The 397,202-nt window shown below is 64.6% G+C and carries 402 protein-coding genes, 5 tRNA genes, 1 other RNA gene and 5 pseudogenes (1 of these 413 only partly in view); 159 read left to right on the forward strand and 254 right to left on the reverse strand.

The window, feature by feature from the left end:
• The 9 genes from P1IM2_RS09280 to P1IM2_RS09320 form a co-directional block, all read left to right on the forward strand.
• Window positions 1-3,056 carry the 3' portion of a CHAT domain-containing protein gene (locus tag P1IM2_RS09280; protein WP_186402265.1) on the forward strand. The gene continues 391 nt to the left of window position 1, outside the view, so the window shows 3,056 of its 3,447 coding nt (coding positions 392-3,447); its start codon lies beyond the left edge, outside the window; the stop codon is at window positions 3,054-3,056.
• 92 nt (window positions 3,057-3,148) lie between these two features.
• Complete coding sequence (locus tag P1IM2_RS09285; RefSeq protein WP_186402266.1) at window positions 3,149-3,790, forward strand: YceI family protein; 642 nt, start codon at window positions 3,149-3,151, stop codon at window positions 3,788-3,790.
• A gap of 81 nt (window positions 3,791-3,871) precedes the next feature.
• Window positions 3,872-4,273, forward strand: coding sequence for a hypothetical protein (locus tag P1IM2_RS09290; protein ID WP_062902708.1), 402 nt, complete (start codon window positions 3,872-3,874; stop codon window positions 4,271-4,273).
• 271 nt (window positions 4,274-4,544) lie between these two features.
• Complete coding sequence (leuA, locus tag P1IM2_RS09295) at window positions 4,545-6,203, forward strand: 2-isopropylmalate synthase (protein ID WP_186402535.1); 1,659 nt, start codon at window positions 4,545-4,547, stop codon at window positions 6,201-6,203.
• A gap of 146 nt (window positions 6,204-6,349) precedes the next feature.
• Window positions 6,350-6,568, forward strand: a complete 219-nt coding sequence (locus tag P1IM2_RS09300; RefSeq protein ID WP_062902710.1) for a hypothetical protein — start codon at window positions 6,350-6,352, stop codon at window positions 6,566-6,568.
• 303 nt (window positions 6,569-6,871) lie between these two features.
• Window positions 6,872-7,078 (forward strand): cold-shock protein, encoded by a 207-nt coding sequence (locus P1IM2_RS09305; RefSeq protein WP_003047572.1) that lies wholly within the window; start codon window positions 6,872-6,874, stop codon window positions 7,076-7,078.
• Between the two features lie 2 nt (window positions 7,079-7,080).
• Entirely contained in the window at window positions 7,081-7,344 is a 264-nt protein-coding gene (infA, locus tag P1IM2_RS09310; RefSeq protein ID WP_040590296.1) for a translation initiation factor IF-1, read from the forward strand.
• Between the two features lie 80 nt (window positions 7,345-7,424).
• Window positions 7,425-7,592: a hypothetical protein gene (locus tag P1IM2_RS09315; RefSeq protein WP_156001238.1), complete on the forward strand. Its 168-nt coding sequence runs from the start codon at window positions 7,425-7,427 to the stop codon at window positions 7,590-7,592.
• A 37-nt stretch (window positions 7,593-7,629) separates the two neighbouring features.
• Complete coding sequence (locus P1IM2_RS09320) at window positions 7,630-7,848, forward strand: hypothetical protein (protein WP_062902711.1); 219 nt, start codon at window positions 7,630-7,632, stop codon at window positions 7,846-7,848.
• A 24-nt stretch (window positions 7,849-7,872) separates the two neighbouring features.
• Here P1IM2_RS09320 and P1IM2_RS09325 read toward each other — a convergent pair whose 3' ends face one another.
• The gene (locus tag P1IM2_RS09325) at window positions 7,873-8,283 is read right to left on the reverse strand and encodes a nuclear transport factor 2 family protein (protein ID WP_234179979.1); all 411 of its coding nucleotides are present in this window, start codon (window positions 8,281-8,283) and stop codon (window positions 7,873-7,875) included.
• A gap of 125 nt (window positions 8,284-8,408) precedes the next feature.
• Between P1IM2_RS09325 and P1IM2_RS09330 the strand changes: the two genes are divergently transcribed.
• Window positions 8,409-8,861 carry a MarR family winged helix-turn-helix transcriptional regulator gene (locus P1IM2_RS09330; RefSeq protein ID WP_186402268.1) on the forward strand — a complete coding sequence of 151 codons (453 nt, stop codon included), beginning with the start codon at window positions 8,409-8,411 and terminating at the stop codon, window positions 8,859-8,861.
• 12 nt (window positions 8,862-8,873) lie between these two features.
• Here P1IM2_RS09330 and P1IM2_RS09335 read toward each other — a convergent pair whose 3' ends face one another.
• Window positions 8,874-9,170 carry a hypothetical protein gene (locus P1IM2_RS09335; RefSeq protein WP_186402269.1) on the reverse strand — a complete coding sequence of 99 codons (297 nt, stop codon included), beginning with the start codon at window positions 9,168-9,170 and terminating at the stop codon, window positions 8,874-8,876.
• A gap of 377 nt (window positions 9,171-9,547) precedes the next feature.
• Here P1IM2_RS09335 and P1IM2_RS09340 point away from each other — a divergent pair, with 377 nt between their 5' ends.
• A complete protein-coding gene (locus tag P1IM2_RS09340) occupies window positions 9,548-10,525 on the forward strand; it encodes an NAD(P)H-dependent flavin oxidoreductase (RefSeq protein WP_186402270.1) in 978 nt (325 codons plus the stop codon).
• Here P1IM2_RS09340 and P1IM2_RS09345 read toward each other — a convergent pair.
• From P1IM2_RS09345 to ccmC, 9 genes are all read right to left on the reverse strand, one after another.
• Entirely contained in the window at window positions 10,522-10,746 is a 225-nt protein-coding gene (locus P1IM2_RS09345) for a hypothetical protein (protein WP_186402271.1), read from the reverse strand. The genes P1IM2_RS09340 and P1IM2_RS09345 overlap by 4 nt on opposite strands.
• A gap of 279 nt (window positions 10,747-11,025) precedes the next feature.
• The gene (locus tag P1IM2_RS09350) at window positions 11,026-12,987 is read right to left on the reverse strand and encodes a potassium transporter Kup (protein ID WP_062902716.1); all 1,962 of its coding nucleotides are present in this window, start codon (window positions 12,985-12,987) and stop codon (window positions 11,026-11,028) included.
• A gap of 43 nt (window positions 12,988-13,030) precedes the next feature.
• The gene (locus P1IM2_RS09355; protein ID WP_186402272.1) at window positions 13,031-13,681 is read right to left on the reverse strand and encodes a tetratricopeptide repeat protein; all 651 of its coding nucleotides are present in this window, start codon (window positions 13,679-13,681) and stop codon (window positions 13,031-13,033) included.
• Window positions 13,678-14,109, reverse strand: coding sequence for a cytochrome c-type biogenesis protein CcmH (locus P1IM2_RS09360; protein ID WP_186402273.1), 432 nt, complete (start codon window positions 14,107-14,109; stop codon window positions 13,678-13,680). Before P1IM2_RS09360 ends, P1IM2_RS09355 begins: the two co-directional genes overlap by 4 nt.
• A complete protein-coding gene (locus P1IM2_RS09365; protein WP_186402274.1) occupies window positions 14,106-14,636 on the reverse strand; it encodes a DsbE family thiol:disulfide interchange protein in 531 nt (176 codons plus the stop codon). Before P1IM2_RS09365 ends, P1IM2_RS09360 begins: the two co-directional genes overlap by 4 nt.
• Window positions 14,633-16,600, reverse strand: a complete 1,968-nt coding sequence (locus P1IM2_RS09370) for a heme lyase CcmF/NrfE family subunit (RefSeq protein ID WP_186402275.1) — start codon at window positions 16,598-16,600, stop codon at window positions 14,633-14,635. The genes P1IM2_RS09365 and P1IM2_RS09370 overlap by 4 nt, the downstream gene beginning before the upstream one ends.
• Window positions 16,597-17,034, reverse strand: a complete 438-nt coding sequence (gene ccmE, locus P1IM2_RS09375; RefSeq protein ID WP_062902721.1) for a cytochrome c maturation protein CcmE — start codon at window positions 17,032-17,034, stop codon at window positions 16,597-16,599. Before ccmE ends, P1IM2_RS09370 begins: the two co-directional genes overlap by 4 nt.
• Window positions 17,031-17,186: a hypothetical protein gene (locus P1IM2_RS09380; protein ID WP_186402276.1), complete on the reverse strand. Its 156-nt coding sequence runs from the start codon at window positions 17,184-17,186 to the stop codon at window positions 17,031-17,033. The genes ccmE and P1IM2_RS09380 overlap by 4 nt, the downstream gene beginning before the upstream one ends.
• Window positions 17,183-17,923 (reverse strand): heme ABC transporter permease CcmC, encoded by a 741-nt coding sequence (gene ccmC, locus P1IM2_RS09385; protein WP_186402277.1) that lies wholly within the window; start codon window positions 17,921-17,923, stop codon window positions 17,183-17,185. Before ccmC ends, P1IM2_RS09380 begins: the two co-directional genes overlap by 4 nt.
• Before the next feature lie 261 nt (window positions 17,924-18,184).
• Between ccmC and P1IM2_RS09390 the strand changes: the two genes are divergently transcribed.
• The gene (locus tag P1IM2_RS09390) at window positions 18,185-20,737 is read left to right on the forward strand and encodes a TonB-dependent siderophore receptor (protein WP_186402278.1); all 2,553 of its coding nucleotides are present in this window, start codon (window positions 18,185-18,187) and stop codon (window positions 20,735-20,737) included.
• 37 nt (window positions 20,738-20,774) lie between these two features.
• Here the strand turns inward: P1IM2_RS09390 and P1IM2_RS09395 are convergent, their stop codons facing one another.
• From P1IM2_RS09395 to P1IM2_RS09405, 3 genes are all read right to left on the reverse strand, one after another.
• The gene (locus P1IM2_RS09395; RefSeq protein ID WP_186402279.1) at window positions 20,775-21,128 is read right to left on the reverse strand and encodes a YbaN family protein; all 354 of its coding nucleotides are present in this window, start codon (window positions 21,126-21,128) and stop codon (window positions 20,775-20,777) included.
• Between the two features lie 58 nt (window positions 21,129-21,186).
• Window positions 21,187-22,236 (reverse strand): Glu/Leu/Phe/Val family dehydrogenase, encoded by a 1,050-nt coding sequence (locus tag P1IM2_RS09400; RefSeq protein ID WP_062770180.1) that lies wholly within the window; start codon window positions 22,234-22,236, stop codon window positions 21,187-21,189.
• A gap of 110 nt (window positions 22,237-22,346) precedes the next feature.
• A tRNA-His gene (locus tag P1IM2_RS09405) sits at window positions 22,347-22,423 on the reverse strand.
• A 101-nt stretch (window positions 22,424-22,524) separates the two neighbouring features.
• On the opposite strand from P1IM2_RS09405, the gene P1IM2_RS09410 reads away from it, so the two are divergent.
• Entirely contained in the window at window positions 22,525-23,205 is a 681-nt protein-coding gene (locus tag P1IM2_RS09410; protein ID WP_186402280.1) for a 2OG-Fe(II) oxygenase, read from the forward strand.
• A 46-nt stretch (window positions 23,206-23,251) separates the two neighbouring features.
• Here the strand turns inward: P1IM2_RS09410 and P1IM2_RS09415 are convergent, their stop codons facing one another.
• Window positions 23,252-23,992: an SIMPL domain-containing protein gene (locus tag P1IM2_RS09415; protein ID WP_062902726.1), complete on the reverse strand. Its 741-nt coding sequence runs from the start codon at window positions 23,990-23,992 to the stop codon at window positions 23,252-23,254.
• 135 nt (window positions 23,993-24,127) lie between these two features.
• Between P1IM2_RS09415 and P1IM2_RS09420 the strand changes: the two genes are divergently transcribed.
• Window positions 24,128-25,909, forward strand: a complete 1,782-nt coding sequence (locus tag P1IM2_RS09420) for an ABC-F family ATP-binding cassette domain-containing protein (RefSeq protein WP_186402281.1) — start codon at window positions 24,128-24,130, stop codon at window positions 25,907-25,909.
• Window positions 25,910-25,992: 83 nt separating this feature from the next.
• Here the strand turns inward: P1IM2_RS09420 and rpsU are convergent, their stop codons facing one another.
• Window positions 25,993-26,199: a 30S ribosomal protein S21 gene (gene rpsU, locus P1IM2_RS09425; protein WP_003047635.1), complete on the reverse strand. Its 207-nt coding sequence runs from the start codon at window positions 26,197-26,199 to the stop codon at window positions 25,993-25,995.
• Between the two features lie 271 nt (window positions 26,200-26,470).
• On the opposite strand from rpsU, the gene P1IM2_RS09430 reads away from it, so the two are divergent.
• The 4 genes from P1IM2_RS09430 to P1IM2_RS09445 all read left to right on the forward strand — a co-directional run bounded on the left by P1IM2_RS09430 (window position 26,471) and on the right by P1IM2_RS09445 (window position 30,206).
• A complete protein-coding gene (locus P1IM2_RS09430; protein WP_062902728.1) occupies window positions 26,471-27,235 on the forward strand; it encodes a class II aldolase/adducin family protein in 765 nt (254 codons plus the stop codon).
• 27 nt (window positions 27,236-27,262) lie between these two features.
• Window positions 27,263-27,808 (forward strand): (2Fe-2S)-binding protein, encoded by a 546-nt coding sequence (locus P1IM2_RS09435; protein WP_186402282.1) that lies wholly within the window; start codon window positions 27,263-27,265, stop codon window positions 27,806-27,808.
• A 112-nt stretch (window positions 27,809-27,920) separates the two neighbouring features.
• Window positions 27,921-28,805, forward strand: coding sequence for an RcnB family protein (locus P1IM2_RS09440; protein WP_186402283.1), 885 nt, complete (start codon window positions 27,921-27,923; stop codon window positions 28,803-28,805).
• 123 nt (window positions 28,806-28,928) lie between these two features.
• Window positions 28,929-30,206: an amidohydrolase family protein gene (locus tag P1IM2_RS09445; RefSeq protein WP_186402284.1), complete on the forward strand. Its 1,278-nt coding sequence runs from the start codon at window positions 28,929-28,931 to the stop codon at window positions 30,204-30,206.
• A gap of 10 nt (window positions 30,207-30,216) precedes the next feature.
• On the opposite strand, the gene P1IM2_RS09450 is transcribed toward P1IM2_RS09445, so the two are convergent.
• Window positions 30,217-32,799: an EAL domain-containing protein gene (locus tag P1IM2_RS09450; RefSeq protein ID WP_260833967.1), complete on the reverse strand. Its 2,583-nt coding sequence runs from the start codon at window positions 32,797-32,799 to the stop codon at window positions 30,217-30,219.
• Between the two features lie 211 nt (window positions 32,800-33,010).
• On the opposite strand from P1IM2_RS09450, the gene P1IM2_RS09455 reads away from it, so the two are divergent.
• Entirely contained in the window at window positions 33,011-34,042 is a 1,032-nt protein-coding gene (locus P1IM2_RS09455) for a fatty acid desaturase family protein (RefSeq protein WP_186402286.1), read from the forward strand.
• On the opposite strand, the gene P1IM2_RS09460 is transcribed toward P1IM2_RS09455, so the two are convergent.
• From P1IM2_RS09460 to P1IM2_RS09480, 5 genes are all read right to left on the reverse strand, one after another.
• Entirely contained in the window at window positions 34,021-34,809 is a 789-nt protein-coding gene (locus P1IM2_RS09460; protein ID WP_186402287.1) for a DNA-binding domain-containing protein, read from the reverse strand. The genes P1IM2_RS09455 and P1IM2_RS09460 overlap by 22 nt on opposite strands.
• A complete protein-coding gene (locus tag P1IM2_RS09465; RefSeq protein WP_186402288.1) occupies window positions 34,802-35,653 on the reverse strand; it encodes a DUF692 domain-containing protein in 852 nt (283 codons plus the stop codon). Before P1IM2_RS09465 ends, P1IM2_RS09460 begins: the two co-directional genes overlap by 8 nt.
• Window positions 35,654-35,713: 60 nt before the next feature.
• Window positions 35,714-35,998, reverse strand: coding sequence for a hypothetical protein (locus P1IM2_RS09470; protein WP_062902734.1), 285 nt, complete (start codon window positions 35,996-35,998; stop codon window positions 35,714-35,716).
• Window positions 35,999-36,084: 86 nt separating this feature from the next.
• A complete protein-coding gene (locus P1IM2_RS09475; protein ID WP_003047656.1) occupies window positions 36,085-36,570 on the reverse strand; it encodes an asparaginase domain-containing protein in 486 nt (161 codons plus the stop codon).
• Window positions 36,567-38,168, reverse strand: coding sequence for a lysine--tRNA ligase (locus tag P1IM2_RS09480; RefSeq protein ID WP_186402289.1), 1,602 nt, complete (start codon window positions 38,166-38,168; stop codon window positions 36,567-36,569). The genes P1IM2_RS09475 and P1IM2_RS09480 overlap by 4 nt, the downstream gene beginning before the upstream one ends.
• A gap of 118 nt (window positions 38,169-38,286) precedes the next feature.
• On the opposite strand from P1IM2_RS09480, the gene P1IM2_RS09485 reads away from it, so the two are divergent.
• Window positions 38,287-38,655, forward strand: a complete 369-nt coding sequence (locus P1IM2_RS09485) for a PilZ domain-containing protein (RefSeq protein ID WP_186402290.1) — start codon at window positions 38,287-38,289, stop codon at window positions 38,653-38,655.
• 4 nt (window positions 38,656-38,659) lie between these two features.
• On the opposite strand, the gene P1IM2_RS09490 is transcribed toward P1IM2_RS09485, so the two are convergent.
• Entirely contained in the window at window positions 38,660-39,094 is a 435-nt protein-coding gene (locus P1IM2_RS09490; protein ID WP_186402291.1) for a hypothetical protein, read from the reverse strand.
• A gap of 124 nt (window positions 39,095-39,218) precedes the next feature.
• Between P1IM2_RS09490 and P1IM2_RS09495 the strand changes: the two genes are divergently transcribed.
• Both P1IM2_RS09495 and P1IM2_RS09500 read left to right on the forward strand, forming a co-directional pair.
• Window positions 39,219-41,966, forward strand: a complete 2,748-nt coding sequence (locus P1IM2_RS09495) for an ATP-dependent DNA helicase (RefSeq protein ID WP_186402292.1) — start codon at window positions 39,219-39,221, stop codon at window positions 41,964-41,966.
• Window positions 41,967-42,036: 70 nt separating this feature from the next.
• Window positions 42,037-42,588 (forward strand): SixA phosphatase family protein, encoded by a 552-nt coding sequence (locus P1IM2_RS09500; protein WP_062902740.1) that lies wholly within the window; start codon window positions 42,037-42,039, stop codon window positions 42,586-42,588.
• A 64-nt stretch (window positions 42,589-42,652) separates the two neighbouring features.
• Here the strand turns inward: P1IM2_RS09500 and P1IM2_RS09505 are convergent, their stop codons facing one another.
• Together P1IM2_RS09505 and P1IM2_RS18925 are read right to left on the reverse strand one after the other, a co-directional pair.
• Entirely contained in the window at window positions 42,653-43,147 is a 495-nt protein-coding gene (locus tag P1IM2_RS09505) for a hypothetical protein (protein WP_186402293.1), read from the reverse strand.
• A gap of 96 nt (window positions 43,148-43,243) precedes the next feature.
• Window positions 43,244-43,945, reverse strand: coding sequence for a response regulator transcription factor (locus P1IM2_RS18925; RefSeq protein WP_260833968.1), 702 nt, complete (start codon window positions 43,943-43,945; stop codon window positions 43,244-43,246).
• A gap of 125 nt (window positions 43,946-44,070) precedes the next feature.
• On the opposite strand from P1IM2_RS18925, the gene P1IM2_RS09515 reads away from it, so the two are divergent.
• The gene (locus P1IM2_RS09515) at window positions 44,071-45,603 is read left to right on the forward strand and encodes a class I adenylate-forming enzyme family protein (RefSeq protein WP_186402294.1); all 1,533 of its coding nucleotides are present in this window, start codon (window positions 44,071-44,073) and stop codon (window positions 45,601-45,603) included.
• Between the two features lie 36 nt (window positions 45,604-45,639).
• Here the strand turns inward: P1IM2_RS09515 and P1IM2_RS09520 are convergent, their stop codons facing one another.
• From P1IM2_RS09520 to rpmF, 5 genes are all read right to left on the reverse strand, one after another.
• Complete coding sequence (locus tag P1IM2_RS09520) at window positions 45,640-46,029, reverse strand: MerR family transcriptional regulator (RefSeq protein WP_186402295.1); 390 nt, start codon at window positions 46,027-46,029, stop codon at window positions 45,640-45,642.
• Between the two features lie 14 nt (window positions 46,030-46,043).
• Entirely contained in the window at window positions 46,044-46,337 is a 294-nt protein-coding gene (locus P1IM2_RS09525; RefSeq protein WP_003047685.1) for an integration host factor subunit alpha, read from the reverse strand.
• Window positions 46,338-46,508: 171 nt separating this feature from the next.
• On the reverse strand, window positions 46,509-47,474 hold the full coding sequence (locus P1IM2_RS09530; protein WP_062902745.1) for a beta-ketoacyl-ACP synthase III: 966 nt from the start codon (window positions 47,472-47,474) through the stop codon (window positions 46,509-46,511).
• On the reverse strand, window positions 47,471-48,505 hold the full coding sequence (plsX, locus tag P1IM2_RS09535) for a phosphate acyltransferase PlsX (protein ID WP_003047692.1): 1,035 nt from the start codon (window positions 48,503-48,505) through the stop codon (window positions 47,471-47,473). The genes P1IM2_RS09530 and plsX overlap by 4 nt, the downstream gene beginning before the upstream one ends.
• Window positions 48,506-48,527: 22 nt before the next feature.
• Window positions 48,528-48,707 (reverse strand): 50S ribosomal protein L32, encoded by a 180-nt coding sequence (gene rpmF / locus P1IM2_RS09540; protein WP_003047695.1) that lies wholly within the window; start codon window positions 48,705-48,707, stop codon window positions 48,528-48,530.
• 344 nt (window positions 48,708-49,051) lie between these two features.
• On the opposite strand from rpmF, the gene P1IM2_RS09545 reads away from it, so the two are divergent.
• Window positions 49,052-49,492, forward strand: coding sequence for an MAPEG family protein (locus P1IM2_RS09545; RefSeq protein WP_186402296.1), 441 nt, complete (start codon window positions 49,052-49,054; stop codon window positions 49,490-49,492).
• Window positions 49,493-49,516: 24 nt separating this feature from the next.
• Here P1IM2_RS09545 and P1IM2_RS09550 read toward each other — a convergent pair whose 3' ends face one another.
• Window positions 49,517-50,182 carry an MBL fold metallo-hydrolase gene (locus tag P1IM2_RS09550; protein WP_186402297.1) on the reverse strand — a complete coding sequence of 222 codons (666 nt, stop codon included), beginning with the start codon at window positions 50,180-50,182 and terminating at the stop codon, window positions 49,517-49,519.
• 256 nt (window positions 50,183-50,438) lie between these two features.
• On the opposite strand from P1IM2_RS09550, the gene P1IM2_RS09555 reads away from it, so the two are divergent.
• Window positions 50,439-50,714, forward strand: coding sequence for a zf-TFIIB domain-containing protein (locus tag P1IM2_RS09555; RefSeq protein ID WP_062903246.1), 276 nt, complete (start codon window positions 50,439-50,441; stop codon window positions 50,712-50,714).
• Window positions 50,715-50,798: 84 nt separating this feature from the next.
• Here the strand turns inward: P1IM2_RS09555 and P1IM2_RS09560 are convergent, their stop codons facing one another.
• From P1IM2_RS09560 to P1IM2_RS09570, 3 genes are read right to left on the reverse strand one after another with little or no spacing between them, the layout of a single operon-like run.
• Window positions 50,799-51,350 carry a TIGR02281 family clan AA aspartic protease gene (locus P1IM2_RS09560; RefSeq protein WP_062902748.1) on the reverse strand — a complete coding sequence of 184 codons (552 nt, stop codon included), beginning with the start codon at window positions 51,348-51,350 and terminating at the stop codon, window positions 50,799-50,801.
• A gap of 35 nt (window positions 51,351-51,385) precedes the next feature.
• The gene (locus P1IM2_RS09565) at window positions 51,386-52,363 is read right to left on the reverse strand and encodes a hypothetical protein (protein WP_186402298.1); all 978 of its coding nucleotides are present in this window, start codon (window positions 52,361-52,363) and stop codon (window positions 51,386-51,388) included.
• Window positions 52,364-52,392: 29 nt separating this feature from the next.
• The gene (locus tag P1IM2_RS09570) at window positions 52,393-53,127 is read right to left on the reverse strand and encodes a YgfZ/GcvT domain-containing protein (protein ID WP_186402299.1); all 735 of its coding nucleotides are present in this window, start codon (window positions 53,125-53,127) and stop codon (window positions 52,393-52,395) included.
• Between the two features lie 59 nt (window positions 53,128-53,186).
• Between P1IM2_RS09570 and pyrC the strand changes: the two genes are divergently transcribed.
• On the forward strand, window positions 53,187-54,209 hold the full coding sequence (gene pyrC, locus P1IM2_RS09575) for a dihydroorotase (RefSeq protein ID WP_186402300.1): 1,023 nt from the start codon (window positions 53,187-53,189) through the stop codon (window positions 54,207-54,209).
• 22 nt (window positions 54,210-54,231) lie between these two features.
• Here the strand turns inward: pyrC and rarD are convergent, their stop codons facing one another.
• Both rarD and P1IM2_RS09585 read right to left on the reverse strand, forming a co-directional pair.
• Window positions 54,232-55,149: an EamA family transporter RarD gene (gene rarD, locus P1IM2_RS09580; protein WP_186402301.1), complete on the reverse strand. Its 918-nt coding sequence runs from the start codon at window positions 55,147-55,149 to the stop codon at window positions 54,232-54,234.
• An 11-nt stretch (window positions 55,150-55,160) separates the two neighbouring features.
• Window positions 55,161-55,382, reverse strand: a complete 222-nt coding sequence (locus P1IM2_RS09585) for a hypothetical protein (protein WP_003047722.1) — start codon at window positions 55,380-55,382, stop codon at window positions 55,161-55,163.
• 176 nt (window positions 55,383-55,558) lie between these two features.
• Here P1IM2_RS09585 and P1IM2_RS09590 point away from each other — a divergent pair, with 176 nt between their 5' ends.
• The 4 genes from P1IM2_RS09590 (at window position 55,559) to P1IM2_RS09605 (ending at window position 57,967) form a co-directional block, all read left to right on the forward strand.
• Window positions 55,559-55,963 carry a glycine zipper 2TM domain-containing protein gene (locus P1IM2_RS09590; RefSeq protein WP_062902753.1) on the forward strand — a complete coding sequence of 135 codons (405 nt, stop codon included), beginning with the start codon at window positions 55,559-55,561 and terminating at the stop codon, window positions 55,961-55,963.
• 178 nt (window positions 55,964-56,141) lie between these two features.
• Window positions 56,142-56,693, forward strand: coding sequence for a GNAT family N-acetyltransferase (locus tag P1IM2_RS09595; RefSeq protein WP_062902754.1), 552 nt, complete (start codon window positions 56,142-56,144; stop codon window positions 56,691-56,693).
• On the forward strand, window positions 56,690-57,130 hold the full coding sequence (locus P1IM2_RS09600; RefSeq protein WP_062902755.1) for a DUF1330 domain-containing protein: 441 nt from the start codon (window positions 56,690-56,692) through the stop codon (window positions 57,128-57,130). The genes P1IM2_RS09595 and P1IM2_RS09600 overlap by 4 nt, the downstream gene beginning before the upstream one ends.
• Before the next feature lie 87 nt (window positions 57,131-57,217).
• Entirely contained in the window at window positions 57,218-57,967 is a 750-nt protein-coding gene (locus P1IM2_RS09605) for a hypothetical protein (RefSeq protein ID WP_186402302.1), read from the forward strand.
• Window positions 57,968-58,047: 80 nt separating this feature from the next.
• On the opposite strand, the gene P1IM2_RS09610 is transcribed toward P1IM2_RS09605, so the two are convergent.
• The 4 genes from P1IM2_RS09610 to thiS form a co-directional block, all read right to left on the reverse strand.
• On the reverse strand, window positions 58,048-58,230 hold the full coding sequence (locus P1IM2_RS09610) for a CsbD family protein (protein ID WP_062902757.1): 183 nt from the start codon (window positions 58,228-58,230) through the stop codon (window positions 58,048-58,050).
• Window positions 58,231-58,346: 116 nt separating this feature from the next.
• Window positions 58,347-59,528: a 5-demethoxyubiquinol-8 5-hydroxylase UbiM gene (gene ubiM, locus P1IM2_RS09615; RefSeq protein WP_186402303.1), complete on the reverse strand. Its 1,182-nt coding sequence runs from the start codon at window positions 59,526-59,528 to the stop codon at window positions 58,347-58,349.
• 70 nt (window positions 59,529-59,598) lie between these two features.
• Window positions 59,599-60,369, reverse strand: a complete 771-nt coding sequence (locus tag P1IM2_RS09620) for a thiazole synthase (RefSeq protein ID WP_186402304.1) — start codon at window positions 60,367-60,369, stop codon at window positions 59,599-59,601.
• Window positions 60,366-60,569, reverse strand: a complete 204-nt coding sequence (thiS, locus tag P1IM2_RS09625; RefSeq protein ID WP_062902760.1) for a sulfur carrier protein ThiS — start codon at window positions 60,567-60,569, stop codon at window positions 60,366-60,368. Before thiS ends, P1IM2_RS09620 begins: the two co-directional genes overlap by 4 nt.
• Window positions 60,570-60,647: 78 nt before the next feature.
• Here thiS and P1IM2_RS09630 point away from each other — a divergent pair, with 78 nt between their 5' ends.
• From P1IM2_RS09630 to P1IM2_RS09645, 4 genes are all read left to right on the forward strand, one after another.
• Window positions 60,648-61,100 carry a type II 3-dehydroquinate dehydratase gene (locus tag P1IM2_RS09630; RefSeq protein ID WP_062902761.1) on the forward strand — a complete coding sequence of 151 codons (453 nt, stop codon included), beginning with the start codon at window positions 60,648-60,650 and terminating at the stop codon, window positions 61,098-61,100.
• A 68-nt stretch (window positions 61,101-61,168) separates the two neighbouring features.
• On the forward strand, window positions 61,169-61,654 hold the full coding sequence (accB, locus tag P1IM2_RS09635; RefSeq protein ID WP_186402305.1) for an acetyl-CoA carboxylase biotin carboxyl carrier protein: 486 nt from the start codon (window positions 61,169-61,171) through the stop codon (window positions 61,652-61,654).
• A gap of 10 nt (window positions 61,655-61,664) precedes the next feature.
• Window positions 61,665-63,026: an acetyl-CoA carboxylase biotin carboxylase subunit gene (gene accC, locus P1IM2_RS09640; RefSeq protein WP_186402306.1), complete on the forward strand. Its 1,362-nt coding sequence runs from the start codon at window positions 61,665-61,667 to the stop codon at window positions 63,024-63,026.
• Between the two features lie 96 nt (window positions 63,027-63,122).
• Entirely contained in the window at window positions 63,123-64,484 is a 1,362-nt protein-coding gene (locus P1IM2_RS09645) for a L,D-transpeptidase family protein (protein WP_186402307.1), read from the forward strand.
• Window positions 64,485-64,582: 98 nt separating this feature from the next.
• Here the strand turns inward: P1IM2_RS09645 and P1IM2_RS09650 are convergent, their stop codons facing one another.
• A complete protein-coding gene (locus P1IM2_RS09650) occupies window positions 64,583-65,320 on the reverse strand; it encodes a murein L,D-transpeptidase catalytic domain family protein (RefSeq protein ID WP_234179904.1) in 738 nt (245 codons plus the stop codon).
• A gap of 167 nt (window positions 65,321-65,487) precedes the next feature.
• Between P1IM2_RS09650 and P1IM2_RS09655 the strand changes: the two genes are divergently transcribed.
• Entirely contained in the window at window positions 65,488-65,832 is a 345-nt protein-coding gene (locus P1IM2_RS09655) for an arsenate reductase family protein (protein WP_186402308.1), read from the forward strand.
• Window positions 65,833-65,859: 27 nt separating this feature from the next.
• Here P1IM2_RS09655 and P1IM2_RS09660 read toward each other — a convergent pair whose 3' ends face one another.
• From P1IM2_RS09660 to nadC, 3 genes are all read right to left on the reverse strand, one after another.
• Window positions 65,860-66,087: a hypothetical protein gene (locus P1IM2_RS09660; RefSeq protein WP_062902765.1), complete on the reverse strand. Its 228-nt coding sequence runs from the start codon at window positions 66,085-66,087 to the stop codon at window positions 65,860-65,862.
• A gap of 95 nt (window positions 66,088-66,182) precedes the next feature.
• The gene (locus tag P1IM2_RS09665) at window positions 66,183-66,926 is read right to left on the reverse strand and encodes a ribonuclease T2 family protein (protein WP_254535660.1); all 744 of its coding nucleotides are present in this window, start codon (window positions 66,924-66,926) and stop codon (window positions 66,183-66,185) included.
• 73 nt (window positions 66,927-66,999) lie between these two features.
• A complete protein-coding gene (nadC, locus tag P1IM2_RS09670; RefSeq protein ID WP_186402309.1) occupies window positions 67,000-67,848 on the reverse strand; it encodes a carboxylating nicotinate-nucleotide diphosphorylase in 849 nt (282 codons plus the stop codon).
• Window positions 67,849-67,963: 115 nt separating this feature from the next.
• Here nadC and P1IM2_RS09675 point away from each other — a divergent pair, with 115 nt between their 5' ends.
• Window positions 67,964-69,079: a nitronate monooxygenase family protein gene (locus P1IM2_RS09675; protein WP_260833969.1), complete on the forward strand. Its 1,116-nt coding sequence runs from the start codon at window positions 67,964-67,966 to the stop codon at window positions 69,077-69,079.
• A 122-nt stretch (window positions 69,080-69,201) separates the two neighbouring features.
• On the opposite strand, the gene P1IM2_RS09680 is transcribed toward P1IM2_RS09675, so the two are convergent.
• Window positions 69,202-69,651 carry a peptidylprolyl isomerase gene (locus P1IM2_RS09680; protein ID WP_058812727.1) on the reverse strand — a complete coding sequence of 150 codons (450 nt, stop codon included), beginning with the start codon at window positions 69,649-69,651 and terminating at the stop codon, window positions 69,202-69,204.
• Window positions 69,652-69,798: 147 nt separating this feature from the next.
• Between P1IM2_RS09680 and mgtE the strand changes: the two genes are divergently transcribed.
• Together mgtE and P1IM2_RS09690 are read left to right on the forward strand one after the other, a co-directional pair.
• Complete coding sequence (gene mgtE, locus P1IM2_RS09685; protein WP_186402310.1) at window positions 69,799-71,259, forward strand: magnesium transporter; 1,461 nt, start codon at window positions 69,799-69,801, stop codon at window positions 71,257-71,259.
• Window positions 71,260-71,486: 227 nt separating this feature from the next.
• Entirely contained in the window at window positions 71,487-71,615 is a 129-nt protein-coding gene (locus tag P1IM2_RS09690) for an entericidin A/B family lipoprotein (RefSeq protein WP_003047780.1), read from the forward strand.
• A 12-nt stretch (window positions 71,616-71,627) separates the two neighbouring features.
• Here the strand turns inward: P1IM2_RS09690 and tatC are convergent, their stop codons facing one another.
• From tatC to P1IM2_RS09735, 9 genes are all read right to left on the reverse strand, one after another.
• On the reverse strand, window positions 71,628-72,443 hold the full coding sequence (gene tatC, locus P1IM2_RS09695) for a twin-arginine translocase subunit TatC (RefSeq protein ID WP_003047782.1): 816 nt from the start codon (window positions 72,441-72,443) through the stop codon (window positions 71,628-71,630).
• Complete coding sequence (tatB, locus tag P1IM2_RS09700) at window positions 72,440-72,877, reverse strand: Sec-independent protein translocase protein TatB (RefSeq protein ID WP_186402311.1); 438 nt, start codon at window positions 72,875-72,877, stop codon at window positions 72,440-72,442. Before tatB ends, tatC begins: the two co-directional genes overlap by 4 nt.
• A gap of 32 nt (window positions 72,878-72,909) precedes the next feature.
• The gene (locus P1IM2_RS09705) at window positions 72,910-73,137 is read right to left on the reverse strand and encodes a twin-arginine translocase TatA/TatE family subunit (protein ID WP_186402312.1); all 228 of its coding nucleotides are present in this window, start codon (window positions 73,135-73,137) and stop codon (window positions 72,910-72,912) included.
• Between the two features lie 25 nt (window positions 73,138-73,162).
• The gene (scpB, locus tag P1IM2_RS09710) at window positions 73,163-73,762 is read right to left on the reverse strand and encodes an SMC-Scp complex subunit ScpB (RefSeq protein WP_062765402.1); all 600 of its coding nucleotides are present in this window, start codon (window positions 73,760-73,762) and stop codon (window positions 73,163-73,165) included.
• Window positions 73,759-74,529, reverse strand: coding sequence for a segregation and condensation protein A (locus P1IM2_RS09715; RefSeq protein WP_186402313.1), 771 nt, complete (start codon window positions 74,527-74,529; stop codon window positions 73,759-73,761). The genes scpB and P1IM2_RS09715 overlap by 4 nt, the downstream gene beginning before the upstream one ends.
• Before the next feature lie 18 nt (window positions 74,530-74,547).
• Complete coding sequence (nagZ, locus tag P1IM2_RS09720) at window positions 74,548-75,555, reverse strand: beta-N-acetylhexosaminidase (protein WP_003047798.1); 1,008 nt, start codon at window positions 75,553-75,555, stop codon at window positions 74,548-74,550.
• A 108-nt stretch (window positions 75,556-75,663) separates the two neighbouring features.
• The gene (locus P1IM2_RS09725; protein WP_186402314.1) at window positions 75,664-76,437 is read right to left on the reverse strand and encodes an SPOR domain-containing protein; all 774 of its coding nucleotides are present in this window, start codon (window positions 76,435-76,437) and stop codon (window positions 75,664-75,666) included.
• Window positions 76,437-78,164 (reverse strand): arginine--tRNA ligase, encoded by a 1,728-nt coding sequence (gene argS / locus P1IM2_RS09730; RefSeq protein ID WP_186402315.1) that lies wholly within the window; start codon window positions 78,162-78,164, stop codon window positions 76,437-76,439. The genes P1IM2_RS09725 and argS overlap by 1 nt, the downstream gene beginning before the upstream one ends.
• 139 nt (window positions 78,165-78,303) lie before the next feature.
• Window positions 78,304-78,975, reverse strand: a complete 672-nt coding sequence (locus P1IM2_RS09735) for a hypothetical protein (protein ID WP_003047809.1) — start codon at window positions 78,973-78,975, stop codon at window positions 78,304-78,306.
• A 146-nt stretch (window positions 78,976-79,121) separates the two neighbouring features.
• Here P1IM2_RS09735 and ispH point away from each other — a divergent pair, with 146 nt between their 5' ends.
• Genes ispH through rnhA form a run of 3 tightly spaced genes read left to right on the forward strand, consistent with a single transcriptional unit; the run spans window position 79,122 to window position 81,513 of the window.
• Window positions 79,122-80,096 carry a 4-hydroxy-3-methylbut-2-enyl diphosphate reductase gene (gene ispH / locus P1IM2_RS09740; RefSeq protein WP_062902772.1) on the forward strand — a complete coding sequence of 325 codons (975 nt, stop codon included), beginning with the start codon at window positions 79,122-79,124 and terminating at the stop codon, window positions 80,094-80,096.
• Complete coding sequence (thrB, locus tag P1IM2_RS09745; RefSeq protein WP_186402316.1) at window positions 80,096-81,058, forward strand: homoserine kinase; 963 nt, start codon at window positions 80,096-80,098, stop codon at window positions 81,056-81,058. Before ispH ends, thrB begins: the two co-directional genes overlap by 1 nt.
• An 8-nt stretch (window positions 81,059-81,066) precedes the next feature.
• Entirely contained in the window at window positions 81,067-81,513 is a 447-nt protein-coding gene (rnhA, locus tag P1IM2_RS09750; RefSeq protein ID WP_003047820.1) for a ribonuclease HI, read from the forward strand.
• 141 nt (window positions 81,514-81,654) lie between these two features.
• On the opposite strand, the gene P1IM2_RS09755 is transcribed toward rnhA, so the two are convergent.
• The 4 genes from P1IM2_RS09755 to aspS are packed head-to-tail and all read right to left on the reverse strand — an operon-like array spanning window position 81,655 to window position 85,770.
• The gene (locus P1IM2_RS09755) at window positions 81,655-82,191 is read right to left on the reverse strand and encodes a DnaJ domain-containing protein (RefSeq protein ID WP_062903249.1); all 537 of its coding nucleotides are present in this window, start codon (window positions 82,189-82,191) and stop codon (window positions 81,655-81,657) included.
• A gap of 53 nt (window positions 82,192-82,244) precedes the next feature.
• Window positions 82,245-83,030, reverse strand: a complete 786-nt coding sequence (locus tag P1IM2_RS09760; RefSeq protein WP_186402317.1) for a polyphosphate kinase 2 family protein — start codon at window positions 83,028-83,030, stop codon at window positions 82,245-82,247.
• A 60-nt stretch (window positions 83,031-83,090) separates the two neighbouring features.
• Window positions 83,091-83,975 carry an alpha/beta fold hydrolase gene (locus P1IM2_RS09765; protein WP_186402318.1) on the reverse strand — a complete coding sequence of 295 codons (885 nt, stop codon included), beginning with the start codon at window positions 83,973-83,975 and terminating at the stop codon, window positions 83,091-83,093.
• Between the two features lie 4 nt (window positions 83,976-83,979).
• On the reverse strand, window positions 83,980-85,770 hold the full coding sequence (aspS, locus tag P1IM2_RS09770; protein ID WP_186402319.1) for an aspartate--tRNA ligase: 1,791 nt from the start codon (window positions 85,768-85,770) through the stop codon (window positions 83,980-83,982).
• A gap of 192 nt (window positions 85,771-85,962) precedes the next feature.
• Between aspS and rnd the strand changes: the two genes are divergently transcribed.
• Window positions 85,963-87,156 (forward strand): ribonuclease D, encoded by a 1,194-nt coding sequence (gene rnd / locus P1IM2_RS09775; RefSeq protein ID WP_186402320.1) that lies wholly within the window; start codon window positions 85,963-85,965, stop codon window positions 87,154-87,156.
• Window positions 87,157-87,185: 29 nt separating this feature from the next.
• Here rnd and P1IM2_RS09780 read toward each other — a convergent pair whose 3' ends face one another.
• Genes P1IM2_RS09780 through P1IM2_RS09795 form a run of 4 tightly spaced genes read right to left on the reverse strand, consistent with a single transcriptional unit; the run spans window position 87,186 to window position 92,763 of the window.
• On the reverse strand, window positions 87,186-88,670 hold the full coding sequence (locus P1IM2_RS09780; RefSeq protein WP_186402321.1) for a Ppx/GppA family phosphatase: 1,485 nt from the start codon (window positions 88,668-88,670) through the stop codon (window positions 87,186-87,188).
• Between the two features lie 3 nt (window positions 88,671-88,673).
• Complete coding sequence (locus P1IM2_RS09785) at window positions 88,674-90,845, reverse strand: RNA degradosome polyphosphate kinase (protein ID WP_234179883.1); 2,172 nt, start codon at window positions 90,843-90,845, stop codon at window positions 88,674-88,676.
• Window positions 90,836-91,492: an HdaA/DnaA family protein gene (locus P1IM2_RS09790; RefSeq protein ID WP_003047844.1), complete on the reverse strand. Its 657-nt coding sequence runs from the start codon at window positions 91,490-91,492 to the stop codon at window positions 90,836-90,838. The genes P1IM2_RS09785 and P1IM2_RS09790 overlap by 10 nt, the downstream gene beginning before the upstream one ends.
• A complete protein-coding gene (locus P1IM2_RS09795) occupies window positions 91,492-92,763 on the reverse strand; it encodes a heavy-metal-associated domain-containing protein (protein ID WP_186402322.1) in 1,272 nt (423 codons plus the stop codon). The genes P1IM2_RS09790 and P1IM2_RS09795 overlap by 1 nt, the downstream gene beginning before the upstream one ends.
• Window positions 92,764-92,848: 85 nt before the next feature.
• Here P1IM2_RS09795 and purM point away from each other — a divergent pair, with 85 nt between their 5' ends.
• The 4 genes from purM to P1IM2_RS09815 all read left to right on the forward strand — a co-directional run bounded on the left by purM (window position 92,849) and on the right by P1IM2_RS09815 (window position 97,191).
• The gene (gene purM / locus P1IM2_RS09800) at window positions 92,849-93,967 is read left to right on the forward strand and encodes a phosphoribosylformylglycinamidine cyclo-ligase (RefSeq protein ID WP_186402323.1); all 1,119 of its coding nucleotides are present in this window, start codon (window positions 92,849-92,851) and stop codon (window positions 93,965-93,967) included.
• Between the two features lie 114 nt (window positions 93,968-94,081).
• A complete protein-coding gene (gene purN / locus P1IM2_RS09805; protein WP_186402324.1) occupies window positions 94,082-95,032 on the forward strand; it encodes a phosphoribosylglycinamide formyltransferase in 951 nt (316 codons plus the stop codon).
• Window positions 95,033-95,214: 182 nt separating this feature from the next.
• Complete coding sequence (gene cls, locus P1IM2_RS09810; protein ID WP_186402325.1) at window positions 95,215-96,660, forward strand: cardiolipin synthase; 1,446 nt, start codon at window positions 95,215-95,217, stop codon at window positions 96,658-96,660.
• 102 nt (window positions 96,661-96,762) lie between these two features.
• Entirely contained in the window at window positions 96,763-97,191 is a 429-nt protein-coding gene (locus P1IM2_RS09815; RefSeq protein WP_186402326.1) for a phage tail protein, read from the forward strand.
• A 53-nt stretch (window positions 97,192-97,244) separates the two neighbouring features.
• Here P1IM2_RS09815 and ndk read toward each other — a convergent pair whose 3' ends face one another.
• The 4 genes from ndk to P1IM2_RS09835 all read right to left on the reverse strand — a co-directional run bounded on the left by ndk (window position 97,245) and on the right by P1IM2_RS09835 (window position 100,334).
• Entirely contained in the window at window positions 97,245-97,667 is a 423-nt protein-coding gene (ndk, locus tag P1IM2_RS09820) for a nucleoside-diphosphate kinase (protein ID WP_003047863.1), read from the reverse strand.
• A 102-nt stretch (window positions 97,668-97,769) separates the two neighbouring features.
• Window positions 97,770-98,306 (reverse strand): hypothetical protein, encoded by a 537-nt coding sequence (locus P1IM2_RS09825; RefSeq protein WP_186402327.1) that lies wholly within the window; start codon window positions 98,304-98,306, stop codon window positions 97,770-97,772.
• 117 nt (window positions 98,307-98,423) lie between these two features.
• Window positions 98,424-98,873, reverse strand: coding sequence for a DNA polymerase III subunit chi (locus tag P1IM2_RS09830; protein WP_186402328.1), 450 nt, complete (start codon window positions 98,871-98,873; stop codon window positions 98,424-98,426).
• A 15-nt stretch (window positions 98,874-98,888) separates the two neighbouring features.
• Window positions 98,889-100,334, reverse strand: coding sequence for a leucyl aminopeptidase (locus P1IM2_RS09835; RefSeq protein WP_062902786.1), 1,446 nt, complete (start codon window positions 100,332-100,334; stop codon window positions 98,889-98,891).
• 132 nt (window positions 100,335-100,466) lie between these two features.
• Here P1IM2_RS09835 and P1IM2_RS09840 point away from each other — a divergent pair, with 132 nt between their 5' ends.
• From P1IM2_RS09840 to P1IM2_RS09870, 7 genes are all read left to right on the forward strand, one after another.
• Window positions 100,467-102,767 carry an LPS-assembly protein LptD gene (locus P1IM2_RS09840; protein ID WP_186402329.1) on the forward strand — a complete coding sequence of 767 codons (2,301 nt, stop codon included), beginning with the start codon at window positions 100,467-100,469 and terminating at the stop codon, window positions 102,765-102,767.
• A gap of 128 nt (window positions 102,768-102,895) precedes the next feature.
• Window positions 102,896-104,236, forward strand: coding sequence for a peptidylprolyl isomerase (locus P1IM2_RS09845; protein WP_186402330.1), 1,341 nt, complete (start codon window positions 102,896-102,898; stop codon window positions 104,234-104,236).
• Window positions 104,236-105,255 carry a 4-hydroxythreonine-4-phosphate dehydrogenase PdxA gene (gene pdxA / locus P1IM2_RS09850; RefSeq protein WP_409574532.1) on the forward strand — a complete coding sequence of 340 codons (1,020 nt, stop codon included), beginning with the start codon at window positions 104,236-104,238 and terminating at the stop codon, window positions 105,253-105,255. Before P1IM2_RS09845 ends, pdxA begins: the two co-directional genes overlap by 1 nt.
• Window positions 105,252-106,094: a 16S rRNA (adenine(1518)-N(6)/adenine(1519)-N(6))-dimethyltransferase RsmA gene (gene rsmA, locus P1IM2_RS09855; protein WP_260833970.1), complete on the forward strand. Its 843-nt coding sequence runs from the start codon at window positions 105,252-105,254 to the stop codon at window positions 106,092-106,094. The genes pdxA and rsmA overlap by 4 nt, the downstream gene beginning before the upstream one ends.
• A 111-nt stretch (window positions 106,095-106,205) precedes the next feature.
• Entirely contained in the window at window positions 106,206-107,378 is a 1,173-nt protein-coding gene (locus tag P1IM2_RS09860; RefSeq protein WP_186402332.1) for a trans-acting enoyl reductase family protein, read from the forward strand.
• Between the two features lie 8 nt (window positions 107,379-107,386).
• Window positions 107,387-108,187 carry an acyl-CoA thioesterase gene (locus P1IM2_RS09865; protein WP_062902790.1) on the forward strand — a complete coding sequence of 267 codons (801 nt, stop codon included), beginning with the start codon at window positions 107,387-107,389 and terminating at the stop codon, window positions 108,185-108,187.
• A 46-nt stretch (window positions 108,188-108,233) separates the two neighbouring features.
• Window positions 108,234-108,608 carry a hypothetical protein gene (locus tag P1IM2_RS09870; protein ID WP_186402333.1) on the forward strand — a complete coding sequence of 125 codons (375 nt, stop codon included), beginning with the start codon at window positions 108,234-108,236 and terminating at the stop codon, window positions 108,606-108,608.
• A 9-nt stretch (window positions 108,609-108,617) separates the two neighbouring features.
• On the opposite strand, the gene P1IM2_RS09875 is transcribed toward P1IM2_RS09870, so the two are convergent.
• The 3 genes from P1IM2_RS09875 to P1IM2_RS09885 form a co-directional block, all read right to left on the reverse strand.
• Window positions 108,618-109,955 (reverse strand): sensor histidine kinase, encoded by a 1,338-nt coding sequence (locus tag P1IM2_RS09875; protein WP_186402334.1) that lies wholly within the window; start codon window positions 109,953-109,955, stop codon window positions 108,618-108,620.
• A complete protein-coding gene (locus tag P1IM2_RS09880; RefSeq protein WP_186402335.1) occupies window positions 109,952-110,686 on the reverse strand; it encodes a response regulator in 735 nt (244 codons plus the stop codon). The genes P1IM2_RS09875 and P1IM2_RS09880 overlap by 4 nt, the downstream gene beginning before the upstream one ends.
• A 148-nt stretch (window positions 110,687-110,834) precedes the next feature.
• Window positions 110,835-111,458, reverse strand: a complete 624-nt coding sequence (locus P1IM2_RS09885) for a hypothetical protein (RefSeq protein WP_186402336.1) — start codon at window positions 111,456-111,458, stop codon at window positions 110,835-110,837.
• A gap of 246 nt (window positions 111,459-111,704) precedes the next feature.
• On the opposite strand from P1IM2_RS09885, the gene P1IM2_RS09890 reads away from it, so the two are divergent.
• Complete coding sequence (locus tag P1IM2_RS09890) at window positions 111,705-113,159, forward strand: CHAD domain-containing protein (RefSeq protein WP_186402337.1); 1,455 nt, start codon at window positions 111,705-111,707, stop codon at window positions 113,157-113,159.
• A 2-nt stretch (window positions 113,160-113,161) separates the two neighbouring features.
• Here the strand turns inward: P1IM2_RS09890 and P1IM2_RS09895 are convergent, their stop codons facing one another.
• Window positions 113,162-113,623 carry an Lrp/AsnC family transcriptional regulator gene (locus P1IM2_RS09895; protein ID WP_058813303.1) on the reverse strand — a complete coding sequence of 154 codons (462 nt, stop codon included), beginning with the start codon at window positions 113,621-113,623 and terminating at the stop codon, window positions 113,162-113,164.
• 151 nt (window positions 113,624-113,774) lie between these two features.
• On the opposite strand from P1IM2_RS09895, the gene P1IM2_RS09900 reads away from it, so the two are divergent.
• Window positions 113,775-114,830 carry a Leu/Phe/Val dehydrogenase gene (locus P1IM2_RS09900; RefSeq protein ID WP_186402541.1) on the forward strand — a complete coding sequence of 352 codons (1,056 nt, stop codon included), beginning with the start codon at window positions 113,775-113,777 and terminating at the stop codon, window positions 114,828-114,830.
• Window positions 114,831-115,073 carry a hypothetical protein gene (locus P1IM2_RS09905; protein WP_186402338.1) on the forward strand — a complete coding sequence of 81 codons (243 nt, stop codon included), beginning with the start codon at window positions 114,831-114,833 and terminating at the stop codon, window positions 115,071-115,073. It abuts the gene before it with no gap.
• A gap of 1 nt (window position 115,074) precedes the next feature.
• On the opposite strand, the gene P1IM2_RS09910 is transcribed toward P1IM2_RS09905, so the two are convergent.
• The 8 genes from P1IM2_RS09910 to P1IM2_RS09945 all read right to left on the reverse strand — a co-directional run bounded on the left by P1IM2_RS09910 (window position 115,075) and on the right by P1IM2_RS09945 (window position 126,405).
• The gene (locus P1IM2_RS09910) at window positions 115,075-116,253 is read right to left on the reverse strand and encodes a membrane dipeptidase (protein ID WP_186402339.1); all 1,179 of its coding nucleotides are present in this window, start codon (window positions 116,251-116,253) and stop codon (window positions 115,075-115,077) included.
• Window positions 116,250-117,827: a serine hydrolase gene (locus tag P1IM2_RS09915; protein ID WP_186402340.1), complete on the reverse strand. Its 1,578-nt coding sequence runs from the start codon at window positions 117,825-117,827 to the stop codon at window positions 116,250-116,252. Before P1IM2_RS09915 ends, P1IM2_RS09910 begins: the two co-directional genes overlap by 4 nt.
• Window positions 117,824-118,960 carry a hypothetical protein gene (locus P1IM2_RS09920; RefSeq protein WP_186402341.1) on the reverse strand — a complete coding sequence of 379 codons (1,137 nt, stop codon included), beginning with the start codon at window positions 118,958-118,960 and terminating at the stop codon, window positions 117,824-117,826. The genes P1IM2_RS09915 and P1IM2_RS09920 overlap by 4 nt, the downstream gene beginning before the upstream one ends.
• Complete coding sequence (locus tag P1IM2_RS09925; RefSeq protein ID WP_186402342.1) at window positions 118,960-120,000, reverse strand: DUF1611 domain-containing protein; 1,041 nt, start codon at window positions 119,998-120,000, stop codon at window positions 118,960-118,962. The genes P1IM2_RS09920 and P1IM2_RS09925 overlap by 1 nt, the downstream gene beginning before the upstream one ends.
• A 20-nt stretch (window positions 120,001-120,020) precedes the next feature.
• Window positions 120,021-122,207 (reverse strand): TonB-dependent receptor, encoded by a 2,187-nt coding sequence (locus P1IM2_RS09930; RefSeq protein ID WP_186402343.1) that lies wholly within the window; start codon window positions 122,205-122,207, stop codon window positions 120,021-120,023.
• A 4-nt stretch (window positions 122,208-122,211) separates the two neighbouring features.
• Window positions 122,212-123,366 carry a dipeptidase gene (locus tag P1IM2_RS09935; RefSeq protein ID WP_186402344.1) on the reverse strand — a complete coding sequence of 385 codons (1,155 nt, stop codon included), beginning with the start codon at window positions 123,364-123,366 and terminating at the stop codon, window positions 122,212-122,214.
• A gap of 88 nt (window positions 123,367-123,454) precedes the next feature.
• On the reverse strand, window positions 123,455-124,465 hold the full coding sequence (locus P1IM2_RS09940; protein WP_222103021.1) for a dipeptide epimerase: 1,011 nt from the start codon (window positions 124,463-124,465) through the stop codon (window positions 123,455-123,457).
• On the reverse strand, window positions 124,465-126,405 hold the full coding sequence (locus tag P1IM2_RS09945; RefSeq protein ID WP_234179866.1) for a serine hydrolase: 1,941 nt from the start codon (window positions 126,403-126,405) through the stop codon (window positions 124,465-124,467). Before P1IM2_RS09945 ends, P1IM2_RS09940 begins: the two co-directional genes overlap by 1 nt.
• A 180-nt stretch (window positions 126,406-126,585) precedes the next feature.
• On the opposite strand from P1IM2_RS09945, the gene P1IM2_RS09950 reads away from it, so the two are divergent.
• Together P1IM2_RS09950 and P1IM2_RS09955 are read left to right on the forward strand one after the other, a co-directional pair.
• On the forward strand, window positions 126,586-127,209 hold the full coding sequence (locus P1IM2_RS09950) for a helix-turn-helix domain-containing protein (RefSeq protein WP_062765817.1): 624 nt from the start codon (window positions 126,586-126,588) through the stop codon (window positions 127,207-127,209).
• A complete protein-coding gene (locus P1IM2_RS09955) occupies window positions 127,202-128,899 on the forward strand; it encodes an N-acyl-D-amino-acid deacylase family protein (protein ID WP_186402345.1) in 1,698 nt (565 codons plus the stop codon). Before P1IM2_RS09950 ends, P1IM2_RS09955 begins: the two co-directional genes overlap by 8 nt.
• A 75-nt stretch (window positions 128,900-128,974) precedes the next feature.
• Here P1IM2_RS09955 and P1IM2_RS09960 read toward each other — a convergent pair whose 3' ends face one another.
• Both P1IM2_RS09960 and P1IM2_RS09965 read right to left on the reverse strand, forming a co-directional pair.
• The gene (locus P1IM2_RS09960) at window positions 128,975-129,322 is read right to left on the reverse strand and encodes an EF-hand domain-containing protein (protein ID WP_133058461.1); all 348 of its coding nucleotides are present in this window, start codon (window positions 129,320-129,322) and stop codon (window positions 128,975-128,977) included.
• A gap of 131 nt (window positions 129,323-129,453) precedes the next feature.
• Window positions 129,454-130,431 carry an NADPH:quinone oxidoreductase family protein gene (locus P1IM2_RS09965; protein ID WP_186402346.1) on the reverse strand — a complete coding sequence of 326 codons (978 nt, stop codon included), beginning with the start codon at window positions 130,429-130,431 and terminating at the stop codon, window positions 129,454-129,456.
• Between the two features lie 68 nt (window positions 130,432-130,499).
• Between P1IM2_RS09965 and P1IM2_RS09970 the strand changes: the two are divergent.
• Together P1IM2_RS09970 and P1IM2_RS09975 are read left to right on the forward strand one after the other, a co-directional pair.
• Window positions 130,500-131,066: pseudogene (locus P1IM2_RS09970) on the forward strand (glycoside hydrolase family 108 protein).
• 64 nt (window positions 131,067-131,130) lie between these two features.
• A complete protein-coding gene (locus tag P1IM2_RS09975; protein WP_186402348.1) occupies window positions 131,131-131,544 on the forward strand; it encodes a holin family protein in 414 nt (137 codons plus the stop codon).
• Window positions 131,545-131,650: 106 nt separating this feature from the next.
• Here P1IM2_RS09975 and P1IM2_RS09980 read toward each other — a convergent pair whose 3' ends face one another.
• The 13 genes from P1IM2_RS09980 to dapA all read right to left on the reverse strand — a co-directional run bounded on the left by P1IM2_RS09980 (window position 131,651) and on the right by dapA (window position 146,110).
• Window positions 131,651-132,139 (reverse strand): SRPBCC family protein, encoded by a 489-nt coding sequence (locus tag P1IM2_RS09980; RefSeq protein ID WP_186402349.1) that lies wholly within the window; start codon window positions 132,137-132,139, stop codon window positions 131,651-131,653.
• Between the two features lie 11 nt (window positions 132,140-132,150).
• Complete coding sequence (alaS, locus tag P1IM2_RS09985; RefSeq protein ID WP_186402350.1) at window positions 132,151-134,805, reverse strand: alanine--tRNA ligase; 2,655 nt, start codon at window positions 134,803-134,805, stop codon at window positions 132,151-132,153.
• Between the two features lie 51 nt (window positions 134,806-134,856).
• On the reverse strand, window positions 134,857-135,591 hold the full coding sequence (locus P1IM2_RS09990) for a hypothetical protein (RefSeq protein WP_186402351.1): 735 nt from the start codon (window positions 135,589-135,591) through the stop codon (window positions 134,857-134,859).
• Between the two features lie 108 nt (window positions 135,592-135,699).
• Window positions 135,700-136,266, reverse strand: coding sequence for a hypothetical protein (locus P1IM2_RS09995; RefSeq protein WP_234179862.1), 567 nt, complete (start codon window positions 136,264-136,266; stop codon window positions 135,700-135,702).
• Between the two features lie 13 nt (window positions 136,267-136,279).
• Window positions 136,280-136,903 carry a glutathione S-transferase family protein gene (locus P1IM2_RS10000; protein WP_186402353.1) on the reverse strand — a complete coding sequence of 208 codons (624 nt, stop codon included), beginning with the start codon at window positions 136,901-136,903 and terminating at the stop codon, window positions 136,280-136,282.
• 12 nt (window positions 136,904-136,915) lie between these two features.
• The gene (locus tag P1IM2_RS10005; protein ID WP_186402354.1) at window positions 136,916-137,731 is read right to left on the reverse strand and encodes an agmatinase family protein; all 816 of its coding nucleotides are present in this window, start codon (window positions 137,729-137,731) and stop codon (window positions 136,916-136,918) included.
• Between the two features lie 205 nt (window positions 137,732-137,936).
• Window positions 137,937-139,013, reverse strand: coding sequence for a recombinase RecA (gene recA / locus P1IM2_RS10010; RefSeq protein WP_003050311.1), 1,077 nt, complete (start codon window positions 139,011-139,013; stop codon window positions 137,937-137,939).
• A 122-nt stretch (window positions 139,014-139,135) separates the two neighbouring features.
• Window positions 139,136-139,489: a response regulator gene (locus P1IM2_RS10015; protein ID WP_186402355.1), complete on the reverse strand. Its 354-nt coding sequence runs from the start codon at window positions 139,487-139,489 to the stop codon at window positions 139,136-139,138.
• Window positions 139,482-141,881: a response regulator gene (locus tag P1IM2_RS10020; RefSeq protein ID WP_186402543.1), complete on the reverse strand. Its 2,400-nt coding sequence runs from the start codon at window positions 141,879-141,881 to the stop codon at window positions 139,482-139,484. Before P1IM2_RS10020 ends, P1IM2_RS10015 begins: the two co-directional genes overlap by 8 nt.
• 71 nt (window positions 141,882-141,952) lie before the next feature.
• The gene (locus tag P1IM2_RS10025; RefSeq protein ID WP_260833971.1) at window positions 141,953-144,013 is read right to left on the reverse strand and encodes a M13 family metallopeptidase; all 2,061 of its coding nucleotides are present in this window, start codon (window positions 144,011-144,013) and stop codon (window positions 141,953-141,955) included.
• Between the two features lie 96 nt (window positions 144,014-144,109).
• Entirely contained in the window at window positions 144,110-144,724 is a 615-nt protein-coding gene (locus tag P1IM2_RS10030) for a DUF2062 domain-containing protein (RefSeq protein ID WP_186402356.1), read from the reverse strand.
• The gene (gene smpB, locus P1IM2_RS10035; protein WP_062902814.1) at window positions 144,721-145,206 is read right to left on the reverse strand and encodes an SsrA-binding protein SmpB; all 486 of its coding nucleotides are present in this window, start codon (window positions 145,204-145,206) and stop codon (window positions 144,721-144,723) included. Before smpB ends, P1IM2_RS10030 begins: the two co-directional genes overlap by 4 nt.
• Before the next feature lie 28 nt (window positions 145,207-145,234).
• Window positions 145,235-146,110 carry a 4-hydroxy-tetrahydrodipicolinate synthase gene (dapA, locus tag P1IM2_RS10040; protein ID WP_186402357.1) on the reverse strand — a complete coding sequence of 292 codons (876 nt, stop codon included), beginning with the start codon at window positions 146,108-146,110 and terminating at the stop codon, window positions 145,235-145,237.
• A 101-nt stretch (window positions 146,111-146,211) separates the two neighbouring features.
• Here dapA and P1IM2_RS10045 point away from each other — a divergent pair, with 101 nt between their 5' ends.
• The 3 genes from P1IM2_RS10045 to P1IM2_RS10055 all read left to right on the forward strand — a co-directional run bounded on the left by P1IM2_RS10045 (window position 146,212) and on the right by P1IM2_RS10055 (window position 149,450).
• A complete protein-coding gene (locus P1IM2_RS10045; protein WP_186402358.1) occupies window positions 146,212-148,245 on the forward strand; it encodes a lytic transglycosylase domain-containing protein in 2,034 nt (677 codons plus the stop codon).
• Between the two features lie 7 nt (window positions 148,246-148,252).
• Window positions 148,253-148,735 carry a transcription elongation factor GreB gene (gene greB / locus P1IM2_RS10050; RefSeq protein WP_186402359.1) on the forward strand — a complete coding sequence of 161 codons (483 nt, stop codon included), beginning with the start codon at window positions 148,253-148,255 and terminating at the stop codon, window positions 148,733-148,735.
• Window positions 148,736-148,823: 88 nt separating this feature from the next.
• Complete coding sequence (locus P1IM2_RS10055) at window positions 148,824-149,450, forward strand: hypothetical protein (RefSeq protein WP_186402360.1); 627 nt, start codon at window positions 148,824-148,826, stop codon at window positions 149,448-149,450.
• Here the strand turns inward: P1IM2_RS10055 and P1IM2_RS10060 are convergent, their stop codons facing one another.
• The 9 genes from P1IM2_RS10060 to P1IM2_RS10100 form a co-directional block, all read right to left on the reverse strand.
• On the reverse strand, window positions 149,451-149,612 hold the full coding sequence (locus P1IM2_RS10060) for a hypothetical protein (RefSeq protein WP_186402361.1): 162 nt from the start codon (window positions 149,610-149,612) through the stop codon (window positions 149,451-149,453).
• Window positions 149,613-149,698: 86 nt separating this feature from the next.
• Window positions 149,699-150,083: RNase P RNA component class A (gene rnpB, locus P1IM2_RS10065), an RNA gene on the reverse strand.
• A 151-nt stretch (window positions 150,084-150,234) separates the two neighbouring features.
• A complete protein-coding gene (locus P1IM2_RS10070; RefSeq protein WP_062768003.1) occupies window positions 150,235-150,924 on the reverse strand; it encodes an N-acetylmuramoyl-L-alanine amidase in 690 nt (229 codons plus the stop codon).
• Between the two features lie 66 nt (window positions 150,925-150,990).
• Window positions 150,991-151,848, reverse strand: coding sequence for a CheR family methyltransferase (locus tag P1IM2_RS10075; protein WP_120649319.1), 858 nt, complete (start codon window positions 151,846-151,848; stop codon window positions 150,991-150,993).
• Entirely contained in the window at window positions 151,845-152,960 is a 1,116-nt protein-coding gene (gene cheB / locus P1IM2_RS10080) for a chemotaxis-specific protein-glutamate methyltransferase CheB (protein ID WP_186402362.1), read from the reverse strand. Before cheB ends, P1IM2_RS10075 begins: the two co-directional genes overlap by 4 nt.
• An 8-nt stretch (window positions 152,961-152,968) precedes the next feature.
• Entirely contained in the window at window positions 152,969-153,343 is a 375-nt protein-coding gene (locus P1IM2_RS10085) for a response regulator (protein ID WP_003050271.1), read from the reverse strand.
• Window positions 153,344-153,415: 72 nt separating this feature from the next.
• Entirely contained in the window at window positions 153,416-153,853 is a 438-nt protein-coding gene (locus P1IM2_RS10090; protein WP_234179855.1) for a chemotaxis protein CheW, read from the reverse strand.
• On the reverse strand, window positions 153,850-156,252 hold the full coding sequence (locus P1IM2_RS10095) for a chemotaxis protein CheA (RefSeq protein ID WP_186402363.1): 2,403 nt from the start codon (window positions 156,250-156,252) through the stop codon (window positions 153,850-153,852). The genes P1IM2_RS10090 and P1IM2_RS10095 overlap by 4 nt, the downstream gene beginning before the upstream one ends.
• A 62-nt stretch (window positions 156,253-156,314) precedes the next feature.
• Window positions 156,315-156,959, reverse strand: a complete 645-nt coding sequence (locus P1IM2_RS10100; protein ID WP_186402364.1) for a histidine phosphotransferase family protein — start codon at window positions 156,957-156,959, stop codon at window positions 156,315-156,317.
• Window positions 156,960-157,078: 119 nt separating this feature from the next.
• On the opposite strand from P1IM2_RS10100, the gene P1IM2_RS10105 reads away from it, so the two are divergent.
• From P1IM2_RS10105 to mtgA, 3 genes are all read left to right on the forward strand, one after another.
• Window positions 157,079-158,035 (forward strand): RluA family pseudouridine synthase, encoded by a 957-nt coding sequence (locus tag P1IM2_RS10105; protein ID WP_186402365.1) that lies wholly within the window; start codon window positions 157,079-157,081, stop codon window positions 158,033-158,035.
• Between the two features lie 78 nt (window positions 158,036-158,113).
• The gene (gene rpoH / locus P1IM2_RS10110; RefSeq protein ID WP_003050258.1) at window positions 158,114-159,016 is read left to right on the forward strand and encodes an RNA polymerase sigma factor RpoH; all 903 of its coding nucleotides are present in this window, start codon (window positions 158,114-158,116) and stop codon (window positions 159,014-159,016) included.
• 98 nt (window positions 159,017-159,114) lie between these two features.
• Entirely contained in the window at window positions 159,115-159,822 is a 708-nt protein-coding gene (mtgA, locus tag P1IM2_RS10115) for a monofunctional biosynthetic peptidoglycan transglycosylase (protein WP_186402366.1), read from the forward strand.
• Window positions 159,823-159,876: 54 nt separating this feature from the next.
• Here the strand turns inward: mtgA and P1IM2_RS10120 are convergent, their stop codons facing one another.
• From P1IM2_RS10120 to P1IM2_RS10140, 5 genes are all read right to left on the reverse strand, one after another.
• The gene (locus P1IM2_RS10120; protein WP_062903258.1) at window positions 159,877-160,401 is read right to left on the reverse strand and encodes a tetratricopeptide repeat protein; all 525 of its coding nucleotides are present in this window, start codon (window positions 160,399-160,401) and stop codon (window positions 159,877-159,879) included.
• A gap of 32 nt (window positions 160,402-160,433) precedes the next feature.
• Entirely contained in the window at window positions 160,434-161,624 is a 1,191-nt protein-coding gene (locus P1IM2_RS10125; RefSeq protein ID WP_186402367.1) for an RsmB/NOP family class I SAM-dependent RNA methyltransferase, read from the reverse strand.
• A 9-nt stretch (window positions 161,625-161,633) separates the two neighbouring features.
• Window positions 161,634-163,091, reverse strand: a complete 1,458-nt coding sequence (guaB, locus tag P1IM2_RS10130) for an IMP dehydrogenase (protein WP_186402368.1) — start codon at window positions 163,089-163,091, stop codon at window positions 161,634-161,636.
• Between the two features lie 194 nt (window positions 163,092-163,285).
• A complete protein-coding gene (locus P1IM2_RS10135; RefSeq protein WP_062902825.1) occupies window positions 163,286-163,588 on the reverse strand; it encodes a hypothetical protein in 303 nt (100 codons plus the stop codon).
• 77 nt (window positions 163,589-163,665) lie between these two features.
• A complete protein-coding gene (locus P1IM2_RS10140; protein WP_186402369.1) occupies window positions 163,666-164,052 on the reverse strand; it encodes a hypothetical protein in 387 nt (128 codons plus the stop codon).
• Between the two features lie 51 nt (window positions 164,053-164,103).
• On the opposite strand from P1IM2_RS10140, the gene P1IM2_RS10145 reads away from it, so the two are divergent.
• Both P1IM2_RS10145 and P1IM2_RS10150 read left to right on the forward strand, forming a co-directional pair.
• Window positions 164,104-165,345: an MFS transporter gene (locus P1IM2_RS10145; RefSeq protein WP_186402370.1), complete on the forward strand. Its 1,242-nt coding sequence runs from the start codon at window positions 164,104-164,106 to the stop codon at window positions 165,343-165,345.
• 205 nt (window positions 165,346-165,550) lie between these two features.
• On the forward strand, window positions 165,551-166,555 hold the full coding sequence (locus P1IM2_RS10150) for a sensor domain-containing diguanylate cyclase (RefSeq protein ID WP_003050239.1): 1,005 nt from the start codon (window positions 165,551-165,553) through the stop codon (window positions 166,553-166,555).
• A gap of 31 nt (window positions 166,556-166,586) precedes the next feature.
• Here P1IM2_RS10150 and P1IM2_RS10155 read toward each other — a convergent pair whose 3' ends face one another.
• From P1IM2_RS10155 to coxB, 10 genes are all read right to left on the reverse strand, one after another.
• On the reverse strand, window positions 166,587-167,465 hold the full coding sequence (locus tag P1IM2_RS10155) for a class I SAM-dependent methyltransferase (protein WP_186402546.1): 879 nt from the start codon (window positions 167,463-167,465) through the stop codon (window positions 166,587-166,589).
• A 4-nt stretch (window positions 167,466-167,469) separates the two neighbouring features.
• On the reverse strand, window positions 167,470-168,867 hold the full coding sequence (gene thrC / locus P1IM2_RS10160; RefSeq protein WP_186402371.1) for a threonine synthase: 1,398 nt from the start codon (window positions 168,865-168,867) through the stop codon (window positions 167,470-167,472).
• 27 nt (window positions 168,868-168,894) lie between these two features.
• Complete coding sequence (locus tag P1IM2_RS10165; protein WP_260833972.1) at window positions 168,895-169,566, reverse strand: SURF1 family protein; 672 nt, start codon at window positions 169,564-169,566, stop codon at window positions 168,895-168,897.
• The gene (locus P1IM2_RS10170) at window positions 169,550-169,951 is read right to left on the reverse strand and encodes a DUF983 domain-containing protein (protein ID WP_186402372.1); all 402 of its coding nucleotides are present in this window, start codon (window positions 169,949-169,951) and stop codon (window positions 169,550-169,552) included. Before P1IM2_RS10170 ends, P1IM2_RS10165 begins: the two co-directional genes overlap by 17 nt.
• Window position 169,952: 1 nt before the next feature.
• Entirely contained in the window at window positions 169,953-170,828 is an 876-nt protein-coding gene (locus P1IM2_RS10175; protein ID WP_003050228.1) for a cytochrome c oxidase subunit 3, read from the reverse strand.
• An 80-nt stretch (window positions 170,829-170,908) separates the two neighbouring features.
• Window positions 170,909-171,475 (reverse strand): cytochrome c oxidase assembly protein, encoded by a 567-nt coding sequence (locus tag P1IM2_RS10180; RefSeq protein ID WP_003050226.1) that lies wholly within the window; start codon window positions 171,473-171,475, stop codon window positions 170,909-170,911.
• Entirely contained in the window at window positions 171,472-171,621 is a 150-nt protein-coding gene (locus P1IM2_RS10185) for a hypothetical protein (protein WP_162928272.1), read from the reverse strand. Before P1IM2_RS10185 ends, P1IM2_RS10180 begins: the two co-directional genes overlap by 4 nt.
• On the reverse strand, window positions 171,618-172,529 hold the full coding sequence (locus P1IM2_RS10190; protein ID WP_186402373.1) for a heme o synthase: 912 nt from the start codon (window positions 172,527-172,529) through the stop codon (window positions 171,618-171,620). Before P1IM2_RS10190 ends, P1IM2_RS10185 begins: the two co-directional genes overlap by 4 nt.
• A gap of 64 nt (window positions 172,530-172,593) precedes the next feature.
• Window positions 172,594-174,261 carry a cytochrome c oxidase subunit I gene (ctaD, locus tag P1IM2_RS10195; RefSeq protein ID WP_003050220.1) on the reverse strand — a complete coding sequence of 556 codons (1,668 nt, stop codon included), beginning with the start codon at window positions 174,259-174,261 and terminating at the stop codon, window positions 172,594-172,596.
• A gap of 16 nt (window positions 174,262-174,277) precedes the next feature.
• Window positions 174,278-175,369, reverse strand: coding sequence for a cytochrome c oxidase subunit II (gene coxB / locus P1IM2_RS10200; RefSeq protein ID WP_186402374.1), 1,092 nt, complete (start codon window positions 175,367-175,369; stop codon window positions 174,278-174,280).
• Between the two features lie 233 nt (window positions 175,370-175,602).
• Here coxB and pyrE point away from each other — a divergent pair, with 233 nt between their 5' ends.
• The 5 genes from pyrE (at window position 175,603) to P1IM2_RS10225 (ending at window position 179,427) form a co-directional block, all read left to right on the forward strand.
• On the forward strand, window positions 175,603-176,184 hold the full coding sequence (gene pyrE / locus P1IM2_RS10205; protein ID WP_186402375.1) for an orotate phosphoribosyltransferase: 582 nt from the start codon (window positions 175,603-175,605) through the stop codon (window positions 176,182-176,184).
• On the forward strand, window positions 176,181-176,924 hold the full coding sequence (locus P1IM2_RS10210) for a pyridoxine 5'-phosphate synthase (protein ID WP_186402376.1): 744 nt from the start codon (window positions 176,181-176,183) through the stop codon (window positions 176,922-176,924). Before pyrE ends, P1IM2_RS10210 begins: the two co-directional genes overlap by 4 nt.
• A gap of 121 nt (window positions 176,925-177,045) precedes the next feature.
• Window positions 177,046-177,447: a holo-ACP synthase gene (acpS, locus tag P1IM2_RS10215; RefSeq protein WP_003050214.1), complete on the forward strand. Its 402-nt coding sequence runs from the start codon at window positions 177,046-177,048 to the stop codon at window positions 177,445-177,447.
• A gap of 2 nt (window positions 177,448-177,449) precedes the next feature.
• A complete protein-coding gene (lepB, locus tag P1IM2_RS10220) occupies window positions 177,450-178,307 on the forward strand; it encodes a signal peptidase I (protein ID WP_186402377.1) in 858 nt (285 codons plus the stop codon).
• 25 nt (window positions 178,308-178,332) lie between these two features.
• The gene (locus tag P1IM2_RS10225) at window positions 178,333-179,427 is read left to right on the forward strand and encodes an AI-2E family transporter (protein ID WP_186402378.1); all 1,095 of its coding nucleotides are present in this window, start codon (window positions 178,333-178,335) and stop codon (window positions 179,425-179,427) included.
• A 34-nt stretch (window positions 179,428-179,461) separates the two neighbouring features.
• Here P1IM2_RS10225 and P1IM2_RS10230 read toward each other — a convergent pair whose 3' ends face one another.
• Window positions 179,462-179,983: an FKBP-type peptidyl-prolyl cis-trans isomerase gene (locus tag P1IM2_RS10230; RefSeq protein ID WP_062902837.1), complete on the reverse strand. Its 522-nt coding sequence runs from the start codon at window positions 179,981-179,983 to the stop codon at window positions 179,462-179,464.
• Window positions 179,984-180,080: 97 nt separating this feature from the next.
• A pseudogene (locus P1IM2_RS10235) lies at window positions 180,081-180,560 on the reverse strand (DUF6456 domain-containing protein).
• Window positions 180,561-180,645: 85 nt separating this feature from the next.
• Here P1IM2_RS10235 and P1IM2_RS10240 point away from each other — a divergent pair.
• A complete protein-coding gene (locus P1IM2_RS10240) occupies window positions 180,646-181,206 on the forward strand; it encodes a helix-turn-helix domain-containing protein (protein WP_186402379.1) in 561 nt (186 codons plus the stop codon).
• An 18-nt stretch (window positions 181,207-181,224) separates the two neighbouring features.
• Window positions 181,225-182,391, forward strand: coding sequence for a glycosyltransferase (locus tag P1IM2_RS10245; RefSeq protein WP_186402380.1), 1,167 nt, complete (start codon window positions 181,225-181,227; stop codon window positions 182,389-182,391).
• Between the two features lie 4 nt (window positions 182,392-182,395).
• Here P1IM2_RS10245 and secF read toward each other — a convergent pair whose 3' ends face one another.
• The 3 genes from secF to yajC are packed head-to-tail and all read right to left on the reverse strand — an operon-like array spanning window position 182,396 to window position 185,391.
• A complete protein-coding gene (gene secF / locus P1IM2_RS10250) occupies window positions 182,396-183,382 on the reverse strand; it encodes a protein translocase subunit SecF (protein ID WP_186402381.1) in 987 nt (328 codons plus the stop codon).
• 16 nt (window positions 183,383-183,398) lie between these two features.
• Window positions 183,399-185,012: a protein translocase subunit SecD gene (gene secD, locus P1IM2_RS10255; protein ID WP_186402382.1), complete on the reverse strand. Its 1,614-nt coding sequence runs from the start codon at window positions 185,010-185,012 to the stop codon at window positions 183,399-183,401.
• 49 nt (window positions 185,013-185,061) lie between these two features.
• A complete protein-coding gene (gene yajC, locus P1IM2_RS10260) occupies window positions 185,062-185,391 on the reverse strand; it encodes a preprotein translocase subunit YajC (protein ID WP_003050198.1) in 330 nt (109 codons plus the stop codon).
• 254 nt (window positions 185,392-185,645) lie between these two features.
• Here yajC and P1IM2_RS10265 point away from each other — a divergent pair.
• From P1IM2_RS10265 to P1IM2_RS10280, 4 genes are all read left to right on the forward strand, one after another.
• Window positions 185,646-185,722 (forward strand) — tRNA-Pro (locus P1IM2_RS10265).
• Window positions 185,723-185,916: 194 nt separating this feature from the next.
• Window positions 185,917-187,158: an NAD(P)/FAD-dependent oxidoreductase gene (locus P1IM2_RS10270; protein WP_186402383.1), complete on the forward strand. Its 1,242-nt coding sequence runs from the start codon at window positions 185,917-185,919 to the stop codon at window positions 187,156-187,158.
• Between the two features lie 92 nt (window positions 187,159-187,250).
• Window positions 187,251-189,065, forward strand: a complete 1,815-nt coding sequence (locus P1IM2_RS10275; RefSeq protein WP_186402384.1) for a DUF885 family protein — start codon at window positions 187,251-187,253, stop codon at window positions 189,063-189,065.
• A gap of 165 nt (window positions 189,066-189,230) precedes the next feature.
• A complete protein-coding gene (locus tag P1IM2_RS10280; protein WP_186402385.1) occupies window positions 189,231-191,132 on the forward strand; it encodes an AsmA family protein in 1,902 nt (633 codons plus the stop codon).
• A gap of 2 nt (window positions 191,133-191,134) precedes the next feature.
• On the opposite strand, the gene P1IM2_RS10285 is transcribed toward P1IM2_RS10280, so the two are convergent.
• The 14 genes from P1IM2_RS10285 to P1IM2_RS10350 all read right to left on the reverse strand — a co-directional run bounded on the left by P1IM2_RS10285 (window position 191,135) and on the right by P1IM2_RS10350 (window position 203,926).
• Window positions 191,135-191,467 carry a DUF4102 domain-containing protein gene (locus P1IM2_RS10285; RefSeq protein ID WP_186402386.1) on the reverse strand — a complete coding sequence of 111 codons (333 nt, stop codon included), beginning with the start codon at window positions 191,465-191,467 and terminating at the stop codon, window positions 191,135-191,137.
• Window positions 191,468-191,783: 316 nt separating this feature from the next.
• The gene (locus P1IM2_RS10290) at window positions 191,784-192,017 is read right to left on the reverse strand and encodes a helix-turn-helix domain-containing protein (RefSeq protein ID WP_051035681.1); all 234 of its coding nucleotides are present in this window, start codon (window positions 192,015-192,017) and stop codon (window positions 191,784-191,786) included.
• 4 nt (window positions 192,018-192,021) lie between these two features.
• A complete protein-coding gene (locus tag P1IM2_RS10295) occupies window positions 192,022-192,234 on the reverse strand; it encodes a DUF2274 domain-containing protein (RefSeq protein WP_017499928.1) in 213 nt (70 codons plus the stop codon).
• Entirely contained in the window at window positions 192,227-193,465 is a 1,239-nt protein-coding gene (locus P1IM2_RS10300) for a TrbI/VirB10 family protein (protein WP_017499929.1), read from the reverse strand. The genes P1IM2_RS10295 and P1IM2_RS10300 overlap by 8 nt, the downstream gene beginning before the upstream one ends.
• Window positions 193,462-194,313, reverse strand: coding sequence for a P-type conjugative transfer protein TrbG (trbG, locus tag P1IM2_RS10305; protein WP_006635655.1), 852 nt, complete (start codon window positions 194,311-194,313; stop codon window positions 193,462-193,464). Before trbG ends, P1IM2_RS10300 begins: the two co-directional genes overlap by 4 nt.
• Window positions 194,310-195,152 carry a conjugal transfer protein TrbF gene (gene trbF, locus P1IM2_RS10310; protein WP_026108910.1) on the reverse strand — a complete coding sequence of 281 codons (843 nt, stop codon included), beginning with the start codon at window positions 195,150-195,152 and terminating at the stop codon, window positions 194,310-194,312. Before trbF ends, trbG begins: the two co-directional genes overlap by 4 nt.
• A gap of 3 nt (window positions 195,153-195,155) precedes the next feature.
• A complete protein-coding gene (gene trbL / locus P1IM2_RS10315) occupies window positions 195,156-196,463 on the reverse strand; it encodes a P-type conjugative transfer protein TrbL (protein ID WP_017499931.1) in 1,308 nt (435 codons plus the stop codon).
• Between the two features lie 136 nt (window positions 196,464-196,599).
• The gene (trbJ, locus tag P1IM2_RS10320; protein ID WP_017499932.1) at window positions 196,600-197,352 is read right to left on the reverse strand and encodes a P-type conjugative transfer protein TrbJ; all 753 of its coding nucleotides are present in this window, start codon (window positions 197,350-197,352) and stop codon (window positions 196,600-196,602) included.
• Between the two features lie 6 nt (window positions 197,353-197,358).
• Window positions 197,359-199,827 carry a conjugal transfer protein TrbE gene (gene trbE / locus P1IM2_RS10325; protein ID WP_017499933.1) on the reverse strand — a complete coding sequence of 823 codons (2,469 nt, stop codon included), beginning with the start codon at window positions 199,825-199,827 and terminating at the stop codon, window positions 197,359-197,361.
• Window positions 199,821-200,051, reverse strand: coding sequence for a VirB3 family type IV secretion system protein (locus P1IM2_RS10330; RefSeq protein ID WP_051035683.1), 231 nt, complete (start codon window positions 200,049-200,051; stop codon window positions 199,821-199,823). The genes trbE and P1IM2_RS10330 overlap by 7 nt, the downstream gene beginning before the upstream one ends.
• A gap of 50 nt (window positions 200,052-200,101) precedes the next feature.
• On the reverse strand, window positions 200,102-200,455 hold the full coding sequence (locus tag P1IM2_RS10335) for a TrbC/VirB2 family protein (RefSeq protein ID WP_186402387.1): 354 nt from the start codon (window positions 200,453-200,455) through the stop codon (window positions 200,102-200,104).
• A complete protein-coding gene (gene trbB, locus P1IM2_RS10340) occupies window positions 200,452-201,474 on the reverse strand; it encodes a P-type conjugative transfer ATPase TrbB (protein WP_017499936.1) in 1,023 nt (340 codons plus the stop codon). The genes P1IM2_RS10335 and trbB overlap by 4 nt, the downstream gene beginning before the upstream one ends.
• On the reverse strand, window positions 201,471-201,896 hold the full coding sequence (locus tag P1IM2_RS10345) for a hypothetical protein (protein ID WP_017499937.1): 426 nt from the start codon (window positions 201,894-201,896) through the stop codon (window positions 201,471-201,473). Before P1IM2_RS10345 ends, trbB begins: the two co-directional genes overlap by 4 nt.
• Before the next feature lie 2 nt (window positions 201,897-201,898).
• Window positions 201,899-203,926: a conjugal transfer protein TraG gene (locus P1IM2_RS10350; RefSeq protein ID WP_038292469.1), complete on the reverse strand. Its 2,028-nt coding sequence runs from the start codon at window positions 203,924-203,926 to the stop codon at window positions 201,899-201,901.
• A 342-nt stretch (window positions 203,927-204,268) separates the two neighbouring features.
• Here P1IM2_RS10350 and P1IM2_RS10355 point away from each other — a divergent pair, with 342 nt between their 5' ends.
• From P1IM2_RS10355 to P1IM2_RS10375, 5 genes are read left to right on the forward strand one after another with little or no spacing between them, the layout of a single operon-like run.
• Window positions 204,269-204,607 carry a hypothetical protein gene (locus P1IM2_RS10355; RefSeq protein WP_017499939.1) on the forward strand — a complete coding sequence of 113 codons (339 nt, stop codon included), beginning with the start codon at window positions 204,269-204,271 and terminating at the stop codon, window positions 204,605-204,607.
• On the forward strand, window positions 204,604-204,978 hold the full coding sequence (locus P1IM2_RS10360; protein WP_017499940.1) for a helix-turn-helix domain-containing protein: 375 nt from the start codon (window positions 204,604-204,606) through the stop codon (window positions 204,976-204,978). The genes P1IM2_RS10355 and P1IM2_RS10360 overlap by 4 nt, the downstream gene beginning before the upstream one ends.
• Window positions 204,979-204,981: 3 nt before the next feature.
• Window positions 204,982-205,992, forward strand: coding sequence for an ImmA/IrrE family metallo-endopeptidase (locus P1IM2_RS10365; RefSeq protein WP_017499941.1), 1,011 nt, complete (start codon window positions 204,982-204,984; stop codon window positions 205,990-205,992).
• A 6-nt stretch (window positions 205,993-205,998) separates the two neighbouring features.
• Window positions 205,999-206,679 (forward strand): C1 family peptidase, encoded by a 681-nt coding sequence (locus tag P1IM2_RS10370; protein WP_017499942.1) that lies wholly within the window; start codon window positions 205,999-206,001, stop codon window positions 206,677-206,679.
• Entirely contained in the window at window positions 206,651-207,430 is a 780-nt protein-coding gene (locus tag P1IM2_RS10375; protein ID WP_017499943.1) for a hypothetical protein, read from the forward strand. Before P1IM2_RS10370 ends, P1IM2_RS10375 begins: the two co-directional genes overlap by 29 nt.
• On the opposite strand, the gene P1IM2_RS10380 is transcribed toward P1IM2_RS10375, so the two are convergent.
• The 6 genes from P1IM2_RS10380 to P1IM2_RS10405 all read right to left on the reverse strand — a co-directional run bounded on the left by P1IM2_RS10380 (window position 207,397) and on the right by P1IM2_RS10405 (window position 212,650).
• The gene (locus P1IM2_RS10380; RefSeq protein WP_017499944.1) at window positions 207,397-208,101 is read right to left on the reverse strand and encodes a uracil-DNA glycosylase; all 705 of its coding nucleotides are present in this window, start codon (window positions 208,099-208,101) and stop codon (window positions 207,397-207,399) included. The genes P1IM2_RS10375 and P1IM2_RS10380 overlap by 34 nt on opposite strands.
• Window positions 208,098-209,276: a nucleoside triphosphate pyrophosphohydrolase family protein gene (locus tag P1IM2_RS10385; protein WP_017499945.1), complete on the reverse strand. Its 1,179-nt coding sequence runs from the start codon at window positions 209,274-209,276 to the stop codon at window positions 208,098-208,100. The genes P1IM2_RS10380 and P1IM2_RS10385 overlap by 4 nt, the downstream gene beginning before the upstream one ends.
• A complete protein-coding gene (locus P1IM2_RS10390; protein ID WP_017499946.1) occupies window positions 209,273-209,473 on the reverse strand; it encodes a hypothetical protein in 201 nt (66 codons plus the stop codon). Before P1IM2_RS10390 ends, P1IM2_RS10385 begins: the two co-directional genes overlap by 4 nt.
• Before the next feature lie 51 nt (window positions 209,474-209,524).
• Window positions 209,525-211,489, reverse strand: coding sequence for a relaxase/mobilization nuclease RlxS (gene rlxS, locus P1IM2_RS10395; RefSeq protein WP_017499947.1), 1,965 nt, complete (start codon window positions 211,487-211,489; stop codon window positions 209,525-209,527).
• A 346-nt stretch (window positions 211,490-211,835) separates the two neighbouring features.
• Window positions 211,836-211,997, reverse strand: a complete 162-nt coding sequence (locus P1IM2_RS10400) for a hypothetical protein (RefSeq protein ID WP_168196079.1) — start codon at window positions 211,995-211,997, stop codon at window positions 211,836-211,838.
• 332 nt (window positions 211,998-212,329) lie between these two features.
• A complete protein-coding gene (locus P1IM2_RS10405) occupies window positions 212,330-212,650 on the reverse strand; it encodes a DUF736 domain-containing protein (protein ID WP_017499949.1) in 321 nt (106 codons plus the stop codon).
• Window positions 212,651-213,010: 360 nt separating this feature from the next.
• On the opposite strand from P1IM2_RS10405, the gene P1IM2_RS10410 reads away from it, so the two are divergent.
• The gene (locus tag P1IM2_RS10410; RefSeq protein ID WP_260833973.1) at window positions 213,011-213,238 is read left to right on the forward strand and encodes a hypothetical protein; all 228 of its coding nucleotides are present in this window, start codon (window positions 213,011-213,013) and stop codon (window positions 213,236-213,238) included.
• A 53-nt stretch (window positions 213,239-213,291) separates the two neighbouring features.
• On the opposite strand, the gene P1IM2_RS10415 is transcribed toward P1IM2_RS10410, so the two are convergent.
• The 14 genes from P1IM2_RS10415 to P1IM2_RS10480 form a co-directional block, all read right to left on the reverse strand.
• The gene (locus tag P1IM2_RS10415; protein WP_017499951.1) at window positions 213,292-213,795 is read right to left on the reverse strand and encodes a hypothetical protein; all 504 of its coding nucleotides are present in this window, start codon (window positions 213,793-213,795) and stop codon (window positions 213,292-213,294) included.
• Window positions 213,788-214,255 carry a hypothetical protein gene (locus tag P1IM2_RS10420; RefSeq protein ID WP_017499952.1) on the reverse strand — a complete coding sequence of 156 codons (468 nt, stop codon included), beginning with the start codon at window positions 214,253-214,255 and terminating at the stop codon, window positions 213,788-213,790. Before P1IM2_RS10420 ends, P1IM2_RS10415 begins: the two co-directional genes overlap by 8 nt.
• A 110-nt stretch (window positions 214,256-214,365) precedes the next feature.
• Entirely contained in the window at window positions 214,366-216,177 is a 1,812-nt protein-coding gene (locus P1IM2_RS10425) for a ParB/RepB/Spo0J family partition protein (protein WP_017499953.1), read from the reverse strand.
• 85 nt (window positions 216,178-216,262) lie between these two features.
• Window positions 216,263-216,697: a DUF2958 domain-containing protein gene (locus tag P1IM2_RS10430; protein WP_017499954.1), complete on the reverse strand. Its 435-nt coding sequence runs from the start codon at window positions 216,695-216,697 to the stop codon at window positions 216,263-216,265.
• Window positions 216,694-217,665, reverse strand: coding sequence for an ArdC family protein (locus tag P1IM2_RS10435; RefSeq protein WP_017499955.1), 972 nt, complete (start codon window positions 217,663-217,665; stop codon window positions 216,694-216,696). The genes P1IM2_RS10430 and P1IM2_RS10435 overlap by 4 nt, the downstream gene beginning before the upstream one ends.
• Before the next feature lie 515 nt (window positions 217,666-218,180).
• Window positions 218,181-218,624, reverse strand: coding sequence for a hypothetical protein (locus P1IM2_RS10440; RefSeq protein ID WP_136175471.1), 444 nt, complete (start codon window positions 218,622-218,624; stop codon window positions 218,181-218,183).
• Between the two features lie 66 nt (window positions 218,625-218,690).
• Window positions 218,691-219,332 carry a lytic transglycosylase domain-containing protein gene (locus P1IM2_RS10445; protein ID WP_017499957.1) on the reverse strand — a complete coding sequence of 214 codons (642 nt, stop codon included), beginning with the start codon at window positions 219,330-219,332 and terminating at the stop codon, window positions 218,691-218,693.
• Window positions 219,320-219,841, reverse strand: a complete 522-nt coding sequence (locus P1IM2_RS10450) for a S26 family signal peptidase (RefSeq protein WP_017499958.1) — start codon at window positions 219,839-219,841, stop codon at window positions 219,320-219,322. The genes P1IM2_RS10445 and P1IM2_RS10450 overlap by 13 nt, the downstream gene beginning before the upstream one ends.
• On the reverse strand, window positions 219,834-220,145 hold the full coding sequence (locus P1IM2_RS10455; RefSeq protein WP_081095412.1) for a helix-turn-helix domain-containing protein: 312 nt from the start codon (window positions 220,143-220,145) through the stop codon (window positions 219,834-219,836). Before P1IM2_RS10455 ends, P1IM2_RS10450 begins: the two co-directional genes overlap by 8 nt.
• Window positions 220,146-220,175: 30 nt before the next feature.
• Window positions 220,176-221,057, reverse strand: a complete 882-nt coding sequence (locus P1IM2_RS10460; protein WP_017499960.1) for a phytanoyl-CoA dioxygenase family protein — start codon at window positions 221,055-221,057, stop codon at window positions 220,176-220,178.
• Window positions 221,058-221,062: 5 nt separating this feature from the next.
• Entirely contained in the window at window positions 221,063-221,677 is a 615-nt protein-coding gene (locus tag P1IM2_RS10465) for an acyl-homoserine-lactone synthase (RefSeq protein WP_017499961.1), read from the reverse strand.
• Window positions 221,678-221,769: 92 nt separating this feature from the next.
• The gene (locus P1IM2_RS10470; protein WP_186402388.1) at window positions 221,770-222,516 is read right to left on the reverse strand and encodes a LuxR family transcriptional regulator; all 747 of its coding nucleotides are present in this window, start codon (window positions 222,514-222,516) and stop codon (window positions 221,770-221,772) included.
• 86 nt (window positions 222,517-222,602) lie between these two features.
• Window positions 222,603-222,929 (reverse strand): helix-turn-helix domain-containing protein, encoded by a 327-nt coding sequence (locus tag P1IM2_RS10475; RefSeq protein WP_017499963.1) that lies wholly within the window; start codon window positions 222,927-222,929, stop codon window positions 222,603-222,605.
• Between the two features lie 487 nt (window positions 222,930-223,416).
• Complete coding sequence (locus P1IM2_RS10480) at window positions 223,417-224,562, reverse strand: CaiB/BaiF CoA transferase family protein (RefSeq protein WP_026108913.1); 1,146 nt, start codon at window positions 224,560-224,562, stop codon at window positions 223,417-223,419.
• A gap of 80 nt (window positions 224,563-224,642) precedes the next feature.
• Between P1IM2_RS10480 and P1IM2_RS10485 the strand changes: the two genes are divergently transcribed.
• Entirely contained in the window at window positions 224,643-225,644 is a 1,002-nt protein-coding gene (locus tag P1IM2_RS10485) for a LysR family transcriptional regulator (protein ID WP_017499965.1), read from the forward strand.
• A gap of 164 nt (window positions 225,645-225,808) precedes the next feature.
• Here the strand turns inward: P1IM2_RS10485 and P1IM2_RS18930 are convergent, their stop codons facing one another.
• From P1IM2_RS18930 to P1IM2_RS10580, 20 genes are all read right to left on the reverse strand, one after another.
• Window positions 225,809-226,996, reverse strand: coding sequence for a TonB-dependent receptor (locus P1IM2_RS18930; protein ID WP_231679523.1), 1,188 nt, complete (start codon window positions 226,994-226,996; stop codon window positions 225,809-225,811).
• A complete protein-coding gene (locus tag P1IM2_RS18935) occupies window positions 226,891-227,955 on the reverse strand; it encodes a TonB-dependent receptor plug domain-containing protein (protein ID WP_231679520.1) in 1,065 nt (354 codons plus the stop codon). The genes P1IM2_RS18930 and P1IM2_RS18935 overlap by 106 nt, the downstream gene beginning before the upstream one ends.
• Window positions 227,956-228,152: 197 nt before the next feature.
• A complete protein-coding gene (locus P1IM2_RS10495; RefSeq protein ID WP_011415065.1) occupies window positions 228,153-229,055 on the reverse strand; it encodes an SDR family oxidoreductase in 903 nt (300 codons plus the stop codon).
• Window positions 229,056-229,160: 105 nt separating this feature from the next.
• Window positions 229,161-230,306, reverse strand: coding sequence for an acyl-CoA dehydrogenase family protein (locus P1IM2_RS10500; RefSeq protein ID WP_017499968.1), 1,146 nt, complete (start codon window positions 230,304-230,306; stop codon window positions 229,161-229,163).
• 37 nt (window positions 230,307-230,343) lie between these two features.
• Entirely contained in the window at window positions 230,344-231,582 is a 1,239-nt protein-coding gene (locus P1IM2_RS10505; RefSeq protein WP_011415063.1) for a thiolase family protein, read from the reverse strand.
• A 43-nt stretch (window positions 231,583-231,625) separates the two neighbouring features.
• Window positions 231,626-232,420 carry an enoyl-CoA hydratase/isomerase family protein gene (locus tag P1IM2_RS10510; RefSeq protein WP_186402389.1) on the reverse strand — a complete coding sequence of 265 codons (795 nt, stop codon included), beginning with the start codon at window positions 232,418-232,420 and terminating at the stop codon, window positions 231,626-231,628.
• 66 nt (window positions 232,421-232,486) lie between these two features.
• Window positions 232,487-234,031 carry a class I adenylate-forming enzyme family protein gene (locus P1IM2_RS10515; RefSeq protein WP_026108915.1) on the reverse strand — a complete coding sequence of 515 codons (1,545 nt, stop codon included), beginning with the start codon at window positions 234,029-234,031 and terminating at the stop codon, window positions 232,487-232,489.
• A gap of 129 nt (window positions 234,032-234,160) precedes the next feature.
• A complete protein-coding gene (locus tag P1IM2_RS10520) occupies window positions 234,161-235,795 on the reverse strand; it encodes a GMC family oxidoreductase (RefSeq protein WP_186402390.1) in 1,635 nt (544 codons plus the stop codon).
• A gap of 76 nt (window positions 235,796-235,871) precedes the next feature.
• Window positions 235,872-237,296 (reverse strand): aldehyde dehydrogenase family protein, encoded by a 1,425-nt coding sequence (locus P1IM2_RS10525; protein ID WP_157228455.1) that lies wholly within the window; start codon window positions 237,294-237,296, stop codon window positions 235,872-235,874.
• Between the two features lies 1 nt (window position 237,297).
• Window positions 237,298-237,441 carry a hypothetical protein gene (locus P1IM2_RS10530; protein ID WP_168196078.1) on the reverse strand — a complete coding sequence of 48 codons (144 nt, stop codon included), beginning with the start codon at window positions 237,439-237,441 and terminating at the stop codon, window positions 237,298-237,300.
• Window positions 237,442-237,527: 86 nt separating this feature from the next.
• On the reverse strand, window positions 237,528-240,071 hold the full coding sequence (locus P1IM2_RS10535) for a TonB-dependent receptor (RefSeq protein ID WP_136176541.1): 2,544 nt from the start codon (window positions 240,069-240,071) through the stop codon (window positions 237,528-237,530).
• A gap of 504 nt (window positions 240,072-240,575) precedes the next feature.
• Complete coding sequence (locus P1IM2_RS10540) at window positions 240,576-241,901, reverse strand: tyrosine-type recombinase/integrase (protein WP_081095415.1); 1,326 nt, start codon at window positions 241,899-241,901, stop codon at window positions 240,576-240,578.
• A gap of 190 nt (window positions 241,902-242,091) precedes the next feature.
• Window positions 242,092-242,168 (reverse strand) — tRNA-Met (locus P1IM2_RS10545).
• Window positions 242,169-242,227: 59 nt separating this feature from the next.
• On the reverse strand, window positions 242,228-242,713 hold the full coding sequence (locus P1IM2_RS10550; protein ID WP_062900328.1) for a 2'-5' RNA ligase family protein: 486 nt from the start codon (window positions 242,711-242,713) through the stop codon (window positions 242,228-242,230).
• Window positions 242,714-242,943: 230 nt separating this feature from the next.
• Window positions 242,944-243,705: an alpha/beta fold hydrolase gene (locus P1IM2_RS10555; RefSeq protein ID WP_186402391.1), complete on the reverse strand. Its 762-nt coding sequence runs from the start codon at window positions 243,703-243,705 to the stop codon at window positions 242,944-242,946.
• Between the two features lie 2 nt (window positions 243,706-243,707).
• A complete protein-coding gene (mltG, locus tag P1IM2_RS10560; protein ID WP_186402392.1) occupies window positions 243,708-244,640 on the reverse strand; it encodes an endolytic transglycosylase MltG in 933 nt (310 codons plus the stop codon).
• Between the two features lie 129 nt (window positions 244,641-244,769).
• Window positions 244,770-246,029 (reverse strand): beta-ketoacyl-ACP synthase II, encoded by a 1,260-nt coding sequence (fabF, locus tag P1IM2_RS10565; RefSeq protein WP_058811978.1) that lies wholly within the window; start codon window positions 246,027-246,029, stop codon window positions 244,770-244,772.
• A 169-nt stretch (window positions 246,030-246,198) separates the two neighbouring features.
• Window positions 246,199-246,435 carry an acyl carrier protein gene (locus tag P1IM2_RS10570; protein ID WP_003039428.1) on the reverse strand — a complete coding sequence of 79 codons (237 nt, stop codon included), beginning with the start codon at window positions 246,433-246,435 and terminating at the stop codon, window positions 246,199-246,201.
• 222 nt (window positions 246,436-246,657) lie between these two features.
• Window positions 246,658-248,418, reverse strand: a complete 1,761-nt coding sequence (locus tag P1IM2_RS10575) for a tetratricopeptide repeat protein (RefSeq protein ID WP_186402393.1) — start codon at window positions 248,416-248,418, stop codon at window positions 246,658-246,660.
• 519 nt (window positions 248,419-248,937) lie between these two features.
• Window positions 248,938-249,501: a DUF3617 domain-containing protein gene (locus P1IM2_RS10580; RefSeq protein ID WP_186402394.1), complete on the reverse strand. Its 564-nt coding sequence runs from the start codon at window positions 249,499-249,501 to the stop codon at window positions 248,938-248,940.
• Between the two features lie 50 nt (window positions 249,502-249,551).
• Here P1IM2_RS10580 and uvrB point away from each other — a divergent pair, with 50 nt between their 5' ends.
• Window positions 249,552-251,738, forward strand: a complete 2,187-nt coding sequence (gene uvrB, locus P1IM2_RS10585) for an excinuclease ABC subunit UvrB (protein WP_186402549.1) — start codon at window positions 249,552-249,554, stop codon at window positions 251,736-251,738.
• A gap of 97 nt (window positions 251,739-251,835) precedes the next feature.
• On the forward strand, window positions 251,836-253,341 hold the full coding sequence (locus P1IM2_RS10590) for a S10 family peptidase (protein ID WP_186402395.1): 1,506 nt from the start codon (window positions 251,836-251,838) through the stop codon (window positions 253,339-253,341).
• A gap of 103 nt (window positions 253,342-253,444) precedes the next feature.
• On the opposite strand, the gene P1IM2_RS10595 is transcribed toward P1IM2_RS10590, so the two are convergent.
• Entirely contained in the window at window positions 253,445-253,882 is a 438-nt protein-coding gene (locus tag P1IM2_RS10595) for a hypothetical protein (protein WP_186402396.1), read from the reverse strand.
• Window positions 253,883-254,010: 128 nt separating this feature from the next.
• Between P1IM2_RS10595 and P1IM2_RS10600 the strand changes: the two genes are divergently transcribed.
• The gene (locus P1IM2_RS10600) at window positions 254,011-254,706 is read left to right on the forward strand and encodes an NRDE family protein (RefSeq protein ID WP_186402397.1); all 696 of its coding nucleotides are present in this window, start codon (window positions 254,011-254,013) and stop codon (window positions 254,704-254,706) included.
• A 10-nt stretch (window positions 254,707-254,716) separates the two neighbouring features.
• Here P1IM2_RS10600 and infC read toward each other — a convergent pair whose 3' ends face one another.
• Together infC and P1IM2_RS10610 are read right to left on the reverse strand one after the other, a co-directional pair.
• Window positions 254,717-255,253, reverse strand: a complete 537-nt coding sequence (gene infC / locus P1IM2_RS10605) for a translation initiation factor IF-3 (RefSeq protein WP_003039450.1) — start codon at window positions 255,251-255,253, stop codon at window positions 254,717-254,719.
• Window positions 255,254-255,438: 185 nt separating this feature from the next.
• Window positions 255,439-256,626: a penicillin-binding protein activator gene (locus tag P1IM2_RS10610; RefSeq protein WP_186402550.1), complete on the reverse strand. Its 1,188-nt coding sequence runs from the start codon at window positions 256,624-256,626 to the stop codon at window positions 255,439-255,441.
• 10 nt (window positions 256,627-256,636) lie between these two features.
• Between P1IM2_RS10610 and rsmI the strand changes: the two genes are divergently transcribed.
• Genes rsmI through P1IM2_RS10630 form a run of 4 tightly spaced genes read left to right on the forward strand, consistent with a single transcriptional unit; the run spans window position 256,637 to window position 259,437 of the window.
• A complete protein-coding gene (gene rsmI / locus P1IM2_RS10615; RefSeq protein ID WP_186402398.1) occupies window positions 256,637-257,497 on the forward strand; it encodes a 16S rRNA (cytidine(1402)-2'-O)-methyltransferase in 861 nt (286 codons plus the stop codon).
• On the forward strand, window positions 257,494-257,844 hold the full coding sequence (locus tag P1IM2_RS10620; RefSeq protein WP_186402399.1) for a YraN family protein: 351 nt from the start codon (window positions 257,494-257,496) through the stop codon (window positions 257,842-257,844). The genes rsmI and P1IM2_RS10620 overlap by 4 nt, the downstream gene beginning before the upstream one ends.
• An 11-nt stretch (window positions 257,845-257,855) precedes the next feature.
• Complete coding sequence (gene gshB, locus P1IM2_RS10625) at window positions 257,856-258,806, forward strand: glutathione synthase (RefSeq protein WP_186402400.1); 951 nt, start codon at window positions 257,856-257,858, stop codon at window positions 258,804-258,806.
• Between the two features lie 22 nt (window positions 258,807-258,828).
• A complete protein-coding gene (locus P1IM2_RS10630) occupies window positions 258,829-259,437 on the forward strand; it encodes a DedA family protein (protein ID WP_003039464.1) in 609 nt (202 codons plus the stop codon).
• Here P1IM2_RS10630 and P1IM2_RS10635 read toward each other — a convergent pair.
• The 5 genes from P1IM2_RS10635 to P1IM2_RS10655 form a co-directional block, all read right to left on the reverse strand.
• Window positions 259,434-260,327: a tyrosine-type recombinase/integrase gene (locus P1IM2_RS10635; protein WP_186402401.1), complete on the reverse strand. Its 894-nt coding sequence runs from the start codon at window positions 260,325-260,327 to the stop codon at window positions 259,434-259,436. The two genes, P1IM2_RS10630 and P1IM2_RS10635, sit on opposite strands and share 4 nt — an antisense overlap.
• A gap of 109 nt (window positions 260,328-260,436) precedes the next feature.
• Window positions 260,437-261,582 carry a radical SAM family heme chaperone HemW gene (gene hemW, locus P1IM2_RS10640; protein WP_186402402.1) on the reverse strand — a complete coding sequence of 382 codons (1,146 nt, stop codon included), beginning with the start codon at window positions 261,580-261,582 and terminating at the stop codon, window positions 260,437-260,439.
• 155 nt (window positions 261,583-261,737) lie between these two features.
• Complete coding sequence (rdgB, locus tag P1IM2_RS10645) at window positions 261,738-262,361, reverse strand: RdgB/HAM1 family non-canonical purine NTP pyrophosphatase (RefSeq protein ID WP_186402403.1); 624 nt, start codon at window positions 262,359-262,361, stop codon at window positions 261,738-261,740.
• A gap of 1 nt (window position 262,362) precedes the next feature.
• On the reverse strand, window positions 262,363-263,079 hold the full coding sequence (gene rph / locus P1IM2_RS10650) for a ribonuclease PH (protein ID WP_186402404.1): 717 nt from the start codon (window positions 263,077-263,079) through the stop codon (window positions 262,363-262,365).
• A gap of 45 nt (window positions 263,080-263,124) precedes the next feature.
• Window positions 263,125-263,925 carry a dienelactone hydrolase family protein gene (locus P1IM2_RS10655; RefSeq protein WP_186402405.1) on the reverse strand — a complete coding sequence of 267 codons (801 nt, stop codon included), beginning with the start codon at window positions 263,923-263,925 and terminating at the stop codon, window positions 263,125-263,127.
• 187 nt (window positions 263,926-264,112) lie between these two features.
• On the opposite strand from P1IM2_RS10655, the gene P1IM2_RS10660 reads away from it, so the two are divergent.
• From P1IM2_RS10660 to grpE, 5 genes are read left to right on the forward strand one after another with little or no spacing between them, the layout of a single operon-like run.
• Window positions 264,113-264,808, forward strand: a complete 696-nt coding sequence (locus P1IM2_RS10660) for a ferritin-like domain-containing protein (protein WP_186402406.1) — start codon at window positions 264,113-264,115, stop codon at window positions 264,806-264,808.
• Window positions 264,805-265,275, forward strand: coding sequence for a GtrA family protein (locus P1IM2_RS10665; RefSeq protein ID WP_186402407.1), 471 nt, complete (start codon window positions 264,805-264,807; stop codon window positions 265,273-265,275). The genes P1IM2_RS10660 and P1IM2_RS10665 overlap by 4 nt, the downstream gene beginning before the upstream one ends.
• A gap of 1 nt (window position 265,276) precedes the next feature.
• On the forward strand, window positions 265,277-266,464 hold the full coding sequence (locus P1IM2_RS10670) for a glycosyltransferase family 1 protein (protein WP_234179766.1): 1,188 nt from the start codon (window positions 265,277-265,279) through the stop codon (window positions 266,462-266,464).
• A gap of 9 nt (window positions 266,465-266,473) precedes the next feature.
• Window positions 266,474-267,517: a heat-inducible transcriptional repressor HrcA gene (gene hrcA / locus P1IM2_RS10675; protein WP_062900347.1), complete on the forward strand. Its 1,044-nt coding sequence runs from the start codon at window positions 266,474-266,476 to the stop codon at window positions 267,515-267,517.
• A 4-nt stretch (window positions 267,518-267,521) separates the two neighbouring features.
• The gene (grpE, locus tag P1IM2_RS10680) at window positions 267,522-268,073 is read left to right on the forward strand and encodes a nucleotide exchange factor GrpE (protein WP_062900348.1); all 552 of its coding nucleotides are present in this window, start codon (window positions 267,522-267,524) and stop codon (window positions 268,071-268,073) included.
• 124 nt (window positions 268,074-268,197) lie between these two features.
• Here the strand turns inward: grpE and def are convergent, their stop codons facing one another.
• Entirely contained in the window at window positions 268,198-268,731 is a 534-nt protein-coding gene (gene def / locus P1IM2_RS10685) for a peptide deformylase (protein WP_062900349.1), read from the reverse strand.
• Window positions 268,732-268,762: 31 nt separating this feature from the next.
• On the reverse strand, window positions 268,763-269,359 hold the full coding sequence (gene recR / locus P1IM2_RS10690) for a recombination mediator RecR (protein WP_186402408.1): 597 nt from the start codon (window positions 269,357-269,359) through the stop codon (window positions 268,763-268,765).
• A 121-nt stretch (window positions 269,360-269,480) separates the two neighbouring features.
• On the opposite strand from recR, the gene fmt reads away from it, so the two are divergent.
• On the forward strand, window positions 269,481-270,401 hold the full coding sequence (gene fmt, locus P1IM2_RS10695) for a methionyl-tRNA formyltransferase (RefSeq protein WP_186402409.1): 921 nt from the start codon (window positions 269,481-269,483) through the stop codon (window positions 270,399-270,401).
• Window positions 270,398-271,138: a tRNA pseudouridine(38-40) synthase TruA gene (gene truA, locus P1IM2_RS10700; RefSeq protein WP_186402410.1), complete on the forward strand. Its 741-nt coding sequence runs from the start codon at window positions 270,398-270,400 to the stop codon at window positions 271,136-271,138. The genes fmt and truA overlap by 4 nt, the downstream gene beginning before the upstream one ends.
• 56 nt (window positions 271,139-271,194) lie before the next feature.
• Here the strand turns inward: truA and P1IM2_RS10705 are convergent, their stop codons facing one another.
• The gene (locus P1IM2_RS10705; protein ID WP_003039510.1) at window positions 271,195-271,725 is read right to left on the reverse strand and encodes a CarD family transcriptional regulator; all 531 of its coding nucleotides are present in this window, start codon (window positions 271,723-271,725) and stop codon (window positions 271,195-271,197) included.
• Window positions 271,726-272,037: 312 nt separating this feature from the next.
• Between P1IM2_RS10705 and P1IM2_RS10710 the strand changes: the two genes are divergently transcribed.
• Window positions 272,038-272,856, forward strand: a complete 819-nt coding sequence (locus P1IM2_RS10710) for an SDR family NAD(P)-dependent oxidoreductase (RefSeq protein WP_186402411.1) — start codon at window positions 272,038-272,040, stop codon at window positions 272,854-272,856.
• 113 nt (window positions 272,857-272,969) lie between these two features.
• On the opposite strand, the gene P1IM2_RS10715 is transcribed toward P1IM2_RS10710, so the two are convergent.
• The 5 genes from P1IM2_RS10715 to hisG all read right to left on the reverse strand — a co-directional run bounded on the left by P1IM2_RS10715 (window position 272,970) and on the right by hisG (window position 278,758).
• Window positions 272,970-275,072 carry a sodium-translocating pyrophosphatase gene (locus P1IM2_RS10715; protein WP_003039517.1) on the reverse strand — a complete coding sequence of 701 codons (2,103 nt, stop codon included), beginning with the start codon at window positions 275,070-275,072 and terminating at the stop codon, window positions 272,970-272,972.
• 175 nt (window positions 275,073-275,247) lie between these two features.
• Window positions 275,248-276,180, reverse strand: a complete 933-nt coding sequence (gene thiL, locus P1IM2_RS10720; protein WP_186402412.1) for a thiamine-phosphate kinase — start codon at window positions 276,178-276,180, stop codon at window positions 275,248-275,250.
• A gap of 181 nt (window positions 276,181-276,361) precedes the next feature.
• Window positions 276,362-276,811, reverse strand: a complete 450-nt coding sequence (gene nusB / locus P1IM2_RS10725; protein ID WP_062900355.1) for a transcription antitermination factor NusB — start codon at window positions 276,809-276,811, stop codon at window positions 276,362-276,364.
• A gap of 11 nt (window positions 276,812-276,822) precedes the next feature.
• Entirely contained in the window at window positions 276,823-278,115 is a 1,293-nt protein-coding gene (gene hisD / locus P1IM2_RS10730; protein ID WP_186402413.1) for a histidinol dehydrogenase, read from the reverse strand.
• Window positions 278,102-278,758 carry an ATP phosphoribosyltransferase gene (gene hisG / locus P1IM2_RS10735; protein ID WP_186402414.1) on the reverse strand — a complete coding sequence of 219 codons (657 nt, stop codon included), beginning with the start codon at window positions 278,756-278,758 and terminating at the stop codon, window positions 278,102-278,104. The genes hisD and hisG overlap by 14 nt, the downstream gene beginning before the upstream one ends.
• A 39-nt stretch (window positions 278,759-278,797) precedes the next feature.
• Here hisG and P1IM2_RS10740 point away from each other — a divergent pair, with 39 nt between their 5' ends.
• From P1IM2_RS10740 to P1IM2_RS10755, 4 genes are all read left to right on the forward strand, one after another.
• Complete coding sequence (locus P1IM2_RS10740; RefSeq protein ID WP_186402415.1) at window positions 278,798-279,877, forward strand: DUF2332 domain-containing protein; 1,080 nt, start codon at window positions 278,798-278,800, stop codon at window positions 279,875-279,877.
• A gap of 63 nt (window positions 279,878-279,940) precedes the next feature.
• Complete coding sequence (locus tag P1IM2_RS10745; protein WP_186402416.1) at window positions 279,941-281,119, forward strand: VWA domain-containing protein; 1,179 nt, start codon at window positions 279,941-279,943, stop codon at window positions 281,117-281,119.
• 117 nt (window positions 281,120-281,236) lie between these two features.
• On the forward strand, window positions 281,237-282,043 hold the full coding sequence (locus P1IM2_RS10750; protein ID WP_082819764.1) for a lipid II flippase Amj family protein: 807 nt from the start codon (window positions 281,237-281,239) through the stop codon (window positions 282,041-282,043).
• Window positions 282,036-282,896, forward strand: a complete 861-nt coding sequence (locus P1IM2_RS10755; protein ID WP_186402417.1) for a DUF817 domain-containing protein — start codon at window positions 282,036-282,038, stop codon at window positions 282,894-282,896. The genes P1IM2_RS10750 and P1IM2_RS10755 overlap by 8 nt, the downstream gene beginning before the upstream one ends.
• On the opposite strand, the gene P1IM2_RS10760 is transcribed toward P1IM2_RS10755, so the two are convergent.
• Genes P1IM2_RS10760 through P1IM2_RS10770 form a run of 3 tightly spaced genes read right to left on the reverse strand, consistent with a single transcriptional unit; the run spans window position 282,881 to window position 285,892 of the window.
• Entirely contained in the window at window positions 282,881-284,131 is a 1,251-nt protein-coding gene (locus tag P1IM2_RS10760; protein ID WP_186402418.1) for a Xaa-Pro peptidase family protein, read from the reverse strand. The genes P1IM2_RS10755 and P1IM2_RS10760 overlap by 16 nt on opposite strands.
• Window positions 284,132-284,135: 4 nt before the next feature.
• Window positions 284,136-285,341, reverse strand: coding sequence for an exo-beta-N-acetylmuramidase NamZ domain-containing protein (locus P1IM2_RS10765; RefSeq protein ID WP_186402552.1), 1,206 nt, complete (start codon window positions 285,339-285,341; stop codon window positions 284,136-284,138).
• 2 nt (window positions 285,342-285,343) lie between these two features.
• On the reverse strand, window positions 285,344-285,892 hold the full coding sequence (locus tag P1IM2_RS10770; protein ID WP_186402419.1) for a DOMON-like domain-containing protein: 549 nt from the start codon (window positions 285,890-285,892) through the stop codon (window positions 285,344-285,346).
• 55 nt (window positions 285,893-285,947) lie between these two features.
• Between P1IM2_RS10770 and tyrS the strand changes: the two genes are divergently transcribed.
• Complete coding sequence (tyrS, locus tag P1IM2_RS10775) at window positions 285,948-287,174, forward strand: tyrosine--tRNA ligase (protein WP_186402420.1); 1,227 nt, start codon at window positions 285,948-285,950, stop codon at window positions 287,172-287,174.
• A gap of 76 nt (window positions 287,175-287,250) precedes the next feature.
• Window positions 287,251-287,592, forward strand: coding sequence for a PilZ domain-containing protein (locus tag P1IM2_RS10780; RefSeq protein ID WP_003039557.1), 342 nt, complete (start codon window positions 287,251-287,253; stop codon window positions 287,590-287,592).
• Window positions 287,593-287,700: 108 nt separating this feature from the next.
• On the opposite strand, the gene recG is transcribed toward P1IM2_RS10780, so the two are convergent.
• Window positions 287,701-289,767: an ATP-dependent DNA helicase RecG gene (gene recG / locus P1IM2_RS10785; RefSeq protein ID WP_186402421.1), complete on the reverse strand. Its 2,067-nt coding sequence runs from the start codon at window positions 289,765-289,767 to the stop codon at window positions 287,701-287,703.
• A gap of 206 nt (window positions 289,768-289,973) precedes the next feature.
• Between recG and P1IM2_RS10790 the strand changes: the two genes are divergently transcribed.
• Together P1IM2_RS10790 and mfd are read left to right on the forward strand one after the other, a co-directional pair.
• On the forward strand, window positions 289,974-290,234 hold the full coding sequence (locus P1IM2_RS10790) for a succinate dehydrogenase assembly factor 2 (RefSeq protein ID WP_186402422.1): 261 nt from the start codon (window positions 289,974-289,976) through the stop codon (window positions 290,232-290,234).
• Window positions 290,231-293,725: a transcription-repair coupling factor gene (mfd, locus tag P1IM2_RS10795; protein ID WP_186402423.1), complete on the forward strand. Its 3,495-nt coding sequence runs from the start codon at window positions 290,231-290,233 to the stop codon at window positions 293,723-293,725. Before P1IM2_RS10790 ends, mfd begins: the two co-directional genes overlap by 4 nt.
• Window positions 293,726-293,744: 19 nt before the next feature.
• On the opposite strand, the gene P1IM2_RS10800 is transcribed toward mfd, so the two are convergent.
• On the reverse strand, window positions 293,745-294,941 hold the full coding sequence (locus P1IM2_RS10800) for a GGDEF domain-containing phosphodiesterase (protein WP_062900367.1): 1,197 nt from the start codon (window positions 294,939-294,941) through the stop codon (window positions 293,745-293,747).
• Window positions 294,942-295,001: 60 nt separating this feature from the next.
• Here P1IM2_RS10800 and moaA point away from each other — a divergent pair, with 60 nt between their 5' ends.
• The 7 genes from moaA (at window position 295,002) to P1IM2_RS10835 (ending at window position 300,033) form a co-directional block, all read left to right on the forward strand.
• Entirely contained in the window at window positions 295,002-296,009 is a 1,008-nt protein-coding gene (moaA, locus tag P1IM2_RS10805) for a GTP 3',8-cyclase MoaA (RefSeq protein WP_186402424.1), read from the forward strand.
• 21 nt (window positions 296,010-296,030) lie between these two features.
• Window positions 296,031-296,801, forward strand: a complete 771-nt coding sequence (locus tag P1IM2_RS10810) for an NAD kinase (RefSeq protein WP_186402425.1) — start codon at window positions 296,031-296,033, stop codon at window positions 296,799-296,801.
• A gap of 59 nt (window positions 296,802-296,860) precedes the next feature.
• On the forward strand, window positions 296,861-297,307 hold the full coding sequence (locus P1IM2_RS10815; RefSeq protein ID WP_186402426.1) for a surface-adhesin E family protein: 447 nt from the start codon (window positions 296,861-296,863) through the stop codon (window positions 297,305-297,307).
• An 87-nt stretch (window positions 297,308-297,394) separates the two neighbouring features.
• Window positions 297,395-297,469 (forward strand) — tRNA-Asn (locus P1IM2_RS10820).
• Window positions 297,470-298,418: 949 nt separating this feature from the next.
• Entirely contained in the window at window positions 298,419-298,865 is a 447-nt protein-coding gene (locus P1IM2_RS10825; protein ID WP_313906813.1) for a DoxX family protein, read from the forward strand.
• The gene (locus P1IM2_RS10830; protein WP_186402428.1) at window positions 298,862-299,386 is read left to right on the forward strand and encodes a sigma-70 family RNA polymerase sigma factor; all 525 of its coding nucleotides are present in this window, start codon (window positions 298,862-298,864) and stop codon (window positions 299,384-299,386) included. Before P1IM2_RS10825 ends, P1IM2_RS10830 begins: the two co-directional genes overlap by 4 nt.
• 2 nt (window positions 299,387-299,388) lie before the next feature.
• Window positions 299,389-300,033: an NrsF family protein gene (locus P1IM2_RS10835; RefSeq protein WP_186402429.1), complete on the forward strand. Its 645-nt coding sequence runs from the start codon at window positions 299,389-299,391 to the stop codon at window positions 300,031-300,033.
• A gap of 63 nt (window positions 300,034-300,096) precedes the next feature.
• Here the strand turns inward: P1IM2_RS10835 and P1IM2_RS10840 are convergent, their stop codons facing one another.
• On the reverse strand, window positions 300,097-300,750 hold the full coding sequence (locus P1IM2_RS10840) for a DUF6969 family protein (RefSeq protein WP_186402430.1): 654 nt from the start codon (window positions 300,748-300,750) through the stop codon (window positions 300,097-300,099).
• A gap of 286 nt (window positions 300,751-301,036) precedes the next feature.
• Here P1IM2_RS10840 and P1IM2_RS10845 point away from each other — a divergent pair, with 286 nt between their 5' ends.
• From P1IM2_RS10845 to P1IM2_RS10870, 6 genes are all read left to right on the forward strand, one after another.
• Window positions 301,037-301,363, forward strand: coding sequence for a hypothetical protein (locus P1IM2_RS10845; protein ID WP_186402431.1), 327 nt, complete (start codon window positions 301,037-301,039; stop codon window positions 301,361-301,363).
• Window positions 301,364-301,809: 446 nt separating this feature from the next.
• Window positions 301,810-302,268 carry a GNAT family N-acetyltransferase gene (locus P1IM2_RS10850; protein WP_186402553.1) on the forward strand — a complete coding sequence of 153 codons (459 nt, stop codon included), beginning with the start codon at window positions 301,810-301,812 and terminating at the stop codon, window positions 302,266-302,268.
• Window positions 302,269-302,305: 37 nt separating this feature from the next.
• On the forward strand, window positions 302,306-302,887 hold the full coding sequence (locus P1IM2_RS10855; protein ID WP_186402432.1) for a TetR/AcrR family transcriptional regulator: 582 nt from the start codon (window positions 302,306-302,308) through the stop codon (window positions 302,885-302,887).
• Window positions 302,888-302,945: 58 nt separating this feature from the next.
• On the forward strand, window positions 302,946-303,173 hold the full coding sequence (locus tag P1IM2_RS10860) for a tautomerase family protein (RefSeq protein ID WP_186402433.1): 228 nt from the start codon (window positions 302,946-302,948) through the stop codon (window positions 303,171-303,173).
• Window positions 303,174-303,197: 24 nt separating this feature from the next.
• On the forward strand, window positions 303,198-303,773 hold the full coding sequence (locus P1IM2_RS10865) for a carboxymuconolactone decarboxylase family protein (protein ID WP_186402434.1): 576 nt from the start codon (window positions 303,198-303,200) through the stop codon (window positions 303,771-303,773).
• A 219-nt stretch (window positions 303,774-303,992) separates the two neighbouring features.
• Window positions 303,993-304,397 carry a hypothetical protein gene (locus P1IM2_RS10870; RefSeq protein WP_186402435.1) on the forward strand — a complete coding sequence of 135 codons (405 nt, stop codon included), beginning with the start codon at window positions 303,993-303,995 and terminating at the stop codon, window positions 304,395-304,397.
• Window positions 304,398-304,432: 35 nt separating this feature from the next.
• Here P1IM2_RS10870 and P1IM2_RS10875 read toward each other — a convergent pair whose 3' ends face one another.
• From P1IM2_RS10875 to P1IM2_RS10890, 4 genes are read right to left on the reverse strand one after another with little or no spacing between them, the layout of a single operon-like run.
• Window positions 304,433-305,041, reverse strand: a complete 609-nt coding sequence (locus P1IM2_RS10875; protein ID WP_186402436.1) for a carboxymuconolactone decarboxylase family protein — start codon at window positions 305,039-305,041, stop codon at window positions 304,433-304,435.
• A gap of 9 nt (window positions 305,042-305,050) precedes the next feature.
• A complete protein-coding gene (locus tag P1IM2_RS10880) occupies window positions 305,051-305,653 on the reverse strand; it encodes a CDP-alcohol phosphatidyltransferase family protein (protein ID WP_186402437.1) in 603 nt (200 codons plus the stop codon).
• A gap of 4 nt (window positions 305,654-305,657) precedes the next feature.
• Entirely contained in the window at window positions 305,658-306,923 is a 1,266-nt protein-coding gene (locus P1IM2_RS10885) for a NupC/NupG family nucleoside CNT transporter (protein ID WP_186402438.1), read from the reverse strand.
• Window positions 306,924-306,938: 15 nt separating this feature from the next.
• Window positions 306,939-309,974, reverse strand: a complete 3,036-nt coding sequence (locus tag P1IM2_RS10890; protein ID WP_186402439.1) for a TonB-dependent receptor — start codon at window positions 309,972-309,974, stop codon at window positions 306,939-306,941.
• A gap of 161 nt (window positions 309,975-310,135) precedes the next feature.
• On the opposite strand from P1IM2_RS10890, the gene P1IM2_RS10895 reads away from it, so the two are divergent.
• Complete coding sequence (locus P1IM2_RS10895) at window positions 310,136-310,522, forward strand: thioredoxin family protein (RefSeq protein WP_186402440.1); 387 nt, start codon at window positions 310,136-310,138, stop codon at window positions 310,520-310,522.
• On the opposite strand, the gene P1IM2_RS10900 is transcribed toward P1IM2_RS10895, so the two are convergent.
• From P1IM2_RS10900 to P1IM2_RS10930, 7 genes are all read right to left on the reverse strand, one after another.
• A complete protein-coding gene (locus P1IM2_RS10900) occupies window positions 310,519-310,944 on the reverse strand; it encodes a hypothetical protein (protein WP_037515557.1) in 426 nt (141 codons plus the stop codon). The genes P1IM2_RS10895 and P1IM2_RS10900 overlap by 4 nt on opposite strands.
• Window positions 310,945-311,157: 213 nt before the next feature.
• Complete coding sequence (locus tag P1IM2_RS10905) at window positions 311,158-311,496, reverse strand: hypothetical protein (RefSeq protein WP_186402441.1); 339 nt, start codon at window positions 311,494-311,496, stop codon at window positions 311,158-311,160.
• Between the two features lie 62 nt (window positions 311,497-311,558).
• Window positions 311,559-313,712: an FAD-dependent oxidoreductase gene (locus tag P1IM2_RS10910; RefSeq protein ID WP_186402442.1), complete on the reverse strand. Its 2,154-nt coding sequence runs from the start codon at window positions 313,710-313,712 to the stop codon at window positions 311,559-311,561.
• A gap of 57 nt (window positions 313,713-313,769) precedes the next feature.
• The gene (locus tag P1IM2_RS10915) at window positions 313,770-313,931 is read right to left on the reverse strand and encodes a zf-HC2 domain-containing protein (protein WP_260833975.1); all 162 of its coding nucleotides are present in this window, start codon (window positions 313,929-313,931) and stop codon (window positions 313,770-313,772) included.
• A gap of 29 nt (window positions 313,932-313,960) precedes the next feature.
• Window positions 313,961-314,566, reverse strand: coding sequence for a sigma-70 family RNA polymerase sigma factor (locus tag P1IM2_RS10920; protein WP_186402444.1), 606 nt, complete (start codon window positions 314,564-314,566; stop codon window positions 313,961-313,963).
• The gene (gene nrtS, locus P1IM2_RS10925; protein WP_200878446.1) at window positions 314,567-314,764 is read right to left on the reverse strand and encodes a nitrate/nitrite transporter NrtS; all 198 of its coding nucleotides are present in this window, start codon (window positions 314,762-314,764) and stop codon (window positions 314,567-314,569) included.
• Window positions 314,765-314,790: 26 nt separating this feature from the next.
• Window positions 314,791-315,915 carry an FAD-dependent oxidoreductase gene (locus P1IM2_RS10930; RefSeq protein ID WP_186402445.1) on the reverse strand — a complete coding sequence of 375 codons (1,125 nt, stop codon included), beginning with the start codon at window positions 315,913-315,915 and terminating at the stop codon, window positions 314,791-314,793.
• Between the two features lie 478 nt (window positions 315,916-316,393).
• Between P1IM2_RS10930 and P1IM2_RS10935 the strand changes: the two genes are divergently transcribed.
• Window positions 316,394-317,131: a DUF1499 domain-containing protein gene (locus P1IM2_RS10935; protein ID WP_260833976.1), complete on the forward strand. Its 738-nt coding sequence runs from the start codon at window positions 316,394-316,396 to the stop codon at window positions 317,129-317,131.
• Here the strand turns inward: P1IM2_RS10935 and P1IM2_RS10940 are convergent.
• Complete coding sequence (locus P1IM2_RS10940) at window positions 317,128-317,703, reverse strand: TetR/AcrR family transcriptional regulator (protein ID WP_186402447.1); 576 nt, start codon at window positions 317,701-317,703, stop codon at window positions 317,128-317,130. The two genes, P1IM2_RS10935 and P1IM2_RS10940, sit on opposite strands and share 4 nt — an antisense overlap.
• A 199-nt stretch (window positions 317,704-317,902) precedes the next feature.
• Here P1IM2_RS10940 and P1IM2_RS10945 point away from each other — a divergent pair, with 199 nt between their 5' ends.
• The 3 genes from P1IM2_RS10945 (at window position 317,903) to P1IM2_RS10955 (ending at window position 319,372) form a co-directional block, all read left to right on the forward strand.
• The gene (locus P1IM2_RS10945) at window positions 317,903-318,679 is read left to right on the forward strand and encodes a cysteine hydrolase (RefSeq protein WP_186402448.1); all 777 of its coding nucleotides are present in this window, start codon (window positions 317,903-317,905) and stop codon (window positions 318,677-318,679) included.
• Between the two features lie 62 nt (window positions 318,680-318,741).
• Entirely contained in the window at window positions 318,742-319,206 is a 465-nt protein-coding gene (locus tag P1IM2_RS10950) for a nuclear transport factor 2 family protein (RefSeq protein ID WP_186402449.1), read from the forward strand.
• Window positions 319,112-319,372, forward strand: a complete 261-nt coding sequence (locus P1IM2_RS10955) for a cupin domain-containing protein (protein WP_186402450.1) — start codon at window positions 319,112-319,114, stop codon at window positions 319,370-319,372. Before P1IM2_RS10950 ends, P1IM2_RS10955 begins: the two co-directional genes overlap by 95 nt.
• Before the next feature lie 72 nt (window positions 319,373-319,444).
• Here P1IM2_RS10955 and P1IM2_RS10960 read toward each other — a convergent pair whose 3' ends face one another.
• The gene (locus P1IM2_RS10960) at window positions 319,445-320,026 is read right to left on the reverse strand and encodes a TetR/AcrR family transcriptional regulator (protein ID WP_186402451.1); all 582 of its coding nucleotides are present in this window, start codon (window positions 320,024-320,026) and stop codon (window positions 319,445-319,447) included.
• Window positions 320,027-320,142: 116 nt separating this feature from the next.
• Between P1IM2_RS10960 and P1IM2_RS10965 the strand changes: the two genes are divergently transcribed.
• From P1IM2_RS10965 to P1IM2_RS10975, 3 genes are all read left to right on the forward strand, one after another.
• Window positions 320,143-320,520, forward strand: a complete 378-nt coding sequence (locus P1IM2_RS10965; protein ID WP_186402452.1) for a DsrE family protein — start codon at window positions 320,143-320,145, stop codon at window positions 320,518-320,520.
• A 69-nt stretch (window positions 320,521-320,589) separates the two neighbouring features.
• Complete coding sequence (locus P1IM2_RS10970; RefSeq protein ID WP_186402453.1) at window positions 320,590-321,198, forward strand: pyridoxamine 5'-phosphate oxidase family protein; 609 nt, start codon at window positions 320,590-320,592, stop codon at window positions 321,196-321,198.
• 222 nt (window positions 321,199-321,420) lie between these two features.
• Window positions 321,421-321,738 (forward strand): hypothetical protein, encoded by a 318-nt coding sequence (locus P1IM2_RS10975; protein ID WP_186402454.1) that lies wholly within the window; start codon window positions 321,421-321,423, stop codon window positions 321,736-321,738.
• Window positions 321,739-321,962: 224 nt separating this feature from the next.
• Here P1IM2_RS10975 and P1IM2_RS10980 read toward each other — a convergent pair whose 3' ends face one another.
• Both P1IM2_RS10980 and P1IM2_RS10985 read right to left on the reverse strand, forming a co-directional pair.
• Complete coding sequence (locus tag P1IM2_RS10980) at window positions 321,963-322,823, reverse strand: alpha/beta fold hydrolase (protein ID WP_186402455.1); 861 nt, start codon at window positions 322,821-322,823, stop codon at window positions 321,963-321,965.
• A gap of 89 nt (window positions 322,824-322,912) precedes the next feature.
• Window positions 322,913-323,608: a crotonase/enoyl-CoA hydratase family protein gene (locus P1IM2_RS10985; RefSeq protein WP_186402456.1), complete on the reverse strand. Its 696-nt coding sequence runs from the start codon at window positions 323,606-323,608 to the stop codon at window positions 322,913-322,915.
• A 141-nt stretch (window positions 323,609-323,749) separates the two neighbouring features.
• Between P1IM2_RS10985 and P1IM2_RS10990 the strand changes: the two genes are divergently transcribed.
• The 4 genes from P1IM2_RS10990 to P1IM2_RS11005 all read left to right on the forward strand — a co-directional run bounded on the left by P1IM2_RS10990 (window position 323,750) and on the right by P1IM2_RS11005 (window position 327,006).
• A complete protein-coding gene (locus P1IM2_RS10990; RefSeq protein WP_186402457.1) occupies window positions 323,750-324,355 on the forward strand; it encodes a TetR/AcrR family transcriptional regulator in 606 nt (201 codons plus the stop codon).
• A gap of 65 nt (window positions 324,356-324,420) precedes the next feature.
• Window positions 324,421-325,371, forward strand: coding sequence for an ABC transporter ATP-binding protein (locus P1IM2_RS10995; protein ID WP_186402458.1), 951 nt, complete (start codon window positions 324,421-324,423; stop codon window positions 325,369-325,371).
• Window positions 325,352-326,101 carry an ABC transporter permease gene (locus P1IM2_RS11000; protein ID WP_222103022.1) on the forward strand — a complete coding sequence of 250 codons (750 nt, stop codon included), beginning with the start codon at window positions 325,352-325,354 and terminating at the stop codon, window positions 326,099-326,101. The genes P1IM2_RS10995 and P1IM2_RS11000 overlap by 20 nt, the downstream gene beginning before the upstream one ends.
• Window positions 326,102-326,103: 2 nt before the next feature.
• On the forward strand, window positions 326,104-327,006 hold the full coding sequence (locus P1IM2_RS11005; RefSeq protein ID WP_260833996.1) for a CPBP family intramembrane glutamic endopeptidase: 903 nt from the start codon (window positions 326,104-326,106) through the stop codon (window positions 327,004-327,006).
• A gap of 364 nt (window positions 327,007-327,370) precedes the next feature.
• Here P1IM2_RS11005 and P1IM2_RS11010 read toward each other — a convergent pair whose 3' ends face one another.
• Together P1IM2_RS11010 and traA are read right to left on the reverse strand one after the other, a co-directional pair.
• Window positions 327,371-327,829, reverse strand: a complete 459-nt coding sequence (locus P1IM2_RS11010; protein ID WP_186402460.1) for a hypothetical protein — start codon at window positions 327,827-327,829, stop codon at window positions 327,371-327,373.
• 9 nt (window positions 327,830-327,838) lie between these two features.
• The gene (gene traA, locus P1IM2_RS11015; protein WP_186402461.1) at window positions 327,839-330,823 is read right to left on the reverse strand and encodes a Ti-type conjugative transfer relaxase TraA; all 2,985 of its coding nucleotides are present in this window, start codon (window positions 330,821-330,823) and stop codon (window positions 327,839-327,841) included.
• Between the two features lie 172 nt (window positions 330,824-330,995).
• On the opposite strand from traA, the gene P1IM2_RS11020 reads away from it, so the two are divergent.
• Both P1IM2_RS11020 and P1IM2_RS11025 read left to right on the forward strand, forming a co-directional pair.
• Window positions 330,996-331,319, forward strand: a complete 324-nt coding sequence (locus P1IM2_RS11020; protein WP_186402462.1) for a conjugal transfer protein TraD — start codon at window positions 330,996-330,998, stop codon at window positions 331,317-331,319.
• Window positions 331,320-331,335: 16 nt separating this feature from the next.
• Complete coding sequence (locus P1IM2_RS11025; RefSeq protein WP_186402463.1) at window positions 331,336-331,566, forward strand: conjugal transfer protein TraD; 231 nt, start codon at window positions 331,336-331,338, stop codon at window positions 331,564-331,566.
• On the opposite strand, the gene P1IM2_RS11030 is transcribed toward P1IM2_RS11025, so the two are convergent.
• From P1IM2_RS11030 to P1IM2_RS11050, 5 genes are read right to left on the reverse strand one after another with little or no spacing between them, the layout of a single operon-like run.
• Window positions 331,538-331,750, reverse strand: coding sequence for a hypothetical protein (locus tag P1IM2_RS11030; protein ID WP_186402464.1), 213 nt, complete (start codon window positions 331,748-331,750; stop codon window positions 331,538-331,540). The two genes, P1IM2_RS11025 and P1IM2_RS11030, sit on opposite strands and share 29 nt — an antisense overlap.
• Window positions 331,747-332,187, reverse strand: a complete 441-nt coding sequence (locus P1IM2_RS11035; protein ID WP_186402465.1) for a MucR family transcriptional regulator — start codon at window positions 332,185-332,187, stop codon at window positions 331,747-331,749. The genes P1IM2_RS11030 and P1IM2_RS11035 overlap by 4 nt, the downstream gene beginning before the upstream one ends.
• A 12-nt stretch (window positions 332,188-332,199) precedes the next feature.
• Window positions 332,200-333,120, reverse strand: coding sequence for a HEPN domain-containing protein (locus P1IM2_RS11040; RefSeq protein WP_186402466.1), 921 nt, complete (start codon window positions 333,118-333,120; stop codon window positions 332,200-332,202).
• 58 nt (window positions 333,121-333,178) lie between these two features.
• Window positions 333,179-333,433 (reverse strand): hypothetical protein, encoded by a 255-nt coding sequence (locus tag P1IM2_RS11045; protein ID WP_186402467.1) that lies wholly within the window; start codon window positions 333,431-333,433, stop codon window positions 333,179-333,181.
• Window positions 333,430-334,323: an ArdC family protein gene (locus P1IM2_RS11050; RefSeq protein ID WP_186402468.1), complete on the reverse strand. Its 894-nt coding sequence runs from the start codon at window positions 334,321-334,323 to the stop codon at window positions 333,430-333,432. The genes P1IM2_RS11045 and P1IM2_RS11050 overlap by 4 nt, the downstream gene beginning before the upstream one ends.
• A gap of 538 nt (window positions 334,324-334,861) precedes the next feature.
• Here P1IM2_RS11050 and P1IM2_RS11055 point away from each other — a divergent pair.
• On the forward strand, window positions 334,862-335,101 hold the full coding sequence (locus tag P1IM2_RS11055) for an AlpA family transcriptional regulator (protein ID WP_186402469.1): 240 nt from the start codon (window positions 334,862-334,864) through the stop codon (window positions 335,099-335,101).
• Between the two features lie 59 nt (window positions 335,102-335,160).
• Here the strand turns inward: P1IM2_RS11055 and P1IM2_RS11060 are convergent, their stop codons facing one another.
• The 4 genes from P1IM2_RS11060 to P1IM2_RS11075 form a co-directional block, all read right to left on the reverse strand.
• Entirely contained in the window at window positions 335,161-335,484 is a 324-nt protein-coding gene (locus P1IM2_RS11060; protein ID WP_186402470.1) for a DUF736 family protein, read from the reverse strand.
• Window positions 335,485-336,281: 797 nt separating this feature from the next.
• Window positions 336,282-338,096: a ParB/RepB/Spo0J family partition protein gene (locus tag P1IM2_RS11065; protein ID WP_186402471.1), complete on the reverse strand. Its 1,815-nt coding sequence runs from the start codon at window positions 338,094-338,096 to the stop codon at window positions 336,282-336,284.
• A gap of 461 nt (window positions 338,097-338,557) precedes the next feature.
• Window positions 338,558-339,775 (reverse strand): tyrosine-type recombinase/integrase, encoded by a 1,218-nt coding sequence (locus P1IM2_RS11070; RefSeq protein WP_186402472.1) that lies wholly within the window; start codon window positions 339,773-339,775, stop codon window positions 338,558-338,560.
• Between the two features lie 253 nt (window positions 339,776-340,028).
• Entirely contained in the window at window positions 340,029-340,976 is a 948-nt protein-coding gene (locus P1IM2_RS11075) for a helix-turn-helix domain-containing protein (protein WP_062900371.1), read from the reverse strand.
• Between the two features lie 420 nt (window positions 340,977-341,396).
• Here P1IM2_RS11075 and P1IM2_RS11080 point away from each other — a divergent pair, with 420 nt between their 5' ends.
• From P1IM2_RS11080 to P1IM2_RS11090, 3 genes are read left to right on the forward strand one after another with little or no spacing between them, the layout of a single operon-like run.
• Entirely contained in the window at window positions 341,397-341,816 is a 420-nt protein-coding gene (locus tag P1IM2_RS11080; RefSeq protein ID WP_062900372.1) for a DUF6326 family protein, read from the forward strand.
• Window positions 341,813-342,484, forward strand: coding sequence for a DUF4386 domain-containing protein (locus P1IM2_RS11085; RefSeq protein ID WP_062900373.1), 672 nt, complete (start codon window positions 341,813-341,815; stop codon window positions 342,482-342,484). Before P1IM2_RS11080 ends, P1IM2_RS11085 begins: the two co-directional genes overlap by 4 nt.
• Window positions 342,485-342,526: 42 nt before the next feature.
• The gene (locus P1IM2_RS11090; protein WP_186402473.1) at window positions 342,527-342,979 is read left to right on the forward strand and encodes a helix-turn-helix transcriptional regulator; all 453 of its coding nucleotides are present in this window, start codon (window positions 342,527-342,529) and stop codon (window positions 342,977-342,979) included.
• Here P1IM2_RS11090 and P1IM2_RS11095 read toward each other — a convergent pair.
• The 3 genes from P1IM2_RS11095 to P1IM2_RS11105 all read right to left on the reverse strand — a co-directional run bounded on the left by P1IM2_RS11095 (window position 342,967) and on the right by P1IM2_RS11105 (window position 347,486).
• Window positions 342,967-343,215 carry a hypothetical protein gene (locus P1IM2_RS11095; protein WP_062900375.1) on the reverse strand — a complete coding sequence of 83 codons (249 nt, stop codon included), beginning with the start codon at window positions 343,213-343,215 and terminating at the stop codon, window positions 342,967-342,969. The two genes, P1IM2_RS11090 and P1IM2_RS11095, sit on opposite strands and share 13 nt — an antisense overlap.
• Window positions 343,216-343,237: 22 nt before the next feature.
• A complete protein-coding gene (locus P1IM2_RS11100) occupies window positions 343,238-344,587 on the reverse strand; it encodes a hypothetical protein (protein WP_186402474.1) in 1,350 nt (449 codons plus the stop codon).
• Between the two features lie 178 nt (window positions 344,588-344,765).
• Window positions 344,766-347,486: a protein kinase domain-containing protein gene (locus tag P1IM2_RS11105; RefSeq protein ID WP_186402475.1), complete on the reverse strand. Its 2,721-nt coding sequence runs from the start codon at window positions 347,484-347,486 to the stop codon at window positions 344,766-344,768.
• A gap of 174 nt (window positions 347,487-347,660) precedes the next feature.
• Between P1IM2_RS11105 and P1IM2_RS11110 the strand changes: the two genes are divergently transcribed.
• Genes P1IM2_RS11110 through P1IM2_RS11130 form a run of 5 tightly spaced genes read left to right on the forward strand, consistent with a single transcriptional unit; the run spans window position 347,661 to window position 351,342 of the window.
• Entirely contained in the window at window positions 347,661-348,413 is a 753-nt protein-coding gene (locus tag P1IM2_RS11110; protein ID WP_186402476.1) for a hypothetical protein, read from the forward strand.
• 4 nt (window positions 348,414-348,417) lie between these two features.
• On the forward strand, window positions 348,418-349,335 hold the full coding sequence (locus P1IM2_RS11115; RefSeq protein ID WP_186402477.1) for a hypothetical protein: 918 nt from the start codon (window positions 348,418-348,420) through the stop codon (window positions 349,333-349,335).
• Window positions 349,335-350,066: a hypothetical protein gene (locus tag P1IM2_RS11120; protein ID WP_186402478.1), complete on the forward strand. Its 732-nt coding sequence runs from the start codon at window positions 349,335-349,337 to the stop codon at window positions 350,064-350,066. The genes P1IM2_RS11115 and P1IM2_RS11120 overlap by 1 nt, the downstream gene beginning before the upstream one ends.
• Window positions 350,063-350,578, forward strand: coding sequence for a hypothetical protein (locus P1IM2_RS11125; RefSeq protein WP_186402479.1), 516 nt, complete (start codon window positions 350,063-350,065; stop codon window positions 350,576-350,578). Before P1IM2_RS11120 ends, P1IM2_RS11125 begins: the two co-directional genes overlap by 4 nt.
• A gap of 5 nt (window positions 350,579-350,583) precedes the next feature.
• On the forward strand, window positions 350,584-351,342 hold the full coding sequence (locus P1IM2_RS11130) for a hypothetical protein (protein ID WP_186402480.1): 759 nt from the start codon (window positions 350,584-350,586) through the stop codon (window positions 351,340-351,342).
• A gap of 70 nt (window positions 351,343-351,412) precedes the next feature.
• On the opposite strand, the gene P1IM2_RS11135 is transcribed toward P1IM2_RS11130, so the two are convergent.
• Window positions 351,413-353,125, reverse strand: coding sequence for a YadA-like family protein (locus P1IM2_RS11135; protein ID WP_186402481.1), 1,713 nt, complete (start codon window positions 353,123-353,125; stop codon window positions 351,413-351,415).
• 245 nt (window positions 353,126-353,370) lie between these two features.
• Between P1IM2_RS11135 and P1IM2_RS11140 the strand changes: the two genes are divergently transcribed.
• Window positions 353,371-353,937 (forward strand): ECF-type sigma factor, encoded by a 567-nt coding sequence (locus P1IM2_RS11140; RefSeq protein ID WP_062900384.1) that lies wholly within the window; start codon window positions 353,371-353,373, stop codon window positions 353,935-353,937.
• Here P1IM2_RS11140 and P1IM2_RS11145 read toward each other — a convergent pair.
• The 4 genes from P1IM2_RS11145 to P1IM2_RS11160 all read right to left on the reverse strand — a co-directional run bounded on the left by P1IM2_RS11145 (window position 353,934) and on the right by P1IM2_RS11160 (window position 358,878).
• On the reverse strand, window positions 353,934-356,366 hold the full coding sequence (locus P1IM2_RS11145; protein ID WP_186402482.1) for a serine/threonine-protein kinase: 2,433 nt from the start codon (window positions 356,364-356,366) through the stop codon (window positions 353,934-353,936). The genes P1IM2_RS11140 and P1IM2_RS11145 overlap by 4 nt on opposite strands.
• A 63-nt stretch (window positions 356,367-356,429) precedes the next feature.
• On the reverse strand, window positions 356,430-356,996 hold the full coding sequence (locus P1IM2_RS11150; protein ID WP_062900386.1) for a hypothetical protein: 567 nt from the start codon (window positions 356,994-356,996) through the stop codon (window positions 356,430-356,432).
• A 29-nt stretch (window positions 356,997-357,025) separates the two neighbouring features.
• The gene (locus P1IM2_RS11155; RefSeq protein ID WP_186402483.1) at window positions 357,026-357,880 is read right to left on the reverse strand and encodes a hypothetical protein; all 855 of its coding nucleotides are present in this window, start codon (window positions 357,878-357,880) and stop codon (window positions 357,026-357,028) included.
• Window positions 357,877-358,878, reverse strand: coding sequence for a hypothetical protein (locus tag P1IM2_RS11160; RefSeq protein ID WP_186402484.1), 1,002 nt, complete (start codon window positions 358,876-358,878; stop codon window positions 357,877-357,879). The genes P1IM2_RS11155 and P1IM2_RS11160 overlap by 4 nt, the downstream gene beginning before the upstream one ends.
• A 646-nt stretch (window positions 358,879-359,524) precedes the next feature.
• Between P1IM2_RS11160 and P1IM2_RS11165 the strand changes: the two genes are divergently transcribed.
• Complete coding sequence (locus P1IM2_RS11165) at window positions 359,525-362,875, forward strand: PAS-domain containing protein (RefSeq protein ID WP_186402485.1); 3,351 nt, start codon at window positions 359,525-359,527, stop codon at window positions 362,873-362,875.
• Here the strand turns inward: P1IM2_RS11165 and P1IM2_RS11170 are convergent.
• Window positions 362,849-363,478, reverse strand: coding sequence for a LuxR C-terminal-related transcriptional regulator (locus P1IM2_RS11170; RefSeq protein ID WP_186402486.1), 630 nt, complete (start codon window positions 363,476-363,478; stop codon window positions 362,849-362,851). The genes P1IM2_RS11165 and P1IM2_RS11170 overlap by 27 nt on opposite strands.
• The gene (acs, locus tag P1IM2_RS11175) at window positions 363,475-365,424 is read right to left on the reverse strand and encodes an acetate--CoA ligase (RefSeq protein ID WP_186402487.1); all 1,950 of its coding nucleotides are present in this window, start codon (window positions 365,422-365,424) and stop codon (window positions 363,475-363,477) included. Before acs ends, P1IM2_RS11170 begins: the two co-directional genes overlap by 4 nt.
• 176 nt (window positions 365,425-365,600) lie before the next feature.
• Between acs and P1IM2_RS11180 the strand changes: the two genes are divergently transcribed.
• The 5 genes from P1IM2_RS11180 to P1IM2_RS11200 all read left to right on the forward strand — a co-directional run bounded on the left by P1IM2_RS11180 (window position 365,601) and on the right by P1IM2_RS11200 (window position 371,499).
• Window positions 365,601-367,007 (forward strand): porin, encoded by a 1,407-nt coding sequence (locus tag P1IM2_RS11180; RefSeq protein WP_260833977.1) that lies wholly within the window; start codon window positions 365,601-365,603, stop codon window positions 367,005-367,007.
• A gap of 26 nt (window positions 367,008-367,033) precedes the next feature.
• Complete coding sequence (locus tag P1IM2_RS11185; protein WP_186402488.1) at window positions 367,034-368,701, forward strand: MFS transporter; 1,668 nt, start codon at window positions 367,034-367,036, stop codon at window positions 368,699-368,701.
• Between the two features lie 153 nt (window positions 368,702-368,854).
• On the forward strand, window positions 368,855-369,364 hold the full coding sequence (locus P1IM2_RS11190; protein WP_003039626.1) for a GNAT family N-acetyltransferase: 510 nt from the start codon (window positions 368,855-368,857) through the stop codon (window positions 369,362-369,364).
• 10 nt (window positions 369,365-369,374) lie between these two features.
• Window positions 369,375-371,258 (forward strand): AMP-binding protein, encoded by a 1,884-nt coding sequence (locus tag P1IM2_RS11195; protein WP_186402489.1) that lies wholly within the window; start codon window positions 369,375-369,377, stop codon window positions 371,256-371,258.
• Between the two features lie 165 nt (window positions 371,259-371,423).
• Window positions 371,424-371,499 (forward strand) — tRNA-Thr (locus P1IM2_RS11200).
• Between the two features lie 202 nt (window positions 371,500-371,701).
• Here the strand turns inward: P1IM2_RS11200 and P1IM2_RS11205 are convergent.
• The 9 genes from P1IM2_RS11205 to P1IM2_RS19060 form a co-directional block, all read right to left on the reverse strand.
• A complete protein-coding gene (locus tag P1IM2_RS11205; protein WP_186402490.1) occupies window positions 371,702-372,532 on the reverse strand; it encodes a 23S rRNA (adenine(2030)-N(6))-methyltransferase RlmJ in 831 nt (276 codons plus the stop codon).
• 399 nt (window positions 372,533-372,931) lie between these two features.
• Window positions 372,932-373,861 (reverse strand): nucleotidyltransferase and HEPN domain-containing protein, encoded by a 930-nt coding sequence (locus tag P1IM2_RS11210; RefSeq protein ID WP_186402491.1) that lies wholly within the window; start codon window positions 373,859-373,861, stop codon window positions 372,932-372,934.
• 63 nt (window positions 373,862-373,924) lie between these two features.
• Window positions 373,925-374,107 (reverse strand): sigma factor-like helix-turn-helix DNA-binding protein, encoded by a 183-nt coding sequence (locus P1IM2_RS19055; RefSeq protein ID WP_409574533.1) that lies wholly within the window; start codon window positions 374,105-374,107, stop codon window positions 373,925-373,927.
• 166 nt (window positions 374,108-374,273) lie between these two features.
• On the reverse strand, window positions 374,274-375,014 hold the full coding sequence (locus P1IM2_RS11220; RefSeq protein ID WP_186402493.1) for an RES family NAD+ phosphorylase: 741 nt from the start codon (window positions 375,012-375,014) through the stop codon (window positions 374,274-374,276).
• Window positions 374,986-375,393, reverse strand: coding sequence for an MbcA/ParS/Xre antitoxin family protein (locus tag P1IM2_RS11225; RefSeq protein ID WP_260833979.1), 408 nt, complete (start codon window positions 375,391-375,393; stop codon window positions 374,986-374,988). Before P1IM2_RS11225 ends, P1IM2_RS11220 begins: the two co-directional genes overlap by 29 nt.
• Before the next feature lie 213 nt (window positions 375,394-375,606).
• Complete coding sequence (locus tag P1IM2_RS11230) at window positions 375,607-376,503, reverse strand: HNH endonuclease (protein ID WP_186402494.1); 897 nt, start codon at window positions 376,501-376,503, stop codon at window positions 375,607-375,609.
• A complete protein-coding gene (locus P1IM2_RS11235; protein ID WP_186402495.1) occupies window positions 376,500-377,834 on the reverse strand; it encodes a type II toxin-antitoxin system HipA family toxin in 1,335 nt (444 codons plus the stop codon). Before P1IM2_RS11235 ends, P1IM2_RS11230 begins: the two co-directional genes overlap by 4 nt.
• Window positions 377,835-377,836: 2 nt before the next feature.
• Window positions 377,837-378,052, reverse strand: coding sequence for a helix-turn-helix domain-containing protein (locus P1IM2_RS11240; RefSeq protein ID WP_186402496.1), 216 nt, complete (start codon window positions 378,050-378,052; stop codon window positions 377,837-377,839).
• A gap of 224 nt (window positions 378,053-378,276) precedes the next feature.
• Window positions 378,277-378,456 carry an Arm DNA-binding domain-containing protein gene (locus P1IM2_RS19060; protein ID WP_409574534.1) on the reverse strand — a complete coding sequence of 60 codons (180 nt, stop codon included), beginning with the start codon at window positions 378,454-378,456 and terminating at the stop codon, window positions 378,277-378,279.
• 36 nt (window positions 378,457-378,492) lie between these two features.
• Between P1IM2_RS19060 and P1IM2_RS19065 the strand changes: the two genes are divergently transcribed.
• The 3 genes and pseudogenes from P1IM2_RS19065 to tnpC all read left to right on the forward strand — a co-directional run.
• A complete protein-coding gene (locus P1IM2_RS19065) occupies window positions 378,493-378,699 on the forward strand; it encodes a hypothetical protein (protein ID WP_409574535.1) in 207 nt (68 codons plus the stop codon).
• A gap of 621 nt (window positions 378,700-379,320) precedes the next feature.
• Window positions 379,321-379,878: pseudogene (locus P1IM2_RS19070) on the forward strand (transposase); the annotation flags it as partial.
• Window positions 379,879-379,900: 22 nt separating this feature from the next.
• A pseudogene (tnpC, locus tag P1IM2_RS11255) lies at window positions 379,901-381,066 on the forward strand (IS66 family transposase); the annotation flags it as partial.
• A 189-nt stretch (window positions 381,067-381,255) separates the two neighbouring features.
• On the opposite strand, the gene P1IM2_RS11260 reads toward tnpC, so the two are convergent.
• Genes P1IM2_RS11260 through P1IM2_RS11300 form a run of 9 tightly spaced genes read right to left on the reverse strand, consistent with a single transcriptional unit; the run spans window position 381,256 to window position 391,473 of the window.
• Window positions 381,256-382,251, reverse strand: coding sequence for an alpha/beta fold hydrolase (locus tag P1IM2_RS11260; protein WP_039575348.1), 996 nt, complete (start codon window positions 382,249-382,251; stop codon window positions 381,256-381,258).
• The gene (locus tag P1IM2_RS11265) at window positions 382,251-383,885 is read right to left on the reverse strand and encodes an NAD(P)/FAD-dependent oxidoreductase (RefSeq protein WP_186402556.1); all 1,635 of its coding nucleotides are present in this window, start codon (window positions 383,883-383,885) and stop codon (window positions 382,251-382,253) included. Before P1IM2_RS11265 ends, P1IM2_RS11260 begins: the two co-directional genes overlap by 1 nt.
• Window positions 383,882-385,495 carry an acyl-CoA synthetase gene (locus P1IM2_RS11270; RefSeq protein WP_054588685.1) on the reverse strand — a complete coding sequence of 538 codons (1,614 nt, stop codon included), beginning with the start codon at window positions 385,493-385,495 and terminating at the stop codon, window positions 383,882-383,884. Before P1IM2_RS11270 ends, P1IM2_RS11265 begins: the two co-directional genes overlap by 4 nt.
• A gap of 58 nt (window positions 385,496-385,553) precedes the next feature.
• On the reverse strand, window positions 385,554-386,645 hold the full coding sequence (locus P1IM2_RS11275) for an acyl-CoA dehydrogenase family protein (RefSeq protein WP_054588686.1): 1,092 nt from the start codon (window positions 386,643-386,645) through the stop codon (window positions 385,554-385,556).
• Window positions 386,645-387,865, reverse strand: coding sequence for an acyl-CoA dehydrogenase family protein (locus tag P1IM2_RS11280; protein WP_054588687.1), 1,221 nt, complete (start codon window positions 387,863-387,865; stop codon window positions 386,645-386,647). Before P1IM2_RS11280 ends, P1IM2_RS11275 begins: the two co-directional genes overlap by 1 nt.
• A gap of 7 nt (window positions 387,866-387,872) precedes the next feature.
• A complete protein-coding gene (locus tag P1IM2_RS11285) occupies window positions 387,873-388,334 on the reverse strand; it encodes a Zn-ribbon domain-containing OB-fold protein (protein ID WP_054588688.1) in 462 nt (153 codons plus the stop codon).
• On the reverse strand, window positions 388,331-389,521 hold the full coding sequence (locus tag P1IM2_RS11290; RefSeq protein WP_054588689.1) for a thiolase C-terminal domain-containing protein: 1,191 nt from the start codon (window positions 389,519-389,521) through the stop codon (window positions 388,331-388,333). Before P1IM2_RS11290 ends, P1IM2_RS11285 begins: the two co-directional genes overlap by 4 nt.
• A 24-nt stretch (window positions 389,522-389,545) precedes the next feature.
• Entirely contained in the window at window positions 389,546-390,688 is a 1,143-nt protein-coding gene (locus P1IM2_RS11295; protein ID WP_054588690.1) for an NAD(P)H-dependent flavin oxidoreductase, read from the reverse strand.
• Between the two features lie 44 nt (window positions 390,689-390,732).
• Complete coding sequence (locus P1IM2_RS11300; RefSeq protein WP_039575369.1) at window positions 390,733-391,473, reverse strand: FadR/GntR family transcriptional regulator; 741 nt, start codon at window positions 391,471-391,473, stop codon at window positions 390,733-390,735.
• Window positions 391,474-391,663: 190 nt separating this feature from the next.
• On the opposite strand from P1IM2_RS11300, the gene P1IM2_RS11305 reads away from it, so the two are divergent.
• Complete coding sequence (locus P1IM2_RS11305; protein WP_039575372.1) at window positions 391,664-392,926, forward strand: cytochrome P450; 1,263 nt, start codon at window positions 391,664-391,666, stop codon at window positions 392,924-392,926.
• 26 nt (window positions 392,927-392,952) lie between these two features.
• Window positions 392,953-393,282 carry a 2Fe-2S iron-sulfur cluster-binding protein gene (locus P1IM2_RS11310; RefSeq protein ID WP_228383639.1) on the forward strand — a complete coding sequence of 110 codons (330 nt, stop codon included), beginning with the start codon at window positions 392,953-392,955 and terminating at the stop codon, window positions 393,280-393,282.
• A gap of 197 nt (window positions 393,283-393,479) precedes the next feature.
• Here P1IM2_RS11310 and P1IM2_RS11315 read toward each other — a convergent pair.
• Together P1IM2_RS11315 and P1IM2_RS11320 are read right to left on the reverse strand one after the other, a co-directional pair.
• Window positions 393,480-394,462: pseudogene (locus tag P1IM2_RS11315) on the reverse strand (helix-turn-helix domain-containing protein); the annotation flags it as partial.
• A gap of 490 nt (window positions 394,463-394,952) precedes the next feature.
• Window positions 394,953-395,453 carry a MarR family winged helix-turn-helix transcriptional regulator gene (locus tag P1IM2_RS11320; RefSeq protein WP_223181259.1) on the reverse strand — a complete coding sequence of 167 codons (501 nt, stop codon included), beginning with the start codon at window positions 395,451-395,453 and terminating at the stop codon, window positions 394,953-394,955.
• 68 nt (window positions 395,454-395,521) lie between these two features.
• Between P1IM2_RS11320 and P1IM2_RS11325 the strand changes: the two genes are divergently transcribed.
• Window positions 395,522-396,400 carry an alpha/beta fold hydrolase gene (locus P1IM2_RS11325; protein ID WP_039575377.1) on the forward strand — a complete coding sequence of 293 codons (879 nt, stop codon included), beginning with the start codon at window positions 395,522-395,524 and terminating at the stop codon, window positions 396,398-396,400.
• Window positions 396,397-396,807, forward strand: coding sequence for a hotdog fold thioesterase (locus tag P1IM2_RS11330; protein ID WP_054588691.1), 411 nt, complete (start codon window positions 396,397-396,399; stop codon window positions 396,805-396,807). Before P1IM2_RS11325 ends, P1IM2_RS11330 begins: the two co-directional genes overlap by 4 nt.
• Window positions 396,808-397,202: the final 395 nt, after the last annotated feature.

A 397,202-nucleotide genomic window follows, 5' to 3' on the forward strand; every position in this document is an offset into this window, starting at 1 on the left:
ACCGCGAAGAGGCGATCGAGCCCTTCTCCCACTATGTCCACGCGCTGACCGAGGAAGCCTATGGCTGCGGCCGCCGGGTCCCCGGCATGGTGATGGGCTGCGCGCGCGACGATACCGATCTTGGCGATACGCTGCTCGAATATGGACAGATGCTCAACGACGTCGGGCGCGGCGGCGAAGCCGTCGCCGCTTTCGATGCCGTCATCGCGCGCTTCGAACCGCGCTGGGCGGGGTGCGAGGGCCCGGCATGGGGCACGCGCTGCGACCGCGCGCGCGACAAGCGCGCCGACATGCTGTCGAGCTACGCTGCGCTGCTCGCCCTCGTCGGCCGCGCCGACGACGCCGGGGCGCTGCGCAAACGGCTGTTCGACGACAGCCTCGCCGCGATCGATGCCTGCACCGGCGACGATTGCGAAGGCCCCGATTTCCGCCTCGTCCGCCGCTATTACGACTATCGCGCCGCGCTTGCGGGCGCGAACCACCCCGACGACGCGCTTGCCCTCGACGAACGCATCCTCGCAATCCTGGTCGCCAGCCCGCATTATACGAAGGGCAAGGCGGGCAGCGGCGAATATTTCGACAAGGATATGGTCAATGATGTGACCGGCATCGCCGAAGCCTATGCCAAGGCGGCGGTCGCGGCGGGCAAGGCCGACCGCGCCCGCGACCAGCTCGCCCGCTATGGTTTCGGTGCGCTCGTCGGCACCCAGCTCGCCGGGATCGATTTCGACGCCGAGCAAAAGGCGATCGAGGCGGAGAGACGCACCCTGTCGAGCTATGGCGACGAGATCGAACGCATCGCCAACAGCCGCCGCAAGGTGGCGCTGTTCGCCGGCCATTACGGCAAGGACAGCGACGAATATGCCAAGGCGCTGCGCGACCTTGCCTGGGATCTCGACGATCTGCCCGTCAATGATACCGAAGCCGAAGCCGTCTACCGCGAGGCGCTGGCCGTCGAACGCAAGGCGTTTGGCGCCGGTGATTTCCGTACCCTTCATGCGCTCGACAATCTGACCACCTTCCTCAAGAAGCGCGATCGCAGCGCCGCCGCGATCGCAGTGCTGGCCGATGTGCTGGGCGATCCCGCCAATGACCATCTCGCCCTCTATCTCGACCCCGACCGGCGCTCGGCGCGGCGCGGCAGCTTCGGCGATCCCGACGACACGCTCAACGCGCTCAAGGCCGATCTTTCCGAACTGCTGCTGCGCAACCGCGGCGATCCGGCGCTGGCGCTCGCCGCGGCGCGCCATGCCGCGCTCGGCATGACCAGTTTCCGCGATGCGCTCGGCTTCGACCGCTTCGACGAAATGAAGCTCGACTGGGTGACCGCCGATCCCTGGGCATGGCTCGGCGAACGCCGCTACGCCGATTATTTCCTGCTCTACGCCGACGCCCTGTGGGCGAAGGGCGTGCATGACGGCGCTGCCGCCGAACAGGCTTTCACCGCGTTGCAGGATGCGATGGCGGGAACGACCAGCCGGGCCGTCGCGCGCGCCGCCGCCGAACGCGCCGCGGCGCGCGCTTCGGTCTCGCCGCTCGTCGAGGAACGACGCCGGATCGATGCAGAGATCGCGGCGCTCAACACGAAGCTCGAAACGCTCCCCGACGACCCCGCCGAACGCCAGCGTCAGTTCTCGACGCTGCAATCCGAAATCGCGCGCAAGGACGATCGCCGCGCGCAGGTCGATGCCGCGATTGCCGCGGCGACACCCGACTATTTCGCGCTGATCCGGCCGCGTCCGCTCGCCATCGCAGAGGCGCAGGCGCTGCTCGCGCCCGACGAAGCCTTCGTCATGCTCGTGCCGTCCGAATTTGGCACCCATGTCCTGCTCGTCACCCATGACGCGCTGCGCTGGAATCGCGCCGACATGCCCGCGGCAGAGGTCAACGCGCATGTGCGCCGCCTGCTGTGGGACGTCGGCGCCAGTATCGACGTCACCGCCGAAGAGGATGCAAAATGGTCGGCCGAAGGCGAAGGCGATTTTCCCTTCGATCGCGGCACCGCCTGGCTGCTCTACGACCGGCTGCTCGCGCCCTTCGCCGCCGATCTTGCGGGCAAGCGCCATCTCTTCACCGCCGCGACCGGGTCGCTTTCCTCGCTGCCGCTCGGCATCCTCGTCACCGAAAAGCCGACCGGCGCCGATGGCGATCCTGCGGTGCTGCGCGCGACGAAATGGCTCGCCGACGGCCCCGCGCTGCTTCAGCTTCCTTCGCTCCAGTCGCTGCAATTGCTGCGCGCGGTCGCGGCGCGCGACGAGGGCCAGGCGGGCACGCGCATGGTCGGCTTCGGCGATCCGGTGCTCGAGGGTCAGGCGGCCGCACGCGGCATTGCCGGCGCCCGCGCGCGCGGCACGCGCAGCAGCGGACTCCCCGTCACCGCCGGGCTGCAACCCGCGATCGGCGATGCGCAGCCGCTCGCCGATCCCGCGGCGCTGCGCCGCCTTGCCCGGCTGCCGGGGACCGAGGCCGAATTGAAGGCGATGCAGGCGCTGCTCGGCGCCGACGCCGCGCGCCTCTATCTCGCCGGCACCGCTACCGAAACGAATCTCAAGCGCAGCGATCTCGAACATCTCTCGGTGCTTTTTCTCGCGACCCACGGGCTGATCGCGGGCGAGGTAAAGGGGCTCGCCGAACCCGGCCTGGTCTTCACCCCGCCCGCCACCGCGACCCCGCTCGACGACGGGCTGCTTACCGCGTCTGAAGTCGCGGGGCTGCACCTCGGGGCGCGCTGGGTCGTGCTGTCGGCGTGCAACACCGCCTCGGGCGACGGCAGCGAAGGGGCGCCGGGGCTGTCGGGGCTGGCGCGCGCCTTCTTCTTCGCGGGCGCCGAAAGCCTGCTCGCCTCGCACTGGCCGGTGCGCGACGACGTCGCCTCGGTACTCACCGTGCGATTGTTCGAACTGATGCAGAAGAACCCCGGCCTCTCGCGCGCCGAGGCGTTACAGCACGCGATGCGCGATATCCGCAACGATCCGCGCGCCGACGACTTCCTCAAAAGCTGGTCGCACCCCAGCGCTTGGGCGCCCTTCTCGCTGATCGGCGACGGGATCGACTGAGCGGACGAAACGCTGCGTTTCCGGGCGACGCGATTGACGGCGACGCGCGCCCTCGCCTAGCATCGCGTCTCCCCAACAGGAGGCTCCCGCTCATGCGCCGTATCGCATCGCTCACCACGCTTTTCGCTCTTGCCGTCGTTGCCGTTCCCGTCGTCGTCGCCCAGGCGCCCGGCGCCCCCGGCGCGCCCGACAAGAGCCGCGTTACCGCCGGCACCTACGCCGCCGATCCTGCGCACACGATGGTCGTGTGGCGCGTCGATCACCTCGGCTTCAGCAACTATACCGGCATCTTCGGCGACGTGACCGGCACCCTCGTGCTCGATCCCGCCAACCCTGCCGCCGCAAAGGTCGACGTCGTCATCCCGGTGTCGAAGGTCACCACCGCCAGCGCCGGCTTGACCGCGCATCTGCTGCGCGCGGGCAAGGACGGCGGCAAGCCCGACTTCTTCGGTCCCGCCCCCGCCGACGCCCGCTTCGTTTCGACTGCGGTCGTCCTCGACGACGACGGGACAGAGGCAAAGGTCACGGGCAACCTCACCCTCAATGGCGTTACACGCCCCGTCACCCTCGACGTCGAATTTCACGGCGCCGGCATGGGGATGAGCAAGAAGGATACCGTCGGCTTCGAAGCCGAAACGACGATCAAGCGCAGCGATTTCGGCGTCCTCTACGGCATCCCCTTCGTCAGCGACGAGGTGAAGCTCGACATCCACGCCGCCTTCGAAAAACAGTGACGCATCAATCTGTCACACAGCGCCGCTAGCCAGGGGGCGGGGTCCGGTTGGGGCCCCGCCCTTTTCGCAGGAGTCGGCACGATGAGCGAACTGGTTCGCGAAATAGTCGAGGTGGCCGCCATGGTCGGCGGCGATGCGGACGATCCGCTGCTGATTGTCGAGGCCGACGGCCTCGCCCCCACCGCCGGATGGACGCATGTCCGGCTCGAACCCCATGTCTACATCACCCCGCCCGACGACGGGGTGCAGGATTTCGACCTTGTCGGCGATCGCCCGGCGGGCAGCGCCGCCGATGCGCTCGCCCCGGTTGAGGCGGGCTGGGAAGGCCCGCTTGCCGACTGGCTGATCGGCGTGCGCATCCACGCCGCTGACAATATGGTCGAGGAGGAAGTCTTCGAGTTCGGCGATGATTTCGATGACGATGACGACGACGACGCGCGCGATCCCGCCGAAGGCCACGTCCGCGACAACGAAGACGCCTGAGGGGGCAACGCCCTCTCCCGCCGTTAACCCCACCCTGCGCCGGGCCGCCGCCCATCCTCTCGGATGGCGGTCCGGCGACATTTTCGCACGTTGCCCTTGCCAAGCGCGACATAATGCATCATGGGGGCGCCATGCGCGGCAACGCTCTTCTTCTTCTGCGACTTACACGCCCTTGGGCGTGACACTGGCTGCGCGTTAGTCGCGGCCACCCGCTCAAGGGTCCGATCGACACAGCCAGCCAATCCCAGCAGAAGAATTTCACCCCATGACCATGCTCCGCGACCCTTCGGTCAAATACCGCCCCTTTCCCCAGATTCCGCTGACCGATCGCCAGTGGCCCTCGCGCACGATCACGCGCGCGCCGATCTGGCTGTCGACCGATCTGCGCGACGGCAACCAGTCGCTGATCGATCCGATGGATGCCGAGAAAAAGACGCGCTTCTTCGACCTGCTCGTGCGCTGCGGGCTGAAGGAGATAGAGGTCGGCTTCCCCGCCTCGGGAGCGACCGATTTCGACTATATCCAGAACCTCGTCCGCTCGGGCCGCATCCCCGATGACGTCACACCGCAGGTGCTGACGCAGAGCCGCGCCGACCTCATTCGCACCAGCTTCGACAGCCTCGCGGGCGCGAAAACCGCGATCGTCCACGTTTACAACGCCGTCGCGCCCGCGTGGCGCAAGATCGTCTTTGGCATGGACAAGGCCGATATCAAGGCGATCGCCGTCGAAGGCGCGAAGCAGCTGCGCGACAATGCCGCGCGCCTGCCCGGCACCGACTGGCGCTTCGAATATAGTCCCGAATGTTTCTCGACGACCGAGATCGATTTCTCGATCGAGGTCTGCGCCGCGGTGATGGACATTCTCCAGCCCAGCGCCGACAAGCCGATCATCCTCAACCTGCCCGCGACGGTCGAGGCGGCGACCCCCAATATCTACGCCGACCAGATCGAATATTTCGGCAAGCATCTGCCGAACCGCGACGCCGCGCTGATCAGCCTGCACACGCACAACGACCGCGGCACCGGCGTCGCCGCGGCCGAGCTCGGCCTGCTCGCCGGCGCCGACCGCGTCGAAGGCTGCCTGTTCGGCAATGGCGAGCGCACCGGCAACACCTGCCTCGTCACCATCGCGCTCAACATGTACACGCAGGGCGTCGATCCCGAGCTGGATTTCTCGGACATCGATCAGGTCATCCAGACGGTCGAATATTGCAACAATATCCCCGTCCACCCGCGCCATCCCTATGGCGGCGATCTGGTCTACACCGCCTTTTCGGGCAGCCATCAGGACGCGATCAAGAAGGGTTTCGCTGCACGCGAACGCCAGAATGACGAAACGTGGGAGGTGCCCTATCTGCCCATCGACCCTGCCGATCTGGGCCGCAGCTACGAAGCGGTGATCCGCGTCAACAGCCAGTCGGGCAAGGGCGGCGTCGCCTGGGTGCTTGAACAGGACAAGGGACTGAAGCTGCCCAAGAAGATGCAGGCGAGCTTCAGCCACGTCGTCCAGGCGCTCGCCGACGAAACGAGCCGCGAACTCGCCGCCGACGATATCTGGCAGGCGTTCGAACGCACCTATCTCGCCACCGAAGGCAAGCGCTTCCAGCTCGTCGACTGGTCGGAGACCCATTCGGGCGCCGACCGCATCTTCGCCGGCAAGCTAACCATCGACGGCACCGAACGCAGCGTCAGCGGCCGCGGCAACGGCCTGATGAGCAGCGTTATCGCTGCGCTCGCCGAATCCGGCGGCCCGCTGATGGACATCGTCGATTACAGCGAACACGCGATCGGCCAAGGCAGCAATGTGCAGGCCGCAGCCTATGTCGAATGCCGTACCGCCGACGGGAAAAGCCTGTTCGGCTGCGGCCTCGATACCGACGTCGCGACGGCGAGCGTGCGGGCGATACTTAGCGCGGCGAATGGGGCTTAAAGAAGTCATCCATCACTCGCCTCCTCGCAATCTCCCATTGGAAAACTCAGCTCCAGCGGGCGAAGGTCGGCATGTCGCCGTCCGCCGCCTATCAGTTGAAACAGCGGCCCTAAGGGGCGACGTTTCGCATCGGCTGCGCGGCGGCGGTGCTGATTGCGCGGACGCGGCTCGCCGACGAGTTTCTCGACTGCGCGATCCGGGGGCATGACGAGCCGGTGGAGATGCTGCGCGAAGAGGGGCGCAGTTTTGCCAAGCGCCGCCGCACCGACGCGCGGCTCGACCGCATGGTCGAAACGCGGGCGCGCGCGAACGATCGCGCGGTCGGTCCGCCCCCCGCCGCCGGGCGCGCGGCGCACGCCACGTAAAACGGCGCCGCGCGGCTGAATAATGGCGAATATTGTGGCGATCGTGGAAAATAGAATGGCGCGTCTTGCTTATATTCCGCCGGCTCGGGATGACTTAAAATCGGGGGGCGTTGCGGCGCGCAATTTTACCGCCATTTGCGCGGCACCTTGACTTTTCGGGAACAATCCTCCATATCGGCCTCGCTAACGTCGCCTGCGACGGAATTTGACGGCCCCTTGGGGCAGACTCTTCCCTTCACACGCTACCAGCTCCTCCGGTGCTTTTGCCGGGGGATTCCCGTTTCTCGTGAAAGGAAACACCCTATGCCGATCGGCACCGTAAAATTCTTCAGCCAGGACAAGGGCTATGGCTTCATCGAAAATGAAGATGGCTCGGGCGACGCATTCGTCCACATCACCGCCGTCCAGAACGCCGGCATGACGACGTTGGACAAGGACCAGCGCGTCCAGTTCGAACTCGAAACCGGCAAGAACGGCAAGACGTCGGCAGTCAACCTCCAGTCGGCCTGATCTTGGCCAAAGAGGAAGTCATGACCTTCGAAGGGCAGATCAACGAGATCCTGCCCGACGGGCGCTTCGGCGTCACGCTCGAAAACGGTCATCGGCTGATCGTCTATACGGCGGGCCGGATGCGGCGTTTCCGCATCCGGTCGGTCGTCGGCGACGCCGTGCGCGTCGAAGTGACGCCCTATGACCTCAGCAAGGGCCGCCTTGTCTACCGCGAACGCGGCGGCGGGCCGGTTCCGCCCAGCCAGCGCAAACGGCGCGGGCTCTGATCCTTCAAGGGTCAAACGATACGGGATCGGCGCAGTGGCGCCGGTCTCCAAAAACCACAACATCCAAAGCAAAGATAAAGATGATGACGAACTTCTATAACAACCCTTCTATTTTTCCCGCTCTGCCCGCGCTGTCGCTGGCCGGCCGGGCGCAGACGGCCCGGATTTCTCCGGCCCGCGCGCCGCGCCGCCGCCCGACGCTGTCGCGCCGCGAGCTTCGGCGCCTGATCGCCGATATGGTCGATTGATCGACCGTAACGGACAACCGTACAAGGAAGAGCAGCCATGTCGGCCACCACCGAATTCTACATCGCCCAGGCGGACAAGTGCCGCACCGATGCCGATGCATCGTCGTTGACGCAGGTGCGCGACCGCAATCTGCGCGCCGCCGCGGCGTGGCAGGCGATGGCCGACAAGCTGCTTCACTCCGAACGCCTGCGCGCCGAAAAGGAAGCGCGGGTCGTGGAGGAGGCTGAAGCCAGAACGACCGCGCCCGCGCCCTGACAGGTGCGCCGTGCGAGGCGCCGCTCAGCCGATGGTGCGCCACTCCTCATGCACGATTTCGCGGGCAATCCGTCCGCCGCGCATGTGAAAGACATGCACCAGCCGGAGCTCGACCCGCGCCCCGATCGCCACCGGTGCATTGACCATCCCGTCACCCGTCAGGCGAAAGCGCACCTTCATGTCATCGACGACGCGAGTTTCGGTGGCAAAACGGTCGAGCGGCTCCAGTTCGACCTCGGCCAGCGAGGCGAACATGCGGCGGTAATTGGCCTCGATTGCCGACTTGCTGTCGAGATATAGCCCCCGTCCCGGCACTTCCAGGACTATGTCATCGGTATAAAGATCCATCACCGACGCCGGATCGCGCGCCTCATTCTCGATATGCTCCGCCGCCACCGCCAGATTGCGGGCCACCATCTCGTCGCTGCGGTCCATCGCGGCCACCACCTGCTCCATTGCCGTCACTTTCTATCACAGCCTCCGGCGGATCGCCGATATAGGCAGTTATTCTGTCTAATGGCGCAATAGACAGTTAATCTGTCTTGTGTCAAGAGGCTGCAATGATCGAAAATCTCCCTCCCCCGCTATCCGGCGACGGCCAACGCCTCGCTCAGCTCTTCCACCTTGCCTACGACCGGCTGCGCACCCGCATCTACGGCCAGGCCCGCGACGCCGGCTTCGCCGACCTCCGCCCCGCTCACTCCAGCCTGCTACGCAACATCGACCCCGCCGGGTCGCGGGTCGTCGACCTCGCCGAGCGGGCCGGCATGACGAAACAGAGCATGGCCTATCTGACCGACAGCCTGGCCAAACTCGGCTATGTCGCCGTCGGCCCCGATCCCGACGACGGGCGAGCGAAACGGGTTGTGCTTACCGAACGAGGCAAAGCCGCGGTCGACACCCTTGCCCGTCTAAGCCGCGAGGCCGAGGCCGAACTGACGAAAACGCTGGGCGAAACGGAAATGATGCGGCTTCACGCCACGATGCGCCAGCTGGTCGCAGCGCTCCACTGATGCAGCGCCGGGTTAATCGACCGACCAGTAATCCGCGGCCCCCAGTGCCCCGCCGCGGCGGCAGATGAGCACGCCTTCACCATCACTAAGCTCGGCCCAGCTACCAACCGGCTCGCTCTCAGCTAGGGCTAGCGCTGCAACGAGATCTGCCGCCTCGAAAGCGACGTGCTTCTCGATGCCGAACCATCGATCTTCGTAACGCAGGACGTATGTGTTTGGCGGCGGCATAGCGGGCGCATCACCGGCCGGTCGCGGCAGGCAGTCGCAACCGCCGCGCGGCACACCGTTATTTGGGGAGGGGATAGGCATGGTATAAATCCTTCGGCGGGGGGAAACGAAGGGGTCCGGCAGGCTTGTCAGGCCAGCCTGCGACCTGGGCAGGGCAATATCTCGACGCGCGAACTCCGAATCGCATACCGCCCAACCGGCACACGCTTAGTCCAACTTATAGAAAGATAGAGATATTTTTGCTTTATCTACTAAGCATCGTCTCTTCGACGGGCCGACGCTGCGGCTCGACGAACGACGGCACCATCCTTCCAAACAACGGCGCAAGTCTGTCTTGATGCCCAACACGCTCGATGTCCCCAGACGCGGCTACGCCAAGCAGAGCGCGGCGCTTCATGCTTGCGCCACCTTCCGTTTACGTTAGGGTAAGCTCAAGACCATCTTGGAGAGACTGATTCATGGCCCTTCCCCCGATTTTCGACCGCCTGCGCCTGCCCGTCATCGGCTCGCCGCTGTTTATCGTTTCGGGCCCCGATCTGGTCATCGCGCAGTGCAAGGCGGGGATTGTCGGCAGCTTCCCGGCCCTCAACGCCCGGCCGCAATCGCTGCTGGACGAGTGGCTCCACCGCATCACCGAGGAATTGGCGGCATGGGACCGCGCCAACCCCGACCGGCTGTCAGCCCCCTTTGCCGTGAATCAGATCGTTCACCGCTCGAACGATCGGCTCGAGGCGGATATTGCAACCTGCGAAAAATGGAAGGTGCCGATCACCATCACCTCATTGGGCGCCCGGGAGGAATTGAACCAGGCGGTCCACGGGTGGGGCGGCATCACCTTGCACGACGTCATCGACGACCGCTTCGCGCGCAAGGCGATCGAAAAGGGCGCCGACGGACTGATCCCCGTTGCCGCGGGCGCCGGCGGCCATGCCGGCACCCAGTCGCCCTTTGCGCTGGTGCAGGAAATCCGCGAATGGTTCGATGGCCCGGTGGCGCTTTCGGGCGCCATAGCCCACGGTCGCTCGATCCTCGCTGCCCAGGCGTGCGGCGCCGACCTGGCCTATATAGGCAGCGCTTTCATCGCCGCTGCCGAAGCCAATGCCGACGACGGCTACAAGAACGGTATCGTCGAAGGGCGCGCGGCCGACATTGTCTATTCAAACCTCTTCACCGGCGTGCACGGAAATTATCTGCGCCAATCGATCGTGGCCGCGGGGATGGATCCCGACAATCTGCCGGAAGGCGACCTCAAGACGATGAACTTCGGGTCTGGCGGCAACACCAAGGCGAAGGCATGGAAGGACATCTGGGGCTCGGGTCAGGGGATCGCCTCGGTCCGCGGCGTGCGCCCGGTCGCCGAATTCGTCGCTGAACTCGAAGCGCAATATCAGGACGCATGGTCTGAATTGCAGGGCAAGGTGCGGCTCCAAGGCTAACGGAACAGCCGCGAGATCGCTTCGTCAAGATATGGGCGATCCGCGAACAAGCGCATCGGATCGCGCCGGTTAAAGCCGGTGCCACGGCGGTCGGTGAGCGCGCGGCGCAAGCTGTCCTGCAGCAACGCCAGACGCATCGCGGCCGTGCGCCGTGCCGCGGGGGCGTCGCGATTGATCTGCCGCTCGAAACATATCCGGATCCTATCGACCCGCGCCGTCATCACATCATGATAACCATGGTGAGGGTCGCGGCTTTTGGGCATGGCCGCACGACAGCGCCAGCGGCTCCGAGCGAGGCGCCGTATGACTCAGCGCGACTTCGGCGCCCGCCGGCAGGGTCGAAAAGTCATTTCCCGCAATCAGCGCGAAGGGCGCCGGCGCGGCGGGCCGTAACGAGGCGGAGCTAATCCCTGCTTGCATGTCGCGCGTCCCGATGGGTTCGCCCCAGCATCGCACGACGCGCGCCGATGTTCAGACGCCTGTCTGTTCAGAGCTGACGATCAGATGGCGACCTGGCTTCCCAGTTCGACCACGCGGTTGGTCGGCAGACGGAAATACTCCATCGCGCTTTCCGAATTGCGCAGCATCCATGCGAACAGCTTTTCGCGCCAGATCGGCATGCCGGGCTTCTTGGCGGCAATCAGCGTCTGACGCGACAGGAAGAAGCTCGTCTCGATCATCTTGAATTCGCCGCCGCACGCGGTCGTGCGTTTCAGCGCATCGGGCACGTCGACCGGCTGCATGAAACCATAGTGCAGGATCAGTCGGTGAAATCCCTGCCCCAGATCGTCAAGCTGGCAGAGTTTCGTTTCCGGCACGAACGGCACGTCGGCAATCTTGATCGTCAACAGGATGATGCGTTCGTGCAGCACCTTGTTGTGCTTCAGATTGTGAAGCAGAGCGTGCGGCACCCCATCGGAGGTCGACGTCATGAAGACAGCGGTGCCCGGAACGCGCGTTGCGCTGTTCGCCGCGGACTTCACGAACACCGGGATCGGCATCGCGCTTTCCGCCATTTCCTGCTGCATCAGCTTGCGGCCGCGGGACCAGGTCGTCAACATGGTGAAGATCGTCAGACCGATCACCAGCGGCACCCAGCCGCCATCGGGCACCTTGATCAGATTGGCGCCGAAATAGGCGACATCGACGATGAAGAATACCGCGAGCACAGGCAGCGCTTTCCACGCCGGCCAGCGCCACAGGCTGAACAGCACCACGCTCATCAGACAGGTGTCGATGAACATCGCGCCGGTCACGGCGATACCATAAGCCGCAGCCAGATTGCTCGACGAACCGAAGAACAGCACGAGCAGAATGACCATGACCATCAGGCCCCAATTGACGACGGGAATGTAAATCTGCCCCTGCGCCGACGCACTGGTATGTTCGACCCGCAGGCGCGGCACGAAACCGAGCTGGATGGCCTGCTGCGTCAACGAAAAGGCGCCCGAAATGACGGCCTGACTGGCAATGATCGTCGCCAGCAGCGCGAGCAGCACGACGGGGACGCGCCACGCGTCGGGCATCATCAGGAAGAAGGGATCCTGGATCAGTTGCGCCGTAGGTGCGACCTGTCCGGCAAGCACCATCGCGCCCTGCCCCATGTAATTGAGCATCAGCGCGGGTAGTACGAAACACAACCAGCTCAGCCCGATCGGCGCGCGGCCGAAATGGCCCATGTCGGCATAGAGCGCCTCCGCCCCCGTTACCGCGAGGACGACGGCTCCAAGCGCGATGAAGGCGGTGAAGCCGTCATAATAGAAAAAGCGCATCGCGTTGATGGGGTTCAGCGTGTGCATGACGATCGTCGGATGATCGACGATATGCATGACGCCCAACACCGCGAGCATCAGGAAGTAGCCGAGCATGATCGGCCCGAAAAGCATCCCGACCTTCGCGGTTCCGCGCGACTGGATCGCAAAGAGGCCGATCAGGATCGCAAGCGCGATCGGAACGATATAGGGTTCGAAACCGCGGCTGACATATTGCAGCCCCTCGGTAGCCGACAACACCGACATCGCCGGAGTGATCATGCTGTCGCCGTAAAAGAGCGCGGTGGCAAAAACGCCGAGCAAAACGATCGGCCAGGTCCAGCGAGCACCGCCCGACGAGCGACTTATCAGCGCGAGCAGCGCCAGACTGCCCCCCTCGCCCTTGTTGTCGGCTTTCATGATCGTCATCACATATTTGAAAGTGACGACCAGCATCATCGACCAGAAGACGAGGCTGAGCACGCCATAGATGTGCAGCTGGTCGGCTTCGATCGAATGATGGCCGGCGAAGGTTTCGCGGAAAGCGTAGAGCGGGCTGGTGCCGATATCGCCGAAAACGACGCCGACGGCGCCGACCGCCAGCTTCAGCGTGCCGTCACCGTGATGGCCGTGACCCGTTTGGCCCGCTTCGATTCCGGTGGGCGCGGCGCTTTCGGCGCTTGCCTGGCCCTGTTGCGACTCGACAGTCATTGGCGCGCCTTAGACCAGCGGGAGAGACAGGAATAGCATTGAATCAAGGCCCGGTCGACGCATCGGGGGACAGGTCCGGCCCCATCGCCTGTCGCAATTGGGCCAGCCGCATCTCGAGGTCCGCGCGCCACGGCGCATCGGGCGGGGTGCGCGCCAGAAGCTGGCTCCATACCGCGTCCGCACCCTTCAGATCGCCGCTCTGCGCCATCGCAAGGCCTGCAAAGAAAGGCGGCGCGGGATGGTTCGGGTCGCGCTTTGCGGCCTCATCGAACGCGAGCGCGGCGGCGGGCGACATCACGCCGCCACCATGCGCAACAAGCGCATTGCCCAAGCCGACCCAAAGATCGACATTGTCGGGATAACGCTCCAGCCCCTTTTCAAGCGTTTGCGCAGCCAGCGCCGTCTTGCCGGTTCGCGCAAAGCCGTCCGACATCGCGATCCATTGTGCGGCCGGTCCAAAACGGTCGGCCATACCCTGCTGACGATCGGTGATCGCCTCGCCGAACCCTTCAAGCTGTTCGGGCGCCACGATCGGCTTGCCGGGCAAGGATGGGCTACCCTGCAGAGCATAACCGGCGACGCCCACCATGACCGCAGCGACAGCAAGCGGCCGAGCCGCCGCCGGCAGCTTGCCGAACAAGAAGATGGCGCCCAGCGTGACCAAGCCGACAAGCAATATCCACATCCAGATCATGGAGCGTTCTCCGCGTCGCCTGCGTCGCGGCGGAAACGCCCGAAGGCCAGCCATCCTCCGAGCAACAGGAAAGCGAGCGGGCCGAGCCACAACAGGGCGGTGGCCGCATCGAACGGCGGATCGTAACTGACCCAATTGCCATAGCGCGCCACCAGCCATTGGCGGATCGCATCGGGGCTTTCTCCCGCGGCAATCTTGGTGCGCACCTCATGCCGCATGTCGCCGGCGAGCGGCGCATCGCTGTCGGCGATCGACTGCCCCTGGCAGACGAGGCAGCGCAACGTTTCCATAAGTGCCTTGGCTTTTTCTTCCTGCGCGGGATCGGGAAGCTGCTGATAGGCATAGGGCGCCGGCGGCAGGCGATCCTGCGCGGCCGCAGGCGCAGAGGCCAGAACAAGCGAGGCGAGCAGGATGGTCCAGCCCCTCACTTCATCTTCTCCAGCTTGGCGACGATTTCCGGCACCTGTTCCTGAAGGATTACGCCCTGTATCTGTTCGCGGATGATCCCCTTGCCGTCGATCAGGAAGGTTTCGGGGACGCCCGACGAGCCGAGCGCGATCTGGACGCTGCTTTGCACATCCGACCCGATGCGGTCGAAGGGATTGCCATTTTCCCGCAGGAATTGCGCCACATCGTCGGGCCGGTCGCGGATCGCGATGCCGTCGATCGGAACGCCCGCGGCCTTCAGCGCCTCAAGCTGCGGCGCCTCGGCACGGCACGGGATGCACCAGCTGGCAAAGACGTTGACGAGGCGCGGCCGCCCGTCGGCGAGGTCGCTGCTTTTCAGGCCCTCGACGCCGGCGGTTGCGGGCGGCAGGTCGAACAACGGCATCGGCTTGTTGATCCACTGCGACTGGATCAGCGTTTCGGGCGGAGTCGTCAGGCGATAGATGAAGGCCCCAAACAGCAGCGCGGTAATCGCCAAAGGCACGAACAGGATCCAGCGGGTCTTCATGCGTAGCGCCCCTCGGCCCTGCGCGCGCGGTGACTGCGCCACAGGGCCAGCAATTGCGCACGGCCGAGCAGCGACAGCGCCGCGCCGATCGCGATCAATGCCCCACCCAGCCAGATCCACCAGACGAGCGGCTTCCACCACAGGCGAAGCTGGTAGCGGTCGGCGCGGCCATCGGCGCCCGTGACCGGCTGGCCGAGCACGGCATAAAGCTGTCCGCCCGGCCGCGTCAGCAATGCGGCCTCATTGGTTTCGGTTGGCGCGCCGCCCATCAGGCCCGGAAAAGTTCGCGCCTCGGGCCGCAGGGTGAAGCTGTGTCCGGAGGGCGATGTCGCGATCAGCGTTCCTTCGACCGCGGTGTAATTTGGGCCAGCGATCGGGCGGACGCCGACGAACTTCACCGTGAAATCATCGACGGTGACCGTCTCGCCCGGCGCCGCAGCCACCAGCCGTTCCTTGATGAAAGCGCTTTCGGCGGCCATCCCGGCAAGCGCGACCGCGACGCCGAAGTGCGCGATCACCATGCCCCATGTCGGCAGCGGCGTCCGGCGCAGATTGCGGCCCCACAATGGCGCCAGGCTGGCAACCGCGACGATCCCGGCGACCGTCATGCCAAGCAGCGGCAGCACGCCGACCTTGCCGCCGAACAGGATCAGGCCGAACAGCACCGCCGACCCGGCAAGAATCGCGGCAGGAAGTCGCGACCACAGCTTGCGCCCGTCGTCCTTGCGCCAGGCGAGTAGCGGACCGGCCACCATGACCAGACACAGGATCAGCGCGAGCGGGCCCGCAACCTTGTTATAATAGGGCGGTCCGACCGAAATCTTTTCGCCCATGGCCTCAGCCACGATCGGATAGAGCGTACCGAGCAGCACGAGCGCAAGGATCGTCGTGAGCAGCAGATTGTTGATGACGAGCGACCCCTCGCGACTGAGCAGCGCGAATTTCTTGCCTTCGGCGACGCTGCTGGCGCGCAACGCGAACAGCGTCAATGCGCCCCCGATGTAGATCGCCATCAGCGCGAGCAGGAAGGTTCCGCGTTCGGGGTCGACGGCAAAGCTGTGCACGCTGGTCAGCAGGCCCGACCGCACGATGAACGTGCCGACCATTGACATCGAGAAAGCGACAACCGCGAGCATCACCGTCCATGCGCGCAACGCGTTGCGCGTCGCGGTCACGCTCACCGAGTGGAGCAGCGCCGCGCCTGCAAGCCACGGGATGAGCGACACATTTTCAACCGGGTCCCAGAACCACCAGCCGCCCCAGCCCAGCTCGTAATAGGCCCAATAGCTGCCGGCGGTAATTCCCAGAGTCAGGAAAATCCAGCTTCCCAAGACCCACGGCCGCATGGCGCGCGCGAAGGCCGGGCCGATCTCGCGCGTGATCAGCGCGCCGACCGCAAAGCTGAAGGCGACCGACAAACCGACGTAGCCGACGTAAAGCGTCGGCGGGTGAAAGGCGAGCCCGGGATCCTGCAACAGCGGGTTCAGCCCCTGCCCGTCGGGCGGCGCGATCGGCAGCCGCTTGAAGGGGTTCGATGAAAAGAGCAGAAACGCAAAAAAGCCGAGGCTCAGCGCCGCCTGCGCAGCAAGCGTTGCGACCAGCGTATCCTCGCGCAGCCGCTTTTCGAAGATCGCAACGAGCGCGCCCGACAAGCCGAGGATCGTGAGCCACAGAAGCATCGATCCTTCATGATTGCCCCAGGCGCCCGCGACCTTGAACAGCATCGGCTTCAAACTGTGGCTGTTGCGCGCCACCAGTTCGACCGACATGTCGGACCGCACGAAAAGCGCGATCAGCATCGCGAAAGCCGCCGCGGTCAAAACGCCCTGCGCGACGCTCGCCGGCCGGACGAGGGCTGCAAGATCGCCTTTGCCGCTCCGCAGATAGAGGCTGCCCGCGACGAGCGACAGGCAGGCGAGCGCCGCAGCCATCCACAACAGCGCGAGACCCAGTTCGGCGATCATGCTTTCGGCGCTGCTTTCATAGCCTTGGGCATATCGCCCATTTGCGGCGGCATATAGCGTTCGTCATGCTTGGCCAGGATACGGTCGGCCACAAAGGTGCCATCGGCCCGCATCCGGCCGTCGGCGACCATTCCGGCATTTTCGGCAAACAGATCGGGCACGATGCCCTTATATTCGACTGGGATCGATGCCTTGCCGTCGGTGGCGACGAAGCGGATCGTCACGCCGTCGGGCTGATGCCTGATGCTGCCGGCCGCCACCATTCCGCCCAGCCGCATTGCTTCGCCCACTTCGGCTTTGCCCGCTTGAATTTCGGCAGGCGTGCGGAAATAGGCCGCCTCGTCGCGCAGCGCGCTCGCCGCGAGAACCCCCGCGCCGCCGACGCCGCACAGCGCCACCGCCGCCAGGATCAGTCGTTGATGTTTCGCTTTCATGTCCGGTCCCTGCGCAGCGCAGCGCTGCGCTTTTCAGCCTTCGTCATCGTCCGCCAGCTATGCCAGACCACCGCTCCGGTCAGGAGCGCGGTCAGCATATAGGCAGCCGCGACATAGGCCCATTGGCCGTTTCCGGTTATGACGCCGGTCAAAATTCGGTCCCCTCGTCGTCCGCCAACCGGCGCAGGCGCGCCGCGACCCGATTGTCGGCTATGATCCGCCGCATGCGCATCAATACGATCGCCCCGAATAGCAGCGAAAATCCGGCCAAGGTCAAGCCCAGCGGCCACAACAGGCTGCCGTCGATGCTCGATCCGCGCATGGTGATGCTCGGCCCTTGATGCAGGCTGTTCCACCACACGACGCTGCGATTGATGATCGGGATATTGATCGCGCCGACCAGCGCATAAATCGCGGCACCGCGCGAAAGCGTTCCGCCCTGCCGCTCGCTTTCGTCGCCCGTCGTCAACGCGACGAAACCGGCATAGAGAAAGAGCAGCACGAGCATCGACGTCATGCGGCCGTCCCACTCCCACCAGGTTCCCCAGGTCGGCTTTCCCCAGATCGATCCGGTCGCGAGACACAGTGCGGTGAACAGCATGCCAGGAACCGCGATCGCGCGCGCCGCAATCCCTGCCAGCGGGTGCCGCCACACGAGCTGCACCAATCCTGCAAGAGCGAGCGACGTCCAGCCCCCCATGCCGAGCCAGGCGGCGGGAACATGAACATAGAGAATGCGCGCCGTCTCGCCCTGCTTCGCTTCGCCCGGCACCATCGTCAGCCCGGCCCATGCGCCGGCGAGCAAGAACGCCAGTCCCAGCCACAGCAGCCACGGCGTCAGCGGACGCGCAATGGCCAGGAAACGGGTCGGATTCGCATAGGCGTGCATCGCGCGCCGAGCCTTAGGCGAGCGCACGGCCGCGGTCTAGACAATTGACGCCATCGGCGTCGCGCACGAATGATATCGATAGCAATGATGGGAAGACATAAAATTACTTAGTATGCGGCAATTGTGTGGCTCAATTGCCACATATGTCACCAAAACGAAATAATAGCGCCCCGCTCGGCCGCGTGAGGGGTGGAAGCGTCGGCATTTCTCATCAAACCTGTGCAGGTCGTTTCTAGGGGCAATCAACAGGGAAAGATGACCATGAAAAACACGACCCAATTATCGAGCCTCGCGCTCGCCACCGCTCTTGTCGCAAGCGGTTGGACTGCGCCGGCTTTCGCACAGGAAGGCGCCAACGACGCGGATGCGAACGAAACGATCATCGTAACCGGCACCCGCCGGACCGACCGGACGATCGCCGACAGCACCGTGCCGATCGACGTGATCTCGAGTGAATCGCTGCAGAATAGCGGGACGACCGAAACGAACCGGCTACTCAACCAGCTCGTTCCTTCGTTCAATTTCCCTCAGCCGTCGCTGACCGACGGCACGGACTCGCTGCGTCCGGCCACGCTGCGCGGCCTCGCGCCCGACCAGGTGCTCGTGCTCGTGAACGGCAAGCGCCGCCATCTTTCGTCGCTGCTCAACCTGAATGGCTCGATCGGACGCGGCTCGGCGGGCGTCGACATGAACACGATTCCGCCGCTGGCAATCGAGCGTATCGAGGTGCTGCGCGACGGCGCGTCCTCGCAATATGGCTCGGACGCGATTGCTGGCGTTATCAACATCCAGCTCAAGAAAAGCGTCGGGGGCCGTGCGCAGATCAGCTTCGGCAAATATATCACGACGATGGAGGATGTCGCGCAGGTCGCCAGCGTCGCACCGACGACGGGAGCGTCCGACGATCCGGCAATCACCTACACGGGCGAGGATCGCAAGCGCCGCGACGGCGACACCTGGACCATCGGGACCAATATAGGCCTGCCGATCGGCGATGCGGGCTATTTCAACTTCACGGCCGAATATAAGGACCGTTCGCCAACCAACCGCTCGGGCCCCGATTTGCGGCGCAACTATGCCGCTGCGGGGGATCCGCGCGAGGTGACCTTCAACCGCTACGAACACCGCTTCGGCGATGGCGAATCGAAGGACATGAACTTCTTCTTCAACGCCGGGATGGATGTTGGCGAAAGCTTTGAGCTCTACAGCTTCGGTAGTTACGGCATCCGTGACGCCAATGGCGCGGGCTTCTATCGCCGCTCGCTCGACTCGCGCAACGCCGACTGGGACAATGGCGGCCAGCCAATCTATCCCGACGGCTTCCTGCCGCTGATTACCAGCACCATTCAGGATATCGCCATCGCCGGCGGGCTGCGCGGCGAAACCGCAGGCTGGAACCTCGACCTGTCGGTCAACTATGGATCGAACCGGCTCGACTATGGCGTCGAGAACAGCGTGAACACCTCGCTCGGCAGCCTGCACAGCCCGCGCAAGTTCGACGCAGGCGGTCTCCGCTCGGGGCAAACCTCGGTCAACCTCGACGCAAGCCGTGACCTGAACCTCGGTATCGGCAGCACCACGCTGGCGCTCGGAGCGGAATGGCGGAACGAGAATTACCGCATCGTTCCGGGACAGCTCGAAAGCTATATCGCCGGTCCTTACACCTTCTCCAACGGCGCGGCGCCGGGTTCGCAGGTGTTCCCCGGCTTTTCGCCGACCACCGCGATCGACAAGTCGCGCGACAGCTTTGCCGGCTATCTCGAACTCGATGCCGATATCAGCGATATGTTCAACGTCCAGGCCGCCGGCCGCTACGAACATTTCTCGGACTTCGGCGACACGGTGAACGGGAAGCTTGCGGCGCGGTTCGAGCCCATCGACGGTCTCGCTTTCCGCGGGTCGGTTTCGACCGGTTTCCGCGCACCGGGGATGGCCCAGCAGTTCTTCTCGACCACCTCGACGAACAATGTGAACGGGACGCTGATTGAGATCGGCACCTTCCCGGTTGCATCGCCGATTGCGGTCGCACTCGGGGCGCAGCCGCTGAAGCCGGAAAAATCGGTCAACTTCGGCGGCGGCTTCGCCTTCAACATGGTTCGCGGACTCAGCCTGACAGTCGATTATTACCGCATCAAGATCAACGATCGCATCACGCTCACCGAAAACCTGCAGGGCGCAGACGTCGTCGCGATCCTTCAGGCAGCCAATGTGCAGGGCACATCGGCACGCTTCTTCATCAACGGGATCGACACCCGCACGCAGGGTGTCGATATCGTCGGAAGCTATCGCCTGCCCGATTTCGGGATCGGCAAGGTTACGCTCACTGCCGGCTATAATCTCAACGATACCAAGATCACCGATCGCCGTACGTTCAGCGGCTTTACGGCGCAGCGGCTGTTCGCTCGCCCCGAAAGCTTCCGCCTGACCGACGGCCAGCCCTCGAACAAGCTGAACGTCGGGGTCGATTGGGAGGCGGGTCCCGCCGGCATGACGCTCCGTGCCAATCGCTATGGCAAGGTCTTTCTGCCCGGCCCCAGCCTCGACATCACCATCCCGAAGGGTGCCGCTCCTGGCGATATCACCCTGACCCCGAAATGGGTTGTCGATCTGGAGTTCCGCTTCCGCCCGATCCAGCCGGTGCAGATCGCCGTCGGTGCCAATAATCTGCTCGACGAATATCCGGACCGCCTGCCGTTCGGGGTTGTCGATGGCTATAACTATGGCCTGAACAACAGCTTCCTGCCCTATTCGTCGCAGTCGCCGTTCGGCTTCAGCGGTCGCTTCGTCTATGGGCGTGTGTCGGTCGACTTCTAAGCTCGGACGACATTGCTGAAAGGGACAAGGCCGGGGGCTATGCCTCCGGCCTTGTCCATATCCAGCTTCCCGTTACGACGGCCGCGATGATCGGCGCCATCATCCACGGCCAGGGCGCAAAGAGCAGCGCCAGCGCAATGCTGAAAACAAAGGCGGCACTTGCAGCAAACTTGCCGCGGCGACTGATCGCCCCCTTCTCGCGCCAAGCAACAATGTGGTTTCCAAAGGTCGGATGCGTGAGCAGCCAGGCCTCGAGGCGCGGCGACGAGCGCGCGAAGCAGAAGGCGGCTAGGATCACGAAGGGCACGGTCGGCAACAGCGGCAGGAACGCACCGAGCGCGCCGAGCCCCAATGAGGCCCATCCCGAAACCAGATAGAAATGCCGCTTCATGGGAGCGGCTTAGCGCGTTTTCGCGCGCACGCCATCCCATGTTGCAACCGGCCGCTGGTCAGCGCCGCCCGATCAGCTTTTGCGCCATATGATCCGCTACCGTCGATGCCGGCGTGCCGCTTGCCTTGCTCTCGGCCCAGATCTCGGCGAGGCGACCCGGAATCAGGTGGATGCGGCTTTCGACCTCCTCCTGACTGCCCTGCCCCAGATATTCGAGCGCCACGTTGATGATGCCGCCGGCGTTGATCACATAATCGGGCGCGTAGACGATGCCGCGATCGTGGATGCGCTGCCCGTCGGCGGCAGTCGCAAGCTGGTTGTTCGCGCCGCCCGCGACGATCGGCACGCGCAACTTTTCGATGCTGCGTTCGGTCAGGATCGCCCCCAGCGCATTGGGGCTGAGCACATCGGCTTCGATTTCCATGATAGCCGCCGAGTCGGCGAGATCGGCACCCAATTCCTCTGCCAGTGCTTTTGCGCGCGCCAGATTGACGTCGGCAAGGGTCAGCTTCGCGCCTTCGGCCGCAAGCCGCCGCGCAACGCCGCCGCCGACGCTGCCGACGCCCTGGATCGCGATCCGCACGCCCGCGGCGCTGTCGGTACCCAGCCCTTCGCGGATCGCCGCCTTGATACCCAGATAAACGCCAAGCGCGGTATAGGGACCGGGGTCGCCCCCGGCCTCGCCGCTCGCGACCGGAAGGCCGCTGACATGTTTGGTCTGCTTCGCGATCTGGACCATGTCGGCGTCGGTGATGCCGACATCTTCCGCGGTCACATAGGCGCCGCCCAGCGATTCGACCGCCCGACCGAAGGCGGCAAGCAGTTCGGGGGTCTTGGTGCCGGCTTCGTCGGCCAGGATTACGCCCTTGCCGCCGCCCATCGGCAGCCCCGCCATCGCATTCTTATAGCTCATGCCGCGCGAGAGGCGTAGCGCATCGACGATCGCGGCCGACCGCTGCGGATAATGCCAGAAGCGCACCCCGCCCGCACCGGGGCCGAGGTGGGTCGAATGCACGGCGATGACCGCCGTCAGTCCGCTGTCGCGATCGCGGAACATGTGAACATGTTCATGATCGTCGAAATCGGCGAAATCCCAGACTGCGGACATGGCGTCACCCTCGCGTTAAAAAATTACGTAGGGGCGTAATAATGAAATAGCCGGCGCGAGTCACCCCCAAAGGGATCGCCACGGTTCTGATCAACGAAAAGCTTTGAAAATGGGGCGATCGACGGGACTTGAACCCGCGACCCCCGGTACCACAAACCGGTGCTCTAACCAACTGAGCTACGATCGCCATATGCCGGGCGAGACCGCCTGCGACAGCGCGCGGCGATAGGCGTGACCACCTCTTTCGTCAAGCATTGTTCGCATGACCAACGCCGCCTAAAAGAGGCCATGTCCGGAAACGAGCATGTCGATATGGCGCTGTCGGGCGCCGACCGTACCGCCGAGCGGCTGGCGCTGCTTCCCGGCATCCGGCGCGCACCGACGCCCAAGCTGCAGCAATTCATGCTGGTGGGTTTTCTCGATCCCGCAACATGCGCCGGGCTGATGGCGCAGATCGACCGCGACGTGCGCCCTTCGACGATCGCCGATCCCAATGGTGACGAAGCTTTCCGGACCAGCACGACCTGCGACCTCGATCACCGCGATCCGCTGGTGCGGGCGGTCAACGCGCGGCTGCACGATATCACCGGAATACCGCTGGATCATGGCGAGCCGCTACAGGGGCAGCGCTATGATGTGGGGCAGGAGTTCAAGGCGCATACCGACTATTTCGACCCGCACGGCGCCGACTGGGAGACCTATTGCGCGATTCCCGGACAGCGAACCTGGACGTTGATGGTCTATCTCAACCAGCCCCAGGCGGGCGGCGCGACGCGCTTTCTCTCCACGGGCAAGATGCACCAGCCTGAAACGGGCAAACTCGTCGCGTGGAACAATGTCCGCGCGGACGGAAAGCCGAACCCCGAGACGCTCCATCACGGAATGAAGGTGCGCAAGGGCCGCAAATATATCATCACCAAATGGTTCCGCGAACGCGCCTGGCCATGGGCCGAGGGCGAGCTAGGCTGATCCGGCCGACCGTGCCTCGGCGTCTGCCGAGACACGGCCCAGACCTTTAGCGTACCAGCCGATACTGGAAACTCAAAGTCAACGTGTTGCCGACCTGACCCGGCTCGACCGGCGTCGATTTGGCCTCTGCGGCCATCATCTGCACGCGCGGCATGGGGACCGGCCCGCCGACAGCACCGCCTTCGCTGATCGAAACCAGCTCGGCGGCGCGATAGCCGGCCAGCTTGGCATAGTCCGCCGCCTTCGCTTCGGCAGCCTTGATCGCCGCGCCGCGAACGCCGACAAGCTGCGCATCGGGATCTTTCATCGCGAACCAGGGGCCATCGATATTGGTCCCACCCGCCGCGACGAGCGCATCGAGCAGCGGCCCGATATCGTCGATCTTCGGCGTCGTCGCGCGCACGCTGTTGCTGACCTGATAGCCCAGGAAGCGCGGCGGCTGACCGTCGCTACGATTATTATAGTCATATTGCGGCGACAAGCTGATGCCGCTTGTCTGAATATCCTCGGCCTTGATCCCGCGTGCCTTGGCAGCGGCGATCAGCTTGTCCATCGCGGCGGCGTTCAGCCGCATTGCTTCGACTGCGGTCGGCGCGGTCGTCGTCACGCCGGCGCCCACCGTCGCCTCATCGGGCCGCGAACGGACCTCCTCGCTCACGCTGAAGCTCAGGATCGGTCCTTCCGTCGTCGCTGTCGTCACCGTCGAACCTCCCTGCTGTGCAATGGCCGGCGTCGCAGCCAGCAGCGCGATGCCGGTCGCCATGGCGGTGAACATATGCTTGGTCATATCAAACTCCTGTAGGCCGGACCCCCGGCCGATCGTGGATACCCACCCCATACGCAGGACGGAGTGGGCCCGTTCCCGCCTTTGGGCGCTCGGCGCTTGCATGACGCTGAACGCCTATGTAGCGAGCCGTTCATCATGGCAGCTCCCATTCTCTCTTACGAAGGCCTGGCCCTGGTGCAGGGCACCGGCTGGCTGTTTCAGGATCTCGACATCTACGTCGGCGCGCGCGATCGGCTTGCACTGATCGGCCGCAATGGTGCGGGCAAGACGACGCTGCTCAAGTTGCTCGCCGGACGTATCGAGCCCGACAAGGGCAAGCGGACGATTGTCCCCGGCACCCACGTCGTGCTGCTGGAGCAGGAGCCCGACTTCACGGGCTATGCGACGCTGATGGACTATGCGATCGGCGGCGCGAACCCGCCCGCCGAACATGAGGTGGCGGCGATCGCCGACCAGCTTGGCATCGACATGGCGCGCGAAGCGGCAAGCGCCTCGGGGGGCGAGCGTCGCCGCGCCGCCATCGCGCGCGCGCTGGCGCAGAACCCCGACGTGTTGCTGCTCGACGAGCCGACCAACCACCTCGACCTAGCGGCGATCGACTGGCTCGAAGGCTGGCTGTCACGCTTCTCCGGCGCCTTCGTCGCCATCAGCCACGACCGCACCTTTCTGACGCGCCTGACGCGCCAGACCCTTTGGCTCGACCGCGGCGGCATCCGGCGCAAGGAGATCGGCTTCGGCGGCTTCGATGCGTGGATGGAGGCCATCTATGCCGAAGAAACGCGCGCCGCGGAAAAGCTCGATGCGAAGCTGAAGCTGGAGGCACACTGGCTCCAGCGCGGCGTGACCGCGCGCCGCCGCCGCAACCAGGGCCGGCTCGAAAAGCTGATCGAGATGCGGGCCACGCGCGCGGCGATGATCGGCGGCCCCGGCGTCGCCAAGCTCGGCCTCGCCAACGACGACGTCCGCTCGAAGTCGGTGATCGTCGCCGACCATATCAGCAAGCGCTTCGGCGATCGCACGATCATCAAGGACTTCGACTTTCGCGTCCAGCGCGGCGACCGCATCGGGATCGTAGGCGCCAATGGCGCGGGCAAATCGACGCTGCTGAAGCTGCTCACTGGCGAAATCGAACCCGACGAGGGCAAGGTCACCCTCGCCCCGACGCTCGATGGCATCGTCATCGATCAGCAGCGCAGCCTGCTGTCGCCCGAAAAGACCGTGCGCGACATCCTCGCGGACGGCGGCGACTGGGTCGAGGTGCGCGGCGTGAAGAAGCATGTCCAGGGATACCTCAAGGACTTCCTCTTCGATCCTTCGGTTGCCGAGGCCAGCGTCGCCGCGCTTTCGGGCGGTGAACGCTCGCGGCTTCTGCTCGCGCGCGAATTCGCGCGCGAATCGAACCTGCTCGTCCTCGACGAACCGACCAACGATCTGGACCTCGAAACGCTCGACCTCTTGCAGGAGGTCATCGCCGACTATGCGGGAACCGTGCTGTTGGTCAGCCACGATCGCGACTTCCTCGACCGCACCGTGACGGTCACCCTCGGCCTCGACGGATCCGGCAAGGTCGATATCGTCGCGGGCGGCTATGCCGACTGGGAAGCCAAGCGCAGCAAGCCCTCGTCGGCGAAAGCCAAGGCGGCCGGCGCCGATACCGCGCCGCCCCCACCGCCCCAGGCACGCCGGAAACTCTCCTACAAGGACCAGCGCGACTATGACCTGCTTCCGGGCCGTATCGAGGAGATTGAGAAGGAGATGGCCGGCATCGAAACCGAATTGTCCGACGGCAGCCTGTTCACGCGCGACAATGCGCGTTTCAGCGCCCTGACGGCAAAGCTCGACGCGTTGCGCTCGGAAAAAGCCGCAGCCGAGGATCGCTGGCTGGCGCTGGCCGAAGAAGTCGACGCGCTGGGATAAGTTCTGCACCACAGGCAAAGAAAAAGGGCACCGCGTTGCCGCGGCGCCCTTCTACGAAACAGGATTTCGTATCGAAGACGGTCTTACTTGATACCGTCGCGTTCCATCCGCTTGCGCTCCATCTTGCGGGCGCGGCGGACGGCGGCGGCGCGTTCGCGCGCACGCTTTTCGCTCGGCTTTTCGTAGTGACGGCGCAGCTTCATTTCGCGATACACGCCTTCCCGCTGCAGCTTCTTCTTGAGCGCGCGGAGGGCCTGGTCGACATTATTGTCGCGAACGATGATCTGCATACGCCGTGTCGTCTCCTGTTCGTCAGACGGCCGAGGCTTCCGGCGGAAATCCGGGTTGCCATAGCTCGCCGATATTCGGGCAATAAAAAGAGCGTCGCAAAGGCGCGACGTTCCGTTGGGGCGGGCACTAGAGAGATTCGCGCCAAAATGCAAGCCCCCACGCGGCAAATCGTCGCTCTTCCGCGCGCGGATGCCCGCCGCCGCCATTGCGCGCGCCCGCTCGCCTGTGGCATAGGTAGCAAGACGAAACCGACAGGAAGAGGATCGCCCGATGGCAACCCAGCTCAAGCGCAACAGCAAATATAGCGAAGCCGAATGGACGGCGCGGCTCGAACTCGCCGCCTGCTACCGAATTTTCGCGATGATGGGCTGGGACGAAATGATCTTCAACCACATCACCGTGAAGGTGCCGGACGAGGACGGCAGCTACCTCATCAACCCCTATGGCATGCACTTCAGCGAAGTGACTGCGTCGAGCCTGATCAAGATCGACATCGACGGCAACAAGGTCGACGTGGATAATCCGTGGCACGTCAACAAGGCGGGCTTCGTCCAGCACAGCCTGTTCCACCGCGTGCTGCCCGACGCCCATGCGATCATCCACACCCACACGACCGCGACAACGGCGGTCTGTTCGCTCGAGGGTGGGCTCCAGCCTGTAAACTTCTATGCCTGCAATTTCATGGGCCAGCTTGGCTATCATGATTTCGAGGGTGTGACGGTGCGCGAGGAAGAGGGCGAACGCCTCGTCGAAAATCTGGGCGACAAGCGCATCCTGATGCTGAAGAATCACGGTCCCGTCGTGATGGGCAAGACGCTGACCGACGCCTTCATCAAATATTGGGCGCTCCAGCGCGCCTGCGAAATCCAGCTCGCTACGATGAGCATGGGCAAGCCGATCACCGTCCCCGAAGACGTGATCAAGGTTCATCAGCGCGACCTATACATGGCCGCAATTCCCGGCCAGTCGGGCAAGGCCGAATTCGACGCGATGGTGCGCAAGGTCGACAAGATCGACACGAGCTGGCGTGACTAATCACCGCGTTCGGCTAAGACGGGCGGCATGACAAAATTCTCGGTCAACGACCGCCCGGTCGAATATCGCATGGATCCCGAAACGCCCCTGCTCTGGGCGCTGCGCGATGCGTCGAACCTGACCGGGACCAAATATGGCTGCGGCACCGGCGACTGCGGCGCCTGCACCGTCGATATCGACGGTGAGGCCATCCGCAGTTGCCTTGTGACCATTGCCGAATGCGAAGGCCGTTTCGTCACCACGATCGAGGGATTGTCACGCGACCGCAGTCACCCGGTCCAGCAAAGCTGGGTCGCCGAACAGGTGCCGCAGTGCGGCTTTTGCCAGTCTGGGATGATCATGACGGCCGCCGCGTTGCTGCGCAAGAACAGCAACCCCAGCGACGCCGAAATCGACGCCGCGATGACGGGCATTTGCCGCTGCGGCAGCTACCCCCGCATGCGCGAAGCGATCCGCCGCGCCGGCCGGGTGATCCGGGGTGAGGAGCGCATCGCCGCCGCACCGCCGCCGGGCATCCGACCCGACGACGCTGCTCGCGCCGTCCCGGCGCTGCGCCCGGCGGAGAGAAACTGAACGACAGGCAACAGTCCGGTTCAGCGCTCACTCATCTGATCGGCGGTAATTTCCGATTCATCATCCCGATCGGCCGGGTGCCGCATGGGACATGGATCTGGAGTGTGCCGAAATGAAGAAGACATTCGGAGGATTGCTGATCGCAGCGACGATCCTCACCCCCATCGCGCCCGCCGCCGCTCAGGCGAATGGCGAGCGCATTCAGATTGCCCAGCGCGGCGATCGCGGTGACCAGCGCGGCGATCGCGGTGACCACCGCGGCTCGCGTGGGACCGATGGCCGCCGTGGCGACTGGAACGGCGGCAATCGCGGCCAGAACCGGACCGCCCAGCCAGCACCGCAACCGCAGGCCCAGCCGCAGCAGCGCAATTACCGCACCGACCGGCGCGCGCCGCAGGGGCAGCAGTGGCAGGGACAGCGCAACGATACGCAGCGCCAGCAGCAATGGCAGGGTCAGCGCGGCGAAAGTCAGCGCCAGCAATGGCAAGGCCAGCGCGGCAACACGAGCGACCGCAGCCGAGATCGCAGCGGCCAGCCCGACCGCCGTTTCTATCGTCAGGACAATGACCGGAACGACCGGCGTTACGACCGCAACGATAATCGGCGCTATGACCGGAACGACAACCGCCGGTACGATAACAACCGGCGCTATGATAACGACCGTCGTTACGACAATCGGCGCGGCAACAACTGGAACCGCGACTGGCGCAGCGACCGTCGCTACGACTGGCGCGGGTATCGCGACCGCAACCGGAGCTATTACCGGATGCCGCGCTATTACAACCCGTACCGGGGCCGCAATTACACGCGCTTCAGCATCGGTTTTTCGCTGGGTTCGCTCTTCTACAGCCAGCGCTACTGGATCAACGATCCCGGCTATTATCGCCTGCCGCCCGCTTACGGTCCCTATCGCTGGGTGCGCTATTATGACGATGCGCTGCTCGTGAACACCTACACGGGCCAGGTGGTCGATGTGATCTACGACTTCTTCTGGTAATATTCCTTTCGGTTATCAGAAGCCAAACTGAAGGGCCGGTTCGTCCGGCCCTTCTTTTATGCACCCTCCCCTTGCCCTCGCGCTCCGGCCGCGCCACGGTAGGCGAAAGACAGGGGAGATATCATGCTGAAGAAAAGCCTGCTCGCCGCCGCAGCGGTTGCCGCCATGCTGGGCGGCGTTGCCGCCGAAGCCAAGACGACGCTCATCTATGCCGCGCGCGTCATCACCGATCCCGACAAGCCCGCGCTTGGCCCGTCGACCGTGACCGTCACCGACGGCCGGATCATGACGATCGAGCCGGGCCGCGCCGCCACTCCGGCAGGTGCCGAATTCATCGATCTCGGCGACAAGACGCTGCTTCCCGGCCTGATCGACCTCCACGTTCATCTGACCGGCGATCCGGGCGGTGATTTCCGCAACGAAGCGGTCGATCCCGACGAATGGGGCGTTGTCGTCGGCGTCAAAAATGCCGCGATCACGCTGCGCGCCGGCTTCACCACGGTGCGTGAGGCGGGGTCGGGGCAATATACCGCCTTCTCGCTGCGCCGCGGTACCGCCGAAGGGTTGATCGAAGGACCGCGGATCATAGCCGCCGGTGTGCCCTTGTCGATCATCGGCGGCCATGGCGACGTCACGGGCTTCCGCGAAGATGTCCACGCCATACTCGATCAGGGCTATACCTGCACGGGCGCCGTGGAATGCGCCGAAAAGGTGCGCAAGGCATCGCGCGCCGGCGCCGATGTCATCAAGATCACCGCGACCGGTGGCGTCCTGTCGCAGCAGGGCCGCGGCCTCGGTGCGCATTTCTCGAATGCTGAACTCGTCAGCATCGCCGATACCGCCCATTCGCTGGGCCTCAAGGTCATGGCGCATGCGCATGGCGAGCGGGGGATCGAGGCCGCCGCCGCCGCCGGGATCGACAGCATCGAACATGGCACCTTCGCCGATGATGCGGCGCTCAAGGTCATGAAGGCCAAGGGCACCTATCTCGTCCCGACCCTCATGGCGTTCGAGGGCGTGCGCGAACGGCTCGGCAAGGGCATCTACACCCCCACTGTCGAGGAAAAGGTCCGCATGACGCTCGGCCGCGTGGGTCAGGCCGTGACGCGGGCAAAGGCGCTGGGCGTGCCGATCGCGTTCGGCACCGACGCCGGTGTGTTCGAACATGGCCGCAACGCTGGCGAGTTCGCGCTGCTCGTCAAGGCGGGGCTGACCCCGCGAGAGGCGTTGGCGAGCGCGACGACCACCGCCGCCCGGTTGCTGTCGATGGAAAACGAGATCGGCCGCATCGCACCGGGCATGTCTGCCGACATGATCGCGGTCGATGGCGATCCGCTCGGCGATGTGACGACCCTCGAACATGTGCGCTGGGTCATGGCGCGCGGGCGTATCGCCGACTGACGACAGGAGATCAGGCGGCGCGGTCGATCCGCCCGCCTGTCCGGCGTTCCTTCGCCCCGGCGCCGCCGACCAGCGCGCCGATGTCGACCATTTGTGCAAAACGGACGCCGACGCGGTTCCCGTCGGACCAGCGCGCTTCGGCGTCCATCACCACATCAGCGCCGAATTCGATCAGCAGCGACGTTCCTGCGGGGACATTCCACAAACCTTCGATCAGCGCGCCGCGCGACGACAGATTGCGCACAATCGCTTCATAGCGATAGCCGCCGCTCGCGATCTGGATCGTCCGGAAGGTCCGCATCCGCGCTTCGCGCGCGCTCTTGTAACCCTGCGCGACCGCCTTGCCATTGCCGTCGGCAAGCAAAGCCAGCACTTCCTCGACGGTCATCGGCTTGCCGTAGATATAGCCTTGGACATGGCTGCAGCCGAGGCCGCGGATCAGCGCCAGATCGTCGTGCGTTTCAACCCCCTCGGCGGTGGTTTCCATCTTGAGCGCCGTCGCCAATCCGACGATCGACGAAATGATCGCGGCATTCATGCTGCTGGGATCGGCCGCGCCGAGCACGAAGCTCTGGTCGATCTTGATCTTGTCGAACGGCGCCTTCTTCAGATAGCCGAGCGCCGAGTAGCCGGTGCCGAAATCGTCGAGGGCTAGCCGTACCCCGGTGCGCTTCAACCGTTGGAACATCTCCAGATTTTCGGGACTTTCGTCGAGAAAGACACCTTCGGTAATTTCCAGCTCGAGCTGATCGGGACGAATACCCGCGGCCGCGACCGCGCTGAGGATCGTCGCGGGCAGTTTTTCATTGGCAAACTGTCGCGGCGACACATTGACGGCAACGCGATACTCCTGCCCCAATCGCGCAATCGTGGCGCAGGCGGTGCGGATGATCCATTCGCCGATCGGGACAATCAGGTTCGATTCTTCGGCGATCGGAATGAACTTAGAGGGGCTGATGACCGCATCGCCGCCCTGTTGCCAGCGGATCAGCGCCTCGAAGCCGCTGATGCGTTCGCTGCAGACATTGACGATCGGCTGGTACAGCAGCTTCAGTTCGTCCTTCGCCAGCGCATCGCGCAGCGCATCTTCGATCGCCTTGCGCTCGCTTGCCTGATTATGCATCGCGTCGGCATAGAAGCGATAAACCCCGCGCCCGGCGTCCTTCGCCGCATAGAGCGCAAGATCGGCGTTGCGCACCAGCGCCGACGAGCCGATCCCGTCGCTTTCCGAAATGGCGATGCCGATCGACGATCCGATGCGGATGCGCTCGCCCTCGATCAGAAAGGGCTTGGCAAGGCTCAGGATGATCGCATTGGCGATCCCCGCGAGCTTTTCGACCTGGGTGATCTGGGGCAGCACGATCTGGAACTCGTCGCCGCCCAGTCGTCCCACCTGCCCTTTGTCACCGACGACCTGCGTCAGCCGCGCCGCGACCTGTTGCAGCAATTGGTCGCCGACCGGATGCCCCATCGTGTCGTTGACCGCCTTGAACCGGTCGAGGTCCATCAGCAGAAGCGCGCAGGGCTGCGCCTGCCCGAGATGATTCTTGAGCGCGCGCTCGAGCAGATCGGTGATGTGCAGCCGGTTCGCGAGGCCGGTCAGCGTATCGTACCGCGCGAGCTGATTGATCTGCTGTTCGGACTTGCGCTTTTCGGTGAGGTCGGTGCCGCTGCCGCGAAAGCCCTGGAAATTGCCGAGCGCGTTCGAAATCGGATGGCCTGAAATCGACCACCAGCGCTCCTCGCCCGCGACCGCTGCCTGGACCGTCAGGTCGTTGAACGGCGTCCGCGACGACAGGCTGAAGCCCAGCGTGCGCTCCTCGCTCTCGTCGGCGCCGCCGCGCTTGCGGATCATGTCGGCAAACGGGCGCCCGAGCAGATCTTCGGCCGGCCGATCGAGCTTCGCCGCGACGGTCGGCGAAATATAGACGAGGTCGCCGTTGCGGTCGGTTTCCCAGAACCAGCCGCGTCCGGCACGCTCGAAGTCGCGCATCAGCCCAAGCGCCCGCTGCTGCTCGCTTCCCGACTGGCGTCGCACGCGCGTCGCGCGCCGCTGATGCCGGACATCCTCGCGCATCATCACGACCAGCATTCCCAGGAAGATGATACCCGCAATCCCGAACGGCCAGGACGCGATACCGACCGCGCCGCCGATCGCGGTGCCGCCGGCAAAGGCAAAGAAGGCCGGACGCACAATCGCCGCCGCGGCCGCGGCTACGAGGACGGTACCAAGCCGGATTGCCGAAAAGGCATCGAGGTGGGACAGCGCGTCAGGCGTCGCGAGTGCTGCGAAGGTGCCGATGGAAACGAAGAATGTTCCTGCGCCGACCAGCGCAAGCGAGGCGGCGGCAAGCGTCGGCAGCCATTCGATCCGGTGCGCCCAGCGCAAGCGCGAGCATTGGCCGATCACGGTAAGCGCGACATCGCACAGCAGTCCAGCCACCAATGTGGCCCATTGCAGCGGATGCGATAGGAAGCCCGACAGGCCGGGGACGAAAGCGAAAGCGAAGAAGGCCACGGTCCGGCCGATCAGCACATAGTGCCACAGCTGCGCGACGCGCATCATGCGCCCCACGAATTCGGGGGTCTGCAACAGCGATTCGTTGTCGGATGACCCGCCGCTTGCGCCCCGGCTGATGCTGTGCCTAACCCCCAATGTGTTTGCCAATCCCGCTATCTGGTTCCGCCAGCCGCTCTGTCGCCGACGGGGTTTCCAAATCCTTACCGCGGGCGGATCGTTAACCCCATTGCTGTGCCAAAATGGAAGGGGTTGGGTTTCGCTTCGCAACGGGTTACAGCGGGACATGCCCGCCGTCCGCCTCTTGCCGCCCGATCGCTTTTTCGACCGCCAGCAGTGGGCGGCGATCACCAAGCCCTCCGCCTGGTACGGTATCTGGCTCGTCGCGCACGGCTGGATCGTCAGCGTCGCTGCCATCGGACTGGCGGCGTGGAGCGGCAATCCCCTGGCCTGGCTGCTCGCCATAATCATTGTCGGCGGACGCCAGCTCGGCTTTGCGATCCTGATGCACGACGCCGCGCACGGCGCGCTGCACCCCGATCGCAAGATCAACAATTTTCTGGGGCAGTGGCTCACCGGAGCGGCGGTGGGGTCCGATCTGATCGCCTATCGCACCTATCATCTCCAGCACCACAAATATACGCAGCAGGCCGAAGACCCCGACCTTGCGCTGTCCAAGCCATTCCCGACCACCCGCGCCAGCCTGATGCGCAAGATCAACCGCGACCTGACCGGACAGACATTTTTCAAACAGCGCGTCGCCCAATTCCGCTTCGCGCTCGTCGGATTGAAGGCGATGCTTCGCGGCGAAAGGGCGGAGAAAAGAGGCGCGAGCTCCAAGGCTGGAGCGCCGTTCAACAAGCAATCCGACGACGGCGTAACATCGCCCATGATCGATCTTGCCGGCGCGATGACGGTCACACGGTCCGTCGGCCGCTTTCTACTCGTTCAGGCCATACTGCTCGCGGCGTCGCTGCTGCTCTACGGCTGGACGCCCTATCTGCTCTGGCTTGCCGGACTGGCGACGACCTTTCAGCTCTATCTGCGCATCCGTAACATCGCCGAACATGCCTGCACCGCGACGGGAAGCGACGATCCCTTCAGCCACGCGCGCACGACGCACGCCGGCTGGCTCGCGCGCGCGACGGTTGCGCCCTATTGGGTGAATTATCATGCCGAGCATCACCTCTTCATGGGCGTGCCCTGCTATCGCCTTCCGCAAGTCCATGCCGCGCTCGGCCGCGCCGGCAAGCATGATGCGATGACGATCGCGCCGAATTACGCTGCGGTACTGCGTCAAGTTGCCCCTGCGGCCTGATCGGCCAGTATCAGCACGCCGTCGGCAAGCCACCGGGCGAGCAGCGCGGCCAGAGTTTCCATCGCGGTCGCCTCCCCAATTTCGTCCACTAAATGCGCGCTGATATCCGCGAAACTGGCGCCGCGCCCGATCCGCACCAGCGCAGCCGCCTCAACCCCGGCAAGGCTGCGAAACTGCGGCTGCAGCCCGCTGCGCCACACCAGCACATCGACAGGCGGGTCAAGGACCGCGAGCGCCGGAGGGGCTTCGCCGGCGCCGAGGGCGCTCCACAGGGCGGCGCTGTTATGGTGCATGGTGAGCAGCCGCGCCGAGGGATGCAGCGCTAGGCCGGCCCCGATCCATCCGTCGCCGAGCACGCCGATCGCGCCGGCATCGAGCGGCGATGCGTCGGGCGCGTCGAAGGCGTGGCGCAGGGCCCAGTCCAGCCGGGCAAGTTCGGCCAATTCGCCGTCTTCCGGAAAATGATGCGCGATAAAGCCGGGCAGCGCGGCGCCGTAATAGCGCAGATTTCGGGTCGTCGACGGGTGCGCCTTTACATAGGCATCGGCGATATGGCCAAATTGCGCATCGCCCAGATAGGCATGCAGCCGCTCGAAATGATCGGCGAGGACGCCGGTCAGGCTCACGCGGTAGTTGTTGCGATAAATGCCGATCCGGCGGGCCGCGCCGACGCGCGCGTCATCGACAATCAGGGCTTCGGCATCCGCATCCTCGCCCATGATCGCGGCGAGAAAGCGTTGCTGGATGGCGTACAGTGCGTCAGCCACAGACCGGCTCCAGCGCCGCCTGCGCCAGCTTGCGGGCCCGTTCGAGTTCGGACAACAGCGCCGCCAGCGGCGGAATGTCGTCATCGCGTTCGATCATCGTCGCGACGGGGCCGACCATCGCAATGGCGCGGGCATAGAGATCCCATACCGCATCGCATACCGCTGCATCGTGCGTGTCGATGACATAATCGCCCATGTCGCTGTGGCCCGCGAGATGGATTTGCTGGATACGCCCGGCGGGCAAGCCGCTCAGATAGTCCAGCGGACCGAAGCCATGGTTACGCGCGCTGACGTAGATGTTGTTGACGTCGAGCAGCAGCAGGCAGTCGGCGCGTTCCGCCATTTCAGCCAGAAAATCCCATTCGCTGCGATCGGAGGCGCGAAAGCTGACATAGCTCGACGGATTTTCGATCAGGATCCGCCGCCCCAGATAATCCTGCACGCGGCCGATATTGTCGACGACGCACTGCAATGTCGGTGCATCATAGGGCAGCGGAAGCAGATCATGGCTGTTATGCGCGTTGATCCCGGTCCAGCACAGATGATCCGAAATCCAAAGCGGATCGACCCGATCGGCGAGCGCCTTCAGCGCTGACAGATAGATGTGGTCGAGCGGCTCGTCGGACCCGATCGACAGCGACACACCGTGCATGACGATCGGATAATCGGCGCGAATCCGGTCGAGCGTCGCCATCGGGCGTCCGCCCGGCACCATATAATTTTCCGATATGATCTCCAGCCACTCGACCGGTTGGCGCCGCGCCAGGAAATCGGGATAGTGGGCGGGGCGCAGTCCCAGACCAAAGCCGGGCGAAGGGATCGCGATCTGCTGATCTTGAGACATGACCGGGCTCGATTATTCCCTCCCGCACGGAGCCGGAGCGCCGCGCGGGAGGGAATGGCATCAGCCGACGTCGCCGATGACGCCGCCGCCGGTCAGGCACTTGGCGGCGGCCATGGCCTTGAAACCATGGCCCTTGCATTCATTCTGACCCTTGCATTCGTTGGCCGAGGTCTTGCAGTCGGCCGTGCCCTTGCAGCTGTTGACGCCATAGCAATGCACGGTGTCCTTGGCGCCGACCGCGGCGCCCGAGCTGCCGGCAGGCGCCGGAGCGGCCAAAGCGGCGCCGGCAAGCGCGAGGGCGGTGGCCGAAGCGGCGATGGCAGCGGCGAATTTCGTGTTGGTCATACTATCCTCCGAAGACGGGATGGAGGGACAATATGTCCGTCCATGCTCCTATATTCGGAGACGCGCGCGCGAGGTTACAGCCGGGGCTATTCGCCCGCCGCGACGAAACGGCCGCCCGCGCGGTCCTTCACCGTGGTCTCGGGATCGAAGATCATGCCGTTCATCGCGACATAGACGCCGGGCGGCAGCGTCTGCACTGCCGCCAGCGCAAAGCCCACATTGAACTCAGCGTCGCTTGCCCGCACCGATGCGGGCTGCATCGCGCCGGTCAGCACAATCGTCTTGCCCGCGATTCCCGCCAGCGCCCGGCCGGTCACGACCATCGTGTCGGTGCCATGCGTGACGAGAACATGTGCCGAATCGCTCGCGGCGACCGCAGCGCGGATCGCCTCGCGGTCGGCGTCGGTGAGTTCCAGGCTATCCTTGCGCATCAACTGGGTGACGCGGTGGGGCACATGGACATTATTCTCTCGCAGCATGTCGGGGATCGCCGCCGGGCCGATCTGGAACTCTGACAGCGCGTCGAAATAGACTTTGTCGATCGTCCCGCCGGTGGTGAAGATGTCAATCATGCCAAGGCTTCTGCAATCAGGCGCCGCGTGTTGTCGATCCCGAACAGCGCGATGAAGCTACCCATTCGCGGACCTGCGCTCGACCCGAGCAGCGTTTCATAAAGCGCCTTGAACCAATCGCGCAGATTTTCGAAGCCATAGGCTTCGTTCTTGCCGATCTCATAGACGATATTCTGGATATCGTCGGCCGACGCATCGACATGCAGCGCCGCGAGCCGCTCGTCGAGTTCCTTGAGCGCAGCGCCCTCGCCCCCCACGGGCTTGCGGCGCTTCAGCGTCGGGGCGACATAGTCGCGATTGTACGCCATCGCATTGTCGATCAGCCGGTCGAGTTCGGGCCAGGTCGCCGCGTCGGCGCCCGCGACATATTGACCGAGGTAGCGCCAGATCTGGTCCTTCGCCGCATCGGCGCCCATCACGGCGACAAGGTTGAGCAGCAGCCCGAAGGTCACCGGCAGCACCGCGTCGGGCACATCTTCGCCGCGCGCGACATGGACGTGATGCACGGGGTTACCCAGCTTCTTGTCGGGTTCCTGCGCCGGATAGCTTCCGCGCATCTGCAGATATTCGTCGACCGCCTTCGGGATGACGCCGATATGAAGCTGCTTCGCCGCCTTGGGCTCGCGATAGGCATAGAAAGCCAGGCTCTCTTCGCTGCCATAGCTCAGCCATTGTTCGATCGACAGGCCATTGCCCTTCGACTTCGAAATCTTCTCGCCCTTTTCGTCGAGGAACATTTCGTAGATCAGCCCCTCGGGCTTGCGCCCGCCTAGCGCCTTGGCGATCTTGCCCGACTGGATGCCGCTGTCAGTCAGATCCTTGCCATACATCTCGTAATCGACGCCGAGCGCGACCCAGCGCATCGCCCAGTCGACCTTCCACTGCAGCTTGGCACCGCCCGACAGGATGCTGTGGGTGATCGTCTCGCCCTCATCCTCGAACGATACGAGCCCCGCATCGGGATCAACAACCGTCACCGGCACCTGCAGCACGATCCCCGACTTGGGGCTCACCGGCAGAATCGGCGAATAGGTCGCGGCGCGCTCGGCACGCAGCGTCGGCAGCATGATGTCGAGAATATCCTGATTGTGGCGCAGGACATTCTTCAAAGCATCGTCGAACGCGCCCGACCGATAGCGTTCGGTCGAGCTGACGAATTCATATTCGAAGCCGAAGCGGTCGAGAAATTCGCGCAGCATCGCATTGTTGTGATGCGCAAAACTCTCATATTTGCCGAAAGGATCGGGAATCGCGGTGAGCGGCCGACCCAGATGCTCGCGCAGCATGTCGCCGTTCGGCACATTGTCGGGAACCTTGCGCAGCCCGTCCATATCGTCGCTGAACGCCACGAGGCGCGTCGGCGCGCCGCCCGTCAGCGTTTCATAAGCGCGCCGCACCATCGTTGTGCGCAGCACTTCGTTGAAGGTGCCGATGTGCGGCAGGCCCGACGGACCATAGCCGGTTTCGAACAGCACCGGCGCGCCGCCCGGCTTGCCGTCGGGATAGCGTTTGATGAGCTTGCGCGCTTCCTCGAACGGCCAGGCCTTGGACGTTTGCGCGGGCTCGCGCAGCGAAGGATGAAGGTGCAAGTCGGTCATCGGCCGCCCATAGCGGCAAGCGCCCCCGAATCGAAAGGCAAAATTGTCCGCACACGGCAACGGAACCGCGCCAGACATGGTTACGCCAAATTAACCACGTCCGTCCTAGCCTCGGGCCATGACGAGTCCCCACACTCCCATCACCCGCGCTCACAAGCGCACCCCGGTCACGATCGAGGTGATCGTCAACGGCGTGCTCAACCAGATCGAAGGGCGCATCTGCGACCTTTCGGAAGGCGGCGCCCGCATCGACGGCGCGAGCATGCCGGCGCGATCCCGCTGCGAAATCCACTATGGGGGCCAGGTCGTCTATGCGATCGTCATGTGGTCCGAATTCGACCGCATGGGCGTGCGCTTTCCCTACGAGCTGTCGCACGGACCGCTGTTCAACGCACTCGAACGCGCACGCGGCGCCGCCAGCGCGCATCCTGCGCAGATATTTCTGTCCAACCGCAGCGCAGGTTTCGGACGCCGCGGGCTGAGCTGAGCGATCAGAAGGGCGCGATGGTGACGCCGTCGCGCTCATTGTCCCAGATCATCGCCATGATACGCCACCCGCGTTCGGGATCTTTGAATAGCTGGATCGAATTGATGCCGCGCCTCTCGGGCAGGGGGTCGTCGAGCGCCGAACGCGCTTCATAAGCGCTCCATACGTGCGCCATGTTACCGAGTACGTCGATCCGCCGCGCAATTTCGAGCTCAAAGAAATCATTATCAGCAAAGAAGGGCGTCGTATCGCGAGCATATTCGGCGAGGCCCATGCTACGAAATATCGCGCGGCCATCGGCACCGACACCCGTTCGGATCTGACGGGCATCGGGATGGAAGCAATTATCCTGGCGCGACCAGTCGCGCGGCCCCTTCGGGCCCGAAATCATCGCATACATTTCGTCGACCACCGCGCCGATCGCAGCCTCTTCACCCATTGTGTCGCCCCTCTCATCAATCGCCCGCCGAAGGATGGTCGTTTTTCACGCCGCTGCAACCCGAAAGCGTGTCACATTGATTGCCCGCCTTGCCGCGTTCGCCTTTTGTGCTTAGCGTGGGGCAATGGCGCCCGATCCGCTCTCCCTCCCCGCAATCCACGCGAGCCATGTCGGCATCTGGATCGCCGACGCCTCGGGCCGCGTCCAGCGCGTCGGACGCGGCGAAGCGATCGCGGCGGTCGCCGCAACTCCGCATGTCCTGCTCGGCGCGACGCTGACAGGCGACCGGCTCGGCTATCCCGAGCTGTCGGGGCTCGATCTGCTCGAACTCTTCGCCTTCCTGTTTCCCGCGCGCTTTGCGGTGCCGACGCCGGCGGGCATCGCCGCCGCGATGGACATCGCCCCGCCCGCTAGCGAAGCCGATGTTGCGGCGTTCCTGCCGCGCGCCGCCGCAGCGATGCTCGATCGCGCGGGCGATGCCGCGTGGCCCGAGCGCGAGGGCGCGTGGCACGGCCTGCAGGCGCTGTCGCGCCAGCGCTGGCCGTGGGCGCCGCTTCTGCAGCCCCGCATCGGCGCGCCCGAACGCAGCGAGCGCTGGCTGTTCGCGCGGCTGCCCGAATGGGAGGAAGCTGCCCCCCGCCCGCAGCCGCGCCAGGTAACGGTCGATCCCGACGATGTGACCGCCCGGCTCGACCGGCTCACCGGCGATGGCGCCGAACGCCGTGCGGGACAGCGCGACTATGCCCGCGCCGCCACCGCGATCTTCGAACCGCGCGAACGCCGCGACCGACCGCAGATGCTGGTCGCCGAGGCGGGCACGGGGATCGGCAAGACGCTGGGCTATCTCTCCCCCGCCAAGCAATGGATCGATCAGTCGGGCGGCAGCGTCTGCGTGTCGACCTATACCAAGGCGCTGCAACGCCAGCTCGCGCGCGAGACCGAGCGGTTGTATCCCGATGCACGCACGCACCGCGAAAAGGTGGTGGTGCGCAAGGGACGTGAAAATTATCTCTGCCTGCTCAATCTCGAGGATGCGCTGCAAGGCGGCTTTTCGGGCCGCGCGGCCGTTCTGGCGCAGCTCGTCGCGCGCTGGGCTGCGTATACGCGCGACGGCGACATGGTTGGCGGCGATCTGCCCGGCTGGCTGCCCGCGCTGTTCCGCCGCAACGGCACGACCGCGCTGACCGATCGGCGCGGCGAGTGCATCTATGCGGGCTGCCCGCATTTCCGCAAATGCTTCATCGAACGCTCGACCCGCGCGGCAGCGCAGGCCGACATCGTCATTGCGAACCATGCGCTGACGATGGTGCAGGCCGCCCGGCCCCGCGACGGCGGCGCCCCCGCAACGCGGCTGATCTTCGACGAAGGCCACCATCTGTGGGATGCCGCCGACAGTATGTTCGCCGCTGCGCTCACCGGGCAGGAAGCGATCGAGATCCGCCGCTGGGTGTTGGGGCCGGAGGGCAAGTCGCGCGGCCGCCGCCGCGGTCTCGCGGCGCGGCTGGCCGATGTCGCAAGCTATGACGAGGCTGGCGACAAGGCGATTCACGCGGCGATCGAGGCCGCGGGCCAGCTTCCCGGCGACGGGTGGCTCGCGCGCATTGCCGAGAGCGACCCCTGGGGCGCGATCGAGCGGCTGCTCGTCGCCGCACGCGGGCAAGTCTATGCACGCGGCACCGATCCGAAAAATGCCGACAGCGGCTATAGCCTTGAAACCGAACTTGCCGATCCCGGCCCCGATCTGGTGGCGGCTGCCGCCGACGCGAGCGATGCGATCGAGGCGCTGCTGCGGCCGCTGATGACGCTCGGCAAGCGGCTCGACGCGTTGGTCGATGATCCGCCCGACTGGCTCGACGGACAGGCCCGCGCCCGCGTCGACGGCGCCCGCGCCAGCCTCGGCACGCGCATCGACACGCTCGGCGCGTGGCTGTCGCTGCTCGGGCGCGTCGGCGGCCCCGCCGATCCCGACTTTGTCGACTGGCTGGCGGTCGACCGCTTCGACGGGCGCGAATATGATATCGGCCTGCACCGCCACTGGCTCGATCCGGCGCGCCCCGTCGCCGATATTGTCTACGCGCCGGCGCAGGGCGTGCTCGTCACCTCGGCGACGTTGCGCAGCGGCGCGCAGGCGACCGGCGATGCAGGAAGCGGCTGGACTGACGCGGATATCCGCACCGGCGCACGGCACATCGACGGCGGCGTCCGCCATTTCGCGGTCCCGAGCCCGTTCGACTATGCGCGGCAGGCCGAGGTGCTGATCGTCACCGACATCGCGCGCGGCGATCTTCCCGCCCTTGCCGGCGCCTACAGCCGCCTGATTGAAGCATCGGGTGGCGGCGCGCTCGGCCTGTTCAGCGCGATCCGCCGGCTGCGCATCGTCCACGCCCGCATCGCCGACCGCCTCGCGCGCGCCGGGCTGCCGCTCTACGCCCAGCATGTCGACCCGCTCGACACAGGTACCCTCGTCGACATCTTTCGCGCCGATCCGCACGCCTCGCTGCTCGGCACCGACGCGCTGCGCGACGGAGTCGACGTGCCCGGTGAATCGCTTCGGCTGGTGATCATGGAAGGGGTGCCATGGCCACGCCCGACGATCCTTCACGCGGCGCGGCGCGCGGCGCAGGGCGGCGGCGCCTATGACGACGGCGTCATCCGGGCCCGCATCGGGCAGGCGTTCGGCCGCCTGATCCGCCGCGCCGACGATTTTGGACAGTTCGTCATGCTGTCGCCCAGTTTCCCGTCGCGGCTGCTCAGCGCCTTTCCCGCCGGGACGCCCGTCCGCCGCCTGCCGCTCGACGAGGTTGTGAACCATGTTGCGGCGGCGAACGGCGAACAGCGAAAAAGAGCGTTTGCTGCCTTTTCACCGTCATGAGTTTCCGGCAGAAGGCAGCGCAGCAAGGCTATTGGGCTTAGGGGCTGGCGCAGCGGCGCGGGGAGAGATTTTGAAGACTTTGACTATCCTGCGTCATGCGAAATCGGGCTGGGACGCGACCGTCGAACGCGACTTCGACCGCCCGATCAACGCGCGCGGCCGTCGCGGCGCCGAACTCGTCGGCCAATATGCACGGCGGCACGCGATGGCGATCGACCGCATCATCGCCTCGCCCGCGGTGCGCGTGACTGAAACGCTCGATCTGTTTCAGCCTGCCGCGGGAATCGATGCAATCGAACCCGATTGGGACCGCCGCATCTATCTTGCCTCGTCTGCGACGCTGATCGATGTAATCCGCGACATGGGCAAGGACTCGCAGAATTTGCTGATCTCGGGCCATAATCCGGGGCTGGAGGACCTGATCCTCGAACTCGTCCCCGAATCGCCCGACGACGAACTGCGCGCCAAGGTCGAGGAGAAACTGCCGACATCGGCACTCGCCCGCCTCGAACTCGACATCGCCGATTGGCGCGACCTCGATACAAAGAGCGCGCGTTTCGTTGCTTTCATCCGACCCCGCGACCTCGACGCATCACTGTCCCCCGCGATGGACGACGACTGAGGGGATTTGGCGGCTTCGAGGTGGGAAGCGGTAATTTTTGACCCAACCTCCAGTATCAACCCTTTCAGGCCTTCGGGCGTGTCACCTCACCGAACCAATCCCATGCACGTTCAGTGACACCGTTCGCGGTATGCGACTTGTGGCTGGACATGTCGGAAGGTGGATACAACCAGACGTTCCTCGGTGACATGCCTGATGACGTCAATTCGTTGCCCGCCGAATCATAGTCTTTTGTAAAAACCAGATCGCCGTCCATTATCTCCAGTATCTCTTTGATCGCGCCAACGGCAACACGAACGGCACGCTGGTCTTCATTCAACTCGCCCTGCCCAAATCGCCAACCCTCAATATGGGTGTGACTGATTTTCGTCGAAAGCATAATCTCGCTCTCTAGGATATGCGCGTTCAGACATTCCAATGCACTGCAGGGCGACTGCCAAGAATACCTCAACGCACCGTTGTTTAGGCGAATGATCTCAACTTCACTGGCGGGAAGGAAAGTTGCCGCCGCCGGAATGAACAACCGTTCAATACTGTTTGTTGGTTCGAGCGCTTGCATCTGACAAGCATTGCATCTCCTGGTGAAGGGAGTCCTAATTGCCAGGCACGATCGCGATCGTTCCCAGCCGCCCAAATTTCCCAATGCCAGCATAGGCTAACGCGTCGTGAGACCGGGCACGCCCCGATGCGGGTGCAACGCATAGCCTTCGCCTTTGACTGTGTGCAGCATCGGGAAGTCGAAGCCGCGGTCGATCTTGGCGCGCAGCCGCGCGACATGAAACTCGACGCGGTTAGTGCCGGGATCGAAATCGAGCCGCCACACCGCCTTGAGCAGCGCGGCGCGCGACATCGGGCGGCCGGGAACGCGGGCGAGGGGGGCGAGCAGGTCGCATTCGCGCTGCGGCATGCGGATCAGCTTTCCAGCGCGCTCGACGCGGCGGTCGATCAGGTCGATACGCAGATCGCCAGCGCCAAGCTGCCCGGCCGCCATCTGGCTGCACCGGAGCAAAGCGGCGATCCGCGCCGTCAACTCGGGGAGGTTGCAGCGCCAGCCGAGCGCGTCGTCGGCGCCGCCGGAAAGCGCGGTCAGCCGGGCGGCGCGCGAATCGCAATCGGTTAAAACGAACAGCAGCCGGCGTCCTGCGACCGAGCGCGCGAGGCGAACGGCCGCAAGCGGATCGGCCGCCGCGGCGCCAGCCGATGAGCCCAGGAGCAACAGATCGAAACACTGGCCGAGCCAAGGGCGCAGCCCAGCGTCGGGATCGGGCAGGACATCGACCGCATAGCCCGCCGCGACCACCGCCGCGGCGATCCGTGCCGCAACAGCAGGCTCCGGATGATAAAGGGCGACAGGCAACTTCGTGTCGCTTTCTGTCGCCACCCCCGATGGATACATCGTTCGCCCCTGCCGTGACGCAACTTCTTGTCGCGCCGCCGCCCCACCGGCATTGCACCGCCCCCCTGCTGTGCTAACCGGTAGCCATGACCAGTATCGAATTGCTTGACAGCGCTTTCGCCACCCTGCCCGACCTCGTTCGCGCCCATGCCGCCGAACGTCCCGATGCCGTAGCGGCCGCAGACCCGGCGCGGCGATTGAGCTGGTCCGAACTGGATCAGATGGCCGACCGAATCGCCGCGCGGTTGCAGCAGGATGGGCTGGCGAAGGGCGACCGGACCGCGATTGCGGGCCTAAACAGCGTCGAACAGATGGCCGTCATTCTCGGCACGCTGCGGGCCGGCGGCGTCGCCGGGCTGATCACCAACAGCGCGACGGGCGAGCAAATGGCAGCGATGATCGCCGATACCGGCGCGCGCCACCTCTTCCTCGACAGCGCGGCGTCCGCAAGCCTCGAAGGCCAGACGGTCACAGCCAGCGATCGCATCGCGATGGACGGCAGCGACGTCGGCGTCGCGCTGGTCGAATGGATGGCGCCCGCAGGCACCACACCTGCAGCGGTCCCGATCGATCCGCTCGACGGCTTCAACATCATCTATTCGTCGGGGACGACCGGAACGCCGAAAGGGATCGTCCACAGCCACGCGATGCGCTGGCAGCACATCCAGCGCGGTGTCCCGGCCTATGGCCCTGACGCGGTGACGATCCTGTCGACGCCCCTCTATTCGAACACGACGATGGCAAGCTTTCTGCCCACGGTCGGTTCGGGCGGTCAGGTCGTGCTGATGAAGAAGTTCGATGCCCGCGGGTTTCTGGAACTGGCAGAGCGCGAACGCGCCACGAACACCATGCTCGTTCCCGTCCAGTATCGCCGCATCATGGCGCTCGAAGATTTCGACCGTTTCGATCTGTCCAGCTTCGTGATGAAATATTGCACCTCGGCGCCCTTCGCCGCCGCACTCAAGGCCGACGTGCTGAAGCGCTGGCCAGGCGGCCTCGTCGAAATCTATGGGATGACCGAAGGCGGCGCGGCCTTCATTCTCGAAGCGCATCAATTCCCCGACAAGCTGCACACCGTCGGCAAGCCCGCACCGGGCCATGTCGCAAAGGTCATCGACGAAGAGGGGCAGGAACTACCGCAAGGGTCGGTCGGCGAAATCGTCGGTCGCAGCCCGGCGATGATGACCGGCTACAACAACCGTCCCGATGCAACCAAGGCGATGCACTGGCACGATGCGGAGGGGAATCTTTTTTATCGTCATGGCGACATCGGCCGCTTTGACGAGGACGGTTTCCTGACGCTGATGGACCGCGCCAAGGACATGATCATTTCGGGCGGGTTCAACATCTTCCCGAGCGACCTCGAGGCGATCCTGCTTGCCGACGAGCGCGTGGTCGAGGCGGCGGTGGTCGGCATGCCGAGCGAGGAGTGGGGAGAAACCCCCGTCGCTTTCGTTGTGCTGAAACCCGACGCCGATGCGGAAAGCGTGCGCGCCGATTGCAACGCCAAGGTCGGCAAGACCCAGCGGCTGAGCGCGATCACCACCGTCGACGAACTGCCGCGCAGCCCGATCGGCAAGGTGCTGAAGCGCGAATTGCGCGACGCCTACGCCCGATAGGCGGGCCGCGGGTCGTTCAGATGGGGCTTGGCTGGCTCAGCGCAGTGCAGCCGCCAGCCGCTCCCGCAGTGCCACCAGCGCCGCCACCGGAATGCCCTTCGCTTCGCTGTGCGTCGCCCGCGCGACCGGGACATCGCGGGGTGTCGCGGCAGCACCGTCGGGTTCCGACGACAGCGCCTTGCGGGCGCCATCGACCGTATAGCCCTTGACGTGAAGCAGGTGATGGATGCGCTCCGCCAGCGCAATATCATCGGGCCGGTAATAGCGCCGACGGCCCGACCGCTGGAGCGGCCGAAGCTGCGGAAAGCGCGTTTCCCAGTAGCGCAGGACGTGGGTCGGCACCCCGATGCGGTCCGCGAGCTCGCCAATGGCAAGCATCGCTCCGACCGCCTTGCCGTCCCCGTTGCGGCTATCGTGATCGCCCATCGGATACGACCGGCTTATTTGCCCGCAACGCGGGCGCGCATCGCCTGGCTGGCGCGAAAGGTCATCACCCGGCGCGGGAGGATCGGAACCTCGATCCCCGTCTTGGGATTGCGGCCGACGCGTTCGGCCTTGTCGCGCAGCACAAAGGTGCCAAAGCCCGAAATCTTCACATTCTGGCCCGCGGCCAGCGCGTCCGACATATGCGCGAGAATCGATTCGACGATCGTCGCCGATTCGTTTCGCGACAGGCCGACTTGCTGATTGATGCGCGCGGCAATGTCGGCGCGGGTAAGCGTTCCTGCTGTCATAATTGACCCCTCCCCTCCTGAAGCGGATGCACAAGAGGAACCCAGACAGCCCCCACCGTCGCGAGTCCCAAGATTATATGTAACAAAAGCGAATTAATCCGCCAAACTTAAACGGATGGAGCGTGGAGTTGATGCGACGAGCGTCGAACGCCCGTTCGTGGACTGCAAAAACTAGACGCGCAGGACCGCCGCACCCCAGGTAAAGCCGCCGCCCATCGCCTCCAGCACGACCAGATCGCCGCGCTTGATGCGCCCGTCGCGTACCGCAAGATCGAGCGCCAGCGGGACCGACGCCGCCGACGTATTCGCATGCTGATCGACCGTCAGCACGACTCGGTCGGCGGGCAGGCCCAGCTTTTTCGCGGTTGCGTCGATGATGCGCTTGTTCGCCTGATGCGGAACGACCCAGTCGATATCCTCCGCCTTCAGCCCGACGTCGGCCAGCACCTCGCCCAGCACACTGGCAAGATTGGTGACGGCATGGCGGAACACTTCGCGGCCCTGCATCCGGACATGGCCAACGGTGCCGGTGGTCGAGGGACCGCCATCGACATAGAGCATGTCGCAATATTGCCCCTCGGCGTGCAGCCGCGTCGCGAGGATGCCCTGGTCGTCCGCCACGTCCTTTGCCGACAAGATCACAGCCCCCGCACCGTCGCCAAACAGGACGCAGGTCGTGCGGTCCTCCCAGTCGAGGATGCGACTGAAGGTTTCGCTGCCGATCACCAGCGCATGTTCGGCCGCACCGGTGCGCAGCATCGAATCGGCGACCGAGACGGCATAGAGAAAGCCCGAACAGACCGCCGCCACGTCGAACGCGATGCAGTCTGGCGCGCCGAGGAGCGCCTGGACCTTGGTGGCGGTGGCGGGGAAGGTGTTGTCGGGCGTCGCGGTCGCGACAATGAGCAGGCCGATGTCCGCAGGCGACAAACCCGCCGCCTTCAGCGCCTCGCGCGCCGCATCGGCGCCCAGCGTCGCTGTCGTTTCATCGGGTTCGGCGATATGGCGAAAGCGGATACCGGTGCGTTCGACGATCCATTCGTCGCTGGTATCGACGCGTTCGGCCAGTTCGGCGTTGGAAACGCGGGTGCGCGGGAGCGCCGAGCCGGTGCCGGCGAGGACAGCGCGCCGGGTCATGCCGCGGCGTCGCTGCGGAAATTGGCAAGATCCTCGGTCACCTGGCGTGTAATATCCTTTTCGACGAGTTCGGCGCACAGATGCACCGCGTTCGCGACGCCCTTTGCATCGGCGCTGCCGTGACTCTTGAGTACCACGCCGTTGAGGCCGAGGAATACCGCGCCATTGTGATTATTGGGGTCGAGATGGTGGCGCAGCAGTTCGGTCGCCGGCCGCGAGATCAGGAAACCGATCTTCGACCGCACCGACGAGGTGAAGGCGCGCCGCAGCAGATCGGTCACGAACCGCGCGGTGCCTTCGATCGTCTTGAGCGCGATATTGCCCGAAAAACCGTCGTGGACGACGACGTCGACATTGCCGCGCGACAGCTTGTCGCCCTCGATGAAACCCGCGAACTCCATCGGCAGCCCCGTAGCATCGCGCAGGATCGCGGCGGCGTCGCGAATTTCGTCGGTGCCCTTGAGCTCTTCGGTGCCGATATTGAGCAGCGCGACGCGCGGACGCTCCAGCCCCATCGCGGTGCGCGCATAGGCAGCGCCCATGACCGCGAACTGGACGAGGTTGTTGGCGTCGCAGTCGGTGTTCGCGCCGAGATCGAGCATGACGACGTCATTGTCGCCGAGCGACGGCAGCAGCGCCGCGAGCGCCGGCCGGTCGATGCCGGGCATAGTGCGCAGCGCCAGCTTCGACATCGCCATCAGCGCGCCGGTGTTGCCCGCCGAAACGGCGCCGCCGGCATCGCCGCGCTTCACCGCATCGATGGCGAGCCCCATCGAGCTGCCGCGGCCGCTCCGTAGCGCCTGGCTGGGCTTGTCCTCGCCGGACACGACCTTGTCGGTGTGGATGATGTCCGACGCGGCGCGCAGATTGGGGTGATTGTCGAGCGCAGCCTTGATCTGCTGCTCGTCGCCGACGAGCAGAAACCGCAGGCCGTCGTGCCGGTGGCGCGCCATGGCCGCGCCGGCGAGCATCACGCGCACGCCGACGTCACCGCCCATCGCATCGATCGCGATTCGCGGTGTAAGGCTCATACCAACGCCCTCCGGCTAATGCTTAGGCGCCAGCCGAAACCACTTCGCGGCCGTTATAATGGCCGCAGGCGTTGCAAAGGTTGTGCGGACGCTTCAGTTCGCCGCAGTTCGGGCATTCCTGATAGGCCTCGACCTTCAGGCTGTCGTGGCTGCGACGCATGCCGCGCTTCGAGGGCGAGGTTTTTCGCTTGGGGACGGCCATTTTAAATCCTGCATTCTCAAATGTTTATACGAATCGGCAAACCCGGTGTTGTCACCCCCCGATGCCGGGGAATGACTGGCCCGCCCGCCGCGCCGAAAACCATAACTGCCTTGGAACTGCAGTATAATCTTCCGCCGGAAGGTGCCTCAACGCCTGATGGTGTCGGGTGCCGGATCGGGCGCGGCTATAGCGTTTTTGCCCGCAAAGGCAACCCCCTCGCCGCGCGTCGGAGTACGGGCGGATGCTCCTTCCCCGTCGCCCCTTGCCGCGGACGCGCGCCGGTGCCACATCTGCACCCGGTCGCGCCAGCACGAGCGCCGGCCGATAACAAGAGGGGGAATTTCATGTTCATGTTGCCGATCAGCCTGACCATCGCCGCGGGCGCCGCCCTGCTCAATCTCTGGCTCGCGACCCGGGTCGGGCGCGTGCGTGGACAGGAAAAAGTCTCGATCGGCGACGGCGGCAACGACAGGCTGATTCGCCGCATGCGCGCGCAGGCCAATTATGTCGAGAATACGCCCTTCGTCCTGATCCTGCTTGCGCTGATCGAACTGGGGATCGGCTCGTCGATCTGGCTGTGGGCGGTGGGCGCGCTCTATCTCGTCGGGCGCATCCTGCACGCGGTCGGCATGGACGGCATGATGTGGGGCCGCATGGTGGGCACCGTTATCACCATGCTGACCCTGCTGGGGCTTGCGATCGCCGCGCTGCTGTCGGTCTATCTGACCCCGACGAAATTCGTCAGCACCGAAGTCACCGAAACCGTCGCCATCCAGCCGCAATAGAATGACGCAAGCGGGGCGGCCGCTTCAGCCGCCCACAACGCCGTCGGCGACATAGGGATTGGTGCGCCGTTCCTGCGCAAAGCTGCTGTGCGGACCATGGCCGGGCAGGAAGATGGTATCGTCGCCGAGGGGCCACAGCTTGCCGGTGATCGAATCGATCAGTTGCTGGTGATCGCCGCGCGGAAAATCGGTGCGGCCGATCGACCCCTGGAATAGCACGTCGCCGACGATCGCGAGCTTCGAGGGGCCATGATAGAAAACAACGTGGCCGGGGGTGTGACCGGGGCAATGGATGACGTCGATCGTCAGATTGCCGACCTTCACCGTATCGCCATCGACCAGCCAGCGGTCGGGCTCGAACACCTCGCCCGTCATGCCGAAGCGCGCGCCATCCTCGCCCAGCCGCTCGATCCAGAAACGATCGTCCTCGTGCGGCCCTTCGACCGGCACGCCCAATTCCCGGGCGAGCACCCCCGCCTGCCCGCAATGATCCATATGACCGTGGGTGACGAGAATCTTTTCGACCTCCACCCCCGTCTGCCGGATCGCCTCGCGCAGCTTGGGCAGGTCGCCGCCGGGATCGACGAGCGCCGCCTTGTTGGTTTCGGTGCACCACAGGAGAGTGCAATTCTGCTGAAAGGCGGTGACCGGGATGATGGCGGCCCTGAGCGGCGGGTTGGGAGCGTTCATACTCGCAGATGTGGGGAAATGCCGCGCAAATGGCAAGCAGGCGCGAGCCCTGAAGAAGAACCGCCCGCGACCGATGCCGCTGCGTCAGGACTTGAAGGTTCCCGGACAGTCCCCATTTATCCGGTGCGGGCCGGGCCCCTCTGGCGATCCCAGGATCGTGATGTCGGACCGCATCGAGCGTGCTCGGTGCGTGATCGGCCATGGCCTTCGCTCTCCGCGCATGCTCGATGGATCGAAATCTTTCCACGAGGTGACCATGACATCTGCCCACAATATGCCCTGCCCCATCTGCAAGGTTCCGCTCGCGATGAGCGACCGGCAAGGCGTTGAAATCGACTATTGCCCGCAATGCCGCGGGGTGTGGCTCGATCGCGGCGAACTCGACAAGATCATCGAACGGAGCGCTGCCGAAGCCGCGCCCCGCCCGGCAGCGCCGCAGGCCACGCCGCCGCCAGCTTACGGCCATGGCAACGACTATCGCCGCGGCTATCCCAAGCGGCGCAAGTCATTCCTGGAAGAATTGTTCGACTGATTCCCGGCGACGGGCGCGCCATTCGGATGGCACGTCCGTCGTACTTTAAGCCGACGGCGAATACCCGGCGACTGGCTTGGCGCCCTAGCGCAGCGTCATTGTGTCGCCTTCGACATTCACCGCAGCGAGCTTTGCAAGATAACTTTGGCCGAGCAGCGACACCCCCATGTTGGCATCGACCACTGCCGCCTCGACATTGCGGATCGTGATGCCGTCGACCTCGACACTGTCGAGAAGGACCGTCCGCATCGGCACGGTGCCACCCGCGGTCTGGGCGGTGCCGCCGATCGGCAGACGGTCGACATCGATGCCGATCGCCTCGGCATCGTTCCGCGTCAGCGCGACGAGCGATGCGCCGCTGTCGACCAGCATGCGAACCTGCCTGCCCTGGACACGGGTGTCCGCATAGAAGTGCGAATCGGATGCCCGCCGGATCCGGACTTCGCTGGGCCGCGAGGCGGCGTCGCTGGCAGTCACGGCGGCCTTATCGCGCGCGCCGGTCGTCCAGTTGCTCTCGCCGGCATAAGGATCCACAGGCGCTTCGGGCACATCGGCGACCTGCCGGCCGGCGATGCTCGCCATGCCGATCGATATGCCCGCGATCCCGGCTACCAGGGTAATGAAACGCCTCACCATGCCCGGTTTATTCGCAAATCGGGGTTGGAGAATGGTTAAATGGCGCCGCGATTTTGTGGTTCGGCAAGACCGCCTTCCGCCTGATCGATGAAGGCGCGCCATTGCGGCTCCCCGCCGCGGATGCTGTAGGCGATCCGCGCGCAGGCATAGGGGCGTCCCGGCCGGTTGTCGGCATCGAAGGCGGCGATCGGCCACAGGCGTTCGGCATCGACACGATCGGACCAGCACACGATCGCCTCGGCCTCCTGTCCCGCATCGACCAGCGCCCGTTCGCCCGCATCGAGCGTGGCCGCGTCCCAACCCAAAATCACGCGCTGCAGCTTCGCCGGAGCGCGCAACGCCGATGCAAAGGGGCTTGCCTGCGCGCCGAGCAGGCGCTCGACCCGCGCGCGGTCGGCGGCGGCCAGCCAGCGCCCGCCAAGCAACGGCACCCATTGCTTCGGATCGCCCGAGCGCAACGCGGGAAACAGCGCATCGGCCGCCGCGGAGAAGCGCGCCGTCCACGGCGAATCCGCAGCAAGCGGGCGAAGCTTCCATACAGCCGGCGCGACGTCGGCGCGCAGTCGCCGTTCCACCGGCCGGTCACGAACCCTGTCCGCCCCCACGATGTCGAGCGTCGGCGCCGCTTCGGCCGCGCATTGCACGCCCGTGCAGCGCGCCGTCAGCGCGGTCAGGTGCAGCCATTGGGGCATCGACGCACGCGGCGCACCGGAATTTCCCGCATCGACAAATTCGCGCGAGGCCGGGTCGAAGACCATCCGCGCGGGCCCGCCGCGCATAGGGCGGCCCGGTACGTCGCCGCGATAGGCGATCGACGCCCCGGCATAGATGGCGCCCACATCGGCGTAGAGGCGGCCGTTCCACGCGATGGCCTCGAGCTGCACGCAAAGCCCCGGCTCCGCCGCAGCGGCTTCGGCCAGCGTCATCGTGCGCGCATGATCGTCCGGGCAGGAGGCCGGACCGGCGGCGGCCAGCGCGGCGGGAGCAAGCAGGGCGAGCGGCGCGATCATCATTCCCCTCTACCCCGCCCGCGCTGCACCGGTCATGAACCGGGCGAAAGAAGGGCGCTGTGCATCCAGGCGGGTGCTTTCGCCGGATCAATGCCCTCGACGCGCCGATGCTCCACCGACCAGCCGAGTTCGGGATAGGCAATGACCTGACGCTTTTCGTCGGCTTCGGCGATCGGCACGACTATGAGTCGACGATTGACCTTCTGCCGCCAGTTCATCCGCGCGGTATTTTCCTGTCCCACGTAGCAGCCCTTGGAAAAGCTGACGCCGTTCAATTCGGCGGCATTGCATTCGAGCCACAGCGTCGTGCCGTCGCCGAGTTCGGCCCGCCCTTCGGTGAGCCCGAGCGCCAGGCGGTGCGCGCGCCATGCCGCCTCGACGCCCGCCGCGCCGCCTTCGTCGGCGGGAGCGAGCCAGCGCTGCCCCAATTCGGCAAGCCGCGGGTCGACGACGCCAAGATCGCCCTCGGGCGCCCAGTGAACCCGCAAAACCTCCTCGCGCTCGATCGTAATCGCGCGGCGCAGGCGATAGAGCGTCAGGCGCCGGGTCAGATCGTCCGCTGCCGCCGCCTCGCAATCGATCAGCACATCCGTCTCGTCGGCCCAGATCAGAAAATCGAACAGCGCCTTGCCCTGTGCGGTCAGCAGCGCCGCCCAGACCGGCAGATTGCCCGACACATCATTGGTGACAAGGCCTTGCAGAAAGCCGCGGACATCATCGCCCGACAATCGGATCAGCGCGCGGTCGTTGAGGGTGGTATTGGCCATGCCGATAATTTAGGGGCGGGGCAGCCAAAGCCAAGCCACGATTTGCCCGAGGGCCCGCCATGACCGATCGCCTGACCATACGCCGCCCCGACGACTGGCACGTCCATCTGCGCGATGGCGCGATGCTGGCGCATGTCACGCCCTATACCGCACGCCAATTCGCGCGGGCGATTGTCATGCCCAATCTGTCGCCGCCGGTGACGACCGTGGCCGAGGGCCGCGCCTATCGCGAGCGGATCGTCGCAGCGATCCCCGCGGCGCTCGATTTTACCCCGCTGATCGTCGCCTATCTGACCGATGGCACCGATGCGGAGGAAATGGCGCGCGGCCACGCCGAGGGCGTGTTCACCGCCGCCAAGCTCTACCCCGCGCATGCAACGACGGGCAGCGCCCACGGCGTGACCGATGTCGCGAACATCATGGGCGTGCTCGAACGCATGGCCGATATCGGCATGCCGCTCCTGATCCACGGCGAAGTCACCGACCATGACGTCGATATCTTCGACCGGGAGGCGGTATTCATCGATCGCACGCTCGCACCGCTCGTCGCGCGGCTGCCCGAACTCAAGATCGTGTTCGAACATATCACGACGGCGGAGGCGGCGCAGTTCGTCGCCGATGCGCCCGCCAATGTCGCCGCGACGATTACGCCGCAGCATCTTCACATCAACCGCAACGCGATGCTGGTCGGCGGCATCCGTCCGCACGCCTATTGCCTGCCCGTCGCCAAGCGCGAGCATCACCGGCTCGCGGTGCGCGCCGCCGCGACCTCGGGCTCGCCCAAATTCTTCCTCGGCACCGACAGCGCGCCGCACGCGGTGCATACCAAGGAAGCGCCGTGCGGCTGTGCCGGCATTTTCAACGCCCCCTTCGCGCTCGAAAGCTATATCGCGGCGTTCGACGAAGACGGCGCGCTCGACCGGTTCGAGGGTTTTGCGAGCGAACATGGCCCGCGCTTCTATGGCCTGCCGCTCAATCAGGGCACGATCACGCTCGAACGCGGCGCGACCGTGGTTCCCGACCGGATCGGCGATGTGGTGCCGTTCCATGCCGGAGAAACGCTCGGCTGGCGGATCGTCTAAACCCTAGGCGATCTCATAGGCCCTAGGCGATCTCGACCATCCTGTCGGCGCGCATCTTGCGCCACATGTCGAAACTGAACACCGCAATGCTGATCCAGATCAGCAGGAAGCACGCCAGTTGCACGGGCTTCAGCGGTTCGGCGAAGACGAACAGGCTGAGCAGGAATTGCAGTGTCGGCGCCAGATACTGGACGAAGCCGAGCGCTGCATAGCTCATCCGCCGCGCGGCGGTGGCGAAGAGGAGCAGCGGCACCGCGGTGACGATTCCCCCGGCCATCAGCAGTAGGCTGATTTTCGGGTCCGATCCGAAACCGCGCCCGTCGCCGATCCACAGATACCAGGCCGACGCCGCGAGCGCCAAGGGCATGAGCAGCGTCGTTTCGATCGCGAGGCCGGGCAGCGAGCCCACGGGCACCACTTTTCGCAGCAGCCCATAGAGGCCGAAACTGAAGGCGAGCGTCAGGCTGATCCACAGCGTATCGAGCGCACCGCCGAGCAGGATCGTCACCCCGACGGCGGCGATCGCGACCGCCACCATCTGCAATCGCGACAGGCGCTCGCCCAGGAAGACCATTCCCAGCATCACATTGACGAGCGGATTGAGATAATAGCCGAGGCTGGCGGCGAGGACATGATCGGTGAAGATCGAATAGATATAAACGAGCCAGTTCACTGCGATCAGCAGCGCGCTCGCCAACAGCATGCGCAGCACCCGCCAATCGCGCAAGGCGACAAGATAGTCGGCGATCTGCCGCCGGAATGCCATGATGAAGAAACAGAGCGGCAGCGACCAGACGATGCGCTGCGCCAGCACCTCGACCGGCGGCACGCTCGCAAGCAGCTTGAAAAACAGCGGGACGAAGCCCCAGATGCCATAGGCGGCGAGCGCGAAGGGCAAGCCGTTCTGCTGGCTCTCCGACGGAGCGGCGGGCGCTGACATTCTATGCGCGCTTAGAGCAGACCGCCGCCGAGCATCAGCCGGACGACGCCGACGACGATCACGACGATGTTCAGATTGCGCCCGCTCGTGCGGCTCGACATCGCACCAAGCGCGAGCCCGACCACGGCGATCGGGATGATGACCCAGTTCGCCCAGCCCAGAAACGGAATGAACGCGGGGATCGCGAGAATCAGCGCGACCAGACCGATGAAAATCGAAGCAATGTTCAGCATTTCCAATGTTTCGCACGCCGCCGGACGGCGGACAAGTGCCTTTCGGTTCGTCGATGACAGCACTCATTTCGTCTTGTTGCCGAAGGTTCATGCAACGCTGTGCGGACCCTTCTCGTTGTTTCGGGTGAAGCGCTCGTTCCTGAACGGTCGAGGCGCGAACCAGGAAAGGACAGGATATGGCTATTCTTACCAAAGGCATGATGGGCGCAATTGCGGCCGCCAGTGTCGTCGCGACCGCCCCCGCCTATGCCGGCATGGCAAGCGCCGTTCCGGCGCAGGGCTTGCACAAGAGCGAAATCACCGCTGACTTTTACAAGCGCAAGCATCACGACCGTCGCTATTATGCGAGCCGCGACCAGCGCGTCGGCGCCAACACGCGGATCTGGCGCGGTAACGACGGCCGATATTACTGCAAGAAGGACAATGGCACCACCGGCCTGCTGATCGGTGCCGCGGTCGGCGGCCTTGCCGGTCACGAAATCGCTGGCCGAGGCGACAAGCTGCTCGGCGTGGTTCTCGGCGCAGGCGCCGGTGCGCTCCTCGGCCGCGAGATCGACCGCGACAAATATCGCTGCCGCTAATTGACAGAAACCGTCCGGGTGCGGGTCCGAGACCCCTCCATCCGCACTCTGTGATGGCGAGGGCGTCGGTTCGAACCGACGCCCTCAAGGCCGATCGCGCGTTCGCGGTGCGTGTTTCAGCTTGCCCGCCAGCCTCCTTTCTCCCAGAAGCGTTGGCCACTGCTGCGGGAGAATATCGATGCTAAACGGCCCTCTGCTCGTTACCGAGCGGCTGATCCTCCGCCCGCCCGCGACCGAAGATTTCGACGCCTTCGCCGAAATGTGCGCCGAAGAAGACACGATGACCTTCATCGGTGGCAGCTGCGCGCGATCGCAGGCGTGGCGCCAATGGTGCACGCTCGCGGGGGCATGGCATATCCGCGGCTTCTCGATGTTTTCAGTCCTCGAACGCGCAAGCGGCGAATGGGTCGGGCGGCTCGGCCCGTGGGAGCCCGACGGCTGGCCCGCGCCCGAGATTGCCTATGGCGTGCGCGCCAAATTCGCCGGGAAAGGCTATGCGTTCGAGGGGGCGGTCGCCGCCTGCGACTTCGCGGTCGAATTCCTCAAATGGCCCGAGCTGATGCACAGCATCGCCCCCGACAATGTCCGCTCGCAGGCGCTGGCCAAAAGGCTGGGCGCGACGAACAGCGGCCCGACGCACCTCCCCGCCCCGTTCGAACAGACCCGCGTCGACGCCTGGACGCAGAGCGCCGAGGCATGGCGGGGCAAACGCAAGGAGTTCCAGCCATGAGCGATCGTCACATCGACCCCGAACGCGCGCAGTTCGACACTTTCAAGGCATTGCCGCGCGATACGCCGATCCACATGCTCAACCTCGTCCGCTTCAAGGACAGGGCGACTTATCCGGACGATCACCCCCTCGCCGGCAAGGCACTGACCGGCGCGGAAGCCTATGCCAATTATGGCAAGGACAGCAGCGCCGTTTTTTCGCGCGTCGGCGGCAGTGTCGTTTGGAGCGGCATGATGGAGGCGATGGTGATCGGCCCAGCAGATGAACATTGGGACGCGATGTTCATCGCCCGCTATCCGAACAGCGGCGCCTTCATGGAAATGGTCACCGATCCGGTCTATCGTCAGGCGGTTGTCCACCGTCAGGCGGCGGTCGAAACCTCTCGCCTGATCCGCTGCGCGAGGAATCCGTCTCGGTCCGAGACAGTTTTCGGCTAACAAAGTCTTACCAATTAACGCTTTTTGCTCACATCTTCTTAACCAGCTTCCGGCAAGTCCGGGTGAGAGATTAAGGGAGTGTTAGCAATGATCGTCCGGGGAAAATGGCTGATTGCCGGCCTGCTGATGGCCGCGGCCCCGCTCGCGGGGTGCCGCGACAATCCGCAGGCAAAGGCCGACCTCAATTCGCTCGACGACGGGCTGACCAATGAAGACCCCGCGCTGAAGGGCGCGCTCGAAGACAAGATCATGGTTGACCCCAAGCTGGCCGGGCAGGCGAACCGCAACGCGGCGACGCCGGGCAACCGGCCCGTCGACGGCGGCGTTCCGGGCGTGGCGAGCGGCAAGGCGGCCGCGGCGGCCGAAGCGGCGGCGGCGCAGGCTGCGGGCAAGCTGCTCACCGCGCCCAAGGCACTGCCGTTCGAGGAAGGTTGCAACGGCGATTGCGCCGCCAAGCGCCCGGTCACCATCGGCGCGCTGGCGCGTGAACAGCAAAAGGGCAGCTGCGACGCCAAGCTGACCTACGGCAACCAGTGGGCCGACCGTCTGCCGCCAGCGTTCAAGCTCTATCCGCGCGCGACGCTGCGAGAGGCGGCGGGGGTGGCCGGCGGAAAATGCAACATCCGCGTCGTCAATTTCCAGACCGCCGCCTCGATCCAGGGCGTTCTCGACTATTATCACACGATGGCGGTGCGTGCGGGTTATACGAGCGACCACCGCGTGCGCGGCAACGAACATATTCTGGGCGGGACAAAAGGCGACCTCGCCTATGTCCTGTTCCTGCGCACCGACGGCGGGATGACCGACGTCGATCTGGTCGCATCCGGCGGCAAATAACGCCGCGTTCCCGAACCAGCAAAAAGCCCCCGGGATCGCTCCCGGGGGCTTTTTGTTGGCCGGTGGCCAGAGCGGGTCGGTCAGACCTTGTCGCCGAGCGCGCCCTGCACCTTGCCTTTGATGTTCTGGGCTTCGCCCTTGCGTTCCTGAAGGTCGCCTTCGGCGCGCAGGCGTTCATTGTCGGTCGCCTTGCCGATCGCCTGTTTGGTGTTGCCGATCGCTTCGTTCGTCAGGCCTTTCGCCTTTTCCGTCAGTTCGCCCATGGGGAGTCTCCTTTGCTGCAAAGAGGCGATCGCGCCTCTCGTCAAATCAACGACTTGCCACCCCTCATTGTTCCTTGGTCGCGGGACGAAACGAGACGAAGCGTCGACCGAGGGGCTTAGGCTGCACGCGCGTCCCGCTGCTGCATGAGCAGCGCGTGCAGGCCCATCCGAACCGGCGGCAGCGCGCCAAGCCCCAGCGCCGCATGGCGGAGCGCCATCGCCGGATGGCGGTTGTCGGTGAAGAGGCCAACGATCGCACGCGTCGCCTGAAACAGCGGCCAGGTCTCGGCACGATGCGCGGCAGCGTAGCGCGCAAGGCGGCGCGCATCGCCGACATCATCCGCAAACGCCAACAGCTTCGCGAGCCGGACCGCGCCCGCCAGCCCGAAGTTGAAGCCATGGGCGGTCACCGGATGCATGCCGACCGCCGCATCGCCGATCAGAACCGCACGCGGCGCCGCAAAGCGATGCGCGAAGGTCGTCGTCAGCGGATAGGCATGAAAATCACTCGCCAACGCGACCGCGCCCCATCTGCCGCGCGTCATCGCCGCAATCCGGCGCGCCTTTACCTCGCCGGATTCGGCCATGAAGGCATCGGCGGCTTCGGGCATCAGGGTGATGACTGCCGACGAAAGCCCCTCCCCCAGCGGCAGCATCGCCAGCGTGTGGTGCCGGGCGAACCATTCGGTCGCGACGCCCGCCTTGCAGGGCGCGTGACCTACCCGGCCGACGAGCATCGTCTTGCCGACCGGCCTGACGTCCACGCCGATGCCGAGCTGGTCGCGTATCGCCGAAAAGCGCGAGTCCGCCGCGACCAGAAGATCGGTCTCGATCACAGCGCCATCGGCAAGGGTCACGGTGACGCCGCCGCGCCCTGCCTGAACGCGCTCCACCGCGCATCCCGCGCGCAGATCCATATTCGCCTGTCCCGCAACGCTTTCGAACAGCGCCCGGCGCAAATGATGGTTCGACACGAGATGGCCGAGCGGCCGCGCGTCGCCGGCCCCCGGATCGATCCGCATCGCAAACCGCGCCCGGCCGCTCAGCACCTCGGCGCGGTCAAGGCGGTGAATGTCCGCCGCCGGAATCCGCGACCAGGCATCCAGGTCGCGCAGCGCGCGTTCGGACCGATGCGTCAGCGCAATCTCGCGCCCGTCGAAGCGCGGTTCGGCCAGTGCGGCAAGCGGCGCGCGCTCGATCAGCGTAATCTCGGCGGGCGTATCCGCCAGCGCGCGCGCGAAACTCACCCCCGCCGGTCCCGCCCCGACGATGACGATCCGGCGCCGCGTGCCACCCATGCCCATGCCTCCTTGTCAGAGACACCGGCATGGCAGCGCCGCGCGGGCGGCGCATTGCGCTGGATCAATATCAGATGAGCCCGGCGAGCGGGCTCGACGGATCGGCGTAGCGACGCTGGCTCATACGGCCGGCGAGATGGGCATCGCGCCCCGCCTCGACCGCGAGCTTCATGGCGCGCGCCATGCGGATGGGGTCTTTGGCTTCGGCGATCGCGGTGTTCATCAGCACGCCGTCGCAGCCGAGTTCCATCGCCACCGCCGCATCGCTCGCCGTCCCGACGCCCGCATCGACCAGCACCGGCACCGACGCCCCCTCGACGATCAGGCGGATCGTCACCCGGTTCTGGATGCCCAGCCCCGACCCGATCGGCGCGCCGAGCGGCATGATCGCAACCGCGCCCGCATCTTCCAGCTGCTTGGCGGCGATCGGATCATCGACGCAATAGACCATCGGCAGAAAGCCTTCCTTGGCCAGCACCTCGGTCGCCTCCAGCGTTTCGCGCATATTGGGATAGAGCGTCTTCGCTTCGCCCAGCACCTCCAGCTTCACCAGATCCCAGCCGCCCGCCTCGCGCGCCAGCCGCAAGGTGCGGATCGCGTCGTCGGCATTGAAGCAGCCGGCGGTATTGGGAAGATAGGTGATCTTCTTCGGGTCGATATAATCGGTCAGCATCGGCGCGGTCGGGTCCGACACATTGACGCGCCGCACCGCAACGGTGACGATTTCCGCACCCGACGCGGCGACCGCCGCTGCATTTTGCTCGAAATCCCTGTACTTGCCGGTGCCCACGATCAGGCGCGAGCTAAAGGTCCGTCCGGCAACGCTCCACTGGTCGGTCAACAACCGCCTCCTACAAAATGAACGATTTCCAGCGCATCGCCCTCGGCAAGCGCGACGTCGGCGAGCGTCGAGCGCGGTACGATCTCGCGATTGCGCTCGACCGCGACCTTCTTGACGTCGAGGCCCAGCGACGCGACCAGATCGGCAATGCTGCCTGCGCGCACCTGCCGCGGATCGCCGTTGAGAATGATGGAAATCACGAGTCCCGCCTGCTTTGCCTTTTGACGTGCAGCCCATATAGGGGGAGCGACCCGCGTCGCAACCGAAAGACCGTGCCCTTGTCCAACGAGTGTTCCGAAACGCCCGCCGTCTTTGTCCTTTCGGGGCCCAACCTCAACCTGCTGGGCACGCGCGAGCCCGAAATCTATGGGCATGACACGCTGGAGGACATCCACGAGCGGCTCGCCGAGCGTGCGGCGGCACTGGGTCTGCGCGTCGATTGCCGCCAATCGAACCACGAAGGCACGCTGATCGACTGGCTGCACGAAGCGCATTTCGCCAGCGCCAAGGCGGTGCTGCTCAATGCCGGGGGCTATACGCACACATCGGTCGCGCTGCACGACGCGATCAAGTCGATCCGCGTTCCGGTGATCGAGGTCCATCTGTCGGATCCGATGAAGCGCGAATCCTTTCGCCATATCAGCTATATCGGCATGGCGGCGGCCGCGCATTTTGCAGGCCACGGCGCAGACAGCTATATGCTGGCGCTGGACGCCGCCGCGCGCTTCTGACAAGAGGCGCGATCAGAAACGGGGTCAAGGCACGCGATCAACAGTGCCGCAACAACAGGAAATATCTCATGGGTGACCATAAAGAGCACGGCATCAACATCGATCCGGCCTTCGTCCGCGCGCTCGCGGAACTGCTCGACGACACGCAGCTTTCCGAAATCGAGGTCGAGGACGGCGAACGCAAGGTGCGCGTTGCGCGGACGCTGACCGCCGCCGCGGCGCCGGTCGCTTTCGCGCCGGCCCCAGTTGCCGCGCCCGTCGCTGCCGCACCCGCAGCCGCCGCGCCGGCCGCCATAGCTGCCCCCGCCGCCGACAGCTTCGCCGACGCCGTGAAGTCGCCGATGGTCGGCACCGTCTATCTTGCTGCCGAACCGGGCGCGCCCAATTTCGCGAGCGTGGGTTCGGCGGTGAAGGAAGGCGATACCATCCTGATTATCGAGGCGATGAAGGTGATGAACCCGATCACCGCGCCTACCTCGGGCACGCTCAAGGCCGTGCATGTCGAGAACAGCCAGCCGGTCGAATATGACCAGCCGCTGTTCACCATCGGCTGAGGGACCGCCGATGGCCATCGAGAAACTGCTCATCGCCAACCGCGGCGAGATCGCGCTGCGTATTCACCGCGCCTGCCACGAAATGGGCATCAAGACGGTCGCGGTCCATTCGACTGCCGACGCCGATGCGATGCATGTCCGCCTGGCCGACGAAGCCGTCTGCATCGGCCCGCCGGCGGCGAAGGACAGCTATCTCAACATCCCGGCAATCATTTCGGCTGCCGAAGTGACGGGCGCCGACGCCATCCACCCCGGCTATGGCTTCCTGTCGGAAAATGCGCGCTTTGCCGAGATTATCGAAGCGCATGACATGATCTTCGTCGGGCCGAAGCCCGAACATATCCGCACCATGGGCGACAAGGTCGAGGCGAAGCGCACCGCTGTCGCGCTCGGTCTCCCGGTGGTGCCGGGTTCGCCCGGCGCCGTCACCTATGGCGAGGAAACGAAACGGATGGCCGAGGAAATCGGCTATCCGGTGCTGATCAAGGCCGCGTCGGGCGGCGGCGGCCGCGGGATGAAGGTCGTCCCCGACCCCTCCGGCCTCGAAAGCCTCATGGGTCAGGCATCGAGCGAGGCTGCGGCGGCGTTCGGCGATCCGACCGTCTATATGGAAAAATATCTCGGCAACCCGCGCCACATCGAATTTCAGATTTTCGGCGACGGCAAGGGCAACGCCATCCATCTCGGCGAACGCGACTGTTCGCTGCAGCGCCGCCACCAGAAGGTGCTCGAAGAAGCCCCCTCGCCCGTGATTTCGGCCGAAGAGCGCGCCCGCATGGGCGGCATTTGCGCCGATGCGATGGCAAAGATGGGCTATCGTGGCGCGGGGACGATCGAGTTTCTGTGGGAAAATGGCGAATTCTATTTCATCGAAATGAATACGCGCATCCAGGTCGAACATCCGGTGACCGAGATGATCACCGGCTTCGACCTCGTCCGCGAACAGATCCGTATCGCCGACGGCATGGGTCTTTCGGTGCAGCAGAACGAGCTGGAATTCCGCGGCCATGCTATCGAATGCCGGATCAACGCCGAAGATCCGCGTAACTTCCTGCCCTCACCGGGCAAGGTGACCAATTATCATGCCGCCGGCGGCATGCATGTGCGCGTCGATAGCGGGCTTTATGCCGGCTATTCGATCCCGCCTTATTACGACAGCATGATCGGCAAGCTGATCGTCTATGGCCGCACGCGCGAAAGCTGCATGATGCGGATGCGCCGCGCACTCGAGGAAATGGTTATCGGCGGGGGGAAGACGAACATTCCGCTGCATCAGGCGCTGCTCGCCGATCCCGACGTCATCCACGGCGATTATACGATCAAGTGGCTGGAGGAATGGCTGGCGAAGCAGGATGCCGACAACAAGGCCTGACGCTGCCCCCATCGACGCCGGGTTCGCGCGCGGACACGACGGATTGTGTCCCAGCTCACTTTCGCACGGGGGGATTATTGGCTATGGGCCTTAACCATGGCCAGAAATCTCCCCCTTTACGTGCGCCCGGCCGCGGCGCTTATCCTCCCGCTGACCCTGCTTGCGGCGCCCGTCGCCGCACAGACGAGCGTCAAGGAGGACTCGGTCGTTCTGCAACCCGACAAGGTGACCGATGACGCGCCCGAGATCGAAACGGTCGCCGAGGCCAATCTGCCGAGCTGGAGCGTCGACAATGCCAGGGCGCTGCTCGCCTTCATCCAGTCGGCGGGCGATGAAGGCCTGTTCCCCAAGGATTACAATCCCGAAGCGCTGAAGGCCGCGATCGACGGCGGCAATCAGATCACGCTCGACAAGGTCGCGACCGATAGCTTTCTGCTGCTCGCCACGCACATGCGCGACGGCCGCACGCCCAATGCTGCGCGCAAACAATGGTTCATGACCGATGGCGACGCGCAGACCGAACCGCTGATCCCGCTGCTCGGCAGCGCGCTCACCGCGAACGACGTCGCGCAGGCGCTGGTCAGCCTCGACCCCGTCCATCCCGATTTCGCGGTGCTGAAAGCCGCGCTCAAGACCGCAAAGACGCCCACCGACGCCAACGCGATCCGCGTCAACATGGAACGTTGGCGCTGGATGCCGCGCGATCTTGGCGAAGGCTATGTTGTCAGCAACGTGCCCGAATATCTGACCCGCGTCGTCCATGACGGCGTCGTCATCGCGACGCACAAGGCGGTCGTCGGCAAACCGTCGACCCCGACGCCGCAGCTCAACCCCATGGCGACGGGGATCATCGTCAACCCGACCTGGACGCTGCCCAAGAGCATCATCGCCGAAGGCATCGGATCGACGATTGCGACCAATCCGGCGCGCGCCCGCGCGCAGGGCTATACCTGGACGGGCAGCGGCAAGGCGCTGTCAGTGGTGCAGCAGCCGGGTGCCAACAATGCGCTGGGCGTCATGAAGCTCGAAATGCTGAACCCGCACGCCATCTATTTACACGACACGCCCTCGAAGGGCGCGTTCGCCGCGGATTCGCGCGCCTTCAGCCACGGCTGCATCCGCACCGAAAAGGCCCTGCATTTCTCTGGCCTGATGGCGGTGATGTTCGCCGGCCGCACGCCCGAGGAATTCGGGGATGTCGTCGCTAGCGGCAAGACGACGCGCTTCGGCTTCGAAAAGCCCTTCCCCGTCTATGTCGCTTATTGGACCGTCGTCCCCGACGGCAAGGGCGGCATCAAGAAGCTGAACGACCTTTACGGCCGCGACGCGCCGGTGGTGACGAGCTTCGCCAAGCCCGGCCGCGCCGCTGCCGTGGTGATTTCGCCGACGCCGCCCGCGGTCGTTCCGACGACGCAGACGGTGCAGGCGCCCAAACCCGAAAAAGGCGCAATCTACTGATCAAGCGGCGACCGGGCGGCGATGCCCCCGGCTCCGTTCTTCCTTTCGGAATCGGATGACATTGCGTTGACATCCTCGGGCATGAAACCCGAGAATTCTCAATCAGCCTTGGTCGGCATCGATCCCTGGGTGGCGCCGGTGCGGATGATATTGTCGGCGACCGGCGGCAATTCGAAGGGCGGCGGAGACGCGGGCGCTAAGCTCAGCTTGTCGGCGTAGAGCAGTCGGCCCGGCCCCAGCTTGTATAGAATTTGCGGCAGCAACTCCTCTCCGAACACGAAACAGCCCTCGCTGCGCCCCAGCTTGCCTTGCGTCGCGATCAGCGACGGCTCGGCGTACCAGGCGCCATGCACGACGATCGCGCGCATGTCGGCATTGCTGTTGTCGGCCTCCAGCCCCGCGAGCCGCATCGACGATCCGTTCGATCCCCAATAATAATCGCTCGTGCGATAGGCGCCGCGCGACGAGGCGAGTGAGCCGGGGACGTTCGAAAAGGTCTTGAGCCATCCGTCATGCTGCGGGTCCGATCCGCGGCCATGGGTGACCGGATACATGTCCACCTTGCCGGCGATCAGATCGACGAGCGCAAAGCGCGGGCGATAGGAGGGCAGCCCGAAATCGACGATCCCGACACGGTCGGCCTGCGCGATCCGGTTGCCCTGCCGCGCCAGCTGTTGCCGCGCGACGGCCAGATAGTCGACCGGCGGCGGTGTCGCCGCCTGCCCATGCCCGGTGATCCAGTCCGGAAGTGGGGCTGCGCGCGCCGATGTCGCGGCCAGCGCCCCCGCGCCCGCCATCGCCGCCAGCATAGCCCTGCGATCGATCAATTCTTTCACGTGCAACCCAGCCCTCATTGCCGCCTTTGGCGGTCCCTCGGCAGACTATAAGCCGTGGTTCGGGCGCCAAAGGCAAGGAGTCCAAGCCTCTTCATGCGGGCAAATGTGCCATATATGCCATGAATAGTGCGTTTACGTTCCATTACGCTCCCGTTAGGAACTGCGCCATGAAGGCAACCATCTGGCATAACCCCGCCTGCGGCACTTCGCGCAAGACGCTGGCGATTCTCGAGGAAACCCCCGGCGTCGATGTCGAGGTGATTCAATATCTGACAACGCCCTACAGCGCCGACAAGCTGCGCCAGCTGTTTCGCGACGCGGGTCTGAGCGCGCGGGACGCGCTGCGCCTGCGCGGCACCGATGCCGAGGAACGCGGCCTGCCCGACGCCGACGAAGAAGAAATTATCGCGGCGATGGTCACCACCCCCGCCTATGTGAACCGCCCCTTCGTCGAAACCGACAAGGGCGTCCGCTTCTGCCGCCCGCAGGATGTCGTGCGCGAGATTCTCTAGCAGTGTGGCCCGATCGGCGGTCCGCCGTCAGATCAGGAACATCATCGCCGCGGTAAAGAAGATCGCGAAGCTTTCCGCGAACAGACGAAAATCGCTGTCGCGCGACCAGAGCGCGGGACGCTCGCGCTGCGCCGCAAGCGCGCCACGCAATTCGCCCTGCCAATCCTCCGGCGCGCTCAGCCGCGCAAGGACCAGTTGCCGGGCGCCATAAGCGCGGATGCGCTCGCGGATGTCGATATGCTCGTCCGAATCCATGCCCGGCAGGCTAGGCGCCCGTTAACGAGTCGATAAGGTTAAAAGAGTGTTAACATCGCCGCCGTCCCGGCGCGGGACGCCTTGCCCTGCAGGTGTTAATCCATCGGCCGCACGCGCACCGCGCGCGCATCGGCGAGGCCGCGCTGAAAGGGTTTGCACGCCTGCGGCCGCATCCGCGGCCCCAGGCACAGCCGTACCTCGGTCAGCCAATCGCCGCGATCGGTCGCGACCGCGATCATCCGCTCATCGATGCCGCGATTGACCTTCGCAAAGGCGCGCCGCACGTCGCCCGCGGTGCGGACGTGCCCCGACAGCGCCTTCATGTCGGGGAAGCGCACGGCGCGGAACAGGATTTCGGCGGCGCGAAAATAGGCGGCGGGGTTGGAACTCATGCAGGTGCCGTGCTTCGCCCATTCATGCTGCAAAAGCTGCGCCGAAGGGGTCATGCACATATGGCGGCGCAGCACTGGCGCGGCGACGATCTTCGCGGGACGGCACCATTGGGGATAGGCCGGTGTATCGGTCTCGGGCCACAGACCGTGGAGCACCCATCCGAAACGCCCGTTTTCGCCCGAACATTGGAACCGGTCGCGTGCATCCTTGGGATTGCGCGCGCCTGCGCAATGCTGCGGGGACCAGCTCATGCTCAGCAGATAGCCGGTCGTCGGCGGCTTGCGGACGGGTTCGCCGCGCGCGGGCCGCTCGATCCGCGGCACCGGCGTCCGGTCGGGCGCGGCACAGGCCAGCGATTGCGCCTGCGCCGCCGCGGGGGCGAGCAGCAGAGTCAGCGCCAGAAGCGCCTTTCCTATCTTCCGCTCGTGCTGATCCTGTCGAAACACCGTTCTTCCTTGCCAAGGATGATGAAGGTCCACCCTTCAGACAAGCGCAGGGCGAGCGGATAGGGAGGGCGTATCAGACGAGCGCAAAATCGAGCCCGATGTCGGCCGCCGGCGCCGACTGGGTCAGGCGCCCGACCGAAACAAAGGTGACGCCGGTCGCGGCGATGGCGCCAATCGTGTCGAGCCGCACCCCGCCCGACGCCTCGGTCGGAACGCGCCCGGCGACGATCACCACCGCCTCGCGCAGTTGGTCGGGGGTCATATTGTCGAGCAGCAGATGCGTCGCGCCCGATGCCAACGCGGCCTCGACCTGGTCGATACGGTCGACCTCGACGATGATATCGGCGATTCCCGCCGCCACCGCCCGGCGCACCGCCTCTTCGACCGATCCCCCGACCGCGACATGATTGTCCTTGATCATCGCCGCGTCCCAAAGGCCCATGCGGTGATTGGTCGCGCCGCCCATGCGGGTTGCATATTTCTCCAGCACGCGCAGGCCGGGGATCGTCTTGCGCGTATCGAGCAGCGTCGCGCCGGTGCCGGCGATCGCATCGACATAGCTACGCGTCATCGTCGCAATGCCCGACAGATGCTGGACGGTGTTGAGCGCCGACCGTTCGGCGGTCAGCATCGCCCGCGCATTGCCCGAAAGGCGCATCAGGTCGGTGCCGGCGGGAACGCATGCGCCCTCCTCGACCAGAATCTCGATGACCATATCGGGCGCCAGCGCGCGAAAGAATCGCTCGGCGATCGGCAGCCCCGCAACGCTAATCGCATCGCGGCTGTCCATCACCCCGGTGAAAACGGCGTCGGCGGGGATGACGGCCATCGACGTGATGTCGCCGCCGCTCCCCATATCCTCGGCAAGCGTCGCACGGACGAAGGCGTCGAGGTCGAAATCGGGTAAGGAAAATCCGGTCATGCCCCGGCGATAAAGCGTGGCGGGCGCAAATCAACTTGACGTTTACGTCAACTGGCGCTGACATGGGTGCAAATAGCAAATTGGAGAGAGAGACATGCAATCGCCCATCTGCGCCATGCTCGGAATCGAATTTCCATTGCTCGCCTTTTCGCATTGCCGGGACGTCGTCGTCGCGGTGTCGAAAGCCGGCGGCATGGGCGTGTTCGGCGCCGCTTCGTTGCCGCCCGAGCGACTTGAGGAAGAGCTTGCGTGGATCGACGCGCACATCGGCGGCAAGCCCTATGGCGTCGACCTGATCGTCCCCAACAGCTTCGCCGGCAAGGGCGAGGCACCGGCGGCGGGCGCGGCGCGCGTGCCCGAGACGCATCTCGGCTTCGCGGCCGATGTGCTCGACAAATTCGGCGTCGATGCGGCCGGCCTCGACGGTGCGACCGAAGCGCGGCAGAGCTTCGGCGACAATATGCATGAAGAAGGCGCGGCGAAGCTGCTCGAAGTTGCGTTTCGCCATCCGATTCGCCTGATCGCCAACGCGCTCGGCGTGCCGCCGCAACTGATGCTCGAACTCGGCAAGCGGCACGGCGTGCCGGTCGCCGCGCTCGTCGGCACCCGCGATCATGCGCTGGCGCAGGTCCGCGCCGGGGTCGATATCCTTGTCGTTGCGGGCGGCGAAGCGGGCGGCCATTGCGGTGAGGTCGCAACGATGGTGCTGGTGCCTGAGGTGGCTGCGGCGCTCGATGCCGTCGGCGCGACGACGCCGATCCTCGCTGCGGGGGGCATCGTCACCGGGCGTCAGATGGCCGCAGCGATGGCGATGGGCGCGCATGGCGCCTGGTGTGGATCGGTGTGGCTGACCACGTCGGAAGCCGAGACCAATCCGGTGGTGAAGGAAAAAATGCTCGCCGCCTCGTCGCGCGACACGGTGCGATCGAAGAGCCGGACGGGCAAGCCCTCGCGCCAGCTCCGCTCGCCCTGGACCGATGCGTGGGAGGCCGAGGGCGCGCCGAAACCGCTCCCGATGCCGCTGCAATCGCTGGTCAGCGAACCCGCGCTGCGCAAGGTCGACAAGCTGTCCGAAGGCGGTCACGAAGGCGCCAAGCAGCTCGCAACCTATTGGGTCGGCCAGGGCGTCGGCCTGATGAACGAGGCGATGAGCGCGGGCCAGGTCGTCCAGGCGTTCAAGGAAGACTGGATCGCCGCTTGCGAACGGTTGAACGGGTTCGTGGGAGAATGATGAAAGCCAAATCGTCATCGCGTGCGCCCGCAGGGCGCGTGGCGATCTCCAGCCATCGTAACGTCATGCCGACAGCTGGAGATTGCGTCGTCGCCTGCGGCTCCTCGCAATGACGGAGCGAGTTACGCAACCGTCGCCTTGACGATCTTGCCGGGCTCGCGCGGCGGCTCGCCCTTGGGCAGCGCGTCGACATTTTCCATGCCTTCGATCACTTCGCCCCACACCGTATACTGGCGGTCGAGGAAGCGCGCATCGTCGAAGCAGATGAAGAACTGGCTGTTCGCGCTGTTCGGATTCTGCGCGCGCGCCATCGAACAGACGCCCCGGACATGCGGTTCGGCGTTGAATTCGGCGGGCAGGTCGGGAAGCTTGCTGCCGCCCATGCCGGTGCCGGTCGGATCGCCGCCCTGTGCCATGAAGCCGGGGATGACGCGGTGGAAGACGACGCCGTCGTAAAAGCCTTCCTGCGCGAGCTGGGTGATGCGTTCGACATGCTGGGGCGCGAGGTCGGGGCGCAAGCGGATGACGACGTCGCCGGTCGACAGCGACAGGGTAAGGGTCTGTTCGGACATGGTGTCTCTCCTTCGAATGAGTTGGCGCCGCCATAGCGGCGCGCCGCGCCAATGCCACGCACTAAATTCGGCTGCAGCGTTGCCATGACGCGCGTCCGCGACTAGTGGAGGGCCTTCGACGCCGTAGCAGCCAGGGAGGACCGCGCGATGGACAAACGCGAAGATTCCCTGCCGCCCGAAGACGTGCTCACCGCCGACGGGCTCGATCATGACCCCGGCCATCCCCCGCGCGAAACCGAAACCGAACTCGACGAAGACGATCGCCTGAAACCCGCGTTCGTGCGCGACGTCATCGATCTTGCCGAAGAGGGCGAGGTCGAGGCGGCGCGCGAACGCGTCGGCCGCCTGCACCCTGCCGACATCGCCGACCTTTTCGAGCTCGTCTCTGACGAAGACCGCCCGCTCCTGGCGCAGGTGCTCGGCGACCTTCTGTCGCCCGACGTGCTGGCGGAAATGAACGATTATGTGCGCGAGCGGCTGATCGATCTGCTCGCGCCCGAACAGGTCGCCGAAATCGCGTCCGAACTCGACACCGACGATGCCGTTGCGATCATCGAGGATATGGAGGAGGACGAGCAGCAGGCCGTTCTCCGCGCCATGGAGCCCGAAGATCGCGCCGCGATCGAGGACGCCCTCTCCTTTCCCGAGGAGTCCGCCGGGCGCCTGATGCAGCGCGAATTCGTCGCGGTGCCCGAACATGTCACCGTCGGCGACGTCATCGACCGGCTGCGCGAGGATGTCGATCTCGCCACCGACTTCTGGGAAATCTTCGTCGTCGACCCGATGCACCGCCCGGTCGGCACCTGCCAGTTGAGCTGGATATTGCGGGCGCCGCGCAGCGTCGCAATCAATGACATAATGAGGCGCGAGCAGACGCTGATCCCGGTCGACATGGACCAGGAAGAGGTCGCGCTGCGCTTCCAGAAATATGCGCTCATCTCGGCCGCGGTGGTCGACAGGGCGGGGCGGCTCGTCGGGATGATCACGGTCGACGACGTCGTCCACATCATCCAGGAAGAGGCGGGCGAGGATATTTTGCGCCTGTCGGGTGCCGGCGACGGCGACATCAACGAACCGATCACGCTGACCATCCGCACCCGGCTGAGCTGGCTGGTCGTCAATCTCGGCACCGCGATGCTCGCAGCATCGGTCGTCGGCATCTTTGAAACCGCCATTGCCAAATATGCGCTGCTCGCGGTGCTGATGCCGATCGTGTCGGGCATGGGCGGCAATGCCGGAACCCAGACGCTCGCCGTGACCGTGCGCGCGATCGCCACCAATCAGCTTACCGCGTCGAACACGATGCGCATGATCCTGCGCGAATTTCGCATCGCGACAGTCAACGGCCTCTCGCTCGGCATTCTGATCGGCGCTGGCACCGCGCTCATCTTCGGCAACCCGCTTCTGGGTGCGGTGATCGCCTCGGCGATGCTCATCAACAATCTGGTTGCGGGGCTCGCGGGCATATTGGTGCCGGTAACGCTCGACCGTTTCGACATCGATCCGGCGGTATCGTCGGCCGTCTTTGTAACGACGATGACCGACATGATGGGCTTTTTCTCGTTCCTCGGGCTTGCGGTGCTCAGCGGCCTGACGGCGATGGGCTGACCCAAATCGCTGGATTTGCACGCTTCGCCGGGCTCCCCAAAAATTTTTTCATCGCGGCGTTTTTTTTGCGGAACTTATCCCTCGCAACGCGGGTTTCCCATTTGAGCAGCGATCATCGCCCCCCCGCAGCGCTGCTCAGCAACATTGGCCCGGCTCGCATTCCCTCCCCCCCCCCCTCGAAGCGCGCCGGGCCATTTTGCAAAAAATCCCGTGAGAGGTGACAGACTATGACGAGTGCTCGCGTAATCCTTCTTACCCTGCTCGCCAGCTTTCTGGTCGCTGGCTGCAACACGGTGAAGGGCGTCGGCCGCGATATCGAATCGGTCGGCCAAGCTGGCGACGACGCCATTCACTGATCGGCGGGTTACTTACCCTTTAGCCTCTTCCGGAGGCTCGACAGGCGCCGCTTCGGCGCCTGTTTTGCGTCGGCGCTGGGTAAACCAGATCGCAAAGATCGAAATCTCGTAAAGGAAGACAAGCGGCACCGCGAGGAGGAGCTGGCTCATCACGTCCGGCGGCGTGAACACGGCGGCGATCGCGAACGCCGCGACGATCATGTAGCGGCGCGCGCCGATCAGCTGCTGGCGCGTCACCAGCCCGGCGCGCTCGACCAGCATCAAAAGGATCGGCAACAGAAAGGCGATGCCGAACGCCATGATGAACTGCATCACGAAGCTCAGATAATTGCCTACTGACGGCAGCGCTTCCTGCGTCACGCCGCCGATCTCGCCCTGATAGCCGAGCAGGAATTTCAGCGCGATCGGGATCGTGATAAAATAGGCGAAGGAGGCGCCGATTGCGAACAGGACCGGCGTTGCGAAGAGGAAGGGCAGCAGGGCGCGCTGCTCCTTGCGATAAAGCCCCGGCGCGACGAATTTCCACAGCTGATTGGCGATCACCGGAAAGGCGATCATCATCGCCGCAAACAGCGCAACCTTGATCTCGACGAAAAACGCCTCGAACAATTGCGTGTAGATCAGCTTGCCCTGCCCCGCCGCGACGAGCGGGTGCACCAGCACGCCGAAGATCGGTCGCGCGAAATAGAGGCACACGCCGAATGCGAGCGCGATCGCGAGTAGCGATTTCAGCAACCGCGACCGCAGCTCGATCAGATGGTCGAGCAGCGGCATCTTGCCGCCCGCGCCATCCTCATCCTCTTTATGAACCGGCGTATCGGCGCTCATGGTAACGGGCCGTCCTTCGGCGGAACGGCGTGGGTTTCCGGCGGAGTTTCGGTCGACGTACCGGACGGGGCGGCGGTAGGCGGCGTCAGGGCCGCGGAATGATCGGGATCGACGGGCGGCGTTTCGCCGGCGTCGGCCGCGCCCGCGTCGGGCAGCGAGGTCGCCGGAATCATCGGCGGCGCATCGACGCCATCGAGGCGCGGGAATTGGCGCATGATCGCGTCATTCTGTTCGCGCCACTGCTTTTCCAGCTCCTCAAGCTCGGCCTCGCGCATCATCGTGTCGAGTCCCGAACGGAAGTGACGCGCCATGCCTCGGGCCTTGGCGACCCATTTGCCGACAAAACGCATCGCCTTCGGCAGATCCTTGGGTCCGATGACGACCAGGGCTACCACCACGACGAGCAGCAACTCGGTCGGCGCGACGTCGAACATCGTTCAGGCCTTCCCCCGCGTGCGGGCCGCGATCAGCGGTTTTCGGTTTCCGCGGTGGGGGTCGGGGCCGCCTCGGGCGCGCGCTGACCGTCGATCTGGCGCGGTGCGGGCGGCGGCACATCGTCTTCGGCCATGCCCTTCTTGAAGCTTTTGATGCCCTTGGCGACGTCGCCCATCATGTCCGAAAAGCGACCCTTGCCGAACAATAGCAGGACGAGAATCCCGACCACGAGCCAGTGCCAGATGCTGAAGCTACCCATCTCAAATTCTCCTTGAGGCCGCTATCTAGGCTTCCTCGCCGTCTTTTACTAGGTCCAGTTCGTCCATCGCCGCATCGAAGGCGAGATCGACCGGGTCGAGCAGGCCCGCCGCGCGCAGATCCTCGATCCCGGGCAGATCCTTGCGGCTCGCGAGCCCGAAATGCTGCAGGAAAGCGTCGGTGGTCTTGTAGATCAGCGGCCGCCCCGGCACCTCGCGCCGCCCGGCAGGCGCGATCCATTCGGCCTCCATCAGCACGTCCAGCGTCCCTTTCGACGTCTGAACGCCGCGGATCGCCTCGATCTCGGCGCGGCTCACCGGCTCGTGATAGGCAATGATCGCCAGCACTTCCGCAGCGGCGCGCGACAGCTTGCGCGGATCGTCGCGTTCGCGGCGGAGCAGATGCGCAAGATCGGCGGGGGTCTGGAAATGCCAGTGGCCGCCGCGCTCGACCAGTTCGATACCGCTCCCCGCGTGGCGCGCCGCGATCGCCTGCAGAATCGCGCGCACTTCGCCCGGCGTCAGTTCGTCGTGGAAACGCCCGGCAATCTGTCGCGCATCGAGCGCCTCGTCGCTGGCAAAGACCATTGCCTCTATCGCGCGTTCGCGGTCGTCGATCTCGCTCATCCCTGGCTCGCTTTCAGATAGAGGGGCTCGAACGCCGCCTCTTGCCGCAATTCGACCCGCCCCTGCCGCGCCAGTTCGAGCGCGGCGACAAAGCTCGACGCGATCGCCGACCGGCGCAGCGGCCCTTGATAATCGGGGGGCAGAAAGGCCGACAACTCGGCCCAATCGAGCTGGATGCCCAGCATCCGCTGCAAGTGGGTGAGCGCCGCGTCGAGCGTCACCACGGGACGCCGCGCGACCATATGCACGACGGGTTCGGTGCGCAGCTTGACCTGCCCATAAGCCGAGAGCAGATCGTACAGGCTCGCATCCCAGCGCCGCACCTTCACATCCTGCAACCCCTCGGGATTCGGACGCAGGAAGACGTCGCGGCCAATCCGGTCACGCGCCAGCAGCCGCGCCGCCGCCTCGCGCATCGCCGCGAGCCGCTGCAAGCGCAATTGCAAACGCAGCGCCAGTTCGTCGGGCGACGGATCTTCGGCCGGATCCTTGGGCAGCAGCAGCGCCGATTTCAGATAGGCAAGCCACGCCGCCATCACCAGATAATCGGCCGCAACCTCCAGCTTTGCGCGCATTTCGGCGATGAAGGTCAGATATTGTTCGACCAGCGCCAGGATCGAAATCTGGCGCAAGTCCACCTTCTGACTGCGCGCGAGCGTCAGCAGCAGGTCAAGCGGCCCTTCCCAGCTTTCGAGATTGAGCTGGAGCGCATCCTCGCGCTCCGCCGCTGCCGGCACGACTCCATATTCGAGCGGCAGTTCCTCCATCGATGCCTCAGCCCGCCATCACGCCAGCGCCAGCAGCGCGTCGCGCTGGTCGATCAGCGCCGCGAACTGGCGCTCGTCGTGCATCCCGGCGATCCGCTCCATCGCGCCTTCGAGCCGGGCGAGCGAGTCCGCGCCGATGGGGTCGAGTGCGTTGGCGATGCCGACCATGTCGTCCATCTTCGCCCAGCAGTTGAGCGCCAGGTCGCAGCCCGCGGCGATCGCCGCCGCCGCGCGCGACGGGACGTCGCCCGACAGCGCCTCCATATCGAGGTCGTCGGTCATCAACAGGCCGTGAAAGCCGATGCGCTGACGGATCACGCTGCCGATGATCGTCGGCGACAGCGTCGCGGGCAGATCGGGATCCCACGCCTTGAAGATAACGTGGCAGGTCATCGCCATCGCCGCGTCACGCAGAGCAGCAAAGGGCGCAAGGTCGGTCTGCAACTCGCGGTCGTGGGCATCGACGACGGGCAGTGCCTTGTGCGAATCGAGCAGCGCACGGCCATGCCCCGGAATATGTTTGACGACCCCAACGACGCCGCCGTCCTGCAATCCGCTCAGGATCGCGCGGCCCAGCGCCGCAACGCGCATCGGCTCGCTGCCCAGCGCGCGATCGCCGATCACATCGCTTGCCCCCGGCTGGCGCACGTCGAGCAGCGGCAGGCAATCGACGGTGATCCCCACTTCGGCAAGCATGGAGGCGAGCGCCATCGCATTGAGCCGCGCCGCCTCGATCGCGCTCGCCGGCGCGCGTTCGTACAGCGCATCGAACGCCGCCCCGCTCGGAAAATCGGGCCATTCGGGCGCCTTCATGCGCGCGACGCGGCCGCCTTCCTGATCGATCAGGATCGGCAGATTGGCGCGCCCGTCAAGCTCGCGCAGCGTGTCGGTCAGGCGGCGAAGCTGGGTGCGGTTCTCGATATTGCGGCCGAACAATATATAGCCCGCGGGCGCGCTGTCGCGAAAGAAAGCGCGCTCGTCGTCGGTCAGCGTCAGGCCCGACAGGCCGAAGATCGCGGGTATCATCGTACGTCAACCTCCACCGGCGGACGCCCCCTCAGGCATCGGCCAAGGGATCGACTATGCCATAGCCGGTGCGGCGAACCAACGGCGGGTGCGGCAAAACGGGCGATATCAACGAACGACGACGCAATTTTCGCCCGCAACACGCAATTTTCCGCACAAATTCGATGCGTTAGCCGCCGTACCGGTCGCCACGCGCAAACGGTAGACGGTGCCGCTCCCGGTCTTCGCCGGCGAAACGAACCGGTTCAATTCGGACAGATAGGCAAAGCGCTTGCTCAGATTGCCCCACGCCTTGTTCGCCGCCGCCTCGCTGCTGAACGCGCCAAGCTGAACCAGTCCGGTCGCGGCGCCGGCCGCCTCGGCCTGCGCGCCTGTCGCTTCGCCGGTCTTGACCGACATCGCCGCGGGCTTGGGCTTGCCCTTGTCAGCCGCCGCGATCCGCGCCGCCTCGGCCTTTGCAGCGGCGGCCTTGTCGGCCTGCGCCTTCGCGGCCTCGGCCTGCGCCATCGCGTCGCGTTCGGCGGGTGTCACTGCGGGTTCCTCGGGCATGCGGCTCGGATCGACCTTGCCCCCGGGGGTCAATCCTTCACTCGCCGCAAAACTCGCTGCGCCCTCGCCCTCGAACGTCTTGGCGCCGTCGGTCTTTGGCGGCACTTTGTAGTCGCCCTTGTCGGCGACGATCAGCTCGCCCTGCCCGCGCGCGCCGCCGTTCTGGACCCACCACAGCCCGCCGAGCACAGCACCGATCAGCAGCAGCCCGCCGAGCACCATGATGAGCAGGCGCGCGGGCGAGACTTCGGCATCATCCTCGAAACCTTCGGCGGGTTCCAGCCACGGCAGGCGATCCTCGTCCTCCAGCCCCAATCCCGCATCCGTCGCCATCACGCCATCTCCTCGAGCGCCTCCACCCCCATCAGGTGCAGCCCGTTGCGGATAACCTGCCCGATTCCATCGGCCAAATAAAGGCGGGTTACGGTCAGTTCGGCGTCATTTGCCAAAATGATACGGGCGTCGGGCCGATCGTTGCCCATGTTCCACCACGCATGAAAAGCGGCGGCGACGTCGCCCAGATAAAAGGCGATGCGGTGCGGTTCGCGCGCCGTCGCCGCCGCCTCGACCGTGCGCGGGAATTGCGCGAGCAGCTTGACCAGCCCCAGCTCATAGGCGTTGAGCCGCGCGATGTCGGGCGCCGCCGCAGCGATACCCGCATCGGCGAGCTTGCGCTTCAGCGATGCGATCCGCGCATGGGCATATTGAACATAGAAGACCGGATTGTCGCGCGACGCCTCGACCACCTTGGCAAAGTCGAAATCCATCTGCGCGTCAGCCTTGCGCGTCAGCATGGTAAAGCGCACCGCATCCTTGCCGACCTCGTCGACGATGTCGGCGAGCGTGACGAAATTGCCCGCACGCTTCGACATCTTGAACGGCTCGCCATTCTTGAGCAGCCGGACCATCTGGACCAGCTTGACGTCGAACTTCTTGGCGCCGCCGGTCAGCGCCGCGACCGCCGCCTTGATGCGCTTGACCGTCCCCGCATGGTCTGCGCCCCAGATGTCGATCAGCTCGTCGGCGTCCTGCGCCTTCTGATAATGATAGGCGAGGTCGGCGCCGAAATAGGTCCAGCTCCCGTCCGATTTCTTGATCGGCCGGTCCTGATCGTCGCCGAACTTGGTCGAGCGGAACAGCGGCAGTTCAACCGGCTCCCAATCCTCGGGCGTCTCGCCCTTCGGCGCTTCGAGCACACCGTCATAGACCAGGTCATGCTCGCGCAGCCATTTTTCGGCGGCGGCGGGCTTGCCCTCGGCCTGCAGCTCGGCCTCCGACGAGAAGAGATCATGATGGATGCCCAGCTTGGCGAGGTCGGCGCGGATCATGTCCATCATCGCGCTCACCGCCTCGGCGCGGAACAGGCCGAGCCACGCGCTTTCGGGCGCGCCGACATAGCGGTCGCCATATTCGGCGGCGAGCTTTTCCGCGACGGGCTTCAGATAATCGCCGGGATAGAGCCCCTCGGGAATCGCGCCGATATCTTCGCCCAGCGCCTCGCGGTAGCGCATGTGGACCGAGCGCGCGAGCACATCGACCTGCGCACCGGCGTCGTTGACATAATATTCGCGCGTGACCTTGTGCCCCGAATATTCGAGCAGCGCCGCCAACGCGTCGCCTACCACCGCGCCGCGGCAATGGCCCACGTGCATCGGGCCGGTCGGGTTCGCCGACACATATTCGACATTGACGCGCCGCGCGGCGCCCATCGCCGAGCGGCCATAATCGCCCGCCTCGGCATGGATCAGCGCCAGCTCGCCGCGCCAGCTATCGTCGGCGACGCGCAGGTTGATGAAGCCCGGTCCGGCGACGCTCGCTTCGGTCACTTCGCCGATTGCCGTCAGTTCGCCGACGAGCAGTTCGGCGAGCGTGCGCGGGTTCGTCCCTGCGGGCTTGGCGAGCACCATTGCGGCGTTGGTCGCGACATCGCCATGCGCCGGGTCGCGCGGCGGTTCGACGCTGATCGCCCCGCGATCGAGCCCGGAGGGCAGTGCCCCGCGCGCGACAAGCGCATCCAGAGCGGTATCGATATGGTCGGAAAAACGGCTGAACAGGGTCATGGGTCAGGTCAATCTTCGGTCAAAAGGTCGGTCGGCGCCCTACCGCAGCTTGGCAGGCACGAAAAGCCCCGCGTCGCCCGGATGGCGGCGCAGGGTGAAACGGATGCGAACGGCGCGCGCATGCGCGCCGCCGCGACGCCTATCGTCGGACGTTATATTCGAGCTGTTCCTGCGTCAGCTGAAAGCCGACGAGCAGTTCGAAGCTCGCGCGCTGCACCGCGGCGCGCACTTCGGGGATGCTCAGCGGGTCGATCGCGGCGTCGGCATCGCCGGCGCGGCGCTTGCGGTTGATGCGTTCCTGCACATCAGCGGGCAGCGTCGCGGCGGCGCGGTCGACATAGGCGGCCGCCTGGGCATGGCCGCTGCCGCGCGTCTGGCCTTCGGGGAAGGAGACGGTGACGGTGCCGAGCCGCTTGGCCACGACCGCGGTGCCGCCCTGGACGACGGTCGCAAAATAGGGAAGCTCGACCGTCCGGGCCGGGCCGGCATCGCGGCGCGTCGCCACGACGTCGAAATCGGCAAGCTGATAGACTTTCTCCGCCTGGTCGTTGCACTGCGGCACAACATGGGTGATCGTCGCGACGACGTCGACCGCGCTCGCATCGCGGCTCGTCGCCGGATCGAACAGCGTGATGTCGCCGGTGTGCAGCGGCACGGCAACCGCCGGACAAGCGCTGCGCGTCGCGGTGATGCCGACGCCCGACGACAGGTCGATATCATTGTCCTTCGCGCACCCCGCGACCATGACCATGGCGGCCGCGCCGCACAGCATGGCAATTGATTTACGGGGCGGGACGAAACTGGGCATCATGATATAGCTTTCCAATCAGGCGCGGGCCGCGGAGGACGAACGTCACCGCTCCATGCGCGCCGCTTCTTATCGGTGCGATGAACAAGGCGCAACATGGACGAAGCGGCTTTACCTTGTCACGGCCGCTGCGCTAGAGCGCGCGGGTCATGACAGATCTTACGCAATCCGCCGCCGAAGCCCCGGAACTCAAGGTTTTGGTGGCTGCCCCACGCGGCTTTTGCGCCGGCGTCGACCGGGCGATCCGCATCGTCGAGCTCGCGATCGAGCGTTATGGCGCCCCCGTCTATGTCCGGCACGAGATCGTCCATAACCGCTATGTCGTTGAATCGCTGAAGGCGAAGGGGGCGATTTTCGTCGAATCGCTCGATCAGGTACCCGACGGCGTTCCGGTCGTGTTCAGTGCGCACGGCGTTCCCAAGGCGGTTCCGGCAAAGGCCGAAGCGCGCGGGCTCGACTATATCGACGCGACCTGTCCGCTGGTCTCCAAGGTCCACAAACAGGCCGAGCGCGCCAACGAACAGGGCCGTCACATCATCTTCATCGGCCACGCCGGCCACCCCGAAGTCATCGGCACGCTCGGCCAATTGCCTGATGGCGCAATGACGCTGGTCGAATCGGTCGACGATGTCGCCGCGCTGTCGCCCGCCGATCCCGATAATCTCGCCTTCCTGACCCAGACCACATTATCCGTCGACGACACGCGCGACATCGTGGCGGCGCTGCAGCATCGCTTCCCCACCATCCAGGGGCCGCGCGGCGAGGATATCTGCTATGCCACGTCGAACCGGCAGGAAGCAGTGAAAGCAATCGCCGGCCAGTGCGACCGCGTCATCGTCATCGGCGCGCCCAACAGCTCGAACAGCCTGCGTCTCGTCGAAGTCGCGGAACGGCTTGGCACCCCTGCCCATCTCGTCCAGCGCGGCACCGACGTCGAACCCGCATGGCTGGCCGGGATCGCGACGCTTGGCATTACCGCCGGAGCCAGTGCGCCAGAAACGCTGGTGCGCGAGGTAATCGACGCGGTCGCGGCGCATCGCGCGATCGTCGAGGACGTTGTCGTCACGGCCGAGGAGCATATGACCTTCAAGCTCCCCCGCGGGCTCGAGCCGGCGGCCGCCTGATGGCCGTCTATACCGCGGTCGACCCCGACGATCTCGCCGCGCTGGTCGGCCGTTACGACATCGGCACGGTGCTGTCGTGCAAGGGCATTGCCGAGGGCGTCGAAAACAGCAACTTCCTGCTCGAAACGACCGGCGGGCGCTTCATCCTGACGCTGTACGAAAAGCGGGTGCAGGAGGGCGACCTGCCCTTCTTTGTCGATCTGCTCGGCCATCTCGCACGGCGAGGCTGCCCCGTGCCGGCGATGATCCGCGACCGCGACGGCCGCGCGATCCAGCAGATTTCGGGGCGCCCCGCCTGCATCATCCAGTTTCTCGCGGGCATTTCGCTGACGCATCCGACCCCCGCGCAATGCGCCGCTGCGGGTGCCGCGCTCGGCGCGATGCACAAGGCGGTCGAAGATTTTTCCGGCGCCCGTGAAAACAGCATGGGCCGCGCGCATTGGCGCGGCGTCGCCGCCGCTGCGGGCGATCTGGACACCGTGCTTGCCGGGCTGCAGGCAATCGTCGATGGCGAGCTTGCCTTCCTCGACGATCGCTGGCCGGCGGACCTGCCGCGCCACGTCATCCACGCCGACCTGTTCCCCGACAATGTGCTGATGCTCGGCGATCGCGTGACCGGCCTCATCGACTTTTATTTCGCGGCGACCGACTTTCGCGCCTTTGACCTCGCGGTCACCCATGCCTCTTGGACCTTTTCCGACGACGGCCGGACCTGCGACAGTGCCCGCGCGTCGGCGCTGATGCGCGGCTATGCCTCGGAAATCGATCTCAGCGCGGACGAAGTCGCCGTGCTGCCGCTGCTCGCACGCGGCGCTGCGCTGCGCTTTCTGCTCACCCGCGCGCACGATTGGATCCACACCCCCGCTGACGCGCTGGTCACACGCAAGGATCCCGCGCCCTTCCTCGAACGCCTGCGCCGCTACCAGGCCGCCGACGCCGCCGACCTGTTCCGCGCGGGATGAGCGCTGCAATGGGCAAAGGCCATACCGTAATCGTCGCGACCGACGGCGCCTGCAAGGGCAATCCCGGCCCCGGCGGCTGGGGCGCGGTGCTGCGCTGGGGCGATGTCGTCAAGACGCTGTCGGGCGGCGAGGCGGATACCACCAACAACCGCATGGAGTTGCTCGCCGCGATCGAGGCGCTGGCCGCGCTCAAGCGCCCGTGCAAGGTCGAACTGTCGACCGACAGTGTCTATGTCCGCGACGGCATCACCAAATGGGTCCATGGGTGGCAGCGCAACGGCTGGAAGACCGCCGCGAAAAAGCCTGTCGCCAACGCCGACCTGTGGCAACGCCTGGTGCGCGAGGCCGCACGGCACGAGATCGAATGGCTGTGGGTCAAGGGCCACGCCGGCCACGGTGACAACGAACTCGCCGACAAGCTCGCGAGCGACGCCGCGTTGGCGATCAAACGCTAGGCGGCACGGGCCGACGCGATGCGGCTAACCCTGTGCGGCAGTGGGGAGCAGCAGACGTTGCCGAAATCTCTTTTGCGTACCCCGGCCTTCGCCGGGGTAAACAATATCAATGCCGCCCCTCTATTCGTTCGCAAAGCGCGCTCAGGCCGGCTTCCAGCTCTTGCGGTCTTCGGCCTGCTTCAGCACCTCGAACGCCGCCTGCCCGGCCGCGAAGCGTTTGGCAGCGTCGGCGTCGCCGGGCTTGACGTCGGGGTGGCATTCCTTGGCATAGGCGCGCCAGGCCTTTTTGGCCGCGTCGAAGTCGGCGTCGCTGTCGAGCCCGAACACCTCCAGCGCTCGCATCTCGTCCGCGCTGCGACTGCCGTCGCCCGGGCCGCCCCAGCCATAATGCTGTGCGCGGGCGTAACTGCGTGCGCCCTGCGCCTCTTCGGCGGCGCGCGCCGCAGCGTCTTCGGCGCTCAGGCCTGCGAAATAGTCCCAGCCGCGATTATATTCAGCGGCATGGGCTTCGCAGAAATACCAGCGTTCAGGACTGTTGGGCGATTTGGGTGCGGGGCATCGTCCGGGGGCGTCGCAACCATGGCGGTCGCACAGACGAACCTTTTGCGCCTCGCGGCCCTGCCCATAGGCGCGCCAGCGGGGGAAACCCCAATCGTCGGATCTCTTGGCGCGGCTCATCGGGACCATGTAGCGGCTCACGGCAGCGATTGCTACCCGAGCCGGCCAAAATCCTAAGTCTTTGGTTTATATCCGAACGCCTTTTGCGCCAGCTTCACGACAGCGGGATCGCGGTCGGGCGGGATCATCGGAATCGCCGCCTCCAGCGTGGCCGCAACATGCGACAGCGCCGCGATCCGCGCCGCCTTCTTGTTGTTGCCGTCGATAACCTTCCACGGCGCCCAGCGCGTATCGGTGTGCGCGAACATGTCGTGCATCGCGTCCAGATAGGCGCCCCGGTGCGCGCGGTTGCGATAATCCTCAAGCCCGGTTTTCCAACGCTTCCACGGATCGTCGAGGCGGTCGGCAAGGCGCTTGTCCTGCTCGGCCTGAGTCACATGGACGAACAGCTTGACCAGATTGGTGCGGCTGCCGGTCAGCTGCGCCTCGAACTCGTTGATCTCGTCAAAGCCCTTGCGCCATTCGGCCTCGGTCGCGAACCCCTCGACCCGCTCAACAAGGACGCGGCCGTACCAGCTCCTGTCAAAGATCGAGATGTCGCAATTGCCAGGCAGGCGGGTCCAGAAACGCCACAGGAAATGACGCGCCTTTTCCTCGTCGGTGGGGGCGCCGATCGGCCAGACCTCGAAATAGCGGGGATCGAGCTGCGCGGTCAGGCGCTGGATGATCCCGCCTTTCCCCGCCGCGTCCCAGCCTTCGAGCATGATGATGCTGCGCTGCCCATGGGTGATGTGCGCCGCCTGGACATTTTCGAGCCGCGCCTGCAGCGCCGCCAGATCCTTGGCATAATCGCCGTCATATTTGGCGCCGGCTTCATAGTCGGCGAGGTCGATCGTCATCCATCCATCCCCTTGGTCCGCGACCGCTGCTAACACAGCAGCGCGGTCGATGCGACGGGGTTAACCCTGAATGGCGGCAAGATCGGCGAGCTGCGCGGCGACGCGCGCGGGGTCTTCCATCGGGATGAAATGGCTATGCTCGTCCCAGCGCTCGTCGCGCACCGCGCCGATATGCGCGCCGAGCCCCGGCCAGGTGGGACTTTGGGAAAAGTCCATCGAATCGCCGCGTTCGCCGCTCGGCGCGCGGATCAGCGTCACCGCCGCCGCCAGCCCCGATAGCCAGCGATAGGGGTCGATGCGCAGCGCATTCTGATAGACCGACGCCTCGAGGCGCGGCGGACAGGCCAGCTCCAGCCCCGTCCCTCCGGACGCGGGCAGCAGGCCATAGCGGCAATAATCATCCAGCACCGCCGGTTGCCAATGTGCATAGGGCGGACGATCGGCGAAGCGCGCGCGCATCTGTTCTGCGCTGTCCCAATTATCGCGCCGACGCGCCACGGGATGCTCGGCGGGATCGGGGATCGGCAGCGCATCCTGACCCGCATAAAGGTCGGGCGCCATGATGACCGGATCGATCAGGACAAGGTGACGAAAGGCATCGGGCCGCTGCGCCGACAGACGGGTCAGCGCATGCCCGCCCATGCTGTGCCCGCACCCGATCAGCGGCGTTCCGGCAAAGCGATCGATGAGCGGCAACAGCGCGTCGCCGGTCGCGCCCCAATCGGCGAGCGTCGCGGGGCGATAGCTGCGCCCATGCCCGCGATGATCGGGCGCGATGACATGCGTGCCTTGCGGCAAGGCGGCGACGACCTGGTCCCACAGCCGCGCATGAAATCCCGTCGCATGAAGCAGCAGCAGCGACGGCCCCGCCCCCGCGGTCCCCCATTCGAACCAGCAGATGTCGCCTTCCGGCGTAGCGAGCCGGTGTTCGCGCGGCCCGTTCATCGGGTCAGCTCTTCGGCCCGTCCACCAGACGGATATGCAATTCCTTGAGCTGCTTCTCGGAGACCGGTGCCGGTGCGCCCATCATCAGATCTTCGGCCTTTTGCGTCATCGGGAAGACAATCACCTCGCGAATGTTCGGCTCGTCGGCGAGCAGCATCACGATGCGGTCGACGCCCGGCGCCGAACCGCCATGCGGCGGCGCACCGAACTTGAAGGCGTTGATCATGCCCGCGAAATTGGTGTCGACATCCTGCTGGCTGTAGCCCGCAATCTCGAACGCCTTGTACATGATATCGGGGCGGTGGTTCCGGATCGCCCCCGACGACAGTTCGACGCCGTTGCAGACGATGTCATATTGATAGGCGAGGATGTCGAGCGGGTCCTTGGTTTCCAGCGCCTCCATCTCGCCCTGCGGCATCGAGAAGGGATTGTGGCTGAAATCGATCTTGCCGGTTTCCTCGTCGGCCTCGAACATCGGGAAATCGACGATCCAGCAGAATTCGAAGCGGCTCTTGTCGACAAGATCAAGCTGTTCGGCGACGCGGGTGCGTGCAAGACCGGCGAGCTTCGCCGCCTTGGCTTCCGGGCCCGCGGCGAAGAAGATGCCGTCGTTCGGGCCGAGACCCATCGCATCGGAGATTGCCTTCATGCCTTCCTGGCCGTGGTTGTTGGCGATCGGGCCGCCGAACACGCCGTCTTTCTGCGTCGCATAGCCCAGCCCCGGAAAACCCTCGGACTGCGCCCAGCTGTTCATTTCGTCGAAGAATTTGCGGCTCTTCTCGTGCGTTTCGGGCGCGGCAACGGCGCGGACGACCTGCCCTTCCTCGACCATCGAGGCGAAGCGGCCGAAGCCCGAGCCCTTGAAGAAATCGCCCACGTCATGGACGAGCAGCGGGTTGCGCAGGTCGGGCTTGTCGCTGCCATATTTCAGCATCGATTCGCGGTAGGGAATGCGCTGGAACGGCAGCGGCGACACGGTGCGGCCCTTGCCGTCGAAATCGGCGAACTCCTCGAACACGCCGTGCAAGACGGGTTCGATGGCGTTGAAGACGTCGTCCTGCGTGACGAAGCTCATCTCGAAATCGAGCTGGTAGAATTCGCCCGGCGAACGGTCGGCGCGCGCATCCTCGTCGCGGAAACAGGGTGCGATCTGGAAATAGCGATCGAAGCCCGCAACCATCAGCAGCTGCTTGAACATCTGCGGCGCCTGCGGCAGCGCATAGAATTTACCGGGGTGGACGCGGCTGGGCACCAGATAGTCGCGCGCGCCCTCGGGGCTGCTCGCGGTCAGGATCGGGGTCTGGAACTCGGTGAAGCCCTGGTCGATCATACGGCGGCGCAGCGACGAAATGACGTTCGAGCGCAGCACGATATTCTTGTGCAGCCGTTCGCGGCGGAGATCGAGGAAGCGGTTGGTGAGGCGGATTTCTTCGGGATATTCGGCCTCGCCGAACACCGGCAGCGGCAGGCGGTCGGCCGCCGACTGCACTGTCACCGCGCTCGGATAGATTTCGATCTCGCCGGTCGCAAGCTTGGGGTTCAGCGTCTCGGGCGACCGCGCGGCGACCTTGCCAGTGAAGGTCAGGACGGACTCGGGGCCGACGCCATTGACCGTCGGATACAGGTCCGAATCCGTCTCCACCACGATCTGGGTGATGCCATAATGGTCGCGAAGATCGACGAAGAGCACATTCGCATGCTCGCGCGTCCGGTGCACCCAACCCGAAAGACGGACTTCCTCGCCGACGTTGGCGGCGCGAAGGTCGGCGCATGTGTGGGTGCGATAGGCGTGCATTATGTTCGTCTTTCAAATGTCCGGGGAGGCGCGCCGGAAAACGTGCCGATATGGCCGCGCCTAAGGCAGGTCGCGGGGCCTTTTGTCAAGGGTGGACCCGCGATTCGCCCCGAACGGCGCCGCCCATGTCCCTGCGATGAACAGCGGTAAATTTTCCTGACGATTATGCTGCGGGCGCTGTATAGGCTCCCCATGCAAATTCATCCGTTAATCGAGTCCAGCGAAGCGCTTCACCAGTTTGTCGACCTGATCAAGGGCAGCGACTTCATCGCCGTCGACACCGAATTCATGCGCGAAAACACCTTCTGGCCCGAACTCTGCCTGATCCAGGTGGCCGATGCACACCACGCCGCCGCCATCGATCCGATGGCGCCGGGCATCGACCTCGCCCCGCTGCTCGACCTGCTCGTCGACAATGAAGATGTCCTCAAGGTCTTCCACGCGGGCGGGCAGGATGTCGAAATCATCTTCAACCTGACCGGCAAGACGCCGCACCCGATCTTCGACACCCAGATCGGCCAGATGGCGCTCGGTCAGGCCGAACAGGTCGGCTATTCGAATCTCGTCGAGGCCTGGCTCGGCCTGCAGCTCGACAAGGGCGCGCGCTTTACCGACTGGAGCCGCCGGCCGCTCGACAAGCGGCAGATCGACTACGCGATCGGCGACGTCACCCATCTGGCCAAAATTTTCCCGATGATGCTCAAAAAGCTCATCAAGACGGGCCGCGGCCACTGGCTCGACGAGGAAATGGAAAAGCTCGCCGATCCGTCCAACTATGCGATCGACCCCGAAAAGGCGTGGCAGCGGATCAAGGTGCCGTCGCGCAAGCTCGACGCGCTCGGCCGGCTCAAGGCCCTCGCCGCATGGCGCGAGCGCGAGGCGCGCAACAAGAATCTGCCGCGCGGACGCATCGTCAAGGACGAGACGCTCGCCGACCTTGCCGCGCATCCGCCGAAAAATCAGGACGGCCTCGGCAGCGTGCGCGGCCTGTCGGCGACATGGCGGTCGAACGACATCGGCGGGCGGCTGATGGACGCGCTCGCGAGCGCCAAGCCGTTGCCCAAGGACGACATGCCCGACCGCGCCCCGCGCGGTCCGGGGCTGGGCAAGGAAGGCGCGCTCGTCGCCGATCTGCTCAAGCTGCTGCTCAAGATCCGCTCGCGCGAACTCAATGCCGCGGCGCGGCTCATCGCGCGCAGCGACGATCTCGAAGCGCTTGCGGCCGGGCGCCGCGACGATATCCCGATGATGAAGGGCTGGCGCTACGACGTGTTCGGCCACGCCGCGCTCGACCTTGTCGAAGGCCGCGTCGGCTTTGCGGTCAAGAACGGCAAGCTGGTGATGAGCGAGATCGAAGCCCCCGCCCCGGCCGAAACCGACGCCTGAGGGCGCGCCTGCGCGCCCTCCCATTCTGCTCAGAGCAGCACCAGCTCCGGCTTGACCCCGAACGCCTGCGCCAGCGCGCGCAGGCGCCGGTCGACCGATTCGCCCGCCAGATGATGCCAGCCGGGATCGAGGCTGAGCCGTAGCTTGCCGTCGTCGAGCGCGATGGCGCTCGCCTTGAGCGGCGCCTCCACCCCGCCGGTGAGCCGCTGCGCCAGCCGGATGGCAAGCCCCCACTGCCGCGCCCGGTCGATGCGGTCCGCCGGAACGAGGCTGGTCATCGCGGGAAAATCGATGTCGGCGCCGCCGAACCCGGCGTGCAGCGCGCGCGCGAGCAGGATGCGGCCGGGAATGTCGATGCTGCGCCAGTTGCCGTGCAGCCCGATCTCGGTCCCGCGTTCGGCACGGAAATCGGGGTTTGCCGACCAGGCGACATCGCTGAGCAGGCTGGCGGCGAGCCGGATCCGGCCGTCGCTCGCCTCCTCATTGGCGAACAGCGGCGCGATCCACTCGGCGATCGCGCGGCCGTGCGGGGCGAAGCGAGCAAGTCGCCGTCCCTCGAACTCCGCCGCGACGATCAGCGGATCCTGCGCCCGGGTCGCGGGGTCGAGCGCCTGATAGAGCAACCCTTCGCGCAGCCCCGATGAGGAGACGGTCATCTCGGGCACGTCGATGATATTGACCAGCGCCGCGAGCAGCGCCGCGGCATCGGGGAGCGTTGCAGCGCGGTTCGACGCCATCCCCGGAATCGCGCGCAACTCCTCGAAACTCATCCGTTTTGTCGCGCGCAGCAGCCGGCGCAGCGCGGCGCGCGGCATCACATGATGGTCGAGCACCGGCAGCGGGTCCTGCGTCAGTTCGATGTCGAGACGCGACAGCGCGCGCCACGATCCGCCGACAAGATAGAGCGGCAGCCCGGTCATATTGTCCGGCCAGCCCGCGCCCTTGAGCATCTTGCGCACGGATCGCTCGAAAACCTGCTGCCCCTGCTTGCGCAGCGCGGGCAGGCGCAGCACGCCGAGCGGGAAGGACACGCGCCGCCCGACGGTGCCGCCAGACACTTCGGCCAGCTCAAGGCTACCGCCACCTAGGTCGACCGCGATGCCGTGCGCGTCGGGGATTGCCGAGATGACGCCGCAGCCCGCCGCTTCGGCTTCTTCTTCGCCCGACAGCAGGCGGATCTTCAATCCCGCCTCGGCAGCACCCGCGATGAAATCGGGGCCGTTCTCTGCATCGCGCACCGCCGCGGTCGCGACGCATTGCAGGTCCTTCACCTCCATGTGCCGCGCGAGCAGCGCATAGCGGCGCAGCGCGATCAGCCCGCGTTCGGCATCTTCGGGCGCGATGCGATTGTCGATCGCGAGCCCGCGGCCCAGCCCGGCCGGCACCTTTTCGTTGAAGATCACCGCGGGCGCACGCGGCGGCCCTTCATAGACGACGAGGCGGACCGAGTTGGACCCGATATCGATGACGGCGGAACGATGGGCGGTCAGTCGGGTGGAACGGGCGATCGGCAAGTGTCAGTCTTCGCGCATGTTGAAATCGAGGGTCGGCACATCCTGCCGCTTGTGCAGCGCGGTCCCGCGCCCCGAAAGCGAGGGGTTGTTCATGAAATAATGGTGCAGGTTAAACGGCTTGTCGCCCGGATCGACGCGAACATAGGTGCCGTCGGCCTGCAGCACCCAGCTTTGTTCATTGTCGATCAGATTGGCGACGAGCACCTGATCCAATATCTGGTCGTGGACGGTCGGGTTCTCGATCGGGATCATATATTCGACGCGGCGATCGAAGTTGCGCGGCATCCAGTCGGCGCTCGAGATGTAAAGCTTGGCGCGCTGGTGCGGCAGGCGCGATCCGTTGGCGAAGGCCCAGATGCGGCTATGTTCGAGGAAACGGCCGACGACCGATTTGACGCGGATCGTCTCCGACAGGCCGGGAACGCCGGGACGCAGGCAACAGATGCCGCGCACGATCAACTCGATCGGCACCCCCGCCGCGCTCGCTTCGTAAAGCTTGTCGATGATGCCGGGATCGACAAGGCTGTTCATCTTCGCCCACAGCCCCGACGGCAATCCCGCCCGCGCCGCCGCAATCTCGGCATCGACAAGCTCGCAAAGATGCGCGCGCATGTTGAGCGGCGACATCGTCACCAGCTCGAGCCGCTCGGGCTCGACATAACCGGTGATATAGTTGAACAGTTGCGCCGCATCGCGCCCTGCGCGCGGATCGGCCGTGAAGAAGCTGAGGTCGGTATAGATGCGCGCGGTGATCGGGTGGTAATTGCCCGTACCGAAGTGGCAATAGGTCCGGTACCCCTGCCCTTCGCGGCGCACGACCATCGAGATTTTGGCGTGCGTCTTCCACTCGATGAAACCGTAGACGACCTGCACCCCGGCGCGTTCGAGCTGGTTCGCCCAGAGTAGATTCTGCTCCTCGTCGAAGCGCGCCTTGAGTTCGACAACCGCCGTCACCGACTTGCCCGCCTCGGCTGCCTCGATTAGCGCGCGGATGACGGGCGACTGGTTGCCGGCACGATAGAGCGTCTGCTTGATCGCGACGACATCTGGATCGGCGGCTGCCTGCCGCAGAAAGGACACGACGACGTCGAAGCTTTCATAGGGGTGATGGACGACGATGTCCTTGGACCGGATCGCCGCGAAACAATCGCCGCCATGTTCGCGGATGCGTTCCGGAAAACGCGGCGAATAGGCCGGGAATTTCAGGTCGGGGCGATCGACATCGACCAGCGCCGACAGCGCCGCGAGCCCTACGAAACCGCCGATCTTCGCCACGATCGCCTCATGCCCCTGAATATCGGCGTTGAGCACTGCGGCCAGTTCGGCCGGCATGTCGGCCTCGAGTTCGAGCAGGATCACCCGCCCGCGCCGGCGGCGGCGGATCGCGGTGCGGAACAGGCGCACCAGATCCTCGGCCTCTTCCTCGATTTCGATGTCGCTGTCGCGGATGATGCGGAACACGCCGATCGAGCGGCTCGTATAGCCGGGGAAAATCAGGTCGGCGAACAGTTCGACCAGATATTCGATCGGCACGAAGCTCGTCGCCTCGCCCGGTACCGGCACCAGTCGCGGCAGCGAAGCGGGGATCATCACCAGTTCGCGCACCGTGTCGCCCGTCGCCTGGCGCTGGAGATCGAAGATCACGCCAAGGCCGCGGTTGGGGATGAAGGGAAAGGGGTGCGCAGGATCGAGCACCTGCGGCGTCAGGATCGGGAATATCTGTTCGCTGAAATATTGGCGGAGCGAAGCGCGCAGTCGCTCGCGCTCCGACCCGGCGCCATGAACGATGACCCCTTGTTCGGCGAGCAGACCGTGCAGCTTCTGCCACTCGCTCTGCTGTTCGTCGACGAGCCGGTTCACCTCGGCCTCGATCTCGGCGAGCTGCTGCCCCGGCGAGCGGCCGTCGGCCGACGGATCGTCGATCCCCTGAAGCTGCTGCCCCTTCAGGCCGGCGACGCGGACCATGAAGAATTCGTCGAGATTGCTCCCCGAAATCGACAGGAAGCGCAGCCGCTCGAGCAAGGGATGCGCCGGATTGCGCGCCTCCTCCATCACCCGCCGGTTGAAGGCGAGCCACGACAGTTCGCGGTTGAAAAAGCGGTCGGGGTTCTTCTTGTCGAAGTCCGGAACCACCGGATCATTATCGGCGCGAAGGGGCTGACCGGTTATCGACATGTGCCTGTTTCCTGCCTTTCGAGCAAATCGGGATCGATGAGCCCCTGTGACAGTAATGTTTCACGCGTAAGACGAATGCTAATGGCGCGCCCTTTTTCGAGCGATGCCGCGTCGAGCGCCGCAACGACGCGGTGGATCATCGCATAGCTGCGCTCCATCCGCGGCACGACATAGGCGGCGACGTCCGGCGAAATCGCCATCCCGCGCTGGGCAAAAAGTGCGTCGATCAGGTCGCGTGCCAGGCAATCGTCGGGCTCGCCGATCGTCAGCACCGGCACTGCGCGCAACCGCGAAGCGAGGTCGGGAAGCGCGATCGCCCATTCGGACGGCGGCGCATCGGCAATGATGAGCAGGGGCGTTCCCGACGCCTGCGCGGCGTTCCAGGCGTGGAAAATCTCCTCTTCGGACACGCTGGCATGACCATCGATCACGCGCCCGCCCGATTCGCGTGCGAACAGCCGCCCCATCAGGCTGCGCCCCGATCCGCGCGGCCCGGTCAGCACCGCAGTGCGCACCGGCCAGGTCGCGACATGGCGCAGATAGCGCACCGCGTCGGCGTTGCTCGTCCCGACGATCAGCGGACCGTCATTGGCGCCGCCCGCGCTCCAGTCGAGCGGCAGCGCGATCTGTCCCGAACCACGAGGCATCAGCGACTGATCCTGAGCTGGCCGCCGCCTTCCTGCACCTTGAAACCGCGCGCCGCGAGCGCCGCCTTCAGTGCGCCGACGTCGCCGCGGAAGGTGACGCGCATCACCGACATGCCGCCGAGCGCGAGACTGCTCGTCGCGGCCGACTGGACTCCCGAAATACCGCCCACGGCGCGTTCGGTCGCCGAAACCGATTCGACGTCGGGTGATGCATATTGGACCGTGAAGGTCTGCAGCCCCGCAGGCGTCGTCGTCGGCAGGCTGGCGTCGGTCTCGCCGGCCACCACAGTCTCGTCAGTCGCCACCTCTTCGGGCAGATCCTCCTTCTCGACCGGCTTTTCGAGCACGAGATAGGCGTCGGTGCGCAGCTGTCCCGCGGCGAGCGCCTGCGTGTAGAGCGCATCCATCCGTGCCACCGCCTTTTCCATCATGTCGGGAATCGCGGCGGCGTTGGGCGCGGTCATCGTGAAGGCGCCGATCAGGCGGTTGTCGGGGCTGTAGCGCGCGGCGAAATGACCCGTCACCGGTCCGCCGGGATAGCTGTATTCGACCCGTGCGATCGGGATCAGTACGTCGGCTGCGCCATATTGGTCGAGGATGACGCGCCACCAGATGCGGCCGCGCCGTCCGGTCTGCCCCGCATTAAGCAACAGCGTGTCGGCGCCGGTGCCCGCGGTGCGGACATAGTCGATCGCGCTCTGCCCGGTATTATATTCGGCCCAGGCGCGCTGCCACGCGCTGCGCTGTTCGAATACCTGCTGAATGCCGTCGATCGAATAGACGGGAATCACCAGTAGCGGCGGCGAACGCAGGGTGCGGCCGCTGACGCCGAGGATCTGCCCGGCACGGACGCGGTCGAACTGGACGCCCAGCGTCGCGACATAGCGGCGCGGCCCGACCTGTTCCTTTTCCACCACGATCGCGGTGACGATGCCGTCGAGTACCGAATCGGACAGCGCCGGACCGTCGCTGCCGTTGGTCTTGCGATAGAGTTGCTGCCACCCCTTGCGCTGCGCCTCGCGCCATCCCTTTTCGCGCGCATCCTCCGGATTGTCGCCGGTGACGTCGATCGCGATGCCGCTCGCCAGAAAATCGCCGCTGCTGTTGATCGGCGTGATCCCGCGGTCGCCATGCGCGATCTGCCCCTGGACGACGCCGACGACAAGAATCAGCGTGAGGAAGCCGAGCAGGACGGCAAGCCGCCGGTCGCGGCCAAGAATTCCGCCAAGGTCGATGCGCGGAAGCGGGCGAAGGGATAGGGCGGAAATCATCTCTTCTCTGTTCTTTGCCCCGAAGTGCGGAGCCGGACAAGGAAATCATGGCATTTGTCGGCCGGAAGCGTTAGTCGCGCGGGCCATGGATTCCAAGCACAACCCGCCCGACGGCCAACCCGCCTCCTACACCTATGCGCAGGCCGGCGTCTCGATAGAGACCGGCAATGCGCTGGTCCGGGCCATCGCCCCGCTTGCCCGCGCAACACGCCGCCCCGGCGCCGATGCCGACCTCGGCGGCTTTGGCGGCTTTTTCGACCTGAAAGCGGCGGGGTTCAACGATCCGCTGCTCGTCGCCGCGAACGATGGCGTGGGCACCAAGCTCAAACTCGCGATCGACGCGGGCAAGCATAACGGCGTCGGCATCGACCTCGTTGCCATGTGCGCCAACGACCTGATCGTGCAGGGCGCCGAGCCGCTGTTCTTCCTCGACTATTATGCCACCGGCAAGCTCGACAATGCGATCGCGACCGAAGTGGTCGCCAGCATCGCGGAGGGCTGCAAGCAGGCGGGCTGCGCGCTGATCGGCGGCGAAACTGCCGAGATGCCGGGGATGTATTCGGACGGCGACTATGATCTTGCGGGCTTTTGCGTCGGCGCGGTCGAGCGCGACCAGGTACTCACCGCCGACAAGGTCGCGGCGGGCGACGTGATCCTCGGCCTCGCTTCGTCGGGGGTGCATTCGAACGGCTTTTCGCTCGTGCGCCGCCTCGCCGCCGACAAGGGCTGGAAGCTCGACCGCCCGGCGCTGTTCGATCAGACCGTCCTGCTGATCGACGCGCTGATGGCGCCGACGCGCATCTATGTGAAAAGCCTCCTGCCGCTCGTGAAGACCGGCAAGGTCCATGCGCTCGCGCACATCACCGGCGGCGGCCTGCTCGAAAATATCCCCCGCGTGCTGCCCAAAACGCTCCACGCGCATATCGATGCCGACGCCTGGGACCAGCCGCGGCTGATGGCGTTCCTGCAGGCACAGGGCAATATCGAGCCCGAAGAAATGGCGCGCACTTTCAACTGCGGGATCGGCATGGCAGTCGTCGTCGCCGAACGCGACGTCGCGGCCGCGACCGAAACGCTCGAAGCAGCCGGCGAAACCGTCCACCGCATCGGCCACATCGCGGCGGGAGAAAAGGGCTGCACCGTGTCGGGCGACGCGGAAACGTGGAGCGCGATGGGTGCGTGGAGCGCCACGCACCACGGCTGACGCACATTTCCGTTCGCCCTTAGCTTGTCGAAGGGCCGTCCTTCCCTTTGGACCTTGAAAGAGAAGAACAGTGCTTCGACAAGCTCAGCACGAACGGATTGAAAGGGTGGCGCCGTGATGAAAGCGAAAGTCGCGGTCCTCATCTCGGGCGCCGGGACAAATATGGCGGCGCTCCTCTATGCCGCAAAGGCCGCCGGCTGCCCTTATGAACTGGTGCTGGTCGCGAGCAACAACCCGGAAGCGCCGGGCCTCGCGCTCGCCGCTGCCGAAGGCATTGCGATCTGGGCGCAATCGCACAAGGGAATGTCGCGCGCCGCCTTCGACGCGCTGGTCGACGAACGGCTACGTGCCGCCGGCGCCGACTATGTCGCGCTTGCGGGCTATATGCGCATTCTCAGCGACGATTTCGTCGCCGGCTGGACCGACCGGATGCTCAACATCCATCCCAGTCTGTTGCCGCTCTACAAAGGGCTCGACACCCATCAGCGCGCGATCGACGCTGGCGACCGTTTCGGGGGGTGCAGCGTCCACATTGTCACGCCCGCACTCGACGATGGGCCGGTGCTGGCCCAGACCCCGGTCGCGATCGTGCCCGGCGACACCGCTGAAACATTGGCGGAACGCGTCCGTTTTGCCGAGCATCAGCTCTATCCCGCCGCGCTCGCCGCCTTCGTGACGCGCGAACGCGCACCCGACTGGCTGCTCGGCCGTGTCCGCACGCTGGCGATGGCGCTGCCCGAAGCCGACGAAGTGACGTCGCACGGCATGCCCTGTTTTGGCATCGTCAAGGGCAAGAAATTCGCCTATTTCACGCACGACCACCATGGCGACGGCAAGACCGCGCTGCTGGTCAAGATCAGCGGCGCCGACGAGCAGGCGCAGCTCATCGAACTCGACGAAGCGCGCTATTACCGCCCTGCCTATTTCGGCGACGGCTGGATCGGCATCCGCCTCGACCTCGGCGATACCGACTGGGATGCGATCGGCGACTGGCTCCGCAAGAGCTGGCTGGCGATCGCGCCGAAAAAGCTCGCGGGGCTGATGGGGGTGGCGGAGGAATTTTAGGCTCGGGCCGCAGTCAGCCAATTCGTCATCGCGAGCGGAGCGAAGCAACCCAGAGCGGATTACGCCCGCCCGGGATTGCCGCGTCGCTTCGCTCCTCGCAATGACGCCAAGGATGCCCCACCTTTCCCCTCCCCCAAAATTCGCACTGGCATTTTGCGCCAAAGCACGATGAACTGGCGGCGATGGAGTATGATTTCGCCCTGATCCTGTGGGCCGCGTACATCGCGGTCTTCATCGTCATCCTGGGCCGGATCATCCTGCGGCCGCAGCGCGAGCCCGCCTCACGGCTCGCGTGGTTGATCGCGACGATCGCGGTGCCGGTCGTCGGCATCCTCGCCTATCTGCTGCTCGGCGAGGCGCGGATCAGTGCTAAGCGCCGCGCGCGCTATGCCGCGATCGAGGCGCATCTGCCGCACCCCAGCGAGAAGGACGCCGTCCGCCGCGCGCTCGCCCGCAGCGCCTGGGCGGCGCCCTTCGCGCTCGCCGAAACGGTGAACGCGCTGCCGCCGACCGCGGGCAATCGCGCCCGCCTCGCCGCCGACAGCAACGCCGCGATCCGCGAGATGGTCGACGACATCGACAATGCGAAGTCGACCGTCCACCTCTGTTTCTATATCTGGCTCGCCGACAGTAACGGCTTCCGGATCAAGGACGCGCTGGTCCGCGCGGCCCGGCGCGGCGTGAAGGTCCGCGTCCTCGCCGACGCGCTCGGCTCGCGCGGTTTCATCCGGTCGGCCTATTGGATCGAGCTCGAAAATGCCGGGGTCGATGCGCGCATCGCGCTGCCGATCGGCGGGCTCATCTGGACGCTGATCCGCGGGCGCTTCGACCTGCGCAATCACCGCAAGCAACTCATCATCGACAATCGCATCGCCTGGTGCGGCAGCCAGAATCTCGCGGACCCCGAATTTCGCATCAAGTCGAAATATGCGCCATGGGTCGACATCATGACGCGCTGGGAAGGCCCGGTGGTGCGAGACTGCCAGTTTGTCTTTGCCGCCGACTGGGAAAGCGAGCGCGGCGACGACATCGGCGACCTTTTGCAGGACGATGCCGAGCCTCCTGCCGCCGCCGACCCGGGCATCGCGGCGCAGGTGATCGCGACCGGCCCCAATGTTCGCTATGCCGCGATGACCGCCTGTTTCACCGCGCTCATCCATTCGGCGCGGCACGAGCTGGTCGTCACCACCCCCTATTTCGTCCCCGACGAACAATTGCTCTTCGCACTGCTCGACTGCGCGCGGCGCGGCGTCGCGACGGTGATGATCGTGCCGCACCGCAACGACAGCCGTATCGTCGCGGGCGCGAGCCGCAGCTATTATGCCGACCTCGTCGACGCGGGGGTAAAGCTCTACGAATATCGTCCCGGCCTGCTCCACGCCAAGACGATGGTGGTCGACGGCGAAGTCGCACTGATCGGCTCCGCCAACCTCGATCGCCGCAGCTTCGAACTCAATTTCGAGAATAATATCCTGTTACGTGACGAGGCCTTCGCTGCCGAACTTCGCGCGCGGCAGGAAGTCTACCGCGCCGATTCGATACCCGTCGGCGCCGCCGATGTCGCATCCTTCGGCATCGTCCGGCGGCTGTGGCAAAACCTCGTCGCGACGGTCAGCCCGCTGCTCTAGCGCCAGCCGCTCCGCCACCGCCCCTTCCACCTGATTGCGGGCATGTTGACAGCGCTCCGCCCCTTCCCGAGAAGTGCGCTGCTAGATCTGGGGGATTTGACGATGGGCAAGGAATTCAATGCATTTTCGATCGTGGGCGTGGCGCTGCTGGCGACATCTGTGCCAGCTCATGCAGCGAGCGACCCTTTTATCGGCGAAGTAATGATGACAGCCGCGACCTTCTGTCCGCGCGGTTGGACCGAAGCCAATGGCCAACTCGTGTCAATCAGCGAGAATTTGGCGCTTTTTTCGTTGCTGGGAACGACTTATGGCGGGGATGGGAGCAAGACCTTTGCGCTCCCTGATCTGCGGGGACGCGCGCCGGTCCATGTAGGTAACGGCCGTGACGTACCGCCGCTGGTGCTCGGCCAAAAGGGCGGCGACAGCAGCGTCGCCCGCGACCCCGCGGCGTCGGGCGCAGTCAAAACGCAGCCGACACTAGCCATTCGCTACTGCGTCGCGATCCAAGGCATCTACCCGTCGCGCAACTGAAAAAGGCCGCCGGATCACTCCGGCGGCCTCTTTGGCCTTGCGGCTCGGCTGGTTCAGCCGACGATTTCTTCGGGCTTGAAGAAATAGGCGATTTCGATCGCCGCATTTTCGTCGCTGTCGCTGCCGTGCACCGTGTTCGCTTCGATGCTTTCGGCCAGCTCCTTGCGGATCGTGCCGGGGGCCGCGTCCTTGGGGTTGGTAGCGCCCATCACGTCGCGGTTACGCTGCATCGCATTCTCGCCTTCGAGAACCTGGACGACGACCGGACCTGAGGTCATGAATTCGACGAGTTCGCCGAAGAAGGGCCGTTCCTTGTGGACCGCGTAAAAGCCCTCGGCCTGTTCCTTGGTCATGTGGATGCGCTTCGACGCGACGACGCGCAGGCCGGCGTCTTCCAGCATCTTGGTGACGGCGCCGGTGATGTTGCGGCGGGTCGCGTCGGGCTTGATGATCGAAAAGGTGCGGGTGACCGCCATTGGGAAAGCTCCTGCTTTATATCTTGTCGGAATGGGCGCGCCTCTAGCCGCGCTTTCGCCGCTCCGCAAGCAAAGAGCGCGGGGGCCTTTCCCGGCGCCGGATCAGCCGCCGTGGCCGTAGGTGATCGACCCGTTGACCATGTCGCCCGCCTGCGTCGCCGTGACCTGCACGCCTGACTTGCTGTCGCCAGGCCGTTCGGCGCCGAACATAGCGGTTTCGCCGGCCTTGACCTCGGTCGTGATCTTCATGCCCGCGGCCTCGGCCTGCTTGCGGAAATGCGCGATCACGTCAGCGGCCTGGCCCTTGACCTCAAAGCTCGCCATGCCGCCAGCGCCATCCTTGTTCGTCGCGGTGAAGCCGCCCGTAACCTTTGCACCCGGATAGGGCGAGAAACCGGCGGGGAATTTCGCATTGCCCGCGCCGCCGCCGAACTGCATCTCGCCGTCCTCGGTCTTGATGCTGATCGTGCCATTTTCGCCGCTGGTGTCGGACGTCACCTTATAGTCGGCGGTCTTTCCGGTTTCGGGGTCGGTGTAAGTGCCGCTCGCGACTTCCTTTTCGGATTTCGACCCGCACGCCGAAAGCGTTATCGCCAGCGCGATCGCGGTGCCAAGCGTCAATGTCCTGAGCGTCGCCATAATCTACCTCCTGTTGCCCCCGAATCTCTCGGCTGCTGTCCCTAGGGTGCGACCCGATTGCCGTCGGTGATCCCCCTCACAGAAGACGATCTGCCCCGGCTCGGCCAGCCTATCGCGTCACGGCCCTTCGGACCAGCGTCCGCGTTCATCCTGTTTCCAGAAGTGAATTTCCACGCCCTCGGCCGTGGTCAGCGCGCGCCAGGTCGCGCGCGCATCGTCGATGCGGCTGTTGTCGAACAACAGGAATGCGCGCTGGAACGCCAGCGCCTCTTCGCGCCATTCGCCATCGGCGAGCGCGACATGGGTGGCGCCGTTGATCGCCGAGGCGCTGAGCGTGCCCGCGAGCAGGATCGGCTCGATCGCCTCGTCCGGCGATCCCGCCGCGCCGTGCGGCAGGAAACTTGCCGGTTGCAGCGTCCACAGCGCCTCGTCGATCGCCTGCCGCTGCAACGCCGCGGCGGCGACGATGAGCAACCGGTTGCCGCCTTCCAATATGCGCGTGGCGATCGCGGGGAGCACCCGTTCGACCGGGTCGCGGGTCAGCCGATAGAAGTCGACGCGCGCCATGCTCCCCGAACCGGATCAGCCTTCGTGATTGTCGGCGATATAGCGGTCGAGCAGGCGGACGCCATAGCCCGTCGCGCCCTTCGCCCACACCGGGCCGTCCTTGTCACTCCAGGCCGTGCCGGCGATGTCGAGGTGCGCCCAGGCGACTCCGTCCTCGACGAAGCGCTTGAGGAACTGCGCCGCGGTGATCGAACCGCCTTCGCGCGGGCCGATATTCTTCATGTCGGCGATGGGACTATCGATCAGCTTGTCATAGGCCGGCGACAGCGGAAAGCGCCACAGCTTGTTGTTCGTCGCCTCACCCGCTGCGATCAGTTTTTCTGAAAGCCCGTCGTCATTGGCGAAAATGCCCGCATATTCGTGGCCGAGCGAGATCACCATCGCGCCGGTCAGCGTCGCCAGATCGACGATGACCTTGGGCTCATAGACCTTCTGCGCCCAGGTGATCGCGTCGCACAGCACCAGCCGCCCTTCGGCGTCGGTATTGAGCACCTCGACCGTCTGGCCTGACATGGTGGTGACGATGTCGCCGGGGCGCTGCGCATTGCCGTCGGGCATATTTTCGACAAGGCCGACGATGCCGACGACATTCGCCTTGGCCTTGCGGCCCGCGATCGCTTTCATCGCGCCCGCGACGGCGCCCGCGCCGCCCATGTCCCACTTCATCATGTCCATGCCCGGGCCGGGCTTCAGGCTGATCCCGCCGGTATCGAAGGTCACGCCCTTGCCGATGAATACGACCGGCTTGTCGTCGGCATTGCCGCCGTTCCAGCGCATCGCGAGCAGCCGCGGCGGCCGCACCGACCCTTGCGCGACGCCAAGCAGCGCGCCCATGCCGAGCGCCTTCATCTGCCGCTCGTCGAGCACCTCGATCTCGACGCCAAGGTCGGCCAGATGCTGGCAGCGCTCGACGAAGCTTTCGGGATAGAGGATGTTCGGCGGCTCGGCGACCAGCGTCTGGGTCAGCGCCACGCCGTCGGCAACCGCCGAATAGCTGCCCCAGCGCGCCGAAATATCGCCCGCGGGCGACGCGATCACGATGGTTTTCAGGCTGGGCTTGGCGGTGTCGGAAAGGCGGGTGCGATAGGTGTCGATGCGCCAATCGCGCAGCTTCGCACCCATCGCGAAGGCGAGCACATCATCCTCGTCGATCTGGCCCGCGCTCGCAAAATCGACGTGCAGCACCGCCACGCCGCTCGTCTGCAGCCGCGCGGTCAGCGCGCCGCCGCCGCGCTCGAGATCATGGACCGTCCCTTCGCCGATGCCCACCAGCAGCAGCCGCGTGGCCCGGTCGCCATCGAAAGCGGCGGTTTCGGCCACCGAACCCGCGGCGCCGTCGAACCGCGCCTGCTTCGCCAGCGCGCCGAGCAACGCGCCGAGGGCGCCAGCCTCGCCCTTGCGGACCGGAAATGCGACAACGTCGGCAGACGCATCGATTTGCGCGACAAACTGAATGTCCATCTTTTAACTCTCTTATGCGATGATTGATTGGAACGTGCCGGACCGATAGGGGTTTCGCTCGCGAGTTGCAAAACTAAAGCAGCCAGCCCGCAAAGGGTGGACGCAAGATAAGGTGTGGGACAAAGAAATTAGATGAGTCGGACTTTGTTCCCCCACGCGGCGCGCGCGCGGCCCCTTTGGGTCGCCACCGCAAGCGGCATGCTGCTTGTCGCCGTGCCCGCCGCGGCACAGACCGACACGCCCGCGTCGGCTCCGGCCGCGCAGCCCGACCTCCAGAATCGCGACGTTTCGGCCGTCACGGTCGATGCACCGAAGCCCGGTGACGAAGAACAGATCGGCTTTGCCGCCGACAATCTGAATTACGACAGCGATGCCGACATCGTCGTTGCCGACGGCAATGTCGAAATGAACCGCGACACCATCTCGATGCGCGCCGACAAGGTGACGTGGAACCGCAAGACCGGCGAAGTGGTCGCCGAGGGCGATGTCGCGATCAAGAATCCCGAAGGCGACACCGCCTATGGCGACCGCATCGTGCTGACCGACACGCTGCGCGACGGCATCGTCCAAAATATGCTCGTCGTGTTCGATAATGGCGCGCGGCTCGCCGCGGTGAAGGGTAGGCGCTTCGACAACGGCAATATCGAGCTGGAAAACGCCGCCTACACGCCCTGCCCGGTCGAGGATGACGCTGGCTGCCCCAAGAACCCCAGCTGGCAGATCCGCGCCGTCCGCGTCATTTACGACCAGGCGAAGAACAAGATCCGCTACAAGGGCGCGCGCGTTGAAGTCTTCGGCCTGCCGCTCATCCCGCTGCCGGGGCTCAGCCACCCCGCCAACAATGATGCGGGCAGCGGTATCCTCGTCCCCGACGTCCGCCTCGGCCGCACCAACGGGTTCGAAATTGCCCTTCCCTATTATCTGCGCCTCGCCCCCGACCGCGACCTGACGATCACGCCGCACGTCTACACCAATACGGCGCCGATGATCGAAGGCGAGTTCCGCGCTCTCACCGATATCGGCGCTTTCCGAATCAACGGCTACGCGACCTACAGCTCGGTGGTGCCGCTGACCGGAACCGGCACCGCCGCCGATCAGCGCAACGATTTTCGCGGCTATCTGGAAAGCGCAGGCAAGTTCCAGTTCGATCCCAAGTGGAGCCTGACCTATTCGGGCCGGATCACCACCGACCGCACCTTCATGCGCCGCTACGATATCAGCCGCGACGACAGGTTGCGATCGATGTTCGAGCTCGAGCGGATCGGCGGGCAGAGCTATTTGTCGATAGCCGGCTGGGCGACGCAGACCCTGCGCGCGGGCGACAGCCAGGGACAGCAACCGATCGCGCTTCCGATCATCGACTATCGCCAACGCCTGCCCGATCCGTGGCTGGGCGGACAGTTTGAGCTTCAGCTCAACACGCTGTCGATCGCCCGCACCGCGGGACAGGATACGCAGCGCGCCTTCGCCGGCGCGCGCTGGGATCTGCGCGGGCTGACCGGGCTCGGCCAGGAAGTCACGCTGACCGCACTGGTGCGCGGCGATGTCTATCACAGTGACGAAAATCTGCTGACGCCGATCGCCGACTATCGCGGCAAGTCGGGCTGGCAGGCCCGCGGCATCGCCGCCATCGCCGCTGACATGCGCTGGCCCTTCATCGGCGAATTCCTCGGCGGCACCCAGACGCTGACCCCGCGGGTGCAGATCGTCGCGACGCCGCCGCTCAAGAATGTCGATATTCCGAACGAGGATTCGCGCGCCTTCGATCTTGAGGACGGCAATCTCTTCGCGATCAATCGCTTCAACGGCTACGACCGGTTCGAGGACGGCGCGCGCATCACCTATGGCGTTGAATGGAATTTCAGTCGCCCCGGCTTCAATATCAGCAGCGTCATCGGGCAAAGCTATCGCCTGTCGGACAAGCCGACGCTGTTCCCCGACGGGACGGGGCTCACCGACCGGCTCTCCGACATCGTCGGGCGGACGACCGTCGCCTACAGGGATTTCCTGCGCCTCACCCACCGCTTCCGGCTCGACAAGGATAATCTGGCGATCCGCCGCAACGAATTCGACGCGACGATCGGCAGCCGCTCGACCTATGCCGTGCTCGGCTATTCGCGCCTCAACCGCGACATCACCCTGCTCGGCGAAGATCTGCAGGATCGCGAAGAAGCGCGCGTCGGCGGCCGTGTGGCGGTCGCGAAAAACTGGTCGATCTTCGGCTCGGCGATCGTCGATCTGACCAGCAAGGCCGACGATCCGCTCAGCACATCGGACGGCTTCGACCCGATTCGCCACCGGCTCGGCGTCGCCTATGACGACGACTGCCTGTCGATCGCCTTCACCTGGCGCCGCGATTACATCGACACCGGCGACGCGCGGCGCGGCAACAGCTTCTCTTTCCGCGTCGCGTTCCGCAACCTCGGTTTCTGATCGCTCAGCCTGCGTTCAGCGTTTTCCCGCTATCTCCCGGCTTCAAAGGTCCGGATGGCGGATTGCGCTGGACCATCGGGCGCTTCCGCTGATACGGAGCGTCGCATTCTTACTCGAATAGGATGGCAATGACCAAAATTTCGACCATGTTCGGACTGATTGCCGCTGCGGCCGTGGGGTCCGTCCCGGTGTCGGCCCAGACCGTAGCCGACAGCGAAACCCCTGCGACCAACCTCGCCATTCCCGGCAATGTCCAGCTTTACGGCGACGGCAAGCCCAACGTCTATCGCCCCTCGGCGATCGTCAACGGCGAAGTCATCACCGCGACCGACATCGAGCAGCGCATGGCGCTGATCCGCATTGCGAACAACAATATGGAATTGCCCGCCGAGGAAATTCAGCGGCTGCGCCAGCAGGTGTTCAGCAACCTGATCGACGAAAAGCTCCAGATTCAGGAAGCCCGCGCGGCAAAGATCGACATCGACGAAAATGTCATCAACGAACAATTTGCCCGGCTGGCGGCGCGTTTCAAGCAGACGCCCGACGAATTCAGCAAATATCTCGCGTCCAAGGGGTCTTCGGCCGCCGCGGTGAAGCAGCAAATCCGCGGCGAATTTGCTTGGGACCGCCTGCTGTCGCGCAATATCCAGTCGACGACCAATGTATCGACCGACGAGGTGGAAGCGGTGGTCAAGCGGCTGCAGGAGGCCAAGGGTCAGGACGAACTGCACCTCGGCGAAATCTATCTCGCGACGACGCCCGAAAATGCCGCCGCCGTGATGGCGAATGCGCAAAAGATCATTCAGGCGCTTCAGGCCGGCGGCAGCTTCGCTGCCTATGCACGCCAATTCTCCGAAGCCTCGACCGCGGTCGTTGGCGGCGATCTCGGCTGGGTCCGCCCCGCGACCCTTCCGCCGTCGATGGCGCAGGCGGCGCTCAACATGCAGCCCGGCCAGCTCGTCGGCCCGGTCGAAGTCCCGGGCGGGATATCGATCCTGCTGATGATCGACCGGCGCCAGGTTCTGACGGCCGACCCGCGCGACGCGGTGCTCAGCCTCAAGCAGGTGTCGCTCGATTTCGCCCCCGGCACGACCGAAGCTAAGGCGAGCGAGCTCGCCAGCCAGTTCGCCGACGCGACGCGCAGCATCGCCGGTTGCGGCGCGGCCGACGATATCGCCGCCAAGCTCGGCGCGAATGTCGTGTCGCGCGACAATATCTCGATGCGCGCATTGCCACCGCAGCTGCAGAACACGCTGACCAACATGCAGATCGGCCAAGTCACTCAGCCGTTCGGCGCCGCCAATGAAGGGGTCAGCGTCCTGGTCCTTTGCGGCCGCGACCTGCCTGAATCGGCGACCGCTCCCGACGTTCAGGCGATCGAGCAGAAGCTGCTCGAGGACAAGGTCAACAAGCGCGCGCAACGCTATCTGCGCGACCTGCGCCGGGATGCGGTGATCGAATATAATTGATGACGGCTATGATTAAACGACGCCCGATCGCGGTCACCATGGGCGACCCGGCGGGCGTCGGTCCCGAAGTTGCGGCCCGCGCCTGGGCCGAACGCGACAAGCACGACCTTCCCCCCTTCGTCACCGTCGGCGACGCTGCGGTGATCGAAGCCGTCTGGGACGGTCCGATCGTTCGCGTCAACGACATGGAGGAGGCCGGACGGCTGTTCGACACGGCGCTGCCCGTCTGGCATCTCGAGGACAGCGGCCCCCTCACCCCCGGCGAACCGACTGCGGCCGGCGCGACTTGCGCCCTGCATGCGCTGGAAACCGGCATCGGTCTCACCCGCAACGGCGCCGCCGCGGCGCTGGTGACGGGTCCGGTGTCGAAACATGCGCTGCAAAGCATCGGCTATACCCATCCGGGACAGACCGAATTCATCGCCGAACGCTGCGGCGTTACCGCGACCAATGCGGTGATGATGCTCGCCGGCCCCGGCCTGCGCGTCGTACCGCTGACCGTCCATATCCCGCTCGCCGAGGTGCCCGAACGCCTGACCGCCGAGCTTATCGTTGCCAAGGCGCGCATCGTCGTGCGCGGCCTGATCCGCGACTTCGGTATCGCCCAGCCGCGCCTCGCGATGGCCGGGCTCAACCCCCATGCCGGCGAAAGCGGCCGACTCGGCGACGAGGAAATCCGCATCATCGCCCCCGCGATCGAGCAGCTTGCCGCCGAGGGGATCGTCGTCGACGGCCCGCTCGCCGCCGATGCGCTGTTCGCACCCGGCATCCGCGACCGCTATGACGCTCTGCTCTGCGGCTATCACGATCAGGCGCTGGCGCCGTTCAAGGCGCTGCATTTCCACGACGGCGTCAACCTGACGCTCGGGCTGCCGATCATCCGTACCTCGCCCGATCATGGCACCGCCTTCAACATCGCGGGTTCGGGAACCGCCGATCCCGGACCGACGATCGCCGCGATCGCAATGGCCGCGCGGATGGCCGGGGCGCGGGCGCGCGGCTGCGCCGCCGCCGCGTGACGACGCAGCCCAATCGTCCGCTGCCGCCGCTGCGCGATGTCGTGCGCGCGCACGGCCTCTCGGCCAGCAAGGCGCTTGGGCAGAATTTCCTTTTCGACGAACAATTGCTCGATCGCGTCGCGGCGATCCCCGGCAATCTCGACGGCGAGACGGTGTTCGAGGTCGGTCCCGGACCGGGCGGGCTGACGCGCGCGCTGCTGCGCGCCGGGGCGCGGGTGATCGCGGTCGAACGCGACGAACGCTGCCTGCCGCTGCTCGCCGATCTTGCCGATGCCTTCGACGGCCGGTTGACCGTCGTGTCAGACGACGCGATGGCGGTCGATGCGAACGCGCTGGCGGGCGGCCCCTATCATATCGTCGCCAACCTTCCCTATAATGTCGGTACCGCACTGTTCACGCGCTGGCTCGAACCCGCTGCCTGGCCGCCGCAATGGCTGTCGCTGACGCTGATGTTCCAGCTCGAGGTCGCCGAACGCATCGTCGCCCCCGTCGGCAGCTCGGCTTACGGGCGGCTCGCGGTGCTGGCGCAGTGGCGCGCCCAGGCGAAGCTCGCGATGAGGGTCCACCGCTCGGCGTTCACCCCGCCGCCCAAGGTGATGTCGGCGATCGTCCATGTCACCCCGGGAGACGAACCGCCAGGCGTGTCGCCTGCGGTGCTGTCGAAGCTCACCGAAAAGGGGTTCGGACAGCGCCGCAAGATGCTGCGCCAGAGCCTCAAGGGGGTTCCCGGCGCGATCGAGGCGCTGGACGCGCTCGGTATCGATCCGACCCGGCGCGCTGAGACGGTCAGCGTAGCCGAATGGGTGGCGCTTGCACGGTCGCTGACGCCCGCCGCCTGACGCTGGTGGATTGAGGCCCGCGGACCCGGCGCGACGCGACGCGACGCCCCTTGGCACGGCCGCCCATCTGCGCTAGCCTTTAGTTAACGTTTACGTAAATGGGAGGGTGCCGTGGCAGAGGCCCGCGAATTCGACATCATCGTCTATGGTGCGACCGGCTTTACCGGCCGCCTCGTCGCCGAATATTTCGTGCAGCATTATGGCGGCCGCAAGGACGCGCCCAAATGGGCGATGGCGGGACGCAGTCTCGACAAGCTTGCCGAGGTGCGCGACCTGATCGGCGCGCCGGCCGACACGCCGCTCGTCGTCGCCGACGCCAGCGAGCCCGCCAGCCTCGACATGATGGCGCATCGCACGCGCGTCGTGCTGACCACCGTCGGCCCCTATCAGCTTTATGGCAGCGACCTCGTCAACGCCTGCGCCAAGGCCGGAACCGCCTATGCCGATCTGTGCGGCGAGCCCGGCTGGATGCGCGAGATGATCGACGCGCATCAGGATCAGGCGCAGGCATCGGGCGCGCGCATCACCTTTTCGTGCGGCTTCGATTCGATCCCCTTCGACCTCGGCGTGCTGTTTCTCCAGGCCGAGGCGGTGAAGCGCCACGGCAAACCCGCGCCGCGCGTGAAGGGCCGCGTACGCAAGATGCAGGGCGGCGCCTCGGGCGGCACCATCGCCAGCCTGACCGAAACACTGAAGGCCGTCGCCAAGAAGCCGTCGCTCGCGCTGTTGCTCAAATCCTCCTTCGCGCTGACCCCGGGGTTCGAAGGTCCGCACCAGCCGTCGGGACTGATCCCCGAATATGATCATGCGACCGGCACCTGGACTGCGCCCTTCGTGATGGCGCCGATCAACACCAAAAATGTCCACCGCACCAATTTCCTGCTCGGCCACCCATGGGGGTCCGACCTTGTCTATGACGAGATGGTGATGACGACGATCGGCGAGGCCGGAAAGGCGATGGCCGAAGCGATGGCGAAGGCGAACCCCTTCGGCGAATCCAAGCTCAAACCCGGCGAGGGACCGAGCAAGGAAGAGCGCGAAAACGGCTTCTATGACATCCTCTTCGTTGGCGAATATCCCGACGGCACCACGATCCGCGCCAGCGTCCAGGGCGACCGCGACCCCGGCTATGGATCGACGTCGAAGATGCTCGCCGAAACCGGCATGACGCTGCTCGAAACCGATGGCGCGGGCGGCGTGTGGACCCCCGGCGCGCTGCTTGGTCAGGCCCTGATCGACCGGCTGACCGCCCATGCCGGACTGACCTTCCAGATCGAGGATTGAGTTTACCGATGACAAGCTCCCCCAGCGCGCTCGACGCGCTGCTCTCCACCCTGCGCGTCGACGGCAATGTCGCGACGGCGCATATCGACGACGGCTGGATGCAGGGCCGCACGGCCTATGGCGGGATCAGCTCGGCGGTCGCGCTCGCCGGCACGATGGCGCTCCACCCGACCGAGGCGCCGCTTCGCTATGCGCAGATCAGCTTCGTCGGGCCGGTCAGCGGCGATTGCACCGTGCATACGCGCGTGCTGCGCCAATCGAAATCGAGCCTGTTCATCGACGCTGGCGTCACCAGCGATGCAGGCTTCGGCACCGCCGCGGTCTTCGCCTTCTCGCCCGACCGGCAAAGCCATCTCGATCACGACCGGCTCGCCATACCCGACGCGCCCGCCCCCGAAACGCTTCAGCCGGTGCCCGAGCACAAGGCGCGGCCCAGCTTCACCCGCCATTTCGACATGCGCCCGACGACCGGCCCGCGCTTCAACTGGAAAAGCGATGTCGGCGAATATCTGACCTGGGTGCGCTTTGTCGAAGAGCCCGCCTGTCATCCGGCGGTCGCGCTGCTCGCGATGGGCGATGCGCTGCCCCCCGCGGCGATGGCGCTGTTCACCGAATTCGGTCCGATCAGCTCGATGAACTGGACGGTCAACATGCTCACCGCAAAGCCCGAGACCGACGACGGCTGGTGGCTGCTCTCAGCCAAGACCGGCTTCGCCCGCAACGGGCTGTCGGTGCAGGACATGATGCTGTGGAACCGCGCCGGCGAACCGGTGCTGCACGGCAGCCAGGCGATTGCGATTTACGCCTGATAACGACCCCATCGCGGACTTAGGTGATCGAAGCCAAAAAAACCAGATGGCTGGCCTGACTCAACTGGAACGCGCCGCATTGCAGGCAATTTTTGCAGAAGCTGGTAATCTCGCAAGAGGTCTTGACCGTCTGCTCGATGCTGAGGTGTTGTCACGCGAAAACACCGGCGGAGGTTTCTTCACAACCCTAGCTGCACCGATTGCCCCTCGCCGGGAAAGTCTTCATTTAGGAGAGCATGTTTGGGTCGCGGTTGAAGGGCTGGATTTTGGCCTTGGCATCATCCTTCACCTTCACGAACAGCGGCTACCGCTCATCGAGGGTTACGCGGTTGCGCTGGAAGACACATTGCAGGTGAACTTCGCTGAGGTCCGATTTGCGATGGTCAGCGAACCCAGTGCGATGCCAGCGGACTTCGGCTAACCACCCGACTTACGTCAGAACCGGTAGCACAATCGCGGCTTCGAGCCCGCCGCCCGGGCGGTTCGCCAGTACCAGCTCGCCGCCCTCGCCCGCCGCAATCTCGCGCGCGATCGACAGGCCGAGGCCGGCGCCACCCGTCGCGCGGTTCCGCGACTGCTCGCCGCGCGCAAAGGGTTCGACCAGCGTGCGGATTTGCTCGTCGGTCAGCCCCGGGCCGTCATCGGACACGATGATGCGCGCATGGTCGCCCTCGCGCACCACCGACAGCCGCGCGCGAACGCCATAGGCCAGCGCATTGTCGATCAGGTTGCGCAGCGCCCGGCGCAGCAGCATCGGGCGCGCCCGCACCGCCGCCTCGGCGAGCGCGCCCGCCGCGACATCCTTGCCCTGCTCGCCATAGTCTGCCGTCAGTTCGCGCAGTAGCAGCGGCAGCGCGATCGCCTCGGGCGCCTCGGTTCCCGCCCCCGACCGCGCGAGCGCCAATATGTCGGCCAGCATCGCGGTCATTTCCTCGATCGAGGCGATCATCTTTTCGCGCAGCAGGTCGTCGTCGACCTGCTCGACGCGGACGCGCAGACTTGCGAGCGGGGTGCGCAGATCGTGGCCGACCGCACCCAGCATCCGGTCCTTGTCGGCGAGCATCGTGCCGATGCGCGCGCGATAGGCGTTGAACGCCGCAATCAGGTCGCGCACGTCGGACGGACCCGCCTCGTCGATCGGCGGCAGATCGCGCGCCGCCGGATTGGCCCGCACCGCGCGGGTCAACTCGCGCAGCGGCGCCGCGACGCGCCACGCGATCAGGATGATCGGCACGAGGAGCAGCAGATAGAGCGACAGCGTCTGCCATAGCAAAAAGCCTTGCAGGCGCCCGCCGGTCGCCGGAATGCGGCTCCGCACGGTGAAATAGCGCCCGTCGACGCGCGCGCTCACCACGACGACGCGGCCGGGATAGCTGGTCTTCTGCGCACGCGGCCGCAGCGGCATCGCCCACGCGGACACCTCGCTCGCCTTGACCCCGCCCTCGCTCAGCAGGTCGGCGACATAGGCTGACAGGTCGGCAAGCGGCACCGACCCCGGAATCAGCGGCGGCGGCCCGTCGGTAATCAGTAGTTTCTGGACCCGGTCGTGCCGGCCTCTCGCGGCGCCGTCGTCGATCCGGCCGCGTCGGTCGCGATCGATCGCATCGATGATCCGTGCGACCGCCATGCCGCCGCCATGCGCAAGCGTCTGCTGCTTCTGGCCGCGTGCGAGCATCACGAAATTGATCCCCTGCGCGACGAAGAGCATCGCTGCGACGGCCAGCACCAACTGCCCGATCAGGCTGCGCGGCCACAGACGAATGCTCATGCGGCCGGCCCCAGCCGCTTGACCTCGCAAGCCAGCGTATAGCCGCCGCCCCACACCGTCTTGACGATCTGCGGGTGCGTGGGGTCTTCCTCGATCTTCTTGCGCAGGCGGCTGACCAGATTGTCGATCGCGCGGTCGAAGATGTCGGCCTCGCGCCCGCGCACCAGATCGAGCAGCCGGTCGCGGCTCATCACCTGTCGCGGATGGCGCACCAGCGCGTGAAGCAAGTGATATTCGCCCGACGACAGCGCGACTTCGGTGCCCGCCTCGTCGACCAGCACGCGTTCGACCTCGCGCAGCACCCACGGCCCGAAGGCATAGCTCGTCCCGCCCGGATCGACCGCGCGGCCGTTCGCCTGCGTCCGGCGCAGCACGGTGCGGATGCGCGCGACCAGTTCGCGCGGGTTGAAGGGTTTGACGACATAGTCATCGGCGCCGATCTCCAGCCCGATGATGCGCTCGGTATCTTCGGCGCGCGCGGTGAGCAGGATCACGGGGATGCTGCTCGTCTCGCGCAGATGGCGGGTCAGCGACAGGCCGTCTTCGCCGGGCATCATGATGTCGCTTACTACCAGGTCGACCGATTGCGCGCGCAGCACCGACCGCGCTTCGGCGGCATTGGCCGCGTCGGTCACGGCAAATCCCTGCGCCTCCAGATATTCGGAAAGCGGCTCGCGGATCGACGGTTCGTCGTCGATCAGCAGAATGCGGGGGGTGTCGCTATCGGTCATGGTTATCCGCTACAAATAAATAGTTCGCCCACCGGCCCGCAGGGGGCCGATGGGCGATAGCTGGCAGGACGCGGCGGCAAAGGCAATGCCAGCGTGGGGGGCCAGGGAGGGGGGATAGGCCCGCCCACGCCGCCCGCGTCGCTGCCAATCAGTTGGCGGCGGGCGGCGCCGGCGGCGCACCGCGCTTGTCGCGCATCCCTTGGCGCATGGCCTGCCGCTCTTCCGCTGTCACCTTGCCGTCCTTGTTGGTATCCAACCGGTCGAAGCGCGCCAGCGCGCCGGCGACAAATTCGGCCTGGCTGATTGCCTTGTCGCCACTGGCATCGGCCTTCATCCAGCCGCCCGGACCGCCATGTCCGCCGCGCTTGCCGCCGTGATGGCCGCGCATCGCGTGCCGCTCGCCGCCTCCGCCCGGCGCACCGGCGCGTTCGCCGCGCTTGGCTTTCCATTCGGCGCGCTTCGCCTGGCGCGCGGCATCGGCCTGGTCCCATTCGGCCTTGCTGATGCTGCCATCCTTGTTGGCGTCAAGGCGGTCGAACATCTGGGCGCGCTTTTCGGCATGGCGTGCGGCGCGATCGGCCTGGTCGAGCTTGCCGTCCTTGTTGATGTCAAGCTTGACGAACATCGCCTTGGCGTGCGCTTCGACCTCAGCGCGGGTCAGCACGCCGTCCTTGTTGGCGTCGCCCATGTTGCGGTCGCCGCCGGGGGCAGCCAGCACCGGCACCGCGATCAGCGCGGCGCCCAGCGTCAAAAGGGTCATCTTTTTCTTCACGTCACGAACTCCTGTCCAAGGGACCACATGAAAGGGGGGAGAGCCTTCGGTCCCGATGACACCCTTCTAGGCTCCGTTTGTCCCACAGCATTGCCGCATCGTCGGAATAGTGTCGCAAAATGTCGCAAAACGCCCCCCGCGTTCATCCCACGGCAAGTTCCGGCTGCGCCGCCAGGCGATGGCAATCCGGACGCGAAGGCGCTAAGCAGCGGCACGGGTCGGTGGCGATCGCAAGAGGGGCAAGGGATGGGCGGCAAGTCGAGCGAAGAGGTCGAGCTCAAGCTCGAACTCGCGCCGGACGCGCGCAGCACGGTCGATTGGCCGGCGCTGTTCGGCGCGCCGCCGACGATGATCGCCCAGCATGCGGTCTATTTCGACACTCCCGACCGCGCGCTCGCCGCCGCGGGCTTTTCGCTGCGTATCCGCACGAGCGGCACCAAGCGCCTCCAGACGGTGAAGGCGCGCGCCGCGGCCGCAGGCCTCTTCGCACGCGCCGAATGGGAATTTGCGGTGGAAGGCGACATCCCCGTGCTCGACGATCGCACCCCAGTCGCGGCGACGCTGGGCGCGCGCACGGCGAAGCTTGGCCCCGTCTTTACGATCGAAAACGAACGGATGCTCTGGGATTTGGGCGGGATCGAGGTCGCACTCGATCACGCCCGCGTCGCCACCCCCGACGCCGAAACCCCGATCGACGAGATCGAGCTCGAGGCAAAGGGCAGCGCAATCCCCGCGCTGTTCGCCCTCGCCCGCCGGATCGATGCGGCAACCCCGGTTCAGATCGCTATACTCAGCAAGGCCGACCGCGGCTACCGGCTGCTCGCGCCGCCGGCTCCCGCCGAAAAAGCCCGGCCGGTGGCGCTGGCGGCCGGGATCACGGCGGCGGAGGCGTTTTGCGCCATCGCCCGCGCCTGCCTGCGCCAGTTCCGCCTCAACGCCGCAACGGTGATCAAGCGCGGCGATCCCGGCGCGCTGCATCAGGCGCGCGTCGCGCTGCGACGGCTGCGTTCGGCGCTCGCGGTTCACGCGCCGCTGTTTCCGCCCTCCGCTGCCGCGCGCTGGGACGACGAGCTACGCTGGCTTGCTGGCGAATTGGGCGCGGCGCGCGATCTCGACGTTCTCGCCGTGCGCGCCGGACCGGGCGCCCTCGCCGACCGGCTGCGTCCCGCGCGCGAAGCCGCCTATGCGCGCGCCACCGCAGCGCTGCTTGCTCCGCGCGCGCGGCATCTGATGCTCGATTTCGTCGAGTGGCTCACCATCGGCGACTGGCGCACGGGTGATGAAGCCGCGGCGCCATGCGCACGTCCGGTACGCGGTTTCGCGGCCGAGGCGCTGGACCGGCTGCACCGGAAGGTCCGCAAGCGCGGGCGCCACTTCGCGCGCCTCGACGATGCAGCCCGGCACCGCCTCCGCAAGACGGTCAAGAAGCTGCGCTACACCGCCGATTTCTTCGCACCGCTGTTTTCCGACGACGGGCAGTCTGCGGCCCTGCGCGATCATGCCAAGCTCACCGAGGCGCTGCAGGACCATCTCGGCGCGCTCAACGACATCGCCACCGCACCCCAATTGCTGCGCAGCCTGTCGCTCGATGCGGTTCCCGAAGTGGTCGCACTTTTCGCCACTGGCGATCGCGAGCGCCTGCTCGGCGAAGCGCGCACCGCCTTTCGCGCGCTCCGCGATGCCGCCCCTTTCTGGCGCTGAGCCTATAGCGGCAGTTCGGTCGTCGACTTGATCTCGGACAGCGCGACCGTCGAATTGATTTCCTGGACGCCGGGCAGCTTGCTCAGCTGATCGAAGAAGAAGCGTTCATAGGCGTCGATGTCGCGCGCGACGATACGCAGCATGAAATCGGTCGTCCCCATCAGCACATAGGCATCGAGCACTTCGGGAAAGCCGCGGATCGTCGCGCTGAATTCATCAAGATTGGCGCGGCCGTGCGCGTTGAGCTTCACTTGCGCAAAGACATGCGCGTTCAGTCCGACCTTGCGCCGGTCGACAATCGCGACGCGTTTCCGAATAAATCCCTCGCGCTCCAGCCGGTCGATACGCCGCCAGCAGGGCGACACCGACAGCCCGACGCGATCGGCGATCTCGGCGGTCGTCTGACTCGCGTCGCGCTGCAATTCGCGAAGGATTTTTATCTCGAACGGATCAAGGTCGGTCATTCATTTCTCATATCAGCCGAATTCCGGTTTCAACATCCCCAAAATCGCCAATGCGGACGAAAATGCGAACAAGTATGTCCGGCGACATGATGCGATAAGGCTGAGCGAATTTACACCAGCCATTCCGCCAATCATTTCAAGGAGAACCATGATGGTCAGCCGCCCCGCCCGTATGACCCCGCCGGTCGAATGCGTCCGCCTGTTCGATGCCGCCGCCGGCCTCGACGGCGTGATCGCAATTCACTCGACCGCGCTCGGGCCGGGCGCTGGCGGTTGCCGCCTGTGGCACTATGACGATGTCGATGGCGCGCTCGCCGATGCGCTGCGGCTGGCCGAGGGGATGAGCTACAAGAATGCGCTCGCGGGCCTGCCCTTCGGCGGCGCCAAGGCGGTGCTGCGCCGCCCCGCCGGCTCGTTCGACCGCACAGCGCTGTTCCGCGCTTTCGGCCGCGCGGTCGAGGCGCTCGGCGGGCTCTACGTAACCGCCGAGGACGTCGGCACCACCGTCGCCGACATGCAGGATATCGCGGGCGTCACGCGCCACGTCGCCGGCCTGCCCCCTGCGGGCGGCCGCGCGGGCGGCGACCCCTCGCCCTGGACCGCGCGCGGCGTCTTCGACGCGATGCAGGCAGCGGCGGCGCACACGCTGGGCCGCGACCTTACCGGCCTGACCGTCGCGGTGCAGGGCACGGGCAATGTCGGCGCCGACCTCTGCCGCCGCCTCGCCGACGCCGGAGCGCGGCTCGTCATCGCCGATCCGAACCCCGCGCGGCGCGACCGGCTCGCGGCGATCCACGAGGCAGAGGTCGTGCATGTCGACGACATCCTTCGCGTCGAAGCCGACATCCTCGCCCCCTGCGCCCTCGGCGGCGCCCTCAATGCCGAAAGCGTCGGCGGGCTGAAGGCGCGGCTGGTGTGCGGCGCCGCGAACAACCAGCTCGCCGAACCGGCGGTCGCCGACCTGCTGATGGCGCGCGGCATCGCCTATGTCCCCGATTATGTCGCCAACGCGGGCGGGATCATCAGCGTATCGGCCGAATATCTGGGCGAAGACGAAGCCGAGGTTGCGGCGCGCGTGGCGAAGATCGCTCCGCGCGTGACCGCACTCCTCGACCGCGCCGCACAGGAAGGACGCTCGCCTGCCGTCGTCGCCGACGAAATGGCCGAGGAGGTCATCGCGGCCGGGGCACAGCGCGCGGCGGCCTGAATGCACCGCTTTCACATCGCCGCGCTCGCCGATCCGCAGTCGCTTCCCCGCATCACCGGCTTCTTCGGGCAGCGCGGCCTCGTCCCCGCGGCGGTTGCCATGCAGACCGGCGACGGCGCGATGCGACTGCGGATCGACGTACCTGGCCTCGACGGTGGCGCGGCGGCCGTCATCGCATCCAAACTCGGCGCGCTCTTCGCCGTGACTGATGTCGCAATGATCGAAGCCGCCCTCGCCGAATAGGCTATTTCCCCTGCGCCGCGACGACGCGCAGGATGTTGCCGCTCCACATTTTTTCGATGTCGGCGTCCGAATAGCCTGCGGCCTTCAGCCGTTCGGTGACTTTCGGCAAGGCCGAAATATCCTCGATGCCCTTCAGGCCGCCGCCGCCGTCCCAGTCGGCGCCGAAGCAGATATGATCGACGCCGCCGACCTCGATCGCGCGTAGCACCATCTTCATATAATCCTCAAAATCCGCGGCCCACATCGCCTCGCTCTTGTCGAGTTCGCGCCACTGACGCGTCAGGTCCGCCTGCGCTTCGGGCGTCATCTCGCCGATATGCTCATATTCTCCGAACAGCTTGGCGCGCGCCGGCGACATGTTCATCTCGGACATGAAGATCGTCGAAATGCACATCGCCCCGCCCTTTTCGGCCAGCTTGCGCAAGCGTCCTTCGTCTAGGTTTCGTGGATGGTCATGCGCCGACCGCAGGCTCGAATGCGAGAGCAGGATCGGATATTTCGACAATTGCAGGATCTGGTCGAAGGTCGCGTCCGACGAATGGCTCGCGTCGATCACGATGCCCAGCCGGTTCATTTCGGCCACCCATTGCTTGCCGAGCGGGCTCAGCCCGTTCCAGCGCGGCTTGTCGGTCGCGCTGTCGGCAAACTCATTGTTCGCCGAATGGACCGGCCCCGCCAGCCGCACGCCCTTGTCAAAGAACTCCTGCAACAGCGAGAGATCCTCGCCGAGCGGATAGCTGTTCTCCATCGACTTGAAGGCGACGAGCTTGCCCTCCTTGTTCTGCCGCCGCGCATCCTCGGCGGTGCGCGCCGCGCCGATGACGCCGCTGTTGTCGGCGATCATCTTGTCGATCAGGTCGGACCGTTTGCGCGCATGGGCAAGCGCCGCGGCGTAGCCCGCCGGGGTCAACGGCCCCTGTTCGGTGTAGATGGCAAAGAAACCGCCATCGAGATTGCCGTCGCGCATCCTCGGGATATCGAGCTGCGACAGGTCGGTCGCCAGATCGTGCCGGTCGGCGAAGTTCCAGCCCTGCCGCTCGAAGTGGAGCGGCGTGTCGAGATGGGTGTCGAGTACCAGCATCCGGCTGTGCAGCGGCGGCGGCGCCGCCTCCGGCTTGTCGCCCGCCGCCGAACAGGCGGACAGCGCGGTGGCGGCGAGTAGAATGGCAATGCGCTTCACTTCTTGTCCTCCACGGGCTTGAGGTCGAGATCCTGATAGTCCCAGCTGAAATCGGCGATCATGCTGACGGGCTTCATCGTCACGCCGGTCACCTTGCCGTCGGCGTCGAGCGCGAAGGTCAAATAGGCGGGCTCGATCGCGGCATCGTCGAATTCGGTGACGAAGCTGTCATACTGCCAATGCTTGAGCCGCCCCGCCATGTGCGGGGTCGAGGTGAAGTCGATCGTCAGCCCCTTCGCGCCGTCGGCGATCACGACATCGCCGTACCACGGATCGCGATAGCGCCCCGCATAGCCCGCGGGCTTCAGCGACGGGCCGACCCTCTCCGGCGATGCCTTCGCCTGTTTCAGATATTCGACGCCGCCCGCCAGCCGCGCCTCGAACCAGTCCTGCCATTTGGTCGTCCAGCCATAATCGGGTGCCCCAAGATAATGGTCGAGCAGCTCGTAGGTCAGCCCCAGGATCATCCCGCTGTCCTCGCTGTTCATCATGATCGCAAAGCCGACATTCTTGTCGGGAATCATCACGACGCGCGTGATCGAACCGAACACGCCGCCGCTGTGCTGGATGATGCGGTGGCCGCGATAATCCTGCACCTGCCAGCCGAGCGCATAGGCCTGCTGCATCGGCTGCGCGGGTTTCAGGCTGTCGGGCAGTTCGGTGATCGGCATCGGCGTTACCGGGGTCCACATCTGCTTCGCTTGTTCCTCGCTGAACAGCCGTCCGCCGCCCGGCAGCGCGCCATGGGCAAGCTGGATCTTCAGCCACGCCGCCATATCGTCGGCGCTCAGCGCCAGTCCGCCCGCGGGCGCACCGTTGCGGCCGAGCTCGTCGCGTTCGTCGAGCGCCTGCTGCGGCCCCAGCCCGCGCAGCGCCCCCGACAGGCGCGCATGCGGCCACGAGCGGTTGGGGATACGGAAGCGGTCTTCGCTATCGCTCGTCGCATTCTTCATGCCGCCGGCGCGCAGCACATGCTCGCGGATGAAATCCTCCCAGCGCTGGCCGGTCACCTCCTCGATCAACTGCCCGGCAACGGCATAGAGGATATTGTCATAGGCATAGGCCGAGCGGAAACTCGTCTTGGGCTTGAGAAAGGCGACGCGCTCGACCGTCTGCTTGCGCGTCAGATAGGTGCGCGGCACGAACATCAGGTCGCCCTGCCCCAGCCCCAGCCCGCTCCGGTGGACGAGCAGATCGCGGATCGTGATCTCGCGCGTGACCCACGGGTCGTACATGCGGAACCACGGCATATGCTTGATAACCGGATCGTCCCACGCGATCTTGCCCTGATCGACGAGCACCGCCAGCGCGGCGGCGGTCATCGCCTTGCCGGTCGATCCCGTCTGAAAGATGGTTTCGGCGTCGACCGGCGCGCTCTCGCCCAGCTTGCGCACGCCCCAGCCGCGCGCCAGCGTCGTCCGGCCGTCCTCGACGATCGCGATCGACACGCCGACCGCGCCGATCTTCTGGCGCAGCGCCTCGACGCTGTCGCCGATGTCGGCGGGCGGCTCGGCCCAGGCGGGCACCGAAAAGGCGAGCATCAGCGATGCCGCCAGCAGACGCGCGGATTTCATGGACGAACCTCCTGCATGGACGAGGGGCCCCGCTTGACGAGGCGATAGGTGCCGATCCCCAGCAGCGGGACGACGTAAACGGCCAGGAACAGCCAGGCGAGGATGCGGTATCCGCTCGCGATCAGGTCGACGAGCCCGACGCGCGCCGCGACGAACATGCAAGCCGCCAGGATTGCCGCGCCGATCAGCGCGCGTCCCGCGGTGCCGGGCGCCGCGCGACCGCGCGCCTCGAACGCACCCGCGATCCGTTCGTTGATCGCATGGATCGCCCCCACCCCGCTTTCGAGCAGCGCGGTGAAGATCATCAGCTGGAACAGCAGGTGAAAGCCCGGCACCGCCATCTGCCGCAAAAGAAAGTCGGAGGGCAGCGTCTCGTCGCCGATGCCGGGATAAAAGGCCATCATCGCCACGAAGAACAGGATCGCGGGCAGCATGGTCAGCGGCCCGGCGATCGCGCCCGCGATCAACGCGTCGCGGCGGCTCGTCAGGTGGCGCAGCACCGGCAGCACGACGACCGCCCCGACGATGTTATAGCTCGCATAGGTGATGCCGCCCGCCATCCACCCGTCCGCCGGCGGTCCGGCCGCGGCGAAACCCGCGCCGATGCGGTCGCCAAAGCGGGTCAGCGCAAAGAAGAGGAACAGCGCATAGACCGCATAGATCAGCATCGAGGCATATTTGAACAGGCGCTCGACCCCCGCTTCGCCGAACGCGGTCGCGAACAGGATCGCGGCGGCCAGCACGACCGCTCCCATCAGTTCAGGCCAGCCGAAGGTCGCCGCGCCGATCGCGCCGGCGGCGGCGCCGAACACCGCGAGGATCAGCACGACGAAGATCAGATAGGCCGCCTCGAACAGCACCCAGCCGGGGCCGAGCAATTGCTGGAAGAAGCTGCGATAGTCATAGGCGTGCAATTGCCGCGCGAGCGCGAAGGTCAGCGCCGCGACCACGCTCCAGATCAGCGTCGCGAGCAGCATCCCGGCAAGCCCGCCCCACGGTCCGGCCGGCACGAAATATTCGGCCAGTTCGCGGCCCGTCGCATAGCCGCCGCCGATGATGACCGCCTTCAGCGCGAAACCAGGCAGCAGAAAGCGCTGAAACCAGCTCCCTCCGCTGCCCGCCTCGCCCACCATCACGCGAGACAGTTTTCGACGAGCGCCGCGAACGCCGCGCCGCCGCGGATCGGATCGGCGACCGGCAGGCCCAGCCGTGCCGCCTCCGCCGCCATCAGCGCCGCGGCCGCATCGGCATCATAGCCCGAGGTGTTGAGGCTGACGCCGCCGCAGCGGATCGCGGGATTGGTCCGGCCGCCGAGCCGGATCGTCAGGTCGATCACCTCCTCGATGCTCGGCAGGGCGAAGCTTTCCATTCCCAGAATGACCGTGCGCGTCGGATCGTGGCAGACGACGAATACGTCTGGCTGGCTGCCGTGGAGCAGGCCGAGCGATACCGCGGCATAGGCGGGGTTGAAGATCGACCCCTGCCCCTCGATCAGATCCCAGTGATCGGCAGGCGCGTCGGGGCTCAGCATTTCGGCGGCACCCGCTTCGAAATCCGACACCACCGCATCCATCGGCATCCCGCCGCCCGCGATCATGATCCCCGTCTGCCCAGTGGCACGGAAATCGGCGTCGATCCCGCGCTCGGCAAAGGCGCGGTGCAGCGCCAGCGCGGTATATTTCTTGCCCAAGGCACAATCGGTGCCGACGGTCAGCAGCCGCTTGCCGCTGCGCTTGCGGCCGTTGCCGATCGGAATCGAAGGCGGCGGGGTGCGAACGTCGATCAGCCGCTGGCCGGTGCGCCGCGCTGCATCGGCGAGCGCGGGGATGCTCGTCAGCCGGACGTGAAGCCCGCTCACGATGTCGAGCCCCGCCTCCATCGCCTCGACGAGCACCGCGACCCAGCTGTCGCCGATGATGCCCCCCTGATTGGCGACGCCGATGACCAGCGAACGCGCGCCCGCCGCCCGCGCCTCTGCCGGCGACAGGCGCGGCAGGCCGGTGGTGACGGTGCAGCCGCCGATCCCCCATTCGCCGACGCAGCGGTCGGCGGCCCAGTCGGCAAGGCCAAAGGCGGTCTTGGCATAGCCCGCCTCGGTCGTGTCGCCCAGAAAGAGCAGATAGGGCTGCGGGAGGGTGAGCTGGCTGTCCAGCCGGCCCGTCGGCGCGTTCATCGCTGTCACTCCGCTTTCGTTCAAAAGGCCATGTCGATCGCGACGCCGATCGTGCGCGGCTGCAACGGCGAGATCGACAGGAAGCTCGGCTGGTTCAGCCCGTCCGCCATCGTCGAGCGCGCCATCTCGCCCTTGTTGTCGAACAGGTTACGCGCGTAGGCGCGCAGCGTCCAATGGCCGTCCCACGTCACCGACGCATTGAGGTCGACCGAGGTATACGGCTCGGCGCGCGCGGTCAGAGGATCGCTTTCGACCAGCGACAAGCGGCTGCTCGCGTGGCGGATGCCGGCGCCGAGGCTGCCCTTGGCGCTGCCGCCCAGCTCAAAGTCGTAGTCGGCGCGGAGCGCGCCGCTGAACTTCGGCACCGCTGGCAAACGGTCGCCCTTCGCTCCGCTGATTTCGGGAACATCCTCGCTCAGCGAGGCGTCGGTGTAGCTGCCGGTCGCGCTGATCGTCAGGCCCGGCGCCGGGCGAAAGACGATGCTGCCCTCGAAACCCTTGCTCGTCGCCTTGCCGCCGTTGGCCCCGCCATTGACCCCGCCGAACGAGCGGACGACCTGAATGTCGGTCCAGTCCATCCAGAAGGCGGCGACATCGACCGTCACCATCCGGTCGGCCAGATCGGCCTTCAGTCCGACCTCATAGTTGGTCATGCGGTCGGCGGATACCGTCGGGGGCACATTGGGAACGATGACGTTCGGGCCGCCCGGACGGTAGCCGGTGGCGACGCGGCCGTAGAGCATTGCGTCCTTGTTTATGTGAAATTGCGGGCTGACCGAAAAGGTCCAGACGCTCTCTGCAGAGCTTCCCGGATCGTCGGCCTGGGGCACGATCGCGCCCGAGCTAATCTGGCGGAACGTCTGCTTGTTGCGCGCCCAGCGTAGCCCGCCGGTCACGTCGAACTGCTCGGCGAGCTTCAGCGTCGCATTGCCGAAGATCGCATATTCCTTGTAGGTCGCGGGCAGCCCGACGATCGCCAGCGGATCGAGCCCGGCGATCGGATCGCCGTTCATGTCATAGGACCGCACAAGCTGCGCGTTGCTCGTCTTCTCGTCGGTGAAAAAGCCGCCGATCATCCATTCGAACCGCCCGCCGCTTGGCGAGGTCAGCCGGACTTCCTGCGTCCACTTCTTGAGCCCGAGGTCGAGGTAAAACGGCGTGATGCCCGGATCGACGGCGCCATCCGTAAGCAGCGGAAAGAGTACGCCGAAAGCATAGCTCGCATCCTGCACCTGACGGCTCTTCGTCTTGCTGTAGGTGGTCGCAGAGGTCAGCGTTGCCACGCCGAAATCATAATCGATCGTCGCCGAATAATAATCGAGCGAAATATCATAGGATTCGGGGACATAATTGTTGAACGAATGGCCGTTGCCGAGCCGGTTGCCCGCAAGGTCCGCGGCATAGAGGCCGTTGCCGTCCGAATTGAGCGACTGCCAAATGCCCGCCAGCTTGACGCTCAATTGCGGCGTTGGTTGCCAGAGCAACGCCGCGCGGCCGCCGCGCTGTTCGAAATCATTCTGATCGGTCAGCCCGGAATTATTGACGCTGTCGACCCAGCCCGGGCTCCTGCGCCAGGCGAAACTGCCGCTGATCGCCAGCGTGTCCTGCGCGATCGGGACGTTGACATAGGTTTGCGCGCCCCAGCCGAGACCGCCTGCATCCTTGATCGAAAAGCCCTCGAGCCCGGCGCGCACGCGGAATTCATGCGTGTCGGGTTGCACCGTGACATATTTGACAAGGCCGCCGATCGAGCTCGCACCATACAGAGTGCCCTGCGGACCCTTCAGCACTTCGACGCGATCGAGGTCATAGGGCATCAGGTCGATCGTGAAGGCCCCCGCGCGATTGTAGATCGCGCTCGATCCGACCGGCGCATCGTCGAGGTAGATGCCGACCGTCTGCGCGGCGCTCAGCGGTGCGACGCCGCGCAGCGTGATCGTCGTCTGCCCCGGCGTGCCGCCGTTGCTCACGTTCATGCCGGGAACATAGCCGGCATAATCGACGAGCGAGGCCGAACCCTGCTGCTGGATATCCTCACCGCCGACCACGCTGATCGAAATCGGCACGTCCTGCACGTTCTGCACGCGCTTCTGGGCGGTGACGACGATCTCGCCGCTATATTCCGCGCCGCCCGCTTCCTGCGCCTGCACCGGCATCGCCACCGCGAGCGCCGCGATGCTGCTTGCAATCCAAAGACCCTGTGTCATCGCCTTACCCCCACACTTGCGCGAGCAGGCGGCGGAAATTGCCCCCCAGCACCGCGCGGATGTTATCGTCCGAATAGCCGCGACGGATCAGTTCCTCGGTCAGGTCGAAGACCTTGAGCGGGTGGTCGAAACCGTCGATGTCGATCTTGTCGCGAAAGGCATAGCTGTCCTTGTAGCTTGCCTTCAGCGCCGCATATTCCTCCGGCGCCATGTCGTCATAGCCGTTGAGGTCGGCGTCGGACCCGATGCCGACATGCTCGATCCCGACCAGCTTGGCGACATGGTCGATATGATCGGCCATATGGCCGACATTGGTGGGGTCGCTCGCGCGGACGAACATCCGCACTCCGGTGATCCCCATAACCCCACCCTTGGCGGCGAGCGCCTTGATTGCCTCGTCGGTCTTGACCCGCGGATGGTCGACCAGCGCGCGCGCATTGCTGTGGGTGATCGCGATCGGCCCCTTGGCGAGCGCGATCGCGTCGAGCGTGGTGCGGTCGCCGCAATGAGACACGTCGATCAGCATCTTCGCCCGCTCCATCGCGTCGATGATCGCCGCGCCATAGTCGCTGACCCCGCCATCGATACGGTCGGTGCTGCCCGACCCGATGCGGTTCTGGCTGTTATAGGTGAGTTGCGCGCAGCGCAGGCCCAGCCGGCGAAAGACCGCGACATCCTCGACGCCGTCGAACTGGTCGGCATTCTGAAGGCCCATGATGACGGCGCATTTGCGCATCGCCTTTGCCCTGTCGAGGTCTTCCACCGTGTCGACGAGCGAAAAAACATGGCCGTTGCGCCCGACGAAGCCCTGCCACCCCGCCATATATTCCATCGCCTGCGCCCGCGCATCGGGGCCGCCCAGACCGAAGCTGTTGTGGAAGCCCGTGATCCCGCTCGCGCGAAACTCCCCCGCCTCGGCATCGGTCAGACGGTGCGCGATATAATCGGCTGCCATCGTGATCTTGAGCGGCGCGAGCATGTCGATCACCAGCGAGGCGGCGACCAGATCGACGGCGCGCGTCGAATAGCTGCGCGCCGGCGTCGCCGCGAAGGCATAGGCTCCGCGCCCGATCATCGGCGCAGCGATCGTCGCAGACAAGGCTGTCCCGACCGCGCCCGCCACAAAGGCGCGGCGCGTCGCCGGGAATGACGCGGTCATTCCACCCTCCACCTCAAGAAAATTTCATTTTCAAGACTATTGTCCTAATCAGAAAATTGTCAACCCATTTAGGACAGGAAAATTCATATCAGCCGCCACCCCACAGGCTCGGCGGACAATGGATCTTGCCGTCGCGATAGGTGACGCCGGGCTCGCGGTCGCGCGCGAGGAACGTCGGCCCGTCGAGGTCGACGATGTCGCAGAGCTGCCCCACGAGGTAGGATGGCGCCATCGACAGGCTGGTGCCCATCATATTGCCCACCATCACGTCGAGCCCCAACCGCCGCGCCTGCCGCGCGATCGCCAGCCCCTCGGTCAGCCCGCCGCACTTGTCGAGCTTGATATTGACGACATCGAAGCGCCCGACGAGCGAGGCGGTGTCGGCGAGCGACAGCGCGCTTTCGTCGGCAACGAAAGGCAAGGGCCGCTTGACCCCGTCGAGGTCGGCCTCGCGCCCGCGCCGCAGCGGCTGTTCGAGCTGCGCGATGCGATGCGCGACGAGCAGCGGCAACAGATCGCCCAGCGTAGCGCGGTCATAACCTTGATTGGCATCGACGCCGATCCACGCATGCGGCCGCGCCGCGCGGATCGCGGCGATGCGCGCCGCGTCAAGGTCGACCTCGCCCGTCAGCTTTACCTTCACCGGCGCGTGCGGGTCGATCGCCAGCGCGGCGGCGGCCATCGCTTCGGGGCTGTCGGCGCCGAGCGTCAGCGTCGAGCGCAGCGCGCGCGGCGGGTCGAGCCCGGCCAATTCCCAGACGGGCTTGCCCGCACGCCGGGCCTCGAGATCCCAGAAGGCGCAGTCGATCGCGTTGCGCGCGCCGCCGGGGGGCAGCAGATGCTGCAGATCCTCGCGCGTCGCGCCCCCTTCGATCGCGGGCCGCACCCGCGTCGCTTCGGCGAGCATATGGTCGATATCGTCGCCGAGGTAATAAACCCCCGCCCCCTCGCCGCGGCCCTCATGGCGGCCGTCGGACAGGGTGGCGACGAGCAGCGCAGTCTCGGTGAACACATGGCCCGCGATGCGGAACGGCTGGTGATAGGGAAAACGCTCGACCCGAAGGTCGAGCGTCAGTCCGGTCATGACATCGGCCGTCATCAGTAGACCATGCCGAAGCCATAGAGGTGGAAGTGCAGCGTCAGCCAGACGAGCACCAGCGCCGACAGCAGCAACAGCACCGCCCCCAGCTTCATCGTCCAGCGGCGCTTGTCCTTGATGCACAGCCACAGGTGCCACGCGCTCGTCGCCAACAGGCCAAGGCTGGCGATCGGCGTCAGCACGCGCAGCAGGATGATCAGCCAGTCGAGCGGGCCGCCGACGCTCCCGATATCGCCCGAGAAGGTGACGATGAACATCGCCCATCCGGCGACCGCCGCGATGACGAGCCACGCGAACAGCCGCGACAGCCGCCACGCGCGCCGCGCCTGGCCTTCGAGCGCAAAGGTCGCGCCATAGCTGCGGCGGACCAGCGCGCGCACCGGCCACGCGAGCGCCGCAAGCAGCACGAGCAGCAGCGCTGCGATCAGCGCCGGGTTCAGCCAGGCGACATTTTCGCCCGCCGGGGCCGGCCAGAAGACCATGAAGGGCGACGCGGCATCCAGGCTGATGCGCACGACGCGTCCGTCCTTGACCTCGGCAGCGAGCCGTTCGCCGGTGCCGGTGTCGCGCCACACAAAGGGCTCGACTTCGACCCAGTCGCGCGGTCCGGCGCTCAGCCCGTCGAGCGCGGGCATCGCGATCTTGCCGTCGGTTCCGACCACGATCTGCGCCTGGCCGAGCAGGCCGAACAGGCTCATGAAATTGGTGAAGGACCCGCGGCTCGACACATAATGGCCGGCCAGCATCGCGGCATGGTCGCGCGCAGTCTTTTCATCGACCTGTCCGGGCTTGGGCGTGCCGGGCAGATAGCGGTCGGCGAACTGGTGGAACAGCGCGCTGCGGATCGCGCCCGCTGCGCCTTCCTTGCCGGGGCTGTTCATCGACACGAACAAGCCGATGTCCGAATCGGGGAACAGCCACAGATAGCTGTGGAACCATTCGGTATCGCCGCCGTGCGCGATCGCGCGATGCCCGTTGACCCATTGTTCGTAGAAGCCGAGCGCCATGCTGTTGAGCGGGCCGACGCCGGGCGCCTTGTAATCGTGCATCAGCTTCGCCGTCTCGGGCTTCAGCAGCACGCCGCCGTTGTTCAGATGCGCCATCATGAACTTGCCCATGTCGCCGCCCGACGCCGACAGGCTGCCCGCGGGGGCCGGCACGACGATTTCGAAGGGCTTGGCCTTGTCGGTCATCACGCGGTAGCCGCTCGACATGAAGGGCGCGAGCGCGGCCGGCAGCGGCTGGCGGAAGCTCGCATATTTCATGCCCAGCGGCGCAAAAATGTGCCGATCGATATAATCATCGAAGGATTCGCCGCTGGTGCGCTGAACGATGTATCCGGCCAGCGCGGTCGCATAGTTGGAATAGGCGGGCGTGCTTCCCGGCGCAAAAACCCGCGCGGGCAGCGCTTCGCGCGCATAATCCTTCAGCGGCATCACCGCCTTGGGATCGCTGCTGATCAGATAGCGGATCGATTCTTCAAAGCCCGCGGTGTGCGTCATGATATTGCGCAGCGTCACCGGCTTGCCCTCGAAGGGCGGAATCTTGAAATCGAGATAGGTGTTCACATCCTTATCGAGGTCGAGCTTACCGGCTTCGACAAGCTGCATCACCGCGGTCCAGGTAAACAGCTTCGACACCGAACCGGGGCGAAACAGCGTCGTCGCGGGATCGACGGGCTTGCGCGACGCGACATCGGCAAAGCCATAGCCCTTCTGCAGCACCGTGCCGCCGCCGCGCACCACGACGACGACCGCACCGGCAACCTCGCCGCGCGCGAGCGCATAGGGCATGAAACCGTCGAGCCACGCCTCGACATCGGCGGCGTCGAGCTTGGCCGCGCCCGCGGGCGGCGGCGGCACGGCCGGCGTCTGCTCCGCCGGCTTGGCGGCAATCTGCTGCACCGGCCCCTGCGCGGCCAGCGGGACGGCCGCCAGCACTCCCAATCCTATCATAAGCTTGCGAAGGAAACGCATCGCTTTATCCCCCTTATCCGGCGCGCCGCGCGACATGCTTGCAGCGAGCCGCGAGACGCCTTACCAAGGGTCAGCAATAAGTGACCCAATGCGGACATAATGATCCTGATTGGAAAATTGTCAAATGAGGAATGGACCGACCCGATGACATCCCGATCGAATCCCCCGACGCTCGGCGAGGTCATGCGGGGAATTCGCACCCGAAATGGCTGGACGCTCAAGGAAATGAGCGCGCGCTCGGGCATCCCGGTATCGACGCTGTCGAAGGTCGAACATGACCGGCTGACGCTCAGCTACGACAAGCTGCAACAGCTCAGCCAGCGGCTCAACATCCGCATGTCCGACCTGTTCGCCGAAGATGCGGGGGACAGCGCGCCGCGCGTCACCGGCCGGCGCAGCGTCGGCACCATCGACACCGCGGTTCGCGTCACCACCGACAATTACGACTATCATTATCTCTGCACCGACCTGCGGCAAAAGCGCATGATCCCTATCATCACGCGCATCCGCGCGCGCAGTGCGAGCGAATTCGGCGAGCTCGTCCACCACCAGGGCGAGGAGTTCATCTATGTCATCGAAGGACGGATCGAAGTGCACAGCGAATTTTACGATCCCGTGGTCCTCGACGCGGGTCAGGGCATCTATATCGATTCGTCCATGGGTCACGCTTATGTCGTCGCCGACGGCTGCGACGAGGCGCTGGTCCTCGGCGTCTGCTCGAGCGCCGACGAAGGGTTGATGGATTCGCTGATGAGCCTCCATGCATAGCCGCTCGCCCTTCGTCGCGGCGCTGCTCGCCAGCTCGCTGCTCCTTTCGGCCTCGGCCGGCGCGCGCGGCGCGGCCCCTGCCTATGACGTCGTCATCCGCGGCGGGACGCTCTACGACGGCTCGGGCGCCGCCCCCGTCGTTGGCGATATCGCGCTGAAGGGCGACCGCATCGTCGCGGTCGGCACGGTCGCGGGCCGCGGCCGGACCGAGATCGACGCAAAGGGCATGGCTGTCGCGCCCGGCTTCATCAACATGCTGAGCTGGGCAACCGAATCGCTGATCGCCGACCCGCGCAGCCTCAGCGACATCCGCCAGGGCGTGACGCTCGAAGTGATGGGCGAAGGCTGGTCGATGGGCCCGTTCAACGCGACGATGAAGGCGCAGGAGACCGAGCGTCAGGGCGATATCAAATATGACATCAGCTGGACGACGCTGGGCGATTATTTCGCCTATCTCGAAAAGCGCGGCATTGCGCCCAATGTCGCGAGCTTCGTCGGTGCGGCGACAGTGCGCGTGCACGAACTGGGCGAAGGCGATGTCGATCCCACCCCCGAACAGCTCGCGCGGATGCGCGCGCTCGTCCGTCAGGCGATGGACGAAGGCGCGCTGGGGGTCGGCAGTTCGCTGATCTATGCCCCCGGCTCCTATGCCGAGACCGACGAACTCGTCGCGCTGACCAGCGAGGCGGCGCGCTGCGGCGGCATGTATATCAGTCACATGCGCTCGGAAGGCGACCGGCTTGAGGAAGCGGTCGACGAACTGATCGCCATCGCGCGCCGGTCGGGCGCGCCGGCCGAAATCTATCACCTCAAGATGGCCGGCCGCGCGAACTGGGACAAATTCGCGCCCGTCGTAGCGAAGATCGAGGCGGCGCGCGCCGCGGGAACGCGGATCACCGCCGACATGTACACCTATACCGCGGGCGCCACCGGGCTCGACGCCGCCATGCCGACCTGGGTTCAGGCGGGCGGACTGGAAGCGTGGATCGAGCGGCTGAAGGATCCGGCGATCCGCGCCCGCGTCGCGGCCGAAATGAAAAGGCCGGGCAGCGACTGGGAGAATCTCTACATCGGCGCGGGTGCCGACAAGATGATCCTGACCGGCTTCAAGAATGACGCGCTCAAGCCGCTCACCGGCAAGACGCTGGCCGAAGTGGCGGCGATGCGCGGAAAATCGCCCGAGGAAACCGCGATGGACCTTGTCGTCGAGGATGGCTCGCGCGTCGGGACCGTCTATTTCCTGATGTCGGAAGAAAATGTCCGGCGCCAAATCCAGCTTCCCTGGATGAGCTTCGGCTCGGACGCCGCATCGCAGGCGGCCGAGGGCGTGTTCCTGAAATCGGGCGCCCACCCACGCACCTACGGCAATTTCGCGCGCCTGCTCGGCCGCTATGTTCGCGACGAAAAGCTGATCCCGCTCGAAGAGGCGGTGCGGCGGCTGACCTCGCTCCCCGCGGGCAACCTCAACCTTCAGGATCGCGGCGCGCTGCGCCCCGGCTATTTCGGCGATGTCGTGATCTTCGATCCGGCGACCGTCGGCGACCGCGCGACCTTCGAAAAGCCGCACCAATATGCGACCGGCGTGCGCGATGTGTTCGTCAACGGTACAGCGGTGCTGCGCGGCGGCGACCCGACCGGCGCGACCCCGGGCAAGGCAGTACGCGGATCGGGCTGGAAGCGCTGCTCCTGATCGCGCGCGCATTGATTGGCGGTGATTGACCGGCGGCGGCCGAAACCGCCGCCGGCCCCGTTCAATTCAGTCTTTTCAGTTGGATTCGCTCTGATCGGCGCCGTCGGCGGGCGCTTCGGGCGGCGGGGCGGCCGCGCGCGCCTTGCGCATCGCTTCCATTTCGGCCTTGTCGACGAAGCCGTCGCCATTGGTGTCGAGCCGCTTCATCAGCGCATCGACCCGCTCGGGCGTCGCCATCGATGGCTCGCCCATGCGCTCGGCGCGCATTTGCATCATCTTCGCGATCTCGTCCTTGTCGAGCTTGCCGTCGCCATTGGCGTCCATCATCGCGAACATGCGTTCGCCATTATGCGCCGGCGGCTGCGCGTGCGCGGCCGGTATTGCAAGCATCAGCGGCGCGGCAATCGTCAGAAATTTTCTCACATGTCGTCCTTCACTATGGGCGGCAAAGCGCCGGGCACCCCGCGGCTCAATGACCCATGGTTTGTCGCAAAACTATGCCAGTTGCGCCGTGGTGCCGCAGTCGCGGGCCAAAGCGCCGCCGCGCCCGCTCGTCAGGGCGTCAGCACGACCTTCCCCACCACCTCGCGCCGTTCGAGCATGGCAAACCCCGCGCGCCAATCGGCAAGATCGAGCACGGCGTGGACATGGGGGCGGATCGCCCCGCTCTCCGCCATTGCGTCGATTGCGGCGATATTCTCGGCCCCGCGCTCGGGAAAGCGGCGGCCATATTCGCCCGCGCGCACCCCAACGACCGAAAAGCCCTTGATCAGCGGGATATTGACCGAAATCTCGGGAATCCGCCCCGATGCAAAGCCGACGACAAGCAAGCGGCCGCCGAAGGCGATGCAGCGCGTCGATTCGTCGAACACATCGCCGCCGACCGGGTCGAAGATGACATCGGCGCCCCTCCCCTCCGTCAACGCCTTAACCGTCGTGCGAAAACCGGGCGCCGCCTCGATCACCGCGTCGGGTGCGTAAAGCGCGGCAATGGCGTCGCGCTTCGCGGGGCTGCTTGCCGCAGCAATCACCCGCGCGCCCAGCCGGCGCGCCAGATCGACCGTCGCCAGGCCGACGCCGCCCGCCGCGCCGTGGACCAGCACCCAGTCGCCGGGCGCGACCCGCGCGCAGCGGACGAGCGCGACATAGGCCGTCAGATAGGCGACCGGACAGGCCGCCGCCGCCGCCCAGTCGAGCGCGGCGGGCTTGCGCCGCAGCGTCGCCGCCGGAACGATGCAATATTCGGCCATCGCGCCAAAACGATTGCCGCCGATCACCGCATCGCCGGGCGCCCAGCCTTCGACGCCCGCGCCCACCGCATCGACCTCACCCGAAAACTCCAGCCCCGGCACGAAGGGCAGCTCGGGTTTGAGCTGGTAGGCGCCGCGCGTCATCAGCAGGTCGGGAAAATTCACTGCTGCTGCCCGCACCCGCACCCGCACCTCGCCCGGCCCGGGTTCGGGTCGCGGCAGGTCGGCGATCGCGCAACCCGCGTGATCGGGCGCCAATTGGCTCACTTGCAGCGCGCGCATGAAAATCCTTTCCTACAATATTCCAATATGGTTCGTTTCAATATCTCAGTGAACCAAAGAAGCGAATCATGTCACTTGCCCACCTGCCCCGCCTTGCGATTGACGCATTGATCGATGCCCTCATCGACCGCGAAGGCGGATATGTAAACCACCCCGCCGATTGCGGCGGCCCGACGCGCCGGGGGATCACCGATGCCGTAGCGCGGGCGCAGGGCTATACGGGGCCGATGCGCGATCTGCCCCGCGCCGAGGCGGCCACCATCTGTCGCCGCATCTGTTGGCTGCGCCCCGCCTTCGATCGCATCGCCGCGCGCGCCGCGCATTGCGGCCGAACCGTTAGATACCGGCGTCACATGGGTACTGCGATCGCCACTGGCGTTCTCCAGCGCGCACGCAACGCGCTCAACCGCACGGCGCGCGACTATCCCGATATCATGGTCGACCGCGCCATCGGCCCGCGCACGCTGTCAGCGCTCGACGGTTTTCCGAAAGCGCGCGGCAAGGGCGGCGAAACCGTGCTGCTGCGCGCGATGCAGGCGCTGCAGGGCGAACGCTACATCGCGCTCGCCGAACGCCGCCCGAGCCAGGAGGCATTTCTCTACGGCTGGCTCGCGAACCGCATCGGCGGCGGCTGATGAGTATCATCATACCGGGACGTACCGTGAACTTTGACAACTTCCAGCAAAAGGATCTGCAAATATGAGCATCATCGAAGGCCTGATCGGCCCCGTCGCCAAGCTGATCGACAAGATCATCCCCGACCCCGAAGCGCGCGACCGCGCCAAGCTCGAACTGCTGAAGCTCGAGGGCAGCCAGGAAATGGAGGCGATCAAGACGCGGATGACCGCGATCGTCGCCGAAGCGAACAGCACCGACCCCTGGACCAGCCGCGCGCGGCCCAGCTTCCTCTACGTCATGTATACGCTGCTTCTGTGGGCGATCCCGATGGGCCTGATCGCCGCGACGCGCCCCGACATGGCAAAGGGCATCGCAGAGGGCATGAACGCCTATCTCGCCGGCATCCCCGAACCGCTCTACGCGCTCTTCGGCACCGGCTACCTCGGCTACACCGCCGCCCGCGCATGGGGGAAAGCGAAAGGGGGGGAGGACTGAACCTTTCCAAGCCCTGCTCTCAATTGTGTGTCCCCGCGAAGGCGGGGACCCATCTCCGGCACTGCCGGATGATGGATCCCCGCCTTCGCGGGGATACAGGTCGCTATTAACTGGCCGCTCTTTCTCCCACCACCGCCGCCAGCTTCGCCAGCGACGACGTCAGCCCCGCCTCATGATCCTTCGCCGAAATCCCCGGCGGCACATGATGCGCATCGACCGTGACCAGCGTCCCGCCGCCCTTGCGCGACAGATACCAGTGCATCGCCATCGTGCCCGAAAAGCGGGGATCATCCGACACGAATTCGACCTCCCACACGATCAGCCGCCCGTCATCGAGCACCGGGATGTGCACCGCGACCAGATCGCTGTCATCGTCGCTCTTGGTCTCGACATCGGGGTCGTCGAAGGTCAGGCGCAGGCGGAACCCGCCGCCCTCGCGCAGATCGCTATGCTCGAATGCGCCCGTCGCGCCCTCGGGCGGAAGCCAGCGCGCCAGTTTTTCGGCGCTGGTAAAGGCCGCGAACACATCGACCAGCGGCGCGGCGATCAGCCTCTCGGCATGATCGGTGCGCCGCGTCTTCTTTGTCGGTTTCACGTCCTACCGTTTCAGGCGAGCGCGGCCTTGACCGCCGCGACGGCGTCGTCCGCCGCGCCGCCGTTCGGGCCGCCGCCCTGCGCCATGTCGGGACGGCCGCCGCCGCCCTGCCCGCCGAGCGCCGCAACCGCGACCTTGACCAGATCGACGGCGCTATGGCTGCCCGTCTTGTTGTCGGTCACGCCAACCGCGACCGACGCGCGGCCATCATTGACCGCGACGAGCATCGCGACGCCGCTGCCGACCTGCTTCTTGAGGCCATCGACCGTGCCGCGAAGTTCCTTGGGATCGAGCCCCTCGACGACCTGCGCCAGAAAGGCGACATCGCCGACCTGTTCGATCGCCGGACCCGCAGCCGCTCCGCCGCCCGCACCGCCGCCACCAAGCGCCAGCGCCTTCTTCGCGTCGGCCAGCTCGCGTTCGGCTTTCTTCAGCGCCTCGGCCATCGCGGCAACGCGCGCCGGCACCTCGTCGGGCGAGGTCTTGAGCGCCGCCGCCGCCGACTTCAGCGCCTCGTCGCGGCCCAGCAGCCACTGGCGCGCCGCCTCGCCGGTCAGCGCCTCGATACGCCGGACGCCCGACGAAACCGCGCTTTCGCTGATGATCTTGAACAAGGCGATGTCGCCCAGCGCCCGCACGTGCGTACCGCCGCACAGTTCGACCGAATAGCTATGCTCGTCGCCCTTGCCCATGCTGAGCACGCGCACCTCGTCGCCATATTTCTCGCCGAAGAGCGCCATCGCCCCCGCTGCGATCGCGTCCTCGGGGGTCATGAGCCGCGTCGAGACGGGTTCGTTCGCCCGGATCTGCGCGTTCACATCGGCTTCGATCTGGGCGATTTCCTCCGGCGTCAGCGCCTTGGGGTGCGAAAAGTCGAACCGGAAACGATCCTCGGCAACCAGGCTGCCCTTCTGCGTGACATGCGCACCCAGACGGTTGCGCAGCGCGGCGTGGACAAGGTGCGTCGCGCTGTGGTTGGCGCGGATGCGATCGCGGCGCGCGGCATCGACCGACAGATGCACAGTGTCGCCGACCTTCAGCTTGCCCGCCTCCAGCTTCGCCTGATGCGTGTGCAGCCGGCCGAGCGGCTTGCCGGTATCCTCGACATTGGCCTTGGCGCCTTCCAGCGTTGTGATCGTTCCCGCGTCGCCCATCTGGCCGCCGCTTTCGCCATAAAAGGGCGTCTGATTGGTCAGCACGACCACCGTGTCGCCGGCTTCGGCGGTCTCGACCGGCTGGCCGTCCTTGACGATCGCGATCACCTCGCCCTCGCCCTCTGTCGAGGTGTAGCCGGTGAACTCGCTGCTGCCATTGGCTTCGGCAAGGTCGAACCAGATTTCATCCGACGCCCTTTCGCCGCTGCCCTTCCATGCCGCGCGCGCCGCTGCCTTCTGCTGCGCCATCGCCGCATCGAAGCCCGCGCGATCGACCGCGATACCCTGCGCCCGCAGCGCATCTTCGGTCAGGTCATAGGGAAAGCCGAAGGTGTCATAGAGCTTGAAGGCGACATCGCCGGGCAGCGTCGCGCCCTTGCCCATGCCCACGGTTGCCTCGTCGAGCAGCCGCAACCCCTTGTCGAGCGTCTGGCGGAACTTGACCTCCTCGCGCTCCAGCGTCTCGGCGATCAGCGCCTGCGCGCGGATCAGCTCGGGATAGGCGGCGCCCATCTCGGTCGTCAGCGCCGGGAGCAGTCGGTACATCAGCGGATCCTTGGCGCCGAGCAGGTGCGCGTGCCGCATCGCGCGGCGCATGATCCGGCGCAGCACATAACCGCGCCCTTCGTTCGACGGCAGCACGCCGTCGGCGATCAGGAAGCTCGATGCGCGCAGATGGTCGGCGATGACACGGTGACTCGCCTGGCTTCCGCCCTCGGCGGCAACGCCGGTCAGGTCGACCGACGCTGCGATCAGCGCCTTGAACGTGTCGATGTCGTAATTGTCGTGGACGCCCTGCATCACCGCCGCAATGCGTTCCAGACCCATGCCGGTATCGATGCTCGGGCGCGGCAGGTCGACCCGCTGCCCATCCGGCATCTGCTCATATTGCATGAACACCAGATTCCAGATTTCGATGAAGCGGTCGCCATCCTCTTCGGGCGATCCCGGCGGGCCGCCCCAGATATGGTCGCCATGGTCGTAGAAGATTTCGCTGCACGGCCCGCACGGACCGGTGTCGCCCATCGACCAGAAATTGTCGCTCGTCGGGATACGGATGATCCGCTCTTCGGGAAGACCCGCAATCTTGCGCCACAGGTCGAACGCCTCGTCGTCGGTGTGATAGACGGTCGCGGTCAGCTTGTCGGCGGGCAGGCCCCAGGTCTTGTGAACCAGCGTCCAGGCATGGTCGATCGCCTGTTCCTTGAAATAGTCGCCGAAGGAGAAATTCCCCAGCATTTCAAAGAATGTATGATGCCGCGCCGTATAGCCGACATTGTCGAGATCGTTGTGCTTGCCGCCGGCGCGAACGCATTTCTGCGACGACGCGGCCGTGCTGTACGGACGCTTCTCCAGCCCGGTGAAGACATTCTTGAACGGCACCATGCCCGCGTTGACGAACATCAGCGTCGGGTCATTGAACGGCACCAGCGGTGCCGACGGTTCGATATGGTGGCCGGCCCCGGCAAAATAGTCGAGGAACGAGCGGCGGATGTCGTTGGTCGATGTCATGCGCGCGATCTAGTGCCGGATCGTCCGTTACTCAAGCACAGACGCGCAGCATCAGCGCTGGCAGAGCCGGTCGAGCTGCTGCCCGGTCAACCCCTGCTGGTTCACCAGCGCCTGCGAGATGAACTGCACATCATATTGGGCGATGCGATATTCGCCTTCGCGAACGCGCTGCACCAATATCCCGCCGCACGTTCCGGCAATCCCCGGATGATCGTCGAGCACCGAAAACAGGACATAGGCGCCGGGATATGCGGCGCCATCCGGATTGTTGCTCCACGCGACGAATTGCGGCGTCATCGATCCGTCGCCGGTCTGGAACTGCGTGGCGCCGGCATGCAGGTTTGCCCAGTCCTTCGGCGTGATTTCCGCCAGTGGGTCCATCATCGCGATCCCGGCCTGATCGCCGCGATCGAGCCGGTCGAGGAAGCGCGTCACAAAGCTGGTCGCCGCCGCCGTATCGGCGTCGCTCGCCTTCCAGTCCGGCGGAACGGGCTTGTAGGGATCGGTCGCGGGATCGTAGCAGAAGAATTTCTGCCGCAGGTTTTCGATCATCATGACATTGCGGGTCGTATCGACGCGGCTGTCGAAATTATACCGGCCGAAACGCACCTTCATCTTGCCGCAGCGCTGCGCCGCAATCCGCTGGACCTCTTCCATCGTCGTCGTCAGCCGCGCCGCCTCGATATCGGCGACATCGGCGCTGAAACCACCCGCGGCAAGCTTCTCGACGCGAATTGCGGGCTCGCCCGCCCCCGCAAGCAACAGCGCCAATAGCAGACCTGCCATAACCCCGAACTCCCCCCGCCTTCCGTCGATCGGATGACCGCGGGCCGATATTGCGGACAACGGGCGCGCGCCGCAAGTCCGATGTGGGCTGGCTCAGCGCCACTGCGCTCAAAAGGCGGTCGCGATGCCCTTGCCCAGATAGCAGGGAAGCTGATGCAGCACGTCGGCCTTGGGTACCCCGTCCTCGAGCAGGTCAGGCGGCACTTCCGACGTATCGACGCGCACGACGGTGAAGGCGGCACCGGGCGCGCTGCGATGGACGACGACATAGCCGCAATCCATCGTGCCATCCTTGCGATCGCCGCGAAAATCGAACGCGGCATAAAGGCCGGGCGGCTGTCCCGCCGGGTCGGCATACCAGGTCAGGCGCAGGATGCGCAGCGTGCCATCGGCCCACAGCGCGGCCCGCTTGCGCAGGTTCATCTCCCATTCCAGCCGCGGGTTCGACGCCTGAAACGACAGGCGCAGCATCGCATAGGCCGCCTCATAGTCGCGCTTCGCCAACGCCATCGTGAACCCGGTGAAGCGGTCGATCGCGCCCTCCTCGTCGGCTGGGGCGGGCTCGAAGCTCTTGCCCGCGGGTACCACGACGTCGCGCTCGACCTCGGGCCCCAGAACGGGCGGCGCGGCCGCCAGCGGGGTCGCCGCTGTGAATAGTGCGGTCAGGAGCAGCACGCCAAACCGGCGATCAAAAGACAAAATAATCGCCCCCGCGTTCGCGCGCGCGCTGCCAGGCGGGGCGCGCGTGGCACGCCGCGACGAAGGCGGCGAGGCGCGGATAGCGATCGGCACCGTTCATCGCCGCAACCTCGGCCGGGAAGCTCAGCATGATGTCGGCAGCCGACAGGCGACCGCCGATGAAATGCCCGGCGTCGCCGATCTCGCTTTCGAGATAGGCGAAATGCGCGCCGAGCTGTTCGTCGATCCGCGGTCGCAGCGGCGCCGCAGTATCGCCGAGGCGGGCAACATAGAGATTGAGGAGAATAGGAGTCATGGCCGAACCTTCGGCAAAGTGCAGCAGCTCGAGGTGCCGGACATGATTGTCGGTGCCGCGCGGCGGGATCAGGGCGTCACCGCCATGGCGCTCGCACAAATATTCGACGATCGCGCCCGATTCCTGGACCACCCGCCCGTCGTCCTCGAGCAGCGGCGATTTGCCGAGCGGATGGACGGCTTTCAGCTCGGGCGGCGCGAGGTTGGTAACGGCGTCGCGCTGATAGTGGCGAATTTCGTATGGAGCGCCGATTTCCTCGAGCAGCCACAATATGCGCTGCGACCGGCTGTTGTTCAGATGGTGGACGATCAGGCTCATCGCATTCTCCTCTTATCCTCGCCAATATCCGTTGCGATCGATTAACGCCGCCAGCTCGCGCACCAGCTTGGCGCCGACAATAGCGGTCACGCCGCCGATGTCGCGGCCCGGATGATGTTCGACGATGTCCGCGCCGACGATCGGCGCGCACTGCCGGTGCAGCACCGCGAGCAGTTCGCGCACTGTCAGCCCGCCGGGCTCGGGATGCGCGACGCCGGGCGCCGCCGACGGATCGAGCCCGTCGAGGTCGATCGAGATATAGAGCGGGCCGCTCAGCACCGGCACCGCTTCGGGAACCAAGCCCGCCATCGGGACGATCTCGACGCCGAAGCGATCGGCTTGCGTGGCGCAATGGCGATTCAACGTGCGGATACCGACCTGGACCAACCGCGCGGCATGGCCCGCTTCGCATATCCGGGCAAAGGGCGACGCATGGCTGCGCGGATTGCCGCCGAAGTCGTCGTACAAGTCGGGATGCGCGTCGATGTGCAGGATGTTGAGCGGACCGAAACAAGCGGCGGCGGCTTCGACGAGCGGAAATGTCACCGCATGATCGCCGCCGAGCGCGAGCGGAATTTCGCCATCCTCGTGCAGCATCGCGACATGGCGCCGGATCGCGGCATCGTCGTGTGCGACATGCTCGGTCAGCGGCAGGTCGCCATCGTCAGTGAAGGCGATATCCGTGCCGATTTCGGGACCGAGTTCGCTTGCCATATTGCCGCGATCGCTGCGCAGCGCCGCACGGATCGCCGCAGACCCGCCCGCCGCGCCGCGTTCGAAACTACTGTTGACGTCGGTCGGCAAACCGAAAAGGCGGATCGCGGGCATCGAGCCTGTGTAGTCCTTGCCCCTGAACACGCAAGCCGGGATGCGGTACATGCCCCGCCAGCATGGTCAGCGGCGGCATGGTCAACGGCGGCCGGGCCGACCTGCCAAGAGAGGGGTCGGGCAGATCCAAGGAGGCGTGCCGGAGAGGCACGGACCCGCCGCCGTTCGCCGGCGAGCCGTATTGCGACGGCTCGCCGGATCCGGATTAGATATCGTCGTCGTCCGCGTCGGGGCCGGTCATCATCTCTTCGGCCACCGCATCGGTGCGGCTGCGGATCGCCTTTTCGAGCCGTTCCATCAGTTCGGGATTTTCGGTCAGGAAATTCTTCGCATTTTCGCGGCCCTGACCGATGCGGATCGAATCATAGCTGAACCAGGCGCCCGATTTTTCGACGAGACCGGCTTTGACCCCGAGGTCGAGAATTTCGCCGATCTTCGAAATGCCCTGCCCGTACATGATGTCGAATTCGACCTGCTTGAACGGGGGCGCGACCTTGTTCTTGACGACTTTGACACGCGTGGTGTTGCCGACGATTTCGTCGCGGTCCTTGATCTGGCCGGTGCGGCGGATATCGAGGCGGACCGAGGCGTAGAATTTGAGCGCATTGCCGCCCGTCGTCGTCTCGGGATTGCCGTACATCACGCCGATCTTCATGCGCAGCTGGTTGATGAAGATCACCATGCAGCGCGAGCGGCTGATCGAGCCGGTGAGTTTGCGCAAGCTCTGCGACATCAGGCGCGCCTGAAGGCCGACATGGCTGTCGCCCATCTCGCCTTCGATTTCGGCGCGCGGGACGAGTGCGGCGACCGAGTCGACGACGAGCACGTCGATCGCATTCGAGCGCACCAGCGTATCGACAATTTCAAGCGCCTGTTCGCCCGTATCGGGCTGCGACACGATCAGCTCGTCAATGTTTACGCCCAGCTTCTTCGCATAGACGGGATCGAGCGCATGTTCGGCATCGACGAAAGCCGCGGTTCCGCCGGTCTTCTGCGCTTCGGCGATGCAATGCAGCGCGAGGGTGGTCTTGCCCGAGCTTTCGGGACCGTAGATTTCGATGACGCGGCCACGCGGCAGACCGCCGACGCCGAGCGCGATGTCGAGCCCGAGCGATCCGGTCGAGACCGCCTCGACCTGCATCGCTTCCTTCGATCCGAGCTTCATCACCGAGCCCTTGCCGAACGCGCGATCGATCTGCGCGAGTGCGGCGTCGAGCGCCTTCTGCCTGTCTGTGCTGTTCACTGATTTCCCCGATTCGACGAGTGATAATTGTCCGGCCATGACCGTTCCTTTCCAGCTCTAGAGCGAAGGCAGAACCACCGCAACGCCAGAGCTGTGTACGCTATTTGTTCTATAGGAACAAGTGGAGAACAAATATTTTTGCGCTATCGGCGAGGCGCGCGCTATTTCCCGAAAAAACCATTCAGAACGGCCTCGATTTCGGCGATACGGAACGGCTTCGTCACCAGCTTGCGGTTCGCATGCGGCGCGGGAATCACGTCGCCGCCGCCCGACGTGAAGGCAAAGGGAATCCCCCGCTCCGCCAGCGCATCGGCGACAGGCCATCCCTTTTCGTCGCCCAGGTTGATATCGACGAGTGCGCCCGCCACCGGCTGCGACGCGACTACCGCGAGCGCTTCCTCGTTGGTCGTCGCCTGCGCCGGTTCGGGATAGCCGAGCGCGTCGAACATATCGACGAGCATCATGCCGATCAGGACATCGTCTTCGACAAGCAGGATCAACCTGTCTTCAGCCATGACCCACCCTATGCGCCGCATCGTCGAGCGCCATCGATACTGCTTCTGCAAGCTGCGCAACCGAGAAGGGCTTGGGCAGGAAGGCGACATCATCGATGTTGATCGACTGGCGCAACTGCTCCTCGGCATAGCCCGACATGAACAGCACCGGCAGGTTCGCCCGCTTGGCGCGCATCGCGCGGATCATCGTCGGCCCGTCCATCGTCGGCATCACAACGTCGCTGATCACCAGGTCAATCTTGTCCATCGCGGCGAAGCGTTCAAGCCCCTCTTCGCCCTGCGAAGCGGTAGCGACCGTATAACCCGCGCGGGTCAGCGCCCGTTCGGCGACGGCCCGCACCATATCCTCGTCCTCGACGAGAAGGATGGTACCCGTGCCCCACTGGCTTTTCTTCGCCTTCGCAGCCGGCGGCGGCGTTGCCGGCACGCCGCTTTCGGCTCGGTGGACCGGCAGGTAAATGGTGAAGCTGGTCCCCGCGCCCGGTTTGCTGTCGGCAAAGATAAAGCCCGCCGATTGTTTGATGATGCCATAGACCGTCGACAGTCCCAGTCCTGTCCCCTTGCCGACATCTTTGGTCGTGAAAAAGGGTTCGAAAATTTTAGGCAGCACTTCGGCCGGAATGCCGGTCCCCGTATCGCTGACCTTCAGCGCGCTGTAATCGGCGGGCGGCATGAATTCATTGCCCATCTGGCGCACTTCAGCGGCGGAAACGGGATAGGTTTCGATCGTCAACGTCCCGCCGCCGGACATCGCGTCGCGCGCATTGACCGCAAGGTTGATGATGACCTGCTCTAGCTGCCCGGGGTCGGCGCGCACCGCACCCAGCCCGCGGCCATGATGCACCGACAATTGCACCGTATCGCCGATCAGCCGCTTGAGCAGATGGGACACTTCCGAAATCACGTCGGGAAGCTGCAATATCTGCGGCCGCAACGTCTGCTGGCGCGAAAAGGCGAGCAACTGCCGCGTCAGGCTCGCCGCGCGGTTGGCGTTGCTGCGGATTTGCTGAATATCGTCATAGTCGCTGTCGCCCGGCGTGTGCCGCATCAGCATCAGATCGCAGCTTCCGAGCACCGCGGTCAGGATATTGTTGAAATCATGCGCGACGCCGCCCGCAAGCTGGCCGACCGCCTGCATCTTCGATGCCTGCGCCACCTGCCGCTTGAGGCGCGACTCTTCGCTCGAATCCTTGAGGCTAAGCAGAACCGCCGCCTCGCCCAGCCCGCGCACGCCGACGACGCGCATCGACACCGGTTCGTCGCCTTGTCCGGCCAGCCGGATCGACAGATCGCCGCCGACCTGCTGCCCGCTGCTGTGACGGCGGATCATGTCGGCGAGTGGTCCCTTGTCCTCGCCGACCACAAGATCGCCGGGGTAGCGCGGCCTCTTGCCATCGGCGACGCCCGCGGCGCGCATGAAAGCGCGGTTCATGTACAGAAAGCGCCCGTCGCGATCGACGAGCGCAAGCCCGAAGGGCAGCAGTGACAGCAGCGTTTCGATATAGCTTTGCGCCGTGCCGCGATCGGCGGGTCCGATCTCCTCGTCGAGCATGGCGAGCAGCATCGGCCCGTGCGTATCGGCCGGCGTCAGCGGGATTTGCAGCATCCGCACCGGCGTTGCCCGATCGCCCTCACGCGCAAAATAGAGCGCACCGGCATCATCGAGCCGCAACATACCGGCGACATCGCGCCCCGCATAATGCAGCGCATCCTCTTCGCCGAGCGCGCGCAAAAGAAACGCCTGATTGGCAACGCGCAACCGGCCCTCGGCACTGACCAGCGCCGCCATCACCCCCGCCTGAGCCAACGTGCGCCCTGCGGGTCCGTCGAGGTGGCGGACGATCTCTCCTGCCAGATCGAGCCGTTCATGGGCCGAAAAGCGCCAGATGAGATAGTCTTCGGCCTGCCCCGATCGCAGCACTTGTGCACGAAGTTGCAAGGGCCCGACTGCGATTTCATCGACCCCGCCCTCACCTTCGCGCCACGCGGTCCGGCCCGCATTTTTGAGCAGCTCGGCGCCGCGCCCTTCGAGCGGCAGGCCCGGCGGCGTGACGAAGCCGCCCATCCATGTCGCGAACAGGTCGTTCGCACAGACGAGGCGTCCGGCCCGGTCGGTGATCGCAATCGCAATATCGTCATGATTGACCGCGGCGCGCAGCATCGACCAATCGGTCGGCGCCGCCTCGCCCACCGCGGCCGCCGGAAACAGACGCCGCGCGAGGATCATGCCGCCCGCCGCGAGCGCGAGTCCGGCAAGGAAACCGGCGGCAAGCACCGCGTCGCCGGTGGCCCAGAACAACAGCCCGACCGACACCAGCGCGAGGCCGCCGAGCAGCGCAAGGTCGATCCGGGAAAGCCCTTGAATTGCGGAAAGCGGACCGGCAGCGCCCACCCCCCTGCTGAAATCGGTATCAGCGGAAGGCAGGCTCTGCGCGGTCAATTCACACTTTCCCAGTCAGCGCATCACCAGATGCGAACACGATCCTTCGGATCCAGATAGAGCGTCTGGCCCGGCTTAACCTGATAGGCCTTATACCAAGGGTCAAGATTGCGCGAGACCCAAGTCCGCTGGATCGAGGGCGAATGCGGATCGGTCGAAATGCGCTGCGACAGATTCTGTTCGCGATAGTTGCGCCGCCATACCTGCGCCCAGCCGAGGAAAAAGCGCTGGTCGCCGGTCAGCCCGTCGATCACCGGCGCCTCCTTGCCGCCCAGCGACGCCTTGTAAGCGTCATAGGCGATGTTGAGGCCGGCGAGATCGCCGATATTCTCACCCAGCGTGAAGGTGCCGTCGAGATGCTCGCCCGGCAGCACTTCATAGGCGTCATATTGCGCGACGAGCGCCTTGCTCGCCGCTTCGAACGCCTTCACATCCTCGGGCGTCCACCAGTCGGCGAGTTTGCCGGTTTCGTCATATTTCGAACCCTGGTCGTCGAAATGGTGGCTGATCTCATGGCCGATCACCGCGCCGATGCCGCCATAGTTGATTGCCGGGTCGGCCTTCGGATCGAAGAAGGGCGGCTGCAGGATTGCGGCCGGGAAGACGATCTCGTTCATGCCGAAATTGGCGTAGGCATTGACCGTCATCGGGGTCATGCCCCATTCCCAGCGCCGGATCGGACCGCCGAGACGGCTGATATTGTCGTCATGCTGCCACTGGTTGGCGCGCAGCGCGTTACCAAACAGGTCGTCGGCCCGGATCTCCAGCGATCCATAATCCTTCCAGCGATCGGGATAGCCGATCTTGGTCGTGAAATTGGCCAGCTTCTTCTTCGCCTTCACCTTAGTTTCGGGCTGCATCCACGCAAGATTGTCGATGCGGTGGCCGAGCGCCGCGATGACATTCTTGACCAGCTTGTCCATTTCCGCCTTGGTTTCTGGCGGGAAATATTTCGCGACATAATCCTTGCCGACCGCTTCACCCAGATTGCCGGTCGTGAAATCGACCGCGCGCTTCCAGCGCTCCTGCATCTGCGGCGTTCCCGACAGCGCGGTGCCATAGAAGGAGAAGGCTTCCTTCGCGACCGCATCGGGCAGCACGTCCGAAAAGCCGTCGAGGCTGCGGACGAGCAGCGCGTCGCGCAGCACGCCGATCGGCGCGTCGGCAATCAGCTTCGCCTCGCCGGTGAAGGCGCTCGGCTGCGACACGAGCAGCGCGCCTTCCTTGACGCCGATGCCGCGAACAAAGGTCGTCCAGTCGAAGCCCGGCGCCGCCTTTTCCAGTTCGGCAAGCGTCATCTTGTTATAGACCTTGGTCGCGTCGCTGCTGTCATTCTTGTCCCAATGGACCGTCGCGATCTGCTTTTCGAAGGCATAGACTGCCTGCGCCCGCGCCGCGGCGTCCTGTTCGCCTGCCAGCGTCAGGACATTTTCCAGATGCTTGAGGTAAGCCGCCTGCAGCTTGGCGTTGCGCTCATTGTCCTTCAGGTAGAAGTCGCGATCGGGCATGCCGAGGCCGCCCTGGAACATCGTGTAGATGTAGACGTCGGGATTCTTGTCGTCCTGCCCGACATAACCGCCGAAGAAGTGCGATACGCCGTTGCGGTCGGCTTCGGCGAGCAACGCGGCAAGGCCCGGTTTGTCGACGGTGCGGATCTTCGCGAGCCACGGCTGGATCGGGGCAAGCCCCTTCGCCTCGACCGACGCCGAATCGAGATAGGAGGCATAGGCGCGTCCGATCATGCTGCCCGGATCGCCCTTCGCCGCTTCGAGAATCTCCTGCGTGCGCTTTTGCGACAGATCGGCAAGCGCGGTGAACATGCCATAGTTGGACTTGTCCGCCGGGATCGCGGTGTTCTTGCCCCAGGTGCCATTGGCATAGGCGTAGAAGTCGTTGCCGGGCAGCACGCTCTTGTCCATGCCGGTCGTGTCGAAGCCGAAATCGCCGATTTCGGGCTTGTCGGCCTTGGCCGAGGCGGCGGTCTGCTCCTTGGCCGAAACCGAAACCGCCGGCGCCATGCCGAACAGCATCGCGCCCAGCGCGGCGGTCGCCATCAGGCGCGAAGAATGCGTCATACGTGTCATGATTATCCCCAGGTTGACGGGCAGGACATGATTCTCCGCACCGTGAATGGCGCGGATCCTGCGATGGAGACAGCTATAAAAGCTGGCGGCCTGCGATCAACCGGCCGCCGTGTCGCTCGTCGATGACTCAAGTCGTTGGTCGCGCGCGCGGCGCAATTTGCGCCGCCAGCGCAGGCGGATCCAATTGTCCCAGATTACCGCCGCGAGCAGGAAGCCGACCACCGCGGTGACGACCGAGATTACGAACAGGCCCGCGATCAGAGCCGGCGCAGCGTCGGACAACAGCCACCGCGCCCATTCGCCGACCGATGCGCCCTTGTCGATCATGATCGAGAAGGTCGCGACATTCGCATGCAGCCCGAACAGATCATTGCCGAGCCAAACCGCCGCGGCGATCAGCAGCGGCGTCGTCGCGGGGTTGGACAGGAAAGTCATCGCGACGCCGATCGGAATATTGGCACGGAAAGGCAGCGCGAGCATTGCCACGCCCAGTATCTGCGCGCCAGGGATCAGGAAAAAGATGCCGACGAACAGGCCGAGCGCGGTGCCACGGCGCACCGAGGTGCGGGTGAAGCGCCACAAATGGCTATGCGCGACGCGATGGGCAAAGGGCTTGACGAACCGGCTTTCGAGCAGCTCCTCACGCGACGGCGAGTGGCGCTTGATCCAGTTCATCACCGCCGCCTTGTCGCGCGGCTTCCCCCCGCTCATCCCCGTTCCTTCATCAATCGCTGCTTGTCGCGCTTCCAGTCGCGTTCCTTGATCGACTCGCGTTTGTCGTGCGCCTTCTTGCCCTTGGCGAGCGCGAGTTCGACCTTCGCGCGCCCGCGTCCGTTGAAATATACGCTCAAGGGCACCAGCGTCATCCCTTGCCGGGCCACCGCCGCGTGCAATTTATTGATCTCGCGCGTGTTGAGCAGCAGCTTGCGGGGTCGGCGCGGTTCATGATTGAAACGGTTGCCATGGCTGAATTCGGGGATGTTGGCGTTGATCAGCCACACCTCGCCGCCGGCGACTTCGGCATAGCTTTCGGCGATCGTCCCCTCGCCGAAGCGCAACGATTTCACCTCGGTGCCCTGCAGCGCGATCCCCGCCTCGAAAACCTCGTCGATGGCATAGTCGAAGCGCGCCCGCCGATTTTCGGCGACGACCTTCTTCTTGTCGAATTCGGGGGCGGATTGCGGACGGGCCATGAATGAAGAAAACCTCGAGGAAGAAAACCTAGAGAACGCCCGCCGAAACCAGTGCGGCATCGACGGCGGCGCGCGATGCAGCGGACGCCGGAATGATAGGTAGGCGCAGATCGGCCGAAAACCAGTCGTGCACCCGCGCCAGCGCATATTTGACCGGCGCCGGTGACGCGTCGGTGAACATCGCCTTGTGCAGCGGAAACAGCCGGTCGTGCAGGACCAGCGCGCGCGCCCAGTCGCCCGCGGCGCAAGCGGCGGCGAAATCGGCGCACAGGCGCGGCGCGACATTGGCGGTGACCGAAATGCAGCCCACCCCGCCCAGAACGGCGTGCGGCAACCACAGGTCGTCGTTGCCGCTGAGCTGGCAGAAATCGGCGCCCGCCCCGGCCCGGTGCATCGTCACGCGCGCAAGGTCGCCGCTCGCATCCTTGGTCGCGACGACCGTCGGAATTTCGGCGAGTTTGCACATGGTTTCGGCGCTGATGTCGGCGACGGTACGGCCGGGGACGTTGTAGACGACGATCGGCAGATCGCTCGCGTCGGCGAGCGCCCTGAAATGGGCGAGCATGCCTTCCTGGCTCGGGCGGTTGTAATAGGGCGCGACGATCAGCGCGGCGCTCGCCCCTGCGGCCTGCGCATGCCGCATGTGGCGGATCGCGGTGGCGGTGTCGTTCGACCCGCAGCCGGCGATCACCGGCACCCGTCCTGCCGCCGCCTCGATGCACGCGTCGATGATGCGATAATGTTCGTCGAAGCTCAGCGTCGGGCTCTCGCCGGTCGTACCGCACGGCACGAGCGCGCTCGTCCCCTCTTTGATCTGCCAGTCGACGAGGCGGGCAAAGGCCTGCATATCCAACGCACCGTCGCGAAATGGCGTCACCAAAGCGGGAATCGACCCCGAGAACATGCTCCGCTCCTTTACAAAAAGCCGCTTTCACCGATAGAATCCGGTCAGCGCGCCGCGTCATGAACGCCTATTCAGCGCCCTGCAAGGAGTTTGCCACTAACATGGCCGGCATGTTTTCGCTGCCCCCAATTTCCCGCCTCGCGCTCGCTGCAGCGCTGCTTGTCCCATCGGTCGCCACCGCGAGCGAACTGACGCCCGATCAGATGGCGTGGTATCGCGCTCAGATGGGGCTCGCGTCGGTCTCGACCTCGCCGCCGAGCGCGACCAACACCGTCGGCGACGCGGTGCTCGAATGGCGGCGGCTGACGCAGGACCAGACTGCGTCGTTCGACCGGCTTTCGCGGTTCCTGATGGCCAATCGCGACTGGCCCGATGCCGACAAGATGCGCGTCCGCGCCGAAAAGGCGATCGCGATCGACAGTTTCGATCCCGCGCGCACGCTCGCCTATTTCCAGGCCTTTCCGCCGCGCACCGCGAGCGGCGAGCTGCGTATGGCGCTAGCGCTTAACGCGTCGGGCCGCCGCGACGAAGCCTATGCCGCGGTGCGCCGGGCCTGGACCGGCGGCACGCTCGATGAAGCGGAGGTCAGCCGGGTGCTGAGTCTCTTCCCCGGCGCGATCTCGCTCGCCGATCATGATGCACGCATGGACAAGCTGCTGTGGCTGGGCGCGACCGGCCCCGCCTCGCGCCAACTCGCCTTCACCTCGCCCGACCGGCGGCCGATCTTCGCGGTGCGGCTCGCAATGCGCAGCGGCACGGTCGACGCCGCGATGCAGGCGTCGGCGATCGAAGCGCAATATCCGTCGCTGACCCGCACCGACCCCGGCTATATCGCCGACAAGGCAACGTGGCTGCGCAAGGCGGGCCGCGTCGGCGAAGCGCGCGCGCTGCTCGCTGGGCCGCGCAATCTGGCCTCGGCACCCACTGATGCCGAGGAATGGCTCGAAACCCTGCTCACCAACGCGCGCCAGGCCGATGCCGCGGGCGACAAGGTGACTGCCTATAATATCGCGCGGCAGCTTGATGACGCGCTGCCGTCGGGGACGGTCGTGCGGGAACAGCCGCTCGGCGTGCGCGACGATTATACCTCGCTGGCATGGCTCGCAGGCCAGCTCGCTTACAAGAGCCTCGGCCGGCCAGGCGAAGCGGTACGGCTGTTCCGCGCTTATGGCGAAGCCGCGCGTTCGGCGCAGACGCGCACCAAGGGCTTTTACTGGGCGGCCCGCGCCGCGCTCGCAGCGGGCGACACGGCTGCGGCCAATGCGCATTTCGCCGACGCGGCCGAGCATTATGACCAGTTTTACGGCCAGCTCTCGCTCGAACGGCTTGGCCGCCGCCAGCCCAAGCCCGTGCCCGTCCCGACGATCCGGGTCAGCGCATCGGAGCGCGAGGCATTCGATGACGACCGGCTGGTGCGCGCCGCGCGCGCGCTGGGCGAGATTGGCGCGTGGCGTGAACAGTCGCTGTTCCTCCGTGCGCTGGCGCAGCGCGCGACGACGCCGACCGATCATGTTCTGGCGGGCCAGCTCGCCGCGTCGATCGGCCGTCCCGACCTCGGCGTCATGATCGGCCGCAGCGCACAGGCGAACAGCCTCGACGCGGTCGAGGTTTCGGGCTTCCCCACGGTGCGTGTCCCGGCGGGGCAGGAAAACAACTGGACCTTCATCCACGCGATCACCCGTCAGGAAAGCCAGTTCGACCGCCAGGCGATCAGTCACGCCGGCGCGCGCGGGATGATGCAGTTGATGCCGGGAACCGCGCGCGAAGTCGCAAGCAAGCTCGGCCTCGGCTATGACGCGAGCTCGCTGACCAGCGACACCAATTATAATATGACATTGGGGTCGACCTATTTTCAGCAGATGCTCAGCTATTTCGGCGGCAGCTATCCGCTCGCGGTCGCGGCCTACAATGCCGGGCCGGGCAATGTGAACAAATGGCTGCGCGCCAATGGCGATCCGCGATCGGGCACGGTTGACATGATCGACTGGATCGAGGCGATTCCGATTTTCGAAACGCGCAACTATGTCCAGCGCGTGCTCGAAAATGCGGTCGTCTACGACACGCTGCGCGACGGCGACCGGTCGCTGCCCAATGCACCGCTGAGCTTCTATCTCGGCAAGCGCACACCCGGCTGACCGGTCGATGGCGGGGGACAAGACCAATATCATCAGCCCGTCGGGCTTCGCCGCGCTGCGCGCCGAATATGATCTGCTGTTCGTAACCGAACGCCCCAAGCTCGTCGAGACGATCAGCTGGGCGGCCGGCAATGGCGACCGCAGCGAGAATGGCGACTATATCTACGGCCGCAAACGGCTGCGCGAGATCGACCGGCGGCTGTCCTTCCTCGCGCGCCGGATGAAGGCCGCGCGGGTCGTCGATCCCGCGGAACAGCCCGACAAGCACCGTATCTGGTTCGGCGCCACGGTCGAACTCGCCGACGAGGAGGACGCGCGCCGCACCGTCACGCTGGTCGGCGACGATGAGGCGGATGCGGGCGCCGGCCGGATCGGCTGGAACAGTCCGCTGGCCCGGGCGCTGCGCGGCGCGGCGACCGGCGATTTGCGCACGGTCCAACTGCCCGCGGGGCCCAAGGAATGGGAAATCGTCGCCATCGCCTATCCGTGATCGCGGCACGTGCCGCCTGTGCGCGCGATCACAGCGACGCGCGAAAGATCGTGCGAAGCCATCCGATCGTCACGCAAGGAGAGGGTCGATGCGGGGAATCATCATCGTTGCATTGTCGCTGGCGGCAACCGATAGCCAGGCGATGCAGCCGCCGGGCGACGCGCAGATCAAGGCCGAACTGGGCCGCGGCGAAGAGATTGAAGCACGCATCGCGGGCGACCTGAATGGCGACGGCGTCGATGACATCGCCTATATCGTGCGCGGCGACGTCAAGAGGATATTGCGCGTCCGCCTGGCCGACAAGGGCAAGGGTTTCAGCCGCGCGCCGCAGGGCATGCTCGACCTCGACGCCTACCCGCTCGGCGCAGCCGAGATGTCCGTCGCGAAAGGCGTATTGGTCGTCAAGGATCTGACCGGGGGAACGACCGCGACGGCGGCAACCTATCGCTTTCGGCTAGACCCGGAGACTGGGCGCATGAAGCTCATCGGCCTTGATGCAACGATGTATAGCCGCACCTTCGCGCACGACGGCAGCGAACTGAGCTGGAACCTGCTGACCGGCGACGTCATCACCTCGACGCTCAAGCTAAGCGGGTCGCGCGAAAATGCATCCTATCAAAAGACGGGACTCAAGCGCTTCCGCCGCCCGATCCGCGTCTATTGGATGGAAGACGCCCCCAGCGGCGAGGATGCGTTCGGCGCTGCCGCCAGATAATTATTGCCCCTGCCCCATCAGCGCCGGGATGATCCAGACCACCGACAGCACGATGACCGCCAGAAACAGCGAAATCGCAAGGACATAGCGCACGCCGTTGCCTTTGACGCCGCTGCTGGCTTCTTCGTCGGTCACTTCGACATGGTCGTCGACGACTTTCATGGTTCGTCTCCCTTCAGACTGTCTGCATCCAACGCGGGGCTGGACAGCGCGGTTCCCGCGCGCGGGGCGCGCGGGGATGGGAGAGTGAAGCCAGAGGGTCTGTAAGCCGGGTTCTGTCCACCCCGTTGCCGGGGATGGGCGATCATTCCTCTAGGCGGCCGGTTGCCCGGACGCTCAAGCAGTCAACCCGGACGGCGGGGCCGGAACCAGCCCTGAGTCACCTCGTGCCATCCCTATTCGACCTTGCTCCCGGTGGGGTTTGCCGTGCCGCGTCCGTTGCCGTCCGCGCGGTGCGCTCTTACCGCACCCTTTCACCTTTCGCCGGGCCGAAGCCGTTGGCGGTCTGCTCTCTGTGGCACTTTCCCTTGCTCCGGTTGCCCGAAGCCGCCGGACGTTATCCGGCACCGTGGTTTCCGTGGAGCCCGGACTTTCCTCCCCCGCTTGCGCGGCGGCGATCGCCCGACCCTCTGGCCTCATGCGGTTATAACGCGAACGAACGCCGATTGCGAGCGATTGCGCGAACGACTGACATGGGTGGATCCCAGCCTTTTAACGCTCGTCCTGCTGAATCAAGTTCAGGATGACGATGCTGCGATGTCTCGCTTCGGTCACTCCCGCTCGATCAATCACCCTCGGGCTGCGGCAGCAGCAGTGCGAGCAGGATCGCGCGGCATTCGCCGTCGATCGTTCCGTCGATCAGTTCGGGGCGGAAGCGGCGCTGAAAGGCGACGGTCGCGGCAAAGCCGTCGGTGACATCATAGCCGAAACGTTCGAGCGCGAGCAGGAAGCCGGCGTCGGTCCATAGCGGATCGGTCAGTTTCTTGGTCGGCCGCGGCAGCGCCAGGCGCCGGCGCGCCAGCTCACCCCACGGAAAAAGCTCGCCCGGATCCTGCTTGCGCGTCGGCGCGATGTCCGAATGACCGACGACATTGCCGCGCGTGATCGCGTGGCGGTCCTTGATCTGGTGCACGAGCCGCACGACCGAGGCGACTTGCGGGTCGGGAAAGGGGACATAGCCGAATTCATGGCCGGGATTGACGATTTCGATACCGACGCTCGCCGAATTGATGTCACTGATGCCGCGCCAGTGCGACTTGCCCGCGTGCCACGCGCGCTTGTCCTCGGGGACCATATGGGTGATCTGGCCGTCTTCGCTGACGACATAATGCGCCGACACCTTCGCCTCGGGATCAGCAAGCCGATCAAGGGCTTCGGCGCCGGTCTTCATGCCGGTATAATGCAGCACGATCATCGAGATGGGCAGCGCGCGCTCGTCGAAATTGGGTGACCAGCGTTCGATAAAGTCGCTCATGCGTGTCGCGGCCCGTTCCTGCCCTGCCTTGTGTTCGCTTGCGCCAGTCGAGCGCAAAATGCAAGGTCAGGCCGCGACCGGCGCGCGCACCTGCTGATCGGCCGGCTCATAAAGTCCGCGCAGACGGCGGCTCGCCACGAACTGGTCGGTCTGGCCGAGCACCGTCTCGCCCGCTCCCAAGACCAGAAAGCTTTGCGGCGCGGCCACGGAACGCAGCCGCGCGAAAGCCTTCTGGCGCATCGGCAGCGAGAAATAGAGCAACAGGTTGCGGCAGAAGATCAGATCGGCCGGGCTGGCAAGCGGCGGGCGGTCGACGAGCATATTCTGCACGGAAAAGTCGATCCGGCGCCTCAGGTCGGCCTTGGCAAGCCAACCGCCTTCGGTCTGGTCGAACCATCGCACCATGCGCTGCACCGGCAGGCCGCGCTGAATCTCGAACTGGCTGTACAGCCCGACGCGCGCGCGGCTGATAGCATGATAGCTGACGTCGGTGCCGACGACATCGACCTGCCACCCCGCCCATTGCTCGCCCTGTTCGGCGAGCAGCATCGCCATCGAATAGGCTTCCTGGCCGGTCGACACGCCGCAATGCCAGATGGTCACGCGCCGCTTGGCCGCATTGGTTTCGCGAATATGCTCAAGCGCTGTCTTCGCTATGTCATCGAACACACTGTGTTCGCGGTAGAAATAAGTTTCATTGTTGAGCATCGCATCGACCGTGTCGTCAAGCAGCTGCCGGCTGGTCGAGGTGACGAGTGCAGCGACGAGCGCGTCGAGATCCGCGATACCGTGACGCTGCATCACCGGCTTCAGCGACATTTCGATCCGCCATATCCGGTTCGGCGACAGCGTCTGGCCGGTGCGCGATTCGAGCACGCCCATCAGCACGCGATAGGCGGACTCGCTGGCACCGCCGCCCATCATGACTTTTTGCTGCCGCCAAGATAGGAGCCGAGCATCAGCGCGATCGCATCGGGGTTGAGCGTCGCCGCGGCAATGCCCGCCTTGGCAACGGCACCGGGCATCCCCCAGATAACGCAGCTTTCGGGCGCCTGCGCGAGGACGGTCCCGCCTGCATCCTTCAGCCGCGCCGCGCCGGTCGCCCCGTCACGGCCCATGCCGCTCAGCACGACGGCCACGCCCCCGGCGCCGTAGACATCGGCGACCGAAGCCAGCATCGGGTCGGCGGAGGGGCAACAACCATTGTCGACCGGACGGCGATCGAGCGCGATCTCCTGCCGCCGCCCTGCGTTGACGACCATCAGATGGGCGTCGCCGGGGGCGAGATAGATATGGTTCGGCAACACCGGCATGCCCGCCGCCGCGACGCGGACGGTGCGCACCGTCATCGTCGCAATCTGGCGCGCGTAAAATTCCATGAAGGCATCAGGCAGATGCTGGGTCAGCAGGATCGGCGCCGAAATTCGCGGGTCGAGATTGACGAGGAAGTTGGTGAAGGCCGGAATGCCGCCGGTCGACGCCGCGACCGCGATGCAGGCCAGCGGCGCCGCCGTATCGAATGCCACCGGGACCGGGGGCGGAATTTCGCGGCGGGCGAGCCGCGCCTCGGGCGGGTTCGGCTGCCGCTGGCCAAGCGACAGGATGCGGTCGGTCAGAATCTCGGCGAAGCGACCCGAAAAGCTGCCCCGCCCCGGCTTCGCCAGCGTATCGCTCGCGCCGAGCGAGAGGGCGTCGATCGCGGCCGGGCCGCCTTCGACACAGTTCGACGAGAGGATCAGGACACGGGCGTTCACGGCGCTGCGCAGGATATGCGGCAGCGCGTCGATCCCGCTCATCCCCGGCATTTCAATATCGAGCACCACGACATCGACAGGTTCGCTCGCGAGAAAGGCAAGCGCATCATGCGCCGATGCAACCGACGCACACACCGTCAGCCCCGGTCTCCCGTCGACAATACGTTCAAGGATGCTGCGGACAACCAGGCTGTCGTCGACCAGCATCACGCGAACCGTGCGCGCCGCCGGTATGTCGGTTTCGACCCTGGGGTCGGTCAGCGAAGATAGGGGCAGCGACACGTCCGGGCTCAGGCAACGCCGACGAGTTGCAATTTCCCTTCCAGCGTCTCGCGATCGAACGGCTTCATGACATATTCGTCGGCTCCGGCCTCGATCGCGGCGCGGATATGGTCGATGCTGTTTTCGGTCGTACAAAAGACGACGCGCGGGCGCTCCTCGATCCCGAAATCGAGATCGTTGAAGGCGCCGAGAAATTCCATCCCGCTCATCACCGGCATATTCCAGTCGAGCAGGATCACGTCGGGCCGATTGGCGCGGCAGAAGGTCAGCGCCTCCTGCCCGTCGGCCGCTTCGTCGACCGAAAAGGACATGCTTTCAAGAATATGTCGCGCGACCTTGCGAATGACTTTGCTGTCATCGACGACCAGACAGGATTTCGACATTTATTCCTCCGACCCCCGGAATTTACGCCACGTTACGGCCAAGGGGTGTCCACTATGTTAATACGGCCCGCATCACGCTGCCTTAAGCGCGGGCGGTACGATAAAATGCGATGGATCGACCACGAGCAGCGACGCGCCCTCATGCTCGATCATCGCTTCGGCGACACGCGCCCATCCCGGCATCAGCTTGCCGGCCAGGCGCGTCTCGGCCGCGTCGATGAAGCACACATCCTCGATTTCATCGGCGAGCAGCGCGTAGCCATGTTCCGCAACATCGACCACGATCACCCGCTGCCCGCTCGCCACCGCCACCGGCGGCAGGCCGACGACGACATGCGGGTCGATCAGCGTGAAGACGCGGCTGCGCAGCGCGAACAGGCCTGCGACGTGCGGCGGCGCGCCCGGCACCTCGACCGGTGCCCCGACCGCGACCACCGAATTGATCGAGCGCGAGCGCAGTGCGACGCGCGTGTCGGCGATACGCGCGATCAGATACAGTTTTTCCATCATGACCGCGCTCCTCCGACCTTACGGCGCAGCGCCGCGAGCAAGCCCGCCCGATCGTAGCGATAGACGCTCGCATCCTCGGGGCTTGCCGAAACCGCTGCCGATCGCAGGCAGATGACGGGAAGCTCGCCCGCATCATGGGCGCAGCCCTGCCCGCTTTCGGTCAGGCACAGCATCACATCGGCCCCCTCGCCCGCGTCGGCGGCCGTGGCAACGCGGTAGCCCGCGCCGCGTAGCAGCGGCGCCAGAAAATTCTCGCCCCACCCGTCAGCATCGCCTGCGAGCCGGCACAGCGGCGCGCGGCCCGCGACGGCGGTGCGGCCGCCGGCGTGACACTCCATGATCCAGAAAGGATCGATGAGTTCGACGGGCTCGCCACCGACCAGCACCACGCCCGCGATCAGGCCCGGTGCCGACGCGGGTTCGACCACGTCGGGCAGGCGCACGATGTCGATCACCGCCGCGATCGGGTAACAGATCACCGTATCGCCGTCGTACAGCCGAAGCAGCTTCACCGCCGCCTCGCCGGCAGGCACCGTTGCCGCATGGACCGGGAATATCTCGTCGCCAACCTGCACCCGAACGGCGCCGCCGCTTTCAAACAGTGCCGATTGCGGCACTTCTTCGACCCGTTCGATCACCGACAGGCGAACACCGCGCGTGCGGCCGTCGGCCTCGCGGAACAGCAGCAATTGCGTCGCGTTGCGCGCCCGTTCGGCCTGCGCCTCGCGTTCGTCGGCGCGGTCCTGACTGCGGCCAGCCTCACCGGCATCGACGCCCGACGCCGCGAGCAGCCCCTGAACATCGAGCAGCAGCACCGGCCGCCCGTTGTCGGGCAGCGTGGTGCCCGCATAAAGGCCGGTCGCCATGATCATCGGTGCGGCGGGCTTGATGACCAGTTCCTCATGGTCATGGATCGCCGCGACGCTGAGCGCATAGCTCTGCCCCTGCCCAGGCCGGATGATGACGAGAGCGCGGTCGTCCACATCGTCGTCGTCGCCGCGCTGACGCGCCAGCACATCCTCGAGCCGCAGCAAGGGGAATTGCTCGCCGCGCACCGTTGCGATTTCGCCGCCACCGAGCCGCTCGATACGAACGCTGTCGTTCGTCTCGAGCAGAATTTCGCGGACCGATCCGCGCGGAATGGCAAAATATTGCCCTGCAGCGCGCACCATCAGCCCCGAAATGATCGTCAGCGTCATCGGAACGCGCAGCAACACCGACAGGCCGCGTCCCTCTTCATTGCGCAGTTCGACGAGGCCGCCGATCTTTTCGACATTGGCCTTGACGATGTCCATGCCGACGCCGCGGCCGGAAATTTCCGTAATCTGCGCCGCGGTCGAAAAGCCCGGACGAAAGATCAGCTCCAGCTTTTCAGCCGGCGTCAGCGTCCGTGCGTCGGCCGCCGAGAGCAGCCGGTTGGCGATCGCCTTGGCAACCAGCGCGTCGGGCGAAAGGCCGCGCCCGTCGTCGCTCACCTCGATTTCGATCTGATTGCCCGACTGGCGCGCCGAAACCCTTATGGTGGCGGTAATATCCTTCCCCGCCGCGACCCGCTCGTCGAGCCCCTCGATCCCGTGATCGATGGCGTTGCGGACGATGTGGATCAACGGATCGCGGATATTCTCCATCATCTCGCGGTCGAGTTCGACCTCGCCGCCGCTCGTGTCGAAATGGATCTTCTTGCCGAGTTCCTGCGCCAGATCGCGCACAATGCGCGGCAACGGCGCAAACAGCTTGTCGATGCGCTGCATCCGCATCTGGCTCACCGATTGGCGCATTCCCGCGATCGAATCGGACAAACGGTCGAACGCGCCAATCAGCGCCGCATCGGCCCCGGATTCGCGCAGCATCCGCGCGAACTCGTTGCGCGCGAGCACGATGTCGGTAACCCCCGTCATCACGCTGTCGAGCAGCGGCAGCGGCACGCGGATCGACCGCCAGCCCTGCAATTCGGTGATGATATCATCTTCGCGCCGCATCCGGATCGCCTCCGGAACCGCGGGCGCCGCGTCCGCCTGCACCGGATCAGACGCATCGGCTGACAGGGCGGCGATCACGTCGCCATCCTCACCCGCCGGCTCGGCGCCTTCGCTCGCCAACCGCTCGCACAGCATCGACAGTCGATCGACGATGGCGAGCACGCCGGTGACGAGCGCGGCGTCGGGCGCGCGATGACCGCGGCGAACCTGGTCGAGCGCCTCTTCGGCGGCATGCGAAAGCGCGGTCACGCGTGGCAACGCCAGAAAGCCCGAGCTTCCCTTGATCGTGTGCATCATCCGAAAGATAGAATCGAGCTGCGCCCGGTCGGTCGGATCGGCCTCCCACACGACCAGCGCCCCGCCGGCATCGGCAAGGATTTCCGACGTTTCAGCCAGAAAATCGTTCAGAAGATCGTCCATCGCGGTTCCGCTGCGCCCCAAAATCAAGGCGCAACCATGACCGACAATGGTTAAGGAGCGCTTTACCCGGCGGGCCGCAGCACCGCGCCGACGAGCAACGACGTCGGCGTTTCGCGCGCCAGCATCACGGTGCCGTTATTCTGCGCCGCCACCGCCTGGACGAGCACCGCGGGAGCGGTTCGTGAGGTCATTGCGGCGGCCGCCTCGCCTTCCGCAAGGATGCGTTCGACGTCGGCATCGACAAGGATGCGCTCGGCCTCGGCATGCAACGCGATCTCGATGTTTTCGCCCTGCCGCTCGCAGCCGATGTCGAGCCGTCCGCCGCGAACCAGGGCATCGACCAGGATCAGCGCGAGGTTGAGGATGATCTTGACCGCCGGCTTGGGCAGAGCGTCGTCGCCGATCATCCAGTTGAGCGTGATCGGGCGGTCGGCCATGATCCCTTCGATCGCGCCCTTCGCTTCGGTCGGCGGCACCGCTTCGCCGAAGCCCCCCGCCGATCCGAAAGCGAGCCGGAAGAATTTGAGCTTCGCCGCCGATGTCCGTGCGCTTTGTTCGAGCAGGTCGACCACCCGCGCCCGCATCTCAGGGTCTTTTTCATCGGCCAGCAGCTCGAGGCCGTTGGCAAAGGCTCCGACGGGGCTCAGCAGGTCGTGACACAGGCGCGAGGCCATCATCGAGGCGAAATCGACGCGATCGTCGGTCATGGATGCATTGGCTCCCCAAGCTCGGCAGTTTCCGGCACCGCTGCTCCTAGGGCAGCCGCCCCCTTCAGGGCAAGCGCCATCCCCTTGAATATTGCCCGGACGGGGCCACATGACGACCAATGAAGGGGGACGACGACATTCTGACCGTGGCGTTGGGCGACAGCGCGGCCGGGTTGCGGCTCGACCGGGCGTTGGCAGAGGCTTTGCCCAGCCTGTCGCGCGAGCGCGTCAAGACGCTGATCAAGGGCGGCCGCGTCACCGATGAAGGCGGGCGCATCCTGTGGGATCCCGCCGCCAAGGCATCCGCACCGGCGAAGCTCGAACTGCGCCTGCCCGCCCCCGCCCCCGCGCATAATGTGGCGCAGGACATGAATCTCGTCATCGCCTATGAGGACGAGCATCTGATTGTGGTCGACAAGCCCGCGGGAATGGTCGTTCACCCTGCCGCCGGCAATCTCGACGGCACGATGGTCAACGCGCTGCTCCATCATTGCGCTGGGCAATTGTCGGGAATTGGCGGCGTCGCGCGCCCCGGCATCGTCCACCGTATCGACAAGGATACGAGCGGACTGATCGTCGCCGCCAAGCACGACAAGGCGCATGAGGGGCTGGCGAAGCAATTTGCGGCGCACAGCATCGACCGCCGCTATCTCGCGATCGCGACCGGCCGCCCGATGCCCGCCAACGGCACGGTAGAGGCCGCGCTCGGCCGGTCGAGCGTCAATCGCAAGAAGATGGCGGTGGTCGAGCCGGGCCGCGGCAAACATGCGATCACCCATTACCGGACGATCGAGCCGCTGCGGGACGCAACCTTGGTGGAATGCCGGCTGGAAACGGGCCGCACGCATCAGGTTCGCGTCCATATGGCGCATATCGGCCACCCGCTCGTCGGCGATCCGGTCTATGGGCGCGCCCGAAAGCCGCTTTCGGACCTGCTGAAAGCCCGCCATTTTGCGCGTCAGGCGTTGCATGCAGCCCATTTGGGCTTTATTCATCCGGTGACCGGTAACAGCATCGCGCTCGACAGCGAACTCCCAGCAGACATGCGGGAACTGATCGATGAACTGCGCGTTTAGGTTTCGAATGAAAATCTATTTTGACCGCGAAAGGCAATTGCGGCAGGATATTTTCAGGTTTTAGGGAAGACACTCTCCATGGCTAATAAAAGCAATGTTCCGGCAGTGGTGCCCGCGCTCGGCGGTGAGGCGAGCCTGAACCGCTATCTGGCCGAAATCCGTAAATTTCCGCTTCTGACGCCCGAGCAGGAATATATGCTCGCCAAGCGCTTTCAGGAGCATGGCGACAGTGAAGCTGCGGCGCAGCTCGTTACCTCGCACCTGCGTCTCGTCGCAAAGATCGCGATGGGCTATCGCGGCTATGGCCTGCCGGTTAGCGAACTGATCAGCGAAGGCAATATCGGCCTGATGCAGGGCGTGAAGAAATTCGATCCCGAACGCGGCTTCCGTCTCGCCACCTATGCGATGTGGTGGATCCGCGCCTCGATCCAGGAATTCATCCTGCGCTCGTGGAGCCTAGTGAAGATGGGCACCACCGCGGCCCAGAAGAAGCTGTTCTTCAACCTGCGCCGCATGAAGAATAATCTCGAAGCGTTCGAGGACGGCGATCTCAGCCCCGAAAACGTCGCCAAGATCGCAAAGGATCTGGGCGTCACCGAGGACGAGGTGGTCAGCATGAACCGCCGCATGGCGATGGGCGGCGACACGTCGCTCAACGTGCCCATGGGCGAGGATGGCGACAGCCAGTGGCAGGATCTGCTCGGCGACGAAGGCCCGCTTCAGGACGAACGCGTGGCCGAGGCCGAAGAACGCGACGTGCGGCACGAACTGCTCACCGAAGCGCTCGCGACACTCAACGAGCGCGAACGCCACATTCTGACCGAACGGCGTCTGACCGACGACCCGAAAACGCTCGAGGATCTGAGCCAGGTCTATGACGTCAGCCGCGAACGCGTCCGCCAGATCGAGGTCCGCGCCTTCGAAAAGCTGCAGAAGGCGATGCTCAAGCTTGCCGGCGAACGCCGACTTATCGGCGCCTGAACGCTAATCCTTGCTCCCGCCCCGGTTGGGGGCGCAGTTAGAGGTCTTGTTCCGATCGCGCGCTTGCCTCAGGCGCGCGAGCGGTTAATTTGCCCGGCATGGCATCCCGATCCCGCGCAAGAAAGCGCAAGCTCCCCTGGTATCTGCGCCCCTTCAAATGGCTGATATGGTTCGCCATAGGGACGGCGGCGTGGGTGCTTGTCTATGCGGTGGTGCCGCCGCCCCTTACCTTCACCATGCTCGCCGACAGCAACGGCATCACCAAGGACTGGACGAGCCTTTCGGCGATCGACCGCAATATGGTCCGCGCCGCCATCGCCGCCGAAGACGGAAAATTCTGTACCCATAACGGCTTCGATACCGAAGCCATCGAAGCTGCGATCGAGCGCAACGCCAAGGGCAAGCGGCTGCGCGGCGGCTCGACAATCAGCCAGCAGACGGCAAAGAACGTCTTTCTGTGGCAGGGCAGCGGCTGGACCCGTTATCTGCGCAAGGTGCCGGAAGTTTGGTTCACCTTCCTGATCGAAACCTTCTGGAGCAAGCGGCGGATCATGGAAGTCTATCTGAATGTTGCCGAGACGGGGATCGGCACTTATGGCGTCGAAGCGGGCGCCCGGCGTTATTTCAACCATGGTGCGAACCGCCTCAGCCCGGCCGAGGCCGCGCGCATTGCCGCGATCCTGCCGCTCCCCAAGAAGCGCGAGGCGATCAGTCCGTCGGGCTTCACACGCCGTTACGGCAATATGATCGCCGCGCGCATCGGTCAGGTCCGACGCGATGGTCTGGACGCGTGCATCTATAAATAGAACAGCACAAGCGGCGCGCCGCCTTCAGTCCTGGCTGCCTCAGTTTTGGCTGCCTCAGTTTTGGCTGGGAGTCACGGTCGCGACGACGGGTTTGGGCGTGATCGCCTCTGCCGCGACGACGCGCTTCGTGTCGCCATTGGCGATTGCCTTTTCGAGCGCCGCGACCTGCGGGCATTTATCCTTGCACAGCCGCTGCACGTCGGCGAGCTTTTCGCGCGCCAGTTCGATCGCGCCCTTGTCGGCGAGCGCTTCGCCCTGCCCCGCCAGCGCGGCGATGTCGTTGGGTTCGAGCAGCAGCGCTTCGCGATAAAGACCGATGGCCTTGCCCGGCAGGCCCTGAGCGCGCGCGACCTGCGCCAGCGCGACAATCGCCGAACGGTTGCGCGGGTCGGCGGCGAGCGCCGATTCATAGGCGTCGATTGCGGCGTCGAGATCGCCCTTCGCCTGCGCCGCCTGGCCCTGGTTCATCAGCGCGACGGACTGGGGCAGGATATCATTGTCGGCACGCTGCGCATCGGAGGCTACAGGCAGGCTGGCCAGAACGAGACCGGCGCCAAGGGCCAGTAAACTGATGCGCATCGCATTCTCCCATCGCTTCATTTGCGGCGACGCTAACATGGCGCGGTCAGCCGTGCGAGGAAAAAGCCGTCGCATCGGTCGTGCGCCGGGGTGAACAGATAGCCCGCGCCCGCGGCGCGCGCGATACCATCCGGCAAATAGCCGCTGTCGGCGGTCCAGCCCCGACGTAGGTCCAGAAACGCTTGCACCTGTGCCCGCCCCTCGCGCGCGATGATTGAGCACACAGCATAAAGGAGTTTACCGCCCGGCGCCACCATATCGGCACCGATGGCGAGCAGGTTCGCCTGATCGGCCAGATGACGCTCGAGCCGCGCCGGCGTCAGCCGCCAGCGCAGTTCGGGACTGCGCCGCCAGGTGCCGCTGCCCGAACAGGGCGCGTCGACGAAAACATGCGTCGCCTTGCCGCGCCAGTCGGCGAGCATCGCCGATTCCTTCCCCGGATCGAGCAGGCGCGTCTCGATGCGCATTGCCCCCGCCCGCTCCGCACGGGGCGGCAATTGCTGGAGCCGCGCGCGATTGACGTCGCACGCCAATATGTCGGCGGCATCGCCGGTCAGCGAGGCGATGGCGAGCGTCTTGCCGCCGCCCCCGGCGCACAGATCGACGATGCGCGCGCCCGCAGCGGCACCCAGCGCTGCGGCGGCATATTGGCTCGCGGCATCCTGCACCTCGAACGCGCCGTTTTCATGGGCGGGATGCTGGATCGCCGCGGTTTCAGGCGGCAGGCGCCAGCCGTCGGGCGCACCCTCGATCGCGCGCCCCTCGGGGAAAAGTTCGGCAAGCCCGTCGCGCGACGCCTTCAGGCGGTTGGCGCGCAAGTCGAGCGGTGCGCGCTCGAGCATCGCCCCCTCTTCGGCGCTCTCGATCAGCGGATCGAACAATTCGGCGAGCGCCGACGCGGAGACGCCGGTTTCGGCGCGCGGCTCGTCGCTGCCTATCGGCGCGGGCCCGTAAGGCGATCCGTCGAACAGCGCTGCGAGCGCCGGATCATGGTCGGCGAGCGCGAGCATTGCCGCGCGCCCCGACGCCGGCACCGACCGCACCGCGCGGATCGCGTCATAGACGTGGCCGCGGATCGCGCGCCGGTCCTTCGATCCCGCGTAGCGCCGTGCCCGCATCGCCTCGGCGAACAAAGCGTCGGCGGGCGCCCCGCCCTCGCGCGCCGCAGCGGCGATGGTATCGAGAATCTCGATTGCGGTCTGGACGCGGGCGGCGGGGGTCATGCGATGGCCTCAGCCCGCCGGATAATTCGGTGCCTCGCGCGTGATCGACACATCATGAACATGGCTTTCGCGCAGGCCCGCATTGGTGATGCGCACGAATTTGGCGCGCTCGCGGAAATCGGGCAGCGTGCGGCTGCCCGTATACCCCATCGCCGCCTTCACGCCGCCGACGAGCTGGTGGATGACATCTTTCGCCGCGCCCTTGAACGGTACCTGGCCTTCGATGCCTTCGGGAACCAGCTTCATCTGGTCCTTGATGTCCTGCTGGAAATAGCGATCGGCGCTGCCGCGTGCCATCGCCCCGACGCTGCCCATGCCGCGGTAGCTCTTGTAGGTGCGTCCTTGGTAAAGGAAGGTTTCGCCCGGCGCCTCGGCCGTCCCGGCGAGCAGCGATCCGACCATGACGCTCGACGCCCCGGCCGCCAGCGCCTTGGCGATGTCGCCCGAGGTACGCAGACCGCCATCGGCGATGACCGGAACGCCATGCTTGGCGGCAACTTCGACGCTGTCGAGGATCGCGGTGAGCTGCGGGACGCCGACCCCGGCGACGATCCGCGTCGTGCAGATCGATCCCGGTCCAATGCCGACCTTCACCCCGTCGGCGCCGGCGTCGATCAGCGCCCGCGTCGCTTCGCCGGTCGCGACATTGCCCGCCAGCACCTGGACCCGGTTCGACAGCTTCTTGATCTTCTCGACCGTCGCGCCAACCATCTTGCTGTGACCATGCGCGGTATCGACGACGATCAGATCGCATTCGGCGTCAAGTAGCGCCTCGGCCCGTTCGACCCCGGTGTCGCCGGTGTTAGTCGCGGCGGCAACGCGCAGCCGGCCGCTCTCGTCCTTCGTCGCGTCGGGAAAGTTGACCGCCTTTTCCATATCCTTGACGGTGATCAGGCCAATGCAGCGATAATCTTCATCGACCACGAGCAGCTTTTCGATGCGGCGCTGGTGGAGCAGCTTGCGCGCCTCTTCCTGGCTGACGCCCGCGCGGACCGTCGCCAGATTCTCCGCGGTCATCAATTCGCGCACCGGCTGGCCCGGATTATCGGCAAAGCGCACGTCGCGGTGGGTGAGGATGCCGACCAGCTTCCCGCCGGTCTCGACCACCGGAATCCCCGAAATGCGGTGCTGCGCCATCAGCGCGGTGGCGTAGGACAGCGGCGCGTCGGGCGTGATAGTGATGGGATTGACGATCATCCCGCTTTCAAAGCGCTTCACCTGGCGCACCGCCGCGGCCTGTTCCTCGATGGTGAGATTGCGGTGGAGCACGCCGATCCCGCCGATCTGCGCCATCAGGATGGCCATGTCGGCCTCGGTAACCGTGTCCATCGCCGACGACAGGATCGGAATGTTGAGGCTGATCTCGCTGGTCAGCCGGGTCGACAGATTGGCGTCGGAGGGCAGAATGTCCGAGGGGCCCGGCACCAGCAGCACATCGTCGAAGGTCAGGCCGGTGAAGATTTCCATGGGTGCCACTTTCTGGTGCGGGCGTCGCCTGACCCCGCGGCGGCGGGCGGCACACGCGATTCGTTCGGTGGCGGCCCATGTAACCAGTCAATTCCCGGCGCGCCAGTGGGCGGCGCAGGAATATTTGCGCCGGTTCGCGGCGCGAAAGGGCGGTGGGTTTGCGGCCAACTGTCCGCACTCCCGCCGCCCTGCCCCTACCAGCGCCCGAGCACGAGGAAGAGCCCGCCGATAAACAGCGTCACGCCGACCGCGAACTTCAGATAGTCGGCAACGCCCAATGTGAGCTTCGCACCGTGCCGCGCGCGAAAGGCCGCGACATTGGCGCGCAGATCGGGGGTTCCGGTGACGCGTCCGACCTCAAGATGACGTCCCGTCTTGAGAAAGGCGAGCGCGTGCGCGACTTCCTCTTCGGACACATCGGGATAACGGCGAAATATGTCCTCGGCGCGCAGCGCGTCGGCGCCGAGCGGAGGCCCGGCGGCAATTGGTTCGGTCATGTTCAAATTCCATCGATGATCGCCCTCCGCACAGGGGGCAAGGATCGGCCGGCGCACGGCGGCGCACGGCCCGTCGATCAGATGGCAATCATCGGCGGTGCGCGCGCCGAATAGGGCGTAGCAGCAGCACTGCGCGTCCAGCCGGCGGCGACCCGGCCGAAGTCGGGCCGGAATAGTCCGACGGCGGGCAATGCCGGCGGCGCGGCTGACAGCTTGGCGAGATCGCCGCCTGCCGGATGCCGGTCGTCCTCGCCGGCGCGATAATGCGCGCTGAGCGTAAGGCCGCCGGCACGGACGAAAGGATGCCCGCCATCATAGGGCGCTCCCGCGATGGCGGCGGCGGTTTGATCGACCAGCCGCGCCGGCGCCGAGGCATCACGCACGAGGCCGCCCGCGCCGAGCGCAACGAGCGCCAGCCACGCCAGAAGGACGCCAACGCGGCGGCGCAGGTCGGAATCGAACATCCGCATCGCCTCCATATTGCGTCTCGCGGCCGCAAAAGCTAGCGCGGAGGGGTGAACGCGCCACCGACACCCCGGGTATCCTCTCCCTTCGCGCCTTTTCGCTATCCCGCGTTTCGCGCGATCTGGATCGCCAATCTGGCGTCCAATATCGGGTCGATGATCCAGTCGGTCGGCGCCGCCTGGCTGATGACCGAGCTCACCGGCTCGCATCTGCTCATCGCGCTCGTGCAGGCGAGCGCGACGATCCCGATCATGTTGCTCGGCGTCTTTGCCGGGGCAATCGCGGACAATTTCGATCGCCGTCGGATCATGCTGGCGGCGCAAAGCGCAATGCTGATCGTGTCGGCGGCGCTGACCGTCACGGCCTGGATGGGGGCGCTGACGCCGCTGCTGCTGCTCGGCTTCACGCTCGCGGTCGGGTGCGGTACCGCACTCAACGGCCCCGCGTGGCAGGCATCGGTGCGATTGCAGGTCGGCCCCAAGGATCTGCCGCAGGCGATCACGCTCAACAGCGTCGCCTTCAACCTCGCGCGCAGCGCCGGCCCGGCGCTTGGCGGCTTGCTCATCTCGCTGACCGGCCCCGCCACGGCCTTCGGGATCAATGCGCTAAGTTATCTGGCGCTGATCGTCGTCCTGCTGCGCTGGCACCCCGAAGTCACGCCGCCGCGGCGCACCCCCATATTGGGCGCGATCGCGATCGGCATCGGCTATTGCGCCCGCTCGAGCCCGCTGCGCCGCGTGCTGACGCGCGGCTTTGCCTTCGGCATCGCCGGCGCTGCCTTTTCGGCGCTGCTGCCCTCGCTCGTTCGCGATCGGCTGCACGGAACCGAGATCATCTACGGCCTCTGCCTTGCCGCGTTCGGCGCAGGATCGATCTTCGCGGCGCTCTGGGTCGGCGAAGCGCGGAAACGCTGGGGCAGCGACCGCGTCGTCAGCATTGCGTCATTGGTCTTTGCCGCCGCGATGATACCCGCCGCCACGGCGCTGACGCTGCCGCCGCTGCTGGCGACCGCCTTCGTCGCCGGCGCGGCCTGGGTTTCGACGCTGACCACGCTCAACGTCGCCATGCAGCTCCGTTCGCCCGAAGAGATTTTGGGACGCTGCCTGTCGATCTATCAGGCGGTAACCTTCGGCGCGATGGCGCTCGGCGCCTGGCTGCTCGGGACGCTCGCCGATCTCACCGACCTGCCGACGGCACTTTTCACCGCTGCCGGATGGCTGACCGCCACCGGTCTTTTGCTCCCGCTTATCGCCCCGATGCCCCGCCGCGACGATGGCCGCGTGATCCCCTGAAATTTTTTGTCCGTACCGGTACAAAAGACGCGCCGCGCCACCTTAAAGGCCGAAGCGACCGCCCGTTAAAGCGGGTATGACCACACATGCTACATCATCGAACGAGCCGGTAGGGCGGCTCCTTGGTTGGCTGGGGCTCCGCCACGGAAAAACCGGCGCCCAGGCAGGAGACGCCGCGTCGCCCGGGGGGCGTACCCCGCGCGACATGGTGACCGAAGCCCGTCAGCAACTCGTCGGCGCGATCGCTTCCTTCCTGCTCGACCATGATCTCGATGTATCGGCGGCCAATCTCCTGATCGCGCACAGTGCCTTTTCGGGGATCAATCCAAGGCTTGCGCGGCAGATCGCGACGCGATCGCAGACCGCCGACGGCATCACCCAGCAATGGCTCGACGAACTGGCGCAGCAGGAACCGATCCAGCCCGACCGCGCCGAACTCGATCGCCTCGTCACCCGCCTCGAAACCAATCTCGATACTTTCCAGACGAACACCAAGGCGGCGCGCAACGCGACGAGCGATTATGGCGTCAAACTCGAAAAGCATGTGACCGACCTTCAGCAAGTGCAGGTCACCGGCGAACTCGTCACCCATCTCGCCGATCTCGCCAAGGCCATGCTCGACCGCACGCGCCATGCCGAAGAAGAAATGCGCCGCAGCGAGGATGAAGCGAAATCGCTGCGCCGCAGCCTCGCCCGCGCCAAGCGCGACGCCGAGGTCGATTATCTGACCGGCCTGCCGAACCGCCGCGCCTTCGAGGTGCTGCTCGAGCGCCATTATGAAGAAGCGCGCGCGAGCTGCGAGCCGCTGAGTGTTGCCTTTTGCGACATCGACAATTTCAAGCTGGTCAACGACACCCACGGCCATGAGGCGGGCGACCGCGTCATAAAGCTGATCGCCGATACGCTGGCGCATATCTCGAACGACCATTGCCACGTCGCACGCCACGGCGGCGAGGAATTCGTCATGCTGTTCCGCGGCCTGCCGCCCAGCGAAGCCGCCGCACGTCTCGACGAGGCACGCGAACAACTCGCGGGCCGCCGCCTTATCAACCGCAAGACCGACGAGCCCTTCGGCCAGATCACCTTCTCGGGCGGGGTCGCCGACGTTTTCGGTTACAATAATGCGCGCGACGCGCTGAAAGCCGCCGACGACGCGCTCTACCGCGCCAAGGAAAGCGGCCGCAACCGGATCGAGCTGGCGGGGATCTGAGGCCCCCTGCCCATCGATCACCAATCGAGAGTCAGCGACTCCAGCGCGCGAAAATCGCGGTGGGCAGCAGCAGCCCCCGCGCCACTTCGCGCACCGCAAGCTCGCCGCATTCGACCTTGCCCGGCAAATCGGCAAAAATCTGCGCCAGCAGTTCGCCGATCGCCAGCGCCGACATGCGCACCGCATAAACGGTGAGGAACAGGGCGCGGCTGTCGGCATCGAGGAGCTGGCGGCAATCGGCGAGCAAGGGCGCCAGTCCTTCCTCGATCTGCCAGCGTTCGCCGCCGGGACCGCGTCCGAACTTCGGCGGATCGAGCAGGATCGCATCGTAGCGCCGCTCGCGCCGCACCTCGCGCGCGGTGAACTTGCCGGCATCGTCGACGATCCAGCGGATCGGCCGGTCGCTCATGCCCGCGAGTGCGGCATTGTCGCGCGCCTGCGCCACCGATTTCTTCGACGCATCGACATGCGTGACCGCCGCGCCCGCCGCGGCGAGCGCCTGGCTGCCGACACCGGTATAGCCGAACAGATTCAGGAACGCGGGATCGGCCTTGTCGGCGACGCAGCCGCGCAGCCAGTCCCACACCGGCGCCATGTCCGGGAAAAAGCCGAGATGGCGGAACGGGGTGCAGGACGCGGTGAAGCGCGCTTCGCGCCAAGCCAGCGGCCACCCTTCGGCCGGCACGGGGCGATGGAAATACCAGCGGCCGCCGCCATCTTCGTCGGATGCGGGGATGAATTCGCCGTCGGCGGCATCCCACTCGCTTTCGGCCAACGCAGGTTGCCACATCGCCTGCGGTTCGGGACGGATGAAACGATAGGAGCCGTAGCGTTCAAGCTTGCGCCCGCCGCCGCTGTCGAGCAGCCCGTAATCGTCCCACCCCTCGCCGACGAGCGTCGCGAGCGGCAGCAGATCAGCCACGGGCCGCCTCGCGCAGGATATGGGCCTTTACCGCGTCATAGTCGCCGGGCAGCTTTTCATAGCGCTCCTCGCGGTCGAACAGATTGCCGAGGCGGGTCGGCAGCGCCGGACGAACGCCTGTCGCGCGTTCGACCGCATCGCGGAATTTGGCGGGATGCGCAGTCGCGAGCGTCACCACCGGAACGTCGGCATCGATATCGAGCGCGCGCGCCGCGGCCAGCCCGACGGCGCTATGCGGATCAATGATCTGCCCCCCATGTTCCTGCGCCCAGCGCAGCGCCAGCGTCATGCCATCGGCATCGATGCGCGCGCTCGAAAACAGGTCGCGGGCGCCGGCAAGCATATCCTCGGGAATCGTCATCGCTCGGCTGCGGTCAAATTCGGCCATCATCGCATCGATCGCAGCCCCGTCGCGACCCGCGAGGTCGAAGAGCAGCCGCTCGAAATTGCTGCTCACCTGAATGTCCATCGACGGCGTCGCGGTCGCGGTCACGCTGCCCGCGCTGTAATCGCCACTCGACAGGGCGCGGTGCAAGATGTCGTTAACGTTGGTAGCGACGACCAGCTGCGCCACCGGCAGCCCCATGCGCGCCGCGACATAGCCTGCGAACACGTCACCGAAATTGCCCGTCGGCACGCTGAACGCGATCGCGCGGTCGGGGGCGCCGAGGCGGACCGCGGCATAGAAATAATAGACCACCTGTGCCATCAGCCGTGCCCAGTTGATGCTGTTGACCGCCGACAGCGTCAGCGCGCTGCGCGCCTCGGCATCGCCGAACAGCCGCTTCACCATCGCCTGCGCGTCGTCGAAGCTGCCGTCGATCGCGATGTTGTGGACGTTGGGCGCCAGCACGGTCGTCATCTGGCGGCGCTGCACGTCGCTGACCCGCCCTTCGGGGTGGAGCATGAAGATACGGATATGCTCGCGCCCAGCGACCGCCTCGATCGCCGCCGATCCCGTATCGCCCGACGTTGCGCCGACGATGGTCAGATCGGTATCGCCGCCGCTCAGGAATTTTTCGAACAGCTGGCCGAGCAGTTGCAGCGCGACATCCTTGAAAGCCAGGGTCGGACCGTGAAACAGCTCGAGCAGCCAGTGGCGATGGTCAAGCTGGACGAGCGGCGTCACCGCATCATGACTGAAGCGGCCGTAGGCGGCCTGGCACAATTCGCGCAGTTCGGCCTCGTCGAGCACGCCGGCGACGAAAGGCATCATCACGCGCACCGCGGTTTCGGCATAGTCGAGCCCCGCGAGCGCGCGAATATCCTGCGCCGACATCTGCGGCCAGGCGGCGGGGAGGTAGAGTCCCCCGTCGCTCGCAAGGCCGGCGAGGGTAGCGGCACGGAAGTCGAGGGTCGGCGCGGAGCCGCGGGTGCTGATATAGTCCATGACGGAAAAGCGCCTAGCGGCGCACCGTCACCGCTGCAAGCGGCGGCGCACCGCGATGATATAGATAATTAGCGCGATCGCCGCGAACAGGAACCATTGCACGGCGTAAGCGAGATGGTTGTTGGGCATGTCCGCCGCCGATGGCACCGCACTGGGCCGTAGTCCCACGGCGGGCTGGTCGGCGACCAGCATCGCGCGCGCCGGCACCGCACGGCCGGTCAGCCGCTCGATCAGGCTCGGCTGCTCGGGCCCCGGTACGATCGTGCCCTGAACCGCGCCGCCCGCCCATTTGGGCGGCGTGAAATCGTCGGCGATACCGATGTCGACCAGCACCCCCGGCCCCTCGGCGCCGGTGCGACAATCCGCAATCATGCGAATACCGCCTCCGCCCTCGCGATCGGTGCCGCTGCGCGGATCCCAGCGCACCGGTTCGAGACAGATAACGCTGCTTTTGCGATAGAGCATCGCGTCGGGAACCGGCGGCAGCTTCGGATAAGTCACAGTCGCCGACATCGCCCCGTTGCGCTCGTAAAGCGCGATCAGCGCTTCCTTCTCTCCCTTGCGCTGCAACTGCCAGATGCCGAGCGCGATCATCGTCGCCACGGCGGCCAGAACCAGGATCGTCGGAATCACCGGCCAGCCGCGCGGCGGCGGCGCGGCGGCTTCGCCGGGCGAAGGAGCGTCAGACGTCGTCGTCATGCCGGTCCACCAGGCGCCCTTCCGCCGCCTTGCGCTGATGCTCGCTCGCGAGCAGCGCGGCCTTGCCAACCCGCAGGCCGTAGATGACTGCGGCGGCCGTTATCGGCACCCACAACAGCACATGCACCCACAGCGGCGGCTCGAATGCGAAATCGACGGCGATCGCCGCGGCAACGATCAGCGCACCGATGATCATGGTCAGAAACGCCGCCGGCCCGTCGCCGACATTATAGGTCGAATAGTCCAGTCCGCAGGCGCGGCAGCGCGGCGCGAATTTGGTCGGCCCGTCGAACAGCGTCGGCGCGCCGCATTCGGGGCAGAGACCGAAAAGGGCAGCGCGCCAGACCGGCGGCTGCCCCTTTTGATGCTGTTCGCTGTCCGGCAATTTAGTGCGCGGCGACCGGTGCGCCCCAGCCACCCCAGACATAGACGATGATGAAGAGGAACAGCCACACCACGTCGACGAAGTGCCAATACCAGGCAGCGGCTTCGAAACCGAAGTGCTGCGTCGGCGTGAAATGGCCCTTGTAGACGCGGACGAGGTTCACGATCAGGAAGATCGTGCCGACCAGAACGTGGAAACCGTGGAAGCCGGTCGCCATGAAAAAGGCCGAGGTATAGTTGATCGTGCCAAAGGGGAACGGCGCTTCGGCATATTCATAAGCCTGAATGCAGCTGAAGGTCAGGCCGAGGATGATGGTCAGCCACAGACCCTTCTTGAGCCCTTCGCGATCGCCGTGGATCAGCGCATGGTGCGCCCAGGTGATCGTCGTGCCCGAGCAGAGCAGGATCAGCGTGTTGAGCAGCGGCAGCGAGAAGGCGTCGATGACATGGATGCCCTTCGGCGGCCAGATCGACGCGGCAACGGCGCCTTCCTGCCCGAAGAGCGAGGTCACCGCACCGTCGACGATCTCGACCGGCGCCGGGAACAGCGAGAAATCGAACCAGGCCCAGAACCAACCGACGAAGAACATGACTTCCGATGCGATGAACAGGATCATGCCATAGCGCAGGTGCAGCTGAACGACCGGCGTATGATCGCCGGCATGCGCTTCCTTGATGACCTCGCCCCACCAGCTGAAGAAGGTGGCGATCACACCCATGAAACCGAGACCCAGCACCCATTTGCCGGCACCGCCGAAATGGTCGGCGTGCATCGCCATGACGAGGCCGAAGAACATCACCAGCGCGGCGACCGAGCCGAAAAGCGGCCAGACGCTGGGATTTACGAGGTGATAATCATGATGTTTGGCACCGGCCATGTCACAGTTCCCGTTTTTTGCCCCAGCGCGATGATCCCCATCATCTGCCGGTCCTTGGTAAGACTCTATTGGTTGCGGCCTTAGCTCGCCTTTTTGCCCTCGTCCACTGGGTAGAAGGTGTAGCTGAGGGTGATTTCCTGAATGTCGCGCGCGTCGGGATCGTCCTTGATCTTGGGATCGACGAAGAACAGCACCGGCATGCGGATCTGTTCGCCCGGCTTCAGCGTCTGCTGGGTGAAGCAGAAGCACTGGATCTTGGTAAAATATTTCCCCGCCTGGTCGGGCGTCACGTTGAAGGTCGCGGTGCCGGTGATCGGGTGCGGCGAATTATTCTGCGCGATGAAGATCGCCATGTCGCGCGCGCCGATGCTGACCGTATCGGTGGGATGTTCGGGATAGAATTTCCACGGCAGCTTGGGCGATACATTGGCATCGAAGCGCACCGAGACGGTGTCGCTCAGCACCTTCGGCGTCTCGGCCGCGGCGACCGGGTCGTAACGCTGCGTCGTGCCGCCAAAGCCGGTGACGCGGCAGAAAAGATTGTAGAGCGGCACCGCCGCGAAACCCAGCCCGACCATCGCTGCCGCGAGCAAGGCCGCGAGCGCCGCGGTGCGGCCATTTTTCCGGCGTGTCGCTTCGTCCGTCATGTCGGCACCACCATGCGCGCCATCGTAATGAAGAAAAAGAGGAAAGCGAGCCCGCCGAGGATCCAGCCCATCAGGTTGGCGCGCACGCGCTGGCGGCGGCGATATTCGGCTTCGTCGAACGGCTGTTGCGGATTTTCGTCGGTCATAGCGGCAACCAGTGATCGGCGACCACCGCGCCGAAGAGGATGAAGAGATAGGCGATGGAAAAGGCGAAGAGGCGCTTTTCGGGCTGCATCCGGTCGTCCGCGCCCGCACTGCGCAAGCCGACCTGCGCCGACAGCAGCACGAACAGCGCCGACAGGATCGTCGCCGTCCAGCCATAGAGCGCGCCCGTGTAGCCGAGCGGCCACGGCGCGATCGCCGCCGCTGCCATCACGATGGCATAGAACAGAATCTGGCGGCGCGTCGCGCGCTCGCCTGCGACCACCGGCATCATCGGAATTCCCGCTGCGGCATAGTCCGAGCGCACGAACAGCGCGAGCGCCCAGAAATGCGGCGGGGTCCAGAAGAAGATCAGCAGGAACAGCGCGATCGGCAGTGGTGCGACGCTGCCCGTCGCCGCGACCCAGCCGATCAGCGGCGGGAATGCCCCCGCCGCGCCGCCAATCACGATATTCTGCGGCGTCCGCGGCTTGAGCCACATTGTGTAGATGAAGACGTAGAATAGGATCGAGACGGTCAGCAGTACCGCCGCCTGCCAATTGGCGGCGAACAGCATGAGGAAGACCGAAAAGGCAGCGAGTCCGACGCCAAACTGCAACGCCGTCTGGCGGTCGAGACGACCGGCGGGCAGCGGGCGGTTCGCCGTCCGCTTCATTTTCGCGTCGATCGTCGCTTCATACCATTGGTTGAGCGCCCCCGATGCGCCTGCCCCGAGCGCGATCGCGAGGATCGACGAAAAGGCAAGTACGGGATGAACGCTGCCCGGTGCCGCGAGCAAACCGCACAGCGCGGTAAAGACGACGAGCGACATCACGCGCGGCTTGGTCAGCGCGAACAGGTCGCGCCAATCTGCGGGAAGCGACATCTCGCCGTGGGTCAGGCTCTGCGCCATGCTAACTCCAGGCCGGAAAGCGGGGCGCCCCCTGCCAAGGCTCTTAGCAGGGGGCGCAGCGCAATCAGGCGATACGCGGCAGTTCGTTGAACTGGTGGAACGGCGGCGGGCTCGACAGCGTCCATTCCAGCGTCGTCGCACCTTCGCCCCACGGGTTGTCGGCGGCCTTCTTGCCCGCGAACAGCGACCAGGCGATGTTCACGAAGAAGAAGATCATGCCCACGGCCATGATCACATAGCCGAACGACGAGATATAGTGCCAATAGGCGAAGGCTTCCGCATAGTCGGGATAGCGGCGCGGCATGCCCTGCTGGCCCAGGAAGTGCTGGGGGAAGAACAGGACGTTCACGCCGATGAAGAAGATCCAGAAGTGCAACTGTCCGAGGAACTCGTTGTACATCCGGCCCGACATCTTCGGGAACCAGTAATAGAAGCCCGCGAACAGCGAGAAGACCGCGCCGAGCGACAACACATAGTGGAAGTGCGCGACGACATAATAGGTGTCGTGCAGGTTGGTGTCGACGCCGCCATTGGCGAGCACGACGCCGGTCACGCCGCCCACGGTGAACATGAAGATGAAGCCGATCGCCCAGACCATCGGGGTCTTGAAGCTGATCGAACCGCCCCACATCGTCGCGATCCACGAAAAGATCTTGATGCCGGTCGGGACCGCGATGACCATCGTCGCGGCGGTGAAGTACATCTTCAGGTTCACGCTCATGCCGACGGTGAACATATGGTGCGCCCACACGATGAAGCCGACGACACCGATCGCGACCATGGCGTAGGCCATGCCAAGATAGCCGAACACCGGCTTGCGGCTGAAGGTCGAGATGATCTGGCTGACGATGCCGAAGCCCGGGAGGATCATAATGTATACTTCGGGGTGGCCGAAGAACCAGAAGAGGTGCTGATAGAGCAGCGGATCGCCGCCGCCCGTGGCGTCATAGAAGGTGGTGCCGAAGTTACGGTCGGTCAGCAGCATGGTGATCGCGGCGGCGAGGACCGGAAGCGCGAGCAACAGCAGGAAGGCGGTGACGAGCACCGACCAGACGAACAGCGGCATCTTGTGCAGGGTCATGCCCGGTGCACGCATGTTGAAGATCGTGGTGATGAAGTTGATCGCACCGAGGATCGATGCCGCACCCGCAAGATGGAGCGAGAAGATCGCCATGTCGACCGCCGGGCCGACCGACCCGCTGGTCGACAGCGGGGCATAGACGGTCCAGCCGGTGCCGGCGCCGAGGCCGCTGCCGCCGGGAACGAACATCGAGCCGCACAGCATGACGAACGCAACCGCCGTCAGCCAGAAGGACACGTTGTTCATGCGCGGGAAGGCCATGTCCGGCGCACCGATCATCAATGGCACGAACCAGTTGCCGAAGCCGCCGATCATCGCGGGCATGACCATGAAGAAGACCATGATCAGGCCGTGCGCGGTGATCATGACGTTCCAGAAATGCTTGCCCGCGGTCGCGTCCGCCGCGCCGCCGAGCATATGCGCCCAGCCCGGAAGATACTGGATGCCGGGTTCGGCGAGTTCGAGACGCATCATCCCCGAAAGCGCACCGCCGACGATGCCGGCGATGATCGCGAAGATCAGGTAGAGCGTGCCGATGTCCTTGTGGTTCGTCGACATGAACCAGCGGACAAAGAAGCTGGGCGTGTCATGGTCGTGGTCGTGCGCGTGGTCGTGGCCATGCGCCGGTGCAGTCGCTGCGATATCGGTCATCTGTCGGACCCCCTGATTAATTCTTGGCGGCCGGTGCGGCGGCGGACGCCGCAGCCGGAGCCGCTGTGGTCGTGTCGGCGGCGGGGACAGTCGTCGCCGGAATCGGGCCGGTCGGGGCCGGAGCGGCGGCAGCGGGCGCTGCCGCAGCGGCGGCCTGGGCGCCGTCGGGATTGCCGCCCTTCGAGCGGACCCACGCCTTCCACTTGTCCATCGGCAGCGCTTCGACCGCGATCGGCATGAAGCCGTGGTCAACACCGCACAGTTCCGAACACTGGCCGTAATAGACGCCGGGCTTGTCGACGGTGAACGTCGTTTCGTTGGCGCGGCCCGGAACCGCGTCCATCTTGGTCCACAGCGCGGGAACCGCGAAGCTGTGGATCACGTCCGCGCCGGTGATGATCAGCTTCACCTGCTTGCCGACGGGGACGACCATGCGATTGTCCACCGCGAGGTGATAAGGCTCGCCGGCGGCGACGGCCTTGTCTTCGGGCAGCATCTTCGAGACATATTCGCCGACACCCTGGTCGGGATAGGCATAGCCCCAATACCATTGATAGCCGGTGACCTTGATCGTCAGCGCATCCTTCTTCGGCGGCTCATATTGCGCCGCGAGCAGGCGGATCGACGGAACCGCGATCACCGCAAGGATAAGGACCGGGATCGCGGTCCAGATGATTTCTATGAACGTGTTGTGCGTCGTCTTCGACGGCACCGGATTGGCCGACGCGCGGTAGCGCACGACGACCCACAGCAGCAGGCCGAGCACCAGCAGCGAGATGAAGGTGATGACGGGCAGCAGCATATAATGGTTGAACCAGTAAGCGCGCTTGCCGATCGGGCTTTCCTGCTCCTGGAAGTTCCATCCGCCCTCGACCGGCTGACCGATGCCTGCGGTCGGCTTCATCGGCACATAGGTCGCATCGCCGGCCGGTACCGCAGCCTTGTTGCCGGCGGGAGCCGCCGCATCGCTGGTCGCCGCGGCCGGAGTCGCGTTCGTCGTCGCGGCCGGCGCCGCAGCGGGAGCTGCCGCCGGGGCCTGCGCCTGCACCGCGCCCACGGTGCCGAGCGACAAAGCCGCCGCAATTACAAGGGTTTTCAAGCTCTTCATAAGGATAGTGCCGCCCGTTGCCTGTTGCTGTTCTCGATCCCCCAACCTCTCCGTCTCGGCAGCCGGGCACAGGCCCGGACAGCCCGCGAACAGGCTGAAACTCGCCGGGGCTATAGACCCGCTTGCCGCTTGCCTCAAGCATCTCTAACACTATTTTGCAGCACGATAATCTTCGTGCCCGAAACCCGCTCATCCGACGCGGGCGACTTGATGGACAAAAGACCGAACCTCCCATGACCGACGACGAAATTCTGGCCGAGTTCCGTGCCGCAGAGGCGCTGCTGCAGGGGCATTTCCTGCTCTCTTCGGGGCGTCACAGCGAATATTATCTGCAATGCGCACGGGTGTTGATGGACACCGAACGCGCCGGACGGCTGGCGATCGCCCTCGCCGCCAAGCTGCCGCGCGACCTGCGCGCGGCGATCGACATGGTCGTTTCGCCCGCAATGGGCGGCGTCATCATCGGCCATGAAATGGGCCGCGCGCTCGGCAAGTCCGCGATCTTCGTCGAACGGCCGACCGGCACCTTCGAATTGCGCCGCGGCTTCGCGATCCCGGCCGGCGCCAAAATCCTGATGGTCGAGGATGTCGTAACCACCGGCCTGTCGTCGCGCGAAGCGATGGAGGCGGTCCGTGCTGCGGGTGGCGACGTGATCGCCGAAGCCGCCCTCGTCGATCGTTCGGCAGGCAGCGTCGACCTCGGCGTTCCCTTCTACCCGCTCGTCGCGATCAATTTTCCGACCTATGCCGAAGACGAACTGCCGCCCGAACTCGCTGCGACTCCCGCAGTGAAGCCGGGGAGCCGCGCGAATTGAGCGCGTCCTTCCCTCGGCGGCTACGCCTGGGCGTCAACATCGACCATGTCGCGACGATCCGCAACGCGCGCGGCGGCGACCATCCCGATCCGGTGCGCGCGGCCGAAATCGTCGCGTCGGTCGGCGGCGACGGCATCACCGCGCATCTGCGCGAAGACCGCCGCCACATCCGCGATGATGACCTCGCCCGCATCCAGGCCGCGACCGACCTGCCGCTCAACCTCGAAATGGCGGCGACCGACGAGATGCTGGCGATTGCGCTGCGCCATGCGCCGCACGCCGCCTGCATCGTACCCGAAAAGCGCGAGGAGCGCACGACCGAGGGCGGGCTCGACGCCGCCGGCCAGCACAACCATCTTGCCCCGATCGTGGCGCGCCTTTCCGACGCGGGAATCCGCGTCAGCCTGTTCATCGAACCCGACGCGCGCCAGATCGAGGCGGCGATGCGGCTGAAGGCCCCCGTCGTCGAATTCCACACCGGCCGCTATGCGCATGTGGAGGGCGAGGAACGCGCCGCCGAACTCCGCCGCCTCGCCGACGCCGCCGCACTGGCGTGGAAGAACGGGATCGAGCCGCACGCCGGCCATGGCCTGACTTATGACAATGTCATCCCTGTCGCTGCCATCCCGCAACTCGCCGAGCTCAACATCGGCCATTATCTGATCGGCGAGGCTATCTTCACCGGGCTCGAACCCGCGGTGCGCCGCATGCGCGACCTGATGGACGAGGCGCGCGGATGAAGAATTTCGTCATTGCGAGCGAAGCGAAGCAATCTCCAGCCCTCCGCCTTGCGCGAGGCCGATGGCTGGAGATTGCGGCGTCGCCTTCGGCTCCACGCAATGACGGCCTTTTGGGGTCGTCATGATCATCGGCCTGGGCTCCGATCTCTGCAGCATCGAACGCATTCAGGCTTCGCTCGACCGTTTCGGCGAGCGTTTCGAACTGCGCGTTTTCACCGAAGTCGAGCGGGCCAAGGCGGCCCGGCGGCCCTTCACCCGCGCCGGCACCTATGCGAAGCGCTTCGCCGCTAAGGAGGCTTTCTCCAAGGCCGTCGGCACCGGCTTCAAACGCGGCGTGTTCATGAAGGACATCGGCGTCGTCAATGCCCCTTCGGGCGCACCGACACTGGCCCTCACCGGCGGCGCCGCGGAGCGGCTCGCCGCGATGCTGCCCGACGGCCATAGCGCGCGCATCCACCTCACGCTCACCGATGACCATCCCTGGGCGCAGGCCTTCGTAATCATCGAAGCCATCAAGGATTGACCATGGCAAAGAACAAGACGGCAAAGAACAAGGCCGCGGACGAAGGCAGCATGCTCAAACTGCTGCGCGACATCGTCGTGATCCTGATCCTGGTGCTCGGCATCCATAGCTGCGTTGCCAAGCCCTTTTACATCCCGTCCGATTCGATGATGCCGATCCTGCGCAACGGCGACCGGCTGATCGTCAGCAAATATCCCTATGGCTGGTCCTACGCCTCGGTCAGCTTTCACCTCGCACCCAAGAAGCCGGGGCGCTGGTTCGGCAAGCTGCCCGAACGCGGCGACATCGTCGTGCTCGAACATCCCGTGACGCGCGTCGATTATATCAAGCGCGTCATCGGCCTGCCCGGCGACACGATCGAACTGCGTGGCGGCGCGCTGATCATCAACGGCAAGCCGATCAAGCGCGAGGTGCGGCCGATGCTGTCGGTGCCTGTCGATGCCAATATGCCGGGTTCGGACAGCAGCCTCGGCCGCTTCGTCACCCGCGACGCGGCCGGCAAGGCGGTGCTCGAATTGCCGATCGTGCGCGAGACGCTGCCCGGCGGAGCGACCTTCGACACGATCGACATGGGGCCAGGCTATCTGACCGATGATTACGGGCCGATCACGGTGCCCGCCGACCACCTGTTCCTGATGGGCGACAATCGCGACGGCAGTGCCGACAGCCGCGTGCCGGTCGACCGCAAGGGGCTTGGCGGCCCGGTGCCTTTCGACGCGATTGCCGGCCGGGCCGAGATCATCAGCTTTTCGACCGACGGTACCGCCGAATGGTATAACCCGCTGAGCTGGTTCGAGGCGCTGCGCCCCGGCCGCGCCGGAACCAATCTCCGGCCGGAGCGTCAGGCCAGCGAGAACTGAGGCGCAATAGCGGGGAAGCGAAGCGATGGCCGACAAGGAAACGCGGATCGAAGCCCCCGGCCCGACCGAGATCCGCAGCCAGCTCGTTCGTACCGAACTGCTCAAGGCCGGCGTTTGGCTCGGCGTCGCGCTGCTCGTCGGCGTCTGCGTCATCCTGATCCAGCCCATTCTGCTTATCTTTGCCGGGATCGTGATGGCGGCGATGCTCGATGGCGGCACCCGCCTCCTTGGCCGCGTGCTGCCGATAGGACGCGGCTGGCGCCTGCTGATCATCTGCCTGTCGCTCGTTGCATTTCTTGCCTGGACCGCGATGTTCGCAGGCTCGCAGATCGCCGATCAGGCGGCGACACTGCAAAAGGTGATCATGAGCCAGGTCGAGCGCGCCGCCAATTGGGCGAGCGAGCATGGCATGGGCACGATCGACATCGACACCAAGACGATCACCGAGAATCTCGCAGGCACCGTCGGGCGCGTTACCGCAGCGGTCGGGTCGGTGCTCGGCGCACTCACCAGCCTCGTCATGGTCGTCGTACTCGGCATCTTCATTGCGATCGAACCGCGACTCTATGAACGCGGCATCGCCTGGCTGCTGCCGATGAAGAACCGCGACGATTTCTACGTGACGACCGCGCGCATGGCCTTCACGCTGCGCCGCCTGATGGCGGGACGGCTGCTCGGCATGGCGGTCGAGGGTGTCGGCACCTGGCTTGCTTGCATGGCGGTGGGGATACCGATGGCGGCGCTCATGGGGCTGCTCACCGGCCTGCTTGCCTTCATCCCCAACATCGGTGCGATCGTGTCGGGGGTGCTGCTCGTCCTCGTGGGCTTTTCGGCGGGCACCGACACCGGCCTTTGGGCGATCGGCATCTATTTCTTCGTGCAGACCGTCGACGGCTATCTCATCGTCCCGATGGTCGCGAAGCAGACCGTCGACCTCGCCCCGGCGCTCGTCCTCGGCGCGCAGATCCTGCTCGGCACCTTGCTCGGTATCATGGGGCTGTTCCTCGCCGACCCGATCGTCGCGATGATCAAGGTCGCACTGGAGCGCGAGGCCGAGCGGAACGCGAGCGCCGCCCCCAAGAAAGCCGCCCCCAAGAAAAACGCGGCGGCGAGCACCTAGCTCACCGCCGCGTCTTAAAAACGGAAAATCCCGATCAGGGCTGCGGCGCGGCGCCCGACGCTCCGGGTGCGCCGCCGGGGGCGCCCTGCATCATCTGTTGCTGCTGCATCATCTGCTGCATCGCGCGCACTTCGGCTTCGCTGCGGAAGTCGATCAGCTCGATGTCGAAGTGCAAGGTGCTGTTCGCGGGGATCGGCCCGGCGGCGCGGTCGCCATAGCCCAGCGCCGGCGGAATCACGACCTTGTACTTGCCGCCCTTTTTCATGCGGGTCAGCGCATCGGCAAAGCCGGGGACGACCTGCGATACCTGGAGCGGCGCCTGTTCGTTCGAATCGAACACGGTGCCGTCGTCGAGCTTGCCTTCATATTTGATGAGGACGATGTCGGCCTTGGTCGGGCTCGGGCCGCTGCCTTCCTTGACGACCTCGAAGCCGATCCGCGGCGTGTGCGTCAGGGCGAACGCGACGCCGATGCCCAGCAGCGCGATCAGGCCGATCCACAGCAGCCACAGCCCGCCCTTGCTCACCGGGCGCAATGGAACCGTCGTTACGCTCATGCTCTTGTCCTTCCCCTGCCCGTTCGGGCGAAAACATCGGCGAAGCCTATAGGCGGTGCGGTGCGCGAGGGTCCAGCGAGAAGTTGCGCCGCCCCGCTCAGCCGGTTCCATAGAAGCGCACCAGCCGGTCGAGCGCCAGCGTCAAAACCAGCTTTCCCGATCGCGATGGCCACCCCAGCGCCTTTTCGGCGCCGCCGATCCCCTCGCCCGCACAAATCACGCCTCAGCGGAGGTCGGCCAACCCCGGCCCGACATGCTCCACCGCGGCGTGGAAGCGCCGATGCGCGTCGATGCGCGGCAGCGAGGCATCGGTGGCCCGGGCACCACCGCGGCTTTTCGACGGCGGCGCGGCGTCCCAGCGCATCGTCCCCCGTCCCGCCAGCCCTGCCCGCTCATAACCGGTCCGCAGCCGCTCGCGGGCGCGATACTGCGCGTCCGAGACCATCCCGCGCGCCGCGAGCCATGTCAGCGGACTTTCCGCGACATTGACGGTGACATGCCGCATCACCTGCGGCCCCGCCTTGCCGGGATCAACCCGATCGGGATGCAGGCGGGTTACGAAATGGCGCGTCGTCATGCGATTCTCCTGGCTGGGAGTGCCGGCTTGACATTGGAATATTTTGCAGGAAAGAAAAAACCGATTTGGTTATCGGAGGTTCGTCTTGATCAACAGCATCCGCGCCGTGCGCCGCGCCAAGGGACTAACGCTCGAAGAGGTTGCGCAGCGCTGCGACCCGCCGACGACCGCCCAGACGATCGGGCGCCTCGAAACGGGAACGCGCACCCTGTCGCTCGGCTGGATGAACCGCATCGCCAAGGCGCTCGGCGTCGATGCTGCCGATCTCGTCCAGCTGCCGCAGGATACCCAGCTTGCGATTACCGCGCTGCTCGGCGCCGATGGCGCCCACGCGCCGACGCGCGTCGAACAGGCGCTGACCGCGCGTCCGACCGAGGACATGATCGCGATGCGCGTCACCTCATCGATCGGCGACTATCGCGCGGGCGACGAGATATGGTGCCGCAAGGTCGAGGGCGACTGGACCAGCGCGCTCAACCGCGACCTGCTCGTGCCGCGCCCCGCGGGGCGTTACATTTTTGCGCGGCTGCTCAACGTCGATCGCGAAAAGCTGCACCTGCTGCCGCTTGGAGCCGGTCAGCGCCAGCAGGTGGTAAGCAACCCGCCATGGGCCGCGGTCGCGGTCCGCCTCATCCGGACGCTTTGATGGCGCGATGAGGCGGACATGAAGCCCCTCCGCATTCTGTCGGTCGCCACGCTCTTTCCAGATGCGGCGCGCCCCAATTTCGGCCTTTTCGTCGAAAAGAGCCTGCTTGCGCTCGCCGCGCAGCCGGGCGTCATGCTGACCATCGTCGCCCCCATCGGCCTTCCGCCCTTCCCGCTTTCGCTCCATCCACGATATCGGGCGCTGCGCGGATTGCCACAGCGCGAGGCGTGGCGGGGCCTCATCGTCCATCGGCCGCGCTTCACGCTGATTCCGAAATTCGGCGCAGCGCGCAATCCGGCGGCCATCGCGCGCGCCGTGCTGCCGATTGCGCGGCAAGGCAGCTTCGACGTCGTCGATGCCCAATTCTTCTATCCCGACGGCCCCGCCGCAATGAATATCGCGGACGCCCTCGGTATTCCCTTTTCGGTAAAGGCACGCGGCGCCGACATCAGCCATTTCGGCCACGATCCGGCGACCCGCCCGCAACTGCTCGCCGCCGCCGAACGCGCCGCCGGATTGCTTGCCGTGTCGGAGGCGATGCGCGGTGACATGGCGGCGATCGGCATCGATGCGGGCAAGACGATGGTCCACTATACGGGCATCGACACCATGCGCTTTCACCCCGGCGACCGCCCTGCCGCCCGGGCGGCGCTCGGCATGGGGGACGCGCCCGCCATCGCGACCGTCGGCGCGCTGATCCCCCGCAAGGGCCAGGCGCTCGTCATCGAAGCGCTGCCTGCCCTGCCGGGCGTCCATTACTGGCTGGCGGGTGCGGGCGAGGAGGAAGCGCGATATCGCGCACTGGCGCAGCGGATCGGCGTCGCCGACCGGGTTCACCTGATGGGGCCCGTCGCCAACGCCGACTTGCCGCAGCTCTATCGCGCGGTCGATGCCGTGGTGATGCCGTCGGTCAGCGAGGGGCTTGCCAATGCGTGGGTCGAGGCGCTCGCCTGCGGCACCCCGATCGTCATCAGCGATGCCGGCGGCGCGGCCGAACTCGTGACCTCGCCAGCGGCAGGGCGAATCGTCGAGCGCACACCAGCGGCGATCGCCGATGCGGTGCGCACGCTATTGGCGGCGCCCGCCGCGCCGGATGCGGTCGCGGCGAGCCTTGCTGACCGCTTCAACTGGGACCGCAACGGCCGCGAGCTCGCGGAGCATCTCCGTCGCTGCGCGGGCCGCTGAGCGATCAGACGACCGCGCCGTCGTCGTCCTCTTTGCTGGTCACGCGTTCGGCGCCCTGCGTCGCGGCGCTGGTCCGCGGGACGAAACTGTCGGGACCGACCTTCAGCCACACCAGAATCGGCGCCGACATGTAGATCGACGAATAGGTGCCGACGAAAATGCCGAGCAGCATTGCAGCGGTAAAGCCGAAGATCACGTCCGGCCCGACCCACAGCAGCACCGCGAGCGCGATCAGCATCGTGAAGCTCGTCATCACCGTGCGCGCCAGCGTCTCGTTGATGCTGAGGTCGAGCAGCGGGATGATCTCCATCTTGCGATATTTCTTCAGATTTTCGCGGATGCGGTCATAGACCACGATCGTATCGTTGAGCGAATAGCCGATGATCGTCAGCAGCGCGGCCACGATGTTGAGGTCGAACTGCATCTGCGTCAGCGCGAAGAAACCGAAGGTCAGCATGACGTCGTGGAACAGCGCGAACAGCGCGCCCACCCCGAACTGCCATTCGAAGCGGATCCAGATATAGATCGAAATCGCGATCATCGCGAGCGCGAGACTGAGCACGCCGGTACGCAGCAGCTCGCCCGAAACCTTGCCCGACACCGTTTCGACCGATCCGGTCTTGGCGGTCGGGAAGGCCTTGTGAATTCCGTCAACAAGCTGCTTGCCGGCCCGGTCGGCGGCCGCCTTGTCGCCTTCGGGCAGCGCGGTACGGATCGCCACCGCCTGATCGGATCCGAATTGCTGAATCGTGGCTTCGCCGAGGCCTATGTCGTTAACTTTTTCGCGGATCTCGTCGATCTTGGGCATGGTGCCCGAAAATTCGACGCGCACCGACTGGCCGCCGACGAAATCGACGCCAAGGTTCAGCCCGCGCACCGCGACGAGCGCGATCGATGCGACGATCATCAGGAAGCTGATCCCCATGGCGATGTTGCGCCACTTGAGGAAATGGATGTTGGTGTCTTCGGGGACGAGTTTCAGCAGACGCATGGGATCGGTCCCTCTATCAAATATTCAGCGACGCCGGACGCGTCTTGTGCACCCAGTGCGCGGCGAACATGCGGGTCACGGTAACTGCGGTGAAAACGCTGGTCACGATGCCGATGGTCAGCACAACCGCGAAGCCCTTGATCGGCCCGGTGCCGAACCAGAACATCAGCGCGGCGGCAATGACGTTGGTGATATTGGCGTCGAAAATCGCGCGACTGGCTTCCTTGTAGCCCAGCTCGACCGCCTGAAAAACGCGTCGCCCGCGTTTCAATTCTTCGCGGATACGTTCGTTGATCAGCACGTTGGCATCGACCGCGGCGCCGATCGTGAGTACGAATCCCGCGATACCGGGCAACGTCAGCGTCGCGTTGAAGGCGGCCATGATCGCGACGATCAGGAAGATGTTAAAGAAGAGCGCGACGTTCGCGTAGATGCCGAAGCGGCCATAGACGACGATCATGAACGCCAGCACCGCGACCGTCGCGATGATCCCGGCGATCGCGCCCTTGCGGATCGAATCGGCGCCGAGTTCGGGCGTCACCGTCCGCTCTTCGACGACGGCCATCTTGACGGGCAGTGCTCCCGATCGCAGCGAAATCGCCAGCGCATTTGCGCTTGCGACGGTGAAATTGCCCGAAATCTGCGCGCTACCGCCCAGGATCGGCTCGTTGATCGACGGCGCCGACAGCACCCGGCCGTCGAGCACCATGGCAAAGCGCTTGCCCACATTCTGCGCCGTCACCTTGGCGAAGGTCGCCGACCCACCCGAATCGAAGCGGATGGTGACGACCGGCAGGCCGCTCTGCGGATCATAGCTCTGCTTGGCGTCGATAAGCTGGTCGCCGCTGATCATGACCTGGCGGCGCAATACTTCGAACGGCACGCCATTGCCGGCGTCAGGCGAATAGGGAACGACCTCGCTGCCGACCGGGACGCGGCCCGCGGCGACTTCGTTGGGATCGGCATTGGCATCGACCATGCGGAATTCGAGCCGCGCGGTCTTGCCGATCAGATCCTTCAATTGCTGCGGGTCCTGAAGGCCCGGCACCTGCACGACGATCCGGTCGTCGCCCTGACGGATGATCGTCGGCTCGCGCGTGCCGAGCGCGTTGACGCGCTTGTCGATAATGTCGCGGGCGGTATCCATCGCACGGCTGATGGCCTGCGCCTGACCCGCCTTGGTCGGCGTCATCACGATGCGCGTCGTATCGACGACATCGATCGTCCAGTCGCGCTGGCCGGTCAGCCCCGCACCCTGCGTCTCGCGGAATAGCCGCTCGCGCGCTTCGTCGAGCTGCGCCTGATCGCGGACCAGAAAGCTGATCTTGCCGCCCGCGGTCGACAATTCGCCGATTGCGATATCGTCATCGGGTCCCCGCTCGCCGCGCATCGCGGTGCGCACGGTCTTTTCCATATTGGCAAGCTGCGTCTTCTGGAGATCGCCAAGATCGGCCTCGAGCAGCAAGTGGCTGCCCCCTGCAAGGTCGAGGCCCAGATTGACCTTCATCTGCGCGAAGGACGGCAGGCTTTCGAACTGCTTTTGGGGAAGGAAGCTGGGAATGGAAAAGATGACACCAAGCGCCAGGATGACGCTGATGCCAATGACTTTCCAGCGCGGGAAATCGAGCATGACGGGGTTCCGATGGTCTGAGCGGCGCCGGTTCCCCGACGCCGGCGCGTCAGTCGTTGGCGGGCTTGGCGCCCGGCTGGAGGACGTCGGAGATCGTCGACTTCACGATCTTGATCTTCACGCCCTGGGCGATTTCGACATCGGCGAAATCATCGTCGACGCGCGTCACCTTGCCGACAATCCCGCCGCCGGTGACGACCTGATCGCGCGGCTTCACCGATGCGATCTTGGCGCGATGCTCCTTCATGCGCACCTGTTGCGGACGGATGAGGAAGAACCAGAATACGACGAAGATCAAAAGATAGGGCACCAGCATGATGAAGCCGGCTGCCCCGCCCCCCGATCCGGCCGCCTGGGTCAGAAGCAATTGGGTCGACATGAATGAAAGACTTTCCGTTACCGTGGCGCGGCCTTTCCCCATGGAAGGACCGCGCAAAAATAAGCGCGGCGCCTATCACGCAGGGGCGTCCCGCGCAACCGTCGCTGCGCCCCTCCCCCACGGCAAGCTCCCCGCCAGATGGGGTCGACGACGGCGCGATCAAGCCCGCCGAAAGAAACACCGGCAAATGCCCATCGCCGCTTGCATCGCCAGCAAAGCCGCGCTAGGGGCCTCGCCTGCCCGAAAGGGCCGGTCGGGACGTAGCGCAGCCTGGTAGCGCATCACACTGGGGGTGTGGGGGTCGGAGGTTCGAATCCTCTCGTCCCGACCAAATTTACTGCAAAACCATATCGCAAAGCGCTCGCTGCATCTGCGCGCCATTGCTCCGCCCGTGGGAACCAGCGCGCACGGCCGCGAGTATGCGACGGTTATGCACCCCTCGCTTCGCCTCGTCGGACTCTTGGTCAACCTCCGTTCGGCAGTCGCCTTCCCCATCAAGGGCCAACCACTCAGGGCGATGGCGCGATGACCCGCGTGTCCGAGCCTTCGGTCACCCAGCACCGCGATCTGCGAACGGGGCGCCCGATCTGGCTCCGCCACCGTCGCCTCCCGCTTGCAATCAAAGGGCTTGCACGATCGCTGCGCTGCGACGTGGCGGTCGTCGGCGCCGGCATATCGGGCGCGCTGATTGCGGAGACGCTCAGCGACGCCGGGCTCGGCGTGGTGGTCGTGGATCGTCGCGGCCCCGCCGCAGGATCGACCGCCGCGTCAACCGCGATGCTGCAATATGAGATCGACCTCCCGCTCTCGCAAATGGCCCGGCGGATCGGCACGGAACGCGCAACGCGGATCTGGCGCCGCTCGCGGCTGGCGGTCGACGCCTTGCGCGAACGAACCGAACGCCTTGGTTTCGATGTCGGCGCTGCTACGCGCTCGACGCTGTATCTCGACGGCAATATTCTCGACCCGGCCGCGCTCGCCGTCGAAGCGGATGCCCGGCGCAATGCGGGTTTCGAGATCGAATATATCGGCCCTGCCGAGGTCGAGCGACGCTACGGGATCAGCAGGCGCCATGCGATCGTCGGGTACGGCAATTATTCGGCCGATCCGCGGCGCCTGGCCGCGGCCTATCTGCAGATCGCGCAGGAGCGCGGGATGCGCCTATACGCGCCTGCCGAGGTGATCGGCGTGGATAGCGACGACAGCGGCGTCCAGCTTCAGATCGACGGCGGGGCCACGATCACCGCGGCGCACGCCGTCTTCGCAACCGGCTACGAGATGCTGAAAGGCATCTCGAAAAAGGGAAATTACATTATGTCGACCTGGTCGATCGCGACGCGTCCGCAACCGCAGCGGATCTGGCGCGACGCGGCCATGATATGGGAGGCGTCCGACCCCTATCTCTACATTCGCACAACCCCTGACGGCTGCGTCATCTGCGGCGGGGAAGACGAGGATATTTCCGATGCGACGGCGCGCGACGCGAAGATTGCGGACAAGGCGAAAACGCTCGCCCGCAAGCTCGGGGCCCTGCTTCCCGCTATCGACCCCACGCCCGCTTATGCCTGGGCCGGAAGCTTCGGCAACAGTCCGCTCGGTATCCCGACGGTGGGACGCATACCGCGCATGCCCAATTGCTATGCGGCGATGGGCTATGGCGGCAACGGAATCACTTTTTCGATGATGGCGGCTCAAATCCTGCGCAGCACCATCTGCGGCGATCGCGATCCCGACGCCGACCTGTTCAGCTTTCACCGATCTTTCTGAACGCCAACACCTGCACCGCTTCACCGCCAACGGAAATATAATTGCGCATCCTCGGACCTTGGGCAACAAGGTCCTTCGTTCAAAAGGAGAATATGATGCGCCTTGCCGTTGCCCTGATGCTGCTGCCCGTCGTCCCGATCGCCGCCAACGCCCCGGCATTTGCGCAAACCGCGTCACAGACCCGAGCGCAGGATGCCGCGCTGTTGCAATTTCTCGATCAGGCTTTCGACGCGCGCCTGGCGCTCAGCCCGGAATCGCAAACGCAGCTTGGCCTCAAAACCAACTACGACCGGCTCGATGACTATAGCGATGCGGCAGCATTGCGGGAGCAGGCGCTGGCCGAAACGCAGCTCCAAGCCATGCACGCCCGCTTCAAGCCCGACCAGTTCGGTGAAAGCGCGCGAGTGAGCTATCGACTGTTCGAATATGAAGTCGAGCGCGGCCGCGAATCGCTTCGCTTCCGCAAACTGCGTTTTCCCGTGTCGACCAATGGCAGCCCCGCGGGCGACATCCCCGTTCTGCTGATCAACAATCACAAGATCGACAGCGTGGCAGACGCCGAAGCCTATATCGCACGACTGCGCGACACAGACCGCGTCATGCGCGAAGTCGCGGCGCGAATGCGCGACCAGGCGGCGGCGGGGATCATCCCCAACAAGGTCAATTTCGCTCCCGCCCGCGCTGATGCACTCAAAATCCTTGCCGGTGCCCCGTTCGACGGCGGCGGCGATTCAACGCTGATGGCCGACTTCCGCAAAAAAGTCAGCGCGCTCGATGCGCCGGTGGCGACGAAGGAAAAACTGCTCGCGGATGCCAGCGCGGCCCTCACCGGCCCCTTCAAGCATGGCTATGAGACATTGATCGCCGCGATCGACGAGATCGAACCCAAATCGACAGGCAATTTCGGTGCCTGGCACCTTCCCGATGGCGCGGCCTATTATGCGGACCGCCTCAAGAGCTCGACGACGACAAATCTTACCGCGGACGAGATTCACGCACTTGGCCTCGCACAAGTCGCGGCTATCCACAAAGAAATGGAAGCCGTGATGCGCGAGGTCGGCTTCAAGGGCACCCTCGCCGAATTTTTCGACAGCATCCGCACCGACCCCAAGTTCAAATATCCGAATACCGATGCGGGCCGCGAAACCTATCTGGCCGACGCGCGCGCCGTCATCTCCTCGGTAATGGAGGCCGCACCGCGCTATTTCCGCGTTCTGCCCAAGGCGCCGCTCGAAGTGCGGGCGGTCGAGAAATGGCGTGAGGGCACGGCGTCGACCGCCTTCTACAACCCGCCGTCGGCGGACGGGACGCGGCCTGGCATCTATTATGTCAATCTTGTCGACATGAACCAGACGCAGAAGGTGCAGGTCGCCGGGATCGCCGCGCATGAAGGGGCACCTGGCCATCATTTCCAGATCGCGCGCCAGCAAGAGCTGACCGGCATACCCAAATTCCGGAAATTCGGCGGTTATGGCGCCTATATGGAAGGCTGGGGCCTCTATTCGGAGCGGCTTGCGGACGAGATGGGCGTTTACAAGACGCCTTATGACCGCTTCGGCATGTTGTCGCTTCAGGTGTGGCGCGCGATCCGGCTGGTTCTGGACACCGGCATCCATTCGAAGCGCTGGACGCGCGAACAGGCCATCGCCTATTTCAAGGCCAACAGCTCGGTATCGGACACCGACATTGCGCGCGAAGTCGATCGCTATTTCAACTGGCCGGGCCAGGCGACGAGCTACATGGTCGGCCAGCTCAAGATCGCCGAACTTCGCAAACGCGCCGAAACCGAACTCGGCCCGCGTTTCGACATTCGCGACTTTCACGAGGCCGTTCTAAGCGAAGGCGCGCTGCCGCTCGACATCCTGGAAGAACAGGTCGAGCGCTACATCGCCGCGCACAAGCAATAGTCGCACCTCCCCGCGCGCCTCGCCTCACCGCGGCGCGTGGGGAACGGCGCCGGCGCCCGCGAACGACCATCAATGGCGCGCAAGGAACCTTGCGCTCGCTCCCGCATATCGAAGACGCATGTTTTCGATAACCTCCCCGACCGTTCGCGCTTGCGAGCGAACCGCGTGAACCGCCCCGCTCTGCCGCACCTGTCGCGCAAAGCGCGCGTGGCCCTTGTCGTCGCCGCGGGAGTGGTTCTTCTCGCCGCTTTGCTGCTCGCGACCTTTCCGGTGGGAATGCTGCGCGGGACGGCCGAGGCGCGCCTGAGCGAAAAATTCGGCGCGCCCGTTCATATCGGGGCGCTGGAGAGAAAGGATGTTTTCTCCTTCTCCCCCGAGATCGAAGCCCGCAGCGTCCGCATCGGGCAGCCCGCCTGGGCGGGACGCGGCGACATGGCGACGATAGGACGCCTGCGCATCCGTCTGCCCATCCTTAAGCTTCTGACCGGGACGATTGCGCCGCGCTCGATCGATATCGACGGGCTGTCGCTGGCGCTGGTGCGCGATGCCGAAGGGCGGAGCAATTGGGGTGGCCCTCGGCCCGGCGGTTCGGACAGTTCGCCGCCGCCTGCCATCGGCACCGTTCGGATAAATGAGGGCCGCTTTACGCTGAAGGATGCCAAGCGCCGCCTTGATATCGCCGGAACGATCGAAGCCAAGGACGCCAAAGGTCTCGCAATCGCCGCCGAAGGGCAATTCAACGGTGCCGCCGCGAAGCTTGGCGCGGCGGCGCGTTGGACCCCAGACGCCGATGGCCGCTGGCCCTTTTCCGCCGAACTGACGTCGGACCTGCTCCGGCTACGCGCGTCGGGCACGATGGCCGCCCCCCTCGACACCGCGCATATGACCATGCGGATGGCGGCGCGCGGTACCAGCCTCAAGCAACTCGACTATATTATCGAGGCGGGGCTGTTCGGTACCCAGGCGATCGACCTTGACGGCGCGGTGCGCCGCGACGGGACCGACTGGTTTATCGACAAGCTCGACGGGCGCATCGGTCGTTCGACGATTGCCGCCACCGCGAAGATACTGAAGCGCGACGGTCGCACCAGGATCGACGCCAGCATCGATGCGCCCCGGCTGGACTTCGACGATCTGGCCGACGACGCCGGACTTGCGGCAGCACGCGCGCAGGAAGCGCGCATCGGCCCGCGCATCTTTCCCGACACGCGGATCAATCTTGCGAAAATGGGGCCGACCGACGGTGTCATCCGCATCACGATCCATCAGTTGCTCGTGAAGGGCGGGTCGGTGTTCAAAAGCCTCAAGGGCCAGCTGTCGCTCGACCATCGGATATTGACGTTCGACAAGGCCGTCGCACAGCTTGGGCGCGGCACTATGAGCGGCCGGGTAAGGGTCGATTCCCGCGGCAAGGTTCCCCTGCTGACGACCGAATTGCGTATCGACGGAGCCAGCTTCGACGATTTTATCGGTCAGCCAGACATGATCCGCGGCCCCGTGCGCGGGCTGGTTCGGATTTCGGGACGCGGCGACACCGTCCGCCAGGCCTTCGCTTCGGGGAACGGGAAGATCGCGTTCGTTGCCAGTGGCGGCGCGATGAACCGCGCTGCGGCTTATGTGATGGCGCAGGATCTTGGCGGAGCGATCGGACAGAAACTAGGCGACGACGAGGCAATGACACCGATCCGGTGCGCGATCCTCGCCTTCTCGGCCAAGGACGGGCTGCTGACGCCCGCCCCGCTGGTCATCGACACCACCATCGCCCGGGCGCGCGGTCGCGGCCAGATAAATCTTGATGGCGAACGCATCGCGCTGGCCATGAATGGCGCGGGGAGCGAAAAGCCGGATCTCAAGCTCGTCGATCCGGTGAAGGTCGAGGGAACGCTCTCGCAGCCCACCATCGGTTTCGCGCCGCCCGGTAAGAAATCGGGCGGCGGGGTGTTCGGGGCTGTGACGCGGTCGATCGGCGCGGCGCTCGGTCTGCATAAGGACCCGCAGCGCGACGCGACGCTTCCCAAGCCCGGAACGGTCAACTGCCGCGCACTTGCCGCCGAGGCGCTACGCTAGGGTCAGGACTCCGGGTTCGGAACGCAACCCAACGGCGTACCAAGACGGCGAAGGAGCCAGACCATTTTGACCCTGCTGAGCGACGCGGCCCATTCGCGAGCTTCGTCGATTGAAAATGCCGGGTGAGCTCCCAAGATCAGTTCGACGGTTTTCTTCGTTCCGGCCCCAAGGCGCTTGAAGCGCCGCTGCTTTCTTTCATGTGCAGCGACAACGACAGACAGGCTCGGGACTTCCCGGTCGGCTAGCGCGCCCCCCTTGAGCCGCTCGATATGAGCGGAAGTCAGTTTCACGGGTTTGTCCATGATGACCTCGAAGGAATCGAGGCCATGGAACATTCGCAAGAATTCTCGGAAAAGATGTGTCCAAGCAGGTTCAAATCCGAGGTGATTTGCCCAGGCAACTCGCTTCTGGACGAAGATGTGTCGCCATTGGCAGCACTTCGACGAATGGCAGAAAACCGCCGGAAATGCTATGTTTGAAGATGATTCGGACTTGGTAGCGGAGGAGGGATTCACACGAAAAACATAAGATACTGATTTATAACAACGTTCTTGATCGTCGTGCCGATAATTCCGCTCAATCCACCCCCAATTTTACCCCTTCGCGACAGGCCGTGCCGAAATATCGACAGGCCGACATGCGCGATCCCTGCTACGCCCGAGAACGCGGCTGTTTACAGTGTGATCGCAGAAAGGACCGCAGACTATCGACAAACACCACGGTTGCACGGCCGACCTTGGCTGCCTCGATGTCGCCGGAAGCGATGAGCTGGTAGATCTTGGATTTGCTGAGCCCCGTCATCCGTACTGCGTCGGGAATGCGAACGCTTATCGGCCCAATCGGGGGCGCGTCGTCGCCATTCGTTGCAGGCTGCCGGGCCGACATCGGACTATTTCTTACGTGCCCGGCTGAACGAGCGGTCGCTCGCCAGGAAGCCGCTAAGCATGAATGGAATGAGGTCCGGTACGGACTCGCGTCGGCCGTAGGCCGCCTCATAGGCCTCGGCGTAGTCGTTCAGCGCTTCGATGAGATCCGGCATGACGTTGATCGTGATCTTAGCCGGCGTCCGATCGGGCAGCCTTGGCAGCTTCAAATCAGCCATGACGGCCTCCCCAGGGTCCGGGCAATATGATGTCTTTGTGCACGACCACCCGTAGCGGCCAGCCGGGACGCACGCGCAAGGTCGGCTGGATATTGAGATTGCGCGTGACGAGCTGATCGCCGGCGCGCGCGCCGCTCTGCTGCGCTGACTCGCGGATCGCCCGGACAAGGTCGCTTTCGGTGCTGCCGAAGCTCAATTCAGTGCCGACGCCCAGCAGTGTCGACAGGGCGACGCCCTTCAGAAGTTGCCAAGTATGCCGGTCGATCCGGTCGGACAGACCCGCATAGCCCTGCGTATCGGTCGCCGGCACATTGTCGATACGAATCGACGAGCCGTCGGGCAGGATAATCCGCTGCCAGACGACCAGCGCACGGCTCTGCCCAAACGCTACAACGCTGTCGTAGCTGCCGATCAGCCGCGATCCTTGCGGAATGAGCAGACCGCGCCCGGTCACACTGTCATAGACGTTCTCCGTGATCTGCGCGGTGACGAGCCCGGGAAGATCCGAGTTGAGCCCGGTTATGAGGCTCGCGGCAATGATGCTGCCGGCCTGCAAGGTCCAAGGCGATACGGACTGCGCCAGCGCGTGCGGATTGATGTCGTCGTCGCGATTGGCGTGGCCGACCAATTCGTTCTTGCGCCCCTGGGCGTTAGGATCTCGGTCAGGGTCGAGGAGCGGCTTGGCAGTCTCGGCCGATGCTGGCGGAACACTTGCATCGGTAGTCACCGGTGCAGGGGCGGCGGCGCGACCGCCGCCCGCCAATTGCAGCATGACGCCAGACTCGCGTGCGGCCTTCTGCTCAGCGGCGATGCGCTGGCGCTCGGCTTCGGCTTCCTGCGCGGCCCGGCTCACCGCATCGGCAGCGGGGTCAGGGGGAACCATCCCGCCAAGCTGCCGCTGGCGCTCGAGGATCGGCCGCCCGAGATCACCGGGAAGCGGTAGCCCGAGCTTCGGCACGTCGCCATAGCTCGTCGGCGCGCCCGCGAGCGCATCAGGCGGCGCCTTCGCGCCAACCAGCTTTTCATCGCTTCGTGCGATCAGGCTCAGGGTCGCGGGCTTGAGCGCCAGCCAGGCGACGCCGATGATCGCGGTCGAGCCGGCGGCAGCGATGGCGACGATCGCACCGCGGCGAAAACGGGTGACGCGGCCCGGCGCCGCGCGCAGAACGAGCGTTTCGGGGTCGGCTTTGGGCGCCGCGATCGGCGCGGAAGAAGCGGTTGGATCGGTCACGCGCCCCTCCCGGCCTTGCGCTGCCGGCTCTTCGGCTGGGCGGCGGTGATACGGACAATCTGCTGTTTCTTGCCGCCAAGGCGCAGCTCGGCGACACCGAACAGGCGGTCGACCACATAATAGCGGCCGGCGACGCGATAGTTGACGAGCTGGGCCTCGCCATCCTCGCCAATCACGAACAGCGGGGGCGCCTCACCCACGGCGATCGCAGGCGAGAACTCGATGTAGGTCTGCCGCCCATCGTCGAACGCGCGCAGCGGCCGCCAGGCCGGCTTGTCGCCCGAGATCGCATAGTTGAAGTTGAGGCTTTCGACCGAGAGGCCCGACGCGATCGGCGTCGCCGCCACGGCTGCATCGCGCTGACGCCGGAGCGCGATCAGCTCGTCATGTGGATAGGTCCAGGAGATCGCCGCCATCGCGGTCGCGGGCGTGCTTTCGAGCTGGAGATGGTAGGTCCGGCGATCGGTAGCAATGACAAGGTTTGTGCGTAGGCCCGCCGAAAACGGCTTGACGAGGATGTGCACGCGCTTGCTTTCGCCGATGCCGCTGGTGGTATCGCCGACAGTCCAGCGCACGGTGTCGCCGGCGGCGACGGACACAATCGTTTCGCCCGGCTGCAAGGCAATGTCGGTGATGCGCTCGGGCGCGGCATAGAGCCGGTAGAGCACGCCTTCCGCCCAGGGATAGACCTGGACGGCATATATATATCCCGCGCTCGACGGCTCGCGCAGTGCCGCCCGGTTGGCGGCAGTGACGCGCGCGGTGGGTGACGCGGGTTCGCGGCTCTGCGCAGCGACGCCCATGGCAAGCGCCATCGCGCTCGCCGCCAGGATGAGGGCACGGATCATTGGTCGGTCCTTTCGGGGGATGGTGCGGCTGCGGGTTGAGCAAGGGTCGGATCGAGCGGCGAGCCCAGCGGAATGTCGGTGGGCGGCGCGACCGGGAGTGATTGTGCGGGATCGGGCACGGCCGATGGTTGCGGCGAAGGCGGCCGGTCCTGAGGCGTTTCCAGTTCGCGGCTCCAGTCGATCGCGTCAACATAGAGACCGAGCGGGTTTTTTCGGAGCACATCGGCCAAGCGCGGCGGCTTGATCTTCACCGTGAGCATCGCCGTCCAGCGTGACGTGCTGGCGAGGCTTCCCCGCTCATATTGCTGCTCGGTCCATTTGACCTGGAAGCTCGTATCCGACGCGCGGACGACGCTCGTCACCTGCACCGAAACCGTCTTGCGCCCGACATCGGCGAACGGATTGGAGGTGCGGGCATATTCGCCGAGGAACAGTGACGCACGTTCGGTCGCGAAATCATAGGCTGATAGCCAGTTTTCACGCATCAATACCGGATCGAGCGAGCGCGCTCGAACGCCGGTGATGAACCGGCCGAGGAACCATGCGATCTGCGGATCGGTCGGCCGATAGTCCTTGGCGGCAGGCGCGACGGCCTGTGCTTGCCCGAGTGCATCGACCTCGACCACATAGGGCACGACGCGGCTTTGCATCGATTGCCAGACCAGCGCGCCCGACAGACCAGTGGTCAGGAACAGGCCGCCGAAGGCCATCAGCCGCCAGTTCTTCGCCTGTGCGCGAGCCGAGCCGATACGCTCATCCCAAAGCTGGCCCGCTCGTTGGTAGGGTGTCTCGGGTTCGGGCGTTCGCCCATAGCGCTGCAATGCGCGTCGAAATTTCATCGCTCAGTCCCTTTCCTTGATGTCTGGAGTGGCGCCAGCGCCGCCGCGGTCGCCGCCCTGGATTGCGTGGATCGCCATCTGGCGGCGGTGGCGAGCATTCTGGCTGGCATGAAGCTTCTGCGCCCAGGCGGGTGTTCCTTCAGCTGCGCCTATCGGCGCGGCTGCGGGGGCGGCGCCGCCGGCACGGGTGCTTCCTGCTTCCCATGCGGCGCGCTGCCCACGATCGGCGGCAGCGCTAACGCCGAGACCGCCGCTCATCCGGTTGGCAGCCGCGCCGCGCATGGCGGTCGCAACGCCGCCGAGGCCCGCGCCGACGCTGGTCGAGCCCGAGGTTTCCTGCCCGAGCTTGTAGGCAGTGGATGCGGCAGACCCCATCGATGTACCGGCGCGGATCGCGCCGAGACCGGCCCCCGCGAGACCGCGTGCCGCGCCGACGGCGCCAGCGCCTGCCATCGCAAGACCTCCGCCGGCAAGCACGGTAGTGGCGATCACCGATCCGGCGCCGAGCTGCGGCGCGCCGGCGACGAGGCCGGATGCGATTCCCGGGCCGAAGATGGAGAGGCCAAAGATCGCGAGGCTCGCGAGCATCAGCGACACGGCCTGTTCGATCGACACCTCGTCGCCGGTGATCGCACTGGTGAAGTCGGCGAAATAGTTAGAGCCGATGCCGACGATGACCGCGAGCACCATGACCTTGATGCCCGAACTGACGACGTTCCCGAGCACCCGTTCGGCGAGGAACGACGTGCGGTTCCACAGCGCAAAGGGCACGAGCACGAAGCCGGCGAGCGAAGTAAGCTTGAATTCGAGGATTGTGATGAAAAGCTGGATCGCGAGGATGAAAAAGGCGGCGATGACGACGACCCAGGCGATCACCAGCACGGCGATCTCGATGAAATTGTCGAAGAAGGCGATCGGGCCAACCAACTCCTTCGCCTGCTCGAGGAGCGGCCATGCTGCCTCGAAGCCGGTCCCGGCCAGCTTGCCGGGTCGCAATAAATCGTCAGCCGTAATCGCGCTGCCCCCTGCGGTGAGGCCGAGGCCGGCGAAGCTGCGAAAGATGATATCGGACAGTGTCGAGAAGCTGTTGAGGATCAGGGCGAAGACGCCGACATAGAGGATCTTTTTGAGGAACTTGGCGATGACGTCGTCTTCGCCGCCGAGCGCCCAGAACAGCCCGGCGAGCGTGATGTCGATGCCGATCAGGATCGTGGTCAGGAAACCGACGTCACCGCCCAACAGGCCGAACCCGCTGTCGATGTAGGAGGCGAAGGCCTCCATGAACTGATCGATGACATTCAGGTCATCCATATGGGCGGGTTCCTGCTTGAAGTTGAAAGGTGTCGCGGGGACCGGCGGCCATGAGAGGGGCAAGCCCTACGGCCCCCGCGACGAGACAGGTTCGGACCCGGGGGGAGCTGGGGGCGCGGTCCTCGCCTGCCTCAGCTCATTGGCGTGGCGTGTAAGCCTTGCCGTCGCCGAGGAAGCGGCGCGTCGACTCGCGTGCCTCGCGCGCGATCTGGCCCCGCTGCGCCTGCTCGACCGATTCCGCCCGGAACTGCGCCGCCATCATTTGCTGAAGCTGGAGCTGCTGCTTGGCGGTGAGCGCGAGAAGCTGGTTCGTGGCCTGCTGCGCCTGAAGCGAGCCTTCCGCGCCCTGGCTGCGCGCGACGATGTCGGCGAGCGCCTGCGTGTCGCTCCGTACGTTGTCGACGATGCGGTTCTGGACCCCCATCGTCTGGCGAAACGCGGACATCGCGGTATCGAGTTGATCGCGTGCGCGAGCCACACGCTGATCGCGGCGGAACACCTGATCGAACTCCTGCGGGTAGAGCTGGCGGAAGCGCTCGTCGAGCTGATCGATGCGGAAGTCGACGCCCTGCGCCTGGCCCATGAGCTGGTCGATCTGCTGGAGGCGCTGGCGAAGCTCCTGAAGTTGCGGGAAATCGATCCGGGACAGGTTCTTGCCCTGGTTGATCAGCATCTGCGCTTCGTTCTGGAGACTCTGGATCTGGTTGTTGATCTGGGCAAGCGTGCGCGCGGCGGTGAGCAGGTTTTGCGAATAGTTCGATGGATCGAACACACTGAGCTGGGCCGCGACGGGCGTCGAGGTCAACGCGATGCCGATACCGAGCGAGCCGACGGCGCCGAGCGCGAGAGCGGAGAGGCACGCATATTTGCGGATAGGGATACGGGGCACGGGAAATTACTCCTTGTCTTCTGGGGGGCGGGCGGCAGGGTGACGCCCAAGCAGGTCGGCCGCCCAATCGAGGCCGGCTTGGGAGAGAAAGGTCGCGGCGAAGTCGGCCTGGCCCTTTTCGGCCAGCACCGCGTCTATGCGCTTCTGGCTGTCGGGATCGGACGCGCCGCACAACGCCAGCGCGATCGGGCCTAGCCCAAGCTCGAACAGCCGGTTGCCGCGCGCTGATTGCAGATAATATTGCCGCTTGGGCGTCGCGCGGCTGACCAGTTCGATCTGGCGCGCGTTGAGACCGAAGCGGACGTAGACCGTCTGGCCCTGCGGCTCGATCGCCCGATCATTGGGCAGCAAGATGCGCTGCGGACAGCTTTCGATGATGGCCGGCGCGATCGTGCTGTCGGCGATATCGGCTAGGCTCTGTGTCGCGAACACGACGCTGACGTTCTTCTTGCGCAGCACCTTCAGCCACTCACGGATGCGCGCGGCGAACAGCGGGTGGTCGAGGAACACCCAGGCTTCATCCAGTACGAGAAGCGTCGGCCGCCCGGTGAAGCGCTCCTCGAGACGATGGAACAGGTAGGTCAGCACGGGCGCAACGACGCCCGCCTGCCCCATCAGCGCTTCAGTCTCGAAGCACTGCACGTCGGCGATCGCTAGATCGTCTTCGGCGGCGTCGAGCAGGCGGCCGAACGATCCTTCGAGCGTATAGGGCGCGAGCGCCGATCGCAGCGGTGCCGATTGCAGCAGCAGCGACAGGCCGGTGAGCGTGCGTTCCTCGATCGGGGCGGTCGCGAGATTGGTGAGCGCCGACCAGACGGCCTCCTTGATCTCGGGTGTGACCAGTACTTTCTCATGGGCGAGCAGCGCGCCGATCCATTCGGTCGCCCAGGCGCGTGCGTTGGAGCGATCGATGTGGCGCAGCGGCTGGAAGGCGATCGTTCGCCCGCCCACGTCATCGGCATGACCGCTCTCACCGCCAAGCCCGAGCGCGTGATGCGCGCCGCCCATCGCCAGCACGGCCGCGCGCGCCGAAAATCCCTTGTCGAAGACATAGACCTGGGAGTCTGGATATCGCCGGAACTGAAGCGCGAGCATTGCGAGCAGCACCGACTTTCCGGCCCCGGTGGGTCCGACGATCAGCATATGACCGACGTCGCCGACATGCGTGCTGAGACGGAACGGCGTCGAGCCGCTGGTTTCCGCATAAAGCAGCGGCGGACCGTCGAGGTGCGGATTACGCGCCGGTCCTGCCCATACCGAGGACAGCGGCATGAGATGCGCGAGATTCAGGGTGTGGACGATCGGTTGCCGGACGTTCGCATAGACATGGCCCGGCAGGCTCGACAGCCACGCCTCGACCACATTCATGCCCTCGCGGATGCAGGTGAAGCCGAGCCCGTTGACGATGCGCTCGACCGCGCGGACCTTTTCCTCGACGCGGGCGCGGTCGATATCGGCAACGGTGATCGTCGTCGTCAGATAGCCGAACGCGACATGATCGCCGCCGAGCGCCTGCAAGGCGAGGTCGGCATCGACCACCTTGTTGTCGGCATCGCTGTCGAGAAGCTGGACCGGCTGGTTGTAGATGACTTCGCGCAGCAGCGCGGTGATCGACTTGCGCTTGTTGAACCACTGCCGCCGCAGGCGAGTGAGCGCTTTGGTTGCGTCGGTCTTGTCGAGCGCAATGAAGCGCGTCACCCAGCGATAGCCAAAATCCTCATGGTTGAGTCCGTCGAGGATGCCGGGACGGCTCGCGTTCGGAAATCCGAGGATGGTGAGCGTCCGCAGATGCTCGTCGCCGAGCATCGGTTCGAGCCCGCCGGTCAGCGGCGTGTCGGCGAGCAGCCCGTCCAGATAGATGGGCGTTTCGGGCACGGCGACGACATGGCGGCGCGCGGAGATCGCACCGTGGAGAAAGGTCAGCATTTCGCTGTCGCCGAGCGCGCGCACCTCGGGCATGAAGCCTCTGAACAGGTCAAGCGCACGATCCGTCTCGGCGATGAAGCCGGCAAGCGCTTGTCGCCAGTCGCGGCCCTTCGCGTCGTCGCTGCGCTCGATCAGCGCTCGGCCCGCCGTGTCCGCCTGATCGGGCGGAGGCAGGAGGGTGAGCGTCAGATAATAGCGGCTCTCGAAATGCGCGCCCGCGCTTTCGAACGCCGCGCGCCGTTCCTCATCGACCAGCCACGACGCCGCATCGGGAAAGCTGCTGTCGGGATAACCCAGCGCTTCGCGCCGCTCGGCCTCGAAATGGAGTGCCCAGCCCGAGCCGAAGCGCTTCAGGACATTGTTCGCCCGCGCGCAGGCGGCGACAAGCTCGGCTTCGGTGGCGGATTCTAGATCGGGGCCGCGGAACCTGAGGACGCGCAAAAAGCTGCCGTCCTTGTTGAGCACCACGCCGGGCGCGACAAGCGCCGCCCATGGAAGATGATCGGCGAGCCGGTCGGCCTTCTGACGGTATTCGCGCAGATTCAGCATGACAGATGCCCCTTCTGGCGAAGGTGGCGGACAAGGACCGGGGCGAAGTCGGGATCGCGCTTGGCGGCGAACACCGCGAGAGTGTGCCCGAACGCCCACATGGCCAGCCCGGCGATCCACTGCTGGAGACCGAGTCCGAGCGCGGCCGCGATCGTACCATTGACGATCGCGATCGCTCGCGGCGCCCCGCCAAGCAGGATCGGCTCGGCAAGCGCGCGGTGCATCGGCGCCTCGAACCCCTCGATATGGCTGGCGCCATAGGAATTTGGCGCGTTCACGAGATGAGCGCCCCGCCGCCGAAGCTGAAGAAGCTGAGGAAGAAGCTCGACGCCGCAAACGCGATCGACAGGCCGAAGATGATCTGGATGAGGCGCCGGAACCCGCCTGCCGTCTCGCCGAACGCGAGCGTCAAACCGGTGACGATGATGATGATCACCGCGACGATCTTGGCGACAGGACCCTGGACCGATTCGAGGACCTGCTGAAGCAGTTCCTCCCACGGCATGCCCGAGCCGGCGGCCTGCGCGGTGGCGGCGAGCGCAAGCCCGAGGCCGATGGCGGCGCCGGTGAGGAAGATGCTCCGACGATCGGGAATACGGGCAGGAATACGGGACAAGCGCATGGTCATTCTCCTTGGGGTTCGAGGGCGTGGTCGGGAGTAAGGTCGAGGACGGCGTAGCCGCCGTCGGGATCGAGGCCGGCGACGCGCGCGATCGTGTCGACGCGGCGCGCGAGGCCGCGCCCGGCGATGAACACGATCATGTCGATGGCGTCGGCGATCAGCCGGCGCGGAACGGTGACGACGCTTTCCTGCACGAGCTGCTCGAGCCGGTAGAGCGCCGACACTGCCGAATTGGCGTGGACGGTTGCGATGCCGCCCGGATGCCCGGTGTTCCAGGCTTTGAGCATGTCGAGCGCTTCGCGCCCGCGCACCTCGCCAACGACGATGCGATCGGGGCGGAGCCGCAATGTCGAGCGGACAAGATCAGCCATCGTGACGCCGCCGGCTCCGGCAGTGCCAATCGTACGCGTGCGCAGCCCCACCACGTCGGGCGCGGCGCATTGCAACTCACGCGTGTCTTCAATGATGATGACGCGTTCGTCGAGGTGCGCCATCTCGGCGAGCAGCGCGTTGGCAAGCGTCGTCTTGCCCGAACTGGTGCCACCCGCGACCAGGATGTTCTTGCGCTCGACCACGGCCATCGACAGCAGTCGCGCCGTGTCGGCGGGCATGATGCCGTCCCGCACATAGTCGAGCAAAGTGTAGATGCGCGCCGCGGGCTTGCGGATCGAGAAGCACGGCGCGAGGCTGACCGGCGGCAGGATACCCTCGAACCGCTCGCCCGCGCCTTCGCCGTGCGGTGGCAGCTCGGCTGACACGATCGGCGCATTGCCATGAACCTCTGTCCGTGCGTGGCTGGCAACCAGGCGGATGATCCGCTCGACCTGCGCGGGCTCATATTTGGTGCCGGTATCGATCCGGCCTTCGCCGAGTCGATCAAGGCGCAACACGCCGTCCGGGTTCACCATGATCTCGATGACCACCGGATCGGCCAGCGCTGCGGCGATGGTCGGCCCCATCGCGGTGCGCAGCATCGCGCGCCGACGCCCTGCGGAATTATCGGAGCCGAAAAGCGTGTCGCTCATCGCCCACCTCCATTGTCTTTCGCGGAGGCAGCAAGCGTGCGCTGGCCGCTGGCGAGCGCTTCGCCGACGCGGGCAATGAACGCCTCGAAGCGGTCTCGGCCGATCGCACGCGCCGCTTCGTCGGCTTCGGCCAAAGGGGCCTGCACCATCAGTTCATAGCGGATGAACAGCGCCAGGCTCTCGAGCAGCACATGCCCGTCACGCTCGACACGCCCCAGCGCGAGCGACATGCGATCGAGCCGCTGGCTGAACTTGTTCTCCAGCTCGCTCGCCGCCTGCCGGTTGAGCCAGGCGGTGAGCGCGTCGGTGAGGATCGCCGATTTGGACGCGCCGGGCTGGCTCGCCAGCGCCTCGAAGCGGTGGCTCAGATCTTCGGGCAGGAAGAGCTGGTAGCGGACGCGGTTGGGTTTGATCGCGGCCATTGTCAGAAGTCCGGCAGCATGTCGGCGCTGCGACCCTGATTGATCGCGTGAGCGCGGATCAGCGTGCCGGTGGCGCCGGCGCGGTCCATCGCGTGCTTGTCGGCGATCGTGTCGGTGTCGTCGCTGTCCAGGCCGAGCAGGTCGAGCTGCTTTGGCGGCTCGGGTTTTTTGGCGGGTTCTTCGCCGAGGCCGGGGTGGCGCTGCTGTTGCAAGCCGCCGTCCTCATCCGCCTTCGCATCGTCATCGGGCTTGCCGAGCCGGGTATCGGGCGCGCGGACCAGTCCGCTCCAGTCGTTGGGGCGTGCCTGCGGCCGGTCGGGATAGTCTCCGGGCGCGGGCTGCGGCGGCGGTGCGATCCGCTCGCGGAAATTGCGGTCCTCGTAATAGCGCAGCTTCCTCGCGCGGATCGGGGCCATGCCGGAGACAAGGACAAGCTCATCCTTGGGCGGGAGCTGCATCACCTCGCCGGTGGTCAGGAGTGGCCGGGCGGTCTCCTGCCGGCTGACCATGACGTGCGCCAGCCAGGGCGCGAGCCGGTGGCCGGCATAGTTGCGCATCGCGCGCTGTTCGGTGGCGATGCCGAGCGCGTCCGAAATCCGCCGCGCCGTGCGCTCGTCGTTGGTCGCAAACGCGACGCGGACATGGCAGTTGTCGAGGATCGAGTTGTGCTCGCCATAAGCCTTCTCGATCTGGTTCAAGGACTGCGCGATCAGGAAGGCGCGCACTCCATAGCCCGCGAGAAAGGCAAGACTGGTCTCGAAGAAGTCGAGCCGCCCCAATGCCGGGAACTCGTCGAGCATCATCAGGAGCTTGTGCTTGCCCGCCCTGGCGGGATCGGCATCGAGCTTTTCGGTGAGGCGGCGGCCGATCTGGTTGAGCACCAACCGCACCAGCGGCTTGGTGCGGCTGATGTCCGATGGCGGGATGACAAGGTAGAGCGAGACCGGATGGCCGGCCTCGACGAGATCGGCGATCCGCCAGTCGCAGCGCGATGTCACCGCGGCGACGGTCGGGTCGCGATAGAGCCCGAGAAACGACATTGCGGTGGAGAGGACGCCGCTGCGCTCGTTCTCGCTCTTGTTGAGCACCTCGCGCGCCGCCGAGGCGACGACGGGATGGATCTGCGGCGCATCCTTCGTGCCGAGGTGATTGGTGGTCATCATCCGCCGGAGCGTGGCGGTGAACGGCCGCTGCGGGTCCGACAGGAATGTGGCTACCCGTGCGAGCGTCTTTTCTTCCTCCGCATAAAGGACGTGGAGGATCGCGCCGACCAGGAGCGAATGGGAGGTTTTCTCCCAGTGGTTGCGCCGTTCGAGCGCGCCTTCGGGATCGACCAGGATGTCGGCGATGTTCTGGACGTCGCGGACCTCATGCTCGCCGCGCCGGACCTCCAGCAGCGGGTTGTATTTGGCGGAAGCGGGATCGGTCGGATTGAACAGCAGGACGTGGGAGAAGCGCGCGCGCCAGCCGGCGGTGAGCTGCCAGTTCTCGCCCTTGATGTCGTGAACCACGGCGCTGCCGGTCCAGCCAAGCAGTGTCGGTATGACCAGCCCGACGCCCTTGCCCGAACGGGTTGGCGCGAACGCCATGATATGTTCGGGGCCGTCATGCCGGAGATAGCGGCCGCGCGAGCGGCCCAGGAATACGCCGGCATCACCGTAAAGGCCGGCCCGCTCGATCTCGTTCGGCCTGGCCCAGCGCGCCGAACCATAGGTGGTGACGTGACGCGACTGCCGCGCGCGCCAGAGCGAGCCTGCGATCGCCGCGCCGCAGCCGATGAAACCGCTCGCGCCGGCGAGCGCGCCGGCCTTGTCGAAAACATGCGGCGCATAGGCATCGTAGTGATACCACCAGGGGAAGAGCGCCCAGGGACGATAGACCGGCGTGCTTCCAGCCATGAACCAGGCCGGACCAAGTTCGGGCTGGTAGGCGAGCATCGCCGCCGCCCATTGGGTCGCCGCCCAGAGGCCCGCGATCACGATTGCGAACACGACAAGGATCTGGCCGATGAGCAATTTGGTCGGGGTCACGTTGAAGCTCCCGCCCATACCGCCGGATGCGGTCGGGGCGCGGCTTCAAGACTCGGCTATGGGCCGCCCGAAATGAACGGAGCCGCTGGGGGCTGGTGGGTGACCGAAGGAGATCACTCGTCGGCGACTGACTCAATATTCCAGCTCTGTTCTTTTGATCGAGCTATGACCCGAGTTGATGATTCTGCCCTGTCGTTGTCCCTCGAGGTGGCACTGACCACCACACCGCACCGCCGATGACCCGCTACACCCTGCAAAAATCCGAGCTGCAAATTCGGGCTTGCGTGTCGGATTATCAGACATTATATCGCATTTAATGTAGTGAAATCGTGCGAGGCATGCATGGCGACAATCGCTCCTCCGCAGCCCGCGGCAACCGCGTTTCCCAAAGCCGACGCCATTAGGGCGTTGGTCGACGAACTGCTGCAAGTGGCCAGGGCTGAGGCACAGGTGCGCGGAATTGCCCTGCCTCCGGAAAACCCGAAGATCATCCAGGCGCCCGTGCCACTCGACTCCTTGTCCGTGGTCGACACGCTTTGCGCGGTGGAGCAGGTCCTCGACATCGAGCTTCGCGACAGCATCGTCCGCACCGGCGGCTACAATTCGATCGAGAAGGCGATTGACGACCTCCTCCCTAAGATCGAACGCGTCTGGGTTAAGAAGAAAGGGTCGAAGCCATGACCAATCTCGCACTCCGCCAGGAAGGCGACGAGCAGGAGCGGCGGCGCTTGGGCGACCGTCTGCGCGAAGCACGGAAATATCTCGGCCTCAAGCAGGAAGAAGTTGCTGCCTATCTCAAGATTCCCCGGACCGCGCTTACCGATATCGAGAATGGCCAGCGCCGCGTTGAAGCGATCGAACTGACGCGGCTTGCCCGTCTTTACCGCCAGTCGGTGGCCTATTTTACCGGCGAAGACGAGGCCTCCGCGAGCCTTCCCGCCGATGTCGCCCATCTGGCGCGACGCGTTGCGGCCTTGTCGACTGAGGACCGGGCCGAGCTGAGCCGGTTTGCCGAATATCTCCGCTCGCGGTCTGGCGGCGAACGGAGCTGATCGATGGCGTCGGATTATGCGAGCGCGGTTCGCGCTGGTACGATGGCAGCGGGCCGCCTGCATCGCGAACTCGATACGCGCGCACTGATCGAGACCCAAGGCGGCAGCGTCGATGTCTTCGGCGCGATCCATGCCGTGGGTCTACCCTTGCTGCTTCGTCCTCTGAAAGGCCTGCTCGGCGCCTATCTCAGCGCACCTGCTCCTGGCGTTCTCGTCACGACGGAACGACCGATGAGCATCCAGCGCTTCACGGCCGCGCACGAACTCGGGCATTTTTCGATGCGACACGAGCCGAGCCTCGACGATGAGAGCATCCTGCGCCGGATGCCGATGTCGCCCGAACCGGGAAACAACTTCGAGGAAACCGAAGCCGACGCCTTTGCGATCGCCTTCATGATGCCGAAATGGCTGGTGCTCGCGCACAGCGCGCGACAAGGATGGCAGATCGATCATTTCCGGCGCCCCAATGTCGTCTATCAGCTCTCGCTGCGGATCGGCGCCAGCTATGAGGCGACGTGCCGCACCCTGGTTCGCTACAATCTGATTTCGCCATCGGTGATGACCGACCTGCTCCGGACGCAGCCGCGCAGCCTGAAGGTCGATCTCCTCAAGGACTATCGGCCCGACAACTATCGCGGCGACGTCTGGCTGCTGACCGAGCGCGATGCCGGCTCGCGGATCGATGGCAGTCGCAATGATCTTTTCGTGCTGCAGCTCGAAGAACATAGCGGCGGTGGGTATCTCTGGGATCTCGACCAACTGATCGCCAGCGGCTTCGCCGTCGTTCGAGACGAGCGTGAGGCAATCGACGGCGATGGCATCGGTGGTCCCGTTGTCCGCCGTGTCACCGCGGCGCCCGATGCGCCGCGGCGCGGCCGCATGTCGCTCGACGAGCGGCGGCCGTGGCAGCCTGCGCCGGCCCTCACCAGCCTGACGCTCGATTTCGACCTCACCGGCCCGGAACAGACGGGCCTGTCGCGCGCCGAACGGCGGCACCTGCTCGAGGCCGCCTGACGCCCCATGATCGATATCGTCCGTGACCTTCGGCCGCTGTTCGGGCCTGCGCGCGATCAAGGCGCGCGGCCGACATGCCTCGCATTCGCCGCGAGCGACACCCACGCCGGGCTTCGCGACGGCTGGGCACCGCTGTCGTGTGAATTCGCCTTTTATGCCGCGCAGAAACGGGCGGGCAGACCGCCGACGAGCGGCGCACTGCTATCCACAATGCTGGACGCGCTACGGCTCGATGGCCAACCCGACGAGAAAGGCTGGCCGTATCTGGCAGCGGTTCCAGCCGATCATCGACTGTGGACGCCGCCGGCGACCGTTGGCCCGCTCTATGGCCGCAACGGACAGAGGGATGGAACCGACCTGTCATCCATCCTTGCCGCGCTGGATCGTGACACGCCGGTGCTCATGCTGACGATGCTGTCACGGTCTTTCTTCCAGCCGCGCGGTGATGGCGTCGTCGATCCGGCGAACGACGAACTCCCCGAGCCAGCGCAACGGCACGCGGTCGTCGCGGTCGGGCATGGAACCGTGGACGGCACCCCGGCCATTCTCATCCGCAACAGCTGGGGACCAGGTTGGGGCTTGGAAGGCCACGCCTGGCTTACTGAGCGCTTTCTAGCGCCGCGCCTTTTCGCCACGGCAAATTTGACGGAGGAAGTCGATGTATCTTCCCATACCGCCGCAGCCTGACTGCGTTGCTGGCTGGCGCGAGGCGGTCCGGCTCGTCGACCTCGCCACCGGACACCAGGCGCAGAATGTCGTCATCTCCGTGGCCGAGCCGACTGCGCGCGCAACACTCGCCGATCCCGTCGTGGCGGAAGTCGATGCCTTCCTTTCGGGCCATGGCAAGAAGCCCATCGAGACGGTCGCCAACACGATTTTTCCGGCAGCGCTGTACAGGCGCTACGGCGCGCCGCAATTCTTCGACCGGTTTCGCGACAACGTGCTGCCGAAGGTCCGGAGGTCGGGCGCTTGGTCGGGCTATTATTTCGAACGGATGATGGAATTGCCCCGCGCCGACGGCCAGCCAATCAATCAAATCTGGGGCATCGTCGAGCGCCTGCGCAACCCGAACGTCCGAGCGCTCAACAAATTCGAACTGCTGATCTTCGACCCCGCCCGCGACGTGAATGACTCGCCCTACGGCGGTCAGTGCCTGAGCTTTGCCAGTCTCAAGCTGATCGGCAAGGGCGACGATCGTCGCCTCGGCATGACCGCGCTCTACCGCAATCACTACTATATCGAAAAACTGCTCGGCAATCTGATCGGCCTCGGCCGTCTGCTCGAATTCATCGCCAAGGAAGGCGGGGTCGCGCTGGGTCCGCTCACGATCGTCTCGACCAACGCCACGGTCGACACCGCCAACTGGAACCGCGGCGATCTTAAGCAACTCTTTGAACGCTGCGATCAGGCGAGCGCACATCTCCGTGCTGCGGCGTGAGGCGCGCCCAACGGCAGTTCTAGCGGCTCATCGTTGTCATCCGCGACACCGTACAGGCTGAACATGCCCTCGATGAACTCGCGCTGCCCGCCGTAGCTCGGATGGCGGACCGCGGTGGTCGGAATGTCGAGACCGTCCAGCGCCAGGTGAGCGTCGCGCCCGATCGCGACGATCTGGCGGGGCCGGATCATTGACACGAGGGCTTGCAATATCGGCCAGGTCGCCTCGCGCTCGCTTCGCGTGTGGCATCGGTTCGACATCGGATCATCCGCTTCATGGGGATGGAACGGGAAAACGTTCCAGAGCATGACAGGCTGACCGATCCGCTCTAGCACACGCCAGACGATCGCCGCGGTGCGCTCCGCCACGGCGGGTCCCTGCGTCGCACGTTCAAATGCGATGCCGCCCATCAGCGTGCCGGCATGTCCGAGGTGAATTTCGTCGGTCAGCGGTACGCCCGTACGCCGCCCCCCGCGATAGCCGAGATCACGCGCGATCCAGATCGTTTCGACGCGATGATCAAGCGCCGCGGTGAGCAGCATTTCGAGATTGTCGCGGCGCCGGGCGGCGGCGTCGCTGCGGTCATGGACCGTGCAGCGATCGCGCCAGGGATTGAACACTGAGGGAAGTTCGGTCGCCGCCAGGGTGGACACAAAGGATTTCGGGGTCATGACGGCAATTCCTTGATACGCAGGCGGCGATTGGCGAAGTCGATCAGGACGCGGCCGCGCCGATGCTCCTGAAGGAAGCGGAAAGCCGTATAGCCCTGGAGGATCGCTTCCTCCCAAAGCCACAGCGGACAGCGTTCTGATTCGTAGCCGGCGACGAACTGGCGGACATGCTTCAGCATGTCCAGCGGAAGGCCACCGCGCTTCACGTTTTCAAAGTACCGGAGTTGCTGCGCTTGTCCGAAAATCCAGGAAGTTATGCCCTCTTCGATGAGAATCGCCCGAGCACCGTCTTCGGCGTCGTCGAGTTTCGGATCGCTCTTGCGCTTGAGACGGAGCAGCGCACGCAGCACTGGCGACCAGCCAAGCACCGCGACATAAGCGTAGTGAAAGACATCGTGGAAACGATAGTCGTCGGGTTCGAGCGCGTTGTCGGTGAGCCGGTCGCCGACATACACACCGCTTGAGCGTTGATACACGAATGTCTGCCCGCGAACGGTGCGTTCATAGACGTCGATCGCCATCCGCCGCGGCAATTGCTCTTCTGGGTCGAGCGCCGCATCGGTCGGCGCCGGATAGATGCGCTCGCGCGGCCAGCGATCGAAGATCTTGTGAAGATTCTTCACGGCGGCAGCCTCGATGGTAACACCGGATTCGTTTGCCGCCTGGATCAACCGGCGCATGACCGCGACCAGCCGGCCCGCGAGTGCTTCGCGGTCCTTCGCAAGACCGCCCGCCTGGAAATCGTTGATGAGCAGCCCAACGTCGCCTGCCAGCGCGAGCAGGCTATGCTCGAACTGCGGCATCGGTGCCTTGGCAAGCGGAATGTGCTGCGGCTGCAGCGCATGGAAACTGAGCGTTTCGTTGCCGCCCGTCTGCCATTGTCCGCCGTTTGTCGCCGCGGCGGCAGCGATGTCGCTGAGCGCCATGCGGCTGCGCCGTGCGATCGCCGCCAGATACCAAAGGACGTCACCAAGCTCTTCCGCGACGGCGTGAGCGTAACCCAGGTAGGAGGCATCGTCGCGCTGCTTTTTCTTGGCCTCACTGAGCAAGCTGCCGACTTCGCCGAAAAGGCCAAGCATCGAGAAGCCCAGTGCGCGGCCACCGCTGCGTTGATCAGTCCGCGCGGCCTGCTTCGCATAATCCGCAACAGTGAGAGCTTCGAAATCCTCGCTCATCGCCTGCCCTTCCGGCGATCCGATATCGCGTCTGCGGGGACGCTCACGCCATAGGCTTCAAGTGCCCGCAGTACGATCATCCGGATCGGCTCGCGGGAATCGAGCGACCGTTGACCGAGATCGCGTTTCGTAACGGCAGGAATCTGCACCTGAAGATGCTCGTCGCCGACATCGGTTTGCGCTGCGATATTTTTCATGAATCCATGAAAACATAATTTCATGAAAATAGAAAGCCCGAATCCTCCGGATCAGGAGACGCTCGGCCCGCTGCGCTGCCGCCCGAGTGTCCAGTTGATCCCGCCGTCGCGCATGATGCCCGAGACCGATTTACCGACATGGCGATCGAGAACAGAGCGCCACGGCACCAGCGTGAAATCGCGCGACCGTTCGATGAGCGCATGGCGACCACTCGTCATCTCGACTGCGCGCACGAGCCTGCCTTGAACAGCCTCCCCCTCTCTGGCCTCGGCGAACGGAACGCCTAACTTGTCGGAGAGCTGGCGGGCGACACGCAGCAATTCTCGCCGCTGGAGCGCGGCGAGCATCCCTCGCCGATAGACCGTCTGCCCATCCTGTTCGTCTGCAAGCTGTTCGGTGATCAGCCATTGCCGTCGCATCGCCTGCGCTGAACGAACCTCGTGCCCGAACCCAGCATCGCGCACTGGCACCGGCGCTTCGGCGACCAGCTCGCGATCGAGCCAGGTCGCGGCATCGGTTCCCGGTAATTTGTCGAGCGGGATCGCCGACAGGGTTTCAATGGCAACGGGGTGGTCGCGGAACTGCATGGCTTCGAACCTCTCGACCCTGGCGAGATGGTCCGGCGCGATGATCCAGCTTCCGTCGGGCTCGCGCTCGACGACGCCCGAGATTTTTCGCATCGCTTCAAGCCGCCGGACATGCGTTTCGGCGAAGCGTTCGCTGGCGGTCGGATCGTGCTTCAGATGGGCGTCGATCGAATAGCGCCCGCCGTTCGCCGCCGCGATCTCGTCGATCGTCCGATCGACGGCGCGAATGCCGCCCTCGCGTGGCGCGATCCGGACGATGGCATTTTCGGGGATCGTGTCGACCAGCTCGCCCTTGCCGATCTCGGCATAATGGGTGCGCCCGTCGATGCCGTCGACCAGCAGATAATGACGGTCTTCATGTTCGTCGGCGAGCCCGCGCATCACGACGCGGCCGATGATCGGCGTCGCCTCCTTCGCGACCGGGTCGTAGATGACGCGATCGACCGCAGCACGATCGAGCTTCCGCGCGGTCAGCTCGCGCTGCATGGTGCGGATGATGTCGCCGCGCTCGCCGATCTGGCGCAGTGTGTTCGCAAGGTCGGGCTCAAGCCGCCAGGTGCCGTTGCCGACATGCGAGGCGAGTCCCATGCGCCCGAGTTTCTGCAGGCGACCGACGCGAAGCGATTGCTGGAAGGGATCGCCATCGCTCGCGCTGACCAGCCGCGCGGTATCCATGTCGCGGATCAGCCGTCTGTCGATCGCGGTCAGCCGCTCGGCACCCGTATCGCTGCGAAGCCGCTCTTCGATTTCAAGGTCGGTGCGCGGCCCCAGGTCGAGGTTGACGATCTCGATCGCCCGCTGCCGGCTCCCGTGCGAGATATACTCGCGCGCGATCAGCAGATTCTCACCCCGATCGTTTACGCCGCGCACCACGATATGCGTGTGCGGATGGCCGGTATTGAAATGGTCGACCGCCACCCAATCGAGCTTTGTCCCAAGATCCTGCTCCATCTGCGTCATCAGCCGGCGCACGAACGGCTTCAAGTCGGGATACTGGTCGGCGTCCTCGGCCGACACGATGAACCGGAACTGGCGGCGGTCGCCGTCACACCGTTCGAGGAACGCCTTGCCATCGGCGACGTCGCTGTCGGGCGAGTAGAGCGCACCAGCCTCGCCCTCACGGGTCACGCCGTCGCGCTGAATATAGCGAAGGTGCGCCTTCGCACCGCCCATGCCTTTCCCGCCAAGGCCGACAGGCCGTATCTTGACGATCACGCGGCGCGACCGGAACGCGCCCAATCGGTCGCGCGATCTGAGCACCCGCGCAACACTCGCGCCGCGCCCGATCCGGCTGCCGTCGAAACGGCCGCGCCTGCCCGTTTTCATGCCGGCCCGCTTTGCCGCTTTCACGACGCGGCTCAGGTAGCGCTGCTCCTTGCCCCGGCCGCGCATCCGGCCCAGCTGCGGTTCGAACTCATCATCGCGCATAGCGGCGTCCTTCCATGCCGGAATGACGCTCCCCGCCGATAAGAATGGCGCGTCCTCGCCAGAGCGCAAGGAGTCTCGCGATTGGGATCGGAAAAGCCCAGAAAACCGCCACTCCTGGTAACCCTGTCTCGCACTCAAAGGGCGAGTCTCGCAAAAGCCTTCAAAAAACGATGTGCAGACAAACACTTACAAAATCGCGAGATTTTGCCTCTATCTTGCCATCGAGCCCGACTGCCACCTGCCGCCCCAGACGCCCGCTTTGCCTTCCCGCCTTCCCGATCAAAAAAGGGGAGCGGCGCCATGCGGCACCACTCCCGCGAACCTGCCCCTTCAACAGCGCATCGCCTTATTGCCAGCCTGCCTGTTCGGCCTGACGCAGCGCCCGATTGCACCGCTTCAGCCTCTTCTCAGCGGCCCTTAATTCGGCTTCGATCTGCCGCCGTTCTCCCGCGTCATCGCACCATGAAAGCTCCGCGCGAAGCTCCTCGATCTGTTGTTCAACCGACATCTCATCCTCCTGATACAAGCGAAAGATGAGCCATCGCCCGGCGGGGAGCGGGCGGGGTCAACCACCGCGCAGCGGCCGCGAAGCGGGCGACGGGGGAGCCGATTTTCTCGTCGCCGGAGTGGAGCGAAGCGGAACGCAGGTGGCGTGAAAATTGGGGGAACCGTCGATGGTTGAGGCGGTCCGTTCGCCGCCGGATACTCGGTGCTTGCTGAGCGGATTTCTTCCTCTCTGCAGGCCCGCAAGCGCGTTCCGGTGCAGGAAAAGGCCCACGCCAAGCCCTCAAGGCATGAGGAAAGCCCCGCGCCGGGTGACCGGCGCGGGGCCGATCCGGCTCAGTCGCCGGGGTTCCAGATAACGGCGAACGCGTCGTCGTCGTCCTGCCCGGCGGCGCGGCCGAGATTGGCGTAGAGGGTGCGGCCGCCAAGTTCGGGGGCCGACATGGCGAGGCGGACATATTCGCGCTGGCTCACCTCGCCGGTGCGGATCCAGCCGCCGCCCAGTTCGACGCCGTTCGACAGCACGCGGTAGTCGGGCTGGTCCCCGGTCTTACTGCGGTTGGGGATGATGGCGATCTCGGCATTGACCGAAAGCGTCTTCAAGGCGCCCCGGAACGAACCGTCGTTCTGGCGCTGGACATGACCGATTGAGGGCATTTCTCGTCTCCTTGCACATTCGCCCGACCCGATGCCGGGCGATGGGCGGACCGAAGGGACGGCCCTTGAGCGCGCTGCGAACCGCAGGCCGAAGCGAAGCGGAGGACCGGAAGCGCGGGGCTGATTTGGAGCGAAGCGGCCGCGAGGAGCGCCGCCAAAGCGGCGCGGGGAAATCAGTTCCGCGCGATGGTTTCGCGAGGCGCGCGGCCGTCCCAGGTCATGCGCCCAAGGAGCCGGCGACGGGTTGGTGAGACACGAAAGGACGAGATGCGCGCGCGGACAGGAAGCCCAGTCCGGCGTCTTTCCGGGAAGCCATGATTGCTTTCGCGGCCACGAGGCCGCGGCTATAGCCTCACGGCGATGAACGAAGGAACGACGATTGCGGGGCAGATCGAACGGCTGATCGTGCGGCTGGACGGCGCGGCGGTGTGCGATGCCTGCGTGACTGACCGGCTCAACCTGTCGGTTACCGCACAGGCCAATGTCGTCACCTGCGCGCTCAGCGGCACGCGCGGATTCGAGCGGCAGAAGGACGAATGCACGTTATGCGGAAGCGCCCGGACGGTGATCCGCCGCACCGCCCGGTAGGTCAGGCGGCAGGGGTTTTCGGCACGCGAGCGCGCAGTGCGGCGCGATTTGGGCTAGTTGCCGTCGCCCGCGAGCGCGCGCGACAGCGCCTCGTTGGTCGCGTCGATCTCGATGCGGTCTGCGAAAATCGCGCACCAGCCGCCACCGAACTCCCCGATGCGGGGCTTGGAACAGGTCATGGCCCATTCAAAGCCGATCGGCCCCTTGGCGAGCGTTTCGGGGCAACATCGCTGGATCACCACCGCGATGGCAGCGGCATCGAAATCGTCCATGCTGGCGAAACACACGATCCGCGCGGATGGATCGTCGGGGCAGGTTTCAGCGATGAAATCGGCTCCGATGGTGGGAAATTCGGGATCGTTGAACGCCTCGCGAAACCCGCTCCACCGCGCGTTCGCATCGTCCGGCGGAAAGGCTGCGAGCAGCGCCGCGCTCGGCGGATCGGGCGCGTCGTCATTCGCTAGCGCGTAGCCAGCGTTTGCGACTTCCTCGATCAGCGCGCACTCGGCGGCGGTGCAGCGAAAGGCGAAGCTGCCCTGAATCCAGATGTCAGCCATTGCTCGCCTCCTCCCGTTCGGGCGTGATGACAAGCGGGGGCACCGCGAAGTCGGCCGCATCGAAATGCGCGATGATCGCCGCATAGCTGCCCAATCGCTCGGCGGTGCAGCGCCCCATGAGGATATAGTCGTCCTCGTCGGCAGCGTAGCTTTGCGGTTCGCCGCTGCCGGTGAACACGGTGCGTTCCGCACCCCACTGGCAGGCATAGGCGCCCGACCAGCGCGCGAAGAAAAGCCCATGCGCGATGCAGAAGGCTTCGAGTCCCTCGAACCGCCCCCAGGCGACCTCGTGCGCCATGAGCGCCAAGGGCTCGCCCTCGGGCAGATCGCCGAGCGCGAAGGGTTCGCCGTCCCATTCGGTGGACAGCCCTTCGTTCGCGATGGCCTCGGCGAAGGCGGGAAGCTGGCTGGCGGGGAGCGTCCCGCCGATGGTGATGGATGCCGAAACACGGTCGGCCATGACAAGTCTCCTGTCTGAAATCCGCGCCGCGAGGGCCGCTTGCGGCCGAGCGGCGCGGCGATTTTATGGGGGACGGAACGGGCGGCGGGTGCGCCGCCGCCCGTCCAGTTTCATGCGGCTTCGCGCTCGGGCTGTTCCTGCGGCTCGGCCTTGGCAGGGGCCGGAAGCGCAATCACCGCGCCGGGGCCGGTCGGTTCCGGCTCGCGGTCGGGGCGCGCCGCGAGCACCTTGGCATGAGCCGCGACGGTGCCGACGCCGCCGCGCGCCGTATAGGTAGCGGGCGGGAACGCCATCCATTTCGGCACCCAACCCTCGACCTTGGGCCGCCCGTTCGCACCCTCCAGATGGTCGCGGACGATGCGCTTCAAGACCTTGCCCGGTTCCTTCGCATTGGCGGCGGCGACAGGTTCGCCCGCCACCTCGGCGACGATGCGGGTCAGCACCTCCTTGTCGCGGACACACTCGAAAAAGGCGTCGTCGGCCTGCCAGTAGCGGGCCATATCGACGCCGATCTCGCCGCCGACCGCCTCGATGGCGGCGCTGCCGCTGGCGAGCGTTTCGCCCATGACGATGACGATCACGTCCATTACGGCGCGGTCGGGCACGTCGAGCAAGCGCAGGAACACGCCGACCAGTCCGAAGTCGTCGCCGTTGCCGCCTGTGACGGTCGGTTCCTCGGGCGAGAAGCCGAGAAGGTCCAATACGGCGCGGCGCTTCGCGTCGAAGTCGGTTTCCGCGCGGCAAGTTTCGACGCTTTCGCGCACATCGTCGTTGCGCGCGGTCTGCGGCTCGGGCTTGACCGTCCACAGTGGCGACCCGACGATGACATGGGCGACCATCAAGCGCAGCGCGACCTTGGGATGACGGGTCAGCGAGGCGCGGACAGCGGCATGACGGTGCAGGTTGATATAGGTCTGCATCGTGCTCGTCACTTCGGGGCGCGGCACTTTGGGGCCGGTTTCGATTGCCTCGCCGCGTTCGAGCCGCTTGGCCTCCTTGCTCGTCACATAGCCTTCGTGGACCTCGACCTCGCCGCTTTCGCGCACATCTATATACACGCGCCCGCCCTTGCGCTTGGGTGCCTTGGCGAACTCATAGCGGTAGAAATATTCGCCGGGCGGGACGATCACCACGTCGAACCATCCGGCATCCAGATAGTCCTCCTTGCGCGCGTCGATTACGGCGTTCTGCGCGGTCCAGAACGCGTCGGCATCTGCAAAATAGCGGTCTTCGCCGAACAGATCGGCGACGATCGCAAGGCCGCTCGCATCGACGTCGAACAGGGCATGTTCGACCTTGATCGACTGCCCGCCGAACAGCCATGCCTTCAATTGCTGGCCGGTCGGGCAATAGGCGTCGTCATCGTCGTAGAGCGCCAGCCATGCCTTCTGCTGCTGCTTGCTCGCCAGCGTCAGATGCCGGACGGTCGCCGCGTTGATCTTCTCCTTGCGGTAAAGATCGCGGATGCGCGGAAGCAGGTTGCCGAGCGCTAGGATACGCTTCACGCCAAGCTCGGGAATGCCGAACGTCGCGGAGATATCCGCAATGTCGCGGCCCTCCTTGACCAGCCGTGCGAAGGTTTCCCATCGCGTCACCTCGTCGGGATCGAGCCGGGTGTTCTCGAGAAGCGATGCCTCGATGGCGTCGGCGTCGTCCCCGGCGTCGAGGATGGCGACGGGAAGCGGGCCGTGGTCGATGCCCTCGACAAGCGCGATGGCGTTCGCCGTCCAGCGCCGCCGCCCGGCGACGATTTCGTGGACGCCATTATCGTTGCCCGCCTGCGGGCGCACGATCAGCGGCACGATGACACCGCGCTTGCGGATCGAGGGCAGAATGTCGCCCACGTCCGGGGGCTTGGGTCCGTGCCGCATGTTCACCTTGGACGGAACCAGCTTGCTATGGTCGATAAAGTCGAGTTTCATTGGTCTGCTCCTTCTGGAGCGCCGGTCCCGTTTGTCTTGCTGGATGGGCGGGACCGGCACTCAATGCGGCGAAACGCGCCGCGCGTCATCCGGCCCCTCGATCATCAAGAGGCGGCGGAAGCTCGTTGCCGTTCCGGCTATCGGTGATGCGGCGAAGTTCGGCTTCGGCCAGAACGATTGCACCCATGCGCCGCGCGGTATCGGACCATAGCGAAAGCGGGGCCAGCGGCTCGAAATGCTCGTCGCGCTCGATGAACAGGCCGAAGGGCAAGCGGACGCCCGCAATCTCGGTAAGCGAGAACACGCCCATTTCCGGGCATCCGAACCCCAAGTCGGCGAGGCCGAACAGCGTGTCTCCATCGTCGTAAAGCTCGGTGGCGATCCACGTCGCCGCGCCGACCGGATTGAAGAATTTGACCACCGGGAACGGGTCGAACCGTTCGTCGCGCTGCTCGTGGAGGCGGCTGGCGCGCGCATTCGCGCGCAGCGCCGAAAGGATCGCATGGGGGAGCGTAATCATGCCGCTTCCCTCCCTTCGTCCTGCGTCTCGGCGTAGCGGGCAAGCAGCCAATCGGCGGCCTTGCTCGCCTGACTGGCCGCGCGAAAGATCGCGCGATTGTCCTCGCGCAGCACGTCGAGCCATGATGCCAGATAATCGGCGTGACGAACGGTCGGCACGATGCCGAGCGCGGCGCAAAGGAAGGCCGATCCCATCTCGGCGATCAATTCTTCGCGCGCATAGTCCTTGCTGCCGAACGCATTGCGCAGATTGCGATTGAGGCGCGACGGGTGGCCGCTGGCATGACAGAGTTCGTGCAGCGCCGTCCGGTAGAAATTGATCTGTTCGTGGAAGGCCGGTTGCGGGGGCACCTGCACATAGTCGGCGCTCGGGACATAGTAGGCCTTGTCCCCACCGATGCGGAAATCGACGCCCGATGCCGCAATGACCGCTTCGGCGATCGGCACGACTTGGCGTTCGGGAAGCGGTGCGGGGTCGGTGGCAAGGCCGGGGCGCAAGCCTTCGCACTGTGCGACGTTGAACACGGTGAAGCGTTTGAGGAACGGCACCGCGCGGGCTTCGCCGCCGGTCTGGCGCGCGCGTTCCTTCTCGGCTTCGGGGGTGAAGCGGTCGGCATAGACAACCCTTGTCCCGCGCTCGCCTTTCCTGACATTGCCGCCCGCCTCCAAGGCTTGGCGGAAGGTCAGCCACGATTGCGACGGATAGCCGTTCTCGATCACTGCTCCCCACAGGATCAGGACATTGACGCCGCTGTAATTGCGGCTGGTGAGCCCGTTGCGCGGGAGGCCGGGGGCGGCGGAGAAGCCTTGACCATTGGGGCGGCCCCAAGGCTGGACCCAAGGGAAGCGGCCCGCCTCAAGTTCGGAAACAATGCGGCCCGTCACCTCGTCGTAAAGATTGGCGCGCTCCGCCGGGGGCTGGCGTTTGCTGCCCTCTGCGCGCGCGCGTTGGCTGCCGGTCTGGTGCATGGCTATCCTCCAATGCCGCCCCAAAAACCCCAGGGCCTCCCCCGGAGCGGGGGTGGGCGGCGAATTGCGACCTGCCGGGCGCGGCCAGGAGGCGGTCCGCACCCGCAGGGCCGAAATGCAATGGAGGAGCCGGACCCGAGCGCAGTCGAAGGCCGGCTTGCGGGACGCCGGGCCGGGCCCAGAAGGGAGCGCCGCCCACCCGCGCGACGAGGGGAAGGCCCAACGAAAAATGCCGCCGCGCCGGTCAGGCGCGGCGACGACAGGCCGGAGCAAGGCTCCGGCATCCCGCCAGTCCGATCGTCACCTTTGGCCGGGACGCGCGAAGCGTGGCCCGGTGGAGCTTGGCGAACGGATGTGAGCCTAGCGGAATAGAGCGGCGGTCGCGCCGCAGGCGCGAGGCGCCTGAAAACCCGGATGCGTCAGGTCAGACCCTGCCGTCTTGAAGCACTCTCGTCGTGGTCGCCATGCGCGCGGTGACACGAGGAGCGAGCACTCGGCCCACTGGCCCCAACAGATCAACCGTGCAGCGGGGATCCGTTCGAACCGGTGCAAGCGGTCATCGCGGGCAACAGGCTCATCATGGCGGCACCGGCGATGATGATCGCGCCGACCGCCGCGGCGATGCCGGTCGCGGTCGGCCCCGCACCGCCGAGCTGCATCAGGCTGGAGACGACACTGCCGCCGGCGATCCCGGCGGGCACGGCGAAGAGAAGCGCGATCGCTCCGCGAAGCGGAACGGGCAACCGCGACGCGATGAGCATGCGTCCGATCAGCAAGACCGCGACGCCGACGACGAGGCCGAGAAGCAGACCGAGCAACGGCCCCAGTTCGCCACCCCCCGCCCACAGAAATGCGGCCGCACCGAGCCCGACCGGGAGTGCGAAGACGGCGAGCCGGAACATCGCCCAGGCGAAGAGGACGATGCCGGTGGCGGACAGGATCAGACCGAGCAACATCACGACCAACTCCATAGGCTCGGAACATAGCAGAAACACGATTCGGCATGAAGCCCCGATCGGCTCGCACTATGGGCGGTCTGGCGCGTTCTTCTCGGGCGACGTCGATCGCAGCGCGACGAACAGCGTGGCCGCACCGGCTTCGCTCCGGCCGGCAGGGGGCCGGTCGCCGATCGCGAAGAAGATGGCATTGACGGTACGCGGCGTTGCACTGGCGGCCGTGACAGCCGACCGGGAATTGACGGGCACTCCGGCGACGCTCGCGAGATAGGCGCGGGTCTCACCGGGCAGCGCGCGGCCGGTCCGCACGTGCTCGGCATAGCGTGCCGGTCCCGCGTTATAGGCTGCGAACAGTCCGGGATAACCGAAGCGGTCATACATCAGACGAAGATAGAGCGTCCCCGCCAATATGTTGTCGCGCGGGCTATGGGGATCACGTCCGAGCCCGAGCCGCGCGCGCATTTCGGACCAGGTGCCGGGCATGAGCTGCATCAGTCCCATCGCGCCGGCGTGGCTGGTAATCGGGCGCCCGTCCAGCACCGTGCGCCCGCCGCTCTCGGCGCGCATGACGCGCTCGATCCATTCTACCGGCACGCCGAAACGCGCCGAGGCTGCCTCGATATAGGGCCGCCAGTGAACGACCGACTGCGCGTCAGCCGGTGCCGCCGCCAGCAGCGCCAGGGCGGTGATGGCGACCCTCAGCCCAGCCACAGCAGTCGCACCTCGCCGATGACGTCGCCGCGCGATGTCGGTCCGAAATAACGCCCATCGAACGAATCCGGGCTGTCCATCAGCAGGAACAATGCGCCCGAACGCAACATCACGCAGCCATTCCACCACGGCATCGGACGGTCGCGGCCATCGGCTTCGCGGCGTTCGGCCACCGGGTGGCCGTTGACATAGATCTCCCGCCCGCGCGCACAGACGCGATCGCCGGGCGCGGCCGCGACGCGCTTGACCAGCGGGATATTGATCGGAATGTAGCGCCGCTCGGCGGCGAGCCGGCGCCAGCGGTCGGGCACCCGGACCAGCACCATGTCGCCCGATGCGATGTCCTGCCGTCCGCTGACGGCATAGAGACCGATCGGCGCGCTGGCCGATGCGTTCCAGACCAGCCACGGCGTTGGCGGCAGCGCGATCGTGGTCGCCAGCGCGGCCGCGCCGAGACCGATCAGCGCGGTGGGTTTAGCCGGCAGACGGGAGGGTAGCAGCCTAGCCATTGCCTCCCTCCCGCATGTTCGCGCGCGACCAGGCCTCGATATCGTCGATATGGTAGCGCCAGACGGTGCCATGCTTTCGGCACGGCGGGCCGCGCCGCTCCCGGCGCATCTTCTTGAGCGTGTCCCCCGCGAGACCGAGATGGAACGCGGCCTGCTTGGTTGTCAGAAACGGGCAATGCTCGCGTGCCCGCCGAGCGCGCTCCGCGGCCGACGACGCCGTGGCTCCACCGTCCACAGCGGATGAATCCGCCTCGATCCGTGTTCGCGCGCCGCCGCCTGCTTCGGGGTTTGGATCGTGTGTCATGAGTGCAGCGCCCGGTCCGACGAACCCGCGTTACCCGCCGATCAGGCCCGCACGCGCGGCTTCCTGTTCGGCGACATAGGCATCCAGCATGTCGGCCTGGCCGGGGAGCAGCGCGTCGATCGCAGGGAGGCCGTCGATATCGTCCCGGTGAAGCAGCACGGACGGGCACTGGCCTTCGACATTGCCGAGATTGGGGCGATGCTGGGCATAGCCGATGAGCGCGGCCAGATCGGGATCGAACGCTCGAGCGATGGCGGGCGGATAGACGAGATACTGATTCTCGAACGTCCGCAGCCATCCGAGGCAATAGGAGGTGATGACCGCGCGGCGCACATGATCGGACTGGTTAGCGCCGGCACCATGCAGGATCGATCCGAGGAACAGCAGCGCGGAGCCGGGTGGCATTTCGGCGGCGACCGGACGTGCATCGCCCGGTTGCGATGCCGCATCGTGATGGCTGCCCGGCCAGACCAGCGTCGCGCCACTCTCCAGCGTGAACGGATCGATCGGCCAGATGACGTTGATCTGATAGTGCATCCCGGTCTTGACGCCGCCCCAGAGATCCTGGTCGCGGTGCGGCACCTGCGCGAGCGCGCCGGGATGGATTTCGATCGCCTGGGTGAGGTTGAGAACGATACGATCGCACCATTCCCCGAGCACCGTTTCGGCGATACCGCGGATGATCGGGTGCAGCACAAGGCCGGCGATATGCCGTGAACGCCGCAACAACGCGCCAAAGCGCTTGGTGCGGGCTCCGTAGAATCCGCCTTCGCAAAAGGGCGTGGCGACGAAGCGCGGTGCGAGTTCGGCTTCGAGCGCGGTGATTAGCTCGGTCGGCACGGCGTTATCGACAATGACATAACCGTCGGCGAGCAGCATCGCGGCGAGGCGGGCGGGGTCGTGCATCGCCATTCCCTTCACGCGGCTCTTGCCGCCGCATCGGGAGTGATCGCACCCGGTACATAGATGCCGTTCGACGCCAGCAGCGCAGGCGTACCGGCGCAGATCTCGATGCGGAACGCTCCAAGGAACGCGCCATCGATGCGGCGCGCGGGGCCGAGCGGCGCTGCGCGCCAGCCCATCGCCAAAACCTCCTCGCGAAAAGCAGCGGTCACGACGCCGGTTAGCATGGTGATTCCGCTGCCGAGCGCATGATCGACCATCGCCGAGATGAGCCGGTTGCGGACACGCAGGCGTCCGGGGGCGCCCAATCGTTGCGGCAGGCAAAGTCGCGTAATCTCGCGAACCTGCTCCCCCCGGGGCGCATCGCACTCGCAGAGCGACGCGAAACGATCGGCGAGAAGATGTGCGCCCTCTGTCGATAGCAGCCGCATCGACCCCTGGTGAATGCAGCCATCGTCGGTGGCGATCAGATAGACCGCCTTGTCGCCGTCATAGCTGTCGATTTCATAGCGGCCGCCGACGACCGGAACATCCCAGCCCAGCAGATCGACGAACAGGGTCTTGCGGTCCTCGAACATCGAGGCGGCGCGCGCATCGGTAAGCGAGCACCCTTTGACAATATGGATCATGGCAGTAGCTCCCGTTCAAATTGAACAGTCGCGAAGGGAGCAGAGATGAAGGGCTCAAACAGTCGTCAATATTGAGGATGCGGCGATCCCGCTCAGAACCGCGGGACGATCTCCTCGATGCAGACGATTCCGCAGGCGAGCGCGATCGCCGGGAGCTGCGCGCGGGAATAGATTCCGAAATGTTCGCGCAGGTCACGCATGTAGGTGCGCACTGTCGTCGGGGCGATGTTCATCATGATCCCGATCTCGACGTCGCTCTTGCCCATCGCCGCCAAGCGAAAGCATTCGAGCCCCTTTGGGCTGAGATGGGGTAATTTCAGCGGGCGCGCCGGAAAGCCGTGCAAGCGCCGCGCCTCGGTAAACGCCTCGCTCGCCATCAGCGTCGCGATCCGGCAGATATGCGATGGCGGCAATTGCCCGTCGCGCGTTGCGAACGTACAGCATCCGGGCGGCTCGCCGGCGACGCCAATCGGAACGGTGAGGCCGTTGCGCAGGCCATGACGCGCGGCTTCGCGCACGATGCGCGCCTGTCGCCGCGTGAAGCCGCCCAGCAGTCGCTCCATTTCGTGCCAGCAGAACGCCCGGCTTGTCGAGCGCGCCGCGAGCAAGGCGGGATCGTCGCGGTAATAGCCTTCGGCGACGAAAACGTCGCCCCAGCTCTGGAAATTGTCCATGCGGAAATATCGCCCACCGGGCTGAAAGAAGGCCATGCTCTGGACGATCGCGAGCCATGGGAGGCCGAGCTGGCGTGCGGCGGCCTCGCTGCAACTGAACAGCTCGCGATCACTGTTCGCGCGCCTGGCCTGCTTAATATAGGCATCGAGGTCGCGAAACGGCACCGAGGGGCACTCCTTTCGACGCGCGCGTTGCGGGCGCGTCTATCGGGCGCGTGGTTCCAGCCCACGCGCGTGCAGCCCCCGATGATTTACTTGGTCTTGCTCGGCCGCCCCGTCGGCTTGTGCGGATGGCGCCGGAGCGTCACCGCCGGGCGCGCCAGTATCGCGCCGATTTCCAGTTCGTCGTCCGAAACGATCGAGATCGATATCCGGCCGGACAAGAGATAGACGGCATTAACGCCGAGTGCCTTCGCGAGCCGCTCCATTGCTTTCAGCGTCGGGCTCGACCGGCCATTTTCGATCGCACTCAGATAAGAGCTGCTCGTGCCCGCATCATGGGCGAGCGCTTCTTGCGTGATGCGCATCGCAAGCCGCAATTTCCTGAGATTCAAACTGAAGGACTTCGACGCATCCATAAGGGCGTAAGTTCACGCCCTGCGACCATTACTCCACACTGGATACAGGTTGGAGTTATTATCTATATTATTACGTTTTTACAAATATTTAAATGAGATTCCCGAACAACGCGCACTCAACTCTGATGCGGATTCTCAGGCGCGCCAAAAGACCGCATTCGGACGGTCGAATCGGTCGATGACCGAAGCCCTCACGCCAGGACATTGGCCGTGGACGCCGCAGTGGAAATCCCATCGGCGTCGTCACATCCGGGGCGAGCATTGATTTCAAGCGCCGAGCGAATCACGATGCGAACAACGTCCCGTGGACACGTCCGCAATCGCCGTTCCGGCGTGGCGTACAGGAATCATCGGATAGTTTGACGTGCCTGTGTGTCGTTGTCTCCTTTGATTTGAATGCAGCGCAGCGAAGCGGAGCGTCGCATTGGTTCATAGTTATGAAATCACCGTTCGTGTCGGGCCGCTGGCCGCCCACCATGCCAACCGACTACTCGCAACAGTCGGTTCTGGCGGTAATCCCGCAGCGGTCCGGTTTGCTCCAGCCCCGCCGAATTGTACTCGGATCTTCATGATGCAGCGGGATCGGTCCGGGGATCGGTAGTGACGAGCCCGAAAAACGTGGCGCCGGCATTGCCTGGAGGATATTGTCGATCTCCCGATAGACGCCTCGCGCTGCCATATGAGGATGGCGCGCCGCTTCGTCCGGATCAAGCACGGGGGCAAAGCAGGCATCGCTGCCTTCCAGCAGTGTGCGCCATTCTTCCCGTGTCCGCATGGCGAATATCTCGCTAAAACGCTGCTTGAGCTCGGGCCAGGCATCACGATCATAGCCGTCGTCAAAACTGCTATCGCCGGCCAACCCCAGCTTTTTGCAAAGCAGCGCATAGAACTTGGGCTCGAGTGATCCGACTGAGATGAAATTCCCGTCGGCGCACCGATAGGTCGAGTACCAGTGAGGGCCGTCAAGGATGCTGCAGCCGCGTATGCTGGCAACCTGGCCGGCGGCCTTCAGGCTCAGGAGCAAGTTCATCATGTGAGCGCTCCCATCGACGATCGCGGCGTCAACCACTTGCCCATTCCCGGTATCCCGCGCGTGCATTGCCGCTGCGAGGACGCCGATGGCCAAATAGAGCGCTCCACCCCCAATATCGCCTACCAGGCTTGGCGGCGCCATTGGCGGTTCACCGGGATGCCCAGCATACCAAAGGGCTCCTGACAGCGCGATATAGTTGATGTCATGGCCGGCCGCTTGGGCGAGAGGTCCCTGCTGCCCCCAACCCGTCATGCGACCGAATACAAGGCGGGGGTTACGCGCTAGGCAAACCTCGGGACCAAGGCCGAGCCTCTCCATCACCCCAGGCCGCATGCCTTCGATCAGTACATCGCCCCTTTGGACGAGATCCAGGACATGCGCGACGCCTTCGGGGGACTTCAGATCCAAGGCAATTACACGTTTCCCGCGGTTCACAATGGCGCCGCTGCCAAGATCGATATTTTCGGAGTTAGGGCTTACGCGTTCAATGACGACGACATCGGCGCCAAGGTCGGCCAACAGCATTCCGCAAAACGGCGCCGGGCCGATGCCCGCAATTTCGAGTATTTTGAGGCCTGCAAGCGGACCAGTTTTCGTCATTCAGGCATACCTGCGTCTGAGACCTTGGCGCTTTGATCCAGGCCGTTTCGCCGCTCCAGATTTCGAGACGGGTTGCAGTCGTGCTGGGCGGCAGTGTCGAAAGTAAGATTGGCAAAATGACCTTGATTCGCCTAATTCATTCTCTGGAGCAATTATTCCTGTGGGGCATGTCCATGCTCGATTCTCGCCTCAAGCATGCCGTCGCGGTTGGTCAGCTTCGTTCCTTCTCCAGGGCAGCGGATGCGGTTGGTGTCACGCAGTCGGCGGTGACCAAGAGTGTCGCTGAACTCGAACGGCATCTTGGCTATTCCCTTTTCCATCGGACCTCACGGGGCGCGATGCCGACAGAGGAGGGACGCGAATTTATTGATCGCGCAGCGCGCTTGCTTGCCGACGCAGCTGAACTACTCGGAGATACAGCCCGCCGCGCCGACGCCTATGCGGGCCCGCTTCGAATCGGACTGTTCCCAGGGTCAATCGACTGGTTGCTCACCCAACCTCTGGTTTCTTTGCTGCGGCGCCATCCGGCAGTGCGCGTCGAAGTCGTTTCGGGCAACAGCGAAAGGGGCGTGCGACTCCTGTCGCGCGGCGATATCGATGTCGCCTTTGGACTTGAAGCGGCCTTTGCACGCTGGCCGGAATTCAAGTGCGAGCGGGTCGCCTCGATCGAAATACTGCCTTTTGTGCGGAACAATCATCCCATTCTGGGGATAAACCCGACCAGCAAGGAGCCGCTGGTCCAGTTCGAATTCGTAGTGCCCTCATCTTCCGAACCCTACACATCGATCATTCAGCAGATGTACGAAAAAAGCGGTAAGCGTCCCGCTGACTGGATCCACATGACAGACTATTTTCAATTGGTTCGACGGATCGTTGCCACATCCGATGCTATCGGGATGGTTGCAAAACAGTTCACCGAGAACTCATGGTTTCGCGCCAATTTCGTGGCCTTGGAGGGAATCGGTTTATTCGATCCATTGACGCTTTGTTATGCTGTGCGTAGCCGCTGGCAGGTAAAACCGGCTGGCCGTGCGCTCGTCAGCCTTGTTCGTCAGGCATGGCGCACCGCATCATCGGATTAACGGCAAGGGGGCGGGGTGCGATCGGAAATCCGCTGCATCCGTCGCGATCAGCTAGAGCATTTCGCGCAGAAGTGGGAACCGGCTTTCCGGCAGGAAATGCTCTAGCAAATTGATCTTGGGCATTTTCCGAGTTGGCGGGTGATTCCACTCGCCTCGAAAATGGCCTAGAAGCTAATCGCCACTTCTCCGCCGATGACGCGCCCCCTGTTTAGCGGTGAAAGGCTTGCACCCGTGCCCCCGAAGGCCGCCGGCAAAGGTGTATCGCCGCCAATCGTCACCTCATTCAGGAGGTTTCGGCCATAGATGGAGAAGCGCCAGTGCTTGTTGTCGGTCGCCAATGTGAGGCTCGCATCGAGCATATCGGCGCCCTGAAGGAAGCCGACGTTGTTGTCGGTGAATGCCGCCTTGTCGCGATGCGTGAAGCTGACACGCGCCGTTGCTGTCCCCAATTCGCCAAGCTGCTGATCATAAGTCAGCCCCACGCCATAGGTCCATGGCGACAGCCTTGGCAATTTGAGCGCACGATCCACATCGTTGATGACGCCATCACCGCTGAGGTCGAACTGGACGTTGCGATACTGGCCATTCACGTAGCCGAGCTGACCCGAAATCACGAGGTTGGACAAAAGAAAAAACTGCCCCTCGGCCTCGACGCCTTTGATTGTGGCGTCGGCGGTGTTCCGTATGACCTGGCTGACGCCAAGCGGTCCGGGCAGGTTGATCTCGCGCTGCAGGTCCTTCATGCGATTGTAGAAGGCCGCCAGGTTGATCCGGTGGCGCCCGAATTGCTTCTTGGCGCCGAGTTCGAAACTGTCCTGGGTCTCTTGATTGAATGGCCCCGGCGGCACAGCGGGATCGGTGTTGCGCAAATTATATCCGCCGCTGCGGAACCCGCGCGTGTAAAGGCCATAAATCTGCGTGTCGTCATCCGGCTTCCACTGAAGGCCGATTTTCGGCGTAAACCCTCGCCATTTTGCCGCGTCGGCGAAATTGGTTGCACAGATCAGCGTGTCTAGATTGCAACCATTTGCGCGTAAGGCCGAGACCCGAACGGCTTTGCGTTCCCAACTATACCGCGCGCCGAGATTCAAGGTCAGCGTATCGGTGAAATGCCAGTCGGTCGAAGCAAAAATGCCCCATGTTGTCTGGTCTTGCGTACCCCCACCGGAAACGATCCGAGCACCGCCCAAAAGATTCCGCAGCTCGGCGTAACGAAGATCCTGGGAAAAATAGTATAGACCGGTTGTCAATTCGACGTCACCGAACCTTCCGGCATAACGAAGTTCGTCGCTGAGTTGATCCTGGTCGATTTCGAAAAAGGCATGAAAGAAGGACTGTGGTGTTCCATCGATATCAGCGCCCGCGGAGGATCGGAATTTCCGATAGCCAGCGATGTTGGTGAAGACGCCTTCGCCCAGACCGACATCGATGTTGGTTTCCACGATCGCCTGGTCCCATTTGGCATCATAGAAACCTGGGAAATTGATCGAAAACCTGAAGCTGTCGCGGGAAACAGCGCGTGACTCTGGACAGGGGCTCCATCGCTTTCGACATCGCCATGCTCATAGCGGAGATCCATTCGGAAGCGGTCGCCACCCTTGAGCGAAAGTGCCGGGCGAATGATAAGGTCATGTGATTTACCGAAGCTGCGATTGTCGAAGCGGTTGCGAAACCAGCCATTGTCGTCGCTGTAGTAGACGGCCAATTTGGCAGCCAAAACGTCATCGACGATAGGTCCGGTAACCGTGCCGCTTACGGTCTTTTTCAGTCCCGTTTCAATGGATAGCTTGGCTTTGGCTCCAAAATCGAAGCTGGGCCGCGTGGTCCGCACAACCACGGCACCGCCGGTAACGTTGCGACCGAAAAGCAAGCCTTGCGGTCCACGCAGAACTTCGATCCCCTCAAGGTCGAAGTTGTCCAGCACGACACCAGCGTTGATGCCGAGGTAAATACCGTCAGTGAAAACGCCTACGGTGGGGTCGATCGATGGGATCGTGCTGTTGATGCCGAGGCCCCGGATAGTGAAATTGGCATAGCCCGGTGCCGTACCCACATCCTCGAGCTGGACGTTGGGAACGTCGTAGCTCAGACTTTGAAGATTCTGGACGAACTTGGCATCCAGCTGCGCTTCACCAAAAGCCGTGACCGCCATCGGTACTTTCTGCACGCTTTCGCCATAGCCCTTTTTGGTGGCGGTAACGACAATGTCCTCAGCCAGCGCTTCCGTGGCGCTCCCGGTTTGGTCGTTCGCCTGGGGCGTTGCTTCCTGGGCAAATGCTGTTCCCGAGCACAACAACGCGGCAGAAGCCAATAGACATCCTCTCATGGCTGATCCTCTCTTCCCAGGAGATATTGTGTAGTTCATGCCGTTTGGCGGCATTTGAGGGCCGTCGTCCAATTCAATTCGCTGCAGAACTATTCCTGCTGCTCATCGATATCTGGCGGCAGCACGACGCCATCGGCAGCCCGACGGCCGCTCAAAAATATCATGGTAATTCATCGGGTTGATTACGCTCTCAGCGCCCGTTCTACCGCCTCAAGGCTGTCATTCAGCCCGAGCGGGTGCTCGGCATCCGTGAAGTCGACAATTCTACCCCAGTGCCGGGCGACATCATCGAGCGTGAACGCCCTGTCCGCTCCGAAGGCGTGCCCAAGCGCGCGCTCCCACCTAAGCTTGGCGATATAGCCGGCTCCAACTTCAAAAAGCCCTTTGGTTTCGCTGCAATTCTCGTGCGCAAGCCAACCGACCAATGGACTGATCGCTTCCGCTCTGAGATTGGCGAGAAACTCTTGTGGAAAGGCAGTCGCGGTCATACGCGATGCGGCGATTGGGGCGATCGTATTAACCTGGATGTTTCTGGACCGCCCCTCCTCCGCCAGCGCGTTCGCAAGCCCCAATATTCCGAGCTTGGCTGCGGCATAGTTGGCCTGACCGAAGTTGCCGTAGATTGCGGCTGCAGACGTGGTCATGACGATGCGGCCATAGCCCTTGTCGCGCAGTATCGGCCATGCTGCCTGCGTCACTGCCCGCGTCCCATTCAGATGGACCCGCTGAAGCAGTGTCCAGTCTTCGTCGGTCATTTTGTGGAAGCTCACATCGCGCAGGATGCCGGCATTGTTGATGACGACGTCAACGGTTCCGAAGTTGTCAACCGCGGCTTGGATGATCAGCGCGCCCTCCTCGACCGACGCATAATTTGCCACCGCCTGACCGCCCGTGGCTCGAATTTCGTCGACCACATTGTCAGCGGCTGTGGAGCAGCTGCCGCTCCCTTTCTCGTCGCCACCCAGATCATTCACCACCACCTTGGCTCCGCGCCCGCCAAACATCAGCGCGTACTGGCGCCCAAGTCCGCCTCCGGCTCCGGTCACAACCACTACCCTGCCATCGAAACGAAGCTCTTCGTCCATCGCTTGTCTGCCTCTTTTACCTGAGCGACGCATCTGCGCATTTGATCCTGTGCGAGTCAGGCACGCGGCTCCATTTCCGTCGACGCTGTCGTTTTCGTCTGAGCCTTACCGAAAGGCTTGAATGCCGGTCAGGGCGCGCGAAACAACAAGCTTTTGAATCTCCGTTGTGCCATCGGGGATGGGGCAAATGATCGCCTCACGCACCAGCCGCTCAACGATGAATTCGCGGGTGACGCCGTTGCCGCCATGGATCTGAAGCGCATCGCGCGTCGCTTCGATCGCCATTTCGGTGGCGTACCACTTGGCCATCGAGCATTCCGTCTCTGCGCGCGTGCCCGCCTGGACGAGGGATATTGCCCGGTGCGTCAACAGACGGGCTGCGTCGATCTTGGTCGCCATGATGGCGATCTTGTCGGCGATCAGCTGATGGCCGGCGATCTTCTTGCCATGCTGCGCGCGATCGCGAGCGTACGCGATCGCCTCATCCATTGCTCGCCGTGCGATGCCGATACTCCACATCGCCATATGGCAGCGGGCAATCTCGAACACTTGCAACGTATTGCGCAATCCATCGCCGACCCGGCCGATCGTGTTTGCCACCGGTACGCGGCAATCGGACAGGAATATCTGTGCAGTCGATTGGCCGTTGAGCGCCATCTTCTGGATATCGCGCACCTCATACTCACTCTCGTCACGATCGACCAGGATGTGAGTGACTTCATTTTCGCCAGTCTTGCACGTACAGATGAAGATGTCCGAGTAGGCTCCGTTGGTGATCCAGGTCTTTTCGCCATTGATGACCCAGAAATCGCCGTCTCGTACGGCGCGTGTCTTGATGGCGGCGACGTCCGAGCCGACATCGGGCTCCGAGATGCCGAGCGAAACGAACTTCTCGGCCGCGACGAGGTCGGCAAGATAGCGTTGCTTGATCGTCTCCGGGGCGAAGCGGCGGATGAGTTCTGCGCCAACCGCGTTGATGAAGCCGGGTATGGCCACATCGAGCGAGGAATAGGCGATCTCCTCGAAAATGAGCAGATGAGTGAGCCATCCCATATCAAGCCCGCCCCATTGCTCCTGATGCGGTGCGGTAATATGGCCATAGCCGGTCAGTGCTTGAGTCCATTCCTTCATGAGCGGTTTGGGGATGAATCGCTCCCCATGCCGGCGGATTTCCGGCTCAAGCTTGTTGTCGAGAAAGCGGCGGACGGTTTCCACCGCCATGCGTTGTTCATCGGACAGCTCAAAGTTCATATCGTGACCCCGTGTTTCCCTAGGCGCGCTCTGACAACTACCGGCCCAGGATCGTGACGGCGACCACCGCCTCTTCCACCCCGATGACACCTCCGCCGTTCTGCGCGATCGCGAACCGGGCATTCGGAACCTGTCGATCTTCCGCCTCGCCGCGCAATTGCAGCGCAAGCTCGTAGATTTGGCCGAGCCCGGTGGCGCCGATCGGATGTCCCTTGCATTCAAGCCCGCCCGACGTGTTTACCGGAATACGCCCACCCAGCGCCGTCTCACCGCGCTCTGCCGCGAGTCCGCCCTCGCCAGGCGGCGTCAGGCCGAGCGCCTCGATTTCAATGATCTCGCCAACCGCCGTGGCGTCATGCACCTCCGCGACGCCAATATCTTCTGGCCCCACGCCGGCCATCGCATAGGCCCGGTTCGCCGCAAGGCGGCTGACATGGTGGTCATAATCAAAGGGATCGCGCGCGGCGCCGGTTTGCAGCACAGACGCCAGGATTCTTAGCGCCCTGTCCGGGGCTGCCGACAGTTTGCGCCGACCGGCTTCGCTGCAGATGATCGCAGCGGCGGCGCCGTCGCTGATCGGGGAGCACATCGGCAGTGTGAACGGGTAAACGATCGGAGGCGCAGCGAGTACACTTTCGACGGTATATGGGAGGCGATACTGGGCAAGCAGATTGCGCGTCGAATGCATGTGATTTTTCGCCGAGACGGCCGCGATTTGCGCTTGCGTCGAGCCGTAGGTCTTCATGTGCGCGCGTGCCATCGCGGCGTATACATCCATGAAAACGCTGTAAGGCTGACTCGATGTCGTTCCTTCCGGAACATCGACGCCATTGCCCATGGCCAGCAGCTGCGCGCGGCCCGACTCGGTTTCATGCACGTCCCAAGCGCCATCGAATGCACTGAACATGAGCGCCTTGTCGGGCGAGTACATCTTCTCCGCGCCGAGCGCGAGTACGACATCCGCTGCCCCCGATCGAACATAGGCGGCGGCCATGTGCAAGGCCGTGGAAGCCGTCGCACATGCGTTTTCGACATTCACCACGGGAACGCTTGAGATGCCCATCGCTCGCGCCACGATTTCGCCGCGGATCATGTCCTGGCCCTCCATATGCCCCTGGACGCAATTGCCGAAGAAGATGGCTTCGACATCGCCGGCGGTGCATCCTGCGTCGGAAAAGGCCTGCGACGAAGCTTCGGCGCAGAGCATTTTCAGGCTCTTGTCGAACTGTTTTCCGAACGGGGTCATCCCAACCCCCATGACGAATATGTCGGTCATTCGTTGATCCATTCTTCCAATGTGTTCCGCATCCGATCAGGTCTCACCGGTCGGAAAAATCGGGCTTCCGCTTCTCCCGGAATGCCGCCAGTCCTTCGACAATGTCGTTGGACAAGGCGTAAGCAGCCATGGTTTCGAGTTCCTGACGCAGCCCGACTTCGAGCGAGCTATCCTGCGCAGCGCGGACTAGCTGCTTCATGTAGGCGAGCCCTGGCCGGCTCTTTTCTGCAAGAGATTCTACCAGCGCTTGCGCTGCCGCAATGAGATCCTCGGGAGCAACCAGTTGGGTCACGAGTCCGGCTTCCTTCATCTCGGCAGCCGAGATGGTCCCGCCGGTCATCATCAGATGTTTCGCACGCGCTTCGCCGATCTTCCTAGGGAGTCGAACCGACCCTCCACCGCCGGGCAACAGGCCGTAATTTGCATGGGCGTCGCCAAATCTGGCCGGGTGCGCGGCAATGACGAGATCACAGCACAACACCAGTTCCAAGCCGCCGGCGAGCGTAAGGCCGTTGACCGCCGCAATTATCGGAAGGCGCGACGTCTCGATCCTGTTAAAAGCCTGACCGAGCGGCGGCAGAAACAGATTTAAGCGTTCGGCGAGAGTTTGTCCGCCTGTTCCATCGCCAATTGCGAGCAGATCCGCGCCAGCGCAAAACGCCCGTCCGGCGCCGGTAAGAATGCAAGCGCGCACCGTCGCATCTGCTTCCGCTGCCTCGATCGCTGCGGCGAGTTCCTCGGCCAAAGTCAACGACAGACTGTTCAACGCTGCCGGCCGGTTGAGGGTCACCCAAAGCGCTGGGCCGCGTTGCTCAACCAGGATGTATTCATAGTCCATTGCAGTCTCCCGCGCGCCGGCAGGCGGTCACCGGAATAGAGGATGTGGCTAGGATGGCTGCGTCGGTCATGCCCCCGAAATGCGCCGGTCCTGGCCCGCCCAATAGGGCTCTCGAAGCTTTGAACGAAGCACCTTTCCGACATTGCTCAACGGCAGTGGCTCGGCGGTAAAAACGACCTTGCTTGGCTTTTTTGCGGAGCCCAGACGCTGGCGCACCAAATCTATTATCTCGGTCTCCGTGATTTGTGCTCCGGGCTTGACACGCACCATTGCAAGCGGCGTTTCACCCCATTTTTCATGGGGCACGCCAAAGACCGCGACCTCGAGTACACCGGGATGGTCGGCAATTACGTTTTCGATTTCGGTGGGATAGATATTGAAGCCGCCTGACACGATCATGTCGTTGTTGCGATCGAGCAGATACAAAAATCCGTTTGTGTCGATCATGCCGACATCGCCGGTTTTGACCCAGCCATCTTCCATGCGCCGGGCGGTTTCCTCCGGATCGTTCCAGAATTCCTCCATCTGGCCATTTTCGAACCGTGCGACGATCTCGCCGGGCTCGTTTGGTCCCAGCACCTTTCCGTCCTCGTTACGGATTTCGATATCGGCGCCACTCATGGGACGTCCGACCGCCCGAATTGGGGCAGAACCTTCAAATTCGCCGAACCACTCGTTGGGCCCCATAGACGCGATGGGCAGGATTTCGGTCTGTCCATAGCCCGAATGAAGAACATGATTCCCGAATATCTGGCACGACTTGCGAAGCGTCGGCTCGGAGATCGGCGCTGAAGCACTCAGCAGAAACTTCAAATTCGGAAAGTGGCGGCCATATGCCCCGTCGTGATGCACTATGGCATTGAGCATGGTGGGGGCTACAAAGGCATGGCTGATCCGTTCCTGCTCGAGAGTGTCAAGAAAGGACGCTGGATCGAAGCCGTCCATCATCACGTTGCGGGCGCCGCAATACCAGGCCGGCACGAACAGGAAGCCCGATGCATGGGACAACGGGCCGACATGCAGAATGGCATCCCCTGGGGCCACTTGGGGGCCGATGCTGAAAAATGCGGCGGAGATCGTCATCCATGAACGGTGCCGATAGGCAACGCCCTTGGGTTTGCCCGTCGTGCCGCCGGTGTGGCGGATGACACAATAGTCCTCCGGCGCGACGACGGGATCAGGATCCCGGTCCGAGGCTGTCGCCAACCAATTCTCATAGTTGTGATCGCGGATAATGATCCGCTCAAGCGTCGGAGCTTGGGCATCCAGCCCCGCCAACTCCGAAGCCAATGCCTCATCGACCAGCGCCAACCGAGATCCGGTACTCGCGATCATATGGGCGTGCGCTTCACATCGGTTGCGCGCATAGAGAGGAACACGCGTATAGTTTCCAATGGCAGCCGCCAGTATGATGTCGGCGGCCTCGATGGAGTTCTTCTCCAGCGTAGCAATCCGGTCACCCGGTTGAAGGCCGCACTCCGCAAGAGCATTTGCGAGCTTCACGCCGCGCAACCAGGCTTCCGAGAAAGTCAACCGCCTGTGGCCGTGAACGAGAGCCTCTTGCTGGGCGAAATAACGTGCGGCGCGACGTATTTGCGTACGGACGTCCATCAGCCGCGCTCCTCTAAGGCGCTCGCCCACAATGGCGCAGTCGACACATAATAAACTGACATGCGATAGGCCTCTCCGGACTTCTTTTCGTAAGCATCTGTGTCTGCAGCATTGATCCAATCGTCCAATTCAATATTCTGCGATGCTATTCTTGCTGCTCATATTATCGTGCTGGATCATGTCGGCGGCTTTCTCGCCGATCATGATGCAGGTTGCATTGGTGTTGCCGTTGACGACTGATGGCATGATCGAGGCATCGGCCACGCGGATATTTGCGAGGCCGTGAACGCGCAGGCGGTTGTCGACCACCGCCATCTCGTCGGTGCCCATCTTGCATGTTCCCACCGGATGATAAGCATGATTGGCTTCTGCCCGGATATAGGCGTCGATCTCTTCATCAGTTTCAAGGTAGCGGTCAGGATAGAGAGGCCGTTTCATCATCGCCTTCATGCGATCCGAATGCAGGATCTCCTGCACGACACGGAAGGCATTGCGCAACGTCTTGAGGTCGTCGGGATGACTCAAGAGATTGAGGTCAATCTTGGGATCGGATTCGGGGTTTGAGTCATGTAAGGCAACCCAGCCGCGGCTCTTTGGGCGCCCAATATTGAGAATGATCGTATAGCCCCATTTCGTCATCAGCTTGTAGTCGCGCGCATGGTCGCGATAGGCGAGCGGCACGACATGGACCTGGCAGTCCGCCCGGTTCTGCCCCGGCGCGGATCGCAAGAAACCGCCTGCAGCCGTGGGCGGCGATGCCAGCCAGCTTTTCCTTTGCGTGAGATACTGGAATAGGTCTCGCACGGTCTTGAGCGCGCCAACGACATTGAGTGCGATCCCGAGCCGCTTCTTCGACTGGTAGACCAGCATCAGGTCAGGATGGTCGTGAAGATTCTGGCCGACACCGGGAATATCATGAATCACTTCGATTCCATGCTTCTCCAACTCATCACGCGGTCCGATACCGGAAAGCATCAACAGTTGGGGCGAATTATAGGCGCCGCCGCTGACAATGACTTCCTTTTCGCACGGGATCGTCTTCAACTGCCCGTCCTGGGAATACTCGACTGCCACCGCGCGGTTGCCCTCAAACCTGATACGATGGACGCGGGCATGTACTTCGACGCGGAGGTTGCCGCGCCTGCCCATCACCGGATCAAGGTAACACGCCTTCACGCTGGCGCGCTTCCCGTCCTTCACGGTAAACTGATAGATGCCGACACCTTCCTGGCTGGCACCATTGAAGTCCGGATTGGCTTGATGGTCCAGTCCAGTCGCCGCCTCGATGAAAGCATCATAGACATCGAATTCGCGCTTGCCGTTGGATACGTGAAGCGGTCCCGACGAGCCGTGAAACTCATCCTCACCGCGCTCATTATTCTCAGCCTTGCGGAAATAGGGCAGGACATCGTTGTAACCCCAGCCGTCGTTGCCGAGTTCGGCCCAGTGGTCGAAATCCGACCGGTCGCCGCGGATATAGACCATCCCGTTCATACCGCTCGATCCACCCAGCATCTTCCCGCGCGGATTGTAGAGGCGGCGGTCGTTGAGCGCCTTTGAAGGGTCGGTGTTGAACCGCCAGTTGAGCGTATTGATCCGATAGTCTTGGATCAGCGCCGCAAAAGCGCCGGGCGTGGACACAAGCGGCGAGGTGCCTGGGCCGCCTGCCTCGAGCAGGCAAACGGTGACATCGGGGTCCTCGGACAACCGGCTGGCGATAACGCCGCCCGACGACCCACCTCCAATAATTACATAGTCAGCCATTTGCTTCCCTTGTCATTCGACCCATGCTGGCGACCCGGCGTCATGCAACATGCCAGCATCAACCGCCGCAGCCACGTCAGAGGATCTTTTCGAAGATGTTGAGTAGTCCTTCGGTCTTGCTCGAATAGGGTGGCAGAAGTTGACCAAGCAGGCTGAGTTTCGGCTGAGAGAACACCGGCTTGTAATGAGTGAAGCGCTCGAAACTGGCGACGCCGGTATAGGCACCGATGCCGCTCTGTCCGATGCCACCGAAAGGCAGCCGGCGCTGGAAGACGTGCATGACCGTGCCGTTGAGAGTCACGCCGCCAGCGTGCGTTTCGGAAATGATCTTGCGCCGTTCCTCACTTTCGTCGCCAAAATAATAGAGCGCCAGCGGGCGCTCATGCCGGTTTACGTAGCGAATGAGCTCGTCTTCGGAGCGATATGGCATGATCGGCAGGATCGGTCCGAAAATCTCCTCCTGCATCATCGCCATGTCATCGGTAACGTCGAGAACCGCCAACGGCACGATCCGATGCCGTTCAGGAAGCGTTCCATCGCCGTTGTCCGAGAGGTTGAGCACCGTCGCGCCCTTGGCTTCGGCATCATCGAGCAAACCTTGGAGCCGCGCGAACTGTCGGTCATTGATGATACTGGTGAAATCGGGGTTGCTTGCCGCGTTGGGGTAGCATTTGGCAACCTGAGCGCGGAGTGCGGCGACGAAGCTTTCCATCTGATCGACATGGACGAAGGCATAGTCAGCGGCGATGCAGGTCTGGCCGGCGTTGAGCAGCTTGCCGAACACTAAGCTTTCACAGACTTGTGCAAGCGATGCACCCTTGCCCACGATGGCAGGGCATTTGCCGCCAAGTTCCAGAGTAACAGGTGTAAGGTTGGCAGCCGCCGCTTCATAGACTTTGCGGCCAACCGCGGGTGAACCGGTGAAGAGAATATGGTCGAAAGGTAGGGCCGTCATCGCCTGTGCCATGTCGGGCCCGCCCTGGACAATCGCGAATTCCTCTTCGGCGAAATACCGGCGCACAAGCCGCTCGCTGGCTTCGGCGGCGTTGGCGGAAACTTCGCTCGGCTTTGCGATCACGCGGTTGCCGGCCGCCAATGCACCGGCCGCGCCAACGAATATGGTGCCGAGCGGATAGTTCCACGTGCCGAGAACGCCCACCACACCTAGGGGCTGGGGGACCAGGCGCGATGAACCGGGAAGGCCGAAGATGTCAGTCTTCACCCGCCGCGGCCTCAGCCACGTCTTCAGATTGCGGCGCGCAAATTTAATTTCCGATATGCCAAGCATCAGGTCGAGCAGGATAGTCTCGTAGCGGGATCGAATGCCGAAATCGGCGGCAACGGCATCGACCAATTCGTCTCTGTGCTGCTCAAATATCCGGCCAAGGCGCCCGAGCAGGTCCATGCGTTCTTCGTAGCTGCGCGAAACCTGCTCACGCGTCCCTTCGCGTTGGGTCGCGAAAATTCGTTCCAGCTCAGTTCTGTTCCGAGACGCATCCACGTTAAATCGTCCGGAGGCGCGCTGGCCGCTCGGCGCTGCTCGCCTGGGCGGTGCTTTCAGCTGCGCCGATCTCAGTGATCACAGCGCGCTCGATTCTGTACGCCGTGCCGATGAATGAGGGACCGTTGCCGGTGGAACGCATCATGGATACTCCTCGGTCTGAAAGTCAGGTCGAAAAAATCGGGGGCAGCGGGCGGGAGAGGATGCCCGCCGCCCCCGTCGCAGCAGCGATCAGAACTTGACTGTCGCTTCGACGCCATAAGTGCGCGGCATGCCGCGGTTCAGATAATCGTAGCCGAACACGTTGAGGTTGAGGCCGTAGGTGTAGTAATATTTGTCGAACAGATTCTTCGCCCACAAGCTAACCGACATATTGTCGTGCGCATAGGTTAATCGCGCATTGGCGAGCCAGTAGCCCGGATTTGCGCATGTAATCGCCTTACCCGCGAGCGTTATGTTCGATCCCGCTGGGGGTGTATCGCACGGTGTCTGCCCATAATTCTTGAACGGATCAAAATAGTACTTGCCCATGTAGGACGCATCACCGCGCAAGGTCAGCTTGTTGGTGCCGTCATCGATCATATCCCAGTCGAATCCGGCCTGGAACGTAACCTCCGGCGCGTTCGGGAAGGGATTGCCGTTGACGTTCAATGTCGGGCTGGCCGGGTTTGCCGGATCGATCACATTGCCTTTGTACTTGCTGTTGAGATAGCCCAGCGAAGCATCGAAACGCAACGTATCGGCCACCTGCCAGGCGAGTTCGGCCTCGCCACCGAACAGGCGACCATTGGCGCTGCGCGTGAAGGTTGTAGCGCCGACCACCTGCGTTACTTGGTGATTCGAATACTCGTAGTAGAAGCCCGCGAGGTTAAGTTGGACGCGGCGATCGAACAGCCGGGTTTTGAGCCCCGCCTCATATGCATTCACCTTTTCAGGCTGGATATAATAGACTTGATTGACGCCCTGATAGGCAAGCCCGTTGAAGCTGCCGCTGCGGTAACCGCGACTGTACTGGAGATAGCCCATGATATCATCGGCGAACTCATAGCTGACATTGATACGGCCGGTTAGCCTGTTTGCCTTTTCGCGCTGCTCAAGCGGCGCGAGATTGGGGTTGTATGGATTGCTGTAGGGGATCAGGTTGACAACCGGCGTCGTACCGTCGAGCGCATAGAGGAAAGTGCTGCCGTTAAGGTAATTGACCTTATCCTGGGTGTAGCGTGCACCCACCGCCACGGTCAGCCGCTCGGTCGCTTTCCAGGTTACGTCGCCGTAGATCGCCTTCGAGGGGCGCGACACGTCAAAACGCTGTTCGCCGAGGATCGGGGTGAACGGAGGCGCGCCTGCCCCGGCGCAGCCCGCCGAAAAGCTACCCCCCATGCCGCCATTGCCCGTATTATTGATCGCGATGTCGGTCTGGAGTGCAATCAGCGAGCGTGCATCAAGGAAGCCGTTGGGATTGATCTCGATCGCGTCGCAGAATCCGGCATCGCCAGGCCCCAACGCCGGATTGGCGGCAAAGGCTGGGATATAGCGGATCGCGTCGGGCGTTCCGATTGCGGCGTTATTGTAGCTGCCCGGAAGACCGGCGCCAAGCAGCAGCGGCCTCAGCGCCCCGAAAAAGTCCGGGTAGTTGACCGTCTTGACCTTGTCCCTGCCATAATAAAGGCCGGCAATGATATCGAGGCGGTCGTTCGAATAGCTGAAACGCAGGTCCTGGTTGAAATTCTTGCTCGTCGACGTGTAGCCGATCGAGCAGAGATCGGCTGGGCCGCCATCGCAATCATCAGGATTGTTGATATAGTCGCCGGTGTCGTAGCCGGTAATCGAGGTGACGGAGAATTGGTCGCTGACATCCCATTTGATGTTGAGGGCTATCCCTTTCGACTTGCTGATGTTCTTACCTACCCGATCAACTGCGACCTCATTGTCACGCAGCAACCGCCCGCCTAGGAAAGGTTGCGGATCGTAACGCGAATAGCCGAGCGCATCCTGCCCGCCCGCGAGTTGACCACCTGCATAGGGCGCGGTGCCCCATGGATCGTCCTTCGCGGCATAGAGCTTCAAATTGATGTCGAGATCGGGATCGGGCCGGAAGCGGATCGAGATGCGACCGCCGATCGTATCGGTGGTCCCTAGGTCGCGCTCATTCCCAGGCAGTACATTGCGCTGCCAACCATCCCCTTTTGCAAAAGTACCGGCGACGCGGACGCCCAAGATGTCGGGAACCAGCGTCGCTTCAGCGGCGCCCTGCACCGTGAAAGTGTCGTAATTGGCATAGCCGGCGGTCAGATAGCCATTGGCCTCTCCCAGATCCGGCTTGCGCGTGAAGAAGCTGATCGCGCCACCCGTGGTGTTGCGACCGTAGAGTGTTCCTTGCGGTCCGCGCAGTACCTCGACCCGGTCGATGTCATAGAGTTGCAGGCCATGGCTCGCCCGGAAGCTCTGATAGACTTCATCGACATAGACGCCAACCGGCGACGCAGTGGAGGCGGAAAATTCGTTCGCCACTGAAATCCCGCGCAGCGAGAAATTCGGTTGGGTGCGACCATAGGGAGTGGTGACTTGCAGGCTGGGGATCGCGCCCATCAAGTCTGAGGTCTCCGTGATGCCGCGCGTGCGCAGCGTCTCGCCGCCTATGGCGGAAACGGCGGCTGGAACATCCTGCAAATTCTGTTCGCGCTTCTGCGCCGTGACGACGATTGTCTCAAGGCCACCTTCCTGCGCCTCGGGCTTTTCGCCCTGCGATGCAGCGTCCTGGGCATGTGCCGGCACTGCAAGCGCACACGCGATCGATAGCGCGGTGGCACAAAGCAAATTTGTCCTAAAGGCTGTGACCATGACTGTCCTCCCCACGGCATTTTTTGAGTTGGCGCCATTTGCCGCGCCTTGGGGCTCATCGTCCAATTCAATTTGTTGGCGAACTATTCCTCCCACTCATTGATTAAGGACTGATGAGCCTGCACCGCTGACGCTTCGTGGCGACGCAAATAACCCCATATATTTCATTGAATTAGTCACGCTGAGCGCGTCCATCGGGACGGATGCGCGCGTTCTGCTCGCCCCAATCGAGCCCTTCCAGACGATGTATCGGCGTAATTGGCGGTCCCGGCGGTTTCCCTTGTCGAGTTGCAAGGGGAATCAGCTATGATGAGATGTAGTGAGATACGGTTTCTTGGAGTTCATTCTACTATTCGCGGATGCATCTAAGTAGCTGATATTTCTAACAACTATGGCAGAAAACCGCGCCTCTAAATCGGCGGTTCTGACTTTTGAGGCTCATCGCGAAGCCGCCCGAAGGGGGCGTTGCCAATACGGCTGTCTCTGGTCGCTTGGTGGCAGGTGCTGGATGGGAGCGGAACAGCGCATGAATTGTGAGAACTCGATAGGATTCTTCTCGACATTCGACACTGCGGTTGCCGCGTCGATCACGTCGGCCCAGTCTTGGAGCATCCGCCTTCGCGGTGTGAGATAGAGCGCACTGTTGTAAGCGCCGCGCACCTCATCCTCGTCCTCGTGAGCGAGCGCCATCTCGATCCAATCCGGCTTGTAGCGTTCGGCTTCGTTCGCCCAGGTCGAGCCGAGCCCCCTAAACCCATGTACCGTCTGCCGATGGAGATACCCCATCCGATAACAGGCATAGATCATGGTGTTCTCGGAAATAGACTTTCCAGGCTTGGCTCCGGGAAAGAGGAACGCATCGTTCGTCGCCTGCAAGCGGCGCTGAACGATCATTGCGGCCTGGCGGGACAGCGGAACAAGATGCTCACGTTCCATCTTCATGCGCTCCGGCGACAGACGCCATAGCGGGTTCGGTCCATAGAGATCCTCGAACTCGTCCCTGGCCGCGAAGCGGGTTTCGCTGGTTCGGACCCATGTGAGCAAGGTGAACAGCAGCGCGTCACGGGTGATCTCGCGGCGGCGCGGCGTGTCCTCGCCGTCATAGGCGAAGATCGCTCGCACCAGCTTCGGAAACTCCGCGAGCGGCACGCGCGCCATGTGCCTGACGGGCGGCTTGGGCTTGAGCGCATCGTTGAGGCCGAGCGTCGGATCGATGGTCGCCCAGCCGCTCGCGATCGCGAAGCGATAGATCTGGCTGACGTTCTGCTTGAGGCGACGGGCGATATCGAGGGCGCCGCGCGCTTCGACCGCGCGGATCATCTCGAGAATCTCGGGCGGGTCGATTTCCGTGATCGGACGCTTCCCGATGACCGGAAAGACGTCGCGCTCCATCCGGTTGATGACGCGCAGGGCATGGGCCGAGTCCAGCCCTTCAATACGATTGGCGTGCCAGGCCCGCGCAATCTCTTCGAACAGCTTGAGCGCGGCCCTCTGCTTCTTCGCCCGCTTCCTGGCCTCGGCGGGGTCCTCACCCTGATCGAGCAGCCGCTTGGCTTCGGTCCGCTTCTCGCGGGCGATCGCCAGCGTGACGGTCGGATATTTGCCGAAGCTCAGCAGTTTTTCCTTGCCGTCGAAGCGGTATTTCAGGCGCCAGAGCTTCGATCCGTTCGGCTGGACGAGCAGGTGCAGGCCTTCTCCATCGGACAGCTTGTAGGGGCGCTGCCGCTTGGTGGCGTATTTGACCTCAAGTTCTTTCAAAGCCATCTGGGGGTATCGCCTGTTTTGGGGACAGCCGAAAAATACCCCCAAAATACCCCCAATCCAAATCGCCGTGGGTGGCCGCAGCCGGTCGCACCGGGACGCCGGCGTACGCAACGGGACGCGAAAAATATTTGATTTTCCTCGAAAAATGTCTGCCAGTGGCCTCAGTGGGTCACTGGTGGACAATCCGGGTTGGTAGCGGAGGAGGGACTCGAACCCCCGACACGCGGATTATGATTCCGCTGCTCTAACCTGCTGAGCTACTCCGCCCCGAAAGACCGCCCGTGGGCGAGCGGCGCCTATAGGATGCACCATGCGTCCGGTCAATATCATGCGCGCGGCCCGCGAAAATTCCTTGCGAATGCGGCCTCCCACGGGCCTCCGCGGTAGTGATGGGCCGCGATTCCGGTGATTTCGACCGGCCGCGGACGAAAGTTGCGCGCGAGGTCGGCAAGCAAGGCGCGCGCCTCGGCTGGAGAAACCTTGTTCTGCACCGTGACATGCAGACGCGGCGTCGCCTGATCCTGCGGCGTCAACAGTGCCGCAAAGCGATCGGCAATGCGCGCCCGGATCGCGATCAGGTCTGGGCTGTCGATCCGAAACGCAACCCCGCGCCCGAGCGAATAGACGGCCGACACGACGGCGCGCGGCGGCGGCGTATCAGCGGCGATGGCGCGGAACAGAGCCGCAAGTTCCTCGAGCAGCGACGGCGGCAGATGATGGAAAAGCGTGATATGCGCCGAGAGGTAATTGCGTTCGGGCGGGAAATGCGCGCGGCGCAGCGCATCGAAGTAGCGCTGATCGGCCGCGCCCATCGTTCCAGTGATAACGATGGGCGCGGCGCCAGCGACGCGAGCGGGAGGGGGGGTGTCCGCGCCGCCGCTTGCGAGATGGGATGGACGGTGAGCTCGGGAGGGGAGTTCGCTGTCGTCCATGGGACGCCCTTTCTCGGTGCAGCAGCCTCTGCGCCCAAGCGCGCCCGGCATCCAATCGATTAATTGGTTCAGAATGATCGCCCGAAACGATCAGGAAAAATCGCGGGCGCTTACAGGCTGTTCCAGAAATCGTGAAGCGCCGCCGCAACCGCGTGCGGCCGCTGGGCGATCGCCCAATGTCCCGCATCCCCTATGATCGTCAGCGGCATCGCCCAATTCGCCGCGAACCGCTGTGCCACCGAAAGCTCGACATAGGGGTCGCCCGCCCCCCAGACGAGCATCCCCGCGCGCGGCAGGCGGCCCAGGTCGAGCGCCCAGTCGTGCGCGAAGCTGAGCCCATGCGCCGAGCGATAGAGTGTCAGGATCGCGCGCCTCTTGTCCTTGAGCGCCCATTGCGCTGCTTCTTCCTGCGCAATGTCGGCCGGAACGCCCTGGCCGATCAGTCCGCGGGCAAGCGCGCCGGGACGGCTGATCGCCATGAAGGCTTCGCCAAGCAGCGGCGTGTTCCAGATGCGCGCGACCCGGTGACCGCGATAGTCGGGATCAATCACCGCATTGGAAACCGCCCAGCTCCGGATCAGGTCGGGGCGCAGCATCGCGACGCGCTGCGCGATCAGCGCCCCCCAGTCGTGACCGACGATATCGATGGGACCATGCTGGGCCGCCAGCGCCGCGGCCTCGCTGGTCGCCCAATCGGCATAGGCCTCCTTCGTCGCAGCGAAACCGGCGGGAAGCGGCCCGGTGAAGCCGGGAAGCGCAGGAACGGCAACCGGCGTATCACCCAGCGCCAGAGCATCCAGCAGCGGACTCCAGATCGCCGGACTGTCGGGAACGCCGTGCAGGAAAAGCTTTGCAGTCATTCCCCCGGTCATCGCTACATCTCCCCCCTGTCGCGGCGCAGTTCATACCATTTCTGCACATTGGCATTATGCTCGGACAAGGTGCGCGCAAAGACGTGGCCACCGTCGCCCTTCGCAACGAAATAGAGATACTCATTGGGCTCGGGGTCAAGCACTGCGGCGATCGACGCCTTGCCGGGATTGGCGATCGGCCCCTCGGGAAGCCCGGCCATGGCGTAGGTATTATAACCGTTCACCGCCTGGATTTCGGAGCGCAGGATGCGGCGACCGAGCGGCTTGCCCTTGGTGATCGGATAGATGATCGTCGGATCGGCCTGCAGACGCATCCCGATGGCGAGGCGATTGGTATAGACGCCGGCGACCGTGCGGCGTTCCGCCGCAACCCCGGTTTCCTTTTCGACGATCGACGCCAGCGTGATCGCTTCGTTGCGGTCCTTTGCCGCGGTGCGCGGGCTCCGCTTGGCCCAGAGCGCGTCGAAGGTCTTGGTCATCGCCGCCTGCATCCGCGCAACCACGGCTGCACGGCTCTCGCCGGTGGTAAAGGCATAGGTGTCGGGCAGCACGCTGCCCTCGGCGGGCACCGCGACCGTTCCCGTCAGGCGCGGCTCGGCCATCAGCCGCTCCCACACCATGATCGACGGCATGCCTTCGGGGACGGTCACGAATCGCTGGACGGTTCGGCCTTCCTGCATCATCCGCAGGATGTCGCCGGCGCCCATGCCCTTCTTCACCTCATATTCACCGGGCTTGATCGGAGCGTCGGAACCGAAGAGGCGCGCGCGGTTGCGAAAGCCGGAGGCCGAGGTTGCGCCCGCCTTTTCCAATATTTCGCCCGCTTTGGCGATGCTGGCACCGGGCGGAATAACGACCACGGTATCGCGCGGCGCGCCGCCGGAGCAGGCCGCAAGCAGCAGCGCGAGAAAGAATGTGAGGATTATCCGAGCCAAATTCCAACCTCACTTCTTTCGTCACCCTGAACTTGTTTCAGGGTCCACGGCCTGCCTCATCCATCGACGCAGCGCCAAAGGAGAGTGCGGGTCATGGATGCTGAAACAAGTTCAGCATGACGACATGGGTTAGTCGAGTGCCTTGACGATCACGCTCGCATTGGTGCCGCCGAAACCGAAGCTGTTGTTGAGCGCGGCCTTCACCGCGCGCTTCTTCGCCTTGTGCGGCACCAGGTCGACGCCCTCGGTCCCCTCGTCGGGATTGTCGAGGTTCAGCGTGGGCGGCACGATCTGGTCGCGGATCGCGAGGATGCAGAAGATCGTCTCGACCGCGCCGGCACCGCCGAGCAGATGGCCAATCGCCGATTTTGTCGAGCTCATCGATACATCGCCGATCGCGTCGCCGAACAGGCGCTTCACCGCGCCGAGTTCGATCGTGTCGGCCATCGTCGACGTGCCATGGGCGTTGATATAATCGATGTCGGCGGGCGTCATTCCCGCCTTCTTCAGCGCCATTTCCATCGACCGATAGGCGCCGAAACCGTCGGGGTGCGGCGCGGTGACATGATAGGCGTCGCCCGAAAGGCCATAGCCGACGACTTCGGCGTAGATCTTGGCGCCGCGCGCCTTGGCATGTTCATATTCCTCGAGCACGACGACGCCGGCGCCTTCGCCCATGACGAAGCCGTCGCGATCCTTGTCATAGGGGCGGCTCGCCTGTTCGGGGCGGTCGTTGTAGCTCATGTTGAGCGCGCGCGCCTGTGCAAAGCCTGCAATGCCTATCGGACAGATGGTCGATTCCGATCCGCCGGCGAGCATGATGTCGGCATCGCCATCCTTGATCATCCGCGCCGCGTCGCCGATCGAATGGGCGCCCGTCGAGCAGGCGGTGACGACCGCATGGTTCGGCCCCATCAGGCCGTATTTGATGCTGACCTGACCCGAAATCAGGTTGATGAGGCGGCCGTGGACGAAGTGCGGGCTGACACGGCCCGGCCCCTTTTCGGCGAGCAGCAGGCTTTCGCTCTCGATCCCCGGCAGGCCGCCGATGCCCGACCCGATAGAGCAGCCGGCGCGCAGCTTTGTCTCATCGTCCATCTCGGTCAGCCCGGCATCTTCGAGCGCCTGTCCGGCGGCGTCGATGCCATAGATGATGAAGGGATCGACCTGCCGCTGCACCTTGTGGTCGACGCGCTTGTTGGCGTCGAAGCCATATTCATGGTCGGCCGGCTTGACCTCGCACGCGATCGTGCATTTCTGGTCGGAGGCGTCGAAGCGGGTGATCGTTCCCGCGCCCGACTTCCCGGCAAGCAGATTGGCCCAACTGGTTTCGACGTCTCCGCCCAGCGGCGTCACCAATCCCAAACCCGTCACCACAACCCGGCGCATAGACTTTCCTTTCGTCGGTTCCGGCCCTTGCGGAACCCGGCATCATTCTTGTCGGGGCATGCCCATAAAAAAAGCTTCCCGGCCACTGCGCGCGAGCGCTCGGGACCGGGAAGCCGGAAACGCGTGGGCAGCGTCGCCGCCGCGTCCGGCTGTGCCGGACCGGACCGCTTTAGCCCTTGTTCGCTTCGATGTAGTCGATCGCGTCCTTGACGGTGGCGATCTTTTCCGCCGCGTCATCGGGAATTTCGACACCGAATTCTTCTTCGAACGCCATCACCAGTTCGACGATGTCGAGGCTGTCGGCGCCCAGATCGTCGATGAAGCTCGCTTCTTCGGTGACCTTGTCGGCTTCGACGCCCAGATGTTCGACGACGATCTTTTTAACCTTTTCGGCCGAATCGCTCATGCACAGTTCCTTTTTTCTGACTGTCTCGTGAATGTTGGGATTTGCCCTAGTGTCCGTCGGCGGGGCTGGCAAGAGGGCTGGCGCGTTGTGGGCGCCGAAGCTCGCATCAACCCGCCCTTTCCTGCCGCGCGGCGGGTGCAGACGCCTCCCCCTTTCGTCCCTTGGGCAACCACCGCATAAATAGGAAACGGCACCGCGGCCTTCAAGCGCCAGGCGCACCGTTCATCGCGCGACCGGCTGCGGTGCCACCACCCCCGATTCCCGCAGAGCCTGCGACGCACGCCGGATCACTTCGGGATTTATCATGAACTGGCGCAGCACCTTTTCGGGTGGCGCATCCTGCGGCTGGCGCGTGTAATCGAGCAGATGCCGCCACAGGCCGCGCGCTTCATCGACCTTTCCCTGCCGCGCAAAAACGATGGCCCGGACCATCGCATATTGCGGCTCCATGGTGCTGGGCGATGGCATATGATCGAGGACAGCCAGCGCGTCGTCCTGCCGCCCCTGCTGCGAATAGACGAAGGCGAGCGTGACCGCCGGGACGCCTGGCGCCGACGCGTCGAGCGCCAGCGACCGTTCGAGCAGCGCAATGCCCTCTAAGGGCTGGTCGCAGGCAATCTTGAACACTCCCTGGAATCCGGCCGTGTCGGCGTCATAGGGGTTGAGCCGTACCGCGGCATCGCCAATGCCAACGCCGCCGCGGCAATTGCCGCCATAATATTGTGCGCGCGCCATCGCGAAGGTCGCCGCCGCGGTTTCGGCGCCGCTGTCATAGGCCCGCTGTGCGAGCGAGACGGCTTCGGCATAGGCCTTGTCGCCCGCCGGTGTGCCGCGCAGCGGCTGCCAATCCCCGAAGCGGACGAGCGACAGCGCGGACAGCGCCGCGGCGTTGCGCGGATCGCGAAAGATCGTCGCGCGCAGGCAAGCATCGACCTTCTTCGCGGTGTCCTTGTTGCGCAACTGCCGCAGCCGGTTGAACTGCGCCAGGCACGGATAGCCGGGCGCAAAATTCTCCGGCTGCCGCGCCAACTGATCGCGAACGATCACGCCATAATCGCCAGCAATCTGGGCAATCGCAGGGTCGATCGCCTCGAATCCAGGCATCTGATCCTGGGTCAGGTGAAATTGCTGCGACCAGATGGTACGCTGATCGGAAACGCGGTTGAGGACCAGCGTGACATCGGCCGGCCCCGCGAGCGTGCGGACGAGCGAAACATCGAGGCGATAATCGGGGCGCTGAGCTGTATCGGGCTTGCCCGCCGACGCTGCACTGCGCAGATCGATGAGGTCGAAACGGCGCAAGCCGTCGCGCAGCCGCCCGTCGAGCGCGCGGGCCAGCGCGCGCGAAACGGGAGTGCTCCCCGATTGCGGAAGCGCAATCTCAAGCAGCGGCGGCGGCACCGCCGAAGGCGCGAACATCCGCTGCCAGTTGCCGGCAAGCCACCAACCGCCCGCCAGCATGGCAACCGCGACAATGACCAGCACCGTCCACCAGCGCGCCCGCGACGATGGCGCTCCAACGCCGGGATGACGCATTGACGTCACACCGGCCCCGCCCGCCTCCGCAGCCACCACCTCTTCGCCGACACCAGGGGTTACAGCGGCGCTACGTGCCGGCGGTGCGGTGCGGTGCTGCACCACGATCTCGTAGCTGCCCTGCGGCACGCGCAGGCGATGAACCCACGGCGTTTCAGCATAATAACGGTCGAGCAGATTGCGCAGGCGGCCCACCATCACGCGTGGATAGCTGTCGACCGCCGGGTCGAAATCGGCGTTACGTCCCAGCGCCTCGGTCGCGATCGCATAGGCCTTGGGGGCGCTGCGGCCGCCGCGAAGCCGGTGTTCGACCAGATATTGCAGCAGGCGTGACAAGACCGGCGAGCGCAGGAACAACTGGGACTCGCGGAGCCTCTCGAACTCCTCGGCGATGATCTGGTCGGTTTCGCCGGCCTCGAGTGTCTTGTTCGCTTTCGCGCGGTCCATGCAACCCTCTTATACCCTCTGGCGGGGTCTGTCCGCTAGATACGCAAATCGATGAATGCGGCCAGTCATATTTGTTTCAATGTAACGGTAACAGCCCGGATTGGCCATATTTCGCCGGGTTTAACCCGCCTCGGAGAGGTGAAAGAACAGGACGAAAAGATTAAGGAAATCCTAATTTTGGGCGACATGCCGCAACGTGACCCCATGTTACTGTCATCTTCCCCGTCGCCATGAGATCGTTCGATTGTCGTGATGCGCGCTTGCGCGGTCACGGCCCGGTTCGGGCTTTGCCTGCCGGGCAATTGAGGTTTCAGGATCGAAGCGCGCGAGCTGGTCCCTGGCGCACTCCGGTATATCCCGAGGCCTCATGAACAAGTGACTTCGCCGGGCGGGATTGTAGCCCCACCTGCACCTCGCCCGGCAAGTCCGCACTTACCCTATTCCGCAGAATGGTCGCTCCCAAGCGTCACGCCAGTGCGATCCAGATGGGGCCGTCGGCCGGAGTCTGCGCTCGTCGCGTCAGACTTCGCCGGCCTTGCAGGCGCCGGTTCGTTTGGCCGACATTTGCATCTTCATCGACATGCCCGCAGGCCCTTCGCCCTGCCCCGTACTCGCCATTTCCATCTCATAGCTGTCGCCGCTGTAGGTGCCCTTCATCGTCATGGTGCGCGGACCGGCTTCGCTGGTGCAGCTCATCTTCGCGTCGATCACGCCATGCGCCATCTCGAAATGATCATAGGTGCATTTGCCGCCCGAATTTTCCGCCATCCGCGCCTTCGGATCGCGCGCGTCCTCGGGGGTCAGGCAATTTTCGAAACTGTGTCCCTGTGCCAGCCGCGCCTTCATCTGCTCCTGCATCTGCGGCGGCAGTTTTTCCATTCCGGGCATCGTCATGTCGGTGATCTTCACCGTGCCGGCCCATTGGCCAGGCTTCATGAACTCGCCCGAAGCGACGGCATCGGCGACCTTGTTCTGCACCGATTCGACCGATTCATTCTTGGCCGACACGCCCTTGCCGCTGTCGCATGCGGACAGCCCGAGCAGCGCGCCCGTCACCAACAGAATATTGCGCTTGAACATCATCCAGACTCCCGCCGTTGCCGATGCGCGGCATCCTCACCATATTGGCAGCGATGGCAATTCAGATTCGCACCTCGCTCGACGAAATCGACACGGCGCAGAACTATGTGCCGCACCGTCCTGCCCGCCCCGACAAGGTGGAGGGCGGCAAGCGGTTCGAACTGGTCAGCGACTACTCCCCGGCGGGCGATCAGCCGACCGCGATCCGCGAGCTGGTCGATACCGCCAGGGAGGGCGAGCGCGATCAAGTGCTGCTCGGCGTCACGGGATCGGGCAAGACCTTCACCATGGCGAAGGTGATCGAGGAATTGCAGCGCCCGGCGCTGATCCTCGCCCCCAACAAGATTCTCGCGGCGCAGCTCTACGGCGAGTTCAAGAGCTTCTTTCCGAACAATGCGGTCGAATATTTCGTCAGCTATTACGACTATTACCAGCCCGAGGCCTATGTGCCGCGGTCCGACACCTATATCGAGAAGGAAAGCAGCGTAAACGAGGCGATCGACCGCATGCGCCACTCGGCGACGCGCGCGCTGCTCGAACGCGACGACGTGATCATCGTCGCCTCGGTGTCTTGCCTTTACGGCATCGGATCGGTCGAGACCTATTCGGCGATGATCTTCGACCTCAAGAAGGGGCAGGTCGTCGACAGCGGAGAGATTATCCGCAAGCTCGTCGCGCTCCAGTACAAGCGCAACGACCAGGCGTTTGCGCGCGGCAATTTCCGCGTCCGGGGCGACAGCCTCGAAATTTTCCCGTCGCACTATGAGGACATGGCGTGGCGTGTCAGCTTCTTCGGTGACGAGATCGAGGAGATCACCGAATTCGATCCGTTGACCGGCAAGAAGATCGCCAGCCTCAACTATGTGCGCGTCTATGCCAACAGCCACTATGTAACACCCGGTCCGACGCTGAAGCAGGCGACCGAAGCGATCCGCCACGAACTCGCCGAGCGGCTGAAGGAACTCGAAACCGAGGGCCGGCTGCTCGAAGCGCAGCGGCTCGAACAGCGGACAAATTTCGACCTCGAAATGATAGCCGCGACCGGAAGCTGTGCAGGGATCGAAAATTACAGCCGTTTCCTGACCGGCCGCCTGCCGGGCGAGCCGCCGCCGACCTTGTTCGAATATCTGCCCGACAATGCCTTGCTGTTCGTCGATGAAAGCCACCAGACGATTCCGCAGATCGGCGCAATGTCGAAGGGCGACCATCGCCGCAAGATCACTCTCGCCGAATATGGCTTTCGGCTGCCGTCCTGCATCGACAACCGGCCCTTGCGCTTCGCCGAATGGGACATGATGCGGCCCCAGACGGTCAGCGTGTCGGCAACCCCGGGGACGTGGGAAATGGACCGCACCCAGGGCGTTTTCGCCGAGCAGGTGATCCGCCCGACCGGGCTGATCGATCCGCCGGTCGAGATCAAGCCGGTCGAGGAGCAGGTCGACGATCTGATCGCGGAGGCGAAGAAAACTGCCGCGGCGGGCTATCGCACCCTCGTCACCACGCTCACCAAGCGCATGGCCGAGGATCTGACCGAGTTCCTCCACGAAGCGGGGCTGAAGGTCCGCTACATGCACAGCGACGTCGAAACGCTCGAGCGCATCGAGATCATTCGCGACCTCAGGCTCGGCGTGTTCGACGTGCTCGTCGGCATCAACCTCTTGCGCGAAGGCCTCGACATTCCCGAATGCGGGCTCGTCGCGATCCTCGACGCCGACAAGGAGGGGTTCCTGCGCAGCGAAACCAGCCTCGTTCAGACGATCGGCCGCGCCGCGCGCAACGTCGATGGCCGCGTCATCCTCTATGCCGACCGCATCACCGGCAGCATGGAACGCGCGCTGCGCGAAACCGACCGCCGCCGCGCCAAGCAACAGGCGTATAACGAAGAACACGGCATCACGCCGACGACGATCAAGCGCAACATCGGCGACATCATCGCGCATGTCGCGTCGAAGGATCAGGTCACCATCGACCTCGGCGACGACAAGCCGCAGCACATGGTCGGCCACAACCTCCGCGCCTATATCCAGGAGCTGGAAAAGAAGATGCGCGACGCCGCCGCCGACCTGGAATTCGAGGAAGCCGGTCGCCTGCGCGACGAAATCCGCCGCCTCGAAGCCGACGAACTCGGCCTGCCCGCGGACGAACAGGTCGCCCCGCGCGTCGGCCGCTCGAACGAGGGCAAGCCGGGTACGCGCAAGGGGCGCTTCGGGAAGCAGAGCAAGACGAAGTGGGGGCGTTAACGCCCCCTTCGACCAAAGCCCGATTGTAACCGACAAGTAGCCTTGTCTCCCCCTTACGCGCGGCCTAGCGTCCGCTCCGCAAACGGGGAGAATATCTATGAAAACGGGTCTGTCGCTGATCGCGCTGGCGCTTGCCGCTGCGGTTCCTGCCACGCTTGCCGCGCAGGACGCGCCGGCCGAAAAAGCCAAGCCGGAAAAGGCCGAGGACATCGTGCCGCAGGTGCACACGACGCGCCTTTCGGGCACGTTCGGCGGACAGAAGATCGGCTATGCCGCGACGATCGGCGAGACGATCCTCAAGAACAAGGATGGCGTGCCCGAAGCGACGATCGTCACCACCTCCTATATCAAGGAGCCGCGCGATCCGGGCCGCCCCGTGACTTTTCTGTTCAACGGCGGGCCCGGGTCGGGCACCGTCTGGTTGATGATGGGTGCGTTCGGGCCGAAGCGCGTCGCGATCCCCAGCGATGCCAAGGATGACGGCGCCCCGCCCTACCCCATCGTCGACAATCCTGATTCGCTGCTCGACGTGACCGACATCGTGTTCATCGATCCGCCGGGCACCGGCTTCTCGCACCTGATAGGCAAGGCCGATCCCAAGGATTATTACGGCGTGACGCAGGACGCGAAGGCCGTCGCCGAAGTCATCCGCCGCTGGCTCAACGACAATGGCCGCTGGAACAGCCCCAAATTCCTGGGCGGGGAAAGCTATGGCACCACGCGCTCGGCGGCGGTCGCGAACCAGTTGATGAATGTCACCTTCAACGATGTCGGCCTCAACGGCATCATCCTCATCTCGACCGTGCTCGATTTCGCGGCCGGGTCCGATACGCCGGGCAATGAACTCAGCTACATCACCAACCTTCCGTCGATGGCGACGACCGCCCTCTATCACGGCAAGGCGAGCGCGCCGTCGGTCGAACAATTCGCAGAAGAGGCGCGGCGGTGGGCGATCGGCCCCTATGCCGCGGCGCTGCTCAAGGGACAGAATCTGCAGGGCGAGGAACGCGCCGCGATCCGCCGCGAGCTTGCCCGCTTCACCGGCCTGTCCGAAACCTATCTCGAACAGGCGGATCTGCGCGTCACGCCCGGCCGCTTCTACAAGGAACTGCTGCGCGACCGCGGCCTGACCGTCGGCCGGCTCGACAGCCGCTACACGGGCAAGGACTATGACAATGCGGGCGAAGAGCCTGACAATGATCCCAGCTTCTATGGCATCGACGCGGGCTACACCGCCGCGATCAACAGCTGGGCGCGCGATACGCTGGGGTTCAAGACCGACCGCGAATATCAATCGATCAGCGGCATCGGCGGCCAGTGGGACTGGCGCATCGGAGGCCGCGACACCAATGCCTATCTCAACGTCGCGCCCTATATCGGGCAGGCGCTGCGCGAAAACAGCGGACTGCGAGTCTTTGTCGGTCAGGGCTATTATGATTTCGCGACGCCCTTTTTCGCCGCCGAATATTCGCTGTCGCGCACCGGCATCCCGCAGGACCGGATCGAATATAAATATTATGACGCCGGACACATGATGTATATTCGCGACGAGGATCGCCACAAATTGTCGTCGGACATCCGCGCGTTCATTCGCGCGCGGTAGGCAGGACGGGACGCGAAGAAGCGATAGCGTCGCACCGCGAAGGCAAGGCCAAAAACGGCCCCGCCTTCGCGGGGGCGACGCTTTATCGGCTTATCCGCGCCATCTAGCGCAGCACCCCGGCTGCCGCCTGTTTGCGCGCATAGACGAACAGCGCGATCAGGATGACCCAGATAACCGCAGTGAAGATCATCGGGAAGGTCCCGAACATCCGCATCAGGTCGCCATAATGCATGCCGAACTGGTAGATACAGCTGACGGCGAGCCCGACGAGCGATACCAGGAACGCCGTGACCGCATGGCGGCTGCGAACGAGCAGCAGAAGCGATCCGAGCACCGATCCCCAAACGCCGAGCGCCCATCCGGCGTTCGCCCAGACGGGAAAGCCTGTGAACCACGCCTGCTGCTCGGGCGTGAAAGCGGCCAGATAATCGGGATTCTGTATCTTGGTCATCACATAGTCCACCGCGCCGAAAGCGTTCCAGACGAGCGATACGGCCCCGACAACCCACAGGTGCCACGGCGTTTTGACGGCTACATTCATGTTGATCTCCCCCTCCAGAAAGATGGGGGCAGACTATCATCCATTCGCGCGCTGCACAATTGGTGATTTACGCGCGCAACACACCATGAACGCTTGGCAAATCCGTCGCGCTCTCCGATAGGCAGCGCATGTGTGTCGTCGCCCTTGCCCGCCGCGTCCATCCCGACTGGCCGCTGATCCTGATCGGCAACCGTGACGAGTTTCACGCCCGGCCGGCGGCGGCGCTCGCCGAATGGGACGATGGCAGCGGCATCGTTGCTGGGCGCGACCTGCAAGCCGGCGGGACGTGGCTCGGCGTGCATCGACCGAGCGGACGCGTCGTCGTGGTGACCAATGTCCGCGGCGCGATGCCGGATCTGGCGAAGGCATCGCGCGGCGCGCTGGTGGTCGACATGTTGCGCGGCGATGGGCGTTTCACCGATCCGTCCGAAGCCGATCTCGACCGGTTCAATGCCTTCAATCTGTTCGCCGCCGATGGACGTGCCCGCCTGCTCACCAACCGGCCGCAGCCGCTGATCGCGGCGCTGGCGGACGGCGTTCATGCCCTCGCCAACGAACCCGTCGACCACCCCTGCCCGCGCGCCGAACGGCTGCGCGCTGCACTGGCCGCCACGGTCGAGGCCGGCGCCGATCCCGAAGGGTTGCTCGATACGCTGACCGCCGAAGGAGGCCCGGCGCTGTTCCTGCGCGGCGAGGTCTACGGCACGCGCGCCTCGACGCTGGTCATGATCGGCGCGAGCGGCGATGCCCGCATGGTCGAGCGCCGATACGAAGCGGGCGGCCGCTCCGGTGGAACGACCGCCCTCGATTTTCGTATCGGCTGAGCCGCAAATCCTATTTAGGCGCGAGCACCATCAGCATCTGACGCCCTTCGGTGCGCGGATGCGCCTCGACCTTGGCGATCTCTGCCGTCATCTCCGCCACGCGCTGCAGCACGTTGAGGCCGAGCTGCGTATGGCTCATTTCGCGGCCGCGGAAGCGCATGGTCATCTTGACCTTGTCGCCTTCCTCGAGGAAGTCGAAGACCTTCTTCATCTTCACTTCGAAATCATGATCGTCGATGTTCGGACGCATCTTGATCTCTTTGATTTCCTGGGTCTTCTGCGTCTTGCGGGCCGCATTGGCCTTCTTCTGGGCTTCGTATTTATACTTGCCCACATCCAGGAACTTGCACACCGGCGGATCGGCGTTGGGGGATACTTCGACCAGATCGAGGCCGACTTCGGCCGCCTGTTCGATCGCTTCAGCAGTCAGCATTACGCCCAGATTTTCGCCTTCCTCGTCGATCACACGGACCTTGGGCGAGGCGATGAATTCATTGTATCGCGGGCCGTTCTTCGGCGGCATTGGCGCCAGCGGGCGGCGGGTCATGGGCGGGCGTATAGCTGTATCTCCTGTGTCGTTTCAGTTCGTATGCGCAGCGGGCGCGCAAACGCGCGCGCGGTGCACATATAATGAACATTGGCGCGGCGTAAAGGTTGCCGTGCGCAATTTGCGGGCGGTTTTCGTCCGACTGTGGCGGCTATGCCACGCCCGCTGCCCCTAGGATCCGGACCCTACCATTTGGCGGGTGCGGGGTCGATCACACGGAAGCCGCCCGCTCCCACCTCGCTGACCTCCAGCGCGCGGATCGCGATGCCGCGGTCGTTGAAGCGGAAGATGCCGTCGATGCCGCCGAATCCATCCGCCGCCATCAGGCGTCCGGCGGGAAAGTTGGTCCCCGGCTTCCAGTCACGCGCAATGCGCACCGTCAGCAGCACCGAATCATAGCCGAGGCTGGCCAGACGATAGGGCGCCTTGCCGAACCGTGTGCGATATTTGGTGGCAAGCTGGCCGTAGAGGCCATCTGAAACGCTGGCGAACCACGCACCGCGCATTGCCGGATTGCCGCCCAAGGTGGCATCGGTGTTCCACAATTCGGTGCCGAGGATCTGGCGCTGTCCCGCGCCCTTGATGATCGGAACCGCGCGCACCGCATTGCCGCCGACATCGGCGATCAGCACCGCGTCCATCGCACCGGCGCTCGCCAGACGGCGCGCCGCACCCGTCAACGCCGCGGCGCTGCGGTCATAGGTTTCGGTCGCGACGAGCGTTCCGCCCGCATTGGCGACCGCCGCCTTGAATGCCGCCATCGAACGCTCACCATAAAGATTCTTGGGGATCAGCGCGCCGAAGCGCTGCTGCCCCTTGGCGCGGGCAAAACTCACGACCCGCTCGACCGACTGGCCGGGGACGAAGCCCATGATGAAGACCCCGTTGCCCGCGACGCTGCTGTCGTTCGAAAAGCTGATGACGGGCACCTTCGCCGCCCGCGCGATCGGCGCCACTGCTGTCACATCCTCGCTGAGCAGCGGGCCGAGGATCAGCTTGTTGCCGTCGGCCACCGCCTGCTTCGCGGCCGCGGCGGCGCCCAGCGCGGTGTCATACGTCGTGATGCGGACCTTGTCGGCCTTGGTATCGAGCAGCGCCATCGTCGTCGCATTGGCGATCGCCATGCCGACATCGGCGTTGGTTCCCGTCTGCGGAACGAGCAGCGCGACGCGGTGGCGGTCGGTATCGGTCGGCAGGCCGGGGCCGACATTGTCGGCGGGCTTGTCGGGCGGCGGTGGGGTCGCCGGACCGCTGGTCTTCGGCACCACCTGGCATGCGGCGAGCAGCCCGCCAAGCGCCAGCGTCGCGATACCGCGCAGCAATTGCCGCCGCGGCGACGCATTCCCTTGGCGCTCGCGCGTCGTTTCTGCCATCTCTGACGCCATGCCGGATTCGACCATCTCTATATCTCCCTTGCCCGGTCTCTATATCGTCGCGACGCCCATCGGCAACCTTGGCGACATCACCCCGCGCGCCGCGGCGGTGCTTGCGCGCGCCGACGTGATCGCGGCGGAGGACACGCGCGTCACGGCAAAGCTGCTCGCACATCTGGGTTTGCGTGTTCCGATGACCCCCTATCACGATCATAGCGACGAACGCGCCCGTGCGGCGCTGGTTGCCCGGATGGCGGACGAAGTCGTCGTGTTGGTGTCCGACGCGGGAACCCCGCTGATTTCGGATCCCGGCTACAAGCTGGTGCGCGATGCGCGCGCGGCGGGACGGGCGATCACCACCCTGCCCGGCCCCTGCGCGGCGATCGCCGCCATCACCCTGTCGGGCCTGCCGAGCGATCGCTTTCTTTTTGCGGGCTTCCTGCCGAACAAGGCCAAGGCACGCGCCGACACGATCGCCGAATTCGCCGCTCTGCGCGCCACACTCGTCTTCTACGAAAGCGGGCCACGCCTCGCCGCGACCCTGACCGCGCTCGCCGCCGGCCTCGGCAATCGCGAGGCGGCGGTCGCGCGCGAAATCAGCAAATTATACGAAGAATGTGTCACCGGCTCGCTCGAAGATCTCGCCGCGCGCTACGCCGACGCACCGCCAAAAGGCGAAATCGTCGTGATGGTCGGCCCGCCCCAGGAGCAGGCCGTCGAAGCTGCCGACGACGCAGCGATCGACGCGGCGCTGCGCGATGCGCTGGACGAGCAGACGGTGGCCAAAGCCGCCAAGGCCGTCGCCAAGCGCTTCGGGCTTGACCGTCACGCAGTCTATGCGCGCGCGCTCGCGCTTAGGGATCGCGCTTGAACCGCGCCGCCGCCGAAACGCGCGGACGCCGGGACGAGCGGCGCGCCGCCTGGTGGCTGCGCCTGCATGGCTGGCGTATCCTGGGCGAACGGTTGCGCGTTCCCGCGGGCGAAGTCGATCTGGTGGCGCGGCGCGGCCGCCCCCTCGCTTTCGTCGAAGTGAAATGGCGCGACCACGCCGCCGACCTCGATATGGCGATCGACGAATTTCGCTTGCGCCGCGTCGCGGCAGCCGCAGAAATGCTCAGCGCGCGCTTTGCGCGACCCGATGATGATATTCGCATCGACGTGATGCTCCTTGCGCCGGGGCGCTTGCCTCGCCATCTGGTCCACGTCTGGCAGCCCTGAAGGAAGACGGAATGACCCTGCGCGCGGCGGTTCAAATGGACCCGATGGATGGCATCAATATAGGCGGTGACAGCAGTTTCGCGTTGATGCTGAAAGCGCTCGAACGCGGCTACACCCTCTATCACTACGATGTGCGCGGGCTGACCTGGGAGGCCGGACGGCTGACGACACGGGCGCACCCCGTGCTCGACGTCAAGCGCGAGACCAGCGCGCATTACCGCTTCGGCGATCCGGTGACGATCGACCTTGGTCGCGATGTCGATGTCGTGCTGATGCGGCAGGATCCGCCCTTCGACCTCGGCTATCTTACCGGCACCTGGTTGCTCGAACGCATTCGGGGCGAAACGCTGGTGGTCAATGATCCGGTTTCGGTGCGTAACGCGCCCGAAAAGGTCTTCGTGCTCGATTTCCCGCAATTCATGCCGCCGACGATGGTTACGCGCGATCTTGACGCGGTGAAGGATTTTCAGGCGCGCCACGGCGCCGTCGTCGTCAAGCCGCTGCACGGCAACGGCGGCAAGGCGGTGTTCCGTATCGACGCTGACGGCAGCAATCTGGGCGCGCTGGTCGAACTTTTCGGTCAGGTCTGGCCCGAACCCTTCATGGTCCAGCAATTCCTGCCCAGCGTGTCCAAAGGCGACAAGCGGATCGTTCTGGTCGACGGCGACGTGGCCGGCGCGATCAACCGCAAGCCCGGCGAAGGCGAATTCCGGTCGAACCTTGCCGTCGGCGGCTATGCCGAAGCGGCTGATTTGACGCCGCGCGAGCAGGAAATCTGCGCCGCGCTCGGCCCGCAGCTCAAGGAACGCGGCCTGATCTTCGTCGGTATCGATGTGATCGGCGGCGAATGGCTCACCGAAATCAACGTCACCTCGCCGACCGGGATCGTCGCGATCGACCGTTTCAACAACAGCGATACGGCCGGCATGATCTGGGATGCGATAGAACGCCGGATCGCTTGAGCCGCCACCGCGTTTGCCATCCATGACCGAATTCATCCTCGATCTAATTCAGGCGTGGGGATATTGGGGCATTGCCGTCCTGATGTTCCTCGAAAACGTCTTCCCGCCCGTCCCGTCCGAAGTCATCATGGGACTGGGCGGCATCGCGGTCGCGCAAGGGCGCTTCGACTTCTGGACCCTCGTCGCGGTCGCGGTCGCCGGCACCACTGCGGGCAATTGGGTGTGGTATGCGATCGGGCGCTGGATCGGCTACAAGCGGCTGAAGCCCTTTATCGACCGCCACGGCCGCTGGCTGACGCTCGACTGGCACGAGGTCGAGCGGCTGCACGCGGGCTTCGTCCGATATGGTCCGGGCATCGTCTTCGTCGCGCGCTTCATGCCCGTCGCGCGGACGATGGTTTCGCTGCCCGCGGGGATGGTCCATATGAATCAGGCGAAATTCCTGCTGTGGACCGCTGCCGGATCGACAATCTGGATCGCCGCGCTCGCCGGTGCGGGCAACTGGTTCGGCAAGCAGTTCGCCGATATCGAACAGTTCGTTGGCCCGCTCGCGCTCGTCGCGATCGGCTCGCTGGTCCTTCTCTACTTCTGGCGCGTCTTCACTTGGAAACCCAAGCACCGCCGCGACTAACCGGCGCGCGGGTGGGCGCTGCGATAGACGTCGAGCAGATGCGCGGCATCGACTGCGGTGTATATCTGCGTCGATGCCAGACTCGCATGGCCCAAGAGTTCCTGCAGGCTGCGCAAATCGGCCCCGCCCGCCAGCAGATGCGTTGCGAAGCTGTGGCGCAGCGCGTGCGGCGTCGTGCGCTCGGGCAGGCCGAGCGCGCGGCGCGCCTGCCGCACGCTGGCGCGCACCACACCCGGTTGCAGCGGCCCGCCGCGCGCGCCGACGAACAGCGGCGCATCCTTGCCCATCGGCCAGGGGCAGGCCGCAGCATAGCGTGCGACCGCCGCCGCGACCGCAGGCAGGATCGGCACGATCCGCGTCTTGCCGCGCTTGCCGGTCACGCGCAGCGTTTCACCGAGCGGCAGCGCTGCGCCCGATAGCGACAGCGCTTCTCCGATGCGCAGACCCGCGCCATAGAGCAGCAGCAGCAAGGCAAAATCGCGCGCGCCGACCCAGGCTTCGCGGGCATTGTCCTCGACATCCTGCGCAAGCTGCATCACCTCGGCCGGCGCGACCGGGCGCGGCAGTCCCTTTTTGACGCGCGGGCCGCGCATCTGCGGTACGCTGGCGTTCGACCCGCCGACGAAGCGCAGAAAGCTGCGCAGCGCCGACAATTCGCGCGCGGCCGAGGCATTGCCCAGCCCGTCGGCCCGGCGATCGGCAAGATAGGAGCGCAGATCGTTCGGGGTCAGGCCTTTCAGCATGCGCGCATCGACTGCCCCGCCGCGATGATGCGCCAGAAAGCCGCAAAAGCGCTCGGCGGTCGCAATATAGGCGCGCCGCGTATGGTCCGACCGGCGCTTTTCATCCGCCAGATGGGCGTCCCAGTCGCGGATCAGGAGGTCAACCAAAACCCACTCCGTTCGGGCTGAGCTTGTCGAAGCCCCGTCCCTTCTTTCAGCCTTCAAAAGAGAAGAACGGCCCTTCGACAAGCTCAGGGCAAACGGGCTTTGCAGTCGTCTAGCCTGTTCGCACCACCTCGGAAAGGATCGAGTCGAGCAGCAATATACCATCGTCGGTCACGCCCAGCCGGTCGCCGGCCTGCCGCATCAGCCCCTGCCCGATCAGCCGCGCCACCGCGGCGGCATCGACGAACGCGTCGCGCCCCAACCCGCTCCGTGCCTCGATCCGCGCCAGATCGATGCCCTCGCTCAGCCGCAGGCCCATCAGCATCGCCTCGGTCGCGCGTTCGTGCGGCGGCAGGTCGGTCTCGACCTTCAGGCCGTGGCCGTTGCGTTCGACCGCCGTGATGAAATTCTCGGGCTTCTTGTGGCGCTCGCTCGCCTGGGCAAGCCGCCGTCCATGCGCGCCAGGCCCGACCCCAGCATAATCGCCGTAGCGCCAATAGGTCAGATTATGGCGGCTTTCCTCGCCCGGCCGTGCATGGTTCGACACTTCGTAACGCGGCAGCCCCGCCGCGCGCGTCATCGCCTGCGTCGCGTCGAACAGGTCCGCGGCCGCATCGCCGTCGGGCAGGCGAAGCTCGCCCCTGGAAGCGAGCGTCGCGAAGCGCGTGCCGGGTTCGATGGTCAATTGATAGAGCGAAAGGTGCCCGGTGCCGAACCCCAGCGCATCGGCAAGTTCGCGCTCCCAATCGGCAAGCCCTTGCCCCGGCCGCGCGTAGATAAGGTCGAAGCTGGCTCGGCGGAAATGCGCCTGCGCTGCCGCAATCGCCCGTCGTGCCTCGTCGCCGCCGTGCGCGCGCCCCAGAAATTCAAGCACTTGCGGATCGAAGCTCTGAACCCCGATCGACACCCGATTGACCCCCGCAGCCGCAAGATCGGCGAAGGCGGCAACCTCGACCGAGTTCGGATTGGCCTCCAGCGTGATCTCGCAGTCGTCGGTCAGGCCCCACAGCGCCGCCGCCTCGGCGATCACCGCCGCCACCGTCGCAGGCGGCATCAGGCTGGGCGTGCCGCCTCCGAAGAAGATCGACGACACCCGCCGCCCCGGCAACAGCGCCGCCTCATGCCGCAAATCGGCAAGCAACGCATCGCGCCAGACCGCCTGATCGACGCTTTCGCGGACATGGCTGTTGAAGTCGCAATAGGGGCATTTGCTGACGCAAAAGGGCCAATGGACATACAGGGCGAGCGGTTCGGTCATACCAAGGAATATAGCGATGCCCATCTCACTTCGTCATGCTGAACTCGTTTCAGCATCCCTGGCCCGAGCTCGATTTTCGTGCGGTGTTCAAAGACAGGGGTGGCCCATGGACCCTGAAACAAGTTCAGGACGACGAAACTCGGGACGCCAGCGCTCTAAAACACCCCCGCCACCAGCTTCGCAAAAGCATCGGCCCGGTGGCTGATCGCATGTTTCTCGGCCGGATCGATCTCGGCATAAGTCAGGGACTTGCCAGTCGGCACGAAGACCGGATCATAACCGAACCCCAGCGTACCGCGCGGCGGCCAGGTCAGGCTGCCGCCTGCCCGCCCCTCGAAAATCTCGGCATGCCCGTCGGGCCAGGCGAGCGCCAGCGTGCAAACGAAACAGGCGCTGCGGTCGACGTCCGGTCCTTGCTCGGCGAGCAACCCCTCGACCTTGCCCATCGCCATATACCAGTCGCGGCCCTTTTCGCCCTCGAACCACTGCCGCTCGGCCCAGTCGGCCGTATAGACGCCGGGCCGCCCGCCCAGCGCCGCTACTTCTAGCCCGCTGTCATCCGCAAGCGCGGGATGACCCGAAGCCGACGCACTCGCATGCGCCTTCAACAACGCATTCTCGGCGAAGGTCGTCCCGGTTTCGGCGGGTTCGGGAAGGCCGAGGTCGCTCGCCGACACCGGTTCGATGCCATAAGGCAACAGCAGCGCGCGAATTTCGCGCACCTTGCCCGCATTATGGCTCGCGATGACGAGTTTGCCGGGAGCGAGCTGGCGCGTCATGTCAGCGTCCCACCGCCTTCGCCTGCGCCGCGAAAATCTCGCCGCAGCCGATGCGCGCGAGGCGGAGGAGGCGCAGCAGGCCTTCCTCGTCATAGGTCGCGCCTTCGGCGCTCGCCTGCACTTCGACGATCTGGCCCTTGCCGGTCAGCACGAAATTGCCGTCGGCTTCGGCGTTCGAATCCTCGTCATAATCGAGGTCAAGGACGGCGGCGCCCTGATACATGCCGCACGAAATCGCCGCGACCTTGTCCTCGATCGGATCTTCGGCAATCGCCTTGGCCGCGATCAGCTTGTCGACCGCGAGGCGCAGCGCGACCCACGCACCCGAGATCGACGCCGTGCGCGTGCCGCCGTCGGCCTGGATCACGTCGCAATCGATCACGATCTGGCGCTCGCCGAGCTTCTTCATATCGACGACGGCGCGCAAGCTGCGCCCGATAAGCCGCTGAATTTCCTGCGTCCGTCCCGACTGCTTTCCCTTCGCCGCCTCGCGGCTGCCGCGTGTGTGCGTCGCGCGGGGCAGCATGCCATATTCGGCGGTCACCCAGCCCTGGCCCTTGCCGCGCAGGAAGGGCGGCACCTTTTCCTCGACGCTGGCGGTGACAAGCACCTTGGTGTTGCCGAAGCTCACCAGCACGCTGCCTTCGGCGTGGATGGTGAATTCGGTTTCGATGGCGATGGGGCGCATCTGGTCGGGCGCGCGGCCGGAGGGTCGCATGATATTCCTTTCATCTTTGAAGGCGCGGCTCTTAGGCGCGCGCCGTCATCCACTCAACCGCATCTTGAAGAAATCGAGGATTTCGTCGCGCGCCTGCACCGTCGGCTGGCCTGCCTCGTCGATCAGGTGGATGGTGACGACGCTGTGCGGGTTCTTCATCGGACTGTCGGGGTTCGCCGCCTCGTCGGGCAGGACGCGGCCGACGAAGCGCTCGCCCAGCGCGTCCGCATACGCCGCAAAGCGCGCCGCTTTGCAGAACTTATCGCCCGCAAAGCGATAGGCGAGTACGGTCAGATCCTCGGCCTCCATCCGCGCCTTCACCGCCGCCAGTTCATCGGGTGCGATATGCATCCCCGCGGGATCATTCAGCGGCAGCGAAGGCTGCGCGAGCACCGGCGCCAGCACCGCGGGCTCAAGCATCATCGACAGCGCGAAATTGCCGGTGAAGCACATACCGATCGCCCCGACGCCCTTGCCGCCGCATTCTTCATGCGCCAGCGCCGCGAGCGCGCGCAGCCACCGCGTCGCGGGCGAGCTTTCATTCGCCTGAAAGGCGCGGAACTGGCGGCTGATGCAACCCCCGATCATCGTGAGCAGCGCGCCCGGCATGCGCGGCACGGCGCCGTCCTTCCCGAAGATATGCGGCATATAGACAGTGAAGCCCGCATCGCGGACCCAGCGCGCGAACCGCGCGACATGCGGGCTGATTCCCGGCATTTCGGTCATCACGATCACCGCCGGGCCGCCGCCCGTCACATAGACGAGCCGGTCGGTGCCGAGCAGGCGGATCATCCGCCGGTCGAAATCGTCGAGCGGATCGTCGCGATCGAGCGGTCGTGTGGTCATATTTCTCTCCCCCCCCCCCCGGTCGCCCCCTGGGTCTGGGCAAAGGCTAGGCAGAAGATGCGCCCGATGCACCTGTTTTCGTCGCGCGCTCGGCCCAATTTCGGTATCGCAATACGGTGAGGCGTCGTAGCGCCATTCGACTAGCGCCGCGAAGGGTGATAATCAGTCGCTTTGGTGGGAGATGCCTATGCTGCGCTGGTTGCGCGAACGCTATCTGCTCGTACTCGGGTCGATCTATATTTATAACGAACATCGTGGCTATACGGCGATCGACCGGGTTATCGAAGCGGTTCGCGCGCGGACGCCCGACGATCTGGCCTTGATCGCCGCGATCGAAAGCCACCGCGTCGACGAGCGCAAACATTATATGATGTTTCGCCGCTGGTTCGAACGGCGCGGTTCAATGCCGCTCGATGTGGATCGCACCTTCGGGCATATCGACCGCTTCGTCGAAATCATTTTTCGCACGCCGATCGACAAGCTCGATACGCAGGCGGTCATCGATCGCGACGAGTTGTTCGAACGCCTTTGCCGCGTTATCGCGCTGACCGAACGGCGCGGTTACAAACAGGTCGAAACCCTGCTGAAAAACCGTTTCGTGCTCGACGATCCGATCCTGACGCGGATTTTCCGGATCATCCACAAGGACGAACCGAGCCATTGGGCCCCCTATGAGGCGTGGCTCGTCGCGCACGGGCGCCGGCGCCCGCGCTGGTGGGAACGGGCGATCGATGCTTTCATCCATTCCGAATTGCTGTTCATCAAGCTGCCGTGGCTTTTCCTCAACCCCTGGGTGGGGCGCCGCACCGCCTGGCCCGATGCGCGCGATGATGAAGCCTATGGCGATCACCCGCTCCCCGCTCGCGCCCACGCTGCTGCATGACCGACTATAGCGGAGGGGTGGAACTGCCCGCCAACGGACAGGCTCCGGCGGGCGAAGCCGGGCTGGCGTCGCGCCTGTTCAATCGCCGCGTCGGCGGCATGCTGCTCAAGAACACGGCGGTCAGCAGCGCCGTCTTTCTGGTCGGGCTCGCCGTGCTCTGGGGCCTGGTGCAATGGGGCAGGATGCAGGCGGTCCCCGCGGCGGCGATCGGCTTTCTGACTTCGAACAGCCTGCACTATGCGCTCGGCCGTTCGTGGATATTTCGCGGCACCGATCGCGCCATCGGGTCGGGCTATCTGATCTTTCTGGTCAATGCGGGGGTGGGCATGGCGATCACCATCCTGCTCTTTGCCGCCTTGCTCAAATGGACCGCCATCCACTATCTCGTCGCCCGCGTGATCGTGTCCGTCTTTGCCGGGCTCGCGATGTTCGTGCTGAACGCGGTGCTCAATTTTCGACAGGTGTAAGGTGCGAATCGCGCTATTTACGGGAAATTACAATTATGTGCGCGAAGGCGCGAACCAGGCGCTCAACCGCCTTGTTGCGCATCTCGAGCAGCATGCGGGCGCCGCGGTACGGGTCTATTCCCCCGTCACCGACACGCCGGCGTTCGAACCGGCGGGCGACCTGGTCCCGGTGCCGTCGATCGCGCTGCCGGTGCGCAGCGAATTTCGGCTCGCGCTCGGCCTGCCCCGCGCGACCCGCCGCGACCTGACGCGGTTCGCTCCCGACGTCATCCATGTCGCGACCCCCGATATTCTCGGCACCCGCGCGCAGACCTTCGCCCTCGATCGCGGCACGCCGCTTGTCGTCAGCCTGCACACGCGGTTCGAAACCTATCTTGGCTATTACGGCCTCGACTGGCTGCGGCCGGTGGTCGACCGTCACATCCATCGTTTCTATCGCCGCGCCCATCATGTGCTCGCCCCAACTCCGGGCCTTGTCGACGAGATGCGCACGCTGCGCGGCGATGACCGAGTCAGCCTGTGGAGTCGCGGCGTCGATCGCGACCTTTTCTCGCCGTCGCATCGCAGTCTCGAATGGCGCCGCGCGCATGGAATCGCCGACGACCGGATCGTCATCCTCTTCTTCGGCCGCCTGGTGCTGGAAAAGGGCGTCGAGGAATATGTCGCGATATTGCGCGAATTGCTGTCCAGCCACCCAGTCACGCCGCTGGTGGTGGGCGCAGGACCGGCGGCCGAGGCCTTTGCTGCGCTCCCCTCCGCGGTGCTGACCGGTCATCTTGATGGGCAGGAACTCGCCCACGCGGTTGCCAGCGCCGACATCATGCTCAACCCGAGCACGACCGAAGCCTTTGGCAATGTCGTGCTCGAGGCGATGGCGTCGGGCATGCCCGTGGTCAGCGCCGACGCGCCGAGCGCGAGCGCGCTGATCGCGGAGGGCGAAACGGGTCATCTATGCGCGCCCGGCGACCGCCGCGCCTATTCGGACGCGCTCGTTCGGCTCATTGCGGACGGCGACGCGCGGCGCGCAATGGGCGCCGCCGCACGCGCAAGAAGCGCCGCCTTTTCCTGGCACGCCGCATCCGAAAGCGTCGCGCGCCTCTATCGCACGATCCTCGCGCCGCCTCGGCAGGCCCGGCCGGACGGCGACGGCGTCAGCGCCATCCTTGCCCCCGCCCCTTCGCATCCCTAAATCCATGCCATGACGACCCCGCCGATCACCGAATTGACGACGCGCGCGCGCGATGTGTTCCGGCTCGTCGTCGATGCCTATCTGGAAAATGGGCAGCCGGTCGGGTCGCGTACGCTTTCGAAGCTGGCGACGCTCAACCTGTCACCCGCGTCGATCCGCAATGTCATGCAGGATCTTGAAGAGCTCGGTCTGCTCGCGAGTCCGCACACCAGCGCCGGACGCCTGCCGACCGAACAGGGGCTGCGTCTGTTCGTTGACGGGATGATGCAGGTCGCCGAACCCTCGGCCGAGGATCGCGCGCAGATCGAGGCGAGCCTCGCCGAAGGCGGCCCGATCGAAAGCGCGCTGGCGCAGGCGACGGCCACGCTGTCCGGCCTCTCGGCCTGCGCTGGCCTTGTCCTCGTCCCCAAGCATGAACGCGTGCTCAAACAGGTTGCCTTCGTTCCGATGGCCGACCGTCAGGCGCTAGTTGTCCTCGTCGCGGGCGATGGATCGGTCGAAAACCGCGTCATCGACCTGCCCGCCGGATTGGTGCCGTCGGCGCTGGTCGAAGCAGGCAATTATATCTCGGCCATGCTCGGCGGCCTGACGCTGGCCGAGGCAATGGCGCGGGTGCGGCGCGAGATAGAGGACGAACGGATCGCGATCGACCGCGCCGCCGCCGATCTGGTCGCGCGCGGGCTGGCCATCTGGTCGGTCGACGGCGCCGATCGGCCGGTTCTGATCGTTCGCGGGCAGGCGAATCTGCTCGACGACAGCGCGGTCGGCGATCTCGACCGGGTGCGCCAGCTGCTCGACGAGCTCGAAACAAAGCAGGACATCGCCGGCCTGCTCGACAGCGCGCGCGAAGGCAGCGCGACGCGCATTTTCATCGGGTCGGAGAACAAGCTCTTTTCGCTGTCGGGATCGTCGGTTATCGCCGCGCCCTATCGCGGATCGGATGGACGGGTGGTCGGCGTCGTCGGGGTTATCGGCCCGACCCGCTTGAACTATGCGCGCATCGTTCCCATGGTGGATTTTACAGCACAATCGCTCTCAAGACTGATACGATAGGGTTATGACGAACATCGAAAACGAAACGCCGGTCGAAGACGGCCAGGCCCCGGAAACCGAAGCGGCAGCGACTGCCGAGGCCCCCGCGCAGGACGAAGCGGGCAAGCTCGCCGAACAACTCGCCGCGGTGCAGCAGGATCTGCTCTACGCGCGCGCCGAAACGCAGAATGTGCGCCGCCGCGCCGAAAAGGAAGTCGCCGACGCGCACGCCTATGCCGCGACCAAATTCGCGCGCGATATCCTGTCGGTCGCCGACAATCTCGGCCGCGCGCTCGCTTCGCTCAGCGAAGAACAGCGCGCCGACGAGGCGATCAAGCCGCTGCTCACGGGGCTCGAGGCGACCGAGCGCGAACTGATGAGCGTGTTCGAACGCCACGGCATCACGCGCATCGCCGCGATCGGCCTGCCGCTCGACCCGAACCAGCATCAGGCGATGCTCGAAATCCCCAGCGACAAGGACGCCGGCACGATCGTGCAGGAAATGCAGGCTGGCTATATGATGAAGGACCGCCTGCTGCGCCCCGCGATGGTGGGGGTCGCGAAGAAGGCGGAATAACCCCGCGTATAATTACAACGTGTTCCCCCGCGAAGGCGGGGGTCCATCGCCGACCGTTTCAGATTTGCGCCGTCAGAAGATGGGTCCCCGCCTTCGCGGGGACACACTATCGCGACGCGGGCACTCAGGCCGCCTTGCGCAGCTTCGCGAGCTTCTTCAGCACCATGTCGCGCTTCAGCCGCGACAGATGGTCGATGAAGAGAATACCTTCCAGATGGTCATGCTCGTGCTGGATGCACGTTGCCATCAGGCCGGTCATGCGCTCCTGGTGGTGCTTGCCGTCCACGTCCTGCCAATCGACCGTGACTTCGGCGGGACGCGTCACATCGGCATATTGTTCGGGGACCGACAGGCAGCCTTCCTGATAGACGCTATGCTCCTCGCTCTCGTCCGAAAAGACGGGATTGATGAAGACGCGGGGCTCGCGGATCACCTTCTTGCCTTCCTCGTCCTCGGGATCGGGTTCCTGAAGATCGATGACGAGAATGCGCTTCGGCACCCCGACCTGAATCGCCGCCAGCCCGATGCCGGGCGCGTCGTACATCGTCTCGAACATGTCGGCGACGAGCTGCTTCAGCTCGGCGTCGAACGTCTCGACGGGCTTTGAAATGACGCGCAACCGCGGATCGGGGGTCTCTATGATGGGTAGGATGGCCATGGGTGCGAGGTATGGATTGACGGCGCTTCCGTCAAGAGACCGGTCTCCGCGCCCTCAGCGCCTGCGCCAGCGTTCCCTCGTCGAGATAATCGAGTTCGCCGCCCACCGGCAAACCATGCGCGAGCTGCGTCAGCCGCACCGAATAGCCCTCCAGTCGCTCGGCGAGATAATGCGCCGTCGTCTGCCCCTCCAGCGTCGCGTTCATCGCGAGGACCACCTCGTCGATGCCGCCCGCGGCGACGCGCGCAACGAGCGCGTCGATGCTCAGATCCTGCGGCCGCACGCCTTCCAGCGCCGACAGGCGGCCACCCAGCACATGATATTTGCCGGGAAACAGCCGCGACTTGTCAAGCGCCCACAGGTCCGACACTTCCTCGACCACGCACAGGCTGCGCGGGTCGCGGCGCGGATCGGCGCAGATCGCGCAGGGGTCGCTGGTATCGACATTGCCGCAGATACCGCACGTCACCAGCCGCTCGGACACGGTCTGGAGCGCCGCGAGCAAGGGCGCGAAACTGCTCTCGCGCTTTTTCATCAGATGCAGCACCGCGCGCCGCGCCGACCGCGGGCCAAGGCCCGGGAGCCGGGCGAGTTGCTGGACGAGGGCTTCGATTTCGGTGGACGCCATGGGTAGGGTGGTAATGACCCACAGCGTGGCCCGCAACATTCGTCATTGTGAGCGCAGCGACAAAGCAATCTCCAGCCATCGACCTTGCACAACATCGCATCCTCCGCCAAAGGCGCTGCCCATGCGCATTGTCTTCATGGGAACGCCGCCGTTTGCGGTGCCGACGCTCGCCGCGCTCCACGCGGCGGGGCATGAGATCGTGGCGGTTTACACCCAGCCGCCGCGCCCGGCGCAGCGGGGCAAGAAACTTCGGCAGAGCGCGGTGCATCTCTGGGCGGAGGCGCACGGCCTGCCCGTCCGCACGCCGAAGAGCCTGCGGACCGAAGAAGCGCAGGGCGAATTCGCCGCGCTCGACCTCGATGTCGCGGTGGTCGCCGCCTACGGCCTCATTCTGCCGCAGGCGATCCTCGACGCGCCGCGCGAAGGCTGCCTCAACGTCCATGGCTCGATCCTGCCGCGCTGGCGCGGCGCGGCACCGGTACAGCGCGCGATTCTGGCGGGCGATAGCGAAACGGGCGTCACCATCATGCAGATGGATGCCGGGCTCGATACGGGCGGCATGCGCCTGATCGGCCGCACACCGGTCGCGGACAAGACCGCGGGCGAATTGACCGACGAACTCGCCGCAATGGGCGCGGCGCTGATGGTCAAGGTGCTGGCCGACCTGTCCGCCTGTCCGCCCGCGCCGCAGCCCGATGACGGCGCCACCTATGCCGCCAAGATCGACAAGAGCGAGGCGCGGCTCGATTTTCTGGTCAGCGCGACCCAGACCGAACGCCAGATACGGGCGTTCAACCCGGCACCCGGCGCCTTTTTCGAGCTGGAGGGCGAGCGGTACAAGATTCTCGCGGCCGATGTCGTGCATCCCGCCGACACCGTCGCCGGAGCCGCGCCCGGCGTCACGCTCGACGATACGCTGACCATCGCCTGCAACCCCGGCGCGATCCGCGCCACCCGGGTGCAGCGCGCGGGCAAGCCGGCAATGGATGCGGCCGAACTGCTGCGCGGTCGACCGATAGCTGCGGGGACGCGGCTGGCATGACCCGCTTCGCCCTCACCATCGAATATGACGGCCGCCCGTTCATGGGCTGGCAGCGCCAGTCGCATGGCCCCAGCGTTCAGCAGGCGATCGAGGAAGCCGTCACCCGCATCACCGCCGAAACGGCCCCCGTTCACGGCGCCGGGCGCACCGACGCCGGGGTCCATGCGATCGCGATGCGCGCGCATGTCGACATCGAAAAGGCCATCCAGCCCTTTCGCCTGATGGAAGCGCTGAACGCCCAGCTTCGCCCCGCGCCGGTGGCCATCCTTGCGTGCGAGACGGTCGCCGACGGCTGGCACGCGCGCTTTTCGTGCATCGGCCGCGCCTATGAATATCGCATCGTCAACCGCCGCGCGCCGCTGACCTGGGACAAGGGACTCGCCTGGCAATTTGCAAAGCCGCTCGACGCCGAAGCGATGCACGGCGCGGCGCAGGCGCTGGTGGGGCGGCACGATTTCACCACCTTCCGCTCGGTGCATTGCCAGGCCGAAAGCGCGGTGAAGACGATCGACCGCCTGTCGATCAGCCGCCATGGCGACGAAATCGTCATCGAAGCCGCGGCGCGCAGCTTCCTGCATCATCAGGTTCGATCGATGGTCGGCTGCCTCGCCCTCGTCGGCGAAGGCAAATGGTCGGCGCGCGACCTGAAAGCCGCGCTCGATGCCGCCGACCGGCAGGCTCTCGGCCTCAACGCACCGCCCGACGGCCTCTATTTCATCGAAGCAAGATATCCCTGACCCACGAAAAAGGGCGGCCCTTGCGGACCGCCCTCTTCACGTCTCGGCAGAAAGGCTCAGAGCGCCTTTTCAGCGTAATAGAGCGGCGCATGCTCGTTGAGGATCTGAAGGATCTTCGCCTGCGCGGTCTTTTCGTCGCTTTCTTCCATCGCGGCGAGTTCGCGCGCAAGGCGGCTCGACGCCGCTTCGAAGATCTGACGCTCTGAATAGCTCTGTTCGGGCTGATCGTCGGCGCGGAACAGGTCGCGGGTCACTTCGGCGATCGACACGAGGTCGCCCGAGTTGATCTTCGCTTCATATTCCTGGGCGCGGCGCGACCACATGGTGCGCTTCACCTTCGGCTTCGTGGTCAGGACCTGAAGCGCTTCCTTCAGCGTCTTGTCCGACGACAGCTTGCGCATCCCCACGCCCTCGGCCTTGTTGGTCGGGACGCGCAGGGTCATTTTCTCCTTTTCGAAGCGCAGGACATAAAGTTCGAGCTGCATGCCGGCGATTTCCGACTTCTGCAGTTCAATGACGCGCCCCACGCCATGTTTGGGATAAACGACATAGTCACCGACTTCAAAGACGAGCGTGTTTGCGGACATGCAGGTTCCTTTCATTTGCCCCGTCGGGACCGGAAAAGCGCGAAAAGGCCGGGTACGTCCGCCCTCGTCGGAGGGGGATCGAAGCAAGGCGGTCGGCGCTAGCCAGTCAAAGCGACAAGGGATATGGCTCCATAAGGACGCCGCAGGGTGCCTTTCCGGCGATGGAAAGAGGCAAGCTGTCGACGCGTTGATATTTATTATATCAGATTCGCAACAAAATTGCCACCCCGCACGGAAATCCGCGGGTCGGCGGCTTGACGCCCCCCAAAACGCGTTTCACCTTGAGACGGAAACACAGATGGGGATGCCAAGATGAAAGATCAAATCTGGTGGGTTACAGGGGCTTCGTCGGGTATCGGCGCGGCGCTGGCGCGCGGCCTTGCGGCGCGCGGCGCGCGGCTGATTCTGTCGGGTCGCAACGTCGCCGCGCTCGAAGCGGTGGCAAAGGATTGCGGCGCGGGCACGATGATCCTGCCCTTCGAGGCGACCGACTATGACGCGATTCCCGGGCTTGTCGAACAGGCCTGGGCCTGGGGCGGCCGCATCGACGGTCTCGTCAACAATGCCGGTATTTCGCAGCGCAGTCTGGCGGTCGAAACCGATTTTGCGGTCTATCAAAAGATCATCGCGGTCGACCTGCTTGCGCCGATTGCCCTCACCCAGGCGCTGCTTCCGCGCATGATCGCGGCCGGCGGCGGTCAGATCATCGCCATATCGAGTGTCGCGGGGGTTGCCGGCGTGCCGCTGCGCAGCGCCTATTCGGCGGCCAAGCACGGCATCATCGGCTATCATGACAGCGTCCGCGCCGAAAACGAGCATCTGGGGCTGAAGGTGCTGGTGGTCGAACCCGGATCGGTGCGCACCAACGTCAGCCGCAACGCGCTCAACGCCGACGGCAGCGTCCGCGGCGCGAGCGATGCGGCAATCGACAACGGCCTGTCGCCCGACGATGCTGCGGCACAGATGCTCGCCGCGGTCGATGCCGGAACGCGCGAACTGGTGGTCGCCGAAGGCCCCGAAGCCGCCATCGCCGCCCTGCGCCGTAGCGACCCGAACGCGCTGTTCGACCGGATGAACGCCATGGTGCAGGCAGGCTATGCCCAGCAGATGGGCGCCACGTCAGCGTCCTGAGCGGGGCTTGGCGGTCCAAGGCTGCCTACCCTTATAGCAACAATATGGCAGAGCAAAAAGCCCCGCCGGATCGCTCCGGCGGGGCCATTCTTTCACCCTGACGGGCGCGATGCTTACATCGCGTGTCCCGCCAGCGCCGCGAGCAGCAGCAGCGCGACGATGTTGGTGATCTTGATCATCGGGTTGACGGCCGGACCCGCGGTGTCCTTGTAGGGATCGCCGACAGTGTCGCCCGTCACGGCTGCCTTATGGGCTTCGCTGCCCTTGCCGCCATGATTGCCGTCCTCGATATATTTCTTGGCATTGTCCCATGCGCCGCCGCCCGAGGTCATCGAGAGCGCAACGAACAGGCCGCCGACGATCACGCCGAGCAGCAGGGCGCCGAGCGCGGCAAAGCCGTTCTCCTGGCCAGCAACCGCCGAGATCACGAAATAGACGACGATCGGCGCCAGCACCGGCAGCAGCGAGGGGATGATCATCTCCTTGATCGCCGCCTTGGTCACGAGGTCGACCGTGCGCGCATAGTTCGGCTTCGACGTGCCCGCCATGATGCCGGGATCGCCCGCGAACTGATCGCGCACATCCTTCACCACGTCCCCCGCCGCGCGGCCGACGGCGGTCATGCCCATCGCACCGAACAGATAGGGAAGCAGCGCGCCGAGCAGCAGCCCGACGATGACATAGGGGTTTTCGAGGCTGAAATTGACCGTCAGGCTCGGGAAGAATTCCCGAAGGTCGGTCGTATAGGCCGCGAACAGCACCAGCGCGGCGAGACCCGCCGAACCGATGGCATAGCCCTTGGTCACCGCCTTGGTGGTGTTGCCGACGGCGTCGAGCAGGTCGGTCTTTTCGCGCACGCTGTCGTCCAGCCCCGCCATTTCGGCGATGCCGCCCGCATTGTCCGTCACCGGGCCATAAGCGTCGAGCGCGACGACCATGCCGGCGAGCGCCAGCATCGCAGTCGCAGCATAGGCAATGCCGATCAGCCCCGCGAGTTGATAGGCGATGATAATGCCAGCAACGATGACCAGCGTCGGCAGCGCGGTGGCTTCGAGGCTGATCGCGAGGCCCTGGATCACGTTCGTGCCATGGCCCGTTTCCGAGGCCTTGGCGATCGACCGCACCGGACGGAAGCCCGTGCCGGTATAATATTCGGTGATCCAGATGATCAGGCCGGTGATGACCAGACCGAGCAGCGAGCAATAGAAAAGATCGCGCCCGGTAAAGTCGGTGCCGGTGACCGCCGTTTCCATCCCGCCCAGCGCGTGGCTGGTCGCGAACCAGATCGCGGGGACCGCGAGGATCGCCGAAACCAGGAAGCCCTTGTACATCGCGCCCATGACATTGTTCGACCCGCCGAGGCGGACGAAATAGGTGCCGATGATCGAGGTGATGATGCACACCCCGCCGATCAGCAGCGGCAGCGACATCAGGCCGGGCAGCAGATCGCCCGCCCCTTTCAGCAGCAGCGCGGTCAACACCATGGTGGCGCCGACGGTGACGACATAGGTTTCGAAAAGGTCGGCCGCCATGCCCGCGCAGTCGCCGACATTGTCACCGACGTTATCGGCGATGACCGCGGGGTTGCGAGGATCGTCCTCGGGGATGCCCGCTTCGACCTTGCCGACCAGGTCAGCGCCGACGTCGGCGGCCTTGGTAAAGATGCCGCCGCCGAGACGCGCGAAGATCGAAATCAGCGAAGCGCCGAAGGCCAGCGCGACGAGCCCGTCGACGACCGTGCGGTCATCGCCGCCCACCGTCTTGCCCATCTGGACCGTCAGCACCCAATAAAATACCGCAATCGCAAGCAGCGCGAGCCCGGCGACGAGAAGGCCGGTGATGGCACCGGCGCGAAAGGCGAGCGTCAGCCCGGCCTGCAGCCCCTTTTGCGCAGCGGCCGCGGTACGGACGTTCGCGCGTACCGAAATATTCATGCCGATGAATCCGGCGACACCGGACAGGACGGCGCCGATGACGAAACCCGTCCCCGAAACGGGTCCGAGTGCCCCCGCGACGATCACCGCGACGACGACGCCGACGATGGCGATGGTGCTGTATTGCCGTTTCAGATAAGCCTGCGCGCCTTCCTGAATGGCGGCGGCGATTTCCTGCATCTTGTCATTCCCCGCCGAGGCGCCGAGCACCTGCCGCGAGGTAATGAACCCATAGAGCACGGCCAATAGGCCGCACGCTATCGCGATCAAAACCGGATTCATGCGTGTCTGTTCCTTCCCCAATGAAGGGGGCGGACACAGGATAGCTGTCGAACGTCCGACTTATTGATGCCGGTTCGCTCTCTCCCCTGATGCGACCGCCCCAAATTCTGGACGCCGCGTTATGGGAAGAAACCTCGCCCTTTGGCAAGCCCGGTTTTTTCGCCCTTTTCCGCGCCTAGTGCGCGAAACCGAGACGCTCCGGCAGCGCGACGCGCTGCGCCCGGTGCGTCAGCAGCAATCCGGCGCCGACGGCGGCATGGCCGATCGCCGTCACGGCGACGCCTTCGGCGGCCGCATGCGCCCGGATTGCATCGGCTTGCCCCGAGTCCGCCGCGAAGAGCAATTGATAATCGTCGCCTGCCGTTGCCGCTGCGAGCCGCGTGTCGAGAACGTCGGGACGCACCGCGAGCAGCGCCGCCGACAGCGGCACCGCCTCCAGCATCAGCGCGATCTGGCAATCGCTTGCCGCCGCCATCCGCTCGGCGTCGATCAGCAGACCGTCGGAAACATCCATCATCGCATGGACATGCGGCGCAAGCGCCGCGCCCAGCTCCAGTTGCGGCAAGGGCCGGGCATAGGCGGCCATGCAGGTTGCGCCCGGTTCGATCTCGCCGAGCCGCATCGCGAGGCCGACGCCCGCATTGCCGATCGTCCCCGTCACCCAGATCTGATCGCCCGGCCTTACCCCGCTGCGCGCGGGCGCTCCGGTCGCGGGCGCGCGGCCGATTGCGGTCAGGCCGAAACTGCGCGGCGCGCCGGCGGGTGGGCGCACCGTGTCGCCGCCGAGCAACGGCACGTCGAACCGGCGCAGCACATCGTCCAGCCCCGCGACGAAGGCGGCGTCCCACGCCGCATCGCCCGACAGGCTATAGCCGAGCAGCACGCCGAGCGGCGCCGCGCCCTTCGCCGCAAGGTCCGACAGATTCACCGCAACCAGTTTCCACGCAATGTCCTGCGGCGTGTCGTCGGGCAGGAAATGGACGCCCTCGACGATCATGTCGTGCGTCAGCACAAGGTCGCCGAGCAGCGCCGTGTCATCGGCCAGCCCGCGCGCCGCAGGATCGGTCGCGACAGCGCGCAGACGGGCGATGAAATCGGCTTCGTTCATTGCGGCAAGCCTAGTGGATCATGGGCCGGCATAAAAGGGAGACATCGATCCTCCCTGTGGCGAAGCCATCGGGCGGTGGCAGCGCGAAGCGCTGACGGAGGGGCCATGACGCAAAGCTACCGCTCCTCCACCATACTTCGGACGGTCCCCCTCCCCTCCGCTGCGCGGCAGGGAGGATTTTCTATTTCGCGCGCACATCCTTGCCGATGGCATCGAGCAGGCCGTTGGCAAAACCCGCCTCGCGGCCGTCGAAAAAGGCTTTGGCGACATCGACATATTCGCTCACCACCGCGCCAACCGGCACATCGCCGCGCGCGATCAGTTCATAGGCGCCGGCGCGCAATATCGCCTTCATCGTGCGGTCGAGCCGGTCCATGGTCCAGCCGCTTGCCAACCGCGCCGTGATCGCCGCGTCGACCTCTACCGCCCGCGCCAGCGCGCCCTTCACGATATCGTCGAAGAAGGGAACGTCGGCTTCGGCATATTCGGCGTCCTCGATGATCGCGCCGATGCGGTGCTGGTGGAATTCATGGATCAGCTGCGCGACCGGGGTGCCTTCCATCTCGTGCTGATAGAGTGCCTGGACGGCGGCAAGGCGGGCGGCGGAGCGGGATTGGGCGCGTTTGTTCATGGCTTTTCGTTTCAGTTGAGGCGCTGGCTGACCGACAGCGCATGCGCGGGAAGTCCCTCGGCACCCGCAAGCGCGACCGCTGCGGGTCCGATGGCCGCAAGGCTCGCTTCGTCGAGCGCCAGGAAGCTGGTGCGTTTCATGAAATCGGTGACCGAAAGCCCGCTCGAAAAACGGGCGCGGCGGCCAGTCGGGAGGACGTGGTTGGGCCCGGCGACATAGTCTCCGATCGCCTCGGGCGTCTGACGGCCAAGGAAGACCGAGCCCGCGTGGCGCACGCGCGCGAACAGCGCGTCGGCCTCGGCGGGATCGACCGCGAGTTCCAGATGTTCGGGCGCCAGCCGGTCGCAGAGCGCGATCGCATCGGTCAGGTTCGGCACGACGATGATCGCGCCATTGTCGGCCCAGCTCGCCTGCATCGTCGCGGCGGTGCTCAGCGTCGGGATAATCGCGGCGACCGCGTCGGCGACCGCATCGGCAAAGGCGCTATCGTCGGTGAACAGGATCGACTGGCTCGTCGGGTCATGTTCGGCCTGGCTCAACAGGTCGGCGGCGATGACGTGCGGCGCGTTGCGGTTGTCGGCGACGACGACGATCTCGCTCGGCCCCGCGACCATGTCGATGCCAACGACGCCGTAAAGCTGGCGCTTCGCCTCGGCCACCCAGGCGTTGCCGGGGCCGGTGACGACATCGACCGGCGCGATCCGGCCGGTGCCATGGGCGAGCGCCGCGATCGCCTGCGCCCCGCCGATGCGCCAGATTTCGTCGACTCCGCCAATATGCGCCGCCGCCATCACGACGGGATTGGTTTCGCCGCCCGGCGTCGGCGTGACCATCACGATCCGCTCGACCCCCGCGACCTTGGCGGGCAGGATGTTCATCAGCACCGACGACGGATAGGCCGCGCGGCCGCCGGGAACATAGACGCCCGCGGCATCGACCGCACGCCAGCGCGCGCCGAGCCGGGCGCCGGCGGCATCGCGATAATCGCGGTCCTCGGGCAATTGCGCGGCGTGATAGGCCCGGATGCGCGTCGCCGCGAGGTCGAGCGCGCCCCGCAATTCGGGGGCCAGCGCCGCATAGGCCGCGGCGCAGTCCTCGGCGGTGATGCGCCAGCCGCTGCTGTCGAGGTCGAAGCGATCGAAGCGCGCGGTATAATCGGCCAGCGCCGCGTCGCCTTCGGCCTTTACCCGCGCGACAATCGCCGCGACATCGGCGGATACGTCCGACGCACTCTCGCGCCGGTCGTCGACCAGCGCGTCGAATGCGGCGGCAAAGCCGGGGTCGGAGGCGTCAAGCCGCCGCATCGCGGACGGCCTCGCGGAATTTCTCGACCAGCGCGGGCACCTCGGCCGAACGCAGCTTGAACGCCGCGCGATTGACGACGAGCCGCGCCGAAACCTCGCTGATGATCGTCTGTTCGGCGAGCGCGTTTTCGACCAGAGTCCGCCCCGTCGACACAAGGTCGACGATGTGCGAAGCCAGCCCCAGTTTCGGCGCAATCTCCATCGCACCGTTCAGCTTGATGCACTCGGCCTGAATCCCCTGCCCCTCGAACCAGCGGCGCGTCGTCGCGGGATATTTGGTCGCGACGCGGATATGGCTTTCGCCCAGCCCCGGCGGCGCGCTGCCCTCCGGCCCGGCGAGCGACAGACGGCAATGACCGATGCCGAGGTCGACCGGCGCATAGAGCTCCGAATAGTCGAACTCGTCGACGACGTCCGAACCCACGATGCCGAGCTGCGCGGCGCCGTGCGCCACGAAGGTCGCGACATCGAAGGCGCGCACGCGGATCAGCGAGATATGCGGCTGGTTCGTCCCGAACACGAGCGCGCGGCTCTTCTTGTCGAAGAAGTCGGCGGCCGGCTCGATGCCCACACGGGCGAGCAGCGGCAGCGCCTCGTCGAGGATGCGTCCCTTGGGGATGGCAAAGATGATCGGTTCGGGCATAAGCGAGGGCGCACATAAGCGCCAGTGGGAGAAAGGGCAATGAGCGAGCGGTACAAGTTCGTCGACATGAACGAAACCGGACCCGACGCCGTCCGCACCGCTTTTGCCAATCAGGTCGCCTATTGCCGCGCGGCCGAAGCGCCGATCACGGCGCGCATCGTCGCCGCTGTCGCAACGCTCCTCGACCGGCCCGAAACCGGCTTCGCACGCCGCATCGCCGACTGGCCCGGCGCGGCGCTTGCCGACGCACTGCCGCTGCGCGCCGCCGGCGGGCTCCATGCGCTGCACCTTTCGGGCGCCGCAGACGATCTCGCGCCAATCTATGCCGACGCCAACGACGTCAACGATGCCGTCATCGTGGCGGGCGTGGTGCGACGGCACGAGGCGGCGCTGCTGCCGTGGCTCGACGGTCCGCCGCAGACAAACGAGGCGGGCCGGTCGGCCAACTTCATCGCCGCAATGCTGTGGCTCGCCGATCAGGGCCTTCCTGCGCGTTTCGAGTGCCTCGAAATCGGATCGAGCGCGGGGATCAACCTGATGCTCGACCGTTATCATTACGACCTCGGCGGCGTCCAGGTCGGCCCCCAGCCCGGCGTCATGGCCTTCACCCCGGACTGGCAGGGCCGCCATCCGCCGCAGCATGCGATCGAAATCGTGTCGGCGAAGGGATGCGATGTCGCCCCCGTCGATCTGACCGATCCGGCGCAGGCACTACGTCTCAAAGCGTTCGTCTGGCCCGAACATGCCATTCGCTTCGCGCGAATCGAGGCGGCGATTGCTGCCGCCGAAGCGCGGCCGCCCGACCTCGTGCGCATGACCGCGGCCGATTTCGTCGAACAGGAATTGGCAAAGCCGCAGGCCGCGGGCACGACGCGCCTATTGATGCACTCGATCGTCTGGCAATATATCCCCGCCGACCAACAGGCGCGCATTACCGCCGCGATGGAAGCGGCGGGCGCACGAGCGACCGCGGACCGGCCGCTCGCCTGGGTCGCGCTGGAAGCGAATCGCACCGTTCACGGCCACGAACTTGTCGTGCGTCACTGGCCGGGCGGCGCGGCACCGGTGATGCTGGCGCGCGCGCACCCGCATGGCGCGTGGATCGAGTGGTTGGTGTAACCCCGCACTTTCCGTAAACGTAAAGTGATTGCGCGCGCCGCCGCGACGCGATAGGCATATCGCATGTTTTTCGGCTTCCTCGACGAGCTTCGCGCCGCGGGCATTCCCGCCAGCCTGAAAGAGCATTTGATGCTGCTGGAGGCGCTCGACCGCGAGGTGATCGATCGCAGTCCCGAGCAATTTTATTATCTCAGCCGCGCCATCTATGTGAAGGACGAAGGGCTGCTCGACCGCTTCGATCAGGTCTTCAATAAAGTCTTCAAGGGGCTGCTCACCGATTACGGTCAGAACCCCGTCGACATCCCCGAGGAATGGCTGAAGGCCGTTGCCGAGAAATATCTGACGCCCGAGGAGATGGAGGCGATCAAGGCGCTCGGCGACTGGGACGAGATCATGGAGACGCTGAAGAAGCGGCTCGAAGAACAGCAGAAGCGCCACCAGGGCGGCAACAAGTGGATCGGCACCGGCGGCACATCGCCCTTCGGCAATTCGGGCTATAATCCCGAAGGCGTGCGGATCGGCGGCGAAAGCAAGCACAAGCGCGCGCTGAAGGTGTGGGAAAAGCGCGAGTTCGCCAACCTCGACAACACCAAGGAACTCGGCACCCGCAACATCAAGATCGCGCTGCGCCGCCTGCGCAAATTCGCGCGCGAGGGCGCGGCCGACGAACTCGATATTCCCGGCACGATCGAAGGGACCGCGCGGCAGGGCTGGCTCGACATCCGTATGCGTCCCGAACGGCGCAACGCGGTCAAGCTGCTGCTTTTCCTAGACGTCGGCGGATCGATGGACCCGTTCATCAAGCTGTGCGAGGAATTGTTCAGCGCCGCGACGAGCGAATTCAAGAATCTCGAATTCTTCTATTTCCACAACTGCCCTTATGAGGGCGTGTGGAAGGACAACAAGCGCCGCTGGTCCGAACGCACGCCGATGTGGGATATCCTCCACAAATATGGCCACGACTACAAGCTGGTCTTCGTCGGCGATGCGTCGATGAGCGCTTATGAAATCACCCATCCGGGCGGCAGCGTCGAACATTTCAACGAAGAATCGGGCGCGGTGTGGATGCAGCGCATGACGCACGTCTATCCCGCCGCCGTGTGGCTGAACCCCGTTCCTTCGGCGCAATGGGGCTACACCCAGTCGGTGAAGCTGATCAAACAGTTGATGAACGACCGCATGTATCCGCTGACGCTGGCGGGGCTCGACGACGCGATGCGCGAACTGACGCGCAAGCATTGAGCCACGGTTTTCTTTAATCGTCATTGCGAGGGCCGAAGGCCCGTGGCAATCCGGAGCCTGCGTCAACCGCCCTGGATTGCTTCGCTCCGCTCGCAATGAAGAGAAACAAGGCTCCGAATGATCGATCTCCCTCTCGTTACAATCCTTCTGCTCACCGGCTTCATCAACCTGATCGGTGCGCTGGCCTATGCCGCCCGCATCGCCGGCGTGCGGACGCGGCGGATCGCGATGTCGTTCGCGCTGTTCAACATCCTCGTGCTCTTTTCGCGCACCTCGAACAGTTTTCTGGGGCCGTTCCTCGCGAAGCGGATCGAAACGCGCATCCATGACGGCAGCGGCGCCTCGCTGTTCCTCGACATGCAATTGGTGCTGGCGGCGGCAAGCGTCGCGACGCTGCTCGGCATCCTGCTCGTTCCCACCGGCCAGCGCATGTTCGCCGCGGCGATCGGCTGGTACCAGAACAACCGCTCGACGACGCGGCTCGCGATGAAGGCCGTCAGCCCGAGCGGCCTGCGCACGATGCGCCAGTCGCTTCGTGTGCCCAGCCTTGGTCACCTCAAAGCCTGGCGCATGCCCAAGGGGATCGGCTGGGGGGTCCTGATCGCCAACTGCCTCGCGCAATCGCTCCTCGCGGTCGGCGTCGTCGCGTCGCTTTATGCGGGCTATCTCGCCCCCGAATTCCGCGTTACCGCTTCGCAGCTTTCGGCACTCATCAACGGCTTCGCGACGATCCTGCTCTTCGCCTTCATCGACCCGCAGCTGTCGGTGATGACCGACGACGCGGTCGAGGGCAAAGTCGACGAGGGCGATTTCCGCCGCGCGATCACCTTCATCTCGCTGAGCCGGCTCGCCGGCACGATCCTCGCGCAGGCGCTGTTGCTGCCCGCCGCGACGCTGATCGCTTACGTTTCCGTGCATGTCTGACGCGCCGATGCGGCACAGCCGCTTTCACGCCGTCCGCACGCGGCTGGAGGCGATGGCGGTCGAGCCCGGGCCGCGCGGCTGGTTTCTCGAATTTCTGGTGTTCGGCTTCAAACAGGGCTGGGCGTGCCTGTTCGGCGCGCTGATGCTCGCGCTTTTGCTCGGCACCCATCTATTCTGGCCCGCCAGCGCGCCGGTCCACCGCTATGACGCGATCACCATCGGCGCGGTGCTGACCCAGCTCGGCATGCTCGCGTTCCGGCTCGAGACACCGCGGGAAGCGATCGTTATCCTGATCTTCCACATCGTCGGCACCGTCATGGAGCTGTTCAAGACCGCCGCGGGGTCATGGCAATATCCGGAAGGCAGCCTGCTCCACATCGGTGCGGTACCGCTGTTTTCAGGCTTCATGTACGCCGCGGTCGGCAGCTATATCGCGCGCGTCTGGCGCATCTTCGATTTCCGCTACACCGGCTATCCGCCGATGTGGACGAGTTACGCGCTTGCGGCCGCGATCTATGTCAACTTCTTCGCGCACCACTGGCTGCCCGACATCCGCTGGCTTTTGTTCGCCGTCACCGCGCTTCTCTTCTGGCGTTGTCAGGTGTGGTTCCGCCCGCTCCACATCCACCGCCGCATGCCGCTGCTCGTCGGCTGGGGCCTTGTCGCGCTGTTTATCTGGTTCGCGGAGAATATCGGCACCTTCGCGCGCGCCTGGACCTATCCCAGCCAGGCCGATGGCTGGCACATGGTGGGGTTCGAGAAGCTGGGCAGCTGGTATCTGCTGATGATCATCAGCTTCGTACTGGTCAGTCTGGTGCAGCAACCGAAGGGGCCGGATCAACCAAACGGCTGATCGATCGAGGGCGGCGGCTCGCTGAACCATTTCGGGCCGCTGTCGGTCATGTAGAAGCAATCTTCCAGCCGGATACCGAACTCGCCGGGAATATAGATGCCGGGTTCGTTCGAAAAGCACATGCCCGCCGCCAGCTTCGTGGTTTCGCCGCGCACCAGATTGACCGGCTCATGTCCGTCGAGGCCGATCCCGTGGCCGGTGCGATGCGAGGTGCCGGGCAGGCGATAGCCCGGCCCCCAGCCGAGCTTCTGGTAATAGGCGCGCACCGCATCGTCGACCGTTCCCGCCGCCGCACCGATTTGCGCCGCGGCGAAGGCGACGTCCTGCCCCTTGCGCATTTCGTCCCACACCTGCCGCTGGCGCGGGCTTGCCTTGCCGTAGACGAAGCTGCGCGAGATGTCGGACTGATAGCCGTGCACGGTCGCGCCGCAGTCCATCAGCACCACCTCGCCCGCCTTCACCGCCTGCGGCTTGCCCGATCCGTGCGGATAGGCGCTTGCTTCGCCGAGCAGGATCAGCTCGAATTCGCTGTTGCCGCCCAGCGCACGCGTCGCGGCGCGCATGATCGCGCCAATGTCGGCCGGGGCCATCCCCGCCTCGATCCGCGGCGCGGTGTGGCGATAGGCAGCGATGGTTATGTCGCTCGCGACCTGCATCAGCGCGAGTTCGGCCGCCGACTTGATCATGCGGCAACCGCGCACGACCGGCGCACCATTGACGACGCGCGCCTCCGGCATTGCCTTTTGCAGCGCGTCGACCGCGAAATAGCGCACCGTCTCCTCGACGCCGATCCTGCCCTTGGCAAGTCCGCGCTTCGCCAGCCAGTCTGAAACGAAGCGCAGCGGATTTTCATCCTCGTTCCAGGTCAGCACATCGGCCGGAACGCCCAGGCTTTCGCTCACCGACGGTTCCTCGAAGAAGGGCGTGACGATCGCCACTTCGCCCTCGCGCGTCAGCACCGCGGCCGTCAGCCGCTCGCTCCGCCACCATTCGACCCCGGTGAAATAGATGAGGCTCGACCCCGGCTCGATCAGCAGCGCGCCGATATCGTTCGCGCGCAGCAACGCCGCCGCCTTCGCAATCCGCGTCTTGCGTTCGTCGGCACCGATCGGGACGGCCTTTGCCGCGAGGTTGGGGAGGCCCGCGGTGTCGGCAGCGAGCGCGGAAATCGGCACACTCGCCGCCAATCCGGTCAGCGCCGCCGTACCCAGAAATTGCCGCCGCTGCATCGCCATCCCCTTATCCCTGGTAAATCAGCAAATCCGCAATCTCGTCACGCCACGCCGCCTCGTCGGGCAGCGCCAGCGCGTCGAGGTCGCCCGGCGCTGCCGCCGCATCATCGACCCACTCGCGCAAGTCGGACCCGCCGTTGATCACGTCGATCGCAAGCACATCGTCGGTATATTCATATTTGAAATCCTTGCCGCGCCAGATCGGATAATCGGGATAGAGCGCGCGGATCGCCTTGAAGCCCAGCGCCTGCACGCGCCACGGGCGGAACGTCGCATGGTCGTACCACGGCCCGTCAGCGTGGATATGGATGCCGCTGTTGAGCTGTCCCTTATGCTTGTGAAAGGTCGGCTCGAACCAGATGTCGCGCAGTTTGCAGCCCGTCAGCCATTCGGGGGCGAGCCGGTGCATCTCGGCGATCACCGCCCGCGCATCGATGTCGGGCGCGCCGAAGAGTTCGAGCGGGCGCGTCGTCCCCCGCCCCTCGCTGAGCGTCGCGCCCTCGACCATCACCGTCCCGGCATAGGCGCGCGCCATGTTGACGTTCGGCGCATTGGGACTGGGGTTGATCCAAGCGCGGTCAGCGGGCCAGCCGAAACCCTGACCATCGGGCTGCCACCCCTCCATCGCGATGACACGATAGTCGACGTCGAGGCCGAAGTGGCGAAGGAACCAGTGCCCCATTTCGCCCAGCGTCAACCCGTGGCGCATCGCCATCGGCCCCGCACCGACGAAGCTTTCCCACCCGGCGCGCAGCAGCGTGCCTTCGACCGGGCGCCCCGCGGGATTGGGCCGGTCGAGCACCCATACCGCCTTGCCGTGCGCCGCCGCTGCCTCGAGGATGTAGAGCAAGGTGGTGACATAGGTGTAGATGCGGCAACCCAGATCCTGAAGATCGACGAGCATCACGTCGAACGTGTGCATCGCCTGCCCGGTCGGCCGCCGCACTTCGCCGTAGAGGCTGAACACCGGCATGCCGTAGGTCGGATCGGTGAAGTCGGGCGACTCCATCATATTGTCCTGCAGGTCGCCGCGCACACCATGTTGCGGCCCGAACACCGCGGTGACATTCACCCCCGCCGCGACCAGCGCGTCGATGCTGTGCGTCAGGTCAGCCGTCACCGACGCGGGATGCGCGAGCAGCGCGACGCGGCGCCCCTCGAGCGGTTTGCGAAGCGCCGGATCGGCGAGCAGGCGGTCGATGCCAAATGTCACGGTCATGCTGCGCCGGGTGCCCCAAGCGTCAGTTGAAAGCAATCGGGATGATGGAAGTCGGGCTTGCCGGGCGGGTGCCGCAGTGCCCAATAGCTTTTGGTGCCGTCCAGTTCCTCGATCACCGCCGACAGCGCGAGCTTGCTGCCGCGATCGGGATAGATGCCCGGTTCGATGCGCAGGATATAGAGCGCGCCGCCGCGCTCGCACGTCATGTCCCACGGCGCCAGATCGTCGCTTTTCAAAAGCGAGCGATAATCGTCAAACTGATAACAGGCCCAGCGGCCATCGGGCGCATAGTTGAACTCGGTATAGTCGGGCTGCCCCTCTTCGGTCAGAAACGCCTCGAAGCAGCTGCTCTGCCATAGCCCGTCGGTCGCCGTGTCGGCGATGACGAGCTGTCCTTCGCAGGGCGGCAGCACCAAGGCGCCGATATCGCCCTCGACCCCGAAGCGCAGCGAAAAACCGTCTTCGAACGACAGCGCCACCTCAGCCCACACCGCGCGCACCGCTTTCGCGGGCGTCCCGGGGTGGCAGATCAGCTGTGTGCGCATGCTATCCAAATCGCAAACCCCATGCTAAGCGCCCCCCGCTTTCAATGAGGCCGCCATGACGAACTATAAATCCGACCTGCTGCGCCTGCTCGACGAGCGAGGCTATATCCATCAGATGACCGACGCGGAAGGGCTCGATGCGCTTGCCGCCAAACAGGTCGTCCCGGGATATATCGGCTTCGACGCGACGGCGCCCAGCCTGCATGTCGGAAGTCTCGTCCAGATCATGATGCTGCGCCGCCTGCAGCAGACGGGGCACAAGCCGGTCGTGCTGATGGGCGGCGGGACGACGCGGATCGGCGATCCCACGGGGCGCGACGAGAGCCGCAAGATGCTGTCGGACGAAACGATCGCCGCGAACATCGCATCGATCCGCACGATCTTCGAACCCTTTCTGATCTTCGGCGACGGCCCGACCGACGCGGTGATGGTCGACAATCAGGACTGGCTGGGCAAGCTCGGTTATATCGAGCTGCTTCAGGAAGTCGGCACGCATTTCACGATCAATCGCATGCTGACCTTCGATTCGGTCAAGCTGCGCCTCGAACGCGAACAGCCGATGACCTTCCTCGAATTCAACTACATGATCCTTCAGGGGTACGACTTCCGCCATCTGTCGAAGGCGATGGACGTGCGGCTCCAGATGGGCGGATCGGACCAGTGGGGCAATATCGTCAACGGCATGGAACTCGGTCGTCGCATGGACGGCGCCGAACTCTTTGGGCTGACGACTCCGCTGCTGACCACCGCCGCGGGGGCCAAAATGGGCAAAACCGCCGCCGGCGCCGTCTGGTTAAATGCCGATCAACTGTCCCATTTTGACTATTGGCAATATTGGCGCAACTGCGACGACCGCGACGTCGGCCGCTTCCTGAAGCTGTTCACCGACCTTCCGCTTGCCGAGATCGCGCGGCTCGAAGCGCTCGAAGGCGCCGAGATCAACGAAGCGAAAAAGATCCTCGCCAACGAAGCGACCGCGCTGTGCCGCGGCGCCGATGCGGCGAAGGCTGCGGCGGAAACCGCGACGCAAACCTTTGAAAAGGGCCACATCGGCGGCGACCTGCCGCGCGTTTCGGCCCCGGCCGAAGGGATCGGCATCCTGAACGCGCTGCGCGAAATGGGTTTTGCGGCGTCGAACAAGGAGGCGCGCCGCAAGCTCGACGAGGGGGCGGTGAAGGTCGACGGCACGGTGATCCGCGACCCGCATTATCTGGTCGTGCCCGGCGAAAACGACGTGCCGGTCAGCCTGGGGACAAAGAAGCACGGGCTCGTCACGCGCTGAATCCGCAAAAAAGCGTTTACGGATTCTTCAGCAATCGCGATGATCTTCTCCGGCAAACCACAAAGGTCCGGGACGTATGCGTAAGATTGACACGAGCAAAGCCCACTATGTCGGGCTCGACCAGCGAATTGCTCCGCGCAGCGACGTTTACTGTCGCCTGCCTTTCGTGCTGCCCGACGGGCGGCAGGAAATGTGCACCTGCGTCAACATCAGCGCCGACGGCTTGCTGATGCGCTACGAACGCGGGCTGGAGCCAGGCGATCTGGTCGTGTTCCGCATGCCCATCATCGGCCGCACGGCGGCAAAGGTCGTCTGGTCGCTCGGCGGCAAGACCGGTGTGCAGTTCGAAAAATCGATCACCGCCGAAGATTATCTGCCGATGATCCGCGCCATGGGCGCCCGCGGCGACGTAAACTAGCGCTTCCCGATCGCGGCGCCCCCTCGCAGGCGGGGGCCGTTGGAGACCTGTCTCTCCGTCGTTGCGTAAACTGCCAGCGGCCCCCGCCTGCGCGGGGGCGACGCTTGCTCACCCACTCCGCAGCAGCGGCACCGCCGCATCGCGCTCGAACAGATACAGGCAAAGCCGCACCGCTTCGCCGCGCGCGCCTTCCATTCCGCCGTCGCGTTCGACGAACAGCCGCGCATCGTCATGCGCCACCGGCAAGAGGCGAACGAGCTGTTCGGGCGTCGCCAAACGATAGTCAGCATCGCCCGACTGCTTGAGCCCCAGCAATTCGCCGCCGCCGCGCAGCTCCAGGTCCTTTTCGGCGATCACGAAGCCATCGTTCGTGTCGCGCATCAACGCGAGCCGCTCGCGCGCCGTTTCGGACAGAGTCTGCGATCGCAGCAGCAGGCACACCGATTTCGCCGTTCCGCGTCCGACGCGGCCGCGGAGCTGGTGGAGCTGGGCCAGCCCGAAGCGGTCCGCATGCTCGACGATCATCAGGCTGGCGGCGGGGACATTGACCCCGACCTCGATCACCGTCGTCGCAACGAGAACGCCGATCTCGCCCGCCTCGAACCGTGCCATGACGTCATCCTTGTCCGGCCCTTTCATGCGGCCATGGACCAGCCCGACGCGCGCCTCGCCGAACCGGGCGCGGAGCAGCGCGGCGCGATCTTCGGCCGCCGCCAGTTCGCTCGCCTCGCTCTCGGCCACCAGCGGGCACACCCAATAGGCCTGCGCACCGCTCGCCAGATGCCGGGCCAGGCCGTCGATCACTTCGTCGAGCCGGTCGACCGACACGACGCGCGTATCGACGGGCGTCCGCCCGGGCGGCATTTCGTCGAGCCGCGACACGTCCATCTCGCCATGGTTGGCGAGCAGCAGCGTGCGGGGGATCGGCGTGGCGGTCATGACCAGCAGATGCGGCGGACGCGCCGCCTTGTTCGTCAGCATCAGTCGCTGGGCCACGCCGAAACGATGCTGTTCGTCGACCACGACGAGCGACAGATCGCGGTAGTTTACCGCGTCCTGAAAGATCGCATGCGTTCCGACCAATATGTCGATGCTGCCGTCGGCAAGCCCCATCAGCGTCGATTCGCGCGCCCGTCCCTTGTCGCGGCCGGTCAGGATGGCGAGATTGACGGGCAGCCCGGCGAGCATTGATTGCAAGGTCGCGTAATGCTGGCGGGCCAGAATCTCGGTCGGCGCGAGCAGCGCCGCCTGCGTTCCCGCTTCTACCGCCGTCAGCATCGCGCGCAGCGCGACAAGCGTCTTGCCCGATCCGACATCGCCCTGCAGCATGCGCAGCATCGGCGTGTCCTGCGCCATGTCGCCGGCGATCTCGCGCCCGACGCGCTCCTGCGCGCCGGTCAGGCCAAACGGCAGCCTTAGCGCATCGACCAATCGCCCGTCGCCGCGCACCGCCCTCCCCCGCCGATTGCGCAATCCCTGCCGGATCAGCATCAGCGCGACCTGACTGGCGAATATTTCGTCGTAGGCGAGCCGGTCGCGCGCCGCTTCGTCGCGCGGGCTGGCGTGGGCGCGTTCCATCGCATCGTGCCACGCCGGCCAGTTGCGGCTCGCCAGCAGCGGCGCGTCGATCCATTCGGCAAGTTCGGGTCGCCGCTCGAGCGCCACCGCCGCCAGCTGCGACAGCCGCGCATTGGTCAGCCCTTCGGTCAGCGGATAGACGGGTTCATGTTCCGCAATCCCGGCTTCGTCCCCCGGTTCGGCGACATGGTCGGGGTGCACGATCTGGCGCATATCGCCATAAAGATCGAGCCGCCCCGACACCCGGCGCTTCTCCCCCAGGGGGAACAGTTTGCGCGCCAGACCCGACGTTCGCCCGAAATAGACCAGCCGCACATGGTCGCCCGCAGCGTCGAACGCCTCGACGCCGAAGGGCGCCCGCGGCGATCGGCCGGGGCGGTAATCCTGCGCGGTCAGATCGACGATGATCGTCTGTCCCGCCTGCGCCTGATCGAGCCGGTCGACGGGCACGCGCGAAATCAGGCCGGTCGGCAGATGGAACAGCACATCGACAACGCGCTCGAGCCCCAGCCGCGTCAGCGGCTTGGCAAGCTGCGGACCGACACCCTTGAGGTCGGTCAGCGCGGCAAAGAGCGGGTTGAGGATTTCGGGTCGCATGGCTAGGGCGTGTCTAGCCTCGTCTTTCCGTTCGTGTCGAGCGAAGGAAACCCAACCTCTCTTCCGTTTGTGCTGAGCTTGTCGAAGCACCGCCCTTATTTCCAGCGGCGGAAAGAGAGAACAGCCCTTCGACAAGCTCAGGGCGAACGGTGAGTGGGGGCGATGTCCGTTTTCACTTCATCGCTTGCGCGATTAAAAGGCCCGCCATGCAAGACCGCCTCAAACGCCTGAAATTCCGTGCCTGGCACCGCGGCACGCGCGAGGCCGACTATATGATCGGCGGCTTCTTCGATCGCTATTCGGCGGCGTGGGGCGAAGACGAAATCGCGTGGTTCGAAGCCGTCGTCGAAGAAGATGACGTCGACATCATGGCGTGGGCGCTCGGCACCGGGCACCCGCCCGCGCATCTCGACCGTCCGGCAATGATCGCCGCGATGCGCCAGCTGGACTATATTCCGCTGCCATGACCCGTCCCTCCGCCGACATTTTCGCCGCCATCGCGTCGGCGTCGGCACCGCTGACGCTCGCGCGCACCGCAGACGGCTTCCTGCCGCTGCTGCTCGCCGATCTGGCGCGCGCCAGCGACAAGCGGCTCGTCTATGTCGCGACCGACGATACCGCGATGCAGGCGGTCGCCGATGCCGCGCCTTTCTTTGCGCCCGACCTTGTCATCCATCGCTTTCCCGCCTGGGACTGCCTGCCCTATGACCGCGCCGGGCCGTCGATGCGCGTCAGCGCCGACCGGCTCGCCACGCTGTCGGCGGTGCAGGCGCCGCCGAAGCGCGGCGAACTGATCCTGACCACCGTCGCCGCGATCACCCAGCGCACCCTCACGCCCTTCCGCATCCGCCAGCTCGCGACCACGCTCGCACCAGGGCAGCGGATCGATCGCGACGCGCTTGCCGAACTGCTCGTCGCCAACGGGTTCAACCGCGTCGATACCGTCGCCGATCAGGGCGAATTCGCGGTGCGCGGCAGCCTCGTCGACCTTTTCCCCGCCGGCGAGGACGCGGGGCTGCGCGTCGACTTCTTTGGCGACGAGATCGAGAGTATTCGCCGCTTCGATCCCGCCGACCAGCGCAGTCTTGGCCCCGCCAAGTCGCTGCAACTGCTTCCTGCGGCCGAAACGCTGCTCGATCAGGACACGATCAAGCGCTTCCGGTCGAGCTACCGCGAGATGTTCGGCGCGCAGGCAACCGGCGATCCGCTCTACCAGGCGGTCAGCGAGGGCCGGCGGCAGGCTGGGATGGACCATTGGCTGCCGCTGTTCGAGGAACGGCTGGCGACACTGTTCGATCATATCGACGCCGCAACCCCGGTGCTGCGCGGCCACCGCACCGACGCGACGGCGGAGACGCGCTTCGATGCGATCACCGACTATCATGCAAACCGCGTTGCGGCCGAGCGCGAGCAGGCGGGCAGCTATCGCCCGCTCGCCCCCGACACGCTTTACCTGACCTCGAGCGAGTGGGCGGCTGCCGAGCGCGACCGGCCGGTACATGTCGTCTCCCCCTTCGATGTCCCGCCCGCGCCGAACGTCATCGATCTCGAAAGCTTTGCCGCCCGCGATTTCACGCCCGAGCGCGCGGCCGACCTGAACGTCTATGACAAGGTCGCCGACCATCTGTCGGACGAACGCCGCAAGGGCCGCCGGACGATTATCGCCAGCTATTCGGCGGGCGCGCGCGACCGCTTGTCGGGGCTGCTCAGGGACCATGGCGTCAGCGCGCTTGCCTCCGCCGACAGCTGGCAGGAAGCACTCGGCACCGCTTCGGCCGATGCCGGCGGCGCGACCGCAATGGTCGTTCTTCCGCTCGACCACGGCTTCGCGAGCGACGCGATCAGCCTGCTCACCGAGCAGGATATTCTCGGCGAAAGGCTGGTACGTCGTCAAAAGCGCCGCAAAAGCGCCGACGCCTTCCTCGCCGAACTCGCGACGCTCAGCGTCGGCGATCTCGTCGTCCACCTCGATCATGGCATCGGCCGCTACGAAGGGCTGACGTCGATCCCGGTCGGGAAAAGCCCGCACGATTGCGTCGCGCTCACTTATGCGGGCGGCGACAAGCTCTACGTCCCCGTTGAAAATCTGGACGTCCTCTCGCGCTACGGCGGCGAGAGCGACGGGGTTGCGCTCGACAAGCTCGGCGGCGAGGCATGGCAGCGCCGCAAGGCGCGGATGAAAGAGCGCATCCGCGAAATCGCTGGCGAACTGCTCGCGACCGCGGCGCAGCGCGCGCTCCGCCCCGGCGAAGTGCTGGCGCAGGACGCCGCTTATCCCGCTTTCGCCGACCGTTTCCCCTACCAGGAAACCGACGATCAGGACCGCGCGATCGGCGACGTGCTGGAGGATATGGCGTCGGGCCGCCCGATGGACCGGCTCGTCTGCGGCGACGTCGGTTTCGGCAAGACCGAGGTTGCGCTCCGCGCCGCCTTCGTCGCGGCGATGGCGGGGGTGCAGGTCGCGGTGGTCGTGCCGACGACCTTACTCGCGCGCCAGCATTACACGAACTTCGTCGAGCGTTTCAAAGGCTTCCCTGTCAACATCGGCCGCCTGTCGCGTCTCGTGCCCGCGGGCGAAGCGCAGAAAACGCGCGACGGCCTCGCCAGCGGGCAAATCGATATCGTCGTAGGCACCCACGCGGTGATCGCGAAATCGGTGGAATTCCGTAATCTCGGCCTCGTCATCGTCGACGAGGAGCAGCGTTTCGGCGTCGTCCACAAGGAACGGCTGAAGCAGCTCAAGGCCGACGTCCATGTGCTGACGCTGACGGCGACGCCGATCCCGCGCACCTTGCAGATGGCGATGTCGGGGCTGCGCGAACTCAGCGTCATCCAGACGCCCCCGGTCGACCGTCTGGCGGTGCGCACCTATGTCGCGCCGTGGGATCCGGTGGTGATCCGCGAAGCGCTGCTGCGCGAGCATGACCGCGGCGGCCAAAGCTTCTTCGTCACCCCGCGCATTAAGGATCTGCCCGACATCGAGGAGTTCCTGCGCACCCGCGTCCCCGAAATCAAATATGTCGTCGCGCACGGCCAGATGGCGCCCGGCGAAGTCGAAGAGCGCATGAGCGCCTTCTACGATCGCAAATATGACGTGCTCGTATCGACCACGATCGTCGAAAGCGGCCTCGACATTCCGAGCGCCAACACCTTGATCGTGCACCGCGCCGACCGTTTCGGCCTTGCCCAGCTTTACCAGCTCCGCGGCCGCGTCGGCCGGTCGAAGACGCGCGCCTACGCGTACCTCACGACGCCCGAGGGCGGCGCGATCACCGACACCGCCGAAAAGCGGCTCAAGCTGCTCGGCGATCTCGACACCTTGGGGGCCGGCTTCCAGCTTGCCAGTCACGACCTCGACATTCGCGGCGCCGGCAATCTCGTCGGCGACGAACAGTCGGGACATATTCGCGAGGTCGGATTCGAACTCTATCAATCGATGCTCGAAGAGGCGATCCTCGTCGCCAAAGCCGAAGGTGCCGGCGTCGCACCGCCGCGCGAGGCCTTGTCGCCCGTTATCACGGTCGATGCGCCGATCCTTATCCCTGAAGATTATGTACCCGACCTGCCGCTACGCATGGCGCTCTATCGCCGCCTCAACGAGGCCGAGGACCGTACCGGGCTCGACGGTTTCGCGGCCGAGATGATCGACCGCTTCGGCCCGCTGCCGCCCGAAACCGCGAACCTCATCCAGCTCATGGAGATCAAGGCGAACGCGAGGGCGGCTGGCATCGCCAAGCTCGACGTCGGCACCAAGGGCGCCCTCGTCAGCTTCCACGGCGACCAGTTCGCCAATGTCCCCGGTCTGATCGCCTATGTCGAGCGGCTGAAGGGTCGCGCGCGCATCCGGCCCGACAACAAGCTGTCGGTGAGCGGCGACTGGGTCAGCGCGGGCGCGCGGCTCAACGGCGCACTGCAACTGTCGAAAGGTTTGGGGAAACTCGCACGGCAGGCGAGCTAAGACGGCCGCTATTGCGGACTTATTCCATCAGCCCCGGCAGTTCGCTTCCCGGCACCGGCCCCGACTTCAGAAAGCCCTGCCAGGTCGCAACGCCCAGTTCGCGCAGCCGCTCGAGTTGGCGTTCGTTCTCGACCCCTTCGGCGACGACGAGCAATCCAAGCGCACGCGCAAGGTCCACGATCGCGCGTACCACGATGCGGTCGCGGTCGCTGCCGTCGATCGTGCGCGTGAAGCCATTGTCGATCTTCAGATAGTCGATCGGCAGCCTGGCGAGCAGCGACAGGCTGGAATAGCCCGTTCCGAAATCGTCGATCGCGATTGCGCAGCCAAGCGCCCGGATTTGGGCAAGCTGTGCCGCTGCGCTGGCCGGATCGCTGAGCATTGCCTGTTCGGTGAGTTCGAGCGTCAGCCGGTCGGGATCGACACCAGTGGCCTTGACCATCGCCGCGAAACGGTCGGCGAAATCGGGATCGCCGAGGTCGGCGGCGGTGATGTTGAGCGACACGCGAAGCTTGCCGAGCGCCCGCGGCCAGCCGGCGATCTCGGCCAGCGCGACGCGATGCGCATGTTCGGTAAGCTCGCGTTCCATGCGCGCCGCGCGCGCTGCGGTAACCAGCGGTCCGGCGCCGAGCAGGCCGAGTTCGGGATGTTGCCAGCGCAGCAGCGCCTCGACCCCGATCATCGCTCCCGTCGCGACCTCATATTGCGGCTGATAGAAGATTGCGACCTCGTCATTGGCGAGCGCCGACTTGACCATCACACCGTCGCGCGCCGACGCGGGACGTGCGAGCTGGTCGGCAGCGGCGCGAAGCTGCTCCTCGACGGGCTCGTCGCGCGTGATCAGCGCCGTAACGATGCGAATCGCAAGCCGGCCATTCGGATCGCCGACCATCGGTTCGGCCAGCGCGACGTGCAAAGCCCGCTCCTGCGCGCGCAGCGCTCCGAGCGATAAGGGCACCGCAGGCACGATCAGGAAGCGCGGCCCCTCGAGCCGGCCGACGAACGAGCCATGACCGAATTCGTCAGCGGCAAAGGTTTCGAGCCGGCGCGCGACTTCGTCGAGCAGCGCGTTTCCGGTCTCGGTACCGGCGCTATGGTTGATTCGGGCGAGCTGGTCGACCTGGACCAGAATGACGCCCGCGTCGGCGCCGTGCCGACCGTGGAGATTTTCAAGGTGCCGAACGCTTTGTGCGTTCGTGTCAACTGTGCGATTCATTGGCGCCCCCTAGCAGGCTTTGCTTGCCAATCTCTTCCCTTTTGCACCATCATTCAGGCGATGGCCGCAAATTCCGCCCCGCCTGTCGCTCCACTCACCGACGGTCACGGTCGGCGCATCACCTATTTGCGCCTGTCCGTTACCGATCGCTGCGACCTCAGATGTCGGTATTGTATGGCCGAGGAGATGCAGTTCCTGCCTCGATCCGCGGTCCTCAATATAGAAGAAATGGGCGTACTTGCCGAACGCTTTGTTGCGCGCGGCGTCCGCCGTATCCGCCTCACCGGCGGCGAACCGCTCGTACGGCGCGGAATCGATCTGCTCGCGGCGCAACTGGGCGCGCTCATCGGCCGCGGGCTCGACGAACTGACGCTGACCACCAACGGCATGCGGCTGGCCGACCATGCTTCGATGCTTGTCGAAGCGGGGATTCGCCGCGTCAACGTCAGTCTCGACACGCTCGACCCCGACGCCTTTCGCCTCATTACGCGCGTCGGCGAACTCGCTACGGCGCTGCGTGGCATCGCCGCAGCCCGGGCCGCCGGGTTGGCGGTGAAGATCAACATGGTCGCGCTGGCAGGGCTCAACGAAGACCAGCTTCTGCCGATGCTCGACTGGTGCGCCAACGAGGGCTGCGATCTGACCCTCATCGAGACCATGCCGCTGGGCGAGGTCGCCGATGAGCGCAGCGATCATTATATTCCGCTCCACCATTTCATCGCGCCGCTGCGCGCCGATCGCGCCATCTTTCCGGTCGATCGCCACACCGGCGGCCCGGCGCGCTATTTCGGGATCGAGGACAGCCCGGTCACGCTCGGCCTGATCACCCCGCTCAGCGATAATTTCTGCACCAGTTGCAACCGTATCCGCCTGACGGTGGAGGGGCGCATCTATATGTGCCTCGGCCAGGACGACCATGTCGACCTGCGCGCGGCGCTGCGTGAAGGGGGCGATGTCGATGGCTTGATTGATGCCGCATTGGCTGGCAAACCCCGCGCGCATGACTTTCAGATCGAACGAAAGTCCACACCGGCGGTCGCGCGTCATATGAGTGCAACGGGCGGTTAGATCACGCCCCAGGGGGACCAGATGCAACGCAAGATCGCGCTCGTCGCGTCGAATGCGCCCGTGGCGATGGAGGCGGAGGCCGAGCTTCGCCCGCTTTACGATTTCGTCGACCTTGGCGAAGCCGACCTGCTCATCGTGCTCGGCGGCGACGGCTTCCTGCTGCACATGCTGCACCAGCTTCTCGATCAGCGGCGCAGTTTGCCCGTGTTCGGGATGAACCGCGGCACCATCGGCTTCCTGATGAACGAATTTCGCGTCGAAGGGCTGATCGACCGTATCGCGAGCGCCCGCCCCTTCCTGATCCACCCGCTGCAGGGCGATATCACCACGATCAGCGGCGAACGGCACATCCTGCCGGCGATCAACGAAATTTCGCTGCTGCGCGAAACGCGGCAGGCCGCGAAGCTTGAGGTGCTGATCAACGAAAAGCAGATGCTCGAGGAACTTGCCTGCGACGGCGTGCTCGTCGCGACCCCCGCGGGTTCGACCGCCTATAATCTGTCGGCGAACGGCCCTATCCTGCCGCTCGAATCCGAAATGCTCGCGCTGACCCCGATCAGCCCGTTCCGCCCGCGACGCTGGCGCGGCGCGCTGGTTCCCGAATCGACGCGCATCCGTTTCAACGTCCGCGAAGCCGCCAAGCGGCCCGTCAGTGCGGTCGCCGACCAACGCGAAATCCGCGACGTGAAGACCGTGCTCGTCACCACCGATCGCAGCCGGCCGCTCACGCTGCTCTTCGATCCCGATCAGGGGCTCGACGAACGTATCGCGATGGAACAATTCATCGTTTGACTGCTTGCGCGGCCGCCGGGCGCGGCTAGCATCGCCCTTCACATGAATGGGGGAATTTCATGCGTCTGACCATGCTTGCTCTTTTGCCATTGCTCGCGTCGCAGCCGGCCTTCGCCGAATCGTGGCGGCTTGCCGCCTATTCCAGCAACGCGCCGCAGCTTGTCTATCTCGTCGATATCGATTCGGTGCAGCGGTCGGGCACCACCGTCACCTTTCGCCAGCAGACGCTCTACGAAAGCACGACCGATGCGCGCGATTTCGACCGCACGATGACCACGCGGCAGGCCGACTGTGGTTCGAACACGTCATTCATGCGCGACAGCAGCTTTTACGTCGCCGGCAAATATCTGGATACCGAAGCGGGGCCGTCGGACACGACCACCGCGCAGTCGGGATCGGTGCTGCGGCAGTTGGTCGATACGGTCTGCGGCCGCTCGGACTATTTCTCGCTTATCCTCCCGACGCCCGAAAGCTGGGTGCGCGAAAAATTTCGGACGGGCTTCTGAACGATCCGTAAAAATTGCCGTACAACCCCCTTGCAAAATGATCCGCATGGCGGCAAAGGGGCCGCCTTGCCCGCCTCGGCGGGCTGCTCCTCGGTAGCTCAGCGGTAGAGCAATCGACTGTTAATCGATCGGTCGTAGGTTCGAATCCTACCCGGGGAGCCAAATATAGCATCTAAGATATTGAATTTAGATGTTTTTCAGAGCGGTCACCAAGTTGGCCCCACATCCATCCCCACAAAATAAACTTGCTGCGTCCTACCCCGCCGCCTAGATTATTGTTGCCTCGCGACTGGGACCGATCTTTCAATCGCCTTGGAAAATCCGATTCTGATCCCGAACGAATTTTCTCTCGCTAATCTGCGACTCATCCAGGGGATCTCGTCCCGCCTCTTCTCACTGAGTTCTTCAGCCATCCATCCAGTTGATCGTTCGAGCGGACGGCTGCGGCCGGGTCTGCCGATTCTCTACCAACAAATAGCATGCAATTCGATCGAGCTGCGGCGCTGCCAATTGGAGCGATATGAGATTGAGAAACGCTCACGATCGGATTTGAAGCTATCATTCGTGTGGGGACCAAGTCTGCTTGGTATTGTTTAGGGCCAATGGATATTGCCCCATAGCTGGGGCGGCAGGTCGATTTCCGAGTTTTCAAAATATTGAAATATCTGATTTTTATTCCCCATTTTTGGCTCGTTCGCCAAAATGATGCGCGGCAAAGTGCGCGAAGTGAGCGCCGGGAAAGACAAACTCCGGAAGCATGACCGCGAAGAACCCGACTTCGATTCGATCAACTTGGTTATGCGCACCTGAGCTGACCGTGCTGAAGGCTATGGCAAGCGGCTCGCATCCGATGTCTGACCAAACCCTGCACTGTGGCAATCACACCTGAGGGACCAGGCTACGGGTTTCTCCTGCACATATATCGATGGCGGCGATCCAACCTAGGTGCGACCAATCTAGCGGCGACCCGTAACCTTTCGGCCGCTTGCAACGAACCACTTTGTAAGGATCGGCTCTGTCCAGCCGACTGCATTCTGGCGCTATCCGCGCAGAGGGAAGCCAGCGCACCGCAAAGTGCGCGCTGAGTGGGGGAACGGCAATGAACGCAATATTGAAGCTCTATGACCGTGCGGTGTTGGCGGTTAGCGGGTGCAAGCCCGAGAACCTGATGTTGCTGTTCACGCGCCTAGTGCTTGCGGGCGTATTCTGGCGATCGGGCCGCACCAAGGTCGAAGAGGGAAGCTGGCTTTCGATCAGCGACTCCACCTATTTCCTCTTTCAGGAGGAATATTCGGGCGTTCCCCTGCCCAGCGAGTTCGCGGCATTGGCGGCGACGATGGCGGAACATCTGTTCCCGGTCCTTTTGGTGCTCGGTCTGTTTACGCGGCTGTCGGTGCTGGCGCTGCTTGGCATGACCGCCGTTATCCAGATCTTTGTCTATCCCGACGCTTGGTGGCCGGTGCATTCATTGTGGGTCGCGCTGGCGCTCATGTTGATCATCCGCGGCGGCGGCACGATCGCGCTCGACTCTCCAGTGGCCAGGGCATCGCGCCGGTGATCGCCGATGAGCCGACTATGGCGCGATTGATGGCGATGTCGCAGCGGGGCGACCGGCGCGCTTATTCCGCGCTGCTCGCCGAATGCTGCCGGTGGTTGAAGCGCTATTATGTCCGGCGCATCGCGCCACCCTATCTCGACGATCTCGTGCAGGACACCTTGCTGTCGTTGCACCGCAAGCGCGAAAGCTATGATCCGGCGAGGCCATTTCTGCCATGGCTTGCCGCGATAGCGCGCTATCGGTGGGTCGATCACCTGCACAAGATCTATAAGGCCGACGAAGTTACGTTCGACGAAGGCTTCGCGGGCGATGATCACGAACCTGATATTGCCGCCCGGATCAGCATCGAACGGCTCTTGTCGTATCTCACGCCGTCGCAAGCACGCGCCATTGAGCTGGTCAAGATCGAAGGCCTGTCGATCAGCGAGGCGGCATCGGCAACCGGCCAGTCGGAATCGCTGGTCAAAGTCAATATCCACCGCGGCCTCAAGCGGCTGGCGGCCATGATCGAGAAAGAATAGCAATGCGCAAAGCCGACAACATCGTGATTTCCGAACTGGTCGGCGACCTGAGGCCGATTCGTCCGCTTGGCTTTGCCCGCGGAGTTGGGCTGGCAATCGCCAGTGGAGGGTTTGCAGTTGCCGCGGTGGTCGCGATCGCGGGGCTACGGCCGGACGTCGCGGGCGGATCGCTCAATGCGCTGTTCCTGATCTCGGCGGGCCTGTTCCTGATGCTTGGTATCGCCTCGTCAGTCACCGTGATCATGATGAGCCGTCCGCAAGTCGGCGCGAACCACGATGGTTGGGCGTGGCCGGTCGCGATGGCGGCGCTACTTCTATTCAGCGCCCTGTTGATGAGCGTTGGTAACGCCGATCGCGCGCTCGCCGCGTCCGCGCCCCAACATGGCATCGACTGCCTTGCTTGCGGTATCGGGCTAGGGTTGATCAGCGGCGCGGCGCTCACCCTCTGGCTGCGCCGCGGCGCCGCTACCTCCCTAACCCTTGCTGGTCTGCTCACGGGAATCGCCGCGGGAAGCTTCGGAATTTTCGCCTATTCGTTCCACTGCCCGATCAGCAACATCTTTCATGTCGGCCTCTGGCATAGCCTTGTGGTCGTTGCGAGCGCCGGAATCGGCCGACTGGTCGTGCCGCCGCTGATCCGCTGGTAAATCGAATGAACGGCGAAACATAGGGTCCCCGGCCGACGCGCAGGCCGGCGACCCGGTTGGCCATTACGAAATCCCGAGGCTGGCGATTTTCTCGTCGAGATCGATCGGGCGCGAGGCCAATATATCATTGCCGGACTCGCAATATGTGACGCCGCCCGAAGCGGCAGCGATCACCGCCAGCCTGGCATCGCGCTCGCGCAGCATGCCCGCGATCTCGTCACGGTACAGCGCGACCATCGCGGTCAGGAACCGGTTGACGGCAGCATCCTCTGGGGTTCGGTCGACGCTGTAGCGGGGCAGATGCTCGATCACCACCTCGGCGGAATAAAGGAATTCGTCGGTCACCCAGCGATTGGTCGCGAACCAGCCGATCGGGATCCCCTGTCCATCGATCGACAGCCCCGCCACATGCGCGACATGGGCGGCGGCATCTTCGCCTTCCGGAGGCTGAGCAATCGGACGGGCCGAGGGGTCGATCTGGGTGCGGTGCAGGAAGAGATGAAAATGCCCGTGCTCGCGCTCGTCGCGCTCGCCGGGCGGGTGGACATGATAATACCAGCGCGAGCGGGTGATCGCGTCGCGTGCGTCATCGTCCGGGTAATGCGCCCACCAATGGACGTCGACATCGGGCAGTACGCGCAGCATCAGCGGCCGCGCTTCGCGCGCCATCTCGACAATCGTGTCGATCACGACGGTCGCGGCATCGATCGGTTCCATATCTACCCCTTCGACAACTGCTTGTCGGAATAGCGCCCTGTCGACAGATTATCACCAGCCCGCGGCGCACTGCTACCGAAGGCGCGGGACATTCAGCGGACCGTGCTGGTCTCACGCACGTGCAATCCCGGGTCAGCGTCGGGTGTGCGTCCTACGCGGGAAAGCGGCGACAACCCTTCGGGCGGTCGCCGCTTCCGCATCGCACTTCCTGGGTGGGCGAGACTTTGTTGCTCGCCGAGCCGTCCCGCGGAGTGACGAACGCTGCTATTTCTTTGCCGCACAAGGCTTGGCGACGCAGGGTTTGGCACCGCAATCCTTCGCCGCGCACGGCTTCGCAGCACATTCCTTGGCGGCGCACGGCGCGGCGGCACAGGGTTTCGCTTTGCAATCGCTCGCTGCGCACGGCGCCGCCGAGCAATTATCCACCATGCTGCCATCGTCGGCAAGCTCGGCCGTCGCCGCAGCGGGCTGCTCGGCAGGTTCGCCGCTTGAGCAGGCAGTGGTGGCCATCGCGAGCCCGCCGGCTACCGCCAGCATCGATGCGAATTTTGTTGTTTTCATTTATTTGCTCCCTGTCATTTGGGCTGGAAAGCGGCTGCGGCAGCGCCCCTAGGCCGCATCCGAAACGCCGAGCCTCGGGCCGGGCGAATGGCCATGATCTGCCAAAGCCCTGCGCGCACGAACCGCGACCGGCGGATCGAAGCGGCGCCCGCCCGGTCGGCCTTGGCTCGTCTCGGTTCAGGTTCGCGCGCAAAGCTGGCACGGTTACAGTCGCCGAATATTTTCCAGATCATTGTGAAGTCCGGCGGACGGGAGCATTGTCCGACATGCGGTAGGCCGCGCCACCTGGGAGAAGGCTGAGAGGTGACGCGGCGCGGCCGAATTGGGACGATCCGGCCTCACCCCCGGTTCGCGGTCGGGGCGCATCCGGTTACAGACACATAATATTGCCAGCCGAGCCCCTAGGTCAGCATTGTCTTGAACGGTCATTCCATATAAGGACACGGCCCGACGGGCACGGTGGCCACCGGCGCTCGCATGAGATGGCGGAGCGTGGCAATGACGGGCTTAATTGCATATTCACTGGACGGGGCGCGTATCGACGTGGCTGCAGTCCATGCGCTGCTGACCACCGCCTATTGGTCGCTCGGCATCCCGATCGAGACGGTCGCGAAGGCGGTTGCGCACTCATGCTGCGCGGGCGCCTATGACGGCGAAGGCAGGCTGGTCGGCTTCGCCCGCCTCGTTACCGACGAGGCCACTTTCGCCTATCTGTGCGATGTCGTCGTCGATCCGGCCATGCGCGGGCGCGGCGTAGGCAAGGCCTTGGTCGCCTTGCTTCTGGGCCAGGAGTTCATTGCCGGATTGCGCCGCATCGTGCTCGCCACGCGAGACGCCCACGGCCTCTACGAACCCTTCCGTTTCCGGAGCCTGTCGGCCCCGTCCTCGTTCATGGAAATCGTGCGGCCCGCGATTTATGACGCCGACCAATCTCACCGAACAGCGGCCGCACAATAGTCTTGACCGTTCGTTCCAAACAATCTATTGCGCACCCATGCCCTGGGAAAAGCGATTCGATGTAGGCGAGACACTGACCCGTGCGATGTACGCGTTCTGGACGCGCGGCTATGAGGCGACCTCGATGCAGGATCTCGTTACTGCGACGGGCGTCAACCGGGCGAGCCTCTATGCGACCTATGGCGACAAGCGAGAGCTGTTCCTCGCCGCACTCCGGAAATATGACGGCGAGATCCGCGGCCAGACGCTGCAGGAGCTCGCGCGTGTCCACGCGCCCGCCGAGGCTATCGGTGCCCTATTTGATAAGTTCATCGCTCAGACCGCGGTCCCTGGCAACAATTGGGGCTGCTTTCTCATCAACACCGCGCTCGAACTCGCCGCGCATGACGCGGAAATCGCCGAATTGGTCAATGCGGCGCAGGACGAGATCGAAGCCTTTTTCCTCGCCATGATCCGCAAGGGCCAGGCGAGCGGCGCGTTCGACCTCGACCGCGACGCGGCGCTGCTCGCGCATCAGGCGCTCGCGTCCTTGCTCGGCCTGCTCGTAATGATCCGCAGCCGCCCCGAGCAAAAATATCTCGACGCTGTTCGCGACGGCGTCCTTCGATCGCTTAGCTAAGCCCCTTTTTTTGCCCAATATGGAACGATTGTTCCATACAAACTGAAAGGAAAAACGCATGCCCCTCGTCCAGATTACCGGTGTTGGCGACTATCTGACGCTCGACCAGAAGCAGGATCTCATCCGCCGCGTGACCGACGCAGTGGTGGCCGTCGAAGGCGAAGGCCTGCGCGGCGTCACCTGGGTGACGATCGCCGACATCCAGCCCGGCGCCTGGGGCGTCGGCGGCACCCCCGTCACGGCCGACGAGCTGCGCGCGATGGCCGCAACGCCAGCAGCAGCCTGACATCGTTCCGAGAAAGGACCATAAATGACCGAGACATTCCGAACCACGCTGCCGCTGCGGCGCGCCGACGATGCCGATCCCGCCGTGAGCGGCCCCCTCCAAAGCGCGCAAAAAGCCATGGGCATGGTGCCTAACATGTACGCCGCGATGGCGAATCTTCCCGCTTTGCTCGAAAGCTATAATTTCGCCTACGGCAAGTTCCGCAGCGAAGGCGGGTTTACCCCCGTCGAGCAGGAAGTCGTGCTGCTGGCGATCAGCCGCGTCAACGAGTGCCATTATTGCGTCGCCGCACACAGCTTTGTCGCCGACGCCATGTCGAAGGTGCCGACCGAGGTGACCGACGCAATCCGCGCCGATCAGCCGATCGCCGACGCAAAGCTCGAGACACTTCGCCGTTTTGCCGCCACGATGACCGAAAGCCGCGGCAATCCGTCGCCGCCCGAAGCCGAGGCGTTTCTCGCTGCGGGATATGAGGAAACCCACATCCTCGGCATCATCCTCGCGCTGAGCGCGAAGATCATCTCAAACTACAGCAATCACATCTTCCACACCGAAGTCGACCCCGCCTTCGCGGGCCGCGCCTGGACGCCGCCCGCCTGAGTCGGGTCGTCTGCCTTCCGGCATCGGCCCGTTCGCAAACAGCCCCCAAAGCCGTGCGAACGAGCCGTAACGCCGGCGGAACCCCATCGCCGCCGGGTCGCATTCAGCGGCGGTGGGGGTTCTTGGCGAAATGTCTCGCCGACCAGTCCGGTGCGGGCGTTTCGGCGCATCAAAAGCCGACCCGCGTGCAAATAAACCCGACCGAAGAGAGGATATTCCATGCTAAAGAAGATCGCGCTCAGCCTGTCGGTCGCAACTTTCGGCGTTGTCGTGCCGTTGCTCGAAATCAACGCCACCCATGTCTTCAACCCCATGTGGCCCGGCCATGCGCGCCTGCATGAAGTCTGGCAGCTCGGCACCAACAGCATGATTGCCCTCGTCTGCCTGTGGCTCGCCTGGCGGCGCGCCGACATTCGCAGTGCAGCGGCGCTGGGGCTGATCGTAGTGCTGGGCTTTCTCGCCGCCTTTGTGCTTGGCCCGACCTATGGCGGTTCGATGCGACACAGCGATGGCAGTGAATTGACAATCGCGGGCGTCAATGCCGCGGTGATCGTCATGGTTGCTGCCGCCGCCGTGCTTGGGCTGTTGTGGGCGCGGCCCGCCGCGCCCCGCCGTTTGCAATAAGACCGGCGGCGAGTGCAGCGCACCGGCGCGGCGTGCTATGCCGGCCCCGACTCCAGCCCCCATTTCTCGGCCAGTAATGAATAGCTGCGTTCCGCCGCATGGGCGCCGGACGCGATTTCGCCCTGCGCCAGTCGCGCCACGCGCGCCGCGCGCTCGGCCTTGCCCTCGGCGAGCGGGTCGATACGGACGCCCGCGCCCTCGACGATGCGGTTCATGAAATTGAACAGCGCGCAGACGCTGATCGCTGCAAACAACGCATCCTCGCTCCAGCCCGCAGCATAAACCGCTGCTGCGTCGCGAGCTCCGATCTTGGCAGGCTCGCGGGTGAGCTTGGCGACAAAGGCGAGGAGCGGCTTGAGCGCCGGATCGATCGCGGCGGCCTCGACATCGTGCAGCAGGCTTTCGAACAATGCCGGGTCGATGCCGAAAGCTTCGGCGGCGAGCACGTGCGAGCCATGGCAATAGGTACACGCGTTGAGTCCCGACACATAGGCCGCGATCAGTTCGCGGGTCGCGACCGTCAGCGGCGAGCGGTCGCGCAAAATATCGTCATGATAGGCAAGGAGCGCCGGAACGCCCTTGGCGAATCGACGGAACACCTCGGCGAGCTGGGCGTCGTCCGGGAGCGAGGGAAATATGGACATGCTATTTTCCTAACGAAACATGCGCCAGGCGGTCACCGATCGCTGAACGACAGTGATCAGGCAAAGCGCGGCGTAAATTGCGGCGATCGGGAGAAAATGCTGGGGCATCAGGCACATCAGCACGAAGCAGGCGATCGTCTCCGCCCCCTCAGCGAGGCCGGTGCTGTAGAAAAAACTCTTACGGCCATGCGCCGCAGTCTCGACGCCGCGTTTCGCGGCGAGCGTCGCATAGGCAAGAAAGCTTGTACCGGTGAGCGCGAAAGACCCGACCAGCAGCAAGGCAGCGAAGCTGTTGTGCGGCGTCGCCACCGCAAACCCTACCGGGACCGCGACATAGAAGACGAAATCGGCGACGATATCGAGATAGCCGCCGAAATCAGTCAACCCTGTCGCGCGCGCGACCGCGCCATCGAGCCCGTCGAGCAGGCGATTGAGGAGAATAAGCGCGAGCCCTGTCGCGTATAGGCCGTCGGCGATGGCAGCCGCGGCCGCGAGTCCCGCGAACATACCGGCAAGGGTCACCGCATCGGCGCCAATCCCCCAGGCGGCGAGCCGGCGTCCCGCCGCATTCAACGGCGGATTGATCAGGGGACGAAGACGGGCATCGAACATCGCTTTACGCCCAGGTCACGAGGCCGATGACCGCCCCGGTCATCGCCGATGCCATATTGCCTGCGACCCAGCTTTTCATCCCGAGCTCGGCAACATCGCGGCGGCGCGCCGGCGCCAGTGTCGCGACGGTCGAGACCAGGAGGCCGACGCTCGCGAGATTGGCGACCCCGCTCAGCGCGTAGGTTGTGATCAGCAGGCTGCGCGGATCGAGCGTTCCCGCGGGCATGGCGGCAAGGCCGAGATAGGCCACATATTCGTTGAGGACCGCCTTGGTCCCCATCAGCCCGCCCGCAGCGGGCGCCTGGTCCCAGGGAACGCCGATCGCCCACATCACGGGCGCAAACAGCCAGCCGAACAGGCGCTGGAGCGTCAGCGGTGCCCCATTAGCCGGCGGCAGCAGCGCGAGCAGCTGGTCGGCGAGATTGACGAGCGCGAAGACGACGATAATGATACCGATCACCGCGAGGACGAGCTGCACGCCCTCCATGGTGCCGCGGATGACCGCATCCATGCTGCTCTCATAGGCAAGGTCGGGCTCGGCGGCATCGGCGCCCAGCGATCCGTCGCCCGGCACCATGATCCGGGCGACCAGCACCGCGGCGGGAAGCGAAATGAGGGAGGCGACGATCATGTGGCCGACCGCATTCGGCACCGTCTTCGCCAGGGTTGTCGCATAGAGGATGAGGATCGCGCCCGAGATCGTCGCCATGATCATCACCATGATCATGAATAGTTCGGCGCGGCTCATCCGATCGAACCAGGCGCGCAGCACAAGCGGCGATTCGACGACGCCGAGGAAGATGGTGGCGCCGCCGCCAAGGCCGACGACCCCGCTGACCCCAAGCGACTTGCGCAGCGCCCATGACAGTCCGCGAACCAGCGCGCGCAGCACGCCCCAGTGCCAGAGCAACGCCGAGATCGCCGAAAAGACGATGATCAGCGGCAGGATCTGGAAGGCGATGACGACCGGCGGCTCGGCGCCGGGCTTGAGCAGGAAGGGAATCGGGGCGCCGCCGGTATAACCGAACATATAACTCGATCCGACAAGCGTCGCCTTCTCGATGGCCGCCACCGCGCCATTGGCAAAACCGACAAGGGTCCAGACGAAGGGGATGCGGGTCACCGCGAAGGCGATGGCGAGCTGGAGCAGCAGCGCGCCGCCGATCCAGCGCCAACCGGGCCGGGCGCGGCGATCCTCGGAGAGGAGCCAGGCGACCAGCAGGATCGCCGTCAGGCCGACAAGTCCTTGAAGGTTTGCGAGCCACGCCATCCGCCTATTCCTCCCCTAGAATTTCCATGCCGCGCCGAACTGCAACTGGCGCGGCGACCCGGCATTGCGCTGTACGAAGGGTGCCCCGCCTCCGAACTGCACCTGATTGGACGTTGTCGCGGCATTCGCAAAGCCCGATTCATTATTGGCGTTGAAGAGGTTGAAAACATCGGCGCTAAGTTCGATCCGGCCGTCGAAGGCCGGAACCGTATAGCGCACCCCGACATCGACCGTCGCCGACCAAGGCAAGCGCGCCGAATTGCGCGCGGCGCCGGGATAACGGTCCGAGTTGCCGACGAAATTCTCGCCGAACGAGGCGCCGTCGCCGTTGAGATCCTGCGTCCCGAAGATCCGCGCGTCGGGGACGAGGTTCACCGGCTGGCCGGATTGGAAAAGGCCGGCGATGCTCAATGTCAGACCCTCAACCGGATAGAGATAGCCAACTGCCGAGATGACGTGGCGGCGGTCGTTTGCCGACGGTCCCCATTCGGCCGAGAAGTCATTCGAATTGGAGGCCCGGAAGTTGATGTCGTCGGTATCGTTGCTGAGCTTCGACAAGGTATAAGATAAGCGGAACGCGTAAGCATCGCTGCCGCGAGCCTTGGCGAGCTGCAGGATCAATGCCTTATATTCAGACTCGCCCGCCGTTTCCGATACGGTGATCTGGCGCGCGCCACCGGGCACGAGCGCCACCGGCCGCGTCGCGTCGGCGGTCGCCTGCGAGCGAACAAGACCGAGCGCCTCCGCGAGCGCGAACCGCGCCGCATTGTCAGCCTGCGCCCGCAGCAACGCGATATTTGCGTCGGTCAGATTGGCGAGACTTGGCGTGAAGGGCGCGGGCGCGTTGAGGTCGCGGAGCCGGGCGAGATTGTGCGTGCGGCTATAGATGACATCGGCGCTCAGGGTCAGCATGTCGTTCGCCTGATATTGATAGCCGCCGCTCAGCTGGAGACTCCACGGGCTGCGATAACCGGTCGGGCTGAGGATGCGCGCTTCGCCAAGGATCGCGGTTCCGCGCAACCCCTGAACCTCTGCCGGGGTCGGGCAGGCCGTGACGATCGCACAGGGCGGCGACACGCCAAGATTGCCGTCGAAGGTCAACGCGGACAGATTGGTACCCGCCGGAATCAAGCCATGCGCCTGTAGTGACTCCAGCTGGGTCAGGAAGCCCGCCGAGGTTGTATTGCGCTGGAGCGCGTCCGAAATCACGGCATAGGAGAGCTTGCCGGTGAAGACGCCCGCGCCGAAGCGCAATGTCGAGCGCGCATCGGGCCGGTAGTTCAGCGCAAAGCGCGGCGCGACATTGTCATAATCGCCGCCGCCGCTGCCCTTGGCGGTCAGGCTGTCATAGTCCCAGCGCACGCCAAGGGTGGCGGTGAGGCGCGGCGACAATTGCCACTCATCCTCGACATAGAAGGTGATTTGGGTCTGACCGGTGCCGAAAGACTGCGGTCTGAGCTCGACCGAATAATTGGCGACCGCGGGATCGAGCGCGAGAACATCGTCCGCCGAAAGCGCGAGCCCCTTTCCACCCGCTGCAAGCCCGGCAAGCTGTGCAGCTGTGAGGTCGACGGTGTAGTTGCCGTCGGGATTGCCGCCCCCGAGCAGCGAAAAATCGGAATGGATGAGGTCCGCGCCGAAGCGCAAGCGATGGTTGCCGAGCCGCCGCTGCAAGCGGTGCGACGTCTGCCAGCTCTCCTCGACATCGTCGAAGACAAAACCCGGGTGGCCGACGACGCCGACCGTGAGTCCGCTCGGGTCGCGGATGGTGACCTGCGGTCCCGCGGGACCCTTCGGCTTGCCGTAATTCCAGCGGAAGCGGCTGAACTGGAGCGCGCCGTCATAGCTCCAGACATCGCCCGAATAGCTCGCGGTCGCCGCGACCAGGGTCGAGAAGCGGTCCTGGTCCGACCCCGCCGACGGAAAGGTGACATTGCCGCCGCCGAGCGCCCCCCCGGGGCGATCGATTGTAACGCGGCCGACATTGGCGCGCAGCCCGGCCGTCCAGTCGTCGGTCATGCGGTGATCGAGACGCAACGAACCGAGGTAGAATTGATTGTTGCCGGTCACATTGGCGACGGTGCCGAGCGCCGGAGCATCGACGATCTGGACATTGCGATCGCGCGTATATTCGAAATTGGCGTAAAAAAAGGTACGGTCGCGCGCGATCGGTCCGCCAAGGCTCGCACCGGCCTGATAACGCTCGAAGCTTTCACCGACCGCGTTGCCCGAAAGGTCGCGGCGCGGAAAGGGCGAGCGGGCATCGAACGGACGCCCCGGCCGTACCAGCGCATAGGCTTCGCCATGATAATTATTGGTGCCCGATGGTGTCGTATAGTTGACGATGCCGTTGGCGGTGCGGCCATAGGCCGCCGAATAGCTGTTCGCGAGCACGGTCACTTCGCGCGTGAAGCCGAGCGGCACCGGGAATTTGATCCCGCCGAGGAAATTCTCGTTATTGTCGAGGCCGTCGATCAGATAATTGGTGTCGAGGCCGTTCGATCCGTTGATCGAGATCGACGGCGCTTCGGGGAAGAAGCCGGTCGACGGGACGACCCCCGGCAGCCGGACGACGGCGCCGAGCACGTCGCGCCCCTCGATCGGCAGCGCGGCAAGCTCCTCTTCGCCGAGCGATGCCGACACCTCGGCGTTGACGCTGTTGAGTGCGGTGATGCCGCGCTTGCCGGTGACGACGATCGCGGTCCCGGCGGGAGCAAGCCGCAACGTCACGCTGCTCGAAAAATTGGCACGTAACGAAAGTCGCGCGGGCTCCGCTGACTCAAAGCGCTCGCTTGCCAGCGCCGACACGCGATATTCGCCGGCGGTGGTCAGTCCTTCGATCCGCGCCAGTCCCTGTGCGTCGCTTCGCACAATGCGGCGCAAGCCGATGCCCGGGTTCTCGACCAGGACGTCGATATCCGCCAATGGGCGCCCGTCGTCGGCGACCACGGCAATCTGGATGCCGGCCTGCTGTGCGGCGGCGGGCAGCGCAAGGCCGATTGCAAGGACCGATGCGATTGCACCGGCCGAGAGACGCGGGAAGAGGGTCAAGTTTCACTCCATGGACAAGGCGCCGTTGCGCATTTTTCTGATTGGTCGCCTCTTGGTCGCCGTGCGGCGCCATTACTTACAGTCGCTGCAACGCCGATTTGGGCGACGTCCTGTAACCGGCGCGCGGCCCCGGGCGTATTGATGACGAAGGAGATGCGTATATGTCGCCCATCTGGCCCGCGCTTGGAATTCTGCTCGCCGCAACCCCGGGCGCCGTGAGCGCGGCTTCCGCAAGCCCCACGGCCTTCGACGCGGTCCGATTCACCGAGGCGCAACGCAAAGGACGAACCATCGTCGTCGAAACCTATGCGCCCTGGTGCTTGCCATGCCGCGTGCGCGGCCCCGTCCTGTCGGGGCTGCTGCAGCGCGAACGGTACCGCGACACCCTCTTCTTGCGCATCAGCGAAAAGACGGCCGATGCCGATTGGAAACGGATCGGCGCAAAGCGCTATGGCATGCTCCACATCTACAAAGGCTCGCTGCGCGTCGCGGCAAGCGCCGCGACGCGCAAGGACGAGATTGTGGCGATGCTCGAACGCGCCCGCTAGCCGCGCCGCGCCAGCATGCGATCGAGCGCAATCCGGTCTTCGTCGCGAAAAGCGAGCAGCACGAGGGTCGCGCCGGCGACCGCGAGGGAGGGAAAGAAAAGGACCTGGCTGCTGTCACGATCGAGGAGCCAGAGACCGAGGGGGTCGAGCAGATATTTCCATATCGAGAGCGCCCCCGTCACCAGAATGACCGCCTGCGCTGTATAGGCGAACCGGCGGAACAGCCCGAGAATCGTGAGCAATCCGACAACGAGCAGGATCGCGCCCCAGACGAGCTGGATCGTATCGCTGGCGCCGAGCCCGGCATAATATTTGACGCTGACGCCCGCGCCTTTGTCGGGGCTGGCGAGGCGGATCATGCCCCACACTACGAGCAGCAATCCGGTTCCGATCCGGAGCAAGAGCAGCGATTGGGCTTTCATCGGTCGTCCTTCTTTTCAGAACTGAGCGCGCGCCTTCGCGCGCTTGGGCGGGGGCCGGATAGCCGGCTCCCGCCCGCCTAGCGTCTTAGCAGCACGGCAAACCGCAGCACGCGGCAAGCGCGCAGCAAGCCTGGACAACGGTCGCGGGAGCCGCCGCGTGAGCGGTCCCCGAAGACAGCAGCGCCGTAGCGGCGAGAAGTTTTGCAGCAAATTTCATTTCAATTCTCCTGATATCGATTTGTTGAAGTCGGATATCGCGAAGCCGCGCGGCGGGGGAACGGGTGGATTTCGCGTCCAGGAGTTCAAGCGAAGCGCCACATGGCGCTCGGTGAAGGCGAGTGGCGCCGGCGCGTCCGGTTGTGGGTTTGCGGAGAGAACCGCGGCCGAACAGGCGCGCTTGCACGCCATCGAGGCTTGCTCACAGCCGTCAGGCAGAGGGCAGTCGGTTTCACAGCATCGCGCGCTGGATACCGCATCAAAACCGCTTGCGGCCGTCACGGTAGCGGTCATGCCCGCAAGCAGGATCAGCAAAGGGAAAAACAGGCCGCGCATCTTTGCAGGTTCGAAGCCTTTTCCCGCACGGTTACACCGCTGCGACAATTTCCCGTCAGGCCTCATCCACGCCGCCAGTCGTGATAGCGCCCGACCAGCTTGAGGAGGCGCTCAGGCGCATGCGCCCGCTTCCACTCGCCCGCGGCATATTTGTTCGCTTCGGCCATCGTCGGATAGGTGTGGATAGTCCCGAGAATCTTTCCGAGGCCCAGACCATGCTTCATGGCGAGCACATATTCGGCGAGCAGTTCGCCGGCATGTTCCCCGACGATCGTGACCCCGAGGATCCGGTCCTTGCCCGGCGGGGTCAGGACCTTGACGAAGCCCGTGGTCGCCGAGTCCGCGATCGCACGGTCGAGTTCGTGGAGCGGATAGCGCGTGACTTCGACCGCAACGCCCTTTTCGATCGCCTCGGCCTCGCTGAGCCCGACGCGAGCGACTTCGGGGTCGATGAAGGTCGTCCACGGGATGACGCGATAATCGGCCTTGAAGCGCCGGAACTGGCCGAACAGCGCGTTGACGCTGGCGTACCAGGCCTGGTGCGCCGCGCTGTGCGTGAATTGATAGGGCCCGGCGACGTCGCCCGCGGCATAGATATTGGGATAAACGGTCGCGAGATATTCGTCGGTGACTACGGTGCGCTGCGTTTCGATGACGAGATCCTCAAGCCCATAGCCCGACAATCGTGCCTTGCGCCCGACCGCGACGATCAGCGCGTCGAATGCGATCGCGCGTTCGCCGCCGGCATGGCGAACGATCAGGTGCCGATCGCTCTCGGTCCCTTCGACGCGCAGCGCCTCATGCCCGGTCAGGACCTCGACGCCGGCGCCTTCGAGCGCATCGCGCGCCAGCTCGGACACCTCCTCGTCCTCGCGCGGCAGCAGGCGAGCGCCACGTTCGACTTGCGAGACGTCGGCACCGAGCCTCGCGAAAGCCTGCGAGAGTTCCGAGCCGATTGGCCCGCCGCCCAGGATGATGATCCGCTGCGGCATGGTGTCGCGCGCAGCAAATTCCTCCCACAGCGTATCGCTGGTCAGATACCCTGAGTCGGCAAGCCCAGGCAGATCGGGGACGACCGGCTCCGCCCCAGCTGCGATGACGATCGCCCGCGTCGTGAGCCGCTGGATTTTGCCGTCATTGCGCGCGATTTCGACCGTCCAGGGATCGACGATCCGGGCATAGCCTTGCACCACGTCGACCCCAAGCTCGGTATAGCGCTCCACGCTGTCGTGCGGCTCGATCGCTGCGATGATGTCGTGGATGCGCTTCATCACCGAGCGGAAACGGATCTGCGGCGACGCCGACACAAGTCCGTAACGGTCCGCATGCCGCATCTGCTCGGCAATGCGCGCCGACTTGATCAGCGCCTTCGACGGCACGCAGCCATAGTTAAGGCAATCGCCGCCCATTTTTGACGCCTCGACGAGCGTCACCTTCGCCTTCACCGTCGCCGCGATATAGGAGGATACCAGTCCCGCCGCGCCGGCGCCGATCACGACGAGATTGCGATCGAAGCGGCGAGGGCGGTTGAAGCGCGCGTAGACGCGGCGACGCTTGATCGTCGCCATGATCCACTTGCCGATCCAGGGCAGCAGGCCGAGCGCGGCGAAGGAGGCGAGCAGGCCCGGCGAGGCAATGTCGGACAGCGCATCGATGCGCGCGAGCTGGGTGCCTGCATTCACATAGATGATGGTCCCGAGGAACATGCCGAGCTGGCTGACCCAGAAATAGGTAAAAGTGCGGATCGGCGTCAGCCCCATCAGCAGATTGACCGCGAAGAAAGGAAAGACCGGCACGAGCCGCAGCGAGAACAGATAGAAGGCGCCGTCACGGGCGATGCCCTCATTGACGCGCCGTAGCCGGTCGCCGAAGCGGGCCTGGACGGCGTCGCGGAACAGATAGCGCGAGGCGAGGAACGCGAACGTCGCGCCGATCGTCGAGGCAACGGAGACGATCAGCGTCCCCCAGTAGAGACCGAAGATCGCCCCTGCGGCGAGCGTCAATATCGCCGCGCCGGGGACCGAAAGTGCTGTCAGCACGACATAAACAAGAAAGAATAGCCCCGCCACGAGCAGCGGGTTGGCGCGAAAATAGCCGTCGATCGCCGACTGCTGCGATTTCAGGGCTTCGAGCGTCAGCCAGTCGCCGAGGTCGAAGTGCACCCATGCGGCAAGCGCCAGCGCGAGCAACAGCAGCAGGACGAAACGCTTGTTCATGATCTTCCTTCCGGCGGGAGGCCTTTGGCGAGATTGGTCGCGGGGCTCAGCAAAAACTTACACGCCATGATCATCCTCTTTCGCCGCGAGGCGCTTCGCGGCCTCGCCAAGGAGCGGGAGCTGCCGTTCGAAATTGGCGCAGTGGCGGCACATGCCCGCGTGCAGCCGCAGCTTCATGCGCTCCGAAAAGCTGAGATCGCGCTCGCGGCGCTGCGACATCAGGAATGTCGTATCGTGGCAATTGAGTATCATCGCACTGCCTCCGCAAACCAGTGATGCTGCAGACAGGCGCGCAGCGCGAGCCGCGCGCGGTGCAGGATGACATGGATATTCCCGCTGGTGAGCCCGAGCTCGTCGCAAATTTCGTCGGTGGCAAGTTCGACCACCTCGCGCATCAAGAAAACCTGCCCCTGCTGGGCGGGCAGGCGATTGAGGCAGGCGTCGAAGATGGCGAGGAACTGGTCGCTGTGCAGCCCGGCCTCGGGATCTTCCCATGCCGCGGGACGCGCTGCTTCGCGCCACATGCCGCGCTCGTCGAACAGCGCCGGAAGCGTGCCGCCTTCCTCCTCGGACGCCATCTCGCTTGCCCCGAGCGGCCGGCGTCGGCGCTGGCGCAAGAGGTCGGCGATCTTGTTCTTCAGAATCGCGATCACCCAGGTCTTGAGCGCCGCCTCGCCGCGAAATTGATCACCGTTGCGCAGCGCCGCGGCGAGTGCTTCCTGTACGGCATCCTCGGCCTCGTCGTCGCCGCCGAGCTGGAGACGCGCGAAGCGAAGCAGGTCGCCGCGCACGCGCGCCACAAACGCCGGATCGATCGGCGGTGACGATGGACGCGGTTGCGGCGGGCGCCTCATTCAGCCCTCCATCGCCTGGCAAACGCGCGCCGCACTGTAACTGGCGACGAGGAACGGCACCGCATAGTTGAGCGCAAGACGCGGCCAATCGATGCCGACGCCAGTCCAGATCGCAGAGCCCTGGTTGATGGCATTGAGGATGGTGCCGACGACGGCGGACACGCGCAGGGCATTGGCGATCACGGGGCGCGTGATCATATGTTGAAGCAAAGCCGCCACCCCCTTCATGAGCGAAACTGCCCGAACCCGGCGTAGCGCTCGACGAAGCGGCGGTCGATCCAATCCTTGAGCCGCCAGACCAGATGTCCCCCGGCGGTCAGTTTTCCCCATGACAGGATGGCGCGCCTGTCGCCGGTCGCCAGCAGGTAAAGCGTTCGACGCCGCGGGATATAGTCTTGCATCGGCGTACCGGCGAGCGCCGCTTTCAAATTGGCGGCGATCACCGGACCGGCCTTCACCGCATGGACCCCCGAGCGCTCGACGCGGCGGTCACTTCGCGAAACAATGTCGCCCGCCGCGAAGATGTCGGGGTGCGACACGCTCCGAAGGTCCGAACCGACCGCAACAAATCCGCCCTCGCGCACCGCGAGACCGGTATCGGCGATCCAGTCGGGGGGGCGGCTTCCGGTCGCCGCGATCACCGCGTCGCAAGCCAGCATCGTCCCGTCGGGCAGCCTCAGGCCGTCGGGCGCGCCTGCCGCATGTCCCTCGTGGAAAACAATACCGCGAGCGCGAAGGACGTCGCCTGCCCGGCGGCGGACCGTCTCGCTGTGGCCGGCAAGCAAAGCGTCGCGCGGCGCAACCAATATCACTTTGGTCGTTCCGCCGATCTGGCGGCGCAGCGACCGTTCGGCGGCGAGCGCAAGTTCGACCCCCGCGGCGCCGCCGCCAACCACCGCGACGCGCGTCAGCGTGCGCCCTTGTCGTCCCGCCACAAAGGCTTCCCAACGGGCCATGAAAGGCAGGACGGGACGGACCGGCAGCAGGCGATCACCAAGCGCCGCCAGATGCGAAACATCGCTTTCGCCGCCGGTGGCAAGCGACAGCAGATCGAAGCCGAGGCGCACTCCGGTCGAAAGCTCGAGGAGATGCCGTTCGCGATCGAGACCGACGACGTCGGCGATCACCAGCCGCGCACCGGCCAGCCGCGCGAGCGGTTCAAGATCGATCGTCAGCGCCTCTGCTGGGTAATCCCCGGCGATCCAGCCGGGGAGCATGCCCGAATAAGCCGTCTGGCGATGCGACGTCACGAGCCAGCGCTCGGTGCCCTCGGGCGGCGCACCGATCCAGTCGGCGAGCACCGCAAGATGGGCATGACCGCCACCTGCGAGGACTATCCTTATTGTCATTCCACTTGCCGCCCCTTGCCTTCATTTCCTCGTCACATGCCTTGGTCGCGGCGCACAGCGATATCTTACACGGGAGGCCAAAGATTCTTGCCGGCACCCCAAGCGCGGGTCGCGCGGCTTGGATGCTGGCAGTCATATCCCGGACGGGGGACGGGAGACGTCGCGGGGCGCGGCGACCGGCAGGGGGGATGGGACCGGCTACGCTGCAAATGTCTGCCAGCATCCGCGGCGACCCAGGGCTCCCCTGGGGGTGACGGCTGCCGGATGCGAGGGCTTCGAATGACCCATTTGGAACCTACGGGCGGCAGTCAGTTTGGCCGTTCGCACGCAGGCTGCTCCCGGCACATGCTGATATCCTATTCGCCCCCGGGACGGCGCCGGTTACAATCACCCGTCATTTAATTGGCGTCGAGGCGCCAGGGCTGGCATGGAAATCGGCGTTGACGGCGCGAGGCCGCAATTCGGGGAGGAATGGACCGTGGCGAGATCGAAATGGGCGAATCGGATCGGCCGGTTTTCGCTGGCGCTTGCCGCCGCATCGCTGCTCATCGCCGCGACCGGTCTGACGCTGGCGCGCTACGATCTGATTGCGAAAATGCCCGGCTTTCTCTCGCTGCTCGCCGGCGCCGCGCTCGCGCTCGCGGCCGCCGTTGCGGCGCTTGCCGCGTTGCTGTTGGGATGGCGACAGCCGTCAGCAAGTCGCCGCGCCGCCTCTGCGGCCCTGTTGCTTTCGCTGCCCTTCGTTCTGTTTATCGCCTCGCGGCCCCTCGTGGCACGCGATGTCCCGCCGATCCACGATGTAACGACCGATCTCGCGGAGCCGCCGCAGTTCCGGAGCTTGCCGCTGCGCCCCGACAATCTCGCCGGGACAGGCAGCCTCGCGGCATGGCGCCGCATCCACGCCGCCGGCTATCCCGACATCCAGCCGGTCACGATCCCGCGTCCCGCTGGCGATGTCTTGTCTGATGCCCGCAAGCTCGCGGCCGCACGCGGCTGGGACATCGCGCGCTTTGATGTCACGGCCGGCGCGCTCGAAGCGACCGCCAGCACCTCATATATCCGATTCAAGGACGATGTGGTCGTGCGCGTCCGGCCAAGCGCCGACGGCACGCGAAGCATCGTGGACATGCGGTCGGTGAGCCGGGTCGGGATCAGCGACTTCGGCGTCAATGCGAAGCGAATTCGCGAATTTCTGGACGATCTCGCCGCTCGCTAGTCGGAACTTTCCGTCGCGGCTGCGGCGAGAAGCTGGATTGCGATTGCCTTTGCTTCGCGCGCGGGTTGTCGGTCGTGGACCATTGTCGCCAGTGCGACCGCCCCCTCCTTGAGCAAGGCGAGTTGCCGTCCGATCGCGTCGGGGTCGCGCAAACCAGCGCGCGCCGCAATCGCCGAAAAATGATCGGAAAGGCGCACGACATGATCGCTTGCCTCGCGATTGATCGGGTGTTTGACGTCCTGATATTCCGAACTCGCTTTGGCGAACATGCAGCCCTGGAAACCGGGTTCGTGGAACCATTCGTCCAACGCGTCGAAGATCGCGACCAGCTGATCGCGTGGATCGGAAGCCAGCTCCTCGATCCGCCGGAATAGCCAGCCGCGAATATGGGCGTCGCGCAACCGTAGCGTCGCGACAATCAGATCCTCCTTGGTCCGGAAATGCTTGTAGATCGACGTCTTCGAGACGCCGGTTTCGGCGACGAGGCGGTCCATTCCCGTCGCCTGGAAGCCGTGGCGGTAGAAGGCATCTGTCGCTTTTTCGACCAGTTCGTCGCGTTTCGTCGGTCGCATCCCATTCGCTCCGTTCACAGGCCGCACCGGGCGCCGTACTTTTTTGTTCGCCCATACAAGGCGTTGCGTCTTCGCAACCAGTCCACCCCCAAGTCATCGCTTGACAGGGTTTACCGATCGGTACAGTTAGTATGTACCGATCGGTAAACCCTGTACCTGTTCGCTGGTGCAATGCCAAGCTTTGAAAGGATTTTTCCAAATGATCTCTCGCATTCCGCGACGACTCGGGCACGCATTTCTGATCGGAGCCGCAGCGCTAACCGCCGCGCTGCCCGCGACTGTGCCCGCCTACGCAGACGGGCTGCCCGATCCGGGATTCACCATTGTCGCCGGCGCGACGGCGCTGGTCGTCACCGACCCCCAGAACGATTTTCTAAGTCCCTCGGGTGTAGCCTGGGGCGTCGTCGGCAAAAATGTCGAAGCGAACGGAACGATAGGCCACATCGACCGCTTGTTCGCCGCGTCCAAGGCCAGCGGCGTGCCGGTGTTCGTCTCCCCGCATTATTATTATCCGCACGACCATGGCTGGCGCTTCGAGGGCGCGCTTGAGGCCTTGATGCACAAGATCGGGATGTTCGACCGCAAGGGGCCGCTTGTCACTACGGCTTTCGAAGGATCGGGCGCCGATTGGCTGGCCCAGTACAAGCCCTACATCGAAGACGGGCATACGGTGGTCACCAGTCCGCACAAGGTTTTCGGGCCTGAGACCAACGATCTGGTTCTCCAGCTTCGCAAGCGCGGCATCAGCAAGGTCATTCTCGCCGGCATGTCGGCCAATCTGTGCACCGAATCGCATATGCGTGAGCTTGTCGAGCAGGGCTTCGAGGTCATGGTGGTGTCCGACGCCACTGCGGCGGCGCAGCTTCCGGGTCTCGACGGTTACGCCGCCGCGCTCACCAATTTCCGCATGATCGCCAGCCATGTCGCCGACACCGATACGACGGTCGCCGCAATTCAAGCTGCCGCCGCCCACTGAGCCACCCCCGGACGGGCGGCGCCCCGATCGGGGCCGCCGCCCGCCCAACGAAGACGATGATCATGACCGAGACGACTGCTTTCCAGTTCACGCGTGAGAGCGCAATCGCGAAAGTTCGGGCGGCCGAGGACGCATGGAACGGTCAGAACCCCGAACGGATCGCACTGGCCTATTCGCAGGACAGCGTATGGCGCAACCGCTCGGAGTTCCTCCGCGGACGCGAGGCGATCATCGCCTTCCTGCGCCGCAAATGGGCGCGCGAACTGGACTATCGCTTGATTAAGGAGATCTGGGCGTTCGAAGCGGACCGCATTGCGGTGCGCTTCGCCTATGAATGGCACGACGCGACGGGCACCTGGTTCCGTTCCTATGGTAATGAGAACTGGGAATTTGGCGCCGACGGGCTGATGCGGCGCCGCATCGCCAGCATCAATGATTTACCGATCCGCGAATCCGACCGGCTTTTCCACTGGCCGTCGGGCGCTCGTCCGATCGGGTACCCAAGCCTTTCCCAGCTCGAACTGTAGTCGCCTGACGTCCAGGACCAGGATTCGCACGCATCGTCACTGGGGCGGCGAGGAAATGCTGGTCCTTGAGGATATTTTTGAGGACGAGCATAAAATCTATCCGGCGGGGAGCTGGATCCGCAGCCCGCACGGATCGGAGCATAATCCGTTCGGCCGCGCCAGATGAGTGCTCTGTGTGAAAAAGCACCTGTCGCCCAAGGGCGGTTGAAGATCTGTGCCGTGACCCGAATCTTGGACGTTAGGTTTCGGGCTCTGCGGTGTCCAGCAAGTCATCGGCGAGGTCTGTGATCAGCCGGCGAAACGGCGCCGCCGTCCCAAGGCCGCGCGCAAGAACGAGACTTCCCTGGATCAATGCCACCACCCGTTCGGCCCTCAGCCGGGCCTCATGCTTCTCAGCACCTGCTTCTAAGGCCACTTTGGCCAATGCGTCGATAAATGCCTCGAACAGTGCGCGGATTGCGCTGCCGAACGTCCCGCTCGTGCCGATGGGTGCCGAGAGCATGTTGAGGAGACAGGATTTTCGGCCGGCATCATAAAATTGGTCGAGTTGTCTCGTCATGGACTCAAGGCGCTCGCGCGGCGACCCTGGCCCGCCTAGGGGGACGATGATATGTTCGCTAAGCCAACGCCCGGCTTCGGCAAGTACCTCGGCGCCCATCTCTTCCTTGCCTCGCGGAAAGCGATGATAGAGGCTCGCCTTCTTCAAGCCGGTCGATTTCGACAGGAGCGCAAGCGACGCTCCTTCATACCCGACGTCTCGAAAAGTCGTGCCCAGCCGCGCCAGCAATTCATCACCTTCGACCAGCGCTCTACGTGCCATAGCTCACATTTCTCATATTTACCGAATGATCGGTTTAATATCTTGACGAGTCCCTGTCCAGTCTCTAGCGGCTTATTTACCGATCGTTCGGTAAATATCTCTCGATAGGAGTTTGCATGACCAAGACCGCCATTATCATCTACGCTGACCCCAAGAGCGGGGCCGACGAGGCGCTCGGCCGCCTCTTCAATGCGCTTTTCCTCGCATATGAGCTCAAGGAGAAGCAGCAAGAGGTTGCGATCATCTTCCAGGGCGCGGGGACGCGCTGGCCCGCCGAACTGGTCAAGCCCGACCATCCGGGGCACGCGCTTTATGGTGCGGTGAGCGGCCTGATCGCCGGAGTTTGCGGCGGCTGCGCCGACGTGTTCGGGGCTACCGAGGATGCGCGAAAGACCGGGCTGAAACTGGATTATGAAAAAGCCATCCCCGGCACACCGGGCATCCTCGATGTGTCGACCTATCTCGACCAGGGCTATGGCCTTGTGACTTTCTGACAAATTGCCCGGCGCCCACCATGGGATATCCCGCGGCGGGCGCCGGACCACTCACAGGAGCAAAACCATATGGATACCGCACGCCCGAACAGCGACATCGCCTTCACGGCGAAAGTGAAGGAATTTCAGGCCAAGAACGGCTCGCGCGAATCCTATGCAAAAATGGAAGCGCGTGGCGGCTGGAACGACCGGATAACGCCGCAGCTTGCCGAGTTCATCGCGCAGCGCAACAGCTTCTACATCGCAACTGTGAACGCGGACGGCCAGCCTTACATCCAGCACCGCGGCGGTCCGCGGGGATTCTTGAAGCCTCTCGACGACCGAACCCTTGCAATGGCTGATTTCCGAGGCAATCGCCAGTTCATCTCTCAGGGCAACCTCGCCGAGAGTAGTAAGGCCTTCATATTCCTGATGGACTATGCCAATCGCCGCCGGATCAAGATTTGGGGCGACGCGTGGATGGTTGAAGGTGACGCCGCACTGATCGAAACGGTCATGCCTGCCGATTACGCCGCCGTTCCCGAACGTGTCCTGCTGTTCAAAATCGCGGCATGGGATCCCAACTGTCCGCAGCACATCCCGCGCAAGTTTGAGGCCGACGAAGTGGAGGCCCTGCTGGCCGAGCGCGACAGAAGGATTGTCGATCTTGAAACCAGATTGGCGATGCTCAAGGGCTGAGCTGTGAAGCGCAATGAGGACCCGACGCTCAAAGAGCGTGGCTGCCGACTATCGAAATGACGCGAACTGGATCTCGTCAATTGTGGAATTTTTTGCCGCTGCGCGAACGGCGTAGGATAGGAGTCAACGACGATGTAAAGCAGCCCAGCAAGGGCTGCATCTGATTGAACGCAGGCTGCCGTCGGCCGACCTTCCCTATCCCTTCGACTGAGGAGGCGAACGATGAAAGAGCGTATCCCGATTGGCCCGATCAGCCCGCTGGGCCAGCATCTGATCGACGAAATGACCAAGCGGAGCTTCTCGAAGGAGACGCAGCGCAACTATTTTCGCGGCGTCGGACGGTTTGCAACCTGGCACGGGCACTCGCCCCATGCCGCGAGCGCTGAAGATATTTGGCAGCTCCAGATCGAAAAGCAACGGGCGGGCGTCTCGGCGCGCGGCAATTCTTCATCAACGCCCTCGACCGCCTCGACCTCGCGCGCAATCTCGTCCAAGATGGTTCGCAATTACCTCTTGGTTTTGATCATAGCCGAGGTATGACAGCTGCTCGATGCGACGCGCTCCCTCAAGCCCCTAGCTGCGCTGTCGATCGCCTATGCTGGCGGGCTGCGCGTCGTTGAGCCGGCGGTGCTCGAGGTCACCGATATCGACTGCAGCGAACGCTGCTGCGGATCGCCGATAATGGCCGTGAAATGCTCACCCATCCGGTCACAATGGCATCGGTAGTCCCACTCGCCCGAGCGCGGAGCCAGCGCGCGCCGGTCTCATGACAGGATGATCGGCTGAGCTTCGCCTCCGACAGAGTCCTCCGCGAGGGTCTGGTCGAGGAAGTCAAGGGTAGCCGCCATGACTTCGCCCGCCCCGAGAACCCGGTTGTGGCCATAGCCGCCTGTCCTGATGATCCTGCAGTCGGGCCATACGGCTGCGATCCGCTCGGCATCGCTGGCCTGAACCATCGTGTCGTCCCTATCGTAGATCGCCAGCAATCTTGCTGTCTCATCGCGCTGCCACGCCAGCCCAGCTTCGAGCGCATCCCATTCACAGGCGAACTCCTGCGCCAGCATCGGTTTGACCGCGTCGACGGCATCCTCACCCGCCCCCATTGCGCGAAACCTGTTGAGCGGAACGTAGGGAGTAAAAGGTGCGGCAATGGTGATGAATGCCTTCCCCGACAAGCCATGCGTCCTGCGGGCGGAAAGCATAGCTAGCGCCGCCGCTGAGTGCGCGACCCAGGCGGCGGGCATTGCGCCAAGGTGATCGGCAAGGGCGCGGGCATCAATCATAAAGCGGTCGAACCCCAGCTCCGCCGGGGCGGCCTCGCCATGATTGCCGAAATCCATGACCAAGGCTTGATAGCCCGCGATCGCGAGGTGCATTGCCATCCGGTAAAGCTGGGTACCCTGCCCTCCCCAGCCATGCATCAATGCTATCAGCGGGCCGCCTTCGTGCCCGAACAGACGTGCGCTAAGCGAACCACCCGGCCCGAAACGGATCGGGCGGGATCGTTCCAGCGCCGCTTCATCTTCGGCTCGGAGCGCCAGCTTGACGGGTGGCTGCGCGCGCATAGCGTGATAGAATGCCAACGCCTGCGCGTGCGCGGTCTGGTCTTTTGCCGACAGATTCATAATCACTCCAAATGCCATTGTCTGGTGTCCGGAGCCGCCGCGACCCGAAGGACTGCAGCAGCGCCCCGCGATAGCGGCTCCGGACATAGTTACACGGTCGGCATGAGCCGTTCGCGGGCAGCTGTTCTGATCGCCTCGACGACGCCTGAGCGCATCCGGCGCTTGGTCGATGCGTGGGCGGCCATGTCGATCGTGCCGAGCTGGGCGATGGACTGTTCAAGAAGGGCGTCAACACCGTCGGGCTCCATCAGAAGATCGAAGAATCCGGCATCAAGCGCGCTTTCTGGAGACAGCATCTGTCCCAGCGCGGCTGACCAGTGGAAATGGGACGGCGTGAGGCGATATTCGGCAAGCCGCAGAGCGAAATCCGGCACGGGAATGCCGATTGCAACCTCATTCATGCCGACGAGGTAGTCGCCGGTGACGCCGATCCTGAAGTCTGATGCAAGCAGCGGGAACGCCCCCATCGGATAGGCATGGCCAGCACATAGGCCGATTACCGGAAACGGATGTTCCAGCAGGGAGAGAATTGCTTGGACCCCAGTCTCTAACAGCGCACGACTCGCCTCGCGGTCACCGCTCGCGAGCGGTTTTACGTCGAACCCGGCAGAAAAGACCTTTTCACGGCCGGATCTGAGCAGGATCATCGCCTCGTCGTCTCGGGCGCGCTCAACCATATGGCAGAATTCGGTCAGCAGGGCCGCCGTCATCACGTTCACCTTGCCATCATCGATCGTGATGGTGGCAAGGTTCTGATCGAGAACATAGCTTAGTGCGTTATCCATAGGCGTACTCCTGCAACGGCAGCAGAGTGCGCGCATCAATTAGACCAGTCAATATATTTTTCGATAGTATGTGGACTTGACCTTACGGCATTTGCTGGTCACGCTTGTCAGCCAATCCGATAGCTATCCGGAGAAAATGGAATGGCCGCAAAGGCAAAGCATCGCCAACCGATTATCGACGCGGCCGTCACGCTATTCCGCCAGCGGGGCTATGCCGCTACCGGGCTTAACGATCTGGTCGAAGCCAGCGGCTCCCCAAAGGGGTCGATGTACCACTACTTTCCCGAGGGCAAGCCTTCGATCGCTGTGGCTGCGGTTGAAGAGGCTGGTCGCCGTGTCGTGGAGACCATAGAAGCAGTCGCAGCGCGGACCTCGTCCACCGCAGAATTGCTGCTGGAACATGCTGCGCTGTTGAGTGGCTGGATGGAAAAATCTGGTTTCTGTGATGGCTGCCCGATAACCACTGTTTTGCTCGAACTTGCTCCGGACGACCGGGCTGTCACCAATGCCGGACGTCATGCGTTCGAAGCTCGCCTCCGCGTCTTACGCGCCAGCCTCATTGATGAGGGGTTTGATGCCAAGCGTGCCGAAGCACTGGCGCTGGTATGCACCAATGCCATTCAGGGAAGTCTTGTGATGGCGCGGGTTGAATGCAGCCGCAGACCCATCGAACAAACGGCAGCCGAGCTCGGTCGACTGCTTAAAGCGGCGCGTAGCAATGGTTCGGACGGTGAAGCCCTAATCTGATCAATCACGGCGACACGCTTTAAAAATATATTGACTGGTCTAATTCACGTCGGCAAGTTGAGCTGATGACAGTCTTAGCGCTCGAAACGCGCCAACTAACGCGCAGGTTCGGCTCTCGAATTGCCGTCGACGAGCTTGAACTGACCGTGCCGCAGGGCGCGATCTACGGTTTCCTTGGACCCAACGGTTCGGGAAAGACCACCACGATCCGCATGATCCTGGGCCTGCTTAGGCCAGACTCAGGGACGATTACCGTCAACGGCATTCATGCGCAGGCAGATCGGCGGAGCGCGGCAGCACAGATTGGTGCCATACTCGAAGCCGGGTCGTTCTATCCCAACATTTCCGGACGCCAGAACCTGCTGCTGACAACTCGCTTGCTTGGCCACAAGGATAGCGAAGTCACGAGGGTACTGCGGATTGTCGAAATGGAAGCACACGCGGGTCGGCGCGTGCGGGAATATTCGCTGGGGATGCGCCAGCGTCTCGGGATTGCCCGTGCTCTGATTGGCGGCCCGGCTTTGCTGGTTTTGGATGAGCCTACCAACGGCCTCGATCCGGACGGCATTATCGATATGCGCCGGTTTCTCGGGCGCCTGCCCGGCGAGACTGGCGCCACTATTTTCCTGTCGAGCCATCTCCTCGCCGAAGTCGAGCAGATTGCGACCCATCTCGGGATCCTGAGCGGAGGTCATATGGTGGCACAAGGAGCGCTTTCAGACTTGCAGAACAGCGCGCCCGCAACGTGTGTGATCAGGACTGAAGATGAACCGGGGGCTGCGCATATCATCGCCAGCCACGGATTTGAGGCCGTATCCCGTCAGCCGAATATCTTCAGAATGCCGCCAGCCGCAGGCCAGCCACCGGAACGCCTGCTCGCTAGGCTGAATGCCGATCTGGTTTCCCAGAGAGTTGGTGTGTTTGCCTTGGCGCAGCAACCGGCCAGCCTTGAGGCCTTCTACCGGCAGCGGACCGGTGCGTATCAGCCGGGAGTATATGATGCCGACAACGACTAGGGCATTGTTGACCGCTACGATTGGCGAGTTTGCTAAGCTCTCCCGTACGCTAGCGATGGTGCTCATTTTCGCTGCACCGGCTCTGATCGCGGTCTTCAGTCTCGCCAACCAGCTGCGAACCAAGCAGCCCACCGACTGGATGATGTGGATGAGCGGGGCGGCGTCGATCTGGGCCTATTTCATGCTGCCCATGGCGCTCGCCGCCTTGTCGGCATTAATGGCCAATATGGAGCATTCGGTGCGGATGTGGGACCATTTGCGCGCTTTGCCGACAGCCCGCTGGGTGCATTATGCGGCCAAGGCAATCTGCCTCCTTGTCATTCTCGCCTTCATGACTGCTGCTGTGCCGACGATGGTATGGGCCGCGCTCAACGCGGGAACGATGATCGATCCGCGTGCAGCGCCATCGGGCATTCTGGCGGTCCATGACGTCGCTTTGGTCAGCGTCAGATTGCTCGCCGCCTCGCTGCTACTCGCAGCCATCCAGCTATGGGTTGCGCTGCGTTTCGCCAGCTTCGTCCCTACAATCGTTGTGGGTATCGCAGGGACATTCTTCGCCGTGGTCGCGCCCTCGGCAAAGATCGGAATCTATTCGCCCTGGCAAATTCCTCTCAACGCGATCGGTGGCGATCCGGAGCGAGCGGGTTTTGCGCTGACCTTTGGCGCTACCGTGGGTGCGGCGGTGTTGATCACGGCCATTATCCACCTCGCTCGAAGAGACGTGATGTGACGATGCAGGAGCGCCAGCTTCGCGCGGGTTCGACCGCCGTCCGTGTGCGGACTGCGACATTCATCGGCGTAACATTTTCCGCTTCGTGGCTTTTCTGGTTCGTTGCGTCGCCCGCCGCCCAAGGACAACAGACCATTCTGCTGGCAACGATCTACATGTTTGGCCCGCTGGTCGGCGCGCTGGTGACTGCACGGGCTTTCGATCGAGACCGGACCGCTGCCATGATCGGGTGGCGCTGGCGATTCAGCCGGTGGTGGATAGTGGGATGGCTGCTAGCGGGCGCGCTTGCGCTTGGCGCTGCCTTGGCGAGTAGCTTGCTTCCTGGCGTCACTCTGCAATCGGCGAGTGAGGGCGCGTTGGCCGCCGTGCAGGCCAGTGGTGCCGAAATCCGCCCCGAACTTGCCGAGGACCTCCCCTCATTCCCGATTTTGGTTGTGCTGGCCCTGCTCGGAGGGATCATCCCCAACGCGATCGCCGGATTTGGCGAGGAGGCTGGTTGGCGCGGCTACCTGTGGTCAGTGGTACGCCATATGGGCTTTTGGAAAGCCAGCCTGCTTGTCGGCACGATCTGGGGCCTGTGGCACGCGCCGCTCATCATCGCAGGCCACAACTACGGCGCTGGCTACTGGGGTTTCCCGTGGACCGGAGTTCTGATGATGACCTCCTTCTGCATCGCGCTGTCGCCTGTCATGGGGTTCCTGCGCGATCGAACCGGTTCGGCAATTCCCGCCGCAATCTTTCATGGCACCATCAATTCGATGTCGGGGATATCACTGTTCCTCCTCGATGGTGCGAACATATGGTCGCTCGGTATCATCGGCTTTCCCGGTCTTGCCATATTGGCGGTGGTCACCGCTGGGCTGCTGCTGTTGCGGAACGATCAGGCAAGGTCGCAGGGCGATTAGCGGCTGACCGTCTGAACGCGCACGATTTCCTCGTTCAATCGCACCCGACACGTGGGAACTCGCGATCCGTGCCGAGAACCTGTTCGACAAGAGGTATTACAACGAGTTTATCTACGGAATCTTCGACACGCCGGACGCCTCGGGCAATTGTGATCGCTGCCATCTGGGTGCGCCCGGTACGCCGCGAAGGATCCTGGGTTCAGCCAAGGTGAGGTTTTAGCAAAGCATCGACGCTCGGCCAGCGGTGAAAGCGCGGTTCTGGCTAGATGTCCATGTCGATCCGCAGCAAACGGGGCAGCTGCCGGGCAACTTGCCGTCGAGGCGCTGTTGCCCGGGTAAAAACGTCAGGCGACCCCAGCCGGCGTCAACTCCAAGCCGCGACGCCGACCAAGGCCAGAAGCGCCCCAAACAACAATCCGCCGGTCGCCGCCCAGGTCACCCACAAGTCCTGCTCGTCGGTCGAGCGGCGCTGCTTGATCATGCCCTCGACGCGGCCGAGCATGCGCGCCAGCGTGTCGCGTGCCTCACCGATCGATTTCGCGTCATCGGCTCGGTAACTCATGATAGCTTCGTGGATTTCCACGGTGATCGTTTGCGGCGTGAGCCGCATGGCCGGCTTGGCGTTGATGCTCTCGATCTGCTTTTCCATCTCGCCGAGACGGGAGGCGATATCGCGCAGCGTAGGCAAGTAGTCGGGGAGCTTTTCCTTTGCCGCCGTGAGGCCTTCGATCGCGGTTCGCTGCAGGGAGATCTCACGGCGCAGCTCTTCGAAGGCCTTGGCGGCGTCGGTGGCGGGAGGGGTGCGGACAGGTTTCTGGGTCATGGCCGCATGTTACATCGATATCCCCATGCCGCGTCCACGGCCGAGATATTGCTGGAGATCCTGAGACAGCGTTTTTCCTCTCACAGCGTCCAGCCCGAGCTGCGCGCGGCGATTCTGGAGCAGCGACTCGAGCTGCGGGTCGCGGTGCAGGCTCTTCGCCATGTCGTTGAGGTTGGCGCGCGCCGCATCGCGCGCGGCATAGGTCGGAGCCTTGCGCGCCTGGGCACTCTCCTTCTGCCACGAGGCTACGAACAGCTCGGCGCGCTTCTCGAGCTCGGCGGCAAGCCGCTTTTCTGCAGCCGCCTGCCGCGCCTGATCGCGCGCCGCGCGGTCGGCGGCTGCCCGCTCGGCCGCACGCTCGGCGGCGCGGGCCGCAACTGCGCCGTCCATCGCTGCGATCGCGCCCGCGGTGCGCCCTGCCGCTACCTCGCTGGTCAGCTTGTAGCTTTTCCCGAACGCTTCGCGCAGATCGTTCGCGCCGCCGGGGCGCAGTGCATCGAGTTCGCTGTACGCCTTTTTATAGGCATCGAGCTCGTGCGGCAGTTCCTTCCCGCCGGCGCGCCGCACGTCGACGATCTCCTTCGTCACCCGCGCAAAGCACTCAACTGCCTTGTCGAGGGGAGAGCGTGTCGGGGCGGACTCAAGAGCGCTAGCCCTGATCTTCACCTCGGGGAGGCGGGCATCGCGCCGCAGCGCCGACGCTGGCTCTTCGAGTGCCTTGCGCGAGACTGTGAGCTTAAGCCCGTCGAACATGGAGCGCTTCGGCTCGGCGGCCTTTGTCGCCGCTGCCACCTTGTAATCGCTCGCCATATCCTTGCCTCGTTCGCGCGATGCGGCACGGACGAGCTTGTTCTGGTTCGCAAAATCATCGCGGCCGTAGTAAAGACCAACCTGCTCGCGGTGCCTGGACAGCGCGACGTACGTCGAGTGGCTGTCTACCCCCGGCGTCGCGAGCACCTGCACCCGGTCGACGGTCATGCCCTGCGCCTTATGGATCGTCGCCGCATAGCCATGATCGACATGGGCATAATCCTTGAGGTCGAACGTCACGCGTCGCCCATCATCCATCGTCACCGCCATGCGCGCCGGGCTCACGCTCTCGACGCTGCCGAGCGAGCCATTCTTCACGCCAAGCTCGCGCTCATTCTTCAGGAACATGATGCGGTCGCCCGATGCAAAGGCGCGCTCGCCGCGCTCGACGGTTAGCGCGACCTCATTGTCGAGCGCTCCGCCCGCCTTCAGCCGCTCGCGCACCGCCTCGTTGAGCTGCTCGCGCTCGTCGTTGGTGTGGGTGAGGATCATCCGGCTCGCACCCGGATGCGCCTGCCGATCGCGATCCCAGGCATCGACCAGCTCGGCGCGCGCCGCCTCGCGCGTGTCGGCGGCGTGGACATGTCCCGCCTCGGCATAGCGACCGATCGCCGCGCCCGTCCGCACGGTGGCAAGCTCGCGCGTCGCCTCGCGCTGCCACGCTTCCTGCTGGCGGCGGATGTCCATGATTTCGACGGCGCCGTGACGCTCGGCCGCAGAGCGGAACGCCGCACCCGCCTCGATCGCCTGCAACTGCTGCGGATCGCCGACAAGAACGACTTTCGCGCCCTGCCGTTCGGCCTCGGACACGACACGCTCGAGCTGTCGCGTGCCGACCATCCCGGCCTCGTCGATGACGAGGATATGTTTGTCGGTCAGCCGATCGCGATCATTGGCCCACTGATGTTCGAGACTGGCGAGCGTGCGCGAGCCGATGCCCGAGCCCTGTTCGAGTCCTTCGGCGGCGATGCCCGACAGAGCGGCGCCTTGCACCTTATAGCCCGCCGCTTCCCATGCCTCGCGTGCCACCCCGAGCATCGCGCTCTTGCCCGTTCCGGCATAGCCGATGACATTGCTGATCCCGCGCGCGCTGGTGACATGTTCGAGTGCGCCGCGCTGTTCCACTGACAGGTCTAGGCCGCGTGCCGACGAGCGCGCCAGTGCCCGTTCGCGATGACGGTCGGGAACGCCATGATTGCGGCGCGCGTCGAGCGTTGCGGTGGCGCGCTCGAGCCGCTGCTCGGTCTCGATCATCGCCCGCGACGTGAACCGTTCGTCGCCGCGCCCGTCCTTGCCGAGCGCGATCAGGTCGGGTGATGTTTTGACCGCTCCCATCACGGCGTCGAACTGCTCCTTGCCGTCGCTGTGGCGGTGCGCGAACCTCGCAAGGTCGCGGGTGGTGAAGGTCGCCTGGCGATGGGTGATCGCGTCGAGCGCGATCGATGGATTGGCGAGGATCTTCTCGCCGTTCGATCGGGCGATCTCAATGTGCTCGGCGAGCCGGTCAGCCTCCAGCCCTTCGGCTGCCATCCGCGATGCCGCGGGACCGATCTTGTGCTGGGGTTCAAGGTCGATCCCCTGCGCTTCGAGACTGCGATGATCGATGCGCGCATCGATATCGAGCGCGGCGAGTCGTTCATTGACATGGTCGGCCCAGGCTTCGCGCCAGTGGGTCAAGAGCTCGGTGCGGTTCCAGTCGCGGACCTTCGCGCCGAACTCGGCCGCTCCATCCTCGCCGATCCGGATCTCGCGCATCGTCAGCATCACATGCGCGTGCGGCCGCGCGAGCCCGTCGGCGCCAATGTCCCAATGGACATTGAGGTCGGCGATCATGCCGCGTGTCACAAACTCGGTCTGAACGAAGTCACGGGCAAGCTCGATCCCCTGCCCCTCGGTCATCTCGCGCGGGATCGCGAACTCGATTTCGCGCGCGAGCTGCGCGTCCTTGCGTATCTCCGCCGCCTCGACATCGTTCCAGAGCTTTTCGCGGTCGCGCCACTCTTCGGGCGCGCCCTCGGGCAGCAGCACTTCGCTGTGAACGACACCCGTCTTGTTCGAGAAGTCGTGGGCACGGCCGAGCCGCTCGTCGTGCAGCCGGTCGGCCGAGCGATAGGCCGCCGCGGCGACCGCGCTGCTGCCGGCGGCGCGGGAAATGACTTTTGCCGAGAAATGGTAGATCGCCATAGCGGCATACCATTTACAGCAAAACGAGCACGTCGGCACGACGTATAAGCGCGCCCTCACACGATTTCATCGCGCTCGGGATCACAAAGTCTCGGGAGATTTCAGCTGCTTGAACGCAGATGTGACTCGGCATAGCTGGATTGTCCGACCCTCACGAACGGAAGGACGAACGATGCGCAAACCCCGTGATTATGACGCCGAACTCCAGGCGCTCACCGACAAGGCCAAGGCACTCAAGACGAAGAAGCAAGGCCAGCTCGGCGAGCTGGTGATTGCGACCGGCGCCGACGATCTATCGATCGAACAGCTTGCCGGCGCACTGCTCGATGCTGTCGGCGCCGACGCCGCGCGAAAGGAGACGTGGCGCAAGAGCGGCGCGGCCTTCTTTCGCGGGGGCCGCGCCCGCGCTGGCAAAGGCACTGGCCGGAACGCGGGCAGCGCTGCGGCGATCGGTGCAGACGCGCAATCGCCTGCAAGCCAAGCGGGCGCGGAATGACACGCGGGCGTGGCAGGTGAAGCGCCGCGAGCGCACGCGCCAGCTGATCGAGTTAGGCGGGCTGATCGCCAAGGCCGATCTGATCGAGCTGACCGGCGACGATCGCGCGGTCATTCTCGGGCTGCTGGTTGAGGCGGCGGCGACGCTGCGCGGCAAAGCGCGCGAGCGGCAGCTGTTGCTATGGCGCCGACGCGGGAAGCGCGCGTTCGCCGATGGCGTCAGCGCCGATGCGACGTCGAGACCTTGACCGAGCTGCAAAGACCGCAGGGCCGCTTCTCGCGGACGTAACCGCTCGCACCGCCGAGGCCGCGTGTCACGACATTGGCCTGCGAGCGCACGGACAGATTGAGCCGGTCGGTAATGCAGTCATCGCAAATCGCGATGCCGTCGAGGCGCTGGATCAGCGCCTCGATCTGCGCGGCGATGGTCATTTTGCCTTCGCACGGCCTCGCGCGGCAGGCTTGCGGCCGCCGCCGCGACCCTTGGTGCCGAGACCGATCTGCTTGGCAAGCTCGCGGCGTTTTTCGGCATAATTGGGCGCGACCATTGGATAGTCCTTCGGCAGGTTCCACTTCGCCCGATATTCATCGGGCGTCATGCCGAAGTTGGTCTTCAGGTAGCGGCGCAGCATGGTGAGCTTTTTGCCGTCCTCGAGGCAGACAAGATAGTCGGGCTTGACCGACGCGCGTATCGACACCGCGGGCTGTTGCGGTTCGGGTTCGGGCTGTGTCCCGGAAGCAAGACCCGCAAGCGCCTCGTGCACCGACCGAATGACGAGCGGGATATCCGAGATGGCGACGCTGTTGTTGCTGACATGGGCGGCGACAATATCGGCGGTCAGTGTGACCAGCGCTTCGGTATCTTCCATTTTGATCTCTCCCTATTCTGCGGGGCGGTCGGCGCTGCCGAGCGCCGCGATTTGATCGCGGCAAATCGTTTCCACAAGGCCTTCGAGCACGGCGACGCGGTCGCCGATCCAGTTCAGCTCCTCGGCCGTGATCTTGTAGTGCGGCGAGTAGCGCGCGTTGACATAAGCGAGCCGCAACAGCTCGAAGCAGCGGCGGCTGAATTTGTCATGGCGCGGCCAGGCTTCGATCAGCGCGGGCGCGATCTGCTCGCACTGCGAGCGTAGGAAATTCAGCCGATGCGACTTGGGGCTGTAGAGTGACAGAACGAGCAAGGTACAGTGGTAGAGCCGTTCTGTCGCCTGATGGTAGTTGAAGGCCGCCTCATTGAAGTTGCCGCGCTCAACCAGAAACTTTGCGGAAGCAGCAAATGCTGTCGCGCTTTCGAGCCAGCTTTCAAAATGCTTCTGTGCCTCAATCCGCGCTTCATCAGCGGGCAGATTGCGCGGCTGCGCGAACTCATATCCCTCGGCCTCGTAGAGCGCGATGCCCTGCTCGACGATATCGATGAAGAAGGGCCGTCCGCGCTCGAGCTGGGCGTTTACGTCGTTCAACGAGTGAACGATGAAGCTCACCGGAGCGGTGAGGCTGTGGCTGATCGTGACCTCGCGCATGAGCCGGTCTTCGGCCGCCGACCAATGCTCGAATTCGGTCAACCGCTCGTAATTGACGACCACAAGGATGTCATAGTCGGACTGGTAGCCACCGACCGGATCGTCGACCCAGTCGCCGCGTGCATAGCTGCCGTAAAGGACGATCTTGAAGATGCGGCCTTTGCGGTTCCAGTCCTGCGTCCCGCGCGCATGCGCGGTCTCGAACTCCTCGAACAGGATGCGCACGACATCGGCCAGTTCGCGCTGCTTGGATGCGGGAAGATGATCGAGGCCGGTTCGCATTCTTCTCACCCTGAAATGCGTACGCCCGGATTACAAGCGCCATCCGGGCGTACGCCGATCAAAACCACGGCCAGACCAGTTGCGGGAAGCGCGCATGAAGGCAGCGCGACCACATAAGAAGGGCCTCAGCGAAGTCGGCTATCACCTGTTCGATGGTGATGCCATGCCGCACCGCCAATTCCTCATAGGGGGTTTGATCGAACCGCACCGACAGGAAAATATCGCCCTGCCGCGCGGTCATCTTGCGGGGCGCGATGACCATCCGACGCTCGACATCCGCGATGGTGACGGTGGACAAATCGCGGCGCCTCATCGTCCGCCTCCCGCAAAGGCTATTAGATAGTCGCTCGCCTTGCTAGCCTGACTCGCGGCGCGAAAGATCGCCTTGTCGTCATCGCGCAACACCGACAGCCATGACGCGATGTAATCAGTATGGCGCACGGTCGGAGCGATCCCAAGCGAAGCACAGGTGAACGCCGCTGCCATCTCGGCGACCAGCTCCTCCTTGGCGTATGCCTCCGACCCGAACGCGCCCTTCTGGTCACGGCCCAAACGGCTGCCATGACCGGTCCAATGACCAAGCTCGTGCAGCGCGGTGCGATACCAGTTGACCGGTTCGTGAAACGCCGCCTGCGGCGGCACCTGCACAAAGTCATGGGAAGGGCTGTAGAAGGCTTCACCGCCGCCGATTTGGAAGCGTGCGCCGCTCGCCGCAATCAGCGCGTCGGCCTCGGCGATGGCAAGCACCGGATCGGGGCCGACCATCGGGGCGTCAAAGTCTTCGGGCAGTCCCTCGCACTGATCGACGTTGAACACGACAAAGCGTTTGAGGAACGCCACTTGCCGTGCCTCGCGATCCTCACCCCGCGCGGCCTCGGCTTCGGTCTTGGGGGTGAAGCGGTCGGCGTAGCAGATGACGGTGCCCTTCTCGCCGCGCCGGACATTACCACCCGCCGCCTCGGCCTGCCGGTAGGTCAGCCAGCGCTGCGAGGCATAGCCCTTGGCAATGCCCTCGGCCCAAAGTAGCAGCACATTGATCCCTGAATAGCGCCGAGCGGTTCCCGCGTTCTGCGGCATCGTGCATCCACACGCGGCGCTATCCCAAGGCTGCACCCAAGGCAGCCGTCCCTCTTCCAGCTCCGCGATGATCCGGCTCGTAACCTCGGTGTAGAGGCTGGCCCGTTCCTGTCTTTCCGCACGCATGTCCCTTCTCCTTCCAGCCACCGCACCCCGGCCCGGAAGGGGGCGGGGTGGGCGGCAGGAGGGAGCCGGCAGACCCGCGAGATCGGCCGGGCTGCACCCGAAGGGCCGGAACGCAAGAGGAGGACCCGCGGCACGCGGGTTGCGGCCCGGGCGGGCGGGGCTAGAGGCGAGTGACGCCCACCCTGCCCCCGCCGTGCCGGGACAGACCGACGCCGCCGCGAGAGCGGCGACCGCGTGCGCGCCAGCGGCGCACCACCGGACACGAATCGGACGACGCTCGCGCCGCCCGCGGCGCGTCCTTCGCAGCGCGACTGTCGCAGACAGTCTCAATCGCAAGGCGGCGCGAAATTATCTGCCGCGAGATGCATTTTTATTCTCACACGCGGCAATTGGACAAACTTTCCCACAGTTCGACAGAGTAGGCCAGACTATGACGACGCCAATTAGAGGCGCCATTTCATGAAGTTGACGAACCGGAATTCCTTCCCATTCTCATTTGCGGGGCAACATTTCGAACCAGTAAATGAAGGAACTGTCCATGGCGTTTCAATCTCCCCTCCGTCTCATGCGGCTCAATGAAGTGCTCGATCTGACCGGCCTCAGCCGCGCCACTCTCTACCGCAAGATCGCGGTGGGCACCTTCCCACCACAGCACAAGATCGCGACGCGCTGCTGCGGCTGGCGCGTCGGCGAGGTCGATGTCTGGCTGCGCAACCCGATGACCTTCACTCTCGCTGACCTCGATCGCAACAAGGGCCAAGACCGCAGCCCTGTCTGAATGCCGCACGGCAAAGCCCCGCGCCGCAGCTGCGGCGCGGGGTGGGGCGGCATCGCGCCTCAGTTTTCGGGATTCCAGATGATCGCATAAGCGTCGTCGCTGTCCTGGCCGGCGGCGCGGCCGAGGTTGGCATAGATGCGCCGCGGCCCGAACTCGGGGGCGGCGAGGGTCAGCGACACGAACGGCTTGCCTGACGCTTCGCCGATGCGGACCCAGCCGGCCCCGATCTCGACGCCTTCGGACCAGACCCGGTAGTCGGGCTGGACGTCGCCGGCCTTCGAGGGGTTGGGGCGGATCTCGATCGCGGCGCGGATCGAGAGGGTCTTCAATTGGCCGACAAAGCCTTTTTCGATGCTGCCGTTCACAAAGCCGATAGCTGCCATGGGTCTTCTCCTTCACTGTGCCGGGGGACCATCCCTGCGGCATGGGCGGACCGGAGACCGGCGCAAAAGGCGCCCCGCGAACCCGCAAGGGCCGCAGCGAAGCGGAGGAGTGCGGCGGCGCGATTATTTGAAGCGCAGCGGCCGCGAGGAGCGTGCGCAGCACGCGGGGACATAATCGCGCCGCCGCACTTTTGCGGGGCGCCGCGCCGGTCCAGGTCAGATCGCCCGTCGCCGGGGATGGTGCTGTGGTGCAGGGGGAAGGCGCCAGTCGCTCGGTGATGGGGCCACGCTCGATAAAGCGAAAGCTGGGCGCGAAGCCTCGTGCCGTGTCCCACCCGACCTATGGATCGCCACCCCCAAAAGTGAAGTCCATGCCGCTCGGCGTCCGACCGTCGTCAGATCGCCGCCTGTCGCACTCGGCGCGCTGCGATAAATCGCTCGCCCGTCGCAACCAAATCACAGCTCCCGGATTGGGTGCACGGATCATCCTTCCGCAGCGATCATCCGGCAGGCCAGGCGATTGCGACTCCCGCCTGGGGCCGGTTGTAGCGGGGATGTCCCCTCCCCCCCTTTGTGGCGGCGCGGGCCTCGGCTCGCGCCGCCGATTTTTTTGGAAAAGGCCGCTGCACGGGGGAGCTCCCACGCAGCGACCCCCGCTCCAGACAAGACGCCGCGCCGACCGTCAAGGTCGGCGCGTCATTTTCAGGCGCCGGTACTCGCTCCAGTGCGCGGCGATCGGGATCGATGCCGGACCTTGCACAAGAAAGGCGGGCGACCGCAGTCGCCCGCCCTCCCCCTCATGCCGCCAGCGGCGTGTCGTATGCGGCTTCCTCGCTGTCCGGCTCGCTACAAGCGGTAGCGGGCACCGGTTCCGGTTCGGTGGTAGGCGCGCTCAGCGCGTGACGCACCCGTCCTGCCATCTTCACACTGCCGACCCCGCCGCGCGCCGTGTAAGCGGTCGGCGGGAACGCCATCCACTTCGGCACCCACGGCTCGGCCTTGGTGCGGCCATTGGCGCCGGCAAGGCTGTCGGCGATGATCGACTTGAGCGCCTTGGCCTTCTCACCGGCGTTCGCTGCCGCGACCTCGGCGCCCGCAACCTCGCGGGTGATGGCGAGCAGCACTTCGCGGTCGCGCAGCTGGTCGAAGAAGGCCGCGTCGGCTTGCCAATGCTGCATCATGTCGGTGCCAAGCTGAACCCCGATCATCTCGACCGCCTCGCTTCCCGCCTGCAAAGTCTCGCCCATGACGATCGCCACGATCTCCAGCACCACCGGATCGGGCAGGTCGAGCAGACGCTCGAACAGCGGCGCAAAAGGGGGACGGTGGAGCGGCCTTCCGGTGACGGTCGGGGTATCTTCGTCGAACCCCAGCACTGCCAGCACCGCGCGGCGCTTGATGTCGAAGGTGGTCTCGGCGGGACAAGTCTCGACGCTCTCGGCGATATCCTCCTTCGGCGCCCGCTGGCTCTCGATATCGACCCGCCACAGGTCCGCGCCCGCGATGACATGCGCAAGCATCGCGCGCAGCGCAACGCCGCCATGGCTCGCCAGATCGGCGCGCACAGCGGCATGGCGGTGCAGGTCGATATAGGCGTTGAGCGGACCCGACACCTCGGGACGCGCGGGCTTCACTGCGGGCGTGTTCCCGTCGTCACTGCCGCCGCCGCCCGCCAGCCGCTTCGCTTCCTTGGCAGTCACATAGCCCTCGTGGAAGCTGACTTCGCCACTGTCGCGCACCTCGACAAAGATGCGACCGCCCTTGCGCTTGCCCGCATGAACATGATCCCACGACCGGAACCAGTCGCCGCGCGGCATGACGACAACGTCGGACCATCCGGCTTCGAGATAGTCGGCCTTGCGCGCTTCGATGGCGGCCAGCTGCGCCGACCAGAAAGCATCGCTGTCTGCAAAGAAGCTGTCCTCGCCGAACAGGTCGGACACGATGGCGAGCTTCGTTTCCTCGACATCGAACAGCGCATGGCGAACCGGAATGGCGGTGCCGCCAAACAGCCATGCTTTGAGCTGATGGCCGGTCGGACAATAGGCGCTCTCGTCGTCGAACAGCGCCAGCCATGCCTTCTGCTGGCTTTTGGAAGCCAAGGTCAGATAGCGCACCGTGCCCGCATCGATCTCGCCACGCCGGTAGAGGGAGCGAATGCGCGGGAGCAGGTTGCCGAGCGCGAGGATGCGCTTCACTGCCGACGGCTCGAACCCGAAGCTGTCGGCGACCTCGTCGACCGACCGGCCCGCCTTCACCAAGGCAACAAACGCTTCCCACTGGCTGACTTCGTCGGGCTGAACGCGGGCGAGGTTTTCCAGCATCGACGCTTCGAGCGCGTCGGCATCATCGCCTTCATCGAGGATCGCGCAAGGGATGGGCTTAACCGCCCCACCCTCGCGCGCCACGACGCCGACGGCGGTAAATCGCCGACGTCCCGCGACGATCTCGTAATGGCCTGCGGCGCAATTGGGGCGCACGAGCAGCGGAACCAGCACCCCGCGCGCGCGAACGCTGGGGAGCAGGTCGGACACATCGGGGTCTTTGCCCTTCCCGCGCATGTTGGTCGCCGCAATCGACAGATGGTCCACATCGATAAAATCGAGTTTCATGATCTCTTCCTTTCCTTTCACCACACCCGGCCCCGGACGGCGGGGCGGGCGGCGAGGAAAGGCGACGGGACCGCGCCAAAGGACGGCGCGCACCCGAGAGGGCCGCAATGAAATGGAGGAGCCGACGCGCAGCGACGGCTTGCGCACCGGCCGAGCGGTCCCACAGCCGTGCGCCGAACGACACGCTGTCCGTGGCCGGCTCAAGCGCAACGCCGCCGCGCGTCAGCGCGGCGTCATCATTGGAGAACAGACGCGCCCTTGTCGCAGCCGCCGGCGCCGCGGCGGGCGCGGACCGGTGGCGGGTCGGGCGTGGCAACGCCGCGCCCCGGAGCAGCGCCCTGCGCTGCATGCCCGCCGCAAGGGCCGCGCGCCCGCGGCGCCAAGAAGCGAGACAAGAGCGCTGCGCGGCCAACCGTACAAACGCGCGACCTCTGGCGGCGCCTGCCGCCGCCAGGGTGCGCTCATTTAAGGCCGCGCTCCTTAGCAGCCACAATTGTCTGATTTTTCCCTGCACGGTTCGCCGACGTAGTTTTTGGCGACGCCGACGTGACAAAGGCTCCCCAGTCCGACATCAACTGCATTCTGAGCACCTTCAGGTCACTTCGTAGATATGCCTTTTCCACCGCGGTACCGACGCTGTGAGCGAGCGCCATTTCTGGAACCATCGCTGGAACGTGAGGCATTTTTTCGGCAGCCCAGTCTCTAAAGCTGGACCTGAAGCCATGAACGGTCTCTGATCTTCCAGCGAGCTTCATCATTTTGGACAAGCTCATATCAGCTAGCATCTTGCCATGAAATGATGGAAAGATCAGACCTTCATCGCTGAATCGTACTCTTGCCAATTTGAGAACGTCGACTGCATGCTGGCTAAGCATAACAACATGGGGCTCGCCCGATTTCATTATCGACGCGGCTCGCCGCCACTCTCGTGCCTTGAGATCGATCTGATTCCAAGTAGCCTTTCTGACTTCCCCGCTCCTGGCAGCGGTCAAGATTGTGAACATCAACGCCAAACGGGCGGGTGATGCATCTTTCACTCGCTCCGCGGCATAAAATCCCGGCAACTCCGGGAATGGAACCGCCGAATATCCTTTGGATTTTGGCTGTTTGGCTAGACCACGACTAAGATCGGCAAGCTCGGGCAAGGGCGCAGTGCGCCATCCGTGCGACTTGGCGAAAGCCAGAACTTGGAGAATACGGTGCCGGACTTTCCGGGCGATCTGAGGCTTTGCGGTCCATATCGGCCCCAGCGCGGCCAAAATCTGGGCAGTTTCAATATCGCCTACGCGCTTCCTACCGAGCAGGGGGACGACATGGAGGTCTAGCGATGACCTAAATTGGAGAGCCGTTTTCTCGGACCATCCCTTGCCAAGCTCCGTATACGCAAGGTCGGCGGCCTCTTGGAAGGTCACGATACGGATCTTCCCGCGGTCGCGTTCCGCGATCGCGTCGTCGCCCAGCCGCGCAATTCGACGTAATCGAGAAGCGGAGTCTCGAGCCTCAGCCAGACTTACATCGTCGACTGAACCCAAACCAATATCCTGCCGCCGACCTTGATGCTGCACACGTAAAATCCATGACCGGGACCCGCTAGGCTTTACGCGCAGATAGAGGCCTTTCCCGTCACCGTATGTGCCAGGGCGGGCATTTTTTACCTTTAGAGATGTCAAATTCGCCATGTGAAGCCATCATTTCTGTCCCCACATTTGTCCCCACACCGAGGCTGCGCTGTAAGGAAACGCAATGCAACGTAGCGAGAGAATTATATCATAAAATCAGATACTAATCTATAGACATTAAACTTTGCTGAGACGCCGTAGATTGGCAAAAAAATGGCTACCCGGGGAGCCATTCACTTAAATCGCTGAAGCGGAACGCCGAACCGGACGACAAGCCGATGTTCGTCCAGTATCGCGCCTCCAGAGGCGACGCCTATCGGGACTGCCGACGAAATTCCTGCGGCGTCATGCCGGTGTCGGCCTTGAAGGCTCGGTTGAACGGGCCGATCGAACCAAATCCGCAATCCAGCGCAATCGTCAGGATCGGCAAGTGGGCGAGCGCCGGATCGACCAGGCGGCGCTTTGCCTCTTCGATGCGGTAGCCGTTCACCATCTGATTGAAATTGGGGTAGCCAAGCGCACCGGTAATGCACTGGGTCACCTTATATTCGGGCTCACCCGTGAGCCGTGCCAGGTCGGCAACGCGCAGATCAGCCTCGGCGTAGAGGCTGTTCTCGCGCATGAGCGTGATCAACTGCGCTTCAAGCCGGGGGTCCGACGCAACGGGTTTCCGCGAAGCGCGCGCCTTCGGATCGACGAGCGGATGCCGTTTCCGATGGCCGAGGGCCAACCCATAGCCGAATACCGCCGCGATCGCGCAAACGACCTTGACCGGAATGCTGAGTTGGGATGCGGCCGACCCGTCGGGCGCCCCGTCGACGGCCAGGACCGCCACCGCCAATATGGCTGCGTAGATGCCTGAATACAGGATGCGGAAGCGCCGTTCGGATTTGTCGCTTTGCGCGCGCAGATCGAGCAACGGTTCGGCCACCGCCATAAGCAGCATGGCGGAACTCCCCAATCTGGCAAGATTATCCAGGATCCTGAGAGGCATGCCGTCTGCCGGCACCAGCGATGTCACAGCGGACGCGATCATCACCATCAGCACCGCGGCGACCGGCCACCAGTCGCCTCGCGACGGAGATTCGCACCGGAAAAGCGACCGGGTTGCCAGCCACGACCATCCGCATGTCGCATTACCCAGGATCGCAACCGCGTCGACGGCCATACCCAGCCGCGATGCCAGCACGGACTTGAGGCAGAATGCGAGCGACGCACAACAAAAGGCCGCGCCGTAGAGAAGCGAAAGGTCGATCCTCATCGGGTCCGGTCGCTGCGAACGAATGCCAGGCTGCAAAATCGACGCCATCAACGCAGAACCCTTAAAGACTCCGGACAGAAACCACGACGCTCACCGGATCGGTTGGCCTCGCATGCCCCCCATCGGCAATCGCACCCTGCAACAAGTAAACCGCGGGGGGCGATCGGCAAGCATATTCGGCGGCCCGCTGGCCCGTGCGGCGGATCCGATGGCCGAAATTTCATCGGCAATGTGAGGCAATCGACGCAAAAAAACATCGCCGAATTCCAAACCGGCAAGACTAGCGGCGCCAAAATGACCGATCCGGCGGGTGGCCCGAGCGGAAACGGGGACGAAGGAGAGATGGCCGACCGGCCCGCCTCTTTGCAACGACCCGACGATCCGTGGCCGCCCATATTTTGGACTTAACAAGGTCATGCGATGAAGAGTCTCACGGACATCCCGGTCCCTACCCGCCTCAAACTGTCGACGCTCTGGACAGCAACAATGTTCTGCTATGTCTATGGCGACTATTTCGGCCTCTATACCGATAACAAGCTGGCATCGATGGCGCAGGGAAACATCGGGCCGCTTGGACCCGCAACCCCTGGAACGCTGGTTGCCGTTTCGCTGATGATGGCGATCCCCGCGCTGCTGATCGCGGCGACGCTCTATCTCCCGGCAGCAATTTGCCGCTGGAGCAATATCGTCTTCGGCCTTTTGTATACCGCTATCATGGCGATGACGCTGCCGGGTGCCGCGCCATTCTACATCACTCTGGCGATCATCGAGATGGCGCTCACCGCCTCGATCGTCATCGCCGCCTGGACGTGGACTACCACCGAAGGAGGCCCGGAATGAGCGCGGACGCTTCGCATGCCCGCCTCGCCGGATTCCTGTATCTGGGAACGATAGGCTTTGGCGTTTACGCAGAAGTCGTCGCCCGCGGCGCCTTGATCGTGCGCGGCGATCCCGCCGCAACCGCACAGGCCATTTTCGCATCGGGATCGACATTCCGGCTCGGGATGATCGCCGATCTCGCGATGCTGGGTTGCTATATCGGCGTCACCATTCTCCTGCATGGCATCTTCCGCAAGGGAGCGCCGCGGGTCTCGGCCATAGCCGCTTCTTTCAGCCTGATCGGCATCGCGATGCTCGCATGCGATACGCTGCTGTCGGCGATGATTTTGCGGCTCCCGGATTTGGGGCAGCCGTCATCCTCGCTCGCCGATTGGGTGTATCTGCTGCTGCGCGTCCATGGCGACGGCTACAAGATCAGCCTTGTTTTCTTCGGCGCTTATTGCCTGCTCCTTGGCTGGCTCATTTGGCACGGACGCGCGATGCCAAGAGCCATCGGCCTTCTCGTTGCTGCGGCGGGCGCATGCAATCTCGTCAACAGCCTCGCCTGGCTCGGAGCGCCGCTCCGGGCGGCGCAGCTTCCGCAATATTTCACCCTGCCCACTCTGCTCGGCGAACTGGCGCTCGCACTGTGGTTGCTGGCGTTCGGCATTCGCGAGCGCGAGGCGTAATATGTGAACACAGAGCGAAGCCGTTCTGCCCGAGCAAGGCCGATGAGCGCTCCCGACAAGCGAGGCGAATTCGGGCGCGATCGAAATACGCCTTGCGAAAAGCCGTACGCGGCGTCGCTCCGCGACGCCCTTCGAACCAGGGAGAATTCCAAATTGCTCATTGTCGTCGCAGCCGACGGTCATGCGGTTGCGCAAATTCGGGCTCTGGCGTCGGCCTGCCTCGAAATCGACGATCGTACCAATGCCGACGCCTGTCCCGAGATATCGCCGGTCGAGTCGAACATGAGGGGATTGCGGGACGGTCTGACGCAAAGGCAATTCGAAATCGCCCTGGGCGTCATGCGCGGCCTGTCGAACAAAGGCATCGGCCGCGAACTCGGTATTTCGCATTTTACCGTCCGCAACCATTTGTCGCGGATATTGCTGCTCCTTGGCCTTTCTTCCCGCCAGGAGCTCGGCGACTATCTTCGCGCGCGGCTAATTCAGCCGACGTAGCGGCCCATCGGCTGGATCACGTAACGCGCCCCGACTTGGCGCCACGGCATGAAGTTATAGGCGAGCAGCATCCCGATGCGGTTTTGGAAAAGCGCTTCGATATCATGCGTCCATTTGCCCGCGAGCCACACCCGAAAGGCGATCAGCAGAAGCCAGATCGTCTTCCACCCGACCTCTATTATGTCGCGCGATCGGCCCCGAATGATATCCGGAAAATGGTCGCGCTTGCCTGCCATTTTGCAGCTCCGTCGAGCCCGCCTATTTCGCTGCCCGGTAAAATTTTGCATTGGCGGGCAAGCGATTGGCAGAGCAAAAGGTCCATGCGTCGCCCACCCCAACAAGCTCAAACGATTGGGGTCCGGTGATCCTGTAATCCTGTGTGGCGGGCATCGGCCGTCCATCGATGTCGGGGCAGCTCTCGGTTTGCCGAAAGGCGTTTGTGCTCGTCATCTTCAGGCTGGTGAACTTGCAGCTGTTGCCGCGCTGGACGATCCGGTCCTCGGCTAGATAAATCGCGATGTCGGCGAAGGGCTTTTCGCAGGTTGAGATGCGCGCATCGACATAATAGCCGACCGGCAGCGGCAGAATGCGCGACTGGCCCGGACCTGCCGCTCCCCCAGCATTGGCCACAGCACCGCGTGGGCATTGTTTCTCCAGCGTTCGGATCGCCGCCGTCGATCCGGCAAGCGAAAGCGCCGTCAATTCGGTCCATTCATCGCCGCCGTCATAGCTTGCATAGAGCGAAAGGTCGCTGTCGGCGCCCATCAGCAGGCCGCGGGCGACGGGATCGAGCGCGCCGCTGAAATCGGGCTTTCCGGCTTCGGGGCTCAGGCTTTGCGTCGCCTCGCTGCCTTCGCCGGCGCTTCGAAAGCCGATCAGCAGGGGCTTGCCCGGCGGGGGCAGGTGCAGCCCCTTGGCCGGCACGATCGTCATCGCCACGCCGCCGCCCGGTTGGCAACGAAGCCCCACCGCGGTGAATTCGGGATGCCCCGTTACCGCGGCGACGGTGCCGGCACCGCCTCCTGCGACCTGCCAGCGCGCGCTGTGAAGGGCGGGCGGCGGCCCGGCGTCTTCACCGGTTGACGCCGACAGGTCGGCATCGGTGCCGCGGCGCCGTTCAACCACCGCCCATTTGCGTCCATCCCACCGCAGGACTTCCAGGCACATATCCGCCCCGACGCTTCCGCACACCGTCCCGTGAACCGAAAGGCCCAGCCCGGTGCGCCCCTTTCCGTCGAGCTTCACCGCCTGCCAGTCCCGGACATTATCGTTGAAGATTTCGCGATAGCCGTTGCGGTCGGACCCGAAGATGGCAATCATGCATCCGGCGGTGCCGCAATAGGCCGAATAGCCGGCGTTGGAGCATCGCGCACTGCTGTAATCCACCACCCAGTCGGGCTTTCCGTCGCCCGTCACCTCGGTCTCGACCGCGAAATGCGCGCGATCGGGAATGAATTTGCCGCCTTCGGCGCGGCATTCCTGTTTCAGACTGTCATAGAGCGCCTGCACCTCGCGCGGCCAGACCTTTGGCGTCGCCGCGGGTTGCGACTGAACGAGCGCGAGCAGCGGCAGCAGCATCGACGATGCCGTCATCAACGGGCGGATCATGGACGCCCCTCCGCCGTCATAACGCAACGATGGCCAGAATGTGCCCGCATGATCGCTCCCTCTCTATCGACCCGGCCCTTCCGCCAGGTGTCGCCAGAGAGCTAGCGAGCGCGATGCCGCAAAGTCTTCACGCCGTTCTAAAGATTATCTCAAGCCAGACCGGCCTTGCGCTCCAGCCTTACCCGCGCAATTGGGCGCGCAGCCGTTGCAACCGCTGTTTGAGTTCGGGATCTTCCGACGCCTTTGCCGCAGCCTCGGCCGTATCGAGCAGCGTACCGGCCTTGGCACGGTCGCCCAGCCCCAGCATCGTCTCGGCCCGCGCCGCGGCCAGTGTCGCGGCGAAATCGGGCCGCCCGGTCAATTCTGCAACCTTGGTTGCATCGACAAGCGAAAAGCTGCGCTGCGCTTGGATGAAGCGATGGTTCGCAAGTTCGCACTCGCCCAGATAGAATTGAATCGCATGGGTCAGCCCGTAATCGGCGCCGAATGCCTGGCGGGCCTTTGCCGCCGCATCCGCCAGGATGGGCAAGGCATCGCGGCGCCGGTTCGTCTGACAGAGAGCCGACGCATAGTCATTCTGGCCGACAAGCGCCTGATGGGACAGCGCTCCGGCCTGCGTGGCCGCCCCCTCCCAGACCCGCTTCGCCTCCACCGCGGCCTCGCCATAGCGTCCGAGGGCGGCGAGGCTTTCGAACCGCGTCGAATGCATCGCCAGCGTGAAGCGATGATCGGGACCGAAGCGCCGTTCGAGCGCGGCTATCAGCGGACCGCTTTCGCGCAGCGCGCGCTCATGTTCGCCGAGCATAGACAGCGCCGTCACCCAGTGCTGCCGCGTCACAAGCGTGTCCGGATTGTCCGCTCCACGTATCCGGGTCGAGTCGGCGACGATAGCCCGCGCCACCGGTTCCGCCTCTTTAACCTTGCCCTCGCGTAGCATCACCAGCGCCAGCGAAGACCGCGCTTTCAGCAGTTGGGTCGGCGAAACGCGCGCGCCCGGCGCCGAACCGATCGCGACCGCACGGCGTATCGCGCGCTCGGCCCGCTCGATGTCGGCGGTGTAGGCATAAGCCCCCTCCGACTGCGCCAGCGCGAAGCCGATACGCCCGCTTTTCGCCCGGTCGCCGAGCGCCTTTTGCTCTTTGGCGATGGCGGCCCCTGCCGCCTCCAACCGTCCAGGCTGGCCCGAAGTTGCGTCCATATGGATGCTGCCGAGCCGGCCCAGGACGGCATCCTCGCTGTCGGCTTCCCCGGCCTTGCCGAACAGCGTGGCGGCGCGCGCATATTCGGTGCGGGCGGTGTCGAAATCGCTGCGCTGATAAAAGGCGCGCGCGACCGCGAGATGGAGCCGCGCGGCGGTGCCCGGCGAGCGGGCATAACGCGCGTCGATATTCGCGCTCGCGCGCTTCATCGCCTCGATGACCGTTTCGTCGGTGCTCGACTTCGCCGGATCGGGGCTGGACAGCACATCTTCGGCGATGAAGGCATAGCTGGTCTCGGCCTGATCGCGTGCGTCCAGTGCCGCACCGCGCTGATGCCAGGCATAGGCCGCCAGCGCGCTCGACGCGATAAAGCCGCCCGCGAGGCTCGCGATGGCGGCGCGGATCCAAGGACGCCGCGCGGCTTGTTTTTCCTCGAACCGCCGCGCTTCTTCGGCGGCCGCCGCCCGCCGCGCCGCCGCCGATGCGTCGGCTCGCCGACGGTCGATCGTCTCGAGCCGGTCGGCGAGATCGGCGGCGCTGGCCAAGCGGAGCGCCGGATCGCCCTCGGCCGCGGCCAAAATGTCCGAGCGTAGTACGGGATCGGCGATGCGGCCTTCCCAGCCGGGCGCCAGCGACGCCGAAAAATCGCCGACCACGAGCTGATAGAGGATCATTCCCAGCGCATAGATATCGCTTTTCGCCGTCGGCATCGCATCGCCGGTCAGCTCGGGCGCGCGATAGGCAAGCGTTCCCGACCGCGGTTCGTCGCGCGCCAGATCGGGGTCGAGCGATCCCGGATCGGTGATTTGAAAGCTGGCGAGCAGGCTATCGTCGAGGAGGCGCCCGCTACCGAAATCGGCCAGCCGGATCGTTTCGCCGCCGTCCTCGGTCGCGATCAGGATATTCGCGGGTTTCAGATCCTTATGCAGCACGCCCAGATCGTGCATCCGCGCGACCGCGCGCGCGATCATCGCCGCGACCGCAATGCGCGTCTCGACCGCAATCTCCGCCAGCCCGCCCCGCTCGGACGCCCACGCCGTCAGATCGCGGCCGCCATAGCTATATTCGAGGAAGAAGGGCGACGCGTCGAAATTCCATTCGAGCAGCGCGGGAAGCGGGGCCGATTTGCCGAGTCCGGCAAAGAGCAGCCGAGTCAGCGCCGCTTCGCGTTTCAGACTACGCAGCCGGTCAGGCGCATCGGCGAATTTGAAGACGCGCGTCTCGCCGGTCTTGTCATGGCGCGCCAGCCAGACATCATCAGCGCCGCTATCGCCAAGCGCTTCGACCAGCCGCCATTGCCGGCGGCCGGGGACCGCGTCGCCGGCGGCAAAAGCAAAGCGCGGCGCCAGCGGGGACTCGACGCTTTCGATCGCAACCGGCGCGGCGAGCTTGTATCCGACCCGCGGCACCGTCTCGACAATCTGCTCGCGCGTTTCGCCGAGCGCCTTGCGCAATTTCGATATGGCCGTGGTCAGCGACCCCTCGACCACGGTGACGCCCGGCCACACCGCATCGAAGATCTCATCCTTCGTCACGACCTCGCCCGCGCGCAGAAGCAGCTCGTGCAGCACTTCGAGCGGCTTGCCCTCGAGCGTTACGGCATGACCATCGACACGCAGCGTCCAGCTGGCTTCGTCGAACTCCGCCCCCGCGAACTTCCAGAGCCTGCGCCTCCGTCGGGAAGAGCTTGATTGCGTCATGGCGACCCCCTGTTCGGTCAACTTTAGAAATTCTTTAGAGTAGCTTCAAGACTTTGAGGACCCACCAAAATAGCCCGTTCGTCACGCGAGGCATCCTTCGCAGGTGCTTCCGCTTTTCAAGCGTCCGGTGCGCGGTCCCACGGGTTCGTCCGCCGGCCTTTTCGGGGGCGGTATATGAAGGGAAAGATACTCGGGTTCGATGAGGCGACCGGCAAGGGCGCGATATCGGCGGACGATGGCACGCGCCACAAATTCGATCGCGCCGATTGGCGCGGCGGCGACAAGCCACCGATGCCCGGGCTCGTCGTCGACTTCGAAAGCGAAAACGGCGGTGCGCGCGAAATCTATCCCGTCGGCGGTTCCGCGATGGCCGCGCTCGGCACGATCGGGGCCGACCTGGGCGCGCTGACCGAGTCCGAACAAGGGGCGCGGATCGCCGCGTTGATGACCCGCTCGCTTGCGGTTCCGCTGGCGCTTCTCGTTCTCCTTGCCTGTTTCCTCTCCGCGCTCACCTCGCCGGTTCAGAGCGCGACGCTGATCGGCCTTGGCAATGCGATGGACGATCTGGGCCGCGTTGCCGCAGCGCAGGAAATGCTCGGCGGCGGCAAATCAGGCTTCGACACCGTCCAGACGCTGCTCATCCTGCGCTTCGCCGCGCCGATCGCCGCGCTGTGGCTGATCTGGGCCGCATGGTCCGGCAAGTCCGAACGGCTGCCCATGCTGGTCACCGGCGCCGCGTCGATCGTTGCGGCGCTGATGGTCGTCATGCTTCGTTCGGCGATCCTGTCGATGGTCCCCGATTTCGTCCGCGACCGGATGGCCGACGGGATCAGCCTCGGCATCGGCACATGGCTGCTGCTGCTCGCCGGCGCGGCCCTGATTGCCGCCGGACTCGGAAAGCTGCGCAACCCGCTCGCAAAGGACTGATACGATGCCTCACGCCAAGAAATTCCTGGTTGCCGCCGCCGCATTGTCGCTCGCTGGCTGCGGCGGCGGCGATCCCAAGCCGTCTGAAACGCGCGACCTGGCCGCGGGCGAAGGTCCGTCGGGTGCGATGACCTATTATGGCAAGAAGATCGAGGTCGATTGCGGCGGCACCGTGATACCGCCGCGCCCCGAAGGAAGCGCGGTCGACGATCTGCGCGGCCTCCGGCTCGGCGTCCCGCTCGATACCGCAGTCCGCTTCGTCCAATGCCCCGACGGCAAGGAGGCGGACAGCATCCTCCTCGAAGGTGACGGTCCGCAACTGTCGCGCGATCAGGCCGGCCTCAAGATCCGCAGCTTCGTGCGCGTCGCCACGGGCCAGCACAAGGCGCGGTGGAGCTCGACCGATGTGCTGAACTATGACCCGCGCAACCGGCTGGAGCAGGTCGATGCCGAATGGAGCCTCTATGCCGACGGTATGCCGGGGCAGGAGAAGCTTTATGCATTGTGGCTGACCCAGCCCTTCCAAAAGGGCGGCGAGCCGACGATCGCTTCTCAGCAGGCGGCGCTTGAACAGAAATATGGCAAGCCGTCGCTCACCGGCGATCGCGGCGAGATGTTCTGGCTGCGCGGTCCCGATGGCAAGCCGCTACCCGAATTCGACCGCGAAAAGCTGCGCGAATGCAGCGCCGGCATATCGATCTACGGGACGCAGATGAACTGGCGCCCCGACTGCGGGTTGACCATCGTCGCGATGATCGAGCCGGCCTATGGCAATCCGCAACTGGCGCAGGTCGTTCGTGTCGCGATGATCGATGCCGCCGCCTATTATGATTATGAGGTCAACCGCTTCCCGCAAGAGCGCGATGCGTACCGCGCGTCGCAAGCCGCCGATGCCGGCGCCAACCAGGGAGGCAAATTCTGATGCGCCGGATATTTCTGACATCGGTCGCGGCGCTTTGCATCACGCTCACCGCAAGCGGGTGCGGCGACAAGCAGGCCGCGGGCGGCACGGACGGAGGCACCGCGACTTCGGCTTCCAGCCAGTCGGTGACCGCTGCTGCCCAGCCCGCCCAACCTGCCGCCGCACCGCCGGAAAAATGCGACAGCTACACCGACGACCTCACCGATCGCGACTGGGCGATCATCTATTATGCGATGACCGGCCTTGCCCCACCGCGCGAAAAATGGGCGGACGAGGCATTGTCCGGCCTCGACCGGGGCCTCGGCGCCGAGGAGGCATGGAAGCGCGCGAACGCGCAGGTTGATACGCAGTGGAATGCGATCAAGGACGTCCGCTGCGTCACCCTGCGCACCCGCGCCGATCCCAAGGACTATGACCCCGGCCTCGGCGGCATCCCGCTAGGTGCCTTCGCACCCGACGCCTTCTATCCCTTCCGCGACGGCGCGATGCAGATCGCGCTCAAGTTCCGCAACGCGGACAAGGCGCGCGTATGGAAAATGTCCGCCGACAAGGCTGCGGCGCTCAAGGCCGACAGCTGGCTCGGCAATCTCGGCCTCGTCATCCGGGCCCGCCTCGTCGCTTCGCGACCCAGCGGCAACGGCGGCACGATCGAGGCCGAGGTTGTCGGGTTCGATCTGGAGCCTTCCGAATATAGCCGGATCGCCCGCGAAACCGTGACGGTGCAGCCATGAGCCGCGGCCTTTGCATCGCCTTCGGCGCGCTGCTGCTGCTTATGGTTGCGGAACCGGCATCGGCGCAGCAATCGGGCGTTGCGGCGACGCTCGAAAGCGGCGGCCAGACAAGCGGCTGCGTCGAATGGAGTCACCAGACGATCGCCAAGCCGGGGCACAAGAGCCCCGACCAGAAACTCGTCTACTTCCGGTTCGTCAACAAATGCGGACGCGAAGTCAGCGTCGTGCTGGTCAGCCAGACCGATGGCTATGCGGGGCGCGTCAGCGATCATGGGAGTATCACGCTGGCGCCGGGGCAGTCCTATGGCGACGCAAAGACGATCCGTAACTATCTGTTTTTCAATCCGCCGAGCGATAATTTCCTTAACTTCTGGGTGTTCCAGTCGGACGGCCGCTACAATGCCGCCCTCATGCCGAACATGAGCCGCTGCATCCCCGGCTTCCAGCCCGTGCGCAACAGCAAGCGCCAATATCCCGCCTGCCCTCCCCATTTCCGCTATTCGCAGGGATGACCCTTATGCGCCATCTTGCCGTCCTGACCCTCACCGGCCTTTGCACCGTGCTGACCGCGGCCGCACCGGCGGACGCGCAAACCGCATCGCCCCCCGCGACGCAGCGCGCCGACATCGAAACGCTGCAGCGCCTGTATAATGAACGCTTCGTCGCGACACCCTTTGCGGGATTATATCAGATCGATCGCCCCATCCCCTATTCGCCGCGCGAAACCGCGCCGATACTGGTGACGCGCGATGGCGAATACAGCTTCAACAACGGCAAGCTCGGCGCGCAGCAGGGCGACACGGGGGCGCCGCTTTCGGGGTCCGAATGGGGCGCGCTGGTGCTGCGCTGGCGCGACCAGATCCGCTATTCGGATCTGATCCAGCAGGGCGGAAACGGCCCGCTCCGCATGCTGCTTCTGTCCGCCTATGACTGTCCCTTTTCAAAGAAGCTGGAGGCCGCCCTTGCCGCCGCCGGGACGCGCTATGCCATCATACCCAGCACGATCGGAACCGCGAACAAGCCCTTCCTGCCCGACATCTGGTGCAGTCCCGATCGCGCCGCGACTTGGCGGCGCGCCATCAGCACCGGCGCCCTCCCGCCGCGGGCATCGCGAAGCTGTCGCTACGACCGTCGCTATTTCGAGACGTTGAGCGGCATGTTCGGGGGATCCAAGCCGACGGCGCTGTTCGCCGACGGCACGATCGTCGCGTCGCCCAGCCCCGCCTTCGTGAAGCAAAAGCTGGCAACGCTGTCCCGCCAAGGCATCGCCTTTTAGGGTCGGGGCCCAGCGCAGACGAGGCGGCAGGAGGGCGCGCTTCGGACCGCCCCCTCCTTCCCGTGCCAGGCTAGAATTCGCCGGCGATGCCGACGCGCGCCGCCGTATTCCGGCTCCCCGCATAGGAAACGCCTGCCGTGAAGGCGAAGGGGTTGTCAGTGCCGAACCGGTGCGCGATCGATGCGCCCACCGCCTGCTCACCGCGGAAGGTGGCGAGGTTGAAGGTGTAGCTTGTCTTGCCCGGTTCCGACGGCATCGGTGCGGGGACGAGCGCGACCGCGGCCGCAGTTCCGCGCTGTGCATCGCGGCGGTCGCGATCGGTGATCGCATAGAGGTCGCTGATCTGTGCGCTGTGCGTCGCGGCAAGCGACTGGAGCGCCGGAAGCGCTGATCCGGCCATGCTTTCCAGCGACATCAGACGATTGTCCTGCACGCTGTTTACCGTCTGAATCGCCGCAATCTGGCTGTCCTGCGCCATATTCTGCGACACGGAGGCATCGGCGGTGGTCTGCGCCGCCGCAGCGGCGGTCGCGACCGTCTGGACCTGACCGACGTTCGCCGCATCGGTCGCCGCGGTGCCCGCCGCGACGTTCACGATACGCCGCTGAAAGCCCGCCGAGCCGACCGAGACGGTATTCGCTTCATCGGCAACCGAACTGGAGCCGATCGCAACCGAGTCTGCACCCGACGCTTTCGCGTTCACGCCCAGCGCGGTCGCCCCGAGGGCCGTGGTCTGACTGTTCACGCCCAAGGCGACCGAATAGCCGCCATTGGCGAAAGCCCCGGACCCCGTCGCCGTGTCGCCCTCCTTGATCGCGCGCGCGCCATAGCCGGTGGCAGTCGAGAAATCGCCCCCGGCAGCGGCGCCCTGGCCGAAAGCGGCGCTTGCAAGGCCGCTGGCAAGGCTGTCGCGACCGACAGCGGTCGCGTTTTGCCCGCCTGCCGCGGCGTTGGCGCCGATCGCCACCGATGCCGGCGACGCGATCGTGTCACCACCAATGGCGATGCTGCCATCGGCCAGCGCATTCGCATTGTTGCCGATAGCGATGGCCGACAAGCCAAAGGCGTTGGAGGCGTTGCCCAAGGCGACAGCGCCGTCGCCGATCGCCTGATTGTCAGCGCCGATCGCCACGGCGCCGGTCCCGGTCGCGACATTCGGATCGCCGATCGCAACGGCGCCGTTGCCGGTTGCAGTCTGTCCCTGTCCCAGCGCGACGGCGCCATTGCCGCTTGCGCTGCTGCCGTCGCTTTGCAGGCTGCTATCGCCGCTGGTGCCGCTGCGCACCGCCGAATTGGCGATCGCGGTCAGCGCCGCGGCACCCATGGCGGTATTCAATTGCCCCACATTGACGGCGTCGGACACCAGCGTCCCTGGCGCGACATTGGTGATCTGGCGCTGCAGGCCGGCGTTGCCGACCGATACGGTCGCGCCGCGGTCAGCGACCGATCCCCAGCCCAGCGCAACCGACTGGTCCGCGGTCGCGCTGCTGCCCGTGCCGATGGCGGTCGAGCGCGTTTCTTCGGCAGCGGCGATAAAGCCGACCGCCATGGCTTCGTTGGCCGTCGCCTTGGCCCCGCTTCCATAGGCGGTGGTTCCCGGCGCCGAAGCTTCGGCGCCAAGCCCGCACTCGAGCGTATTTTCGGGGTCGTCAGGCGTGCCGAGAATGCCATCGGCCCCAGCGTTCTGAACGCACGGGACAGTCGCCTGTGCGTAGGCGTTCGGCGTGGCGCCGACGGCAGCAAGGATCGCAAGGGGCGCGGTCGCGCCAATGAGGGTGGTCATCCGTTTCATATCGATCTTTCCTTATGGATCGGCGCAATACCGATCGGTTTCCGGGCGACCCCTCGCGACGACCTTTGGTGGCGCCTTGTTTGCGGTCACCTCGTCGACGCCGCTGAACGCGGCGCCGCGGGTGCAGCATTTGGAAAGACGGGAATGGTCACCCGATCCGGACAGGCGTCGCCTCCGAAAAAGAGGAAATTATCTCGCCGACCGCAAATAAATCAGGCATCTAGGGTGCGTGTTACATGGCGCGTCATGCGGGGAGATGGGCGATCAACGAGGAACCGGGTCGTGCGGGCAGCATCGACGGCGACGCCGACGCGCTCATCGCCACGCTGTATGACGAGCTCAAGATCATCGCGCGCCGCGAACATTATCGCGCGGGCGGCGGACAGACGCTTCAGACGACGGCGCTGGTTTCGGAAGCCTATCTCAAACTCAGCAAGCGCAACAATTGGGAGAGCGAACGGCATTTTCTCGGCTGCGCCGCAACCGCCATCCGCCATATACTGATCGACGCCGCCCGCGCCCGCATGACGGCGAAGCGTGGCGCTCCCGACTATGCCTTTACCGAAAGCCTCGATTCGCTCGCCGCGGCGGCGCCCGAGGACGATGATGTCGTGCGGCTGGGTGAGGCGTTGCAACGGCTCGCGCGCCTCGACCCCAATCTTGCGCAGCTGATCGACTGCCGCTTCTTCGCCGGGATGACCGAGGAGGAGACCGCAAAGGTCCTGGGCGTCAGCGACCGGACGGTACGCCGCTGGTGGCTCCAGGCGCGCGCCTGGGTGCACAAGGAAATGGACGCGGGCTAGCTGGTCAAGCGCCGGCGCAATGCCGCAAAGGATTTGAGATAGGATTCGCCCGGCGCGCCGAGCGTCCTGAATATCTGCTCCGACCGGTCGGCCTCGCGCCGCGCCTCGGCTATCCGCCCCTGTTTCAGACGGATGATCGCCCACGTCCGCGCCGCAATGCCCTGCGGCAGGCCGACCGGTCCCATCGCGTCGATCCGCAGCGCAGCTTCGGCAAGCAGCGCTTCGGCCCGTCCGGTGTCGTCCGCCTCGGCCAACGCTTCGGCAAGGCCCAGCGTGATGACGAGCGTCGGCACCGCGTCGGGGCCGAGATCGTCGATCGCCATCGGCCGCGCTTCGCCAAGGACGTCGCGCGCCGCGGCGAATTTGCCCAGCGCCAGTTCGGCGCGCCCAAGTTGCAACAGATCGACCGCCAACGCCGCCGATTTGCCGAACACCGCGCGGCGCCGGTCGGCAACGCTGCGAAACAGGCGTTCGGCCTCGGCGAGCCGGTCGAGCTTCATCAGCCGCACGCCTTTCAACTGCTCGATCGCCAGGCCCTGCGCGCTGCCCTGTTGCCCCGTCCGCGCGAGCGCCGCGTCGGCGGCGGCAAAGACCGCGGGCATCGCATCGAGCCGGTTCGCCTCGACCATATAGACAAGCAGGTTATTGTAGCGGGTCAGCAGTTCGCGATGATCCTCGGCATAGACGCGGTCGGCGTCGGGCAGGCTCGATTGCAGCAGCCGGATGGCGGTGTCGTAATCGCCCTTGCGCCGGGCGAGCTGCGCCCGGCCGCTCATGCTTTCCAGCCGTTCCTTGCGGAAACGCGCCGGGTCGGCAGCAAAGACGGCGTCGGCCGAATCGAGCAGCGGCGCCATGTCGTCGGTCCGCCCCATTGCGGCGGCGGTCGAGGCGAGGCGAAGCTTGATTTCTGCGGTCGCCACCGGATCGCCTGCGCCGATCCCGCGCGCAAGCGCCTGGCTGAGCAGCGCGTCGGCGCCCGCCGCGTCTTCCAGATTGACGTACAGATCGGCGAGCGTCGTAATCAGCGTTGCCGATTTGGCGCTCCTGTCGACCGACGCGACAAGCTGCGCCGCCGTCTGATCGAGCATCTGTTTGACTGTGGCCTCTTCACCCACCGCGCTGCTGGCAGTGTCGCGAAACATGACGGTCAGCATGCGGTTGATCGATTCCGATCGCCGCGCTTCGGCCAATGCGACATCGCGCTCGATCGCCGTCTGGCGCGCCTGCCACGCCGCCGCACCGCCGCCCGCCACGATAGCGAGGAGCGCGGCGGCTGCCGCTGTTGTCGCGACGCGGTGTCGGCGCAAGTAGCGCCCGATCGTATAACCCGCCGAACCCGAGCGCGCCGTAACGGGGCGCAGGGCCATATGGCTGCGGACATCGTCGACCAGATCGCCGACGCCGCGATAACGATCCTGCGGCGCGCGGCGCATCGCCTTGAGCACGATCGCGTCGAGATCCCCCACGACCTCGCGCCGCCCGAAGGGAAAGCCAGGTGGCACTAGCGCACTCGGCAAGGGCGGATCGTCGTTCAGAATACGCCGGATCACCGACGGCAGCGCCGATCCCGGCTCGCGCCACGGGCTGCGACCGGTGAGCAGTTCGAACAACAAGACACCCAGCGCGTAGACGTCGGTCGCGACAGTGGGCGCGGCATTGCCGAGCTGTTCGGGCGCGGCATAATCGGGGGTCATCAGCGCGACCGTGGTTAGTGCCTCGCCCTCGCCTTCGATCTCCACAAGGCGCGCAATTCCGAAATCGAGCAGCCGCGCGCGGCCGTCGCCGTCGACCAATATGTTCGACGGCTTGAGGTCGCGGTGGACGATCAGGTGGCCGTGCGCATAGGCCACCGCTTCACAGACATCGCAAAACAGCCGCAATCGCGTCGCAAGATTGGCGCCATGGGTCCGGCACCACGCGTCGATCGGCTCGCCGGTCACATATTCCATCGCCATATAAGGCCGCCCGTCGGGGGTGACCCCGCCGTCGATCAGCCGGGCAATCCCCGGATGCTCGAGCCCGGCAAGCAGGCGGCGCTCGCGATCGAACAACTCGCTGTGCGCGGCCGCTTCGGGGCGCAGCAGCTTGATCGCCACCTGTTGGTCGAACATCCTGTCGCTGCGGTGCGCGGCGTAGACCTCGCCCATCCCGCCGCGCCCGATCAGGTGGTCGATGGTGAAACCGCCGATGATGGCGCCTTCGGCAAGCGAGCTGTACGCGCGGCGCGGGGCGGTTTCGAACGACGACGGCGCCGCACCGTCCAATATCCCCGAATGGCGCGAGGCGGCGAGCAACGACCGTAGCTGACCGGCGATGAAGTCATCCTCCGCCGCCAGCCGACCGTCCTGGGCCGCCGGGTCGAGATCGATCAGTTCGGCGAACAGGGACTGGATATGGCTCCATTCGGACCGGCTCGGCTGCCGCACCATATCGCCCCTCCCCTGGCGCATCATCGCACCTCGGTGCGAACCAGCACCGCTGCGCGCCGGCAGTCAAGCACCAAGTTTATGCGCGAGCGCGACGGCCTGCTCCTTCGACGCATCGCTGGCCGGCACCGTGATGATCGCGAATTTATCCTCGCCGACGAAGACATTGAGCGATTTGGTCATCGCGGCCCAAAAGGCCGCCTTGCCAAGCCCGCCGACCGTCTCGACATGACCGCCGAACCCCTTGAGCGTCTGCTCCAGGCCATTGCGGGTCAGGTTGATCGAACCTTCGCTATTGTCGCCGATCGGCGACCAGCGGAGCATCAAGGCGGCCGAACCGCCATCGGCAAGCTGATAGCTGCACTCGGAGGTGACCGCGGTCGCGCCATCGCTTTGGCTGACATTGCCCAGCCGGGTTTCGGTGACCGCCTGTCCGAGGATCGCCGCCATCGCCGCCTTGTCGACTACGGCGCAGGCGTCGGCGGCATTCCAGTCGGGCGGCGGCGCCGTCCCGCTCTTCGCCGCAGCCGACGAAGCCGTACCCGCGCCATCGCCCTTGTCCGCCGCTTCGCCCCCACATCCTGCAAGCGTCAGCGACGCCGCGACGGCAGCCAGCATGATCGATCTGCTCATCCCCTAAATCCTTTCATTCGCAAATGATGTCAGCGGCACGCGCCGGGCCGGTTCGCCCGCCGGTCCGCGCTCATATAGGTTGCATAGCCAAGGCGGTCGGACTCGGTGAGACCGCGCGCAAAGCCAATCAGCTTGCCGCCGTCGGGGGTCAGCCCGAAATAGCCGCGCATCCGCCGCAGCGCCCCGTCGGGGCCCGTCTCCACCATGTCGAGCGTCAACACCCGGCCGTCGATGTGGCCGGTAACGCGCCCCGCCTGATATTCGTAACAGCCGGTTACCGTATTGCCGCTCTGCGTCAGGTTGAGCGTCCCCCAGCCGCCCCATCCTTCATAGCGTCCGGTGACATCCGGCAAGGTCGCCGTTGCGGTGAGCGGACGGCCATAGCCGTGAAAGCCGGTGAAGCCGGCATAATCATCGCCATAATTGCTCGCGATCGTCAGCCGCACCCAGCGGCCGACGGGGCGATGTTCGGGGTCGAAGCCGAAGCTCTGACCATCCTTCTTCATCTTCAGATCAGCGGCCAGGATCGGCACGAAGCCACTGCGCGCCGATGTGTCGGACAGTTCGACGCGGATCGCCCGAGGCGACTTTTCGTCGCGATTGAGAAAGGCGGTGTCAAAGGCGATGCGCGACAGTTCGGTTCGCTCCGCCAGTTCGAGCACGAACACGGCGGGCCGCCCCGCTTCGCCCGTCCAGTCGGTCGTAGCCGATCCGTCGATCAGGTTGAGCGGGCTGCTGTCCATCGCCGTAAATTCGGCGTCGTCCGGAACCTGCACCAGCCGCGCGCCTTGCGAAAAGGCGAACAGGTCACTCGCTGGACCCGTTTGGGCGGCAACGGGCGCGGCGAGCGCAAGCGCGAAAATCATTGCTCCAAGATATCTCATTTCTTCTGCTTCCTTTTCTTTGCGGTTTCGACAACCGCGCGCAGCAGCGGCGAAACGCCGCCGGCGACCGGCGCCTCGATACCCACGGCACCGGTTAGCGGATCGATCCGGTCGCCGATCCGGTGAAACGCATCCTCGGCATCGACCGCTTCCGCGTCGCGTTTCTCACCCAGCAAATCGCGCCCCGCCGCACCGGCGCCCAGATCGCCGAAGCGCCGCCGCGCCGCCGCCTGACCGACCGGGTCGCTGCCAGCCGACCAGCCCTCTTCTTCGGGGCGGTCGGGCGCCCCCGCCTTGGCCGCACCATCCGAATTGCCTTCCGGCGGCGCGTCCCGATTGCTCCGATCCGATCCGCCATTGTCGTTGGCGTTGCTGTCGTTGCTGGCCGAGCGATCTTCGCTATCGGCGCCCGACTTGTCCTTCTGGCTGTTCGGGGCTTCGCGTCCGGAGTTGTTTGCCGGCGCCTCATTCTGGTTTCGATCGACCGACCTGTCCGATCCCGAGCCCCCCGAATTGCCCCGCGCGGGAAGATTCCTCGCCGACCCGCCGGTGGTGTCGCGGCCGCCGCCTGCATTTCCATTCTCGGCAGGACCACCGTTCGAGCGCCGGTTGCCGTTGCCATTGGCGTTTTCGGACCGACCGCCGCTAGCGCCGCCGAAGGAGTTGAGTGCGCCCTCGATCCCGGTGCTGCCCGAATTGGTGCCGCCCTGCGCCGAGTTGCCGCCGCTGCCACCGTTGCTGTTGCCGCCCAGCCCGGCCGCCGAATTGAGCAGACCGGCGCTAGCCCCCAAATTGCCGTCGCCGGCAGAATTGCGGCCGGAACCGCCGGTGGGTCCACCATTGCCATTATCGGGCATGACGACCGCGCGATCATAGCCGCGCTCGACATCGGCGGCCGACGCCCCGCCGGCACTGCCAAGACGGGATTGGGGCGCGCCCGCGGCTCCGCTGCGCGGCCCGCCCGCGCCCGGCAAAGCCCGACCCGAACCGTTGCCCAAGGCTGCGGCATCCCGATTGCCATCGCGTGCGTCCAAATCTGCGGAAAGTTCCGGCGTCTGCCCGCTCCCCGCGCGCGCAGCTCGATTGGAGCCTTGCAAAATCCTAGTCGGCTGTGCCGCGACGGTGGGGACGCCACTTGCCCGGCGCGGCGCCACCACCGGCCCGTTCGGAGAGCTCGCCTGCGCCGATTCAACTTCGGGTGGCTCGCTCGCTGCGGCGAATTGTGCGCGGCATTCGGGCGCCGAACCAAGCACGGCAACCAATGCCAATGCGGTCCAATAACCCGGCCTTACCCCGTTCTGCATCGTCTTCCTCCCATCCCGTCCTCTTGTCGGACCGGCGGCACAAGGCATGCGCAGCGATCCGACAAACCGTTAGACGAGACGGCGATGCAAAAGCGGACATGGGCCGCGGAGATCGATGCCCGGTCCGCCCCGTGCCACGCGACGTTTCATCAACGGAAGCGCACGGGTTAGGCCCGTGCCGCGGTGGTAAGGAGTAGGACAAGCGTTGCGTCCGCAGACGGCGAGGCTCTCGATCGGCGCGGCGCTTATCGGCATCGCGCGCCGCCTTCACGATAAAGCCGCTTGCTCCGCTCGCTTTCCCCGATACGATCCCGCGGATTGCCCGAGGCAGGAGCCGACGATGAGTTTGCAGTCCGCGGCGCTGCTGGCGCTGGCCATGATCCTGCTGTTGTTCGTCATTGCGGCGCTCGTCGAGACGCGTGGTGCGGCGCTCGCGCGGCGTCCCGCCCTGCGCCACCGTGCCTATACGCTGGCGCTCGGCGTCTATTGCACGAGTTGGACCTTCTATGGTGCGGTCGGCAGCGCGGTGCGCGACGGGTGGAGCTATTTGCCCATCTATGCGGCGCCGATGCTGCTGCTGCTCGCCGCGCCGCGCTTTCTGCGTCGCCTGTCGGAAGCGGTCCACGAGGAGCAGGCAACGACCGTATCGGACTTCATCGCTGCGCGCTTCGGCCACGATGTCGTCGTCGCGCGGCTGGTGACGGTGATCGCGCTGCTCGGCACCATTCCCTATATCGCGTTGCAGCTTCGCTCAATCGGCGCCGCGCTCAGCATCGTGTCGGGCGCCGAAGTCGCGGCGCAGGCGATGCTGGTCGCGGCACCGCTGCTGGCGCTGTTCGCAATCCTGTTCGGGGCGCGGCGGTTCGAACTCGCGGGTCGCAGCGAAGGGCTGCTCTACGCGATCGGCCTTGAATCGGCGATCAAGCTGCTTGCGCTCGTCGCGGTCGCGGGCGTGGCGTTGGCCGTACTCGCCGCCACCCCGCCGCAACGCGTGATCGAGGGCTTTTCGGCGCTGCAATCGCGGTTCGAGCCGCAAGGACTGACGCTCAATGTCGCGATCATCTTCCTGATCGCGATGCCCGCCATCCTGTCCTTGCCGCGGCAATTCTACATGGGACTGGTCGAAGCGCGCCAGCCCGACGATCTCGTGCGTGCCCGCTTCGGCCTTGCCGCCTATCTCGGCACGATGGCGATCGTCGTCCTGCCGATCGCACTCGCGGGGTTGACCGTGCTTGGCCCGGCGATCGCCCCGGACGTCTATGTGCTCGAACTGCCCGCGGCCGAAGGCTTCGGCTTCGTTCTCGCAGCGGCGTTGCTCGGCGGGGTCAGCGCGGCGGCGTCGATGGCGATCGTCGATTCGACCGCGCTGGCGACGATGGTATCGAACGACCTTGTCTTCCCGACGCTGATGCGCGCGCCGGCGACGACCGAATCGGGGGCGATCGGGCGGCGGATGCTGACGATCCGGCGGCTGTCGATCCTTGCGATCCTGACAATGGGACTCGTTTGGGCTCTGCTCGTTTCGGCACAGGATTCGCTCGCCTCCATCGGCCTCATCGCCTTTGCCGCCATGGCGCAGTTCACCCCGCATCTCATCCTCGCGGCAACCGGCAAGGGCCGCGATTCACTCGCGGCACGCGCCAGCCTTTCGGTGGGATTGGCGCTCTGGCTCTACACGCTCGCATTGCCGCCGGTCGTCCCGACAGCGTGGCTCGACGCGCTGGCGGGGACCGCTATCGATCCGCTGCGCCTGCTCGGGATCGGCGGCGCCGCGCCACTCTCGCACGGCGTCATCTGGAGCGTCGGCGCCAATCTGATCGTCTATACCGCGATCGCCGCGCGCAAGGTGCAAACGCCGCCGCTGCCGCGCTTCGTCCGCGCGCAGCGGCCGATCACCAACCTCGCCGATCTTGCGCAGCTCACCGGAAGCTTCGTCGGCGAGGAACAGGCGGGCAAGGCCTTTCCGGGCGCCGATCGCAGCCATCCGGTGGACCGGCAGGCGGCACAGCGCGCCCGCGAACTGATCGCGCAGGTCGTGGGTGCCTCTTCGGCACGCGCGCTCGTCGCCTCTGCGCTCGCGGGCGGCCAGCTCAGCTTCCACGAAGTCACGCGGCTGCTCGACGAAGGGGGTCAGAGCCTGCGCTTTTCGCGCCGGCTGCTCGCCGCGACCTTCGAAAATGTCGGCGCCGGAATTAGCGTCGTTGATGCCGACCTCAACCTCGTCGCATGGAACAGCCGCTATCTTGAACTGTTCAACTATCCTCCCGGTCTGGTTCGCGTCGGCGTACCCGTCGCCGATCTCATCCGGCATAATGCCGAACAGGGCGATTTCGGACCGGGCGATGTAGCACATCATGTCGAAAAGCGGCTCGAACATCTGCGCCGCGGGCAGGAACACAGCGTCGAACGGCACCGCAACGACGGCCGCGTCATCAAGATCGTCGGCGGATCGATGCCCGGCGGCGGCTATGTCATGTCCTTCACCGACATCAGCGAAGAAGCCCGGATGCGCGAAGAATTGCGCCGCACGCTCGAGGAGCTCGAACAGCGGGTCACCGATCGCACGCGCGAGCTCAGCGATGCCAACCGCCGCCTCGCGCGGACCGATCAGGACAAGACGCGCTTTCTCGCTGCGGCGAGCCATGATCTTCTGCAGCCGCTCCATGCCGCGCGGCTGTTTACCGCCGCGCTCGGGCGCGATGCGAGCGCGGCGCAGCACGACCTGATCGGCCGCGTCGAAAGCGCGCTGGTGGCGGCGGAAGACCTGCTACGCTCGCTGCTCGATATCAGCCGGCTCGACGCAGGCGGGGTGACGCCCGAACCCGCAGCCATCGCGCTTGCGCCGTTTCTGGGCGATCTCGCCGAAACCTTCCGTCCGATGGCGGAAGCCAAGGGCCTCCGACTACGCATCGGCGCGATGCCGGGCACCGTCGAAAGCGACGCCGGGCTGCTCCGATCGGTGATGCAGAATTTCATCGGCAATGCGGTGCGCTACACCGCGCGCGGCGGCGTCCTTATCGGTGTAAGGCGGCGCGGCGCCGATTGGCGGATCGACGTCATCGACACCGGCGTCGGCATCGCCGAGGCACAGATCGAGGATATATTCTCCGAATTCGTGCGGCTCGGCGAGGTGGAGGTCGAGGGTCTTGGGCTCGGCCTTGCCCTCGTGCGCCGCATCGTGCGGCTGCTCGGCGGGCGGATCGAGGTGCGATCGGCGCCCGGTCGCGGCAGCCGCTTCAGCCTCTATCTGCCGGCCGCCGAGTCCGGCGAAGCGCCGACCGCGTTCCCGAAGATCGCAGCGACGGGAGACCGGGCGCCGCAGTCGCTGCGCGTTCTGGCGGTCGATAATGACGAGCGCATCGTCGAGGCGAGCCTCGCCCTGCTCGCGCGCATGGGCCACGATGCGGTTGGCGCGCGCGGGCCGGGCGATGCTCTCTCAGCGCCGGGACGTTTCGATGCAGCACTCGTCGATTATCAGCTGGATGACGGCGCCAACGGGCTCGACCTGATCGCGCAGCTGCAGATGCAGCACCCCGGTCTCCCAGCGCTTCTGGTGACGGCGGAAAATGGCGCTGCCATGCGCGCCCGCGCGGCCGAACTGGGGGTGACGATCCTTGCCAAACCCGTCGCGGCGGGCGCGATCGAGGGTTTTCTGACGGCGCTGTCAGTGCGCGAGATCGAGCCCGAGTGACCGCGCGACAAGGGCCGCCTGGGTGCGGTTGCGAACGTCGAGCTTGCGCATGATCGCGGTCATATGCGCCTTCACCGTCGCCTCGCTGATTCCCAGATTATGGGCGATCTGCTTGTTGAGCTGGCCGCCGAGCACGGCGAGCAGGACCTTGAGCTGAGTCGGGGTCAGACTGGCGACGGTTTCGCGAATCTCGTCGGTGGCCGAATCCGGCGCGGGGGAACGCGGCGCCGACCGGCGGCCGATCGCTGCCGCAACCGCCGCCTCGATCGCGCCAAGGTCGCTGCCCTTGTGCAGAAAACCGATCGCGCCGAATGCCCGCGCCTCATCGGCAGCCGCCGCGCCTTCGGCGCTCGATACGACGAGGATCGGAACGTCGGGACATTCGGCGTGAAGCAGCGCAATCCCCGAATAGCAGGTCGCGCCGGGCATTTTGAGATCGAGCAGGATCAGCCGGAGATCGGGCGCGGCGGTGGCCGCGGCGACCGCTGTGGCGAGCGTTCCGGCCTCCGCAATCGCGGCCTCGGGCAATATTTTTTCGACCGCCAGGCGCAGCGCCTGACGAAAAAGCGGATGGTCGTCCGCAACGAGGACGGTTCCCGTCACGCCTCCGCCAGCAAGGGCCGATGCGCGAGCAGATGATCGACCACCGTGGGGTCGGCGAGGGTCGATGTGTCGCCCAGATTGCTCACGTCATTCTCCCCGATCTTGCGCAGGATACGCCGCATGATCTTGCCCGAACGCGTCTTCGGCAGCGATGGCGCGAACTGGATGACGTCGGGCGTCGCGATCGGGCCGATTTCGTGGCGCACCCATTGGACCAGCTCCTTGCGCAGCGCCTGGTCGGGTTCGACCTCGGCGTTCGTGGTGACGAAAGCATAGATGCCCTGCCCCTTGATGTCATGTGGCATGCCGACGACCGCTGCTTCGGCGACCTTGGGATGCGCGACGAGCGCGCTTTCGATCTCGGCGGTGCCCATGCGGTGACCCGACACGTTGATGACATCGTCGATACGGCCGGTAATCCAGTAATAGCCGTCGGCATCGCGGCGGCAGCCGTCGCCGGTGAAATAGCGGCCCTTGAAGGTCGTGAAATAGGTCTGGAAAAAGCGCGCATGGTCGCCCCAGACGGAGCGCATCTGCCCCGGCCAACTGTCGGTGATGACAAGGCAGCCTTCACCGGCCCCTTCGATAACGACGCCATCATTGTCGACCAGGGCCGGCTGAACGCCAAAAAAGGGCCGCGTCGCCGAACCGGGCTTGAGCGCGGTGGCGCCAGGGAGCGGGCTGATCATCACGCCGCCGGTTTCGGTCTGCCACCAGGTATCGACGATCGGACAGCGCCCATCGCCCACGACCTTGTGATACCATTCCCACGCCTCGGGATTGATCGGCTCGCCGACGCTGCCGAGCAGGCGCAGTGTCTTGCGGCTGGTCTTCGTCACCCAATCGTCGCCTTCGCGCATCAGCGCGCGCAGCGCGGTCGGCGCGCCATAGAAAATCTCCACCCCGAACTTGTCGACGATCTGCCAGAAACGCGACGGATCGGGAAAATTGGGCACCCCTTCGAACATCACCGTCGTGGCGCCGTTCATCAGCGGACCATAGACGACATAGCTATGCCCGGTGACCCAGCCGATGTCGGCGGCGCACCAATATATCTGCCCCGGCCGGTAATCGAAGACATAGCGGTGCGTGACCGCTGCCCAGACTGCATAGCCGCCGGTGGTATGCAGCACGCCCTTGGGCTTGCCCGTCGATCCCGAGGTATAGAGGATGAACAACGGATCTTCGGCGTTCATTTCCTCGGCCGGACAATCGTCGCTTTGCGCGGCGACCGCCATGTGCCAGTCGATGTCGCGGCCCTCCACCATCGGAACATCCGCGCCGGTACGCCGCAACATGATAACGCGCTCGACGCCGGGGCAATGGGCCAGCGCTTCGTCGACATTGGCCTTGAGCGGCACATGCTTGCCGCCGCGCAGCCCTTCGTCGGCGGTCAGCACGATGCGGCTGTCGCAGTCGGTGATGCGCCCGGCGAGCGCATCGGGCGAAAAGCCGGCAAAGACGATCGAATGGATCGCGCCGATCCGCGTGCAGGCAAGCATTGCCACCGCAGCCTCGGGCACCATCGGCAGATAGATGGTCACGCGATCGCCGCGCTGCACCCCCTGCGCTTTGAGCAAATTAGCGAAGCGGCAGACGTCGGCGTGCAGTTCGCGATAGCTGATCGCGCGATGCGCATCGGCCGGATCGTCGGGTTCCCAGAGGATCGCGATCGCGTCGCCGCGTTCGGCAAGATGGCGGTCGAGCGCATTGGCCGAGAGATTGAGCGTACCGCCGGAGAACCAGGCGATGCCGAAATCGCTTTCGTCAAAGCTCGTCTCCTTGACGTGGGTAAAGGGGCGCATCCAGTCGATGCACTTCGCCTGATCGCGCCAGAAGGCATCGGGCTGCTCGACCGATTGCCGATACATCGCATGATAGCTGGCGTCATCGACCAGCGCATCGGCCGCCCAGGCGGACGGCACCGGATAAATCGTCTCTCCCATCGCTTGCTCCTTTTGGTCCGCGTGGACTTTTGCCGGTCTGCCTAGCGCAAACATCGCCTGCCGCGCTGTTAGACAAAGGTCGTAGGTCTACGACCATCGTCCGGATGGCGCCGCGATGGCGCGCGCCGCACTCTGCCCCGATCCCGAGGTGAACATCGGGAACAGGGAGACGTCAGATGCAAAGGCGAAATACACCCCTCCATCTTTTGCTGGCCGCCACCGCGCTCGTCGCGCCGGGGACGGCCTTTGCCCAATCGACGCCGCGCGAAGCCGAGCTCGAGGCCCGGCTGGCGAAGCTCGAGGCCGAAATGCAGAGCCTGCGCGCCGATCTTGCGAGCGCGCGCAGCGATCAGGCAGCGACCGCCGCCGTCGCGCAAGAAGCCGCCGCGAAGAGCGACGCCGCGGCCACGAAGGTCGCGGCACTGCAGCCGCAGCCAGCGCAAGCGGCGCCCGCCGACGGTTTCCGTTCGGGCGCAACGACGATCAAGATCGGCGGCTTCATCAAGCTTACCGCGACGAACAGCCGGTTCAGCGAAGGCGAAGTGGCGACCAACTCGCTCGGCCGCGATTTCTATCTGCCGCAATCGATCCCGGTCGGATCTGGTCCGGCCGCCCGCGTGCAGGATTTCAGCGCCAAACAATCGCGGCTGTGGCTCAACCTGTCGACCGATGTCGCGGGCCATGCGGTGAAGGGCTATGTCGAAACCGACTTTCAGACATCGCCGGGCACGCAGGGGTCTCAGCGCACGACCAATGGCTATAATCTGGCGCTGCGGCGCGCCTATATCCAGGTCGACAAATTCACCTTCGGGCAGGACTGGTCGACCTTCCAATATGTCGGCGCGCTGCCCGAAAGCACCGATTTCGTTGGCGCGACCGAAGGCACGGTGTTCGTCCGCCAGCCGCTTGTCCGCTACTCGGCGCCGCTCGGTGGCGGCGTGACGCTCCATGCATCAATTGAAAATGCGGAGTCGGGAACCGCCACCCTCGGCGCCCCGGCGCTGGCCGAAAACGGCGACGACAGCATCCCCGACTTCGCGGCGCGGATCGCCTATGCAGGCAAGCTTGGCGAATTGTCGCTCGCGGGCCTCGCGCGCGAAGTGCGCGTTGCCACTGCCGGCGTCTCGGCAAAGAATTTCGGCTGGGGCGTCAGCGCCGCGGGCAAAATCTATCTTGCCGCCGACAAGGGCAGCGATATCCGCTTCATGGCGACCTACGGCAGCAATGCCGGCCGCTATATCGGCCTCAACTTCGCGCCCGATTCGGTGTTCGACCCGGCGACCGGCACCCTTGCCGATGTCCGCGAGTTCGCCGCGCTCGCGGCGGTGCGCCTCGCCGTGGCGCCGCAGCTCCGGGTCAACCTGATGGGTAGCTACCAGAATGTCGACTATGCGGGTTCGACCCCGCTCGCGACCCTGTCGGGGTTCAACGACAAGGCGTGGAGCGCGGCCGCCAACCTTTTCTGGTCACCGGTCAAGAGCATCGACCTTGGCATCGAATATCGCCACGGTGAGCGCGAAATCGTGAGCGGTGCCAAGGGCCAGCTCGACCGCTTTGAATTTGCCGCAAAATATAGTTTCTAAACCGAACAGGGACAGGGAGAGGTTTCATGGCAACGGCATATGACCATTTGCCCAAGCATCACGAGGCGACGCAGAGCGAAAAGCTCGTCATCACCGCCTCGTCGCTGGGCACCGTTTTCGAATGGTATGATTTTTATCTCTACGGCCTTCTGGCCACGATCATATCGGCGCAATTCTTTTCGGGCGTCAACGAAACGACCGGCTTTATCTTCGCGCTGGCGGCCTTTGCCGCAGGCTTTGCGGTGCGTCCCTTCGGGGCTCTGGTGTTCGGGCGGATCGGCGATCTCGTCGGCCGCAAGAACACCTTTCTGGTGACGATGGGCTTGATGGGCCTTTCGACGTTCGTCGTCGGCCTTCTTCCCTCCTATGCCACGATCGGCGTGGCAGCGCCCATCATGCTCATCGTCATGCGGCTGGTACAGGGCCTCGCGCTCGGCGGCGAATATGGCGGCGCGGCGACCTATGTCGCCGAACATGCGCCCAACAACCGGCGCGGGCTGTACACCAGCTTCATCCAGACGACCGCGACGCTCGGCCTGTTCGCGGCGCTGCTCGTCGTCATCGGCACGCGCACGCTGATCGGCGAAGAAGCGTTCAAGGACTGGGGATGGCGCGTGCCCTTCCTTGTTTCGATCATCCTGCTCGCGGTGTCGATGTGGATCCGCATGCAGCTTTCCGAGAGCCCGGTCTTTCAGAAGATGAAAGATGAAGGCACGACCTCGAAGGCGCCGCTGACCGAAGCGTTTGGTCAGTGGAAGAATGCCAAATGGGTTCTCGTCGCGCTGCTCGGCGCGGTCGCCGGCCAGGCGGTGGTCTGGTACACCGGCCAGTTCTACGCGATGTTCTTCCTTGAAAAGATGCTTCTCGTCGATGGTGCGACGACCAATATCCTGATCGCAATCGCGTTGGCGATCGGTACGCCCTTCTTCATCTTCTTCGGCTGGCTGTCGGACAAGATCGGGCGCAAGCCGATCATCCTGGTGGGTTGCGCGCTCGCGGTGGTGACCTATTTCCCCGCCTTCCACGCGCTGTCCGAAGCCGCGAACCCGGCGCTTGCCCGGGCCGAGGCTTCGGCGCCGGTGACGGTGGTGACGAACGACGCCGACTGTTCGTTGCAGTTCGACCCCGTCGGCAAGAACAAGTTCGATGCCAAGAGCTGCGACATCGCCAAGGCCTTCCTCGCCAAAAACGCGATCGGCTATGCGAACGTCGCCGCGCCGGCAGGCAGCGTCGCGGTCGTCCGCATCGGCGCCGAAAGCTTTACCGCTCCCGATCCCGCCAAGATAACGGGCGACGAACGCAAGGCGGCGATCACCGCCTTTCAGGGGCAGATCAAGGATGCGCTGACCAAGGCAGGCTATCCGGCAAAGGCCGACCCGGATGCGATCAACAAGCCGATGGTCATCGCCATCCTGACCTATCTCGTCCTTCTCGTGACGATGGTCTACGGCCCGATCGCGGCCATGCTGGTGGAATTGTTCCCGACCCGCATCCGCTACACCTCGATGTCGCTGCCCTATCATATCGGCAACGGCTGGTTCGGCGGCTTCCTGCCGACGACGGCCTTTGCGATGGTCGCGGCAACGGGGGATATCTACTACGGCCTCTGGTATCCGATCGTCATCGCCGCGCTGACGGTGATCGTGGGGCTATTGTTCCTGCCCGAAACCTTCCGCCGCAATATCGACGCATAGGCAGGTTTTTCGGCACGGACCGGGGAGGATGGCGGGTCGCGCATCCTCCCCGGATTCTTCGCTCTCTATTTTTCGGGGCTTTGCGCTGGATCAAGGCATGATTGGACGCCGGGGCGCAAGAGGCACAGGCTCTTGAACGAAAGGCTCTCTCCCATGGACACGACGCTTCTGCTTCCTACCCGTTCCGGCATCGACGTGCTGGTGCGCCCCGCCACAGAAGCCGACGAGGCGGCGCTCGTCGATTTCTTCGACCGCGTCAGCGACGAGGACCGGCGCTTCCGCTTCTTTTCGGCCGGCGCCCACGTCAACCATCGCCAGCTCGAACCACTGATCCACGCCGACCATTATCGCAGCGAAAGCTTCCTCGGCTTCGACGCGGCGAGCGGCAAGTTGATCGGATCGGCGCTGCTCGCCTGTGACGCAGCGATGGATACCGCCGAAATCGCGGTGTCGGTGTGCAGCGACTATCGCGGCAAGGGGGTCGGCTGGGCGCTGCTCGATTTCGTCAGCCGCGAGGCCGAACGGCGCGGCGTCCGGCGCGCGATCGCGATCGAGGCGCGCGAAAATCACGCTGCCATCGAACTCGAGCGCGAAAAGGGCTTCGCTCCCGAAGCGTTCGATGGCGACCCGACGCTGGTGGTTCTTGCCAAGACATTTCGATAAAGGACGACAGATGAGCGACGCCTACCGGCAGGCCTGGACCGACAGCATCACCGACCGCGACGCCTTTTGGGGCGCCGCCGCGCGGGCGATCGACTGGGTGACGCCGCCGCAGCGCATCCATGATGCCGATGCGGGCTGGTTTGCCGGGGGCACGCTCAACACCGCCGCCAATTGCCTCGACCGTCATGTCGCAGCGGGGCGCGGCGATGCGCCGGCGCTCGTCTATGACAGTCCGGTCACCGGGCAGGTGCGCCGGTTCACCTATGCGCAATTGCTCGAAGAAAGCGGCTGCGTCGCGGCGATGCTCAAGCGGCTGGGCGTCGGCAAGGGCGACCGCGTCGTCATCTACATGCCGATGATCCCCGAAACGGTGTTTGCGATGCTCGCCTGCGCCCGCATCGGCGCGATCCACTCGGTCGTTTTCGGCGGTTTTGCCGCGCTCGAACTTGCCAAGCGCATCGACGATGCCGCGCCGCGCCTGATCCTGACGGCCTCGTGCGGGATCGAGGGGGGCCGTCTGATCGCCTACAAGCCGATGGTCGATGAGGCCCTCGCGCTTGCCAATCACCAGGTCGAGCATGTCGTGCTCGTCCAGCGCGATGCGCTTGCCGCCGATCTCCAGCCGCCGCGCGATATCGACTGGATGACGCTGCGCAGCGAATGTGCCGGCGATCCGATACCCGAACCCACGGTCATGGCGGCAAACGATCCGCTTTATATCCTTTACACGTCGGGGACGACGGGCACGCCCAAGGGGGTGGTGCGCGAACATGGCGGACATGCCGTTGCGCTCGCCTGGTCGATGGCGAATATCTATGGCATCGGCGCGGGCGATTGTTTCTGGGCGGCATCCGACGTCGGCTGGGTCGTCGGCCACAGCTATATCGTTTACGCCCCGCTCCTCGTCGGTGCGACGACGATCCTGTTCGAAGGCAAGCCCGTCGGCACCCCCGATCCTGGCACCTTCTGGCGCACGATCGTCCGGCACGGGGTCAAGACCTTCTTCACCGCGCCGACCGCGATCCGCGCGATCCGCAAGGAAGACCCCGACGCCGGCTTTCTGGCCGACATCGGAACCGGCGATCTCGAAGCCGTCTTCCTGGCCGGCGAACGCGCCGATCCCGACACCATCGCCTGGCTGGAGGAAAAGACCGGCCTTCCGGTGATCGACCATTGGTGGCAGACCGAACTCGGCTGGCCCGCGATCGCCAGTTGCTTCGCGCTCGGCGACCTGCGCCGCAAGCGCGGGAGCGCCGGCTTTCCGGTACCGGGCTATGAATTCGTCGTGCTCGGCGAGGACGGCCAGCCGGTCCCCGAAGGGCAGAGCGGATCGATCACGATCAAGGCTCCCCTTGCCCCCGGCGCCTTTCGCACCCTGTGGAACAATCCGGCGGGCTTTGCGCGCAACTTCGAAAGCTTCCCCGGCTATTATGAGACGGGGGATGCGGGCCATTTCGATGCCGACGGTTTCCTCCACATCATGGGCCGCACCGACGATATCATCAATGTCGCCGGCCACCGCCTATCGACAGGTCAGATGGAACAGATCGTCGCGCAGCAGGACGGCATCGCCGAATGCGCGGTCATCGGCGCCGACGATGCGATCAAGGGGATGATCCCCGTCGCCTTCGTTGTTCCGCGTGCCGGCGCCGCCGATCCCGATACGCTGGTGCGCACCGTCATCGCCGCGGTGCGCGCCGAATTGGGCGCGGTCGCGGCGCTCAAGACCGCCTATGTCGTGCCGCAGCTTCCCAAGACCCGGTCGGGAAAGATCCTGCGCAACCTGCTGCGCAGCATCGTCAACGGCCAGCATGTCGAATGCCCGCCGACGATCGAGGATCCGGGGGTGCCCACGATCATCCGCGCAGCGGTCGCGGCGCGGTCAGCGCTCTGACATTGGTGGAAGGCCGTTTCGTTTGGCGCTGATACGGCGGCCGGGCAGAAATGGCCGCTATCATCGTCAAGCATCGCCCCCGCAGGCGCACGAAATCGCCGGAAACAGTTTCTTCGCAAGGACGCTTGTCTTCGCCCCGGCACGCTGATAGAGGCGCCCATCGTTGCCGCTTTAGCTCAGTTGGTAGAGCACATCATTCGTAATGATGGGGTCACAGGTTCGAGTCCTGTAAGCGGCACCACTCTCCTCCCAAGGCAAACCCGACACGTGCGGCTGAAGGGTCTTTTGCGTGGGTGCTTGATCGGGTCCTGTTTGGGACGATTTCAGCAGCATCGCGCTAGAGCTGGCCACATACCCTTTGAGTCTGGCAACCAAGTCCGAGACACGCTGGAAGATGGAGCCCCCGGGGCTCTCTTTCTGTGAACTCGGTGATGGAGGTTGTCTTAATTTCCTAACCAATCCGCTGCGAGCTCGCCCCGGTGCCCTTCCGGCGCCAGCGCGGCGCGGAGGGCTTCGAGCAGCGGGGGCAGCGCCTGCGTGAAGGCGTATGGCGGGTTGATGATGAAAAGGCCCGCGCCGTTGTAGATGCCCGGCTGATCGGCATCGTACAGCCAATGCTCGACCCACAGGAATTTCGGGATGCCCAGCCGCCTCAGCTGCTGCTTCCATCGCACGTGCGCCGCGCGGTCTTTCAGCGGATACCAGATCACGGTTACGCCGTGCGCCCATTTGCGGTGAGCGGCAGCAAGAGTGGCTGCGATACGGGCGCGCTCATCCGTCTGCTCATAGGGCGGATCGACCACCACCACACCGCGTGACGTTCGGGTCGGCAGCATTGCGAGCCACAACTCATAGGCGTCGCGCTCATGCACGGCCGCGGATGTGCCGCGCATCGCGCTGCGCAGGGCCGCGGCGTCTTCGGCATGCTTTTCGTTGAGGATCAGAAAATCCTGGGGCCGCAACAGCTGCTCCAGAATGCGCGGCGAGCCGGGGTAGAGGTGCGGCTCACCCCCGGCATTCACGGCCTGTACCGCGGCGCGGTAATCGTCGAGCAAGGAGTTCGCGTCGGCAAAGGCCCGCAGCACACCCTGCGCAGCCTCCCCGGTGCGCTGCGCCTGATCGCCCTTGAGATCGTACAGCCCGCATCCGGAATGGGTGTCGATCAGGGTCAGCGCGCCGGGCTTTTGCTGCAAGGCCCGCACGAGAGCGATAAGCAGGCAATGCTTCACGACATCGGCGCTGTTGCCGGCATGGAAGGAATGACGATAATTCATCAGAATTCAGAGCTCATCGATCTGTCTTTGCATGAAGTTCTGCGCGCGGCGGCCGACCGCGAAACGAGTGACGCAATCGATATGGGCCCCATATAACGTCGGACGGAAAGCATCAAAGCGCTTCTGGGCAAGATCTCAAGCCCGCGCCGGCGCAAATGGTCCTTGCTGTCGGGTACTTTGACCGCCGACACGCGGGAAACAGCAAATGGCACAAAATTGAGCGTCATACTCACGCATAGCGCATTCCATCGTCACACAGACGGGTGAGAAAAACGCTGGGTTTTGCAGTTACTTCTGGCCGAGCCTGTCCGTAACGCAGTCATCGCAGATTGCGACGCCTTCGAGGCGCTGGATCAGCGCCTCGATCTGGGTGGCTATTGTCGATCGGCGTGGCAAGGATCAGCCGGCCTTCGTCATCGCTGTCTCGAGCGCAGCAATCCGTTCCGAACAAACGGCATGCACAGCGCGGCCCAATTCTTCGACGCGTTCGCCGAGCCAGCGCAGTTCCTCTTCGGTGATTTTATAGTGCTTCGAGTAGCGCGCCTTCACATAGGCTTCCTTGAGCTTCTCGAAGCGCGAACGGTCGGCCTTCATCTCGCGCGGCCAGGCATCGACGAGGCGCATGTCGATGCGCTCGGCCTGGGTACGCAGGAACCCGAGGTTGTGAACGTGCGGCGAGTAGAACGTGCAGACCAGAAGGACGCAGTGATAAAGTCGTTCAGCTGCCTGGTGCAGAATGAATGCTGCGTCGCGCAATTCATTCTGTGAGACGAAGAAGTGGAAGCCCTTTTGAGCGCTGGCCGCCAGCGGCATCCACTCGTCAAAATACTCCTGCGCCATGGCCAGCGCCTGCTGCGGCGTCTTGGGTTTCGGGGTGTGGAGTGGCTTGTCGTCACTCTCGTAGAGGGCGATCCCGTCGCGCGCGACGTCCATGAAAAAATAGCGCCCGTGCGCGAGCCCGTCGTTCACTTCCTGCAGGGTGTGAACGATGAAGTTCACCGGGGTCTTGAGGGTCTGGTCGATCAAAAGCTCCCGGGCGAACCGGTCGTCGAGCTTCGACCAGACATCGACCTTGTCGATGAGCCGCTTGTCGCTGACGATGATGAGCAGGTCGAAGTCCGAGCGATAGCCTTTGGCGGTATGCGGCTCATCGACCCAGCCGCCGCGCGCATAGCTGCCGTAGAGGATGATCTTGTCGATGCGTCCCTTCTTCTTCCAGCTCATCGTCGCGAGCGCGATGCTGTCGGCAAATTCCTCGAAGATGATTGCCTTCACGCGCTCGAGTTCGCGCTGCTTGGCGGCCGGAAGATGATCAAGGTCGGTACGCATGATGATTATCACCCTGTAATCGCGCGGGCCGGATGGCAAGCGCCATCCGGCCCGCGCGCCTTCCTAGAGCCCGAATCGCCACCACCATGGATCCTTTTCGTCCATGGCGATCATGAGGACGCGAAGGGCACCTGCAAAATGCCATTCGACATCGGCAACCGTGATGCCGAACCGGGCGGCGATTTCGGAATAGCCGAGTTCCTCGACACGGATCGCGAGGAAGACCTTGCGGTCCATCTCCTCCATCCGATCGACGGCGCGCTCGGCGCGCCACAGGCGAAGCCGGTCTTCGCGGGAATCCCGGGGCGGTTCAAGGTGACCCCAATGACCGCGCGAACCCGGCCCAAATATTCGCTCTTAAGCGAAGCCGCGGACTATGTGGACGCGGGTGCTCGCAAAAGGGCTTCGGCGCTCAAAGCCCAAAGTCGGAGGGACGAAACCTAAACCGATCTTCCGACGGAAAAGCGCGAAGAGCGATCAACTCGCCTTGCTCATAGCGAATATGCCAAGTTTGGGCATTGCGGGGCGCTGGATCACGAAAGACCGATGGATCCAGCAGGGCCACGTTCGCGCGATGCTGAGGATCTCTAACGGACACATAGCGAATAGCCTGCGCGTCAATCTCTCGCGCTTCAGACGCAAATTGCTGGCAAGCGGAATAGTCGTCCCGCGCCATCCACTGCGACGCGCCCGCAACAAATGGATCTGCGCACAAGTCGAGCAACCGATCGATCGCAACCGAGACATTGATTGCCGAGTGTTCAACGGTCGTGTTCGGCGGCTGGAATCCGGGCGACCGGGAGTAGAAGCGCAGCCGCCAATAGGCTGTCTCGGCGATCGCGGCACCAATTGACTCTGCGGCGTAGAAAATGCCGGGCTTCTCGCCGGCGCGGCGAAATCTTGAACTACTCTTGTGACCGTAGCGAAACGGCGTCGCGAGCAGGTAGTGAAGGTGTCTCGCCGTCACCGGCAAGGTCGGCTTTACTTCTTCCACCAGCTGTTCGAGCAACGCTTGATCGTCGGAGCCAGCAGCCAGGCGGTTAGTCGAAATCCGATGTTGCGCCTCGACGATCCGCCACAGCTTTCCACTGTAGGAGCGAAAATGCTCTGGCTTCGGCGTTCGCTCAAACGCGGGCGCGGTAATCATCGACATAGTCGGCCACGTCGTTCAGACCGCGGATGGAGCGGATCAGATCGATCGGTCTGCCGCCAAGATCCAAGTTTTCCGACTTCAACCAAGACGTCGACGCCGCATCGTCGCTTCCCATGAGCGCATCGAGGCTGCGAAAAAGCCGGACGAGATACTGCCCAAGTTCGAACGCCTTCTCGGCTCGCTGAAGTTGATAACTGCCGGAACGAAGCCGCGAGGCCGTTGCCGCGGAAATACCGACCACTGAGCCCAACTGCTCGTTCGTCAGCTTCCAGCACGTCGCCACACGCGCTACCGCTTCCGAGAGAACTCGTCCCTGATCCGCTTGGGAGGCTGGCCGCGTCGCCATTAAATTCTCCAGAATGAAATTCTGCATTTCCATTCATAAGAACAAACTTCGGATTTTGCAAGTGGGCGCGTTTCATTTGGCGGTTAGGGCCGAGATTTGGGCTTCATCAGACGCGCAAGGCGTCGAGATAATCGCTCCGCCACTGATGCATTGCTACCCGTTCATCCCAATAGCGCCCTCGGTTAGGCGACACTGAATCACGTTCCTTAGGAGTTCGGAGCCGCTGCGGCGCCTGATGCAGGTTTGTCAGTGCTTGAAACAATGCTCTCGATGCCAGGCAAGGAAGGCCGGATGCGGGCGCTCTAGCGGTCGCTGTGGTGGGATGGCGAAGCCGGTCCTGTTGATCAGAGAGCGGATGCTGTCGGGGTCGTTCGCCTGCCGACTGACGAGAATCTCAAGGTCGTCATTCAATCCGATCAGGCCCCTATCGAACATCCAGTGGACAGTTCCTGAAAGGGCAATCCCATTGGTCACGATGTCCGGCCCGCCACGATCCACGGGCCGGATGTGGGCGGCCTCGACCTCAGCGCGGCCGCCGCCATTGATCAACTTCAGCCCGGTTACGGCGCAGCGGGCATCATAGGCCTCGACAACACGACGGCGGAACAGGCGGTCACGGACCAGTCGTGAACCGAGATTTGCCGCGCGGTCCCGTTCGATCTCGAACTGGAACGGTGAGCGCTCCTCGCGCAGCAGGTGCTCGGGCGTCTCATCGATCCTCGGCAGGAAGCTGTCATCTTCCACGAGGCCAAGGTCGATGATGCGGTTGAAGTCCTCGATGGATAGGGGCCGAACTGCGGATTGGGCGCGTCCCGAAATCTTGCCCTGCTCGTTGAGAACTCCGCGTTCGACTAGCCCCAGGGGACCGTTGAACGGGACCGGGTTGGGGAAGTCCAGGTAGGTTCCGGGTTCGATCATGGCGAGATACATGTCCCTGGCGGTCGGGTCCGGCACGACATGAGCTACTTTGGCCACCGCGAAGTATCCGCGCGTGTCGCGGATCTTGCTTGGCTCGTAATAGATGATCCAATGGCCAATGCAGGCGCTGACACGGGTCAGGTATTGGCGCGGGAACTGATACTGCTCCGCCGGGCTGTCGTCGTAGATCGAGTCGGTGCGATGAACGAAGATGCCTTTGGTCATGACGCTCCCGCTTCCCTGTCAGCAGAATAGGCGCTTGCGCCTATCGTCGGTACGTCGTCCGTAGGCATTTCAGCGGTGTCGGGCAGGCCTTCTTTTTCGGCGTGCCCCCTGACTTCTGTTGCCCGCTCCTCGATCTCTTTTGCGAAGACCTCCAGCATCGGCGAACCTACTGGCATAGCTGCCACCTCCTCGACCGCTGCGGGCAATTCGCGCAGCAACCGTGCCGTCACCTGCTCCACCCTCTGCACCGTACCCCGCGCTGCCAGGCCTGCGGCGTCGGCCATGCGCCGCCAGTGGCGACCGTAGATGTGGCGGCCGCGGCGCTGCTCGCCGATCGCTTGGGCGTGGTTCTGGGTGATGTTGGTCCAGGCGAGGCCCGACATCACGTCGTAGAGCGGGGCAAGCTGCGGGGCACCTGGGCCGAGCAGGATCGAGTAGTTTTTCGCGTGGGAGTCCACGTTGCCGATGGCGATATTGAAGATCACGGCGTCCAGCAGCCGGGTGATGTCGCGCGCCGTCATATGCTGGCGGACAACCGCGAACATGTCGGCGAGCAAGGGGCCGCGCGTTCCGGTGCCGTTGAATTCATACTTGGCGGCAGGCGGGCGGCCGAGTGCCTGACAGAAATCCTCCTGATGCAGGCGGCGCACGTTGTTGCCAGTACCCGTCCGGTCATAGCGCTCGACCAGCAGGTAGCTGCGTTCCCCTGCAACGCCCGTTGTCACCGGCGCGACATTGAGGCCGATGCGGCGGGCGAGATGCATGCAAAGCGCTTCATTCTGGACGCTGCCGGGTAGGCGTCGATTGTCGGGCTTTAGGATATGGGTGGATGGCGCGCCGTTGATCGGCACCGCAATCTGGCCGTCGATAAAAGCCATCGGCAGCTTCTCCTGCGCGCCGGCAAGGCTCATCGAGACGCCGTCCTCGCCGACCAGGAATGGCCGCGCTGGCAGTTCCTCGATGATCCGCTCCAGTGCGTCGGCATCCGGGATTGTGCGATAGCCGGGCTCGCCGCGCGGCTGCGGCGGCGCGATGCTGAGCGCGCCTGCCAGATCGTTGCCGGTCTGCGCCATCAGCCCGAGGGCGTCCTCCGGCGCTGCACCGAGCGCGCGCGCCATGGCGCGCAGCGGTTCGCCCTCCGGCAGGAGGTTCATCAGCCAGGGAAGGACTTGGCCCCCTTCATAGGGCTGTGGCCGGATCGGCATGGCCAGCGAGACAGGGAAGCTGTCAGCGGATGAACTCCAGGCATCCGCATAGGCAAGGCGGGTTGCCTGCGCGTCGGCGCTGATCGTGGCGACCAGGCGGTCTCCGTAATGTACCCGAAGGTCCACCGTCAGGCCTGCGAAAAGCCGGTTGCGGTGAGCCGCAGGCCGACTGCCTTGGCTGCGGCGAGAGCCTTGCCGAGATGCGCGGTGGGCTTCCCAGCTTCCAGATCGACGATGAAGCGTTCGCCGCTATTGATGGTGAGCGCCAACTCCCGCTGGGTAAGACCAAGGGCCTTGCGGGCCGAGGCGACGGCTGCGCCGAATTCGGTTGCGTTGTCGATCACGTCATTCTTACCGAACGGGAAGATTGCATATGTACTCTACGGTTTCAAATCCATTTCTTCCCGATCGGGAAGGATGTGCTCCAATTCGACGGTTAATCCGGAAAATCTTACCGATCGGTAAGTGACTTAGTAGCTTGAGCGGACGTTCTGCGCTATAGGGTATTGTCGAAGTCCGGGCTCTATCCATGTCGATCGCCAGCACTCAATACGACGATCACGAAAAGCTAGCTATGGCGCGGGCTGCCCCCCAGCGCGGCTGTCGCTCGCTTTTCTCCAAAGCGATAGTCGACCCGCCTGCATCGCTGACCGGCCCTGGTGACCAGCAGGTACAGGCCTCTGCCGTTGGAGAGCTTGTAGGGCTTGTCGCGCGCAACTGCCTTTCGGACTGCCAAATCGGCAAGCATGAAGCCACCTTTTTGCCGGTTTCGATACCGTCAAAAATGCCGTCGGATACCGTCAATCGCAACGATTTCAGCCGGATGCCGGTGGACGCCAGATCCGTGAAAACCTTTGATTTCATGGATTTTTCCGGACGCTTGCGGATGCGTCCGAAAAGAAAAATGGTGCCAGAAGAGGAACTGAACTGGGCATCAAAGCGGCGGAAATCCGATGCAATCAACAACGAGATACCGCTGAAACCATCATAGAAACCATCACAAAATTTGGCAAGGGCTGGACGATATCGGAAGCCGATTTTTGGTTGCAAATTCGCTCGCGATCGCAGTCGCAGCTTTTCAAGCTCGCCGGCAGAAAAATCGCCGACCGAGTAATCATTTTATGAGCGTCGAATTCGAGCTGGCAACTTGCTAGCTATTGCGGCCCAGTCCTGTTGACGAGGCCAATAAGGTCGAGACCACGCGTTCGAGTTCGGCCAGTGCGGCAATTGCCCCCATTCCCAAGAACGACCGCGCGCGCCCGGCGCTGGCCAACGGGCCGCCTTGCGCCGATCGCCTCAGAGAGTTGCCGCACATCCGCCAAAGGACGACAAATGGAGGCTTTGAGCGTCGATCATAACGGTCGAGTTCGCGCCTCGCGCTGTCGCCCGGGTCGTCTTGCAACTATGTACGGTGCCCTTCCGACCAGGCCAAAACAAATCCCATAGCTCAATCCCAGAGCCCACGCGGGTTCCCCCATCAGAGGCTTTCGTACGCTAAAGCGCCCGAGCCCTTCGCGTTAGGATGTGGATTAGCGCCAGAATGGGGCTCTGACTCACTTTTGGTGCAAGTGCGTTGATAGTGGCGAGTTTTTCCCCGAAGGAGGAGATCGCCATGCATGGGAGAGGTTTTCGCGAAGCCATTGCGCCAACAGGATTGGTGATCGACAAGGTCGAGTATGCCGCCGATCAGATACGGATCACCCGGCGATCCCGATTTCGAGTTTCGATTTACCCGAACTGCTGCCGCCCATCTGCGCGTGTCCACAGTCGATATCACTGTACACTCGCCGATCTACTCTCTCATGGCCGACCGGTTCGGATTACTCTTGTCGCCCGGCGTTTTCGCTGCGCCACATCCCGCTGCACCACGCGGATCTTCGTTGAACGCTTTCCTCCAGATGTGACTGCAACATTTGCCCGGCGTACGGCCCGCCTGGATTCTATCGTACATCACCTTAGGCTGGCGCTGGGTGGGCGTCCGGCGGCCAGCTTGGCGCGCCGCCTTGAGGTGTTCATCGGCGCGGGCAAGCGGCGGGAGTGGCCGCCCGAGGTGGAGGCCTCGATTGTCGCGGAGTGCTATTCGGGCCGCAAGGGCGTCAGTCCTGTGGCGCGCCGGCATGGGCTGGATCCCTCGCAGCTATACGCCTGGCGGCGGGATTTGCGTAAACAGCTTGAGGCCGAGGGTGTGATCCTGCCATCGGCACATTCGGAAGATCGGCGAGGATGTGGCCGAGCGCCTCGATGTGGTGCCGACCACCTTCCGCGTCCTGGTCACCCGGCGGCCGCGTTATGGCTGCCGTTCGTGCGAGAGCGCGATCGTGCAGGCTCCGGCGCCAGCGCGGATCATCGAGGGCGGTACTCCCACCGAGGCACTGATCGCCCAGGTGCTGGTATCCAAGTATGCCGATCACCTGCCGCTTTACCGGCAGGCCCAGATATACGCCCGGCAGGGCATCCGGCTCGACCGATCCACTTTGGCCGACTGGGTCGGGCGAGCGGCCTGGTATCTGCGCCCCTTGCGTGACCACATTCTCGACGAGCTACGACGATCCGAGCGGTTGTTCGCCGACGAGATAACCGCCCCGGTCCTCGATCCGGGCGCGGGCCGACCAAGACAGGACAGCTCTGGGCCTATGCTCGCGATGATCGACCATGGGGCGGCTGCGATCCGCCGATCGTTGCCTATGTCTATGCGCCAGATCGCAAGGCAAAACGCCCTCACACGCACCTTGGTGATTTCGCGGGCATCCTGCAGGTCGATGGCTATGGCGGCTACGCCGCGCTCGCCCGGCGGCGCCAGCAGATCCGGCTCGCTTTCTGCTGGGCGCACGTCCGCCGCAAGTTCTACGAACTGGCCGACACGTCGCCGGTCGCCACCGAAGTGCTGCGCCGCATTGCCTTGCTCTATGGTGTCGAGGACGAGGTGCGCGGTTCACCCGCCGAGCAACGCTGTGCCGCTCGGACCGAACGCAGCCGCGTCATCGTCGGTGATCTTCATCAATATCTTGCCGCCCCTGGCCGCCAAGTCAGCGCCAAGAGCAAGCTCGGCGAGGCGATCCGCTATGCGCTCACCCGCTGGGATGGACTGTCCCGGTTCATCGACGACGGCCGCATCGAGCTCGACTCCAATACCGTCGAACGCTCGATCCGCCCCCTCGCATTGAATCGCAAAGATGCCCTGTTTGCCGGTTCCGACGAAGGCGGCGACAACTGGGCGGTGATCGCCACGCTCATCGAAAACTGCAAGATCAGCGGCGTCAACCCGCACGGGTGGATGACCCAGACCCTCGTGAAACTTGCCAACGGTCATCCCGCCAACAATCTCGCCCAACTCATGCCATGGTCCACCGTGGCCTGAAAACACCGGTTACATGCTTTCGCTGCTTGGCACTGTTTCGCCTTCCCGTTCTATCTGGTGCGGCGCGAACGATGGCTTGAACGCCGCAACGGCATGGCCGGCGAACGCTGAGTGGCAGCTCCCTTTCCCGGCAGGCAAGGTCTGGCAAGCACCGCACCTGCGGGAACCCGGGGCGAAGGACAACCAGGATCAGGCTGCAAGTGGCGGTGCAGTGTGCGTATCCCAAAGGGCAAGAATGCTGCGGAGTGCGGTTACAAAGGCCAAAGGCTGATCGAGCATCAGATGGTGACGGGCTTCAGGCACCGCGATGATCGGAATGTCACCTCCACCCAGCTCGCGGACGTATTCGGCCGATTCCGGGGTGAAGAGTTGGCTCATACCGCCGTGCACGATGGCCTTCCGGCCCGGTGCCTGCACCAGACGCTCGCCCATGGTGAGCCATTCGTTGGGCTTGTTGCTCCTCCGAAAGACCTCGGTTGAAAACTTCCACGTCCACTCGTCTCCATCCTGTCGCAGGGAATGATAGGCCATGTAGTCCAGAAGGAATGGCTCGCCGACCGGCTGGGGCGGGGAAAGGATGTACCGCTTACGTGCCGTTTCATAGCAAGGATAACGCTTGCTGGGCTTGTCCGGATCGCCGGAACCAGGGCTTGACCGCCTGAGGTTCCAGTACTCTTCCAGGAGAGCGGGCCGCATGATCATGAGATCGCAAACCACCACTCCGGCAAAGGCCTCGGGCCACTGGGTCACGGCTGTCAGGGCTGCGCCCGACCCGAAGCTGTGCGCGATGATTGTCGGCTTTTGGCCATCCGCAAACATATTCAGCGCCTCGGCAATCTCGCGAAACTCGCCCCCTCTCGCCAAGAGGTCGGCGCGACCACGCATGTCGCTGTCGCCCATGCCGGCCAGATCAAACGCCACCACGTCATAATCTTCTGCCAGAAACGGTGCAATGAAGGCAAAGCAGCGCGCATGTGCCAGAAAGCCATGGGTCATCAATACCTTGGGCTTGCTGGGGTCACCCCAGCGGAAATAGTGCGCCTTGGCCCCATCTATTTCCACATAACCTTCTTCGCGGGGCACCTTGAGCGCCGACACGAACCATTCGGGCAGATGTGAGCCGTCGCCAGCCCAAACAGGATCAATGTCCACTGGAAAGTCACTTATTCTGAACATCTCATTCATCAGGTTGCGCTGTCCTTGTTCGCTGGTGTGCTGGCGGCAAAGCCGCGGTAGGCATCGCGTGCCACATCGCCGCAAATCGCAGCATAGGTCGACACGCTTGGAAAATTGATGAGTTGGCGCTTCTTACCCGGGATGTTTGCGCCCATGTACCAGGAGTCCGCTTCGGGAAAGAGCGTCATAGCGCCAACCTGAGCGACCATTTCGGTCCAGTCCGCCTCTGCTTGCGGATCGGCGTCGAAAAGATCGTAACCGTTGTTTCGCAGCCAGACCATGAAATCGCAGATCCAGTCGCCCTGCATTTCCGCGCTTGTCGGGCCGTTGGAAAAACCCGAGGGGCTCAGGGGTCCGTAAGCGAACAGCATGTTGGGGAAACCCGATACCGCCATTCCCAGATAGGCGCGCAGCCCGTTGTCCCAAGCTTGCGACAGTAACAGGCCGCCCCTGCCGGTGATGTTCATGTCGATCAACCCGCCCCGCCCCGCGTCGAAGCCGGTGGCGAAAACGATGAGATCGCATTCGACCTCGCCGTCTGCGGTTGTGATTGCGTGCAGCCCGACACGGGTGATCGGGTTTGCCTTCAGATCAACCAGCGCAACATTGTCCTGCGCGAAAATCTCGTAATATCCCTGTTCCAGCGAAGGTCGCTTCGTGCCGAACGGATGCGGCGGTTCGGATGGGGCGAGTTTCTCGGCCAGATCGGGATCGGCGATCCGCGCGCGAACCTTGTCGCGCCAGAAATCGTAGGCGTGGCGATTGGCTGCGCGATTGGTAAGCAAGTCGGCGAAGTTGTGGTACCAGAACCTCAATCCGCCTCGCTGCCATAAATCTTCGAAGTGGGCATTGCGCTCAATCTCGTCGACTTCGAGCGCCGAGACTTCAAGTGACTGGCTTTCAAATCCTCCGCTCGTCTGCCTGCGCTGTTCGAAAAGGGCAGGATAGCTGTGCTTTTCGCGTTCCTGATCCTCCCGCGTCAGCCGCTCCTGCCGCATCGGCAGGGCCAGGATCGGGGTTCTTTGGAACAGGATCAGCGCTTCAGCCCGCTTGGCTGCTTCTTGGGCGACCTGCACACCGCTCGCTCCGGTTCCGATCAGGGCAACTTTGCGCCCATCGAGATCAATACCCTCCTGCGACCAGCGCGCCGTGTGGCACCATTCGCCCTCGAAATCCTCAATGCCCGGAATGTCGGGGATATACGGCTTCGACGCAAAACCGAGGGCTGGGAGCAAGAAGCGTGTCGATACGGATTGCCCGCCCTCAAGCTGTAGATTCCATAGTCCCCGCCCTGCATCAAAATCGGCGCTTTCGACCCTCGATCCCATCCGCATCAGCGGCCAAAGGTTCAGCGTATCGCAGACATGGCGGAAATAGGCCCTGAGTTCTTCCCAGCCGGGAAAGCGCTCACTCCAAGTCCATGTCCGCCACACTTCGGGGATCGAGAATTCATAGAGCGGAATCTGCGAATCCACGCGTGCGCCGGGATAGCAATTCCAGTGCCAGATGCCGCCCGGATCGGTCGCAGCATCGACCAGCAGCACGTTGAACCCGGCGTCCCGCAACTTGTGGAGCAAGTAGATCCCGCTGAAGCCAGCACCGATGATCACAGCGTCATAATCGGGCGAAGTCTGATTCGTCATGAAGCGGCAGTCAGGCTCTCGGCAATTGCCTTCGCCGTTGCATAGTCGGCCTTGCCGTTCGATGCGCGCAGGGGGATCTTCGTTGGATATATGGCCTTCGGTGTTTTGTAGCCTGCCAACTGCCCCCGCACATGATCCTTGACGGCTTGCTCGTCGAACGCAACGTCGCCGCTGAGGTGGACGACGGCGGTGACGGCCTGACCCCATTTTTCGTTTGGCACGTCCACGACCAGCGCGTCACCAATCGCGGGATGGGTCTTGAGAATCTCCTCGACTTCCTCGGGGTAAACTTTCTCGCCAGCAGTGTTGATGCAAACGCTGCCACGGCCCAGCAAGGTCAGGCTGCCATCGGCCTCGACCGTGCACCAGTCGCCCGGAATCGAATAGCGGACCCCATCGATTGTGCGGAAGGTCTTGGCGGATTTCTCGGGATCCTTGTAATAACCCGCTGGGATCGCACCCATGAGGGCGATAAATCCCGGTACGCCGCTTCCCGGCGTCACTTTCTGGTCGTTTTCATCAAAGACATGACAGAATTCGCCAATCGCAAATTTCGCGGTGTTGGTGCCCCCTTGCGCGGTTGTGATGGAGCGGCCGAAGCCGAGCCCTTCGGAAGCGCCGAAGCTGTCCATCAGCACCACCTGGGGGATATGCTTGCACAGCCCAGCCTTGACTTCCTTGCTCCACATCACGCCGGATGAAACGATGGTGACGAGGCTGCTGGTATCCCAGCGGCCGGGATTCCGGTCCAGCGCCTGCAGCATTGGCTTGGCAAAGGCATCGCCCACAATTGCGATGCTTTGCACCTTATGCTTATCAACTGTTTCCCACAACTCCGTCGCATCGAAGGACGAGTCTGCGAGTGTAACGATGGCGCCGCCCGACATAAGTGTGCCGATCGCGGTGATGAAGCCGGTCCCGTGCATCATCGGGCAGGATGGCAGGGTGCGGTTGCCGGGCCCTTGACTTGTGATCAACGCGACGTGTTCTTCGAGTGTCTGAGGAACGGGGGCGAGCAGCTTCTGGGCCTCGAGCTGTGCTTTGCGCATTTGGTCGTGATGCCACATCACGCCCTTGGGCATGCCCGTCGTGCCGCCGGTATAGATGAAGAGCTGATCTTCGGGAGAGCGCACTATGCCGAGCGCCGATCCGTCGCCTTCTTGCGCGAGTGTTTCGTAAGGGATCGCAAAAGGCGCGATTTGCGAAGCCTCGCCAATTTCCACAAAGGTGTGAACCTTCTCGAGCCGATCCTTGAGCTCGACGATACAGTCGCGGAATTCCGAGCTGTAGACGATCACTTCGCTATCGGAATCGTCGAAGATATAGAAGACCTCCTCGGCGACATAGCGGTAATTGATGTTCACATGGATCAGGCGCCCCTTGAAGCAGGCTGCCATCAACTCGCCATATTCGGGTCGGTTGCGCATATAAAAGGCAACCTTGGCCCCATTGCCGGCTCCGCGCTGCCGGAGCGCGCGGGCAACATTGTTCGAACGTCCCGACATTTCGGGCCAGGTGATGATCCGGTCGCCGTGTATCAGGGCCGGCGCATCCTTTGGCATGACGGGCTCGATAGCGTCGAGAATGTCGCCGAGATTCCAGTCGATCACATTAGTTCCCCTCTCCGAACGGGGTGGCGGCTTTGGCGCACTTCCCTTGGAAGAAACATCACGCAGCTTTGGTCCAGCCCTGAAGTGCCGCAGCCTCCGCCCGGACCGCTTCTGGCCCACCCAGAACCTGCCGGTCGAATCCGATCCGTTTGAACCAGTAATGCAGGCCAAGCAGGTCGGTGAATCCCATTCCGCCGTGCACTTCGGTGGAAGTGCGTGCGACAAATCGATAGACCTCGGCCGTGTGCGATTTGGCATGGCAGGCAAGCAGTGATGCCTCATTCGGCACCGCGTCGAAGGCGTGGGCGGCGTACCAGACGAGCGAACGGCACGGTTCATGCCGCGCGGCCATCTCGGCGCACATATGCTTTACGGCCTGGAAACTACCGATCAGGCGGCCGAACTGTTCGCGCTGACCAGCATAATCGACAGCCCTTTCGATCATGGCCTGACCTGCGCCAAGGCTGTCTGCGGCGAGGATCACGCGGCCCGCATCGCGCAGCCGGGCCACTGTAGCTCCGCCATCGTCAGCCAGTGGTTCCGCTTCGTCCCCGTCAAACCGCAATTCCCCGACGCTACGGGTGCGATCGATGGTCGTCAACGCGATAGCTTCCAGCCCGGACGCCTTGGCACCGACAAGGTGCAGCCTGCCACCGGAATCGGCGACGACGTAGGCATCAGCTCCTTCGAAATCGAGCGCGAACAGGGCGGTGCCGTTGAGCTTCCCGCCGGCAGAGGAAACTCCCGCGCCGTCGCGCACCTCGATCGTCTCGGAAATCGCGACACCGACACGCGCCTCGCCGCTCGCTATCTTTGGCAGCCAGTGGGCCTTTTGCTCCTCGTTGCCAGCTTCGCGCAAGGCGATCGGTGCGAGAACCTGACTGGCGAGAAACGGCACCGGTGCGACCGCATAGCCAAGCTGTTCCGCCACCACCGCCGCGTCGAGCAAGGTCATGCCGAGCCCGCCATGCTCTTCGGGGACGAGCATTCCGGCAACGCCCAGATCGTGGAGGGCGCGCAACACCTGGTCGCTCAACGGATTGTCCCGCTCCGCACATTCGCGGACGTGACTGAGCGGGCTGGTATCGGCGAGGCACCGCGAAACGGCGTCGCGCAACATCTGCTGGTCCTGCGAAAGTCCAAAGTCCATCAGTCTGCTCCCTGCTTCTGTCGCGCCATGTCCGCGGGGTTCGGCTCACGTGGCATTTCAAGGCCGCGTTCGGCGATGATGTTCTTCTGGATCTGAGCGGTCCCGCCGCCGATGATGAGACCGAGTTGGAACATATAGTTCCATTGCCACGCCCCGCCGTCCCGCTCACGCGGGCTGTGGTGATAGAGTATGCCCAGTTCGCCCATGGCGTCGATTGCCAGCGCGGATATCTGGTGAGCGAGTTCACAGCTTTGCAACTTGACGATCAGCTTCGCCATGCCGCCCGGCTCTCCCCTAAGGCTGTTCGAAAGGATGCGCATCCCATTGTATTTCATCGCCGCTACTTCGGCCTGAAGTGCCACTAGCCGGTCGCGCAGTACCGGATTGTCGATCGCGCGACCCTGGCCCAAACGCTCTTCCTGCATCAGTGCGATCAGCGCCTGCAGCCGGTTTTCGAGCGCGTCGGGATCGCCCAGCATTCCGCGCTCATGGCCTAGGGTTGCGTTCGCGACGAACCAGCCCTGGCCCCGCTGGCCGACGATCTGGTGCATGGGGACGCGCACATCGGTGAAGAACGTCTCGTTGAACTCGGCGTGACCGGTCATCGTCTTCAAGGGGCGAACCTCGATGCCCTGCGTGTCCATCGAAAAGATCAGGTAGGAAATGCCGCCATGTTTGGGTGCGTCAGGTTCGGTCCTGACCAGGCAAAAGATCATGTCGGCCTGCTTGGCGGTGCTGGTCCAGATCTTCTGGCCATTGATAACAAATTCGCCGTTTTCGATGTGCGCGCTGGTCTTGAGGTTGGCTAGGTCCGACCCGGCACCGGGTTCGGAATAGCCCTGGCACCATACGATATCGCCTTTCAACGTGGGTTCGATCCAGCGCCGTTTCTGTTCCTCGGTGCCGAGTTCAAGCAGGGTCGGCACGAACATCGAGATTCCCTGATTAGAAAGCCCGCCCGGCACCCTGGCCCGCGCAAATTCCTCTGCGATGATGCGCGATTGGAGAATGTCCGGCTCCGCTCCATAGCCTCCATACTCCTGCGGGATCGTTCGCGCGGTATACCCATGCTCGATCAACAGCTTCTGCCATTCGACTGCCTTGGACGAAGGTCGGGCCGCCCGGTCAGCAGAAGGCGGCGCGAGATGGCGGTGCGCTTCGATGAAAGCCCGCACTTGCTTGCGGAAGACATCGTATTCGGGCCCGTAATCAAGATCCATGACGCTTCTAACTTTCACGCAGGCGGAAAACAGGAAGGCGGAAGTCCTCACCGATCAATTCGAATTCCACTTCCACCGGAAGGTCGAGCGCTAGGCGCTCGTGATCGCAACCAATCAGGCGCGTGGCCATGCGTACGCCCTCTTCCAATTCCACCACCGCCGCCACGAAGGGAATTTCGTCGGCAAAAGCCGGGTGGAGGGCCTGGTGGGTAACGGTCCAGGAAAACAGCGTGCCCTTGCCACTGCTGCGTTCCCAGGAGAATTCCGGCGAGCCGCACTTTGCGCACATATAGCGCGGTAGGTGGCGGAAGCAGCCGCAGCCGCCGCAGCGCTGGAAATAGAGATTGCCGTCTTGGCACCGCTTCCAGAATTCCTGCTCAACCGGGTCTTGCGGGCGAGGTCGCGGTTTGGGCGGCGCAACCTGCGCGGAGGGCCGCATTTTGGGAGGCAGATCGCTCTCGCTGCTCATGCAAACCTCCTGAGAATGGCAATGCTTCCATCGCCAAGGTCACCCCAGCCGGTCACAAGACCAGTTTGGGCTCCCAGCACCTGGCGCTCGCCGCAGTCGTGACGAAGCTGGCGCACTGCCTCGACCACGTGGTTGAGTCCCCAGACATGCGCCTCACTGAGCAAGCCGCCATGGGTGTTGATCGGATAGCGGCCACCCAGCTCAATCTGGCCATTGGCGACGAATTCGAACTGTGCACCCGGTTCGCAATAGCCCATCGCTTCCAGTTGCAGCAGAACGACATAGGTAAAGCAGTCGTAAATCTGCAGGAAATCCATGTCCTCGCGCTTGACGCCCGCCATGTCGAAAGCGCGCGGGGCAGCATAGCTGAGGCCAATCTTGAAGGGATCGGGCCGCGAGGGGATGTCGTCGGCGGGATAGGGGTGGCCTTCCGCGGCACCGGCGATGCTGACGGGCACATGCGGCATATCCCTGGCCCGATCCATTCGCGATATGACTACCGCGCAGGCGCCATCGGTTTCAAGGCAGCAATCGTAAAGGCGGAAGGGCTCGGATATCCAGCGCGCCGAATGATAGGTTTCCGCGTCGAGTTCGCGCCCATAGGTAAAGGCGCGCGGATTCAACTGCGCGTGACGCCGGCAGGCTAGCGCTACCGCTGCCATCGCATCCGCGCCCACGCCGTAAAGCTTCGAGTGACGGGTCGCCAGCCAAGCATACATCTGCACCGGCAGGAACACACCATAGGGGATGTAATAGCCCTGGATGGTATTGGTCAGCGTGTTCATGTTCATCGCCCGAGTGGGCGGGGCACCCGGCTTGGGCCTGAGGGCGGAATAGCCGTTCCAACCGAGCGTCACCAGCACGTGATCGCAAAGCCCGCTGGCGATCGCCATTGCCGCGTTCTGCAGCGCCGTCGTCGGGCTGGCGCCGCCCATGTGAACGGTGGCCGCATAGCGCAGCACATCAATGCCGAGATTGGCGGCCATTTCCTCCGAGGTCGTATAGATCGGCGGCGGCACCATGCCGTCGATGTCGCAAGGTTTCAGCCCGGCATCTGAGATTGCGCGGCGCGAGGCTTCCAGCATCATGTCCACCGCGGTCCGTTCGGTGCCCTTGACGAATGCGGTTTCGCCCACACCGGTTATGGCGGCCTTGTCGGCAAAGGATAAGGTCTGCGAAGCGTTCATACAGCGTACCCGTCTTGCCGCAATTCAGGAATAGAATCTGGCATCGGCCAGCGCCCTTTCGGCCCCTTCGACAAGATCGCGCATGACCTCTGCCGCTGGACGGATCGAATGGATCAATCCAATTCCCTGCCCCGCGAAGCCGGGCATGATATCCTTGCGCTGAGCCTTTATGCCCGAAGCCATGACCGGCCCTGAAATCATCGACTGGTAAGGCATCGGAAGCGGCTCCTTGCCCGCCGCAACCCAAGCATCGGCCCATTTGTTGCGGATCATGCGCGCAGGCTTGCCGGTCAACGAACGGCTAACGACGGTATCTGCATCGCCGCCGTCGGTTATTGCTTCCTTTTGGAACCGTTCAATCCCTGCCTCTTCGGTTGCCAGGAACGCCGTTCCGACCCACGCGCCCAGAGCGCCCAGCATCATCGCTGCGGCGACTCCGCGGCCATCGGAGATTCCACCTGCTCCGATCACGGGAACCCGATCGCCCACCGCGTCGACTACCTGCGGAATCAGCGAGAAGGTTCCGATCGGGGAGTTGTGCCCGCCGCCATCGTGGCCCTGCGCCACAATCATGTCGATGCCGGAATCGACCACCTGCTGGGCGTGCTTGACCTTGCCGATCACCGCCATGACCCTGGTGCCATTGGAATGAAGGCGGTCCATCCACGGTCCGGGATTGCCGAGGCCGGCGGCATAGACTGGCACCTTTTCCTCGATTACCACTTCCATCTGCGCCTCGAAAAACTCCCGCGTGAACAGCTGCGGACCGCCCTTGCCCATTTCCGGCGCGCCAGCCGCGCGCATGGCCATTGCGGCATCCACTTCGGGCAGATCCTCGCGTTCCATGAAATCGCGGGTGAACTGCTGATATTCGCCAAGCAGTGCCATCGGGTTTTCGAGCGAGGCGCCGCTCTGCGGTGCCGAACCGCGCCTGACGGAGGCAGGCAGAAGGGTGTCGACCCCAAATGGCTTATCGGTCAGTTCGCGGGTCTGGCGGATCCAGCTGCGCAACTGGTCTGGCGAGCAGGCCGCAGCGCCAAGAACGCCAAGTCCCCCGGCATTCGATACTGCGGCCGCGAGCGCGGGGACACTCGCCCCGCCCATTCCGGCCAGAAGGATCGGGTATTCGATCCCGAGAATTTCGCATATGCGGCTCTTGAGTGCCATCGTAATACCCTCTCCATCCAGCGCCACCCACCGGCGCCCGTTTTTTACGTCTGTCCCCACCTGACCTTCTGGGACACAAGCTCAGGGCTTCTCTGTGCGAGATAGGAGGCGGAGCCCGCCACGAGACGCGCCATAGCCTGCCGCGCTCCTTCGGCATCGCCCTTGCGCACAGCTTCAAGGACGCGGCGCAAGAAACGCAACTGGACCGCACGCTCTTGCGCCGAATACCCCAGCGAGAGCGAGAATTCGCGGGTAAGCATATGCAACGCGGAAGTCAGAAGGCCGAAAAGCGGATTGCCGCTGGCCCAGCCGAGCATATCGTGAAAACGGCGATTCAGTTCCTCGAACTGGCTGCTCGCTTCGTTTCGCTCCAGCTCTTTGAGGCAATCGGCAAGTGCGCTCAGATCACCCGTGGTCGCGCGCTGGGCGGCATAGGCTGCAACATCCGCCGCAATCGCTTCGCGCAATTCGAGCAAGCCCCTCAAGTCCGCCTCCATGAAATGCAGGATCAGCGAGAGGCTGTTTGCGAAATCGCCAGTCTGCGGGCGAGCGACCACCGGCCCGCCACCGCGACCTAGTTGAAGATGGATAACGCCTTGGAGTTCAAGGAAGCGAAGCGCTTCGCGCAAGGTCGCTCGGGCGACATCGTATCGCGCAAGCATTTCGTCCTCGCGCGCCAACCTGTCGCCCGCAACATGCGCCCCGGCTTCGATATCGCGTACGATGTCCTGCGCAAGCGTGAGCGCACGCTTGGCCTTCCTCGAATCATCGACCTTCGGTTGCATCACTGGGAATCGCTCCTCTGATAAAACCTTATAAGAGTTTATCGGATGGCATGTCCAGCATCAGTCTATGAAGTTTGCAGTGCGGTCAAATGTCGCAACAATCCTTATAAGCTTTATTGACCACACCCTGCGAAACATCTACCTGTTTGATAGCAAGGTGAGTCTGCTTGCCTGGGATGGAGGACGAGACATGAGCATCGACACGATGGAGCTGGATACTGCCGGAAAAGTTGCAGCCATTCCGATCGACGAAATTGATGTCGCACGGCCGAGTCTTTTTCAGCAGGACACGATCGGCCTGTATTTCGACCGGCTGCGCAAAGAGGAGCCGGTCCACTATTGCCGCGAAAGCTATGTTGGGCCTTACTGGTCGATCACCAAGTTCGACGATATCATGGCTGTCGACACCAACCACAAAGTCTTTTCGTCGGAGGCAAAGCTCGGCGGTATCGCCATTCAGGACATGCATTCGGTGGAAGGCGCGCTCGAACTTGAAATGTTCATCGCTATGGATCCTCCAAAGCACGACCAGCAACGCAAGGCCGTCACCCCCGCTGTAGCGCCGTCCAACTTGCTGTTGCTCGAACCGACAATCCGCGAACGAGCGTGTCAGATTCTCGATGATCTGCCGATAGGCGAGGAATTTGATTGGGTTGACAAGGTCTCAGTTGAATTGACCACGATGACCCTTGCTACCCTATTCGATTTCCCGTGGGAGGAACGCCGCAAGCTCACGCGCTGGTCCGACGTCACAACGGCCGCCCCTGAAACCGGCATCGTCGAATCGTACGAAGCGAGGCGTGAAGAACTCATCGAGTGCGCGATGTATTTCAAAGGACTGTGGGAGCAGCGCATCAACGAAGAACCGAAGAACGATCTGATTTCCATAATGGCGCATTCCCCGGCGACACGGGATATGCCCTTCCTCGAATTTCTGGGTAACCTGCTGCTGCTGATCGTGGGCGGCAACGACACCACGCGCAATTCGATAAGCGGCGGTGTGCTGGCGCTCAATCAGAACCCCGATGAATATCGCAAACTGAATGACGACCCTTCGTTGATCGCCAGCATGGTGCCGGAAATCATCCGCTGGCAGACGCCGCTGACTCACATGCGCCGCACTGCGCTGCAGGACTGGGAGATTGGCGGCAAGCAGATCAAGAAGGGCGACAAGGTCGTGATGTGGTACCTGTCGGGCAACCGCGACGAAACGGTCATCGACCGGGCTGACCGGTTCATCATCGACCGCAAGAATCCGCGCCATCACCTGTCATTCGGTTATGGCATCCATCGATGCATGGGTAACAGGCTGGCAGAACTGCAGTTGCGGATCATCTGGGAAGAAATTCACAAGCGGTTCGCCAAGGTCGAAGTGACCGGCGAGCCCGAGCGCCTTTTCTCAAACCTTGTGCGCGGGATCACCAATCTGCCGGTGCGGCTGCACGCGCGCTGATTTGCTGAAGCAGAAATACGGAGTGTATGATGGTCAAAGTGACGTTCGTATCCAGCGATGGAACGCGGCGGGAAGTCGAAATTGCCGAGGGCGAAACCGCACGCGAGGCGGCGCTCTTCAATGATGTACCGGGCATCGACGGCGATTGCGGCGGTGTCTGCGCCTGTGCGACCTGCCATGTCCATGTCGATCCGGCCTGGATCGACAGGGTTGGTCGCCTGGTCGAAGGGGCAGCGGAGGCAGAGCTTCTGCAATTTGCCGAAGGTGCCAACGAATACAGTCGCCTCGCCTGCCAGATACCCATGGTGGAAGGAGTGGAAGGTTTGATTTTGCACGTTCCCGAGCAGCAATACTGACCAGACAGAGCGCAGCCCTGTCGTGCGCGTGCGGCGTCGCAAATTCAGTTTTGAACGGAGGTTTCAGTGCCAACTCAGCTAGAACCTGATGTCTAGACGAGCGAAGACGCATTTCGCACCGAAATGCGGCAATTCCTCGCCGCCCATTTCCCTGACGAATTAAGGGGCGCGGGCAATATGCTGGCCGGGCCCATTGGCAGCTTCGGCTTGTGGATCATCCTGGCCGACGCGCATCCGGAAGCTTCGAGGGACAGCTCCAGCGTGTCGGTGACATCCCCGGCCCGCATGGTGGTACACAGCTTCCAAAGGATGACATAACGGGAGAAGTCGTCGAGCACGGTCGACAGGTACACCAAGCCCCAGCCGATGATCTTGAAGTAGGTGAAGTCGGTCTGCCACATCTCGTTCGACCGCGTCGTCTTGGTGTGGAACCCGTCGGCGGCCTTGATCACGATGAAGGCCGGACTGGCGATCAGGTCATGGGCTTTCAACATACGGTAAACCGTGGCTTCCGACACGAAGTAGCGCTTCTCGTCGGTGAAGCGCACCGCGAGCTCGCGGGGTGACAGGTCGGTTGTATCCAACGCCATGTCGATGATCTGCTGCTGGATATCATCGCAGATGCGGTTCCACACCCGCCTCGGGGCCGATGGCCGATCCTCCAGCGCCTCCGGCCCGCGCTCGAGGTAGCGGTCGTACCAGCGTTAGAAGGTCCGGCGCGGGATGCCCAACTGCTCCAGCGTGCGCTTGGCCGGCAGGTGCGACTGCTCGACGATCCGAATGATCTCCAGCTTCTCGGATGCGGGTTACCTCATTCGTCGTCGGCCCTATCCGCGATCATGCTTTTTTTGAGCAACCGGTTTTCCAGCGTCAGATTGGCCACGCATTCCTTAAGGGCACGGGCTTCGCGGCGCAGGTCGTGCACCTCGCCGGTGGTCGCGGCACGGGCGGTGTCGCCCGCCAAGCGCCGCTTGCCCGCCTCCATGAACTCCTTCGACCACGTGTAATACAAGCTCTGGGCGATGACATCCTTGCAGCACAGCTCGGCGATGCTGTCCTCGCCGCGCAGGCCTTCCAGCACGATCCTGATTTTGTCCTCTGCAGAGAAGTGCCGGCGCGTCGCACGCCGTATGTCCTTCACCAGCCGCTCAGCAGGGGCCTTCGGCGCCGATTTTTTCAAGGAGGATTGGGCTTCATCCTCGTTCCTTAGTCACTACGACGAAGCCCAAATCCTCCTTAAATCACAACCTCAAATCTGTGCCATTGGTGCTGACGGCGGACAGCACCGGCAATCCGCCCTCACATGAAGCGCTCGGGTTGAGCCATGTCGGTCTCCACGCAGAGGTTCGTTTCTTGGTAGACAACTCGTTGCACGAAATAGCTCGTCGGTCAATTGGCGCTGGCACGCGAAGCCAAGAGCGGCCCGCCTCGCGGGAGGGCGCTCACCGCCGAACGATTGCCGGCTCGATCGGACTATTCTGCAACACGGCGGGAGGCAGGTAGGGCTCCGTGCCGCGATATTCGCAATTAGTTAGCCGTCAGTGCTGGCAACCTGATGCAGCGGGGGCAGAACGGCCGCGGCGCGCCGCCTCAGACGCGAGCGGTGCCAGTTGGGGATATCGGCTTGCTGACGATGAATGGCGTCGGCCATTTCAAATCTTCCACGGCTCCTATCGAGGAGGCATGTCTTCCGATCCGCTTTCGAGATTGCCGGACATTTTCGTCAGCAATGAGCGCATCGCGCGTATCTCAGTTGGGGAAATCATATGGAGCAGTCGCGCGTAGATCATGTCGGCTTCGGCGCGCAGCTGAGGCAGGATTTCGATCGCTCGGGGCAAAAGATGAAGTTCCCAGACGCGCCGGTCGCCCTTGGCAGCGCGCCGTTCCGCGAGCACCATTCTTTCCAGCTGGTCGACAACATGGCCAACGCTGGCACGCTCCAGTTCGAGGCATTTGGAGAGGTCGGTTTGGGTCATGCCCGGGGTCCGATAGATATAGACGAGCGCGCGCCACTGGGTTCGCGTCAATCCGAAGCGCGCCGTTGAGGCATCAAACTTCCGACGCAGTTTGCGGGGCACTTCCTCGATGAGAAAGACAAACTCGTCTGAGGCCGTCAGAAGACTTTTCGCGGGAGAGATGCCGCTTGTATTGCGAGGTTCAACCATCGTCATGGACTGTAGAGCCAACATCATATTCTGAAAACCCTTTACTGTAAGATATGATATAGTATGATCGTGGAATGATTGATCAGTCGATCACGCTTGCCGGGAAAGCGGGCCATGAAATCGCAGCGTCGGTTGATGGCCCGGAACTCGGATTACCGGTAATCCTCGCGCACGGCGGCGGACAGACCCGAAGGGCATGGAGGGCGGTAGCCCACCGGCTCGCGAGCCATGGTTTCCGGACCATCGCAGTCGATATGCGCGGGCACGGCGAGAGTGCATGGGCCAGCGACGGAGCCTATGATATCTCCGATTTTGCGGCCGATCTCGTCGAGATCGCTGCGGCGACGGCGAGCAAACCGGCGCTGATTGGCGCGTCTCTTGGTGGCCTGGCCGGGATCATCGCCGAGGGAAAATGCGCACCGGGAAGTTTCGGATCGCTGACGCTGGTCGACGTCACACCTCAGATGGAACCGAGCGGCGTCGCCCGCGTGGTCGGTTTCATGGCGGCGCATGCGCGCGATGGTTTTGCGTCGGTGGAAGAGGCCGCACAGGTCATTGCCGACTATCTGCCCCATCGCCCCAGCCGGAAGGCTTCGGCCGGGCTAGCACACTATCTGCGCCGCAAGGACGATGAACGCTTCTATTGGCACTGGGACCCCGCCTTCATCGAAAGAGTGACGCAGCAGGGCGGCGGCGTTTCCAGCGACCATGGCCGCACCGAGCTCAGCGCGGCCGCTGCCTGCTTGACCTTGCCGGTGCATCTGATCCGCGGCGGGTCAAGCGATCTCGTCTCGCTGGAAGCCGTCAAGCATTTCCAGGGCCTTGTCCCTCATATGGCGTATAGCGACATTGCGAATGCGACTCATATGGTGGTGGGGGACGAGAACGACGCTTTCGGGCAATCGATCCTAGAGTTTTTGCTCGGCATCCATGAAGCGGAAATGAAATCATGAATGCCCCCGCCGTCCCGGGGCTTGAGGAATTACGTGACCTATTGGCGCTGGCCCCTTTTCACCGCTGGCTCGGGCTCAGCATCGCTGAGGTCGGCGCCAACGAGTTGGTGATCTCCATGCCTTGGCGAGACGAAATCATCTCAAATCCGACGGTCGGCGCGGCGCATGGTGGCATCGTATCGGCTTTGATCGATCTGACCGGCCTCTATACGATCATCGCGATGGGGGGTGCTGCGCGGGCGACGGCGGACCTCCATGTGGATTTTCACCGACCGGCCAAGCTGGGGCCGCTTCGCGCGATCGGCAGCCCGGTGAAATTAGGGCGGCAGATAAGCGTCGCGGCTACCCGGATCCTAGCCGCAGACGGAACCTTGGTGGCGAGTGGTAGAGGGGCCTACGTCGCCTGATAACCGCCCGAGGCGAGCCAATCTGCGCGGCCAGATGCATGCCCAGCAGCTTTCGGAGCCGAGGCAGTGGCGGCAGCGACACGCTTTTTGGCGACGTGTCCCTAGGCCGAACCCACGACCGGACGGCCGCGCATCGGCCATTCAGTCAAATCGGCTCCCTGCCGGTCACACGCGGGTTTGGCCGCTCGCCTTTGAGCCGTCGACTTTGCCTAGTCCGACAGGCCAGCCACGCAGCGCATGGAGATCAAGTTCTCCTGTGCTGCGTGACTAGGCCGTGTTGACAAAAGGGATTCCCAAATCCTCCTCCTTCTGATTCAAGACTGCTTTTTGAGGATCAGTCATGGGTCGCGGGGATTTGTCGGATGCGGAGTGGGACCTGATTGGGCCGCTGCTGC

The sequence above is a fragment of the Sphingopyxis sp. P1IMeth2 genome (genome assembly GCF_900185685.1).
Taxonomy (GTDB): domain Bacteria; phylum Pseudomonadota; class Alphaproteobacteria; order Sphingomonadales; family Sphingomonadaceae; genus Sphingopyxis; species Sphingopyxis terrae_A.

Coding starts and splice junctions, on each gene's coding strand:
- P1IM2_RS10850 (WP_186402553.1), top strand. CDS start 301,810: ATGACGGGCTTAATTGCATATTCACTGGACGGGGCGCGTATCGACGTG.
- tatC (WP_003047782.1), bottom strand. CDS start 72,443: ATGAGCGCCGATACGCCGGTTCATAAAGAGGATGAGGATGGCGCGGGC.
- P1IM2_RS09350 (WP_062902716.1), bottom strand. CDS start 12,987: ATGACTGTCGAGTCGCAACAGGGCCAGGCAAGCGCCGAAAGCGCCGCG.
- P1IM2_RS09365 (WP_186402274.1), bottom strand. CDS start 14,636: ATGAAGACCCGCTGGATCCTGTTCGTGCCTTTGGCGATTACCGCGCTG.
- P1IM2_RS11285 (WP_054588688.1), bottom strand. CDS start 388,334: ATGAGCAGCGAGAGCGATCTGCCTCCCAAAATGCGGCCCTCCGCGCAG.
- ndk (WP_003047863.1), bottom strand. CDS start 97,667: ATGGCGGTCACCCGCACCTTTTCGATCATCAAGCCCGACGCGACCCGC.
- P1IM2_RS10515 (WP_026108915.1), bottom strand. CDS start 234,031: ATGGACGTCCGTACGCAAATACGTCGCGCCGCACGTTATTTCGCCCAG.
- P1IM2_RS09325 (WP_234179979.1), bottom strand. CDS start 8,283: ATGGACCGCAGCGACGAGATGGTGGCCCGCAATCTGGCGGTGGCGGCG.
- P1IM2_RS09715 (WP_186402313.1), bottom strand. CDS start 74,529: ATGGAGGAACTGCCGCTCGAATATGGAGTCGTGCCGGCAGCGGCGGAG.
- P1IM2_RS11100 (WP_186402474.1), bottom strand. CDS start 344,587: ATGATCCGCCCGTTGATGACGGCATCGTCGATGCTGCTGCCGCTGCTC.
- P1IM2_RS10510 (WP_186402389.1), bottom strand. CDS start 232,420: ATGGACTATGAATACATCCTGGTTGAGCAACGCGGCCCAGCGCTTTGG.
- P1IM2_RS09690 (WP_003047780.1), top strand. CDS start 71,487: ATGACGAGTGCTCGCGTAATCCTTCTTACCCTGCTCGCCAGCTTTCTG.
- P1IM2_RS11060 (WP_186402470.1), bottom strand. CDS start 335,484: ATGGCAGCTATCGGCTTTGTGAACGGCAGCATCGAAAAAGGCTTTGTC.
- P1IM2_RS10960 (WP_186402451.1), bottom strand. CDS start 320,026: ATGGCACGTAGAGCGCTGGTCGAAGGTGATGAATTGCTGGCGCGGCTG.
- P1IM2_RS10570 (WP_003039428.1), bottom strand. CDS start 246,435: ATGAGCGATTCGGCCGAAAAGGTTAAAAAGATCGTCGTCGAACATCTG.
- P1IM2_RS09545 (WP_186402296.1), top strand. CDS start 49,052: ATGTTCATGTTGCCGATCAGCCTGACCATCGCCGCGGGCGCCGCCCTG.
- P1IM2_RS10895 (WP_186402440.1), top strand. CDS start 310,136: ATGTCGCCCATCTGGCCCGCGCTTGGAATTCTGCTCGCCGCAACCCCG.
- traA (WP_186402461.1), bottom strand. CDS start 330,823: ATGGCGATCTACCATTTCTCGGCAAAAGTCATTTCCCGCGCCGCCGGC.
- P1IM2_RS09335 (WP_186402269.1), bottom strand. CDS start 9,170: ATGCCTATCCCCTCCCCAAATAACGGTGTGCCGCGCGGCGGTTGCGAC.
- nagZ (WP_003047798.1), bottom strand. CDS start 75,555: ATGATACCCGCGATCTTCGGCCTGTCGGGCCTGACGCTGACCGACGAC.
- lepB (WP_186402377.1), top strand. CDS start 177,450: ATGGCAAAGAACAAGACGGCAAAGAACAAGGCCGCGGACGAAGGCAGC.
- recG (WP_186402421.1), bottom strand. CDS start 289,767: ATGCGACCCGAAATCCTCAACCCGCTCTTTGCCGCGCTGACCGACCTC.
- thiL (WP_186402412.1), bottom strand. CDS start 276,180: ATGAACGAAGCCGATTTCATCGCCCGTCTGCGCGCTGTCGCGACCGAT.
- trbL (WP_017499931.1), bottom strand. CDS start 196,463: ATGGATGACCTGAATGTCATCGATCAGTTCATGGAGGCCTTCGCCTCC.
- P1IM2_RS09725 (WP_186402314.1), bottom strand. CDS start 76,437: ATGGCGACGGATGCGGGATTGGGGCTGGAGGACGAGGATCGCCTGCCG.
- P1IM2_RS10655 (WP_186402405.1), bottom strand. CDS start 263,925: ATGACCACACGACCGCTCGATCGCGACGATCCGCTCGACGATTTCGAC.
- P1IM2_RS09765 (WP_186402318.1), bottom strand. CDS start 83,975: ATGAACGGGCCGCGCGAACACCGGCTCGCTACGCCGGAAGGCGACATC.
- P1IM2_RS11080 (WP_062900372.1), top strand. CDS start 341,397: ATGAAGAGTCTCACGGACATCCCGGTCCCTACCCGCCTCAAACTGTCG.
- P1IM2_RS09655 (WP_186402308.1), top strand. CDS start 65,488: ATGAAGGCAACCATCTGGCATAACCCCGCCTGCGGCACTTCGCGCAAG.
- P1IM2_RS11130 (WP_186402480.1), top strand. CDS start 350,584: ATGCGCCATCTTGCCGTCCTGACCCTCACCGGCCTTTGCACCGTGCTG.
- P1IM2_RS11155 (WP_186402483.1), bottom strand. CDS start 357,880: ATGAGATATCTTGGAGCAATGATTTTCGCGCTTGCGCTCGCCGCGCCC.
- P1IM2_RS10860 (WP_186402433.1), top strand. CDS start 302,946: ATGCCCCTCGTCCAGATTACCGGTGTTGGCGACTATCTGACGCTCGAC.
- P1IM2_RS10000 (WP_186402353.1), bottom strand. CDS start 136,903: ATGAGCCTGATCGTCCACCATCTGAACAACAGCCGGTCGCAGCGCATA.
- P1IM2_RS09845 (WP_186402330.1), top strand. CDS start 102,896: ATGACCAAAATTTCGACCATGTTCGGACTGATTGCCGCTGCGGCCGTG.
- P1IM2_RS10610 (WP_186402550.1), bottom strand. CDS start 256,626: ATGGCAGAAACGACGCGCGAGCGCCAAGGGAATGCGTCGCCGCGGCGG.
- mgtE (WP_186402310.1), top strand. CDS start 69,799: ATGGACAAACGCGAAGATTCCCTGCCGCCCGAAGACGTGCTCACCGCC.
- P1IM2_RS10415 (WP_017499951.1), bottom strand. CDS start 213,795: ATGGCTGACATCTGGATTCAGGGCAGCTTCGCCTTTCGCTGCACCGCC.
- P1IM2_RS10480 (WP_026108913.1), bottom strand. CDS start 224,562: ATGACGAAAACTGGTCCGCTTGCAGGCCTCAAAATACTCGAAATTGCG.
- P1IM2_RS11225 (WP_260833979.1), bottom strand. CDS start 375,393: ATGGAAATGCAGAATTTCATTCTGGAGAATTTAATGGCGACGCGGCCA.
- P1IM2_RS10880 (WP_186402437.1), bottom strand. CDS start 305,653: ATGTTCGATGCCCGTCTTCGTCCCCTGATCAATCCGCCGTTGAATGCG.
- coxB (WP_186402374.1), bottom strand. CDS start 175,369: ATGAAGAGCTTGAAAACCCTTGTAATTGCGGCGGCTTTGTCGCTCGGC.
- P1IM2_RS09865 (WP_062902790.1), top strand. CDS start 107,387: ATGACAAGCTCCCCCAGCGCGCTCGACGCGCTGCTCTCCACCCTGCGC.
- P1IM2_RS09550 (WP_186402297.1), bottom strand. CDS start 50,182: ATGAACGCTCCCAACCCGCCGCTCAGGGCCGCCATCATCCCGGTCACC.
- P1IM2_RS09345 (WP_186402271.1), bottom strand. CDS start 10,746: ATGACGGCGCGGGTCGATAGGATCCGGATATGTTTCGAGCGGCAGATC.
- P1IM2_RS10885 (WP_186402438.1), bottom strand. CDS start 306,923: ATGGCGTGGCTCGCAAACCTTCAAGGACTTGTCGGCCTGACGGCGATC.
- P1IM2_RS11330 (WP_054588691.1), top strand. CDS start 396,397: ATGAATGCCCCCGCCGTCCCGGGGCTTGAGGAATTACGTGACCTATTG.
- P1IM2_RS09440 (WP_186402283.1), top strand. CDS start 27,921: ATGAAGAAGACATTCGGAGGATTGCTGATCGCAGCGACGATCCTCACC.
- P1IM2_RS10330 (WP_051035683.1), bottom strand. CDS start 200,051: ATGCACCGCGCGCTTGCCGAGCCGATCCTGCTTGGCGGGGCGCCGCGA.
- P1IM2_RS10750 (WP_082819764.1), top strand. CDS start 281,237: ATGATCGATCTCCCTCTCGTTACAATCCTTCTGCTCACCGGCTTCATC.
- rpmF (WP_003047695.1), bottom strand. CDS start 48,707: ATGGCCGTCCCCAAGCGAAAAACCTCGCCCTCGAAGCGCGGCATGCGT.
- P1IM2_RS10520 (WP_186402390.1), bottom strand. CDS start 235,795: ATGGCTGACTATGTAATTATTGGAGGTGGGTCGTCGGGCGGCGTTATC.
- P1IM2_RS09795 (WP_186402322.1), bottom strand. CDS start 92,763: ATGATTTCCGCCCTATCCCTTCGCCCGCTTCCGCGCATCGACCTTGGC.
- rpoH (WP_003050258.1), top strand. CDS start 158,114: ATGGCTAATAAAAGCAATGTTCCGGCAGTGGTGCCCGCGCTCGGCGGT.
- P1IM2_RS09490 (WP_186402291.1), bottom strand. CDS start 39,094: ATGGGTGAAGAGGCTGCGATCGGCGCGGTGGTCGACGAAATGTATGCG.
- P1IM2_RS09285 (WP_186402266.1), top strand. CDS start 3,149: ATGCGCCGTATCGCATCGCTCACCACGCTTTTCGCTCTTGCCGTCGTT.
- P1IM2_RS11325 (WP_039575377.1), top strand. CDS start 395,522: ATGATTGATCAGTCGATCACGCTTGCCGGGAAAGCGGGCCATGAAATC.
- P1IM2_RS09525 (WP_003047685.1), bottom strand. CDS start 46,337: ATGACAGCAGGAACGCTTACCCGCGCCGACATTGCCGCGCGCATCAAT.
- P1IM2_RS10385 (WP_017499945.1), bottom strand. CDS start 209,276: ATGAGCGAGGATTTCGAAGCTCTCACTGTTGCGGATTATGCGAAGCAG.
- P1IM2_RS09560 (WP_062902748.1), bottom strand. CDS start 51,350: ATGGTGAGGCGTTTCATTACCCTGGTAGCCGGGATCGCGGGCATATCG.
- uvrB (WP_186402549.1), top strand. CDS start 249,552: ATGGCAATTCAGATTCGCACCTCGCTCGACGAAATCGACACGGCGCAG.
- P1IM2_RS11195 (WP_186402489.1), top strand. CDS start 369,375: ATGAGCGACGCCTACCGGCAGGCCTGGACCGACAGCATCACCGACCGC.
- P1IM2_RS10175 (WP_003050228.1), bottom strand. CDS start 170,828: ATGGCCGGTGCCAAACATCATGATTATCACCTCGTAAATCCCAGCGTC.
- P1IM2_RS09595 (WP_062902754.1), top strand. CDS start 56,142: ATGCTAAACGGCCCTCTGCTCGTTACCGAGCGGCTGATCCTCCGCCCG.
- P1IM2_RS10355 (WP_017499939.1), top strand. CDS start 204,269: ATGGCGACAATCGCTCCTCCGCAGCCCGCGGCAACCGCGTTTCCCAAA.
- P1IM2_RS09515 (WP_186402294.1), top strand. CDS start 44,071: ATGACCAGTATCGAATTGCTTGACAGCGCTTTCGCCACCCTGCCCGAC.
- P1IM2_RS09590 (WP_062902753.1), top strand. CDS start 55,559: ATGGCTATTCTTACCAAAGGCATGATGGGCGCAATTGCGGCCGCCAGT.
- P1IM2_RS09505 (WP_186402293.1), bottom strand. CDS start 43,147: ATGCAAGCGCTCGAACCAACAAACAGTATTGAACGGTTGTTCATTCCG.
- P1IM2_RS10455 (WP_081095412.1), bottom strand. CDS start 220,145: ATGACACACGATCCAAACCCCGAAGCAGGCGGCGGCGCGCGAACACGG.
- P1IM2_RS19055 (WP_409574533.1), bottom strand. CDS start 374,107: ATGGAGGAGATGGACCGCAAGGTCTTCCTCGCGATCCGTGTCGAGGAA.
- P1IM2_RS09870 (WP_186402333.1), top strand. CDS start 108,234: ATGGCTGGCCTGACTCAACTGGAACGCGCCGCATTGCAGGCAATTTTT.
- P1IM2_RS10025 (WP_260833971.1), bottom strand. CDS start 144,013: ATGACACGTATGACGCATTCTTCGCGCCTGATGGCGACCGCCGCGCTG.
- P1IM2_RS10580 (WP_186402394.1), bottom strand. CDS start 249,501: ATGATGTTCAAGCGCAATATTCTGTTGGTGACGGGCGCGCTGCTCGGG.
- rnd (WP_186402320.1), top strand. CDS start 85,963: ATGCAAATTCATCCGTTAATCGAGTCCAGCGAAGCGCTTCACCAGTTT.
- gshB (WP_186402400.1), top strand. CDS start 257,856: ATGACCCTGCGCGCGGCGGTTCAAATGGACCCGATGGATGGCATCAAT.
- greB (WP_186402359.1), top strand. CDS start 148,253: ATGGCGGGGGACAAGACCAATATCATCAGCCCGTCGGGCTTCGCCGCG.
- P1IM2_RS10970 (WP_186402453.1), top strand. CDS start 320,590: ATGGATACCGCACGCCCGAACAGCGACATCGCCTTCACGGCGAAAGTG.
- P1IM2_RS10005 (WP_186402354.1), bottom strand. CDS start 137,731: ATGCCCGCGATCCGCCTTTTCGGTTTGCCGACCGACGTCAACAGTAGT.
- P1IM2_RS10975 (WP_186402454.1), top strand. CDS start 321,421: ATGAAAGAGCGTATCCCGATTGGCCCGATCAGCCCGCTGGGCCAGCAT.
- smpB (WP_062902814.1), bottom strand. CDS start 145,206: ATGGCCCGTCCGCAATCCGCCCCCGAATTCGACAAGAAGAAGGTCGTC.
- P1IM2_RS11320 (WP_223181259.1), bottom strand. CDS start 395,453: ATGACGATGGTTGAACCTCGCAATACAAGCGGCATCTCTCCCGCGAAA.
- P1IM2_RS10430 (WP_017499954.1), bottom strand. CDS start 216,697: ATGATTACGCTCCCCCATGCGATCCTTTCGGCGCTGCGCGCGAATGCG.
- P1IM2_RS11205 (WP_186402490.1), bottom strand. CDS start 372,532: ATGAATTATCGTCATTCCTTCCATGCCGGCAACAGCGCCGATGTCGTG.
- P1IM2_RS09840 (WP_186402329.1), top strand. CDS start 100,467: ATGAGTCGGACTTTGTTCCCCCACGCGGCGCGCGCGCGGCCCCTTTGG.
- P1IM2_RS09735 (WP_003047809.1), bottom strand. CDS start 78,975: ATGATGCCCAGTTTCGTCCCGCCCCGTAAATCAATTGCCATGCTGTGC.
- rnhA (WP_003047820.1), top strand. CDS start 81,067: ATGGGCAAAGGCCATACCGTAATCGTCGCGACCGACGGCGCCTGCAAG.
- P1IM2_RS09950 (WP_062765817.1), top strand. CDS start 126,586: ATGACATCCCGATCGAATCCCCCGACGCTCGGCGAGGTCATGCGGGGA.
- P1IM2_RS10380 (WP_017499944.1), bottom strand. CDS start 208,101: ATGACCCCGAAATCCTTTGTGTCCACCCTGGCGGCGACCGAACTTCCC.
- P1IM2_RS10085 (WP_003050271.1), bottom strand. CDS start 153,343: ATGTCGAAATCCTGTCTGGTCGTCGATGACAGCAAAGTCATTCGCAAG.
- P1IM2_RS10835 (WP_186402429.1), top strand. CDS start 299,389: ATGCGCAAAGCCGACAACATCGTGATTTCCGAACTGGTCGGCGACCTG.
- P1IM2_RS09465 (WP_186402288.1), bottom strand. CDS start 35,653: ATGTCTCAAGATCAGCAGATCGCGATCCCTTCGCCCGGCTTTGGTCTG.
- P1IM2_RS10105 (WP_186402365.1), top strand. CDS start 157,079: ATGAAGGGGGACGACGACATTCTGACCGTGGCGTTGGGCGACAGCGCG.
- P1IM2_RS10450 (WP_017499958.1), bottom strand. CDS start 219,841: ATGGCTAGGCTGCTACCCTCCCGTCTGCCGGCTAAACCCACCGCGCTG.
- P1IM2_RS09415 (WP_062902726.1), bottom strand. CDS start 23,992: ATGACCAAGCATATGTTCACCGCCATGGCGACCGGCATCGCGCTGCTG.
- rdgB (WP_186402403.1), bottom strand. CDS start 262,361: ATGACGCGCCAGCTCGCTCCCGGCAAACTCGTCATCGCGAGCCATAAT.
- P1IM2_RS11030 (WP_186402464.1), bottom strand. CDS start 331,750: ATGACCATCGCCGCGCAGATCGAGGCGCTGATCCAGCGCCTCGACGGC.
- ccmC (WP_186402277.1), bottom strand. CDS start 17,923: ATGCACGCCTATGCGAATCCGACCCGTTTCCTGGCCATTGCGCGTCCG.
- P1IM2_RS10980 (WP_186402455.1), bottom strand. CDS start 322,823: ATGAATCTGTCGGCAAAAGACCAGACCGCGCACGCGCAGGCGTTGGCA.
- P1IM2_RS09530 (WP_062902745.1), bottom strand. CDS start 47,474: ATGACCCGGCGCGCTGTCCTCGCCGGCACCGGCTCGGCGCTCCCGCGC.
- P1IM2_RS11105 (WP_186402475.1), bottom strand. CDS start 347,486: ATGACGCAATCAAGCTCTTCCCGACGGAGGCGCAGGCTCTGGAAGTTC.
- P1IM2_RS09815 (WP_186402326.1), top strand. CDS start 96,763: ATGGGCAAGGAATTCAATGCATTTTCGATCGTGGGCGTGGCGCTGCTG.
- P1IM2_RS10985 (WP_186402456.1), bottom strand. CDS start 323,608: ATGGATAACGCACTAAGCTATGTTCTCGATCAGAACCTTGCCACCATC.
- P1IM2_RS11110 (WP_186402476.1), top strand. CDS start 347,661: ATGAAGGGAAAGATACTCGGGTTCGATGAGGCGACCGGCAAGGGCGCG.
- P1IM2_RS10435 (WP_017499955.1), bottom strand. CDS start 217,665: ATGCACCAGACCGGCAGCCAACGCGCGCGCGCAGAGGGCAGCAAACGC.
- P1IM2_RS09470 (WP_062902734.1), bottom strand. CDS start 35,998: ATGACCAACACGAAATTCGCCGCTGCCATCGCCGCTTCGGCCACCGCC.
- tyrS (WP_186402420.1), top strand. CDS start 285,948: ATGACGAACTATAAATCCGACCTGCTGCGCCTGCTCGACGAGCGAGGC.
- P1IM2_RS10505 (WP_011415063.1), bottom strand. CDS start 231,582: ATGACCGACATATTCGTCATGGGGGTTGGGATGACCCCGTTCGGAAAA.
- P1IM2_RS10945 (WP_186402448.1), top strand. CDS start 317,903: ATGATCTCTCGCATTCCGCGACGACTCGGGCACGCATTTCTGATCGGA.
- P1IM2_RS11005 (WP_260833996.1), top strand. CDS start 326,104: ATGCAGGAGCGCCAGCTTCGCGCGGGTTCGACCGCCGTCCGTGTGCGG.
- rlxS (WP_017499947.1), bottom strand. CDS start 211,489: ATGCGCGATGATGAGTTCGAACCGCAGCTGGGCCGGATGCGCGGCCGG.
- P1IM2_RS09760 (WP_186402317.1), bottom strand. CDS start 83,030: ATGACGATCGACCTCGCCGACTATGAAGCCGGCGCCAAATATGACGGC.
- P1IM2_RS10555 (WP_186402391.1), bottom strand. CDS start 243,705: ATGACCGGGGGAATGACTGCAAAGCTTTTCCTGCACGGCGTTCCCGAC.
- P1IM2_RS10530 (WP_168196078.1), bottom strand. CDS start 237,441: ATGATGCGTTCCACCGGCAACGGTCCCTCATTCATCGGCACGGCGTAC.
- P1IM2_RS10180 (WP_003050226.1), bottom strand. CDS start 171,475: ATGACGGACGAAGCGACACGCCGGAAAAATGGCCGCACCGCGGCGCTC.
- P1IM2_RS09990 (WP_186402351.1), bottom strand. CDS start 135,591: ATGGCAGGTCTGCTATTGGCGCTGTTGCTTGCGGGGGCGGGCGAGCCC.
- P1IM2_RS09585 (WP_003047722.1), bottom strand. CDS start 55,382: ATGCTGAACATTGCTTCGATTTTCATCGGTCTGGTCGCGCTGATTCTC.
- thrC (WP_186402371.1), bottom strand. CDS start 168,867: ATGGACTATATCAGCACCCGCGGCTCCGCGCCGACCCTCGACTTCCGT.
- P1IM2_RS11310 (WP_228383639.1), top strand. CDS start 392,953: ATGATGGTCAAAGTGACGTTCGTATCCAGCGATGGAACGCGGCGGGAA.
- P1IM2_RS09600 (WP_062902755.1), top strand. CDS start 56,690: ATGAGCGATCGTCACATCGACCCCGAACGCGCGCAGTTCGACACTTTC.
- P1IM2_RS10015 (WP_186402355.1), bottom strand. CDS start 139,489: ATGGCTGAAGACAGGTTGATCCTGCTTGTCGAAGACGATGTCCTGATC.
- fabF (WP_058811978.1), bottom strand. CDS start 246,029: ATGCGCCGGGTTGTGGTGACGGGTTTGGGATTGGTGACGCCGCTGGGC.
- P1IM2_RS10460 (WP_017499960.1), bottom strand. CDS start 221,057: ATGGCGATGCACGACCCCGCCCGCCTCGCCGCGATGCTGCTCGCCGAC.
- P1IM2_RS09290 (WP_062902708.1), top strand. CDS start 3,872: ATGAGCGAACTGGTTCGCGAAATAGTCGAGGTGGCCGCCATGGTCGGC.
- P1IM2_RS10285 (WP_186402386.1), bottom strand. CDS start 191,467: ATGTTCCATGGCCTCGATTCCTTCGAGGTCATCATGGACAAACCCGTG.
- rsmI (WP_186402398.1), top strand. CDS start 256,637: ATGCCGGATTCGACCATCTCTATATCTCCCTTGCCCGGTCTCTATATC.
- hrcA (WP_062900347.1), top strand. CDS start 266,474: ATGACGACCCCGCCGATCACCGAATTGACGACGCGCGCGCGCGATGTG.
- P1IM2_RS10225 (WP_186402378.1), top strand. CDS start 178,333: ATGGCCGACAAGGAAACGCGGATCGAAGCCCCCGGCCCGACCGAGATC.
- trbB (WP_017499936.1), bottom strand. CDS start 201,474: ATGAGCGACACGCTTTTCGGCTCCGATAATTCCGCAGGGCGTCGGCGC.
- P1IM2_RS10365 (WP_017499941.1), top strand. CDS start 204,982: ATGGCGTCGGATTATGCGAGCGCGGTTCGCGCTGGTACGATGGCAGCG.
- P1IM2_RS09905 (WP_186402338.1), top strand. CDS start 114,831: ATGCACCGCTTTCACATCGCCGCGCTCGCCGATCCGCAGTCGCTTCCC.
- P1IM2_RS09825 (WP_186402327.1), bottom strand. CDS start 98,306: ATGGCGACGCTCAGGACATTGACGCTTGGCACCGCGATCGCGCTGGCG.
- P1IM2_RS10705 (WP_003039510.1), bottom strand. CDS start 271,725: ATGTCCGCAAACACGCTCGTCTTTGAAGTCGGTGACTATGTCGTTTAT.
- P1IM2_RS09660 (WP_062902765.1), bottom strand. CDS start 66,087: ATGGATTCGGACGAGCATATCGACATCCGCGAGCGCATCCGCGCTTAT.
- P1IM2_RS09520 (WP_186402295.1), bottom strand. CDS start 46,029: ATGGGCGATCACGATAGCCGCAACGGGGACGGCAAGGCGGTCGGAGCG.
- P1IM2_RS11120 (WP_186402478.1), top strand. CDS start 349,335: ATGCGCCGGATATTTCTGACATCGGTCGCGGCGCTTTGCATCACGCTC.
- P1IM2_RS10425 (WP_017499953.1), bottom strand. CDS start 216,177: ATGAAACTCGACTTTATCGACCATAGCAAGCTGGTTCCGTCCAAGGTG.
- P1IM2_RS09485 (WP_186402290.1), top strand. CDS start 38,287: ATGACGAGTCCCCACACTCCCATCACCCGCGCTCACAAGCGCACCCCG.
- yajC (WP_003050198.1), bottom strand. CDS start 185,391: ATGTCGACCCAATTGCTTCTGACCCAGGCGGCCGGATCGGGGGGCGGG.
- P1IM2_RS11085 (WP_062900373.1), top strand. CDS start 341,813: ATGAGCGCGGACGCTTCGCATGCCCGCCTCGCCGGATTCCTGTATCTG.
- P1IM2_RS10075 (WP_120649319.1), bottom strand. CDS start 151,848: ATGATGGGCGGCGGTGCCAGCGAGTCCGCCTATCGCGTGCTGATGGGC.
- P1IM2_RS09790 (WP_003047844.1), bottom strand. CDS start 91,492: ATGCCTCGTGGTTCGGGACAGATCGCGCTGCCGCTCGACTGGAGCGCG.
- P1IM2_RS10410 (WP_260833973.1), top strand. CDS start 213,011: ATGAACGAAGGAACGACGATTGCGGGGCAGATCGAACGGCTGATCGTG.
- P1IM2_RS11135 (WP_186402481.1), bottom strand. CDS start 353,125: ATGACCACCCTCATTGGCGCGACCGCGCCCCTTGCGATCCTTGCTGCC.
- P1IM2_RS10030 (WP_186402356.1), bottom strand. CDS start 144,724: ATGAGCGGGGGGAAGCCGCGCGACAAGGCGGCGGTGATGAACTGGATC.
- moaA (WP_186402424.1), top strand. CDS start 295,002: ATGGCCGCAAATTCCGCCCCGCCTGTCGCTCCACTCACCGACGGTCAC.
- P1IM2_RS10665 (WP_186402407.1), top strand. CDS start 264,805: ATGACCGACTATAGCGGAGGGGTGGAACTGCCCGCCAACGGACAGGCT.
- P1IM2_RS10120 (WP_062903258.1), bottom strand. CDS start 160,401: ATGCGCATCAGTTTACTGGCCCTTGGCGCCGGTCTCGTTCTGGCCAGC.
- P1IM2_RS10465 (WP_017499961.1), bottom strand. CDS start 221,677: ATGATCCATATTGTCAAAGGGTGCTCGCTTACCGATGCGCGCGCCGCC.
- P1IM2_RS09955 (WP_186402345.1), top strand. CDS start 127,202: ATGCATAGCCGCTCGCCCTTCGTCGCGGCGCTGCTCGCCAGCTCGCTG.
- P1IM2_RS11165 (WP_186402485.1), top strand. CDS start 359,525: ATGAGTTTGCAGTCCGCGGCGCTGCTGGCGCTGGCCATGATCCTGCTG.
- def (WP_062900349.1), bottom strand. CDS start 268,731: ATGGCCATCCTACCCATCATAGAGACCCCCGATCCGCGGTTGCGCGTC.
- P1IM2_RS10600 (WP_186402397.1), top strand. CDS start 254,011: ATGTGTGTCGTCGCCCTTGCCCGCCGCGTCCATCCCGACTGGCCGCTG.
- P1IM2_RS10810 (WP_186402425.1), top strand. CDS start 296,031: ATGCAACGCAAGATCGCGCTCGTCGCGTCGAATGCGCCCGTGGCGATG.
- P1IM2_RS09875 (WP_186402334.1), bottom strand. CDS start 109,955: ATGAGCATTCGTCTGTGGCCGCGCAGCCTGATCGGGCAGTTGGTGCTG.
- nadC (WP_186402309.1), bottom strand. CDS start 67,848: ATGACCGGATTTTCCTTACCCGATTTCGACCTCGACGCCTTCGTCCGT.
- P1IM2_RS10185 (WP_162928272.1), bottom strand. CDS start 171,621: ATGACCGACGAAAATCCGCAACAGCCGTTCGACGAAGCCGAATATCGC.
- infC (WP_003039450.1), bottom strand. CDS start 255,253: ATGACCCGCCGCCCGCTGGCGCCAATGCCGCCGAAGAACGGCCCGCGA.
- P1IM2_RS10905 (WP_186402441.1), bottom strand. CDS start 311,496: ATGCGCGGCCTGTTTTTCCCTTTGCTGATCCTGCTTGCGGGCATGACC.
- P1IM2_RS10045 (WP_186402358.1), top strand. CDS start 146,212: ATGGCCGGCATGTTTTCGCTGCCCCCAATTTCCCGCCTCGCGCTCGCT.
- P1IM2_RS10865 (WP_186402434.1), top strand. CDS start 303,198: ATGACCGAGACATTCCGAACCACGCTGCCGCTGCGGCGCGCCGACGAT.
- P1IM2_RS09340 (WP_186402270.1), top strand. CDS start 9,548: ATGGCCCTTCCCCCGATTTTCGACCGCCTGCGCCTGCCCGTCATCGGC.
- P1IM2_RS09480 (WP_186402289.1), bottom strand. CDS start 38,168: ATGACCGACTTGCACCTTCATCCTTCGCTGCGCGAGCCCGCGCAAACG.
- accB (WP_186402305.1), top strand. CDS start 61,169: ATGGGTGACCATAAAGAGCACGGCATCAACATCGATCCGGCCTTCGTC.
- P1IM2_RS11095 (WP_062900375.1), bottom strand. CDS start 343,215: ATGGCAGGCAAGCGCGACCATTTTCCGGATATCATTCGGGGCCGATCG.
- P1IM2_RS09430 (WP_062902728.1), top strand. CDS start 26,471: ATGGCAACCCAGCTCAAGCGCAACAGCAAATATAGCGAAGCCGAATGG.
- trbF (WP_026108910.1), bottom strand. CDS start 195,152: ATGAAATTTCGACGCGCATTGCAGCGCTATGGGCGAACGCCCGAACCC.
- P1IM2_RS09605 (WP_186402302.1), top strand. CDS start 57,218: ATGATCGTCCGGGGAAAATGGCTGATTGCCGGCCTGCTGATGGCCGCG.
- P1IM2_RS09680 (WP_058812727.1), bottom strand. CDS start 69,651: ATGTCCGAACAGACCCTTACCCTGTCGCTGTCGACCGGCGACGTCGTC.
- pyrE (WP_186402375.1), top strand. CDS start 175,603: ATGACCGACGACGAAATTCTGGCCGAGTTCCGTGCCGCAGAGGCGCTG.
- P1IM2_RS11220 (WP_186402493.1), bottom strand. CDS start 375,014: ATGTCGATGATTACCGCGCCCGCGTTTGAGCGAACGCCGAAGCCAGAG.
- ispH (WP_062902772.1), top strand. CDS start 79,122: ATGACAGATCTTACGCAATCCGCCGCCGAAGCCCCGGAACTCAAGGTT.
- P1IM2_RS09965 (WP_186402346.1), bottom strand. CDS start 130,431: ATGCGCGCGCTGCAAGTGAGCCAATTGGCGCCCGATCACGCGGGTTGC.
- grpE (WP_062900348.1), top strand. CDS start 267,522: ATGACGAACATCGAAAACGAAACGCCGGTCGAAGACGGCCAGGCCCCG.
- P1IM2_RS10100 (WP_186402364.1), bottom strand. CDS start 156,959: ATGACCGACGATCGCGTCGATTTCGCCTCGATGATGGCCTCGCGCCTG.
- secD (WP_186402382.1), bottom strand. CDS start 185,012: ATGCTCGATTTCCCGCGCTGGAAAGTCATTGGCATCAGCGTCATCCTG.
- ubiM (WP_186402303.1), bottom strand. CDS start 59,528: ATGGGTGGCACGCGGCGCCGGATCGTCATCGTCGGGGCGGGACCGGCG.
- P1IM2_RS11230 (WP_186402494.1), bottom strand. CDS start 376,503: ATGACCAAAGGCATCTTCGTTCATCGCACCGACTCGATCTACGACGAC.
- P1IM2_RS10995 (WP_186402458.1), top strand. CDS start 324,421: ATGACAGTCTTAGCGCTCGAAACGCGCCAACTAACGCGCAGGTTCGGC.
- P1IM2_RS11115 (WP_186402477.1), top strand. CDS start 348,418: ATGCCTCACGCCAAGAAATTCCTGGTTGCCGCCGCCGCATTGTCGCTC.
- P1IM2_RS10990 (WP_186402457.1), top strand. CDS start 323,750: ATGGCCGCAAAGGCAAAGCATCGCCAACCGATTATCGACGCGGCCGTC.
- P1IM2_RS10360 (WP_017499940.1), top strand. CDS start 204,604: ATGACCAATCTCGCACTCCGCCAGGAAGGCGACGAGCAGGAGCGGCGG.
- P1IM2_RS11295 (WP_054588690.1), bottom strand. CDS start 390,688: ATGGCACTCAAGAGCCGCATATGCGAAATTCTCGGGATCGAATACCCG.
- P1IM2_RS11265 (WP_186402556.1), bottom strand. CDS start 383,885: ATGACGAATCAGACTTCGCCCGATTATGACGCTGTGATCATCGGTGCT.
- P1IM2_RS09320 (WP_062902711.1), top strand. CDS start 7,630: ATGTCGGCCACCACCGAATTCTACATCGCCCAGGCGGACAAGTGCCGC.
- rph (WP_186402404.1), bottom strand. CDS start 263,079: ATGCGACCCTCCGGCCGCGCGCCCGACCAGATGCGCCCCATCGCCATC.
- P1IM2_RS09940 (WP_222103021.1), bottom strand. CDS start 124,465: ATGACGGCCGATGTCATGACCGGACTGACGCTCGACCTTCGGGTCGAG.
- tatB (WP_186402311.1), bottom strand. CDS start 72,877: ATGTTCGACGTCGCGCCGACCGAGTTGCTGCTCGTCGTGGTGGTAGCC.
- P1IM2_RS10780 (WP_003039557.1), top strand. CDS start 287,251: ATGCGTAAGATTGACACGAGCAAAGCCCACTATGTCGGGCTCGACCAG.
- P1IM2_RS11045 (WP_186402467.1), bottom strand. CDS start 333,433: ATGAGGCGCCGCGATTTGTCCACCGTCACCATCGCGGATGTCGAGCGT.
- P1IM2_RS11185 (WP_186402488.1), top strand. CDS start 367,034: ATGGCAACGGCATATGACCATTTGCCCAAGCATCACGAGGCGACGCAG.
- P1IM2_RS09915 (WP_186402340.1), bottom strand. CDS start 117,827: ATGAAATCCGCGCGTCTGCTGGCGGCATCGCTGATGCTCGCCTTTTCG.
- P1IM2_RS09785 (WP_234179883.1), bottom strand. CDS start 90,845: ATGTCGATAACCGGTCAGCCCCTTCGCGCCGATAATGATCCGGTGGTT.
- P1IM2_RS09610 (WP_062902757.1), bottom strand. CDS start 58,230: ATGGGCGAACTGACGGAAAAGGCGAAAGGCCTGACGAACGAAGCGATC.
- P1IM2_RS10420 (WP_017499952.1), bottom strand. CDS start 214,255: ATGGCCGACCGTGTTTCGGCATCCATCACCATCGGCGGGACGCTCCCC.
- P1IM2_RS11275 (WP_054588686.1), bottom strand. CDS start 386,645: ATGGACTTTGGACTTTCGCAGGACCAGCAGATGTTGCGCGACGCCGTT.
- P1IM2_RS10475 (WP_017499963.1), bottom strand. CDS start 222,929: ATGGATGCGTCGAAGTCCTTCAGTTTGAATCTCAGGAAATTGCGGCTT.
- truA (WP_186402410.1), top strand. CDS start 270,398: ATGACCCGCTTCGCCCTCACCATCGAATATGACGGCCGCCCGTTCATG.
- P1IM2_RS10140 (WP_186402369.1), bottom strand. CDS start 164,052: ATGTTCGATTCCGACCTGCGCCGCCGCGTTGGCGTCCTTCTGGCGTGG.
- P1IM2_RS10710 (WP_186402411.1), top strand. CDS start 272,038: ATGAAAGATCAAATCTGGTGGGTTACAGGGGCTTCGTCGGGTATCGGC.
- P1IM2_RS09835 (WP_062902786.1), bottom strand. CDS start 100,334: ATGGACATTCAGTTTGTCGCGCAAATCGATGCGTCTGCCGACGTTGTC.
- P1IM2_RS09315 (WP_156001238.1), top strand. CDS start 7,425: ATGATGACGAACTTCTATAACAACCCTTCTATTTTTCCCGCTCTGCCC.
- P1IM2_RS09925 (WP_186402342.1), bottom strand. CDS start 120,000: ATGAACGCGCCGACGGGCCGGCTGGACAGCCAGCTCACCCTCCCGCAG.
- P1IM2_RS10095 (WP_186402363.1), bottom strand. CDS start 156,252: ATGGACGATCTTCTGAACGATTTTCTGGCTGAAACGTCGGAAATCCTT.
- P1IM2_RS11070 (WP_186402472.1), bottom strand. CDS start 339,775: ATGGCGAATTTGACATCTCTAAAGGTAAAAAATGCCCGCCCTGGCACA.
- P1IM2_RS09395 (WP_186402279.1), bottom strand. CDS start 21,128: ATGAAGCGGCATTTCTATCTGGTTTCGGGATGGGCCTCATTGGGGCTC.
- P1IM2_RS11075 (WP_062900371.1), bottom strand. CDS start 340,976: ATGAGGATCGACCTTTCGCTTCTCTACGGCGCGGCCTTTTGTTGTGCG.
- P1IM2_RS11140 (WP_062900384.1), top strand. CDS start 353,371: ATGGCGCGTCATGCGGGGAGATGGGCGATCAACGAGGAACCGGGTCGT.
- hisG (WP_186402414.1), bottom strand. CDS start 278,758: ATGCCCGAACCGATCATCTTTGCCATCCCCAAGGGACGCATCCTCGAC.
- P1IM2_RS09895 (WP_058813303.1), bottom strand. CDS start 113,623: ATGACCGACCTTGATCCGTTCGAGATAAAAATCCTTCGCGAATTGCAG.
- P1IM2_RS09475 (WP_003047656.1), bottom strand. CDS start 36,570: ATGATTGACATCTTCACCACCGGCGGGACGATCGACAAAGTCTATTTC.
- P1IM2_RS11145 (WP_186402482.1), bottom strand. CDS start 356,366: ATGGTGCGGCAGCCGAGCCGGTCCGAATGGAGCCATATCCAGTCCCTG.
- P1IM2_RS10920 (WP_186402444.1), bottom strand. CDS start 314,566: ATGAGGCGCCCGCCGCAACCGCGTCCATCGTCACCGCCGATCGATCCG.
- P1IM2_RS10275 (WP_186402384.1), top strand. CDS start 187,251: ATGATGCGCCTTGCCGTTGCCCTGATGCTGCTGCCCGTCGTCCCGATC.
- P1IM2_RS11125 (WP_186402479.1), top strand. CDS start 350,063: ATGAGCCGCGGCCTTTGCATCGCCTTCGGCGCGCTGCTGCTGCTTATG.
- P1IM2_RS09935 (WP_186402344.1), bottom strand. CDS start 123,366: ATGACCGCGTCATTCCCGGCGACGCGCCGCGCCTTTGTGGCGGGCGCG.
- P1IM2_RS10595 (WP_186402396.1), bottom strand. CDS start 253,882: ATGAATGTAGCCGTCAAAACGCCGTGGCACCTGTGGGTTGTCGGGGCC.
- P1IM2_RS09890 (WP_186402337.1), top strand. CDS start 111,705: ATGGGCGGCAAGTCGAGCGAAGAGGTCGAGCTCAAGCTCGAACTCGCG.
- P1IM2_RS09755 (WP_062903249.1), bottom strand. CDS start 82,191: ATGAGCCGCGCCAAGAGATCCGACGATTGGGGTTTCCCCCGCTGGCGC.
- P1IM2_RS10345 (WP_017499937.1), bottom strand. CDS start 201,896: ATGGCCGCGATCAAACCCAACCGCGTCCGCTACCAGCTCTTCCTGCCC.
- P1IM2_RS10930 (WP_186402445.1), bottom strand. CDS start 315,915: ATGACAATAAGGATAGTCCTCGCAGGTGGCGGTCATGCCCATCTTGCG.
- P1IM2_RS09420 (WP_186402281.1), top strand. CDS start 24,128: ATGGCAGCTCCCATTCTCTCTTACGAAGGCCTGGCCCTGGTGCAGGGC.
- P1IM2_RS11050 (WP_186402468.1), bottom strand. CDS start 334,323: ATGCGTGCGGAAAGACAGGAACGGGCCAGCCTCTACACCGAGGTTACG.
- fmt (WP_186402409.1), top strand. CDS start 269,481: ATGCGCATTGTCTTCATGGGAACGCCGCCGTTTGCGGTGCCGACGCTC.
- P1IM2_RS09920 (WP_186402341.1), bottom strand. CDS start 118,960: ATGGTGGGCGAGGCGGGCAGCGGAGGGAGCTGGTTTCAGCGCTTTCTG.
- P1IM2_RS11305 (WP_039575372.1), top strand. CDS start 391,664: ATGAGCATCGACACGATGGAGCTGGATACTGCCGGAAAAGTTGCAGCC.
- P1IM2_RS11210 (WP_186402491.1), bottom strand. CDS start 373,861: ATGCGTACCGACCTTGATCATCTTCCGGCCGCCAAGCAGCGCGAACTC.
- P1IM2_RS09445 (WP_186402284.1), top strand. CDS start 28,929: ATGCTGAAGAAAAGCCTGCTCGCCGCCGCAGCGGTTGCCGCCATGCTG.
- P1IM2_RS10900 (WP_037515557.1), bottom strand. CDS start 310,944: ATGAAAGCCCAATCGCTGCTCTTGCTCCGGATCGGAACCGGATTGCTG.
- P1IM2_RS10165 (WP_260833972.1), bottom strand. CDS start 169,566: ATGACGACGACGTCTGACGCTCCTTCGCCCGGCGAAGCCGCCGCGCCG.
- P1IM2_RS10590 (WP_186402395.1), top strand. CDS start 251,836: ATGAAAACGGGTCTGTCGCTGATCGCGCTGGCGCTTGCCGCTGCGGTT.
- P1IM2_RS09390 (WP_186402278.1), top strand. CDS start 18,185: ATGAAAAACACGACCCAATTATCGAGCCTCGCGCTCGCCACCGCTCTT.
- rpsU (WP_003047635.1), bottom strand. CDS start 26,199: ATGCAGATCATCGTTCGCGACAATAATGTCGACCAGGCCCTCCGCGCG.
- acpS (WP_003050214.1), top strand. CDS start 177,046: ATGATCATCGGCCTGGGCTCCGATCTCTGCAGCATCGAACGCATTCAG.
- pdxA (WP_409574532.1), top strand. CDS start 104,236: ATGACGGCTATGATTAAACGACGCCCGATCGCGGTCACCATGGGCGAC.
- P1IM2_RS09830 (WP_186402328.1), bottom strand. CDS start 98,873: ATGGCGCGCGTCGACTTCTATCGGCTGACCCGCGACCCGGTCGAACGG.
- P1IM2_RS09675 (WP_260833969.1), top strand. CDS start 67,964: ATGCTCGGAATCGAATTTCCATTGCTCGCCTTTTCGCATTGCCGGGAC.
- P1IM2_RS09495 (WP_186402292.1), top strand. CDS start 39,219: ATGGCGCCCGATCCGCTCTCCCTCCCCGCAATCCACGCGAGCCATGTC.
- P1IM2_RS19060 (WP_409574534.1), bottom strand. CDS start 378,456: ATGCTTGCCGATTTGGCAGTCCGAAAGGCAGTTGCGCGCGACAAGCCC.
- P1IM2_RS10400 (WP_168196079.1), bottom strand. CDS start 211,997: ATGTCGGTTGAACAACAGATCGAGGAGCTTCGCGCGGAGCTTTCATGG.
- P1IM2_RS10950 (WP_186402449.1), top strand. CDS start 318,742: ATGACCGAGACGACTGCTTTCCAGTTCACGCGTGAGAGCGCAATCGCG.
- P1IM2_RS10230 (WP_062902837.1), bottom strand. CDS start 179,983: ATGAGCGTAACGACGGTTCCATTGCGCCCGGTGAGCAAGGGCGGGCTG.
- P1IM2_RS11065 (WP_186402471.1), bottom strand. CDS start 338,096: ATGAAACTCGATTTTATCGATGTGGACCATCTGTCGATTGCGGCGACC.
- P1IM2_RS09400 (WP_062770180.1), bottom strand. CDS start 22,236: ATGTCCGCAGTCTGGGATTTCGCCGATTTCGACGATCATGAACATGTT.
- alaS (WP_186402350.1), bottom strand. CDS start 134,805: ATGACATCGACCAACGACATCCGCCGCTCGTTCCTCGACTATTTTGCC.
- nrtS (WP_200878446.1), bottom strand. CDS start 314,764: ATGATCACGCGCCCCGTGATCGCCAATGCCCTGCGCGTGTCCGCCGTC.
- hisD (WP_186402413.1), bottom strand. CDS start 278,115: ATGCGGCGGCTTGACGCCTCCGACCCCGGCTTTGCCGCCGCATTCGAC.
- P1IM2_RS09705 (WP_186402312.1), bottom strand. CDS start 73,137: ATGGGTAGCTTCAGCATCTGGCACTGGCTCGTGGTCGGGATTCTCGTC.
- P1IM2_RS10630 (WP_003039464.1), top strand. CDS start 258,829: ATGACCGAATTCATCCTCGATCTAATTCAGGCGTGGGGATATTGGGGC.
- P1IM2_RS11150 (WP_062900386.1), bottom strand. CDS start 356,996: ATGAGCAGATCGATCATGCTGGCTGCCGTCGCGGCGTCGCTGACGCTT.
- scpB (WP_062765402.1), bottom strand. CDS start 73,762: ATGAGCGAGATCGACGACCGCGAACGCGCGATAGAGGCAATGGTCTTT.
- P1IM2_RS10870 (WP_186402435.1), top strand. CDS start 303,993: ATGCTAAAGAAGATCGCGCTCAGCCTGTCGGTCGCAACTTTCGGCGTT.
- P1IM2_RS10090 (WP_234179855.1), bottom strand. CDS start 153,853: ATGATGGAAAAACTGTATCTGATCGCGCGTATCGCCGACACGCGCGTC.
- P1IM2_RS11055 (WP_186402469.1), top strand. CDS start 334,862: ATGGCGTTTCAATCTCCCCTCCGTCTCATGCGGCTCAATGAAGTGCTC.
- accC (WP_186402306.1), top strand. CDS start 61,665: ATGGCCATCGAGAAACTGCTCATCGCCAACCGCGGCGAGATCGCGCTG.
- P1IM2_RS10135 (WP_062902825.1), bottom strand. CDS start 163,588: ATGACCGAACCAATTGCCGCCGGGCCTCCGCTCGGCGCCGACGCGCTG.
- secF (WP_186402381.1), bottom strand. CDS start 183,382: ATGCGTCTGCTGAAACTCGTCCCCGAAGACACCAACATCCATTTCCTC.
- P1IM2_RS11280 (WP_054588687.1), bottom strand. CDS start 387,865: ATGGATCTTGATTACGGGCCCGAATACGATGTCTTCCGCAAGCAAGTG.
- P1IM2_RS11035 (WP_186402465.1), bottom strand. CDS start 332,187: ATGGAAGATACCGAAGCGCTGGTCACACTGACCGCCGATATTGTCGCC.
- argS (WP_186402315.1), bottom strand. CDS start 78,164: ATGACCCTGTTCAGCCGTTTTTCCGACCATATCGATACCGCTCTGGAT.
- ccmE (WP_062902721.1), bottom strand. CDS start 17,034: ATGAAAGCGAAACATCAACGACTGATCCTGGCGGCGGTGGCGCTGTGC.
- recR (WP_186402408.1), bottom strand. CDS start 269,359: ATGGCGTCCACCGAAATCGAAGCCCTCGTCCAGCAACTCGCCCGGCTC.
- P1IM2_RS09355 (WP_186402272.1), bottom strand. CDS start 13,681: ATGATCTGGATGTGGATATTGCTTGTCGGCTTGGTCACGCTGGGCGCC.
- P1IM2_RS09645 (WP_186402307.1), top strand. CDS start 63,123: ATGGCCAGAAATCTCCCCCTTTACGTGCGCCCGGCCGCGGCGCTTATC.
- mtgA (WP_186402366.1), top strand. CDS start 159,115: ATGGCATCCCGATCCCGCGCAAGAAAGCGCAAGCTCCCCTGGTATCTG.
- pyrC (WP_186402300.1), top strand. CDS start 53,187: ATGACCGATCGCCTGACCATACGCCGCCCCGACGACTGGCACGTCCAT.
- P1IM2_RS10070 (WP_062768003.1), bottom strand. CDS start 150,924: ATGAGCGACTTTATCGAACGCTGGTCACCCAATTTCGACGAGCGCGCG.
- P1IM2_RS10965 (WP_186402452.1), top strand. CDS start 320,143: ATGACCAAGACCGCCATTATCATCTACGCTGACCCCAAGAGCGGGGCC.
- P1IM2_RS09410 (WP_186402280.1), top strand. CDS start 22,525: ATGTCCGGAAACGAGCATGTCGATATGGCGCTGTCGGGCGCCGACCGT.
- P1IM2_RS09555 (WP_062903246.1), top strand. CDS start 50,439: ATGACATCTGCCCACAATATGCCCTGCCCCATCTGCAAGGTTCCGCTC.
- P1IM2_RS10550 (WP_062900328.1), bottom strand. CDS start 242,713: ATGGGCGCGGCCGATCAGCGCTACTTCGATGCGCTGCGCCGCGCGCAT.
- P1IM2_RS10840 (WP_186402430.1), bottom strand. CDS start 300,750: ATGGAACCGATCGATGCCGCGACCGTCGTGATCGACACGATTGTCGAG.
- P1IM2_RS10955 (WP_186402450.1), top strand. CDS start 319,112: ATGATTTACCGATCCGCGAATCCGACCGGCTTTTCCACTGGCCGTCGG.
- P1IM2_RS11300 (WP_039575369.1), bottom strand. CDS start 391,473: ATGCAACCGAAGGTCGATGATTCGAGGAAGGCCAAGCGTGCGCTCACG.
- P1IM2_RS09930 (WP_186402343.1), bottom strand. CDS start 122,207: ATGACACAGGGTCTTTGGATTGCAAGCAGCATCGCGGCGCTCGCGGTG.
- P1IM2_RS11010 (WP_186402460.1), bottom strand. CDS start 327,829: ATGACCCAGAAACCTGTCCGCACCCCTCCCGCCACCGACGCCGCCAAG.
- guaB (WP_186402368.1), bottom strand. CDS start 163,091: ATGGAAATCTTCACCGGCCTGACCTTCGACGATGTGCTGCTGGTGCCG.
- P1IM2_RS10495 (WP_011415065.1), bottom strand. CDS start 229,055: ATGGACGAAGAGCTTCGTTTCGATGGCAGGGTAGTGGTTGTGACCGGA.
- purM (WP_186402323.1), top strand. CDS start 92,849: ATGGATTCCAAGCACAACCCGCCCGACGGCCAACCCGCCTCCTACACC.
- nusB (WP_062900355.1), bottom strand. CDS start 276,811: ATGAACAAACGCGCCCAATCCCGCTCCGCCGCCCGCCTTGCCGCCGTC.
- P1IM2_RS09370 (WP_186402275.1), bottom strand. CDS start 16,600: ATGATCGCCGAACTGGGTCTCGCGCTGTTGTGGATGGCTGCGGCGCTC.
- P1IM2_RS10245 (WP_186402380.1), top strand. CDS start 181,225: ATGAAGCCCCTCCGCATTCTGTCGGTCGCCACGCTCTTTCCAGATGCG.
- P1IM2_RS10760 (WP_186402418.1), bottom strand. CDS start 284,131: ATGGCGATGCAGCGGCGGCAATTTCTGGGTACGGCGGCGCTGACCGGA.
- P1IM2_RS10940 (WP_186402447.1), bottom strand. CDS start 317,703: ATGCGACCGACGAAACGCGACGAACTGGTCGAAAAAGCGACAGATGCC.
- hemW (WP_186402402.1), bottom strand. CDS start 261,582: ATGACCGAACCGCTCGCCCTGTATGTCCATTGGCCCTTTTGCGTCAGC.
- thrB (WP_186402316.1), top strand. CDS start 80,096: ATGGCCGTCTATACCGCGGTCGACCCCGACGATCTCGCCGCGCTGGTC.
- P1IM2_RS10790 (WP_186402422.1), top strand. CDS start 289,974: ATGCAAGACCGCCTCAAACGCCTGAAATTCCGTGCCTGGCACCGCGGC.
- P1IM2_RS10540 (WP_081095415.1), bottom strand. CDS start 241,901: ATGGCTTTGAAAGAACTTGAGGTCAAATACGCCACCAAGCGGCAGCGC.
- plsX (WP_003047692.1), bottom strand. CDS start 48,505: ATGAGCCTTACACCGCGAATCGCGATCGATGCGATGGGCGGTGACGTC.
- P1IM2_RS10150 (WP_003050239.1), top strand. CDS start 165,551: ATGGTGACCGAAGCCCGTCAGCAACTCGTCGGCGCGATCGCTTCCTTC.
- P1IM2_RS09435 (WP_186402282.1), top strand. CDS start 27,263: ATGACAAAATTCTCGGTCAACGACCGCCCGGTCGAATATCGCATGGAT.
- P1IM2_RS10745 (WP_186402416.1), top strand. CDS start 279,941: ATGTTTTTCGGCTTCCTCGACGAGCTTCGCGCCGCGGGCATTCCCGCC.
- P1IM2_RS11180 (WP_260833977.1), top strand. CDS start 365,601: ATGCAAAGGCGAAATACACCCCTCCATCTTTTGCTGGCCGCCACCGCG.
- P1IM2_RS19065 (WP_409574535.1), top strand. CDS start 378,493: ATGCCGTCGGATACCGTCAATCGCAACGATTTCAGCCGGATGCCGGTG.
- trbE (WP_017499933.1), bottom strand. CDS start 199,827: ATGCTGAATCTGCGCGAATACCGTCAGAAGGCCGACCGGCTCGCCGAT.
- P1IM2_RS11040 (WP_186402466.1), bottom strand. CDS start 333,120: ATGCGAACCGGCCTCGATCATCTTCCCGCATCCAAGCAGCGCGAACTG.
- P1IM2_RS10270 (WP_186402383.1), top strand. CDS start 185,917: ATGACCCGCGTGTCCGAGCCTTCGGTCACCCAGCACCGCGATCTGCGA.
- acs (WP_186402487.1), bottom strand. CDS start 365,424: ATGGGAGAGACGATTTATCCGGTGCCGTCCGCCTGGGCGGCCGATGCG.
- dapA (WP_186402357.1), bottom strand. CDS start 146,110: ATGTTCTCGGGGTCGATTCCCGCTTTGGTGACGCCATTTCGCGACGGT.
- P1IM2_RS10875 (WP_186402436.1), bottom strand. CDS start 305,041: ATGTCCATATTTCCCTCGCTCCCGGACGACGCCCAGCTCGCCGAGGTG.
- P1IM2_RS10910 (WP_186402442.1), bottom strand. CDS start 313,712: ATGAACAAGCGTTTCGTCCTGCTGCTGTTGCTCGCGCTGGCGCTTGCC.
- P1IM2_RS10815 (WP_186402426.1), top strand. CDS start 296,861: ATGCGTCTGACCATGCTTGCTCTTTTGCCATTGCTCGCGTCGCAGCCG.
- P1IM2_RS11190 (WP_003039626.1), top strand. CDS start 368,855: ATGGACACGACGCTTCTGCTTCCTACCCGTTCCGGCATCGACGTGCTG.
- P1IM2_RS10060 (WP_186402361.1), bottom strand. CDS start 149,612: ATGAAAGTCGTCGACGACCATGTCGAAGTGACCGACGAAGAAGCCAGC.
- P1IM2_RS10500 (WP_017499968.1), bottom strand. CDS start 230,306: ATGAACTTTGAGCTGTCCGATGAACAACGCATGGCGGTGGAAACCGTC.
- P1IM2_RS10055 (WP_186402360.1), top strand. CDS start 148,824: ATGCGGGGAATCATCATCGTTGCATTGTCGCTGGCGGCAACCGATAGC.
- P1IM2_RS10770 (WP_186402419.1), bottom strand. CDS start 285,892: ATGCGCACACAGCTGATCTGCCACCCCGGGACGCCCGCGAAAGCGGTG.
- P1IM2_RS10375 (WP_017499943.1), top strand. CDS start 206,651: ATGTATCTTCCCATACCGCCGCAGCCTGACTGCGTTGCTGGCTGGCGC.
- P1IM2_RS11000 (WP_222103022.1), top strand. CDS start 325,352: ATGATGCCGACAACGACTAGGGCATTGTTGACCGCTACGATTGGCGAG.
- P1IM2_RS09975 (WP_186402348.1), top strand. CDS start 131,131: ATGAGCATCATCGAAGGCCTGATCGGCCCCGTCGCCAAGCTGATCGAC.
- P1IM2_RS10915 (WP_260833975.1), bottom strand. CDS start 313,931: ATGTCGCAGCGCCGCGAGCGCGATCTCAGCTTTTCGGAGCGCATGAAG.
- trbG (WP_006635655.1), bottom strand. CDS start 194,313: ATGATCCGTGCCCTCATCCTGGCGGCGAGCGCGATGGCGCTTGCCATG.
- P1IM2_RS09565 (WP_186402298.1), bottom strand. CDS start 52,363: ATGATGATCGCGCCGCTCGCCCTGCTTGCTCCCGCCGCGCTGGCCGCC.
- P1IM2_RS10755 (WP_186402417.1), top strand. CDS start 282,036: ATGTCTGACGCGCCGATGCGGCACAGCCGCTTTCACGCCGTCCGCACG.
- P1IM2_RS10715 (WP_003039517.1), bottom strand. CDS start 275,072: ATGAATCCGGTTTTGATCGCGATAGCGTGCGGCCTATTGGCCGTGCTC.
- P1IM2_RS09900 (WP_186402541.1), top strand. CDS start 113,775: ATGGTCAGCCGCCCCGCCCGTATGACCCCGCCGGTCGAATGCGTCCGC.
- P1IM2_RS11260 (WP_039575348.1), bottom strand. CDS start 382,251: ATGAATGAGATGTTCAGAATAAGTGACTTTCCAGTGGACATTGATCCT.
- P1IM2_RS10370 (WP_017499942.1), top strand. CDS start 205,999: ATGATCGATATCGTCCGTGACCTTCGGCCGCTGTTCGGGCCTGCGCGC.
- P1IM2_RS10855 (WP_186402432.1), top strand. CDS start 302,306: ATGCCCTGGGAAAAGCGATTCGATGTAGGCGAGACACTGACCCGTGCG.
- P1IM2_RS09570 (WP_186402299.1), bottom strand. CDS start 53,127: ATGGCCAATACCACCCTCAACGACCGCGCGCTGATCCGATTGTCGGGC.
- rarD (WP_186402301.1), bottom strand. CDS start 55,149: ATGTCAGCGCCCGCCGCTCCGTCGGAGAGCCAGCAGAACGGCTTGCCC.
- aspS (WP_186402319.1), bottom strand. CDS start 85,770: ATGCACGCCTATCGCACCCACACATGCGCCGACCTTCGCGCCGCCAAC.
- leuA (WP_186402535.1), top strand. CDS start 4,545: ATGCTCCGCGACCCTTCGGTCAAATACCGCCCCTTTCCCCAGATTCCG.
- P1IM2_RS10290 (WP_051035681.1), bottom strand. CDS start 192,017: ATGTCGGCCCGGCAGCCTGCAACGAATGGCGACGACGCGCCCCCGATT.
- P1IM2_RS10390 (WP_017499946.1), bottom strand. CDS start 209,473: ATGAAAAATATCGCAGCGCAAACCGATGTCGGCGACGAGCATCTTCAG.
- P1IM2_RS10125 (WP_186402367.1), bottom strand. CDS start 161,624: ATGACCCCCGCCGCCCGCGTCCAGACCGCAATCGAGATTCTCGATACC.
- P1IM2_RS09455 (WP_186402286.1), top strand. CDS start 33,011: ATGCCCGCCGTCCGCCTCTTGCCGCCCGATCGCTTTTTCGACCGCCAG.
- P1IM2_RS09330 (WP_186402268.1), top strand. CDS start 8,409: ATGATCGAAAATCTCCCTCCCCCGCTATCCGGCGACGGCCAACGCCTC.
- P1IM2_RS11090 (WP_186402473.1), top strand. CDS start 342,527: ATGAGCGCTCCCGACAAGCGAGGCGAATTCGGGCGCGATCGAAATACG.
- recA (WP_003050311.1), bottom strand. CDS start 139,013: ATGGCCGGACAATTATCACTCGTCGAATCGGGGAAATCAGTGAACAGC.
- cls (WP_186402325.1), top strand. CDS start 95,215: ATGGAGTATGATTTCGCCCTGATCCTGTGGGCCGCGTACATCGCGGTC.
- P1IM2_RS10190 (WP_186402373.1), bottom strand. CDS start 172,529: ATGGCGCAGAGCCTGACCCACGGCGAGATGTCGCTTCCCGCAGATTGG.
- P1IM2_RS10740 (WP_186402415.1), top strand. CDS start 278,798: ATGAGCGAGCGGTACAAGTTCGTCGACATGAACGAAACCGGACCCGAC.
- P1IM2_RS09305 (WP_003047572.1), top strand. CDS start 6,872: ATGCCGATCGGCACCGTAAAATTCTTCAGCCAGGACAAGGGCTATGGC.
- P1IM2_RS10660 (WP_186402406.1), top strand. CDS start 264,113: ATGCTGCGCTGGTTGCGCGAACGCTATCTGCTCGTACTCGGGTCGATC.
- P1IM2_RS10335 (WP_186402387.1), bottom strand. CDS start 200,455: ATGACCATGCGCTTGTCCCGTATTCCTGCCCGTATTCCCGATCGTCGG.
- P1IM2_RS10405 (WP_017499949.1), bottom strand. CDS start 212,650: ATGCCCTCAATCGGTCATGTCCAGCGCCAGAACGACGGTTCGTTCCGG.
- P1IM2_RS11020 (WP_186402462.1), top strand. CDS start 330,996: ATGCGCAAACCCCGTGATTATGACGCCGAACTCCAGGCGCTCACCGAC.
- P1IM2_RS11290 (WP_054588689.1), bottom strand. CDS start 389,521: ATGAACGCTTCGCAGACCTTATCCTTTGCCGACAAGGCCGCCATAACC.
- ctaD (WP_003050220.1), bottom strand. CDS start 174,261: ATGACCGATATCGCAGCGACTGCACCGGCGCATGGCCACGACCACGCG.
- P1IM2_RS10575 (WP_186402393.1), bottom strand. CDS start 248,418: ATGGACCGCGCGAAAGCGAACAAGACACTCGAGGCCGGCGAAACCGAC.
- P1IM2_RS10800 (WP_062900367.1), bottom strand. CDS start 294,941: ATGAATCGCACAGTTGACACGAACGCACAAAGCGTTCGGCACCTTGAA.
- P1IM2_RS10295 (WP_017499928.1), bottom strand. CDS start 192,234: ATGGCTGATTTGAAGCTGCCAAGGCTGCCCGATCGGACGCCGGCTAAG.
- P1IM2_RS09880 (WP_186402335.1), bottom strand. CDS start 110,686: ATGACCGATAGCGACACCCCCCGCATTCTGCTGATCGACGACGAACCG.
- mfd (WP_186402423.1), top strand. CDS start 290,231: ATGACCCGTCCCTCCGCCGACATTTTCGCCGCCATCGCGTCGGCGTCG.